This is a genomic window from Kolteria novifilia, from assembly GCA_007748055.1.
GTDB classification, from domain to species: Bacteria; Planctomycetota; Planctomycetia; order Kolteriales; family Kolteriaceae; genus Kolteria; species Kolteria novifilia.
In genome coordinates this window covers 403,701-865,073 of record CP036279.1, presented here as the reverse complement: position 1 = coordinate 865,073, position 461,373 = coordinate 403,701, and the positions used below count along the sequence as shown (strand labels likewise).

The 461,373-nt window shown below is 61.5% G+C and carries 358 protein-coding genes, 2 tRNA genes, 2 other RNA genes, 1 pseudogene and 2 riboswitches (1 of these 365 cut by a window edge); of the genes and pseudogenes, 170 read left to right on the top strand and 193 right to left on the bottom strand.

The genetic code is table 11. From position 1 onward, the window contains the following. A protein-coding gene (locus Pan216_RS03255; RefSeq protein ID WP_145254755.1) for a PSD1 and planctomycete cytochrome C domain-containing protein crosses the window boundary here: on the bottom strand, nucleotides 1–746 show its 5' end (the start). Its footprint begins 2,368 nt before the window's first position; the window shows 746 of its 3,114 coding nt (coding positions 1–746); its start codon is at nucleotides 744–746; its stop codon lies off the left edge, out of view. A 269-nt stretch (nucleotides 747–1,015) separates the two neighbouring features. Here Pan216_RS03255 and Pan216_RS03250 point away from each other — a divergent pair, with 269 nt between their 5' ends. After that, entirely contained in the window at nucleotides 1,016–2,209 is a 1,194-nt protein-coding gene (locus Pan216_RS03250) for an AraC family transcriptional regulator (protein ID WP_145254752.1), read from the top strand. 57 nt (nucleotides 2,210–2,266) lie between these two features. After that, nucleotides 2,267–2,746 (top strand): DinB family protein, encoded by a 480-nt coding sequence (locus tag Pan216_RS03245; protein ID WP_145254749.1) that lies wholly within the window; start codon nucleotides 2,267–2,269, stop codon nucleotides 2,744–2,746. A gap of 296 nt (nucleotides 2,747–3,042) precedes the next feature. Here the strand turns inward: Pan216_RS03245 and Pan216_RS03240 are convergent, their stop codons facing one another. Continuing rightward, nucleotides 3,043–3,648, bottom strand: coding sequence for a D-sedoheptulose-7-phosphate isomerase (locus tag Pan216_RS03240; protein ID WP_145254746.1), 606 nt, complete (start codon nucleotides 3,646–3,648; stop codon nucleotides 3,043–3,045). A gap of 229 nt (nucleotides 3,649–3,877) precedes the next feature. Here Pan216_RS03240 and Pan216_RS03235 point away from each other — a divergent pair, with 229 nt between their 5' ends. From Pan216_RS03235 to Pan216_RS03220, 4 genes are all read left to right on the top strand, one after another. Continuing rightward, nucleotides 3,878–5,797, top strand: coding sequence for a DUF58 domain-containing protein (locus Pan216_RS03235; protein ID WP_145254743.1), 1,920 nt, complete (start codon nucleotides 3,878–3,880; stop codon nucleotides 5,795–5,797). Nucleotides 5,798–6,108: 311 nt separating this feature from the next. Continuing rightward, nucleotides 6,109–9,054: a VWA domain-containing protein gene (locus Pan216_RS03230; protein WP_419193206.1), complete on the top strand. Its 2,946-nt coding sequence runs from the start codon at nucleotides 6,109–6,111 to the stop codon at nucleotides 9,052–9,054. 426 nt (nucleotides 9,055–9,480) lie between these two features. After that, nucleotides 9,481–10,386 carry an ATP-dependent sacrificial sulfur transferase LarE gene (larE, locus tag Pan216_RS03225; protein ID WP_145254737.1) on the top strand — a complete coding sequence of 302 codons (906 nt, stop codon included), beginning with the start codon at nucleotides 9,481–9,483 and terminating at the stop codon, nucleotides 10,384–10,386. A gap of 105 nt (nucleotides 10,387–10,491) precedes the next feature. After that, nucleotides 10,492–12,891, top strand: a complete 2,400-nt coding sequence (locus Pan216_RS03220; RefSeq protein WP_145254734.1) for a protein kinase domain-containing protein — start codon at nucleotides 10,492–10,494, stop codon at nucleotides 12,889–12,891. A 197-nt stretch (nucleotides 12,892–13,088) separates the two neighbouring features. Here the strand turns inward: Pan216_RS03220 and Pan216_RS03215 are convergent, their stop codons facing one another. Beyond that, the gene (locus Pan216_RS03215; RefSeq protein WP_145254731.1) at nucleotides 13,089–13,832 is read right to left on the bottom strand and encodes a site-2 protease family protein; all 744 of its coding nucleotides are present in this window, start codon (nucleotides 13,830–13,832) and stop codon (nucleotides 13,089–13,091) included. Nucleotides 13,833–14,018: 186 nt separating this feature from the next. After that, nucleotides 14,019–15,734 (bottom strand): cation:proton antiporter domain-containing protein, encoded by a 1,716-nt coding sequence (locus tag Pan216_RS03210; protein WP_145254728.1) that lies wholly within the window; start codon nucleotides 15,732–15,734, stop codon nucleotides 14,019–14,021. Nucleotides 15,735–16,019: 285 nt separating this feature from the next. Here Pan216_RS03210 and Pan216_RS03205 point away from each other — a divergent pair, with 285 nt between their 5' ends. Then, nucleotides 16,020–16,814 carry a Nif3-like dinuclear metal center hexameric protein gene (locus tag Pan216_RS03205; RefSeq protein WP_145254725.1) on the top strand — a complete coding sequence of 265 codons (795 nt, stop codon included), beginning with the start codon at nucleotides 16,020–16,022 and terminating at the stop codon, nucleotides 16,812–16,814. Nucleotides 16,815–17,315: 501 nt separating this feature from the next. Here the strand turns inward: Pan216_RS03205 and Pan216_RS03200 are convergent. The 5 genes from Pan216_RS03200 to lpxK form a co-directional block, all read right to left on the bottom strand. Next, nucleotides 17,316–18,473 carry a glycosyltransferase family 4 protein gene (locus Pan216_RS03200; protein ID WP_419193205.1) on the bottom strand — a complete coding sequence of 386 codons (1,158 nt, stop codon included), beginning with the start codon at nucleotides 18,471–18,473 and terminating at the stop codon, nucleotides 17,316–17,318. After that, nucleotides 18,473–19,399, bottom strand: coding sequence for a lipopolysaccharide kinase InaA family protein (locus Pan216_RS03195; protein WP_145254719.1), 927 nt, complete (start codon nucleotides 19,397–19,399; stop codon nucleotides 18,473–18,475). Before Pan216_RS03195 ends, Pan216_RS03200 begins: the two co-directional genes overlap by 1 nt. 139 nt (nucleotides 19,400–19,538) lie before the next feature. Further along, complete coding sequence (gene waaF, locus Pan216_RS03190; protein ID WP_145254715.1) at nucleotides 19,539–20,594, bottom strand: lipopolysaccharide heptosyltransferase II; 1,056 nt, start codon at nucleotides 20,592–20,594, stop codon at nucleotides 19,539–19,541. Nucleotides 20,595–20,729: 135 nt separating this feature from the next. Then, nucleotides 20,730–22,220 carry a D-glycero-beta-D-manno-heptose 1-phosphate adenylyltransferase gene (rfaE2, locus tag Pan216_RS03185; RefSeq protein ID WP_145254712.1) on the bottom strand — a complete coding sequence of 497 codons (1,491 nt, stop codon included), beginning with the start codon at nucleotides 22,218–22,220 and terminating at the stop codon, nucleotides 20,730–20,732. 218 nt (nucleotides 22,221–22,438) lie between these two features. After that, on the bottom strand, nucleotides 22,439–23,497 hold the full coding sequence (gene lpxK, locus Pan216_RS03180) for a tetraacyldisaccharide 4'-kinase (protein WP_419193648.1): 1,059 nt from the start codon (nucleotides 23,495–23,497) through the stop codon (nucleotides 22,439–22,441). 277 nt (nucleotides 23,498–23,774) lie between these two features. Between lpxK and Pan216_RS03175 the strand changes: the two genes are divergently transcribed. Beyond that, the gene (locus Pan216_RS03175) at nucleotides 23,775–24,272 is read left to right on the top strand and encodes a DUF6165 family protein (protein WP_419193204.1); all 498 of its coding nucleotides are present in this window, start codon (nucleotides 23,775–23,777) and stop codon (nucleotides 24,270–24,272) included. A gap of 37 nt (nucleotides 24,273–24,309) precedes the next feature. On the opposite strand, the gene Pan216_RS03170 is transcribed toward Pan216_RS03175, so the two are convergent. Further along, entirely contained in the window at nucleotides 24,310–25,659 is a 1,350-nt protein-coding gene (locus Pan216_RS03170) for an enolase C-terminal domain-like protein (protein WP_145254706.1), read from the bottom strand. Between the two features lie 249 nt (nucleotides 25,660–25,908). Here Pan216_RS03170 and Pan216_RS03165 point away from each other — a divergent pair, with 249 nt between their 5' ends. After that, a complete protein-coding gene (locus Pan216_RS03165; RefSeq protein ID WP_145254703.1) occupies nucleotides 25,909–26,835 on the top strand; it encodes a ThuA domain-containing protein in 927 nt (308 codons plus the stop codon). A 184-nt stretch (nucleotides 26,836–27,019) separates the two neighbouring features. On the opposite strand, the gene Pan216_RS03160 is transcribed toward Pan216_RS03165, so the two are convergent. From Pan216_RS03160 to Pan216_RS03145, 4 genes are all read right to left on the bottom strand, one after another. Further along, on the bottom strand, nucleotides 27,020–28,036 hold the full coding sequence (locus Pan216_RS03160) for a lipase family alpha/beta hydrolase (protein ID WP_145254700.1): 1,017 nt from the start codon (nucleotides 28,034–28,036) through the stop codon (nucleotides 27,020–27,022). 44 nt (nucleotides 28,037–28,080) lie between these two features. Continuing rightward, nucleotides 28,081–29,121, bottom strand: coding sequence for an Ldh family oxidoreductase (locus Pan216_RS03155; protein WP_145254697.1), 1,041 nt, complete (start codon nucleotides 29,119–29,121; stop codon nucleotides 28,081–28,083). A gap of 214 nt (nucleotides 29,122–29,335) precedes the next feature. Then, nucleotides 29,336–30,811 (bottom strand): ArnT family glycosyltransferase, encoded by a 1,476-nt coding sequence (locus Pan216_RS03150; RefSeq protein WP_145254694.1) that lies wholly within the window; start codon nucleotides 30,809–30,811, stop codon nucleotides 29,336–29,338. Beyond that, on the bottom strand, nucleotides 30,808–32,499 hold the full coding sequence (locus Pan216_RS03145) for an ArnT family glycosyltransferase (RefSeq protein ID WP_145254691.1): 1,692 nt from the start codon (nucleotides 32,497–32,499) through the stop codon (nucleotides 30,808–30,810). Before Pan216_RS03145 ends, Pan216_RS03150 begins: the two co-directional genes overlap by 4 nt. 264 nt (nucleotides 32,500–32,763) lie before the next feature. On the opposite strand from Pan216_RS03145, the gene Pan216_RS03140 reads away from it, so the two are divergent. From Pan216_RS03140 to Pan216_RS03120, 5 genes are all read left to right on the top strand, one after another. Continuing rightward, complete coding sequence (locus tag Pan216_RS03140) at nucleotides 32,764–33,849, top strand: isocitrate/isopropylmalate dehydrogenase family protein (protein ID WP_145254688.1); 1,086 nt, start codon at nucleotides 32,764–32,766, stop codon at nucleotides 33,847–33,849. A gap of 295 nt (nucleotides 33,850–34,144) precedes the next feature. Then, nucleotides 34,145–36,079: an ABC transporter permease subunit gene (locus Pan216_RS03135; RefSeq protein WP_145254685.1), complete on the top strand. Its 1,935-nt coding sequence runs from the start codon at nucleotides 34,145–34,147 to the stop codon at nucleotides 36,077–36,079. A 104-nt stretch (nucleotides 36,080–36,183) separates the two neighbouring features. Beyond that, nucleotides 36,184–37,932 carry an ABC transporter permease subunit gene (locus Pan216_RS03130; RefSeq protein ID WP_419193203.1) on the top strand — a complete coding sequence of 583 codons (1,749 nt, stop codon included), beginning with the start codon at nucleotides 36,184–36,186 and terminating at the stop codon, nucleotides 37,930–37,932. Between the two features lie 94 nt (nucleotides 37,933–38,026). Next, complete coding sequence (locus Pan216_RS03125) at nucleotides 38,027–38,608, top strand: hypothetical protein (RefSeq protein WP_145254679.1); 582 nt, start codon at nucleotides 38,027–38,029, stop codon at nucleotides 38,606–38,608. 190 nt (nucleotides 38,609–38,798) lie between these two features. Further along, nucleotides 38,799–40,547, top strand: a complete 1,749-nt coding sequence (locus tag Pan216_RS03120) for an ABC transporter permease family protein (protein WP_145254676.1) — start codon at nucleotides 38,799–38,801, stop codon at nucleotides 40,545–40,547. Here the strand turns inward: Pan216_RS03120 and Pan216_RS03115 are convergent. The 3 genes from Pan216_RS03115 to Pan216_RS03105 all read right to left on the bottom strand — a co-directional run bounded on the left by Pan216_RS03115 (nucleotide 40,544) and on the right by Pan216_RS03105 (nucleotide 43,836). Further along, nucleotides 40,544–41,383 carry a dimethylarginine dimethylaminohydrolase family protein gene (locus tag Pan216_RS03115; RefSeq protein ID WP_145254672.1) on the bottom strand — a complete coding sequence of 280 codons (840 nt, stop codon included), beginning with the start codon at nucleotides 41,381–41,383 and terminating at the stop codon, nucleotides 40,544–40,546. The two genes, Pan216_RS03120 and Pan216_RS03115, sit on opposite strands and share 4 nt — an antisense overlap. Before the next feature lie 66 nt (nucleotides 41,384–41,449). Further along, nucleotides 41,450–42,700 carry an ornithine cyclodeaminase, nickel-pincer nucleotide-dependent gene (locus Pan216_RS03110; RefSeq protein WP_145254669.1) on the bottom strand — a complete coding sequence of 417 codons (1,251 nt, stop codon included), beginning with the start codon at nucleotides 42,698–42,700 and terminating at the stop codon, nucleotides 41,450–41,452. Nucleotides 42,701–43,050: 350 nt separating this feature from the next. After that, complete coding sequence (locus Pan216_RS03105; protein WP_145254666.1) at nucleotides 43,051–43,836, bottom strand: dsRNA-binding motif domain-containing protein; 786 nt, start codon at nucleotides 43,834–43,836, stop codon at nucleotides 43,051–43,053. 650 nt (nucleotides 43,837–44,486) lie between these two features. On the opposite strand from Pan216_RS03105, the gene Pan216_RS03100 reads away from it, so the two are divergent. From Pan216_RS03100 to Pan216_RS03090, 3 genes are read left to right on the top strand one after another with little or no spacing between them, the layout of a single operon-like run. Further along, the gene (locus Pan216_RS03100; protein ID WP_419193202.1) at nucleotides 44,487–45,593 is read left to right on the top strand and encodes a gluzincin family metallopeptidase; all 1,107 of its coding nucleotides are present in this window, start codon (nucleotides 44,487–44,489) and stop codon (nucleotides 45,591–45,593) included. Nucleotides 45,594–45,647: 54 nt separating this feature from the next. Further along, nucleotides 45,648–46,508 (top strand): triphosphoribosyl-dephospho-CoA synthase, encoded by an 861-nt coding sequence (locus Pan216_RS03095; RefSeq protein ID WP_145254663.1) that lies wholly within the window; start codon nucleotides 45,648–45,650, stop codon nucleotides 46,506–46,508. A gap of 23 nt (nucleotides 46,509–46,531) precedes the next feature. Next, on the top strand, nucleotides 46,532–47,047 hold the full coding sequence (locus Pan216_RS03090) for a 6-pyruvoyl trahydropterin synthase family protein (protein WP_419193201.1): 516 nt from the start codon (nucleotides 46,532–46,534) through the stop codon (nucleotides 47,045–47,047). A gap of 162 nt (nucleotides 47,048–47,209) precedes the next feature. Here the strand turns inward: Pan216_RS03090 and Pan216_RS03085 are convergent, their stop codons facing one another. Both Pan216_RS03085 and Pan216_RS03080 read right to left on the bottom strand, forming a co-directional pair. Further along, nucleotides 47,210–47,647: a hypothetical protein gene (locus Pan216_RS03085; RefSeq protein WP_145254660.1), complete on the bottom strand. Its 438-nt coding sequence runs from the start codon at nucleotides 47,645–47,647 to the stop codon at nucleotides 47,210–47,212. 57 nt (nucleotides 47,648–47,704) lie between these two features. Continuing rightward, on the bottom strand, nucleotides 47,705–48,214 hold the full coding sequence (locus Pan216_RS03080; RefSeq protein WP_145254657.1) for a hypothetical protein: 510 nt from the start codon (nucleotides 48,212–48,214) through the stop codon (nucleotides 47,705–47,707). A gap of 698 nt (nucleotides 48,215–48,912) precedes the next feature. Between Pan216_RS03080 and Pan216_RS03075 the strand changes: the two genes are divergently transcribed. Then, nucleotides 48,913–49,779, top strand: a complete 867-nt coding sequence (locus Pan216_RS03075) for a bifunctional 5,10-methylenetetrahydrofolate dehydrogenase/5,10-methenyltetrahydrofolate cyclohydrolase (protein WP_145254654.1) — start codon at nucleotides 48,913–48,915, stop codon at nucleotides 49,777–49,779. Nucleotides 49,780–50,193: 414 nt separating this feature from the next. Here Pan216_RS03075 and Pan216_RS03070 read toward each other — a convergent pair whose 3' ends face one another. From Pan216_RS03070 to Pan216_RS03055, 4 genes are all read right to left on the bottom strand, one after another. Continuing rightward, the gene (locus Pan216_RS03070; protein WP_145254651.1) at nucleotides 50,194–50,910 is read right to left on the bottom strand and encodes a GAF domain-containing protein; all 717 of its coding nucleotides are present in this window, start codon (nucleotides 50,908–50,910) and stop codon (nucleotides 50,194–50,196) included. 541 nt (nucleotides 50,911–51,451) lie between these two features. Then, nucleotides 51,452–51,766, bottom strand: coding sequence for a hypothetical protein (locus tag Pan216_RS03065; protein WP_145254648.1), 315 nt, complete (start codon nucleotides 51,764–51,766; stop codon nucleotides 51,452–51,454). Nucleotides 51,767–52,037: 271 nt separating this feature from the next. Further along, on the bottom strand, nucleotides 52,038–54,146 hold the full coding sequence (locus Pan216_RS03060) for a TolC family protein (protein ID WP_145254645.1): 2,109 nt from the start codon (nucleotides 54,144–54,146) through the stop codon (nucleotides 52,038–52,040). Between the two features lie 361 nt (nucleotides 54,147–54,507). Continuing rightward, on the bottom strand, nucleotides 54,508–55,527 hold the full coding sequence (locus tag Pan216_RS03055; protein WP_145254642.1) for a Gfo/Idh/MocA family protein: 1,020 nt from the start codon (nucleotides 55,525–55,527) through the stop codon (nucleotides 54,508–54,510). A gap of 159 nt (nucleotides 55,528–55,686) precedes the next feature. Between Pan216_RS03055 and Pan216_RS03050 the strand changes: the two genes are divergently transcribed. Then, nucleotides 55,687–56,700, top strand: coding sequence for an esterase/lipase family protein (locus Pan216_RS03050; protein WP_145254639.1), 1,014 nt, complete (start codon nucleotides 55,687–55,689; stop codon nucleotides 56,698–56,700). A gap of 203 nt (nucleotides 56,701–56,903) precedes the next feature. Here the strand turns inward: Pan216_RS03050 and Pan216_RS03045 are convergent, their stop codons facing one another. From Pan216_RS03045 to Pan216_RS03030, 4 genes are all read right to left on the bottom strand, one after another. Continuing rightward, nucleotides 56,904–57,398, bottom strand: coding sequence for an ExbD/TolR family protein (locus tag Pan216_RS03045; protein ID WP_145254636.1), 495 nt, complete (start codon nucleotides 57,396–57,398; stop codon nucleotides 56,904–56,906). Nucleotides 57,399–57,786: 388 nt separating this feature from the next. Then, the gene (locus Pan216_RS03040) at nucleotides 57,787–58,134 is read right to left on the bottom strand and encodes a hypothetical protein (RefSeq protein ID WP_145254634.1); all 348 of its coding nucleotides are present in this window, start codon (nucleotides 58,132–58,134) and stop codon (nucleotides 57,787–57,789) included. A 196-nt stretch (nucleotides 58,135–58,330) separates the two neighbouring features. Then, nucleotides 58,331–60,085 (bottom strand): phosphoenolpyruvate--protein phosphotransferase, encoded by a 1,755-nt coding sequence (gene ptsP, locus Pan216_RS03035; RefSeq protein ID WP_145254632.1) that lies wholly within the window; start codon nucleotides 60,083–60,085, stop codon nucleotides 58,331–58,333. After that, nucleotides 60,082–60,639, bottom strand: a complete 558-nt coding sequence (locus tag Pan216_RS03030) for an NUDIX hydrolase (RefSeq protein WP_419193200.1) — start codon at nucleotides 60,637–60,639, stop codon at nucleotides 60,082–60,084. The genes ptsP and Pan216_RS03030 overlap by 4 nt, the downstream gene beginning before the upstream one ends. A 679-nt stretch (nucleotides 60,640–61,318) precedes the next feature. On the opposite strand from Pan216_RS03030, the gene bamA reads away from it, so the two are divergent. Further along, entirely contained in the window at nucleotides 61,319–63,673 is a 2,355-nt protein-coding gene (bamA, locus tag Pan216_RS03025; RefSeq protein WP_145254629.1) for an outer membrane protein assembly factor BamA, read from the top strand. Between the two features lie 144 nt (nucleotides 63,674–63,817). On the opposite strand, the gene Pan216_RS03020 is transcribed toward bamA, so the two are convergent. After that, nucleotides 63,818–64,285, bottom strand: a complete 468-nt coding sequence (locus Pan216_RS03020) for a hypothetical protein (RefSeq protein WP_145254626.1) — start codon at nucleotides 64,283–64,285, stop codon at nucleotides 63,818–63,820. A gap of 373 nt (nucleotides 64,286–64,658) precedes the next feature. Here Pan216_RS03020 and argH point away from each other — a divergent pair, with 373 nt between their 5' ends. Beyond that, nucleotides 64,659–66,044 carry an argininosuccinate lyase gene (gene argH / locus Pan216_RS03015; protein WP_145254623.1) on the top strand — a complete coding sequence of 462 codons (1,386 nt, stop codon included), beginning with the start codon at nucleotides 64,659–64,661 and terminating at the stop codon, nucleotides 66,042–66,044. Between the two features lie 40 nt (nucleotides 66,045–66,084). Next, nucleotides 66,085–68,436 (top strand): hypothetical protein, encoded by a 2,352-nt coding sequence (locus Pan216_RS03010; protein WP_145254620.1) that lies wholly within the window; start codon nucleotides 66,085–66,087, stop codon nucleotides 68,434–68,436. Nucleotides 68,437–68,449: 13 nt separating this feature from the next. Here Pan216_RS03010 and Pan216_RS03005 read toward each other — a convergent pair whose 3' ends face one another. The 5 genes from Pan216_RS03005 to Pan216_RS02985 all read right to left on the bottom strand — a co-directional run bounded on the left by Pan216_RS03005 (nucleotide 68,450) and on the right by Pan216_RS02985 (nucleotide 73,600). Further along, nucleotides 68,450–68,896: a hypothetical protein gene (locus Pan216_RS03005; RefSeq protein ID WP_145254617.1), complete on the bottom strand. Its 447-nt coding sequence runs from the start codon at nucleotides 68,894–68,896 to the stop codon at nucleotides 68,450–68,452. A 94-nt stretch (nucleotides 68,897–68,990) separates the two neighbouring features. Next, entirely contained in the window at nucleotides 68,991–70,820 is a 1,830-nt protein-coding gene (locus Pan216_RS03000; protein ID WP_145254614.1) for a sigma-54-dependent transcriptional regulator, read from the bottom strand. A gap of 38 nt (nucleotides 70,821–70,858) precedes the next feature. Beyond that, on the bottom strand, nucleotides 70,859–71,695 hold the full coding sequence (locus Pan216_RS02995; RefSeq protein ID WP_145254611.1) for a DUF4328 domain-containing protein: 837 nt from the start codon (nucleotides 71,693–71,695) through the stop codon (nucleotides 70,859–70,861). A 155-nt stretch (nucleotides 71,696–71,850) separates the two neighbouring features. After that, on the bottom strand, nucleotides 71,851–72,591 hold the full coding sequence (locus tag Pan216_RS02990) for a DUF4328 domain-containing protein (RefSeq protein ID WP_145254608.1): 741 nt from the start codon (nucleotides 72,589–72,591) through the stop codon (nucleotides 71,851–71,853). A gap of 82 nt (nucleotides 72,592–72,673) precedes the next feature. After that, nucleotides 72,674–73,600 (bottom strand): hypothetical protein, encoded by a 927-nt coding sequence (locus Pan216_RS02985; RefSeq protein ID WP_145254605.1) that lies wholly within the window; start codon nucleotides 73,598–73,600, stop codon nucleotides 72,674–72,676. Nucleotides 73,601–73,798: 198 nt separating this feature from the next. Here Pan216_RS02985 and ssrS point away from each other — a divergent pair. Continuing rightward, a non-coding RNA gene (ssrS, locus tag Pan216_RS02980) (6S RNA) lies at nucleotides 73,799–73,982 on the top strand. Nucleotides 73,983–74,135: 153 nt separating this feature from the next. Next, the gene (locus Pan216_RS02975; protein WP_145254602.1) at nucleotides 74,136–75,458 is read left to right on the top strand and encodes a replication-associated recombination protein A; all 1,323 of its coding nucleotides are present in this window, start codon (nucleotides 74,136–74,138) and stop codon (nucleotides 75,456–75,458) included. Nucleotides 75,459–75,721: 263 nt separating this feature from the next. Here Pan216_RS02975 and Pan216_RS02970 read toward each other — a convergent pair whose 3' ends face one another. Beyond that, nucleotides 75,722–76,321, bottom strand: coding sequence for a phosphoesterase (locus Pan216_RS02970; RefSeq protein WP_145254599.1), 600 nt, complete (start codon nucleotides 76,319–76,321; stop codon nucleotides 75,722–75,724). A 57-nt stretch (nucleotides 76,322–76,378) separates the two neighbouring features. Next, nucleotides 76,379–77,854 (bottom strand): glutamate--tRNA ligase, encoded by a 1,476-nt coding sequence (gene gltX, locus Pan216_RS02965; RefSeq protein WP_145254596.1) that lies wholly within the window; start codon nucleotides 77,852–77,854, stop codon nucleotides 76,379–76,381. Nucleotides 77,855–78,391: 537 nt separating this feature from the next. Between gltX and Pan216_RS02960 the strand changes: the two genes are divergently transcribed. The 5 genes from Pan216_RS02960 to Pan216_RS02940 all read left to right on the top strand — a co-directional run bounded on the left by Pan216_RS02960 (nucleotide 78,392) and on the right by Pan216_RS02940 (nucleotide 83,585). Beyond that, nucleotides 78,392–80,566: an NfeD family protein gene (locus Pan216_RS02960; protein ID WP_145254593.1), complete on the top strand. Its 2,175-nt coding sequence runs from the start codon at nucleotides 78,392–78,394 to the stop codon at nucleotides 80,564–80,566. Between the two features lie 150 nt (nucleotides 80,567–80,716). After that, nucleotides 80,717–81,247, top strand: coding sequence for an NfeD family protein (locus Pan216_RS02955; RefSeq protein WP_145254590.1), 531 nt, complete (start codon nucleotides 80,717–80,719; stop codon nucleotides 81,245–81,247). Nucleotides 81,248–81,269: 22 nt separating this feature from the next. Then, entirely contained in the window at nucleotides 81,270–82,334 is a 1,065-nt protein-coding gene (gene floA / locus Pan216_RS02950; RefSeq protein WP_145254587.1) for a flotillin-like protein FloA, read from the top strand. A gap of 322 nt (nucleotides 82,335–82,656) precedes the next feature. Beyond that, entirely contained in the window at nucleotides 82,657–83,013 is a 357-nt protein-coding gene (locus Pan216_RS02945; protein ID WP_145254584.1) for a hypothetical protein, read from the top strand. Next, nucleotides 83,010–83,585: a hypothetical protein gene (locus tag Pan216_RS02940; protein ID WP_145254581.1), complete on the top strand. Its 576-nt coding sequence runs from the start codon at nucleotides 83,010–83,012 to the stop codon at nucleotides 83,583–83,585. Before Pan216_RS02945 ends, Pan216_RS02940 begins: the two co-directional genes overlap by 4 nt. Nucleotides 83,586–83,977: 392 nt before the next feature. On the opposite strand, the gene Pan216_RS02935 is transcribed toward Pan216_RS02940, so the two are convergent. Further along, a complete protein-coding gene (locus tag Pan216_RS02935; RefSeq protein ID WP_419193199.1) occupies nucleotides 83,978–85,519 on the bottom strand; it encodes a hypothetical protein in 1,542 nt (513 codons plus the stop codon). Between the two features lie 133 nt (nucleotides 85,520–85,652). On the opposite strand from Pan216_RS02935, the gene Pan216_RS02930 reads away from it, so the two are divergent. The 6 genes from Pan216_RS02930 (at nucleotide 85,653) to Pan216_RS02905 (ending at nucleotide 93,263) form a co-directional block, all read left to right on the top strand. Then, entirely contained in the window at nucleotides 85,653–87,644 is a 1,992-nt protein-coding gene (locus Pan216_RS02930; protein WP_419193198.1) for an ArnT family glycosyltransferase, read from the top strand. A gap of 90 nt (nucleotides 87,645–87,734) precedes the next feature. Continuing rightward, nucleotides 87,735–87,821: riboswitch (cyclic di-GMP riboswitch) on the top strand. A 135-nt stretch (nucleotides 87,822–87,956) separates the two neighbouring features. Continuing rightward, nucleotides 87,957–88,127 (top strand): Flp family type IVb pilin, encoded by a 171-nt coding sequence (locus Pan216_RS02925; protein WP_145254573.1) that lies wholly within the window; start codon nucleotides 87,957–87,959, stop codon nucleotides 88,125–88,127. 351 nt (nucleotides 88,128–88,478) lie between these two features. After that, nucleotides 88,479–89,084, top strand: coding sequence for an A24 family peptidase (locus Pan216_RS02920; RefSeq protein ID WP_145254570.1), 606 nt, complete (start codon nucleotides 88,479–88,481; stop codon nucleotides 89,082–89,084). After that, a complete protein-coding gene (locus tag Pan216_RS02915) occupies nucleotides 89,081–89,554 on the top strand; it encodes a TadE/TadG family type IV pilus assembly protein (RefSeq protein ID WP_145254567.1) in 474 nt (157 codons plus the stop codon). The genes Pan216_RS02920 and Pan216_RS02915 overlap by 4 nt, the downstream gene beginning before the upstream one ends. Nucleotides 89,555–89,680: 126 nt before the next feature. Then, nucleotides 89,681–90,838, top strand: coding sequence for a Flp pilus assembly protein CpaB (gene cpaB / locus Pan216_RS02910; protein WP_145254564.1), 1,158 nt, complete (start codon nucleotides 89,681–89,683; stop codon nucleotides 90,836–90,838). A 331-nt stretch (nucleotides 90,839–91,169) separates the two neighbouring features. Beyond that, a complete protein-coding gene (locus tag Pan216_RS02905; protein ID WP_419193197.1) occupies nucleotides 91,170–93,263 on the top strand; it encodes a type II and III secretion system protein family protein in 2,094 nt (697 codons plus the stop codon). A 464-nt stretch (nucleotides 93,264–93,727) separates the two neighbouring features. On the opposite strand, the gene Pan216_RS02900 is transcribed toward Pan216_RS02905, so the two are convergent. Beyond that, a complete protein-coding gene (locus Pan216_RS02900; protein ID WP_145254558.1) occupies nucleotides 93,728–94,516 on the bottom strand; it encodes a hypothetical protein in 789 nt (262 codons plus the stop codon). A gap of 320 nt (nucleotides 94,517–94,836) precedes the next feature. Here Pan216_RS02900 and Pan216_RS02895 point away from each other — a divergent pair, with 320 nt between their 5' ends. The 7 genes from Pan216_RS02895 to Pan216_RS02865 all read left to right on the top strand — a co-directional run bounded on the left by Pan216_RS02895 (nucleotide 94,837) and on the right by Pan216_RS02865 (nucleotide 102,702). Beyond that, nucleotides 94,837–97,137, top strand: a complete 2,301-nt coding sequence (locus Pan216_RS02895; RefSeq protein WP_419193196.1) for a HEAT repeat domain-containing protein — start codon at nucleotides 94,837–94,839, stop codon at nucleotides 97,135–97,137. 154 nt (nucleotides 97,138–97,291) lie between these two features. Continuing rightward, nucleotides 97,292–98,347: a biotin synthase BioB gene (gene bioB / locus Pan216_RS02890; protein ID WP_145254551.1), complete on the top strand. Its 1,056-nt coding sequence runs from the start codon at nucleotides 97,292–97,294 to the stop codon at nucleotides 98,345–98,347. 49 nt (nucleotides 98,348–98,396) lie between these two features. After that, a riboswitch (cobalamin riboswitch) is annotated at nucleotides 98,397–98,590 on the top strand. A gap of 121 nt (nucleotides 98,591–98,711) precedes the next feature. After that, nucleotides 98,712–99,533 (top strand): DUF1559 family PulG-like putative transporter, encoded by an 822-nt coding sequence (locus Pan216_RS02885; RefSeq protein ID WP_419193195.1) that lies wholly within the window; start codon nucleotides 98,712–98,714, stop codon nucleotides 99,531–99,533. Nucleotides 99,534–99,546: 13 nt separating this feature from the next. Next, entirely contained in the window at nucleotides 99,547–99,876 is a 330-nt protein-coding gene (locus Pan216_RS02880) for a HEAT repeat domain-containing protein (protein ID WP_145254545.1), read from the top strand. After that, nucleotides 99,873–100,451 carry a DUF7676 family protein gene (locus Pan216_RS02875; protein ID WP_145254542.1) on the top strand — a complete coding sequence of 193 codons (579 nt, stop codon included), beginning with the start codon at nucleotides 99,873–99,875 and terminating at the stop codon, nucleotides 100,449–100,451. Before Pan216_RS02880 ends, Pan216_RS02875 begins: the two co-directional genes overlap by 4 nt. A 149-nt stretch (nucleotides 100,452–100,600) precedes the next feature. After that, the gene (locus tag Pan216_RS02870; protein ID WP_419193194.1) at nucleotides 100,601–101,635 is read left to right on the top strand and encodes an ABC transporter substrate-binding protein; all 1,035 of its coding nucleotides are present in this window, start codon (nucleotides 100,601–100,603) and stop codon (nucleotides 101,633–101,635) included. Further along, entirely contained in the window at nucleotides 101,632–102,702 is a 1,071-nt protein-coding gene (locus Pan216_RS02865) for a FecCD family ABC transporter permease (protein ID WP_419193193.1), read from the top strand. Before Pan216_RS02870 ends, Pan216_RS02865 begins: the two co-directional genes overlap by 4 nt. Before the next feature lie 137 nt (nucleotides 102,703–102,839). Here the strand turns inward: Pan216_RS02865 and Pan216_RS02860 are convergent, their stop codons facing one another. The 3 genes from Pan216_RS02860 to Pan216_RS02850 form a co-directional block, all read right to left on the bottom strand. Next, nucleotides 102,840–103,148 carry a DUF971 domain-containing protein gene (locus Pan216_RS02860; protein WP_145254533.1) on the bottom strand — a complete coding sequence of 103 codons (309 nt, stop codon included), beginning with the start codon at nucleotides 103,146–103,148 and terminating at the stop codon, nucleotides 102,840–102,842. An 8-nt stretch (nucleotides 103,149–103,156) separates the two neighbouring features. Beyond that, nucleotides 103,157–105,295, bottom strand: coding sequence for an MBL fold metallo-hydrolase (locus Pan216_RS02855; RefSeq protein WP_145254530.1), 2,139 nt, complete (start codon nucleotides 105,293–105,295; stop codon nucleotides 103,157–103,159). A 154-nt stretch (nucleotides 105,296–105,449) separates the two neighbouring features. Then, entirely contained in the window at nucleotides 105,450–105,845 is a 396-nt protein-coding gene (locus Pan216_RS02850; RefSeq protein WP_145254527.1) for a hypothetical protein, read from the bottom strand. Nucleotides 105,846–106,105: 260 nt separating this feature from the next. Between Pan216_RS02850 and Pan216_RS02845 the strand changes: the two genes are divergently transcribed. Then, entirely contained in the window at nucleotides 106,106–106,987 is an 882-nt protein-coding gene (locus Pan216_RS02845; protein ID WP_145254524.1) for a hypothetical protein, read from the top strand. Between the two features lie 152 nt (nucleotides 106,988–107,139). Here Pan216_RS02845 and yidD read toward each other — a convergent pair whose 3' ends face one another. From yidD to Pan216_RS02820, 5 genes are all read right to left on the bottom strand, one after another. Beyond that, entirely contained in the window at nucleotides 107,140–107,346 is a 207-nt protein-coding gene (yidD, locus tag Pan216_RS28015; RefSeq protein WP_419193647.1) for a membrane protein insertion efficiency factor YidD, read from the bottom strand. Nucleotides 107,347–107,413: 67 nt separating this feature from the next. Beyond that, nucleotides 107,414–107,869 carry a ribonuclease P protein component gene (gene rnpA / locus Pan216_RS02835; RefSeq protein ID WP_145254519.1) on the bottom strand — a complete coding sequence of 152 codons (456 nt, stop codon included), beginning with the start codon at nucleotides 107,867–107,869 and terminating at the stop codon, nucleotides 107,414–107,416. After that, nucleotides 107,826–108,167, bottom strand: a complete 342-nt coding sequence (locus Pan216_RS02830; protein ID WP_145254516.1) for a hypothetical protein — start codon at nucleotides 108,165–108,167, stop codon at nucleotides 107,826–107,828. Before Pan216_RS02830 ends, rnpA begins: the two co-directional genes overlap by 44 nt. After that, nucleotides 108,164–108,517 (bottom strand): chaperone modulator CbpM, encoded by a 354-nt coding sequence (locus Pan216_RS02825; RefSeq protein ID WP_145254513.1) that lies wholly within the window; start codon nucleotides 108,515–108,517, stop codon nucleotides 108,164–108,166. Before Pan216_RS02825 ends, Pan216_RS02830 begins: the two co-directional genes overlap by 4 nt. Nucleotide 108,518: 1 nt before the next feature. Continuing rightward, entirely contained in the window at nucleotides 108,519–109,445 is a 927-nt protein-coding gene (locus tag Pan216_RS02820) for a DnaJ C-terminal domain-containing protein (RefSeq protein WP_145254510.1), read from the bottom strand. Between the two features lie 299 nt (nucleotides 109,446–109,744). Here Pan216_RS02820 and tssH point away from each other — a divergent pair, with 299 nt between their 5' ends. Continuing rightward, entirely contained in the window at nucleotides 109,745–112,486 is a 2,742-nt protein-coding gene (gene tssH, locus Pan216_RS02815; RefSeq protein ID WP_145254507.1) for a type VI secretion system ATPase TssH, read from the top strand. A gap of 2 nt (nucleotides 112,487–112,488) precedes the next feature. Next, nucleotides 112,489–113,196, top strand: a complete 708-nt coding sequence (locus Pan216_RS02810; RefSeq protein ID WP_145254504.1) for a hypothetical protein — start codon at nucleotides 112,489–112,491, stop codon at nucleotides 113,194–113,196. Between the two features lie 35 nt (nucleotides 113,197–113,231). Here Pan216_RS02810 and cbiE read toward each other — a convergent pair whose 3' ends face one another. Next, nucleotides 113,232–114,476 carry a precorrin-6y C5,15-methyltransferase (decarboxylating) subunit CbiE gene (gene cbiE / locus Pan216_RS02805; protein WP_419193192.1) on the bottom strand — a complete coding sequence of 415 codons (1,245 nt, stop codon included), beginning with the start codon at nucleotides 114,474–114,476 and terminating at the stop codon, nucleotides 113,232–113,234. Between the two features lie 367 nt (nucleotides 114,477–114,843). Here cbiE and lon point away from each other — a divergent pair, with 367 nt between their 5' ends. Further along, nucleotides 114,844–117,336 (top strand): endopeptidase La, encoded by a 2,493-nt coding sequence (gene lon, locus Pan216_RS02800; protein WP_145254498.1) that lies wholly within the window; start codon nucleotides 114,844–114,846, stop codon nucleotides 117,334–117,336. Between the two features lie 252 nt (nucleotides 117,337–117,588). Here the strand turns inward: lon and Pan216_RS02795 are convergent, their stop codons facing one another. Further along, nucleotides 117,589–118,641, bottom strand: a complete 1,053-nt coding sequence (locus Pan216_RS02795) for a tetratricopeptide repeat protein (RefSeq protein ID WP_145254496.1) — start codon at nucleotides 118,639–118,641, stop codon at nucleotides 117,589–117,591. 127 nt (nucleotides 118,642–118,768) lie between these two features. Between Pan216_RS02795 and Pan216_RS02790 the strand changes: the two genes are divergently transcribed. Beyond that, nucleotides 118,769–119,065, top strand: coding sequence for a hypothetical protein (locus tag Pan216_RS02790; RefSeq protein WP_145254493.1), 297 nt, complete (start codon nucleotides 118,769–118,771; stop codon nucleotides 119,063–119,065). Nucleotides 119,066–119,232: 167 nt separating this feature from the next. Here Pan216_RS02790 and Pan216_RS02785 read toward each other — a convergent pair whose 3' ends face one another. From Pan216_RS02785 to Pan216_RS02765, 5 genes are all read right to left on the bottom strand, one after another. Next, complete coding sequence (locus tag Pan216_RS02785) at nucleotides 119,233–119,934, bottom strand: zinc ribbon domain-containing protein (RefSeq protein WP_145254490.1); 702 nt, start codon at nucleotides 119,932–119,934, stop codon at nucleotides 119,233–119,235. Between the two features lie 145 nt (nucleotides 119,935–120,079). Further along, nucleotides 120,080–121,078, bottom strand: coding sequence for a DUF1559 domain-containing protein (locus Pan216_RS02780; RefSeq protein WP_145254487.1), 999 nt, complete (start codon nucleotides 121,076–121,078; stop codon nucleotides 120,080–120,082). A 202-nt stretch (nucleotides 121,079–121,280) separates the two neighbouring features. Beyond that, the gene (locus tag Pan216_RS02775) at nucleotides 121,281–122,276 is read right to left on the bottom strand and encodes a DUF1559 domain-containing protein (protein WP_145263577.1); all 996 of its coding nucleotides are present in this window, start codon (nucleotides 122,274–122,276) and stop codon (nucleotides 121,281–121,283) included. 467 nt (nucleotides 122,277–122,743) lie between these two features. Then, nucleotides 122,744–122,980 carry a hypothetical protein gene (locus Pan216_RS02770; protein ID WP_145254484.1) on the bottom strand — a complete coding sequence of 79 codons (237 nt, stop codon included), beginning with the start codon at nucleotides 122,978–122,980 and terminating at the stop codon, nucleotides 122,744–122,746. 93 nt (nucleotides 122,981–123,073) lie between these two features. Then, nucleotides 123,074–123,262, bottom strand: a complete 189-nt coding sequence (locus Pan216_RS02765) for a hypothetical protein (RefSeq protein WP_145254481.1) — start codon at nucleotides 123,260–123,262, stop codon at nucleotides 123,074–123,076. A 293-nt stretch (nucleotides 123,263–123,555) separates the two neighbouring features. Here Pan216_RS02765 and Pan216_RS02760 point away from each other — a divergent pair, with 293 nt between their 5' ends. Both Pan216_RS02760 and uvrB read left to right on the top strand, forming a co-directional pair. After that, a complete protein-coding gene (locus Pan216_RS02760; RefSeq protein ID WP_145254478.1) occupies nucleotides 123,556–124,527 on the top strand; it encodes a bile acid:sodium symporter family protein in 972 nt (323 codons plus the stop codon). Between the two features lie 298 nt (nucleotides 124,528–124,825). After that, complete coding sequence (gene uvrB / locus Pan216_RS02755; RefSeq protein WP_145254475.1) at nucleotides 124,826–126,877, top strand: excinuclease ABC subunit UvrB; 2,052 nt, start codon at nucleotides 124,826–124,828, stop codon at nucleotides 126,875–126,877. An 870-nt stretch (nucleotides 126,878–127,747) separates the two neighbouring features. On the opposite strand, the gene Pan216_RS02750 is transcribed toward uvrB, so the two are convergent. The 13 genes from Pan216_RS02750 to Pan216_RS02690 all read right to left on the bottom strand — a co-directional run bounded on the left by Pan216_RS02750 (nucleotide 127,748) and on the right by Pan216_RS02690 (nucleotide 144,079). Beyond that, complete coding sequence (locus tag Pan216_RS02750) at nucleotides 127,748–129,397, bottom strand: pyridoxal phosphate-dependent decarboxylase family protein (protein WP_419193191.1); 1,650 nt, start codon at nucleotides 129,395–129,397, stop codon at nucleotides 127,748–127,750. A gap of 235 nt (nucleotides 129,398–129,632) precedes the next feature. Beyond that, on the bottom strand, nucleotides 129,633–130,106 hold the full coding sequence (locus Pan216_RS02745) for a hydrogenase maturation protease (RefSeq protein WP_419193190.1): 474 nt from the start codon (nucleotides 130,104–130,106) through the stop codon (nucleotides 129,633–129,635). Further along, nucleotides 130,096–131,538, bottom strand: a complete 1,443-nt coding sequence (locus Pan216_RS02740) for a Ni/Fe hydrogenase subunit alpha (protein WP_145254469.1) — start codon at nucleotides 131,536–131,538, stop codon at nucleotides 130,096–130,098. Before Pan216_RS02740 ends, Pan216_RS02745 begins: the two co-directional genes overlap by 11 nt. A 20-nt stretch (nucleotides 131,539–131,558) precedes the next feature. After that, nucleotides 131,559–132,125 (bottom strand): NADH-quinone oxidoreductase subunit B family protein, encoded by a 567-nt coding sequence (locus Pan216_RS02735; RefSeq protein WP_145254466.1) that lies wholly within the window; start codon nucleotides 132,123–132,125, stop codon nucleotides 131,559–131,561. Then, nucleotides 132,122–132,862 carry a bidirectional hydrogenase complex protein HoxU gene (hoxU, locus tag Pan216_RS02730; RefSeq protein WP_145254463.1) on the bottom strand — a complete coding sequence of 247 codons (741 nt, stop codon included), beginning with the start codon at nucleotides 132,860–132,862 and terminating at the stop codon, nucleotides 132,122–132,124. The genes Pan216_RS02735 and hoxU overlap by 4 nt, the downstream gene beginning before the upstream one ends. Next, nucleotides 132,859–134,508, bottom strand: a complete 1,650-nt coding sequence (locus tag Pan216_RS02725; protein ID WP_145254460.1) for a NuoF family protein — start codon at nucleotides 134,506–134,508, stop codon at nucleotides 132,859–132,861. Before Pan216_RS02725 ends, hoxU begins: the two co-directional genes overlap by 4 nt. Beyond that, nucleotides 134,498–135,010, bottom strand: a complete 513-nt coding sequence (gene hoxE / locus Pan216_RS02720) for a bidirectional hydrogenase complex protein HoxE (protein ID WP_145254457.1) — start codon at nucleotides 135,008–135,010, stop codon at nucleotides 134,498–134,500. Before hoxE ends, Pan216_RS02725 begins: the two co-directional genes overlap by 11 nt. 269 nt (nucleotides 135,011–135,279) lie before the next feature. Next, the gene (locus Pan216_RS02715) at nucleotides 135,280–136,287 is read right to left on the bottom strand and encodes a dihydroorotate dehydrogenase-like protein (protein ID WP_145254454.1); all 1,008 of its coding nucleotides are present in this window, start codon (nucleotides 136,285–136,287) and stop codon (nucleotides 135,280–135,282) included. Continuing rightward, entirely contained in the window at nucleotides 136,284–139,883 is a 3,600-nt protein-coding gene (nifJ, locus tag Pan216_RS02710) for a pyruvate:ferredoxin (flavodoxin) oxidoreductase (protein WP_145254451.1), read from the bottom strand. Before nifJ ends, Pan216_RS02715 begins: the two co-directional genes overlap by 4 nt. A gap of 339 nt (nucleotides 139,884–140,222) precedes the next feature. Next, the gene (locus Pan216_RS02705; protein ID WP_419193189.1) at nucleotides 140,223–141,149 is read right to left on the bottom strand and encodes a diguanylate cyclase; all 927 of its coding nucleotides are present in this window, start codon (nucleotides 141,147–141,149) and stop codon (nucleotides 140,223–140,225) included. 196 nt (nucleotides 141,150–141,345) lie between these two features. Next, the gene (locus tag Pan216_RS02700; RefSeq protein ID WP_419193188.1) at nucleotides 141,346–142,161 is read right to left on the bottom strand and encodes an ABC transporter permease; all 816 of its coding nucleotides are present in this window, start codon (nucleotides 142,159–142,161) and stop codon (nucleotides 141,346–141,348) included. 65 nt (nucleotides 142,162–142,226) lie between these two features. Further along, nucleotides 142,227–143,045 (bottom strand): ABC transporter permease, encoded by an 819-nt coding sequence (locus tag Pan216_RS02695; RefSeq protein WP_145254442.1) that lies wholly within the window; start codon nucleotides 143,043–143,045, stop codon nucleotides 142,227–142,229. Between the two features lie 5 nt (nucleotides 143,046–143,050). Next, nucleotides 143,051–144,079, bottom strand: coding sequence for an ABC transporter ATP-binding protein (locus Pan216_RS02690; protein ID WP_145254439.1), 1,029 nt, complete (start codon nucleotides 144,077–144,079; stop codon nucleotides 143,051–143,053). An 851-nt stretch (nucleotides 144,080–144,930) separates the two neighbouring features. Between Pan216_RS02690 and Pan216_RS02685 the strand changes: the two genes are divergently transcribed. Then, nucleotides 144,931–147,936 carry a GAF domain-containing protein gene (locus Pan216_RS02685; RefSeq protein ID WP_419193187.1) on the top strand — a complete coding sequence of 1,002 codons (3,006 nt, stop codon included), beginning with the start codon at nucleotides 144,931–144,933 and terminating at the stop codon, nucleotides 147,934–147,936. Between the two features lie 328 nt (nucleotides 147,937–148,264). Then, the gene (locus Pan216_RS02680) at nucleotides 148,265–148,810 is read left to right on the top strand and encodes a class I SAM-dependent methyltransferase (protein WP_145254433.1); all 546 of its coding nucleotides are present in this window, start codon (nucleotides 148,265–148,267) and stop codon (nucleotides 148,808–148,810) included. Between the two features lie 27 nt (nucleotides 148,811–148,837). Here the strand turns inward: Pan216_RS02680 and Pan216_RS02675 are convergent, their stop codons facing one another. The 7 genes from Pan216_RS02675 to Pan216_RS02645 form a co-directional block, all read right to left on the bottom strand. After that, entirely contained in the window at nucleotides 148,838–149,671 is an 834-nt protein-coding gene (locus Pan216_RS02675) for a sugar phosphate isomerase/epimerase family protein (RefSeq protein WP_145254430.1), read from the bottom strand. 208 nt (nucleotides 149,672–149,879) lie between these two features. Next, nucleotides 149,880–151,118, bottom strand: coding sequence for an NADH:ubiquinone reductase (Na(+)-transporting) subunit F (nqrF, locus tag Pan216_RS02670; protein ID WP_419193186.1), 1,239 nt, complete (start codon nucleotides 151,116–151,118; stop codon nucleotides 149,880–149,882). 223 nt (nucleotides 151,119–151,341) lie between these two features. Continuing rightward, on the bottom strand, nucleotides 151,342–151,974 hold the full coding sequence (gene nqrE, locus Pan216_RS02665) for an NADH:ubiquinone reductase (Na(+)-transporting) subunit E (protein WP_145263571.1): 633 nt from the start codon (nucleotides 151,972–151,974) through the stop codon (nucleotides 151,342–151,344). A gap of 93 nt (nucleotides 151,975–152,067) precedes the next feature. Further along, nucleotides 152,068–152,694 (bottom strand): NADH:ubiquinone reductase (Na(+)-transporting) subunit D, encoded by a 627-nt coding sequence (locus tag Pan216_RS02660; protein ID WP_145263569.1) that lies wholly within the window; start codon nucleotides 152,692–152,694, stop codon nucleotides 152,068–152,070. A 32-nt stretch (nucleotides 152,695–152,726) separates the two neighbouring features. Next, on the bottom strand, nucleotides 152,727–153,470 hold the full coding sequence (nqrC, locus tag Pan216_RS02655) for an NADH:ubiquinone reductase (Na(+)-transporting) subunit C (RefSeq protein WP_145254427.1): 744 nt from the start codon (nucleotides 153,468–153,470) through the stop codon (nucleotides 152,727–152,729). Further along, on the bottom strand, nucleotides 153,460–154,665 hold the full coding sequence (locus Pan216_RS02650; protein WP_145263567.1) for an NADH:ubiquinone reductase (Na(+)-transporting) subunit B: 1,206 nt from the start codon (nucleotides 154,663–154,665) through the stop codon (nucleotides 153,460–153,462). Before Pan216_RS02650 ends, nqrC begins: the two co-directional genes overlap by 11 nt. Before the next feature lie 6 nt (nucleotides 154,666–154,671). Continuing rightward, nucleotides 154,672–156,033, bottom strand: a complete 1,362-nt coding sequence (locus Pan216_RS02645) for a Na(+)-translocating NADH-quinone reductase subunit A (RefSeq protein WP_145254424.1) — start codon at nucleotides 156,031–156,033, stop codon at nucleotides 154,672–154,674. Nucleotides 156,034–156,525: 492 nt separating this feature from the next. Between Pan216_RS02645 and Pan216_RS02640 the strand changes: the two genes are divergently transcribed. The 3 genes from Pan216_RS02640 (at nucleotide 156,526) to Pan216_RS02630 (ending at nucleotide 159,312) form a co-directional block, all read left to right on the top strand. Further along, nucleotides 156,526–157,188 carry a TetR/AcrR family transcriptional regulator gene (locus Pan216_RS02640; protein WP_145254422.1) on the top strand — a complete coding sequence of 221 codons (663 nt, stop codon included), beginning with the start codon at nucleotides 156,526–156,528 and terminating at the stop codon, nucleotides 157,186–157,188. Between the two features lie 29 nt (nucleotides 157,189–157,217). Next, nucleotides 157,218–157,796, top strand: a complete 579-nt coding sequence (locus Pan216_RS02635) for a hypothetical protein (RefSeq protein ID WP_145254419.1) — start codon at nucleotides 157,218–157,220, stop codon at nucleotides 157,794–157,796. A gap of 316 nt (nucleotides 157,797–158,112) precedes the next feature. After that, on the top strand, nucleotides 158,113–159,312 hold the full coding sequence (locus Pan216_RS02630) for an LptF/LptG family permease (RefSeq protein WP_145254416.1): 1,200 nt from the start codon (nucleotides 158,113–158,115) through the stop codon (nucleotides 159,310–159,312). A gap of 106 nt (nucleotides 159,313–159,418) precedes the next feature. Here the strand turns inward: Pan216_RS02630 and Pan216_RS02625 are convergent, their stop codons facing one another. The 3 genes from Pan216_RS02625 to Pan216_RS02615 form a co-directional block, all read right to left on the bottom strand. Continuing rightward, complete coding sequence (locus tag Pan216_RS02625) at nucleotides 159,419–159,637, bottom strand: small basic protein (RefSeq protein WP_145254413.1); 219 nt, start codon at nucleotides 159,635–159,637, stop codon at nucleotides 159,419–159,421. Nucleotides 159,638–159,974: 337 nt separating this feature from the next. Next, on the bottom strand, nucleotides 159,975–161,396 hold the full coding sequence (locus tag Pan216_RS02620) for an aldehyde dehydrogenase family protein (protein WP_145254411.1): 1,422 nt from the start codon (nucleotides 161,394–161,396) through the stop codon (nucleotides 159,975–159,977). Between the two features lie 246 nt (nucleotides 161,397–161,642). Beyond that, the gene (locus Pan216_RS02615; protein ID WP_419193646.1) at nucleotides 161,643–162,713 is read right to left on the bottom strand and encodes a phenylacetate--CoA ligase family protein; all 1,071 of its coding nucleotides are present in this window, start codon (nucleotides 162,711–162,713) and stop codon (nucleotides 161,643–161,645) included. Nucleotides 162,714–163,147: 434 nt separating this feature from the next. On the opposite strand from Pan216_RS02615, the gene Pan216_RS02610 reads away from it, so the two are divergent. The 4 genes from Pan216_RS02610 (at nucleotide 163,148) to pckA (ending at nucleotide 169,509) form a co-directional block, all read left to right on the top strand. Beyond that, a complete protein-coding gene (locus Pan216_RS02610; RefSeq protein WP_145254404.1) occupies nucleotides 163,148–164,278 on the top strand; it encodes a hypothetical protein in 1,131 nt (376 codons plus the stop codon). A gap of 206 nt (nucleotides 164,279–164,484) precedes the next feature. Further along, a complete protein-coding gene (locus Pan216_RS02605) occupies nucleotides 164,485–166,773 on the top strand; it encodes an FdhF/YdeP family oxidoreductase (RefSeq protein WP_419193185.1) in 2,289 nt (762 codons plus the stop codon). A gap of 168 nt (nucleotides 166,774–166,941) precedes the next feature. After that, nucleotides 166,942–167,820 (top strand): formate dehydrogenase accessory sulfurtransferase FdhD, encoded by an 879-nt coding sequence (gene fdhD, locus Pan216_RS02600; protein ID WP_419193184.1) that lies wholly within the window; start codon nucleotides 166,942–166,944, stop codon nucleotides 167,818–167,820. A gap of 123 nt (nucleotides 167,821–167,943) precedes the next feature. After that, entirely contained in the window at nucleotides 167,944–169,509 is a 1,566-nt protein-coding gene (gene pckA / locus Pan216_RS02595; protein WP_145254401.1) for a phosphoenolpyruvate carboxykinase (ATP), read from the top strand. 180 nt (nucleotides 169,510–169,689) lie between these two features. On the opposite strand, the gene Pan216_RS02590 is transcribed toward pckA, so the two are convergent. The 5 genes from Pan216_RS02590 to Pan216_RS02570 form a co-directional block, all read right to left on the bottom strand. Further along, nucleotides 169,690–170,115 carry a hypothetical protein gene (locus tag Pan216_RS02590; RefSeq protein WP_145254398.1) on the bottom strand — a complete coding sequence of 142 codons (426 nt, stop codon included), beginning with the start codon at nucleotides 170,113–170,115 and terminating at the stop codon, nucleotides 169,690–169,692. 159 nt (nucleotides 170,116–170,274) lie between these two features. Next, nucleotides 170,275–172,485 (bottom strand): ribonuclease R, encoded by a 2,211-nt coding sequence (rnr, locus tag Pan216_RS02585; RefSeq protein WP_145254395.1) that lies wholly within the window; start codon nucleotides 172,483–172,485, stop codon nucleotides 170,275–170,277. Between the two features lie 21 nt (nucleotides 172,486–172,506). Then, entirely contained in the window at nucleotides 172,507–173,007 is a 501-nt protein-coding gene (locus Pan216_RS02580; protein WP_419193645.1) for a phosphatidylglycerophosphatase A family protein, read from the bottom strand. 5 nt (nucleotides 173,008–173,012) lie between these two features. Further along, nucleotides 173,013–174,152, bottom strand: a complete 1,140-nt coding sequence (locus Pan216_RS02575; RefSeq protein ID WP_145254389.1) for a M20/M25/M40 family metallo-hydrolase — start codon at nucleotides 174,150–174,152, stop codon at nucleotides 173,013–173,015. Between the two features lie 99 nt (nucleotides 174,153–174,251). Continuing rightward, the gene (locus tag Pan216_RS02570) at nucleotides 174,252–174,746 is read right to left on the bottom strand and encodes a hypothetical protein (RefSeq protein ID WP_145254386.1); all 495 of its coding nucleotides are present in this window, start codon (nucleotides 174,744–174,746) and stop codon (nucleotides 174,252–174,254) included. A gap of 274 nt (nucleotides 174,747–175,020) precedes the next feature. Here Pan216_RS02570 and Pan216_RS02565 point away from each other — a divergent pair, with 274 nt between their 5' ends. The 3 genes from Pan216_RS02565 (at nucleotide 175,021) to Pan216_RS02555 (ending at nucleotide 180,095) form a co-directional block, all read left to right on the top strand. Then, a complete protein-coding gene (locus tag Pan216_RS02565; RefSeq protein WP_145254383.1) occupies nucleotides 175,021–176,607 on the top strand; it encodes a glucose-6-phosphate isomerase in 1,587 nt (528 codons plus the stop codon). A 189-nt stretch (nucleotides 176,608–176,796) separates the two neighbouring features. Beyond that, nucleotides 176,797–179,718 carry an FAD-binding and (Fe-S)-binding domain-containing protein gene (locus Pan216_RS02560; protein WP_419193183.1) on the top strand — a complete coding sequence of 974 codons (2,922 nt, stop codon included), beginning with the start codon at nucleotides 176,797–176,799 and terminating at the stop codon, nucleotides 179,716–179,718. 2 nt (nucleotides 179,719–179,720) lie between these two features. Then, on the top strand, nucleotides 179,721–180,095 hold the full coding sequence (locus Pan216_RS02555; RefSeq protein ID WP_145254377.1) for a gamma-glutamylcyclotransferase family protein: 375 nt from the start codon (nucleotides 179,721–179,723) through the stop codon (nucleotides 180,093–180,095). A 777-nt stretch (nucleotides 180,096–180,872) separates the two neighbouring features. Here Pan216_RS02555 and Pan216_RS02550 read toward each other — a convergent pair. The 3 genes from Pan216_RS02550 to Pan216_RS02540 form a co-directional block, all read right to left on the bottom strand. After that, nucleotides 180,873–181,856: an LOG family protein gene (locus Pan216_RS02550; RefSeq protein WP_145254374.1), complete on the bottom strand. Its 984-nt coding sequence runs from the start codon at nucleotides 181,854–181,856 to the stop codon at nucleotides 180,873–180,875. A gap of 104 nt (nucleotides 181,857–181,960) precedes the next feature. Further along, the gene (locus Pan216_RS02545) at nucleotides 181,961–182,320 is read right to left on the bottom strand and encodes an STAS domain-containing protein (RefSeq protein WP_145254371.1); all 360 of its coding nucleotides are present in this window, start codon (nucleotides 182,318–182,320) and stop codon (nucleotides 181,961–181,963) included. 173 nt (nucleotides 182,321–182,493) lie between these two features. Continuing rightward, entirely contained in the window at nucleotides 182,494–183,852 is a 1,359-nt protein-coding gene (locus tag Pan216_RS02540) for a sulfatase-like hydrolase/transferase (RefSeq protein WP_419193182.1), read from the bottom strand. A 292-nt stretch (nucleotides 183,853–184,144) separates the two neighbouring features. Between Pan216_RS02540 and lepB the strand changes: the two genes are divergently transcribed. From lepB to Pan216_RS02525, 3 genes are all read left to right on the top strand, one after another. Next, nucleotides 184,145–184,852 carry a signal peptidase I gene (gene lepB / locus Pan216_RS02535; protein ID WP_145254365.1) on the top strand — a complete coding sequence of 236 codons (708 nt, stop codon included), beginning with the start codon at nucleotides 184,145–184,147 and terminating at the stop codon, nucleotides 184,850–184,852. A gap of 264 nt (nucleotides 184,853–185,116) precedes the next feature. Next, nucleotides 185,117–186,583, top strand: coding sequence for a catalase (locus Pan216_RS02530; protein WP_145254362.1), 1,467 nt, complete (start codon nucleotides 185,117–185,119; stop codon nucleotides 186,581–186,583). 629 nt (nucleotides 186,584–187,212) lie between these two features. Continuing rightward, the gene (locus tag Pan216_RS02525) at nucleotides 187,213–187,917 is read left to right on the top strand and encodes a DOMON domain-containing protein (RefSeq protein ID WP_145254360.1); all 705 of its coding nucleotides are present in this window, start codon (nucleotides 187,213–187,215) and stop codon (nucleotides 187,915–187,917) included. Between the two features lie 412 nt (nucleotides 187,918–188,329). Here the strand turns inward: Pan216_RS02525 and Pan216_RS02520 are convergent, their stop codons facing one another. The 6 genes from Pan216_RS02520 to Pan216_RS02500 form a co-directional block, all read right to left on the bottom strand. Further along, nucleotides 188,330–188,563 carry a hypothetical protein gene (locus Pan216_RS02520; protein ID WP_145254357.1) on the bottom strand — a complete coding sequence of 78 codons (234 nt, stop codon included), beginning with the start codon at nucleotides 188,561–188,563 and terminating at the stop codon, nucleotides 188,330–188,332. Nucleotides 188,564–189,035: 472 nt separating this feature from the next. Next, nucleotides 189,036–189,542, bottom strand: coding sequence for a DoxX family protein (locus Pan216_RS02515; protein ID WP_145254355.1), 507 nt, complete (start codon nucleotides 189,540–189,542; stop codon nucleotides 189,036–189,038). A 36-nt stretch (nucleotides 189,543–189,578) separates the two neighbouring features. Next, nucleotides 189,579–190,277 (bottom strand): pirin family protein, encoded by a 699-nt coding sequence (locus Pan216_RS02510; RefSeq protein ID WP_145254352.1) that lies wholly within the window; start codon nucleotides 190,275–190,277, stop codon nucleotides 189,579–189,581. Nucleotides 190,278–190,362: 85 nt separating this feature from the next. Continuing rightward, on the bottom strand, nucleotides 190,363–190,848 hold the full coding sequence (locus Pan216_RS02505; RefSeq protein WP_145254349.1) for a MarR family winged helix-turn-helix transcriptional regulator: 486 nt from the start codon (nucleotides 190,846–190,848) through the stop codon (nucleotides 190,363–190,365). 347 nt (nucleotides 190,849–191,195) lie between these two features. Next, nucleotides 191,196–191,861 (bottom strand): DUF5677 domain-containing protein, encoded by a 666-nt coding sequence (locus Pan216_RS28010; RefSeq protein WP_419193644.1) that lies wholly within the window; start codon nucleotides 191,859–191,861, stop codon nucleotides 191,196–191,198. A gap of 3 nt (nucleotides 191,862–191,864) precedes the next feature. Next, on the bottom strand, nucleotides 191,865–192,437 hold the full coding sequence (locus tag Pan216_RS02500) for a hypothetical protein (protein WP_145254346.1): 573 nt from the start codon (nucleotides 192,435–192,437) through the stop codon (nucleotides 191,865–191,867). A gap of 878 nt (nucleotides 192,438–193,315) precedes the next feature. Between Pan216_RS02500 and Pan216_RS02495 the strand changes: the two genes are divergently transcribed. Beyond that, nucleotides 193,316–193,876, top strand: a complete 561-nt coding sequence (locus tag Pan216_RS02495) for a hypothetical protein (RefSeq protein WP_419193181.1) — start codon at nucleotides 193,316–193,318, stop codon at nucleotides 193,874–193,876. Between the two features lie 216 nt (nucleotides 193,877–194,092). Here Pan216_RS02495 and Pan216_RS02490 read toward each other — a convergent pair whose 3' ends face one another. Continuing rightward, nucleotides 194,093–195,811, bottom strand: coding sequence for a zinc-binding dehydrogenase (locus tag Pan216_RS02490; RefSeq protein WP_419193180.1), 1,719 nt, complete (start codon nucleotides 195,809–195,811; stop codon nucleotides 194,093–194,095). 205 nt (nucleotides 195,812–196,016) lie between these two features. On the opposite strand from Pan216_RS02490, the gene Pan216_RS02485 reads away from it, so the two are divergent. The 9 genes from Pan216_RS02485 to Pan216_RS02445 all read left to right on the top strand — a co-directional run bounded on the left by Pan216_RS02485 (nucleotide 196,017) and on the right by Pan216_RS02445 (nucleotide 211,747). Beyond that, nucleotides 196,017–196,823, top strand: coding sequence for a DUF1559 family PulG-like putative transporter (locus Pan216_RS02485; protein ID WP_419193179.1), 807 nt, complete (start codon nucleotides 196,017–196,019; stop codon nucleotides 196,821–196,823). Nucleotides 196,824–197,895: 1,072 nt separating this feature from the next. Further along, complete coding sequence (locus Pan216_RS02480) at nucleotides 197,896–198,444, top strand: RNA polymerase sigma factor (protein WP_145254337.1); 549 nt, start codon at nucleotides 197,896–197,898, stop codon at nucleotides 198,442–198,444. A gap of 2 nt (nucleotides 198,445–198,446) precedes the next feature. Then, nucleotides 198,447–201,335, top strand: coding sequence for a YfbK domain-containing protein (locus Pan216_RS28005; RefSeq protein ID WP_419193178.1), 2,889 nt, complete (start codon nucleotides 198,447–198,449; stop codon nucleotides 201,333–201,335). 363 nt (nucleotides 201,336–201,698) lie between these two features. Then, a complete protein-coding gene (locus Pan216_RS02470; protein WP_145254334.1) occupies nucleotides 201,699–202,151 on the top strand; it encodes a hypothetical protein in 453 nt (150 codons plus the stop codon). A gap of 40 nt (nucleotides 202,152–202,191) precedes the next feature. Continuing rightward, nucleotides 202,192–203,061, top strand: a complete 870-nt coding sequence (locus tag Pan216_RS02465) for a DUF1559 domain-containing protein (RefSeq protein WP_145254331.1) — start codon at nucleotides 202,192–202,194, stop codon at nucleotides 203,059–203,061. A 1,142-nt stretch (nucleotides 203,062–204,203) separates the two neighbouring features. Beyond that, on the top strand, nucleotides 204,204–207,692 hold the full coding sequence (locus tag Pan216_RS02460; RefSeq protein WP_145254328.1) for a type VI secretion system Vgr family protein: 3,489 nt from the start codon (nucleotides 204,204–204,206) through the stop codon (nucleotides 207,690–207,692). 26 nt (nucleotides 207,693–207,718) lie between these two features. Beyond that, entirely contained in the window at nucleotides 207,719–208,294 is a 576-nt protein-coding gene (locus Pan216_RS02455; RefSeq protein ID WP_145254327.1) for a DUF6931 family protein, read from the top strand. A gap of 15 nt (nucleotides 208,295–208,309) precedes the next feature. Beyond that, nucleotides 208,310–209,197 carry a hypothetical protein gene (locus tag Pan216_RS02450; protein WP_145254323.1) on the top strand — a complete coding sequence of 296 codons (888 nt, stop codon included), beginning with the start codon at nucleotides 208,310–208,312 and terminating at the stop codon, nucleotides 209,195–209,197. 183 nt (nucleotides 209,198–209,380) lie between these two features. Continuing rightward, a complete protein-coding gene (locus Pan216_RS02445; protein ID WP_145254320.1) occupies nucleotides 209,381–211,747 on the top strand; it encodes a serine/threonine-protein kinase in 2,367 nt (788 codons plus the stop codon). Between the two features lie 21 nt (nucleotides 211,748–211,768). Here the strand turns inward: Pan216_RS02445 and Pan216_RS02440 are convergent, their stop codons facing one another. The 4 genes from Pan216_RS02440 to Pan216_RS02425 all read right to left on the bottom strand — a co-directional run bounded on the left by Pan216_RS02440 (nucleotide 211,769) and on the right by Pan216_RS02425 (nucleotide 215,076). Continuing rightward, on the bottom strand, nucleotides 211,769–212,365 hold the full coding sequence (locus tag Pan216_RS02440) for a hypothetical protein (protein WP_145254317.1): 597 nt from the start codon (nucleotides 212,363–212,365) through the stop codon (nucleotides 211,769–211,771). 363 nt (nucleotides 212,366–212,728) lie between these two features. Further along, complete coding sequence (locus Pan216_RS02435) at nucleotides 212,729–213,616, bottom strand: DUF58 domain-containing protein (protein ID WP_145254314.1); 888 nt, start codon at nucleotides 213,614–213,616, stop codon at nucleotides 212,729–212,731. 23 nt (nucleotides 213,617–213,639) lie between these two features. Further along, an RNA gene (gene rnpB / locus Pan216_RS02430) (RNase P RNA component class A) lies at nucleotides 213,640–213,997 on the bottom strand. 86 nt (nucleotides 213,998–214,083) lie between these two features. After that, entirely contained in the window at nucleotides 214,084–215,076 is a 993-nt protein-coding gene (locus Pan216_RS02425; protein ID WP_145254311.1) for an NAD(P)-binding domain-containing protein, read from the bottom strand. A 203-nt stretch (nucleotides 215,077–215,279) separates the two neighbouring features. On the opposite strand from Pan216_RS02425, the gene Pan216_RS02420 reads away from it, so the two are divergent. The 4 genes from Pan216_RS02420 (at nucleotide 215,280) to Pan216_RS02405 (ending at nucleotide 220,717) form a co-directional block, all read left to right on the top strand. Next, nucleotides 215,280–216,470: a lysylphosphatidylglycerol synthase transmembrane domain-containing protein gene (locus Pan216_RS02420; RefSeq protein ID WP_145254308.1), complete on the top strand. Its 1,191-nt coding sequence runs from the start codon at nucleotides 215,280–215,282 to the stop codon at nucleotides 216,468–216,470. Between the two features lie 548 nt (nucleotides 216,471–217,018). Next, nucleotides 217,019–218,749, top strand: a complete 1,731-nt coding sequence (locus tag Pan216_RS02415) for a GH3 auxin-responsive promoter family protein (RefSeq protein ID WP_145254305.1) — start codon at nucleotides 217,019–217,021, stop codon at nucleotides 218,747–218,749. 42 nt (nucleotides 218,750–218,791) lie between these two features. Next, nucleotides 218,792–220,471, top strand: coding sequence for an alkaline phosphatase family protein (locus tag Pan216_RS02410; RefSeq protein WP_145254302.1), 1,680 nt, complete (start codon nucleotides 218,792–218,794; stop codon nucleotides 220,469–220,471). Between the two features lie 48 nt (nucleotides 220,472–220,519). Beyond that, nucleotides 220,520–220,717: a hypothetical protein gene (locus Pan216_RS02405; RefSeq protein ID WP_145254299.1), complete on the top strand. Its 198-nt coding sequence runs from the start codon at nucleotides 220,520–220,522 to the stop codon at nucleotides 220,715–220,717. Between the two features lie 82 nt (nucleotides 220,718–220,799). Here Pan216_RS02405 and Pan216_RS02400 read toward each other — a convergent pair whose 3' ends face one another. From Pan216_RS02400 to Pan216_RS02390, 3 genes are all read right to left on the bottom strand, one after another. Beyond that, on the bottom strand, nucleotides 220,800–224,264 hold the full coding sequence (locus tag Pan216_RS02400; RefSeq protein WP_145254297.1) for a caspase family protein: 3,465 nt from the start codon (nucleotides 224,262–224,264) through the stop codon (nucleotides 220,800–220,802). A 312-nt stretch (nucleotides 224,265–224,576) separates the two neighbouring features. Continuing rightward, a complete protein-coding gene (locus Pan216_RS02395; protein ID WP_145254294.1) occupies nucleotides 224,577–225,374 on the bottom strand; it encodes a DUF4384 domain-containing protein in 798 nt (265 codons plus the stop codon). Between the two features lie 24 nt (nucleotides 225,375–225,398). Beyond that, nucleotides 225,399–228,368: a serine/threonine-protein kinase gene (locus Pan216_RS02390; protein ID WP_145254291.1), complete on the bottom strand. Its 2,970-nt coding sequence runs from the start codon at nucleotides 228,366–228,368 to the stop codon at nucleotides 225,399–225,401. Between the two features lie 547 nt (nucleotides 228,369–228,915). Here Pan216_RS02390 and Pan216_RS02385 point away from each other — a divergent pair. Beyond that, nucleotides 228,916–230,436: a hypothetical protein gene (locus Pan216_RS02385; protein ID WP_145254289.1), complete on the top strand. Its 1,521-nt coding sequence runs from the start codon at nucleotides 228,916–228,918 to the stop codon at nucleotides 230,434–230,436. Between the two features lie 82 nt (nucleotides 230,437–230,518). Here the strand turns inward: Pan216_RS02385 and Pan216_RS02380 are convergent, their stop codons facing one another. The 3 genes from Pan216_RS02380 to Pan216_RS02370 are packed head-to-tail and all read right to left on the bottom strand — an operon-like array spanning nucleotide 230,519 to nucleotide 232,317. Next, nucleotides 230,519–231,055, bottom strand: coding sequence for an ExbD/TolR family protein (locus Pan216_RS02380; protein WP_145254287.1), 537 nt, complete (start codon nucleotides 231,053–231,055; stop codon nucleotides 230,519–230,521). Further along, nucleotides 231,055–231,555: an ExbD/TolR family protein gene (locus Pan216_RS02375; protein ID WP_145254284.1), complete on the bottom strand. Its 501-nt coding sequence runs from the start codon at nucleotides 231,553–231,555 to the stop codon at nucleotides 231,055–231,057. Before Pan216_RS02375 ends, Pan216_RS02380 begins: the two co-directional genes overlap by 1 nt. Before the next feature lie 3 nt (nucleotides 231,556–231,558). Then, a complete protein-coding gene (locus Pan216_RS02370; RefSeq protein WP_145254281.1) occupies nucleotides 231,559–232,317 on the bottom strand; it encodes a MotA/TolQ/ExbB proton channel family protein in 759 nt (252 codons plus the stop codon). A gap of 340 nt (nucleotides 232,318–232,657) precedes the next feature. Here Pan216_RS02370 and Pan216_RS02365 point away from each other — a divergent pair, with 340 nt between their 5' ends. The 4 genes from Pan216_RS02365 to Pan216_RS02350 all read left to right on the top strand — a co-directional run bounded on the left by Pan216_RS02365 (nucleotide 232,658) and on the right by Pan216_RS02350 (nucleotide 239,160). Then, the gene (locus tag Pan216_RS02365) at nucleotides 232,658–233,851 is read left to right on the top strand and encodes a hypothetical protein (protein WP_145254277.1); all 1,194 of its coding nucleotides are present in this window, start codon (nucleotides 232,658–232,660) and stop codon (nucleotides 233,849–233,851) included. A 175-nt stretch (nucleotides 233,852–234,026) separates the two neighbouring features. Beyond that, nucleotides 234,027–234,887 carry an SDR family oxidoreductase gene (locus Pan216_RS02360; RefSeq protein ID WP_145254275.1) on the top strand — a complete coding sequence of 287 codons (861 nt, stop codon included), beginning with the start codon at nucleotides 234,027–234,029 and terminating at the stop codon, nucleotides 234,885–234,887. A 287-nt stretch (nucleotides 234,888–235,174) separates the two neighbouring features. Continuing rightward, on the top strand, nucleotides 235,175–237,304 hold the full coding sequence (locus tag Pan216_RS02355; protein ID WP_145254271.1) for a chemotaxis protein CheA: 2,130 nt from the start codon (nucleotides 235,175–235,177) through the stop codon (nucleotides 237,302–237,304). 116 nt (nucleotides 237,305–237,420) lie between these two features. Next, on the top strand, nucleotides 237,421–239,160 hold the full coding sequence (locus tag Pan216_RS02350; RefSeq protein ID WP_145254269.1) for an FMN-binding protein: 1,740 nt from the start codon (nucleotides 237,421–237,423) through the stop codon (nucleotides 239,158–239,160). An 8-nt stretch (nucleotides 239,161–239,168) separates the two neighbouring features. On the opposite strand, the gene Pan216_RS02345 is transcribed toward Pan216_RS02350, so the two are convergent. Beyond that, nucleotides 239,169–240,803: a DUF6798 domain-containing protein gene (locus Pan216_RS02345; protein ID WP_145254266.1), complete on the bottom strand. Its 1,635-nt coding sequence runs from the start codon at nucleotides 240,801–240,803 to the stop codon at nucleotides 239,169–239,171. Between the two features lie 298 nt (nucleotides 240,804–241,101). Between Pan216_RS02345 and Pan216_RS02340 the strand changes: the two genes are divergently transcribed. Beyond that, the gene (locus Pan216_RS02340) at nucleotides 241,102–241,347 is read left to right on the top strand and encodes a hypothetical protein (protein WP_145254263.1); all 246 of its coding nucleotides are present in this window, start codon (nucleotides 241,102–241,104) and stop codon (nucleotides 241,345–241,347) included. Here Pan216_RS02340 and Pan216_RS02335 read toward each other — a convergent pair. Beyond that, nucleotides 241,311–242,039, bottom strand: coding sequence for a class I SAM-dependent methyltransferase (locus Pan216_RS02335; protein WP_145254260.1), 729 nt, complete (start codon nucleotides 242,037–242,039; stop codon nucleotides 241,311–241,313). The genes Pan216_RS02340 and Pan216_RS02335 overlap by 37 nt on opposite strands. 289 nt (nucleotides 242,040–242,328) lie before the next feature. On the opposite strand from Pan216_RS02335, the gene Pan216_RS02330 reads away from it, so the two are divergent. Next, nucleotides 242,329–243,585: a DUF481 domain-containing protein gene (locus Pan216_RS02330; protein WP_145254257.1), complete on the top strand. Its 1,257-nt coding sequence runs from the start codon at nucleotides 242,329–242,331 to the stop codon at nucleotides 243,583–243,585. 98 nt (nucleotides 243,586–243,683) lie between these two features. On the opposite strand, the gene Pan216_RS02325 is transcribed toward Pan216_RS02330, so the two are convergent. Then, nucleotides 243,684–244,928: a BaiN/RdsA family NAD(P)/FAD-dependent oxidoreductase gene (locus tag Pan216_RS02325; protein WP_145254254.1), complete on the bottom strand. Its 1,245-nt coding sequence runs from the start codon at nucleotides 244,926–244,928 to the stop codon at nucleotides 243,684–243,686. A gap of 139 nt (nucleotides 244,929–245,067) precedes the next feature. Here Pan216_RS02325 and Pan216_RS02320 point away from each other — a divergent pair, with 139 nt between their 5' ends. From Pan216_RS02320 to Pan216_RS02285, 8 genes are all read left to right on the top strand, one after another. Next, nucleotides 245,068–247,209 (top strand): tetratricopeptide repeat protein, encoded by a 2,142-nt coding sequence (locus tag Pan216_RS02320; protein ID WP_145254251.1) that lies wholly within the window; start codon nucleotides 245,068–245,070, stop codon nucleotides 247,207–247,209. 12 nt (nucleotides 247,210–247,221) lie between these two features. Beyond that, nucleotides 247,222–247,725 (top strand): hypothetical protein, encoded by a 504-nt coding sequence (locus Pan216_RS02315; protein WP_145254248.1) that lies wholly within the window; start codon nucleotides 247,222–247,224, stop codon nucleotides 247,723–247,725. A 132-nt stretch (nucleotides 247,726–247,857) separates the two neighbouring features. Continuing rightward, nucleotides 247,858–251,004, top strand: coding sequence for a type VI secretion system Vgr family protein (locus Pan216_RS02310; RefSeq protein ID WP_145254245.1), 3,147 nt, complete (start codon nucleotides 247,858–247,860; stop codon nucleotides 251,002–251,004). Between the two features lie 24 nt (nucleotides 251,005–251,028). Continuing rightward, nucleotides 251,029–254,778, top strand: a complete 3,750-nt coding sequence (locus Pan216_RS02305) for a type VI secretion system Vgr family protein (protein ID WP_145254242.1) — start codon at nucleotides 251,029–251,031, stop codon at nucleotides 254,776–254,778. 19 nt (nucleotides 254,779–254,797) lie between these two features. Next, nucleotides 254,798–257,902, top strand: a complete 3,105-nt coding sequence (locus Pan216_RS02300; protein WP_145254239.1) for a type VI secretion system Vgr family protein — start codon at nucleotides 254,798–254,800, stop codon at nucleotides 257,900–257,902. A gap of 30 nt (nucleotides 257,903–257,932) precedes the next feature. Then, nucleotides 257,933–258,541, top strand: coding sequence for a DUF6931 family protein (locus Pan216_RS02295; protein WP_145254236.1), 609 nt, complete (start codon nucleotides 257,933–257,935; stop codon nucleotides 258,539–258,541). A gap of 18 nt (nucleotides 258,542–258,559) precedes the next feature. Then, complete coding sequence (locus tag Pan216_RS02290; RefSeq protein ID WP_145254233.1) at nucleotides 258,560–259,318, top strand: cysteine peptidase family C39 domain-containing protein; 759 nt, start codon at nucleotides 258,560–258,562, stop codon at nucleotides 259,316–259,318. After that, nucleotides 259,311–259,946, top strand: coding sequence for a hypothetical protein (locus Pan216_RS02285; protein WP_145254230.1), 636 nt, complete (start codon nucleotides 259,311–259,313; stop codon nucleotides 259,944–259,946). The genes Pan216_RS02290 and Pan216_RS02285 overlap by 8 nt, the downstream gene beginning before the upstream one ends. A gap of 214 nt (nucleotides 259,947–260,160) precedes the next feature. Here the strand turns inward: Pan216_RS02285 and Pan216_RS02280 are convergent, their stop codons facing one another. From Pan216_RS02280 to Pan216_RS02270, 3 genes are all read right to left on the bottom strand, one after another. Next, a complete protein-coding gene (locus Pan216_RS02280; RefSeq protein WP_145254227.1) occupies nucleotides 260,161–260,631 on the bottom strand; it encodes a hypothetical protein in 471 nt (156 codons plus the stop codon). A 99-nt stretch (nucleotides 260,632–260,730) separates the two neighbouring features. After that, nucleotides 260,731–262,299: a porin gene (locus Pan216_RS02275; protein WP_145254224.1), complete on the bottom strand. Its 1,569-nt coding sequence runs from the start codon at nucleotides 262,297–262,299 to the stop codon at nucleotides 260,731–260,733. A 261-nt stretch (nucleotides 262,300–262,560) separates the two neighbouring features. Then, nucleotides 262,561–264,201, bottom strand: a complete 1,641-nt coding sequence (locus Pan216_RS02270; RefSeq protein ID WP_419193177.1) for an FAD-dependent oxidoreductase — start codon at nucleotides 264,199–264,201, stop codon at nucleotides 262,561–262,563. Between the two features lie 245 nt (nucleotides 264,202–264,446). Here Pan216_RS02270 and Pan216_RS02265 point away from each other — a divergent pair, with 245 nt between their 5' ends. The 8 genes from Pan216_RS02265 to dcd all read left to right on the top strand — a co-directional run bounded on the left by Pan216_RS02265 (nucleotide 264,447) and on the right by dcd (nucleotide 273,183). Continuing rightward, the gene (locus Pan216_RS02265) at nucleotides 264,447–265,259 is read left to right on the top strand and encodes a menaquinone biosynthetic enzyme MqnA/MqnD family protein (RefSeq protein WP_145254218.1); all 813 of its coding nucleotides are present in this window, start codon (nucleotides 264,447–264,449) and stop codon (nucleotides 265,257–265,259) included. After that, nucleotides 265,219–266,346, top strand: coding sequence for a cyclic dehypoxanthinyl futalosine synthase (mqnC, locus tag Pan216_RS02260; protein WP_145254215.1), 1,128 nt, complete (start codon nucleotides 265,219–265,221; stop codon nucleotides 266,344–266,346). Before Pan216_RS02265 ends, mqnC begins: the two co-directional genes overlap by 41 nt. A 119-nt stretch (nucleotides 266,347–266,465) precedes the next feature. After that, nucleotides 266,466–266,873 carry a 2Fe-2S iron-sulfur cluster-binding protein gene (locus tag Pan216_RS02255; RefSeq protein WP_145254212.1) on the top strand — a complete coding sequence of 136 codons (408 nt, stop codon included), beginning with the start codon at nucleotides 266,466–266,468 and terminating at the stop codon, nucleotides 266,871–266,873. 40 nt (nucleotides 266,874–266,913) lie between these two features. Beyond that, a complete protein-coding gene (gene purQ / locus Pan216_RS02250; protein WP_145254209.1) occupies nucleotides 266,914–267,690 on the top strand; it encodes a phosphoribosylformylglycinamidine synthase I in 777 nt (258 codons plus the stop codon). Nucleotides 267,691–267,882: 192 nt separating this feature from the next. Continuing rightward, on the top strand, nucleotides 267,883–270,114 hold the full coding sequence (ppk1, locus tag Pan216_RS02245; RefSeq protein WP_419193176.1) for a polyphosphate kinase 1: 2,232 nt from the start codon (nucleotides 267,883–267,885) through the stop codon (nucleotides 270,112–270,114). 136 nt (nucleotides 270,115–270,250) lie between these two features. Continuing rightward, nucleotides 270,251–270,460: a ribbon-helix-helix protein, CopG family gene (locus Pan216_RS02240; RefSeq protein ID WP_145254206.1), complete on the top strand. Its 210-nt coding sequence runs from the start codon at nucleotides 270,251–270,253 to the stop codon at nucleotides 270,458–270,460. 885 nt (nucleotides 270,461–271,345) lie between these two features. After that, entirely contained in the window at nucleotides 271,346–272,593 is a 1,248-nt protein-coding gene (locus tag Pan216_RS02235) for a hypothetical protein (RefSeq protein ID WP_145254205.1), read from the top strand. Then, nucleotides 272,572–273,183 (top strand): dCTP deaminase, encoded by a 612-nt coding sequence (dcd, locus tag Pan216_RS02230; protein WP_145254203.1) that lies wholly within the window; start codon nucleotides 272,572–272,574, stop codon nucleotides 273,181–273,183. Before Pan216_RS02235 ends, dcd begins: the two co-directional genes overlap by 22 nt. Nucleotides 273,184–273,322: 139 nt before the next feature. Here dcd and Pan216_RS02225 read toward each other — a convergent pair whose 3' ends face one another. Next, complete coding sequence (locus tag Pan216_RS02225) at nucleotides 273,323–273,889, bottom strand: hypothetical protein (RefSeq protein WP_145254201.1); 567 nt, start codon at nucleotides 273,887–273,889, stop codon at nucleotides 273,323–273,325. Between the two features lie 1,238 nt (nucleotides 273,890–275,127). Further along, nucleotides 275,128–275,586 carry an aminoacyl-tRNA deacylase gene (locus tag Pan216_RS02220; protein WP_145254199.1) on the bottom strand — a complete coding sequence of 153 codons (459 nt, stop codon included), beginning with the start codon at nucleotides 275,584–275,586 and terminating at the stop codon, nucleotides 275,128–275,130. A 649-nt stretch (nucleotides 275,587–276,235) separates the two neighbouring features. Between Pan216_RS02220 and ald the strand changes: the two genes are divergently transcribed. From ald to cls, 3 genes are all read left to right on the top strand, one after another. Next, nucleotides 276,236–277,351: an alanine dehydrogenase gene (gene ald / locus Pan216_RS02215; RefSeq protein WP_145254196.1), complete on the top strand. Its 1,116-nt coding sequence runs from the start codon at nucleotides 276,236–276,238 to the stop codon at nucleotides 277,349–277,351. A gap of 149 nt (nucleotides 277,352–277,500) precedes the next feature. Further along, nucleotides 277,501–278,559 (top strand): S-methyl-5-thioribose-1-phosphate isomerase, encoded by a 1,059-nt coding sequence (mtnA, locus tag Pan216_RS02210; RefSeq protein WP_145263557.1) that lies wholly within the window; start codon nucleotides 277,501–277,503, stop codon nucleotides 278,557–278,559. Beyond that, nucleotides 278,556–280,040 (top strand): cardiolipin synthase, encoded by a 1,485-nt coding sequence (cls, locus tag Pan216_RS02205; protein ID WP_145254193.1) that lies wholly within the window; start codon nucleotides 278,556–278,558, stop codon nucleotides 280,038–280,040. Before mtnA ends, cls begins: the two co-directional genes overlap by 4 nt. 14 nt (nucleotides 280,041–280,054) lie before the next feature. Here the strand turns inward: cls and Pan216_RS02200 are convergent, their stop codons facing one another. From Pan216_RS02200 to tnpC (Pan216_RS02190), 3 genes are all read right to left on the bottom strand, one after another. Beyond that, nucleotides 280,055–283,063: a response regulator gene (locus Pan216_RS02200; RefSeq protein WP_145254190.1), complete on the bottom strand. Its 3,009-nt coding sequence runs from the start codon at nucleotides 283,061–283,063 to the stop codon at nucleotides 280,055–280,057. Between the two features lie 591 nt (nucleotides 283,064–283,654). Continuing rightward, the gene (tnpC, locus tag Pan216_RS02195; RefSeq protein ID WP_419193175.1) at nucleotides 283,655–284,677 is read right to left on the bottom strand and encodes an IS66 family transposase; all 1,023 of its coding nucleotides are present in this window, start codon (nucleotides 284,675–284,677) and stop codon (nucleotides 283,655–283,657) included. After that, complete coding sequence (gene tnpC / locus Pan216_RS02190; RefSeq protein WP_145254184.1) at nucleotides 284,674–286,074, bottom strand: IS66 family transposase; 1,401 nt, start codon at nucleotides 286,072–286,074, stop codon at nucleotides 284,674–284,676. Before tnpC (Pan216_RS02190) ends, tnpC (Pan216_RS02195) begins: the two co-directional genes overlap by 4 nt. 79 nt (nucleotides 286,075–286,153) lie before the next feature. Between tnpC (Pan216_RS02190) and Pan216_RS28000 the strand changes: the two genes are divergently transcribed. After that, nucleotides 286,154–286,327 (top strand): hypothetical protein, encoded by a 174-nt coding sequence (locus Pan216_RS28000; RefSeq protein WP_419193174.1) that lies wholly within the window; start codon nucleotides 286,154–286,156, stop codon nucleotides 286,325–286,327. Between the two features lie 265 nt (nucleotides 286,328–286,592). On the opposite strand, the gene tnpC (Pan216_RS02185) is transcribed toward Pan216_RS28000, so the two are convergent. From tnpC (Pan216_RS02185) to Pan216_RS02155, 7 genes and pseudogenes are all read right to left on the bottom strand, one after another. Beyond that, nucleotides 286,593–288,281 (bottom strand): IS66 family transposase, encoded by a 1,689-nt coding sequence (tnpC, locus tag Pan216_RS02185; RefSeq protein WP_145254181.1) that lies wholly within the window; start codon nucleotides 288,279–288,281, stop codon nucleotides 286,593–286,595. Between the two features lie 358 nt (nucleotides 288,282–288,639). After that, nucleotides 288,640–289,032 carry an IS66 family insertion sequence element accessory protein TnpB gene (gene tnpB / locus Pan216_RS02180; RefSeq protein WP_145254178.1) on the bottom strand — a complete coding sequence of 131 codons (393 nt, stop codon included), beginning with the start codon at nucleotides 289,030–289,032 and terminating at the stop codon, nucleotides 288,640–288,642. Between the two features lie 2 nt (nucleotides 289,033–289,034). After that, complete coding sequence (tnpA, locus tag Pan216_RS02175) at nucleotides 289,035–289,388, bottom strand: IS66 family insertion sequence element accessory protein TnpA (protein WP_145254175.1); 354 nt, start codon at nucleotides 289,386–289,388, stop codon at nucleotides 289,035–289,037. 379 nt (nucleotides 289,389–289,767) lie between these two features. Then, on the bottom strand, nucleotides 289,768–290,802 hold the full coding sequence (locus tag Pan216_RS02170; RefSeq protein WP_419193173.1) for a DUF4240 domain-containing protein: 1,035 nt from the start codon (nucleotides 290,800–290,802) through the stop codon (nucleotides 289,768–289,770). Between the two features lie 102 nt (nucleotides 290,803–290,904). Further along, nucleotides 290,905–303,555, bottom strand: coding sequence for a fibro-slime domain-containing protein (locus tag Pan216_RS02165; protein WP_145254169.1), 12,651 nt, complete (start codon nucleotides 303,553–303,555; stop codon nucleotides 290,905–290,907). Nucleotides 303,556–304,324: 769 nt separating this feature from the next. After that, nucleotides 304,325–305,263 (bottom strand): DUF1016 N-terminal domain-containing protein, encoded by a 939-nt coding sequence (locus tag Pan216_RS02160; RefSeq protein ID WP_145254167.1) that lies wholly within the window; start codon nucleotides 305,261–305,263, stop codon nucleotides 304,325–304,327. Beyond that, nucleotides 305,260–305,850: pseudogene (locus Pan216_RS02155) on the bottom strand (N-6 DNA methylase); the annotation flags it as partial. The pseudogene Pan216_RS02155 and the gene Pan216_RS02160, both read right to left, overlap by 4 nt. Nucleotides 305,851–306,087: 237 nt before the next feature. Here Pan216_RS02155 and Pan216_RS02150 point away from each other — a divergent pair. Together Pan216_RS02150 and Pan216_RS02145 are read left to right on the top strand one after the other, a co-directional pair. Continuing rightward, complete coding sequence (locus Pan216_RS02150) at nucleotides 306,088–306,729, top strand: type IV toxin-antitoxin system AbiEi family antitoxin domain-containing protein (protein ID WP_419193172.1); 642 nt, start codon at nucleotides 306,088–306,090, stop codon at nucleotides 306,727–306,729. Next, nucleotides 306,726–307,658 carry a nucleotidyl transferase AbiEii/AbiGii toxin family protein gene (locus Pan216_RS02145; protein ID WP_145254161.1) on the top strand — a complete coding sequence of 311 codons (933 nt, stop codon included), beginning with the start codon at nucleotides 306,726–306,728 and terminating at the stop codon, nucleotides 307,656–307,658. The genes Pan216_RS02150 and Pan216_RS02145 overlap by 4 nt, the downstream gene beginning before the upstream one ends. Before the next feature lie 246 nt (nucleotides 307,659–307,904). On the opposite strand, the gene Pan216_RS27995 is transcribed toward Pan216_RS02145, so the two are convergent. Further along, the gene (locus tag Pan216_RS27995; protein WP_419193171.1) at nucleotides 307,905–308,054 is read right to left on the bottom strand and encodes a hypothetical protein; all 150 of its coding nucleotides are present in this window, start codon (nucleotides 308,052–308,054) and stop codon (nucleotides 307,905–307,907) included. A gap of 74 nt (nucleotides 308,055–308,128) precedes the next feature. Between Pan216_RS27995 and istA (Pan216_RS02140) the strand changes: the two genes are divergently transcribed. After that, a complete protein-coding gene (istA, locus tag Pan216_RS02140; protein ID WP_419193170.1) occupies nucleotides 308,129–309,631 on the top strand; it encodes an IS21 family transposase in 1,503 nt (500 codons plus the stop codon). After that, the gene (istB, locus tag Pan216_RS02135) at nucleotides 309,628–310,398 is read left to right on the top strand and encodes an IS21-like element helper ATPase IstB (RefSeq protein WP_145254158.1); all 771 of its coding nucleotides are present in this window, start codon (nucleotides 309,628–309,630) and stop codon (nucleotides 310,396–310,398) included. Before istA (Pan216_RS02140) ends, istB (Pan216_RS02135) begins: the two co-directional genes overlap by 4 nt. Nucleotides 310,399–310,526: 128 nt before the next feature. On the opposite strand, the gene Pan216_RS02130 is transcribed toward istB (Pan216_RS02135), so the two are convergent. After that, complete coding sequence (locus Pan216_RS02130; protein ID WP_145254156.1) at nucleotides 310,527–310,877, bottom strand: hypothetical protein; 351 nt, start codon at nucleotides 310,875–310,877, stop codon at nucleotides 310,527–310,529. A 4-nt stretch (nucleotides 310,878–310,881) separates the two neighbouring features. Beyond that, nucleotides 310,882–311,064: a hypothetical protein gene (locus Pan216_RS27990; protein ID WP_419193711.1), complete on the bottom strand. Its 183-nt coding sequence runs from the start codon at nucleotides 311,062–311,064 to the stop codon at nucleotides 310,882–310,884. Here Pan216_RS27990 and Pan216_RS02125 point away from each other — a divergent pair. After that, nucleotides 310,991–311,236 carry a hypothetical protein gene (locus tag Pan216_RS02125; protein WP_145254153.1) on the top strand — a complete coding sequence of 82 codons (246 nt, stop codon included), beginning with the start codon at nucleotides 310,991–310,993 and terminating at the stop codon, nucleotides 311,234–311,236. The genes Pan216_RS27990 and Pan216_RS02125 overlap by 74 nt on opposite strands. After that, nucleotides 311,233–311,745 (top strand): GNAT family N-acetyltransferase, encoded by a 513-nt coding sequence (locus Pan216_RS02120; RefSeq protein ID WP_145254150.1) that lies wholly within the window; start codon nucleotides 311,233–311,235, stop codon nucleotides 311,743–311,745. The genes Pan216_RS02125 and Pan216_RS02120 overlap by 4 nt, the downstream gene beginning before the upstream one ends. A 55-nt stretch (nucleotides 311,746–311,800) precedes the next feature. On the opposite strand, the gene Pan216_RS27985 is transcribed toward Pan216_RS02120, so the two are convergent. Continuing rightward, on the bottom strand, nucleotides 311,801–312,046 hold the full coding sequence (locus Pan216_RS27985) for a hypothetical protein (protein ID WP_419193169.1): 246 nt from the start codon (nucleotides 312,044–312,046) through the stop codon (nucleotides 311,801–311,803). A 43-nt stretch (nucleotides 312,047–312,089) separates the two neighbouring features. Between Pan216_RS27985 and Pan216_RS02110 the strand changes: the two genes are divergently transcribed. Further along, complete coding sequence (locus tag Pan216_RS02110) at nucleotides 312,090–312,419, top strand: cupin domain-containing protein (protein ID WP_145254145.1); 330 nt, start codon at nucleotides 312,090–312,092, stop codon at nucleotides 312,417–312,419. Between the two features lie 55 nt (nucleotides 312,420–312,474). On the opposite strand, the gene Pan216_RS02105 is transcribed toward Pan216_RS02110, so the two are convergent. From Pan216_RS02105 to qatD, 6 genes are all read right to left on the bottom strand, one after another. After that, nucleotides 312,475–312,822: a DUF488 domain-containing protein gene (locus Pan216_RS02105; RefSeq protein WP_145254142.1), complete on the bottom strand. Its 348-nt coding sequence runs from the start codon at nucleotides 312,820–312,822 to the stop codon at nucleotides 312,475–312,477. A 69-nt stretch (nucleotides 312,823–312,891) separates the two neighbouring features. Continuing rightward, a complete protein-coding gene (locus Pan216_RS02100; RefSeq protein WP_145254139.1) occupies nucleotides 312,892–313,224 on the bottom strand; it encodes a hypothetical protein in 333 nt (110 codons plus the stop codon). Between the two features lie 57 nt (nucleotides 313,225–313,281). Next, on the bottom strand, nucleotides 313,282–313,959 hold the full coding sequence (locus tag Pan216_RS02095; RefSeq protein ID WP_145254136.1) for a hypothetical protein: 678 nt from the start codon (nucleotides 313,957–313,959) through the stop codon (nucleotides 313,282–313,284). A gap of 74 nt (nucleotides 313,960–314,033) precedes the next feature. Beyond that, nucleotides 314,034–314,513: a cupin domain-containing protein gene (locus Pan216_RS02090; protein ID WP_145263551.1), complete on the bottom strand. Its 480-nt coding sequence runs from the start codon at nucleotides 314,511–314,513 to the stop codon at nucleotides 314,034–314,036. Between the two features lie 11 nt (nucleotides 314,514–314,524). Continuing rightward, nucleotides 314,525–314,917 carry a hypothetical protein gene (locus Pan216_RS02085; protein WP_145254133.1) on the bottom strand — a complete coding sequence of 131 codons (393 nt, stop codon included), beginning with the start codon at nucleotides 314,915–314,917 and terminating at the stop codon, nucleotides 314,525–314,527. Then, nucleotides 314,914–315,669 (bottom strand): Qat anti-phage system TatD family nuclease QatD, encoded by a 756-nt coding sequence (qatD, locus tag Pan216_RS02080; RefSeq protein WP_419193168.1) that lies wholly within the window; start codon nucleotides 315,667–315,669, stop codon nucleotides 314,914–314,916. Before qatD ends, Pan216_RS02085 begins: the two co-directional genes overlap by 4 nt. Nucleotides 315,670–315,969: 300 nt before the next feature. Here qatD and tnpC (Pan216_RS02075) point away from each other — a divergent pair, with 300 nt between their 5' ends. The 3 genes from tnpC (Pan216_RS02075) to Pan216_RS02065 all read left to right on the top strand — a co-directional run bounded on the left by tnpC (Pan216_RS02075) (nucleotide 315,970) and on the right by Pan216_RS02065 (nucleotide 319,219). Then, nucleotides 315,970–317,370, top strand: coding sequence for an IS66 family transposase (gene tnpC / locus Pan216_RS02075; protein ID WP_145254127.1), 1,401 nt, complete (start codon nucleotides 315,970–315,972; stop codon nucleotides 317,368–317,370). 68 nt (nucleotides 317,371–317,438) lie between these two features. Then, nucleotides 317,439–318,533 (top strand): IS66 family transposase, encoded by a 1,095-nt coding sequence (gene tnpC / locus Pan216_RS02070; protein ID WP_145254124.1) that lies wholly within the window; start codon nucleotides 317,439–317,441, stop codon nucleotides 318,531–318,533. 257 nt (nucleotides 318,534–318,790) lie between these two features. Beyond that, nucleotides 318,791–319,219 carry a PD-(D/E)XK nuclease domain-containing protein gene (locus Pan216_RS02065; protein WP_145254121.1) on the top strand — a complete coding sequence of 143 codons (429 nt, stop codon included), beginning with the start codon at nucleotides 318,791–318,793 and terminating at the stop codon, nucleotides 319,217–319,219. Nucleotides 319,220–319,325: 106 nt separating this feature from the next. Here the strand turns inward: Pan216_RS02065 and Pan216_RS27980 are convergent, their stop codons facing one another. The 4 genes from Pan216_RS27980 to Pan216_RS02045 are packed head-to-tail and all read right to left on the bottom strand — an operon-like array spanning nucleotide 319,326 to nucleotide 326,409. Continuing rightward, nucleotides 319,326–320,225 (bottom strand): hypothetical protein, encoded by a 900-nt coding sequence (locus Pan216_RS27980; RefSeq protein ID WP_419193167.1) that lies wholly within the window; start codon nucleotides 320,223–320,225, stop codon nucleotides 319,326–319,328. Nucleotides 320,226–320,265: 40 nt separating this feature from the next. Then, nucleotides 320,266–323,691: an efflux RND transporter permease subunit gene (locus Pan216_RS02055; RefSeq protein WP_145254116.1), complete on the bottom strand. Its 3,426-nt coding sequence runs from the start codon at nucleotides 323,689–323,691 to the stop codon at nucleotides 320,266–320,268. Between the two features lie 10 nt (nucleotides 323,692–323,701). Beyond that, entirely contained in the window at nucleotides 323,702–325,114 is a 1,413-nt protein-coding gene (locus Pan216_RS02050) for an efflux RND transporter periplasmic adaptor subunit (protein ID WP_419193166.1), read from the bottom strand. After that, a complete protein-coding gene (locus tag Pan216_RS02045; protein ID WP_419193165.1) occupies nucleotides 325,111–326,409 on the bottom strand; it encodes a TolC family protein in 1,299 nt (432 codons plus the stop codon). Before Pan216_RS02045 ends, Pan216_RS02050 begins: the two co-directional genes overlap by 4 nt. Before the next feature lie 732 nt (nucleotides 326,410–327,141). Between Pan216_RS02045 and Pan216_RS27975 the strand changes: the two genes are divergently transcribed. Together Pan216_RS27975 and Pan216_RS02040 are read left to right on the top strand one after the other, a co-directional pair. After that, nucleotides 327,142–327,306 (top strand): hypothetical protein, encoded by a 165-nt coding sequence (locus tag Pan216_RS27975; protein WP_419193164.1) that lies wholly within the window; start codon nucleotides 327,142–327,144, stop codon nucleotides 327,304–327,306. A gap of 381 nt (nucleotides 327,307–327,687) precedes the next feature. After that, nucleotides 327,688–328,410, top strand: coding sequence for a superoxide dismutase (locus Pan216_RS02040; RefSeq protein ID WP_145254110.1), 723 nt, complete (start codon nucleotides 327,688–327,690; stop codon nucleotides 328,408–328,410). Nucleotides 328,411–328,456: 46 nt separating this feature from the next. Here the strand turns inward: Pan216_RS02040 and Pan216_RS02035 are convergent, their stop codons facing one another. Continuing rightward, complete coding sequence (locus Pan216_RS02035; RefSeq protein WP_419193163.1) at nucleotides 328,457–328,900, bottom strand: DUF3147 family protein; 444 nt, start codon at nucleotides 328,898–328,900, stop codon at nucleotides 328,457–328,459. 1,028 nt (nucleotides 328,901–329,928) lie between these two features. On the opposite strand from Pan216_RS02035, the gene Pan216_RS02030 reads away from it, so the two are divergent. Next, complete coding sequence (locus Pan216_RS02030; RefSeq protein WP_145253726.1) at nucleotides 329,929–331,032, top strand: hypothetical protein; 1,104 nt, start codon at nucleotides 329,929–329,931, stop codon at nucleotides 331,030–331,032. A gap of 182 nt (nucleotides 331,033–331,214) precedes the next feature. Here Pan216_RS02030 and Pan216_RS02025 read toward each other — a convergent pair whose 3' ends face one another. The 10 genes from Pan216_RS02025 to hsdR all read right to left on the bottom strand — a co-directional run bounded on the left by Pan216_RS02025 (nucleotide 331,215) and on the right by hsdR (nucleotide 349,389). Further along, on the bottom strand, nucleotides 331,215–331,682 hold the full coding sequence (locus Pan216_RS02025; RefSeq protein WP_419193710.1) for a hypothetical protein: 468 nt from the start codon (nucleotides 331,680–331,682) through the stop codon (nucleotides 331,215–331,217). A 351-nt stretch (nucleotides 331,683–332,033) separates the two neighbouring features. After that, nucleotides 332,034–332,804, bottom strand: coding sequence for an IS21-like element helper ATPase IstB (gene istB / locus Pan216_RS02020; protein ID WP_145254105.1), 771 nt, complete (start codon nucleotides 332,802–332,804; stop codon nucleotides 332,034–332,036). Next, a complete protein-coding gene (gene istA, locus Pan216_RS02015) occupies nucleotides 332,801–334,303 on the bottom strand; it encodes an IS21 family transposase (RefSeq protein WP_419193162.1) in 1,503 nt (500 codons plus the stop codon). Before istA (Pan216_RS02015) ends, istB (Pan216_RS02020) begins: the two co-directional genes overlap by 4 nt. Further along, nucleotides 334,239–334,802, bottom strand: a complete 564-nt coding sequence (locus Pan216_RS02010; protein WP_145254102.1) for a transposase — start codon at nucleotides 334,800–334,802, stop codon at nucleotides 334,239–334,241. Before Pan216_RS02010 ends, istA (Pan216_RS02015) begins: the two co-directional genes overlap by 65 nt. 399 nt (nucleotides 334,803–335,201) lie before the next feature. Continuing rightward, a complete protein-coding gene (locus Pan216_RS02005) occupies nucleotides 335,202–337,883 on the bottom strand; it encodes an AAA domain-containing protein (protein WP_145254099.1) in 2,682 nt (893 codons plus the stop codon). Further along, nucleotides 337,884–340,316, bottom strand: coding sequence for an AAA domain-containing protein (locus Pan216_RS02000; RefSeq protein WP_145254091.1), 2,433 nt, complete (start codon nucleotides 340,314–340,316; stop codon nucleotides 337,884–337,886). Between the two features lie 185 nt (nucleotides 340,317–340,501). After that, nucleotides 340,502–342,484, bottom strand: a complete 1,983-nt coding sequence (locus Pan216_RS01995) for a hypothetical protein (RefSeq protein WP_145254088.1) — start codon at nucleotides 342,482–342,484, stop codon at nucleotides 340,502–340,504. Between the two features lie 59 nt (nucleotides 342,485–342,543). Beyond that, nucleotides 342,544–344,505, bottom strand: a complete 1,962-nt coding sequence (locus Pan216_RS01990; protein ID WP_145254084.1) for a restriction endonuclease subunit S — start codon at nucleotides 344,503–344,505, stop codon at nucleotides 342,544–342,546. Further along, nucleotides 344,502–345,935, bottom strand: a complete 1,434-nt coding sequence (locus Pan216_RS01985; RefSeq protein WP_145254081.1) for a class I SAM-dependent DNA methyltransferase — start codon at nucleotides 345,933–345,935, stop codon at nucleotides 344,502–344,504. Before Pan216_RS01985 ends, Pan216_RS01990 begins: the two co-directional genes overlap by 4 nt. 49 nt (nucleotides 345,936–345,984) lie before the next feature. After that, nucleotides 345,985–349,389: a type I restriction-modification system endonuclease gene (gene hsdR / locus Pan216_RS01980; protein ID WP_419193161.1), complete on the bottom strand. Its 3,405-nt coding sequence runs from the start codon at nucleotides 349,387–349,389 to the stop codon at nucleotides 345,985–345,987. A gap of 468 nt (nucleotides 349,390–349,857) precedes the next feature. Here hsdR and Pan216_RS01975 point away from each other — a divergent pair, with 468 nt between their 5' ends. The 11 genes from Pan216_RS01975 to Pan216_RS27970 all read left to right on the top strand — a co-directional run bounded on the left by Pan216_RS01975 (nucleotide 349,858) and on the right by Pan216_RS27970 (nucleotide 357,575). Then, nucleotides 349,858–350,226 carry a DUF1257 domain-containing protein gene (locus tag Pan216_RS01975; RefSeq protein WP_145254075.1) on the top strand — a complete coding sequence of 123 codons (369 nt, stop codon included), beginning with the start codon at nucleotides 349,858–349,860 and terminating at the stop codon, nucleotides 350,224–350,226. Continuing rightward, nucleotides 350,223–350,420, top strand: a complete 198-nt coding sequence (locus Pan216_RS01970) for a DUF2997 domain-containing protein (RefSeq protein WP_145254072.1) — start codon at nucleotides 350,223–350,225, stop codon at nucleotides 350,418–350,420. The genes Pan216_RS01975 and Pan216_RS01970 overlap by 4 nt, the downstream gene beginning before the upstream one ends. Before the next feature lie 46 nt (nucleotides 350,421–350,466). Continuing rightward, the gene (locus Pan216_RS01965; protein ID WP_145254069.1) at nucleotides 350,467–351,951 is read left to right on the top strand and encodes an AAA family ATPase; all 1,485 of its coding nucleotides are present in this window, start codon (nucleotides 350,467–350,469) and stop codon (nucleotides 351,949–351,951) included. 87 nt (nucleotides 351,952–352,038) lie between these two features. After that, a complete protein-coding gene (locus tag Pan216_RS01960) occupies nucleotides 352,039–352,983 on the top strand; it encodes a hypothetical protein (RefSeq protein WP_145254067.1) in 945 nt (314 codons plus the stop codon). Between the two features lie 10 nt (nucleotides 352,984–352,993). Further along, entirely contained in the window at nucleotides 352,994–353,296 is a 303-nt protein-coding gene (locus Pan216_RS01955; RefSeq protein ID WP_145254064.1) for a hypothetical protein, read from the top strand. Nucleotides 353,297–353,540: 244 nt separating this feature from the next. After that, nucleotides 353,541–354,170, top strand: coding sequence for a hypothetical protein (locus tag Pan216_RS01950; RefSeq protein WP_145254061.1), 630 nt, complete (start codon nucleotides 353,541–353,543; stop codon nucleotides 354,168–354,170). 166 nt (nucleotides 354,171–354,336) lie between these two features. Continuing rightward, nucleotides 354,337–354,546 carry a hypothetical protein gene (locus Pan216_RS01945; RefSeq protein ID WP_145254058.1) on the top strand — a complete coding sequence of 70 codons (210 nt, stop codon included), beginning with the start codon at nucleotides 354,337–354,339 and terminating at the stop codon, nucleotides 354,544–354,546. Nucleotides 354,547–354,636: 90 nt separating this feature from the next. Beyond that, nucleotides 354,637–356,031: a beta clamp domain-containing protein gene (locus tag Pan216_RS01940; RefSeq protein ID WP_145254055.1), complete on the top strand. Its 1,395-nt coding sequence runs from the start codon at nucleotides 354,637–354,639 to the stop codon at nucleotides 356,029–356,031. Nucleotides 356,032–356,080: 49 nt separating this feature from the next. Then, nucleotides 356,081–356,515, top strand: a complete 435-nt coding sequence (locus Pan216_RS01935; RefSeq protein ID WP_145254052.1) for a hypothetical protein — start codon at nucleotides 356,081–356,083, stop codon at nucleotides 356,513–356,515. Beyond that, nucleotides 356,512–357,360, top strand: a complete 849-nt coding sequence (locus tag Pan216_RS01930) for a RecB family exonuclease (RefSeq protein ID WP_145254049.1) — start codon at nucleotides 356,512–356,514, stop codon at nucleotides 357,358–357,360. The genes Pan216_RS01935 and Pan216_RS01930 overlap by 4 nt, the downstream gene beginning before the upstream one ends. A gap of 41 nt (nucleotides 357,361–357,401) precedes the next feature. Then, the gene (locus Pan216_RS27970; RefSeq protein WP_419193160.1) at nucleotides 357,402–357,575 is read left to right on the top strand and encodes a hypothetical protein; all 174 of its coding nucleotides are present in this window, start codon (nucleotides 357,402–357,404) and stop codon (nucleotides 357,573–357,575) included. 284 nt (nucleotides 357,576–357,859) lie between these two features. Here the strand turns inward: Pan216_RS27970 and Pan216_RS01925 are convergent, their stop codons facing one another. The 3 genes from Pan216_RS01925 to Pan216_RS01915 all read right to left on the bottom strand — a co-directional run bounded on the left by Pan216_RS01925 (nucleotide 357,860) and on the right by Pan216_RS01915 (nucleotide 360,822). Beyond that, nucleotides 357,860–359,065, bottom strand: a complete 1,206-nt coding sequence (locus Pan216_RS01925; protein ID WP_145254046.1) for a PrsW family glutamic-type intramembrane protease — start codon at nucleotides 359,063–359,065, stop codon at nucleotides 357,860–357,862. 916 nt (nucleotides 359,066–359,981) lie between these two features. Continuing rightward, nucleotides 359,982–360,509 carry a hypothetical protein gene (locus tag Pan216_RS01920; protein ID WP_145254043.1) on the bottom strand — a complete coding sequence of 176 codons (528 nt, stop codon included), beginning with the start codon at nucleotides 360,507–360,509 and terminating at the stop codon, nucleotides 359,982–359,984. Nucleotides 360,510–360,513: 4 nt separating this feature from the next. Continuing rightward, nucleotides 360,514–360,822: a hypothetical protein gene (locus Pan216_RS01915; protein ID WP_145254040.1), complete on the bottom strand. Its 309-nt coding sequence runs from the start codon at nucleotides 360,820–360,822 to the stop codon at nucleotides 360,514–360,516. Between the two features lie 745 nt (nucleotides 360,823–361,567). On the opposite strand from Pan216_RS01915, the gene Pan216_RS01910 reads away from it, so the two are divergent. Continuing rightward, the gene (locus Pan216_RS01910) at nucleotides 361,568–362,257 is read left to right on the top strand and encodes a hypothetical protein (protein WP_145254037.1); all 690 of its coding nucleotides are present in this window, start codon (nucleotides 361,568–361,570) and stop codon (nucleotides 362,255–362,257) included. Between the two features lie 565 nt (nucleotides 362,258–362,822). On the opposite strand, the gene Pan216_RS01905 is transcribed toward Pan216_RS01910, so the two are convergent. The 5 genes from Pan216_RS01905 to Pan216_RS01885 all read right to left on the bottom strand — a co-directional run bounded on the left by Pan216_RS01905 (nucleotide 362,823) and on the right by Pan216_RS01885 (nucleotide 367,517). Further along, on the bottom strand, nucleotides 362,823–364,334 hold the full coding sequence (locus Pan216_RS01905; RefSeq protein ID WP_145254034.1) for a helix-turn-helix domain-containing protein: 1,512 nt from the start codon (nucleotides 364,332–364,334) through the stop codon (nucleotides 362,823–362,825). A gap of 35 nt (nucleotides 364,335–364,369) precedes the next feature. Further along, a complete protein-coding gene (locus Pan216_RS01900) occupies nucleotides 364,370–365,311 on the bottom strand; it encodes a hypothetical protein (RefSeq protein WP_145254031.1) in 942 nt (313 codons plus the stop codon). A 792-nt stretch (nucleotides 365,312–366,103) separates the two neighbouring features. After that, nucleotides 366,104–366,802 carry an IS630 family transposase gene (locus Pan216_RS01895; RefSeq protein WP_145254028.1) on the bottom strand — a complete coding sequence of 233 codons (699 nt, stop codon included), beginning with the start codon at nucleotides 366,800–366,802 and terminating at the stop codon, nucleotides 366,104–366,106. Next, nucleotides 366,799–367,242: a helix-turn-helix domain-containing protein gene (locus Pan216_RS01890; protein WP_145254025.1), complete on the bottom strand. Its 444-nt coding sequence runs from the start codon at nucleotides 367,240–367,242 to the stop codon at nucleotides 366,799–366,801. The genes Pan216_RS01895 and Pan216_RS01890 overlap by 4 nt, the downstream gene beginning before the upstream one ends. Nucleotides 367,243–367,443: 201 nt before the next feature. Further along, nucleotides 367,444–367,517: transfer RNA gene (locus Pan216_RS01885), tRNA-Val, on the bottom strand. A 277-nt stretch (nucleotides 367,518–367,794) separates the two neighbouring features. On the opposite strand from Pan216_RS01885, the gene Pan216_RS01880 reads away from it, so the two are divergent. The 6 genes from Pan216_RS01880 to Pan216_RS01855 all read left to right on the top strand — a co-directional run bounded on the left by Pan216_RS01880 (nucleotide 367,795) and on the right by Pan216_RS01855 (nucleotide 374,741). Beyond that, complete coding sequence (locus tag Pan216_RS01880) at nucleotides 367,795–368,754, top strand: DoxX family protein (protein ID WP_145254020.1); 960 nt, start codon at nucleotides 367,795–367,797, stop codon at nucleotides 368,752–368,754. 117 nt (nucleotides 368,755–368,871) lie between these two features. Next, nucleotides 368,872–370,341 carry a Gfo/Idh/MocA family protein gene (locus Pan216_RS01875; protein WP_145254017.1) on the top strand — a complete coding sequence of 490 codons (1,470 nt, stop codon included), beginning with the start codon at nucleotides 368,872–368,874 and terminating at the stop codon, nucleotides 370,339–370,341. Nucleotides 370,342–370,426: 85 nt separating this feature from the next. Beyond that, nucleotides 370,427–371,902, top strand: a complete 1,476-nt coding sequence (locus tag Pan216_RS01870) for a Gfo/Idh/MocA family protein (protein ID WP_145254014.1) — start codon at nucleotides 370,427–370,429, stop codon at nucleotides 371,900–371,902. A gap of 324 nt (nucleotides 371,903–372,226) precedes the next feature. Beyond that, nucleotides 372,227–373,111, top strand: coding sequence for an Fpg/Nei family DNA glycosylase (locus Pan216_RS01865; RefSeq protein WP_145254011.1), 885 nt, complete (start codon nucleotides 372,227–372,229; stop codon nucleotides 373,109–373,111). Between the two features lie 166 nt (nucleotides 373,112–373,277). Continuing rightward, complete coding sequence (locus Pan216_RS01860) at nucleotides 373,278–374,288, top strand: C1 family peptidase (protein WP_145254008.1); 1,011 nt, start codon at nucleotides 373,278–373,280, stop codon at nucleotides 374,286–374,288. Nucleotides 374,289–374,321: 33 nt separating this feature from the next. Then, the gene (locus Pan216_RS01855) at nucleotides 374,322–374,741 is read left to right on the top strand and encodes a hypothetical protein (protein ID WP_145254005.1); all 420 of its coding nucleotides are present in this window, start codon (nucleotides 374,322–374,324) and stop codon (nucleotides 374,739–374,741) included. A 79-nt stretch (nucleotides 374,742–374,820) separates the two neighbouring features. Here the strand turns inward: Pan216_RS01855 and Pan216_RS01850 are convergent, their stop codons facing one another. Next, nucleotides 374,821–375,798, bottom strand: coding sequence for a hypothetical protein (locus Pan216_RS01850; RefSeq protein WP_419193159.1), 978 nt, complete (start codon nucleotides 375,796–375,798; stop codon nucleotides 374,821–374,823). Nucleotides 375,799–375,925: 127 nt separating this feature from the next. Here Pan216_RS01850 and Pan216_RS01845 point away from each other — a divergent pair, with 127 nt between their 5' ends. The 5 genes from Pan216_RS01845 (at nucleotide 375,926) to Pan216_RS01825 (ending at nucleotide 380,685) form a co-directional block, all read left to right on the top strand. Further along, complete coding sequence (locus Pan216_RS01845; protein WP_145254002.1) at nucleotides 375,926–376,231, top strand: hypothetical protein; 306 nt, start codon at nucleotides 375,926–375,928, stop codon at nucleotides 376,229–376,231. A 92-nt stretch (nucleotides 376,232–376,323) separates the two neighbouring features. After that, nucleotides 376,324–377,685, top strand: coding sequence for a 30S ribosomal protein S12 methylthiotransferase RimO (rimO, locus tag Pan216_RS01840; RefSeq protein ID WP_145254000.1), 1,362 nt, complete (start codon nucleotides 376,324–376,326; stop codon nucleotides 377,683–377,685). A 106-nt stretch (nucleotides 377,686–377,791) separates the two neighbouring features. After that, nucleotides 377,792–378,367, top strand: coding sequence for a CDP-diacylglycerol--glycerol-3-phosphate 3-phosphatidyltransferase (gene pgsA / locus Pan216_RS01835; protein WP_145253997.1), 576 nt, complete (start codon nucleotides 377,792–377,794; stop codon nucleotides 378,365–378,367). A 198-nt stretch (nucleotides 378,368–378,565) separates the two neighbouring features. Continuing rightward, nucleotides 378,566–379,519 carry a prenyltransferase/squalene oxidase repeat-containing protein gene (locus tag Pan216_RS01830; RefSeq protein ID WP_145253994.1) on the top strand — a complete coding sequence of 318 codons (954 nt, stop codon included), beginning with the start codon at nucleotides 378,566–378,568 and terminating at the stop codon, nucleotides 379,517–379,519. Then, the gene (locus Pan216_RS01825) at nucleotides 379,516–380,685 is read left to right on the top strand and encodes a DegT/DnrJ/EryC1/StrS family aminotransferase (protein WP_145253990.1); all 1,170 of its coding nucleotides are present in this window, start codon (nucleotides 379,516–379,518) and stop codon (nucleotides 380,683–380,685) included. Before Pan216_RS01830 ends, Pan216_RS01825 begins: the two co-directional genes overlap by 4 nt. Before the next feature lie 23 nt (nucleotides 380,686–380,708). On the opposite strand, the gene csrA is transcribed toward Pan216_RS01825, so the two are convergent. The 15 genes from csrA to Pan216_RS01750 form a co-directional block, all read right to left on the bottom strand. Beyond that, complete coding sequence (csrA, locus tag Pan216_RS01820; protein WP_145253987.1) at nucleotides 380,709–380,978, bottom strand: carbon storage regulator CsrA; 270 nt, start codon at nucleotides 380,976–380,978, stop codon at nucleotides 380,709–380,711. A 277-nt stretch (nucleotides 380,979–381,255) separates the two neighbouring features. Then, the gene (gene fliW / locus Pan216_RS01815) at nucleotides 381,256–381,687 is read right to left on the bottom strand and encodes a flagellar assembly protein FliW (protein ID WP_419193158.1); all 432 of its coding nucleotides are present in this window, start codon (nucleotides 381,685–381,687) and stop codon (nucleotides 381,256–381,258) included. Between the two features lie 61 nt (nucleotides 381,688–381,748). Beyond that, entirely contained in the window at nucleotides 381,749–383,779 is a 2,031-nt protein-coding gene (locus Pan216_RS01810) for a hypothetical protein (RefSeq protein ID WP_145253982.1), read from the bottom strand. 69 nt (nucleotides 383,780–383,848) lie between these two features. Next, the gene (gene flgK, locus Pan216_RS01805; RefSeq protein ID WP_145253979.1) at nucleotides 383,849–385,552 is read right to left on the bottom strand and encodes a flagellar hook-associated protein FlgK; all 1,704 of its coding nucleotides are present in this window, start codon (nucleotides 385,550–385,552) and stop codon (nucleotides 383,849–383,851) included. A 14-nt stretch (nucleotides 385,553–385,566) separates the two neighbouring features. Then, on the bottom strand, nucleotides 385,567–386,004 hold the full coding sequence (gene flgN / locus Pan216_RS01800; protein ID WP_419193157.1) for a flagellar export chaperone FlgN: 438 nt from the start codon (nucleotides 386,002–386,004) through the stop codon (nucleotides 385,567–385,569). Continuing rightward, nucleotides 385,988–386,575 (bottom strand): rod-binding protein, encoded by a 588-nt coding sequence (locus Pan216_RS01795; protein ID WP_145253973.1) that lies wholly within the window; start codon nucleotides 386,573–386,575, stop codon nucleotides 385,988–385,990. Before Pan216_RS01795 ends, flgN begins: the two co-directional genes overlap by 17 nt. A 232-nt stretch (nucleotides 386,576–386,807) precedes the next feature. After that, a complete protein-coding gene (locus Pan216_RS01790; RefSeq protein ID WP_145253970.1) occupies nucleotides 386,808–387,902 on the bottom strand; it encodes a flagellar basal body P-ring protein FlgI in 1,095 nt (364 codons plus the stop codon). A gap of 98 nt (nucleotides 387,903–388,000) precedes the next feature. Then, nucleotides 388,001–388,693, bottom strand: coding sequence for a flagellar basal body L-ring protein FlgH (locus tag Pan216_RS01785; protein ID WP_145253967.1), 693 nt, complete (start codon nucleotides 388,691–388,693; stop codon nucleotides 388,001–388,003). 476 nt (nucleotides 388,694–389,169) lie between these two features. Then, on the bottom strand, nucleotides 389,170–390,219 hold the full coding sequence (gene flgA / locus Pan216_RS01780) for a flagellar basal body P-ring formation chaperone FlgA (RefSeq protein WP_145253964.1): 1,050 nt from the start codon (nucleotides 390,217–390,219) through the stop codon (nucleotides 389,170–389,172). Nucleotides 390,220–390,579: 360 nt separating this feature from the next. Further along, a complete protein-coding gene (gene flgG / locus Pan216_RS01775) occupies nucleotides 390,580–391,383 on the bottom strand; it encodes a flagellar basal-body rod protein FlgG (RefSeq protein WP_145253961.1) in 804 nt (267 codons plus the stop codon). A gap of 135 nt (nucleotides 391,384–391,518) precedes the next feature. Beyond that, complete coding sequence (locus Pan216_RS01770) at nucleotides 391,519–392,274, bottom strand: flagellar hook-basal body protein (RefSeq protein WP_145253958.1); 756 nt, start codon at nucleotides 392,272–392,274, stop codon at nucleotides 391,519–391,521. Between the two features lie 207 nt (nucleotides 392,275–392,481). Then, nucleotides 392,482–393,396 carry a DUF1559 domain-containing protein gene (locus tag Pan216_RS01765; RefSeq protein ID WP_419193156.1) on the bottom strand — a complete coding sequence of 305 codons (915 nt, stop codon included), beginning with the start codon at nucleotides 393,394–393,396 and terminating at the stop codon, nucleotides 392,482–392,484. A gap of 141 nt (nucleotides 393,397–393,537) precedes the next feature. Further along, entirely contained in the window at nucleotides 393,538–396,117 is a 2,580-nt protein-coding gene (locus tag Pan216_RS01760; RefSeq protein ID WP_419193155.1) for a PVC-type heme-binding CxxCH protein, read from the bottom strand. Nucleotides 396,118–396,352: 235 nt separating this feature from the next. Next, complete coding sequence (locus tag Pan216_RS01755; RefSeq protein ID WP_419193709.1) at nucleotides 396,353–398,230, bottom strand: M56 family metallopeptidase; 1,878 nt, start codon at nucleotides 398,228–398,230, stop codon at nucleotides 396,353–396,355. A 137-nt stretch (nucleotides 398,231–398,367) separates the two neighbouring features. Then, nucleotides 398,368–398,775 carry a BlaI/MecI/CopY family transcriptional regulator gene (locus Pan216_RS01750; RefSeq protein ID WP_145253947.1) on the bottom strand — a complete coding sequence of 136 codons (408 nt, stop codon included), beginning with the start codon at nucleotides 398,773–398,775 and terminating at the stop codon, nucleotides 398,368–398,370. A gap of 193 nt (nucleotides 398,776–398,968) precedes the next feature. Between Pan216_RS01750 and Pan216_RS27965 the strand changes: the two genes are divergently transcribed. After that, nucleotides 398,969–399,193 carry a glycine zipper family protein gene (locus Pan216_RS27965; protein WP_419193154.1) on the top strand — a complete coding sequence of 75 codons (225 nt, stop codon included), beginning with the start codon at nucleotides 398,969–398,971 and terminating at the stop codon, nucleotides 399,191–399,193. A 779-nt stretch (nucleotides 399,194–399,972) separates the two neighbouring features. On the opposite strand, the gene Pan216_RS01740 is transcribed toward Pan216_RS27965, so the two are convergent. Together Pan216_RS01740 and truA are read right to left on the bottom strand one after the other, a co-directional pair. Continuing rightward, nucleotides 399,973–400,926, bottom strand: a complete 954-nt coding sequence (locus Pan216_RS01740; RefSeq protein WP_145253945.1) for a GNAT family N-acetyltransferase — start codon at nucleotides 400,924–400,926, stop codon at nucleotides 399,973–399,975. A gap of 84 nt (nucleotides 400,927–401,010) precedes the next feature. Further along, entirely contained in the window at nucleotides 401,011–401,766 is a 756-nt protein-coding gene (gene truA, locus Pan216_RS01735) for a tRNA pseudouridine(38-40) synthase TruA (RefSeq protein ID WP_145253942.1), read from the bottom strand. A gap of 262 nt (nucleotides 401,767–402,028) precedes the next feature. On the opposite strand from truA, the gene Pan216_RS01730 reads away from it, so the two are divergent. The 6 genes from Pan216_RS01730 (at nucleotide 402,029) to Pan216_RS01705 (ending at nucleotide 408,712) form a co-directional block, all read left to right on the top strand. Next, nucleotides 402,029–402,772 (top strand): glycosyltransferase family 2 protein, encoded by a 744-nt coding sequence (locus tag Pan216_RS01730; RefSeq protein WP_145253939.1) that lies wholly within the window; start codon nucleotides 402,029–402,031, stop codon nucleotides 402,770–402,772. Then, nucleotides 402,759–403,130 (top strand): lipid-A-disaccharide synthase N-terminal domain-containing protein, encoded by a 372-nt coding sequence (locus Pan216_RS01725; RefSeq protein WP_145253935.1) that lies wholly within the window; start codon nucleotides 402,759–402,761, stop codon nucleotides 403,128–403,130. Before Pan216_RS01730 ends, Pan216_RS01725 begins: the two co-directional genes overlap by 14 nt. Continuing rightward, on the top strand, nucleotides 403,127–403,426 hold the full coding sequence (locus Pan216_RS01720) for a hypothetical protein (RefSeq protein WP_145253932.1): 300 nt from the start codon (nucleotides 403,127–403,129) through the stop codon (nucleotides 403,424–403,426). Before Pan216_RS01725 ends, Pan216_RS01720 begins: the two co-directional genes overlap by 4 nt. Nucleotides 403,427–403,698: 272 nt before the next feature. Then, nucleotides 403,699–404,343, top strand: coding sequence for a DUF6584 family protein (locus tag Pan216_RS01715; RefSeq protein WP_145253928.1), 645 nt, complete (start codon nucleotides 403,699–403,701; stop codon nucleotides 404,341–404,343). Between the two features lie 161 nt (nucleotides 404,344–404,504). Next, on the top strand, nucleotides 404,505–407,306 hold the full coding sequence (locus tag Pan216_RS01710; protein ID WP_145253925.1) for an HsdM family class I SAM-dependent methyltransferase: 2,802 nt from the start codon (nucleotides 404,505–404,507) through the stop codon (nucleotides 407,304–407,306). 800 nt (nucleotides 407,307–408,106) lie between these two features. Beyond that, entirely contained in the window at nucleotides 408,107–408,712 is a 606-nt protein-coding gene (locus Pan216_RS01705) for a helix-turn-helix domain-containing protein (RefSeq protein ID WP_419193153.1), read from the top strand. 66 nt (nucleotides 408,713–408,778) lie between these two features. On the opposite strand, the gene Pan216_RS01700 is transcribed toward Pan216_RS01705, so the two are convergent. Continuing rightward, the gene (locus Pan216_RS01700) at nucleotides 408,779–409,231 is read right to left on the bottom strand and encodes a hypothetical protein (RefSeq protein ID WP_145253919.1); all 453 of its coding nucleotides are present in this window, start codon (nucleotides 409,229–409,231) and stop codon (nucleotides 408,779–408,781) included. A gap of 482 nt (nucleotides 409,232–409,713) precedes the next feature. On the opposite strand from Pan216_RS01700, the gene Pan216_RS01695 reads away from it, so the two are divergent. Beyond that, nucleotides 409,714–411,702, top strand: a complete 1,989-nt coding sequence (locus tag Pan216_RS01695; protein WP_145253915.1) for a hypothetical protein — start codon at nucleotides 409,714–409,716, stop codon at nucleotides 411,700–411,702. Nucleotides 411,703–411,774: 72 nt separating this feature from the next. After that, nucleotides 411,775–412,485: a hypothetical protein gene (locus Pan216_RS01690; RefSeq protein ID WP_145253912.1), complete on the top strand. Its 711-nt coding sequence runs from the start codon at nucleotides 411,775–411,777 to the stop codon at nucleotides 412,483–412,485. A gap of 286 nt (nucleotides 412,486–412,771) precedes the next feature. Here the strand turns inward: Pan216_RS01690 and Pan216_RS01685 are convergent, their stop codons facing one another. Beyond that, nucleotides 412,772–413,929 (bottom strand): BBP7 family outer membrane beta-barrel protein, encoded by a 1,158-nt coding sequence (locus Pan216_RS01685; RefSeq protein ID WP_419193152.1) that lies wholly within the window; start codon nucleotides 413,927–413,929, stop codon nucleotides 412,772–412,774. Nucleotides 413,930–414,190: 261 nt separating this feature from the next. Between Pan216_RS01685 and Pan216_RS01680 the strand changes: the two genes are divergently transcribed. The 6 genes from Pan216_RS01680 to Pan216_RS01655 all read left to right on the top strand — a co-directional run bounded on the left by Pan216_RS01680 (nucleotide 414,191) and on the right by Pan216_RS01655 (nucleotide 419,248). Next, complete coding sequence (locus Pan216_RS01680; protein ID WP_145253906.1) at nucleotides 414,191–414,838, top strand: vitamin K epoxide reductase family protein; 648 nt, start codon at nucleotides 414,191–414,193, stop codon at nucleotides 414,836–414,838. 330 nt (nucleotides 414,839–415,168) lie between these two features. Then, on the top strand, nucleotides 415,169–415,525 hold the full coding sequence (locus Pan216_RS01675; protein ID WP_145253903.1) for an SPW repeat domain-containing protein: 357 nt from the start codon (nucleotides 415,169–415,171) through the stop codon (nucleotides 415,523–415,525). A 572-nt stretch (nucleotides 415,526–416,097) separates the two neighbouring features. Then, complete coding sequence (locus Pan216_RS01670; protein ID WP_145253901.1) at nucleotides 416,098–416,556, top strand: hypothetical protein; 459 nt, start codon at nucleotides 416,098–416,100, stop codon at nucleotides 416,554–416,556. 57 nt (nucleotides 416,557–416,613) lie between these two features. Then, nucleotides 416,614–416,898, top strand: coding sequence for a hypothetical protein (locus Pan216_RS01665; RefSeq protein ID WP_145253900.1), 285 nt, complete (start codon nucleotides 416,614–416,616; stop codon nucleotides 416,896–416,898). Between the two features lie 236 nt (nucleotides 416,899–417,134). Next, entirely contained in the window at nucleotides 417,135–418,205 is a 1,071-nt protein-coding gene (locus tag Pan216_RS01660; RefSeq protein WP_145253897.1) for an NAD-dependent epimerase/dehydratase family protein, read from the top strand. A gap of 422 nt (nucleotides 418,206–418,627) precedes the next feature. Further along, nucleotides 418,628–419,248: a DsrE family protein gene (locus tag Pan216_RS01655; RefSeq protein ID WP_419193151.1), complete on the top strand. Its 621-nt coding sequence runs from the start codon at nucleotides 418,628–418,630 to the stop codon at nucleotides 419,246–419,248. Between the two features lie 176 nt (nucleotides 419,249–419,424). Here the strand turns inward: Pan216_RS01655 and Pan216_RS01650 are convergent, their stop codons facing one another. Next, a complete protein-coding gene (locus Pan216_RS01650) occupies nucleotides 419,425–420,114 on the bottom strand; it encodes an O-methyltransferase (protein WP_419193150.1) in 690 nt (229 codons plus the stop codon). Nucleotides 420,115–420,575: 461 nt separating this feature from the next. On the opposite strand from Pan216_RS01650, the gene Pan216_RS01645 reads away from it, so the two are divergent. Next, nucleotides 420,576–421,403 (top strand): c-type cytochrome, encoded by an 828-nt coding sequence (locus Pan216_RS01645; RefSeq protein WP_145253889.1) that lies wholly within the window; start codon nucleotides 420,576–420,578, stop codon nucleotides 421,401–421,403. Between the two features lie 54 nt (nucleotides 421,404–421,457). Here the strand turns inward: Pan216_RS01645 and Pan216_RS01640 are convergent, their stop codons facing one another. Beyond that, entirely contained in the window at nucleotides 421,458–422,423 is a 966-nt protein-coding gene (locus Pan216_RS01640) for a DUF1559 domain-containing protein (protein WP_145253886.1), read from the bottom strand. A 126-nt stretch (nucleotides 422,424–422,549) separates the two neighbouring features. On the opposite strand from Pan216_RS01640, the gene Pan216_RS27960 reads away from it, so the two are divergent. The 4 genes from Pan216_RS27960 to metG all read left to right on the top strand — a co-directional run bounded on the left by Pan216_RS27960 (nucleotide 422,550) and on the right by metG (nucleotide 425,358). After that, entirely contained in the window at nucleotides 422,550–422,708 is a 159-nt protein-coding gene (locus Pan216_RS27960; protein WP_419193149.1) for a hypothetical protein, read from the top strand. 248 nt (nucleotides 422,709–422,956) lie between these two features. Continuing rightward, nucleotides 422,957–423,892: a DUF1559 domain-containing protein gene (locus Pan216_RS01635; protein WP_145253883.1), complete on the top strand. Its 936-nt coding sequence runs from the start codon at nucleotides 422,957–422,959 to the stop codon at nucleotides 423,890–423,892. Nucleotides 423,893–424,080: 188 nt separating this feature from the next. Then, a complete protein-coding gene (locus Pan216_RS01630; RefSeq protein WP_145253881.1) occupies nucleotides 424,081–424,467 on the top strand; it encodes a hypothetical protein in 387 nt (128 codons plus the stop codon). A gap of 561 nt (nucleotides 424,468–425,028) precedes the next feature. After that, nucleotides 425,029–425,358, top strand: a complete 330-nt coding sequence (gene metG, locus Pan216_RS01625) for a methionine--tRNA ligase subunit beta (protein ID WP_145253878.1) — start codon at nucleotides 425,029–425,031, stop codon at nucleotides 425,356–425,358. A gap of 12 nt (nucleotides 425,359–425,370) precedes the next feature. On the opposite strand, the gene Pan216_RS01620 is transcribed toward metG, so the two are convergent. Next, nucleotides 425,371–426,570, bottom strand: coding sequence for an Lpg1974 family pore-forming outer membrane protein (locus Pan216_RS01620; RefSeq protein WP_145253875.1), 1,200 nt, complete (start codon nucleotides 426,568–426,570; stop codon nucleotides 425,371–425,373). Nucleotides 426,571–426,747: 177 nt separating this feature from the next. Here Pan216_RS01620 and tsaE point away from each other — a divergent pair, with 177 nt between their 5' ends. Then, nucleotides 426,748–427,266: a tRNA (adenosine(37)-N6)-threonylcarbamoyltransferase complex ATPase subunit type 1 TsaE gene (gene tsaE / locus Pan216_RS01615; protein ID WP_419193148.1), complete on the top strand. Its 519-nt coding sequence runs from the start codon at nucleotides 426,748–426,750 to the stop codon at nucleotides 427,264–427,266. 42 nt (nucleotides 427,267–427,308) lie between these two features. Here the strand turns inward: tsaE and Pan216_RS01610 are convergent, their stop codons facing one another. From Pan216_RS01610 to Pan216_RS01580, 7 genes are all read right to left on the bottom strand, one after another. Next, nucleotides 427,309–427,968, bottom strand: coding sequence for a PH domain-containing protein (locus Pan216_RS01610; RefSeq protein WP_145253872.1), 660 nt, complete (start codon nucleotides 427,966–427,968; stop codon nucleotides 427,309–427,311). Nucleotides 427,969–428,004: 36 nt separating this feature from the next. Beyond that, nucleotides 428,005–428,078 (bottom strand) — tRNA-His (locus tag Pan216_RS01605). 135 nt (nucleotides 428,079–428,213) lie between these two features. After that, on the bottom strand, nucleotides 428,214–428,612 hold the full coding sequence (locus Pan216_RS01600; protein ID WP_419193147.1) for a bifunctional nuclease family protein: 399 nt from the start codon (nucleotides 428,610–428,612) through the stop codon (nucleotides 428,214–428,216). A 161-nt stretch (nucleotides 428,613–428,773) separates the two neighbouring features. Continuing rightward, a complete protein-coding gene (locus Pan216_RS01595; RefSeq protein ID WP_419193146.1) occupies nucleotides 428,774–429,274 on the bottom strand; it encodes a CBS domain-containing protein in 501 nt (166 codons plus the stop codon). A gap of 32 nt (nucleotides 429,275–429,306) precedes the next feature. Next, complete coding sequence (locus Pan216_RS01590; RefSeq protein ID WP_145253866.1) at nucleotides 429,307–430,329, bottom strand: 2-oxoacid:ferredoxin oxidoreductase subunit beta; 1,023 nt, start codon at nucleotides 430,327–430,329, stop codon at nucleotides 429,307–429,309. A gap of 130 nt (nucleotides 430,330–430,459) precedes the next feature. Continuing rightward, nucleotides 430,460–432,346 (bottom strand): 2-oxoacid:acceptor oxidoreductase subunit alpha, encoded by a 1,887-nt coding sequence (locus tag Pan216_RS01585; RefSeq protein ID WP_145253864.1) that lies wholly within the window; start codon nucleotides 432,344–432,346, stop codon nucleotides 430,460–430,462. Between the two features lie 89 nt (nucleotides 432,347–432,435). After that, nucleotides 432,436–432,900: a CBS domain-containing protein gene (locus Pan216_RS01580; protein ID WP_145253861.1), complete on the bottom strand. Its 465-nt coding sequence runs from the start codon at nucleotides 432,898–432,900 to the stop codon at nucleotides 432,436–432,438. A 362-nt stretch (nucleotides 432,901–433,262) separates the two neighbouring features. Between Pan216_RS01580 and Pan216_RS01575 the strand changes: the two genes are divergently transcribed. After that, on the top strand, nucleotides 433,263–434,369 hold the full coding sequence (locus tag Pan216_RS01575) for a tetratricopeptide repeat protein (RefSeq protein ID WP_145253858.1): 1,107 nt from the start codon (nucleotides 433,263–433,265) through the stop codon (nucleotides 434,367–434,369). A 322-nt stretch (nucleotides 434,370–434,691) separates the two neighbouring features. Here the strand turns inward: Pan216_RS01575 and Pan216_RS01570 are convergent, their stop codons facing one another. The 4 genes from Pan216_RS01570 to Pan216_RS01555 form a co-directional block, all read right to left on the bottom strand. Then, entirely contained in the window at nucleotides 434,692–435,987 is a 1,296-nt protein-coding gene (locus Pan216_RS01570) for a 1-acyl-sn-glycerol-3-phosphate acyltransferase (protein WP_419193145.1), read from the bottom strand. 228 nt (nucleotides 435,988–436,215) lie between these two features. Further along, nucleotides 436,216–438,378: a site-2 protease family protein gene (locus tag Pan216_RS01565; protein WP_145253852.1), complete on the bottom strand. Its 2,163-nt coding sequence runs from the start codon at nucleotides 438,376–438,378 to the stop codon at nucleotides 436,216–436,218. Between the two features lie 438 nt (nucleotides 438,379–438,816). Further along, entirely contained in the window at nucleotides 438,817–440,715 is a 1,899-nt protein-coding gene (locus Pan216_RS01560; RefSeq protein WP_145253849.1) for an efflux RND transporter periplasmic adaptor subunit, read from the bottom strand. 67 nt (nucleotides 440,716–440,782) lie between these two features. Further along, nucleotides 440,783–442,798, bottom strand: coding sequence for an efflux RND transporter periplasmic adaptor subunit (locus tag Pan216_RS01555; RefSeq protein ID WP_145253846.1), 2,016 nt, complete (start codon nucleotides 442,796–442,798; stop codon nucleotides 440,783–440,785). A gap of 683 nt (nucleotides 442,799–443,481) precedes the next feature. On the opposite strand from Pan216_RS01555, the gene Pan216_RS01550 reads away from it, so the two are divergent. Beyond that, nucleotides 443,482–444,945: a trypsin-like peptidase domain-containing protein gene (locus Pan216_RS01550; RefSeq protein ID WP_419193144.1), complete on the top strand. Its 1,464-nt coding sequence runs from the start codon at nucleotides 443,482–443,484 to the stop codon at nucleotides 444,943–444,945. A 253-nt stretch (nucleotides 444,946–445,198) separates the two neighbouring features. On the opposite strand, the gene Pan216_RS01545 is transcribed toward Pan216_RS01550, so the two are convergent. The 4 genes from Pan216_RS01545 to Pan216_RS01530 form a co-directional block, all read right to left on the bottom strand. Continuing rightward, nucleotides 445,199–446,452 carry an argininosuccinate synthase gene (locus tag Pan216_RS01545; protein WP_145253840.1) on the bottom strand — a complete coding sequence of 418 codons (1,254 nt, stop codon included), beginning with the start codon at nucleotides 446,450–446,452 and terminating at the stop codon, nucleotides 445,199–445,201. A gap of 265 nt (nucleotides 446,453–446,717) precedes the next feature. Next, on the bottom strand, nucleotides 446,718–447,140 hold the full coding sequence (locus Pan216_RS01540; RefSeq protein ID WP_145253837.1) for a hypothetical protein: 423 nt from the start codon (nucleotides 447,138–447,140) through the stop codon (nucleotides 446,718–446,720). 48 nt (nucleotides 447,141–447,188) lie between these two features. Next, entirely contained in the window at nucleotides 447,189–448,211 is a 1,023-nt protein-coding gene (locus Pan216_RS01535) for a DUF1559 domain-containing protein (protein ID WP_145263536.1), read from the bottom strand. A 118-nt stretch (nucleotides 448,212–448,329) separates the two neighbouring features. Further along, a complete protein-coding gene (locus tag Pan216_RS01530) occupies nucleotides 448,330–449,358 on the bottom strand; it encodes a DUF1559 domain-containing protein (protein WP_145263534.1) in 1,029 nt (342 codons plus the stop codon). A 225-nt stretch (nucleotides 449,359–449,583) separates the two neighbouring features. Between Pan216_RS01530 and mutM the strand changes: the two genes are divergently transcribed. From mutM to Pan216_RS27955, 5 genes are all read left to right on the top strand, one after another. Then, nucleotides 449,584–450,444, top strand: coding sequence for a bifunctional DNA-formamidopyrimidine glycosylase/DNA-(apurinic or apyrimidinic site) lyase (mutM, locus tag Pan216_RS01525; protein WP_145253834.1), 861 nt, complete (start codon nucleotides 449,584–449,586; stop codon nucleotides 450,442–450,444). Between the two features lie 199 nt (nucleotides 450,445–450,643). Next, entirely contained in the window at nucleotides 450,644–452,404 is a 1,761-nt protein-coding gene (locus Pan216_RS01520) for an ATP-binding protein (protein WP_145253831.1), read from the top strand. A gap of 112 nt (nucleotides 452,405–452,516) precedes the next feature. After that, complete coding sequence (rdgB, locus tag Pan216_RS01515; RefSeq protein ID WP_145253828.1) at nucleotides 452,517–453,143, top strand: RdgB/HAM1 family non-canonical purine NTP pyrophosphatase; 627 nt, start codon at nucleotides 452,517–452,519, stop codon at nucleotides 453,141–453,143. Between the two features lie 514 nt (nucleotides 453,144–453,657). Beyond that, complete coding sequence (locus Pan216_RS01510) at nucleotides 453,658–454,734, top strand: aldose 1-epimerase (RefSeq protein ID WP_419193143.1); 1,077 nt, start codon at nucleotides 453,658–453,660, stop codon at nucleotides 454,732–454,734. Between the two features lie 1,648 nt (nucleotides 454,735–456,382). Beyond that, on the top strand, nucleotides 456,383–456,556 hold the full coding sequence (locus Pan216_RS27955) for a hypothetical protein (protein WP_419193142.1): 174 nt from the start codon (nucleotides 456,383–456,385) through the stop codon (nucleotides 456,554–456,556). Between the two features lie 130 nt (nucleotides 456,557–456,686). Here Pan216_RS27955 and Pan216_RS01505 read toward each other — a convergent pair whose 3' ends face one another. From Pan216_RS01505 to Pan216_RS01490, 4 genes are all read right to left on the bottom strand, one after another. Continuing rightward, nucleotides 456,687–457,025, bottom strand: coding sequence for a hypothetical protein (locus Pan216_RS01505; RefSeq protein ID WP_145253822.1), 339 nt, complete (start codon nucleotides 457,023–457,025; stop codon nucleotides 456,687–456,689). A gap of 9 nt (nucleotides 457,026–457,034) precedes the next feature. Further along, nucleotides 457,035–458,051: an adenosyl-hopene transferase HpnH gene (hpnH, locus tag Pan216_RS01500; protein WP_145253819.1), complete on the bottom strand. Its 1,017-nt coding sequence runs from the start codon at nucleotides 458,049–458,051 to the stop codon at nucleotides 457,035–457,037. A 167-nt stretch (nucleotides 458,052–458,218) separates the two neighbouring features. Further along, nucleotides 458,219–460,225 carry a squalene--hopene cyclase gene (gene shc / locus Pan216_RS01495; protein WP_145253815.1) on the bottom strand — a complete coding sequence of 669 codons (2,007 nt, stop codon included), beginning with the start codon at nucleotides 460,223–460,225 and terminating at the stop codon, nucleotides 458,219–458,221. Nucleotides 460,226–460,456: 231 nt separating this feature from the next. Then, a complete protein-coding gene (locus Pan216_RS01490; RefSeq protein ID WP_145253813.1) occupies nucleotides 460,457–460,681 on the bottom strand; it encodes an RNA polymerase subunit sigma in 225 nt (74 codons plus the stop codon). Nucleotides 460,682–460,856: 175 nt separating this feature from the next. On the opposite strand from Pan216_RS01490, the gene Pan216_RS01485 reads away from it, so the two are divergent. Further along, nucleotides 460,857–461,363 carry a peptide chain release factor family protein gene (locus tag Pan216_RS01485; RefSeq protein WP_419193141.1) on the top strand — a complete coding sequence of 169 codons (507 nt, stop codon included), beginning with the start codon at nucleotides 460,857–460,859 and terminating at the stop codon, nucleotides 461,361–461,363. The last annotated feature ends 10 nt before the right edge of the window (nucleotides 461,364–461,373 follow it).

Here is a 461,373-nt window from a genome sequence, read left to right as displayed (position 1 = left end):
GTCGCATCTCCCTGGAAACCGTCGGTGTCGGCGTAACGGGCCGCGTCGAGCCAGACCATCGCCATCCGTTCGCCGTAGTGGGGCGAGTCGAGCAATCGATCGACCACTCGAGCATACGCATCGGGCGAGCGGTCGTTGACGAACGCGTCGACCTCCTCCGGCGTAGGCGGTAACCCGATCAGATCGAAACTGAGCCGACGAAGGAGCGTCTCCCGATCGGCCTCCGGCGAAGGGGAAAGCCCCTCGCGTTCCAGCCGAGCCAAGACGAACGTGTCGATGGGGCCGCGGCTCCACGAGCGATCGTTCACGCGCGGCACCCGGGGTCGCTCGGGCACGATGAACGCCCAGTGCTCTCGCCACTTGGCCCCCTGTTCGATCCAGCGGCGGACACGTTCGATCTGCTTGGGGCCGAGCGTTCGCCCGGAGTCCGCTGGCGGCATCCGCAAATCGGGATCGTCCGTGATCATGCGGGCGAGGGCTTCGCTCTTGGCCAAGTCGCCGGGCGTGAAGGCGGCGTATCCACCTCGATCCTCAAAGGCCCCTTCCTTGAGGTCCAGCCGCAGGTCGGCTTCCCGCGTTTGCTCGTCGGGGCCATGGCAGTGAAAGCACGCATCCGAGAGTAGCGGCTGGATCTCCCGAGTGAAGTCGATCGGAGACGCCCCCTGCGCCCACGAGGGACGAAGCGCGAACAGGAAGACAATCGCTGGCAGCGTCCAGTCCAGCGAGCGGCGCGGTCTCTTACTCATGCGGCGAGCGCTCCAACAATCAGCGGCGCCCAGCGCCGGGGAGAAGTCAATTCGCGTCGATGGCGGGGCGAACCCGGAGCATCCCAGAAGGAGGGCCGATGGAGCCACCCATCGGGCAGTGGCCACGGGCTCGTGACGTTTCGGTAGGAACCGATCGGAGGCGACGATGGGTCTACCCCACTGATGCTAGAGTCACCAAGCGTGCGCACAAGAGTTCTTTTGAGAACATTCTGTACTCTTTTGCGCACTAGGCGAACTACGATGTGGTCATGGGAACGCTCCGACGCATCGCCCTGGCCTATCAAATCGCGATCCCCCATCAGGAACGGATGACTTGGGGAATCCTCGCGTACGCGCGTCGCCATGGACCCTGGCAATTCGCCTTCGGGCCCGAGGCCAACCCGGTGAGCGTTCACAGCCTGGCCGACTGGGATGGTGACGGCGTGATCGCGATGGCCGAGTCGCGGTCGCAGCTCGAGGTCTTTCGCCAACTCTCTTGCCCCGTCGTCAATCTCTCCTCGGCGATTCGCGAAACGGGCCTACCGACGGTCACCAGCGACAATCACGCGATCGGGCGACTCGCGGCCGAGCATCTTCTCGAGCGCGGCTTCCAGCGGTTCGGCTACTACGGGCTGACCGATGTTTGGTATTCCCAGGAACGGCAGCGAGGTTTCGTGGAACGGATCGGGCAAGCAGGTCATCCGTGTGACGTCCTCTTGACGACAAGCAGCCTGCACGCCGATCGCCCGTGGCTTTGGGATCGCTCGGAGTTGGAAGGGTGGCTTGGCGGGCTGGAGCATCCGGTCGGCGTCATGGCGGCTCACGACTACCGGGCGCGGATGGTTCAAGAGGTTTGCCAACGACTGGAGTTGAAGCTCCCCGACGACGTGGCGGTGGTCGGCGTCAACGACGATCCGGTGGCGTGCGAGTCCGCCGATCCACCCCTGAGCAGCGTCCGCCAAGAGGGTCAAACGATCGGCGCCGAGGCGGCGCGGTTGCTCGACCGACTCATGGCCGGCACGCGCGTTCGCGAACGCTCGCTCGCCATCGCTCCCGGCCCGGTCCACGCGCGCAAGAGCACCGAGACGCTCGCGATCAACCATCCCACGTTGCGCAAGGCCGTGACGATCATCCATCGGCAGCTCGATCGCCGGTTGGGGACCGATGAGGTCGCGAAGCGGTGCAATGTCTCGCGGCGCTGGCTCGAACGCCTCTTCCGAGTCCATCTCGGGATGAGTCCTCACGACTTCATCGCCCGCGAACGAGTCGGCAAGGCGAAGGAGCTGCTCGAACGCGATCCGCCGCTCAAACTCGCCGACATCGCCCGCCGTTGCGGCTTCAACGACGCTCGGCGACTCAACATCGTCTTTCAGCGTGCCTCGGGACTGTCACCTCGCAACTACCGGGCCACGCGAGCGACCACCGACAAAGAAACATCGGTGGGAGACGAACCGCAAAACTGATCTTTGCATACCATGTCCAATAGCCACCGTTGGGGAAGGAGCGGAAGGGATTCGTTGATGTCCGATCAGTCGCTGCGAGAGCACGTGCTCTACCTGTTGGGGCCGGGGGGTGCCCACGTAGGGTTCGACAAGGCGGTCGAAGGATTTCCGGAAGAGCTACTCGGCGAACGCGTCGCCGGCGTCGATCATACCCCATGGCGGTTGGTCGAACACTTGCGGATCGCCCAGTGGGACATCTTGGAGTTCTCGCGCAACCCCAAGCATGTCTCGCCCGAGTTCCCCACCGGCTATTGGCCCAAGGGGGATACGCCGCCGAACATGCACGCGTGGAATCGGAGCATCCAATGCTTTCGTGAGGATCTCAAGGCAATGAGGGAGTTGGTGGCAAACCCGGCGATCAACCTCTTCGCGCCGATCCCGCACGGGGAGGGCCAGACGATTCTCCGCGAAGCGCTCTTGGTCGCCGACCACAACGCCTACCACATCGGCCAGCTCGTCCTGATTCGCCGTTCGCTCGGAGCCTGGCCGAGGGACTAGCGCACTGGTCCAACGACGTTTTGGGATGCCACTGGCTGCTTGTCATCCAGTGCCAAAGGGTTAGGGTTGCCCCAACACTAACTTCACGTTGAAACAGAGCACTCGCTGTCCTGATTGGCAAGTTCGCTACGTGAAACCTATTCCCTCAATCATGCGGAAGCGCGCCGAATCACAGGCGTTTCCCACGTGCCCATGCCGAGTGTGGGCATGGCACCCAAGAGTCTTCTGGGCAATGAATTTACCAATCAGGACATTAGCAGCCGTTGATCGATTCGCTGCCGGCTGCGAACGCTTCGTTACGCGGCGGCTTTGTCTTGCTTGATCATGTCGGCTTCGATCCACTCGCACCAAAGATGGCCCACGAGGATGTGGCACTCTTGGACCCGCGGCGTGCTTTGCGTCGGAATGCATACGCAGTAGTCGGCAATTTCCGCCAACGTTCCGCCACCGGCTCCGGTGAGCCCGATTGTCACCAAGCCATTTTTGTGAGCCCGCTCGATGGCGTTGACCACGTTGGAGGAGTTGCCGCTCGTGGAGATGCCCAGGGCGACATCGCCCGGCTGGCCGAACGCGTCGATCTGCCGAGCGAAGATCTCGTCGTAGGCGTAGTCGTTTCCGATCGCCGTCAAGGTCGAGGAGTTGCACGTCAACGCCAACGCGGGCAGAGCGCGTCGGTCGACGAGAAATCGTCCAACGAGCTCGGCGACGATGTGCTGCGCATCGGCGGCACTACCTCCGTTGCCGAAGGCGATCAGCTTTCGTCCCCAGCGGTAGGCATCAGCGATAACACTCGCAATCTCGGCAAGCTGGGGGGCTCTCTCCAAGAGGCGTTTCTTGACCTCGGCCGATTCCTCGATACCCGCGCGGATCAAATGTTCCGCCGTCGACTGCCGCCAATCCATGCTCATCTCCCTGCCCCGCCGCGGTTCCCACCCGAGACCGTCGGGGCGGGAATACCACGTCCCCCGAGTTGATACAAGCGTTGACCGGGAGACTCGTCGCATCTTCGGGGAAGCTTGGTAGATTGGGAGAGTAGGAATCGATCGCTTCGCGCCTCCGGACGGGCTCCGTCCCCGGCGAGAGACCCGACCGGCCGTGAAGCCTTGGCATCGGAAAGAAACGCCTTCTCCCATGATCACCGCTCGCGGTTTCTGGCTCTTGCTGACCCTTTTCGCGGTCTTCGTGCTGGCGGTATTGCTGCGCCAGACAATCTTGCTGCTGGTTGCGCTGTCGGCCCTCGTCTGGTTCGCGAGCGAGTGGGTTCTCTTCCTCCTGCGCGTCGAGTGGACGTTGGCTCACGCGGTCATCGACCGGCAACTGGAAGGCCGTCCAGCGTCGCGGGCGACGATCTGGTGCGATCGCTGGACTGAGGTTGTCCTTCGGGTCCGAACCGAGAGCCATCTCGGGATTCCGTTCGTGGAGGCCTCCGACCGAGAGCCGACGATGGGACACACGACCGAGATCGCCCATCGCCCCGACGGGTGGGACGCGAATCGTCCGATCCGGGTCCGCTACGGGTTGCGGCTAAGTTCGCCCGGTCGCGTGCGATTCGAGGGCGTGCTGCTCTATCTGTTCGACCATCAGCGTTTCTTCGCCCAGAAGCGGTTTCTCCACGAGCCGATGGAAGCGACCGTCCTGCCTCCCCTGTCGGGAGATCGAGGGGGGCCGTCGGCGACCAAGCGGTTCAATCAACTCCCCATTCGGGGCGTTCATCGGCATCGCCGTCCCGGAACGGGGAGCGAGCTGCTCGATCTGCGCGACTACGTGCCGGGCGATCCCCCGAAGTGCATCGCATGGAAGGTCTCCGCGCGGCGCGATCGGCTGATTACGAAGGAGTACGAGAGTGAAGTACCCGTTCGCTGCACGCTCTTCGTCGATGCTTCGGATTCGGTCCGCATTGGTCCGCCGGGGCGGAACCTGCTCTCCTCGGCCGTGCGGATCGTCTTGGCGGTTGCCGAGCGCTGTATCGTCAACCGCGATCCGATCGGCATGTGCCTCTTCGACGAGCGCGGCGGGCGCGTCTATCGTCCGGCCAGCGGCGATCGCCATCTCTACACGCTCGCGGGAGCAATCGCTCGGACCGCGGCCCAGCCAGTTCAGCCCTCCCAATGCCCGCCCGATCGGCTGATTCTGCCCGCTCACGAATTCGCTCGCGACGTCTACCCCGAGCTCATGGACCAGTCGGTCAACCGCCCCGCGCCGTGGTTCTCCCGGCTTCCTTTTCTCACCAGCCTTCGCGGCCTGACGCTCCTCGTGGTGGTGTTGGCGGGTCTCGTATCGATCTACTTGGTCATCAATCTCAATGTGAGCTTCCTCATCAAGGCCGCCGCGTGCTTTCTGGTGATCGCGACATCCTTCCTCATCTTTCGCGGCTTCATGCATCGGCGACGGCGTGCCGGCTATCGGACGCCCTGGCGACTGCGGACGAAGCGGAAGCAGCTCGCCTCCCTCTTCGCCGTTCGCGAAGGCCTCGGTCCCGGCGGCATCCCACTCCTGGAGGAAGACAACGATGCCTTCAGCGCCGCGGCGCAGCGATTTCTGAACGAACACCGTGTGCCCTATCGTCGCCCCTACTACGGAACCCATGGGAAGTATCTCTTCTCGAGTCCCAGCAAGCTCGAATGGCTGCGAAAGTACCTTCTGCGCGCGGTGGCGATGGCCCACGACAATGAGTTGTTCGTCATCGTCGTCGACCTACTGGAGCTACCCGCCGACTGGAAACCGGTGATCCAAGCGATCAAAGTCGCGTTGTCGCGTCACCATCAGGTCATCCTGATATGTCCCTGGCCGGTGGGGTTGCCCGCGCCGGATGAGGATGAAGAGATCATGCCCGCCCACGCCGCGAGGACGGCCGATCGGTATGCCCAGGATCCGGTCCGCGCGATTCGCCGGCTCGACATGGTTCGCTATCGGCGCGCCCATGCGGAGCTACGCGAGTTGCTTTCGCCGCTCGGAGTTCCGCTCGTGCTGGGAAGCGGCTCGCAAGCGGTCGGCGCGGTGCTCGCACGGATCGAAAGGCTGCGCTCGGCCCAGATCCCCTCGCATCACTAACAGGTCGTTGACACAAGCGGGCCAAGCCGAGAACGAAGAGTCTGGGCCAAGATCAAGGAGAAGAAACGCAGGCGAATCCGTAGATTCGTCGAGATTTCCTCGACCCGGAGATTGGTCGAGAGAACCGTTCGCAGGCGGCACCGAATAGATCAACGGTCTGCTAAGTCGCTCCATGAAGTCGCGAAATCAGTCGTCTCGCAAGTCAGGATGGCGATCGGTTCCGAGGACGCGTAGGATCGAGGGGCCGTGGGACATTCGACCAAATCGTTCGCCCATCAACCGTAGCGGAGCAGCTTGATTCGGGAATGAACTTGCCCATCGTCTTTCTTGCCCCTTGGTGGCTACTGCTTCTGGCGGTGGTTCCCTTGGTCGTTTGGCAGAGTTGGGGTGGGCTGTCGGGTCTCGGGCCGATTCGACGTCCGCTCGCGGTTTTTCTCCGCGTCGTCGTGATCGTTCTGGTCGTCTTGGCGTTGGCGGACCTGCGACTCGAGCATCCCACGGACCGCTACGCGACCCTCTTCGTGCTCGACGTTTCCGAGAGCGTTCCCCAAGAGGCGGTTGAGGACTCGCTTCACATCATCACCGACGCGGTTGCGGATCGCCCGAGCGACTTGGACCAAGCCGGCCTGATCGTCCTTGGCCGGAACGCCCGCATTGAGGCCCCCCCCGCCGAGTACCCGCGCAATCGCCGCTTCACCGCCGTCGAGAGCCTTATCGATCGTCAGCACTCCGATCTCGCCGCGGGGATCAAACTCGCCCTCGGGTCTTTTCCGCCCGACAGTTCCAAGCGGATCGTGCTCTTCAGCGACGGCAACGAGAATCGAGGCAACGTCCTGGCGCAAGCGCTCGCCGCGCGGCAGATTGGCGTCCCCATCGATGTCGTCCCGATCGAGTACCGCTACGACTCGGAGATCCTCGTCGATCGCATCTCGGTCCCGCCGGACCTGAAGAAGGGAGACACCGCCAATCTCAAGGTCGTCATCCGCAGCGCCGGTCCCGCTTCCGGCACGGTTCAACTCAACCGACGTTCCGAGGGCGTCAGCGAGACGGTCCTCGAACAGGACGTCACCCTTCGCCCTGGCCTGAACGTCTTCTTCCTCAAACAAACCATCGACGAGCCCGACCTCTACCGTTACGTCGCGGAATTCATTCCTCGTCAGGGCGAGGACGTTCGGGCGGCGAACAATCGCGGCTCGGCGTTCGTTTGGGTTCGCGGCGAAGGTCGCGTGTTGCTGCTGGAGCCCTCGGCGGGTCAGCACGCTCCGCTCGTCGACGCCCTGCGGCGCGACGGACTCGCCGTCAGCGTCCGTACTCCCGATCAGTTGGAGGACGGCGCGACCCAGTTCCGTCCCTATGACTCGATCATCCTCGCCAACGTGCCGGCGGAGCTTCTCTCCGAAGAGCTCCAAGAGATTCTCGCTTCCAACACGCGCGAGCTTGGTGCCGGACTGATCATGGTCGGCGGTCCCGACAGCTTCGGCGCCGGCGGCTACATCGGATCACCGATCGAGAAAGCCCTCCCGGTCGACATGCAAATCAAGGCCTCCCGCATTCAGGGCAAGGGGGCCCTCGTGCTGATCATGCACGCCTGCGAAATCCCCGAGGGGAACTTCTGGCAAAAGAAAATCGCCCAGCTCGCAATCAAGATGCTCAGCCAACGCGACGAGTGCGGCTTGATCCACTGGAGCGGCAAAGCAAGTTGGCTCTTCCCCCTCCAAGAGGTGAACAACGGGCGCAAGATGCTCGCCCGCGTCGACGGCATGGTGCCGGGAGACATGCCCGACTTCGCCGGCCCAATGCGGATGGCGCTCAACGCGCTCCTGAAGAGCCAAGCGACCAATCGTCACGTGATCATCATCAGCGATGGCGATCCCCAGCCCCCTCCCAAGCAACTGCTCCAGTCCTTCATCGACGCGAAGATCACCATCACGACCGTCGCGGTCGCCGCCCATGGCTTCTTCGAAAAGAAGCTGATGAAACAGATCGCCAGCGCGACCGGCGGACGGTACTACCAGGCCGAAAGCCCCAAGGCCCTGCCGTCGATCTACATCAAGGAGACCCGCGTCGTCTCGCGCCCGTTGATCTTCGAGCAGCAACCGTCGTGGAACCCGATCATCCGCTTTCCGAGCCAACCGGTCGCCGGGCTCCCGACCAAACTTCCGGCCATCGGCGGTTACGTGTTGACCACGCCAAAACCGACGGCCGAAGTCAGCGTCGTCTCCCCGATCCCGGGCGAGAACGAGATCAACCCGATCCTCGCGACTTGGCAATATGGCCTCGGCAAGTCGGCGGCGTTCACCACCGACACCGGGAGCAAGTGGGCCGTCGGCTGGCCCGACACGGAGATCTTTCCGAAGCTCTGGTCACAGCTTGTTCGCTGGTCGCTGCGCTCCGAGGAGAGTGACGACCTCGTTCTCTCCACGGTCGAGAAGGATGGCCGCGTCCAAGTCGTCGTCAACGCCTTCGACCAAGCCAAGGAATATCTCGACTTCCTGGCCCTGAAAGGGACCGTTGTTCTTCCAGACGGCCAAACCGAGTCGCTCGCGTTTCGCCAGACCGGTCCGGGAAAGTACGAGTCCTCGTTCGAGGCTTCCGACGCGGGGTCCTATTCGGTACGCGTCGGGTCCAAGCTTGGCGAGGACAAGAACCTCTTCGCAACGACGGGTTTCAACATTTCCTATCCGCCGGAGTACCGAGAGCTCGAGAGCGACCGCGGTCTGCTGGAGAGCGTCGCGGAGCTAAGTGGTGGCCGTGTGCTCGAACGGGCGCAGGCCGCCGAGGCTGGCTACTTCGATCGGTCGACGCCGCCCTCGCCGGGCCAACAACGGATGTGGCCTTGGCTGCTTCTCGTCGCGCTCGGTCTCTTCGTCTCGGATGTTGCCGTTCGTCGCATCGCGATCAGCCCCGCTGACGTCGCCAACACCGCCAAGGCCCTGTGGGCACGTCTGCGCAATCGGCCGCCCCCAGCCACCACCGCGACGCTCGATCGACTGCGAAGTCGTAAGGAAACGGTGGGCGAGAACCTTTCGGCACGCCAACGGGAGCACGTGATTCCAAAGCCTCCTCCCGCCGCGAGGCCGTCGGAGCCGACGCGAGCCACCACGCCGCCTCCGCCTCCCCCGCCGGCGGCACCAAGCGAGTCTTCCGCCGAGGGTGACGCCGATCACTCGATGACGAGCCGGCTCCTCAAAGCGAAACGGCGCGTCTGGGAGGAACGGGAAGGGGGGAAAGAAGGCTCTCAGGACGAGACCAAGTAGTCGCGTAAGGGGATGGTCGGGGCCGGGAAGAATCGACAGATCCGGCCACGCGGATGATAACTGGTGGACCGCGCGACAAAAATGGGCCGCGCGATCGGATCGGCAAGACAACGCTGGAAAGATCGGTTATACTTCGTGGAGAGGCGACCGGCTCCGTGAGCAAGTCGAGCCCTTGTCGCGGTCGATGCGTAGGAAGTGGTTTCTTCGCCGCAACACATCGCGAGCATATCTTTGAGCGTTGGGAGCAACGCCAATCGCAACAATTGACAGAGATGGACCCGGCAGGGGCTGATGATTGCTTTGCGCCAGCCTCCGATCGACCACAAATCGCGTCGCGTTCAGGCCCGATAGCAAGTATCGTACGGTTTGAACATTGATGGTTCTTGATGGCCGGGACCACCGAGGGCACGTCGTTTCGTGGCAAGGATGACAGACTCACAAGAAGAGACGAACCAGCGAGTGTGGGCGGACCGCCTCGTGGAGCGACTGCGCGACTTGGGACGCGTCGGTATCGCCTTCAGCGGCGGCGTCGACAGCAGCGTGGTCGCGGCGGCCGCGGTTCGCGCGGTTGGCCCGGATGCCGTCGCCCTCACTGGACAGGGTCCCGCCCTGGCCGCGTCGGAGCTCGAAAGTGCCCGCGCGATCGCCCGCACGATTGGGATTCGGCACGTCATCGTTCCCACCACCGAGATCGACGACGAGGCGTATACCCGAAACGACGCGTCTCGATGCTACCATTGCAAGACGCACCTTTATCAAGCCTTTTGGGACCGTCAGTCCTCCCTCGGGTTCGGCGCGCTCTGTAGTGGCGCCAACGCCGACGACGCGGGCGACTATCGTCCGGGACTGACCGCGGCGGCCGAACAACGCGTGGAGCACCCTCTACTCGATTTGGGCCTGGGAAAAGAGGCCGTTCGCTCGCTGGCGCGGTTTTGGAACGTCCCGAGCGCCGAGAAGCCGGCGTCCCCCTGCCTAGCGAGCCGCTTGGCGTTGGGCGTTGAAGTGACGCCGGAACGTGTCGGCCGCGTCGAGCGCGCGGAAGCGTTCATACGGGAACTCGGTCTCCACGAGTTGCGGGTAAGGTACCACGACGGCGACTTGGCCCGCATCGAGGTCGGCGCCGCCGAGATTGGTCGACTTCTCGCCCCCGCGGTGCGTGAGGCCGTGGTGAAGGAATTGCGTTCGCTCGGTTTTCGCTTCGTAAGCCTCGACCTGGAGGGCTTCCGTTCGGGCTCGCTCAACGCGTTGATTCCCGCGGAAGAGTTGCAGCGAGCCGCGCGACATTTGGGCGATGGATCGTCTTCGGGGGTGAGGACGAGTCCGTCGAATTAAGTTGGGTTGAAAGTGCCCATGCCCAGAAAGGCACGAAAAGTCTTTGGCAGGTTGTTTTTGTCGAGATAGACTGCCAAAGAACAGTCTTGTACTTGCGAGTTGCCCATGCCGGCGCCAAAGAACGCTAGCGATCTGATCCCCTTGCTCGAGCGGAGCCGTCTGCTCGATGCCCAGTCGCTTCGTCAAGTTCGAGAACGACTCACCAAAACGGACAAGAAACCTCCGGAAATCATGGCCGAACTCGTCAAGGACGGGACGGTCACGAAGTTCCAGGCCGACCAGCTTCTCGCCGGTCGTCACAAGGGATTCTTCGTCGGCAAGTACAAGATCCTCAATCTCATCGGTTCCGGCGGCATGGGCCGGGTCTACCTCGCCGAACACACCATCATGCGCCGTCAAGTGGCGCTGAAAGTTCTGCCCAAGACCAAGGGGGAGGACAAGTCGGCGATCCTTCGCTTCCAACGCGAAGCTCGGGCCGTCGCGGCCCTCAACCATCCCAATATCGTCCAGGCCTACGACATCGATGAGGATGCCGGGCTCCACTACATCGTCATGGAGTTCGTCGCCGGCTACAGCGTCCAAGAGATCATCCGCAACGACGGCCCCATCGGTTGGGAAAAGGCGACCGAGTACATCTGTCAGTCATGCGCGGGACTGCAGCACGCCCACGAGGCGGGGCTCGTCCATCGCGACATCAAACCGGGCAACCTGCTCGTCGACTCCCAGGGTTCGGTCAAGCTGCTCGACCTCGGCCTGGCCGTCTTCTTCGAAGAGAAGGACAAGGACTCGATCACGCGAGCCTTCGACGAGAATGTCCTTGGGACCGCCGACTATCTCGCTCCGGAGCAGGCCCTCGACAGTCACAACGTCGACATCCGCGCCGACATCTACAGTCTTGCCGGCACCTACTATTTCATGTTGACCGGCCAGCCCCCGTTTCCCGATGGGACCATCGCCCAGAAGCTCCTATGGCATCAGAGCAAGGATCCGCGCCCGATCAAGGAACTGGTGCCCGATCTTCCCGATCCGCTGGTCGAAGTCTTCAACCGCATGATGTCCAAGAAGGCGGCCGATCGCTACCAAACGCCGCAGGATGTGATCGAGGCCCTTCGCCCCCATTTGCCCAACTTCGGTTCTCGAGGAGACGACAGTAGTTTCGACGATGTTCCCGTGGCCCGCCCTTCGGCGGGCGTCGCGACCGCATCGGCCGACGACGAGGGCGGATCGTACGCGTGGAGCGCCTCCGAGCGTCCCGCCGCGTCGACCGGCGTGGCCGATCCGGCGCACGCGAAGACCGAAGCCGACGTCCAAACGCTCTTCTCCTCCGACGCGGAAGAGGGAAGCGCCGATCAACTGCTCGAAGCGATCAGCGACGACAGCATGAAACTGCGTGGGGGCTCGCAATCGGGCCGCTCCGTCGACCAGATCGCCAACGCTCCCAGCAATTCGGGCCTCTCGGGGTCGCCGAGCACCCTGCGTCCCATGGACGCCTCGGATACCGAATCCTCCGCGTTGGCAATGCCGGCCACACCGATGTGGAAGCGGCCGATCGTCTTGATTGGATCGGGAGTCGCGTTGGTCCTGGCGCTGGTCGTCGTCGGGGTCTTCTTCCTGCTCCCCTCGGGTTCGACCGAACCGGATCAGCCCGTCGTGACCGACGCAACCAAGGACGACCCTTCCGGCAAACCGAAGGTCGAGCCCTCGGAAGTGCTCGTCGCGGCCTCCGACAAGATCCAGGAACTCCCCTGGCTCATCGCCGACATCACCAAGCCGAACACGCTGATCCGCCTCCAGGGAGGCGGCAACATGGACGACCAGCTCCAATTGACGCGCGAGTTCGCCGAGAACATCAAGGGCTTGACGATCACTTCCGCCGGCAGCCCGGTCACACTCGGCTGTCGATCGGGCTTCGGCTCGAAGAACCCCGTCGTCGTCATCAACAACGCCGAGGACGTGACGCTCGAGAACGTCATCCTCGACGGCGGAGGAATCGAAGGACCGGTCCTCGAGGTCAAAGGATCGGTACAAGGCCTGCGCATTCGCAACGTGACGATCCGCAACTTCGCCGGGACGGCGATTCGCATCAGTAGTGCCCGTGGGCGACCGAACAACCTCGCCATCCTCGAAAACATCACCATCGAGGCCAACGGAGACGAAGCCAAGGGGATCGTCTTCTCCGGTAGCGGCGCGGCACCGACCGAATACCTGACGATCAAGAACTCCTCGATCGACAACAACTACCGCTTCGGCGTGGTCGTCGGCCAGAAGGTCCGCGACGTCGTCTTCGACGACATCACCTTCGACCAACGCAATCGCAACTTGATGGGACGGATCGGGATTCACCTCACCGCCGGCGGGACCGACTGGAGCAAGGTCACGATCAGGAACTGCTACTTCAAGAACATGGAGTACGACATCAGGGCGTCCTCCGCGGCGACCGGCACCGACGCGATCGTCCAGAAAGAGAACAGTTCCTTCGGCGTCAGTGTCCCCACCGCCCGCTAACGACGTTCGTCACCAACCCGTTCGCGCGCCCCTTGGCTGCTTGCCAGCTAGTGGCAAGTCAGGGTTCAATGCTCACCACTCGCTTGGGAAACCAGGTGGGTTCACGCTCGCGCGAACATGCGCGCCATCACTCTTGTTCCGAGAACTCGGCGACGCGGCCCGCGCGTCATCTCACGCCCCGAACAGACGCTTTCTCATTAGACGTCGATCGTCGGGCCATCGCCTCCCTGATCGAAGGGCGTGCGAACACGGGTGCCGTGTCGATGGCGAACGTAGGCCAGTTCGGCTCCCCCCGCCATCCAGACGAAGACCGCGATCAGAAATAGGATCGGGTTCCCAGTGAGGAAGCCGAGCAGGACCATCCCTCCCGCCAAGATCATCCCGATGAAGGTCGCGATCTCCGTCGCCCGCAGGTAGGAGAGCCGCGTGGCGAGAAGCGATCGAAGCACGCGCCCCCCATCCATCGGAAACGCGGGAAGCAAGTTGAAGATGCCCAGCACCAAGTTGATCAGCAGAAGTTCCTCGATGAACTCCTTCTCGATCGCCATGAGTTGCATGTGCTCGTTGGAGACGTGGGTGTCGAAGCCGTCGATCATCCAAAGGAGAAAGGCGATCACGAAGTTGACCGCCGGTCCGGCGATCGCGATGAGGAACTCCTTGCTCGGTTGCTCGGGCATCCGCTCGAGCCTGGCGATGCCGCCGATCGGATAGAGGACGATGTCGTGCGTGTTGATGCCGAAACGCCGCGCCGTCAACGCATGGCCGAACTCGTGCAGCAGCACGCACCCGAACACCGCGATGATCATCAGGATCGTCAGGAGAATCGCCGCCAGCCCGGCCTTCATGTTGATGAACGCGACGAACGCCAGCAGAATCCAGAAACTCCAATGCACAAACGTCCGGATTCCAAAGGGACGACCGAGATAGAGTGACTTGAACATCCGTTCCTCGTTGAACCTCCGGAGCACTCGCGGCTCCCTCGTTGTCGGCCCGACGCGTCCATTGATGACGACCGGTCGGGACCTTGAGCATTCTAGAAAAGAAGCGACCGGGCAAGAGGAATGCCAGCGGATCTCCCCCAACCCTGTCGCGTCGGTGAAGTCGGCGGCCCAACGCCGACAGCGCCACTACGTCTCGTGACGCAGGTCGAGCGACTTGCTCGCGCTTCGGGTATATCGATCGCGCGCCACCCGGATGACGTCGCGACGCTCGACCAGTCCGACGAGTTGACCGGGGCTCTCCTCGCTCACCACGGGGATCACATCCCAAAAGCCCCGTTCGAAGAGAGCCAGAGCTTCCTTGATCGGCTGCGAGGGCCGCAGCACCGTCCGAGTGGGAACCGCGAGGTCGGCCGCGATGACCAGATGGGCCATCTCCGGATCGAAGATCGCCGAACGAATGCTCGGGTAACGAATCACCCCGACGAGGTCCTGCTCGGGGCCGACGACGGGGTAGGTGTCGTAGCGGCTCTCCTCAATGAAGTGCATCAGGTCCAGAAAACTCGCCGTGCTCGACACCGCTCGGACGTTGCGCCGCATCAGATGCTCGACGGTGACATCCCCCTGTTTTCGCAAACGCTCGGGGCTTCGCCCAAACGATAGTTGGAGCTGATCGAGGATCGTGAAGAGGCGGTCGCGCCACGAGGGCCCATGGGGATGGACCACGTGAATGAGGGGGACCTCGCCGCCGCGAACGAGCGCCGACCGAGCCGCGATTGGTCCCGCGAGCTCGAAGAAGGCGACCGCCCCGAGGACGACGACCTCGATCGTGGCTCCCAGTTCCGCGTCGCGCTCGACGATGAGTTGGGTCAACGCGATCGCGGCGGATCCCTGACAGAGCATGACCACGCCAAGCCAACGATAGACCGGCGGCGGCTCTCCCTGTGACGCGGCCGCAAAGCGAAGCCCGAAGTACTTGCCGGCCGAGCGACAGACGATGTACGCCACGCCGACCATGCCGGCGGTCCAGAGTCCGTCGAGATGGAGCTTCGCCCCCGCCGTCACAAAGAAGGCGACGTAGATCAGGACGCCGACCTTCTCCAGTTGGGCGACAATCTCCCGCACGAAGGGGGAGGAGTTCGCGACCGTCACGCCCGCCGCCAGGAAGGTGAGCAAATAGGGGATGCCGAAGTACTCGCAGACGCCAAGTGGTAGGGCGATCAATGCGAACAGCGCGATCATTCGCTGATGCTCGTCGAGCCACTCCATCAAGAGGCTGATCGTCATGCCCGCCACGAAACCGAGCAGGATCGACCCGCCGAGATCGAGGAAGAGCCGAATGACCTGCTCCGAGACGCTGAGCGGCGCGGGGCCCCCTTCCCCAAAGAGTTCCACGCCAAGGAACAGGAACTCAAAAAAGAGCACCGACACCGTGTTGTTGATCGCGACCAGCGCGTAGGTGTAGTTGGTGATCGGACCGTCGGAATCGAGTTCATTGAGCACGAGGATCGTCGTCGCCGGTGCCGTGGTCATCGCGAGACCGCCCAGCAGCAGCGCGACGGTGATGTCGTCGACGAAGAGCGTCGTCCCGAGAAAAACCAGTCCAAAGGTCGCCGCCAGCTCCAGCGCGCTCAGACGCCAAGCATGCCGAAAAATCATGCGGACATCGTGCAGGACAAAGCGACTGCCAAGATCGAACAGCACCAGCCCCAAGGCGAGCTTCACCGCGGGCAGCAGCGACTTGAGGTCATCCTTCGGGATCCAACCAAGTAGCGGCGGCCCGAGCAGGAAGCCTGCCAACAAATAGAGTGTCACCTTCGGAATGTGAAAGCGGCTCGACAGCCACTTCGCGATCATCCCGGCGGCGAAAATCAGTCCGAGACTCAGGGTAAGCGTCGATTCCAACAGTCGTCCTTCTGACTAACCGCTTGACTCCGGCACTCTTGGTCTGGCAGCCACTCCCAAGACCACCCGCTCCCAAGCTGGCGATTCAGCGACTCTCATGCCAACCCAGCGATACTCATGCCATGCGTGTGGTTCCGCCATCCAAGGTCTCCGCGGGCAAACCTCCCGAGACGATCGATGCCGAAACGAGTAGTGTAGTCCGCCAGAGGCCAAAGTGGTTGGCCACTCGTCGGCCCGCGAGTCGAGCCCGTCGTCCGAGCACCTTCTCCCCGTGAGGTTCATCGAATGAAAGTCGGCGACATCGTGTCGAAACTGGATGAGTGGTTCCCCTCGTCACTCGCGGAAGAATGGGACAATGTCGGTCTCTTGTTAGGGGACCGCATCGCGAAAGTCGAACGGATCATGACCTGTCTGACGGTCACCCCCGCCTCGGCCGCCGAGGCCGTTCGACGAGGTGTCGATCTCGTCGTCGCCCATCACCCGATTCTCTTTCGCGGCACCAAGCGTCTCGTGGCCGATGGGCCCAACGGCACCGTCTATCAGCTCGCCCGAGCCGGATCGGCGGTCTACAGTCCGCACACCGCGTTCGACAGCGCCTTCGAAGGGATCAACGCCCAAATCGCGGCGCGGCTCCAACTCGTCGATTCCCAGGCGATGCGTCTGGACAAACCGCCCAGCGAGTTCGACACGAAGGTCGGCACCGGACGCTGGGGAAGCCTGCCGACGGCGATGCGGCTCGACGAACTCGTTCACCTGGTGGGGGAGACTCTTGGCTCGCCCCACATGCGTTTCGTCGGCGCGCCGGAGAAGCGGGTAAAAACAGTGGCCGTCGCGTGCGGAGCCGCCGCCGAGATGCTCGCCGACGCGACCAGACTCGGCTGCGATGCCTTCCTCACTGGGGAGGCCCGGTTTCACGATTGTCTCGCGGCGGAAGCCGATGGCGTCAGCCTTGTCCTTGCGGGCCACTACGCCACCGAACGTTTCGCTCTCGAGCGCCTCGCCGAACGGATGGCCCACGAGTGGCAGAACCTCGACATCTGGGCCAGTCAGGAAGAACGCGACCCGATTCGACGTCTCTAGCGCACTGGTCCACCGACAACTTCAGGCCAGGCCGCCGGATTCCCTCTCCCGTGGGAGAGAGCCGCTTATTCCCCTCTCCCTGTGGGAGAGATTCTCTTGTTCCCCTCTCCCCGTGGGAGAGTTAGCCTCTTGTTCCCCTCTCCCGTGGGAGAGAGCCTCTTGTTCCCCTCTCCCCGTGGGAGAGTGAGCCTCTTGTTCCCCTCTCCCCGTGGGAGAGATTCTCTTGTTCCCGTCTCCCCGTGGGAGAGTGAGCCTCTTATTCCCCTCTCCCCGTGGGAGAGTGAGCCTCTTGTTCCCCTCTCCCCGTGGGAGAGGGGTTAGGGGTGAGGGGGCCTCTCTTCGCGAACAACACACGTGGACTGTTCCAACGTAAAGTTTGTGTTGGTCTAGCAGTCCGTTGATTCAAGCCGGCAGCGAAGAAACTACGGACTGCTAGGCCGAACCCTTTGGCACTGGCCGACGAGCAGCCAGTCGCACCCCAAGAACTAGAGGACCAGTGCTCTAGGCACAAGCTCGGCGGCCCGCGACATCCCCATACAGGCTCAGCAACCGTTCCGCGTTGTGATCGATCGTGTTCTCCAGCGCGTTGCACCGCGCGGCCACACTCGCGACCCGGCGAACCTCCTCCTCATGGAAAGAGTCCATCGCCTCGGCGAGCCCCCTCACATCGGTCGGCGTCTCGATGACCGCCCCACTCACGCCCGGCTCCATCAACTCGCCGGCGCCGTTGTGACGCGTCGTGACGACGGGCAATCCACACGCGAGCGCCTCGAGCACCACCAAGCTACAGGGGTCGTAGTACGTCGGCTGCACGTAGACGTCGGCGGCCTGATAGTAGGGAAGAGCGTCATCGCGCGAACCGGCGAATCGGACCGCGTCCAGAATGCCGAGCCGGTCCGCCATCCGTTGGTACGGTGCCACTCGGCCAGCGCCGACCACGACGACGACGGCGCTACGGCCCCGCGACCGCAAGGTGGCCAACGCCTCGAGCAGCGGATCGAGACCCTTGAGCCGAAAGTTGTGAGCGATCAACAAGTAGACGACCGCATCCTCGACCGCGAGTTCGCGACGCATCCGCGCTCGCGTCTCGCCATGCTCGTCGGGATGGAACCGGTTCGGGTCGACGCCGTTGGGAACAATGCGAATCTGCTCCTCGGCGACGCCGTAGTAGCCCATCATGTGCTCGCGAACCATGTGCGAAAGGGCCACGAAGAGCCGTCCCGCGACCGGTTCGTATTGCCGGCTCTCGAGTTCGTCAAACTCGCGGTAGCGGGGCAGGAGTTGGCGAGCCAGTCCGCGCGTCGGCCGTAGCCAGCGTGGCACGAGTAAACTGTTCTGTTCGAAGCCTCCGCGCCGCGTCCCATGATGCGGCATGAAGAGGTCCGAGGTCCAACCATCGCCCATGTCGTGGACGACATCAAACGAACCGCGGCGGACAATCTCTTCGGCCTTCTCCGCGAAGGCGAGGCGTGGCTTGGCGCAGCGACGCGCCACGGTCACCTCGTGCGCCGTCGCCCCTTCGGGCAGACCGGAGAAGCCGCCGGAAACGAGGTGAACGTCATGCCCGTGAGCGAGAAGCCAACGGGCGTGCCGATCGGTCCAGCGTTCCGCGCCTCCCCCCGTCGCGTTGTAGCGACCGATGACCAGAGCGATTCTCACTAGAGCCTCTCTTTCACACGGTAGAACCAGGCTCTGACGCGAATGGCGGCCCACTCGAGCCGATGCGACCAGGACCACCTGTCGATGTCGCGATAGTACTCGAACCAGCGGCGGCGTTCGTCGTTGCTCAGAGCTCCCTCGGGAATCGAATAGACGAACTGAGCGAGGTCCTTCAGTCGCCACCGAGCGGCGAGGAGCGGACGGCGGACGATGCGCTGCAAGTCGATGAGGTGAGCGGCGAACTTCCCGGGTTCGTGCGGATGCTGACGGACGAAGAAGTGACACCAGTAGAAGTCGCGGTGAAACATGCCCGCGCCATGAAGCCGTCGAGCACTGCGGGCGAGAGCCTCGATGACCGCGTCCCGGCGTGGATCGTGTTCGTTGTCTCCGCCAGCGTCTGAGGGGAACTCGGCGCGCCAAAAGTCGTCCGCGGGTACGCCGCCGTCGATCTCCTCGCTGACAAAGAAGGAGGCCGCTTGCCAGGGGCGTTCGTTGATCTCGCACCCGGCGGCGATCGTGGTCATCGTCGCGACACCGGCCCGACGCGCTGCCGCGACCGATTCCGCTTCCGCGATCCCGGGCGGCGACCAACCACGTCCGGAGACGATCCCGAAGAGCCAATCGCCAAAACAACGACTTACGTGACGCTTCATGTAGGCGCGGACGACTTTGCCGTCGGAGGCGCGGGCGAGGGTGAGCCTGGTGTTGTCGCGTTGCCCTACCCGGCGAACGACCGTGACATCCTCGGCTTGCATCACCGCCTCGAGAGTCGTCCAACCGCGCTGCTGAAACGTCTCCACGTAGTCGGGGTGAACCCAGAGGCGTCCTTCGTCGAAACAGACATGCCCATGGGGCCAAGTGAGCGGGGAGCGGACATCGGACTGATGGAGCTGACCGCGATCAGTCGGAGGTGTCCGGATTACCATCGGAGCAAATCCTATCTAGTGCTCTGTTCCAACCTGACGTTGGTGTTCGTGCAACCCTATCCCTTTGGCACTGGCTGGCAAGCATCGTGGCGCCACCAACTTGAACGTCGTGCTGGACCAATGCGACTCACAGACCACGTCATGCGGCCGCTGTCGACGCATCCCCTTCGTTGAGTCTTTTGAGAGCCGCCACGAAGACCTCCTCGACCGCGAGTTCCTGCATGCAGCGATGATGCCCCAACGGACAGACGCGCTGCTGACAGGGACCGCAGGAGAGCTTCTTCTGGAGCGTCGTCTCCTTCTCGAAGTAGGTCTCGGTCCATTCGATGTGCGTCGGTCCGAAGAGACTGACCACCGGCACGCCGAACGCGGCCGCGAAGTGCCTCGGGCCGGAATCGGTCGAGACGAGTAGACGGCTCCGCCGAATCAGTGCCTTGGTCAGCCCGATTGAGACCGGCTCATCGGCGAGGCTGCGCACTTGGCGAGGCCGGAAGCTCGCGTCGGTGATGAATCGAGCGAAGCCGCGCTCCTTGGGCCCACAGAGGACGAGGACTTTGACGCCCCGTTCGTCGACCAGGCGACGCGCCAGTTCCGAGAAGTAGTGACTAGGCCAGCGTTTGGCGGGGCCGAACGCCGCTCCGGGATTCAGCGCCACGACCTCTTGATCGCTCAATTCGTGGCGTCGCCAGAGATCGTCGGCGGCCGCTTCGTCGGCTTCGGTCGTGTAGAGATCCATCTGGTAGCCGTCGGACGGGGCCCCAACGTGCTCGGCGATCCGCAGGTAGTAGTCGATCACCGGCGAGGGGCGACGTCGGGCGAAGGGAGAGCCGGCCGAGATCCGATCGTTCAGCAAGAACCATCGGCCATCGCGACCGTAGCCGACACGGCGTTTGGCCCCACCGAGCCAGGCGAGCAGCGCGCTGCGAAAGCTGTTGGTCAGGAGTACCGCGAGGTCGAAGCCCTCGCGTCGAAGCCGACGCGTCACCTCGAGTGGACGATGCGTCAGGTCGGAACTCCGGCGATCACAAAGGATGGTCGCATCGAGGCGAGGATTCCCCGCGAGGACCTCGGCGACATAGGGACGCATCACTCCCGCGAGGTGAGCATCCGGAAAATGGTTGTGCAGTGACCGAAGGGTGGGCGTGGCCATGACCACGTCACCGATCCAATTCGGGCAGAAGACCAGGATCTTCACGCTTGCTCCCGAAGATGGTCCCGACCCGATCGGACGTCCCACGCGCCGATGCTCGAGACCGAAATCAGCACTGGCCGACCCACGGCCGATGTCTCTTCGCGTTGCGCGACCCACCGAGTCGCGAGCGACGTTGGTCTACGCCGCCTCCTTCTTGCCTCGGATGACCGACAGCATCGAGGTCGTCGACTGCCCGGGTACCAACTCGGCGAGATGGACACGGCCCCCTTCGCATTCGACGACGTCGCGACCGACGACTTCGTCCAAGCGGTAGTCGGCCCCTTTGACGAGTACGCCGGGGCGAACTGCCTCGATCAACTCAAGGGGTGTCTCTTCCTCGAACAGGCAGACATAGTCGACGCACTCGAGCGCCGACAAGACCGCCGCGCGGCTGGCTTGATCGTTGATCGGTCGGTCGGGGGCCTTGCCGAGGCTCCGCACGCTCGCGTCGGAGTTGAGCCCAACGACGAGCAAGTCCCCTTGGGCCTTGGCTTCCTTGAGGTAGTGAACGTGACCGGCGTGCAGGATGTCGAAGCATCCGTTGGTGAAGACGATCGACTGGCCCGACTGGCGTGCCTGTTCCAGATCCTTCAACAGTGCCGTCTGGCTGACAACCTTGCTCCTGCCGGAGACGTTGCCGATCAAGTCGCCGATGATCTGCTCGCGGGTGATCGTCGCGACACCGAACTGTTCGACCTCGAGTCCGCCGGCGGTGTTCGCCAACGCGATCGCCTCGGCGTAGTCGTGCCCCGCGGCGAGGACCAGCCCCAGCACCGCCAGAACCATGTCGCCGGCACCGGTGATGTCGTAGATCTGCCGGGGACGCACCGGATGGTGGTGGGCATTGCCTTCGCGATCGACGAGAACCATGCCCTGACGATCGAGCGTGACGATGCCGACCTCCATGTCCAGCGAGCGGCGCAACTCATCGGCCGCGTCCGCCGCGCTCTCGAGATCGTCGATCTCGCGGTCAGTCGCCAAGCCCGCTTCCAGACGGTTGGGAGTCATCGTCGTGCAGCCGCGGTAGCGCGTGACGTAGTTCCCGCCACGGACCGGATCGACGAGCACCCGCTTACCCTGCTCGCGGCATGCCTCGATGACACGGCGATTCAAAGGCGGGGTGCACACCCCCTTGTTGTAGTCGCTGATGAGCACCAGATCGTAGTCGGTCAGGTTCAGTTCGAGAGCCGACGCGAGACGGACGACAAGTTCGTCCTCGATGTCATCGCGGACCTCGTAGTCGACCCGCATCATCTGCTGGGCGTGACGGTGCTGAGCCAAGCCGACGTAGCGTTCCTTGAGCGTCGTCGGCCGGTTCGGATCGACGAGGACGAACTCGTCGTCGATCCCCTGTTCCACCAGTAGCTCGCGGCTGCGACGTCCGGCGTCGTCGTCGCCGACCACCGTCGCCAGCGCCACGTCCGCTCCAAGCTCCGCCAGCATCGCGGCGACACTCGCCGAACCGCCCAGCCGCTCTTCGCGCTTGTGGGCACGCATCAAGATGACGGGAGCCTCTTGGCTAATCCGTTCGGCATCCCCCCAAACGTACCGATCGAGGATCAGATCACCGATCACGGCAATCCTCGGTCGTCCCAAGTTCTCCACGATCGAAATCAACGAGGAGGGCATGCTCGCCTCTTCACGATGCCAAGTTGGACCAAGTCCCGAGCCCCCGAAGTGGGCGGAGTCCCCCACGCCCGAGTTGGGCGGACCCCCACCACGGCGGGGAACTCAACGGCCCCAACGAGTCGGGGGCGGCACTTTAGCCGACCGGCAGAATCCCGCAACCCCGATTTCACGGGACACGAAAGACGCATCTCATTGGTAAACAAGGAGATAGAACGATGTCACTCTTCTCGAGGAACCTTCGCGGCGATTTGAGCGAGCACGTGGTCGATCGCCTCGGCGCCCTCGTCGACCCGCGCGGCGATCTTCACGGCGGCCAAGGGGACCGAGCCCAGCAGCGTGAGCCGAACCTTCACCAGATCCTTTTGCGTCGTCAGCACCAACTCGGGACGAACCTCCGCGACCCAAGCGAGCAGCGACTCGATGTCGTCGCGCGAGTAGGGGTGATGATCAGGAAAGTCGCGGTGGTCGATCGTCTCTCCACCGAGCAACGCGACGGTACGCCGAAACCCCTCGGGATTGCCCAGACCACAAAAGGTCGCCACGCGTTTTCCCGCCAACGCCGCGATCGGACGCTCTGCTCCCTCGGCGTCAACCAGCGCGGTCGGGTCGAACGACACCTCCGCCCAGGGAGCCTTGGTCCAACGTCCCAACCGACGCTTGATTGACCGACGCTGGTCCTCGTCGATGGCGTCTCGCCTCGTCAAGACCACCAAATCGGCACGCCCCAGGGACGAGAACGGCTCGCGCAGGAGCCCGGCGGGAAGCAGGCGTCCCCCACCAAAGGGATCAGTGGCGTCGATCAAGACAACGTCCGCGTCTCGGCCAAGTCGACGATGCTGAAAGCCGTCGTCGAGCACCAGGACCTGACTTTCCAATTCCTCGTCAGCGATGGTGGCGAGCTGGGCCCGATTTCGACCTTGAAGATGGGGAACGTCGGGAAGGTTCTCCTCCAGCACCAGGGCCTCATCATTGGGACCATCACTGACTCCGTAACCTCGGCTAAGTAGGCAAACCCGCAAGCCCTTCTCGCGAAGTTGGCTGGCGAAGTACTCGACCATGGGGGTCTTTCCCGTCCCACCAACTGTCACATTGCCAACGCTGAGGACGGGCAGTCGGGCGCGAACGACCTCGCGCCAGCCTCGATCGAACGCGAGGTTCCGTAGCGAAACACCGAGAGCGTAGGGCAACGAGAGGACCCACAACGCCCCCCTCGTCGCGCTGGCGAGCCATCCCCTCGATTCGCCTCGCACGAGACGCCGGAACTCTTCTTGCTTCATCACCGTCTGGAAGTAATCCTTTGCTTGGTCATGCTTTCGGTCACCCGAGGAGTCCTGGTTCACGCAGCCAAGTCGCGATGATGGAGACCGTTTGGACAACAAAAGGCTTAGGTGAACGTTTTTTCATTTGCTGAGAAGCGGAATTACCCATACGTTCCAGTTCAGAAAGACGTCGGGAGAATAGCCCCCGTCACTGGGGTTTCATCTCCATAGGGAACCGCAATCCTCCCTCCAACGCACCGGGGTGGACTGCGCCGAGCCGCTGGAACGAAGCCCGATGGACAACGCCATGCATCCTCCCAATGGCAGATCACCGCAAACCACGCCCCCGACAACCTTTATGAATGACGAACGACGTCCGAAACTGACCTTCTCCGCCGCGGCGCGGCGCCCCGTTCGCTCCGTCCCCATGCCGGTCTCCCCAGGCGAGTTCATCGACAAGATCAGCATTCTCTCGCTCAAGCGGGACCGGATCACCAGCGCCGAGCAACGCGGCCACGTCGAGCGGGAACTCGAACTCTTGGAACAAATTCACTGCCAACTGTTCGAGAATCGCGACGATTTGGAGGTTCTGAGTTCGGAATTGGATGAAATCAACGCGATTCTGTGGGGTCTGGAAGAGAAACTGCGCCGATTCGAGTCTGACGGCGACTTCGGCGCGGACTTCGTCGAGACCGCCCGGCGCGTCTATCTCACCAACGACCGCCGAGCCGATCTCAAGCGTCAGATCAACGAGTTGCTCCACTCCGTGATCATCGAAGTCAAATCGTTCTAACGCGGGCGAGTCGTCCCAAACTCTCCATGAGCCAAGCTCAGTGCCCCAAGCCAACCCCACCGAGGGCATACGTCCCGACAGTGCCATCCTCGATCTCGAACATTGACGGGAACCGCTCCTTCCACCCCGCATTGCCCGCCGGGCAGTATTGCCGGCCATTTCCCTCGATCGCCGCCACCGTCGGGATGCGAGCGGCCAATTCCGCCGAGTGAAGGAACGACGCACCGGGACATGTCAGGTCCTGCACGCAGAGGAACATCCCGTACTTCTGGGCCGCCGCCGCCAAGAGCAGCGACTCGGTGTGCCCCTTGCAGGCCTTTAACGCCACTCCCGAGTAACCGATCTCCCGCGCCAGCAAGAGACTCTCAAAGTCCAGAAGCGACTCGTCGATCACGACCGGCTTGATCTTCGCCGCTTCGTGCATCGGGATCGGGTGCTTTTTCAGGTCGCGGTGGGTCGGCTGCTCGATGTACTGAATCCGCTCGAGTCCACGAGGGGCGAGTTGCTCGATCTGCTGGAGGAAGTTCAGCACGTAGTGAACCCCTTCGCACTTCTCGTTGAAGTCGAGCGAATAGAACCAATGCTCGCGTCCGAGTCGCCCCTGCGTCTCTTCCGCGATGCGATCGATCGCGACGACCCGATCGACATCCCACGGCAGGTCCTCTCCCGACAACTTGATCTTCAAGTGCGTCAGCCCATCGGCTTCGATCCACTCGCCGAGCGTTTCGGGACGCCCATCCTTGATCGGCTTCTCGATGTCGGCCTCGGTCAGCGGGTCGAGCGCCCCAACGAGATGATAGAGCGGCATTGTCTCCTTCGGCTCCCGCAGCGTGTACTGGTCGAGGTACTCGCCAGCGAACTCCTCGGAGAGGTAGTGCGACAAGTCGTGGTTCATGAACTCCGCGGAGAGCCCGTTGAAGGAATTGATTTCGTTCGCCTTGCCGAACGCGTCGTGGATCGCGGCATCGATCGAACTCGCCGCCACCAGGATCGCGAGCATGGGGACTTCTTCCTCGATCCCCATCGCGGCCCCGATCTCCTTGCCGATCGTCGGGAACGTTTTCTGAATGGCAATCCCGTGGTCGAGGGGGTGAGCCAGCTCCGACTGATCGTTGGCGACGGCGCCGACGCGCTGCGCGATGCTTCTCATCGCCTCGGCGGTTTGATCGGGCTCGACACTTTTGCTCGGCCAAGCCCAGACGTTCCCGAGGGGCATCGATCCGAAGCCGGTCGCCTCCTTCCCGGAGCGGGTTCGGACGGTCACCTCGGCGTTGATGTTCTCCGAGCCATCGACGACGCGGCCACCAAACTTCAGCGGGGCCCGAAACGGGACGTCCTGCGTCGACACATCCACGCCCAAAATCTCGATATCGCTCTGCTTGCCCATCCGTTTCTCTCTCGTCCAAGGATTCGTTGTCGCGCCGTGCTCGCGTGACTCCCTCTCCAAACAAATTGAATCACAATGGGCCGGCGATGGCCAGGAACCACGTCCAGGACGCCCCAATGGGCGACGTTCTCGACGTTCTCGACGGTACCGGACGCTTGCTCGGCGCCGGATCGGTCGCTAAGCTCAAGAGCGAACAATCGATCGCGATCTTCCCGACATCACTAGCAATTTCACCGGAGACCTCCTTCGATGCGCATCGCCCTTTCCGCGGCACTCCTATGCGGCCTACTCGCGTCACCCTCGCTTCTCTTGGCCGCCGAATCCGGCGACGCCCAAAAGAAAGCCGACGGGAAGCCCAAGGTCCTCCTACTCACCAAGTCCTCGGGCTATGAGCACGGCGTCGTTCGCCGTCCGAAGAAGGAGGAACTCAGCCACGTCGAAAAGACGATGGTCGCGATCGGTAAGGAGGTTGGGGTCGACGTCGAGCCGACCAAGGACGCGAGCAAACTCAACGCGGAGAACCTCAAGGACTACGACGCGGTCTTTCTCATGACGACCGGCGATCTCGACAAGCCGGGTAACGACGGTTTCCCCGCGATGAAGAAGGAGGACCGGCAGGCGATCCTCGACTTCATCAAGCAGGGCGGCGGCATCGTGATGACCCACTGTGGCGGGGCCGACACCTTCCACGGCTGGGTCGAAGAGGGACGCAAACCCTTCCTCGAGATGGTCGGCGGCGAGTTCGCCACCCATGGCCGCGTCCAACCGGGAGCGATCGAAGTCATCGAACCGAGCTTTCCCGGCATGGAGGCGTTTCCGACGACCTTCTCGCTTCCCGATGAGTGGTACGTCTACAAGGGGCTGCAACCGAACCTGCGAATCCTGATGATGCTCAACACGTCGTCGCTCGATCAGAAGGATCGCAACGGAGCCTACGCTCGCCCCAACTATCCGATCACCTGGTGCAGCAGCTACGGCAAGGGCCGCGTCTACTACACCGGCATGGGGCATCACCAGAAGACATGGGACGATCCCCGCTTCCAGAAGATGCTCGGCCAAGCGATGCTCTGGAGCGCCGGCAAGAAGGCGGGCGAGAACGCTTCCAACCTCGAGCGGATCTTCGGAAGCCAGAAAGTCGCGATGGAACGCCTCAATCCCCCGCCCGCCAAGAAGTAGGGTGGAACTCGCCCCTCCATCTCCCGTCTCGACCGTATGGTGGGTCCGTGGCCCACCGGCGTGGTCGTCCGACGCTCACCTGCTCCAATCGCCCGACCGAACACTGGCGGCAAGCAGCCAGTGACACCCTTGCGACACCAGATCCTCCACCACCGAGGGGCGTAATGGTGACCCATTGGCCTGGTCACCCGCGGATCCAATGGACGAGGGTGTCGTGAACGCGGGGGCTAAAGGTGATCGTTTCGTGATTGTAGGGCCGAATCCGCGTTCGATGCGGACTGGGGTCGGGGATATCGAGGGCGCTTTCGAGCGAGACCGCCATATCCCCCTGCCCATCGATGAACTCGGGAATGGTCCCCGTCGGCGGTAGCCGCAACTTGCCGATCACCGGCACTTCACACCGAAAGTAGGTCGCCGAACATCCCGCGATCGCGTAGTAGCCACCGGGAAGCGTCGGCAAATCGCTCGACTTCGCCCGACTGACCTCCTCGGAACCGGGAGCCAACAGACTGAAGTTCGCGGTGAGTGCTTGGAAGCGGGCGAACCAATCGAGAAAACGCGAGCGACGCGTGCTTCGAAACGACTCCAGCAACGTGAAGAGACGCTCGAAACGCCCGAAGTTTTGACCGACTGTTGTCGAGAGGTTGGCGAAGCGCGATCCCCGGTGCGGAGTGGCGATCGCGATCGAACGATCGACTAGCCGCCGAGCCCTACGGGCCGGCATGACCGGCGAGTCGTACAGCAGCGCGTGGCGGCAGACAAGTCCACCCCGGCTATGCCCGACCAGGATCACTCGCTGGGCCCCCCAACGCTCGAGCGCCCAAAGGATCGTCCGATGGAGCTTGGCGATCGCGTCCTCCATCGGCGCGACCGGCAAGTCGAACGGTTTCTGGTAACTGTACGCGACCGCGGGAATCTCTTCCTCGGCGAGCCGGGGTAGGAGCCCCGCTCCTTCGAGCAGCCTGGGGAGGTTGCCGAAGCGACCACTCCGAAGATGATCGCAGTCGAACAGCGGCAGGCTGCCGCGTGGCTCGGGGAGGACGAGCGCCCGTTGCAGCGCCTCGCGCTGAGTGATCCAACGGCGCAAGTTGTCCATGATGCCATGCACGAGGATGACCGGATAGGGACCATCCCCCTCGACCACCGCGAGCGCCGACTGCCGCTCGCCCGTCACCCCCTCGATCTCGACGAAGTCGAGCATCGCCCAGTTGGCTCCCTCGAGACCCGATTTCTTCCACCTACCGCCTACGCCGACGGAAGTTTGATCCCGAGATCCGCGGCGACTTGCCCGAGTTGCTCCCAAGTCCCGTCGTCGATGACGATTCCGTCGCGGCGCCGCGATTCTTCGGTGCGAAACTCCGGCTCGCCGGGGAGTAGGATCGACTCGACGCCAGGCTTGGGCCGAGAGCTTTGGACGTACTCGACAAACGACTCGACCCGATCGAGAAACTCCTCGCGGTCGCCCATCGCGCCCGGATCGAGCACCTCCACCGTGATCCCGTTGCCAACGCGGACGCCGGGCATCGCGCCGCATCCGCTTCCGGTGAGTGCCCCGCCGAGAAGATCGACCACGAGCGCCAGCCCGTAGCCCTTGTGCCCGAGCGGCCCACCGAACGGGAGGAGCGTCCCCCCGTCGTAGAGATCGGCGGGATTGGTCGTCGCGTTCCCCTCCTTGTCGAGGATCCACCCTTCGGGAATGTCGACGCCGCGATTGCGAGCCAACCGAACCTTCCCCTCCGCGACCGCCGTGGTGGTGATGTCGACGACGATTGGCTTGCCGCGGCGCGGGATGGCGATCGCCAAGGGATTGGTCCCGAAGCGAGGGTCGAGTCCACCCCAGGGCGCCATCCGCACGATGCCATGGACGTTGCACCAGACCTTCGCGACGAAGCCCTGCTCCGCGGCCTCCAGCGCGTATGCCCCCAAGCGGCCGATGTGATTGCAGTCGCGGGCGCTGACCACCGCGAGTCCGGAGGAACGGGCTTTCTCCATCGCGACGCTGGTCGCCTTCTTCGCGACCACTTGGCCCCACGTCCAGCAGCCGTCGATCAGAGCGGTCGACGCGGTCTCCTTCTCGAGACGTGGCTCGGTCGTCGTGACGATCTGACCTTCGCAGACCAGACGATGATATTGCGGCAACCGGATCAACCCGTGCGAGTCGTGACCGGCCAGATGGCAGCAAGCGAGGTGGTCGGCGACAATGCTCGCGTGATCGGTCGGCGCTCCCATTTCCCCAAGCAGCGAGCGGGCGACGTCGCGCGTCGCTTCAAACGAAAGAGTCGGCATATCGGTTCCCTGGTGTTGGTCGTTCTTGGCAACAGTCTAGCGACTTCCCGGCGCGAGCGCAAAGAACTTCGTGGTCGGGGTACCCACGCGAGGGTCAATTGAAGAGGCTCCACGATCATCGGCATCCGACGGGCTTCGGACGCCGGGCGTTGAGGTTGATTCCACGGGCTAGCGAGCATTCGATGGCCGCTGAACCCTCGCGACGACGAGGGATCTAATTCGCGGCGGGAGGTGCGGGAAGAGGAGCGAGCTTGGCGAGAACGAACTGATGCTTGTCGTCGACGGCGTCCAAGGGTGCCAACTCCTTGAGAACGCGGTAGCGCGGCCGAACGTCCCGAAGGACTCGTCGGGTGGTGAGAACCCATCGCGCCCGGTCGCTCGGCTTGGCGAAGAACTCTTCGAGCGAGTCGACCCGATCGAGCGGCGCATCGACGTAAAAGGAGAGCCAAAGCACCGAATGCCCCAGCGCCTCGACCGAGGTACCGGGCTCGAGATGCTCGGCGAGCGCTCGCGCCCAATTCGCCGCTCGATGGCGACCGTGAACGAGAGGCAAGACCCACCCGTGCGCCAAGGCGATGACCACCACCAGAGCACAGGCGGGCACCAAGCCGGGACCGCGCATCACGCCCCAACGCGGCCAAGCCATCGGTCGCCAAGACAAGCGGAGCCGCGACAGCCAGCGGGCCGACCAGATCGACATCGGGGCAAGCGCGGGTAGAAGGTAGTGCTCCTGTTTGCCGCCCGAGAGCGAAAGCAACACCAGCGGAACGAGGAACCAAAGCACCAGCAAGCGATCCTCGGCACGAAGCGTCCGCCACGAGTGACGCCGTCTCGCATGCCGTATCCAATGAGCCAACCAGCACGGCGTCCAAGGCAGGGTCAACCACAGCGCGGCCACAACGTAGTAGAACGGAATCCGCACCACGCCGTTGGGATCCCGCAGAAAACGCCCGAGCGCTTCGGCTCGCCAGACACCCCACGCGTTCGGTTCATTCATCAGCACCGCCACCGGCCAGGAAAGCGACACCCCGAGAAAGAGGACGATGCCGACCGGATCGAGCCAACGCCAACGATGTCTCTTGCCGGGCAGCCACATGGCGTGGAGTGTCACCACCGGCAGAATCAGGAACGGCCCGACCGGCCCTTTCGCGAGCAGGCTCAAAGCCATCGCCAGCCAGAAGAGTCGGTACAGCGACCTCGACCAACGCGTCGACCGAACCGCCATGCTGTACGACACGAGCGACAGGGCCACCAGGAAGGTCAACGTCATGTCGACTTCCGCGAGCCGGGCCTGGGTAAGCATGCCGACACTCGTCGCTTGGATGAACCCGGTCCACCAGCCAATCGGGCGCCCAAAGCGACGGGTCGCCCACACGGTCAACAGGACGACCAGCGCGAGCCCCGCGAGCGCCGAGGGAAACCGGGTCAGCCATGTGGTCGACTCCCCCGCCAGCGACGAGGTGAGCATCACTTGCCAATAGCCGAGCGGCGGCTTCTGCCAACGGGGCTCCCCGAGGAAGCGGGGCGTGGTCCACGTTCCCGCCGCGAGCATCTCGCGCGAGGTTTGACCGACGTAGACCTCGTGGGTCGTCAAGGGGCGATAGCCGCCGAGGTTCGTGAAGAGAACCGCACCGCTCGCGAGAAGGAGGATCCCCCACGCGACGTGCCAGCGCGACATCTTGGAATTCATCGCCGAGTCCCTCCCGCTTCCAGACGGACGACGGCGAAGTCGCGACGCGGGGAGTGTTCCGCGGGCGAGCGATCTCCTTCGATCCGGTCAACGACATGGAACGGAGCGACAGACTCGAGCATCTCGAGACGATCCCTGGGGACGAGGACGACGATGGTGCGCCCCGCAGTCTCGATGGTCGGAAAGCTCTCGGCGGACCGGCTCCAGATGATCGGCCGCCCGATCGGGAACGCGGTCCAGCGATCGTTGCTCCCGAACTGAACGACTTCGTCGGCCTCGTCGAGAAGGTCCCGCTGTCGACGCAAGAGCGCGAGTGTCCCATCGCGGCCCTGAAAGAAAGAGCGCAGCGACACATCACCAATGAGCCACGCCACCGCCACGGCACCAAAGCCCACGACCACCGGACGCAGCCGACGGTCGCGACGGTCCCAGCGCCGCAGTAGCATCAACGCGAGGACAATCGCCAAGGTTACCCCAAACACCCCGACTGTGAGCCAAGTGTTCTCGTAGGCGACCGACAAGCCAATCCCGATTCCGCCACCGACGAGCAGGAATAGCCCAGCGACGATCGGCTCCCATTCTCGGCGTCCCACGAGGAAACCTCTTGTGATCAGCACCAATCGACAAAGACCGAGAGCCGCGAAGAGAGCCAGCGGAGGAAGGCCAGGCAAGATGTAGTGATCGCGTTTGCCCGCGGAGAAGCTGAGGAGCGTCAAGCTGACGAGGAACCAGCAAAGCAGCAGAAGCCGGTGATCGCCGAGACGACGTCGCCAAAGTCGTCGGAGCGTAAGCCCCAGCCCCAGAAGCCACAGCGGCGACCAAGGCAGGGTCAACAAGGGGGCTTGGTAAAAGTAGTAAAACCAGGGTCTGTTGCTGGGCCCCCAGTGCTCAAGATAGCGATCGAGGCTTTGGGCCTTCCAGATCGACGCGGCCTGGGGTTGCTCCTGCCATACCAACAACGGCCACCCCAGGGCGAGCACGAGAAAGAGCGGAACTCCAACCAGTGTCGCCGGATGCAGCAAGAACGGACGATCGGACGACCAGGTCTTGCGCACGCCACGATAGAGTAGAACCGTCGGCAGCACGATCGCGGGTCCAATCGGCCCCTTCGCCAGGACCGATAGCCCGGTCGCAATCCAGAAGGTGAGGACCCAAAAGGAGTTGGGCAGACGTTTGCCCGACCAGCGATCGGCCCCCGCGGCGAGAATCGCCGTCGCGACGCAAAGAACGAGTTGGCCATCAACCAGCGCCAGTTTGCCGTAAGCAATGGTGGCGTAAGTGGTCGTGAAGACTAGTCCCGTGAGCAGCCCGATCGTGGCGCCGAACGCTCTTGAGGAGAACCATGCCAACAGCGCGGTCGTCGCGACGGTCGCCAACGCCGTCGGCAAGCGGGCGGTGAAGGGATTCGAAACACCAAAGACGCGGTAGCTTGTGGCGGCCAACCAGTAGGCGAGCGGGGGCTTCTGATAGCGAGGTCCCCCCGCGAAGGTCGGATGGACCCAATCGCCACGCTGGAGCATCTCCCGAGCGGTCTGGGCGACGAGGACTTCGTGGCCATCGAGCGGACCACGCGACGCCAACCCGGGCAGCATCAGCGACAAGGCGATCAAGGTTGGGAACCAAACCGAGAAGGAGCCCGCCTTTAGCACAAGACGGTGAGACCTCGGTTCGAGGGTGAGATCGTTCATGCTGGCGGCCGCGATGTTAGAGCAATTGATGTTGGTTCCGTGCGAGCGAGACGAATTGACGTCTGGTTAACACGAACACGGGAACGTGCCTAGGCGAAGGGTGACGCGGAACGACGAGAAACTCCGTCGGCGGAGAGGCGAGACCGAGACCTCCTTGACGACCTCCACGGGCGGGCCTAGGGTTAACTGGAGGCTGCCCTAGGGCATCGAATCGGAGGAGTGACCGCATCGCCCCGGTCGCAGGGAGTCTCCGAGGCAAACTACATGCATCATGTCACACTGATCCCCGGCGACGGCACCGGGCCCGAACTCTGCGAGGCTGCCCGTCGCTGCATCGATGCCACCGGAGTGTCGATCCAATGGGATGTTCATCAAGCCGGCAGCGACGCCCTTCAAAAGGAAGGGACCGCTCTACCCGCGCGCACCCTCGATTCCATCCGCCGCAACAAGGTCGCCCTCAAAGGCCCGGTGAGCACCCCGTCGGGGCCCGGCGTCCGCAGCGTCAACGTCACGCTGCGCCAGGAGCTCGATCTCTTCGCGTGCCTTCGGCCCTGCCGACGCTACGAGGGAGTTGCGTCGCGCTATGACGATGCCGACGTCGATCTGGTGATCATTCGCGAAAACACCGAGGACCTCTACGTCGGGGTCGAATTCGAGGCGGGCAAACCCGTGACGATGGAGTTGGTCGACCAAATCAACCGCTTCAGTCACCGCAAAGTCCGGCGCGACACGGGGTTGTCGATCAAGCCGATCTCCGAGGCGCGTAGTCGGCGCATCGTGCGGTTCGCGTTCAACTACGCCCGCAAGTTCGGCCGCAAGCGCGTCACCGCCGTGCATAAAGCGAACATCATGAAGTGCACCGATGGGCTCTTCCTCCAGGTCGCACGTGAGCTGGCACGCGAGTTCCCGGACATCGAGTTCGAGGACCGCATCATCGACAACGTCTGTATGCAGTTGGTGCTCAAGCCCGAACAGTTCGACATCCTCGTGTTGCCCAACCTCTACGGGGACATCATCAGCGACTTGGCGGCGGGCATCGTCGGCGGCATCGGCATCGCCCCCAGCGGCAACATCGGCGACAAGGCCGCGGTCTTTGAACCGACGCACGGCAGCGCCCCCAAGTACAAGGGACAGAACCGGGTCAACCCGACCGCCCTGATTCTCTCCTCGGCGATGATGCTTCGCCATCTCGGCGAGGTCGATGCCGCCGCACGCCTGGAGAAAGCCGTCGCGGCCGTCATCGCCGAAGGGGTTTCGGTCACCTACGACCTCAAGCCATCAAAGGATCAAACACAAGCGGTCGGCACCCGCGAGATGGTCGACGCCATCATCGCCCACATGCCCTCCTAGTGTTCTGTTCCAACTTGAAGTTGGTGCTGGTGCAACCCTAACCCTTTGGCACTGGCTGACAAGCAGCCAGTGGCACCCCAAGAGTTAGAAGGACCAATGCACTAGTGCTGATCGACGACCAAGGGCCAGACTTTTCTCACCTCTCCTTGGGGAGAGAACGGTTTGAAGGTTTCGAAGCTTGTTCGCCACCAACCGCTGCCCCTTTCCTCCGAATGGGCTGGAGAGACCACGTCCCATCGGCTAGGCTGCAACGGCATCTCGAGCCCATCGTCCGGTAGCGAAGGAGAGCCCCCTAGTGCGCCGATGGACCCTCTTCGGGCCTATTCTCGGTTGGGAAATGACGACCCTCATTCGGAGGCGTCGTTACTTCTTCGTCAGAGCCCTCTACGCATGCGTCTTGCTCGTCGTGCTCTACACGAGTTACGAACAGGCACGTCTCGCTTGGGGAGGGGGACCAACGGGAAGCGATCCATCGCTCGAGTTCTTCTCCCGCTTCGCCCAACAGTTTTTCTCGCAGTTCAGCTTCGCCCAGCTCTTCGCGATCCTGCTCCTGACCCCGGCCTATGTTGGTACCGCCATCACCGTCGAACGCGAACGACGAACGATCGAGTATCTCTTCGCCACCGACTTGCGCAATCGGGAAGTCGTGCTCGGCAAGTGGGCGGCCCGATCGCTCAATGTCGGGCTCTTGGTCCTCGTCGGCATCCCGATCCTCAGCTTCGCCCAGCTCTTCGGCGGCATCGATGCCACCAAGCTCCTCTGGTTCAGCATCCTCTCGTTGGCGACGATCGCGTCGACCTCGGCGGTCGCGATGCTGGTCTCGATCTACATCACGCGGCTCCGACGCGCGATCACCGCGGTCTATGCCTGGGTCGTCATCCTGCTCCTCTCGCCGCTCCTCTTGTCGCTCGGCAGCTACTCGATCGCCGAAACCATCGAGTGGTGGTACGACCACAAGACGCCAGCCAGCCGCTTCTTTGGCGCGTTGGCCGAATTCATCGCCGAGCAGTTGAGCATCATCGAGCCGTTCGTCGCCTGGTACTGGTTGATTGAATCGACGTCGCTCGATCAAGTCGCCTTCATCGTCACGCTCTACTCGGCCTTTCACCTTTCGCTCGCGGTGGTTCTCCTCTCGTTCGCGGTAACTCGCATCCGAGCGATTCATCGCGGCGCGTCCGGCGGAAAAAAGAAGGGATGGACGCTTCCCTGGCGGCGAGAACGCAAACGCATCCTGACGGTCAAGCACGACCCGATGCTCTGGAAGGAATGGACCTTCGAGATCCGGGCACACCGGAGCTTCGTCGCGACCGGAGCGCTACTCGCGCTGCTGCTCGGGTTCTATGCTCCCTTCGCCGCCGGTTTCTATGAGCACTTCTATCACGGCAAGCACCTTCGGGCCGCCTTCACCGATCTCGATGACTACCTCAAGTTCGTCGGAACGCTCATCATCGGGCTCACCTACATTTGGGTGGCGATTCGAGCCGCGAGCAGCGTCACCGCCGAGCGGGAACGCGATACTTGGCTCTCCATCCTCTCGACACCGCTGACCGGTCGCGAGATCGTCCGGGCCAAGATGCTCCACTCGCTACGGCCGATCATCGTCGTCCTCGGCATTCTCCTTCCCGGGTGGTGCGTCGCGGTCTACGTTGGCAGCCTCTCGTTCTTCGCCGTCCCTTGTCTGGTCATCGCGACTCTCGCCTACGCCCTCTTCGTCGCCGCGCTCGGCGTCCACCATTCGCTCTTGCGGAAATCGACGATGTCCTCGATCGGGGTGACGTTCGTGATCTTGGCACTCTTCGGCGGGTTCGGCCATCTCTTCGGCTCCTTTCTCATCTTCTTGCCGTTGGTCGCGACCGGCATCGATGCGGAACTGATCACCAAACTGGTGATCCTCGCTCTCCCTTGGGCGGTCCTCGCCGGCTCGGCCTTCACTTCCGAAGAGTTTGAACAAGACTATCTCGCCGGTGACTCCGACTTGCTGCTCATCAGTGTCGGCTACGTGCTGCTTTTCGCCGCGATCGGTGTCGTCCTCTACGCCCGCGCCATCTTGCAGTTCGATCACTGGATGGGTCGGGGGGAAGAGCATCCCCCACCGGGACCGATGCATCGAACGAAACTTCCCGGCATCGGCGGATCGTCCTCGCCCGTTTCCACGGGATCCACCGACGCGGCTCAGGTCGGTGCCGTCAACAAGAGACCGACCGAGAGACTCGACGAACCCTCGGGTTGACCGGTGCCCCTTGAGTAGCCATGGAATCGCCAAACCATCTCTGCGATCATGAGAGAGATGGTGTAGCTACCGGAAGAACGTCGGGAAGGGAAGGACCGTTCACAGTGCGTGCGTTGGATCTCGTGGGACCGATCCTCGGGTGGGAAGCGATACGCCATGCGCGACGCTGGAAGACCTTCCTGCTGCGAGCGGGATACGTCGCTCTCCTCCTCGTCATCCTTCTCTCCGTGCGGTCGGTCGTCGACGTGAAGATCGGCACGGGGATCCCCGATGAAGCGGCCGTCGCTCATACCTTCTTCCTGTGGATGACGTTCGTCCAGCTCCTCGCGGTGCTCATCCTGACGCCCAACTACGTCGCGACGCCGATCGCCCTCGAAAAGGAACGGCGGACCTTCGACCACCTCTTCGACACCCACCTCTCCAACCGCGAGATCGCCCTCGGCAAGTGGATCGGCAGCACCCTGACCGTCCTGCAGTTCCTCCTCGCCGGCGCGCCGGTCCTCGCCTTCTCGACCTTCCTCGGCGGCGTCGATCCGCTGCGTCTGACGCTTCTGACCATCGTCACGCTCGCGACCCTCTTCTCCGCGTCGGCGATCTGCCTGTTCGTCTCGATCATCAGCCCCACCGTCAAAGCGAGCGTCGGCAACGGCCAATGGGCGGTCGTCGTGCTGCTCCTCATCCTGCCCTGCGTCCCGTGGCTGATCGTCGCCGCGCTGCGAGCTTATGGTCAGTGGATCGATCTCGGCGACACCCCGGCGTCGGTCCTCACCACCCTGTCGCACTACACCGGCTTGGCGATGATCGTCGAGCCTTTCGTCTTCTACGCGTGGATCATCAGTGCCTTCGCGGAAGATCCACGTTTCGTGTGGATGACGCTCGCATACGTGGTGGCGCACGGACTGGTGGGGATGGTCTTTCTGCGGATCTCGTGCGTCCGGGTGCGAGCCGCCTTTCGGAGCGGGCGCGTGCGGACTTCCACCACGAGCAAGTCGAAACGCCCTTCGCGGGGACGAAAGACGATCCCGGTGGGGGACGACGCGATGTTCTGGAAGGAATGGACGTTTCCCGACCTGCTCGCCCGAGCCCCCCGATGGGGAAAAGCCGTCCGCTATATCATCGCCACCATCTACACCACCCTACTCCTGGCGTGTCTCTACACCCTGTCGGTCTGGTGGGGGACGAAGCAGCGAGAGATGCTCATGATCGCAACCGTGACGTCCTCGATCTTCCTCTCGCTGTTCGGGGTGATCGCGTTCGTCACGTCGATCGGCCGGGCCGCGGGCAGCTTCGCCAACGAGCGCGATCAGGAAAGCTGGATACTCGTCCTCGCCACGCCCCTGACCGCGTGGGAGATCGTCCGCGCCAAGCACGTCGCGGCCCTGAAACCGATCCTCTACTACCTGGCCCTGTCCGTCCCCTTCGCGGCCATTTTGTTCCTCGGCCAGGAAGATCTCGACGGGTTTCAGCTCATCGCCATGCCGTTTTTCACGCTTCTCTACGGCTGGTTCATGGTCGCTCTTGGCCAATACCTCTCGCTATGCTGCAAGACCGGCCGGACCGCGTTTGTCCTGACGCTGGTGGGCGGCTACGTGATCGGCGGTCTGATCCCATCGCTTCTTTGGGGGTTCCTCTTCAATCGATCGGGCTATCGTCCCAGCGGCTACGAGCGGACCGTGGGCGAGGCCGCCTGGGGACTGCTCTTCTTCCTCACCTACGTCGTCCTCGGCGGCTTCCTCCTCCGCCGCTGCGTCCTCACCTTCGACCGCACCTTCGACCGCACCTTCGGCCGCATCGCGTCGGCGGGGACGGCTCCGAGCGACTCGCCCCCCTCAACGTTCCCAAACGCCCGTTGAGCGATCAGAGCCATTTCATGCTTCCTATAGTCCGTCGCTCGCGGGATGATGCAATTCTGATCCTGGAGCCTGTAGAGCAAGTGGAACCGGAGCCATGCGCGGCGTCGCGGCCATCGTTCACTGGGATATTGTTCGCCGAACTCGCGATCGGCGTGTCTTCCTGACGCGACTGGGGTACGTGACCGCCCTTGCGTTCATCCTCGCGAGCACCGTGGCCGGATGCTTCTTTCAAGGCTCCACGAGCGTCCAACACAAACCGCCCGCTTACGATCTCTTCGTCGCCATCAGCTTTCTGCAACTCACCACGATCACCTTCCTCACGCCCCTGTCGATGGCGGATTTGCTTCCCAACGAGCAACGTCGCGGCACCCTCGAGCCGCTGCTTCTCCGCAAGTCGGGGATGGCGTTGTTGTTCACGGTTGGAGCCTACTTCACCCTCATGACGCTGACGCCCTTGCCGCTCTTAGTGCTCGTCCGCGCTTTCATCCCCTGGTCGAACAGCGGCTGGTCGGGGCCCCTCAGTCTCTTCCTGTGCGTCGCCATCTCGTGGCTCACCGTCGCCTACCTCATTCATCAACAGAACGTCGCGTCATTCGATGCCGCCTTCGGACGCATGCCCTCCGAGCGTATCCCCGCAGTCCGCGTGGTGAACCACTCGGCTCCATCGGGCGTATGACAGCAAGGGACTCGGAAGCCGAGTGACGGTAGTCCCCCCAAACCTGGTGGTCGTCCTCGCTTGCCCTGAGCGGGGAAGAACTTTATCATTGCCCTATCTGGGGAAGTGCGCGGGCAAGTTCAGTGGCAGTGGGAAGCCGGGCGATCAACCCCAACAGCGCCCGCCCCGGCGGGCTCATGGGAGAAGTCGATTGCTCTGGGGACCGATCTTCGCGCGGGAAGCCCTTACCACTCCTCGCCGACCACGTTACGCCACGCTCCGCACCGGTTATGCCGCCCTGCTCTTCGTCCTCATGTGGACCGCATGGCAAGCGATCATCGGCTTCCAGCAGGTCCAGCGCATCGGCGATTTGGCCTACTTCAACGTCGTTCTCTTCCAACTGCTCGCCTTCACCCAGCTCGCGATCCTGCTCTTTCTCGCCTGCATCGCCGGCGTCTCGTCGATCAGCTACGAAAAGGCGCGCCGCACCTTCATCCTCTTGCTGATCACCCGATTGCCCGACCACGAGATCATCGTCGACAAGTTCTTCTGCTGCCTGCTGCAAGTCGGTAGCTTTCTCGTCGCCGGCGTGCCGATCTTCATGCTGATGGTCCTCTTCGGGGGAATCAGCTTCACCCAAGTCTTCGAGGTCCAAGCCGCGACGCTCGGCGCGATTCTCCTGACCAGTTCCCTCGCGGTCCTGATGGCGACCTGGCGTGAGCAAACCTTCCAGGCGTTCGCCCTGACCGGGCTGGTCCTCGCTCTCTGGGTCCTCGTCATCGAACTGATCGCGGTCGGGCTGGGCGGACTGACCATCCTCGGGCAGCCCTTCGTCAACTGGTGCACCATCATCTCCCCCTTCCGCGCCGTCGCGGCCGCGACCGACTTGGGAGAAACCTCCGTCGCGTTCCGCCAGTCGATACGGCCGGGGCTGATCTTCCTCGTCCTGACCACGTTGACGTCGGTCGGGCTCCTCGTCTGGACCACCTACCGCTTGCGGGCCTGGAATCCGCGTGGCGAACCGATCATGCAGCGGGAGGAGACCTCCGAGGCGGAGAAGAAGGGGCTCGCCCACCCGTTCGCCAAGGACAAGGTCCGCAAGGTCTGGCGCAATCCGGTTCTCTGGCGCGAGATCATCACGCGGGCCTACGGCGGCCGACCGGTCGTCGTCAAAGTCGCCTACGTGGCCATCTTCCTACTGCTGCTGGCGGCGCTGCTCTTCGCCCCGGCACCCGAGTCGCGCGGGCATCTCCTCCTCGCCCGCAGTCTCCTGCCGTTGGCGGTGCTCAGCTTGCTCTTGGTCAACGCGCAAGCGGTCACCGCGATCACGACCGAGCGCGACCTAAGATCGATCGACTTGCTGCTCGTCACCGATGTCTCGCCGAAGGAGTTCGTCTTCGGCAAGCTGCTCGGGATCATCTACAACGCGAAAGAGATGGTGATCGGGCCGCTGATCCTGATCGCGGTCGGTGCCATGCGGGGATTCGTCGAACCGATGGCGGTCAGCTACATGCTGATCGATGCGCTGGTGCTGGTCCTTTTCGCGACCGTCCTGGGGGTCCACTTCGGCCTGCGGTACGAGAACACACGGATCGCGATCGCCAACAGCCTCGGCACGATGTTCCTGCTGTTCGTCGGCATTCTCGTCTGCCTGTTCTTGATTCTCGTCAGCGGCCGCTTCGAGGCGCAGTGGGCGAGTTTCATCCTGTTCATCGTGCTTGGCAGCATCGGATTTTGGATCTCGCTCAGTGCCACCGCACCGTCCAACGCGATCGCGCTCACCGCGGCGATGACGCCGTTCGCGACCTTCTATTGCATCGTGGCGGTTCTGCTCGGGGACCAGACCGGTCCATTCCTGGTGGGACTAGGTGTCTACGGGTTCGCGATCGCGGCGATGCTCGTCCCGATGCTCGCGGAGTTCGACGTGGCGACCGGGCGAACGACCGCCGCGGAAGGTTAGGCGGCGAGGCTCTTCCAGATCGCGGCTTCCTCGCCGTCGAGTCGGAGCGTCAAGCACTTGGCGGCTCCGCCGGCCTTGAGGAACTCGGAGAGATCGGCTTGGTGGGCCCGGAAGCCAAGAACCGACAACTGCTCCGCCAAGTGATCACACCCCGCGTTGAAGACGACATCCGATCCGATCACCACCGCGTTGCAGCCGAAGCGCACCGCGTCCTCCTCGGCCACCTCGATGAGTGTTCGGATGTGGGCCTGGAGCACCCGTCGGCCGTAGTCGTCAAAGGCCTCGGGAAAGTAGAGAGCCACCCCCGGCGCCAGCGGGCAAAAACAAGTGTCGAGGTGATAGAACCGCGGGTCGACGAGTTCCAAGCCGAGGACCTGGCAGCCGACGATGTGGGCCAACTTGGTATGGGCGCGGATGTCGCTGCGGTGCAAATAGCCCGCGAAGAGGATGTCGCCACAGAAGAGCGCGTCCCCCGCTCCCTCGAAAGGGGCCGGCGTCGCGAGCGAGGCGACGTTGAAGCCGTGAGCGGTGAACCAACTCTCGAAGTGCGCCGATTCCCCCTGGCGCTCGACATGCCGAAACCGGGAGGAGACGATGCGATCGTGAAAGACCAACCCCGCGTTGGCCGTGAAGACCATGTCGGGCAGTCCGGGAACGGGGTCGACCAACTCGATCGTCGCGCCAAGCTGCTCGAAGATCTGACGGAGCTGGAGCCACTGGATTGTCGCTTTGCCGTGATGGCTCTCGCAAGCGCGACTCATCCAAGGGTTGATCTCGTACTCGATCCCGTAGTGGTCGGGAGGACACATCAACAGTCGAGCCTGACGTCCTGTCATCGTCGGGGAGCCTCCGGATCTAACAGATCTCTCTACCCATCGTCGCGGTCCGCGAACGGTGCCTGCCTACGGGGTCTCCGCCCCGAGTAGCTCGAAGATCAGCGCCCGCAGAAAGGGTTCGACGTCGGTCACGATGCCGACCGACTGCGCGGTGCCGCGATCGGCGAGCTTGGTCACCGTCGCCGGGTTGATGTCGACACAGGCGATCGGGATCGACGCGGGCAAAATGTTGCCGGTCGCGATCGAGTGAAGGGTCGTCGCGATCATGAGACAGAAACCGACGCCGACGCGCATCGCGCGCATGCGGTCGACCGCTTCGACGCAGTTGGTCATCACGTCGGGGAGCGGGCCATCGTCGCGAATCGAGCCGGCGAGCAGGTACTCGACGCCGTGCTGGACACACTCGTACATGATGCCCGAACGAATGACTCCTTGTTTGACCGCCGGGCGAATGCCGCCGGCCCGTCGAATCGTGTTGATGGCGCGTAGATGGTGTTCGTGCCCCTCGTGCATGGGATAGCCACGCTCCAGATCGACACCGAGGCTCGTGCCCATCAGGGCTTGTTCGATGTCGTGGGTCGCCAGGGCGTTGCCGGCGAAGAGGACCTGAACGAAGCCGCCGCGGATCAGTCGACAGATGTGTTCGCCGGCGCCGGTGTGAACGATGGCCGGCCCGCCAACGAGGAGGATCTTCTCGCCGCGCTCGCGCGTCTGCCGGAACTCCTCGGCGATATCACGAACCGTCACCCCCTTGGGCTTTTCGCTGCTGACTTCGCTGGTCATGAACTGGAACGTACCCGCGTCGCTCTTGCGGGGCGACTGCGGCAGAACGCGGACGCCCTTGCGTCCGACGACCACCAGATCTCCAAGGGCCACCCGGTGCATCGGCACGCAGCGAGCACTCTTGTGATCGGCGCCGATGACGATGCCGCAGTCCATCTCCTGGTCATCGACCAGGATCCAGGAACCGTCGACGCGGACCTGGGTCGGGAGGTTGGTGGTGCTGGCGAAGCCTTCTGGGAAAGTCCCTTCGATGTCCGCCACCTGACAGTCGGCATCCTCCGCCTCGACCGACGTGGCGCCGTGGGGGCCGAGCTTGTGGAGGATCGACTCGAGGGTTGTGGGGTTGTCGGCCCGAACTTCGATCTCCGCCCAGCTCGGATCGTGCCGCGAACGACCGATCTCGATGTCGAGGATCTCGTAGCGTCCCCCATCGCTGAGGATCAGATCGAGGACCTTGGGCAAGATCAACGCGTCGATGATGTGCCCTTCCAGGCGGACGCGTTCGCGGCAAGGTGGTGATGGGGATTGGTTCATCGCACTTCCCCCAAGGGGAGGTCGCCGGAGGGGAAAACCCCCAAGCGTGATACCGTGGACGCCAAAGAAGCGCGACCATTGCCGCGGCGTCGTGGGGCGATGCCGTGGCCTCGACTGGCCAGTGAATGCTAAATCGGGACCGAGAAAGCGTCAAGGGACGCTTGGCTCACCCAGCGCGTCGGCGGCCCGGCGAGTGGAATGACGTTAACGACAGCTGACGCGAACAAGGTGTCGCGATCGTGGGAGAGGAGAAGGCAAAAAGAAAGGCCGACGAATCGCCGACCCTCTTCCTACGTTCGAGATGAAGCGGAGACGGCGAGCATCGAATCTCACCGAGCCGCCGTGAGGAACTACTTCTTCTTCTCTTCCTTCTTGTCGCCAGCGTCCTTGGACTTGGCGGGAGAGGCCTTGGGCTGCGCCGGTTGCGTCGCGGCGGGGGCCTGGCTCCAGGTGAACCGATCGACCACCGGCAACACGGCCTCGTGCAGCACCTCTTGGAAGAGAGGCGAACCCCCCATCAGGTTGAGGGCTTTCACCGCCGCGGAGTCGGACTTGCCGGCCGCCACTTCCATCGTCCGGCCATCCTTGTCGACGAGGACGTAGAAGGTCTCCTCACCGGATGGCCCCTTCTTCGAGATCGCCTTGTAGATGATGCCGGTCTCGACGTCGAAGGGTCCCTTCGGGGCGGGTTCGACGGGCGAGTAGGCGCGGATGCCGGTCGAGAGCGCCTGCTGGATCACGCCGCCGATCTGGCGAACGGACTCCTCGCTGCTCATGCCCTTGAGCTGTTCGAGGCGTTCCTCGAGCGTTTTGATCTTGCGATTGTCGGACTGCCGATCGGTGCGGTTGATAAAGAGAGTGATCATCTCCGCGATCTCGGCGTCCTTGGGAATCTTCTCCTTGACCTTCTTGCCAAGGTTCCCGCTGGAGATGTTGGCGCCGCCAATGGCATCTCCCTTGCCGGGCGTGGAGACGGAAGCGTTGCCGCCGTCGACGCTGATTTGGGTGGCATCCTCGTCAGTGGCCTGACTTATCACCCAGAAGGCCAGGACGCCTAGGATTACGACATGGACGACAATGGAGACGGTCCAGCCGCCCACATTGGCCTGTTTCTTTTTCGGTGGTGTTTCGCTCATAGTGCCCACATTATACCAACCAAAATTCGGGACGCACGTATCGAGTAACACCATTTTTTCCGGAACTTCGCCAATCCCCCCGAACAAGCGGTCGGATGACGTTGACGAAGGCCCAAACCAACGATCGCGACCATGTTCCACCGTGTAAGAAAGCGGGGAATCCGCGCGAATCGCGGCCCACGACGCTTGGCCCCCTAGAACGCCGACATCGAAAATGATCGCCGTGCGTCCGTTCCATCGACAGCCGAACCTACCCCAACCCTCCCAACGCAAACTCTCGGCTCACGAAAGGATTGACGATTTCCCGGCCTTTACCGCCTTGGAGGGGTCTCGACCACGAACATCCTTCCCGCGTCGGTTTGTCCGTCGGGGCTGCGTCGGGTAAGTTTTTTCAACGACGCGACGGAAGGCGCTGGAGGCCCACCCCGAACAACGACGACGTAACCCTTTTGGCAAAAGAGACCTACGCCGCCAGAACAACGAGAAGCAGGGCACGCGGGCCAACTCGGCACGACCTTTGCAACTCCAGGTGATTCCACACGGCGACGCCCCAAGACGTTGAGCGACTCCGACTGTCGGGGTGATCCGACAGAGCCCGCTCCGCCTTGCTGTCGTCGCGCTGACCAAGACCCCGAGGGAGAGCCAACAACGTGAAGCGTCTCATGCCGGCCGTCGTTGCCGTCTTCAGTCTGCTCATCCCCGCGGGTTCGGCTCTTGGGGCGACGTGGAAGTCGAAGAACTTCGTCGTGAAGGCCCGCCGGGCCGATGTGGCCGAGAAGGTGGCGCGCTACGCCGAGTACTACCGTCGCGAGAAGGCGGTCGAGTGGCTTGGCCAAGAGATCCCCAATTGGGACAAGCCCTGCTCCGTCACCGTGAAAGTGACCTTTGGCGGCGCCGGTGGAGCGACCGCCTTCACCTTCGACAAGGGAGAAATCCTCAACCAACAGATGACCGTCGAAGGGCCTCTCGATCGCATCCTGGAAAGCGTGCTGCCCCACGAAGTGACGCACACGGTCTTCGCCGCCCGCTTTCGGCGTCCGCTGCCGCGCTGGGCCGACGAAGGGGGAGCGGTCCTTTCCGAAGACTACCAGGAACTGGCGCGACACGACCTCATGGTGCGAGAGATGATCAACGGCGGCCGCATGATCCCACTGCGTCGGCTCTTCGTCCTGACCGAGTACCCGCGCGACGTCATGGCCTTGTACGCCCAGGGCTTCTCCGTGGCGAACTACCTCGTCAGCCTCAAGGGGCAAGAGTACGGACGCCAGACCTTCCTCGACTTCGCCTGGGACGGCCAAGAGCAGGGTTGGGACAACGCCGTGCGTCGCCACTACGGCTTCAACAACGTCAACGAACTCGAACAAGCGTGGATCAACTGGTTGATCGACGGCAAGGGAACGGGTGCCGATCGCGCGACCCGACTCGCGATGGCGGATAAACGAGCCAACCGCACGATCGGCAAGGAACGAATCGTTCGCGGAGCGATGCCCGAGGAGACGACGACGCAACCCTCGACGCACGCCTACCGCGATGCGGGTGGTGCTCGCCAGGCCGGACAAGGCGCTCCCGACTGGACTCGCTCGGCGTTGACCGCCCGTCAGTCGGGACAAGGAGATCCGCGAACCGCGGCGCCGATCGGCATGCGTCCGCTTCCGCCCAAGCAGGAGCAGTCAGCCCCGGCCACCACGAATCCGAGTCCCCGCCGCCGCTTGATTCCCGTCGCCGTCGGCCGGACAAGGCGCTCGCACTCGTCGTAGAGCACGGTCTTCAACATGGCGGTGGCCTCTCTCTAAACATCGCGAGGCACCCCCGTGTCGACACCATCGGACATCGCCACCAACGTGCAACTCGCGTCGCTGCTGGAAACGATTTCCCGCAAGGCGGGCAACGTTCATCCCGGTGCTCGCTTCGACGACCTCTCCCTTCTCGATCTCGCTGGCGGCGGCATCGCCATCGGCCCGGTTCTCGCGAACGCTCCCCAGCAACCGCTGGGAGCCACGATCCTGGAGGCCGTCCGCGCGACCCGACACCTCTCCCGCAGCAACGCCAACCTCGGTATCATCCTTCTCCTCGCCCCCCTCGCCTCGGTCTCGGCGAACGACCTGACCCCCGACAACGTCGAACGCGTGCTCGCGACGACGACGGTCTCGGACTCCATCCAAACCTTCGAAGCGATTCGGCTCGCCAATCCCGGCGGGCTGGGAGAGGCCAACGAGCAGGACGTCGCGTCTCAGCCGACCGAATCGTTGCGTGACGTCATGCGGCTGGCCGCGTCGCGAGACCTGATCGCCAAGCAGTACGCCGACGGCTTCGTCGACCTCTTCGACTTTGGGGTCCCCACCCTGACGCGTCTGCTTGGGCATCGAGTGGGCACCGAGGAAGCGGTCGTTCGGCTCCACCTCGAGTGGCTCGCGACCTATCCCGATTCCCTGATCGCCCGCAAATCGAGTTTCCCCACCGCCGAGCACGTCTCCGAGAAAACCCGCACGCTCCTCGCGCGGATCCCGATGGGATGCCTGCTGGGGGATGCCCGCTACTGGGCATTCGACGCCTGGCTCCGGGAAGAGCGACACAACCCCGGCACCAGCGCCGATTTCGTCGCCGCGTCGCTCTATGTCGCCCTTCAGACCGGCGTCGTAAGATGGAAGGAATTGGCCGACCACTGGCGCTGAGCGGACGCGAAGGGACGGAAATCATGGCGGAACGATTCGGAGTCGAAGTCACCAAGGATGTTCTCGTCTTCTCGGCGGCGCACTTCATCACCTTCAACGGCAACATCTGCGAACGCCTGCACGGTCACAACTGGCGCGTCGCCGTCGAAGTCGATGGGCCTCTCGACGAAAACCACTACGTGTTCGACTTCATCGCCCTTCGCGATCGGACGCGAGCGATCACCGACCGGCTCGACCATCGCGTGCTCTTGCCGACGACCCATCCGCTCATCAGCGTCTTGGTCGAGGAAGAGGATCAACAGGTCACCGCTCGCTTCGAGGAGCGTCGCTGGAGTTTCCCGCGCGAAGACTGCATCTTACTTCCGATCGCCAACACGACCGCGGAGTTGATCGCTCGCTGGATCGGGCTCGAGTTGCTGGAAGCGCTGCGCGGTGATGGTAAGCCAATCCCGCCGGTCCTGCGGGTGAAGGTCGAGGAGAATTTTGGCCAGTGGGCGATCTGGGAGCAGACCCAGGATGACGCCAGCTCGCCGACGTAGGTTCGTGCGTCGCGAGGTTCTTGATGGTGGGTCGAGATCCACTCGACTGCCTCAGGGCGATCTCCGAGCTCTCGCGATGCCAAGAAATGGAAGCGGGCGTCCGCGCCATGAACCTGGCCCGAACGCCCGTTTCGCATTGTCGACGGTCCAACAATCGACGAATCAGAATTGGCGGTAGTCGACCTCCACCTTGCCGCAGGGCTTGAAGAGGACGACGACGCGGTTCTTCAGAAACCCGTAGTCGTAGACGACGCGATCCTGCTTGATCTTCACCGTCGGCTTGCCCACGGGAAGGGTCAACGGAACGGTGATCGCCTTGCCGGTGTAGGGATGCTGGAACGTCACGATCTGGTTGGGAACGCCGGCGCCAAAATCTTTGGAGCTGCTCCCACCGGGAACGCAGGTCGGGCAGGAGCCGCCGCTCAAGTTGCCCGCGGCGCTGGGCGTGGAGCCCAAGCCGAGGTAGCCCGATCCCCGCTCCGCCGATTGGACGGCACGAGCTTCGGACCCGACAAAGAGTACTCGGTAGCCCGCCGAAGCCTCCTCGACCGCGAAGCCGAGACAGCAAACGGCGATGCCCGCACAAAGTAGCTGTTTCACGATATCCTCCTTTTCATCTCTTCCGAGCGTGTCGTCGAGAGAGAGCTTGGTATTCCGTTACTGCGGTGGCCCGGGAACGAGCAACGGCCGAGGCTGCTCATTCTTGGAAGAGGGGGATCCCAGCGTCGCTCCGGACGAGGCGGAGTTCTGGGATCCGCCTTGGTTCGAGTTCGAGTAGGCGCCGTTGTTGGGCGCGGGTTGATTGGTCGGCGCTGATCCGAGAAACGGCTGCTGTTGCAACTGCGCGTTCGGAGCCGCCTGCCAAGGTTGTCTGGGAACCACGACAGCGGCCTGCGGGGCCGGCTGAGCGGGTTGCGCCGGGATCGCCAAGGCGGTCGGAGCGGGTTGCGCGACGACCGCGGGCACGGCGGTCGCCACCGGCGCGGAGTTGACGGGTGCTGTCGGAACCTGAACCGGACGCGACTGGTTCAGGGGAGGAGCCTTGGGGGAGCCCGGAGGGGCGTAGGAACTGAGAATACGTGGCTTGCAACATGGCTTCGAAGCGCAGCCGAGCGTGAAGCCGGCGACGGCCACGAGCGCGATCATGGTGCCGATTCTGCCTCGCATGAGTGCTCTCCTTTGTCTTCAATCCGTCGTGCCTTCCAAAGGCTCGGCCGTGAGCCCGGTGAGTATCGGCCGAACAGAGGGTTCTCGAGTCGCCAACGCGGCGCGCACGAAGACCCTAGGCGACAAGCTGCACGGAGGCCCGCCGCTCTCTAACCGAAGCCTGATTCGAACCGATGAAGGTCCACGATCACGTGGGTCTGAAGGCGACGAGATCGCCATCGGTCTTGGGACGTCCCCCCTTCTCGCGGAAGGGCATCGACCCGGTCGAGCCGGCGTTCGCCAAGCTCTCACGACACGGACGACCTTCCTCGTTCGAAGAAGATCAATTGACATCCACGCGAGTAGGATACGCCTTGTGTCAACCGATAGTCAACGACTTGGCATGACGCCAACCGCCGCTTTGTAAAACTTTCCTTTCTGGCGGCTGCTAAACCCCTTACAGTCCCTAGGGACCTCGCAACTTGACACCAAATCACGGCTACATTCGGTGACTTGGCGCCTTCGAGGCGCTTCGAGCCCCGTTGGACACACGGGTCGAGAGCGCCCGTTTCGCGCGCCGTGGGTTCGGTCTCGCGTAGCTGCGCGGATGGTAACGATCGCGCGGGCCGGGCGGGGTTCGGTCCCTCCTACGGCGCCGACTCATAGAACATCCTTGTCGTGATCGGTGCCAACGAATGCGTCGGGAGGATGTGGCGAACGTGAGTGCGAGCATCATTGATGGCAAGAGGATCGCCAAGGAGCTTCGAGAAGAGATCGCCGGACGCGTCGCGTCGTTTCGCGGCGAGCATTCGATTCAGCCGAAGCTGGTCGCGATCTTGGTCGGCGAGGATCCCGCGAGCCAAGTCTACATTCGCAACAAGCAGCGCGCCTGCGAACAGGCCGGACTGGCGAGCTCGCTGATCCGCCTGCCCGACTCCGTGTCGCAATCGGAGCTACTTGGCCAGATCGAGGATCTCAACCAAGCTCCGGACGTCCACGGCATACTCGTCCAGTTGCCGCTCCCCGAGGGGATCTCGGCTGACTTGGTCCTGCGAGCGATTCGCCCGGAAAAGGATGTCGACTGCTTTCATCCCGAGAACGTTGGGATGCTGGCGATCGGAACGCCGCGATTTCTGCCCTGCACGCCCGCGGGCGTGGTCGAGTTGCTCAAACGCTCCGGGGTCGAGACGCGAGGGGCGCATGTCGTCATCTGCGGCCGCAGCAACATCGTCGGCAAACCGCTGGCGTTGATGATGATGCAAAAGGGCGACGGAGGCGACGCGACCGTGAGCGTTTGCCACAGCCGTTCGCGAAATCTGGAGGAACTGACCCGGCAAGCCGACATTCTCGTCGCGGCGGTCGGGCGAGAGGGCTTCATCACCGGCTCGATGATTCGGCCCGGAGCGACGGTCATCGACGTGGGTACCAACCGTAGCGCGAACGGGAAGCTCGTGGGTGACGTCGTCTTCGAGGAAGCGGTCGAGATTGCCGGCGCGATCACCCCGGTGCCAGGCGGCGTCGGTCCGATGACCGTCACTCTGCTGCTGGAGAACACCCTCCGCGGAGCTCGACGAACAGTCCGTTGATTCAAGCGGGCCATGGAGAGAACGAGACATGTTGGCCAAGATCAAGGAGGGAAAACGCAGGCGAATCCGTAGATTTGACGAGGTTTTTCAACGCCGAGATTGGTCAAAAGAGCCGTTCGCAGCCGGCAGCGAATAGATCAACGGGCTGCTATCCAAACAGGACGCTGGGCAAGACTGGTCCGAGACGAGCGGAACGCACTCAGTGGCCGAACATCATTCGCAGGACGCGACTCACATACTGCCGCGGCTCTCGGTCGTAGAGCTTCATCGCGGAGTTGGCAACGTCTCGGCTAATGAGACCAACTCTCGTCCGGGAAAGGAACCGGACCAACCCTTCACGATGGATCACGTCCAACGCCCCTGCCACCTCTTTGCTGGCATGCCCTTTTCGCTCGTCCGCCGTATGAACGCCCATCATCCACCTCCCCACTTATTCTGAGACAGCAGCCCTATTTCACAATGCTCAGCGTCACGAAGAGCGGCCAGGACCTCCAGGTACGGATCGATCCTCTTGACCACTCTCTCTTCCGCGTGCCAGAACGCGTACGGCTTTGACGTATCGAGCGTCAGGACTCCAAGACACGTCGATTTCGAGTCCTGATACGTCTTGATGATCGGCACAATCAGCACGCTTCGGTATTTGGGCTTCTCGTTGGAGGAGAGACGTACCTTCGGAAACAAATCCTGATTCCAGAAGTCGGCAATCGCACGATGTTTGCCCGCCTTCGCGACATAGAAGGCCGCGGCCGTTTCGCTCGACACGGTCCGGTCGGTCGACCTGGTGACCGAGCTGGTCGGATCGACTTTGGCGACGAGGTGAAGGTTCATCGCTTGGTCATCGGGGAAAAAGAAAAGAGTCGCATTGGCCCAATGTTGGTTCCCCAAGCCGAGCGTTTCCTTTGCCTCGTGAAGGATGCACTGAAGCGACTTCGTCCTCAGCATCGCCTTGTCCGCCGAGCTGAGCTTCCTAATGTTCTGCATCAACTCAGCAACAAGGTCTGCCAAAGCTCCCTGTAGCTCCTCGGAAATCCGGCTCGATCGTCCGGCCTTGCGAAGCACGCCAAACAGCCAGCTACTTCCTCCGAGCATGACGAGAATAACGGTGCCTTGATAGGCGGTCGATGCGTTCATCGCCCCCGTCGAGTAGGGAAACCAAATGGGATAGGTCACCAGTGCCAGGGAAGACGCGCACCAAAGTGATGACCAAACGAAGTCCCCAACACCGAACATCACCTCCGGGAGAATTTCGCCTCGCAACCAATAGTGCCAAAGAAACCCAAGCCAAGAACGCCAACGGGGAGTGAGGCCCGCGTCTCCATCTCCCAAGGCCCACTGTTGACGGCGGTGACGCAGACCATCTCGAACGGAACCATCCAACTCGACTCTCCAAACAACACGCCGAACTCCGCATGGACCATCAGGCCCACATTCTCCCAGGGGGATAGGTGTTGGTCAATCGCGGCTGTTCTCTTCGCTTCGACGTGAAAAAGCGGATGCGGTGGATGTCTCTCATCCCGTCGATCCATTCCCCGTCGGCTGCGAACGGCACGCTCAGATCGCCGAACCGTCAAGGGTTGGCCTCCGCGCTCCAGAAAGACGAGATGTCGTCCGTTGTAAGTATTGGTTGGATATGACGTGAAGGAGACGAAGCGGCCAGCGCTCGCGTCGCGACTCAGGCGTCTTTCGACTTCTTCAAGCGTGCCTGATCGCGGATCTCGATGAGACGTCGTTCGATGCGCTGGAGAGCGTGTAGGATCGGCGACAGCGCGATGAAGAGATATCCCAGGAAGGCCCACGGGCCGATCTGGGTGGTGAAGACCGACAGCAAGATGCCGATCACCAAGAGCGCCAACGGAAAGACTTCGACGAACCCATCCCAGAGCGAGACATTGACGACCGGCGAGTCGTTCGTCTTCGCCGCGTCGCCCGAAACGGACTCCCGCTGTCCGTCCACGTCGTCGTCGGTCATCTTCGACTTGGATTTCACGGGAAGCCAAGTCGTGACCCTATCTATCCACTTCGCTGCCATGGCGTTGTTTTAAGAGTGTCCTTCTTCCCGAACAACTGACCAGGGTGGGCAACCAGGGAAAGAGCCGGGCTCCGTCCATTCCCGATACTGATTCGCCCGTCGCGAGCGGATCTTGGAGTGGCACGCCAGCCGCCAGCGTCCTTCCCGAGTCCCTACTGACATACGAAAAAGGACGGCGGGAGTGATCCCGTCGTCCTCTTCGTGTCAACGATTCCCGAGTTGGCCCCGACTAGCGAATCGGCGGCGTGCCGGTCGATGGCAACTCGGTCCCGGAACCCGGCGGCGAGAAAGGCAACTCCGCCGGCGGCTCACCGATCTGCCCCGACTCCGGTCGCAGCGAGGGACCAGCGTTCGACCGGTTGAGTTCCTTGGCCGGATCGACGTCGAGGTTTCGGTTCTCCTGCTCTAGGAGAGGATTGATCGACTCCTCTTCGGTGATGTCCGGGTTGGTCCAGAGCGAGGACGGGTAGAGCGGGCCGTCACAGTCTGGACATGGGAACCAGTTGGACTGGACCTGCTTACCCGGCTTGAGCCGCTTCTTGATCGCGTGGTTCCAACTCCAGTCGCGTTGCTTGAGGTACTTGTCGCAGACCTGCGTGATCTGCTCCTCAGCCACGACCACCGCGTCGTTGTCGAGAATCGTTCCCTTGGAGAATTCCCAAGAGATCAATGACTGGTTGTAGGCGACCACGGCTTGGCTTTCGTCACGCAACGCGTCCGCGAAGGCGTTCTGGGCCTGGAGCAAGACGTCGATGGTCGTCTTGCCTTGACGATAGAACTCTTCCCGAGCCTCGAGCTGCTGCGTCGCGGCCTCGCGGCGGTCCTTCTGAGCCTTGATCAACTCGTAGTTGGTCACGATGTTCTGATACGCTTCGTGCAACTCGATGAAGACGTCGTGCTCCAAGCTGCGAAGCTGGGCACGAGCCTGACTGAGCTGCGTCTGGGCCCGACGCACCGCGGCGTGAGCCGACCGTTCACCGATTTGACGACGCCAACGGAAGCCCATGTACCAGTCCGCGTACCGATTGCGGAACAACGTCTCGACCGAGTGGCTCCAGTCGTCATCCAACCCGGTGATGGACCAGTTGGCGGCAAGCGTCAGGTCGGGCAGCAAGCCGTTCTTCTGGCGGAAGACTTCGAGCTCGGTCGCACGAATCGCGAAGCGCTGAGCTTGCAGTTCCGGCCGCATCTCGAGCGACTCCATGATGCCCAACTTCCAATCGGGATCGTACTCGGCGATGGTCGGCTCGTCAGCCGGGATGATCTGGCGATCGTCATCGGGCGGGAGACCGAGCAAGCGACGCAAGTCACGTTCCTGTGAGAGAACCCGACTGAGTGCTTGGAGACGCGACGCCCGGAAGAACTCGTATTGTTCGCGAGCCTGGGCGACGTCCGGAATGGCCCCGACGCCGACCTCTTGCTTGTTCTTTTCCTTCTGCCAGGTCGCCAGAGCCTGCTTCATGCCCACTTCACGCGAGTAGAGATCCTGGTAGGTGAAGTAAAGCTGCCAGTAGCTGATCTCGACATCGCGAAGCAGTGTGCGAACATCGCGATCGAAGTTCCGGATCTGCTGTTCGTAGCTGGCCCGGGCGATGAGGATTGGAGCGCGATTGAACTCGACTCCCGCTCCCTGAAGCACCGGTTGCTCGAGGGCGACAGTGAATCGCGAACGCCAGAAGGGATTGATCGTTTGGAAGGCGGTGTTGGGCAACTGGAACTGATAGTCCGCCCCGTAGCCGACGGTCGAGAGGCCACCGGCCGTGTTTCGCTTCGAGACGCGGATCATGTCGGATCCGGGAATCGTCGAGAACTGCGGTCGGGTCGTCGGATTGATGAAGGCACTCTCGGCACCCGTGGTGGCGTTGACGCCGAAGGGGTTCTGAGAGGCACCGCCACCGAAGCCGTCGATGGTGAAGGCGTTGTCGAGTCCCGTCTGGCCTGACTGGATGGCGCTGGTCGCTTGCTGGTCGAGTCGACTCCAGCCCGCTCCAACCTCGTAGAAGGTGTCGAAGGCGGAGAGCTGGGTCTGGATGTCGGTTCCGGAAATCGCCGGTTGCCACCGGACGACCGCAATCGACTTGTTGTACTCCAGCGCCAGACGCTTCGTCTCGTTGAGCGTCAGGTTCCACTTGATCTTGCGAGCCGGCTCACGAACTGTCCGCGGTTCGATCTCCGGGAGGTTCGTCGTGTCGTCGGTCTCGGTCGATCCATAGTCGCCGCTGACCTCGTTGAAGTAGACGTAGTCCGTCTCCGTCACGTGGAAGTAGGGCTTTTGACAGCCCGTCATGACAACGACAAGACAAAAACTCGCAAGCAGCGAAGCCGCTTTTCGATGCATGGGACGATCTCCCGAGGTCCCGAAACCCCCAACCGCGAGAAACACCCGCCTCACGTGAGCCGGAATTTGGTGCTCTTCGCTCTTCCGTTCATCGGCGAGTCGGTTTGAAATGTTTTGTCGAAGATGACGATATTTCGGGATTTCCTCATTTGAACGGTCGGAGGGATTGTGAGGATTGAGAAGACCACGAAAGCCGCGTCAACCTTCATCGAGCGGTCGGCGAACGCGCGGAAAGAAGCCCCCCTGCGCGAACGGGCGAGCGCCTTGGTCCCTCCCTCTTTCGAGGAGCCAACGGCTGCTTGTCTCCCCCTGAGCAGGGGTTAAGGCGCCAGCGACCGGCATCCCATTGGGCTACGGACTCCTAGAAGGAGAGCCCCACCTGCCGACGCAGCTCGTCCAGAACCCGCATGTTCTCGATCGACTCCTCGCTGGCGACCGCGACCGGGGCACCATCGAGGACTGCCGCGGCGAAGTCGTCCGCCTCAAGCCCGTAGAGGGTCGTCCCCGCGTCGACCGCCCATGTTCGCCGAACGTCCCGTGTCCTCGGAAGCGCCGGCCCGTCCATCTTCGGCGGCGTCGACCGCAGCAAGCTGAACTGGGCGTTCAAGGCGGGCGGTTTCCAAGGAATGGGAATCTCGAGAAAACCCTCGCTACCGCATATCGACGCCGTATTGTCCGCATTCACGGTCATGCCGCACTGAAAACTCGCCAGAACACCATCGCGAAACCGAAACGAGCCCACCGCGAGGGTGTCGACTCCCTCGTCCCCGAGGACCGCCATCGCTTGCACTTGCCGGGGACTCTCGCCGACGATCAGTCGCGTGAAACTCACCAGATAGCAGCCGATGTCCATCAGAGCCCCACCGGCCAATCCGGGATCGAAGCGGATATTGCTCTCGCGACGGCGCGTGTGGTAGCAGAAACTCGCCCGAATCATCCGCAGCGATCCGATATCGCCGCGCGCGACGGCTTCGGTGACGGCTTTGGTCAGGGGATGCGACCGGTACATGAAGGCTTCGACGAGTAGACGGCCTGACTTCGTGGCCACCGCGTACATCTCTTCCGCTTCGGCGACGTTTGCGGCGATCGGCTTCTCGCAAAGGACATGCTTTCCCGCCCGTAGCGCCCGCAGCGTCCATTCGTGGTGCATGCTGTTGGGGAGGGAGACATAGACAGCGTCGACCTCGGGATCGTTCAAGAGTTCCTCGTAGGCCCCGAACGCCATGGGAGCTTGGAACTTCTGGGCGAACTGTCGAGCTTTCGTGGACTCCCGGGAAGCAACCGCCTGGAGTCTTCCCCGTCTTGACCCGAGCACGCCTTCGCTGAACTGATTGGCGATGTTTCCCGTACCGAGAATGCCCCAAGATAGCCGTCGCGTCATCGAATACCCCCCTGAGGAGACTTGGAAGAATCGCCCCTTCACGGATCCGTCGCGACGTTCCCCTTGGCGATTTTATGGAGTGGGGTACGTTAGTGGGCGAAAGGGGCCTTCTCGCCGTTCGCCCTCACGGCAGCATCGTGCCATCCGTTGGAGTTACCCATGACTAGCGGCTTCCTACTCGCCTGTGGTCTCGCGCTCGGCATGATCGCGTCCGACGAAAGTGACCCATCCATGGAAGACGAACTGACCCAGCAACCGTCGGAATCGACCGCGCGTTTGCGCTGGCGCCGACAGACTTTCGGCGGGCTTCAGTTCTGGTCGGACGTGTACTACAACCAAGAGTATCGGATCCAACAGCACTGCCTGACGGGGGAACACCGGCTCCTCGACGGCAAGTTCAAACGACTCACCACCGGGGATGAACCAACGTGCCGGAGCGCTCTGCAGCGACTCCTCGCGGGGCGAGAGAAACCGGAAACTCCGAAGGAGGTCGTGCTGCTGCTCCACGGGATCATCCGAACCCATCATTCCATGAGGGGGCTCGCCAAGTACCTCGAGCGCCATGGCTATGGCACTTATACCGTCGCCTACCCAAGTACCCGACTCGCGATTGAACGCCATGCCGAGAACCTCCGTCGCATCGTCGACGGGCTCGACGAGGCCGACACCATCCACTTGGTCGGCTTTAGTATGGGAGGTCTCGTCATCCGTTCCTTCCTGGGCGACTCCCCTCATCCGCGCATCGGCCGGGTCGTGATGCTGGGAACGCCGAACCAAGGCGCGATGAAAGCCGACTGGTGGCATCGCAACTGGGGCTACCGAAAGGTCATGGGTCCGGCGGGGCAACAGCTCCAAACCGGGGCTTGCGGCATCACGACCCAGCTTCCCCAAACACTTCCCGTCGAGTTCGCCGTCGTCGCGGGCGCCCGGGGGAACGGTCGAGGCTATTCCTGGATCCTTGAGGGAGATGATGATGGCACCGTGAGCGTCGCGAGCACCCGCCTAGCCGGGGCGCGGGACTTCACGACTGTCCGAAGCCTGCACACCTTCCTGATGACCAATCGCCACGCTCAAGAGATGGTTCTTCGTTTTCTCAACGAGGGAAGCCTGCGCGGCGAGGAGCATCGCTCCCCCATTCCCTTGGAGACTCGCGACGAAACGGATGAGAAGTGAGGGATTCCGTCGAACGGGAGTAGACTTGGCGAAGTGGGACGTGCCCTGACTTGGGTGCCTGACTTGGGTGCCATGCTCCACGTTTGCGTGGGCATACCAAAAGACTCACGCTTGCGTGGGCATGAACGGCGACGCCTCTTCATCCGAAAGGTCGTCGCACTTCCCCGGACCTACCTCGCCTCACGACCTTCCCTGCGACGCCATCAATGAATCGCGGCAGGCATCTCCGCAAACGCCAGACTCGTTGCGCCGACACGTCGACAGATCGAGATCACCCGCATCAGATCGCCGTACTTGAGCTTCGACGAAGCCGCGATCACCACGTCCAACGAGAGGTCGTCGCCATCGACGCTCAGCGCCCGACCGATGAGCCGCAGACGCTGCTCCAATTGGGACAACCGACGGTTCTCGGGAACCTTCCTTCCGTCGACCTGGATGCCAAGGAGTTCCCCCCGCACTCCCGCATCAAGTCGCACCATGATCGGGTGAACGACCTCGATCAGGTCCTCATCGGGAGGTAACACCCTGACCGTCCCGGGCGCCGGCAACGCCAGTTCGATGTCGATGCTCGTTTCCGGATTCGAATCGGGAATCGTCACGAGGAAAAAGAAGAGGACGTTGAAGATGATGTCCAACATCGGCGTCGGCGTGGCGTCGACCTTCTCCGCTGGCGCATGGCGAGAAACAGACGATCGCATCCCATCGACTCCCAGGAGAGGATAACGCCGGTGAGCTTGTCGGATCTCATTTGAACGGAAGATTGGACGCGGAGCGGAGGGAGAGAGTTCCGCAAACAGAGGGACGTTCGCCGTGCGAGGGAAGTCGCCGCGGTGGCGAGAGCGTAGGAACGGATCGGTAGCGCCGTTGGCCTAGGGAGGTGAACTCACCTCAACGACGTGTACCGATCCGTTCCCCGAAGGGAGCGCCCTTGCGGGAAAGCGCCCCCTATCTCCATCTCCTGCAAGTTGCGAGAATTCGCGACACCCTCTCACCGCCAACACAGCCAGAGCCGACTTTGGAGACGGAGCCTCGAGTTCCCGCGAAACACGAACTTGCCGGAGAAAGCACCCCCGCGCGACCGGTGGATTAAGGATAGAGGTAGTAGTAGCTCTTCTCGGAAAGGTAGTAGTAGCCGGCGGTCGACATCGGCGTGCCGGGATAGTTCGTCGGGGGATAGACCGCCTGGGCCGCGGGAAGGTACGACTCGGGGTAGTAGTAGGAAGGCGTTCCGTACCAAACCGGCGGACGCACCGTCACCGCCGAGTAGGCCGAAGCCGGTGGAATGAACAAGTAGCCGTTGTGGTAGGGATGGCCACCCGACTGAAAGCGCATCGAGCCGCCCCAGCCCGATCCCCACGCCATCGCGTTCTCGGCGGTCCCCAATAGCGCGACCAGACCGAACGCTCCCGCGAACAGGAAATGTCGAATACGCACGGAGTTCTCCTCGACAGGGAATTCGATTCTCGCGAACGGCAGGTTCCGCGAAACCTCAATACCGGGACATTGTCCCTATCTTTCCCTCTTTGTCGAGTCCCTCCAAGCGCCACCTTCGAATTTCGGGAACGAGCAATCAGCAGGATTGGGAGAATTGGAACAACGCGGCGTCGCCCCAGATCCGGATAGCGTCCGCTCACACCCCGTGTTGAACATCCAACGCGGCCAGACGGGGGTTCACTTCTTGCAGGACCTTGTCGAGGAAGCTGCCGACTTGGGTGCTCGAGCGCCGCAGCAGAATCTCATCGCCCAGCTCACGAATCAGCGAGAAATCGAGCGAATGGACCAGTTCCTTGACGATCGGGACGAAGGCCGGGCTCATGCTGAAACTGGTCAACCCGAAGGCGAGCAGCGCCAAGACGCAGCGAGGACGTCCCGCCATCTCCCCGCAGACGCTGACAGGCTTGCCACGACGCTGGCACGCTTCGATGACTTGGCGGAGCAGGCAAAGGGACGCCGGGTTGAGGGGATCGCAAAGGTGGGCGACGCGGGAGTTGTCGCGGTCGGCCGCCATCAAGTACTGGATGAGATCGTTGGTGCCGACGCTCACAAAATCGGTGTGATCGAGAAAGTGCTCGATACAGACGGCGGCGGCGGGAACCTCGATCATCATCCCGAGCTGCGCCTTTCCGTGGGCGATGCCGTCCTTGTCGAGCTGTTCCTCCACTTGCCACACCATGCGATTGACGCGTCGCAGTTCCTCGACGGTCGAGATCATCGGGAACATCATCCGGACTTCGCCCTCGGCCGCGGCCCGGAGAATGGCGCGCACTTGCTTGCGGAAGAAATCGGGGTGTTCGATGCTCATCCGGATCGAACGCCAACCCATGAAGGGATTGGCTTCGCGATGATCCCCAAGGTAGGGAACGGTCTTGTCTCCCCCCAAGTCGAGCGTCCGAATCGTAAGTCGGCCGAGCGGGCTGGCGTTGACGGTCTTGGCGTAAGCTTCGAACTGCTCCTCCTCGGTCGGGATTCCGGGATGGGTCATGAAGAGATACTCGGTTCGAAAGAGACCGATTCCCTGGGCTCCCACGTCGGTGGCCGCTTGCGCATCCTCCACCGTGTTGATGTTCGCCAGAAGTTCGATCGCCACCCCATCGCGCGTCACCGCGAGTTGGTCGCGGTTCTCGATGAGGTAATCCTTGAGATCGAAAAACTCGCGTTCGAGCTTGCGGTACGCCGCCTCCGCCTCCGGCCCGGGATTGACGATGAGACAACCCTGCCGACCGTCGAGGGCGATGGTGTCACCGTTGCTGACTTGGTCGCGAATCTTCGGAATGCCACTGACCGCCGGGATGCCCATCGACCGAGCGATGATCGCGGCGTGACTCGTTTGTCCCCCCCGTTCGGTGGCGATCCCCGCGATGTCGATGTCGTCGAATCGAACCGTTTGGGAGGGAAGCAGTTCCTCCGCGACGATGATGACGGGCCCATCCGTCTCGGGGAGTTCGGGGGGACTTCCTTCTGAGAGTTGATGCTGGACTCGGGCGACGACATCGCGAAGATCGACGAGTCGTTCCCTCAGGTACTCGTCCTCGATCTTGCTGAAGAGTTCCTCATATTCGCGCATCGTGCGGTGCAGACACGAGGCGGCATCTTCCTGGGACTCGACGATGTAGGTCTTGACCTTGTCCACGAACGCGCGGTCGCGCAGCATCACCAACTGCGCTTGGAAGATCGCCGACTCCGGTTCGCCGATATCGTGGGAAACGGTCTCGATGAGGTCCTTGAGTTCATCCGCGGCGCCGTCGCAGGCTTGCTGAAAACGGGAGAGTTCGAGGCTGATGTCCGCCGCCGTCAACTTGGCGGTCGGAAGCTGGACGAAGACCTCGTCCAAGCAATAGGCTTTGGCGACGACAACACCCGGACTGACGGCCACCCCACGAATCATGCACCGTCCTCCTTCGGCGGGACGGTGGTCAGAAGCCCCCGTCGAATCGCGAAGAACCACAGCCCCACCATCGTTTTCGCGTCGCGAAGTCGGCCGTCGGAAGCCATCGCGAGTGCTTCCTTTAGAGGAACGATCTCGGGAACGATCTGTTCATCCTCCTCGAGGGCCATCTCCCCGGCGGTCATCCGTTCGGCCACGTAAAGATACATCCGCTCGTTGCTAATGCCCGGCGATGGGTAGAACTCCGTGAGTCGTTCGATCGACCCGGCGCGATAACCGGTCTCCTCGGCAAGTTCGCGCACCGCCGCGTCGTCGGGGTTCTCCCCAGCGTCGAGCGTCCCCGCCGGCAACTCCAGCAGGACGACATCGGGAGCATGACGATAGTTGCGAATGAGCACAACACGATCTCCCGGCAACAGCGGGATAATGACGACCGCTCCCTGGTGCCGGCAAAAATCACGCTCGACGCGTTTGCCGTCGCTGGTCTGCATGACGTGGCGAACGAGGTCGAACTTCTTACCTTCGTGAATGGTGCGGGCGTCAACGATCTTCACGGCGTGGTCCATCACAGAAAACATGGTGTGCGGGCGAGCGAAACCGAGCGGTTCCCCGATCCTACGCTACGTCTCGAGCCGCGTTGACGTTCACATGGCCCGACGGCGAGCCCGACGCTCTTCACCGATTCTTCACCGAGCGTCATGGGCGCCCCATGCCGCCGCCACTGCCATTCCCCGACCGGTATCTTTGTTGTTCGGCGTCAACTTGGCAAGATTCAAACCGAGGAAGTACCGCCCTTGGGGCGTCTTGGAAAGATGGGGAATCCCTTGGGAGCCCAATGGCGTCCGTCGCCCAAGGACCGCGACACATCGACCGAGCCTTTCCATCGCGAACGAAGTCAAATCGGCCTTGACGCAATTTCAGTCCGGGACTATCCCCCCGTCGAATCCATTTGGTGACTGCACACTTTGTACGCGATCGAGCTGCTACGGGGACTCGCCGTTGGCGAGTTGGCGCTCGATGGGCTCGCGTTTCCTCGCCCTTGGTGAGGTAAGCCGATCGTCGGCTAGCGAACCACGCGGAAGGTAGGCACCGGCGGAAAGCGAACGATCGTCGCCAACGAGCTGTGACTCTCTCGAAATGGGCAGCGCCTACCCTCAGGCCGCTCCTCGAGGTGGTCCAACGGCGTAACGCTCGCTGGTGGCGATCATCGAAATCAAAAGCACGGGACAGTCCATGAGCATCAAGCCAATGATGGGCGCACGGACCGCGGTCGCCTCGTTTGTGCTGGGGCTCGTCTTGTTCGGAGCGACTTCCGCCTCCGCCCAAGACGTCGAACCCACGGACGAGCCGATCGTCGCGAAAGTCGAAGTGGCGGGCAACGCGACGATCGCGACCGAACGTATCCTCAGTAAGATCAAGACCCACGCCGGTCGACCCTACCGCGAGGAAACGGTCCAAGCCGATGTCCGACGCCTCTACAAGGAGCGTTGGTTCTACGACGTCGCCGTCGACAGAAGTTCCACCTCCGAGGGGATCGTCGTCACCTACCGGGTGATCGAACGACCCTTCATCCAGGAACTCAAGTTCATCGGCAACAAGAAGATCAAAACCGACAAGCTCATGGAGGAGACGGGGCTTCGCAAAGGCAAGGCGATGGACCCCGGCCTCAACCGTGTCATGGCCAAACGCATCGAACAGCTCTACCGCGACAAGGGCTACCCCTTCGCGTCGGTCGAGCTCTTCGAAGGGGGCCAACGCGGCGACAAGCGTGTCGTCTTCAAGATCACCGAAGGCCCCAAGACCAAAGTCAAGTGGATCACCTTCGAGGGCAATGAGTTCGTCGGCGGCGCTCGACTGCTCACGATGGTGAAAGCGAAACCGATCCTCGGCGTCATCCCGACGAAGTACGATCCCCAGAAGGTCGATTTGGACATCTCCGGGCTCATCGAGTACTACCGTCGCTTCGGCTTCCTCGACGTCAAGGTCGGTCGTCGGCTCGACTGGAGCGAGGATCGCGATCGCATCAAGATCGTCTATGTCATCGACGAAGGCCCACGCTACAAAGTCAACTCGATCGCCTTCGCGGGGAACAAAGCCTTCCCCGAGGAAGAGCTTATTGACAAGCTGACCCTGACCGCCGGCAGCGAGGTCCAAGGCGACAAGCTCACCGCCGACACCCGCACCATCCAGGATACCTACGGTCATAGCGGCTACATCCACACCGTCGTCAACGCCGACGTTCGCTACCGGGACGAGCCCGGAACGGTCGACATCGTCTACCAGGTCCGCGAGGACTTCCCGCGCAAGGTCGGCGAGATCCGCGTCGTGGGCAACGAGATCACCAAGTCGCGTGTCGTGCGTCAGTACATGGACCTCGAACCGGGACAGCAGGCGAGCACCACCGAACTTCGAAAGAGCCAGCAAAACCTCGTCGAAACCCGGCTCTTTCAAGTCGATCCCCAGTCGGGCACCTTCCCGACCGTCTCCTGGGACCCGGCCAACGATCCCGAGGACGAGTACCAAGACGTCCTGGTGAACGTCGAGGAAGCCCAGACCGGATCGCTCCTCTTCGGTGTCGGCGTCAACTCCAATAGCGGCTTCGGCGGTAGCCTCGTCTTGCACGAACGGAACTTCGATCTGTTCCGCTTCCCGCGAAGCCTCTCGGACCTCGCGAGCATGCGGGCCTTCCGCGGTGCGGGCCAGGAACTGCGATTGGAAGCCGTTCCCGGAACGGAAGTGCAGCGGTACTCGGCGACGTTCCGCGAACCGCGTCTGTTCGGCACGAAGTACAGTCTCTCGACCAGCGGCTACTTCTATCGCCGGATCTACACGCAGTACGACGAAGAACGCGTCGGCGGTCGCTTCAGTCTCGGTCGGCAGTTCACCAAGACGATCGGCGGCTCGCTCACCTATCGCATCGACCAGATTAACATCAGCGATCCGCAACAGCCGGTCGCTCCCGATATCGCCGATACGTTGGGGGACAACTTCCTGACCGGTGTCGGGGCGACGCTCAGTCACGATACCCGCGACTCGCACATGAACCCGACCAAGGGTCACTTCATCGAGACGTCGGTCGAACAACTCTTCGGCGACTACGACTTCCCGAAGTGGGGCATCGAGGGCCGCCAATACTGGGCCGTCCCAGGGCTCCAGCGGGGTGACGGCAGTGGTAAGCACGTCATCTCGTTCGTCGGCGAGCTGGGAATCGCGGGGGACAATATCCCGACCTTCGAGCGGTTCTTCGCCGGTGGTTTCGGTTCGATTCGAGGCTTCGAGTTCCGAGGGGTCGGCCCGACGCAGTTGGGTACCGAGGTCGGTGGCCGGTTCATGATGCTCACCAGTGCCGAGTACTACATGCCGGTCACGGCGGACGACAATCTCGGCCTCGTCTTCTTCGCCGACGCCGGTACTGTCGAGACCGACGTCGAGATCACCGACTACCGGGTGGCGCTCGGTTTTGGACTTCGGGTTCGCATCCCGCAGATGGGTCCGGTGCCGCTGGCGTTCGACTTCGGCTTCCCGGTGTCGAAGGGCCCGGAGGACGACGAGCAGCTCTTCAGCTTCTTCCTCGGCGTCTTCCGTTAATCGCGAGCTTCCCGCTCTGGGTGCCATGCACCAAGCCACCGTGGGCATGCGTGTGAGTTCACGCCTGCGGGGAAAGGTCGTTGACCCGAGTCACTGGCTGACAAGCAGCCAGTGGCACCCGGCAGCGTCGTGAACGTCGAAGACCTACCTGCCAGCTTCCCGAGCCAACCGGCGATCCTCACAGATGTTGCGGGGCGGAACGCTCGGAGCTTCCACCGGCTGAAAGCCGAAGTCGTAGCGGTAGGGGAATCGGTCCGAATGGATCTTCCCGTCCGTCAACCCGGAGACGGGAACCCCGAGCCGGAAGCGACCATAGTTCTCGTACGGTCGCAAGCGACTGTAGAGAATCACCTGATCGGGACCGACGGGAACATCGCGCAGGTATTGACGCGAGAAGTAGGCGTCGGGGTAGTAGACGCCCATGTTCGGCTTGAGCCAGAGCCGATTCTGCCCGGGAACGGGCTCGGTCGGAGTCGGCCAGATCGGCTCGGCGCCCTGGGAACTCGCGACGAAGCCCGCCCCGAACGCGACGCAACAAGCCGTCGCCAGGGCCACGACGATGCCGCGACGCGAGCGTTCCGCTCGTGTCGGTGGTAGCCGTTTGTCCATCATCGCTCATTCCTGGACAGAAGTTCGTATCTCTTTCGATCGTCGACGATCCTGGAGACGGCCCTTCACTGGGCTCCGCTCAATCCGCCCGGGAACGCTCGGGGAGGTCCCGCAAAACATCTTTCCTCGGGTCAATCGGCTCGATCGCTACAACCAGCCGTCCACCTATCGCGAATGGTCTTGCGACGCGACCCGGTTGGGCCGGAATGTTTCTCCCTTTCCCCGCGGATACAATAGAGGCTTGCTGGAGGATGCCGATGTCCTCGTAAGGCCCGCGCGCGATTCGGGCGCCGCGTCTTTTTCGGGACTACCCATCCTCTTTCGACCGGACACAAGCAAGCAATGGCCGAGACAAGCAGACCAATGAGGGGATTTCATGGGTAAGGCATGGAGCGGGAGGCTGCCCGAGGGAACCGACCGGCGCGTCGAGCAGTTCACGGAGTCGATCAGCTTTGATCACCGCCTCTACCGCGAGGACATCGAAGGAAGCCGAGCCCACGCATCGATGCTCGCCCACGTCGGCATCATCACCAGCGAGGAAGCCGACCAACTCGACAAGACGCTGGTGACGATCCGCGACGAGATCGAAAAGGGCGACTTCACGTATGACATCTCGCTCGAAGACATTCACATGCACATCGAGCGCCGGCTCATCGAGCTCGTCGGAGACACCGGCCGCAAACTCCACACCGCCCGCAGTCGCAACGACCAAGTCGCCACCGACCTGAAACTGTGGGTCCGAAAACATCTGGATCTACTGGATAGCCGTTTGGAAGCGGTTCAGCGGGCTTTCGTGACCACGGGCTTTCGGTACAAGGACGTGATTGTACCGGCGTATACTCATCTTCAACGGGCTCAACCGGTGCTCGTCGCCCACGCGTTGCTCGCCTATGTGGAAAAATTGCAGCGAGACCGCGACCGCGCCCGCGACTGTCGCGCCCGGCTCAACACGCTTCCGTTGGGAGCGGCGGCGCTCGCGGGGACCACGCTGCCCATCGATCGTCAGTTCGTCGCCGAGGCTCTCGGCTTCGACGGCGTGGCGGCCAACAGCATCGACGTCTCCAGTGATCGCGATTTCGCGATCGAGACCGTCTTCGTCCTGACGATGGTGGCCGAGCACCTCTCGTCGTGGGCGGAAGAGTGGATCATTTGGGCGACGACCGAGTTCGACGTGCTGACGCTTCCCGACGCTTTCTGCACCGGGTCGAGCATCATGCCGCACAAGAAGAACCCGGACATCCTCGAGTTGATCCGTGGCAAGAGTGCCCGCGTCATCGGCGACTTGCAGTCGCTGCTCGTCTTGGTCAAGGCGTTGCCGCTGGCGTACAACCGCGACCTCCAAGAGGACAAGCCGCCGTTGTTCGACGCGATGGAGACGGTGCTCGCGTGTCTCGAGCTCGCCGAGCCGCTGATCGCCGAGACGACGCTCAATCGAGAGTCGATCGCTGAGCGGTTGCCGGAGGGCTTTCTCGACGCCACGACCCTCATGGAGCAACTGATCAAAGTCGGCGTCCCGATGCGATCGGCCCACGAGGCGGTCGGAGGACTGGTTCGCGAAGCGATCGAACGCCAATGCACGCTCGCGGAACTGGACCTCGAACTCTTCGAAGCCCTGGCTCCGGGCAAGGGCAACGACGTCAAGTCATCGCTCGGCGTCGAACGGGCGCTGGCGGCGTTCCAGAGTGAGGGGTCGACCGCTCCCGAGCGGGTCGAGAAACAACTACGCATCTGGGGCAAGCGTCTCGGATTGGAACTGTCATAGCGGGTGCATCGAGATTATGCGCCGCGAGGGAGACCTCTCGATGAACACGAAGCGTTTCTTGCTCCGAACGTCGCTGTCGGCGATGCTCGTCGCCCCGTTGCTCGCCCAGGCGCAACCTCCCAGCGCCGAACGGACGCTCGTTCCGGGGGCTCCCTCGAGCATCGACCGTTTTCTGCAGCCACCGGAGACGACGGCCGATCTGTGGCGCGTCGTCGATCGAGAGCTACGCCACGGCAAAGTCGATCGCGCCAAGGCTTACCTCAAGGCGTTGGTCGCGCGTCCCGATCTCGAAGCCCAGGTCGTCCCGATCCAAGAGCAATACGGTCCCGACTTGCTGCTACGTCTCTCGCGGATGCCCGAACTGGGGCCGGACGCGAAAGAACTGCTTCGCGTCGCCGGCAAAGCCGCGCGGGCTCACAACAACGATCCCGACCGCATCCGGCACTATCTCGCCCAGATCCAGAAGACGCCGGGCGAGCGAGCCTTCGCGATCGGGCAACTCCGCAATATCGGGATCGCGGCGATCCCCTACTTCGTCGAGGCCCTCGAGCAGCAGAGCAATGACGAGTCGGTCATGATCGCCGCGCTGATGGGAATGCCCAAGACGACCTGGCCCGCCGTCGCGACCATGCTCGAGTCGGGTGACAACAGCCTGGCCAGCATCGCGATTGAAGTCCTCGCCCGCTGGCGAGTCCCCGAGTCGGCCCGATGGCTCTGGCTTTACCTCGCGGATCCGAAACATCCCGCGACGCTGCGAGCGCGGGCGAAAACCGCGCTGGGGGAGATAGGGGGCGTCGATCCCTCGAGCCTTCCCAGCACCGCCAGTGCCCTCTTCCGCTACACCGATGATCTCGGGGGTATCACTCCCAGCAGCGAGATGATCGAGACCTGGTCGTGGAAGCAGGGCAAACCGGTGATGGAGAAGCTTCCGGCCTCGGAAGTTCGCTTCCGCCGCGCCGTACAAGCCGCCCAGGCGGCGCTCGTGAGCAATCCGGAGAATCAACAGATTCAGAGGACGCTCTTGCGGCTTTCGCTTCTTTGGAGCGATCAGCGGACCACCGCCGGTCAGCCGATCCCGGCCACCGTCATTCGCGACATGCTTTCCGCGGGCCCGACGCTGACGAGCCAACTCCTGCTGCAAGAGATGGCGTGGGCCAACCGCGCAAGCGACGCGAGCCAGAAGAAACAGGCCAACGCCGTCGTCCTCGGCGCGGTCAAGAACTTGGGGATGATCGGTGACGAGGTGAGTGTCGCGGTCGGGCCGAGCACCCCGGGACCACTGCTTCAGGCGATCGACTACCCCGATCCGCAAGTTCAATTCGCCGCCGCGATGGCAATCCTTCAGATCCATCCCAAATCGGCGTTCCCCAAGCGTCAACGCGTCGTCGAAACGCTCACGCGGGCCCTGGGAACGACCCAAGAGCCGATCGCGCTGATCATCGACGAGAGCAACGAACGCTCCGGACGTTATGGGTTGATCGTCAAGGATCTGGGCTATGCCGCGCGGCACGAGCCGAACGGTCGCGAAGGGTTCCGAACGGCGGCGCAGGCCGGCCCCGTCGACCTGATCCTACTCTCGCCAACGATCACCCAATGGCGCATCAACGACACGATCGCCAACCTGCGTGCCGATCGTCGGACCCAGAGCATTCCGATCCTCATCCCGATCACCGACGATCCGCGCGGCCGTTTGGAGTCCCTTTCGAGACGCTATCCCGATGTGACCACCATTCCCGAAGGAGTCCAATCCGGTGAGGAACTGGGCAAGGTGATGAACGTCGTCATGCAAGACCCGATGCCGCAAGCGATGCCGGCGGCCGTCCGGCAGCAACAGCGTCAGGTCGCGATCGAGGCGCTCCTGCGATTGGCTCGCGGAGAGCTGCCTTCGATCAACGTCGCCCCCGCCGCCCCGGCGATCGCGGAACTGCTCGACGATCCCAATCTCGGTCCGGTGGCCGCTCAAGCCTTGGGTTACCTCGCCTCCGACGTCAACCAACGCCGGCTCGCCGAAGTCGTTCTCATCCAGCAATTGCCGGCGGCCAATCGGATCGCGTCCGCGGCGGCCCTTTGCCAGAACATCCAGCTTTCAGGACGATCGCTACTTCCGGGGAATCTCGAGACCGACTTGGTGAACCTCGGTTCCCAGACGAAGGAGCCCGGGTTGGCGATCATGCTCGGTCGACTCGCCGGCTTGCTCAACCCGACGCCGGCGGAAGTCGGCCGTCGACTCGACCAACTCGACATCACCCAACCGGCCGCTCCCGGAACACCACGAGCGCCCCAAGCTCCCGCGGCGGCTCCGCCCAAGAATCAGCAGCCACCCGCCAAGCAAGCGGCGCCGAAGAATGGGGCTCCCCCCAAGAAGAGCAACCTCTTCGATTTCGGCAACTGAGCGTGCGCTGTCGTCAGAAGCGATCGCGGTTTCGTTCGAGGAAGAGTTCTCCCCAACGATACTCGCGGAGAAGTCCGTCGGTGGGACGACCGAGGATCAAGTGCGCGACGTAGATCGCCTCGATCGTCGCGAGTCCCTCCTCGGGATCGGGCAAGAGTTTCGAGACCCTGGGGTAGGCGGTCTCCCAATAGGGCAGCGAGCGGGGCGGCACCTCCGCGAACGCGCTCTCCATCCGATCGGCCAACCGCCACGTCGCGTCGAGGACGAGCAATCCCGACGCCCGATCCTCCAAGGACAGGCGCGGCCCCTCCATCGCGAGTCGAACGTAGCCCGCGAGTTCGACCGGTTTCTCCAGCGGATAGCTCACAAACGAAAAGCCCTTGCGTCCTCGAAGCGGCTCGACCGAACACTTCGAACGACGTTCCTTCTCGTGAACGACAATGACAGTATCGGGACCCATGAAGACCTGTTCGCCACTGGTGGTTGAACGTTGACTGGACGATGAAAGCGGCCCAAGCGAGGAACTCGCTCGGTCAAGCGTTGCGAGTGATCTCTTATCGCGTGCCGCGTTTTTGTTCCCGGCTGTAGACGAACTCGCGAAGGGCGTTGTCCTTCATCCCGAGTTCCTTGGCCGCGCGGGCGGGATTGCCGGCACGGAAGATCGCGAAGTAACGAAACAGCTCATCAATCAACTTAATGTCCACGGCGCCTTGCGAAGCGACCTTCTCGGCGACCGCTTGCCAACTACGCCACAAGTCCGGCATCCGCTCGAGAAAGAGCGCGCGGCAGACCTGATCGAGGTCGTCCCCCTCGAGACCCGTTTGATCCCCTAGCGCGGCTCGCGCCAGTTCGACGACACGCAATGACCACCCTTCCCCATCCGACGGCGGCCACTCCTCGTCGACCGTCCCCACCGTCGACTCGTCGTCGAGCGACGCTGGGACAGCCGAAGACGTCGTGACTGGCTTCGGCGCCACCAGCCCCATCTCGGCCGCGTACTCTTCCATCTCCACGATGTCGAGATAATCGGTCACGCGGGCATGGCTCGTCACCAAGCCGCGAATCAAATCGCGCAGCTTCCGACTGTTGCCCCCCGGAAGCCCATGCTCGACCACCCACTCGATCGCTTCGTCGGAAAGCTCCATCTCTTGACCGACTTCGTCCCCGAAGAGCCGGCAGTAGTGCTGCGCCTGATGGGCGATGTCCTCGGGTCGGTCACGCAGCGGAGGAATCCGAACGACAAGCTGCTCGACGCGATTGAGAAAGCTCTCCGAGAGTCGCGACTCGGCTTTGATCTCTTCCCAGATCGGTGTCTCGACGGTCCCCACGATCGCCGCCTCGGCGGTGCGGGCGACTTCGTCCTCGCCGAGATGACAGTAGCGACCGTCATCGAGGAACGAATGCAGGATGGCGCTGCCGCCGTCGGTGAGCTTGTGAAGATCGTCGAGAAGCAACACTCCCTTCTCCGCGGTTTGAACGAGACCGGGTCGATCGGTCGTCGCACCAGAGAAGGCCCCTTTGATGTGCCCGAAAAGAATCGACCGAAGGAAGGTTTCGTCGGTCAGTTGATTGCACGTCGCTTGCACGAACGGGAACTCGCGCCGCTGCGAGAGCTGATGCAACAGGTTGGCCAGTTCGGTCTTCCCGGTCCCGGTCTCGCCGTCGATGAGCAACGTTGGACGGGGCCGACGCCGAGCTGGATCGACGGCTGGTTCGCGACTGAAGTAAAGCTCCGAGTAGTCCGAGAAACGCCGGAGCATCGAGCCGAACGCTTCGGACTGGTAGACGATCCCGCGCCGTTTCAGTTCCGACGCCAGCCGAGTGATTGATGACGAGCGAAGATAGAGACCAACCCCTTCGATGAGTTTCTCGATCAGCTTCTCGCCAGCCAAATTTGCCGCGGAGCCTTTGCGGATGAAGCGATCGTCGGGAAAGCCGTCCGGCTTCTGGTAAGCGGAATAGAGCACCGCGAAGGTGTCGGGATTGCGGCGATGAATGTCCTCGATCAAGTATCGCCCGGCACGCGAACCGACCGCGTCGTCGGAGAACCGCAGATCGGACACGACGGCGGCGACGAAATGCTCCTTGAGCAGTCGCAGCACATGGCGAAAGCTTCCCCCCTTCTCGCAACAAAGGTGAAGCTGGAGATGAACCGGTCGGTGATACGCAAACCGTTCGAGCTTGCCGCTTCGATAGCCCGTCGCGCTGACCGCGATGTTGAGCCGACCGCTCCGAGGCAACGGAAAGCCCGCGGCGGCGTTCGCCTTTTGGAAGTCCTCGCTCTCGACGAGCCGGCGTCCGAAATCACTGACGAACCCCGGCACGAGCGAATCGAGCACATCCTCTTCGTCATCGACGATCAGCACATGAGGTATCAACGACACATCCGTTCCTTCGGAAATGGAAACAAGCGGCGTTCGCGTCACGCGTTAAAGGGGCTCTCGGAAGAACTCGGCACCGGGTCGGGCGCCGTCTCCAAGCGTTCGAGTCGCCGCTCTTCGCGTTGGGTGACCCGCGAGATGAGCATGAAGAGCAGAACGGCCGCGGTCAACCGCGCGATCGCGAAGAGCACCGTGACATATTCCTGATTGAGCTCGGCCTCGACCGTCTCCATTCGTCGCGCCATGACGTTGGTCATACGATCGAGAATCATGGTCCAGATCCACATGCCCCACCACCAGCCCACGAGCGCGTTGGTGCCTTGCTTCTTCCACAGTTGCGGTTTCGAGGAGGCACTGTGGGGGCCACTGGTATTCCAGATCTCCACCATGATCTGGTAGGGCCGGAAGAGGTTCATGATCGGGATGAAGTAGTAGCCTACCGCCCACCCGGAAGAAGTGGACAGATCGACCGCCCCGAGAGAAGGGAGGATCCGATGCGCGCGGTAGATCCAGACGCAGTAGGAGATGACCAAGGGGATCGTCGTCCCCACGACGAAGATCCCAAGAATCAGCAGCGACATCAGGTACGTCGCTTGGCTCTCCGGAGAGATCTCGGCTCCGGCAACCTGTTGCTGAAGAAGGAAGATAGCGTAGCCGCTGACGCCGATCACGAAGGGACAACTGAGAATCACCAAAGCGAGGAAGAAACGGGTGATCTTCGACGATCGAATCACGCCGGGCAACAGCTCCCGCGCCCGCTCGAGATCGACGTTCTCCTCGAAACGCGCCACTCCGGCGTCAACGGGGCTACTCCTCTCGGTCGGTGCCTGAAACGGATTGAACTGTTCTTCTCCACTGGCGAACGACTCGTTCGTCATTCGAATCCTCCTCGTCGGCGCCGCCCTCCATTCGGACAGCCGTGCCGACACCTCTGGACATTCCGCGGTTTGTCGGGATCGTCGGGAGCGATAGCGCTACGACCGAGGACGATCCGGTGTTTCCTTCGCGAAGAGCTGGCGATCCGATCATCGTTCTACGCGGCTCTCGTCATCCGTTCTCGCAGCCGTTGATTGATCTCGTGGATGAGAGGAAGGAGGAGAACCGCGGCGACCCAGTTCACCATATTCGCGGCAATTTCCACGCGGAAGATCATCAGCGGTGGTGCCGTGACCCGCCGGAGTAACTCGGCCACCAACCACGTCGCCACATACGCGACACACGCCAACCACCACCAGCGGATCGTCTGCGGCGTCGGCAACGCGCGCCACTTCTTCGGCTCGGCGACGGGGTTCTCCGGCCCGCTGGCGCTCCAGAGCTCTCCCATCACCAGCATCGGAAGTAGGAGATTCGCGATCGGGACGAGGAAACAAAGCACCGCGCTCGTCGGCGAGAACCGCATCCCCACCGCGCCAAGCGGCCCGAGAACCCGATAAGCCCCGAAGACCCACACCAAAAACGCCGGCAAGACGATCGCGAAGAGCACCAGCAAAACGATCTGCGACGACTGGTAGATCGTCGTGCCCCACTCGGCCCAAGCCTCTTGCCCCTCGAAGAACGGCTCGCCCTTGGTCACCGACGTCACGATCCCCGCCGGGATCGCCACCATGTTGACCACCACGCAGACGCGAAGAACAAATCGCGTCACGTTGCCGGCACGAACGACTCCGGGCAGAAGCCGCGACGCGCGCTCCTGGTCGGCGACCACGACGACTCGCGGCGGGGAATCGGCTACGGGCGACTTCTCAGGCTCCCTCCGCTCATGGTCACGTTCCACAAGAACATCCTTCGGTGAACCTCACGGGCTCCTCTACTCAACCAAGACTCGCGGGCATTTTCCAGACTTACCCCCCGGAAGATCATTCGGCATCACTCGCCGGAGGCGCGTCCCCGCCGTCCGTCGACGCTTCATCCTCCCCCTTTTTCTCCGAAAGGCGGTCGGCGACAAAGCCGAAGGGGCGTTCCTCCATCGTCATGATCCCGGCGAGACGAGTCCGTCCTCGCGTCCAGAGATGACCGTTGAACGTTGGGGTCGTCCGGGGAAACTCGATCCGAAACGTCGCGCGGTTGGCCGGGTTCCCGATCTTGCCCTCCACATCATAGGTCTGTCCTGTCTCGTCGGACACGAACGAGCCACTCAGGACTCCATCGTCGTCGGCGTCGAGCACCAAGCGGCCCATCCAGCGACCATCGGCTTCCAAGCGGTAGGCCCCCGTGAAATCACTCGCTTTGACCGGCCCTTGGACCGATCGGGCCGTCGTCCGAGCCGAAGGAGGACTTGGGGCCTTCCCCAGAAGGTAGATCTCCGTCTCGCCGACCGGCTCGAGCCGTCCCCCCTTCTCCGCCACATAGCGAAGATCCTCGCTCGTGCCGGCGGGGACAATCTGCCCAAGCTCCAAGTCGATCCCGAAGCCGTCGAACAGATAGATGTTCTCGTTGTCGGCGGCGATTCCGCGCTGATCGGAGGGGTAGGTCACGAGCCGATGGACGATGACGAACTTGGAGTCCTTGCCCTTCTCGGCCAGCAACGGCCAATTCGCCAAACTGAGCGTCAGCTTTGTCCAGTTCCCCTCGCCGGTGCGCACCACCAGAAACGCGCGGCCATCCCCATCGACCAGGATCTCGGGCAACCGCGAGAGGGCGCTCACCGGAATTTGCGGAACCTTCTTGGCGTAGTCGACTTCGGGCACTTTCGCCAAGTCCCCAACCGTCTGATCGTCGAAATGGTCCGCGTGGGCGACTGCCGCCATGCAACCGAGAGCGAGCATCACGAGGGTGCGTCTCATGCGTTCTTCCTTCAGGTGTCCATCGGATGGCGGAGCAAGGGAGGTGCCTCCAGACGGTTCGTTATGAGTATGTACCGACCGGCTTGCAGCGTCGATGCGATTCTTGCTATTCCCTCGCGGCGCGACGAGGTGGGAAAACGGACTGGAAGGAAAGCTCAAGCATGTTAGATTGGATGCACCCACGTGTCGACACCGTGGTGGCCTCTGCCATGTTCGAGCAGGACTCATGTTTTGTCGAGCCGATAACGAACTCGCCTGGGGACCTAAGATTGCCTGGTGCTCGCATGCCCGCCTGACGGGATCCGAAAGCCGGGCACGCGGTCGCCCACTTTAGTTAGCGGGTTCGCAAACACGGTCCGAGACGGCATTGCGGTGGAGGCCAACCTTTTCTCATTCCCATCCGTGGTTGTGGGTTGCGCCCGACGAACAAGGTCCGCTCGCCCCTTCTCCCAACGCGAACACGTGAAGCCTCCTTCATCCTCGTACCATGAAGGAAACGTGTGGCATTCACGAAGTTCACCCAGGGAGACCGACCGTGGATCTCTTCGCCGACATCGAACGCGAGAACGTCGAGCGGAGCCGACCGCTCGCCGAACGGATGCGCCCGCGCCAGCTCGACGAGGTGATCGGCCAGGAAACGGTCCTCGGCGAAGGCAAGCTCTTGCGGCGAATGCTCCTCGCGGGCCGGCTCGGCTCGATCATCCTCTACGGACCGCCGGGAACCGGAAAAACGACGCTCGCGCGTGTCATCGCCCAGCACTCCCAATCGCGCTTCGCCGAGCTCAACGCCGCCGGCTGTGGCGTCAAAGAGGTTCGTGCGGCGCTTGACGAAGCTCGGGATCATCTCAGATCCGGTGGCGAACGGACACTCCTCTTCGTCGACGAGATCCATCATTTCAATCGCTCGCAGCAAGACATCCTCCTTCCCGACGTCGAGAAGGGCACCGTCACGCTGATCGGAGCGACAACGCTCAATCCCTTTTTCGCCCTCAACGCCCCCTTGGTCAGCCGCAGTCAGCTCTTCATGCTCGAACCGCTCGACATCGAGCAGATCGAGCAGGTGCTCAAGCGGGCGATCGCGGACAAGGCGCGGGGGTTTGGAAAGCTCGACCTGACGGTCACCGACGACGCGGTCCATTTCCTCGCGGTGATGTGTGACGGCGATGCCCGCCGAGCCCTGACCGCGCTGGAGATCGCGGTCAACAGCTTCCCCGAGTCGAAGCCGATTCATGTCGACAAGAGTGTCGCCGAAGACTCCATCCAGCGCAAAGCGATTGTCCACGATCCCTCCGGCGACGAGCACTACGACCTCGCCAGTGCCCTGATCAAGAGCATGCGCGGCAGCGATCCCGACGCGGCGATCTACTGGCTCGCTCGGATGCTTGAAGCGGGGGAGGATCCGCGTTTCATCGCTCGTCGGCTGATCATCTTCGCGAGCGAGGACATCGGCCAAGCCGATCCCACGTCCCTTCTGGTCGCCGAAGCGGTCGGCCGCGCCGTCGACGTGATCGGCCTCCCCGAGTGCCAGCTCAATTTGTCGCAAGGCGTCCTTCATCTCGCGACCGCGCCCAAGAGCAATTCCACCACCACGGCGATCGCCGCCGCCCGCAAGGATGTCCGTGAGGGCCGTACCGTCGCGGTGCCCAAACACCTGCGTGATGCTCACTACGCGGGCGCGAAGGAGATCGGTCACGGCGAGGGCTACCAATACCCTCACAACGACCCGCGTGGCTTCGTCGAACAAGAGTATCTGTCGGTCTCCGTTCGCTATTACGAACCAACCGAACACGGAAGAGAGAAAGAAGTGGCCGAGCGAATGGAACGCTTACGCGGGGAAGGCGAGTCTACGCAGCCGTAGTGGTGCATCTATCTCTAGATGTCAGGTTCTCCTCACCTCTCCTTGGGGAGAGGTCGGCGAACATCGTGAGCCGGGTGAGGGAGATTCGGGCTCGGAAAATCAGGGGTGATTCGCGAAGACGAACCCCCTCACCCCTAACCCCTCTCCCATGGGGAGAGGGGAACAAGAGGCTCACTCTCCCATGGGGAGAGGGGAACAAGAGGCTCACTCTCCCACGGGGAGAGGGGAACCCTGAAGCCTGACACTTGGGCCGAAATGGACCATTACGATAACGAAGCACTCTCCAAAAACTCGAACGAGAACCGAGCCCAGGTCTCGAGTTGATCGAGACATTCGCGAATGTCCTCGGCGGGACGGAAGGTCGCTTCGGCAAGCGAGGGATCGCGATGGCTGACCTTCGGCTGATCGAGTTCCAGCAAGTGAACGATGCCGAAGTGCACACTCCCGACCGGCGTGCGGTCATCGTGCACCATGCCGACAATGCGATTCGTCCACGAACTCTCGATGGCGACTTCTTCGTCCAGTTCGCGAGCGAAGCCGACCTCGTAGGCTTCCGAACCCTCGGAGCCATCCTCGCGGGAGACGTGGCCTCCCACCCCGAGTGACAGAAGATCGTGCAGCCGCTTCTCGCCGCCCGCCTTGCCCCGCGTGTAGCAGTAGTATTGATCCCCCGAGCGCAACACCGCGTAGGGGATCAACTGCTTGAACGACGGATCGTCCTCGGCCAATGGGCGGGGCATGTACGAAAGGTGCTCGGGGTCGAGCAACGTCGGCAGATACTCCTCGACCCGATCGGAGAAGCCGAGAAAGGTCCCGAGTTCATCCAGCAAACGCGTCGGGAAAACGAGCACTTCTTCGCTCATGAGCGGACTCTCATTGCTGATCGGCTAGGGAACTCTTGGACAACGTCGGGCGCGTGATCAACCCGCTTCGGCGGCGATTTTTTCTCGTGCGGTCTCGATGTTCTTGAGCACCTTCTCCCGCCCGAGGATCTCGATGCAGTCGAAGACGCCGGGACCGACCGTCTCGCCCGTGGTTGAGGCCCGCAGGAAGTGGTTGATCTTCCCACCGACGCCGGTCTCTTCGCGCACGTCGTTGACGGCGGCCTCAATGGTCGCGAGGTCGAACGGCTCCAAAGTGGCGAACGTCGCGTGAAGCTTCGCGAGCACCTCCTCGGCGCCAGGTTTCCTCAGGTGTTTCATCGCCTTGGGATCGATGACCAACTCCTCGCGGAGGAACATCGCCCCATAGCGAATGATGTCGCTCAAGAGCTTGAGCCTGTCGCCGCACGCCTTCTCGATCTTCGCGACGACCGCTTTCTGTTCGGGCGTCGGCGGGTCGGCGACGAGCCCTGCGCGGACGAGGAACGGCATCATCAGCTCGATCTTCTCGTCCGCCGGCAGCGCCGTCATGTACTGGTCTTGGATCCAGTACATCTTGTCGGGGTCGAGTCCCGCCGGGGCACTGGTGACGCGATCGAGGGAAAAGTTCTCGATGATCGTTTGGCGGCTCATGATTTCGGTGTGATCGTCGAGCGACCAGCCGAGACGGGCCAGCGCGTTGACGAGCGCTTCGGGCAGGTAGCCGGCCTGCTCGTACTCCTCGAGGGCGACCATCACGCCGGGGGGCGGGTTGCGTTTGCTGAGCTTCTTCTTCCCACCGGGGGCCGCGACATAGGGAACGTGGGCGAAGGTCGGCAGAGGCGCTCCGAGGCCCTCGGCGATGAGGAGCTGCGGGTGCGTGTTGGAAAGATGCTCCTCGGCGCGGACGACGTGGGTGATCTTCGTCTCGATGTCGTCGACGATCGACGCGAGATTGTAGAGCGGCTTGCCTCCATCCCGGGCGATGGTGAAGTCGCCGAGCATGTCGGTCCGCCACTCGACGGCCCCGCGGATGGCGTCCAGGAGAACGGTCGTCTTGCCCTGGGGAACTTTGAACCGCACCGCGCACTGCTTCTCTTTCCAGAGGGCCAATGCCTCGCTCCCGGACATGTCGCGATTGGGGCCGCGAAAGACGAAGGGCCGCTTGGCGGCTTTGGCCGCTTCGCGAAGTTCGTCGAGTTCGGTCGTGCTTGTCTCGCAGGGGTAGGCTTTTCCCGACTCCAGAAGTTGGGTGATCGCGGCGACGTGGTTGTCGGTTCGCTGAGACTGGAAGTAGGGTCCGTGGGCCCCGCCGACATCGGGGCCCTCATCCCAGTCGAGGCCGAGCCAGCGCATCCCCTCGAAGATCTTGGTCAGCGCATCGTCCACGTGTCGCGCGGTGTCGGTATCGTCAATCCGCAAGATGAATTGGCCGCCGTGTCTGCGGGCGAGCAACCAATTGAAGAGGGCGGTGCGAACGCCGCCGATGTGAAGATAGCCGGTCGGGCTGGGGGCAAAGCGCGTGCGAACTTCCATCGCGATCCTCGTTGATCGTGAACCGGCGCCGCGGGGCGCTCGTCTAACCTTTTGGGGTGCCACGGATTCCCGCGATCCGCTCTCAAAGAGCCGCGGACTCTCAGGATCCGCGTCAGTGGGCCGCGGATTTCTTCGATCCGCGTCAGTGGGCCGCGGAATCCTTTGATCCGCGTCAGTGGGCCGCGGATTTCTTCGATCCGCGTCAGTGGGCCGCGGAATCCTTCCATCCGCGTCAGTGGGCCGCGGAATCTCGCGAGCCGCCCCTTGGCGATTCGGCGGGATCCTGGACAATCGGTTAGGGTACGGAGGCCGGACCCGTCGTCCAAGGTTCGTCCACCGGCCCGTGACCCAATCCTGTCGCCGAGGACCTTCGCCGACAGGAGTAGTGACTGGCTGCTTTGACCACTTTCGCGGAGGGGTAGTATAATGGGGAGACACCGGCGACGTCGGATCGCCCAGCCGAAGGCGTCCGAGGGATCGTTGCCTGAAGGTTTTCCCGGTGTCCGACGGATGAAGCACCATCCACGGAGGACGGCTATGCCTCGCGACGTCGTTAGGACCTTGGTGGCCGGTAGCGGCTTGCTGTCGCTTGTCCTGTTTGCCGGCATTTCCCTAGGCCAAGAAGCGCCCAATGCCAATCCACCCGCCGACGCCAATAAGGGCCCCAAAGGCCGAATGATCACCATTCGCGGGTCGATCGACTCCGGATTGAAGAACCGCGTCATCAACGCCACCCGCACCGCCGTCCGCGAGGGGGCGGAGATCATCGTCTTCGATATCCAGGCGGGCAAGAGCGACTTCGGCGCCTCGCTCGACTTGGCCAACGCCATCTCCGAACTCGGGGGCAAGGTCCGGCGCACCGTCGCTTTTGTCAGCAAGCCCGTCACCGGCCACGGAGCCCTGGTCGCGCTCGCCTGCGACGAGATCGTCATGGCGCCCGACGCCAAGCTCGGCGATGTCTTCGGCGATCTCCCCGTCGATGCCCGGCCGATCGAGGAGAAGGCCTACGCCGACTTCGGCCGGCTGAAGGGCCACGGAACCTGGATCCCACTCGGGATGGTCAACAAGGACATCCGCCTAGTCGAGGTCAAGACGCCGCAGGGCAAGCGATTCATGCCCTCCGACAAGCTCGACGAATTCAAAAAGGGTGTCCAAGTCCTCGATTCGACCGTCATCAAGGAGGCGGGCCAACGACTCCTGCTCGACGCGGACCAGGCCCGCTCCTACGGACTGGCGCGGGGCACCGCCGGGTCGCGCAAGGAAGTCGCCACGATGTACGGCCTGCCGGAGAGCACCGCGGCCGAGGATATTCTCTACGTCGAAGCGGTCCGGCCGATCTTGGTCAAGCTCGAAGGGGCGTTCACCGGACGTCTTCACCAATACCTCCTGCGACGACTCAAACAGGCCAGCTCCGAGGGATCGGACCTCCTCTTCGTCCAAATCGATAGCACCAGCGGCGAGGTGGCGGCCGCCGACGGCATTGCCCACGCCCTGAAGTCGTGGCCCGGACGGACCGTTGCCTGGGTTCCCAAGCAGGCGATCGGGGTCGCGACCTACACGATCTTCGGCTGTGACGAGTTGATCATCGCTCCCGACGCCGAGATCGGTGGGTTCGAAATCTCCAAAGCGAGCAAGGAGGAGTATCAAGCGCTCGCCGACTCCGCCGTTGACATGTCCAAGGGAGGCAAGTATCCCGAAGCCTTCGTCCGTGGATTCGTCGACCCCAACGTCAGTGTCTTCGAGGTCCGCAACAAGGCGAACCCCAACCTCATCAGCTACAAGACAGCCGGCGAGCTTGAGAATCCCGTCGTTGCCAACGAGTGGGACAAGGCGCGACGCGGCCCCCTCAAGGAGGCGGGCATCTCCCTCACGATGAACGGCAAGACCGCGCTTTCGGTCGATGTCGCCGCGGGAGAGGCCTCGACGCGGGACGAACTCAAATCACTCTTCGACATCAGCGGCACGATCCCGACCCTGCAACCAGGCTGGGTCGATGCCCTCGTCGACGGACTGACGAGTGTCGGCGGCACCGTCCTGCTGCTCTTTATCGGGTTGACGTGCCTCTACATCGAATTCCAGATGCCCGGGTTCGGCATCGGGGGGTTGGTGGCGACGATCTGCTTCGTCCTCTTTTTCTGGTCGCGGTTCTTGAGCAACCAAGCCGGATCGCTGGAAGTGACGATGTTCCTGCTTGGGTTGATCCTGATCGCGGTCGAACTCTTTGTCATCCCCGGATTCGGCATCACGGGTTTCGCGGGGATCCTGCTGCTATTCGGGTCGCTGCTACTGGCGAGCCAGTCATTCATCGCTCCGAGCAACGATGAGGAAAGCTGGGAGATGTTGACGAACCTCTCGATCATCCTCGGCGTGATCTTTCTGTTCGCTGGAGCGGCCGTCGCTTCGGCTCGCTACCTGCCAGCGTTCCCCTATCTGAGGCACATGGTCCTCGCGCCCCCCGAGCAGGTCGAGGAGAACGACGCCGAGGCATCGTACTACGGCGAGGAGGAATCCGGCGCCGCCTCCCAGTACGACCATTTGCTCAACCAGACGGGCGTCGCGATGAGCACACTTCGCCCCGCGGGAAGGATGGAGCTCGACAACGAGTACTTCGACGTCGTCGCCCAAGGGGAGTTCGTCGACGCGGGCACTCCGGTGAAAGTCGTCGAGGTGTACCAAAACCGGATCGTCGTCCGTCCCTCCAACGGAGCCTAGTACTCCCAAGGGGCCTCACCGGAACGGGAGCGTCGGCCCGAAACACGGATGGCAACCCTCTTCCGGGGTTGATATGATTCGCGAAGCGTCGACAGCGTCTGATCGGATGGCGATCGGCGGCATCACCTTCATCCCCAAAGTGACACCACCATGACGAGTTCGTTTGGATTGGCCTTCATCCTCCTCGTCGTCGGAGTGCTCATCGTCTTCATCGAACTTTTCATCCCCAGTGCCGGGCTTCTCTTCATCGCCTCGAGCGTCTGCATTTTGGGAAGCCTTTATTTCGCCTTCCAAGTCGGGGTGGGCACGGGCTTTCTGTTCGTTGTCACCATCTTCGGACTGATCCTGATCCTGCCTCGCCTCCTGATTCGCATCTGGCGCAATACCCCGATCGGGAAGAGAATGTTCCTCGAGTCCCCAAGCGACGATGCGGAGGAGGATTCCGACGAGGGGATCGACGAGCGCTACGACTCGCTCGAGGGAGCGATCGGTCGTACACTGACACCGCTACGTCCGTCGGGAATGACGGAACTTCTCGGTCAACGAATCGATACCGTGACCGAAGGCGTTATGATTGAGCAGGGAGAATACGTTCGGGTGATCGCGGTCGAGGGAAATCGCGTCAAGGTGCGCAAGCTGACCGCCACCGAGCTGAAAGATTTCACGCCCGACTTGGATTAGGACCACCGCGGAGACACAGCGCATGGACAATCCGTTGACTATCTTGGCGATCGTGGCGGCGTGTATCGTCGCCCTGTTCGTCCTGTTCGGACTCTGGTTTCTTTCGAGCTTCTTTCGCCTCTGGCTGCAAGCCTTCCTCACGCACGCCGGCGTCAGTATCGCCGATATAATGGGGATGTTCCTGCGCCGGGTCGGGAACAAGCCGCACCACTACAAGATGATCACGCTCAGCAAGATCATGGCGACTCAAGCCGGCCTGAAAATCCCCACCCGCGAGCTCGAGTCCCACTACCTCGCCGGCGGCAACGTCCCCAATGTCATCCGCGCCCTGATCGCCGCCGACCGCGCCGACATCCCCCTGACGTTCAAGCAAGCGACCGCGATCGATCTGGCTGGGCGAAACGTCCTCGAGGCGGTCCAAACCAGCGTCTTGCCGAAAGTGATCGACTGTCCCGACCGGACACGCGGACGCTTTACCGCTGATGGCGTCGCCAAGGACGGCATCCAGTTGCGAGCCCGCGCTCGTGTCACGGTGCGGACCAACCTCGAGCGCCTCATCGGTGGTGCCAAGGAAGACACCGTCATCGCTCGCGTCGGCGAGGGTATCGTCAACACCATCGGTATGGCCGACACCTACAAGGACGTGCTCGAGGCGCCCGAACGGATTAGTAAGCGTGTTCTCGAACGGGGTCTCGATTCGGGCACGGCGTTCGCCATCCTCTCGATCGACATCGCCGATGTCGACGTCGGCGACAACGTCGGCGCCAAGCTCCAAGGCGACCAAGCCTCCGCCGACCTTCGTCGGGCCCGGGCGGAAGCGGAAGGCGAGCGGGCGAAAGCCATCGCCCGACAGCAAGAGATGCAGGCTCTCGTCGAGGAGTACCGTTCCACACTCGTCGAGGCCGAATCGCAAGTTCCCAAGGCGATCGCCGACGCGATCGAAAGCGGCGGACTCGGCATCATGGACTACTACCGGTTGCGAAACATCCAAGCCGACACCGAGATGCGTGCGTCCTTCGCGGGCACCGGAAACAGCGGCGGCTACCAGAACCGCAACACCCAGTCCGACAACACGTCGTCGTCCTAGGCTTCGTCTCAAGAGTAGGTCGTCGACCCGAGACTCAGCCAATCGGTGCGGGTCGAGGAGGGCGAAGCAGGCGAAACCGCTGGATTCGTCGATGCAGCCCGACAAAGTCCCGTGCCGATGCAGCGAGTCGAAGCCAGAGCCGAGTGTTGAGACGGAGCCTAATGCACTGGTCCATCTAAGTTCTTGGGTACCACTGGCTGCTTGTCCGCCAGTGCCAATGGGCTAGGGTTGCCCAAACACCAACTTCGAGTTGGAACAGAGCACTGGTGCGCCGGCCGATCGTAGCCGGCATCGAATTGATCAACGGGCTGTTAGGGATGACTTGCGAATTCGAACCCCCTCACCCCTAACCCCTCTCCCACAGGGAGAGGGGAACAAGAGGCTCACTCTCCCACAGGGAGAGGGGAACAAGAGGCTCACTCTCCCACAGGGAGAGGGGAACAAGAGGCTCACTCTCCCACAGGGAGAGGGGAACAAGAGGCTCACTCTCCCACAGGGAGAGGGGAACAAGAGGCTCACTCTCCCACAGGGAAAGGGGAACAAGAGGCTCACTCTCCCACAGGGAAAGGGGAACAAGAGGCTCACTCTCCCACAGGGAGAGGGGAACAAGAGGCTGACATCTAGGCCTAGATGGACCACCAACGGGCCTGGCCCCAGAAGTGAAAGGAGATCGACGTGAACAACTGGATGGACCTGATCATCCCGGCGATCGTCGTCATGATCTGGCTGGCGCGGTTCGTCGTCCGAGGAATGGAGAAAGAGGGACAAGCGCCGCGCGGCGCCCGTGGCGCTCAGGAACCGGGCGGTAGGCGTCGCGAACGGCAACAGGAACTCGATCGCTTCCTCGAAGACCTTGGCGTCAAACGCAAGGACGATCGCCGTGCCCAAGGGCGCGGTGGCCCGACCGGTCGTCAACAGGGTCCGACCACTCGGTCTGCCGCGACCCGAGAACGATCGGGCAAACGCGTCGTGATGGCCGAGTCCACAAAGCAGCGTCCTGGCGATCGGTCCTCTAGCGGCACCGACTCGCGAAAGGGGCGTGAGCTCCGCTCGAATCTCCCGTCGAAGCAGACTCCCGAAGTGATCGTCGAGGAGATCGAAACGGTCATCATCGAGGAGTCGCCCGATCGGAAGCGGCAACCTTATGCCGCCAACGTCCCTCCGGGGCTACCGATCGCAAGCCAGGACCAACTCCGCCAAGCCTTTATTCTGAGCGAGGCACTCGGCAAGCCCCTCGCTCTCCGCGATTGATCGCTCACGCTTGTCCAAGGGGGAGAAGGAGGGGGTCTCTTCCCTTGTCATCTCAAGGGCAGCACCGGCTGCGTTGCTACCGGTGCGGCGAAACCACAGGAGGTCTCGGTCCGAGGTTCGATCGCGGGTAAATTAAAGATCTTGGGCAACGATGGTCGTTCGTGGCGGTCTTCGCTCGGTGACCAACGTTCCCACGAGACCTCTAGCCGACGGCGTCGGCCTCGGTAGCGAAGCAACCGGGGCTACCCGAAGAACGAACTCTCTTACCCCCTCGTCCAAGGACCGGCTATTCGCTCCCCCTTTGGAAAAGGGGGACGGAAGAGTGACCCAAGTGCCCCCACTCACCCAAGAAGAAGTCGTCGAAAGTCACGGCGCCCGACGATCGACGCGACCTACTCTTTCGACGCCCCTTCGGAGTCGACGCGACGATAGAGCGCCGCGGCGGGGGCCCGCTGGAGGAGTTTCCAATCGGGCGAGTCGGTAAGCAGCCGATCGAGTTTCGAAGCCGGCTCCACCAAGGCGTGCACAAATCCGTAGCGATCGGCCCAGTCCTTGAATTGAGCCATCTCCTTTCGCCCCGCGACGTAATGCTGGAGCCCTTCGTCGCCATAGAATTCGCAGCGATCGTCGATGAAGACACGAGCCCCCGGCAGATAGCGAATCACGAACCCGCCCAAGCCGAGATCGTTGTAGATCGGCATCCCCTCGCCGTGCTCGGCAACAATTTCCCGTAGCTTCGGCAACAGCTCCATGGGAGCTTTCGAGCCATCCGGGCGCGCCCAGCCGCGGCCGACGATTGGAGCCCGAACGCCAAGCCCCTGCCACGCCAGACAAGTTCCGACCACCAACAGCGGGACGATCGCAAGCCGCCAAGCCGCCAGTCGCGTTCGCTGCTCGACCGGATCGAGGGCGAACATGCTCTCCGGATCGGCTCCGACCACCAGACGGTGCGAGGGCAGGATCTCCGCGATCGCGAACCCGACCGTCACGGCGAAGAGCGCTCCGTGACGCTGGCTGCCGATCGCGAGCAAGATCCAGACCAGAGGAATCAGCCACGTCACCCGCAACCGGCATCGCTCGACTCCGAGCAGAAAGTAGAAGTAGACGCCCGCCAGAACCAAAAAGAGAAGAGCGTTCAGTGGCGATCGGTAGATCGGGGCGTGCTCGACAATGAGCTCCGAGAGAACATCCGAGCCTTGCAGGGAGAACCAGACCCGGGGCAACTCGACGCCGAACGGGTTGACCAGAGGAGTCAGCAGGGCCGCGCCGCACAGCAGCGCCAATTCGACGATCCCCGCGCCGCTTTCGACGGGTGTGGCGATCGGACGCCGAAAGAGATAGACAAGACTCCAGCCGATCGCGGCAAGCCCAAGGGTGCCGATGCCGCCGAGCACCGCGGGGTGAAGGTTGGTCCAAAGAACGAAGAGCGGAAGGAGCAGCCAGCAGCGACGTGGCGACGCCCTGCCGGCGTCGACATCGAGCAGCAGCGCCATCGTCGCCCCCAAGAAGAGAAGCGAAAAGACGTGCGGGCGGGCATGAAAGTGATGGGCACTGGTCGAGAAGACCAGGATCGTGAAGCCGATCGCTAAGAGCCAGGAGGCTCCCGCTCGTCGCAGCCGGTGGTAGATCCAGGCATTCAGCAGAGCGAGCAGCGCCGCCGTCGCGGTGAGGATGCTATCGAGACCTCCCAAGCGATCGAGGAGCCCCAGGAAGCATTCAGCAAGCCACTGCATCGCGATCCAGCGCTCGCCCCCTTGGGTAAAGCTGAAGGGATCGGCCGTCACCAGGTGGCCCGAATCGAGCATCAACCCGCCAACGACAGGATGCCAAAGCGACCCTGGATCGCTCAGGAGCTTCTCGCGTCCCGCGACCAGGAGAAAGAGCCAGAACCCGAGGAACACAAGCACCTCGCTGGCAAAATACCGCGTCCTCATGCTAGGCTCCGCCGTCCGGAGAAGGCGTTTCCGACCACCCGCGGGCAATCCGCTTTTTGCCAGTCATCGAGCCCACTGCTATACTTCGCCTGCCATGAGCATGACCCAACCAGCAACCAATGGCCGTGATTCCATGGCATCTCCCAGCAACCCGGAGCCATCGGTCTCCCTTCGCCGTTCCGACCTCGTCTTTGCCCTGCTTCTCGTCCTCTTCGGGTTCCTCGCGCGATGGCCCTTCATCGTCGGCAGCGATCGCTTGATCGACAACGACGAAGGGATCGTCGGCATGATGGCCCAGGATATCGCCGAGGGGCGTCGTTTCCCCATCTACTTTTACGGCCAACGCTACATGGGGGCACTCGAAGCGTACGTTATCGCGGGCTTTCACGCGGTCACGGACGATCCGCTTCTCGCGTTGCGACTGGGACCGGCTTGTTTCTTCGCTCTGTTGGTGGGCGTCGAGTACCTCTTTCTCGCCCGCTGCCTGGGGCGTGCCGCGGGTCTTTGCGGCGCGTTGGCCCTCGTGGCGACCTCGCCCTTTTTTGTCTATTGGAGCCTGGCGGCGCGGGGCGGCTACATCGAGGTTCTGCTGGCGGGCACGCTCCTCTGGTGGGCCTACTGGGAGTGGTTCGTCTTTCCCGGCGATCGTCCCCCTTGGAAACTGGCAACGCTCGGGTTCCTGACCGGGCTCGGCTATTGGATCAACCCGGCGATCGCGGTCTTCGTCGCTCCCGTGGTGGTCCATGCCTTGCTCTTCGGGCCGGTCCGACTGGGACGCCAAACGGAGAAGGCTCGAAACCAGCTCGAACGGATCGACCGCGTCACGTTGGGGCTTCCGCTCGCGCTGCCGGCACTGGTCCTCGGCGCGTGGTTCTTTGCGACGCTCCTTTGGTCGGTCGAGATTCGGGGCCCGGTCGCTCATCACCACGTCCTCTTCGGTCTGGCGCCGCGCGTCGCCCAATGGATTGTCCTGGCGCTCGTCGCGATGGGGGTGACGGCGGCTCTCGTTCGGCTGCGCGGACACCTACCTCGCCTGCGGGAGTGGTGCCGACTGGGGGCTCCGTTTCTCCTTGGTTTCGTGATCGGCATGAGCCCGAACATCGTCTACGTTCTCGAAAAGACGCTGACGCATACGGCGATGGACAAGTCGGTTCCCCTCGGTTTGCATCCGATCTGGAGCGCCGGTCGTCCGCTGGCGTTTCTTTGGCACGGGCTGCCGCTGCTTCTGGGAGCCGACCCATTTCCGCTGTGGGAATGGGTCCGCTACGGTCGGGATGACTTGGTGGGGATCGTTCCCGACGAGGTGGGCCGGGAATTGCCGCGTCGCTACGCCCTCAATGGAATCGTGCTGTTTGGGCTGCTCCTCGCGTCGATCGCCATGCTCGCCAATCACGCTCGCTCACTGGGGGCCCTACTGCGACTCGACCCCAAGCGTCCTCGGTTGGGGGACTTCTTGTTGCTGGCGATGGCGGGGATGCTGGTCTTGTACATTTCCAACGCGCTGGCGTTCGATTTCACGAGTATTCGCTATCTTGTGCCCCTTTCGGCGATCCTTCCGGGGTTATTGGGGGCGGCGTTGGCCGGTCCGCGTTGCCGCTGGATGGGCTTGATCGGGGTCTGGTTGGCGTTCTTTGGCTGGTCGCTCGGGCAAGCGCTCGTGGTGATGACGGTGTGGGGCCCGCACCCGCTTGAGGATGTCGCCGCGAAGTTGCGAGACGAGGGTGTTTCGTACGTCACCGCGGAGGGCGACAAGGCGCATTTGGTCTCATTTTTGACGAAACAGCGGCCGGTTGTCGCGGAATTCGATCCATTTTGGCCCCGATTAGATCATTTACGGCGCAAATTAGCGCCCGACGAGCCCGCCCATTACCTTGCCTATCCCCCCCATCGTGACTGGATGGTCGAATGGCGCGGCTCGGGAATCCCAGGTGCTCCGCCGCCGGAGGTTGGTCGCGGGCTCTGGCGGCTGCTTGAGCCTAAGCGAAAGGAACCTGGGGTGGAAGTCGTTCCGCTGGCCCACGGGTTTGAGCTTTGGCGATTGCCGGAACCCCTTGAGGAGCCGCGAGATCGAGAGGTGGAGGAGGGGTCGGAGCGGTCGAAAGGCCCAAAAGGGGAAAAATCGTAACCCCTGTTTGACAGCTACAAAATGGCGACGTAGCATGTTGTGGAGGTGAGACAAAGCCCAGCTTTGTTAGCCGTCATGTCGGCCTCTCCATTCTCGAAAGGGCAACCTCACGCTCGCGTGGGGGCGCAAAGCTACGAGTCAATCGTGTCACGGACGATTGATAGTCGGGCTGCCGAAAGGATGGGAACGGGCATCGAATAGGATTGCTCGAGGCATGGGTTCCCGCCCATAGGTGAGTTTGGAAGGGGAGGCTACCGTTGCAAGGCGGGCGTGGCCCGTCATCGGAGTGTCGAACACATAGGAGATCTACAAATGCGACGCTTCCTTTCTGCGGTTCAGAACTTCCTGAAGGACGAAGATGGCCCCACGGCCGTTGAGTACGCAGTGATGTTGGCCCTGATCATCGTGGTCTGCATTGTTGCCATTCAGGCGATCGGTACCAGCGCCAGCACGACCTTCTCCGAGGTCGAGAGTGCTCTGTAACCGAGATTCGGTTTGACGATTACGGGAGCCGGGATCCGCAAGGGTTCCGGCTCTTTGTTTGTCACCACCGCGTCTTCGATGCGTGGGGGCGTCGCCACTCTCTTCTCTCAGCTACCAATGCCGAGCTCTGTGACGACCGGTCTGTTCCGGCGGGAAGTCCAACAAGGTTTCTTTCGCCTTGGCTTGTCCCCCCTTGAGGCCGTTTCCCCATCATGCAGTTGAAGAATAGCCATGGGTCGAGGCGGGCAACGAATCTGGTGTGATCCTCACACACGCGTCCGTTGGCACTTCTTCCTCCTCCCATGTCGTACCATCGAAACAAACGTTGAAACCTGACGGGAGAGGGGGCTCATGTTGCCCGAGAAGCTGATCGAGCATTGGCCGGTTCTGATTGGATGTGCTTTACTTATCGTGGGCGCCGTCATCGACGGTTGGAAGCTGAAGGTCCCCAACTGGATCACCGCGACCACCGTCGTGACCGCTTGGATCTATTGGGGAGCGCAAGGCTGGGAAGCCTTCGGGATGAGTCTGCTTGGCACACTCATCGCCGGCGCCCTCTTGCTGGGCCCCTGGATCATCGGCGCGATGGGTGGCGGCGACGTCAAGCTCTACGCCGGCTTTGGAGCCTGGGCGGTTCCGCTCCCGTGGTTCGGCATCCAGCACCTACTGCTCGCGTTCGCCATTTCCGTCATCCTCGGAGCCGCAATGTCCGTCGTGATGATCATGTGGCAGAAGACGCTCTTGGTGAATCTCGAAAACGTCCGCGAGATTCTCCACGATTGGACCAACAGCAGTTCCGTCGAGGAAGTCGCGGCGAAAGCCAAGGAACGAAAGCCGCGATTGCAACTACTCCCGTACGGCGTCCCGCTGACCATCGGGTCGCTCGGCTATCTCGCGTATACGCTCCCCTCCATGTCCATGGTGACTGTGGCACTTGTAGGAGGGATCACCCCATGATTCGTCGGCTCCGAGCGGACAAGAGGGAACGGCGTGGCGCGGCCGCGGTCGAATTTGCCGTCGTCGCCCCATTGATGTTCATGCTCGTCTTCGGTCTACTGGAGTTTGGGCGGTACGTGATGCTCGCCCAGATCGTCGTCACTTCCTCGCGGGAGGGAGCTCGCCGGGCCGCGTTGGCGACGGGACAGCAAACCGCGGGTAGTGTCGAGACCTTCGTTCGCGGCTACCTGGGCGACGCGATCGGACGACCCGACGTCGCCAGCGACACGAACTTGACGGTCGTGGAGATCGCGGTCAACGGAACGGCCCTCAACAGTGGCGACGTGATCGAGGAGAACGCGAGCCCCAACGACAACATGCGGGTCAACATTCAGTTGGACTACAACAGTGTGACGTGGCTGCCGGTGCGTTTGCTCGACTACTTAAGTGGCGCGCAGATCATCGGGGCGACGACGATGAGCCGTGAATAGTCCCTAAGCTGGAATTCTTAGGTTGACGGAACGAATCAGTGCATGACGCCAAACCCACGCCCGACGTCGATACGCCGTGGGTGGTCCCAAGTTCTCTTGATGTTGCGGGAGTGAGGATCCAGAACGATGAAGCCACAAACACTAGTCATGCTCGTGATCGCGGTCGGGTGCGGCCTGACGGCGATGCTCTTGACCCAACGTTTTCTCTCACCGGAAACCGAGGATACCGGTGACAAGATCAACATCGTCGTCGCCAACGCCGACATCCAACCGGGCACGCAGCTCAACGAGCAGATGCTTCGCTACAGCGAACGTTCCGCCAGCGAGGAACTGCCCGAGAACATCGTCACCTCGATGGACGAGTTGGTCGGCCGCTCGGTGATGTACCCGATCTGGAAGGGAGAGTTGATGACCCCCGGCAAGCTCGCCGATCCCAACGCCCTCCCCGGTCTCCACGCGGTCGTCCCCAAGGGAATGCGGGCCGTGACGGTGCCGATCAAGACCGACCGCGCACTCGCCGGCTTCATCAAGGCCAACTCGGTCGTCGACATCATCTTGACATTGCCCTCCAGCGGACGGAGCAACCCGGCCCGAGCCACGACTCTTCTCCAGAAGGTCAAGATCCTCGCGGTCAACAAGGAGATGGAGAACGGAGCGAGTCCGGATACCAAGGGACAGGTGGTGGAAATGGTCACCTTCCTGCTCAATCCCGAGGAATCGATCAAGATTCGCTTGGGTGAACAAAACGGAAATCTCTCGCTCGTGCTTCGCAGCAATATCGACGACGACATGGTCAATGTCGGCGTGATCACCGCCGACTCGCTGCTGCGATCGGGCAATGAGGAACGCGAGATGCCCGACTCGCCCGAGTCGATCTTCCTGAACGATCCGGACGCCAAGAAGAGCCTGATGGCGTCGATCACGGAGATGATCAAGGGGGAGATGAAGAAGGTGGAGCCGGTCGTCGCGCCCGCTCCCGTCAAGGAGGAGACCCTACCCGCTCCGATTATCCCAAGTTCTCCGGTCGTAGCGATGGAGTCAGCTCCTCCGGCAAAATGGAAGAGATTGGTTTATCGCGATTTTCAGGGAAACGAGTTATTTCCGGTCCTGCTACCTGCCGATTCTAAACTTGCGGCGACTCTGAGCGAATTGACTGAAGACGTTCCCCATGAGGAAGTCGAAACGCTCGGACTCGAAGCCGAAGAGGAAGAAGCCGTGGTTCCCGAGCCTTCAAGCGGCTCGGAAGCCGCCGATGCGTCGTCGAAGACGAACGTCAGCGGCTAGGACACGGCTGTCTCTCACCGACGACAGTCAGCTCCACAACGCGACGAACCCCACATGTTGTCAGGAAAGCCCTCCTTCGCGGGAGGGCCGAGGGCCGCGCCGGTGCCTGTTGCCTCGGCGCGGTTTTGTCGTTCGCTCCTCGCCCAGGGCGTGGTGCGATCGATGAGAATCGCGCGGTTTGCGTGATTCCGTCGAGGGGTGCGCCCCACAGGCGTGGTTCGAATCGATTGGCGTCCCCAGGGATTGCGGTTGGACTTGCCGCTCCCGCGTGGGTGTGTGGTCACGGTGCAAGGCGCGAGGTGCAAGGATGCACAAAACGATCCGTAGCGTTATGGTTCTGGCAGTCCTGCTCGGGACCACCTTCAAACCGGTGCTCGCTCAAGACGCACCCCCCGCGGGACAGAATGCTCCGCCCGCGGCCGATCTGGGACCGAACGATCCCTCCCGCGGAGGAATCGAGATCCCACTCGATGGTGAGAGCGTCACCATCTCGACAAACACGAGCGAACGATTCACGGTCTGGCCGTACCACCTGTACGACGCCCCCTACTCGACCCGTGAAGAGGTCGCCACGGTGGAACTCGACGTTCCCCCCGGCCAGCCGCCGACAAAGCTGCCCACCTCCTTCACGGTCCAAACCAACGAACTGGTCGGGGCCACGGTGCTCGTCCTTCCGATCGTGAAGGAAGGCGAAGAGCCGAGGGAAGTGCGGGTCGAAATGCTCGTGCTCGACCAGATCTCCACCGCCTACAAGTCGTACCTCGAAGCGACGATCCGACGCCTCTTCCCCACGGTGAGCGTGGAAGTGATCATCGCCAACGCCCAGACTGCCGTCCTTAACGGCTACGTCGACAAAGCCGAGTACGTTCAGCCGATCTCGGACTTGGTCCGTGGGTTCCTCGCCGCTCGCACCGGCGTGGCTCCCGCCGCGGTCACCGTCGTCGAGGCACTCCGTGTGACCGGCTCCCAACAGGTACAACTGAAGGTCATCGTCGCGGAAGTGAGCCGGACGAAGGTTCGCGATCTCGGCTTCGAGTGGGCCTGGTTCGACAACAACCAGATCCTTCGCAGTACGCTGCGTCCGACCGTCGGCCTCTTCGAAGGTGCCCTCTCCGGCTCGGCCGACACCTTCGTCGCGGTCCCGTCGCCGAACGTCGCTCTCGCGAACACCGTCTTCTCCGTGCAACGAACCGACGCGTTCTCCTTCTACGGGTTCCTCCGGGCCGTCGTCGAGAACCAGCTCGGCAAGATCTTGGCCGAACCGACCATCGTCGCGATGAGCGGTCAGCCCGCCTACTTCAACAGTGGTGGTGAGACGCCGTTGCTGATTCCCCAGGGCAACCAAACCCTCGCGGTCGAGTATCGTCCCTTCGGTACCAACGTCCGCTTCGTCCCGACCGTGCTCGGCGACGGACGCATCCGCTTGGAGGTTCGCCCGGAAGTGTCGGAGCTCGACCCGGCCCTGGGTATCCAAGTCTCCGGTACCAGCGTCCCCGGCTTCCGCCAACGCGTCGTGGAAACGACTGTCGAACTCGAGAGTGGCCAGACCTTCGCCCTGGCGGGGCTGATCCAACGCTCGATCCTGGCGACGCGGACGAAGATTCCTTTCCTCGGCGATCTGCCGGCCCTCGGATGGGCGTTCCAGACCAAGTCCTACCAGCAGGTCGAGACGGAACTCTTGATCGTGGTGACTCCCTACCTGGTCAACGCCCTGGACCAACGTCCTTGCAAGCTTCCGGGTAACGAGAGCCGGATTCCCAACGACGTGGAGTACTATCTCGGCAGCAAGTTCGAGCCGCCCTGCTTTGACGATCCCTACCGCGACTCGTGGAAGCACGAGAACAAAGGTCGCAAGATCATTCCGCTGCCGGTTCGTCCTTACGACAACTACGGCCAGCCGCCCGTCACGGGAATGCACGGACCGATGGATCCTGGCGGGATGAACGCCATGCCGATCCAGACCAACGGATCGTTCGAAACGCCCGACCCGGGTAGCTTGGTCCCCGCTCCCACCCCGCAAGAGCCGATGATGAAGGCTCCCAAGGAGAGCGAGATGCCGATGCCCATGCCGATGCCGGGCACCTCGTTGCCGGCCCCGGCTCCCAACACGACGCCCGCCCCGAAGGCGACCGAGGCCAAGGGATCGACCGACGCGACCAACGTCCCGACGCCGGCGGCGCAAGGCAACTGGCCCGCTCCCTCCTTCACTCAGGACTGGCCCGCGATCATGCCCAAGCCGGTCTTCGTCGAAACGAGTGAAGGGAAGTCGCTGAAGTCGATCGACGACAGCGAAGCGCCGGCCACCGTCACGACCGCGAAGTCGGCCGAGAGCATCATCCCGCCTCCTCCCAGTTCGGTGCCTGGTGCCTCCGAGCCGGTGAAGGCCCGAATCTCGGCGATCGAGCCTGGAACGATCACCAAGTGATCACAGGCGACGCGATGGTGTAGCCGACCGTCACGGTCAAAAGACAATCAATCGACAGTCCCCCGCTTTTTGCGGGGGATTTGTCATTTCTTGGAGCGGTGGTTGACGGGTAGGCAGGTTGGCAAAGTAATCCTTCCAGGTCCCTCGCGTGACGGGCGCTCTGCCCTTTTGTCCAAGGGAAATCTTCCTGGTACTCCCCCTTGCCCAAGGAGCACTCTTATTGCTCCCCCTTGCCCAAGGAGCACTCTTATTGCTCCCCCTTGTCCAAGGGGGAGTAGAGGGGGTCTCTTCGCGAAGCGCGGGTCTCTTCGGAGGGGCATCTCAAGCGAACTCTTCCTCTCCTCCCGGTGGCCACGGCTGTTTCTCAACCGAGGTACCGCCGCCCCAAGAGGCTTTCGGACAAGGCGACCCACGGACCGCCCATGCCGCGCCGGACTTGGGGACTCTTGTTCGCGACGCGCCCACTACCAAGTGGCGAGCGTCATCCGTTTGAGAAACTGTTGTGCCGAGAGATACTCGGCGCTGGACATCGCGTCGTGGTTCTTGTGCAAATCGTAGGACAGCTCCGCGAGTTCAAGCCGCAACTGGGAACGAATCTCGTTTCGCTGCTTCGCGTTGGATTCGTCGTGCATCGCGACCAAGGCATCGATCTTCGTTCGGTCCTTGGCGAACGCCTCGCCCATGAGGGCCTTGGGCCAGTTGACCTTGTTGCCCCCGAAGGACTTCACATAGCTGCTCGAGGCCTCGTGAAACGCCTTGGTCGGCACGACACTGACCGTCGATCCAGTCGTCCCCCGCGTGGCGCCCGCGGCGGCGTTCGTCGCCGTTGTCGAACTCGGCGCCTGGATCGCTCGGGTTCTGACTTGGGCCGCATCCGTTTGCTGCTTGGCCAGTTGGCTCTTCATCTGCGCCAACTGCAACTTGTCTCGTTCGGCTTGATAGCGGTTCTCGATCGCGAGCCGACGCGCCTGGGCACGCGTCAATTGAGTTTGAGACGCTTGCAACTCACTTTGGGAATAGGCGCGAATGTTGTCCGAGCGGGCGGCCGCCTCGGCCTGCAACTCCGCGGAGGCACGCAGTCCCCAGTTGGCGCTGTTGTTGAGCGGCGACTGCCACCCACCGTAGCCATAGCCCCCGTAGCCGTAGTTGTTGTAGCCGTAACCGTAGTACTGGGCATGAGCCGGGGACGGGCCAAGGAGCCCAAGCAGGAGGGCTGAAAGGATCCAGGTGCGGTTGCCAATCGTCGGAATCATCGCGCAGTCACCTCTTCCGCCATGGTCGCGGTCAACGGGAGTCGGGGTTGCCCCTTCCCCTAATGTGACAAGCGACAAGCGATTTGCCAAGGGGGCAGCCCCCAAACGGAGCAATTGCGGAACAACTTCATTAAGATTGGTTCCCGATGGTTGCCTCCCATTCAAAGCAATAGGATTGCCTCAGGAGGGGCTAGGACACGACCAACGATGCGAACGCCCGACCTTTCGCGAATGGCCCGGTGTCGTTTGCTGGAGAGGCGTCCGAGAGCTATCCTTGCCCGGACATCATGACCGATCGCCAAGAGAGAAGAGGCTACGCGATGTACCCAACCCGATGGCTACCTACACTTGCCCTGCTCTTCTCGCTCGCCGCGACGGCGTTCGGCCAGCAAGCCGACGCCGACCTCGATTCCCTGGTCAAAGCCCTCAATGACGACAACGTCCAAACGCGTCTGCAAGCGATCTTCGAGCTCGAGCAGCTCGGCCCCAAGGCAATCCCCGGACTTCTCGAAGCACTCAAAAACAGCGACCCACGCGTCCGCTCCGAGGCGCTCGTGGCCCTCAGCATGCTGGGACCCAATGCGAACGAAGCGGTCCCCCAACTCGCCAAGAATCTCCGGTCGGACGATGCCCAGCTACGGGAGATGAGCATGCTCGCCCTGGGTGGCATTGGACCGCCGGCCGCGTCGGCGGTGGAGCCTCTCGAGAAACTGCTCGACGGGGAGGACAACCACCTTGCCGTCGATGCTTCCTTGGCACTGCTGCACATTAAGCCGGACGACCCCGAGATCCGCTCACGGATCCTCAAGGCCGCCCTGACCGGTCTCCGCAGTTCCAACCCTCACACCATCAACGAGTCGATCTTCGCCCTGAGCCTCTTGGGAAGTGACGCCGAGTCCGCGATTCCCCAACTGGTCGAGGAAATCTCCAGCGCGATGTCGCCCGAGCGAGTCGCCAAGGCCGCGGCCGCGCTCGGAAGTATCGGCGTCAACTCGCAAGCCGTCACCAACGCCCTCGTGAAGGCCTTCGCCAGCGACAACCCACAGGTGCAAGGAAACGCGCTTCAAGCGCTGGTGCGGGTACGTCCCGCGACCGATCCCCAAGTCGAGACGCTGGCCAAACTCCTTGGCGGCGAGAACGAAACCTATCGTGGGATGGCGTTTCAGGGTCTTTTGGGATTGGCGGGAACATCGACGACCGCGCTCGACGCCCTGCTGCGGTTCTTCCCCAAGGCGACGCCCGAGATGACCGCCGCGGCGCTCGACGCCTTGGACGATACGGGGACGCGGATGGTTCCCGCCTTTGTCAAGGCCCTCGGCGACGAGGCGACCCGCGGCGCGGCGCTCAAGGCGCTCTCGCACCTGGGCCCCGACGCCGCCGGCGCGGTCCCCGCTCTGGAAGGGTTGCTCGCTAGCCCCGATTCGGCCACGAAGTTGCAAACGCTGCTGGTCCTCGCCCACATCAGATCCGGAGCCGCTCCCGCGACCGACAAGATCGCGGCCTTGCTCGACGACGCCGATCCCCAGATCGCCCAAGCGGCGGCCTACGCGCTGGGCAAGATCGGACCGGGCGCGAAGGCGGCGGTCCCGCTGCTGACGGCGAAACTCTCGTCCCAGGAGACCTTCCTCCCGATCGCCTCGGCGTGGGCCCTGACGAACATCGTTCCCGACGACTCGGCGGTCGTCGAGCGTGCCCTTCCCCTTCTTGCGAAAGGCTTCGAGGAGAAGCGTCCCCAAGTCATCTTCGAGTTCGCCGAGTCGGTCGATCACTTGGGACCGAAGGCACTTCCCCTCCTGCCGACGCTGCTCTCGGTCGCGAAGGATGGTACCCGCGAGCCGGTGGTCCGCGCGACCGCGATCTACGCGATTGGCGCTATCGGACCGGACGCGAAGGAGGAGTCGCTGGGTTTCCTGCTCAAGCAACTGGAGGCCAAGGACGCCAGTGTCCGCCTCGCCGCGATCTACGCCCTGGCCAATGTCGACCCGCAGCACGGCCGTCGCTTGACGCAACTGGTCCCGATCCTCCTCTCGGTGCTGGAAGAGCGCGACGACGTCGCCCACGTTCAAGCGATCGAAGCTCTTTCGGAGTTGGCCGAACACGAACCGGAAGTCGTGACCGAACTGGCCAAGGCCCTCCAGGACGCCGATGTGCATGAGCGGGCCTCGATCCTCGCGGCGCTCGCGGAACTGGGAGAGCAGAGCCAACCGGCACTCCCCGCGATTCGCGAGATGCTCAAGGATGATCGGGCGCCGGTCCGCTACAACGCCGGGTTCGCCGTTGGCAAGATCGGTCCGAGCGCGAAGGAGGCGGTTCCCGACTTGAAGGCGGGGCTGTCGCACCCCGATCCTTTCCAGCAGATCACCAACGCCTACGCGCTGGCCCGGGTCGTTCCCGACGATCCGATCATCGCTCAGCAAGTCCTTCCGCTGCTGGAGCGTGGTTTGACCACCGGCGACGCTCGCGTCCGCTTGGCAATCATCGACGTTCTGGCGGAGTTGGGCCCCCGCGCCGCGCCGGCCAAGGCCGCCGTCGAGGCCGCGACCAACGACCGCGAACCCGCGATCCGACGCCGTGCCCAGCGGGCGCTCAAAAAGCTCGAGGCCTCGGGCACGTCCTCCTAGAAGGGAGGCGCTTCTCGAGCGACAGCCCAACTTCCTGTACCGATCCACCACCAAGATGATGCCGTCTCCAACCCGAGGCGGTATATTACCCGACGAATCATCACGCGACGTTTGACCAGGCCGCCGACTTCGGTAGCCACAGGGAGGTTTCTCAATGTCCGACCAGGAGTTGTCCGTCACCCAGACTCCCGGAACAACTCGTTGGCACGATCTGGCCGAACGAACACTTGCCGGCGAACCACTCTCTTTCGAGCAAGGCCTCGCCATCCTGCGATCGCCCGACATCGAGTTGCTCGACTTGATGAGCGCCTGCTACCGCGTCCGGCATCACCACTTCGGCAACCGCGTCCAGCTCTACTTCCTGATGAACGCGAAGAGCGGCCTCTGCCCCGAAGACTGCTCCTACTGCTCGCAGTCGAAGGTCTCCGACGCCGAGATCCCGAAGTACAACCTGCTCAACGAAGAGAAGCTCCTCGAAGGGGCCCGCCTCGCCGCCGAACGCAAGGCGAAAACCTACTGCATCGTCATCTCCGCCCGCGGCCCGTCCGAACGCGAGATCGAGACCGTCACCACCATCGTTCGCAAGATCAAGGATCAATACCCGATCAAGATCTGCGCTTGTCTCGGCTTGCTCGACGACGACCAGGCCCGGCGCCTCAAGGAAGCGGGAGTCGACCGCGTCAACCATAACCTCAATTCGAGTGAAAACTACTACGGCGAGATCTGCACCACCCACGGGTTCTCCGATCGGGTCGAAACCCTCCGCGCGGTCCGCGACGCGGGCATGGAACTCTGTTCCGGCGGCATCATCGGCATGGGCGAAAAGGATGAGGATGTCGTCGACATGGCCTTCTCGCTTCGCGACATCGGGGTCGAATCGATCCCCGTCAACTTCCTCAATGCCATCGACGGCACGCCGCTGGAAGGTTCCTCGGGACTCAACCCGCGTTACTGCCTGAAGGCCCTCGCCCTCTTCCGTTTCGCCAACCCCGACCGCGAACTGCGCATCGCCGGCGGACGCGAGATCCATCTTCGCACGCTGCAACCGATGGGCCTCTACGCCGCCAACTCGCTCTTCGTCGGCGACTACCTCACCACCAAGGGACAGGCCCCGGTCGAGGACTATCGCATGCTCGAAGACCTCGGCTTCGAAGTCTGCCGCGACGGACTGCCGGAACTGCAAGCGGATCCCCTCACGGTGATTGGTTAGTCACCGGCCGGAGCCCTCATTGCCTTCGGTCCCCTTCCTCCGTAACGTAGATCCACTGTTCGAGACAGGTGCGCGAGATCGTTTCTCGCGAGAATAGGGAAGACGGTGAGAATCCGTCGCGGGGCCGCCGCTGTGATCGGCAAGGCCCGTCGGCATCAGCCACTGTCCGCCAAGCGGATGGGAAGGCGCCGACTGGCCGCGAACGCCGAAAGCCAGAAGACCTGCCCGTCTCACAACCCAAACGTCGCGGTACCCGGCGCGGGGTCAGGTGGATCTTCCGCGCAACCTCCACCTTCTCCCCCCACCAACCAGGCACCGACGAGAGATGCCGGCTCGGACCCAGCCGGCCACGGGAGGTGCTTCTATGTCCGTACCACGCCATCGTTCCGCGCATCCAGCTTTTACCCTCATCGAATTGCTGGTGGTCATCGCGATCATCGCTATTCTCATCGGCCTCTTGCTCCCCGCGGTGCAACAAGCACGAGGGGCGGCCAGGCGCATGCAGTGCTCTAGCAACCTTCGCCAAATGGGCGTCGCGCTGAGTCTCTATGTCGAGGCCAACGGCGGCCAGTTCATGCCGGCATCGACTCACAACTGGGCCGACCCGCAACTCCCCGAGAGCTACTGGTTCGGGGCCGTCCTCGACAACAATCCCGGCGCGGATCGAGAGATCGACGTTCAGCAAGGCTACCTAATGCCCTACATGGAGGGCACGGCGACGATTGGCCGCTGCCCCGAGTTCCGCGAAGGAGCCTTCACCTTCCGCTTCGCGGGAGCGACCTCCGGCTACGCCTACAACTACGTCTATCTTGGCCCCGGCGTCAGCCCGATCTCGGCTGCCGATCCTTGGACTCTCTCCAGTCCTGTGACCTATCGATGGACGAAGGTAACGTCGACATCGAAGACGATCGCGTTCGCCGACTCGGCGCGCGTCAACGCCTGGTCGTACGCGTCGCCAGTGCTAGAGGAAAACCACTACCTCGATCCCCCTTCGAACCAATACCCGACCGTCCATTTTCGCCACCAGGGTGTCGCGAACGTCCTCTTCGTCGACGGCCACGTCGAAGCGATGATTCCTTCGCGCAATCCCCCAGCTTCGTGGACGACGCCCGCCGAACTCGAGCTGCGGAAAGAGAAGGATCTCCACGACCTGGGCAACGACGACAGCTTGTTTGATCACGAATAGAAGGAGAAGGTTGATGCGTATCCGCTACGGCTTTCTTCTCCTTGGTTTCCTCGGTTGTTCCGACTCAACACCACCGCCCGCGCCGACTGCCGTCGAGGCCGAGGTTCAAACCGACCTTTCCCGTGACCAACTCATGCAATTGGTCAAGGGACTCGACTCGTCTCGAGCAAGCGTTCGGCTTCAGAGCGCGACCACTCTCGGGCGCCTCGGAGCCCAAGCGCGACCCTTCGCCGAGCGGCTAAAGGAAATCGCCGAGCGGGACAAGGACAAGCGCGTTCGCGAGGCCGCGAGCCAAGCGATCGCGAAGATCAGTCCGCCATCCACCGAGGAGACAACTCCATGAATTCCAGTACCAGCACTCCCATCACCGTCAACGAACCGGGGACGGGCACGCTCGAAATCTTTCCCCTCCCCACCGACGAGGAGTTCCTGAAGCGACTGTTGGAAGATCTCTTCGCCAATCACTGGCAAGAGTTCTACTTCGGGACGATGGTGCAGGGATCGGTCTTCGAAATCAAAGCGCCCGGCCCGCCCAAGAAGATCGGCCTACTCGACGGGTACTTGACGGTCGACTTCGGACCGTGGCACTTTCATCTCTGCATCGGCACGACCAAGGGGATGCCGGGTCGGCCGACGGAATTGGAGGTCGCGAAGCAACGACAAACCGCCCGGGCCGAGTTCTATCGTGGCATCACCGACGACCGCTGCGTCGGGCATTGGGGCTTCCGCATGTTCAACGGCAACGGCGACAACCAACTGACGATCTTTCTCCCCAATCCCTTTCTCAGTGACGAGATGAAGGTCCTCAAGACTCCCGACTGGTCTCGGCTGAACTTATGGGACGACCTGAGAAAGACGTATCTCGGCTTGGAACCCGATCCCAAGGACCGAACCTCCACGAAGCTCGTCCACGGGTAGATCTCCAGAACGGCTCGCCGTTGGTTGTCCCTCTTGCAAGTGCCCACTTGGGCCAAAGTGATGTTCGGGGCCGATACCCGCGTTGGCGCGAGCATGCTTGGACAACACTTGCGTGGGTAGTCACGCCACCGTTCACGAGGAAAGTCGACGTGTCCCGAACGCTCCTTACGCTCGGAACGATCGGCCTGCTCTTCCTCGCAGGCCATCTCCTGACGACGAACGCTCCACGAGCGCCCATGTGGCTGGGCGTCCCCAACAACCCCGGCACGATCGTGCGCCAAGACTTCCCCGTCACGGTGACCGACGGCTACGGCCACCCCATCCGGATCGATCGGCCCCCCCAACGGATCGTCTCGCTCATGCTCGCGACCGACGAGATCCTTCTCGAACTGGTCGACCACAAGCGCATCACCGCACTGACGCCCATCGCCACGACGCCGAGCGTCTCCAACTGCGTCGCGGAAGCCAAGGGCTTCCCAACGGTGGTCGGAACGAGCCTCGAACGCATCATTTCTCTGCGACCGGACATCGTTCTGGCGGCGCGCTTCACCGAAATCCCGACAGTCAGCACGCTCAAGCAAGCCGGAATCACCACCTTCCGCTTCGGCCGCTACGAGACCTTGGCGGACATCCGTCACAACATCAAGCTCCTTGGCGTGATCACTGACGAGAGGGAACGAGCCAGCGAGATCCTCCATTGGATGAGCGATTCGCTCGGCGTCGTGGCGGCGGCGGGATCGCGTGCCGCGGCCAAGCCACGTGTCCTCCTCTATCGCGGCGGGTTCTCGGCGGGCGCGGCGACCCTCTTCGACGAGATGCTTACCGCCGCCGGGGGAACGAACGTCGCGGTGGAAGCCGGACTGGTGGGGCACGGGCCGATCTCGAAGGAGCTCGCCATCGCGCTCGACCCGGAGGTGATCGTGATGACCAACCCCTACGCCGAGGGGGACGACCCGCCGATCGATCCCCGTTCGAGCGTGATCGACGATCCAAGCTGGCAAGGGGTGACCGCCGTCCGTCACCGGCGAGTCCATCTGGTCCCGGCCCCCGAACTCGGATGCATCTCCCATCACATTGTCCGGGGAGCTCTGGCTCTCGGCCGAGTCATTCATCCGACGCTCTTCGAGAACGTGGAAATTCCCGCGTTTCCAAGTCAGTCCAGCCAACAGGGAGACAGCGAGTGAGCGACCCGTCGGCCAATGCGGTTGACCTCCAGCATGCCTCGCGGCCCGGCATCGTTGTCGGCTCGTTGATCGGACTGCTCGTCGCGGCCATGGGGCTCTCCATCGCCGCGGGAGCGGCGCCAATCTCGCCGCTGGAGATCGTGGGCATCCTCGTCAAGTCGACCCTCGGCCTCTCGATCACCACTTGGGAACCATGGCAGGAGATCGTCCTACTCCAGGTCCGGCTGCCACGAGTCTTGGTCGGCGTCTTGGTCGGCGGCGGACTCGCGGTCGCGGGCGCGGTGATGCAGGGACTCTTCCGCAACCCGATGGCCGAGCCCGGAGTGATCGGCATTTCCGCCGGGGCGTCGCTCGGAGCCGTGATCAGCATGGCGACGGGCTGGGCACTCGCCTCGATGTTGGTCCTGCCGTTGATGGCTTTCGTCGGGGCGATCGTGACGACCTTTCTCGTCTACCTGATCTCGACTGTTCGCGGTCATACGTCGACGGCGACGCTCCTTCTCTCGGGAATCGCGGTCGGCGGCATCGCGACCGCCATGACCTCGTTCGTGCTGTCGATCTCCCTTCCGAACTGGGAGGTTGGGCGACAGATCATCTTTTGGCTGATGGGCGGCATGCAACGGGCGGGCTGGGCCGACGTCGCGATGGCAACCCCGCTCGTCCTCGGGGGATGTGGCCTACTCTTGCTCCACTCGCGCGACTTGAACATCCTGGCGTTGGGCGAGGAGACCGCGTTGTCGCTGGGCATCAACGTTCAAGCGAGCCGGCGCAACATGCTCTTTCTCGCCGCGATGATCACGGGGACGTGCGTCTCGGCCAGCGGCGTGGTGGTCTTCGTGGGCCTGATCGTTCCCCATGTGCTGAGGCTCTTCGTGGGGCCCGAACACCGCATCCTCGTCCTAACCAGCTTTCTGGGAGGCGCGTGCCTGATCGTGTTCGCGGATTTGATCTCCCGGACGGCGATGCCCCCCGACGAAATTCGCCTGGGAATCCTCACCTCCCTCTTGGGCGGTCCCTTCTTTCTCTACCTGATGATCAAGAACAAAGAGCGCGTCGAAGCCCTTTGATCGCGATGGCGAGCGCGGGAGCGTCGACACTCGAGCGCCACCCTAAAAAGGGCGACCACGGCACATCTTAACTTCCGCGCCTGCCCACGCGAGCATGAGGCATGGCACCCGAGACGACAAGAGATCACGACGTGACATCAAGTGGTGGCGGGATCGTCCAAGTCGTGGAGGCGGTCCCAGGTGAACAGACCCAGATCGTGACCGTCACTGAAGACGAGCTTGATGGCGTAGTTGCCAACCAGGTTGGCGCCGACGATCGCGATGTCGGCCGGCACGCTCGCGATGTCGAGAATGCGCACGCCGGTCACTTCGTCGACGCAGGAAGCGCAGCGGCACTCGCATCGCAACAGGTGGGCGGCATGGCTCTTCGCGTGACCATCAGGCCACGACAACTCCAGCCGGTTGGTCGTCTTGTCCAAGCGGACCGCTTTGGGAGGGGGCACCATGGCGAGGCTCAACCGATCGTCGAGGAATTGGAAGTCGACCGAGCCCCTTCCGGCTCGACATTGACGAAGAGTTCGTAGCCGGTCTGACGATGAAACCGCTCGCGGGTCGCTTCGGAGATCGCCGGATCGGCGTCGAACCGGACCTCGATCAGTGAGTGCTCGTGATCAATACGGGTTTCGGCCTCGTGCTCGGGGGCGAGTCGTTCGTGCAACGCCCGCAGCAAGTCGTCATCACTGGTTCCCTCCACCAAGCGGATCGCCCAGCCACTCTGCCGCGACCACTCCTGCAGTCGCTGCGCGAGATGACGTTCGGCGGCGCGGGGGAAACGGAAGGTCAGTTCGGCGACCCGCTCCTCGGGGTAGAAGCCGGTTCGCACGAGGCCGGTCTCCTCGGGAAACATCCCACGCAAGGATGCTCGCGCCCGTTCGACGGGGGTCGTCGGTGTCACCACTCCTTCCGGAACGATGCGATCCCGGGCGGTGACCCGGAGGATGAAGGGCCGCCGCCGGTCGGGGATGAAGTAGGACTGATCGCTTCCGTAGATCGCTTCGCGGACGACGCGGCGGTCGGCCGCGGTGACCGTTTGGGGTTGCTTCCAGATCTCGACCAACTCCTCGAGCGTGATCCACGGGACCGGAGGCGACAGGCCACACAGCCAGTAGTGGATCTCGGCGAGGTTCAACGCTCGCGACTGTGTCGGGTCCCAAGGCGGCCACTCCTGGAGTGGACTCGTGCGCGTGACGGGTCGTCGCGACCACCCCGGTTCGAAGTCGACGGTCTCGCCGTTGACGGGAATCCCAACATCGCTAATCCCCGCCCGCATCAGTTGGCGTGCGAGCCCCTCTCGAGCCGAACCGTCGCCATGAACCAGGAGCACGAGCTTCGACTTGAACTTGCTGGCCAGGGCGGTCAACTCTCCCCCGTCGGCGTGCGCCGAGAGAGGGCAGGCTTCGACGGCACACCCAACTTCGGTCCAGACGCCGCCGAGCGGGAAGTAGCGCCGATCCTCGACTGTCTCGGCGAGATCGAGCAGCGCCTGGCCGGGTGACTCTTCGTCCTGATAGCCGGTGATGAGGATGAGATTCCGCGGCGAACCGATCCACTGCGTCGCGTAGAACTGACTCGCCCCACCGTGGAGCATTCCGCTGGAGGCGACCACGACGCAGCGTCCCTCCTGGGCGATGCGCTGGCGTTGCCCATTGCTGACAACAGGCCGAACCGGCAGGTCGCGCGGGAAGACCGGGTTGAGCCCGGACTCCCAAAGCCGGCGTGCTTCCGGAGCGAGTTCGTCGGGGAACTGGTCGTAGACCTCGGAGATCGGCCGGACCAAACCGTCGGCATAGACCGGGAGGTTGGGGCTAAGCTTTCCACGCCGCATCGCGTGACCGAGGAGCAGGAGGATCTCCTGGGCCCGCCCCAAGGCGAAAGTGGGAAAGAGGATCGAGCCGCCGGTTTCGTAACATTGGCGAACCCGCTCGATGATGCGATCGTATTGCGTCGGCCGATGAGCGTGCATCCGGTCGCCGTAGGTGCTCTCGAGCACCAAGACATCGGGTCGGATGCTGGGAGCGAACGCGCCGGGAACCGCGTATTGGTCGCCGACGGAGACATCGCCGCTGACCAGTACCGATGTGGTGGGCCCGGCAATCTCGATCATCGCGGCCCCGAGCAGGTGCCCGGAGGGAAACCAGGTCGCTTTGACGCCCGCGTCACCCAGCCGCATCGCCCGTCCCCAGGCCACGGACTTCATGCGATCGATCGCCGTCGAAACCAAGCCCGGTGCGAAAAGGGGCATCTCACCCGCATCCTGCCGGTACTTCTCCATGATGCGCCGAGTGTCGTGGAGCATCACCCGCGAGAGTTCTAGGGTCGCTTCCGTCGCCAGAATCGGGCATCCCTTGGGAAGGTACGGGTCGATCGCCGGCAGGGCGCCGATGTGGTCGGTGTGGGCATGCGTGACGAGAACGGCGCTGACCGGCGGTCCCTTCTCCAGGTAGGAGAGATCGGGGAGCGCCTCGCCCTTGGGCGCGTTGAGACGTTGGCCGCAATCGACGACGACGCGAGTCTCGCCGATGTCAATCACTTGACACGACGCGCCGATCTCCTCCGCCCCGCCGAGAAACGTGATGCTGATGCGGTCCTTCATAACTCTCTCGGCGCTTTCGAATGACGACTGACGGTGACGAGGGGCGATGGCGAACGTGTCGTCGGAGCTGAAGCCTTCCCGAACGAGCCAACGTCATGATAGAAGGAACGTCGCCCGATCGCGATGGCAATCGAACGTCAGGTATTGACAGAGCCTATCCCTTCTTCTCGTCCATCCAGCGGCGGAGCATCGTTGCGGCGACGGCCGGATCGAGCTGTACTTGATCGTTGACCTGTTGCTTCATCGCCGCTTTGCGCGCCTTGGCTCGCGTCTCCGGGGATGCCGGACCGAGTCGCTGCTGCGCCGAGTCGAGCGCTTCGCGTACCGCTCCCTTCGCGGACGGTTGAGGAACGTCCCCGACCGAACTCGCGGCCGGTTCCGGTTTCCCAACTGTCCGGGACGCCCGTGCAGCGGTCGACGTCGGCTTGGGTGCGGGGGCGCCCTTCGGCGAGGAAGCGCGAGTCGTCGATGGGGGTTTGTTCCCCAATAGAATCGCGACGGCGCCAATGATGATCGCCGCGCCCACCAAGATGATGGCGATACCGCTCACCCGAGAATTCTCCGTCTACTCGTGTCTCGACCTCCCCATTGTATCGCCGGTTCCACGCCGGAAACTGATTCTCCGCGACCAGTCGGCCATCGATCGGGCAAAGTGTTCGGGTTGTGACGACAAAACAATCGACGAGGGAAGACTTGATCTCGATGATCTCCTGGATTTCGCGCGTCTAGCCCGAAGAATTGCACAGCCACCCATCGTGGCTCGCTTCCCACGAACGACTCGTTCTCCCCAGATCCACCGGAGTTGGCAACATGGTACGACGTCCGGCACTTGGTTGGCCCTCGATCTGGTTGGCCCTCTTGCTCGCTCAGCCCGCGCTGGTCGGCTCCGCGATCGCGGAGCCCTACACGCACCTCACCTTCGACGCGACCGGCGACAGCGAGGAGTCGCGCATCATTCAGCGCATCGTCCTAGCCAGCATCCCCCGCGTTCACGACGAACGCCCCAACTGGGGCAACACCGTCCACATCTTCGACGGCTTCGATTGGAAACGCGACGGCTTCCGCATCAAAGTGAGCAAGCGAAAGAAGAAAGAGGTCAACCACGGGCTCTGGAAGCACTACCGCGTGACGTTGGTCGATCCCGAGAAGCACTTGCACGTCGTCGTCAAGAACACGCGTCAGCTCGCCGAGGACCGCTTCGCTTTCCAAGTCTTCCTCTCGTGCAAGCTCGATGGCTACGCCGAGTTTCGCCACTGGAACAATGGGATCAAGCTCTTCAGCGTCGACACCGAGGGAGACGCGGACGTTGAAATGACCCTCGACTGCGAAGTCACTCTGAAGATGACCGGCGAGTGGTACCTCCCCAGCATCGAGGTCTCGCCCAAGATAACGCGGTCGCAACTGACGCTGCGCAATTTCACCCTCCGCCGTTTCGGTCACGGCAAGGGACCGATCGTTCGCGAGATCGGCAACTCTCTCGAAGGGGCGATTCAGCGCATGATGGACGAGCAGGAGCCCCGCATCGTCGACTTGGCGAACAAGGAGTTGGCGGAATTCGAGGAGGAGGGGAAACTCAAGTTCTCCTCGTGGAAGTCGATCACCGACATGATCGGCAAACTCGACCGCAAGCAGGCGAGCAACGTCAAGGTCCACAAAACCTTCTCCCCCCTCACGCATCATCGCGTCCCGTAGCAAGGGACCTCGTGCCACCGATGTCCTTCTGGGCGCGGTCTACGTTCTGGGTTCCATGCCCACGAGGCGTGGGCATGGAACCCCTGAGATATCTTCGAGCCCCGAAACGACATCTCCCCACGTGTTGGTAAGGGCAAAGTGGTCGATCGAGGTCACGGGTAGTCGACGCCGCCGGCATTGAACGGATTGCAGCGCAAGATCCGCCACGCCCCGAGTAGGCATCCCTTCCAGAAGCCGTACTTGCCAATCGCCATCACGGTGTAGCGACTGCATGAGGGATGGAAGCGGCAGCAGCCGTGAAAGATGGGACTGAGCCAACGCTGATACTGGCCAATGAGAAAGACGCCCCCTTTGGCCAATAGCGACTTGGGGGGATAACGCTGCCAGACCTCGAGTTCGTCGCTCGGCTCTTCCTCTCGCGAGGACTCAGCCGCGGGCGACGTCGTTCTGCCCGTCTCGCTCTCGGCGCCGTTCATTGGCCGCGACTCGTTTCATGAGATACAAGAGATCGTCCGCCACCTCGCGGTAGCCGAATTCGAGCTTCCGCGTTCGGGGAGCCTTCTTCTTCGCGCGCCGCCGAGGCAACACGATCCAGTCCCAACCGCTCGGCTGCCGATCCTTCGAGAGCCGAAAGGCCTCACGGCAAAGTCGCTTGAATCGGCCCCGCACGACCGCGGTCCCCAAGCCTCGCCCCACGGTCAGCCCCAGTCGGCTGTAACTCAACCCGTTCGGCTTGCCGTAGAGCACCAGGCAGCGACCACCAGCGGAATTGCGATGATCGAACACGGCGCTGTAGTCGCGATCGAGGGCGAGGCGTTCACGGCCACGAAGTCGTCGGTCAGTCGTCGTCCGAATCCTTCTCGTTGGGGTCGTTGGCGCCATCGTCGTCGTAGACCGTGTCGTCGTCTCCCTGCGTGACCTCGGCGCGGAGATCGACGTACTTGATCGGCTTCTTCTCTTCGTCACCCTTATCGACCAGCCGCCGCCCCGCGCGACGAACGAACGTGAAGAGCCCGAACGCCATCAACAAGATGCCGGCAATCGCCAGCCCGCCCCAGAGCACGAGCGTCACGCGGATTGCTTCCTGCTCATCCGGCGTGATCTCGTTCTCTTGCGACGCCGACAACGTCGCCAACAGCAGCAACCCGGCTATCGTCATGAACGGCAACAAGCGACTCAAAGGTCTATCTCCCAAAACGACGGGCCTTGGCGTTCCTCGGTGATCCGGATGCGGAACTGTTGCAGATGCTCGAGTTGGGCGCAGCGGCGTTGCGATTCCCGAACGGCGAGTTTGAGATCGCGGATGTCCGCCGACATTTGCAGGATGATCCGAATCCCTTCGATGTTCACGCCCAAGTCGCGATAGAGACTCGTGATCGACCATAGGAGCCGAAGCTGCGACTTGGTGAACCCGCGCGCGCCACCGACTTCCGTCAACTGCACCAAGTCGGCCTTGAGGAACTGCCCCAAGACTTCGGGTTCGATCCTCAGTTCCCGACAAACCACGGCTTCGGAGTAGAGCTGTGTCATCTCACCACCCCCGATCCGCGCGAGGGTTGCTGGCGTTTCGTTCCCCGAATTCCTTGATCAGACGTCTGCTCTCCTCGTCGATGTTCTTGGGAACAACCACCTTCATGCGGGCGTAGAGATCGCCACGCTGCCCACTCTTGGTATACCCGCCCTTCTGACGCAAACGCAACTTCTGACCGCTCGAGGTTCCCGCGGGCAGGGTGATCGTCGTCATCCCCTCAAGTGTCGGCACGTCGATCGAACCGCCGAGGATCGCCTCGGAAATGGAGATGGGGACCTCGACGAAGAGGTCGTTGCCTTCCCGCGTGTAGTAGGGATGTTTGTCGACGCGAACCAGGACGTAGAGGTCGCCCGGCGGCCCCTGGCCCGTCGGCGACTTGCCCCCCTTCCCGGCCAGTCGCAGTCGGCTGCCGTCGGTCACCCCTGGAGGGATCGTCACGGTGAGTCGATCTTGACCCGCGCCACTGATGGTGATGTCGAGGTCGCCGCCCCGAACGGCGGTGTCGAAGGGAATCGTCAGTTCGGTCTCGATGTCGTCGCCGGCGACGTTGTAGGGACCGCGAGCGCCTCGCTGTCCCCGGCCACCCAGGATCCCTTCGAACAGATCGCTGAAGTCGCCAAGATCGACGTCCTGGACCGAGGGGTCGCCTTCGCGCTGGCTCCAGGTGTAGGACCAGGATCCCGGTCCGGATTGCTGCGCTCCGGGCTCAAAAGCCGCCGACCCGAAGCGGTCGTATTGATTTCGTTTCTCGGTATCGCCGAGGATGTCGTAGGCTTCCTGGACCTTCTTGAACTTGCCCTCGGCGGTCTTGTCGCCGGGATGAAGGTCTGGATGGTACTCGCGCGCGAGCTTGCGATATGCCCGCTTGATCTCATCCTCGGTCGCGCTTCGTTCGACGCCAAGCGTCTCGTAGTAATCACTCGCCATGCCGGCCCCGTGCTGCCCGAAAGCCGTCGCCGGCCTTCATCATTCCGATTTCACGCACCGCGCTATTCTAGGATCACGCTTGGGAGGCGTCGAAGGGAGCCCCCCGTCAAAAAATGGACGAGTCCCGAAAAACCGCCCAGAACCTTTGGAAGACCCCGGTAGGCACCATATGATCGTCGGCGGGAGCGGAGCTTCCCACTCTTTGGCACTTCCGCCGAATTGGATCACCCGATTCGCGGGGCATGAGGCAGGAATGGTGCCGGTCCGTACATGATCGCAGTGTCAAAGGAACATCGGCCGTGGATGTCAACCTCAAGTCACTCATCGGGAAGCTGAACCGAACCTGCCACAAGGCTCTCGAAGATGCGGCGGGCGCCTGCGTCTCCCGCACCAACTACCACATCGAGATCGAACACTGGCTCTCGAAGCTCCTCGACGACCCGAACAACGACATCGGGCGGATCATGCGGCAGTTCGAGATCAACCCCGACCGCGTCAACGCGGGACTGACGAACGTCCTCGACCGACTCAAGACCGGTTCCTCGCGCCAACCGAGCATTTCGCCCGACGTCATTGCCGCCGCAAAGGATGCCTGGCTCGTGTCGACCGTCGAGTTCGGCTACGGCCGCGTTCGCAGCGGGACGGTCCTACTCGCGATCTTGAACGATAGCCAGCTCGCTAGCCGCTTGCGGGATGCCTCGCGGGAGTTCGATCGTATTTCGCCGGAAGCTCTCAAGGAGAGCTTCACCAAGATCGTCGCCGAGTCAAGCGAAGAAGCGGAGATGATCGCCGAGCCCGGGGCGGCCGCCGGAGCTCCCTCGAGCAAGGGGATCGGCGCTCGCGGCAAGACGACCTCGCTCGATCAGTTCTGCATCGACCTGACCCAGCGAGCCCGGGAAGGCGCCATCGACCCCGTCCTCGGACGGGACAACGAGATCCGGCAGATTGTCGACATCCTCACCCGTCGCCGTCAGAACAACCCGATTCTCACCGGCGAGGCGGGCGTCGGCAAGACCGCCGTCGTCGAAGGGTTCGCCCTGCGGATTGCCGCTGGCGACGTTCCGCCGTCACTGCAGAACGTCGAACTGCGAACACTCGACCTCGGCTTGCTCCAAGCAGGTGCCGGCGTCAAAGGCGAGTTCGAGAACCGCCTCAAGTCGGTCATCGACGAGGTGAAGAGTTCGCCCACCCCGATCATTCTCTTCATCGACGAAGCCCACACCATGATCGGCGCCGGCGGCCAAGAAGGCGGAAGTGACGCCGCCAACTTGCTCAAGCCCGCGCTGGCTCGTGGCGAACTGCGGACGATCGCGGCCACGACTTGGGCCGAGTACAAGAAGTACTTCGAGAAGGATGCCGCTCTCGCGCGGCGGTTCCAGGTCGTCAAGGTCGAGGAGCCGACCGAGCCGATCTGTACCATCATGATGCGGGGGCTGACCGAGACGCTTGAGAACCACCACAAGGTGCCGATTCTCGATGAGGCGATCGACGCGTCGGTCCACTTCTCCGCCCGTTACATCTCGGGACGACAGCTTCCCGACAAGGCGGTCAGCCTGCTCGACACCGCATGTGCCCGCGTTTCCCTGAGCCAGTCGGCCACGCCCCCTTCCATTGAAGACACGACGCGAACGATCGAGAACCTGAAGACCGAGCTTCGCATCCTCGAAGGTGAGCAGGCCGCCGGTTCCGACCACGCCGTCCGCATCGAGGAGATCAAGGAGAAGCAAGCCGAAGCCGAGAAGACGCTGGGCGAACTTCGCGAGCGCTGGGACACGGAACGGGAACTCGTCGGCGAGATCCGCGAGATCCGCACCGAGCTTCGTGGCAATGGCACCCCCGCCGAGGAAGAGGAGCTCTCCGAGGAAGACCAGAAGACCAAGGAGGCGGTCGACAAGCTCTCCGAGTCGAAACCGAAGGAACCGCTCTCGCCCGAGAAGATCGAGGAACTGCGTGGCAAGCTCGACACCCTCACCGGCCAACTTCACGAAGCCCAAGGCGAGGATCCGCTGATCCACCCCTTTGTCGACTCGCAAGCGATCGCGAGCGTCATCGCCGACTGGACCGGCATCCCCGTTGGCCGAATGCTCGCCGACGAGATCAAGACCGTCCTGAATCTGAAAGAGACCATGGGGAAGATGGTCGTCGGCCAGGATCATGGACTCGAAGCCATTGCCCGCCGTATCCACACCGCTCGGGCGAACATGGACGACCCGAACCGTCCGATCGGCGTCTTCCTGCTCGTCGGCCCCAGCGGCGTCGGCAAGACCGAGACCGCGATTACGCTGTCGGAACTCCTCTACGGCGGCGAACGCAACATGGTGACCATCAACATGTCCGAGTACCAAGAGGCGCACACCGTCTCGGGACTCAAGGGCTCGCCTCCCGGCTATGTCGGCTACGGCGAAGGTGGCGTCTTGACCGAAGCGGTCCGCCAGAAGCCCTACTCGGTCGTCCTGCTCGACGAGTTCGAGAAGGCCCACCAAGACGTGTGGGAACTCTTCTACCAGGTCTTCGACAAGGGAACGCTCGAGGACGGCACCGGGCGGGTCATCGACTTCCGCAACACCGTCATTCTCTGTACGTCCAATGTCGCGACCGACACGATCACGAGCCTCTGCGCCGATCCGGAAACCCGTCCCGATCCAGGCGATTTGGTCACCGCGATTCGTCCGGAGTTGGAGAAGGCCTTCCCGCTGGCTCTCTTGGGCCGCATGGTGGTCTCGGCGTACTACCCGATCTCCGACGAGGTCATGAAGCTCATCACGAAGCTCAAGCTCGGCAAGATCGTCCGCCGCATCAAGGGCAACCACAGTGTCGAAATGACCTACGACGAGTCGTTGCTCGACGAGGTCGTCAGTCGCTGCACCGAGGTCGCCAGTGGTGCTCGCAACGTCGACCACATCCTGACCAACACGTTGCTGCCTGAAGTTTCCCGAGAGTTCCTCGCCCGAATGGCGGAGAATAAGGAAGTCAGCGCCATCAACGTCACGGTCGGTGACGAGGGCGATTTCGTGTACCAGTTCACGGAAACTGATTTCTAGCGATGGGAACCGCACCGGTTTCGATTGATCCGTTCGGGGTATTCGGGCCTCCGCCCGGCTTGCTCCCCTATTGGATCATGAGCCTCAACCTGCTCCACGCGTACATCGTCTACATCACGTTGATGTTTTTGACGTCGGTGGGGCTACGCCTTCGGTTCTACAGCAGTGTCCTCGACGTGGCGCGTCATCTCTCGACCTCCTGCCCCAACGTCTACCGACTGATCAACGAGCATTGGATTTTGACACTTCGGGGCGGATTGCTGCCACTTGTGAGCATTTACGTCGGCTTGCTGGCCTTTTCGGGGCTGCTCAACCTGCTTGTGCTTCGGGAATCGGCAATCACTTTTGAAATGATGCTCGATCGGAAACATCCGCTCGGGCTCGTGATCGAGCTCACTTTCATCGGGACGATGATCGCGGTCGACTTGTTCGTCAGCATCCGCGTGAGTCAGATCGACACCGAGGAGGTCAAGCGGAGCCTCAACTTCGCCGAACGCTGGCTGGGCAGTCGGCTGAACCGTTTGCTTCAGGTGCTCGGCCGTTGGAATCCGATCAAGCAGTATGCCGACACCGAGGCTCGCGCTTATCTCGAGTGGCTCAACGACGTCTTCCACATGAGCCTGACGACGATGATCACGCAGGTCGCGCTACGGCTCGTCGTCGCGATCTCGCTGGTGACGTTCTACCTTTGGGTCCAGTTCATCTCCTGACCCGACGGCCGCTTCGCCATCGATGGCCCAAGTGTCTACGCCCCCGACTTGGTGACGAAGATCAGGAAGCTCGGGTTGACCGCTTCAAAGCGAATACTCTCGAGCTGGTGCGTCCCCCGGGCCAGATTGACCATCAAGATCCCGACATGGGGAACGAGGGCCTTGAGCGTCGAGGTCGCCGCGGAGACGTTCTCAAGGCTCGCCACGTTCGCGACGAGATGCCCACCCGGCTTGAGTCGGTCGAAGGCCGCCTCGATGATGCCGACGGTCTCCCGCCCGACACCGCCAATGAAGATCGCGTCCGCGTCAGGAAGATCGCGAAAGGCCTCGGGGGCCCGTTGGGCCACGATCTGGATGTTGTCGACACCGAATCGCTCGGCGTTTTCCCGAATGAGCAAGCCGTCCTCGACCTCCGGCTCGATCGCGTAGACCTTGCCCTCCGTCGCGAGCTGGGCGGTCTCGATCGACACCGAACCCGAACCGGCACCAACGTCCCACACCACGCTCTTGCGTTTGAGATTCAGCTTCGCCAGCGCCAGGGTCCGAACCTCCGCCGACGTGAGCAGCCCGCGATGCGGACGCGTTTGGCGAAAGTTCTCGTCGGGATTGCCGAAGATCATCAATTCAGCATCTTCGCGCGCGGTCTCGGGAACGTCCGGCTCGCGAATCAGGATCATGACGTTGAGCGGGCCGAACTCCATCTCGGAGATTTCGGCGAGCGTCCCGTAGGTGACGACTTCGTTGGCCGCCCCCAGGTTCTCGCAGACGGAAACGCGAAAGTAGCTGATCCCCTCGTCGAGTAGGCAACGCGCCACCGCGCTGGGTGGCACCGACTCGTTGGTGAAGATGCCAACTTTCTCCGCGATGCGGATGCGATCGACGATCGTCTCGAGCGGCTGGGAGGCGACGTTGGTCAAATAGGCCTCGTCCCAGCTCTCCTTGACCCGTGCGAACGCCAACTGCATGCTGCTGACGTGAGGCAGAACTTCGAACGACTCCTTGCCCAGCCGATCGACGAGGTAGCGGGCGACCCCGTAGAACATCGGATCGCCGGACGCGAGCACGACGATCTTGCGGTCGACGCGGGCTTTCTCGATGCGCCGCACCATATCGCCCAGATCGGTCTCCACGGGCAGGCATTCACCCTCGAAGGAGGGAATCATCGCGAGTGTCCGCTCGGTGCCGACCAGCAGTTCCGCCTCTTCCAGACGGCGTCGGGCAGAGTCGGGCAGACTCTCCATTCCGTCATCGCCAATGCCGACGACATAGACCGTGTTCACGCAACGCTCTCCCTGGTTGGCGACCCGCTCCGAGGGACCTTTCCACAATCTCGGCCCCATGGCCTAATAGCCTAGATGCCTGTTCCTCGTCCGTCAACGCGGGGCGAGCCGCGGAGCTCATCACGGGGCCAATCGACCGAACATCTTCCGCGGCAAGCACCTTCCGCGATCCCGCGCTCGGGAGGGGTTCCGAATAAAACGGGTGTCCAATCGCTCCAAACCCCTAGGCACACGCTTGTTGGCAGCGCCATTTCCAGAGGATTTGGTAGAGTTTAACAGTAGGCCGATCGGGTTTGAACATGTACCCGAGGCACTCTTCTTAGCATTCCACCAACCACGCGACTCGCTCGCGAACAAGGGGGCGGCAATGGCCGAAAAGTCCAAAAGAGACTCAAAAGGTGGCGGTTCCAACAATCACCACCCCTTCGACGAGGACCAAGAGTCGCTTTTGGAGGACGTGATTCCGAGCAGCCTCCCCATTCTTCCTCTGCGAAGTGACGTCCCGTTCCCCGAGATCATCATGCCCTTGGTGATCGGACGCGACCGAGGCATCCTCCTGATCGACGACGTCCTCAAGGGAAGTCGCTACGTCGGGTTGGCCACGCAGCGCGATCCGGACACCGAAGAGCCCTCCGCGAGGGATCTCTACCCGTGCCTTTGCATCGCTCGGGTGCTCAAGATGCTCAAATTCCCCGACGGTTCCACCAGAATCGTCGCTCAGGGGCTTCGACGCGCACGCCTCGGTAAGATCCTCTCGGAAGATCCCTACCTCGTCGGCGAGATCGACCTCATCGACGACATCCAACAGGATGGAGTCCAGACCGAGGCCCTGGTCCTTTCGGTCCGGCGCCTTTTCAACCAGTTGATCGAGGGGGGCGCCCAAGTCTCCGAGGAACTCCAAGTCGCGGCGATGAACACGCACGCCCCCGGAGCCCTCGCCGACCTCATGGGCAGCGGCCTGGGGCTCTCGACCGACGAGAAGCAACAACTCCTCTCGGAGCCAAATGTCCGGCATCGTCTTCGCCATCTGGGCCAGTTGATCCGTCGCCAAGTCGATATGCAGGATCTCTCAAGCAAGATCCAAGGCGAGGTTTCGACCGAACTGACCCGCGTCCAGCGCGAACAGTTTCTCCGGCAACAACTCCAAGCGATTCGGCGCGAGCTCGGCGAAGCCGACGACGAGATGTCGGACGTCAACGAGTTCTACGACAAGCTCGAAACACTCGATCTACCCGAGCAAGCCGCTCACGAGGCCCGGCGCGAACTCGACCGCATGGCCCAGATGCACCCGAGCACCCCCGAGTACCACGTCATTCGCACGTTCCTCGACACGCTCCTCTCGATGCCCTGGGACGAGTCGACCGACGATCGACTCGACTTACGTCGAGCGAAGCGGGTCCTCGACGAAGACCACTACAACCTCGAGAAGATCAAGCAACGCATCCTCGAATACCTCGCGGTGCGAAAGCTCAAGCAGTCGGTGAAGGGCCCGATTCTCTGCTTCGTCGGACCTCCCGGCGTCGGCAAGACGAGCTTGGGCAAGAGCGTCGCCCGGACGATGAACCGCAAGTTCTACCGTCTGAGTCTCGGCGGCGTCCACGACGAGGCGGAGATTCGCGGTCACCGCCGCACCTACATCGGCGCCATGCCCGGCCGCATCATTCAGGGCCTACGTCGTCTCGGCACCAACAACCCGGTCTTCATGCTCGACGAGATCGACAAGCTCGGCGCCGACTACCGCGGTGATCCCTCCAGCGCCTTGCTGGAAGTGCTCGATCCCGAACAGAACGGCACCTTTCGCGATCACTACCTTGATGTCGAGTTCGACCTCTCGAAAGTCCTGTTCATCTGCACCGCCAACGTCACGTCGAGTATTCCGCCGGCCCTGCTTGACCGGATGGAGGTGATCGAGCTGTCGGGCTACAGCCTGGAAGAAAAGCTCGCGATCGCACACCAATACCTCGTCCCCAAGCAGCTCGAGGAGCATGGCCTCAAGAAGGAAGCCATCGACTTCAACGATCAGGGGGTTCGGGAGCTGATCCAGTCCTACACCCACGAAGCGGGACTTCGGAACCTGGAACGGGAGATCGCGTCGATCTGCCGGAAGGTCGCTCGCTCGCACGTGGAAGGCAATCGCCGGAAGGTCCTCGCCGACCGAAAGAAGGTGCAGAACCTTCTCGGCCCGCCCAAGTACATTCGCGAGGAAGCCGCGAGCCAGAAGATTCCGGGCGTCGCGACGGGATTGGCATGGACCGCCGCCGGCGGGGAACTGCTCACGATCGAGTCGGTCAAGACCCCTGGCAAAAACACGCTCAAACTCACGGGCCAGCTCGGCGACGTGATGAAGGAATCGGCCCACGCTTCGCTCGGCTACCTCCGGTGCCACTCCGAAGCGTTCGGCATTCCTCCGTCGTTCTTTGACGACTTCGAGGTCCACATTCACGTCCCCGCCGGCGCCATCCCCAAGGACGGCCCTTCGGCGGGCATCGCTCTCACCGCGAGCGTTCTCTCGCTGGCGCTGAACAAGCCGATTCGGCCTAAGCTAGCCGTGACGGGCGAAATCACGCTGACGGGCCGGGTGCTGCCGGTGGGTGGCATTCGGGAAAAGGTTCTCGCCGCGAAACGCGAGGGCTTCGACACGATCGTCCTGCCGCTGCTCAACGAGAAGGACACCGCGGATCTGCCCAAGGAAGCACGCGACGGGCTGACGTTCGTCTACGCGAAGCACATCGACGCGGTTGTTCCGCATCTCTTTGACGATCCCCCGTTCAAACGACGGGGAAGCCAGGTCGCGAAGGTCGTCCGCAATCGGCCATCCGGCAGCCGCAAAGCAACGCGTCAGCCCGCCGCCCCAGCGTAGCGAGCGTGGTTGGACACACCGGGTTCTTGGATTCGGCTCGGCGGCTCGACGTTACGTTCCCCGCATGATCGGGGTGCAGGCAGGTCGGTTTTCGACGCCAACTGTCGCGTCGCTGGACGGGCAGGGAGCGTCCTGTAACGGATGAGACCCCCTCTAACTCCCCCTTGGACAAGGGGGGATACAGGGGGGTCGGCATCCTCGATAGGCTGGCTACTTAAACCAGCGAACCTCCATCCTCCCTACTGTCAACCCTTACTCTCCGGCTTTACCCGCGTCGCCCTTCGCGTCCGCTTTCTCCTTGGCGGGAGCTGTCGGCTTGGCGTCGGTTTTCGGGGCGGCAGCTTTCCCTTTCGGCTCAGGAGTCTGCTTGGCCGGAGTCTTGGGCGACTCCTTTGCGGGGGTCTTGGACGCCTCCTTTGCGGGAGTCTTGGGCGACTCCTTTGCGGGGGTCTTGGACGCCTCCTTTGCGGGAGTCTTGGGCGACTCCTTTGCGGGAGTCTTGGACGACTCCTTTGCGGGAGTCTTGGGCGACTCCTTTGCGGGAGTCTTGGACGACTCCTTCGCGGGAGTCTTGGGCGACGGAACCTTGGCATCGTCCTTCGCCTTCTCCGTGCTCGACGGCAGCGGAGGAGCCGGAGTCTCGGACGTCATCGGCGGCAACGGGATCGAGGCGTCGGGCGGAAGCTCCGTCGACGGCTCCTTCGGCTCGTAGCTCGCGAACTCGGCGTAGAACTCCTTCGCGGTCGGGGTCTCGATCCGTTCCAGACGCATCCCGGAAAGAAACGCTTCCTCGCTCCCGGGATAACGGCTCACCACCTGCTCGTAGGCACTCTTCGCCTTCTCGAGATCGCCAAGCGTCTCGTAGGTCATGCCGATGCCGAAGCCCGCTTGCCGAGCGACTTCGGGATGGGACGAGCCGAGCCCCGCGAGCCCTTGGTAGAGCGAAAGAGCATCTTCTAACTTGCTGGTCGCGGCGGCGCGATCGCCGAAGAGCTGGCTCAGGCCTTCCTCGTACTCGAAGTCGGCGACGCGGAGCTTCGCGTACGCCACGACCGGTGTGCCGGCGTAGCGTTCCGCGACGATCTCGAACTGGCCGGCATCCTCGGCCGCGAAGAACTCATCCCACGCATCATCGACGGTCCGCTGCTGACTGCGGGCCATGACGGTCACGATCGTCGCGACGACAAAGATCACCGCCAGGCCGCCAAGCACGAAGGGGACATAGGGACGCAGAGCGATACCGTAACGATAGAGGATCGCCGAGAGTTCATTTTCCTGGAGTTGGTGTCGTTCTTCCGACTTCATCGTGTTCCCTGTCCGTGGTTTCTAGTCGCGCGGTCCGCGAGTCAGTTCGCCCCTTCGCCGCAACGGATGGCAAGGGCGGATGATACGTCGCAGTACCGGGGCAGGTCAACGGTGATTTGGAACCAGCTTGCCGAACCGTCGTCTCGTGGGAATCATGCCGATGATCTACTGGGTTCGTGAAATCGCCGGTTGGCTTCTGGTCCTGATGGGGCTCTACCTCTTCTTGGTCTGCTTGAACCTGATCGGGGAACGGCAGGTGGTGGGAGCCAGCATCATCGCCGGGATCGGGATTTTCGTCTTCCGAGGCGGGATCCACCTCGTGAAAGTTGCCGCCGCCTCACGCGTCGTGATCCACGCGGCCAAGCAGGGCACGGCCAAGAGTTCGCGCGAGACGCCCGACCAGCGTCCCCGCTCTAGGGGTTGAGCTTGGCTCCGACGCCAAGCACCCCTCTCCGCCATAACCTCTTGCCTGAAAAGAGGAAACGGACCGAGCCATGAAAAGAGTTCCGTCGAGAACGAACGCCCTCGACCCTCGTCTCGTTGACGGCGTAACCGCGAATGGGTGTAAATAATCCCGAAGGGAAGGGATGATCAGTCGCGGTAGAGCAGCGACCCACAACTCTTGCAGACGACGGCCCGATCCATGAGAAGATCGTTCCAACTCTGGGCCGTCAATTGGGTGTAGCAACTCTGACAGGTTTGGTCGCGACAGGGAGCGAGGGCATCTTTGCCCCCCCTGCTCTTGAGAAGTTTCTTGTACAGACCGAGGTTCTCGGCCGTCAGCTTCCGTGTGGTTTCGTCGATTTTCTCTTCCAGAACACCCACGCGGCCGGTCATCTTCTCAAGCGTGTACTCGGTCTTCTCTTTGAACTGGGCGAAATCCGCTTCTGCGTCGGCGAATTCCTTTTCGAGGGCGATGATGCGTTCGCCGATCTCTTCCTGCTCGGTGAAGGCCTCGAGGATCGCCTCCTCCAGTTCACCGTTGGCCGCGTTCCGGGATTTGATCTCCTCCTGGACCGCGTTGTACTCGACGTTTGATTTGACTTGGTTGATCCGACCCTTGAGTTGATCTCGTTTATCCTCGCCGGTACGGAGGTCGAGTTCCAGGCGGTCGGTCTTGAGCTTGAGTTGCTTGAGTTCTTCGCGGGTCTCGCCGAGCTTTTGCTCGCGTCGGGTCAGATCGGCCTTACGGCCTTTGAGCCGCCGAGGCCCCTGCTCCAATTGAGATTGGGCGTCGTGCAACTCGATATGGAGTTGATGCAGTTCCTTAAGCGTCTCGATCGCCGTGGACATCGAAAACCAATCCAGGATGGGGTCGATGCTCTTCCCGACCTCGTGGCGCCCGCCGCACCGTACTCAAGAAGAGCCTGACCGACCTACCATAGCGAATTGGGAAGACGTCGTCGAACCGGGCCGGCGCGTTCGCGCCGGCAAACGATCAGAAATCGTCGTCAGAAATGGACTCGCCCCCTCGCTTGGTCGCGAGCGCCTCCATCACCCGACCATCGACCGAGTCGCTGATCGCCTTCACGCTCGCGTCCCCCATGATGAAGTTGACCACGCCACCGTGGTTGCTGCTCCAGTAATCGTAGGAGGACTGAGCCGTCTGTCCGGGGACGCTATAGGTGTCGGTCTCGCGATTGAGTTGCCGATCGGTGCGGAAGGTTCGCTGCACGCTGAGGAATCCCTTGTCGCGATGACTACATCCGTAGGGGCCGGCGGAGTTGCTGTCGCAGGGGTCCCGAGAAACCTCGCCCGCCAAAATCGTGGTCGTCGTTCCGTCGGAAGTCGCTAGACCGCCCAGCGTTTCGCGGCTGTTGCGGTAGAACATCCCATTGGTGTAGAAGACGTCGTCGGTGGAATTGATGTCGGGAGCGCCGCTCATGCTCAGCCGGTAGCTACTGGCGGCGTTGGTGCCCAGTCGTTGCCAGGCGGTGGGATCATTGTCAACGAAGTCGTACTCGTTGGTGCGAGTTTGACTCATCTGCGACGGGCAAACGAAGACGCTCATGCCCATCGTGATCGCCGTCTCGTTGGCGAGCGAGAGGCGATCGTGATCGAAGTTCATGTCCTCGTAGAGGGTCCGACGATCGAGTTCCGGCAGGAGCATCGACCAACCACTCCAGTGGTGGTTCGAAGGACTTCCCTCGGTCGTACAGGTATCGTCGGGAGAGCAGCCGCCGTCATTGCAGTATTCAACGCCGCAGACGTATCCGAAGGGGAGCACGCGCTGCTTGTCGTGATAGTTCTGCATCGCCAGGCCGAGGTTGCGCAAGTTGTTCTTGCACTGCGTTCGGAACGCGGCTTCGCGTGCGGCTTGAACGGCGGGCAACAAGAGGCCAACCAGCACGCCGATGATCGCCATCACGACCAAAAGCTCGACGAGAGTAAAGCCGACCGAACGGCAACGGTGCCGTGTGGAAAGTGCAAAGGGCACGGTGAGAATCTCCCATCGGAGTGCAGGATAGGTTGGGAAGGTCCCCTGAGAAAACTACCTTCTTACTCTAATTCTCGCTTGGCGCCAATTCAACCGGCAATTCATCCGACTCTTCCCCAGCTTCTCGCCGCGCGAACGCGAAAAGAAGCCTCGCTGAAACGGGTGCCCCGTGCGAGCCGAGGGACGCATCCGAGCCTCCTGCCTAGTTGGAGAATCGCTCCAACGGCAGCCCGTCATTGCGGATGCTCGAAGTTTGGTACAGATCCTCATCGACACTTTCGCTGACGAAGAACGCCGAGCCATCGGCCATCAGGAAGTGAGCGCCGCCTGGGTGGAAACTGCCGAAGACGCGTGAGAAGTACTTGAAGAGGTGGTCGTAGCCCGACACTTGGGGTTCGGAACCGCTTCCCGGAATGGAGTTGATGGGCAGAACGGCCCCAGCGAGCGAATTCGGAAGAGAAGCTCCCCCGGCAAAACGACCGGAAGACGCCCACCCAATGACGTAATAGCCTTCTGGGAAGCCACCGTGGGGCAGATGGCCAAGCGTCGGCTGATAGCGGGTTTCGCCGAGCATGAAGACCTTCGAACTGCCGTCGCTGATCGATCCGAATTGCGTCCGCGAGTTGTGGTAGAGAATGCCGTTGCCGAAGAAGAAGCGCCTGCTGCCATCAACCGCACACGCCGCCAGCGAACCGGCGCCGCCACCCTGCACTCCCAGGTAGTTGGAGTTGTTGAATCGACGCCCAGTGGCGGGATCCGAGGGGCACTGGAACTTCGCAAGTCGCTTGAGCCACTCGACGTGGTTCGTGCTCGTCCGGCTACCTTCCGCCGGGAACTCGTTGATCGCGGTAAAGTTCTCGACGAAGTTGAAGCGGTCGTACCGTGCGGTCTCATCGAGGAACGGGAGAATAAGGACCGACCAGGGAGCCCCGTTGTTTTGCAACGTTTGGGTCGGGCAGCCGCTGGCGATGCTCGCGCTGGACACATACCCCGGTGGGAAAGTGTTGTGACTCTCGTGGTAGCTGTGGAGAGCGACGCCGAGTTGCTTGAGGTTGTTGATGCATTGCGCTCGGCGAGCGGCTTCACGAGCCTGCTGAATCGCGAGAAGGAGCAGGGAAACGAGAACCCCGATGATGGCGATGACCACAAGCAGTTCCACCAGCGTGAAACCGAGGCGACGGCGATGCTGACGCGACATTTGTTCCCTCGTTGACAATTCCCGGCATCGGATCGTGGTGATCGCGAGCGTGAACGTGCTCCGCTGGACCGGCCCTGGTCTGCGGAGGGAGCGCCCCCAAGACTGCGGCTGAGTCGTGCTCTAAGGGAAATTCTCCCACTGAGAGGACGATCCGCGTCGGCATTTCTACGAGGAACGGTAGGGAGAGGCAGGAGAAAACCGTGAGGAGCGACTCTTGTCCAGGCGAGGTCGCGCCGCGGAACGATGGTATCGAGCGGGAATGGATTGGAGACGAGACAAGACGGGATGGATGGCCACGAGAGATTCAGCACCATCAGATCGCCAGAAGACGCGATCGGTTGACCCAGTGCTGGAGGAAGGCCCATCGGACCGACGGGCGGTCTCCAAGCGACCTTCTTGGACCGTCTGCGCGGCGATGGAACAACGCGTCACCGCCGCGTGCGAGGATCGTTGGAGGTGCCGTGAAGTCAGTTCACCGCCCACGCCTCGTCGTGTCGCGACGGGCTGTAGGGGGCCTCGGACATCATCCAGCCTTCATCTCGCAAGCAGGCGCTCGCGTCGCCGATCCCCCAATCCTCGAGATAATCGTCGAACCAACTGTTCATCTCGGGGGCGACGTCGACGATCGCGTGACGCTGGCTCAGCGTCTGCTCGACCAACGTCCGCTCCATGTCTTCGACGGTTTGGAGTGAGGGCTGCGTCATGGAAGGTTCTCCTCGTTTCTTACCAGGGTGGCCCAATTGGGGCCGGTTCGCACAACCGCTGCGGGCCCTTCGGCGGGCCCGGCAAACGACGATTTACCAAGGTTCGCGGCTTCCGAGCGACTGCCCCAGAGCCACCATCTCCTCATAGGCGAGCTGCTCGGGATCATCCTCGAAGTAGCCTTCGCGGTGCGTGCCGTAGCGGCCCTTGAAACCTTCGATGAAATCGCCGTCCAAGAGAGCCAGTTCCCACTCATCCATCGCGAACATCTTCTCGTCGCTCATCACCCTACTCCTTTGCGTTTGCTTCCCGATTCGTTCTTTGTTCAAGCTGACGCCGGATAGCTTTTGCACACCCCGTGCCAAAAGCCGAAACCGACCGAAAAGCTTCCGATCCGGTCCGAACTGGGTCGAATTGGGAGCAAAATGGCCCCAAAGCGGCCCGTTGTCGAACGAAACCGAACTCAACTTGAACGCTTTTCTGCAAACCTCGGGAAAACTTCTTGCAAAGACGACGCTTCAGACTGACAACGGCCTCTTCATCCCTTCACCAAGTCCTAACAGTTGCCCACACGACGATGATCAAGAAGTACTTGCTTGCTTGGCTGGCCCTACTCGCACTGCTCGCCCTACTCTGGCCCGCGGAGATGCGGCCGCACCCGCGCCTGATCCAAGGCCTCGTCGTCGTCGCGATGCTTGCGATCGGGAGCCTCCTGCCCAGGGATGAACTTCAGCAGGTCCTCAAGCGTTGGCCAACGGTCCTGGGCGGAACGTTGGCCCAATACCTCACCATGCCACTGTTGGCGAATCTCTTCGGCCGCCTGTTCAATCTCGGGCCAGATATGCTGCTGGGCGTCGTCCTGGTCGGCTGCGTCCCAGGGGCGATGGCGTCCAACGTGCTGACGATGCTTGCCCGAGGCAACGTCAGTTATTCGATCAGCTTGACGACCTGCTCGACCCTTCTTTCACCGCTGTTCGTCCCGTTGGCGATCTACCTCTCCGTCGGCGAACAATCGAACGTCGGCCCGATCCTCGACTCCTTCTGGCAACTGCTCGGGATGGTCGTCGCCCCGGTCGTGATCGGCCATCTCGCCAGCCGTCAATGGCCCCGATTGGCCCTCACGGCCGAACGACTCGCTCCGCCCATCGCCAATATCGCGATCTTGCTCGTCATCGCGATGGTCATCGCTCGCAACCAGGGAAGCATCTTCGGCATCACCCCCGCGTTGGTCGCGACGCTCGCGGCGATCAACTTCCTCGGCTACCTGCTCGGCTACGCCATCGGGAAGCGCATGGGTCTCGATGAAGCGATGCGGCGGGCCCTGACGCTGGAGATCGGCATGCAGAACTCCGGCGTCGGCGCAGCGCTGGCGCTGCTCCTGTTCGAAAACCGGCCCGACGTCGCGATTCCGCCAGTCTTCTACATGATCGGCTGCATGGTCACGGGGACGATCTTGGCGCGATGGTGGGGACAGTCGTCACCCAACACGGCCGAACCAACAGAGGAAGACGAAACGGAAACTCTTCGAGAGACCGACCGGCAGGCATGAAAGGGGTCGATACTTGACGGAAGGGGAGAGAGAGATAAAACGATCTGATAGAACTTGCTCGCCTTGAAGAAGAAAGAGGGCGGGCCGTTCCTGCCGCCTCAACAATTGGAACACGCCTGCCCTCTTGTCTTCGTGGTCGCGAGTATAGCACGGGCCATACGGACGTGCATCATCTCTTTGCCTATTTTTCAGCGACACCAAAACCGATCTGAGCCAAGCCTCGGTGCGGGTACAGAACTCGCTACACTGACCTTGCCGTTTTGTCCCCTTTCCGGCGACCGTTCGCAGGGAGAAGCATGTGGTCTCGCCGTTTCGACTCGAAAGCCCCTTTGAACCGCGTGGCGACCAACCCGAAGCCATCCGACAACTCACCGAGGCCCTCGCTCGCGGTCAACGCCACCAAACCCTCCTCGGCGTCACCGGCTCGGGCAAGACATTCACGATGGCCAACGTCATCAAGCACCACGCCAAGCCGACGCTCGTCATCTCGCACAACAAGACCCTCGCGGCCCAGCTCTACACCGAGTTCCGCGACTTCTTTCCAAGCAACGCGGTCCGCTACTTCGTCAGCTACTACGACTACTACCAGCCCGAAGCCTACATCCCCCAGCGCGACATCTACATCGAGAAAGACGCGTCGATCAACAGTGATCTCGACCGACTCCGGCTGGCCGCCACCAGCGCCCTGTTGACGCGACCCGACGTCATCATCATCGCGAGCGTCTCTTGCATCTACGGTCTCGGTTCGCCCGCCGACTATCGCAAGATGGTCATCCGCGTCGCCAAGGGCTCGATCATTGACCGCGACGAGCTGCTCAAGGCGCTCATCGAAACGCTCTACACCCGCAACGACATCGAATTCGCCCGCGGCACCTTCCGCGTTCGCGGCGACGTCGTCGAACTCTGGCCCGCGTACGAGGAATTCGGCTACCGCATCGAGATGTTCGGCGACGAAGTCGACCAGATCTCGATCATCAACCCTACTAGCGGCGAAACGGTCGCCGACCAGGACGAGATCTACGTCTATCCCGCGAAACACTTCGTCCTACCCGAGGAACGAATCGCCTCGGCGGTCGACGGCATCAAGAAGGAACTCGCCGAACGACTCGAAGTCCTTCGCGGCGAGGCGAAGCTCCTCGAAGCCCAACGACTCAGCGCCCGCACCCGCTTTGATCTCGAACTACTGCAAGAGGTCGGGCACTGCCAAGGTATCGAGAACTACAGTCGTTACCTGAGCGGACGAGCCCCTGGCGAACGCCCCTACTGCTTGCTCGACTTCTTCCCCGACGACTTTCTCACCATCATCGACGAGTCGCACGTCACCCTGCCGCAGGTCCAGGCGATGTACGCCGGGGACCGCAGCCGCAAGGAAACACTCGTCGAGCACGGCTTCCGACTCCCCAGCGCCCTCGACAATCGCCCCCTGAAATTCGAGGAGTGGGAAAAGGTCATCGGCAAGGTCGTCTTCGTCTCCGCGACTCCCGCGGCGTACGAGTTGGAAAAGAGTGGCGGCGAAGTCGTCGAACAAGTCATCCGCCCGACCGGTTTGCTTGATCCGGTCATCGAGGTCCATCCCGCCCGGGGCCAAGTCCCCCACCTGGTCGAGGAGATCAAAAAACGCCGCGACCGCAAGGAACGAACCCTCGTCACCGCGCTGACCAAGCGACTCGCCGAGGACCTCTCCGCGTACCTCAATCAGCAGGGGATCGACTGTAAATGGCTTCACTCGGAACTCGACGCGATCGAACGAGTTGAACTGCTGCGCCAACTGCGGGAGGGCCAGTTCGACGCGATGGTTGGGGTGAACCTTTTGAGAGAGGGGCTCGACCTCCCTGAAGTCTCCCTGGTGGCGATCCTCGATGCCGACAAGGAAGGGTTTCTGCGCAGCGCAACCTCCCTGATCCAAACGATCGGCCGCGCGGCCCGGAACGTCAACTCGACCGTGATTCTCTACGCCGACAAGGGAACGCCGTCGATGACCCGAGCGATCGACGAGACGAAGAGACGCCGTGCCAAGCAGGAGGCTTACAACAAAGAACACGGCATCACCCCCGAGACCATCAAGAAGGCGATCCGCGGCGGGATCGAGGAAGAGATCGCCGCCCGGCAGCTCACCATCGAGGCGGTCGGCCAGACCGAAACGCAGGCAGTCAACCAGGAGTTCCTCAACCAACTCGAAGCGGAGATGATGGACGCCGCCGAGAACCTCGAGTTCGAACGCGCCGCCAAGCTCCGCGACCGCATCATGGAACTCAAAGGCGAGATGGATGGCGGCAAGTCCTCGAAGAAACAATCCCGCGGCCGCCGACGATCATCAGGCAGCTCGCCGAGAACGCGGTCGAGACGATAGATAGGACTCGCCCTCTCCTAAGGGAGAGGGCGGTTCGTTCTCGTCATGGGTGCCATGCCCATGCTTGCGTGGGCACGCTGTCGTTGCCTGTTCCAGAAACTCTGGGAAAACACCAGGAGATGTAGCGCATTGCCCTCTCCTTGGGGAGAGGGCGGTTCGCGCAGCGAACGGGTGAGGGAGTTGTCTTCCAGCCGCAAACGCGGCGGCAGCACGTAGCCTGATACGTCAGTGCCAGGAAGATGTCATCAACACAATCCCGAGCCCTGAAAGGGCGACAGCGACGCCTCGCCTTCCAAACCGCTGCCGTCCCTTCGGGACTGCGAGAATCGTTTGTCTCACAAACCTGGGGCTTGCGCCTCAGGCTACGTGCTGCCGCCGCTGCGCGGCTGTCCAACACTCAACGATCTCGCTTGGGAGACTCGCCATTTCCTGCCCGTTGCCATTTGCTGGGGCTTGGCCGCCCCCGTTCGCGGAGATCAAAAACGCGGGGGCAAGAGCCGTGGCGCTAGCAAGGCTCGTTGGCGGAACCACCATGCCGCCCCCGTTCGCGGAGATCAAAAATCGCGGGGGCAAGAGCCGAGGCGCCAGCAAGGCTCGTTGGCGGAACCACCATGCCGCCCCCGTTCGCGGAGATCAAACATCGCGGGGGCAAGAGCCGTGGCGCTAGCAAGGCTCGTTGGCGGAACCACCATGCCGCCCCCGTTCGCGAAGACCAAAAAACGCGGGGGCAAGAGCCGTGGCGCTAGCAAGGCTCGTTGGCGGAACCACCATGCCGCCCCCGTTCGCGAAGACCAAAAAACGCGGGGGCAAGAGCCGTGGCGCTAGCAAGGCTCGTTGGCGGAACCACCATGCCGCCCCCGTTTGCGAAGATCAAAAAACGCGGGGGCGTGCGGCGATGACGTTGTCGACGAGGGCGCGGACGTTCTCCTCGTCGGCGAAGGGGGAGAGGATGTAGGATTTCAGGGCGTTGATCGGCTCGCCGTAGGTGGAGTGGCGATAGCAGTCGGTCATCGAGATGAGCACGCCGTGGCCCGCCATCGCGTCGGCATGGACCAGTTCGAAGATCTTGCGGTTGTAGTCGTTGTGCTCGCAGAGCTTGTCGCGGTAGGCGGGGTCGTTCCGCTCGCGTTCCTTGACCGTGAAGGTGTCGATCCCGTCCGGATAGACACGAAAGAGCGTCACGGTGCCGACGTTGTTGCCGTTGAGCACCGTCGTCGGGGCCCGGCCCTCGAGTTCCTCGCGCAACACTTCCGCCATCTCGACGAGATGCCCGAGGAGCGCCCGCAAGCCGTTCTTGCCCAGGAGCTTGAGATTCGCCCACGCCGCGAGGGGCCCGGCCGCGCTGCGCGAAGTTTCCAGCGTCCAGAGCCCCGGATGATACTCGCCCGTTTGGTAGAGGTACGGCATCTTCTCCCGGCCGCGCGTCAACAACACCAAGTCGCCGGCATCACGGGTCAGGAAGAGAGTGGAGATGTAGGGGCAAAAGCCGGTCTTGTGAAAGTCGACGCCGATCGAATCGGCGCGGTCGAGTCCCTTTAGGTCGTGGCACGCCTTGGCGAGAGCGCGCACCGTCCGCGGGCGGAAGCCGAGTTCGTTGCGCTCGAAATCATAGTCCTTGAAGACCGACCAGGCCCACCCGATGACCGCGTCGGCGTGAACGTGCGGTCGGTAGTCGAGGCGGTACTCCTCGGCGAGCCGATCGCGCATCTCGACGATCGCGCCGACATTGTCGATCCCGAAGGCATCGGTCGTTCCCGCCGTCGCGATGATGCACGCGATCCGTCGTCCTTCCTCGAGGAGCTTGCGAAGGCAGGACTCGAGTGCTTCCAAATCGATCGCATTGTCGAGTCGGGTCCGCACCTGGATCGCGTTCTCCTCGCCGAGGCCGAGCCAGCCGGCGACACTGAGGCGGGCGTAGTGGCTTTGACCCGAGGAGACGAGCACGGCCTTTTCGGTGATGCCGTGTTCTCGCGAGCCGGGCAGAGCCTTCTCCAGGCCGAGTTTGACGCCGTAAAGGGTGGCTCCGGTTCCGCCGAAGGTGAAGAAACCCGCCGCACGCTCCGGATCGAAGCCGACGAGATCGGCAACCATCGCGGCGGTCTCGACCTCGGACGAGGCGACCCGCAGGCTCGACTCCTCGGAGACGAGGTTGGGGTTGTAGATCGCCGCTAAGAGGACCGCGATGACACTCGCCACCGACGCGGGCGGGACAACGTTGACCTGCGATCGGGGATGCCCCCAGAGGAACATTCCATCGAGAAACTCCGCGAGTTGCGCGGTGACATCCTCGAGCGGCAACGGGTCGGCCGCGATGCGAGCATCGGTCGCATTGCCATGATTGACCGGTTCCGGCAGTCCGAGCGTGGGCAGGTTCGACTTACGGCGATCGAGTTCGTCGAGCGCCCGAAGGACCGTGAAGGCGACGTACGCGTCGTGCTTGCGGTCGGAGACCGGCTGGGGAAAGGCCTGGCGAACATTTTCCAGGATTCGTCGAAAGGGCGCGTTGACCGGGTCGCTCACGGAACCAATCGTCCTCCGCATGAGAAAGTGGGCAAGTTCGTTCCATGACACCGCGTCCCTCAGGTCGTGCGGGAGATTGCCTAGTCACAGGCGTTTCCCGTATGCCCACGGCGAGCGTGAGCATTGCACCCAAGATTTTCTGGGCAATGAATGAACGAATCCCACTCCCTTCATCATAACGTCCTCGCGGGCACGGCTGGGGAGATGATTCGAGAACACGACTACCGAAGCGACGTCATTCGCTCCAACGGCGAAGCCGGGGCGCGAGCCGGTCGGCGAGACGTCCGACGGCGCGCTGGACGGGAAGCGACATCTCGTCTCCCATCTCGAACTTGCTTCCGGAGATCGTGAAGAGAAGGCCTTGGGGCGCGGTGCCGTAGAGACTCTCGCACCAGGCGAGCGTGGCGGCTGGGTCCTGGTGGTGCCCGAGCAAGGGATCGGACGAGGGGCGTGGCCGAACCCGTTGGATCTTGATGCTTCCGGGAGGCCCTTCGAGGTCCGCGTCGATGAAGAGGACCAACCGCGCGGGCTCGATGACCAACGCGAGTTCGGGGGTCAGTTGCTGCTGGATGACCACTTCGACGCCGCCGAGCAGTTCGCGCGCGAGGATGGCTTCGGCGGCAATGATCCCGGCGCCATCATCGCCACGGAGCGGGTTGCCGATCCCGATCACGACGACGGCGGGGCCCCGTGACGGCTCATCGGGCATCACCATCTCGAGGGCCTGTGAGCTTGTCGACCAACGTTCCATCGGATTGCCTCAATTCAATGACCATGGCCATCTGGCCGATCGCGTGCGTGGAACAGCTCAAGCACGGATCGAACGCCCTGATCACGGCTTCGACCCGATTGAGCATCCCTTCCTGGAGGTGATCGCCGTCGACAAAACGCTCGGCGACTTGCTTGATTCCCCGGTTCATCGCGAGGTTGTTATGGCCGCTGGCGATGATCATGTTCGCCCACCGCATCTGGCCGTGCTCGTCAATCTTGTAGTGGTGCAAGAGGAGGCCGCGCGGGGCCTCGGAGATGCCGACTCCTTCGAAGCGGTTCGGGCGGGCTCGGGCCCGCACGAAGGTGTCGAGGATGTCGGCTTCGTCCAGAATCGTGCGAATCATCTCGATGCAGTAGATGATCTCGATGAGTCGTGCCCAATGGTAGTGGAACGAACTCGACGGCACGCGTCCGAGGCGCTGGCGGAACTCGCGCAGTTCCATGTCGGCGAGCGGCGTACCACAGCGTTCGGCAACGCACAGCCGCGAGAGAGGTCCGACGCGATAGAGACCGTTCGGATAGCCCATCGGCTTATAGAAGGGGAACTTCAGGTAGGTGAAGTCCTCGACCGCTTCGTCGATGTAGGAGGCGTAGTGACGAGGGTTGGTCACCGTGGCGATGTTCCGCGCCTGCTCGTCGACGAACGTCATCGGACCGTCGTAGTGCTCGAGGTTGCCCTCGGGCGTCGTGAGCCCCAGGTGCAGTGACGGAAAGTTCGCGAACGAGGCGATCTCCTCGGTGTAGTTGTCGACGATCCCCTTGTACCAGTCGATGGTCCGTCGCGCGATCGCCATCCCCTCGGTGACGTTGCCAAGGATCTGCTCACGGCGTTCGGGCGAGAGGGGTTCGGTGACGCCGCCGGGGACGACCCACGCGGGATGGACCCGCTTGCCGCCGAGCCACTCGATGATCTGCTGGCCGAACTTTCGGAGCATGACCCCGTCCTTGGCGCGATCGGGGAACTTGCGAATGACGCCGAAGATGTTTCGTTCGGCCGGGTCGGCGTCCATTCCCAGGAGCAAGTCGGGGCTGCTGAGGTGAAAGAAGTTTAGCGCGTGGGACTGGATGATCTGCGCGAAGTTCATGATCTTGCGCAGCTTGACCGCGGTGGCGGGAATCTCGACCGCCAGCAGGTCATCGCACGCCTTGGCCGACGCCATGAGGTGGCTAACCGGGCAGATGCCGCAGATGCGAGCCATGATCGAGGGCATCTCCGAGAGCGGGCGTCCCTCGATCAGTTTCTCGAAGCCACGAAACTGCGTGACGTGAAAGAGGGTGTCGGCGACCTTTCCCGCTTCGTCGAGTTGGATCGTGATGCGGGCATGCCCTTCGATGCGGGTGACCGGGTCGATGGTGATCTCGCGAACCATGATCGTCCTCCCCCAATGACCTAGCGCCCGAAACGCGTCAAGTGACTCGGGTCGGGGGCGCGCCCGGCCAGCAACTCGGTGATCGTGTAGTGGATCGCATCCGCAGGCGGCGGACATCCGGGCAAAAAGTAGTCGACCTCGACGACCTCGTGGACGGGCCGGGCCTTTGTCTGAAGCTTGGGAACATAACGTTTGGGCGCCCGGCTCTCGCCTGGACGCGGCTCCGGCACGTTCCCCGAACCCGGTTCGTCGTAGGCGCGGGCGAGGACATCCTCGACCGTGAAGAGATTCCGCATCGACACGACGTTCGCGGTCAACGCGCAGTCGCCCATCGACACGAGGATCTTCGTCCGCGAGCGGATCTTACGAGCCTTCTCGACATCCTCGTCGCTACCAATCGCTCCCTCCATGAGCGTCACGTCGACGTTCTCGGGAAACTCCTTGGTGTCGACGGTGGGAGAGAAGACGATGTCGGCCACGCTCGCGATGTCGATCAGTCGCTCATCCATGTCGAGCAGCGACATGTGGCATCCCGAACACCCATCGAGCCAAATCGTCGCCAGCCTCGGTCGCGTCGCGTTGGTCATCTCCGTCCCTCTCTCGTCTGTGTCAGGTAAGGCAACAGCTCGCGTCGTTCGCGCCGCTTCGCCATGTCGGCGAAGGTCGTTCCCTTCTCGGTGAGCGCTCCGGTCGGACAGACGCTCACGCACTTCCCGCAGGAGGTGCAGGTATCGCTCTCTCCCCAAGGTTCGTTCAGATCGTTGATGATCATCGAATCGATGCCACGCCCTCCGACGCCCTTGGTCGCGGCTCCTTCGATCTCCTCGCAGACGCGAACGCAGCGCGTGCACATGACGCAGCGGTTGTGATCGAGACGGAAGCCGTCGTGGGAGCTGTCGACCAGCAGCGTCGGGTAGCGGTAGGGTACGTGAACGTGGGTGACGCCCATCTCCTGGGCGAGCGTCTGTAGCTCGCAGTTGCCGTTGCTGACGCAGACCGCGCAGATGTGGTTGCGTTCCGAGAAGAGCAACTCGACGATCGTCCGCCGATAGCGCTCGATGCGCGGCGAGGTCGTCGTGACATCCATATCCTCGGTCGCGAGCGTCGAGCACGCGGGCAGCAGACGCCCGGAACCCTTGATCTCCACCAGGCAGAGACGACAGCCACCCCACGGGGTCAAGCCCTCGAGATAGCAGAGGGTGGGAATGCCGATGTTGTGATCCTGGGCGACCTCGAGAATGCTCTGTCCCACTTGGGCCACGACATCGGTACCGTCGATGCGAAGCGTGAAGCTGTCGGGCGTCGGAATCGACTTGTGCGTCATGGGGTCATCTCCACTTGGGCGAGAGGATCTCCACTGGGGCCTCGGACGCCATCGGAGACCAGTCGCTCCTCGTACTCGTCGCGGAAGTAGCGCAGCGTGCTGTTGACGGGATTGGGCGCCGTTTGCCCGAGGCCGCAGAGACTCGTTTCGCGGACGACTTCGCAGAGTTCCGAGAGAAGCTCGAGGTCGCGCTTCGTTCCCTGCCGGTTGTAGATGCGATCGAGCAGCGTGTGCATCTGGTAGGTCCCGACGCGACAGGGCACGCACTTGCCGCACGACTCGGTCATGCAGAACTCCATGAAGAATCGAGCGACATCGACCATGTTCGACGACTCGTCCATGACAATCATGCCACCCGAGCCCATGATCGCCCCGAGTTCGCGAAGCGATTCGTAGTCAACCGAGGTATCGAGATGCCGCGCGGGGATGCAGCCGCCCGAGGGTCCGCCGGTCTGCACCGCCTTGAAGCTCTTGCCGTCGGGGAGCCCACCGGCGATGTCGAAGACAATCTCCCGGAGCGAGATTCCCATGGGAACCTCGATCAGGCCGTAGCGGCTCAGGGGGCCCGCGAGCGAGAAGACCTTGGTCCCCTTACTCTTCTCCGTCCCGATCGACGAGAACCAACCGGCCCCTTCCCGAAGGATGGCGGCGACGTTGGCGAAGGTCTCGACATTATTGATGAGCGTCGGACAGCCCCAAAGGCCGTGGTTGGCCGGATAGGGCGGCCGAGGCCTGGGAAGACCGCGTCCCCCTTCGATCGACGCGATCAACGCCGTCTCCTCGCCACAGACGAAGGCACCCGCCCCGAGCCTGATGTCGACGGTGAACCGAAAGGGCGTCTCGTAGATACGGTCGCCTTGGAGCCCCAATCGCTGGGCTTGTTTGATCGCTTGGCGAAGCCGCTTGATGGCGAGCGGGTACTCGGCCCGGACGTAGATGTACCCCTGCGTCGCGCCGACGGCATAGGCGGCGATCGTCATCCCTTCGAGCACCCGGTGCGGATCGCTCTCGAGCACCGCCCGGTCCATGAAGGCTCCCGGGTCACCCTCGTCGGCGTTGCAGATCACATACTTCTCGGCTCCGGTCGCCTTGGCGACGGTCCCCCACTTGAGCCCCGTCGGATAGCCCGCGCCACCACGTCCGCGCAGACCGCTGTTGACGATCTCTTGGACGACCTCGTCGGGATCCATCTCGGTCAGGACGCGCGCCAGGGAACGGTAGCCGCCGACAGCGATGTAGTCCTCGATCCGTTCGGGATCGATCCGACCACTGTTCTCGAGAACGATCTTCTTCTGCCGCTGAAAGAATGGAATAGTCGTGTCGCAGAGCAGTCGCGGCACGGGCTGGGTGTCCAAGCTCTCGACGATCTCGGGAACGTCGTCGACGCCGACGTGCTGATAGAGCACGTCTTCGGGGTCCAGCGCGACGAGCGGGCCGCTCGAGCAGAGCCCCATGCAGCCGGCGCCCCGAATCCGACACTTCTCGCGGAGCCCCTTCTCCTTGACCGCGGTCGTCAGCCCTTTCTTGACCTCCTCCGCGCCCGAGGAGAGGCAACTCGCCGCGGTGCAAACATTCAGGCAATGTTCGAAGCCCTGCTGTCGCTCACGCTCTTCAACGGACAACTGGCTAAGTTCGTCAGGCGTCATCGTTTCCCAGCCTTTCGATCCGATCCACGAGTTCGTCGGGACTCGTCCGACCGACCACTTCGCCATCGACCACGGCAATCGGGGCGAGGCCGCACGAACCGACACAGCGAGCGCTGAGGAGAGTGACCTTCCCGTCGGGAGAGGACTCCCCCATCGACACGTTCCAACGCGCACTGACCCGGTCGACGAGTTCCGGCGCGCCTTTGATGTAGCAGGCGGTCCCGAGACAGACGACGCAGAGATGTTCGCCCGGCGGTTTGAGGGTGAAGTAGTGGTAGAAGGTCGCGACGCCGTAGACGGTCGACAGCGGGATGCGAAGGCGTTTGGCGACGTAGCGCAACGCGTCGTCCCCAAGATAGCCGAAGCTCTCCTGAACGGCGTGGAGTGTCTCGATCAAGGCATGGCGATCGTTGCCGGCGCGGCGCATCGTCGCGTCGATGATCTTCCAACGCTTGTCGTCGGAAGGGTGAGAGACCTTTTGGACGCGTTGCGCGACGACCATTGAAAGAGTCCTCCTGGAATGCGAACCGGATCGACGAGCGAGTGAGCGCCGCGAACCCCGTGCCGTGTCGATGTCAAGACGGCCGGCCACCTCGTGGGCGCGAGGGTGGCCGGCCAGGCGGTCCGTCGAACGGAGTTCAACGGACCGCCAAACGAGGTCGATTCCGAAGAATCGCCCCGCATCTCCACCGATTCCGAGGGGTTACCCCCGGAGCCTTGATCGACGACGGGCGAAGTTCGCGGCGCCCATGGTCCCGCCTGACCGAACGGCTAAACCCATTCCCCCGTGTAGGAGACAATCGCTTTCATGTAGTTGCCCCGCCCGTACGCGTCGGCGTCGGGGCAGTTGTTCTTGCTCATGCTTCCCCGCATCTGCGCCACCGACTCGTAGTCGTTGTTGCCGAGCCAGTCCCTGATCCCCTCCACGATCCGCGTGAGCGCCCCGGCGCCATGGCGGTAGATCGACGTCGTCACCATGGTGACGTCGGCTCCCGCGAGCAGGAGTTTGAGGGCCTGCTCGGGGCGATGAACCCCGCTCGTGGCCGCCAGGGAAATGTCGAGCTGATCGCGCAGGATCGCGATCCAACGCAACGGGAGCCGAAACTCCTCGACGTGGCTCAAGACGAGCTTCGGTTTGACTTCGAGTTCGTAGAGATCGATGTCCGGCTCGAGCAGGCGGTTGAAGAGCACCAGTCCGTTGGCCCCGGCGAGCATGAAACGCCGCGCCATGTTCGCCGTCGACGAAAAGTAGGGACCGACCTTCACGGCCAATGGAATGTCGACCGCTTCGCGCACCGCGCTGAGCAAATCGACGTAGCGGGCCTCGACCTCCTGCGAGTCGACGAAGACGTCGTCGGGAATGAACATGATATTCAGTTCGAGGGCGTCCGCCCCGGCCGACACCATCGAGCGGGCATACTTGACCCACCCGCCGCGTGACGATCCGTTGAGGCTGGCGATGATCGGTATGTCGACCGCCCGCTTGGCCTGTTCGAGCGATTGCAGATAGCCGTCGGGGCCGGTGTTGTAGCCGACAAGTTCGGGCATGTAGTCGAGCGCCTCGGCGAAGCTCTCGGTGCCAAACTCGTGCAGTTCATCGATGTTGCGTTCCTCGCCGACGATCTGCTCCTCGAAGAGGGAGGGAAAGACCGCCGCGGCGGCCCCCGCCGCTTCGAAGCCGCGAAGCTGGTCGAGCGACTCCGTCAAGGGGCAAGCCGACACGACAACGGGGTTCCGAAGCTTCAGTCCGAGATACTCGGTGGTCAAATCGACGTTCATGACGACTCTCCTTGCCCCTTGCCATTGCCGTTTTCGTTGCTGGCTTGGGGAATCGTTCGCTCGACACCGGCCATCTGTTCATACCAGCGCCAACGTTCGCTGATATCGGCTTGAGCCAACTCCATGAGACGGGCCGCCGATTCGGGGTTGGCTCGGGCGAGCATCGCGAAACGGCCCTCCTTCGCGGCGTAGTCGGCGAAGCGCGTCGTCGGCTTGCGACTATCGAGCACGAAAGGATGATCGCCCACCTTCGCATGACGTGGATCGTAGTGGTAGAGGGGCCAGTAGCCGCTGGTGACCGCGTCTTTCTGGTGCGTCATGCTCGTCTCCATGTTGATGCCATGGGCGATGCAGTTGCTGTAGGCCATGACCAGCGACGGCCCCGGATACGACTCCGCCTCGAGGAGCGTCTTGACGGCGTGGCGTGGATTGCCACCGATGGCGATCTGGCCGACGTACGCGTTGCCGTAAGCCATCGCGATCATGCCGAGATCCTTCTTCCCGACCGCTTTGCCCCCGGCGGCGAACTTCGCGACCGCGGCGCGGGGCGTCGCCTTGGACGCCTGCCCACCCGTGTTCGAATAGACCTCGGTATCGAGGACCAAAATGTTGACGTTTCGGCCCGAGGCGATCGTGTGATCGAGCCCGCTGAACCCGATGTCGTAGGCCCAGCCGTCGCCGCCAATGATCCAGACGCTGCGTGGGACGAGCACGTCCGCGATCGCGAGAAGTTCCTTCACCGCCGGACGATCGACCCCCGCGAGAGCCTTCCTAAGATTCGCGACGCGCTCGCGCTGAGACAGAAGCCACTGCTCGGATCCGTCGCCCCCAGCGAGCAGTTCCTGGACCGCGTCTCCGGGGAGAACGTCGGCGAGTTGCTCGAGCAGATAGGCGGCCTGCGACCGTTGCTGGTCGAGGGCCAATCGCATCCCGAGCCCGAACTCGGCATTGTCCTCGAACAGGGAGTTCGACCACGCCGGCCCACGCCCCTCGCTATTGACCGACCAAGGCGTCGTGGGCAGGTTCCCACCGTAGATCGAGGAACACCCGGTCGCGTTCGCGACCAGCATCCGGTCGCCGAAGAGTTGGCTGACAAGCTTGACATAGGGTGTCTCGCCACAACCCGCGCACGCCCCGGAGTACTCGAAGAGGGGCTCGAGGAGTTGCGACCCCCGCACCGACTCGCGTGGGATCTCGCGCCGATCGAACTCGGGCAGCCCGAGGAAGTAGTCGTAGTTGGCGCGCTCGACGTCGAGATGGTCGTCGATGGCTTCGAGGTTGATCGCTTTGTGCTTCGCGACTTCCTTGCTCTTAGCGGGACAGACATCGACACAGACGCCGCAGCCGGTGCAATCCTCGGGAGCGACCTGGATCGTCATCGAAAGCCCCTCGAGTTCCTTGGCTTTGGCCTGTCGTGCCCGGTAGCCGGGAGGAGCCCACTGAAGCTGCGCCGTGTCGAACGCCTTCGACCGGATCGCGGCATGGGGGCACATCAGGGAACAAAGACCGCACTCGATACAGATGTCCGGATCCCAAATCGGAATCTGCAGGGCGATGCGACGCTTCTCGAATTGGGCGGTTCCGGTCGGGAAGGTGCCATCGACCGGCAGAGCGCTGACGGGAAGCAGATCGCCCTTGCCGGCGATCATCATGGCCGTCACACGCCGTACGAAGTCGGGAGCGTCGGTCGGGACGGGAGGAATCTGGTGGCGACCGCCTCGCGTCTCGGAAGGTACCTCGACCGCGTGGAGTGACGCTAGCGCCTGATCGACCGCCTGGCAGTTGCGCTCGACGACCGACTCGCCACGTTTGCCGTAGGTCTTGTGGATCGCCTCCTTGATCGCCGCGACCGCTTCCTCGGTCGGGATGACGCCGGCCAGTCCAAAGAAACAGGTCTGCATGACGGTGTTGATCCGCCTGCCCAGTTGGGCGCTCTCGGCGACGGCGTAGGCGTCGACCACGTAGAAGCGAAGATCCTTGTCGATGATCGCTTGCTGCACTTCGACCGGCAGCGTCTCCCACACCTCGTCGGGACCGTGCGTCGTGTTGAGTAGGAAAGTCGCTCCGGGCTCGGCAAGTTCGAGCATGTCGTGCCGATCGAGGAACTGGGCCTGGTGGCAAGCGACGAAGGAAGCGTGCCGAACGAGGTAGGAGGAGCGAATCGGCTCGGGACTAAAACGCAGATGTGATACCGTCATCGAACCGGACTTCTTCGAATCGTAGACGAAGTAGCCCTGAGTGAAGAGGTCGGTATGTTCGCCGATGATCTTGACGGTGTTCTTGCAAGCCCCGACGGTCCCGTCGCTGCCCAGTCCGTAGAAGACCGCCCGATAGTTCTCCTTCGGTTCGTGCAGTCCGTCCGGATCCCAGGCCAGACTGAGATGGGTGACGTCGTCGTTGATGCCGATCGTGAAATGCCGTTTGGGGTTGGGTTCTTCGAGTTCGTCGAAGATCGCCGCTGCCATCGGGGGCGTGAACTCCTTCGAGGAGAGCCCGTAGCGGCCGCCGATGACGCGTGGAAGCGTCTCCCCGCCCTGTTCGCGCCAGCCCTCCACCAGCGCGCCGACGACGTCGGTGTAGAGTGGCTCGCCCACCGCCCCCGGTTCCTTGGTCCGATCGAGCACGGCGATCGACTCGGCCGTCTTCGGCAGTGCTTCGAGGAAATCCATGACGGAGAAGGGACGATAGAGCCTCACCGTGAGCAAGCCGACTTTCCTTCCTTGGGAGGTGAGGTGTCGGACCGCATCCTCGACCGCCCCCGCGCCGGAGCCCATCATGACGATCACCGTCGTCGCGTCGGGAGCGCCGGTGTAGCCGAAGAGGTGATAGGAACGTCCGGTCCGCTTCTCGAACTCGGCCATCACGCCGGTGACGGTGGCGGGCACCGCGTCGTGGTAGAGGTTGCAAGCCTCGCGCGCCTGGAAGAAGACATCGGGGTTCTGGGCGGTTCCTCGTAGGATGGGACGATCGGGGGTCAGGCATCGATGCCGGAAGGCCTCGATCAGGTCCGGACGCAACATCTGCTCGATGTCGGTCTCGGGAACCTGTTCGATCTTGTTGACTTCGTGCGACGTGCGAAACCCATCGAAGAAGTGAAGAAACGGCACCCGCGACTCGAGGGTGGCGATGTGCGCGACCAGAGCGAGATCCTGAGCTTCCTGCACGGAGGAGGAGGCCAACATGGCCCATCCGGTGGTCCGAGCCGCCATGACGTCGCTGTGATCCCCAAAGATGGAGAGGGCGTGCGTCGCGATCGAACGAGCGGCAATATGGAAGACGGTCGGCGTCAGCTCGCCGGCGATCTTGAACATGTTGGGAAGCATCAACAGTAGGCCCTGCGACGCCGTGAATGTCGTCGTCATCGCTCCCGCTTGCAAGGAACCGTGGACCGCTCCCGCCGCTCCCCCCTCGTGCTGCATCTCGATGACGGAGGGAACGGTTCCCAACACGTTCTTGCGGCCGACCGCCGACCAGGCGTCGCAAAGTTCTCCCATTGGGGACGCGGGCGTGATGGGATAGATGGCGATCACTTCATTGGTCAAGTGGGCAATTCGAGCGGCCGCTTCGTTCCCGTCAAGCGTGACGAACTTGGCCATCGTCGTCTCCCTCCAACCACGCAACCCAATCAAGAAACGCAAAAAGCCTCCCCACGAACCAATGTCGCGGAGAGGCTTCCATAGCCTTCAAATTGTGCGGATGTCAGTGTGGAGCCGGGCCTTGCCTCGCCATGGGCATGTGGCACCGACTCTCTTTTCTAGTTATACTCTCTGCCAGGAAAAACGCAACCGCGCTTCGGCTCGATTCGCTCGGATTCACGGGGAAAGAGGGTAATCCTTGGGGCCGGCGCCCAACCCAATTTCGCGGCAAGTCTCGTATGCGACACTCGTGGCGAAGGAGCCGTGGTAACGTTTGCGGAAAACCGGACGCGGCGGCACTCACCCGTCGTGATCCGCCACGCCCCGCGATGGCTCGACTTGACGGTGCTCGATCGCGTTCTTTCCCTTCGCCTTCGCCAGATACATGAGGGTGTCGGCCTCGCTGATCAATTCATTGACCGAATCGGGAATCTCGACAAAGGTCGCCGCTCCGATGCAGAAACTCACCGGCGACTCGTGACGCCGCATCTCCGAGAGAAAGTCTCGGCGCAGACGCTCAAGGATCTCTCCCGCGGTCTCATAAGAGGCATCGAAGAAGAAGATCGCGAACTCGTCGCCCCCTAGGCGCGCGATGACATCCTCGTCCCGCACATGATCGCGCAGAACATCGGCGACGGTTCGCAACAACTCATCGCCAGCGCCGTGACCGAGGCGATCGTTGACGAGCTTGAAGTCGTCCAGGTCCAAATAGGCCATCGTCACCGGACACCCGGTCGCGCGTGCCTGAACGACATCGGCCTTGACCAGTTCGAGAAACCGGCGCGGATTGGCCACGCCCGTTAGTCCATCGGTGTTCGCGCGATGACGTTCCCGCTCGAGCGCGGCCCGGAGCGACGACGCGAAGAGAGCGAAGATCAGGAACAGAACAAACTGAAACCCGGCGTTCCAATACTGTGCCACGGGGCTCGTGTAGTCGTGGACCGCGATGCGATCGGCGACTAGCCACGTCAGCGCGCTGACCAGCGAGAGCCCAATCCCTGCCCATCGACCAACGCTATACGCCGCCAGCAACGTTGGGCCCAAGTAGAAGAGCGACGAAGAGAGCTCGTAGCTGTCCCGGGCATCGATCGCGCCGATGAAGATGATGAGGGTGAGCGCCAAGACCAGCACGAGAACATTGGGTTGCTGGGAGAAATATGTCAGCAGGGCCATCGTCGTCGAGCGCGACATGCTGGACGACTCGGAGCTGTCGCGGCGAGCGGACACGAGGCGACTCTCGTCTCGTTGGCCACTCTCCACGGCGGTGGTCGACGCGCTCGGGGCGACGGGATCCGGATCCGCGTCCGATGCTCGTCGTCGCTGTTGCGTGCTGTTCCCAGCCATTGGCATCAACCCGCTGATTCCGTCTCTCGATGGCGAGGTCGCCGACCGTTGATGACGGGTTGCCACTTCTAGTCAGAGTCTAGCTACTGGCGCTTCGATACGCCGACAACGCAAAACGAAAGAACCATCGGCTCACCGCCAGGCTGACTCCCGCCGCCAGAAAGAGATAGAGCACCATCGGCCATTCGACCATTTTCACACCATAGCGAGCCGGGGTCGTGATCGCCAACAGGACCGGCAAGAGATACATCAGGACGAAATAGAGAACGCGTCCTCCCCCGTGACTCAAGTAGATGTCGGCCGGGTAGCGAGCGAACTGGGTCACATAGAACCACATCTCGTGCAAGCTACGGTTTCGAACGATCCAGACACTCGACGAGGCCATCATCAGCATCAAACTGTAGAGAACCGCCACGCCGGCAATAAGAAGGAGCACGTAGTTGATCCCCTGGAGGATCGTGGGCCAGTTCCCGCTACGCTGCCACGCATACAACACGAGCGCCCCACCCACGAAGAGATTGGGAAGGTTGGACCAATCGACCCGCTGCGTCGACAGCAGAAACTGCTCATCGATCGGTTTGGTGAGCGCGAAGTCGAGGTCGCCGGTCCGGATGAGCTCCGACAGATTCGTGCAATTGACCAGAAAGAGCCCACTCACCGTTCCATTGACGAGAAAGCTCGTTCCCATGAAGAACAGGTAGTCGTTGTGGGACCAGTCGCCGATCCGCCGCGTGTTGAGAAAGATGAGCTGGAAGAAGGTGAGAATCAACACGAGCCACAGACTCTGCCCGGCGCAGCGCACCAAGAAGTTCCCCCGAAAACTCAGCTCGCGCACGAAACAGTAGCGAGCCAGGCTCAAGTACAACCGCACATACCGAGAACCAGCTTCCTTCAACCGATCACTCCTCCCCGCGCGCCTTCGGCGAAGCGATCTCGCGCTCGCCCTCCGCGAACGGGATTCTATCCTCCAAACGCACTGTAGTGGCGGACGCCTCGAGCGAAGAGATAGCGGACCGCGACCCAAAGCGCGACGGCACACAGCAATTCACCACCGACCGCCAACGCGAGTTCCATGGTGGACATCTCGGCCCCGCGCAGAAACAACATCGCCGGGAAATAGGCCATGTACTGGAAGGGTAGCAGACGAATCAGCACCCCCAGCGGCCCCGGCACCAAATCGAGCGGAAACATGTGCCCGTTGAGCAAGTAGTTGAGCGTGTTGACCACCCATAGCAGCGAGCTGATCTCCAACATCCAGAATCCCAGGACGCCCAACAGCGCCTCGAACAGGAAACCGATCACGAACGCCAACGCGAGCGAGATGACGTAGGCGGCCAGGACCGTCGGTGGTGGCCATCCGGGAAAGAACTCTCGGCAAAGAAAGAAGACGATCGCGAACGGGACAGAAGCGATCGAATAGTAGACGAGCTTGTGGGCGATCCGCGAGGTCAGCAGAAAGCCGAGCATGTCGATCGGCTGCGTCAGGTACTTTTTGATGTTCCCTTCTCGAATGTCGAAAGCGATGCCCGACGCAAGTCCCGGCATGCTCGAGAAGGCTCGGCTCACCATGATCAGCAAGTAGTAGGCGATGATCTCGTCGGAGGTGAAACCCGCGATCCGCGTCCGGTCGCTACCCGCGAAAATCGCGCCCCAGAGAAAGATCGTCGTGACGATCGGCATGAAGCGGATGAGGGTTCCGAGAAAAAAGTCGGTCCGGTACGTCAACCGCTCGGCGAGGCTGATCGAGAAGATCGTCGCGTATTTTCGAAGAACGATCATGCTGGCTAACTCGATGTGGCGCTGGAGGCGACCGTCTCGTCGGGAGAGACAGCCTGGAATTCCCCGGACCGAAAAACCTCCGCGATCACTTCCTCCATCGGGACTTCCTCGACCGTGATGTCCTCGAGCCGATGCCGATCGAGGATCGCCGCGAGCGTCGTCGCGATCTCCGCTCGGTCGACGCGAAGCCGGGCGACGGGGCCGCGTACCTCCAGGAGATCGCCATAGCGTCCCACTTCCTCGGGAGCGTCCTCGAGGAACTGCAACTTGAGAATCTTGTGCTGACTAAAGCGATTGAGGATCGCCGCGAGGCTGCCGTCATGAACAATCTTCCCATGGTTGATCACGATAGCGCGTTCGCACAGAGACTCCACATCCTTCATGTAGTGACTGGTAAGCAAGACGGTCACTTCGTGGCGACGGTTGTAGCGCCTTAGAAAATCGCGAAGCTGCGTCTGGGCGACCACGTCGAGTCCGATGGTCGGCTCGTCGAGGAAGAGAACCCGTGGTGAATGCAGCAGAGCGGCGACAAGCTCCATCTTCATTCGTTCGCCGAGGGAGAGTTCCCGGACCGGTTGATCGACCAGATCCCCGAGCGACAGCAGGTCGGATAGCTCGCCGACGACGCTCTCGAACTGGCTCGTGGGAATGGTATAGATCTCGCGATGTAGACGGAACGACTCCCGCGCCGGCAGATCCCACCAGAGCTGATTTTTCTGGCCCATGACCAAGGCGAAGCGTCGACGGTACTCGTTGGATCGTTCTGACGGAGTGAACCCGAGCACCTGGGCCGAGCCCGAGGTCGGGTGAATCAAACCGGCAAGCATCTTGAGCGTCGTCGTCTTGCCCGCTCCGTTGGGACCGAGGAAAGCGACCATTTCCCCTGGCTCGATCTCGAACGAGATCCGCTGCACGGCTTGGACCGACTTGTAGCGACGCCGAAAGAGCCCCCGGAAGGAGGCGAGAAGCCCTTCCTCGCTCCGCTGGACGACGCGGTAGGTCTTGCACAGATTGTCGACCTCGATCACCGGCATCTGCTTTCCCGTCCTCTCCCGCACACTCGGCAGCTATTATACGCGCCAACGCCCATCCCTCGCGGAAGGGCCCCACCGCACGGCGTGGGCTCGATGGACTCACCACACGTCTCCATGGACTCGCCATTGTAGGGAACTCCCAGGAAGACTCCCCGCTCGAGCATCGTTCCAAGAGACCGGAACCTTCGTCCGCGTCCGCTCCTTTCGCGCTGTCGGATCACGATCGAGTCGTCACTCCGCCGCGAGACCAGCCCACCTCCAGGATATTCCAACAGGACTGAATCCCTTGCCTGCATCCTGAAACGTAGTCCGACCTCCGCCTCCGTGAGACCAATGCATCACTTTTGGCTCATTCTTCACTCATTCTTCGCAGCGACTGGATTAACCGCCTGATTCTTTCAGACCTTTTCCTCTTTTGCGCATTATGCGTGCTACAGTTTCACTGAACCAACTCCGCAGTGACCCCAACCGCGCTTGCGCGATGGCGGGCCGACTCGACAACCAATCGTCGCGGACCATTGAGTGGGCGTCTTGGCCGACTCGAAAAATTGCCGCAGGAGCAGTCTCTCATGAGTGACATGGCCCAGGACGCGTCAAAGCAACCTGACGCCCAGACCGGTTCCCCCAATGGTTCCAACGAGAGTCCGCCGACCACTGCGGAGGCTTCCCCCACGTCGAATGGGACAGACGGGAACGCGCGAGAAACCCAGGAATTCAGTCACGAGAAGGAAGCGGGATCGTCGGGCGGCTCCAGACGCTCACGACGGCGCCAATCATCCTCCACCACACCATCCGCCAATGAATCGTTGACCGAAACACAACCCTCCGAACCCGAAGTTGAGAACGATACCATGCAACAGGAAATCGTCGAGCTCCGTCAGAATCACAAGGCGTTGGGCGATGTCATCCACGCGGTCTCCAGCGCCGACTCGATCGACGACGTGATGCGGTCCGCGCTGGAGGCGATCCGCTCGGCATTCGGATGGACCTACGCCTCCTACTGGCTGTTGGATGAAGAAGACGACGTGCTGCGGGTCGCCTATCAGGCCGGGAAGCGGAACGACGAGTTCCGCAACGTCGCCGAGGGGACCTCCTTCGCCCCAGGGCTCGGGCCGGTCGGTCGGGCCTGGAAGCAGCGGGAACTTCAAGTGGTGCCCGACCTCGAATCATCGACCGACTCGAGCTTGGCGCCGGCCGCCCTTAGCGCGGGCGTCCGCTCGGAGGTCTGCTTCCCGATCGCGTGCAACGGGTCGATCCTGGGAACGATGGACTTCTTCAGTGAGGAGGCGGGTGAGCCGACTCCCGATCGCCTCGAGTCGCTTCATGCGGTCAGCCGGCTCGTTTCGTCCGCGGTCACTCGACTCTACGAGAAGCAACGGGAGCAAGAGGCGACGTCTGACGCGGCCGCGGTCGCCGAAGTGCTCGCCGCCATCGGAAAAGCCTCGAACACTGAGGAAGTAGCCCAAGCGGCTCTCGACGCGGTGCGCGATCGCTTCGGCTGGGCCTACGGGTCTTTCTGGAGTCGCGACCAAGAGCAGAACGTCCTCAAGTTCTCGTGCGAGTCGGGGACGGTGAACGAATCGTTCCGCAAAGTCACCCTCGAGGCGAGCTTTGCTGAAGGCGTCGGCTTGAGCGGGCGCGCCTGGAAGAAACGCGACCTTCATTTCGTCGAGGATATCGGCGACGTCCACGACTGCTGCCGGGCACCCGACGCGAGACGAGCGGGCGTCAAATCGGGAGTCTGCTTCCCCATCATGGTCGACGGAGATGTCGTCGGCACGATGGATTTCTTCATGCTCGAGATCATCACGCTGACCGAGAGCCGACTGAACGCGCTTCGCAGCATCGGCCAACTTGTCTCCGTGGCGATGGAGCGTGTCCGCGACGCCGAGGAGCAGCGTGAGGTGGCCGAGAACGCCAAGGCCGTCAATGAAGTTCTCGAATCGTTGACCTCCTGCGAGGACGAGGAGTCGGCTCTCCGGGAGGCGCTCAACAAGGTCCGCAGTGCCTTCGACTGGGCCTACGGTTCCTTCTGGCGACTCGATCCCGAGCAGAACGCCTTGGTCTTCCAGGCCGAGTCGGGCACGGTAACCAGGGAATTTCATCAAGCGACGATGCAAGCGAGTTTCGCCGAGGGTGTCGGTCTGAGCGGAAAGACTTGGAAACGCCGCGACTTGTTGTTCGTCAAGGATCTCTCCGAGATGCGCGACTGCTGCCGGGCTCCGGCCGCGTTGAGCGCCGGCGTCAAGTCGGGGGTCTGCTTCCCCATCACCGTCTCCGGCGAGATCGTTGGGACCATGGACTTCTTCGCGACGCGAACGCTCTCGCCGAGTGAGGACCGGCTTCAAGCCTTGCGTACAGTGGGACGACTCGTCTCGGGAACCCTCGAGCGTCTCGCCGAGGGGCGCCGGCAAGCTGAAACCGCCAGAGATACGCGGGCTGTCAACAACGTACTCTCGTCCCTCATGGGAGCGACCACCGCGGAAGAGGCCGTCAACGAAGCCCTGGACACCGTGCGCCAAGAGTTCGGCTGGGCCTACGGTTCCTTCTGGCGTCGCGATCCCGAACGAAACACGCTCGTCTTCGCCCAAGAGTCGGGAAGCGTCAATCCGGAGTTCCGCAAGATCACCATGGACGCGAGCTTTGACGAAGGCGTTGGGCTCAGTGGGCGGGCATGGAAACAGCGGGACTTGTTCTTCGTCAAGAATCTCGCCGACATCCGGGACTGTTGCCGTGGTCCGGTGGCGATCCGCGCTGGGGTCAAGTCGGGGGTCTGCTTCCCGATTATGGTTGACGGGGACGTCGTCGGGACCATGGACTTCTTCGCGCTCGAGACACTCGATCCGAGCCCCGAGCGACTCGACGCTCTTCGCAACGTCGGCCGACTCGTATCCCAATCACTGCAACAGATCGGCCTCCAAGAAGAAGAACGTCGCCGACAAGCGGAACTCAATCGCAAAGTCGACGAACTTCTCCAGTCGGTCTCAGCGGCGGCCGATGGCGATCTCACCAAGGAAATCACGGTTGGCGGAACCGACGCGATCGGTCGTCTGGGCGAAGGGCTGCGCACCATGACCGAGTCGCTTCGCGGCGTCGTGATGAACATCTCCGAGTCCGCCGATCAGTTCCTCGAGAGCTCTCGCGTCGTCTCGGAGAGCTCCAGCAATCTCTCCGAATCGGGGCAGGAGCAATCGGCGACGGTCGAACAGATGAACGCGGCGGTAAAAACCCTCGACGACAAGATCGGCAGAGTCGGGGGCAACGCCAAGGACGTCGACGAGAGTGCCCGGCGGACGCGGGACCTGGCCCGCGAGGGAGGAGCCGCCGTCGGCGAGAACCTCGAAGCGATGAAACTAATCGCGAAGTCGTCGGAGCAGATCTCCGAGATCATCGGCGTCATCTCCGAGATCGCCTCGCAGACGAACTTGCTCGCCCTCAATGCCGCCATCGAGGCGGCCCGTGCGGGCGAACACGGACTCGGCTTCGCCGTCGTCGCCGACGAGGTCCGCAAGCTCGCCGAACGCTCAAGCGAAGCGGCCAAGGAAATCACCTCGCTGATCAACGAATCGACCAAGCGGGTCCAGGAGGGCTCGACCCTCAGCCGACGCACCGAGGAGTCACTCTCCAAGATCGTCGCCGGTGTCGAGGAGACCGCCGGCCTCATCGACGCCATCGTCTCGTCGACCGAGGAGCAACGAAGCGTCTCGCTGGAGGTCTCCGCGGGGATCGGTACGGTCGAACGGATGACCGAAGCCAACGCCGCGGCCGCCGAGGAACTCGCCGCCTCCTCCGAGGAACTCTCGGGCCAAGCCGAGCAGCTCAAGGAGCTTGTCGGACGCTTCGTCGTCAACGCGTGATCCGCTCACATCTCCACCATCGAACCCTCGCGCGATCGGGGCTCGCTCCCTGATCGCCGAACGCTCCCCTGCTCCCTCTTGTTCCTCGGCCTACCCACCCGGCCAAATCTCGCCGCGATGTTTCTCATTCACTTTCCTTCACCCAGGATGGTCATCGCTCGCCGATCCGGCTAGGACAACTCCGCCACCCCATGGCCAACGTCTTGTCAGCGTCGAGACTCGTCGCGTCGGCAGCGATCGCGGCACGGGAAACGGCGCTCGACCACGCGAATGTCCGAGAAACAGCGTTCACCGCTCGACCGAACCGGTCGCAGACGAAAGACGTCCCATGAACCAACCGTTCGACCCGATGAGGTTCACCAACTACGAGGTCGACGCCGTCGTCAGCTTCGCTCAACAGGCACGGCTCCGATCGGGGCGGAACAACGTCATCGAGATCGGTGTCTGGGCTGGCGGCACATCGCGGGAGCTTGCCCGCAACGGCTTTAAGGTCTACTGCGTCGACCATTGGCTTGGCAACGAGCACGACGCCCTCGGGCCGCTCGCCAAGGAGTACGGCCCCGCCAACGCCTTTCGCATCTTTTGTCAAAACATGGGCGAGATGCTCTTTCGGCGGGTTCATCCCTGTTTTGGGGAGAGCCTGATGTGGGCCGAGGCCTGGCCCGAGCATGAGAAGGTCGCCATGGTCTTCATCGACGCCTCCCACGAGTACGAAGACGTGAAGGCCGACATCGCCGCCTGGAAACCGCACGTCGCTTCCGGTGGTCTCCTGAGCGGACACGACTACAGCGAGGATTTCCCCGGCGTCATGAAAGCGGCCGACGAGCACGGCATCGATGGGCTCTGGGGAACGATCTGGTACAAGTGGCTCTGACCAGCCCGTTGATCAATTCGCGACCGGCTAAGAACTCTTCAGGAGCCGCGAAATGAACTCTTTCGATTGTCGGGCGATCTCGACCGCGTTGTGGGCATGCCGACTGAGTTCGACATAAACTCCTCGGTCGTAGTTCGCCTCGAGCCATTCGATGATCGGGGGAAAGTCGATCTCGCCCTCGCCGAACATCAAGTGATCGTGCACGCCCTCCTTCATGTCCTCCAAGTGAACATTCCAGAGCCGATCCTTAATCCCCTCGAGCAGACCCGGAACGTCCCCCTCTCCCAAGCAGTGAAGATGGCCGATGTCGATCGTGAGTCCAAGCATCGGATGATCGAGGGCGGCGATCCACCGCTGCCCCTTGGCCGTGGTGTCGATCCACATCCCCGGTTCCGGCTCCAGGGCCAGTGGGATATTCTGTTTCGCGGCTCGTTCGAGCAGTACCTCGAGCGAGGAGCGAATGCGATCGCCGAGCGTCTCCTCCTCGGCATCATCGACGGGCGTTCCCGACCAGAAGGAGACGCCATCGGAACCGAGAGCCTCGGCGACGTCGATGCATTGGCAGAGAAAGTCGCGGCGAACGGCTCGTTCCTCATCCGACGGGCTCAAGAGGGTGGGCTGGTGTTTCCTGCGGGGATCGAGGAGGAAGCGAGCGCCGGTTTCGATCACCGAACGAAGGCCGAGCGATTCGAGACGCTTACGGATTGCGCCGAGTTGGTTCATTGTTTCGCGTTGGAAGGGATCGAGGCAGTGAACGTCAAGGGTGATACCAACCGCGCCATAGCCGAGATCGGCCAAGATCGCGAGCGTATCCTCAAAGCGGTGATGAGCGAACCCGTTGGTGTTGTAGCCGAGGAGCATGTCATCTCCGGGCTTGGCGTGGGGAACGGTAGGAGCCAGGGAAATGAATCGTTCACCGTGGGGAGCAGTGTCGCTCCCGAAAGCAGGGTGGGTCTTGACCCACCACAACTACTGACGATCCGGACCGAGGCGGCAACTCTGGGACGCGATCGCCCTAGGCCGCGAAGTTGACGGGTTCGTCGTGGGCCGAGGCCCACCCGCCGCTCACTTAGCCGAACGAGTCGTACGAGATGGCGTCCGGCTCGACACCCAGGTCGAAGAGCATCTTGTTGACGGCGTTGATCATCGGAGGCGGACCACACATGTAGTACTCGCACTCTTCCGGCGCCGGATGGTTCTTCAGATAGTTGTCGAGGCAGACCTGGTGAATGAAGCCGACCGGGCCGGTCCAGTTGTCCTCCTCCATCGGCTCGGAGAGCGCGACGTGGTACGAGAAGTTATCGTACTCCTTCTCGATATTGCGGAAGTCGTCGGTGTAGAACATCTCCCGCACCGAACGGGCACCGTACCAGAATGACACCTTCCGGTCCCGCGTCTTGAGCGTGTGGAAGAGATGGAAGAGATGAGCCCGGAGCGGAGCCATGCCGGCACCACCACCGATGTAGATCATCTCCTTCTTCGTGTCGCGGATGAAGAATTCACCGTAAGGACCGCTGACGGTCACCTTGTCGCCCGGGCGAAGGTTGAAGATGTACGAGGAGGCGATGCCGGGAGGGGCATCGGGATTCCGCGGCGGTGGACTGGCGATCCGGACATTGAGCATGACCATGTTCCCTTCGGCGGGATGGTTGGCCATGGAGTAGGCCCGGAAGACCTCCTCGTCGTTGGACGCCTTGAATCGCCACAGATCGAAACGGTTCCAGTCCTCGTGGTATTCCTCCTCGACGTTGTCCTTGAATTGGGCGTAGTCGATCTTGTAGGGAGGAATGTAGATCTGGATGTAGCCGCCCGCCTTGAACTTCAAGATCTCGCCTGCGGGCAGATCGAGCACAAGCTCCTTGATGAAGGTCGCGACGTTCTCGTTGGAGCGGACGGTACACTCGAACTTCTTAATGGAGAAGATCTCGTCGGGGACGTGGATCTTCATGTCCTGGCGGACTTTGACCTGACAGCCCAGACGCCAATGCTCGCGTTGTTCGACGCGGTTGATATGGTTCGTCTCGGTCGGAAGGATGTTCCCGCCTCCCTCGAAGATCTGGCACTTGCACATCGCGCAGGTACCACCGCCACCGCAAGCGGAAGGGAGAAAGATCTTCTCGTTGGAGAGGGTCGTCAGGACGGTCCCACCGCTGGGGACGGTCACTTCCTTCTCGTCGTTGATGAGGATCTTGACGTTCCCCTTCTTGACGAGAAACATCTCAACCAGGCTCAGGATTCCGACGAGAGCCATGATGATGAGCGTGAAGACGCCCACACCCGACACGATAGATAGCAAGGTCTGCATCATGATCGATCCTTCTAGGGGAGGATCCTTATAAGATTGTCGAACAAGTCGTTCGCGTCAGGCAATGGCCTGACCTACGAGTCCAACTGCTCGCGTCAGGCAATGGCCTGACCTACGAGTCCAACTGCTCGCGTCAGGCAATGGCCTGACCTACGAGTCCAACTGCTCGCGTCAGGCAATGGCCTGACTTACGATCGATTGTAGTCTTCCACGCCTCATGTGGGCGTTAGCCGGCCGGATTGCCGAGCTGAATGCCCTGGAAGCACATGAACCCGAGCGACATCAGTCCGGTGATCAGGAACGTGATGCCAAGCCCACGAAGGCCGGGCGGAATATTCGAGTAGCGAAGCTTCTGGCGAATCGACGCCAGCGAGATGATCGCCAGCGCCCAGCCGACCCCCGAGCCGAAGCCGAACACGATCGACTCCGGAAAGTTGTATTCCCGCTCGACCATGAAGAGCGACGAACCGAGGATCGCACAGTTCACGGTGATCAGCGGCAAGAAGATGCCGAGGGCGGCGTAGAGTTTCTGGCTGAAGCGATCGAGGACCATTTCGACGATCTGCACCATCGCCGCGATAACGCCAATGAAGCTGATGAGCTTCAGGAAGCTGAGGTCGACGTCGGCGAAGCGGCTCCCGCCGAGCCAAGTGAGCGCCCCCTTCTTCAGGAAGAACTCGTAGATCAGCCAGTTCGCCGGAGCGGTGATCGTCAAGACGACGACGACCGCGAGGCCGAGGCCGACGGCGGTATCGATCTTCTTGGAACAGGCCAGGAACGAGCACATCCCCAGGAAGTAGGCCAGCAGGATGTTGTCGATGAAGATCGCCTTCACTGCCAAGCTGGCCAGGTGAATGATCTGGTCTTCCATCAGTCCGTCCTTCTCACTCGCTCACACGATTGCTTGATTCGAACAAGGTCCGCGCTCGCACGAGGCGGCTACCTGGATGGTTCAGTCGATGACCTTACCGGAGATCGAACGCTGGACCCAAATGATCAGCCCCAACAGGATGAAGGCTCCCGGGGGAAGAAGCATCAGGCCGACGTTGACGTACCCGGCGTCGTAGACAAACTGCGGGACGACCGGCAAGCCGAACCAGGTGCCGCCGCCGAGAATCTCCCGACCGCTGGCGACCAGCAGCAGAATGACCCCGTAGCCGAGGGCGTTGCCGATGCCGTCGAGCGCCGACCGAAAGGGGCCATTGGCCATCGCGTAGGCTTCGGCCCGTCCCATGACGATGCAGTTGGTCACGATCAGACTGACGAAGACGCTCAATTCCTTGGCGACGTCGAACAGGAAGGCCTTGAGGAACTCGTCAATGATGATCACCAAGGAGGAGATCACCGCCAACTCGACGATCATGCGGACCTTCGAGGGGATGTAATTTCGCAAGACCGAGATGACGACGTTCGACATCGTCAGCACGAATACCAGAGCCGCCGACATGACCAGCGCCGGTTGCACCTTGGTGGTGACCGCGAGCGCCGAGCAGATGCCGAGCACCTGGAGCGTGATCGGGTTGTTGTCCCACAACGGGTCGACGACGATCTCGCGATCCTTCTTCGACAGTTGCGCCAACCCGGGAATCTTATCGATCAACGTTGCCATGCTCACTTCCCTTCGCTTTGCCAGATCGAGGCGAAGAATGGCTTGTAGCGGTTGAGATCCTTCACAAGCAGGTCTTGAACACCGGTGCTCGTGATGGTCGCTCCACTGATGCCATGAACGGAGTGCTCTTCCATGTCGGCGGGGATCGGAACACCGGGCTTGAAGATCTTGATCGAGACGAGTTTATCGCCCTCGAGGATCTCCTTGCCTTTGAACTGTTCCTGAAACCACGGCTGACGAATCTCCGCACCGAGGCCGGCGGTTTCCCCTTCCTTGTAGAAGGTGATGCCCGCGACGGTGTCGGCGTTGGCATCGAGGGCCAAGTAGCCGTAGAGGGCCGACCAGAGGCCGCGTCCGGAAATCGGGATCGCGAACGTGACGACCTTTCCCCCTTCTTCAACTTCGAAGATGGGCCAGCGCTGCTCTTCCTCGGGCTTGCCCTTGTTGGTCTCGTCGAGGGTGAGCAAATCGAGTTCGTCGGCGTTGCCGTCCTCGACGACCTCGCCCTTGCCATTGACGACGATGCTCTTGATCCGCTCCTTGTACATCGAGCTGATCTGCGAGGAGCCGTAGGACTTCCCCTCCTCGAGCAACCCGACGACCGAGAGGACGTTCTTCTGATTGTCGATCTCGGCGTTGTACATCTGGAGCGGCTTGAGCCCCATCGCGACGACCGAGACGCCCACGGCGCACGCGACGCAGATGATCAACATGAATTTGATCGTGTAGAGGTTGTTATCCTGCATGAGCCAACCTCCGTTGACGGATGTTCTGCTGCACGACGAAATGGTCGATCGTCGTCGCGAAAATGTTCATGAGGAGAATCGCCAGCATCATTCCCTCCGGATAGGCGGGATTGACGCATCGGATCAGGACACAAACGATCCCGATCAGGATCCCATAGATCCACTTGCCCACATCGGTCACCGAGCCGGAAACCGGATCGGTCGCCATGTAGACCGAGCCGAAGGCGAAACTGCCGACGACGAAGTGCCAGTAAGGCGGCAAGCTCAGCATCGGGTTGCGGCCGGGCCCGGCGAAGCTGTTGAGCACCATCGACATCGCGATCATGCCCACCAGACAACCGACGATCGTCCGCCAACTGCCGATTCCGGTCGAGATCAAAATCGCCGCGCCGATCAGACAGGCGACGGTCGACGTCTCGCCGATGCTTCCAGGGATGAAACCGATGAAACAGTTCCACCAGGAGTAGTTCATCAGGTCGTGGGCTTGATGGATGCCGGCGAGCACGCTCGTCGCTTTCGCGCCCAGATCGCCGCTGGCGACCGCGAGCAACGGCGTCGCTCCGCTGATTCCCTGAACAGCTTGTTCGCTGTTGCCCATGTAGTTCGCGATCCAGACCTGATCACCCGAGATGAACGCGGGGAAGGCGAAGAAGACGAAGGCTCGGGCGGTCAGGGCGGGATTGAAGATATTCATCCCCGTTCCGCCAAAGACCTCCTTGCCGATGACGACACCGAAAGAGATGCCGACGGCGACCTGCCAGAGCGGGATGTTCGGGGGCAAGGTGAGCGGGAAGAGAAGCCCGGTCACCAGGAAGCCTTCGTTGATCTCATGCTTGCGAACGACGGCGAAGAGGACTTCCCAGATTCCGCCGACGGTGTACGAGACGATGATGATCGGAAGCGTGTACCAGAGACCGACGATCATGCTCGAGAAGAAGCCGGTCGACTCGCCAAAGGCGAGATTGTGTTGGTAGCCCGCGTTCCAGGCACCCATGAAGACGGTCGGCAAGAGCGCGACGATCACCATCACCATGTAGCGTTTGGTGTCGAGCGCGTCGCGGATGTGCGCGGCCCCCTTTGTGACGGCGCCGCTGGTGAGGACGAACGTCTCGGTCGCTTCGAAGATCGGAAAAAACTTCGCGAACCGACCACCCTCTTCGAATAGGGGTCGGTACTTGTCAAGCTGCTCGCGGATCAACGCTCATCCCTCCTTCTGCAGCTCTTCAAGGCCACGTTTGATGTAGTCATCGATTTCAATCTTGGAGGGGCAGACGTACGTGCACAGCCCGCAACTGACGCAGTCGGTGATGCCGAGCTGCTCCATTTCCTCAAGGTCGCCGTAGGAGACCGCCTTCCAGACGAAGAGCGGCTGGACATCGGTTGGACAGACCTTCAGGCAGTAGCCACTCTGGATACACGCCCGGTGACCGCCATTGAGATTGGTGTCGACCTCGAATTCTTCGCTCTCCGGACGCAGGGCCGAGGCGAAGGCTCGCGACCAACTCGCTCTTTTGGCTCCCGGCCAAAGCCAGCCCAGGAACTCCCGGCGGTTGCTTCCTTCGGGGATCACGACCAGGGCCGAGTCGTAGAAGCCGAGACAACTCGCGAGATCAATCTTGGTACCCGTGAGCAAGCTCCCCGAGACGACTCGCAATTCGCCTTCGACAAGCTTGCCGTCCAGAAGATCGGAAGCTCGCGTACCGCGGCGAACACGGTAGTGAGTTCGATCGGACTCCTTCACGCCGGTGCCGGCGAGGGTGATCACCTTGTCGGTGGGGAAGTGGCCGTCGCGGACCAGCATGCCGATCGCGGCGACATCCTGCGGATCGAGGTACCAGATGACCTCGCCCGGCTTCACCCGATCGACGAAGAAGGCCTGGACCGCGGGATTGCTCGCCGGCCGCGGACCACGAATGCGGTGTTTCTCGACACCCTCGCCACGAACCTCGCGAATCGCCCGACAGGGGACGCGGGTCGCGGCCTCGACCCCGAGATGCACCGCTCCGTCGGTGAGACGCTTGAGCGCTTCGACCCCTAGAGCGAACGCTTCCTCCTGTCCCTCCAACGTGACGTTGGCATCGGGAAGGAAGGGGTCCGACTCGAAACAGGAGACGAAGATCCCCTTGGGAATGTCGTCGGGATTGGCGATGCGGCCGTAGGGATGTTGTCTTAGGGTCGGCCAGAGACCGGCCTTGAGTAGCAGTTCCCGGACCTGCTGCCGGGAGGCGACATTCGGCGCCAAGCTGCCAAAGTCCTCGAACTCGTCGCGACCGGCGACATCGACGGAGACTTCAAGCAGGGCGCGACGAGCGCCGCGTTTGACTTCGGCCACCGTGCCGCTCGCCGGGGAGACGACGACCAACTCGGGGCGGTCCTTGTCCTGCAGCAGGGGCGTGCCGACCTTGACGGCATCGCCAGCCTGGACCACAGGCCGCATCTTGCAGCGGTAGAATTCGGGCGGCCTCACCGCGACACGCCGCGGCAGGGGCGCATCCAAAACGGCCTGGTCAGGCTGTCCAGCTAGATGGAGGTCGTATCCTTGATCGATGACGATCTCGGCCATGCGTCACATTCCGAAGCAGAGGATCCCGAGGGCGGCGGGAAAGCGGTTGATTGTGAAAATCTTCACAAAGCACTCGGTCAACTTATGACTACCGCCTGCCATCGCAAGCTCGCCCGTGGTAAAAATTGAATGAATCATGCCTCCCCGGCAATCGGCTCGTCCGACGACGCGCGACCCCGAGGGTCGTACCGAAACGGCGACAGCTTGCCGCCCCTGGATCGAGACGGAGCCGTGGTCATTTGGAGGCGATCTCTTCTCTTCTCGCTATACGATAGGCGCTTGTGAAGGATTTCCCAAAGTCGTGCGCCCGATGCCCCCAGCCAGCGTTTGCAAGCCAGCGGAACACCGGATATCAGCCCCCTCATTGACCGCGACAGACAGCCTGGCTTATCGTCAAGCAGGTGCCGCGACGAGGGACGGACACCGACGTGCTCGCGCCAGCACGATCGCGGGGCCGCGGGCGTGACTTACTAACGAGAGGCAATCGCGCCGATGGCAAGCGGACCGGAGGACACTAAGGCACGCATTCTCGAGGCCGCCGCGAAACTCTTCGCGGACAAGGGCTTCGATTCGGCCACCGTTCGCGAGATCTGCCAAGAGGCGGGCGCCAACCTCCAAGCGATCAGTTACCACTTCGGCGACAAAGCGAGCCTCTATGTCGAGGCGGTCAAGTACGCCCATCGACTCATGCACGATCCGGCGGGAAAGCAAATCCCAACGCTTCCTGGGGAGATGGCCCCCGAAGCGAAACTCGAACTGATGATTCGGGCCTTTTTCCAGCACATGTTCGAGAACGACCCGCTGCGCCGTCCCGATTGGTGCCAACGGCTCGTCTTGCGGGAGTTCATGAACCCGACGCAAGCGTGTCGGGACCTGGTCGACGAGTTCATCCGGCCTGCCAATGAGCAGTTTGTTGGAATCATCCAGGAAATCCTCCCGGGTGTGACCGATCGGCAGACTCAGCAGTTATTAGTGTGGAGCCTAGTCGGACAGTGCACCTTCTTTCGCATGCACCGCTCGGTCATGGGCATCCTGGTGGGAGAGGACGTCGTTGCAACGCTCGACGCGAAAAGGCTTTCCGACCATGTCGTCAAGTTTACCCTGGCCGCCCTCGCCCAATGGCGCGAAGATGCTGACGGAACCGACAAGGGCTAGTTAACGCGCGAATCTCCGAGGGAAGCATCATGAATCGGCGCAATCGCTACGTGTTCGGCTCGATCGCCGCGGTCGTCGTCGTTGCCGGAGGCGTCTTCCTCTGGCGGCAGTACCAAGTCAGGGCGCAAATCGCTCACGTCGAGCAGTTGCGAAACGACATCATGAGCCCGAAGACCCGCGAGCTGCCTCCCGAGGAACGCCGCGAAAAGTTCGAGAAGCTGCGCACGGAGTTCGAGAAGCTTCCCAAGACAAACCAGAAGGAGCTTTGGAGTCGCAACCCATTCCAACAGAGCATCGATCGCTACTTTGACCTGCCGGAAGAAGAGAAAACCGCCTACCTCGACCGAATGATCGACGAGGGGGAGAAGCGATTCAAGGAGTTCCGGGAGCGAGCCGCGAAGAACAAAGCCGAGGGCAAACGGCCACAAGGCCCTCCCGGCGGGCCCTTCGGAGGTCGGCAGGCGACCGGGGAGCAGCGAAACGAGTGGCGTCAGAAGATGCTGGACAACTCATCTCCGCAGCAGCGGGCCAAGTTCACGAAGTTCTTCGAGGACATGCGGAATCGGCGACAAGAACGCGGCTTGCCCCCATTTCCCTGGTCCCGCTAGACCGCCGGCGTCACCCCAAAATCACGCCCTATTCAGCAAGGATCACGTTGACGGAAGAGTCACCCCGGCACTCGCCTGAGGGAGATCTTCCCAACTCAGGGACACTGAATCGTCGCCACGCGAGAGCAATGACGCCGGCAATCTCTCGCAGTCTTCCGACGCTGCCCATCTTCCGCCCAAGGAATACGGAACCTTCTCTGGACCCGTTCTCCGGCAGCGCTTACAAGGCGGCTCGCCGAAGGAAGCGACAACGACGAACTCTCGAAGCCCCTCGCTCGGAAGTTCCGAATCGCATCGGACGGGAGTAGGCAAGGCGTTGAACTACCGGTTGATTCAGCGACAGGTCTTTTCAGACCTCGTGTTGACGACAGTACTGGCGTTGGTCGCGACATCAGCACTCCTGATGCTCGTCGGGGCCATGGTCGAAGCCGCGCGGCGCGGGCTTGATCCCCTGGGCATCGTGTTGCTGATGCCCTACCTGATCATGCCAACGCTCCCCTACACCATTCCCGCGTGCCTACTCTTCGCGTGCACCGTCACCTTCGGCCAACTCAGCAGTTCCAACGAGATCACCGCGATCAAGGCCGGCGGCATCAACGTCATGAAGGTCCTGTGGCCGGCAATCCTCCTCGGCGCGATGTTCGCCGGCGGCGGACTCTACCTCGTCGACCAGTTCATCCCACGCTGCAATCGCTCGCTGACCGAACGGATCATGGCCGACGTCCAAGCGACGCTCTACGCCTACCTCAAACAGAACGGCTACATCAATCAGCCCGAATTCCCCTACGAAATCTACGTCAAGAGTGTCCGCGACGACCGACTCATCAATGTCGTCATCAAGCAACGCAAACGCGGCGGCGGCTACGGCATGGTCGCCCAAGCGGCGCAAGCGACGATCGAAGTCGAACGCGGAGAGGACGGCGGCGAGGACGTCGCCCTGATCCGGCTCTTCGACGGGGTCGCGACGACCAATGCCGAGAACTCCGTCCACTTCAAGGACCGGAGCGAGCGGATGCCACTGCCCGCCTCCTTTAAGGACGCAAAGCAGAAACTACAGAATCTCACCTTCGCCGGACTCGAGGAGAGAGCCAAGGAGCGCGAGCGCAAAGAACGCGAACTCGACGCGGAACTTGCCTTCGACTCCCACGGGTGGGTCAGCCGCGGCAACCTGGTGGGACTCGGCGAACTGGTGCAAGTCAACCGGGAACTCGCGCACCGAGAACACCGAAAAGCGAGGGAATCGCGCGCCGAGGTCCACGTCCGGATGGCCCAGTCGACCGCGGCGCTGCCATTCGTCCTTCTCGGCTGCCCGATTAGCATCCTCTTTCAGCGACGGGACTTCCTGCGGACCTTCTTCGTCTGCTTCCTGCCGATCATCACGGTTTATTACCCGGCAATGATCCTCTGCTTCAACGTCTACAAGGAAGGTCAAGGCAACGCGGCGCTCTTGTGGCTGCCGTCGGTGCTGATGGCGTTTCTGGCGATCCCGTTCTTCCGGCGCGTCATCCGCTACTGATCCGACCCGATCTTGATCGTTCCTCGGCCAATAGAAAAGGCCCGCGAGTGGCGGGCCTTGGCGAAGGTCGAGTTGTTGACGACGGGAAGTCCGACGCGTTCGCGGACTACTTCTTCTTTTTCTTGTCGTCGTCTTTCGGATCTTCCTTCTTCTTCACCTTCTTGGTGACCATCCGCATGACGCGGACTTTCGGCAGACCCAGGGGCGATTGCTCGTCTTCCCAGCGATCCTGCTCGATGAGTTTGGTGATCCGCTCGTGACGCTTCAGAACGTTCCGCGCCCGAACCAGGCCACCCTTCTTTTTCAGGCTATTGTCGATCGACATCTCTCAAAAACTCCTCGCGGGCGAGTTCGGAAGGCGGACATCGCGTGGAATCTCCGCCGATTCTAAGCGCAAAGGACTAATGTACGGCCAATCTCGCTCCACGGCAACCCAAGGAAGGCTCGCTCTCCAGCGTCCTTCCTTGGACGAGGGAAAACGAACTGAAGTCCCCCCTTGTCCAAGGGGGAGCAATCTGTTCTTCCCTTGGACAAGGGGGAGCAATCTTCCACGGTCGTCCGGAGTGCCTTCTCAACCCATGACCTCCTGCGGCTTCGCCGCCCCGGTAGCAGAGCAACCGGGGCTACCCAAGAGCGTGATCGGTCGGCACGGCGCCCGACCCTCACGAGACGATCTGGCAGGCGCGCGAGCGGTAGAGGAAGTCGACGATGTTGCCTTCGTGGGGTTGCAGCCAGTTGATGCGATTGGTCGCGATTGGGCCGAGATTGATGCGGTCGATCTCAGTCGAATCGAGGAGGGCGTTTCGCAACTCCGGGTTGTCGGTGATTGCCGTGCAAATGAGCGTCGGTCCCATCCGCTTGAGCATCTCCTCTTGTGGACACTCGACGACTGTCGAAAAGGGGAACATGTACTCGCGTTTGCAGACCTCCGGCTCCGGCGAGTTGCTGTAGAGCAGCGTCGGCAAGAGATGGGCGTAACGCTCTTCCTCGATGAGCCGGCCGTTGGGATGGTACTTCGCGGTCATCTCCTCGACGCCTGGCGGCGTTAGGTCGTTGTCGATCATGCCCGAGACCGCCTTGGCGATCGCCGGGTTGGTGAAGGCGGCCAAGCCGGCTTCGGGATCCTCGGGGCCGAGCGGCTCGATCTTGCCAAGCCGCTCCGCGATCGCCTCGGCGATGGCGCGCCCGTGACGCGGCACCCAGATGCTCGAGCAGTTGATACAGCTCCGGCCGCCATTGGAGTAGATGCTCTCGACGAGCAGGTCGACGTACTCTTCCCAGTTGTCGATCTTGTCCTCGGCGATGAGGACCTTTGAAAACCCGGGCCCGTGAGCCTGGACCCGCGGATTGCCGGCGTAGCGTTGGATCGTCTCGGCACCGCCGAAGATCAGGCTTCGCGGGCAGGTTTCCAGAAGTGCCGCTCCCATCTCGGTGGGACCGGGGAAGACCGAGATCGCCTCGGGCGGAATGCCCGCCTCGATGAAAGCCGCCGTGAGTCGATAGGGCGTCCACGGCTCTTGCGAGCCCGGCTTGAGCAGCAAGCCGACTTGCATCGGGATCACCGGCAGCCAAAGCGTATGCACACCCGGCGAGTTTGACGGCAACACCAGGCCGAGCGCCGGGGCTTGAGCTTGGAAGCTAACCGTAACGCCGCGCTCTTCGCCGTAGCCACGCTGCAAGACCTCGAGATCGAGCCCCCGCGTCAGGGCTTCGAGGATGTTCTCCATCTCCGCGAGCACGAAGTGGTTTTTCTGCATGTTCGCCCGGCACATATTCTCGGGCATGCCAGTCGTCGACGACTGGGCTTTGACGAACTCCTCGGCCGTCTGGGAGCCGTCACCGAGCGGGAGCGTGCCGTTGAGGTAGAGCTCGCCCGCCTTGGCCGCGCGTTTGACCAGGTCGTGAATCGGAATCTTTCGCAGGGCTTTGCGAGCCTGATCGGCCTTGCGGATGTCGCGACGAATGATCCCCGCGTTACCTCGGCTGATCTTCGCGACCGGTTCGCCGGTGGCGTAGTGGGTGATGTCCTCCTTCTCGAGGCTGTCGTAGGGCTTGCCCCAGCGGAGGATGGGAATCGTGATCACGAACAATGCTCCTCAGCATGCTTGGATTCAGTGATTCGCGGGCGCGGCTCAAGGTCGTGTTCCGCTTCCTCACCTCTCCTTTGGGGAGAGGTCGGCGAACATCGTGAGCCGGGTGAGGGGATTGAGTGTTGTTGCTAGGAGTTCCGTTCTCGAGAGAAGGAACCCCCTCACCCCTAACCCCTCTCCCACAGGGAGAGGGGAACATCGGCCTGCCTCTCCCACGGGGAGAGGGGAACAGAAGACTTCTCAGTAGACCCCAACGGTCGTGCCGCCGCTAAGCTTGCTGTAAGGGCGAACACCGCTGACGCCGTCCCAAGGGTACTTCTCGAAGGGCGGCTCGCGCTCCCCTTCGTCCCGTTCGAGGAAGCCGGGCATGAAGAACTCCTTCGTCAGCGTCGTGAGCTTCACCCGCCCCGTTTCGCCAAAGCCGACCTTCTGATGAGGATCGTCGAACGAGACGACCTCGGTGACGGCACGCGGTTGCGGGGCGTAGTAGGAGATCTTGTAGTCGTTGTGCGGGCCGCTCGGAGCGCTGGCGGCGAGCCCCATGAGCGTGTTGCCGTAGGTCGGCGTCATGTAGGCGCCGTCGAGAAGTTCCTCGTGGGCGAAACGGTTCCACTGCGGCGTGAACTCGGTGCCGCCGGAGAAGATCCCCTTGATGCCCGCCTCGCGGATCGACGAGCCCTTTTCCTCAAGCTTGAGGGCGAGCGACTCGAGCAGCTTCGGCGTGGTGAACATGCACTGGACGTTGTGATTGGCACTGAGAACCGTCAGGGCCTGGTCGATGCAGTGCTCTTTGTAGGCCTCGAGATGCTCCATCCAGCCCTTCTTGATGAGTTTGACGACCCAGCGCGGGTCGAGGTCGATGCAAAAGCAGATCCCGCCACGATGCTGAGCGAGGTGCTCGATCGCGAGCCGTAGTCGCCGTGGGCCCGAGGGGCCGAGCATCAGCCAGTTGGCTCCCTTGGGAAAGTGTTCGTCGGGGAGGTTGTCGGCGAAGATCGAGTAGTCGGTGCGGAAATCGTCGAAATTGATGCGGCTTTTGGGGATGCCGGTGGTGCCGCCGGTTTCGAAGACGTAGACCGGCTTGCCCTCGAGGCCTTTGGGCATCCAGCGCTGCAGCGGTCCGCCGCGAAGCCATTCGTCCTCGAAGAGCGGGAATTTCGAGAGGTCCTCGTACGAGTGGATCTCGCTACGGGGATCCCAGCCCAGCTCCTGTGCCTTATTCAACCAGAAGGGGCAGCCTGTTTCGGGCGAGAAATGCCAAGCGACGATTTCCCGCACGTGGGCGTCGAGTTCTTCCTTGGCCTGACGAATCGCTTCGGGGGAGGCGGTTCCCTCAAGAGTTTCGGCACTCACTGATGGCTTTCTCCTGCAAGGGGATGGCACGAATAGGTAGGTCGATGTCAGAATATTGTATGGAACGGGGTGGCATCAAACTCTTTCTGGCGTTGGATGCCGCCAATGTGGGCCGGTTGTAGTGGTTTCGTTCTCGTGACCGTGACGTCAGGGCTGATGATCCAGACGTCCCGCAATCGCCACGGACCTCGCTCCGGTAACGGCGCGTTTCGTTTCCGCGGAGGATTCTTGGTCAGTACGCGGCGTGAATGGCTTCGGTTCGCCCCCACCCTCTATTAGGGCGTTTCAGGGGACATTCGGACAGGGAATCAGTGATGCGACATCCCGACTCGAGGCGTTCTTCCCCCGAGACAACGCGAAGGGCATGGTGGTCGCGGCATGGGAAGACGCTGGTGGCGATGGTTCTCTTTCCAGTGACACTGGGAATGATTCCGGGAATCTTCAGGTTGCAAGAGTGGAGTATCCAGGAGCGTGCCTATCAAGAGCCACCCTTCGCCGTCGACGGGAGTTCCAGTGAGCTTCGTCGCACGATTGTCGTACCGACACTGGAGACGCCATTTCCCGATGGCCGCAATGTCATTTGGTGCGCTAGTGCCCAATTGGCGTGGGACCGGCTCAAGGAGGATGTCGTCAAAGGTCCGGTGGAGTTGTCTGGCGACATCGCCAACAGGATTGCTTCGGTGCTCAACCGCTCGGCGATCGAAGACAGGGCGGTCGCGCCGGAGGATCACGTTTCTCTAGCCGGTTGGAGCAAGGAGGGGGTTGTCGCGCGGATCCGCCAGGAGATGGCAACTCACTTTCCCTCGGTAACGCCGATGATGGACGAGACCTATGCGGTGGCTCTCGCCTACAGCTACCTGAGTGTTTCGCTACCTTTTGATCCTCCCTATCTCGAAGGGGAAGAGCCTCTCCGATTCGTCGATCCCGAAGGGAATGAGACCCCGATCAATGCGTTCGGGATTGGGAAACGGCCACGACTCGTCATCCCAGGGCTCCGCGAACAGATCGCGATCCTCTATGATCGTCCGGATGAATGGACCTCTAAGCGCACTGACTTCGTGCTCGATCTGTGCGAGACGAGCGAGACCTATCAACTACTCGTGTGCATGATCCCCACACCAACGAGCTTCCAGGCGGCCCTTCAGGCAGTGGAGGAGAAGATCGAGACGGGCCGGCCAGACCTCGGGACGAGTTTCGGTCACAACGACGTGCTCATCGTTCCTTCGATGCGCTGGCGGATCGACCACGAGTTCGTGGAACTCGGCACGGCCATCAAGCTGCGAGTTGACGACAAGGAGGCGTTCGTGCCATTTCGTGCAAAGCAGGTGATTGAATTCAAGCTCGATCGCTCCGGAGCGAGTCTCGTCTCTCAGGCGAATGACGCGGCAATGGCTCTACCACTCCACTTCACCGTCGACCGCCCCTTCCTCTTGGTCCTCCGAAACCGCGTCAACAAGCAACCGATCCTTGTCGTCTGGATCGACAACGCCGAGCTGCTCCACAAGGCAAAGGCATGGTGGTGAGTTGATATCGCCTTCCAAGGTGAATTGGGTGCCATGCCCACGCGAGCGTTGGCATGGCACCCCGGAACTCGAAAACGGGAGCGTAACGCCCTCTCACCACCCTGCTCCCCCCACTCGCTCGGAGATTGGGAGTTTCTCCCGCCGCGTGGTACAATGCGGATCTACCGCGAACACCCCCAGAGACCGCTGGAGAGAGGAGACGGTTCATGTCGTCCCCAGAGCACAACGAGAACGCCCCCAACGACAAGACGACTGAGTATCACCACCCCGCCGGCGGCATGGGAGCCCTCGTCTCCAGCGGCCAGATGCTCCTGGAGTCAGCCGGGATCGTCGATGGCGTCGCCTCGCTCCTTCGAGTCAACCAGCCCCAGGGCTTCGACTGCCCAGGGTGCGCCTGGCCGGAGCCGGGCAAAGCGAGCCGGATGGAGTTCTGCGAGAACGGCATCAAGGCGGTCACCTTCGAAACGACCGGCAAACGGGTCACGCCCGAGTTCTTCGCGAAGCACACTGTCACCTATCTCAACGAACAGACCGATCACTGGCTGGAAAACCAAGGCCGGCTGACGCACCCGATGCGTTACAACGCCGAGACCGACCACTACGAGCCGATCGAGTGGAAAGACGCGTTCGCCCTCATCGGCTCGAAGCTTCAAGGGCTGAATCATCCCAACGAGGCGATCTTCTACACCTCCGGCCGAACCAGCAACGAGGCGGCGTTCCTCTATCAGCTCCTGGCCCGGCGGTTCGGGACCAACAACATGCCCGACTGCTCGAACATGTGCCACGAGTCGAGCGGCTCGGCCCTGACCGAAGCGATCGGCATCGGAAAGGGGACCGTCACGATCGCCGACTTCGATGAGGCCGACGCGATCTTCGTCTTCGGGCAAAACCCTGGGACGAACCATCCGCGCATGCTCAGCGAACTTGAGAAAGCCAGCGAACGAGGGGCGAGGATCGTCTCGTTCAACCCGCTGCGAGAACCGGGGCTGCTCAACTTCACGCACCCCAAAGACGTCGTTGGCGTCCTCACCGGCCGAAGCACGCCGATCTCAACGCACTACTATCAGGTCACCGTCGGCGGGGATCTCGCGGCCCTCAAGGGGATCCTCAAGGTGATCGTCGAGGCCGAGGATCAGGCTCCGGGGACGGTCTTCGACCACGACTTCCTCAAGGAGCACACCTCGGGGCTCGAGGAGTTGCTTGCCGACATCCATGCGGCGGACTGGGACGCAATCGAGCGGGAATCGGGACTGACTCGCGAGCAACTAAGAGAGTCCGCCGACGTTTACTTGGCCTCGGAACGCGTGATCATCTGCTGGGCGATGGGGCTGACCCAGCACAAACACGCGGTGGCGACGATCCAGTACGTCGTCAACTTGCTGCTGCTTCGCGGCATGATCGGCAAGCCCGGTGCCGGGGCGTGTCCCGTGAGAGGCCATTCCAACGTTCAAGGCGATCGGACGATGGGGATCGTCGAGCGACCGGCTCCCGCGTTTCTCGAGGGTCTAAAGCGAGCGTTCGGGTTCGAGCCGCCGAGTGAGCATGGCGTCGACGTCGTTGGAGCGATCAACGCGATGCTCGACGGCAAGGGGAAGGTCTTCATCGGCATGGGAGGCAACTTCGTCGCGGCGACTCCCGATACCATGAAGACCTCCGAAGCGATGAACCGCTGCGTATTGACGGTCCACGTCAGCACCAAACTCAACCGCAGCCATGTCGTCCATGGAAAGGACGCCCTCATCCTGCCCTGCCTGGGGCGGACGGAACTCGATGTTCAAGCCTCCGGCCCGCAGAAGGTGACGGTCGAGGACTCGATGAGTCAGGTCCACGCGTCGCGCGGCAAGAAGGCCCCGGCGAGCCCCCACCTGCTCTCCGAACCGGCGATCATCGCGGGGATCGCGAACGCAACGCTGGTCGATTCGGGCATCGCTTGGGACGAAATGGTGCGCGATTACCGGCTGATTCGGCAAAAAATCGCCGAAGTTGTGCCAGTTTTCGCCGGCTATGAGCAAAGAATTGACGCAAATGGGGGCTTTTACCTCGGAAATTCGGCGCGTGAGCGGAACTGGAAGACCGCGACGGGCAAGGCTCGCTTCATGGCGCATCCGCTCCCCGAGCTCCAGTTGCCGGCGGGTCAGTTGCGGCTGATGACGATCCGTTCTCACGACCAATTCAACACGACGGTCTACGCCCTCAACGACCGCTATCGCGGCATCAAGGGAAAGCGAATGGTCCTGTTCATGAACCCGGAGGACATCCACGAGCGTGGCCTGAAGGCGGGGGACAAGGTCGACATCACCAGCCATACGCAAGAGGACGGCCTCGAGCGACACGCTCGGGGCTTCGAGGTCATCGCCTACGACATCCCGCGCGGCTGCGCCGCGGCGTACTTCCCCGAGACCAACGTCCTGGTCTCCAAGGACAGTTTCGCCGAGAAGAGCCGAACGCCGTTGTCGAAGTTCATTCCGATCACCGTGGCTGGGACGGGTAGCTAGTGCTCTGCTCCAACTTGAAGTTGGTGTTCGTGCAACCCTAACCCATTGGCACTGGCTGACAAGCAGCCAGTGGCACCCGAAAAGCTAGATGGACCAGTGTACTAGAGAGAAAGCTGGGGGTTGCCCCTTCCTACATAGGACTCCGCGAGTTACGACCAAAGGCCTGACGTGACGCGACGCGACCAACCACTTCACCAAGATGCCAGCGTCATCAGCGAGATCGTCCAGCTCTCGGAATCGGCCCGGACGCCGACCACCGACCGGCTGGCGGTCGAGGAACCGCTGGAGATCCGCTTGGGCCCCGAACCGCTGGCGGTGACGATGCGGACGCCCGGCGACGATGCCGAACTCGCGGCGGGGTTCTGCCTGACGGAGGGAATCATCACCTCCCCCGACGATCTCGAACAGATCGAGGCGTGTTCCGAAGCTGAGCACGGCAACGTCATTGTTGTTACGCTACCTGATGACGTTCTCCAGCGTCGCGCCGAGCAGGTCGAGAAGGCTCGCCGCGAACTTTACCTATCGAGTTCCTGCGGCCTGTGCGGCAAAGCGTCGCTCGACCGGATCGCCCAGGATGTTCCGCCGCTACGCGGGGACTTTCAAGTCCGCGGGGAACTGCTCGCGAGCTTGCCCCAGCGAATGCGGGAGGCGCAGCGTACCTTCGAGGAGACCGGGGGCTTGCACGCCGCCGCGCTCTTTCGGCCCGAGGGCGAGTTGCTAGTCCTGCGTGAGGACGTCGGCCGGCACAATGCGGTCGACAAAGTCATTGGGGCGATGCTGCTGGCGGGAATGGTGCCGGTCGACCCGGCGATCTTGCTGGTGTCGGGGCGAGCGAGTTTCGAGATCATGCAGAAAGCGGCCCTGGCGGGCATCTGTTGCGTGGCGGCGATCAGTGCCCCCTCAAGTCTCGCGGTCGAGTTCGCGCGGCGGTTTGGCATGTCCCTTGTTGGTTTTCTCCGTCCGGGGCGTATGAACATTTATCACGAGACGGGGCGAATCGTGGATGAAACCGGACTTTCGAACACCTCTTTCTTCGCGGGAAGATAGGCGCCGGTTCCCTTTCCCAAGTTTTCTCGAATGCGGGCCGGATGTGCCGCGCCCTTGAGCCGCCGCCGTCGGGATCACTAGACTCCCCAGCAGGGAGCCGCAGCCAAGTCGAGGAGACGCGCCATGCTCGCCAAATACGGCATCACTGTTTCCGATGTCCTCCGGAACGCCCCAACGGGGCAGCTCTACGAGTTGGCCGTCGCGCGCGAAGGTTCCTCCATCACCTCGACCGGCGCGATCACCACGCTCTCGGGAGAGAAGACCGGCCGAAGCCCCGCCGACAAGCACATCGTCGAGAACTCCGAGAGCGCCGACGACATCTGGTGGGGACCGGTCAACCACAAGCTCGACAAGAAGTCGTTCCAAGTCAATCGCCAGCGAACGATCGACTACTTCAACACGCGCGATTACCTCTACGTCGTCGACGGCTTCGCTGGTTGGGATCCCCGCTACCGGCTCAAGGTTCGCGTCATCTGTTCGATGGCGTATCACGCGCTGTTCATGCACAACATGCTGATTCGCCCGACGGGGGAGGAACTCGCGGCCTTCGGCGAGCCCGACTTCACCATCTTCAACGCCGGTGCCTTTCCCGCGAACCTCTACACCAGCGGCATGACGTCGCACACCTCGATCGACCTGAACTTCGAGGAGCGGCAGTTCGTCATTCTCGGCTCCATGTACGCCGGGGAGATGAAGAAGGGTGTCTTCACGGTGATGAACTACCTGATGCCCAAACGCGGGGTACTCTCGATGCACTGCTCCGCCAACGAAGGCCGCGACGGCAACGTGAGCCTCTTCTTCGGGCTGTCGGGCACGGGCAAGACCACGCTCTCGGCCGACCCACGACGGGCGCTGATCGGCGACGACGAACACTGCTGGTCCGATCACGGCGTCTTTAACATCGAAGGGGGCTGCTACGCCAAGTGTGTCGATCTCTCCGCCGAGAAGGAACCACAGATCTTCAACGCGATCCGCTTCGGCGCCGTGCTTGAGAACGTCGTCTTCGACGATCAGCGGCGCGTCGACTTCCACAACGTTTCGGTGACCGAGAACACGCGGACCAGCTATCCCGTCGAGTTCATCGACAACGCGAAGATTCCGTGCGTGGGAGGCCATCCCAACAACGTCATCTTCCTGACGTGCGACGCCTTCGGCGTGTTGCCTCCGGTCAGTCGGCTCTCGCCGGCGCAAGCGATGTATCACTTCATGAGTGGCTACACCGCCAAGGTCGCCGGGACCGAGGTCGGGATCACGGCGCCGCAAGCAACCTTCTCGGCGTGTTTCGGGGCCCCCTTTCTCGTCTGGCACCCGTCGAAGTATGCCGGGATGCTCGCCGAACGGCTGGAAGCCCACCAAGCCAAGGCGTGGTTGGTCAACACTGGCTGGACGGGCGGAACGCACGGCGTCGGGGCGCGGATGAAGCTCGAGTACACGCGAGCCATCATCGACGCGATCCACGACGGGTCACTCAATGAGGTCGAATACCAGGAGGATCCGACCTTCGGGCTCGAGGTCCCGACGACTTGTCCAAAGGTGCCGGCGCGAGTGTTGGTGCCCAGCAAGGCGTGGTCGGACGACGCCTCCTATCAGAAGACCGCCCGCCATCTCGCCCAGCTTTTCGTCGAGAACTTCAAGAAGTACGAAGATCTCGCCAGCGAAGAGACCAAGGCGGCGGGGCCGAGGGTGTAGGGATTGATTCAGGAACGTTGGCGGTGTCTTTCGTGACTTCTGGGTGCCGTCCTTGATGACTTCTGGCTGCCATGCCCACGCTTGCCGTGGGCATGGCAGCCAAGATAGTTCCACCCAAGACGCCAAGACCGTTCCACTCAGAACGGCGCTTAACATCATTGCCGACAGTGCTCGGCGTCGTCATTTCTCGAGTGACTGGGCGTGCTTGACGTCACGCAAGTGCTTGTGGCATTCCACACAAGCCATCGTCATCTGCACGTAGTCGAGCGTCGCCCCGTCGATGCTCTTCTCCTTGGCGTTACGATCGAGATCGTGAACCGCCTCGGCGAAGTTCTTGCTGTAACGCTGGTACTCCGGCGTCGGGAGGGCGTGCCAACTCGAGGCTCGGCTGATGATCCCGAGCATGCGGGCGTTCTCCTCGACCATCGCGAAGTTCTCGGTCGTAATCCCCTCGAGAACATTCTGCGCGTGCTTGAGTTTGTCCCGCATCAGGAATTGGTTCGAGGTCGCGACGTCGTTTTCCGCCGGAACCAAGGGAGCATCGCCGCTGTACGCGGGGAACATGACCAGCGCGAACAGCGCGGCGAGTAGGGTGAGCTTTCTCATGAGTTGGGCTCCTCATGGGCCGGAGGATGTTGCCCAAGCGCCGGCCGTCCGACCGAGCGACCCACGCCCTCACCTCTTATTCTACCTCCACGGAATTGGAGGACCAATGAGGAAGCGCGTGACCCGGTGGACTTGTTCCAAAAGGTTCGCGACGACCGGCTACTTCCTCTTGCGACCTTTGCCGCGGCCCTTCTTCGGCAGCGGCTTGGGGGAGCGTTTCGGGCTCGTCGTCCGGCGACGGCGTGGAGAGGTATTGCCCGCCAACCGAAGATCGAGTTCGCGTTGCTCGAGATCGACATTGACGATGACGCCCCGCACTTGATCGCCGAGCCGATAGCGCTGACCTCGCTGCATCCCGACCAAGCTATGGGTGGCCCGATCGAGCTGGTAGAAGTCGTCGGTAAGCGTCCGGATGTGAATGAGCCCCTCCGCGGGCAACACAACCCCTTGGGCAAAGAGCCCGAACTCCTCGACGCCGGTGATCACGAAGTCCATCTCCTGGCCGACGCGGTCGGCGAGATGACTGAGGAGCTTGATCTTGACCAACTCGCGTTCGGCCTTTTCGGCGCGGCGCTCGGTGAAGGAACAGTGTTCGCCCAGGACGACCAACTCCGAGTAGTCCGAACCCGACTTGCCGGTCTCGAGGAGTTGCTGCAAGAGCCGATGAACGACGAGGTCGGGGTAGCGCCGAATCGGACTGGTGAAGTGGCAATAGCTGTCGCTGGCGAGGGCGAAGTGCCCTTCTTCATCGGGCGAATAGACCGCTTCCTTCAAGCTCCGCAGCAACGCGTAGTTGACGGCATGGCGTTCGGGCCGATCCTTCACCTCCGCGAGGACCCGCTGAAGTTCGAAGCGGCTCTGGTACTCCTCGATCTTGATGTCGAGCGAACGCAGAAACTCGGCGAAAGCCTTGAGCTTCAACGGATCGGGCTTCTCGTGAACGCGGCGAAGAATCGAGATATTCAAGTCGCCCAGATGCTGCGCCACCGCCTCGTTGGCGGTGACCATGAACTCCTCAATGATCTGGTGGGCCTCGTCCTGCGGAGCGTAGTGAGCATCGACGACGCGCCCTTCGTCATCGTACTGCAGTTCGCAATCGGGCATCGACAGTTCGAGCATGCCACGACGCCGGCGCCGTTCGCGTCGGATCGCCGCCAACTCGCGCATATGCGTGAGCAGTTCCCGAATCTCGGGCGGGATCGAGTCGGCGAGATCGTCCGACGACTCGAAGAACTCCATCACCTGTTCGTAGGCGAAGCGCCGTGTCACCTTGATGACACTGTTGGAGAAGCGCGTGTTCGTGATGCGACCCTCGGCGTCGAACTCGATGAAGGCCGACTTGACGTAGCGGGTTTTCCCCTCTTGCAGACTCGCCAGCCCGTTGGAAATCAGTTCCGGCAGCATCGGGATGACGCGTCCCGGCAAGTAGACCGACGTCCCCCGTTCGCGAGCCTCGGCGTCGAGCACCGAACCCTGGGGCACGAACGACGCGACGTCGGCGATGTGGACGCCGAGGTTCCAAAACCCCTTGTCGTCGCGTGAGAGGCTGATGGCGTCGTCGAAGTCCCGAGCGTCGACCGGGTCGATCGTGACGATCGTCGTTCCGGTCAAGTCGACGCGATTGGGATCGACGGGTTGCTCGTCGAAGAGTCGGGCTTGGGCCCGCGCCTCGTCGAGGGCCTGGGAGGAGAAGGTGTCGGGCAAGTGGAATTGCCGAACGACCGCGAGAAGGTCCACACCGGGAGCGCCGCGTGGGCCGAGCACCTCGGTGAGAACACCCTCGCCCGTCATGTCGGGAGAGGGAAAACGGAGCATCTCGAAGACGACCTTGTCGCCCTGCTTGGCTCCCTTGGCGCCGGGGTCGCCGACGTAGATCGGCTCATGAAAGGCGTTGCCGTCAACGCGGACGAAGCCCTCGTGGCCGGTCGTGAAGTAGGTTCCGACAAAGTGGCTGCTGGCCCGCTCGACGATCTCGTTGATGCGGCCCTCGGCGGCGCGAGTCGATCGTGGCGGTTTGATGACCTCGACGAGCACGACGTCTCCCCGGGCGGCGTCGGAGGTGAAGCGCTGGCCGATGTGAATGTCGCCTGGCGGGCTTCCTTGACCGGGACGAGGCGTGACCCAGCCATCGCCCTTGCGGGTTTGCCGGTAGACTCCCAGGAGTCGGCTCCGGGACTGAGCGAGACGGACCGTGTTTTTGTTGCCGATCTCGATGAGTCCACGACGGATCATGGTCTTGATCGTCTGGCGGAACTCGCCGTAGTCTTCCGATCCGATACTGAGTTGGCGCGCCAACACCTTGGGTTTGACGGGGCGATAGCTCGCTTGGCGCAAGAAGTCGAGAAGTCGTTCCTCGATGGTTGATGACATGTAAGAGAGAGAGCACCTTTGCTAAAGAATTTGGTAGACGAAAAGCAGCCTCATGACGACGAACGCGATCAACGAGGCGGCGATGTCATCCATCATGATACCAAGCCCTCCGCCGACGCGTTCGAGTCGCCGAATCCCGAAGGGCTTGAGGATGTCGAAAATCCGGTGGAGCGTGAACCCGGCGATGATGATCCGCAGCGAGAACTCCGGGACGAGGAAGTAGACCAGCGGCAGCGTGACGAACTCGTCGTAGGTCACCTCCCGAGGGTCCTTTTTCGCCAAGAGTTGGGCCGAACGTCCGCAAATCGGAATCCCGATCACCCAAAGGACGACCAGGATCGGGACGTACGCCGCCCAGCCGAGCGCGTTTGAGAGTCCCATCGCCAGAGGAATACCCAAGAGCGTCGAAAAGGTCGCCACTCGCGGGGGAATCATGCCGGTGAAGAGCCCGGTCCCGATCGCCAGGACGATCCAGTCCCACGCCGACCACGAGACGTGTTGACTCTCCGGCTGCGCCTCCATGCTCGTCACGATCCATTCTCCGTGGTTGTTTGATAGCGATGTTCAATGAGTTCGCAGTACAGGGCCGTCCCCTGGTCGAGTTGTTCCAGCGCGATCCACTCATCGACGGTGTGCGCTTGGGCGATGTCGCCGGGGCCGCAGACAACTAATGGTAGGAACTGCCCGAAGATCGTGCCGTCGGTCGCGTAGGAAACCGTGGTCGACGCGGGGCGATTCGCATGCGTCAAGACGTCGCGTACCCAGGGGGAACCGGGGTCGGTGAACATCGGTTCGCCGGCGTAGACCAGGACGAACTCGAGCCCGTGATGGGTCGCGCGTGCCTTGACGTGTTCAATGAGTTCGCCGGCGTCGTTGCGCGGCGTGGGCCGGTAATAGAGAGTACAGACACTCCGGCGAGCGGTAATGTTCGCGGCGGAATTGTGATCGCCAATCCCGAGGTTGAACCCGGGCGTCGGCGGTTCGAAGTCGTCGTCGCGGTACTCGGGCTTCGTCTGCAAGTCGTCGTGGAGCTCTTTCATCTCTGCCAGAAAAGGGATCATGGCCAAGTTCGCGTTGAGCCCCTTTCCGGTGGAGCTGTGGGCCGCTTCCCCATGGGAGATGATCCTCATGAGCACATTGCCCTTGTGGGCGTGAACGACCTCGAGCCGAGTCGGTTCGCCGACGATCCCGACACACGACCGCAGAGGTTCGACCACCAACTCGCGGCGGGCGAGGTCCCAAGCCCCCCAGTGTCCGACTTCCTCGTCGGCGGTGACGATCAAGTGGACCGGAAAGTCGTTCGGGACGTCGGCGGTGGCGATCGCCTCGAGCATGCAGGCAACAGGCCCCTTCATGTCGCAGGCGCCGCGGCCGTAGAGTTTCCCGTCTTGGATCTGGGGCTTGAAGGGCTCACCCATTTGCCATCCCTCGACGGGAACGGTGTCGGAGTGGGCGAGAAAGGCAATGCCTCCGGGGCCCGATCCGCGCCGGGCGACGACATTGGTCTTCTCGACGCCTGCGGGGTCGGCGTAGGTGAACCGCTCGACGTCAAGCCCCATGGAAGTGACGGCGTCGGCGATATACGCGGAAGCTTCGGCGTTGGAGTCGCGACTCACCGACGGAAGGGAAATCAGTTCGCGGGCGTGGTCGAGGGCACGCACTGGCATGGGCTCGTCATCCTCGTCACTGTGGTCGGTCGGGTGGAAGACGAGCGAGCGCGGACTCGGGAGCGATCAAGGCTGGTCGCGTTGAGGAGCCAACGCCGATCAGTCCTTGCTTTTGGAGGTCGCGGCGGTCGACTTCCCCTTCGGCAACTCCTCGGGGGTCACTCCGGCTTCCTTCTCCACCTTCTTCTCGGCTTCGATCAGCGCGAGCATCTCGCGTTGGGCCGGATTGAGCACCGTTCGGATCTGCTTGTCCAGTTGGTCGCGATGGCCATCCTTGGTCGCGCGGAGAGCCTTGAGTTTCTTCTGCAGCTCGTCGATCTGCTGATCGACAGTGGCCGACTTCTTTTTGGTGTCGGCTTGGAATGTGTAGATCTTTTGTCGCTGTTGGTCGCTGAGGCCGAGTCGATTCCAACCGATCGGCAAACGCCCGGAAGTCTGGGACGACTTCGCCGCGGGCTTGGTCTGGGACGACTTCGCTGCGGGCTTGGTCTTACTCGCCTTGGTATTCTTGGCGTCGTCGGCGTTGACCGCCAGCGACAAGCAGAGACAGGTGCCAAGCGCGATGATCGCCATCCGAACACTTCGTGGATCCATCTGCTCATCCTCCCTAGAAGAGTGCAACGCCAACCCGGTGACAGTCTTCGGGTCGACTCAGATCCCACGGCGCCCCATAGCGTAGAAGGTTTCCCAGCGGCTGCAAGAAAATTCACGGCGAAGCGCCCTCGGGATCACACCGACAAAGGCGGGATTCGGGTCCGCCGACACTCGGCAAGCCGCGCCTAGACGAATTGATAAGATGCCGCCGGGTGAGGCCCAACTGGGGCGAACGCGTTTTGAAGAACGAGCGATCCGAGCCGAGGAGACGACGATGGCCGACGCACTGAGTTTGTGGCAACGCTATTGCGATTACATCTACACCAATCGGTCCTTGGGCATTTCCCTCGATATCAGTCGGATGAACTTCGACGAGGAATACCTCAACAGTATGAAGCCGGCCATCCACCAAGCGATGGACGCCATGGAGGCCCTCGAATCGGGAGCGATCGCCAACAAGGACGAGAACCGGATGGTCGGCCACTACTGGCTGCGGACCCCATCCCTGGCTCCCAGTGACGACATCACCAACGAGATCACCAGAACCAACGCGAAGATCCTCAGTTTCGCCAAGAGCATCCACGACGGGACCGTTCATGCCCAAAGCGGCCCCTACAAGCACCTGATCCACGTCGGCATCGGCGGTTCGGCGCTCGGGCCGCAGTTCGTCGCCCGCGCCCTCGCCGGCAACAACGACCCGGTCACCCCCCACTTCGTCGACAACACCGATCCCGACGGCATCGACCAGGTCATCGACAAGCTCCACGACCAGCTCGAACAGACGCTGGTGACGGTGGTCTCCAAATCCGGCGGCACCCCCGAACCACGCAACGGCATGCTCGAAGTGACCGCCGCCTACGAGAAGGCCGGTCTCCGCTTCGCCGATCGGGCTATCGCGATCACGATGGAAGGCAGCAAACTCGACAAGCAAGCCGAGTCCGAGGGTTGGCTGGCTCGTTTCCCGCTGTGGGACTGGGTCGGTGGCCGGACCTCGGTCATGTCGGCGGTCGGTCTTGTTCCCGCGGCGCTGCAGGGCATCGACATCGAGTCGATCCTCAAGGGGGCCGCGGCGATGGACGAGGTGACGCGCGATCACGACATCCGCAACAATCCCGCCGCCCTGCTCGCGCTGATGTGGTACAAGGTCGGCAACGGCAAGGGAGCCAAGGACATGGTGATCCTCCCCTACAAGGATCGACTCGAACTCTTCAGCCGCTACCTCCAGCAACTCGTCATGGAGTCGCTCGGCAAGCGGCTCGATCGTGACGGCAACGTCGTCAACCAAGGCATCGCGGTCTACGGCAACAAGGGGTCGACCGACCAGCACGCCTACGTCCAGCAATTGCGCGACGGCGTCAACAACTTCTTCGCGACCTTCATCCAAGTCCTCAAGGATCGCGACGGCGACTCGATCAACGTCGAACCGGGCACGACCGCGGGCGACTTCCTTTGCGGATTCCTCCAGGGAACGCGCCGGGCCCTCTTCGAGGGTGGCCGCGATTCGATGACCATCACCATCCCCGAGGTGACCCCCTTCTACGTTGGGGCCCTGATCGCCCTCTACGATCGCGCCGTCGGGTACTATGGCGAGCTGGTCAACATCAACGCCTACCATCAACCCGGCGTCGAAGCCGGAAAAAAGGCGGCCGCCGCCGTGCTCGACTTGCAGGCCAAGGCGATGTCCCACCTCGCGTCGGCGACCGGAAGTTCGACCGCCGAGGAGATCGCGTCGGCGATCGGAAATCCCGAGGAAGCGGAAGTCGTCTACAAGATCCTCGAGCACCTTGCCGCCAACGACAACCGAGGGGTTGTGGCGACCTTCGGCGATTCGCCGGCGACGACGACCTTTCACGCGGGGTAGGGATTCGAATCCCGACCTGTCGTAAAATGCTCCTCGTACCAACAGTGTCTCCGGCGGCGATCGTGTGTCGATCGCTGCCCGGCCTTTCCCTCGCGGGCCCGGAGGATGCGATTCCTTCCTCTCGGCGCTGGGCGAACGGTGGGGCCACCGCCGGAGACACGATAGCGCCAATGGATGGGACCTCTCCGATTGAAGCAGACACCCGTTGAGGCCCCCGATTGGACCGACCTGAAGCGGGACGCCCTCGCCCAGGCGCTTCGCGCCCATCTCCAGGGTGAGGTCCGCTTCGACCCGGCCTCGCGCGCGCTCTACAGCACCGACGCGAGCATCTACCAAATCGAACCGATCGGCGTCGTCATTCCCAAGACGCGAGAGGACGTCGTCGCCGCGGTCAGCATCGCGATGGAACAGCGCGTCCCCCTCGTTCCCCGCGGCGGGGGAACCAGCCTCTCCGGCCAGACGATCGGTCATGGCCTCGTCATCGACTTCTCGAAGTACCTCAATCGCGTCCTCGACATCGACCCGACCGAGCGGACCGCCCGCGTCGAACCGGGTGTCGTCCTCGGACACCTCAATCGAGCGCTCGATCCGCACGGTTTCATGTTCGGCCCCGACGTCGCGACCATCGACCGCGCCAATCTCGGCGGGATGATCGGCAACAACTCCGCCGGCGCTCGCTCGGTCCGATTCGGCAAGACCATCGACCACGTCCTCGAACTCGACGCCGTGCTCACCGACGGCAAGGTCGCTCGTTTCGGAGCCGTCGACGAGGTCGAGATCGAAAAGCTCAAGCATCGCGACGGCCGGTTGGGGCAAGTCTACCGGGCGACAACGTGGGTCCTGTCCCGCCACGAGCAAGAGATTCGCGACATCTTTCCCAAGGTCCTGCGACGAGTGAGCGGCTACAGCCTCGACGCTCTCCTACCGCCGGCGCCGCTCAATCTCGCCAAGCTCCTGGTGGGAAGCGAAGGGACGCTCGCCACCCTGGTCGAAGCTCGCCTCGGGATCGTCGAGAAGCCGAAACATCGGGGCATCGCGGCGCTGCACTTCGCCAAACTCGAGGATGCGCTCGAGTCGACGCCGACGATCCTCGAGACCCAACCGTCGGCGATCGAACTGATCGACAAGATGATCATCGATCTCGCGAAGAAGAGCCTCGAGTACGCGAAACATGTCGACTTCGTGGACGGCGACCCCGAAGCCCTTCTCCTCGTCGAGTTCATGGACGACGACCCGCGGCGGATCGACAAGGGGTTCGACGAGTTGCGAACCCGCTTGGCCGACCATCCCGTCGGGACCATCCTGGCCTCGCGCGATGTCGAGTTCGCCAACCACGTTTGGAGCGTCCGCCGAACCGGCATGCCGCTGCTCTACTCGATCCCCGGTCTGCGCAAGCCGGTTACCTTCGTCGAGGACACCGCGGTCGATCCGGCTCGCCTCGCCTCCTTCGTCACCGAATTCAAGGCGATTCTCGCCCGCTATCGCACCACCGGCTCCTTCTACGGTCATGCCAGTGTCGGATGCCTGCACATTCGCCCCTTGCTCGACTTGCACTCGGTCGAGGGACGGCGCGACATGGCGGCCATCGCCGACGAAGTGGTCGACCTGGTCATCAAGTACGGCGGCTCCCTCAGTGGCGAGCACGGCGACGGCCTCTGCCGCAGCTACTACAACCGCAAGCTCTTCGGCGACTCGCTCTACGAGGCGTTTCGGCGCATCAAGCGCGGCTTCGATCCCGACGACTTGATGAACCCCGGCAAGATCGTCGAAGCCCCTCTTCCCACCGAACACCTTCGGACCGAGACCGCGACCACCACCGCTCCACCGACGCTCTATCACTTCGGTGAGGCGACGTCGATCGCCGATGTCGCCTCACGCTGCAACGGCAACGCCCTTTGCCGGCGACAGGGTATCGGCACGATGTGTCCCAGCTTCGCCGCGACCCATGACGAACAGCACTCGCCGCGCGGCCGGGCGAACCTGCTGCGTGCCGCGATGGAGGGACGGCTCGGGCCGAAATCGGGCTCCACCTGGAGTTCCCCTCTGCTCGAGGAAGCCCTCGATTTCTGCCTGGCGTGCAAGGCCTGCAAGACGGAATGCCCAACCAGCGTCGACGTCGCCAAGATGAAGTCCGAGTATCTTCACCAGTCGCACGCGCGAAAGATGCCGCCGCTGCTGGCTCGGATGATGGCGGCATACCCGAGGCTCAGTTCACTCGGCTCGCGGTTCTCTCCCTTTTCCAACTGGGTGGCCCGTTCCCTCCCGACGCGACTCTTCATGGAGTGGTTTGTCGGCATCGATCGACGACGCAAACTCCCCCGATTCCACCGCCGGACCCTCTACGACTGGTTCCTTCGCCATCGTTCGGTCGGTCGGGAGTTGCGGGGCAAGGTCGTCCTTCTCGCCGACTGTTTCATCAACCATCACGAGCCGAGTGTCGGGCAAGCGGCGGTCGAGCTTCTCGAACGAGCAGGCTATCAAGTCTCGCTCGCGAAGGTCTGCTGCGGCCGCACCATGATTTCAAAGGGGTTTCTCAACGACGCCAAACAACTCGCTCGCCAGGGAATCGATCGCCTGCTCCCCTCCGCGGAGTCGGGATTGCCGATCCTGGGGCTCGAGCCGAGTTGCCTCCTCACCCTGGAGGACGAATGGCGCGACCTCGTTCCCGGCGACGAGGCGACTCTGGTCGCGTCCCGAATATCGCTGGTCGAGACATGGCTCGCCGAACAGGCACGTCGCGGCGATTCGAGCCTGCCGACCCCCGCGACGGAGTCGACGGAGCGACTGCTGGTTCACGGCCACTGTCACCAAAAGGCGGCGGGCGAGTTCGACGCGAGCGTCCGCGCCCTCGAGCTACTCGGCAACGCGAAGCCGACCGTTCTCAACACCGGTTGCTGCGGCATGGCCGGGGCCTTCGGTTACGAGAAGAGACACTACGACGTCAGCCATGCGGTCGCGGAGGATCGGCTCCTGCCCGCCCTGCGCGCGGAGCCGGAAGCGACGATCGTCGCGCCAGGCTTCTCTTGTCGAACCCAGATGCGCGATCTCGCCGGTCGCGATTCCCTTCATCCCGTTTCGTACCTGCACCGACGGCTTCTCGGTCCGGAGTGAGCATGAGCGACGACACCTGCCTGCTCTTCGTCTACGGCCTGCTTCGTCCCGGCATTCGTCCTCCCCGCACGATGCGGTCGCACTGGCCCGATCGAGTGATTGGGGAGCTTCACCATCTCGGCCCCTATCCGGGGGCGATTCGCATTGGGAAAGGCTCGGCGAGTTTCGAGGGAGATATCGTCGAGATCGCGACCTCGGAACTGCCGGCGCTCGACGAGTTCGAGGATGTCGACACGGGCCTCTACGCCCGGATCCGGACAACGACCCTTGGTGGCCACGACGTCTGGATCTACGAGTATCGCCGACCGCTCTCACCGCTCGCCACGCCGATCGAGCGTTGGGAAAGCAATGCGTCGTCTGGCAGCCCGTTGACTTGAGCGGACCAAGGCACGAACGAGCCATGTTGGCCAAGATCAAGGAGAGGAACCGCACGCGAATCCGTAGATTCATCGAGTTTCTTTGACGCGGACATTGCTCAAAAGCGCCGGTCGTAGACCGCAGCGAATGGATCAACGGGCTGCTAGACAACCCCGGCGGGGTTGGTGTTTTCTTTCATTCGGTACCCAGGGTGCGCGAAGCGCGACCCTGGGCTTCATTAGAGAACGGCGTTGCCGTTCCGAGAGGAAGACGTTGCCGGCCGAGAGTACCCAGCGTGCGCGAAGCGCGACCCTGGGCTTCATTAGAGAACGGCGTTGCCGTTCCGAGAGGAAGACGTTGCCGGCCGAGAGCACCCAGGGTGCGCGAAGCGCGACCCTGGGCTTCATTAGAGAACGGCGTTGCCGTTCCGAGAGGAAGACGTTGCCGGCCGAGAGTACCCAGCGTGCGCGAAGCGCGACCCTGGGCTTCATTAGAGAACGGCGTTGCCGTTTCGAAAGGAAGACGTTGCCGGCCGAGAGTACCCAGGGTGCGCGAAGCGCGACCCTGGGCTTCATTAGAGAACGGCGTTGCCGTTCCGAGAGGAAGACGTTGCCGGCCGAGATTAAAGCGAAGAGACACCTCTCACTCGTCTCCCGCCGGGGAGAGACAGTTCATGCTGCCTGAGATTCGGCGATTGGAGTTCCCCTCTCCCCGTGGGAGAGGGGTTGGGGGTGAGGGGGCTCTCTTGCAACGAACTGCCTCGCTCTCCAAGACATTTCGCCCCTTCACCCGGTTCCCTATGCTTCCGCGTTGATGAGATTGATGAGCTGACGGAGCCGGCCGTTGTGGCGGCGGTTGAAGTGAAACGAGAGACGCGGCAAGTGGGCGACGTCGGCCTCGTTGAGTTCGTGATGGTGCGCCTCGGTCCGCTTGAACCGTCCCCGCGAGAGGATGTCGCTGAACTCACTCTCGATTCGCTCGAAAAGCTCATCGGAGAGGGGGTGCAAAAGCCGCAGCACCAGCCGACCGCGAACATAGCGCTCGCTGTGAAAGACCCGATAGAACGCAGTCACCTCCTCCACCGCGTCGTCGACGCTGTCGGTCACGCGGAAGAGACTGAAGTCCTCCTCGGAAATCATCCCCTTCTGGTAGAGCTGACGATCGAGGTACTCGCTCCACTCCTTCCAATAGCTCCCACCGGGATTATCGAGCAAGACGATCGGAACGATCCGCGACTTTCCGGTCTGGATGAGGGTGAGGCTTTCGAACCCTTCATCGAGCGTGCCGAACCCGCCGGGCATCAGCACCACCGCGTGAGCCTCCTTGATGAAGAGGAGCTTGCGGGTGAAGAAGTAGTTCATCTCCAGGAGTTTGTCGTCCTCGACGAGCGGATTGGCGTTCTCGAACGGCAATCGGATGTTGATACCGATCGCCATCGAGGGATCGGAGCCGACGTGAGCGGCCTCCATGATGCCGGGACCGCCGCCGGTGATCACCATGTAGCCCGCTTCGGCGATCGCCCGGCCAAACGCGACCGCTTGCTGGTAGTCGGGATGATCGGGTTGGGTTCGGGCCGAGCCGAAGACGGTGACCTTGCGGCGCTCCTTGAAGCGAGAGAGGCTCCGAAAAGAGAGCCGCAATTCCTCGAGCGTCCGCAACAGCAGCTTCAAGTCGCCCCGGTCGGCGCCATCGTCGAGCAGCCCGTCGGCGACATCCTTGATTCCCTGGACGATACGAATGCTTTCGGCAGCGTCATCGCGTAGAGGCACTTGCTGCGACATCGGAGATGATCCCGTGGCGGAGAAAAAGACAACGATTGAAAGGTGGGGATTGGCCCTGAACGACTCCCCTAGGCATGCAAAGGATAGCCGTTTCCCGCGAGCGGTCAATCGGCCTGAAGGACCTGCATCGCCTCTTCGCGGGTCTCGTAGATCGCCCAGAGCGTGTCGAGAGCGGTCAGTTTCAAGAGTTCACGGGCCCGCTGCGAGACGCCGCAAAGGACCATCGTTCCGCCCTGCTGGTAGACCGATTTCCACGTGCGCAAGAGAAGGGAGAGAAAGACCGAACCGAAGAACTCGACCTCGCTGAGGTCGATGACCACCATCGGAACTTCCATCTGGCTGATGGGAGCCACCACGAGGTCGGCAGCCTCTTCGATGAGTTCCCACTGGAGCGATTCCACTTCGCTGGAAGGGACGACGACGGCGACATCGCCGTGCCGCTCGATTCGGAAAGCGTCGCTCATGGACGAAACATCCATCGGGAACCAATTGACACCAATGAGGTTATCGGCTGCGGGTGGGCATTTCAAGCGGTGCTTCCCAAGGACCGCAAGACATTGCTCACTTTAACCTCGTCATTCCCCCAACACCACACCATACACGACAAGTTCTACCTATTGCCCCAAGGGCTTGGCGTCTATCGTGATGACATGTTCAGCAGCCGTTCTCGGTGCTTTTCGACATACGGACAAGGCGGGATCGACGTCGGCGCCGGCAACCCCGCGAGAATCGAGGCGAAACGGGCCCGAGCCGCCACCACCTCCGGATCCTTCGACTCGGTCACGTCGCGATAGCCCTTGCCGTCACGCCGATCACCACAGTCGTAGAAGTGGCCTTCCCCGTCGAGCAACCAGCGCCGGTCGCGCAAAAGCCGATACCGATGTAGGTAGCTGAAGATCCAATCGCGATGCGGACTCTTGGAGCCTTCGAGGGTCGGCAGCAGGTTTTCGCCATCGATCTCTAGCCCCGAGGGCGTCGCCACCCCCGCGAACGCCAACACCGTCGGAAAGACATCGCTCAAATCGACGAGTTCGTCGCTCACGACGTCGCTCACTACCGTCTTGGGACAACTCGCGATCAGCGGGACGCGCGCCCCCATCTCGGTCACTTGCCCCTTCCCCGCGTTGTTGGTCCCATTGTCCCCCGTGAAGAGGATCAACGTCTTCTCCCGCAAACCGAGCCGATCGAGCGTCGCCACGATCCGACCGACCTGCGTGTCCATCGACTCGACGTTGTACTTGAGCCCCTTGGGCGTCTTCCCGCTGGGGCTCTCCTTGCTCGGAGCCGGTTCCCAGGGCGTGTGCGTTAGACACATCGGGTAGTAGACCAGGAACGGATCATCCTTGTTCTCCGTCATGAAGTCGATGATGAAGTCGGTGAAGATCTCCGGCCCGTAGTCCTCCGGCTTGGTGGGCACGTACTCGCCGTTCTTCATGATCGAGGGATGCCAGAATCGGGCGGTGCGGGACTTTCCCTTCCCCTCCCAACGCCCCGTGTGGGTCACGCCCTCGGGAAGGTATTCCTTGTAGGCCCAGATGCAGTACTCGTCGAAGCCGTCCTCATGAATGAGGGTCGGCCGTTCGCCGGTCAGTTGCCACTTGCCGGCCAAGGCGGTCTTGTACCCCGCGTCGCGCAGGACCGTTCCGAACGTGACCTCATGCTCGGAGAGGCGATAATTCGGATTACGAAAGGTGGGCGACCCGGGGCGTCCAGTAAAGTTGTACCAGCCGGTGTGAACGCCATAGCGCCCCGTCATGATCAGTACGCGGCTCGGAGAGCAGATCGGCGTGGCGTAGCAGGTGCGAAATCGCATCCCTTCGCGAGCGAGCTGGTCGAGGTGCGGCGTGTCGTGATTTGCGTTGCCGTAGCAACCCAGTTCCGCGGCTCCCAAATCGTCGGCCATGATGACGACAACGTTGGGGCGACCCGTTTCGGGTTTCGGAGCCGAGGGCACGAGCATCGCTAGAAGCGTCGCGGCAAGGGAGGGAGAAAGCATCCCGGAGATCCTTTTCGTCAATTTTCGTTCGCTGAATCGTAACAGAAGTGGCGGACCGATGCGGTAGTCAATTCGCGATCTGCTGTCCTCCCCCCCCGCGAGAGGGTAAAATGACATTCTGGAGAAGAAATGTCCTCTCGCGATAGGGTTTGCCTGTTAAGGGAATTGGAGTCAGCGACGCACTTGTGCCGATAGAAACGACTGGATGGTCCGTTTCCGCGTGGCTCAAGATCAGCCGCGATGGAAGATGGACCGCCGTGGGGACCGCACAAGCGAGTAAAGGGCGACGTTCATGACCGAGACGACCGAGCAGCGGCCTTCGGCGTGGAAGCGATTCTGGCGAGACTGGGGAAAGCCGATCGTCCTGGCGATGCTGCTTGTCGGCACCGTCCGCTCGGCGATCGCCGATTGGTACATCGTCCCGACCGGTTCGATGAAGCCGACGATCCTGGAAGGGGATCGCATCTTCGTCAACAAGCTCGCGTATGACTTCCGCATCCCCTTCACAAACTTCTCCCTCTTTCGTTGGGGCGGCCCCAAACGAGGCGACATTGTCATCTTTCCGTCTCCTCTGGACGGCACCCGCTACGTCAAGCGGGTCGTCGGTGTCCCTGGCGACGTGATCGAGCTTCGCGATAACGTCCTGTTCGTCAACGGCGCCCCGGCTCACTACTCGCCGCTGGCCGAGACGATCATCGACCAGTTGCCCGCCCGGGAGCAGGTCTCGGCCGACTTCGCCATCGAGGAGGTTGATGGCCGGACCCATCCGATCATGTCGACCTTCCCCGGCGGCATGACTCCCTACTTCGGCCCGGTCGAAGTTCCCTCGGACAGCTACTTCATGATGGGCGACAATCGCGACAACAGCCTCGACTCGCGGCGTTTCGGCTTCGTGAGCCGCGAACACATCGCCGGCCGCGCGACCGCCGTCGTCGCGTCGTCGAAGGCGGAAGGCCTCTTCGCTCTGCGGTGGCAACGCTTCTTCACCAGCCTGCCGTAAGCGCTGGTCCCGACGTTCGAACCACGGATCTGCCCGTCATGCCCACGGAGCGTGGGTGTGAACTCCAACATGCTCTGATCCACCAGTCCGTCTGCCTCCTTTCTCCCAATCGGTAACTTTCCCGCACGGAAGACTTGTCGGGCACGCGCGCCGTCCCCATACCACCGCTGGCATCCGTAACCTGAAGCGCTGGCGATCGTCGACTTGTTCGCATCGCCAATCCGAGGTCGCCACGCGGCGGAAACCAGTCGAGGGGAAAGCGTCATGGCCGAACGAAAGACGTTGACGACCGCCAGCGGGATTCCCGTCGGCGACAACCAGAATTCGATCACCGCCGGCCCGCGCGGCCCCGTGCTCCTCGAAGACCTGCACTTGCTCGAAAAGCTCGCTCACTTCAACCGCGAGCGCATCCCCGAGCGGATCGTTCACGCCAAGGGAGCGGGCGCCTACGGCACGCTGACGGTGACCAAGGACATCAGCGCCCACACCAAAGCCAAGCTATTCAGCGAGGTCGGCAAGAAGACCGAACTCTTCCTTCGCTTCTCCACGGTCGGGGGCGAGAAGGGCTCGGCCGACGCCGCCCGCGACCCGCGCGGCTTCGCCGTCAAGTTCTACACCGAGGAGGGCAATTGGGACCTCGTCGGCAACAACACCCCCGTCTTCTTCATCCGCGATCCGCTCAAGTTCCCCGACCTGATCCATACCCAGAAACGCAACCCGCAAACGAACCTTCCCGACGCGACCGCGGTCTGGGACTTCTTCTCCCTCTCGCCGGAGTCGATGCACCAAGTCACGATCCTCTACAGCGATCGCGGCACCCCCCGAACCTACCGCCACATGAACGGCTACGGCAGCCATACCTACAGCCTCATCAACCCGGCCGGCGAGCGGACCTGGGTGAAGTTCCACGTCAAGACGAACCAAGGCATCGAGAACTTCACCGACGAGGAAGCCGTCAAAGTCAGTGGCGAGGACCCCGACAGCGCGACGCGCGATCTCTTCGACGCGATCGCCAAGGGCGAGTTCCCGACGTGGCGTTTCTGCGTCCAACTGATGACCGAGGAGCAAGCGAACGCGTTCCCCTTCAACCCCTTCGACTTGACCAAGGTCTGGCCGCACGCCGACTTCCCGTTGATCGAGGTCGGAACGCTGGAACTCAATCGCAACCCCGCGAACTACTTCGCCGAGGTGGAGCAAGCGGCCTTCTCCCCCGCGAACCTCGTCCCCGGGATCGGCCCCTCACCAGACAAGATGCTCCAAGCGCGGCTCTTCGCCTACCCCGACGCCCACCGCTACCGTCTGGGGGCCAATCACCAACAGCTCCCGGTCAACGCCGCCAAAGCGACCGACGTGAACGCCTATCAGCGCGACGGCTTCATGACCTTCGGCGACAATGGGGGCGGATCGCCGAACTACGAGCCCAACAGTTTCGGCGGCCCGGTGGAAGACCCGTCGGCCAAGCTCTCGCCCCTTGCCCTGGAAGGGGCCGCGGCGCAATACGACCATCGGGAAGGCAACGACGACTACACCCAAGCCGGCGATCTCTTCCGCATCATGAGCGACGAGCAGAAGAGCCATTTGATTGGGAACATCGTCGGCAGCATGAGGCCGGTCTCCGACGAGATCAAGTACCGGCAGATCCGTCACTTCCACGGCGCCGACCCCGACTACGGCAAGGGGGTCGCCGAAGGTCTTGGCCTCGACATCGCCAAGGTTCTCGCCACCGAGTGACATCCTGATGACACCGTGATCGGAGAAGCCAAGGAGGCAGGGACGCCTCCGCTTTTTCCGTAGCGACGACGACCGCGTGCTCTCTTCTCGAGGGACTTGGAGAGAATCGATCTTTTCGCTTGACTCCTCGAATCGGTTGTTGTCTACTTGAACTTGTAGCTCCTTGGTAAGCTACCCTTCAAATCCGAGGGGACGGTTTCCGGGCGGTTCCTCCCAACCAAAGGGAGAGACAACATCTCCAGTTGTCTGCCACCGGGTGACTGCATACCAACCATCACCAACTTTGACACCGTGAACGTCACCCCCTGGGTCGGCCCCTGTCGTGGTCGCATCGTTCACATTGATCGTCCGCGCCCATGAGGCGGAGATGGCGTGCGCCCTTTTGGCTGCGCGGCGTCCTTCGTTCATGGCCTATGCGGTGACGCCGACGCGTGCGCGATGTTCCATCGCCGAACGAGTCACCCCCCCGACCGGGAGACCGGGCCTTCGGGCCCGCCTCCTGGTCATTTTTTTGCGCCCACGCTCCTTGCGACCCCTTCTACAATCAACTCCATCGTCAACGAATCGCCACGAACCACCGGACCGCTCGCGCGCGGACCGCTCGACTCGAACCACGAACCTGGGTTGCCATGGCCGAACTCATCCCCAAACAGTTCCTCTTTCGCTTCACCCTCGCCTGCCCCAAGGTCGCGCGGATGCCCACCAAGGGCAATCACATCGTCGACCTTCCCGACCAGGCCCGACTCCCCCACCTCGGCGAGATGGACGGCCTGCCGCACTTCGCCGATCTTTGGATGGGATGGAACGAACAGGGGCTCGGGCTCGCGTGGCGCGTCTGGGGCAAGACCGAGCCGATCCACGGCGAATCGGACCGGCCCAAGTCCTGCGATGGGCTCTCCCTCTGGCTCGACACCCGCGACACCCGAACGATTCACCGCGCCTCGCGCTACTGCCAACGCCTGACGATCGCGGTCCACGACGGCGGCAGCGACGGACTTCCCTCCATCAGCCAACAGAAGATCCATCGAGCCAACGAGGAAGCTCCCCAAGCCGACCTCTCGTCGGTCAGGCTCGCGCGACACCCTCTCGACGAGGAGGGCGAGTTCATCACGACCTCGAAGGGCAAACCGGCCCCGATTCGCAACTACCAGATGGAGGCATTTCTCCCCGCGGCGGTTCTTTCCGGGTTCGACCCCGACGTCAACCGCCGCCTCGGGTTCTTCGTTCGGATTCGCGACCACGAACTCGGGGATCAGATCTCCGGGACGGGACCAGAGTTCCCCTACTGGGAGGACCCGAGTCTGTGGTTGACGCTCGAGCTCGTCGACGGCTGATCCCACCCCACGCGAGGAGAGCGCAACCAAGAGGCCACCGTGGTGATTGGCCTACCAAGCCCGTTGATCTCTTCGCTGCCGGACCGCTTGGCAGTCCGTTGACCGAAGCGGGTCAGCGTGCGAAGGAGCCGTGTTGGCCAAGATCAAGGGGGAAAAACGCAGGCGAATCCGTAGATTCGTCGAGTTTCGTCGACGCGGAGACTAGGCTTCGTCTCAAAAGTTGATCGTCGGCCCGAGGCACAGCGAGTTGGTGGGGGACGAGGAGGTCGAAACAGGCGAATCCGTTGGATTCGTCGATGCAGACCGACAAAGTCCCGCGGCAACGTAGCCAGCCGAAGCCAGAGCCGACTCTTGAGACGGAGACTAGTCAAGAGAGCCGTTCGCCGTCCGCCGCGATTAGATCGACGCGCTGCTAAGCCCCTTTGCGGGACTGTAGGACGTTGGCGAACTGCGAAAGGATGTCCGCGAGATCCTGGGTCACGACGACGTCGTCATCCGCGAAATCGCGAAGCCACGTGCAGTCGTGACGATGGGCGTACATCAAGAGTGGGAAGATGTCCCGGAACTTCACCGGGACGTTGGCCTGCGGATTCGTCGGCTCATGCTCGCCCGTGGTGCTTAGAATCCGAAGTTTTGGTTTCGGCATGAGAACTCGCTCCGTTCGGATGCCCTTTCATAGCCCCGCACTTCCTAGATCGGCCAGCATCCCTCCAAACCTTGAGTGGAATCTTCCGAGCCCCAAGAGGAGCCCCCGCGAGCCTCGCCCTCACGCTCCGCCCAAGCCACAAACCCCAACAATTCAGCCGCCGGGGCGTCAAGTTCTCTTGACATCGCCCCTCGTCACTCGGCCGCCAGATCCCCGTTGGAGGATCCATGACCCAATCAACTCTTGGGGGGGGGGCCATGCCCACGCTGGCCGTGGGCATGCCGGAATGACTCACGCTGGCGGTGGGCATGCCGGAATGACTCACGCTGGCCGTGGGCATGCCGGAATGACTCACGCTGGCCGTGGGCATGCCGGAATGACTCACACTGGCCGTGGACATGCGGGATGCACTCTTGTCTTGCCGAGATCCCGCGCGAACGAAGGACAGAATCTCATGCAACGAACCTGCCATTCAGGACACACGGTCCGTCTCGCTTGACGAGGGAGTCGACCCCAATACGCGTTTCCGCGCAAGCATCGCGTCGACGCTCATCGGCCCGGCACCGTTGGCGATCAGAAAGAGCATCGTGCCCATCAACGACAGGTTCTTCATGAAGCCGATCATCTCGACCTGGGCCACCGGCATCTTCACGTCCGGGTTGCTGCTGAGCACCCACATCGCGTCCTGAGGCCACGTCCAGAAGTCGTGAAAGAAGTACGTCGCCAAGACGAGAAAGACCAGCAACAGCGCCGCGCCCAGGCGAGCCTTGAACCCGACGATGATCGAGAGGCTGCCGAGCACGAGAAACGCGATCGCCCCGACCAGCAGCAACCGCGGCGCGGGGACACCTTGCCCTCCCATCACCTCGGCCACCTTCGAGAAGTTGGGGATCTTGTTGCCGACAGCACTCATGAAGAAGATGGTCGCGATCATCACCCGCGCCCCCACCGTCGCGATTCCTTGAACGAACGACTGCATCACTCACTCCTTCTCCAGACCCTGTGATCGAACTTGTCAACTCAGGTCGAACACCATGACTTCCGCTGGCTGAGTCGCGACGATCCGAACGTCGGACTCACCACTGATGGCCGCCCCGTCACTGGTCTCGAGATCGATCCCGTTGACGGTGACGGCTCCGCGAAGGACCTGAACCCACGCGTGCCTTCCCGGCTCGATCGCGCGGCGAAGATCCTTCTCTCGCTCGAGATTCGAAAGGTAGATGGACGCGTCTTGCCCGATCCGAAGCGAACCCTCGGCCGCATCAGGCGACGCCACCAACCGGAGTCGATTGGCTCGCTCTGCTTCGTCAAACGTCTTCTGTTCGTAGCTCGGCTCGACGCCCTTCTCCCTCGGGAAGAGCCAGATCTGATAAAGATGGACCGACTCTTGGCTGGAGGGGTTGAACTCGCTGTGGGTGATGCCGGTCCCGGCCGACATCCGCTGGAATTCGCCCGGGCGCAGAACCTCGCCGTTGCCCATCGAGTCGCGGTGCTCGAGAGCCCCTTCCAAGACGTAGGTGACGATCTCCATGTCTCGATGCGGATGCGTTCCAAACCCCTGGCCCGGCGCGACGACGTCCTCGTTCATCACGCGGAGCGAGCGAAAGCCCATCTGCTCGGGGTCGTGGTAGGTGCCGAACGAGAAGGTGTGGTAGGTGTCGAGCCAGCCGTGGTCGGCGTGGCCGCGTTGGTCGGCCTTTCGAATGTCGATCATCGTGAGTCGCCCCCCTTTCCGCGACAAATAGATGCCATAACAATCATTTACACATCAACTATCACGCCAAAAAAACACGACGCTACTACCCGGCGGCGCTCGCCTCGGAGAGGACCGAACGAGCCTTCTCCAGGAGGCGATCAAGCTCCTTGAGCTCCGCCCGCGAGAGATGGCCGAGCAGCTCCTCGTGCAGATCGAGCACCGGGGCGTCTAGCTCCGCGAGCAGCGTCGTCGCCTTCTCGGTGATCGCGACGTAGACGACCCGCCGATCCTTTTCGCAGCGATGCCGGGTCACCAAGCCCGCTTTCTCCAGGCGGTCAATCAACCCGGTAATCGCGGGGACAACCCGGATCATCCGCTCGGCGACCTCGAGCGAGGGCAATGGTTTGCCCTCTCCACGCAGGATCCGGAGGATGTTGTACTGCGAGGCGGTCAGCCCATGGACTCGGAAGAGCCGCCCGAAGCGGTTCTCGAACTGGTCGCTGCTGCGAAAGAGGTTCAGCATCACCTCTTGCTCGAGGGACTCGAAGGCCCCCTTCTTTTTCAGTTCTCGTCCAAGCCGGCTGGTCATGGTGTCTCGCCATTAGTTCACATGTAAACAATCTACATGATCACTATCGTCCCGTCAAATCCCACGCGATCAGTTTTTCTCTCCGCGAAGGGAATCGCGGGAGGAGGGCGTGGCTCCGGTCGCTCGTCAATCAACCCCCAGGTGGCCCAGGTTGCTCGTCAACCTGGGCGCGCGCAGCACGCAAGAGGCCCAAGATCCGCAATGGCCTGCCCTACGTTCTCTTGGCCTCCCTGTTCAAAGGCGAGATAGAGAGGGTCTGTTTGTCATGATCGCTCCTGGCAGGCGAAGGTGGTACCAACGGGGCATGCAAGCTGTGCCAGGAAATGGATACCGAAATTCTTTGAAGGCTAGCCGGAGTCTGCTGACGCCTCTGTATCGTATCCGGTATTCTCATGGGCGCGCATGAACTCCTCACCGGCATCGTTGCAGATTCTCAACATGCAGTGGCATATGACGATGCCATCAACTACCGGGTCAACGGTGAGGAGTGCAACGGTAGCCATTGTCAGTGAAAGCCCCGCCTGATGACCAGGGCCAGCAAGACCAGAGTCGCTGGCACCGGCAAGGAGGCATCCGGTGTCGTCGCCAGGCAACCCAAGTGAGAACTGTAGACCCTGAGATCCAGCATGCACACTCTGGCATGCAAGACCGTACCAGGGACGCCAATGGGACATGTCAATACTGGACTCAATGTCCGTGAATTTCGGTCTAGAAATTCCAAGCGCCTGAGCCGCCCAGCCATAGTCCGAGTCGAATCCCACACCGTGTTTAGCGACAGCAGCGAGCGACTCATTCTTCAAGTTCGACATTTCCTCATTAGTGAAAGGATCGTAGCCGAGCGTCTGACAATGCAATCGATACTTCTTTGCCGCGCGATACCTTTCCACTGCCGCATGGTCTAGGTATCTCTGGGGCGTGTTCTCCTGATGCTCCGAAACAAACTGGGCAACGACGGCAATTTCGTAAAGAGAGCGCCAACGTGCATGCGCACCATCAGCATACCCGCCTTTCAGTAGTCAAACGATCTCTCGTGCCATTCGGCATGCGCGGCAATGGAGTGCAACGAGAACCTCCACAAGAGAAGGATCCGGAGATGGAGAGTCACTGTCGGAGTCGCTTCTGAGTTCCGCGAGGTTCATGCCACCTGCCTGAGTAGCAATCTCAATGAGCAAGACCAAGCGATCGATCCCTTCCCTCCAACGACTGTAAAGTCGCTGCTCGAAGGCTCGCTCAGTCACACGCAACTCTTCCAATTCTTTCGGGAATTCGACATACAAAGATCGTTGGATGCTTGGCACGACTTCTTCAATGACTCGGAGCAGCCCAGGCCCCACAGTGTCATCAATCGACTCTTCATGCCCGATATAGGCGCGATCGACATCGTCCTGTGTGACCGGAATGCAAATCGTCTGATCGGCGAACTCACTCGGTATCTCGACGCTATCCGCACCACTTGAAAGGGCTTCAACCAACGAACTGAGTTCATCGTCAGTCACCTTGTGCCCGTGGTTCTCAACAATTCTGCGCACGAGTTCGGTTTTCAGAGACGCACCGATTGCACTGTGGAATGCGCCATGAAGCTCTCCCATAGCGATCCTCCTTCATCAACTTGGAGACACTCGCCTCATTGCAAGTTCCGTCTGTTGCGACACTAAATGCCTCGACCTATCCCTGGAAGATGGGGACTCGTTGCTTGACTCCTTCCTGACACGATGCCAAGACTTCTCGGCACGCGTTGCGCACTCAAACCAACCTACTGGGTCATTCTACCCGGAGACTCTTGTGGCTGCGCCACCCAGGTTGGCGAGCAACCTGGGCCACCCGACTCGACCTATCCCTGGAAGATGGGGACTCGTTGCTTGACTCCTTCCTGACACGATGCCAAGACTTCTCGGCACGCGTTGCGCACTCAAACCAACCTACTGGGTCATTCTACCCGGAAACTCTTGTGGCTGCGCCACCCAGGTTGGCGAGCAACCTGGGCCACCCGACTCGACCTATCCCTGGAAGATGGGGACTCGTTGCTTGACTCCTTCCTGACACGATGCCAAGACTTCTCGGCACGCGTTGCGCACTCAAACCAACCTACTGGGTCATTCTACCCGGAGACTCTTGTGGCTGCGCCACCCAGGTTGGCGAGCAACCTGGGCCACCCGACGACGCTCATTTCCGATCGCGACCCTGCCCTTCCCTTGTCACCAAACCGTGAACGGTTACCTGACTGTCGTCTCAGAAGTCTCATGTGGCTGCGTCACCCAGGCTGACGAACGATTTGGGCCACCCGAAGCACCTTCGTATCCAATCGATTCCCCGCGTTGCGACGGCAGGCAAATGGCCTGCCCTACGGGAATGCGGGCTCACCCAACCGCCAACAGTTACGGAACTCGCCCGCTCGGGTTCATAAAGTCTTTCTCAAGGCCGCGAACAGCCGGAAGCCACGCTCGCGGTCAATCCTCAAGGAGATACCATGGATCAAATCAACTGGCTCACCGTCCTCGCGCGGTGGACGCACATCGGTTCGGTGATCGTCCTCGTCGGCGGGGTCGTCTTCACCCGCTTTGTCCTGATTCCCGCCGCCACTGTCGCCCTGAGCGACGAACAGCACGACAAACTCCGTTCCCTGGTCGTCGGCCGGTGGAAGATGTTCGTCCATACGCTGATCGCCCTGATCTTCATCAGCGGGATCTACAACGTCATCATCCTCGCCCCCCAGCGGACACCCGTCTGGCACATGCTCTTCGGTCTCAAGTTCCTGCTCGCGATGGGGGTATTCTTCATCGCCTCGGCGATGGTGGGACGCAGCAAGGGGATGCAGGGAATGCGCGACAACCCGTTGTTCTGGCTAGGACTCAACTGCGGACTGGCCGCGGTGATCGTGATGATCTCCGGCGTCCTTCGTTCGCTGCCCCCCAAGGTCGAGAAAACGGAAGAGCCCGCCGCGACGGCGCTGCTCGACACCGCCGAGCGACTCGATGGGCAGATGCTCGGACGGTTCGCTCACACCCGTCCGGGTTCGCTTGCAGGATAGGGGCTCCAACGTCGAGCAGTTCCTGGCGGTTCCAGCTTCGCGGTAGCCTGATCCGAATTCCGCGAAGGCCCCACCGAAGACGACGACTCGCTTGATGGAGCATTTCCGGGACGAGCGGCCTGTTCCAACTTGAACTTGCTGTTGATTTAGCCCAAACCCGTTGGCACGGGCCGACAAGCAGCCAGTGGCACCCAACGCTGTCGTTGGACCGGACGATTACGGGACCAGGACGATCTTCCCGGAGAGCGACCCCGACTTGGCGACGGTGCTCTCCTCCTGGATGCGGTGAGCCTCGGCGGCTTCGGCAAGCGGCATCACCCGGTCGATCCGCGAGCGAAGTTTTCCCTCGGCCATCCAACGCGAGATATCCTCGGCCGACTTGCGTTGGCCCTCGGCGTCGTAGGCGAACATGATCAGTCCGAGCAGGCTCGCGTTCTTCACGTAAAACGGGCCGACGGGAAAAGGAGGAGTGGCGTCGCGGCCCGCCATCACCACGATGCGGCCGTTGCGGGCGATCATGCCGACGATCTGCTCGAAGTTCGGTTCGCGGAGTGTCTCCCAATAGACATCGATCCCCTCGGGGGCGATCTTGGCGACTTCCGCCGCGACGTCTTGCGACTTGTAGAGGAGGACGTGATCGGCACCGAGTTCGCGACAGATCGCAGCCTTTTCCTCACTCCCGGCAGTGGTGATCACGGTCGCCCCGGCGATCTTGGCCATCTGGACCGCGGCCGAGCCAACGCCCCCGGAACCACCATTGATGAAGAACACTTCACCCGCCTGGAGTTGGGCCCGCTCGAAGAGCCCCAAGTGTGCCGTCGTCCCGACGAGAGCCATCGCGACCGCGTCCTTCGAATCCACTCCCTCGGAAATCGGCCGAAGCCAGCTCGCGTCGACGGCGGCGTACTCCGCAAACGTCCCCTGCCGACCGAACGACCCCAGGTTCGTCGACCAAACCCGTTCACCCACCTTGCGTTCGGTCACGTCGGGGCCAACGTCTTCGATCACCCCGGCAAGGTCCGAGCCGACGATGAAGGGCTGAGGCAACTCCATCGGGATGCCCCCCGAACGGATGTAGGTGTCAACCGGATTGAGGGCCGCCGCCTCGACCCGGACGAGCACCTCGTTGCCCGAAATCGTCGGTTTGGGCAGCTCCCCGAACTGGATCACGTTGGCGGGACCGGTCTGTTCGATGTAGGCCGCTTTCATCTCTTCCTGCTCCCCTTTCGGTCGGTTTTGGTTCGAAATCGGTCCATTTTGGTTGAGAATCGGGCCGTTTTGGTTGGAAACGGGCCCTTTTCGGGTCGGAATCGGCGTGAAATCGTCGTCTTCGGGCACGATAGGGTCGGGAGCCTCGGATCCACCCCACCGGTGGACGCGCAGCAAGTAGATCAGCCCGACGAAGTCGTAGAGGGCGTGCGTCACGATCGGCGCGAAGAGGTTCCCCGTGACCATCCACAAGAGACCCAAGTAGACCCCAATCCCCGCCGCGATCACGAGATACGCCATCGAGACATAGTGCGCGAAACCGAAGAGAAGACTCGCAATCAGCAATCCGCCGACCGGACCGATCCAGCTCGCCACCAGCGGCTGCATCCACCCGCGAAAGAGCATCTCTTCGCCCACGCCCGCAAGCAGCGCGATCAGGGCGAGATCTCCCACCCGGCAGGGGGCGAGAAAGGGAAGGAGCGTCTGCTGCAAGATCGCACGGATGCGAACCAGCGGCCCGATCGGCCAGTGTACCAGCAAGACGAACAACAAAAGAAGGGGTAGTGTCCCGACCACGCCGAGCAGCCCGTCGCCCCATGTCCAGGGGGTGCCCGCGAAGGGGAAGAAGCCGGTCATCCAACCAAGCAGCAGGGCGACGAGCGCGAGTGCCCCCTCGAATCCGGCCCCAAAGGCCAGCGCCGACCATCGACCGCTGCGTTGTGCCATCGTCATGACTTCGTTCTAGCGACTTGCCGCGTCAGCCCGAAGATCCTTTCCCCAAAGTGGCCGGAACCGAGCAAGGAGAACTTCTGCGCGCGACCGCCGGACGTTGGGGACCGTTCAGCGCATAATGACGCCGGCGCTGGGTCGGACCACCGACCGAACGACCGGAACCGATGACAGTGAGCTTACCGCCAGGGAGTCGCCGCTCATGCTTCGCCACCTATGTCCCCCGCTCTTGATCGGCGTCGGATTGCTCGGAATGCTGACGGGCTGCGGCACGTTCGAGGACACGATCTGGCAGGAGCAGCAACGCGTCAAACACAAGCGTTGGAGCACGATCAGCGAAGGGTTGCTCGACTACAACACGACGACGCTGAACAACCATTTTCCGCCGCAGCACAGTATCGACGCCGAGGGCAAGCCGCTGCTGAGTTGGCGGGTGCTGATCCTCCCCCACCTTCGCGATCCCGAGGCCCAGGCCCTCTACGCGAAGTTCAAGCTCGACGAGCCGTGGGACAGCCCCGCGAACAAGGAACTGCTTGAGAAGATCCCCAAGGTCTACGCCCCGACGGAGTACGACTTGGCCCAGAAGGGGATGACGAAAGTCCTCGGCGTCAGCGGTCCGGGCACCGCGTTCGTCGGCGGCCTTCCCCAAGGGAGAGAGGTGTTCACCGACACCGATTGGACGCCGCTCGTCGAGGCTCCCGCCAAGACGATCGTCGCCGTCCAAGCCGCCCCCGAGCGCGCCGTCCCCTGGACCAAGCCCGAAGATTTCCCCTGGAATCCCGACGACCCGATCACCGGGATGGAGGTCGACAAGAAGGGTCGCATCACGGCTCTCTTCGCGCGTGGTGAGGTCTTGAATATCCCTCACGATTTGCCCACCGATCAAGTCAACGCCTTGATCACCATCTCCGGCGGCGAAGAGGCCAACGCCCGCGACTTCGGCGAGCGGCTCATCCCCAAGCCCAAGGACCCTCTCGTCTCCGAGCGAAGCCTGAAGGCCTCGCCGTAGCGGCCAGGTCTCTTGCTCCCCCTTTTCCACGAGAAGCCTCTTCTGCTCCCCCTTGTCCAAGGGGGAGTTAGAGGGGGGCTCTTCGCTTGGCAAGAAACATCCCGCCCCACGGTTTTCGCCGCCATCCTTCGCGCCACGACGACTGAGCGCCGGGACACTCCGCGGCGAATCCCATCCTTCCGGTATGCCGAAGGCATTGAACATCACAGCCCAAGGTCGCGCAGCGCACCTTGGGTCACCATCGGTGGCCCGATCAGAACCCTGCAAGGGTTCGACCCTGGTGCCACCATCATGACAACACAGGTACTCGAACCCGTCAAACCCGCTTCGGGGTTTGCGTTTGGATTTGAATGGTTCCGCAACCCAGCCGGCGCTGCGCGATGGACTCCAACGGCGTCGACGGTGGCTCTCGCCGTTGACGATCGGAAACACCTCTCTTCTGCTCCCTCTTGTCCAAGGGGGAGTTAGAGGGGGGCTCTTCGCTTGGCAAGAAACATCCCGCCCCACGGTGTTCGCCGTCATCCTTCGCGCCACGACGACTGAGCGCCGGGACACTCCGCGACGAATCCCATCCTTCCGGTATGCCGAAGGCATTGAACATCACAGCCCAAGGTCGCGCAGCGCACCTTGGGTCACCATCGGCGATACCGTCCGAACCCTGCAAGGGTTCGACCCTGGTGCCACCATCATGACAACACAGGTACTCGAACCCGTCAAACCCGCTTCGGGGTTTGCGTTTGGATTTGAATGGTTCCGCAACCCAGATGGTACCCCAACGGCGCTGCCGCGGTGCCTGGGTCCGCCAAACGGAGTTGTGTTTGTGTTCTCCGACGGCGACGCCAACGAATCACGTTCCCGGATGATGGATACTCCAACCCCACAGGCGTACCGCATCCTCGCCCCCCGTGGTTCGCGGATGGTGGGTCAAGACCCACCCTACTTTTTGCCCAGAGACAACGTTCCCTGGGGTAACCCTAAAAAATTCCCCAAAAATCTCGCTAAGATCCGACGGTCTCTCGCGTCAAAGGGTTAGCAACGGCCAAGAACCACTGGCCAGGGGATGGGAGTGCCGATGACGCAGTCGGCGGAATCGACCAATTCGACGTGGATCGCCTCGGTGCTCGAGCGTTACGAGGGCAAACTCGTGCGCTACGCCGCACGGATCGTGGGCGATTGGGACCGCGCTCGCGACGTGGTGCAGGAGACGATGCTGCGTCTCTGCCACGCCCCGCGCTCGGACGTCGAGGATCACCTGGCCGAGTGGCTCTACACCGTCTGCCGCAACCGCGCCCTGGACGTCTGTCGAAAGGAGAGACGGATGACTTTGCTGGACGACGCTCAAGCCTCGAGCAGGCCGAGCACGTGCCCGACGCCGGCGGAATCGGCCGAAGTCCGCGACGACGCCATCAACCTCAAGCGGGAACTCGAAGCCCTGCCCCCCAGGCATCAAGAGGTCGTTCGCCTCCGCTTCGAAGGGGGTCTCTCCTACCGCGAGATCAGCCGCGTCACCAAGCACAGCGAGAGCTATGTCGGCGTCCTGATCCACGAAGGGCTCAAACGACTCCGCCAACGCATGACCCACCAAACCACGCCCCACACCCCGCTCGCTCAAGGAGAATAAGCATGTCCCTTCATCACGATGACCCCCGATTGACGGCGTATGCCTTGGGCGAGTTGAGCGAGACCGACCGAGCCGAGGTCGAGGCCTACCTCTCTTCCGACGAGGAGGCCCGCCGGCTCGTGGAGGAGACGAAAGAGCTGGCGACGATGCTCGGCAAGGAGCTGGCGCAAGAGCCGACTCCGTCGCTCTCGTCCGAGCAGCGCGAGGAGATCGCCCGCCAAGCGGAGAATCCCGCGTCCGCTCCGACTCCGACCCCTGGCCCAACTCCAAGTCGCAACGGTCGAAAGTGGATCATTCCGCTGTCGTTCGCGGCGGCCGCGTGTCTCTTGGTCGCGGTGATGTTCCCGGCGCTACAAGGGCCGGTTCGCATGGCTCGGCAAGACGCGGTTGAGGAGTCACTGGTGGAAGCCGAGCCGGCACCGGGCAGTGGAGAGTCTCCAGCCGTTGCCTGGGAAGAAGCCAATGAAGCCAAGTGGGGTCGCGACCGGTCCGGCCAAGCAGCCCAGCCGGAAGGTGACCGGAAGCTCGCGTATTCCGCCCCTCCGGGTAGTGGTCATTTCTCAAGAGGATCGCGGCCACGAAGTGACCGGATTCTTTCCGAGTTGAGTTCCGTCGACACGCGTCGTCATGGCCCGCCAAGGAACCAACTGGCGAGCGAGCCTCTCGTCGGGAATGACAAGTCGGATGGAATCAAACGGCGCTACATGGGGTCAGGTCCGCTCGCGGACAAGACGACAACAACCCGTGGCGATGGCGGCTCGCTCGTTCTCCATGAGCGAATGCCACCCGCCTCGGGCGGGGGCATCGGCGGTGGCGGGATCGTGATGGACGAGAGCGTCGCCTCGGGAGTGAATCGACGGATGGTCGAGAAGACTCCTGCCCCATCGAAGGTTCAAACTCGCTCCAATCGTGGGAGCGTTCAACTCTTTGAGATCGACGAAGAAGGTCGACAGTTGAAACGCCAACAGAGTGCCCAAGGCCTAGCCAACTCCGCCGGGGCGATGGCGGGGAAGAAGGTGAATCTACTCGTCGAGCCCCAGATCGCCAAATCCCAGACCGACTTCGATGCGATCAAGGTTGGACGGGCCGCCAAGCGGCCATCGGCGCCCGCTCCGAGCAATCAGGTCGATCACTACCGATACAAGGGCGGCATCAACGCCGAGAAGGAGTCGCTCGCCAAGAAGAGCGAAATGGCCGCTCGCGGATTGGCCGCGGAGGACGATCGGCTCCGCCGGAAACGAGATGCTTCCGCGGAGTTGGGAAGGAAGCGATTCGCTGGCACCGAACAGGACCTCAAACGGGAGAGCAAGATCGAGGACGGGTTCGGCCTCATCCCCGAGAAGGAGATTCGCGAGAGAGCGATGGCTCTTCCCGACGTCCATCCTCTGGAGCCGCAACAACCGCGGGAGAAGTTCAATCGCGAGGCCTACGATTTCGTGAAGGACAACCCGTTCCTCGCGGTCGGGGAGAACCCGCTGTCGACCTTCTCGATCGACGTCGACACCGCCTCCTATTCGAACATCCGCCGGTTCTTAAGCCATGGTCAACGGCCGCCTAAGGACGCGGTCCGCATCGAGGAGTTGGTCAACTACTTCCGCTTCGACGACGCCCCGCCCAAGAACGATGTGCCGTTCGCCTGTCGTTGCGAGGTCGCCTCGACGCCCTGGAAGCCCGATCATCGGCTGGTGCGGATCGGCCTCAAGGGCAAGGAGGTCTCCGAAGCCGAGCGGCCCGCGACGAACCTGGTCTTCCTGTTGGACGTTTCCGGCTCGATGCGTCCCTCGAACAAACTCCCGCTGGTCAAGGCGGCGATGACGCTGCTGGTCGACAAGCTGCGAGAGATCGACCGGGTCGCGATCGTGGTCTATGCCGGGGCGTCGGGACTCGTGCTTCCCTCGACCAGCGGCGATCACAAGGAGACGATCATCGCGGCTCTCGATCGCTTGAACGCCGGCGGCTCGACCAACGGCGGTTCGGGAATCGAGCTCGCCTACAAGACCGCTCGCGAGCACTTCATCAAGGACGGCGTCAACCGCGTCATCCTCTGCACCGACGGCGACTTCAACGTCGGCACCACCAATCGGGGCGAACTGGTCCGGCTGATTGAAAAGGAGGCCAAGAGCAACGTCTTTCTCTCGATCCTCGGCTTCGGCATGGGGAACCTGCAGGACGCGACGCTCGAACAACTCGCCGACAAGGGCAACGGCAACTACGGCTACGTCGACTCGCTCAAGGAAGCCCGCAAGCTCCTCGTCGAGCAGATCGGCGGTACCCTGGTGACGATCGCCAAGGACGTCAAGATCCAGATCGAGTTCAACCCCGCCCAAGTCGCGGCCTATCGGCTCATCGGCTACGAGAACCGGATCCTCGAAGCCGAGGACTTCAACGACGACACCAAGGACGCGGGCGAGATCGGAGCCGGACACAGCGTGACCGCGCTCTACGAGATCATTCCGGCCGGGCAGCCGGTGCCCCTCGCGAAGGTCGATCGACTGAAGTATCAGACCAAGTCCAAAGTGACCGAGCAGGCGAAGCTCAGCCGCGAGATGCTGACGGTCAAGCTCCGCTACAAGGCCCCCGACGGCGATACCAGCAAGCTGATCGAACAGTCGCTCACCGACCCGGGGCACGGCTACGAGGGAGCGACCGGGGACTTCAAGTTCGCCAGCGCCGTGGCGGCCTTTGGGATGCTGCTTCGCGATTCGCCCTACAAGGGCAACGCGACGTTCCAGCTTGCTCGCCGGCTCGCCGAAGAGGGCATCGGCGCGGACAAGGGCGGTTACCGCAAGGGGTTTCTCAAGCTCATCGACCAAGCGTCGGCCTTGCCCCAGCCGACACCGACGAGCCCCCCGACGAGGGCGCCTCAGCCTCCTACGCCGCGTGAGAGGTAGTTTACTTCCCCCCGAGGCAACCTCGTCAACCGTGCAGAGCCCCTGGTTCCCCCGGGGGCTCTGTCATTTCTTGAGGTTCCCGTTCGGAAGGTGAGTTCGTGGAACTTTCGATCACCGGTGGCCATGCCAAGAGAAGGACACGCGCGGGCATGAAGGCTAGATGGCGAACGGCTCGCGCGAGCGGAAAACTCGACTAAGTCGCGACACTTATACAGTACGACTTATTCCTCGCAATTTTTGATGACAAGTCGAGGATGACTATGTTACGAAGTGATGCACGTATCTAAGTGTTCAACAGGTGGCGTTCCGCCATTGCATCGTGATTGACTCTCTCGCACTCGCACCTTCTCGAGGGAGACGCCAATGCCATGTCGTCGCGTGCGACGCTTCACGTTTGGGAAGCGCGACCTCTTCGTGGTCGCACTCGTCCTGGGAACATCCCTCCCACTGTTGGGTTGCCAGTACGGCCACGCGGGGCCGGAACTCGCCGAGACCGTGGGATTCGTCACTTGGAAAGGCGAACCGCTCGCGGGAGCGATGGTTGCCTTTATTCCCGACCGCGAGCGAGGGACGTCGGGCCCGATGGCCATCGGGGTGACCGATAGGGAGGGTCGCTACACGCTCGTCACCTCGGGGACGCGTTCCGGCGCCATTCTCGGCGAACATCGCGTCAGCATTTCTCTATCGGCCGATCCCTATTCCGACATGCCGCCAACCCAAACGCTACCGATGAGGTACGCGGACGAAACGACCTCCGGCTTGACCGCCCACGTGGTCGCCAGCAAGACCAACACGCTTGACTTCGACTTGAAGTAAGGGTTTTCGCTCCTCTTCTTTTTCCCCGAGAGATCATGCCATGTTCCACCACCGCCGTTCGCCCCTGCGCGCCTTCACGCTCGTTGAACTCTTAGTGGTCATCGCCATCATCGGCGTACTGGTGTCACTCCTCTTGCCCGCGGTCCAGAGCGCTCGCGAGTCGGCGCGTCGCTCGCTATGTTCCAATCATCTCAAGCAACTGAGTTTGGGGCTCCTCAACTACGAGGAGAAGCACGGCGTCTTCCCTCCCGCGCAAGTCTTCCCCTCGCCCTTGGGCTCGAATGGGGAGTGGTCGCACTGCATGGGTAACTGGGCCTCGCTCATCCTTCCCGAGATCGACCAACAAGGGGTCTACGACATGCTCGACTTCGAGGCCCGCCGGCTCACCACCGCTCAGTCGAACAAGGACGCCCTGCAAATTCGCATTCCGGTCTTCCAGTGCCCCACCGATCCCTACGACGGCTTGGTCACTCCCTGGTCGGGAAACTCGGAGACGACCGGCTACATCATGCACTACTTCGCCTGCGCGGGAGACAGCGACAGCGATCATCGCAACAACCTGACGGGCGTCTTCCGACCAAACTCCAGCACGCGCCTCGCCGACATCAGCGACGGTAGTTCGAAGACCACTCTCCTGCTCGAAACGTGGGCGCGACGACATGCCGACCATCCGACGTCGGGGGAGATGAGCCGGACGTGGGCGCTGGACAACTGGGCCTATGCGGAGTGGACGCCCAACGCATTGCAGGGGCAGTCCAACAACACCTGGGCTTGCTCCAGCTTCCATCCCGGCGGCGCCCACGTGGCGCTGGCCGATGGGACGGTCCGCTTCGTGAACGACAACGTCGACACCACGGTGTTTCGCAACTTGGCGACCATCCAGGGCGGCGAGATCGTCTCGGACTTCTGAACACCCTCCAAGGCGCGTCGTCCCCGCCCACTGCGATCGTGGTCGGCGAGTCCGCCTTCACGCGGCCTGGCCCAGATTCCCGGCCGTGTCACGAATTCCTCACGGCAGTCGCTCTGCCATACTCCCGGTCCCCTTCACTCGTGTCCTGACTGGTCAAATCATCGACTAGAGGACTCTTGGGTGCCCATGCCCACGCTCGCCGTGGGCTTTCAAGAGAGACCCACGCTCGCCGTGGGCATGCGGGAAACGCCTGTGATCGGACAATCTCCCGCACGATCACACGGTCGAGATTTCATGAACGAACTTGCCATCAGGACGCTAGCAGCCCGCTGATCTATTCGATACCGATTGCGAGTCGTTCAACGGACGGCGAACGGCCCTGACGAGCGATTCCACCGTCAAGCGATTCGCGGGCACCTTGCTCGCGCATCGACTGGGTGCAAAAGCCTCCGAACACCTGCCGATTTTCCTTCATCTTAACGACAAACGCGGACACCCCCCCCGCGGGAGTCGAGGCCAAAAGATGGAAGAGATTATTCAGCGACATTGACAATCACAACCCGAAGCTTCGTATCAAAAGTTGTTCGTCGGCGCGGGGCTCAGCGCGTTGGCAAAGCCCGACAAAGCCGCGCCGACAAAAGCAGGTTCGAGACGAAGCGAGTGTCCTGATTGGCAAGTTCATTGCGCCAAGAGACTTTTGGGTGCCGACTCTTGGGTGCCCATGCCCACGCTCGCCGTGGGCATGCAAAAGAGACCCACGCTCGCCGTGGGCATGCAAGAGAGACCCACGCTCGCCGTGGGCATGCAAGAGAGACCCACGCTCGCCGTGGGCATGCAAGAGAGACCCACGCTCGCCGTGGGCATGCAAGAGAGACCCACGCTCGCCGTGGGCATGCAAGAGAGACCCACGCTCGCCGTGGGCATGCAAGAGAGACCCACGCTCGCCGTGGGCATGCGGGAAACGCCTGTGATCGGACAATCTCCCGCACGATCACACGGTCGAGATTGTATGAACGAACTTGCCCATCAGGACTCCTAGGCCTCCAGTAGCCATGCGAAGCGAACCTGTGTAACGTGTGCGTACGTAAGCCTAGTTGCTCGCGTCTCGCCCCGTGGCGCGACGCCCCGTCGCGAGGTCCTCCATGGTTTCACTCTCGAGCAAGAATCGGATCATCGGCTTCTCCGTTGCCGGTCTTGCGGACGACGCGTTGCTCCCGGTCCGGCTCCAAGGTCGAGAAGCGATTGACGAGCTCTTCGAATTTCAGCTTGAGCTGGTCGCTCCCAGCGAGTCACCGCCACTGGAGTTCGCGTCTCTCCTTGGCAAGCAAGTCACGCTGACGCTCGGACAATCGTCGTCGGAGCCGAGAACCATCCATGGGATCATTCGGGAGTTCGCCGAAGAGGCGTCGCGATCGACCCCGCTGCGTTACTACCGCGCGATCGTCGTGCCACGCTTGTGGCTGCTGACCCAGACGCGGGACTGCCGCCTCTTTCACGACATCAGCGTGCACGACGTTCTGGCTCAAGTACTCGAGCAGTTCCACATCCCCGCCTCGTTCAAACTCAGCGAACAACACCCGACGCGCAAGTCGATCACGATGTTCGATCAGTCCTACTTCGAGTTCGCCCGCGATCTGGCCCACGAGGAAGGCATCTTCTGGTACTTCGATCACCAGGGGGACTCCGAGAAGGTCGTCTTCGCCGACAATTCGCTCGCACTTTCCGCCCAGAGCCCCGGCGCCAGCCTCCCCTTCAACGATCTGACAACCCATCCCCTGGAGGGGCCGCGAATCCTTCGGCTGAGCAAACGCCAAGCCCTTTGCCCATCGAGAGTCACCTTGGGTGACCACGCCTTCCAACTCAACGACGCGGAGCTCTCGGCAAGCAAGTCGACCGAGTCGACCGTGATGATTGGAAAGGCGACGCACACGATCGGATCGTGGCCCGGTGGCGAGCTGGAGCGATACGATTGCCGTGCCGGTTCGGCGCGGATGATCGAAGAAGTCGGTCTCTCGGGGTCCCTTGAAACCTCCCAATTGAACGAGCATCAGCCGACCATCGAACGGTTCGCCGCTCTCCGGATGCGCGAAGAGGTCACGGCAAGCCTCACCATTGAGGGGGAGAGCAACGCGGCCCCGCTCACCCCAGGCTACCTCGTCGACGTCACCGAAGGCGACAGTTTCGACGGGGCGTATCTCGTCAGGAGCGTCGAGCACCGAGCGACCCAAGGAAGCTATCTTGCCGGTGATCGCGACCAGGAACTCCGCGAAGTCGGCTACGAGAACAGCTTCCGTCTGCACCCGAAGAACGTGCTGTACGTCCCTCCCTACCGGGCCACGACAGGCACGACGACCGCGTGGAATACGGCGCCGGCCACATCGACGCAATCCCATGGCAAGGGGGAACGAACCAGCCTTCACAGCGCCACGGTCCAGGGCCCTCGCGCGGGCCATCCCTTCACCGACAAGTACGGCCGCGTCCAGGTCAAGCCTCACTGGTCACGCAAGAACGACGAAACGACCCACTGGGCCCGCGTCCTGCAACACTGGGCCGGCTCATCCCGGGGAATCCAATCGATCCCGCGCGCCGGCGACGAGGTGATCATCGCGATGCTCCACGACGATTGGGACTCGCTGGTCGTCATCGGTAGCGTCCACAGCGCGGCCAATCCGGCCGCCGTGACCTTGCCGGAACATTCGTACCTCACCACCACCAGGACGAAGGGGCTCGGCGACAGCGCCGAGCAAACGCTCCAGTGGACTGACGACGCGGTCGGCGGCCTCGGGCATACGGCGTCGGACTATCTCTACCGCTCCTCGCAGCGATCCATCAATAACCACGCGCAAGAGGTGACCTCGCTCTCCAACGCCCGCATGGTGGTCGGCGGCGGCCCCAAGAATCGGTACGTTCCCCCGCAGAAACCATGGCAATCGGGCAGCGGTTCGGGGGCCAGCGGACTCTCCCCCCTGCTGCCGAGCGGAGTTCCGGGCACGGAGTTCACGTGGGGGCTTGGCGAACCACCGACGCCTGGCACGACGTCGATCCTGCCGACGCATCGCGGTTCGGGGCTTGGGGGCGAGAGCACCGGACCGGCCAGTTTCACGGGCCCCGCCAACGAGGAAGGCGACGTCTTCGCCGACATGGCACTGATTTGGGGCATGAAACAGGAAGGGGTCGCCGGGTTCTGGGAAGAGCTCACTCTCGGGATTCACAAACTGACGGTCCTCGATCCGCTAGGTTTCGTGGGCGAAACGGAGAAATTCGGTTCGGCTTGGGGCGCCCTGATCGGCTTGGGAGCATCCTCGGGAGTGCTGGGATGGCTCTTCGGCTCGATTCCCGGCATCGGAGACAGCGAGGAGATCGAGGATTACGCGAGCTTCATCGCCGCGTACCTGATGGCGGGCCCATGGGTCCATGGGAACGTGGCGGCGATCTTCGGGACGACGACAAGCATTCTCTACGGTCCCAACGTGAAATACGTCCGCGGCTCCAAGCACGAGAAGTCCTACAAGATCAGCGACTTTCCCGGAGTGCTCAAGGCGCTCACGATCGCCTACCTGGTTTCCGTCATCGGTCAGCGTTTGGCGAACTACTGGCTCCCCAGCGACGACCCAGTCTCTTCGGCCCGTTGGGGCTTTCTCATCGAGGCGACCCAGCTTCTGATCATCTCGGCGATCACCAACTACGAGGTCATTTTCCAGAAGCCCGATCCCGACAAAGCCGCGAAGATGAGCGACCTGAAGCGGTTCGAATCGATCGCCAACGTGGACGCCAAAATCGCGGCGCAAACTCAAGAGATGAACAAGGTCGCGACCAACCTCAAAAACCAAATGATGGACCTCAAAGCCTCGCTAAACAATGTGGGAGGCGCCGGCGGCGGCCAAGGGGTCGGACCGTCCCTTCTCGACGCGGCAGGCAGCTCCGAGTCGGACGGCGTCGACCTCCGGGTCGAGGGACTCTACTCCGTCTCGGCGACCACCGGCGTCACCATCACCAGTTACACCCCCGACACGAGCGCCGACTACGAGCTTGGCTCTTGCGGCGTCATCATCAGTTCCCGCGCCGCCGCCGACTCGGGAGGAGCCACCATCGTTCAAGGCGACACCGGCGTCTATTTACTCGCCGGTGAGGCCCCCTCGATCGCGAGCGTCCTGGTCGGGCAGACGCTCGAGATGCCGTCGGTCTCGATCTCGACGACGCCCGAAGGGACGATCTCCCTCTACGTCGGCGAGGAGGAGCCCCCCGCGGCGATACGGGCGATCCAGTTGACCGCCGAGGAGACGACGATCAGCGACGATACGGTGATCCAGCTCAAGGTACCGGCCAGCGCCGCGGTTTGTAGCATCACCCTCAGCGACGCCTCGATCATCATCCGTGCCGGGGAAGCGACCTTTGAGATCAGCGAGGAAGGAATCGCGGTGGAAAGCCCGACGATATCGCTGACCGGCGACGTCACGATCAATGGAGCTGTGGACATCAACGGCGTGACCGCAGTTGAAGGAGCGGTCAACATCACCGGCGACCTGTCGGTCGAGGGGGCGAGCAACGTCGTCGGCGACGCCAGCGTGGAAGGAGACTTCGCGGTCGTCGGCCTCGCGGAAGGGACCGCCCCCTGGATCCCGCCTTTGTGATTCCACAGGATGGAGAGACGATCCGAATGAGCCACTATGGGACCGAACTCGGTCAACTGGTCACTTCGTGCCAATTGGACCTCGACGCGCGTCGGGCGATCGGCAACGCGGTGGAACTTGAGGAGGCGCTTGAGCTTCTCGCCGAGCGAGGACTTTACTTCGACGCGATGAAGCTGCTCCAAAAGAGCCTCCCGTTGCGCGACTTGGTCTGGTGGGCGACGCTCTGCGTTTGGGGCAACGCCAACGGCGGGCTTAGCGACGTCCAAGTCGAGGGGATCCGCCGCGTCGCGGCTTGGGTACGTGAGCCGATCCACGAGCATCATCAAGAGGTCGCGGTCGCCGCCGACGTACTGGGGGAAGCCGATCCCGTCGGCCGACTCTGCACCGCGGCCAGCTACACCGGCTGTGCCTCCGGGTCGACGGACGTGCCCGAGGCCACCAACCCGACGCGCGCCCGACAACTCGCGATCATGGCCCTCCGCTTGGGGCGCCACCACGCCTTTCCCGGTGCCAATCGCCTGTTGCGAGCCGGCAACGCCTTCGAGATCGGTCGTGCGATTTTCGCGACCGAGAACCACTGGGACCAGAAGAGCGCCGCGTAAGCGAGGAACTCGACGATGGGTTTGGACAAGTTCAACTTCGACGAGTTGATCCAACGATTCGAAGATGCTCTCGAAGAGACCAAGGGAGAGAGCAATCCCTTCAACGCTCACCTCGAATCCCAGATCACCAAGGGACTCGGGTCGATCCAGGAGAGGCTTCGCCAGACGCTCGCTCACGTCCCCGAGGGCGAGTCGCGCGACGCTCTGGACGCGATGATCGCCGAGTTCCCCTCTCACCAAGCGAGTCTCGCCTCGACGATGGCCGAGCTTCGCTCCCACACCGTCGACCACGTTCAAGAGAGCCTCACCTCGGTGATGCGACTCAAAGAGCAAGCCGCCAAGCTCGACCAAGACAAGAAGGCCTTCAAGGAGAAGCCACTTCACCCGCCCAAGCCGGTCTTCAATCTCGATCGCGATCTGCACGAGAAGTACCGCGCGGAGGTCAACGCCCTTCTGGAACCGGCGCCCGCCAGCGAGGAGCCGCTGCTGCCCGAGTTCTCCGATTGGGCCATGAAGTCGACCGACTCCTCATTGGACGAGGAAATCGAATCAACGCCCACGAACCGTCCCAGGGTCAACCTCGTCAGTGGCCCCATGCCGTTGCGGGATCGGATCGTCGAGAAGGTTCGCGCCAAGAGGGCCGAACGGGAACGAAACGGCGGCAAGCCGATCGACCGGCCGCTGGTCTCGGGCGTCTCGCCGACGCCCCAACGCATCCCGCCCCCCGCGTCGACGGAAAAGGCTCCCTCGGCCGAGGATGCCTCACCCCAGGAACCGACCTGGTCGGAATGGCTGTCCCACGGTGGCTCGACGAGTGGGTCTCCCGGCACCGAAATCCCGCCGAAGCGAGCCAAGGAGGAGCCCGGCGACGACGAGTGGAACGACTTCCTCAAGCAGGTCTAAAGAGACGGTGAAGAATCCGCCGGCCAAGACGAGAACGAACGATCTCGGCCAAGTTCGAGGAGAACGAACGCGAGTGAATCCGTAGAGTAGCCGAGTCTTCCTCGACATCGAGAAAGGTCGAGAGGACCGTTCGCCGTCGGCATCGAATCGTTCAACGGTCTGCACGATCGCAAGGAGGCCGGCATGTCGCTCTCGTCAAGTAGTAGCGGTTTCTCCACGAGCGGCAGCGTCTGGGTCTTCGATCGGTTAATCGCCGCACTGGCGGTGCAAATCGGACGACTCGACGAGGAACGCCTCGCGGGCATCTTGCCCAAGTGCAGCGGCGAAGGGCTCGCCCACTTCCTGATCGAGGAAGGCGTCTATACCGCCGAGCAGCTCGACCGACTCCGCGGTGACATCGAGCGCGAACGCCAACGGCGCGAACTCTCGCTCGGCCAGTACGCGACACTCGTGATCGCGAAGGTCCTCCCGGGGCTGAAGGACGACGTGGTCCGGGCCTACCTGGTGGGATCGACCAACGGCGAATCGCGCTGTTTCCTTCCCAGCGGCTACTACGAATTGATCGACGTCATCGGCCAAGGGGGGCTGGGGCGCGTGTGGCATGCCCAGGAATGGCCCTTGGGACGCGACGTCGCGGTCAAGGCCCTCTCCGAGCGGATCGTCGATTCCGAACCGCATCGGCGCCGCTTCTTCCGCGAAGCCCGCTTGACCGGCCGACTCCAGCACCCGAACATCCTCACCGTCTACCAAGTCGGCGACGATAGCAAGACCGGCTCCCCCTTCATCGTCATGCCGCTGATCGGTGGACGCACCCTCCACGAGCTCATCACCGAACTCCACCAGCGCCGTAGCGCCGGCGAACCGCTCGCCACGCTCTTCGACCAGTGCCTCTCGGCGCTGATCTCGGTCTGCCACGCGGTCGAGTATGCCCATTCGGTCGGAGTGATCCATCGGGACATCAAGCCGAGCAACGTCATGATCGGCGAGTTCGGCGAAGTGATCCTCATCGACTGGGGGTTGGCCAAGTCCGCCGAGGAGACCGACGACGTGCTCCCCCAGTCGTCGACCGGTACCGAAAGCTGGCTCGAATTGACCTCCCCCGACTCGAAGCTCGGGACCCCGGCGTACATTCCGCCCGAGCAGGCCCGCGGCGACCAAGCGGATCATCGCAGCGATGTCTACGGGCTCGGGACGATCCTTTACGAGATCCTCACGGGGCAGCCGCCGCATCGCCGTCGCGAGGTGGAAGACCGCCAAACCTTCTACCCTCGTGTCGCCAGCGAACCGACCGATCATCCGCGCGTCCGTCGTCGCGGCGTGCCGAAACGTCTCAGCGCCATCTGCGAGAAGGCGATGGCGTTCGATCCCGACGAGCGCTATCCGTCGGCCGGCGAGTTCGCCGACGATCTGAAGCGCTGGCAATTGGGCGAGTCGATCGCCGCCTGCCGCGAGGACATTCTGCATCGCTTGGCGCGATTGGTGCTTCGCAACCGCACGGTCTCGACGGTCGTCAGCGCGACGTTGATGGGGCTCGTGCTCGTCGTCACGCTCTTTCTCGGCTACAACACCGCCGGCCGGAACAGCCTCACCGATTCGAAGCTCCAGGACTTCGCCTCGACCATCCGCACGCTCCATGTCGTGATCCACAACAGCGCCGTCGACCTGGTCGACAACAATCGTCTGCTGAGTCTACTTCCCTCGGTGCGCGCCGACCTCAAGGGCGAATTGGGCGACAACAAGCTCGATCAATCAAACCTCGCGCAAGTGCTCGAGGCCTTTCTGCGCCAGGGGGGCTCTCGGACCAAGGTGGCGCTCATCGCCAAAGACAAGCCGATGATTGCGAGGATCGCGGTGCGGCTCACCTCGCCCGACGACCCGAACACGACGGTCCACCTGAATCAGGATCTAGAGACGTCGGCGGAAATCCGGGCCGTCGCGGCCACGCTACTATTGCCACCGGGGGAGGTGCGCGTCACCCACATCGAGGCCATCGACGAGCATCCCGGTGCCGAGCAAGAGCGGCGGTTGATCGCCACCACGCCGGTCTACGATCAAGACAAGCTGCTGGGGGTCGCCCTGATCGAGATCGACCCGGCCAACCGCATCGTCGACAGCCTGCTGCGGCTCGACGAGAAGATCTTGGACCTGCCGCTGATCGTCGCCGACAGCCTGGGGATCGTGATCTACGCGACGAAGCAAGCCCGCGACGCGTTGCCGGTGCCGCTGACGAAATTTGAACCCTTGACCGACATCATTCCGGAACTTAGCTCGCTGGCGATTCCGAGCACGGAATACCAAACTGTCCCGGTCCCCTATTCCCCCAAGGACTCGCTGATCGCCTACGGCGCCCGCGTGCCGATCCCCGAGTGGCACAACGACGAGTCGGTGATCCTCGTGGTTCTCGAGCCCTACAAGACCTTGACCGAAGCGCAACAGAACCGCTTCGCGTCGATCCTCTACTCCGCCGCCGGCGCGGTGGTCGTCGGCATCGTCGCCCTCGTCCTTCTCCTTCGGTTGATCCAACGCGTCACCCACGAACGGTTCGCGTAGGGGGCGTCGGTTCCTTCTCTCTCAGAGGATGTCTTCAGTCCCAAATTTCGTGTCGACTCTCCCCGCGATCTGCCGGAAGAACCACACGAGCGGCTCCCGGCTCTTGCCCTCGGCGCAACCGTCGATGATCAGGAACGCCGAATAGAGATCCCAGTCGTCGATGCGCTCGATCAGCCTCGCGAGACGCTTCTCGTCGCAGCCGGCACCGCCCGACTTTCGCCAGAGGGCGTAGGGCTCATCGTGATACTGCACCATCGCCAAGAGATCGGCATCGACGCAATACTCGGCGAGAAAGGCGCGGGCCAACGAAGCGTGGCTACGCGGGTCCTCGATCGAAACCCCAGGCTTGGCGTCCGGCTTGAAGCTGTCGTGAACATGGATCAGGATCCTGAGTTTCCAGTAGTGGCCGTCGCTGACTCTTGGCCGAAGCTGGTCGAGGTTTCGCTGCAGTTCGTCGAGGTGCTGACGGATCGATCCTTCCGGGTGCCCCGATCGCGGCTCGCCCCAATCGAGATTCTCTTGGTAGCGGCAGTCCGCTTGAAGCTCCGCGAGGATCGCGCGGAGTGCTGCAATGGATCGTGGAGGGTGGGTCGAGGCTAAGTGCTTGTTGACGTTCATGGGAAACGATCCGACGGAGAGGGGCGAGGCATCGTCCTGATGTCTTCTCCCTTCAAGAGAACGTTTTGCGCAACAAGGTTCGTTGACTCATTACGGAACGATGCGTGCCTCCGGCCAACCGGGTCTTCCCCGCATGCCCACGCAAGCGTGAACCTCTTTGCATGCCCACGCAAGCGTGAACCTCTTTGCATGCCCACGCAAGCGTGAACCTCTTTGCATGCCCACGCAAGCGTGGACCTCTTTGCATGCCCACGCAAGCGTGGACCTCTTTGCATGCCCACGCAAGCGTGGACCTCTTTGCATGCCCACGCAAGCGTGGAGCATGGCTGGCACCCAGAAAAGGATGAAGAGCAGTCTTACGCTCTATTTGATCAGGCCGGTGCGGCGGAAGTAGCTGAGGACCATGCCCTCGAAGTCGGTCTGGTTGGTCGCGGCGAGATAGCCCATCCCACGCTGGCCGCAAAACTCCTTGGCCCCCTCGCGGAAGGCGCCGACCTCGGCGCGGTAGCGATTTAGAAGCGGAGCGGTGACGGTGATCTCCGCCATGTCGCCATCCTCGCAATCGACCAATCGCAAATCCCCCGTCACCGGCGGGTCGATCTCCTCGACGGAGAGGACGTGGATCACCTGGATGTCCATTTGCCGGGCGAGCAAGTAGCGAAGGGCCTGGTCGTAGCCCTCCTTGTCGAGCAAGTCGGAGATCAAGACGACCAGGCCGGGCCGCTGATGCCGACTCATGAAGGTCCGCATCGAGGCGGTCAAATCGCCGCCCCCCTTGGCCTCGATCCCAGAGAGAAACTCCCTCACCCGCAGGAAGGACTGCCGTCCGCGCGCCGCCGGCATCGGGGGACCGAGATCGTCCCCGAAGGGAATCACTGACAAACGGTCATGGTGCGTCAGCCCGATGAAGGCGAGCGCCGCCGCGACCTTGCTTGCGAACTGCAATTTGCTCGGCTCCCCGAAGTCCATCGAGCCGCTGGCGTCGATGAGAATGAAGACGTGGAGGTCTTCTTCCTCCTCGAAGAGCTTGATGAAGAGTCGGTCGAGCCGAACGAGGATGTTCCAGTCGATGAAGCGAAGATCGTCCCCCATCACGTAGGGGCGATGGTCGGCGAACTCGTGACTCGTCCCGCGGCGTTTGGAACGACGTTCCCCCTTGAGCCGCCCGGCAAGCAGACGGCGCGACACGAGTTCGAGCCGTTCCAGCCTTCGGATGAAATCGGGACTCAGGAGTTCGTCGGTCTGGGGCATCGGCCTCGGCTCATGAGAAAACAAAGGGAAGCCGGCCGATAAGCCGGGTTCTGTCGTGGACGGTCATTTCTCTGGCGTCGCCGTTGCCGACGACGTCGACGCGGCCTACCCGGGAGTCGATCGCGGACCGGACGAGTCCTGCTCCCATATTTGGCCTTGCTCCCGGTGGGGTTTACCCTGCCAGTCCAGTCACCTGGACCGCGGTGCGCTCTTACCGCACCTTTTCACCCTTACCCTTCCGCCGAAACGTTGGGGCGGTTTGTTTTCTGTGGCACTTTCCCTGTCCTCGCGGACGGTGGGCGTTACCCACCACCGTGTCCTGTGGAGCCCGGACTTTCCTCCCGCCCGCCGAAGCGGACGAGCGACCGTCTAGCCGACTCCCCAGCAGGCAGTATACACAACGCCCGCCCCCTTGGTTCAGTGGTGACGCCCCGTCAGTCAGCGCTTCCGAGACGACACCGCCGCCGTCACGACCCCGACGACGACGCTCCGACAAGGTAGTTGGCGATCGCCGCTCCATGATGCAGGGCGTTCTCGATGAAGACCCGGTACGGGTTCTGGGCGCCGCCGACGATCGTCCCCGCGCAGTGGATGCCCGGAACACTCGACTCGAATGTTTGAGGGTCGACCTTGGGCTGCCGCCGGTCCGATTCCGTCTCCAGACCGAGCTGCTCGATCAGGCCGCGATCGGGCTCGTATCCGATCAGTTTGAGCACAAAATCGGCCTCAATCTGTCCACGTTCGCCCGATTTCGACTCAATTTCGACAAAATCGGGCTCAATTCGCGTCACCTTCGCCCCCAGACGCGTCGCAATGCGGCCTCGCCGGATCATCCCGGTCAGTTCCGGGTGAATCCAGTACTTGAGGTAACGCGTCTGGATCTCTTCACGGCGATGGACCATCGTCACCATCGCCCCGAGATGCGTCAATTGAATCGCCGCGTCGCAGGCGCTGTTGCGGGCCCCGACGATCACCACCCGCTGCCCGAAGTAGGGGTGTGGATCGCGATAGAACGCACTGACGTGCGGCAAGTCTTCCCCCGGAACGCCGAGCCGGCGCGGCACCTCCGTCGATCCGGTCGCGAGGACGACCGCCCGCGCCCGATGGGCCGACGCCTTGCCCCGGTTGGTCGTGTGGAGGGTGAAATCGCCTTTCGCCCCCTCGATCCGCTCGACGGCGTGGTAGTCGTGGATCTCCAGTTCGTGATAGCGCACAAAGGCCCGCAAGTAGCTCAGGTACTCCTCCCTCGTCGGCTTGGGCCCGCGACTTTGCAGACAAAAGCCCGCCAGCTCGAGGTTCCGCGACGAGCTGTAAAACTGCATGCCCCGCGGGAACCATTCGATCGTCCGACCGATGCACCCCTTGTCGAATTGGATGAAGGAAAGCCCCTTGCGTTTGACTTCCAGCGCCGTCAGCAGCCCGAGGGGCCCCGCCCCGACGATGGCGACATCGAATTGCATGTGTTAGCCTTTGGTCTGGTCGTACTTCACCCCGCTTGAACGCGTTGCGCAAAGGGGCGACTCCGCCGTGGTTGGCCCAGTCCCCCCAGTTGCTTGCCTCCGCGAGCATCGGTTGATCTTGTGTGGTCACTTTTGCAGGGTTATAGACGCCTGGAGCGGCATTGCCGCGAGAATGTGACCGGATCAAGTCAGAGGAAGAGACGTTGACCGAGAAGAACAGCAAGCCGCGACGTCTGCTTTGGAATGTTGTCCGCGCGGCGGTCACCGTCGGAGCGGTAGCCTACGTCGTCAGCCAAATCACCTGGCGCGATCGACTTCGGCTGCCTGATGGGGAAGTCGTCTGGGGCTGGAAGGTCGATGGACCCGACGGAACGCCCGTCTTCAAGGCGAGCGACGGCCAGGACTACCCAATCCCGAAGGAAATGCACGATACCGATCCCAACGCTCCCTACATCGCCGGCTTCATCACCCTTTGGCGGGGCGTGAACCTGTGGGGGCTGATCGGAGTGATCCTGCTCTACCCCATGGTGATCTTCCTTACCGCGCGCCGCTGGCAATGGCTCCTACAAACCCACCAACTCGATCCGGGCTACTGGGAGGCCGTCCGACTCACCTGGATGGGGATCCTGACCAATAACGTTTTTCCCGGCTCGACCGGCGGCGATCTCGTCAAGGGATGGTGCATCTATCGCCGTTCGCCGGGCAAGCAAGTTCCCGCCGTCATGACCGTCTTGATGGATCGCGTCCTTGGGCTCATCTCGCTCTTGATCGTTGGCGCGGTGACGGTCCTTCTGGTCAGCGATCGTCCCGAGCTGCGCGTCCCGTCGATGTTCGTCTGGTTCGGGTTGCTCGGCGTCTTCGTCGGGGGCATCGTCTATTTCAGCGGTCGTCTGAGGCGGCTCCTGCGAGTTTCGGACATCGTCAATCGGCTTCCATTCAACGACAAGATCCGCAAGCTCGACCACAGCGTCTTTCACTACCGCGATCACGTGCCGGTGCTGTCGAAGGCGATCGGCATCAGCCTGATCGTCCACATCTGGGCGATCCTCTGCGTTTACGGCGTCGGTCTATCGCTTGGGCTCGCGGTGCCGGTCTTCTACTACTTCATCTTCCTGCCGGTGATCCTGACGGTCGGGGCGGTGGTCCCGGCGATCGGAGGCCTCGGCGTGCTCGAGGTCCAGTTCCAGGAATTCTTCTCGCTGGAGGGAGTCGGCGCGACGCCGTCGAGCGCCCTGGCCCTTTGCATCCTCTATCGGCTGATGCTGCTCGTCGCGAGCCTGCCCGGCGCGGTCCCGACCTTCAAGGAGCTCTCCTACGGCTCCGTGCCGCGAAACCTGACCGAGGAAAACGGCGCCGGCTCCGAGCCGATCGTCAACTACAAAGCCGCCTGCTAGCGCACTGGTCTATCGAAGGGTCAAGGTGCCACTGGCTGCTGGTCAGCCAGCGCCAAAGGGTTCGGGGGGCCCAAACACCAACTTCAAGTTGGAACTGAACACGAGCGAGTCACCGGAAGCCCCCTCGACGGGAGAGCGATGGTGAGTCGAGCCCAACCCAACCGAAACGCTGATCCACCCTCACCTCTCCCACGAGCACTCGCGACCGCCGACATCGCGGTTGTCCCTTCCGCGACGATTTCCATAAATACCCCCAATGCTTTTTCGATCGTGATGGAGGAAGTCGCGACGCTCGTTGAGTCAGTGGGCCGCGTCGCGACCGCCTCAAGCGTCTCCTCTGAACGTGCCTCCACCGAAAGGTCTCGCGAACGGACGCGCCGACGCTGACGAGCGTTCTCGTCAACGTCCCTTTCGCGAACGGACGCGGAAGCTCCCTCGACAGGGAACCGCCCGTGGAACAGAAGGCCGAAAAGGCGACTCGTCCAACTTCCCCGCGTCGGCGTCAGCTTCTCGGGCGACGTGACGTCAGAACGAGAAAGGCGCGATAGATGAACTCCATGGTCGGTTTCCTGCGGGCGTTAGCCGGCAAGGTGATCGTTCCACAAATCGAGCGAAAGCTGCGCCGCTTCGAAAGCCAACTCGAAACCGCGCGTCGGGTTCAAGGCGAACTCTGGCGGCGGAAGATCGAACGCTGCGCCGACAGCCAGTTCGGCCGCGATCATCACTTTCGCGGCATCAAGACGCTCGAGGACTTCCGCCGCAACATCCCCATCGCCCAGTACGACTACTATCAGCCGTACATCCAGCAGGTGACCGAAGGCAACGTCGGCGCGATGTTCCCTTCCAACGAAAAGCTGCTGATGTACACCCTCAGCAGCGGCACGACCGATGCGCCGAAGCTGATCCCAATCACCAAACCGTGGATGGCCGAGTACCGCGCCGGTTGGCAGATCTGGGGCGTGAAGGCCTTTCTCGATCACCACCCGCTCTTCTACTCCAAGCTCACCGGCATCGCCGGCAATTGGGACATGCGGCGGACACCGACCAACATCCCCTGCGGCATGGCCAGCGGCCTTAGCGCCCGCATGCAAAGCCCGCTGCTGAGGATGATGTACTGCGTCCCCCCGGAAATCTACGGCATCGACGACGTCGAGGCGAAATACTACGCGTGCCTGCGGCTTTCGATCCCCGAAAAGGTCGGACTCTTCCTTACCGCGACCCCCGCGACGGTGGTTAACTTCGCACAACTCGGCGATCGCCATCGCGAGACGATCATTCGCGACGTCCACGACGGGACGCTCTCCGACGCGTTCACCTGGACCGACGCGATCCGATCGATGATGCGGTCGCGGATCAAAGGCCCCAATCCCGAACGAGCCCGCGAACTCGAAGCGATCGTCGAACGCACCGGTCATCTCCATCCCAAGGACTATTGGGATCTCTCGCTGGTCGCGTGCTGGCTCGGCGGAACGGTCGGGACCTACGCCCGACGCATCGGCGAGTACTACGGCGAGACGCCTTGCCGCGACATCGGTCTATTGTGCAGTGAGGGGCGCTTCACGATCCCGCTCGAGGACGGCACCCCTTCGGGGGCACTCGAGATCGCCAGCCACTACTACGAGTTCGTTCCCGAGGAGGAGATCGACTCCTCCGACCCCACCGTGCTCGAGGGTCACGAACTGGAGGTCGGCAAGGACTACTACATCCTGCTGACGACCTCGTGCGGCCTCTACCGCTACGACATTCACGACTTGATGCGTTGCACGGGCTTCATTGGCGAAACGCCGCTGCTGGAGTTCCTCAACAAGGGACAGCGGTTCTCCGACATGGAGGGGGAGAAGCTCTCGGAGTTCCACCTCGTGCGCGCCGTCGCCGATTCGGCGAACCAGTTGGGGATGTCGCTCACCGGATTCACCGCGGTCCCGGTTCGCCCCCCGACCGAGTCCGAGCAGACGCCCCCCTACTACGCGCTGCTGGTCGAGCAACAGGACATCGCCAACAGCGAACAGGCCTCGACCTTCCTGACGAGCGTCGATCGTTGGCTGTGCGATCACAACGTCATGTACCAGGGCAAGCGGGCCGATCGCTACCTCGGCCCCCCGCGTTTGGTGGTGATTCCCCAGGGGAGTTGGCGCGAGTACGACCAGGCGGAGATCAAGCGTCGCGGCGTGGGCGAGGATCACTACAAGCATCCCTGCCTGCTGCTCGACTCGTCGATCCTCGACCGCTTTCCCATCATCGAAGAGATTGTCCCGACCGACACCGCTTCGGTCGGCTAAGCCCCGACACCGTTGCCTCTTGTGTTCCCCGGAAGGAAGTCGATGTCAAAGCCACGCGTCATCGTTGTCGGAATGGATGGAGCGACCTTCACCATCCTCAAGCCGCTCATCGACCAAGGCAAACTCCCGACCCTCGCGAAGATCATGAACGAAGGCGTGGCCGGACCGTTGGCGAGCGTCACGCCGCCGATCACGCCCGCCGCCTGGAGTTCCTTCTATACCGGCAAGCAGCCGGGCAAGCACGGGGTCTTCGAGTTTCTCTACCGCCGCCCCGACTCCTACTCGAAAGTCCCCGTTAACTTCACGTCGATTCGCGGCAAGAAGTTCTGGGACTACGCCGGGGCCTCGGGCAAACGCGTCTGCCTCTACAACCTGCCGCTGCTCTATCCGACGCCCGACGTCAACGGCGTCGCGGTCAGCGGACTACTGACGCCCGACGGGGTCGAGGATTTCGGAACGCCGAGCGGCATCATCCCCGAGATCGAGAAAGAGGTCGGCGGCCCCTACGTCCTCGGTAGCCGGGCGGTCTATCGCAAGGGCAACGCCGGCAAGATCCTCGAAGAGTTCCATCGCGTCCTCACCTACCACATGAAGTCGGCCCAGTACCTGCTCCAGAAGGAACCGTGGGATGTTTTCTTCGGACACCTGATGGTCACCGACTCGATGCAGCACGAACTCTGGCACCTCCTCGATCCGACGCACTCGGCGCACGATCCGGAGGAAGCCGCCGAGCACATGCCCCAGATCGAGGCGATCTACCAGCGGATCGACCAGGAGTTCCTCGCCCCGATCGTCGACTCGCTCGACGAGGAAACGACGCTACTCATCATGAGTGACCACGGCTTCGGCGGGATCGAACACATCATCTACATGAACATGTGGCTCCTGCAGCGAGGCTATGTCACCTGGAGCAAGGACTGGTGGACGCAGGCCAAGGCGATGATGCACCGCTGGGGCGTCACCCCGAAGAACTTCTTCCGCGTCATTCGCTGGCTCGGCTTGGGAGAACTTCGCGACCGCGTCTCGCTCGAAGCCCGCGAGACCTGGATGAACCGCGGGTTCATGAACATTCGCCGTGCCGACTGGTCGAACACGAAGGCTTACGCGATGGGGAACATCCTCGGGATGCTCTACCTCAACGTGAAGGGCCGCGAGCCGGACGGAGCCGTCGAGCCGGGCGAGGAGTACGAGAAGGTTCGCACCGAGATCATCGAGAAGCTCCAGGCGGAAAAGCTGCCCGAGACGGGTGAGCCACTCTTCAGCAAGGTCCAGAAGGGCGAGGAGATCTACGAAGGGCTCTACGCCAAGTACGGCCCCGACATCGTCTGCACCCCCACCGACTGGCGCTATCAGGTCTTCGGCTACCAGGACTTCGTCTCCAACAAGTTCGTGGAGACCTACTCGGAGATGACGGGGCACCATCGCGTCGATGGCATCTTCTTTGGCATGGGCAAGGCCTTTCAACATGGCCTCTGGCTGGACGATGCCAAGCTGCTCGATTTGGCCCCGACGCTCCTGCACCTGATCGGCCTTCCGATCCCCAGCGACATGGATGGGCGTGTTCTCGAGGAGGCCTTCGACGACGATGCGTGGGACTACCCCGAGATGCTCGCCGTCGACGAGACGGCCGAGGAGGAGACGGCGGCGGTGGAGTTGAGCGAGGAGGATCAGAAGCTGGTCATGCAGCGTCTGAAGGATCTCGGTTACGAAGACGGGCTCTGATCGCCAGCCGCCAGCGTACGTGGCGGAGCAAAGAAAGGATGTTGCTCGATGTCCGAGCTCAAACCGAGTGGTCCGACCCCAGCCTGCAAGTTAATGCTTTGGGGCGGGCTGTTCATCACGGCCCTCGCGATCTTATTGTTGTTCTTCCTTCCTAACAATCAGCAGTTCGCCTGGATCATCATCGGTGTCGGCTTCATCGTCACCGGCCTGGGCAAGGCCTGCTACCGCACGCATTCGCAGCGTTGACGCACCAATCTTGAAAAGCCAAGCACGCAAGAGACCCCGCGTCGAGTTCCATCGGCCGGAGCGCGAATAGATCAACGGGCTGCTAGCGGAGCCGGACCAGCGGGACGGCGATGACGTCGATCAGCTCCGAGGGCGTACTGCGTGGCGTTTGCTCGCGGACATTTCGCGTCCGGCGAGGGACTTCCGACTCGACGAAGCGAACCAGCTCCCGCAGGAAGACGCTGCCGTCGTCCGATTGGTCTGCCTGTCCCTCGAAGCCGTCGAGAATGGTCTTCGTGAAAAGACCGTGCCCGAGGTCCTCGAACTCGATCGCCTCCTGGTTCGTGTCGGTCGCGGAAAGCACAAGCATCTCATCCTGCTTCAGCGGACGGATCGCCGCCTTCAGGTGTTTCGATCCCTCCGTCGCCAACGAGACGGCATTTCCCGAGTGACAGGTGTCGAGCATGAAGAGCTTTCGGCACGGCAACGACGCGACCTGCTTCAGCAAGTCCCACGAGATCGACACATCCTCGAGGTCCTGCACCTTCGCGTCGGTCGTGACGAAATAGTACTGGCCGTCGACCGCCAACCCGTGGCCCGCGAGAAAGACGACGAGCAGATCGTCGGGTCTCGCCCCCTTCATATCCGAGCGGAGTTCCTGGACGACGTTGGCGAGGTTCTTCTTCGAGATGGCGGCGTCGTGCAACTCGATCACGCGGCCAAGCTCATAGTAGGCCCCCGACTTCTCGCTGAGGCTCTTCACGATCGCCTCCGCGTCGGCGACCGGGAACGCGAGCGGTTGGACGTGCTGATAGTCCGAGGCGGCCAACGCCAGGATGTAGAGCTTCGGCGGCTGACGCTTCTCGTCGGGCAACTCGCGGAGCCGGAAGAAGACATCGTCGTAGTTGAGCGTCCGCTCCGGCGCCGGCGCTTCGGCGACGACCCGGGCCCGGTTGTAGAAGTCGGCCGCGCTGATCCGCCAGCGGTAGATGCGCTCGCGTCCCTCGCCAGTCGTCTCGACCGGTTGGGCGGGCGAACCGTTGACATACGCCACGCCTTGCATCGCCTCGGCTGCCTGGCGGTTGGGATAGTCGATGCGAGCGACGATGTCGATCGCGTCGCCGCCGACTTGCTCGGCATCGGTCGGCGAGAGAATCGTCACCACTGGGGCGTCGGAGACGGCGTTGGGAAGGACCCCGTTGAGATCGCCCGGCACCGCGTTGCCCGCGAGCCGTAGCGCCGCCGGCAAGCTGCCCGAGGATAGAAGTCGCTTCATCACCTCCGGTCGTTCGAGTTGGTCGCGGAAGTCGTCGGCGCGGTAGAAGTTCGGCTTACGCGTGTTGCCGCGGTTCATCTGCCACCCGAAGAGTTCATCGCCATTGACCGACGAGTCGTAGTAACCCTTCGGCGACCAGAGCGCCCACTCCCCGCTCGCGGCGGAAAAGAGGGTGCAGAGAGGTTCCCACGCGGGGACGAGCAGGATCCGTTCGTTGAGCCGCTTGCCGCGCCGATCGACCGTCAAGACGATCGTCTGGGTGATCGGCGTGTCGACGATCGCTTGATAGATCTCCTCGGGGTTCTCGAACTTGACGGGTCCCTCGCCGCGATTGACCTCGGCGGCAACGATTGCGTCGCCAACGCGGAGCCCCTTGCGCCAAGCGGCGCCCGACTCGAGGCTCTTGGTCAGCACCACCTTGCCATCCTTCAATTCGAAGTCCGCGCCCCACGCGACGCTCTTGGGGAAGGTTCCGACCGGAGCGCGAAGCCCCTCGAGGCTCCAGATCTTGATCGTCTCATCGACCGAGCCCGACGCGAGGTACTTGCCGTCCTTCGAGACCGACAGCGAGCTGACGAAGCCGGCGTGGTCGCGATAGTACCGCAGGAGTTCGCACTCGCCCTCGTTGGCGAGCTTATAGATGAAAACCCCTTGCTGCGTGCTGGTCCCGACGGCGAAGTAGTCGGGCTGGCCCTCGGGATCCTTGAGGAAGCAGTAGGAGCGGGCTTTGCCCTGCCAGACCGGATCGAGATTGATCACGCCGGCGTCCTGACCGCCCTGGGTCAATTGCAAGCGAAGCCCCCCCTCGAGACGTTTGACGCCCCATCCCTCCGCCTCGGGTGACAACCATTGGTCAGCCTCTTGCAGGGGGCGGAGCGAAGGATCGGAGAGATTGAACGACTGCTCCACCGGTCCAAAGTCGTTGAAGGTCGGATTGGCCGGATCGCTGACGGTCGTGCCGAAGCCGATGACGTAGCCTTCGTCCCGATCGGCGAACGCGACCTTGAAGATCTTGCGACCCTGGCCACGAAGGTAGAGGGGCTGGGCGGCGCTGAGCGGCTTGGCCTTGAAGGCCCCGTTTCGCTCCTTCAGCAGGAAGACCATGAGCCGGTTGGTGTCGCCGTCCCAGGTGACGACGCGGCTGCCATCGGGGCTGACGGCACACGCGAAGTTGTTGTCCGTGTCGGAGGTCGCGACGACATCGCGCTCCTGCCCGGTCGCCGCGTCCCACATCTCGAGCGCCGATTGCATCGTCCCGTCCGGATAGCGATAGAGCGCCGTCGCCGCGAAGAGGAGATTGTCGGGGCCGAAGTCGAGATCGAGGGCGACGCGTCCCTTGCGAAGCAGCGTACGCTTGGCGTCGGGACCAAAACCGCTCCAGAGAAAGACGTTCCCGGCGATGTCCGCCGAGGCCCACCGCCTACCATCGCGATCGCGAGCCAACGTCGAGATGGCTCCGGCGTGAACGCCCTCGAGACGCTTCGGTTCGGGGTTCTCCTCGGTCAAATCGTAGAGAGCGACCCGCCAAGCGCGCGGCTGGTTGGCGTCTCGACTGGCGACCGCGACAAGATCGTCGGTCAGGAAGATCGCGGGCTGGGGCGACGCGGGCGCTCCACCGGGGGCGCGGAGTTGTCGCGAGTTCCACTCGGGGCCGGACCAGACGCGAACGTCGCCGTCGACGCTGACCGAGACCAGCTTCTTGCCGTTGGGCGAATAGTCGAGCGAGACGACTGTCTGCATGTGCCCCAGCAGGGCGTTGGTGACTTGAGCGGTCGCGGTATCGTAGACGACGATGTTGCCGGTCGCATTGCGAGCCCCGTAGCCGGCGATCGCCAGCGAGCGGTTCGAGGGCGAGGCGGCCAGAGTGTAGATCGAGCCGCGCAGGCCCCGAGCGATCTCCCACCGCAAGTTCTGAACGAGCAACGCTTGATTGACTTGGCTTCGCCTCAGCCCGCGCCCGGCGCCGCGAACGCCCCACGACTGAACCCGCTTGTCGAGCCCTCCGGAGTAGAAGCGGCTGGGGTCCTCGCTGAAGACGATACTTCGCACCGTGTTGGTCGGGCCACCGGTGTTGAGGACCAGTCGCGGTTGATCGCGGCGGGAGGAGATCACCAGGGCGGCGAAGCTGATCGCTTCCTCGCGCGGCACCTCCTCGGTGAACTCGTCGAGCGTCGGTTGCAGCTCGGGCCGAGGAACGGAGACAGGCCCTTCCGCCCGGCTCTCAAGGGGAGCGCTCGCGACGAACAGGGCCACGAGCGTCATGGTGATGGAGTGGATCTTCCGAGGGCACATGGTGTCGCTTTCCGTTTCCTCGTTCGCGGCGGAGCGCCGCGATCGCTTGCTAGATGAACGTGGCCATGAAGACTTGTCGGCCGGTTCTGGACCGCGGGAGTTCCCGACCCACCCCCTCCTCGCTCATCGCGAGCCTTGAAGAGGAAGGGTCGACATCTTCCGCCAGCATAGGAGGCCTCGGCCCGTCGCCAAGTCGGAGGGCACGATCTCGCGAGGCCTGGAAGTGGGAAAGCCCGCCGAACGCGGGCTCACCGGAGATGAACGTGGCCCCACGAACAAGGCTCGCGGGGCCACTTGGTAGGTCGACGATCCTTACTTGCTGTTGAGCGGGATCTCGACGAAGAGGTCGGGCTTCTTGTTCTCGTCGAAGCTACCGACCAGGACCGTCTTGCCCTCGTCGGAGGACTCTTCGGGCGTCCACCGCAGACCGCGAAGGCGGAACTCGGGCATCTCGTCGAGGTTCTCGGCGAGTTCCTCGACGTTACCCGTCTTGGCCTCCTTGGCCTGCTTGCTCGAAGCCGACTCGAAGACCTTGTCTTGGGTCGTCTTGAGCTTCTTCTCTTCCTTGGTGCCGTCGGCATCCTCGAAAGCCTCTTCCGGGGTTAGCTCCGGACGCGGCTCCGGCGTCGCGTAGACAAGCAGCTTCTCGGTGCCCGGCGGAGGAACGACTTCGAAGTAGGTACCATCGTCGGGGATGACCTTCTGGCTTCCCTTCTTGACCATCGGCACACGTCCCTCATCGGCGGCGTCGGGCAGCAAGACGGTGCGGATTCCGTCCGGGCCTTCGTGGAAGACATAGACGTAGAGGTCACTGTCGGCTTCGATGATCAAGCGGAATTGCTCGGCGAGCGTGAAGGTGTGGTCCTTCTCGTTGACCACCTTCTCGGTGCCATCGCGGTTCATCAAGAGAATCTTGTAGTTCAGCGACGTGGCATTCTTGAGTCCGGTCAGCTTGGCGAGATCGCCGTGAACCCGGCCTGACTTGTCGACGCCGGCACGGATGATGCCGCGAGTGGTGAACTTCGGGGTACTCTCGTCGGCGTGCGACTCGAGACCGCTCAAACAGATCGCTCCGAGAGCGACCAACGTGGTGATGGCGAACCGTTTCATGATGACTCCTCGCTCGACAGCCACTCAAGGCTGCTCGACCATGTTAATCTCGACTGACTGCCGATACGCACCCTTGGTCGCGGACTGGCTATCGCGAGCCGGGTAGGGCTCCCCGCTCCGCAGCGATTCCACGACCTTTTGATAGATCGCCGGATCGGGAAACGCGGACTCGAACCTCGCTAGATCTTCCCGCGACATCAGGAAGGGCGGGACCACCCATCCTCCCAGAAATCCTTTTTGCGTGATTGTCCGGGTCATGCCCTCGGGGGCCGCGGGCAAGACATCCTCCGGATTCGTCGGGGTCACAAAGAGAACAAACCGATCCGTTCCCGGCGACTCCGCCGTGGTTCGGAAGAGATTGACGCCCTTGCTCTTCTCCAGTGGCTCCTTCCAGGCGAACAGGAACTGCTTGCCGCTGCTCTCGAAGACCAGCATCGTGAGGAAGCCCGAGATCTTCGGCTTGATGCGAAGGGTGACCTTCTTGCCGACCGCGATCGTGCGTGTGTCCACGCCATCGACGAGCGTCTCGACCGTCAACTGATCCTTCTTGCCGTCGTCGCCGATCGGCAACCAGAGCTTGTACGCGGCCAGGAACAACCTGGCGTTGTAGTCCTTTTTGGCATCGCCGACGGGCCTCAGACGGACGCCGTCGAAGACCCTCGCTCGGGTTAGCTTCTCGAGTTCCTCTTCCCAACGCTTGAACTCGCTTTCGCTTTGGAGTTCCTGGAGCGGGAGCCGACTTTCCATCGCTCGTTTCAGGATGGTCATGTTCGGCCACAGCTCGGGATACTCTTGTTGAACGCGGGCGAGCGTCTTGTCTGTCCGTTCTTGGATCAGTTTTCGGGTTTGCTGGCGGACAAGTTCTTGCAACTTGTCGAGTCCCGCCTTGTCGGTGACATCGTTGTCGAGCGACTCGACGACGAACTTGCGCAAGTCCCGCTCCGAGGGCCAGACGCTGGGCGTGCTGGCGGCGTAACTGGTCAACCAGTCGTCGGCCCGCATCTGCCAAGTCTGCTTCTCGAGTTCGGTCAGCGCCCCTTGCCACTGCTTCTCCGTCGCCTTCTCCCCGCTCGGAAGCCGCGAGTCGACAAATGACTTGACCCCCTTCAGGTCGGGCCAGACATCGGCGTTGACACGCTGGAAGGCGTCGAGTCGCTGGTCCCTTGTCTGGGCCTGCATACTCGCCGGGTCGCGCTTCTTTGTCTCCGCCTCCACAGACTCGCGCAGCCGCTTGAGACCATCGGGCGTCGCGAGCGTCTCTTGCGGGACCGTCGAGGCGGCAAAAGCCTCCAGCGCCGCGAGCTTGGGCCAAATCTTCGCGTGGGACCGCTGGTAGTCCTGGAGCCAACGGTTCGCTTCGTCGACGCGTTCGGTCCGCGCCGAGGCTTCCAGGGTGACGCGGTCCTCGAGTTGCTCCAAGTCACCGACCGAAGCGATCGCTCGCGGCGGATCGCCGTATGCGAACTCATCGAGTTGGGCTCGCTCTCCCCAGATCGCTTGATGTTTCGCGAAGTGACTGTCGAGCCATTGCCGCGACTCGGCCACGTAGTCGACCTTGGGCGGTGGCGCCGGGCTCCGCTTCAAGTACCAAACGCCGGCAACGAGGCCGAGGACCAAGAGAAACGCCCCGATAAGCCCCGTGCCGACCAAGAGCGCGGAGTTGCCCGGTCGTCCCACCGGCATCGGGGCGACGCTCTCCTCTCCCTGCTGCTGCGCGAAAGGCCACAGGTCTTCCAACAGCTCGGCGCAGTTGCCGTAGCGATCGCTCGGCTCCTTGGCGAGCATCTTGGCGAGGACGGCGTCCAATCCCGGCGGAATGTCCTTGCGAAAACTTGAGGCCTTGGGCGGATCGTCGTTCAGATGACAGAACATCAACTCATTGATGTTGTTGGCGAGGAACGGCATCTGTCCGGTGAGCATGTAAAAGAGCGTGCAGCCGAGACTGTAGATGTCCGAGGCCGCCGTCACGCTGGTCGGATCGGCCCATTGCTCGGGAGGCATGACCTCGGGAGTCCCCAGGCCCGCCGAATCCTGCGTCAGTTGCTGCGTCGTCTGAGCCCCGCCCGACGAGCTGACGAGCCGCGCGATCCCCATGTCGAGGACCTTGAGCTCGTTGTCGTCGGTGATCATGATATTGCTCGGCTTGACGTCGCGATGGACCACACCATGTTGATGGGCGTGCCCCAGCGCCTCGGCGACCGCGACGATCCGTTCGACGGCCCACCAGACGGGGATCGTGTCGGCATCGGCTTTCGCCTGTTCGACGATCGCCTTCATGTCCTGGCCCTTGACGTACTCCATCGCGATGAAAGCGGTGTCGCCCTCCCACCCGGCGTGATGAATCGTCGTGATGTAGCGGTGATTAAGCTGGGCGAGGACGCGGGCTTCGCGCTCGAAACGATCGAGGAGCTTGCTGTTGACGTGGGTCTCGCCGGGAGCGGTGTCGTGCTGCAACAGGGTCTTGACCGCTTCGACGCGGGGAAGATTGAGATTCCGCGCGAGAAAGACCTCCCCCATGCCCCCGGCACCAAGCCGGTCGAGGATGACGTAGTGCTGCAAGCGCAGAAGTTCGGCGTTGTCGGCGAGAATCTGACGGATCTGGAACGGGGTCAGCGCCGACAGCTTCAGGTCGCTGCCCGTGTACCACTCGGCGGGCAGATCTTGAAACCGATTGACGATGGCCCGCTGGTCGCTGGAACCGCCCGAAGCGCGAACCGCTTCGTCCCACTGCTCCTCGGTGATGAGCCGCAGTCCCAACAGTTTCGTGCGCAGCGCCTCGGCGTCGGCGAGGCCAGAACTCTCGGGAACGCCCACGAACGTCTTGTCATTTGGATCGTCGGCCCCAAGTGTCGGGGCATCGTCCGCGATTGGCGGGGGCGGGATTTCCGACTCGGTCGCCTCCGAAGGGGGCGGAACGTTCGGCACGCCGGGTTGCTCGTCGTCGCCTGGCGGCGGGTAGAGTGTCTGAAAATCGTCCGGGTGGTCAGGAGACAAGACCCTATTCCTCCTCGCGTCGGAAGGTTCGTGGTCGCGTGAGCGGACCGCCAAACAGACCGCTGAACTTTCTGATCCCCGCTTCCTGCGACTGTCTGCTCGCCGATCCCTGGAACCGCGCCAAGGTTGCGGCGCCACCTCGGTCGACTCGGTCGACTCGGTCGTCCGGACTGCACGGATCCTCCGTGCGAGCGGCTTCGGTTAGTCCCCGAACGGGGTCCGCCGCCGGAATCGTCTCGAGGAGAGCCCACGATCCCCTCGAGCCGGGTTTCCTCTTTCCTCGATTATTACCGTCGCGCGGTCCATCGTGAACCGAGAAACGTCCTTCGGGAGCGGGTCGAGACAAACCGGGGGCGAGCGTCGGGGCGATCTCGGTATGCAAAACCGTCACGATCGTCACCCCTTTTCATCATCGGCGCCCATTGTGCATGATTTGCCCAGAAACTTGGCCTAAGGGAATGGGGATCGCCCGATGTATCAGGACATCGAGGGGACATTGACGGACATCGTATGGATTCACATCCCCAACCAAGGAGGGTAAAGAGTCATGTCGAGGACGATGTGTGCCTTGCTGGCCGCCATCTTCGTTTCATTGGCGGTGGCCGAGACCGGTGAAGCCGGCTGGTTGAAGAAACGACGCTCCTGCTCGTCGTGCGAAACATGCCCTCCGGTGATGACCGTCGAGCCGTCGACCCCGTCGACCGCTCCGGAAACCATCACGCCGGAGTCGACTCCCTCGGACCAGCCGATGGCGCCGGATCAGATGCCGGCTCCCGAGCAGGCCGACTTGCCCGCTCCCGACGTCCCCGATCTCCCCAATGACATGAACGACTTGCTCGCCTCCAACATGGGAGCGGCCACGGCCCCTCAAGCCGCGGCTCCTTACATGATGGGCGACCTCTTCGGAATCGGCGGCAACTACTTCCTCGGCTTCCAAAACGCCGACGGTGACGGCGTCAGCGCCAACAACTCGACCCCGATCAATGGTGGTCGTCGTTTGAAGATCACCGAATCGACGAGCCCGATGCCGCGCGATCGCGTCTTCCTTCTCTACAACTTCTTCCGCGGTGCTTTCCGGACCGACTCGCCCGCGAGCAACGTCAATCCGCTCGGATCGGGCACCGGAGCGACTCCCGACGCACCTTCCTCGGTCGGCACGGGAAACATCGACGGCCAGGGCAAGAACTGGGACGATCATCGCTTCATCTTCGGTCTGGAGAAGACCTTCATGGACGGGATCTTCTCGGCCGAAGTCCGAATCCCCTACTCCTACACGCTGACGACGAACCTGAACGTCACCGACAGTGGAGCCCCGGGCGTCCTCGACAACCAGCTCGATAACATCACCGCTTCCGGCAAGGCGTTGCTCTATCAAGACCAACACTTCGCCCTCTCGTGCGGCATGACGGTCAATACGCCGACGGCCGACGATGTCGTGATCAATCAGCAGTTCATCGCTCGTCAGGGTGCCACCGGCGGCTCCGGGCAGGTCATCTCTCCGCGCCTGGTCATCCGGAACGAATCGGTTCACTTCTCGCCGTTCCTCGGGTACTTGATCTCCCCGACCCGGCGTGCCTTCTTCCAGGGATTCGTCCAGTACGACTTTCCTCTCAACAGCAACACCGTCCGCTTCACCCCGACCAACGACGGCGTGACCGGCCCGACGCAGCACTTCCTGCTCGACGATCAGCAGTTGCTGAACCTCGACTTCTCCATGGGGTACTGGTTGATGCAACGCGAGTGTGGGTTCGTTCAGGGGATCGCCCCGATCTTCGAGATCCACTACACGACGACGCTCAACAACGCCGACTTGATCCCGATCCAGGACAACTCGAACAACTCGAACTACCGCGGTATCGTCGGCAACACGCTCAACCGCCTGGACGTGGTCAACGCGACGGTCGGATCGACCTTCCTGATGTGCAACCGGACGTACATGACCGTTGGGGCCTCGGTTCCGCTCAACCGCGGGGACCACAACTTCCTCTACGATTGGGAATTTCTGCTTCAGCTCAACTACCAGTTCGGCCCGCGGCGCTCGCTCGCGTCGGAGAGTCCGATCTTCTAGGGGGAAGTCGAACGACAAAAAGCACCAAAGGCCCGGCGACAACGTCCGGGCCTTTGGCATTTCTTGGCTCAACGCGAGCGAGTTATGGAGGCGGCGCGTCGGCCCCTCCGCCGGCTCCTCCCGAGAGCGCGCTGGGCGCCTCGGCGAAGAAGATCTTCTTGATCCCCGCCTTGTAGCAGGAGTCGATCACTTCGATGAGGTAGCGATACTTGAGCTTGGGCGAGGCGACGATCGTGGCGGCCTCGAGCCGATCGCCGGTCGCGCCACCGATGGCGCCGGCGGTCAACTGAAGCTGACTGGAAAGCTGACTCGCTTGAATTTGCCGACCCTCAAGACGGACGCTCGCGAGCGAACCGTTGGGGCCGGCTCCCAAGGCGATGGTGACGTCCTCGAGAATCTCTTCTTCCTCGTCGGGAAGGCTGACTTCCTTCTCCGACTTGGTCTGCTGCTCCTGCTTCTCAATCTGGGGAGGAGGCAGGGCGATGTCGAAGTTCTTCTCCGGCTTGGGCGGATTGAACGTCACCACGAAGTAGGCGAGGATATTGAAGATGAGGTCGAGCATGGAGGTCAGCTTCGACTCGGCCTCTTCGGGAGTTTCCCGCGTGCTACGCCGACCCACTACGCCTCCTCCTCTTCCGCCGCCTTGAGCTGGAACTTGCTAAAGCCCGCCGCGCGACACATGTCCATCACGCGCCTGAAAATCTCGTATTCGACCTCGCGGTCGACACGGACAATGACAGTGGTGGAGAGGCCCTCCTTCTTCCAGTCGACGCCGCGTGCTTTCTGCGACTCCTTCTGCAAGAGCCCTTCCTTGCGGATGAGCTTGCCGAATTCGGTCCAGCCCTTCGCGTCGGATTTGCTCAAGTCGAGATCGAGGCCCCAGCCGAGCAGGTGGCCCCTACTATCGACGTTGACGTTGATCGAGTCGGGAATCTGATCGTCGGTCAAGACCTGGGCCGAAGCCGCCACCGGAAGCTTGATCTTCTGGGCGGCTTCGTCCTTGGCGAGCGTCATCAGCATCACGAAGAAAGTGATGAGCTGAAAACAGACGTCGATCAGTGGTGTCAGGTCGGCTTCGGATTCCTTGCCCCCGCCGCCGACCTTGGAACGACGCGCCATCCGCTATTTCCCTCTCGCTTCAAGAGCACGGGAGAAGCGCCACAAGTAGCTCTCGCCGAGCTGCTCGACCTCGAACGCCAGTCGAGCGACGCGATTCTTGAACAGGGAGAAGAAGAAGATGGCCGGGACCGCGATCACGATCCCTTCGAGCGTGGTGACCAGCGAGAGGCCGATGTCCTTGGCCAGTTCGGCCGGACGGGGCTGACCACCCTGGGCGATCTGTTGGAACGCCAGGATCATCCCGAGGACCGTTCCCAAAAGTCCGACCATCGGGGCGACGGCGCCGATCGTCGCGACCGGAGAGACGCGGTGTTCCATCTCCATCCGACCATCCTCGGCGACGGTCATCAGGGCGTCCATCCCCCGATCGAATCCGTGAGACAAGCGTTCCACGCCCGCCGTCAAGGCCCGCGCGAAGAGCGAATTATCCGCCTTCACCACCTCGTAGGCTTCCTTGAATCGCTTTTCGGTCAACATCGCGTCGATGTTGGCCACCAACTCTTGCGGCACCACCTTCGGCAACCGCAGTTTCGTGAAGTTGTTGAACACAAGCGTCACGAGATAGACCGAGATCACCAGCATCAAGAAGAAGAAGGTTGGCGATGCCTGAAACACGTAGATCAGGAAGTTCGGCGCTTCGGCAGGGACCTCGCTCTCCGTTTCCTGCGCCAGCACTGCGGCCTGACTGAACATGAGCAGGCCGAGCAGCAACGCGCTGCAAAGCCAATATCTCCTACGAAGCCCTCGTTGCTCCGGTATCATCTATGTCCCCCGATAATGTTCCGTTCCCGAAGTCGACGAGAAGGAGGTAAAAACGCCAAGTACCGATCTTTGACGCCGTGTGCGCCCGGATGGTTCCCAAACCGAGCAATTGTTGTCTTCGACAGCGGTGCCGGTTACCCTAAACGGGTGGAGTTGGGGTGTCAAGCGTCAGAGCCGCTAACCGGGAACATTCCCGGTTCTTCCCACGTCCAAGGAGAGAATAATCGCTCGTTGGCTGGTGGGCGTGGCGGCATCGAGTGGCCATGGGAACCGGTCCCCAACAACCAATTCACTCGCGTCGCGTTCACCAGGCTCGGAAATCGTCAACAAAGGAAGGTTCATGCCGCGTCGGTCGTCGAAAATCCCCCCCCTGCTCGGGAAACGGGAGATCGCCCATCTGCTCTTCCTCGTGGCCGCGATGGTCTTCGTGATCATGGCGATTCGCGAGGTCCGCGATCCCTCGCTGATGCGGCAGCTCTTCCTCGAGGAGCCCGTCGACGCGGAGTTGGTTCGCATCGAACCCGGCCCCGCCGACCAACCCCAAGACGAACGGTTCGTCCAAATCGAAGGGCTGCCCGAAGGTCTTCCGAACTTGGGCGCCGGCATCGTCCAAGTCGCCGCGATCGGTGACGAGAACGAGGCCCCGGCCGAGGTGCCCAAGGGTGACGGAAAGGATGCCTTCAACCCGCTTGGACTGGTTCAGACCGAGGAATGCACCGAGGTCAACAAGGTCTATTTGGATGAGGTTGAAGACGAGGTCGACGAGCCGACATCGGGCAGCCAAAAACGCAAGCTGACGCGAGCCCAACTCCGGGAGCGCAAACGCAAGTCGACGCCCGCCCTCTTCCAACTCCTCTGCGTCGCCTCGACAACCCCTCCGAAGGTCCTCGCGGGCAAGGTCCGCCGCGATATCTTCATCACCAACTTCTACAAGGATCCCGACGCCTACCGCGGGACGCCGATCCATGTCGTGGGAGCCTTGCGACGACTCGAGATCGAGGCGGAAGATCTGGAGTTCAAGAACCCCTACGGATTGGACAAGTTCTATCGGGCCTGGATCTTCGTCGACGATATCGACGTCCCGATCGTCGGGCTCTTCACGCAGTTGCCCGAGGGGATCGAACCGGGCCTCGATGTCTCCGAACGGGTCTCGTTCGACGGGATGTTCCTGAAATTGATGGAATTCAAGGCCGCCGACGGAAGCTGGTACGCCACCCCCATGCTGATCGGCAACAGCTTCAAGGTCATTCAGCCCCCCGAAGAGAAGATCAGCACCGACATCATCATCTTCATCGCCGTCTTACTCTCGCTGATCGGGGTCGGCTTGGTCGCCTTCTGGTATATCACCAAACGCGACGAGCAATTCTCGGCGGAGTTGCGAAGCACCGCGACGGAAACGCCCGACTTCTCCGCACCGCCCCCGTCGGACGTGGAACCACCCCACCCAACCGACGAGCCCCCCGCGCCCGATCCGCCGGAGTTCACCAACGAGGACCATCCGGAGGAGAACCCTCCGCAGTCCTTCAACGAGTGAGCCGCCGGAGGTCGGGTTGTAGCGTCTGGTCAAGCTTTCCCGGCGTCGCCTTTCGGCATCCTTGGCGATCGCGTCCGGCTCGCATTGCAAGCGGGCCGATGCCCGTCACAATGGGGACGTCGCTGACGACGTGACGTCGAAACCACCGCGTCGATCAGCCATCCAGGGGCCAACCATGCGACGCGATCTTCATCAAAAACGAATCATCATCACCGGTGCCTCCAGCGGGATCGGACACGCTCTGGCGCTCGCCGCCGCCGCGGAGGGAGCACGACTCGTGCTGGCCGCTCGTTCCGAGGACAAGCTCGAGGGGCTCCTCCAGACGATCACCAACGCGGGAGGCGAGGCGATCGCCGTCCCGACCGACGTCACCGACTCGAGTGATCGCGAGCGCCTCTTTCAGGCCGCCGTCGAGACCTACGGCGGCCTCGATGTGCTGGTCAACAACGCCGGCATTGGTGCCCATGGGCACTTCGTCGACCTCGAAAGTGACGTTCTCCGTCGCGTCATGGAGGTCAACTTCTTCGCGACGGCCGAGAATTGCCGACACGCCATCCCGCTACTCGCGCGGGGCGAACAGCCGCTGATCGTCAACGTCAGCTCGATGGCGGGCCGGCGCGGCGTCCCCGCATGGAGCGACTACTCGGCGAGCAAATTCGCGGTCTGCGGGTTCTCCGAAGCCCTCCGCGCGGAACTGGCTCGTTTCGACGTCGACTTGATGCTCGTCGTTCCCGGCCTCACCCGAACATCGCTGGCCGAGAACCTGCTCGCCCATAAGGGGCGCCTTCCGCTCCATCGGGACGCGGGCATCCCGCCGGAAGTCGTCGCCGACCGCATCGTGTCCGGCATGAAGCGGAATAAGAAGGAACTGCGGATCGAGAAGGATGCCCGGCTCCTACTCTTAGTCAACTGGCTTTGCCCCCGCTACGTCGATTGGCGAATGTCGAAAGTGGTCCGCAAGCTGTACGCCGAAGAGCTCAATGAGCTGCGTGCCTCCAAGGAAGCGGCTCCCGTCGCCGCCACCGCGCCCCACTAACGCGTTGGCATTCCCCCCCTTTCTTGGGGTGGCCCGCAGGCGCATCCAACGGCCACCAGAACAGTTTCATTGAATTGACGAACTTCCAATCCCGCACGCGCACATCTTGTGGGCTAGGCTATACTCACATGGTCTCGAAGAATGCGCGTCGGATCGGGCAGAGAGCGGTTTCGCTCTCGATGAATCAAGTGGGCCGCGACGCGAAGGCAATATGGGCTGGGGCGGACTCCGATCGTTGCCCCACGCCGCCAGCGACGGAACGCTGAACGAAGGACTCGAAATCCTCCATGAGCTCCGATCGTTCGCTTGTCGAAGACTTTCTGGCGGAATCGTCGGAACTGCTCGAGGGACTCGAGGGAGAACTCTCCGAGGTCCTCTCGACCGGGGACTTGTCTCGTCTGCACCTCGTCTTTCGTGCCATTCATACCATCAAGGGAACCGCCGGCTTCCTCGGCTTCCTCAACGTCAAGAACTTCGCCCACATCGTCGAGGACATCCTCGACCGCTTGCGTTCCAACCAACTTTCCCTGACCCCGGACTTGAACCAACGTCTGGTGCATTGCATTGACCTGGTTTCGAGCCAAATCCCCCGAGCGGCGTCGAACCCGCCCACGAGCGACCTGCGCCACGAGGAGTCCGAGGCGCTCGACTCCCTCAAGAGGGCGGCCGCCGAGGCGGACGGGTCGGCGGACCTGTCTGGCGAACTCCTTCGCGACATCGCCCGGCACGTCAACTCCTTCGATGGTGACGGCGTCGATGAGTGGATCGCGGAACTGCAAGCCTTGGTCGCGGACGTGTCGCTCGAGGAGGAGACGTCGGACGAGGAGGACTGGATTGCCGTGGGCCTCGAAAGCCGTTTCGAAGTCGACGGCGTCGATGTCACCGAGCAGGCCCACGCGACCCTAGCCTTCTTCGCCGGTTCCAGCGAGGACTCCTTTCCCAACGACGTGGTCGAGGGATTTCTCGAGAAAGGGACCGCTCTGGTCGCCCTGCTCAAGGAGAAGGGGCACGCTGACGGGGCCGAACAATTCGAACAGGCCATCACCGATTGCCGGGTGATCCACGAGAGCCCGCTCGATTTCGACGAGTTGCTCGTCTCGACCTTCGCCGAGAAGGTTCAAGCGGTCCTGCCTTCTTTCCGCGTCGCCGCCCCCGAGCAAGTGGAGGAGAAGCCGGCCGACACTGAACAAGCGGCGCGCGAGGCGACCACCGACGAGGGCTCTCCCAAACGATCCATCGCCGCCACCGTTCGGGTCCGCGAAGAAGTGCTCGATCAGTTCGTCTACCATGTCGGCGAAACGCTACTCACGGTCGAACTCTATCGCGACCTGCAACATCGACTCGGCGAGACCGACGTTGAGACGCATTTTCTGTCCGAGTTCAACGAGATCAACCGCGAACTCGCGATCACCGTCAACAAGCTCCAGCAGTCGGTGATGGACGTTCGTCGGGTCCCCGCCGGCGTCTTGCTGCAGCGTGCCCCGGGAATGGCGCGTCAGCTCGCGTCCGAGCTGGGCAAGGAGATCGAGGTAGTCGTCGAGGGCGCCGACCAACTCATCGACAAGAGCTTGCTCCAGGAACTCGAAGGCCCCTTCACACACCTACTGCGGAACGCCCTCGATCACGGCATTGAAACACCCGAGGAGCGAACCCAAACCGGGCGACCAGCCCAGGGCCACCTCCGCGTCTCCTGCCGAACCGACCGCGAGACGGTCCTGATCGAGATCGAGGACAACGGCAAGGGAATCGATTGCCAAGCAATTCTTCAAAAGGCGATCGACAAGGGCGTGGTCAACGAAGTAGAAGCCGCGCTTCTGAGCGAGGACGAGATCCGTCTACTCTTGTGCCGCCCAGGATTCTCCACCGCGCGCACCGTCTCCGACATCTCCGGACGCGGCGTCGGGCTCGACGTCGTCCTCTCGACGATCGAACGCAACCGAGGTCGACTGCGGATCGACTCGGTGTTCGGCAAGGGGACGACCTTTGTCCTCTCGTTCCCGATTTCCAGCACGGTCCTGATGATCGATGGGCTGCTCTGCGAGAGCAACGGTCAATTCGCGGCCTTCCCCGTCGACTTCGTTCAAGAGGTCGTCCATCTGACGCCGACGATGCTCAGCACGATCGGCGGCTCGGCGGTCGCCGTCATTCGGGACAAGACGCTGCCGGTCGTTCCTCTGGGCGGCCTACTGGGAAATGGCAACCGCAACGGCTACAGCAACGGCATCGTCCTGACACATCACGGTCGGGGCGTCGTCTTGACGGTGGAACGGCTGACCGGCTACCGCAAAATGGTGCTGAAGAACTTCGATCGCGACTTGGTCGATTGCAAACTCCTCTCGGGGGTCGCGCAACTGGGCGGCCAAAAACTCGGTCTCGTCTTCGATGTCCCCGAATTGATCCGCTGCCTCGACAATTGAACGACTCTTCGACTTGATCCTTCGGCCAGCTCGGCGATGATGCGGGGAAGTTAACTCCCCGGCATCCAATAAGCTCTTGGAGGAAGACTCCTCCGCGATCACCGAAAGCGCCTCGCATGGCCGACCGTTCGCCCAACGAACTCTCCATCCTCGAATCGCCGAGCCCGCCGCGCGGCACCCCGTGGAGGCGCTGGGGGCTCCACCTCCTTCGCTGGACGCTCGTTCTGGCCATTCTCTGCCTGATCCGCGCCAATCACCAACGCCACCTCGCCGAGGAGAAAGCCCAGCGCGAAGTCAGCGCCGGCGTCGACTCGGTCCTGCCCTTCTTTCCCCGCGCGGCCCGCTTCACCGGAACCGACCCCGTTCGGGGCGGACGCTATGTCGTCGACGAGGATGGCACCAAGCTCGGGTATGTTCTGCAAACCTCGCCGATGAGCGACGACATCATCGGCTACTCGGGACCGAACAACACGCTCATCGCCTTCGGGACCGACGATCGCGTGGTCGGGATCGACCTCGTCTCCTCGGGAGACACCGAGGACCACGTCGCGCAAGTCGTCGCTCACGCCCCCTTCATGACGGGATTCAACGGGTTGACGTGGGAGGATCTCGAGCAGCTCGAGTCAGTGCAAGCGGTTTCGGGCGCGACGTTGACGAGCCTGGCGTTGGCCGAAGGAGTTCTCTACCGCGTCCGAGGATCGAAGCCGTCGTTTCGCTTCCCAGATCCGGTGACGCTCAAGGAGATCCAACGGCTCTTTCCCGACGCGAACGCGTTTCGGCCAACCCCCGCGTCCCAGGAACTTCTCGAGATTCGGGATACGGACGATCGGAGGGTTGGGTTCGTCGCGCGCACGTCTCCGAGAAACGACCATCGCATCGGCTATCGCGGCCCGACCGATGCCCTTCTTGGGATCGATCCGACGGGGAACCACGTCACCGGCATCGCGATCAAGGAGAGCTACGACACGCCAGTCTACGTGGAGGATGTGACGAGCGATTACACCTTCATGCGTGGCTTTCGCGAGATGCCCCTCGAGGAACTGGCCTCTTGGGAGGAGAAGGACACCCAGGCACACGCGGTCTCCGGGGCGACGATGACCAGCGCGGCCCTTGTCGACTCGCTCGCCGCGAGCGCCCGCTCGATTCTTTATCATCGGGAGGCTCCCGCGACGCCCGTCTGGGAGCCACGACTTCGGGATCTCGGGCTGGGGATCGTCGTGGTGGTGGGGCTGATGCTCAGTTTCTCCAACCTGCGCGGCAAGCTCTGGCTGCGTCGTCTCTTCCAGGTCTTTCTCGTGCTCTATGTCGGGTTCGTCAGCGGCGACTTGCTCTCGCAAGCCCTCTTGGTTGGCTGGGCCGAGCATGGCGTTCCGTGGCGAATCGCCACCGGTCTGGTCCTGGTCGGCGCCGTTGCTTTTCTCGTCCCGCTGACGACGAAGAAACAGTGGTATTGTCACCACTACTGCCCCTACGGCGCCGCGCAGGAGTTGGTGAAACAACGTCTGCCGTGGCGTTGGAAGATACCGCATCGACTTCATCGCCTGCTGAAACTGACTCCGCTACTGCTGCTCGCATGGGTCCTGGTGGTGACCTTTCGTCATCTCGACGTCGACCTGGCCTCGATCGAGCCCTTTGACGCCTTTATCTTCCGTGTCGCTGGTTGGGGCACGATCGCGGTCGCCGTTGCCGGGCTGATCGTCTCGCTCTTCGTGCCGATGGCCTACTGCCAATACGCATGTCCGACGGGGGCGTTGCTGAAGTTCCTTCGCTTCAACAACCGCAGCGATCGCCTTGGCGGCGGTGACTGGGCGGCGATCCTCTTGCTGGCAACGGCGCTGCTACTGAGCCTTCCCTGACAGAGTCCTCAGCGGTCCTTGGCCGGGGAGGTCGTTGCCGGCTCTTCGCCCTCGAGCGAATAGACCCGAAAGTAGTCGTTCTCATAGAGGACGGGTAACGAGAGCGGCGGCGTCGCCCTGGTGACGGCATGGGTCGCTCCGAGTTGGGCACCGACGCTCACCAAGTGATCGGGGTCTTTCTGGTTGAGTTTCGAGCGTTGGCTCAGCGACTTGACGTCGCCGTGGAGCCGCCGATTTCGCTCCCGCCATTCGACCACGCTCGCGGCATCCTGCGGGACCTGCTTCCAGTTGACGACTTCTCCCCGCCCGGCGTACCAGCCGAGCGTGCGCCAGTTCGCGTCGGTCAAGAAGACGGCATCGGGCGGCGTGTTCTCTTCGATCCAGCGACACGTTTCCCTCCACGCGCGGTAGGACGCCCGGTTGGCTTCGTCGCTGTCGAGGTCTTGATGAAAGATGTGCGGCAGGCCGATTCGCCAGTTCTGCCTGATGCGATCGATGCTGTTCCAGCCGCCGACCGCCAACGCGATCAGGAGCACGCCGATCGCCCAACCCCGTCGACGTTCCCACAGGGACTCAACGAGCAAGCCCACCCCTAGACAGAGCCCCATCGGGACCGTGATGTCCGCGCTGCGAAACCAATAGTAGCGCAGCAGCGAGGCTTGCGCCGCCGCGTCGTTTCGAGTCAACCAGACAATGGCCAGTCCCGCGATCGTGATCGCGCACGAGATGACGACGAAGAGCTGAAATCGCCGTGAGGACTCGTGCCGGAGCGACCAGGGAGCGATCAGCAACCACGCGCCGATCGTCAGCAGATAGCGGCGGACCTTCTCCTGCTTGAAGGCGGGTGGGTAGAGATGATGCGGAAGTCGCTCGTGCACGTGGATCACGTTCGCCTGGGCCACGACCTCGGGGTCGACCTCGCGATTGAGCATCAGCGCGGGAATCAGCCCCGCCGAGGCGAGGACGAGTCCGACGAGGCCTCCCACGAGGAGCGACTTCCACGACTCGTCCCGGCGACCGACCAGGATCCAGACCGCCGCGAGCACCAACGCCGCCCAGCCTCCAACCAGGACATGCAGTGCCGTCGCCAAGCCGAGCCAGACGACCGCGACGCTCCAGCGCCCGCGCACCGCGTTGGCCAGTCCCCAGAAGACGAACGCCCACGCGAACCCCTTCGACTCGGCGCCGCCAATGACCCATTCGCCGGCCATCGATGTGTTTCGTTGTAGGCCCGCGAAGAGCAATGCGGAGACGACGGAAAAACCCGGAAAGGGCACAACGGCGCGGTTCAGCACGACCCACCCCAAGGCGAGAAGCGACCATTCGGCGAAGCGAACCGCCCACGCGTAGAGATCCATCGGTAGGAAATTGGCCAACCACCCAACCAGGATGTAGAAGACGGCGTGGGCATCGGCGGTCGACAAGAAGAAGTCGCCACTGTTCCACTCGGGTTGCCAGAAGTGGCGGGCCTTGGAGAGATAGTGGTCTTCGTTGTAGCCTGGGACGATGCGCGACCCACCGACGATGGCGAAGATCGTCAAGACGAGGAGGAACTCGAGAACGAACGGGAAGCTTGGGCGCGGCGGCGTCGACTCGTCCACTCCCTCCGGTCGTGTCTCTCCCATCTCTTCCACGTGGCTCATCGACTCCTCCTCGACCTCAATCTCTCTCGTCGCGGCACCGCGTCCCAATGGCGGAAAGACGTGCCGGGAGGATGAACATACTTTCCCAACGAAAGTGACGCGAGTTCAACTTGTCCGCGGCGAAAGTTCGCAGGAAAAGGCGAACCAATCGTCGCCCACGTACCACGCTCTTGAAGAAAGCGGAACGAAAACTCCTTCCACTCTGCGCTCGGTGGGTTCGATGCCATAAAATGAAGAACAGAAGAAGCGGATCTCTTGGTCAACCGCTTCCCATTCCTCACCTCGGCGAGGGCCTGACATGGAAGAATGGATCGATTTCATTGAGCGACTGCACGAGGAGGGACAGATCTCCTCGGCGACCAGACAACTGGTCGAGAACGGCGTGATCGAGGTTTGCCCGATCTGCTTGGCGCTCAACGCCTTTTCCCAACGTCACGCCAACGATCTGGAAGGTATCGTCGTCGGTTCGCACCAACAGGGCGGGTGGACTTGCGGCCAGTGCGGCACTCAGCTCCCCGAACGAACCTCTCCCTTGTCCAACTGACACCCAGCCTCACCCTCGGTCGCCACCGACGAGATCAACTCGCAAGTTCCTCGGCTCCGCGTGAGCCAGGGCTCGAAGGGTCTCGGTCCACAGATCAAGCGGCCGAGTTCGTAGCGGATCCTCGTCGAGAGCCGAAGCGGTTCCGCCGCGTAGTCGTCGATTCGTCCTTGTAGCTCCGCGAACGTCGCCTCCTCGATCGCGTGACGACTACCGATTCCCCAGACGTGCGTCGGCCGTTTTCCCAGCCCTTGCGTCCCCACCACGCGACTCGGATAGCCTTCCAGCACCAGCTTCATCGCCTCGGGGGTCCAGCGCCAATAGTCGTTGGGATAGGCATGGATGTGAAAGCAGAACGGGACGCTGAGCAGCAAAAATCCGTCGTCCGCCAAAACCTCGTCGAGCTGATCGAGCGCCTTCCAGAAGTGTCGCGTGTGCTCGAGCACGCTGAGGGCGATGATCGTGCCGACCTTTCCCACGCCCACCGACTCGGAGAGCCGCTCCGCGTTGGCGACCAGGTCGACCCCCGGCCCCGGCCTCATGTCGGTCCCGAGGTACTCCTTCCCGGGAAAGAGCGAACGCAAGCCGAACCGTTCCTGCCCCTCCACCAGGTAGGAGCCAACCTCGACGATCGGCTCGGGAAAGTCGAAGGTCTCCGCCGCCGCTCGAACGACTCCGTAGAGGTACTGATTCATTCAGAATGCTCTCGACCTGGTTGGACTACGCGACGGGCCGCCGTGGGATGGAACCAACATCACCCAGCAGACCATCGGGATTGGCTCGCTCCTCGCTTGCTTCGCATAGAGGATTCGTTTATGAATCGAGCGCGGGCTGTCCCTTCCGGGGAAGCGAGCCCGTCCCCCCATTGGGGGATACGAGAAAGTCGGGACTGTAGGCACCTTCCGCTCCCAGACAACGCTGGTGCGACCCCTCCCTCAGCCCCGATTCCACCCAAAACGCCCAAGCCATGCACACCGTGGAGTCATGACGTCCTTGAAGCTCTCCCTCTGGCTCGTGCTTCTGTTCAACGGCTCGCCCGGGATGGACCCGAGCGGCGCGCCGGAAGCGGCTGCGCCTCGGCCGGCGAACTGGGAAGACGTCGAGATCATTGAGATCGACTCGTTGCCCATGCGCGGCTACCTCACCCCTTCTCCCGAGGGCGCCGCCAAGCCATCCCAGGACACCAAGACTTCCCCCGGCGCCTCGTCCGCCGACAAATCGCCATCGACGGACTCGAGTGACTCGGCCGATTCGAGCGCACCGAAACTCGGTCCTCCCAACAAGCTCCAACGTCTCAAGCGCCTTCGTCAATTCGAGTATGAAGTGGAAGTCGTCGCTCGCGACGCGGCGGAGATCGTCACGGTGAGGGCGTCCGACGTGCCGCCGGTGCTCGGGACCCTTCTGGGCCCGATTCGAGATGCCAATTTGCTCCTTCCCGCTCCGCTCGATCCGTTCGGCGAGAATCCCATCGACGCCAACGAACTACCCGAGCGCGAACCCGAGTTTTCGTTCCAGAAACAGCGGCAGCTTCTCGGGACAAAGCTCGCCTCGCGGGTCGACACGGACGAGTCCAAGTCGGTGTGGAACTGGGAAGCCGAAGCAGGAGGTTCATTCCGCCAGGGTAACGTCTCCTCGACCAACGTCCAGGGGGCGTTCCGTACCAATCGTCGCAGCAAGCTCGGTTTCTTCTCGGCGTCGATCAACGGCTACTTCGACAAACAGCAGAACGCCGACCTCAATCAACGGGCCGTCGCGCAAGTAACGCTCGATCGCAATCTGCGCGGCCGTTGGGTCGTCTATGGCAAGGATGACCTCGAGCATGACCAAGCGGCCCAGGTCATCATCCGAAATGTCTCCTCCTCGGGGTTGGGCTACCGTTTCATCGACCGACTCGAGGAACGGCTCTTGGTCCGCACCGGCCCGACCCTCTCCCAAGTCGTCTATACGCAAGAGGCCGAGACGCCCAACGAGCTGCGAAGTGGTTGGCTACTGGAGGGAGAATACCGGCGTCTGATCGGCGAGAGTGCCCGCATCGAGTGGTCCGGCACCGCTTTTCCCGACTTCAACAGCGAGCAAGCCGTCCGCGTCAACAACGATGCCGCGATTCTCTTTCCGATCGGCGGCGTCACCAGTCATTGGAAGTGGAAGATCGGCGTCAATCACCGCTACCAACTCGACCCGGTCAACGATGCCAAGCCGAGCGACGTCACCGCCTACTTCAACATCCTCTACGCGAATTAGGACTCTGTTCCAACTGATGTTGGCCTATCCCTTGGCAATGGATGACAAGCAGCCAATGGCACCCGAAGGAGAGCGGTTGACGAAGCGGGCGTGCTCGCTCACTCGACCTTCTCCCCCGCGAGCCAACCGGTGCTGAAGGCGGCCTGGAAGTTGAATCCTCCGATGCGCCCGTCGAGGTCGAGCACCTCGCCCGCCCAGTAGAGTCCCTTAACCAGCTTGCTTTGCATGTCGCGTGAATCGACCTCGGCAAGCGAGACCCCTCCGGCGGTGACCTCGGCCTTCGCGAATCCCTTGGTCGACTCGACGGGCAGCTCGAGCGACTTTATCCTCTCCACCACGGCGCGACGTTCCCCACGAGTCAACTCCGCGAGCCGCCGCTCGGAAGGAACGCCCGCCTTCTCCACGAGAAGTTCGACGAGCCGACGCGGGAGCAACTCGCCGAGCATTACCGTCAACGAGCGTTTGCCGTTGGCCAACGTCTCGGACCGCAGACGTGACTCGAGGCTCTCCAGGTTCGTCTCGGGGAGGAAGTCGCAGAGAATCCGCAACTGTTTCGGGGTCGCATGAGCGCTGATCGCTCGACTCATGTCGAGGATCACTGGCCCCGAGAGGCCGAAGTGCGTGAAGAGCAACGACCCGCGATCCTGACCCAAGATCCCCTTCTTCCGCGATGCCGCCCTGGTATCGAGAAGACGGACGGCGACATCCTCAATCGTGATTCCCTTGAGGTCCCTCAGCTTGGCATCGTCGATCATCACCGGGACGAGTGCCGGGCGTGGCGTCACCACGCGATGCCCGAAGGATTTCGCCCAGCGGTAGCCGTCGCCGGTCGTCCCACAGCCCGGGTAGGACATCCCGCCCGTCGTCACGATGACACTGCGCGCGATCACGAGCCCGCTTGAGGTTCGCAGCACGAACGCCTCTCCCGCACGATCGATGTCCTCCAGGGTATTGTCGAGCGAAAGGGCCGCGCCGCTGCGAGTCAGTCGTCCGAGGAGGGCCCGCTGAACATCGAGAGCACGGTCACTGGCGGGGAAGATCTTGCCGGTCGCCTCTCTCTTTGTCGCGACGCCCTCGTTCTCGACGAGTTTGATGACGTCTTGGGGAGAGAGGGCCGCGAGCGCCCCGTGCAGGAACTTGCCGGAGTTGCCGAAGGCCTTGACGATGCCCCGCGCGTCGGTGGCATGGGTCAGGTTGCAGCGAGTTCCCCCGGAGATGAGGATCTTCACCCCCGGCTTGCGGTTTTTCTCGAGCAAGATCGTCCGCTTGCCCCTCTCGGCGGCACGCGTCGCGGCGAGCAACCCCGCCGCCCCCGCTCCGATGACCGCGACATCCCAATCCATCCCGGAACGCACTCCCGTGGGGACTTTCGCCGACCCCCTGGCCTCGTGGTGACGAGGCGCTAACAATGCCCGTCATTGACTCGTATAGTAACCGGGCCATCGGACAAGGTTGACCATTGACCGCGGAAGCTCCTCCATCATGACCCAGGCTCTCAGCAAAGCCGCGCGTGGCTTCATGTACCTCCAGTCGGGCGAAGTCAACGAAGCCGAACGGCTTCTTGAAGAGGCCCAACGCGAGGATCCCAACAACAGCGAGATCCCGTTCATGCTCGCCATGGTCGCCCGCCAGCGGGGCGATCTCGATCAGGCCATCGCACGGTTGCGGGACGTGGTCCGAGCCCACCGAGGGAACCCCCAGGCTCACTTTCAACTCGGGCTAACCCTCGCCGGGCAAGGGAGCTTCGACGAAGCGATCCAGGCGCTGAACGACTGCCTGGCCCTCACGCCGAACTTCACCGACGCTCGCTTCCAGCTTGGGCGGATCTACGCGTCGTGCGGACGCTGGCAGGAGTCGCTCGCCTCCCTTGAGGACGCGCTGCGCCTCGATCCCAAGTCGGTCCCGATCCACGAGTTCATGGGCCAACTGTTGACCACGCTCGGGCAAATGGACCGAGCGATGTCTCACTTCCAGACGGTGGTCGACCTACAGCCCAACTCGGCCGATGCCCAGTGCAATCTTGGCGCGGCGTACGTCAACGCAATGCGGTTCGAGGAGGCCGCCGCTTGCCTAAATCGCTCGTTGCAGATGGACCCCAACAGCGCGGAGACACACCACAATATCGGCGTGATGCTCACCAGTCAGGGAGAGCCCGAACAAGCGCTTCCCTATCTGCGAAAGTCCTTGGAACTCCAACAGGACTTCGCCCCGGCCCTCAACAGTCTCGGCGCGGCACTGCAAAAGTGCGGACGAATTCAAGAAGCACTCGAAAGCTACGACAAGGCATGCGAGCTAATTCCCAAATATCCCGACGCCCGCTTCAACGCCGCCCAAATGCGACTCTTACTGGGGGATCTTGAGAAAGGGTTCGAGGAGTACGAGTGGCGCTGGGCCCACGCCCCGATGCGGCCATTCTCCCAACCGTTTTGGGATGGTTCATCACTTCGCGGACAAACGATCCTGCTCCATGCGGAACGTGGAATCGGAGACACGCTGCAGTTCCTCCGCTACGCGCTCTTGGTCAAACAACAAGGGGCGCGCGTGCTCGTGGAGTGCCAACCGGAGTTGACCCCTCTCTTGCGGCTGACGCCGGGGATCGATCAATTGATCCCGCAGGGGGAACCGTTGCCTCACTTCGATGTCCATGCTCCCCTGTTGAGTCTTCCCCGAATCTTCAAGACGACGCTGGAGTCGATTCCCGTTCCCATCCCCTACTTGTTTCCCCGCGACGAGCTTGTCGACCACTGGGCGACGAGGCTTCCCAAGAGCGGTTTTCGGGTCGGGATCGCCTGGCAGGGTAACCCTGACTTTCGCGAGGACGCCGATCGCTCCATCCCACTGGCAGCCTTCGAGCCACTCTCGCGCGTCCCTGGGATCACGCTCATCAACCTTCAAAAGGGACACGGCCGCGACCAGCTCGATCAGTTCTCCCAAACTTGGCCAATCGTCGATCTCGGCCTCGACGTCGACGAGTCGTCGGGACCCTTCATGGACACGGCGGCGATCGCCTCCCAGCTCGACTTGATCATCACGTCCGACTCGGCGATTCCGCACTTGGCGGGCGCCCTGGGCGTTCCGGTCTGGGTCGCACTCCCGATCGCGTGCGATTGGCGGTTCATGCTCGAGCGGGCCGACTCCCCATGGTATCCCACGATGCGACTCTTCCGGCAGACGCAACGCGGCGACTGGGGCGGCCTCTTCGCCGAGATCGCGATGGTCCTTGAAACGCTGACGAGTTCGGTCCCGCAAACGACGAGTGTCAGCATCAACGTCTCGCCAGCCGAGCTGTTCGATCGACTGACGCTCTTGGAGCTCGCGGACGAAACGACAACCGATCCCGCGACGCGAAGCCGGCTTCAGCAACAACGAGAGGAGCTTACTCGACGAGCCTCGCTGCTGGGCGATCCGGCTGAGATCATGCCGATCCTCAGCGAGCTACGTGAGACACATCGCCTCCTTCACGAGGCCCACCGGCGACTCCGCGATGTCGACCTCGCGAGCCCGGAATCTCCCATGCTTCGCGATGCCGTGGAGACCATCCGGAGCGCCACCGCGAAACGAGCCGACGTCTGTGGACGGATCGACGGTCTCTTCGGAAGTGACCGGGTGCCCATTGGCTGGTGAGGTGACAGAGACTTGCGAGAGACCATCGCGATGGGATCGGAAGAGCCGGCTCGGGTCATGCGGCACGTTCCGCAACGGACCAAGGTCGATTGCGGCGTCGCCGTGCTCGCGATGTTGGCGGACGTGAGCTACAAGCGGGCGGAGCGAACTCTTCGAGAGGTTTCCTTCATGCCCCCTGGCTTAATCGGCGATGGCGTCACCGAGCAGAACTTGCTGCTCTCGCTCGTTCAGTTGACAAGCCAATGGTGGCAACTCGGCTTTGGTGGCGGGACTTCCTTGGCCGAGTGGGAGCGACCCGAGGATCGCGCGGCGATCGTCGTCTCCCCGAACGGGCGAACCAATCTACACTGGGTCGCCTACGAAAAGGGTGAGATCTACGATCCGCACTCCGACGGGAGTTGTTCCCTCGTGGACTATGAGCGTGCCCATTGGAAAGTGAAGACGACGTTACGTCGCGATCAATCGAAATTGGGCGAGTTTCAACTACGCCAGATGGAAGCGTTTCGTATCTTCTGACCCAAGTGACGCGTGGACGCGGCGCCGGCTCCTTCATCGAATCTTCACTTGAGGAACTCGGCGAGATACCTCAGTTTTTTGGTTCTGCCGCAAGAACGCCCCCTCCTCTAAAAGCGGAGTGCGACGAGGCCTATGACTACGGGACACCGCCAAGAGAGTTCGCCGCGCGACCACTCCCAAGAGATGTCGACTCACTGGGCGTCGTTTGAGACCTCCCTCGGCGCGGACGTCCTGGAGCCGATCCGTATCAAGGGCCACGAAGGCATCTCAGAGATCTTCGAATTCGAGATCGAACTCCGGGCGTCCAACGAGCACTCGATTCCCTTTGACAAGATCGTCGGTCGTCCCGCCAGCTTGCGCTTGACGCAGCCTGGCGGTCACACGCGCCACATCAACGGGGTCGTGAGTCAGTTCCGCGAAGGCTTGCGCCGGCCGGCGAGCACAACCTACAAAGCCAAACTGGTCTCGCCCCTCTGGATGTGGAAGCACAACGTCCAAAACCGCATCTTCAAGGACCAAACGGTCCCCCAGATTGTCGCGAGCGTGTTGCGTGGCCTGAAGGTCTCGACCAAACATCTTCATGAAGTGTACGAATCTCACTACCATTGCATTCAACACGGTGAGTCCGACTGCGCTTTCGTCCGTCGCCTGCTCGAGGAAGAAGGGATCAGCTTCTACCACGGGCACGAGAAGGGAGACGACACCCTCTACCTCTTCGATCCCTCGGACAAGACGACAACGCACGCTCCCGTGCTCCACGGACTCGACCCGATCTCGTTCAATCCCGTCAACGGTGGACAACGAGAGCACGCCACGGTTCGAACCTGGAACATGGCGCAAGCGGTGCGGCCCGAGAAACACGTGGTCCGCGATCGGCACTTTCAGCTCTCCTCGACGCTGCTCGACGGCTCATCGAGCACCGCCGAGTCGGTTCGAATGGGAAAGCGGACCATTCCTCTCGTGCAGCGTGGCGAGGTCTACGACGGACTCGCCAACTTCGCCCACCGCGTCGACGAGGTGACACCTCAGGGATCGCAGCAGAGTGACAAGCTCGATCGCCTCCATTCGCGCAAGGAGCTGGTGGCGACGTACCGCGCTCAAGCCGAAATCGCCGAAAGTCTCTGGGTCGAGGGCTCAAGCGATGCCGCGATGATGACGCCGGGCTACCGGATGCGACTGACCGATCATGAGTTCGCCGACGGCGAGTACCTCGTCGTGCGCGTCGAGCACGAAGGAACCCTATCGTCCACCGACACCGGCACCGGCAACGCCTATCGCAACACCTTTCGCTGCGTGAGCGATCTTGTCCCCTATCGTCCCTCACGGTCGACGCCGGCACCGAAGATCGGGACCCAGGTGGCGCAAGTGGTTTGCCCCGATGGCGAAGAAATCTTCACCGACAGATACGGTCGTGTCCAAGTTCGCTACCCTTGGCAGCGAGACGACAAGGGAAATCACGGCACGACCTCCTGGATCCGCGTCCGTCACCCCATGGCGGGAAAGGGCTTTGGCAGCCAAACGTTGCCACGCGCCAACCACGAACTCGTCGTCACCTTCGTCGATGGCGATGTCGATCAACCCCTCGGGTTGGGCTGCCTCTTCAACGAGGACAACAAGCCCCCCTTTCCGCTCCCCGCCAATCGGACCCAAAGCGGCATCAAGACCCAGACCTACAAGGGGGGAAGCGACGAATACAGCGGCCTGGTGATCGAGGACCGTGAAGGAGTCGAGCACCTCAACCTGCACTCCCAACGTCACATGACGCACAGTGCCGGGTTGGACTCCTATCACAACACCGGCGGATCCCATCACACCAACGCTGGACGGCGGATGGTTCGCCAGGTCGGCGGCATCCCCTTCACCAGTCGCAACGCGTACATGGCGGGCAAGAGTGGCTCCGGTTCCGGCGATGGCTCCGGTTGGGAGCAGGAAAGCCCGTTCGCCTGGAACCCATCGTTGCCCGGCGCGCCGGGGACCGACTCCGATATCGTCATCGGGCACAAGGCCGAGCAGGTCCTGGGGCTCTTCTACGAAATCTACTATGGCTCCCACAACGAGCCCTGCATGAACCCCCTGGGGGTCGCCTACGCCCTTCCCCCGCTCTATCCGGCCTTTAGCGGCGCCGCGGCGTTGGGGCTCTCCTTCCTAGGGTTCACCTCCCCAACGGTTCAGGGAAACCTCGGTATCGTCTTGGCGACATCAAGTTCCACCGTCTACGGTACTTGCTGGAAAGTTCAGCGTGGTCCCGTGATCGAGCAGAAGCTTTCGTTCGACAAGCCTTCCGCCTGGTCGGGAATCAACATCGCGATCACCGTCGCCGCCACCCTCTACATGATCATGGACGGTCTCAACGTCTTCCTGCGAGGGTTGCTGGCGCACAACTACACCGAGAAAGCCACCGACAACCCCAGCGAGGCGAGCAAGTACGGTTCCATCGAAGCCGGCCTCGGTTTCCTCTTCCTGGAGATCCAGTTCATCCTCCTCGCGGTGTGGCTCACGCTGGAGGCGTCCCTCACCACGGTGAAGTTTTTGAAGATCAAGGTGGAGGACTGGGTCGCGATCTCCACGGCTCTCGCGACCGGAAATCCCGCGGCGGTCGTGGACGCGGGGTACAAGGAGCAGACCTCGGTCTACAACACGCTGCAACAAGATCTCCTCGTCCGAGAAGACTCGTCGATCATGGGGGTCGCGCTCGAAGCCGAAGCGGCCGCCGAGGAAGCCACGTTGGGCATTCCCGAATACATCACCTGCGACTCGGTTTGGACGATGTCCTCTCCGATTGTTTGCCTGATGAGCAACCCCGATCTTCTCGACGAACTCAACGGTATCACCTTCAGCGCCTACGGGCCGACCGGTTCCATCGGACTTCTCGCCTCCACCGGTGTCCACTTGCAAGCGGGCCTGCCCGCCTATATCGACATCAGCGGTGTCGGGGAGACCGGGTTGATCGAGATCGATCCCGGGCCCCTGGGAACCACGATGATCAAGTCCGGACTCGTGGAGATCCCCTGCATCATCATCGACCCGGCGACCGGAATCACCATCACCTCGGAAACCATGATCTCCTTGGTCGTCGACGAGACCAACATCGAGATCACTCCCGCGGGCGTCGAAATCAATTGCGGCGCCAGCTCGATCACGATCACGCCGGCCGAAGGCATCGTCGTCACGAGTCCCGCGATCAACAAAGTCGCCGAAGCGGACGTCTCCGAGGAGACGCCCGAGTACAACGAAGAAGGCGCGAATCTGACGGTTACCGGCATCATCAACAAAGTCTAAGAGTAAACCCGACGGGAAGTCGTGATGACTGAATTCTCGCAGTCGAACCGCTGGTTCGCTGTCCATACGCCGCTCGAGAAAGATGCCCTGCTTCCTGTTTCGTTCGAGGGTGTCGAGAGTGTCTCTCAACTGTTCGACTTCCACGTCGTCCTCAAAGCGACCTACGATACGCCCATTGAGTTCGACAAGATCCTCGGCCGACCGATGACCGTCGAGGTCACCCCCGCCGACTCCCCGGAGAAACGCTACTTCAACGGCGACGTCGTCTCCTTCGAACAGACCGACGAAGACGAACACTTCTTCTTCTACACCGCCCGAATGGTTCCGAGCGTTTGGCAACTCACCCGCGAGGTCCAGTGCCAAGTCTTTCAGAACAAGACTGTCCCCGAGATCATCCAGGTCCTGCTCAAGGGACATCCACTCTCCTTCCAATTGAAGGAGAACTATCTCCCGCACAACGTCTGCTTTCAATTCCGCGAGTCGATCTTCGACTTCTTCAGTCGGCTCGTCGAAGAAGAGGGAATTCACTACTTCTTCCACCACGAGTTTGGCAAGCACACTCTGGTCCTGCGCGATCAGTCGTTCAGTAATCCCTACTTCTCTCCCGAGAAAACCGTTCCCTTGCGTCCCATCGATGGGGCGGTGGTTTCCGAGCGTCACGTCATCGAATGGGAGAAGTGCCAAGAGGTCCGTCCCGGACGGTACACGATTCGTGACTATCACTTCCAACGGCCCAACGACCAATTCGAGGAGAGTGTCACCGACCCCTCGAACGTTCGCGTCGGCGACGTGGAACACAGCCTCGAGGCCAACTGGGGCGAGATCTACGAACCGAGCGCGGGGTTCAGCGATCGCGTCGACTCCGTGTCCAAGAACGGCATCGTCGACGAATCGGAACTCCAGCGGCTTCGTGAAGAGAGTCGCCGACTCGCGCGCGTTCGCTACGAGGAACAACGCTGCGAAAGCATCTGGATCGAGGGCTCCTCGACGTGTACCGGCTTCTCGGCGGGGCACCGTTTCGAACTCACCTCCCACCCAAACGCCGATGGGGACTATCTTCTCAAGAGCGTCGAGCACCTCATCCAGTCGGGAAGCTATTTGGCGGGAGATCGGTCGACCGGGCAGGAGCAAAGCGAACAACGTCGCTACCACAACCGCTTCGTGGCGATCCCTTCCCGGCTGACCTTCCGCCCGGAACGACGGACGCCGAAACCGGTGCCGGAAAAGCAAACGGCGACGGTCGTGGGCCCCGAAGGCGAGGAGATCTTCACCGACAAGCACGGACGCGTGAAGGTGAAGTTCCACTGGGACCGATCCAACAGCTCGAGCCTCGACTACTCTTGCTGGTTGCGGGTGCTGACCCCCTTGGCTGGCTCCCGCTATGGAATGATCTCTCTCCCGCGCGTCACGCAGGAGGTGGTCGTCGACTTCCACGATCTCGACATCGATCGTCCCTTCGTGCTCGGGAGCGTCTACAACCAGAACCAACCGCCCCCCTTTGATCTCCCATCCGACCGAACCAAGACGACCTTTAAGTCACAGACGCGTTTTGGGTCGAGCAGCGAGTTCAGTGGCTTCTACATCAACGACAGCAGCAGCGACGAGACCGTTCACGTCCGTTCGCAAAACCACATCACGCACAGTGCGGAAGGCAACCAGTTCTTCTCCACGGTCGGGAATCACTATCAGCGTGTCGCCAGCTACCGATCGACGCAAGTCGGCGGCCTTCCCTTTATCGACCACAGCATGACGGCGGGACATTCGGCTGGCAGTGGTAGCGGGGGTGGCGAGCCATTTCCTCCGCAGCCACCGTTTCCGCCACAGCCACCGTTTCCGCCGCAGCCACCGTTTCCGCCGCAGCCACCGTTTCCGCCGCAGCCACCGTTTCCGCCGCAGCCACCGTTTCCGCCGTCGCCGCCCGTAGTTCCTCCTCCACCGGTGACGCCGCCTCCGCCTATCGCGCCGCCGCCACCACCAGTGAGTCCGCCGCCGCCACCAGTGAGTCCGCCGCCGCCTCCGGTGAGTCCGCCGCCGCCTCCGGTGAGTCCGCCGCCGCCTCCGGTGAGTCCGCCGCCGCCTCCGGTGAGTCCGCCGCCGCCTCCGGTGAGTCCGCCGCCGCCTCCGGTGAGTCCGCCGCCGCCTCCGGTGAGTCCGCCGCCACCCGTTGCGCCACCACCACCGATTTTTCCACCCGTGCCGCCGCCTCCGGTAAGTCCGCCGCCACCGCCACCGGTAAGTCCGCCGCCGCCGCCACCGGTGAGTCCGCCGCCGCCACCAGTGAGTCCGCCACCGCCACCGGTGAGCCCGCCGCCGCCGCCACCGGTGAGCCCGCCGCCACCGCCACCGGTGAGCCCGCCGCCACCGCCTCCGGTGAGCCCGCCGCCATCGCCTCCGGTGAGCCCGCCGCCATCGCCTCCGGTGAGCCCGCCGCCATCGCCTCCGGCGAGCCCGCCGCCATCGCCTCCGGCGAGTTCGCCGCCGTCAACCCACAAGGGACCGGCATCGTGGGTGACCGGTGTCGGAGGCGATTACGGCTCACGGCTGAACATGACGATGGGACTCAAGTTCTCCGGCATGGCCGGTGTATTCGAGGAGAACTACTGGCCATACCACTACCAGACGGTGATCAACCCCTTCACGTTGTTTGACTATTTCGAGGTTCCGACGGGGGCGTTGTCCAGCATTGGCGCGGGGTTCATCGGAGTTTCCGGCATGACGACGCCCATCTTGGGAACGTCGACCGCGTTGATCTATGGCTGTCAGTATCGCTTCACGCGTGGGCCCATCACCGAAGTCAAGGACGATCTCTTCAAGGTCTGCGCCAATGTCGCGACCACGTCGACGAAAACGGCATGTATCGCGGGGGCCTCGCTCTACGCGATATTGACCCTCGGTCAGTTCCTGATGAGCATCTACAAGCCGTGCTACAAGTCCAACAGCAGCTTCTCGTTGGGCGACGCGCTCGCGGGGATGTACATCATCCTCGTCGAGGTGGCGCTCGGCTTCTGGGCCGCCGCGGAAAGACTCAACGCGGCGGCGAAGACCTGGGAATACACCATTGGTCAAGCCAACGCCGTGACCAAGTCGGTTGAATCGGTTTCGATTTCGGGAGGCGCGACGGCCGAACAGCTTCTGGCCAATGAAGAGCTCATCATCGATCTCTTCGGTGACGAAGAGATCGAAGGGGTCGCGGCCCAAGTTTCGGAGGAGTTGCTCGGTTCGTGCGACATGCGTTACTGTGACGGGATCATGGCGGTCAGCGCGCCGTACATGCATATCAACAGTACTCCCGCCGAGACCGATGTCGAACTCCCGCAGGGAGTCTTTATCAACGCGATCGGCAAGGACGACCTCGGGGGAACGGTCAGCTTCACGAGCGGCCTGGGAATCCACGTCAACGCCTCGGGCGCCTGCATCGACTTGATGGAAGAGGGAATCGGGGAGATCACCATTGATCATGGCCCCGGAGGAACGACCCTGATCAAGTCGGGCGAGGAGGAGATTCCCTTCATCACCGTCAACCCCTCGGGAATCGAGGCGGTTTCGGACGACCTGATCACCTTCATCGTCGATGAGACGTTTCTGACGATGACCCCCGAAGCGATCATCATCAGTTGCGGCGCCAGTTCGATCATGATCGCCGCGGGAACGATCACCTTTTTCTCGACGATGCAGGACGAGGTCGCCGACGGCATCGCCGCGGTGGAAGCCCCGGAAACATCCAATGACGCCGCGAACGCGACCACCAACTCGGCGGTGATCGAGTATCTCTAGCGGCAAGGAGAGGACCGTCATGGTCGACTATCGCCAATCGCAGCGTGTCATTCGCTTGAAGACCTCGCTGCCCGAAGACCACTTGCTACCGGTCGCCGTGGAGGGCTACGAAGCCGTTTCGAGTCCCTTTCGCTTCGACGTGGAGTTCTGGGTTCCGCGCGGCGTCGACCTTTCGTACGACACCCTCTTGGATCGGTCGGCGACCCTCACGCTCGCCCCTTCCCAAGATCATCCGCGTTTCGTCCACGGCATCGTCGATTCGGTCAAGCAAATTGGATGGGACGAGCGGTTCCACAAGTATGTCGCTCGGATGGTTCCCAGCTTCTCGCTCTTGAAGAACACGGTCCGCAGCCGCGTCTTTCAAGACATGAGCGTTCCCGAGATTCTCCGCGAAGTCCTCAAGGGGATGCACGTTCGCGAGGAACTCTCGGAGACCTACTTGCCGCACGATCACTGCTTTCAGTACGAGTCCGACTTCGACTTCGCCTCGCGCCTGATGGAAGAACAGGGAATCTACTACTTGTTTCGTCACACGCGGGACAAGCACGAACTCGTCCTTTCGGACAAGTCGATCCATGCGGGGGAAATTCACGGCCAACCAAGCGTCGCGTACGCGCGCGATCAACGCCTGGTCCGATCGGAGTGGACGATCAACCGCTTTCGGAAACGCCAAGCGCTGCGTTCCGCGAGCGTGACGGTTCGCGATTATCATTTTCAACGACCCGACGACTCCCTCGAATCGCGTCACACGTCCAACTCAACGGTTGCGGTGGGCAAGCAGCGCCACCGCCTCGACCTGAACGTCGGCGATCTCTACGAACCGTGGGGCAACTTCGCGAACCGCTTCGACGAAACGAACGTCGGTGGGGGAACTCGGCCGGACGGTCTTTCGAGCCTCACCCAGGAGAGCCAACGCATTGCCCGGATCCGCTCCGAGGAGGAAGCGGCCCAGTCGCTACTGATTTCGGGAGCGAGCGATCACGTCCATCTCTTGCCGGGCCATCGGTTCGAACTGACCAAGCACCCGCACGCGGACGATTCCTATTTCCTCGTCGAGGTCCGCCATCGTCTGCGCGCGGAAAGCTATATCGCCGACGGCCCTGATCGGGACGAGGCCTACGCCAACACGTTCGAAGGGATTCCCGCGCGTGTCCCCTATCGCCCCAGACGCCTGACCCCGATTCCAACCATCGCGGCCCAACCCGCCCTTGTCGTCGGGCCTCCAGGGGAAGAGATCTTCGTCGACAAGTACGGCCGCATCAAAGTCCAGTTCTACTGGGACCGCGACGGCAAGCTCGATCCACGGAGTTCCTGTTGGCTTCGGGTACTGAATTCGATGGCGGGAAGCGGCTATGGAAGCTACGTCTCGCCGCGTGTCGGCCAGGAAGTTCTGGTCGAGTTTCTCTACGGCGACTGCGATCATCCCGTCGCGCTGGGTGGCCTCTACAACTCCGAGCAGACTCAACCCTTCTCAACTCCCTTCAATCGCACCCAACTAGGAATCCGCTCCCAAACGGTGGGGGGTGACAAGGATCGCTTCAGTGGTCTCGCGTTCGAGGATTCCCAGGGCGTGGAATTGGTCCACACCCACGCCAGCAAGAACATGATCTACAGCGCGACGGGCAACCACCACATCAACACCGGGCAAGGTCACTACGAGAACCACGGCACGGGACGCAATGCCATCGTCGGCGGCTTTTTCGGCCTGACCGACATGTCGGTCCCCACCCAGAAGAAAGGAAGCGGTGGCGGCAGCGGCGACGATTTCGAGGAACACGACTCCGCCGGCGAGTGGAACACGGGATCGGAAGGAACCATCGCCGCCGACATGGATCTCGTCTACGGCGTCAAACTCCAGACCGCGCTGGGACTCTATTTCGAACCGATTCTCGGCATCCACCTCTGTACCGTCTTCAACCCCATCGGCCTTTTTTCCGCGGTCTTCTCCCCGCTGGTCAAAGAAGCATCCGCGGCGGCGCTGGCGGCGGGCCCCTTGCCCTTTCTGGCGGGATGGTCGTTTCCGCTGACCGGTCAAGGCAACTGCTTCGGACACTGCGCGACCTCGACGACGATGGTCTACGGAGCGGCGTACAAGCTCTACCGCGGCCCCTACGTCGAAGGCAAGTACGATAAGATCTCCGAGGCGACCACTCTAACAAAGGTCGCGGCGGGCCTCTACTTTACCGCGGCCGTCACGTTCCCCTTCATTCTCGCCGCACTCCCTCAAGTCAACTCCGACAGCCACGGCTGGCAGTGGCAAGACTACGTCGACGTCTTGGTGATGGGGCTGTTGATGGTCCTATACAACCTCTGGTTCACCGCGGAGACGACGCAGTGGTATATCGATCACAACGCCGCGAATCTTGTGACCTGGTCAATCATTTGGACCAAGCTCTGTACCGCCGCGGCGGCCGCCGGCGCGGCGGCGGGAACATTCCTCTACGAGGGGCTCGTCCTCATGGGCGAGAACTACGGCGCCATGGGCCAGGCGATGATGATGGGTGGCATCCCGATGGGAGCGACGAGCATCGTCGAAGATGCCGAACTCTCCGCCCTGACCGTCGAAGGAGTCCCGAGCATGGACAGCACCGACGGCAACATCGCGATCAGCTCACCGGGCTTTCAATTCGTCAGCGATCCCGACATCACCGACGTCATGAACCTGATCAGCTTGACGGCTTGTGGAATCGACGACCTCGGAGGAATCATCGGGGTCCAAGGAAACCAGGCCGTGAACATGCAGGCGGGCGAGTTGGTCAATGTCGGGCTCTTCGCCGAAACGGAAGTCGGAACGATCACCATCGACGCCGGCGAGGGGGGAACGACGCGGATCTGCTCGGGGCCGGAAGAGTTGCCGATGATCACCGTCAACCCGACCGGCATCGAATGGATCTCCCTCACCGAGATCTCGCTGACCTGCGACACCTCGGAACTGAGCCTCAACGCGGCTTCGATCATCTTCGAGTCGGGAGGGAGCAACATCGAGGTGACCCCCGCGGCGATCAACATCAACGCGCCGGCTCTCAATGTCACCGCCGATGCCGAAATCTTCCGAGTAACCCCTGAAATGAGCGTGACTGGCGCCGACCACAACCAGGTCTACGTCGAACACGAAGCGGAATAGTCCCTAAGCAACACGAGAACGAGGTGACAAGTGGCTAGCGTGGAAGTCGAGAGAAAGGAAACGGTCGCTTCGGCTTGGGATATCGCCCAGAAGGTAGCCCTGAGTTTGAAGGCCAAGAAGCTGCTGACCAATGAACTGACTCCGCAGGAATTCATCGGTCGTCTCATCGACGAGAGCTTGTATGTCGACGGACTGCGTTTCCTACCGCACACGATGCCCCTTCGCGCGGCCGTCTGGTGGGCGTGCCTGGCGACCGAGCACGTGATGGAACACGAAGAGACCATCGAAGCGGAGGATCTCGGCGCCCTCCTGGCCGCGACCGACTGGTGCGTCGAACCGAGCAAGGCCAACCAAGAGAACGCCCGCATCGCGGGCCTCGACGCCAGCGTCCGGACCGCCGCCGGGTGCGCGGCCAAGGCAGCCTTCAACGCGGGAAGCATGTCGAGTCCCGACTCCCCGCTGATCCCTCGGTCGGCCGTCTTCGCCGCCAAACTCTCGGCTTGCTCCGCCCTGGTCGGAGCGGTGGAAATCCCCGGACAAAAACTCTCCAAGAGCTACTTCGAGTTTCTCCAACTCGGGATCGAGGTCGCGGCCAACCAGAACGAGTGGTTCTCTCAAGAGGAACGCTACGGCGAGTAGTTTGAACACGGCGGCAAAATGACGACAGGCAAAGACACCCCCGAGAACCAACCCGTCGACACCGTCGACAGGAGGGAGACGTATCCCTACGTCGAACAGGAGACGCGCTACATGTGCGGCGCCGCCTCCCTACGGATGGTCTACCTATCGCTCGGCCTCAATGTCGCCCAGCAACACATTTGGTGGGAAGTGAGCCGCAACGAGGTCTCGGCGCGGACCCACTTACTGGCCCACGACGCGATCCAGCGGGGCTTCGAGGCCATGGTGATCCAGCTACCCGATAAGGATCCCTGGCCCGCGCTCGAGGAGGCGCACCGCGTCGGCGCGAGCGTGATCCTCAACCATCGCCCCGAGAAGAACTCGCCTTCGGGGCACTTCAGCGTGCTTCTGGGACTCGACCAGGACACGATCGAGTTGCACGACCCGCAAGGTCGACCCCGACGCCATGAGACGCGTGAGGAATTCGCCAACCTCTGGCGACGCCTTCCCGGTGTCTCCTCGGTGCCGGGGTTTTCGCTCGTGGTGGTGACACGACCGGCGCGGGAGGAACGGCGCTGCGAACTCTGCGATCAGGTGATCCCCGACGTGGTCGCTTGCGCCTCATGCGGCTTTGAGATGCCCCTGCGACCGAAGTCGATGCTCGGATGTATCGGCCGAACCTGCGAGGGCCGACGTTGGAAGAAGCTCTTTTGCCCCCGTTGCGACGCTCCCCGGCGACACGTGACCCCGTTCAACTACGGGATGATGACAGCGACAGAAGGAGAAACTCATGGATAAGATCATTGGGCAGATGCCGCGTCTGCAGAAGATGCTGGAAGAGTTCTACTCCCAAGTGGAAGACGCCAAGGATCAAATCGAGTCTCCCGAGATGATCAGCGAGATTGACCGCATCGTCGGCATGACCAAGGAGTACCACGGCAAGACGGTCGATGGATTGCTCAAGGCCAACGACGAGGTCAAGAAGGCCCGCGCCGAGGCGGATGATGCGGTCGCCGCCGCGAAAAAGAAGGTCGAGGAATCCAAGAAGAAGCTCGCCGAGAAACAAGAGGCCCGAAAGCTCGGTCGCCAGAAGCCGAAGTACGAGAAGGACGAGAAGATGGCGGGCGAGCTTCGGAAGAACTTGCTCGAGCGCATCCGCGGCCTCAAGCCCGAATCGCTTCGCTCCCGCCGCGACGACGATGTCGAGTTCGTCGATTGGGCCCACGCGACGTTCGATGGCGGGACGATTCACGGCGACGTCGGCTTCGGGACCATCGCGGGTCGTCATCCCGTCCACGCCGATCCGACCAGCGAGGAACCCTCGCCCGAAGTGCCACCGACCGAGAGCGAGCCGACGCGGGAAGACAAGAAGAAACCGCCGCGCGACTTCGAGAGTTGGCAGAGTTGGCTCGACACCCAGCGGTAGCGATCAGCACGAACACCCACCGGCCGGCAAGGTCCTCGACGCATGCCCACGAGGGAAGCGTGATACTCCGCGCATGCCCGCGCAAGCGCGAGCATGGCCCCCAGGGACGTAGTGGTCCGTGGGTTTGGCACTGGGCAAGAAAGAGAACACGGCGCGACGGAAAACCGACGCGCCGTGAGCGAACCTGGGACAGAAAACACATCCTCCCGACTATCTAACGACCAAGAACGGAGCAGCTCTCGCACGACGGCTCTCCGCAACCGCTGTCGCATTTCGACTTGCTGAAATCGAGCAGGCACTTCTTCTGCTTGACCCGATCTTCGATGTTGTACTCGTAGCCGCACTTCTCATACTCGACGGTGCGGTACTTGAGGACCTTGATCGTCCGCACCCGACCTTCGGTCGGCTTGCACGACCACGGGAACTTGATGCCGGGGATGCAGACCTTCTTCTCGACCGGTTCCCAGCAAACCTTGCTCCTCTTGACCATCGCCCGGTGAGGAGCACAGACGCTCTTCACTTTCGCGTCGCACGAGCAGGGAGTCTCGCACGTCGGACAACTTGCCTCGAGTTGACACGACGAGCAAGCGGGCGCGGCCTGCACGTCGTAGACTTCCTCGGCCCGTGCGGCCCAGGTCGTCGCGGCCAGCAGCGTCGCCACGGCGAACATTCGTAACGATTTCATCCGATTGAACTCCTTTTCCCGAGTGGTCTCGTCCTGAGACGCTGGGCTCGACTCCCAATTGAGTCGAGCGATCTTGGTTCCAACGGCCGCCGCCTCGGGTTACCAGACGTACTGGGCACGAAGGCCAACCGCGTCCATGTCGCTGCCCACATCCTGCCGGAAGAGGAAGGAGTGGACGTAGTTGAACGCGATCCGCACGCCGGGGGTCATGTACCAGTTGACGCCGAAGGTCAGGTCCGACAGCGTTCCCGCCCCGGTGTTGCCACCGGCGAAGGAGATGTTGCCGTCCTCGAGGTCGACATACGACCAGCGACCAGCGACTTCCCAAGCACCCCATCCGGTCTGTGGACCGCGACACGTCGGAATGAAGAACGCGTTCTCGATCGGCGTGACCTTGTCGAACCAGCCGTAGGGGGTGTCGTAGAACGACGCCCGCGATTCGCCCGTCAGGAAGTAGCCGACGGTGACGTACGATCCCCAGAAGTTGAGGTTGGGACCGTTGGCGCTGGCCTGATTGACGTGGCTGAAGATGAACTCGTTCTCGATAAACGCCGGGCCAACCACGAGCGCGACTTCCGTGCCGTAGAGGACGACGGTATTGGCGTCGATGTTGCCGGTATTGAGCTGATTGAACGTGTCGCCGTGAACCGCGTCGGACTCGTTCGACCCGGGAGCCGGAATGAGCTCACCCTTGGTCGAGTAGGAAACGACACTGTCGAAGGGCTCGGCAACGCCGAAGTTGCCACCAATGTGGAGCAAGCCACGCTTGGAGTACTCGTCGTACCAGGGCAGGAAGGTCACACGCGACACCCAGCCGGCATCCGCGTCGGTCTGGACCCCACCGGCGGTGTTGTCGTCCGAGCCACCCCGATAGACGCCGTACTGCAACGTCCAGCCGTAGTCCTCGGCACGCTGGTTGACGTACATACCGGTCTTACGTTGCGGGACAAAGAGGTTGGGGAGAGCGGGCTCGAAGAACGTGATCCACTTGTCCGACGTCAGTTCGTTCAAGCTGAATGGCGCCTTCTTGTGACCAAAGACGATCTCGTCGAAGAACGGGATATCATTGAGACCGGCCCAGACGTCCTTGAACTCGACGCGAGCACCGGCGAGATCAATTTCGTACTTGTACTCGAAGTTGCCCCAGCCCGTACCGCTGAGCTCGAAACGAGCCTGGCGGAAGCCGAGACTGTCGACATTGATACCACCGACGCTGGCGATATTTTCAGTATCCTGGGCAAAGAAGAGCGAGTCGAGCTTCGTGTAGCCGCTCACGCCGACGGTGAAGTTCTGCGTGGCGAGCTTCAGGATCGGCTCGTCCTCCTTGGAGGAAGCTTCGGCCGCCTTTTCTTCCTTGTACGCCGACCACTCGGCCTGCAATCGACCAATCCGTTGGTCGAGTTCCGTGACCGCGGCCGGTTCCACTTGTTGTTCCGAAACGGGAACCATCGGTTCAGCATATTTGCCTACCTTGGGGGGCAGGCTGGTTTCAATACTCTCGAGCCGCTTCTCGAGTTCTTGGTTGCGCTTTTCCGCGGCTTCAAGTCGCTGGAGCAACGCTTTGATGTCCGCAGCGGTAGGAGCGTCGTCGGCGACGACCGGATTGTTCAGAGAAAACAATCCGACTCCCAAGATCGCGGCAAGTGCCAGCCGTTTGGCGGACCGCATTTGGTCTTCCTCCGAATGCCATCTCTGGGCAGAGCCCGACTGTCATCCATAACAGGGGTGCCCTCGCTCCTTCCATCGGTGTAGGAACGAGGCGATACGATGAAGATTGAGCCGCGTGAGAAGGGAACCAAACGGTCTTTGGAAAGAAATGCGGGTAATGAGGATTGCATCGTGCGCCGACCGGAAAATGAGCCGAACGGCGCACCCTCCGGCGAGTCGATGGTGGTCGCTAAAGGAGCACTTTGGGATCGGACCAAAAAACTATTCGTGACTTTGGCTCGACTCGCTCGGCGTGCCGTTTCCATCCAATCGTGTCTGCATCATCGACTCGAAACTCTGGCGGAGACTGGGTAGATAGGTCACCAAAGGCCCGAACTCCGACTTGGCGATCGTGATCACGTCCATCGCGTCGACACAGCGAACACTCGCCGAACGGGACTTGTTCTCCAGGAGGGAGAATTCTCCAAAGACCTCGCCGGCTCCCAGGCGCGCCACCGGGGCCCCGCCTTGTCCGGTGTCGTGATAGACTTCGGCCTCGCCGTTGACGATGATGTAGAGCCGATCGCCGAGATCCCCCTCTCGGAAGACGATCTCGCCCGGCTCGTAGTGCTCGTGAGTCATCGCCGAGGGAACGTCGAGTTTGGTCTGCACCAGTTCCGGCGGCACCAGCAAATCGAGGAACCAAGAGGCTCCGACCTTGATCTTGCGATCGAGGCCCGGGAGCTTGACCCAGTAGATCGCCCGCCAGAAGACCCACGCGAAAAAGCCGTGCAAGTTGAGCCAGCCAAAGAGCTGAGCGATCGCGGTGCGATGGCCGAGCTGGGCCATCTTCCCGAGTTCCTTGAACTTGAACTGCTTGCGCTTGCCCTTGTTGCGACCGAAGCTGGCCATGATATTGTCCGCGCACGTCTTGGCTTGACGAATCGCGAACTGCGCCGTCGGCGGGCAATAGCCCTCGCCGGTGGGACTGGGCACGAGCGCACAGTCGCCGAGGGCCCAAACGTCCTCGAAGCCCTGGACTTGCATCTCCAGGTCGCTGATGATCCGCCCCTTCACCTTCGGGACGTCCATGTTCTCAACGACCGGGTTGGGCGAGGAGGGAACCGTCGAAACGAGCGTCTTGGTGGGAATCCGTGTGCCGTCGTCCAGCACCGCGAACTCCGGACTGGCGGCCTTGAGGCGATGATTGAGTTGGAGCTCGACCCCACGTTTGGTCAGGATCTTCTGTCCGTAGAGTCCGAGACTCTCGGGCATTTCGCGGTTGAGGATCCGTTCGCGGGAATGAACCAGGACGCAGCGGATGTCCGAGGCCTTGATCCGATGGTAGCTCCGGGCGGCCCGGCGAACGAAGTCGGCCATTTCCGCACAGCATTCGACGCCCGAGAAACCACCGCCGGCGACGACGAACGTTAGCAGTTGCTCCTTGAGCTCCGGATCGGTCTCGATGTCGGCTTCGGCGAGGACGTGAATCAAGTGGTCGCGAAGCCGCAGCGCGTCGGCGAGCGTCTTGAAGGGCATCGCGTGATCGTGGAGCCCAGACATCCCGCGAAAATCGGTGACGTTGCCCAGCGCGACCACGAGATGGTCGTACTTGATGGTCAGCGATCGAGGGCGGAAGCCGGGCGACAAGACGACGGTCTTGTTGACGACATCGACGTCCTCGACCCGCCGGACGTAGAGCTTGGTGCGGGGACAAAGTCGTCGAATCGGGCTGACGGTGTCGAGAATCCCCATGTTTCCGGAGATGACTTCGGGAAGCATCGGCTGAAAGACGAGATAGTTCTCGTTGTTGATCAGGACGATTTCGACGTCGGAGCACCCGTGAAGATGGCGTTCGAGGTACATCGCCGTATAGACACCAGCGAACCCGCCCCCCAAAATCACCACGCGTTTGTAGGCCATCGCACAAGGCTCCTCGGCGCCTCCCGGCGAGTGTTCCGCTCGCCCGGGCATTGGTAGTCTTGATTTGCCTGCATCCGTGCCGCGCCCTGATTCTATGGCGCCTGGCACGGACGTCGACGACCTGTCACCAGCGACTTCGTCGATCGTTGAAAACAGTCTCGCACGATTTCCAAGGCACATTGTGGCGAAAGGGACGACGACTATAATCCTCGTGAAGAGTTTCACGAGCTCTCGAAGGAGTTGACATGCTACGGGCCGGCGCTGTCAGTTACCTCAACACCAAGCCGCTTGTCTGCCAATTCGATCGCATCGCCCCAGACGTCGAGCTGAGCCTCGAGGTCCCCAGTCGATTGGCGACCGAACTGGCCGAAGGGCGTCTCGATGTCGCGCTGATTCCCTCGATCGAGTTTTTCCGGGCGGGCAACTACACCATCCTCCCCGACGTGAGCATCGCCTCCTATGGACCGGTCATGAGCGTCAAGCTGTGCAGCCGCGTCCCATTCGAGGAGATCGAGACCGTCGCTCTCGACGAGGGTTCCCGGACCAGCATCGCTTTGATGACGATTCTTCTCGACGAACTGTTCGACGTCGTGCCACTCACCTCGCCACTGCCCCTGGACGCCACCCTGGGAGAAAGCGGCACCGACGCGGTCCTCGTGATCGGCGACCGCGCCATGAATGTCCTGAACGACCAATATCCCTATATCCTCGATCTCGGGTACGAGTGGTCGCGCTGGACCGGTTTACCCTTCGTTTTCGCTTTTTGGGCCGTGGCGCCTGGCGTCGAGGTCACCCCGTCGCAGCGCCAAGCCTTCATCGAGGCCAAGGAATTCGGGCGAACCCAGGTCCCCGCCATTGCCAGCGAAGAGGCAAAACGGCTAGGAATCGATGAGATCCAGTGCCTTTACTACCTACAACACGTGATTCGGCATGATTTCGGGCCCGAGGAGCAACAAGGGCTCACCCGCTTTTACGAACTGGCTTGCCAGCATGGGCTAGCCCCGAAAGGAGTTCCCTTTGTCTTCCAAGGTCAACCAACTGTTGCGCAAGGCTGTTGAGGGCCAGCGACTGACCTCGGGCGAAGGCCTGTTCCTTCTGGAAGAAGCCGACGTGCTGTCCCTGGGCCGGGCCGCTCGCGAAGTCAGTCTGCGCCGGCATCCCGAGGGCTACCGAACCTACAACATCGACCGCAACATCAACTATTCCAACGTCTGCGCGGCCGTTTGCGACTTTTGCGCCTTCTATCGCAAAAAAAACGACGAGGATGCCTACGTCCTCGACCGCGAGACCCTCTACCAAAAGTTCGACGAGCTGATCGCGATCGGCGGTGAGCAGGTCCTCATGCAAGGCGGCCTCCATCCCGACCTCAAGCTCGAATGGTACGAAGACCTCCTCCGCGATCTCAAGACGCGCTACCCGAGCGTCAACTTGCACGCCTTCAGCCCGCCGGAGATCTGGTTCTTCCACAAACTCAACAAGATCCCGCTCCGGGATGTTCTCGTCCGACTCAAGGAGGCCGGGCTCGGCAGCATCCCCGGCGGCGGCGGCGAAATCCTCGTCGATCGCGTCCGTTCGGAGATCACTCGCGGCAAGTGCATGACCGACGAGTGGCTCGAGGTGATGCGCGTCGCCCATCAAATCGGCCTGCGTTCGACCGCCACGATGATGTTCGGCCATATCGAGACACTCGCCGAACGCATCGAGCACCTCGATCGCGTCCGCCAGCTCCAGGACGAGACCGGCGGCTTCACCGCGTTCATTTGCTGGACATTCCAACCTGAGCATACCGACATGGCCGACGTTCCCCCGGTCGGGCCCTTTGAGTACCTCAAGACGCAAGCGGTCAGTCGGATCTACCTCGACAACGTCGAGAATGTCCAATCCTCGTGGGTGACCCAGGGGCAAAAAATTGGCCAACTGGGGCTCCTCTTCGGCGCCAACGACATGGGAAGTCTGATGCTGGAGGAGAATGTCGTCTCCGCGGCGGGGACGACTCATCAACTGACGCTCGATCAGATTCGCTCGTCGATTGCCGAACTCGGCTACACGCCTCGGCAGCGAAACGTCTTTTACGAGCTGGTGCCCGAGGAGGAAGAAGTGGTCCTAAAGGAGCCTCCGTCCAACGCCCTACCGATCGTCGGCTAGACGTTCGCGGCCGGGCACGACGGGAATCGCGAACCTTCCTTTCGACCTTGTGGCCGGGGCTTCGTAAAATAACACCAAATCAGTACGGATTCATTTGCCGACTCTGGAGTGCTCCGACGATGGGCGGGACCAATCCCTATATCGAAAAGGCCGAATTCACCCCGGCCAAACAAAAGTACACCATCACCTTCATGCCCGAGGGCAAGGTCGTCGAAGTCGATCCCGAGAACGTCCCCTACGGACGCACCGGGCTCCCGGGAAGTCTGCTCGACATCGCCCTGGGGGCCGACCTCGACGTCGACCATGCCTGCGGCGGTGTCTGCGCCTGCTCGACGTGCCACGTCATCGTTCGCGAAGGCCTCGAATCGTGCAACGAAGCGACCGACGACGAGCTCGATATGCTCGACGATGCCCGTGGCGTCGAGTTGGAAAGTCGCCTCAGTTGCCAATGCGTCCCCAACGGGACCAAGAATCTGATCGTTGAGATTCCGACGTGGAACCGTAACTTGGTCAAGGAAGACGACTGACCCGCCCCGCCTCGGACATGGGGCCCCCCGGAGTTTCTCGATGGCAACCGTCAACGTGCTGGTCCTGCGCTCGCCTGGGGCCAACTGCGATGAAGAAACCGCGCACGCCTTCCAACTGGCGGGAGCCAACACCGACCAGATCCACGTCAACCGCCTTCTCGACGAGCCCACCACGCTCGAAAAGTATCAAATTCTCTGTGTTCCCGGCGGTTTCAGCTACGGCGACGACGTCTCCGCCGGACGCATCCTCGGGAGCCTCCTCGAACACAAACTCGGCGATCTGCTCAAGGCCTTCCGCGACCGCGATCGACTTATCTTGGGAATCTGCAACGGGTTCCAAGTCTTGATAAAGTCGGGACTGCTCGATACCCAAGACGACTCCGGCAAGCTCCTCGCAACGCTCGCCTTCAATCGCCACGGCCGCTTCGAGACCCGCTGGGTCCATCTGCGGATGCGGCCAGGTTGCTGCGCCTTCGTCACGGAGGACGAGATCCTCGAAATGCCGATCGCCCACGCCGAGGGGAATTTCGTCGTCGAGAGCCGCTCATTCCTCGATTCGTTGACCGAATCGGGCCGAATGATCGCCACTTATGTCGACAATGAGGGCAAATCGGGCGACTTTCCGGTCAATCCGAACGGTTCCGCGGGCGATGTTGCGGGAATTTGCGACAAAACCGGCCGCGTCTTCGCGCTGATGCCCCATCCCGAACGACACGTCATCCCAACGCAGCATCCCCGCTGGACGCGGCGCGGCGACCAACCCACCGAGGGCGACGGGCTGCGACTATTTCGCAACGCGGTCGCGTTTTTCGGTTAAGATCATCTGTTGACGGCGATCGCGTCCCCCGCTCCGCCAAGACCACCTCTCGGCCGACTGCGGACACAGAGGCCCTTCGCCGCTCTCCCGGGCTCTCACCCCTGATCCAGCGCTGATCGGAAGGGAGCCGCGAGCAACGCCGAAACCGTCGACGATCCAGCAAAAGGCCCCAACATGTCGATGTCCGATGGGTTGAATCGAGATTCCGCCGAAACGATCGAAGCGCTCCCCGAAGTGCCCGAGGAACTGTCCGACGAACAACTCGACCACCCCTCGCTCTACATCAACCGCGAACTCAGTTGGCTCGAGTTCAATCGCCGCGTCCTCGAAGAGGCCCGCGACCGAAGCGTCCCGCTGCTCGAACGCCTGAAATTCCTCGCGATCTTCAGCCAGAACCTCGACGAATTCTTCATGGTTCGCGTCGGCAATCTCAAGCAGAAGATCGACTCCGACATCAACTACAGCTCCGGCGCCGACCGCATGCTCCCCCGCGAACAGATGGCCCTCATCTCGCAGATGGCCCACGAGATGGTCGAGAAACAATACCGCTACCTCCTCGACGAGATCCTCCCTCCGCTGGCCGAGGCCGGCATCGAAATCCTCACCGGGGATCGACTCACCGACGAGCAGCGCACTTTCCTCGACAACCTCTTCTCGCGGGAAGTCTTTCCGGTCCTGACGCCGCTGGCTCTCGACCTGAGCCACCCCTTCCCGCACCTGACCAACGGCTCCTCCAACATGGCGATCCGCCTGCGCCGGCCAAAACAGCCCCGGACGCTCCTCGCGCTGGTTCAGCTACCGTCGATCCTGCCCCGGTTCGTCAACCTACCGAGCGCCCAGGGACACCAGTTCCTGCCGCTCGAACGCGTCATCCGCATGAACCTCGACCAACTCTTCCCCGGCATGCAAATCGTCGACAGCTACCTCTTCCGCGTCACCCGCGACGCCGACTTCGACCTCGACGACTACGCGGAGATCAAGGACCTCGCCGAAACCATCGAACGCCAGATCCGCGAACGCCGTCGCGGGGTCGCCTCCCGACTGGAGATTGGCGAAGAGGCTCCCGAGGATCTCGTCGAATTCCTTCGCGAGTCGCTGCACCTCGAACCGGGAGACGTCTATCGCCTCCCCTCGCCCCTCGACCTGACCGGGCTCTTTGAAATCTGCTCGCTCCCAGGCGCCGAATCCCTCAAGGAACCGGAGTTCGTACCGCGCATCGACCCGGCCATTTCGGGGGCCAAGAGCCTCTTCGCCGCGATCCGCGAAAGCGACCTGTTGCTCCATCACCCCTACGACTCGTTCAAGCCGGTCGTCGATTTCATCAGCGCCGCCGCGACCGACCCCAAGGTCCTCGCGATCAAGCAGACCCTCTACCGCACCAGCAGCGATTCCCCCATCGTCGCGGCCCTGCAGGAGGCCGCCCATCGCGGCAAGCAGGTCTCGGCCCTCGTCGAGCTGCAAGCCCGCATGGACGAGGAACGCAACATTCTCTGGGCGCGGGAGCTCGAAAAGGCGGGCGTTCACGTCGTCTACGGCTTCGTCGGCCTGAAGACCCACTGCAAGGTCTGCCTGGTCGTCCGTCGCGACGACGACAAGATTCGCCGCTACCTGCACCTCTCGACCGGCAACTACAACCCGCAGACCGCCCGCGTCTACACCGACCTCGGCCTCTTCACCTGCAACGACGAGTTCGCCGACGACGCCAGCGCCCTGTTCAACTACCTCACCGGGTACTGCGAGCTGCCCCACTGGAAGAAGCTGATCGTCGCGCCGAGCCGGCTGCGCAAATTCCTCATCGAGAAGATCGAGTCGGAACGCCAGCTCGGCAAGAAAGGCCGCATCGTCGCAAAGATCAACGCCATCCTTGAGCCGACGGTGATCCAGGCCCTCTACCGCGCTAGCCGTGCCGGCGTCTCGATCGACCTGGTCTGCCGAGGCATCTGCGGACTCCGGCCCGGCATCCCCGGCCTCAGCGAGAACATCCGCGTCCACTCGGTCGTCGATCGCTTCTTGGAACACAGCCGCATTTACTACTTCGGGCAGAAGGGTCATCCCGAGGTCTACATCGCCTCGGCCGACTGGATGGACCGAAATCTCGTCCGCCGTCTCGAGGTCGCCTTCCCCATTGAGGACGCCCGATTGAAGGCCCGCGTCATCGAGATCCTGAACATCTCGCTCTTGGACAACGTCAAGTCGCGCCGCCTCGAGTCCGACGGCATCTGGCGTCGCTACCCCGTCGCCGACGACCAGCCCCTGCTCCGCAGCCAGTCCTATTTTCTCCGCATGGCCCAGCAAGAGCGTCGCGACACCGGCCTCGAGCCCGCCCTCGATTCGCTCCCCATGCTCGACACCCAAATCTCCCGCGAAGAGCTCTTCGGCTGCCTCCGCAAGAACAAGGTGCTGGCGACGAATGGGAAGAAGTGAGGGCTTTCGGGCGATCCGAGACAGGCTTCCGACGTAGGGTGGGCCTGTTGCCCACCATCTCTTCCTAGCTATTCTTTAGCTACTTCCTCTTGATTTTTTAGCTCCTACGGTCGATAATCGATCGTGGAGGTGTTCCATGAGCAAACGCACGATGACGCTGAATCTCACCGAACGGGAGATGCAAGTTCTCGACGAGCTTTGCGCCAAAAAGAGCCTCAACAAGACGGCTCTGATGAGGCAGGCGCTTCGGCTCTACCAGGCGGTCGACACGAGGCTCGAACAAGGCGAGAAGCTGCTGTTCGAGAACGACAAAACGAAAGAGAAGTCGGAGTTGATGGTGCTGTGACGAGTTCGCCTGTCTTCCTGAGAGATGGCGACTCGGGGCTCCTTGTCCAGGCGGAACTCCACGATGTCATTCTGCAGCGGCATTTGGACGATCACGGATGACTCGCAAGGCCCACGGAAGCGGCCCTTTTGACCACTTTCCAAGAGCCCTCTCGAAATCGAACTCGAAATATGCTATGCTTTCCGTATTAAGTTGGGCTTGACACGGTTCAACTTGGAGCACAAAGAGCACCCGTCTGAGCGTGTCATGCACTAAACGAAGATTTGGCGGGGGCGTCATAATGGAAGCGAATCGCCTTCTGAATATCGACGGCTTGGTCCATGCTGCGGATACGGCGGTCCGCGTGGCAAGTCAGTTGCGAATTTGGCAAATTCGGCACAAACTAAGCGATGCATCTGCAATTGATGAAGGGATCCAGTTTCTCGGAGAGGCAGTCGAGGGAACGCTGTTCATGGATTCAGGTCAGGTGACCAATCGCTTGTCTTCGCTTGAACCCCTGAATTGGGCAGCAGATATCCGCTATCCCGCTACGGCGCCGGGTACTCAGGCCGCAAACCCGCCCGAATACAAGGCACTACACGAGTATCTGGAGAGAGTGAGACAAACGCTCGACCAAGTCTCGAAACACTCAGAAGCTGACGAACAGTCAATAAGTGACGCAGCGTTGTTTTTTGACCAGCTCGGTACCCTCCTCGGAGCCCGAGCTGACGCTGCACTCCGAACGCAACCTACGGACGCCGATATACTTTGTGAGTAGCCGCCACAGTGACGGAATCCACGCAGTTCAACCGCGTCATTCTTCATGTGCGCTTTGAGTTGGATCGTTTTCAGACCTTACTACTCCGACTAGAAGCAAACGACTACCCTAGCGATACCGCTAGACAGATGATTATCCGTGAACGGGAAAAACTAGCGGATTTCGCCGACTCAATCCAAGCAATTGAGAGTGACTTCGCCGACGATCCGGCAGGATCTCTCAAGAGACTCATTTCGCGATACCGGCAGCTTACCTTGCGACAGCGTGTCCTCGCTGCGATAGAGAAGTCGCGCACCGAAGAGGTCCCATGGAGCCTTGTTCCAAGCGTAGAGCGAATCTGCAAATGCATCCTTCCAGAACGACCCGTCCTCGTCACAATGAAGCATCAAATGACGTACGAGGTTACCTACAACGAGGACGGTAACGGTCGGATCATTCTCCACCTTCCACTACTCCATCGCGCAAACGCGTTCATGCACGTTCTCATCGGTCATGAACTCTTCCATCCAGCCATAGCCGACTTCCTGAAAGAGGCATGGCCTGATGTGGGCGAAGGCATCCACGTCATATGTGATGACGTCCTAAAACACGAGGAACCGGACCACGCGCTCTTCCAAACGAGACGACTGGATGAACTTGTCACGCGAGCCCATAGGATTTGGAAACGAGGCGTAGAGGAGTTCATGTGTGACATTGGTGCAGCAGCTCTTTTTGGCCCGGCAGCCCTATGGACGATGTCGGGGTATGCCTCGTCGAGCGATCTTGACACCGACCCAACAAGGAATGATTCGTATCCACCATGGAGAAAGAGGCTTTCAGTTGTTTACGACCATGTAGTCGACAACGAACTCGAAAAGCCCTATCTCGACTCCCTATACTCATCCCTGACTCGCGCGAACCAGCACGACCATTTGGATGCGATCAAGAGAAGCATCGCATCTGAGAAAGCGATCATCGATGCAACTCCTTCTGCTCCCCACGATGTGCCCGACGAATTCACTAGCCGAATATACGAGTTCGTATACGCATCGCTGTCACAGGGTAAGAAAGTCGTATCCGACATCGCAAACAAGATCCCAAACCGGTGGGGCACCGTCGTGACCCAAGTTCCAGCTCTCGTTAAGAGGCTGGAACACCTAGTTCCACCATGCGAAGTACTGGACAAAAACGCGGAAACAAGTCCGCCGGCAGAGCTCTCGGCAATCGTGCTTGCATGCTGGATCGAGCGACTACGCCTCGAACAGAAACACGAGCTCAACCTAACGACCTATTCGAGGCTTTGCCGCCTAATGCTGAAGGCTATCGAAGACGCTGAACTTAAACGTGCGTTTCTCAGCAGAGAAGGCCATAGTAGATGTCCGTCATTACAAAGATAGAGTTGTGGAACAAGTTGAATCGCACCAACGATCCATTCGCAATTTCGCCGCTGTTGGATAGCAGCCAAGTAGGCGCGTCGTCAATTGATGTCCGAATTGGGTATCAGTTTATTCTCTTGCAACGGTCAGTTGTCCCAAACATAGATCCTGGAAACAAGAAAACATTTGGGGAATACCTGTACAGGTCACAGCGCAAGGTGCGTGTGAACCGAGGAAGTGAATTCATTATTCACCCTCAGCAGCTTGTCTTAGGTTCGACCCTAGAATATGTTTCCATGCCACATGATCTTGCTGCCATGGTCGAAGGCCGTTCTTCTTGGGGTAGACTGGGCCTCTTAATTGCCACCGCATGCAGTGTCGCACCTGGTTTTAAAGGGTGTATCACGCTGGAACTCGTGAACGACGGAGAAGTACCGATCGTTCTTCGGCCTGGCATGCGAATCGCCCAGCTCGTCTTCTTCTCATGCGAAAAAGAAAGTGACTACCGAAGTGGCTCGAGTCTCCAAGATGCAGACGTGAAGTATGACTGTCCTACCGGCCCAGAATTTAGCAGGATTCACAAGGACGTCGAAGCGTCGTTCTGGTGTTGATTGAACGCACTAGATGCACAATACCACCGCTACTCTCCGATTGGAATTCACAAAGCTGATCTTGGCTCGCGTAGCATCCTCGATGCGATCTCTTATTGCGATCAAAGAGAATCCGCCCACCCCCCCGAGAACACGTTAGTTAGGCGGTTTCACGGAGATTCATCGTCACGCGTTCAATGATTGAGTCAGTCTTACCATTCCCCTGGTCCTGACTGTGGTCAGGACTCACGCGTTTCACACTCTCGAGCCTCGACGTATCCCTCAGTCGGTCCAGCCACGAACGTTTTAGGCGAGAAAGCCCAAAAAGTGGCGTCAATTCTTCAGCACCGATGAAGTGCGCTATTTCGCCCATCTGTTGTAGGATTGTAAACTTTGCCTTTGCATCTGCGAGTGGCATCGCTCCTGTCCCAATCCCACCTTCAGCTGACAACTCAAGGCGAGCGTTCTTCGAATTGGAAATGACCGCGGCCATCTCACCCACGTGCACTACAGAGTCGATCACTACAAAACTGTCGTCCCAAGATCCGGTCTGATAGGCGGAGACAAGGTCTTGCTCCAAAGTGACTCTGTCACTGATCTCCTTTACCAAGCATCGCTTAGCCTGGAACACAAATGCTCCTTGGCTGGTAAACTCAATGACCGCACCGCCCTTCACGGAATCGGCACCAATGGTATTACTCGCGACTGTCGGCGTTGTCTTGAGCAAGACTCCTGACGTAGAGGAATGCGACCAATCGACGGGGTTTCCGCTCTCTCTAGACCCAAAAGCGATTCCCAATTGGGCTAGGCTTGTTCGAAATGTGAATCGTTTGTCTTCAAGTGTCCCAACGTCCCCGAGCGAGATTGGGGCGTTGGGCAACCACGTCGCGAAGTACCCAAACCTCTGATAGAGTCCAGTTACATACTGGTGGTAAATTGTCATCGCGGCCTCACGCTCATGTGAATCGTTCTCCGTAGATGGGCGGATTAACCTGCGCCAGAGGGAAGGTGCGGTCCCAAGAACACACCCTCCCCCCTTGCCGCCCCTGTATTTGTACCACCAGTAGTCCCTGCGTGCAAACTCAACATCCGATTGAGGTAGCCAGCCCGGTGGTTGAGAGGTAATTCTGGGCAAGTCTTGTCCGCTCCTTTCGACCAGACTTCAGTGGAACTCGCAATCACTCTCGTCTACAACCGCGAGCGTCATACCGAGCACTCCTTCCAGCGATGAACGGCGTTAGCCACACAATGAAGACATTTTCGACCAACCTTTTCCCTGTCGAGCGATTCTCCATTGTTTGAATTTCCGATCGCTCGTGCTCCTTCCCGTGACCTCCGGCGGCTGCGCCGCACCGGTAGCGAAGCAACCGGTGCTACCCGGCGCGTTGCCAAGATCCTTCAGCAAAACTCCGTCAGGCAATAGCCTGACCTACAAGAAAGCGCTTTCGCTCAGTGCCGCGAGAGTTGGTTCTTAGCCGCGAACGCGGCGACATCACGTAGCCTGGGGGCGTGAGCCCCAGGTCCGCGAACAATCCGACACCCGAGCCCTTAAGGGGCGGCACTGCTTCGGGCTTGCTGGGCGATGACGTCCCCTCGGGACTCGCAACTCAATGGGAATCCATTCCCACGGCTCACGCCGTAGGCTACGTGATGCCGTCACTTTCGTGACTGATGAACTCGGAAGAAATCGCTCGCCCAGTTCGCCGACGTTTCGCCAACCTTGCCCGCGAACACACCACCCCGCGAGACCGATGCCTCCCTAACGGTCGCGGCGGCAAGACCGCGAAGACGCTCTGGGGTAGAGTCTCATCCGCGCGTCCAACGTCAACCCAAGACCCCGTCAGGCAATGGCCTGACCTACAAGAGCTGCGAAACCGCGTTTTCACAAAGAGAACGGGCCAATCCCTTTCAGGATCGGCCCGGTGGTGACTGTTCAGAGAGCGAACACCTACCTTCCGCCAACCACTACAGGTGATGAGCGAAGGCGGCGATCGTGGGGGCTTCAAGCCGGGCGAAGTCGGCGTAGTACATGTGGATCGCCTCGTCGTGACGGTTCCCCTCGAAGTAGAGGTCCTTGTCAAACGCGAGAGCCTCGTCCACGAGCGTGTGCAACCCGTAAAGCGAGCCGAACGGGGGCACCGCGCCGAACTCGCAATCGGGGAAGAGCTTGTGAAACTCCGCCTCGGTGGCGAGATGGACGTCCCGTGCCGCCATCGCGATCCTGACCTCCTCCAAATCGACGTAGTGGGTCGCCCGAAGGATCGCGACGACATAAACGCCGTCGACTCGCAGTAGCACCGTCTTGGCGATCTTGTCCCCCGGCTGATGAAGCGCATCGGCCATCTCCTGGGCGGAGAAGGTCGGACGATGGGCGACGACCTCGTAATCGACGCCTTGCTCGATGAGGAATTGTTCCGCGTTCATGACGCACCTCCACGGCTTTGGGTGAATACTGACGGAGAAAAGAAATGGCGGGAGGGGACGGCGCTCGAAGATGGCGGATGAGCGATGAAGCGACGCTGGGGACGAATCGCACGGACCAGCGAAAGGCGGCCCGGTCGCGATGGCTGACCACGTTGGAGACTCACGTCCATCGTGCTCGGAGCGTTGGAATCGCTCCCCTCTCGTGAAGACGAAGCGAATGGCCTACCTCTATTGTATCCGACCACAAGGGGCGCGGCGAGAAGGACCGGCCGAGAGAACCTCGCTCATTCAAGGAGATGCTCTCCAATGCCCTCCTTGTCCAAGGGATACCCCTCCAACATCCCCGCTTGCCCAAGAGGGGCAAGAGGGGGGGCGGCGTGTCGGCTCGCGAAGGTAGCTTCGGAACGAATAGGCGTACGGTGCGTTCGTAGTAACTCCCGCATCCACAAGAGCCTCCCTCTAGCTCCCACTCGAAGCCCGCGCAGGGAGCCCCCCTCTAACTCCCCCTTGGACAAGGGGGAGCACCAGAACGACGTGGGGACACGGGCGGCACTCGAAGGAGTCCGGGGTAGCCCTGAGTTTTCTGCCGCGGGTCGCTTAGAATGGCACGGGTACCACCACAGTCGGTTCAGGAAGGAAGCGAAAGAAGATGATTGTCGGCGTTCCCAAAGAAGTCAAACAACATGAGTATCGCGTCTCCCTCTTGCCGGTCGGCGTCGAGGAGTTGATCAATCGCGGGCACCAGGTCGTGATCGAAGCCGAGGCGGGTTCCGGCAGCGGAATCTCCGACGAGGAGTACGCCGACCTCGGGGCCAAGATCGTTCCCAAGGCGACCGATGTCTTCGAACAAGCCGACATGATCGTCAAGGTCAAGGAACCGCTCGAGCAGGAGTGGCCCCTCATCCGGCCGAACCAACTCGTCTTCACCTATTTCCACTTCGCCGCCGACCAGCGGCTGACCCAAGCGATCATCGACTCGGGGGCGACCGCGATCGCGTACGAGACGATCCGGGATCGCCGGGGCCAACTGCCGCTACTGACACCGATGAGTGAAGTGGCCGGGCGGATGAGCATCCAGGAAGGGGCGAAGTACCTCGAACGTCCCTCCCTCGGTCGGGGGATCTTGCTGGGAGGAATTCCCGGCGTCGAACCGGCGACGGTGACGATCCTGGGAGGCGGCATCGTCGGCATGAACGCGGCGAAGATCGCGGCGGGGCTCGGCACGCACGTCATCGTGCTCGACGTCAACCTCGATCGCTTGCGCTACATCGACGACGTCATGCCTTCGAACGTGACGACACTCTTCAGTGATCGGCATACGATCGTCGAGTCGATTGGCCGAGCCGACCTGGTGATCGGGGCGGTGCTGATTCCCGGGGCAAGGGCGCCGCGGCTGATCCGGGCGGAGGACCTTCGGTTGATGAAGGCCGGCGCGGTCATCGTCGATGTGGCCGTCGATCAGGGTGGCTGTGTGGAGACGACCAAGCCGACCTCGCACGCGGAACCGACGTACGTGATCGACGACGTGGTGCACTACTGCGTGACGAACATGCCGGGGGCGGTGGGGCGAACGAGCACGTATGGGCTGTGCAACGTGACGCTGCCGTATGTACTGAGGCTCGCCGATGGTGGACTGGCGGCCTCGGTCGCGGGGGACGCGGGGATTGCCTCGGGAGTGAACATTCACCAGGGCGCGGTGACCAACAGTGCCGTGGCCGAGACCTTCGGCTTCCCCTATCAAGAGGTCGGATCGCTGTTGGCCTGACGCAAGCGCGAATCGCCGCATGTTTTGTCGCAAGCGTATCCAGCATGCCCACGACCCGGAAGAGGTGATGTCGCGTGGCGGCGTCTGCCGGCGATGACATGATCATGGCGCCGAAGAAACAAGAGAAGAGAGAGGGGATTCCCCGACTGATGAGTGCTCCCTTGGCCATCGAGTGGGTTGGCGACATCGACGGCTTCGTCCGTCTGATTGACCAGACCCGGCTCCCGTCCGAACTCGTGCAGATTGATTGCCGTGATGCCGCGACAATTTGGGAAGCGATCAAGATGCTACGCGTGCGTGGGGCCCCGGCGATTGGGATCACCGCGGCGATGGGACTCGTGGTGGGGGCCCGCACTCACGAGTCGCGCGACGGCTTGCGCGAGCACATCCACCAGGTCGCCGACTACTTGAGAACCAGCCGACCGACGGCGGTCAACCTCTTCTGGGCGCTCGACCGCATGGAGCGAGTCGCCGACGCCTGCGAAGCGGAGACGATGCCCCACGAACAGACTCTCGCGCTGCTTCTCATGGAGGCCAAGCGCATCCGCGACGAAGACCGCGAGATGTGCATCGCGATCGGCCAGCACGGCAAGGAGCTGCTCGCGAACGACTCGGGTGTTCTGACGCACTGCAACACCGGGGCGCTGGCGACGGCGGACTACGGAACCGCCCTCTCGGTCATCTTCCACGCCCACGAGGCGAAGAAGAACATCGTCGCGTACGTCGACGAGACGCGACCGCTCTTGCAGGGAAGTCGGCTCACCGCGTGGGAGCTGCAGCAGCGCGGCGTGCCGGCGACGCTGATTTGCGACAACATGGCCGCGACGGTGATGCGGCAAGGTCGCGTGCAAGCGGTGATCGTCGGCGCCGATAGGATCGCCGCCAATGGCGACACCGCCAACAAGATCGGGACCTATGGGCTGGCGGTGCTCGCGAAGGCTCACGGCATCCCGTTCTATGTCGCCGCTCCCTCGAGCACGTTCGACTTTGAGCTCGCCGATGGGTCGGGCATTCCGATCGAGGAGCGCGACAGCCGGGAGGTGACTCACCCGCTGGGGCTCGCGATCGCCCCCGACGATGTCGCGGTCTACAATCCCGCGTTCGACGTCACCCCCGCGGAGCTCGTCGCCGCGTTCGTCACCGAGCAAGGCGTGATCCGTGCCCCCTACGTGGAGAACCTCGCGGCCCTGCGAAAGGACTCCGCATGAGCCTTTGGGCGACAACCTGGTACGAGCTCTGGTTCGGCAACGCTTTTCTGGATCTCTCGCGCAGTTGGACCCCGGCGATCATCTCGTTCTTGCTGCACGACTTGATCGTGATCACGACAATCCCGGTTCTGTTGCTGCGGCGCAAGGAACCGACGTCGACATTGGCGTGGATCTTCGCCATCCTGCTGATGCCCTTCTTCGGAGCGATCTTCTTCCTGATCTTCGGAAACGATCGGCTCCGGCGCAAGCAGCGCGCCCGCGAGGAGAGCCGCAAGAAGCTGCACCGGATCCTGCCAAAGTTCGTGCAAAACCTGGTGTCGCCCATCGATGTTCGGGGGCAGTTGCAACTCTATCGCTTGCTCGACGGCACCGTCGCGACCAATCCCGTCGCCGGCAACGACATCGAGATCTACGCCAATATCCATCGCAACTACGACGACCAGATCCAAGCGATCAACGAGGCGTCGCATCACGTCCACATCGAATACTACATCGTCGAGCCCGACAGCGTCGGCTGGCGCTACCACGAAGCGATGATCGCGGCGGCCAAGCGCGGATGCCAAGTCCGCTTCCTCTACGACGCGATCGGGACGAGAAAGCTGGGCGGTCGGTTCCTGGGCGAACTGCATCAAGCGGGTGTCGAGACCGCCTCCTTCATTCCCGTCAACCTCCTGACGCGGAACTGGATCTTCAATTTTCGCAACCACCGCAAGATCGTCGTCTGCGACGGCAACGTTGGCTTCACCGGCGGGGCCAACCTCGGCGAGGAGTACGTCAGCCAGTCCGAAGTCGGCTGGTGGCGAGACACGCACCTGCGCGTGCGCGGGCCGATCGTGTTGCAACTCCAGCGCGTCTTCGCCGAGGACTGGGCCTTCGCGACCCATCAACACCTGACCGACCCCGTGCTCTTCCCCGACCTCGAGCCCCAGGGAAAGGTCGTCACCCAAGTCGTTCCCGGCGGCCCCGACACGGAGGTCCCGGTCTACCACGAACTCTATTTCAGCGCCGTGGCCAACGCGGTCGATCGGATTCGGATCGTCACCCCCTTCTTCGTTCCGTCCGAGGCGATCACGGTCGCGTTGCAGACCGCCGCCCGCCGTGGGGTCGATGTCGTCGTCCTCGTTCCGAAGAAGAGCACCAAGTTACTCGTGCGATTGGCGGCGTGCTCCTACTACGAGGAGTTGCTCGAGGCGGGGGTGCGAATTTTCGAGTACGAACGGGGATTCGTCCACTCGAAGGTGATGACGGTCGATCGTCGCTGGTCGATCATTGGCACCGCCAACTTCGACAACCGCAGCATGAAGCTCAACTTCGAGGTCGGCGTGGCGATGTGGGACTCGGAAGTCACCCGGCAAGCCGACGAGCTCTTCGACGAGGACCTCCGCGAGAGCACCGAAGTGACGCTTGAGCAGTGGCGAACACGTCCGATCACTCGGCAGATCGCCGAGAATTTCGCCCGTCTCTTCAGCGCCATCCTCTAACGCGGACGGACATCTTACGGAGAGTCGCTCGAGAAAGCATCATCCCCGGCGACGGCATCACGAATCGTCGCGAGCAGTTCGCTCTCGAAGTCGGACTCCTTCGCCAGAATCGTCGCGACCCGCGACTCGAGCCAACCGCGATCCTCGTTCGTGATGTACTCGGACGACACGACGATAACCGCGATCTCTTGCCACCGATCGCGAGCCTTGAGGGCGCCGATCAACTCGAAGCCATCCATCACCGGCAACCGCAGTTCCAACAGGATGACGTCGGGGATGTTCTCCTCGATCTGTTGGAGAGCCTCGCGACCGTTGCCGCACGTTCCCACTTGCCACTCCTGAGCCCGAAGGGTGCGTGAGACGCGTTCGATGAACTGCTGATCATTGTCGACGATCAGGCAGCGGCCCTTGCCCTTGCCGCCAACCAAGCGTTCCAGCATCCGCAGCAAGCGATCCTGCTTGATCGGTTTGACCAAGTAGTCGACCGCCCCGAGAGCGTAGCCCATCCGCTTCTTGTCGCTGACCGAGACCACCACCACCGGGGTATTGACGAGGGCGGCATCGGCCTTGAGCGTGTTGAGGACCGACCAGCCGTCCATCTCGGGCATCAGTAGATCGAGCATGATCAAGTTGGGCGGCCGCTGGCGGGCAATCTCGAGCCCCTCCTTGCCGGAGGAGGCGACATCGACTTGATAGCCGGCGCGACCGATCATCCGTTCGAGCAAGTCCCGCGAACCGGAGTCGTCGTCGATCACGAGCACGCGCCCTCGTTTCGCGATGGAGGATTGCGGATGCACGACCGAGTTCGCCGTCGGCTCGGAGAGATCGTCGACGGAACGCTCCTCCTCGACCGGACAAGGCAGACGAACGGTAAAGGTCGATCCCACGCCTGGCTCACTTTGGGCGGAGATGTCGCCCCCCATCAATTGGCACAGCTTGCGGGAGATCGCCAAGCCGAGCCCGCTTCCGCCGAGGTCCGAGGTGGTTGTCGTCTCGGCTTGTTCGAAGGGCTCGAAGACCCGCGCGAGCTGCTCCTCGTTCATGCCGATGCCGGTGTCGGTGACTTCGAACTGGATCGCTCGCCCGTCATCGACACCCGCGAGCCAAACGCGGAGCCAAATCTCCCCCTCGTGGGTGAACTTGCTGGCGTTGCCGAGCAAATTAATGAGCAACTGTTTGAGTTTGGTGACGTCGGCGCGGATGCTTCCGATGTTCTCCGAGAGTTCCACGACCAAACGATTGGCGTGGTGCTCGACGACGGAGAACATCGTCTCGGCGACATCGTCGACCAGCCCCTTGACGTCACACGTCTCGAGGTAGAGTTCCATCCGACCTGCCTCGATCTTCGAAAGGTCGAGGACATCGCTGACGAGATGCAAGAGGTGTCGCGACGCTTTGAGGATGCGCTCCAAGTCGGGCAAGTAGGCGTCGTGGCCGGCGTCGGTCGCGTCCTCGTAGAGCATCTCGGAATAGCCGATGATGGCGTTCATCGGTGTCCGCAGTTCGTGACTCATGTTGGCGAGAAAGGCGGACTTGGCGCGGTTGGCGGACTCGGCTTGTCGTCGCGCCGCTTCGGCCGCCTCGGCCCGCTGCTTGAGAGAGAGGCTCGAACTGAGTAGGTCGACGACCCCGCGCAAGGCCGCGATCTCGTCGCCGCCATGGAGCCTTTCGCGCTCGGCTTGCTCCTGTTCGTGACCGGCGACGACGCCATGATCGCGCCGAACCGCCAAGAGCCGTCGCATGATCGAACGCAGCGGACCGATCAAGCGTTGATTCAAGAAAACGAAAGAGGAGATCGAACTGATGACCAGGATCAGCGCCATCGTCATGACAACCTGGGTGGTGACCGCGTTGGCCGGCTGCGTGACGAGTCGGTCGGGTGTCACCAGGATGATCTTCCAGTAGGTGTCGGGCATGAGGTAGATGGTCGCCGTCGACGGCTCGCGGAGGAAGGGGTCCTCCGAAAGGCGAAGTTGATGCACGACGACTGGCAACCGGTTGTGACCGTTGTCTTGATCGGCAACGGTGGCGGAAGTGAGTTCGGCTTGTTCGAGCGTCGTTCCCGGAACGGTCAGGACCAAGGCTTCGACGAGCCCGTCGTCGAGTTCTCCCTTGGAACGTGCCGTGGCGATCAGACGCTGGTTGATCTCCGAGAGGAGATCGACCACTTCGCGAAAGATGGGATGAGCCGTCGCGAACGCATCGATCGTCCCCTGCGACAGGGGAGCTCCCGAGGGACCGAGAGGAACATCGTCGTCGAGCTGGGACACCGGGAAGGACAAGAAGCGATTGTCGCGATCCAGGGCGATCGCATATCCACCGAGTTGGGAACTGGCGACATGCAAAAACGTATCGATCTCACCGAGGTTCGCATCGATGGTCGCGCAGCCGACGAACTTGTCGCGATTGAGCATCGCCTGCGAACAGGTCACCATTGGCTTTTTCGTATGGGGATCGAAGTAGGGCTGGGACCAGTAGCATCGCCCCTGGGGAAAGAACCGCGTCGGGACGTACCATTCTTCCTTGTAGTACGGGGTTCCCCCCGGCTGGTTGTAGTCGTCCAAGTACGTGAACGCATCGTTCTTTCCCCGACTCCAGAAGAAGCTGTGACGGTCCTTGCTGGCGTCAAAGGCTCCGGGGGCCGGCCAGATGCCGCCGCTGAGCACGAGGTCTTGACCGGCGTTGCTCGAAAGGACCTCCCCGGCGACCCGTTTGATCAAGGCATCGTCGCGAGGCAACACGGCACCGAGCTTGGCCAACGATTCGGTCAAGCTCTCCACCACGTGCAGCTTGCCGCTGAGTTCGATGGCGATCTCGCGACCTGTCTGTTCCACCAGTCGGTTGGTCGTGGAGACGAGCGTCTGCCGCCCACCGGTCCGCATGATGATGAACACGGCGATGATGTTGATCAGCAACACGCCCGCGAGAAAGAGCGACATGCTCCAGCGCAGACTATAGCGCCATGTCACCAGAGGGCGTCGGGATCGCGCTTGGTCGTCGTGTGCGAGGGCTTCGTCCGGCATACCCAGTCCAGACCGAGGAGCATTAAAGGTGGGCCAGCGGCGGGCCCGCGGCGCTGACGCCGCCGGGGCATTCTAGAAACGAACCCTCATCGTCGCCCCTCCCTTTTGGCGAGGAGCCCGAACACGGGGCAATCCGATCACTCCCCCTTGTCCAAGGGGGAGTTGGTGGGGGTCTTCTTCCCACCCATCTCCTTCCGCAACGCCATGCAACCTTCCCGAGCCGAAACGCCGCCCCCCCCTCTTTCCCCCCTTGTCCAACTGAGTATCGGGCACATCGTTGTGGAGGCGGGGGCTGGCGGTGCTTGAGGATTCGTCGAAATGCCCGTTTGGTCAGCTCGCTTTTGGGAACGGCGGGGCCCATGGCGGTCGTTGGCTCGAGATATCGGGCATTCGAGCTGTTTGGGGCGGCTTGCACGCGTTGCTTGAGAAGCTTTGGTTGGAGAAGAGAGGGCTGGAGACAGCGGTGGGCGCAAGGGGCAACGCGGGCCTGCGGGGTTCGAACGGTACGCGCAAGCCGGTCCGAGGTCGCGGCCCCATGAGCCGGAAGTGGGAACTGCCGGGTTGGAAAGAGACTCGGTTAGCGGTAACCGTTCACGGTTTGGTGACAAGGGATGGGCAGGGTCGCGATCGGAAATGAGCGTCGACGGCGTCGGTGAGGTAGGTGAAGAGGTCGCGGGATTGTTGTCGGCAGGTCTCGATAACGGTCAGTGTGGTTTCGACGAAGCGACTGCCGGCGTTGCTCTGAGTGCCGAAGGAGAGCTTCCTCCAGATCACGGCGTGACGTAGCGAACGTTCGCTGAGGTTATTGGTCGGGTCGACGCCATCTTGGTCGAGAAAGGTCCAGAGCCATTCGCGATGGTCGTAGAGTTCCCGACACATGCCGATCAGTTTCGGGTTGCCGCTAAAGAGACCGCGCAGCAGCAAGTGCTCGATCTCGCGACGAACGGGAGCCAGACGATGTTTGAGTGTTCGGCGTGTGATGGTTCCGTCTCGGCAGCGTGCCCATTCGCGAAAGAGTCTTTTCGTCGGTCGCATCAGGTCATGACCCAGGCGTTTGACTTGACAGTCGCTGCTGTCGATCAAGGCTTGGAAGTCACGCTTGAGATGAGCCCAACACCACTGCAGGCGGCCAAGCTGCCAGTACATCTTGGCTCGGTCACACATCACGACGCCCGAGAAGTTCTCGCCAAGCAGTTCGTTCAGCACGGTAGCCGCCCGCGAGCCACGCATCGTGAAGAGGGTGAAGGTGCTGGCCACGAAGGTCCACAACCATGCCTTCTGACCCGCTTGTTTGGTCGGCGTCTCGTCGGCCCCCAGTTGTGGTTGAGTCGGGAGGGTCGTCGCCAGTTCGTCGTAGGCCGGCCGCAAGGCTTCGGTGATGATCGCCTGATGTTTCACCGTCAAGCCGACGCTGCAAGGCTGACCAAGCAGCGACTCGAGAAACAACGCCGTGCGGCGTTTGCTTTGGCGGAAGCAAGCCATCAGCAAACCGCTCAACGCGATCAGACGCGGTCCGGATTGCCCGGTCGGTACCCCTTCGGGCAGGGGAGCACAGGTGCTCTCGCCGCAGCAAGGACAAGCGAGTCGATGACGACGGTACTCGTAACCGTTCACGGATTGGTGACAAGGGATGGGCAGGGTTGCGATCGGAAATGAGCGTCGACGGCGTCGGTGAGGTAGGTGAAGAGGTTGCGGGATTGTTGTCGGCAGGTCTCGATGACGGTCAGTGTGGTTTCGACGAAGCGACTGCCGGCGTTGCTCTGAGTGCCGAACGAGAGCTTCCTCCAGATCACGGCGTGACGTAGCGAACGTTCGCTGAGGTTGTTGGTCGGGTCGACGCCATCTTGGTCGAGAAAGGTCCAGAGCCATTCGCGATGGTCGTAGAGTTCACGACACATGCCGATCAGTTTCGGGTTGCCGCTAAAGAGACCGCGCAGCAGCAAGTGCTCGATGTCGCGACGAACGGGAGCCAGACGACGTTTGAGTGTTCGGCGTGTGATGGTTCCGTCTCGGCAGCGTGCCCATTCGCGAAAGAGTCTTTTCGTCGGTCGCATCAGATCATGCCCCAGGCGTTTGACTTGGTGGTCGCTGCTGTCGATCAAGGCTTGGAAGTCACGCTTGAGGTGAGCCCAACACCACTGCAGGCGGCCAAGCTGCCAGTACATCTTGGCTCGGTCACACATCACGACGCCCGAGAAGGTCGCGCCAAGCAGTTCGGTTAGCACGGTAGCCGCCCGCGAGCCACGCATCGTGAAGAGGGTGAAGGTGCTGGCCACGAAGGTCCACAACCATGCCTTCTGACCCGCTTGTTTGGTCGGCGTCTCGTCGGCCCCCAGTTGTGGTTGAGTCGGGAGGGTCGTCGCCAGTTCGTCGTAGGCCGGCCGCAAGGCTTCGGTGATGATCGCCTGATGTTTCACCGTCAAGCCGACGCTGCAAGGCTGACCAAGCAGCGACTCGAGAAACAACGCCGTGCGGCGTTTGCTTTGGCGGAAGCAAGCCATCAGCAAACCGCTCAACGCGATCAGACGCGGTCCGGATTGCCCGGTCGGTACCCCTTCGGGCAGGGGAGCACAGGTGTTCTCGCCGCAGCAAGGACAAGCGAGTCGATGACGACGGTATTCCGTGATCATCGGCTTGATCTCGGGGAGTTCCCACACTTGATGCCGCAACGGATCGGAGTCCTCTCCCGTCAGCGGTGTGTCGCAACGCCGGCAGGTCTTCGGCAGCAGCGTCACGACTTCCTGGCATTCCTCGGTGGGAACCAAAGAACGTTCGTGTTTCTTATGACCTGGTTGGCCACCACGCTTACGCTTCGATCGCGGCGCCTTGCGTGGTGTCTTGGCATGCGGATGCTGACAGCCGGGAGGCAGCGACGAGTTCCGCGGGTTCTTGGGAGGGCCAAGTGTCTCTTCCAATTCCGCGATTCGCAGCAGCAACGACTCGACGAAGGCACGCACCTCCGGCGTCATCTGGGCCGCGAGTTCAGGAGGTATCTTCGACTTCCCTGTCATGAACGAATTCTCTCACGACTTCCCTTTCGTGAAAAGACCAACTCACAGGGTGTGAACGGTTACATTCTTGCGAGTTGTCGTGAGCAATAAGAGTTTCTTCGGCCAAGAGGAATTCAAGTCGGTATCGTTCGAGAAGAATGAGGAAATCAATGGCCATTTCTATTTGATTTCGTTCACATCGAGTTTCCCGGAGGACATCAGCATGCCCGAGGATGTCAAACGATCGCTTGAGACCATCGAAGTAGCACTCTGACTACCAATGTCGAAGTTCCAGTACCATTCGTTTCCGAATTAAGGATGTACGAGATCTGGATCCCGAATGCTGTCTATCCGAGTTTGCTGGAAGCTCTCGATTGACGTCGGTGCGATGAGTTCGGTTGCATCGTCGACTCCAAGGATAGTCCTCGGGATGGTGGTCGTTGGTTGACAGATCCTCGGCCTGCCGGCGATGAGTGAGCGTTGCAACGGTGGCGTGTGAGAGAAGCAGGAACCGATGACGATGGCGAATCGGTCACCGATCAACTGGGGGTGGCGGCATGGGCGCGGCGTTGGGCTCGGCGGGCGCGTTTGCGGTCGGCTCGTTGACAGGCTTCGTCGGCGCGCTCTTGGAGACGATGCTGGGGGTGCTCGTCGATCCAACGGTCGGGTAGCAACGAAGGGAGATCCGAAGCCGGAGTGGTCGGCAGGCGGGTGTAGACATCGCGGAGGTAGGCGAAGGGATCGACGTGATGGCGGTTGCAACTCTTGGTCAGCGTGAAGAAGGTGGCGGCGGTCTCGCCTCCTTGGCTGTTGCCGAAGAAGAGCCACGCCTTGCGGCCGAGGACGGCGTACTTCAGCGCCGCTTCGGTGCGGTTGTTGTCGATGGGAATCGCCCCATGGTCGAGATAGCACGCGAAGGACTGCCAGCGGTTGGTCATGTAAGCGATGGCGGCGCGCAGCTTCGATTTCGGAAGCTCCCGCTCGTGCTGCTCGAGCAGCCACTGATGGAACTCGGTCACGATCGGCTTGGCGCCGCGTTGTGACACACTACTGTCACGGGCGCGATCTTCGATGTCGTAGAGCCGCTGGAAGTAGCCCAGGGCGGTGTGCGTCCGCACGCTCGGCGCGCTGAAGTGGATCTCCTCGAACTTACGGCGCGCATGAGCCCAGCAACCGACGGGGACGATCTGGTCGTCCGCCGCGGCGATTCGCTCGTAGCACGTGTAGGCATCCGACTGCAAGTAACCCTGGAAGCCGGCGAGGAATTGTTCCGGACCATCGCGGCTGCGGTCGGGCGTGAAGTGGAAGCAGTCGTAGGGATGGGCATTGTCGCCGACGGTGCTCCAGAGATAGGTCTTGGTGCAGCCAGGCGGCTCGCCCGCCAACATCTTGACCGGCGTTTCATCGGCGCCCAGCACCTCGGATTGCAACCCCAGCCGACGCATCAGTTCGACTAACGGCGCGACCGCCAAGGCCAGGGCGAAGAGCCAACGCTGCTGCGTGCCGCGGCCGATGCGGCAGCCGTGGCGCGAGAGGATGTCCTCTTGTCGATAGTAGGGCAGATGATCGGCGAAGCGACTGGCGGTCAGATGAGCCCAGAAGCCGGGGCCGGCGTAAGCGTCGATCAACTGGGGCGGCTTCGTTGCCGAGACGATCGTCGTCTCGCCCGATGCTTCGTCGCGAACGATCACCTCTTGGTAATGTTCGATCACATGGATCGAAGCGGGCGTGAACTCCAACTGCTCGCTGGTCTTCTTGAAGAACCGCCGGGCGGTCGGGTCGTTCCTCAACTCCTCGGGAACCTCTTGCTCGTCGAGTTCGTGACGGACCGTCTTGCGCGGCAGCAACTCGGGGAAGAGACGCCGGCCGCGTCCCTTGCTCGTGCGGCGTTCCGGTGACGGTTCGTCGTCATCGCTCTCGTCGTCGTCGCCGGAGCCTGAATCGTCGTCCGCCCCGACGATTGTCGAGTCGAACAAAAGCCCCTGCTGGGAATCGTCGACGAAGCGTTCCCGCCGCCGGCCGTACAAGGTCCGCTTGAGCAAGTCGACGTCGCTCTGCAAGCGATCGATCGTCTCCTGCTGCTGAGCGATGATTGCTTGTTGTTGGGCGATGGTCTCTTGCTGCTGGGCGATGACGGCGGCTTGCCGTCGGCGCTCCCGATCGAGTTCGAGGATCAACTCGTGGCAGGCGTCGATATCGTGGGGGAGGTTCACGTCGAAGGCGTCCATCAAACCGATCTCAGTTGTCGCGGGGACACCCTAGCACGTCGACATCGGAGGCGCCAGAGCAGTTTCAGCGATTTCGACGGAATGACGAGAAAGCCTGCGAGTCCTCCTCGTCGCTGCCATCACCATGACATCGTTGTCGCTCGCGAAGAGAACGCCAGGGTCGATCGTCCAACGAGATTGGCAAGCGAAGAACCCTGGGTCCGAGGACAACCGAAGACAAGACTCGGTTTTGGTCGCGTGCCGTCCCATGGCTTCCAGTCTCTCGCCGCCGTGACGGGGAACTGGCGTCACGAAGGAGCAGCGGCGCGTCCTGGCTCCGCGGAGCGGCACGCATCATTCGGGAAAGAGCGAGGGGAAGTCACGAACGACGGGACGACGTCGCGTCACGGTGCTGATCGGAGACTTGAAAGCGCTTGCGATGCCGGACCGAGGAGAGGTCGATGCCCTCGAGAATGAGTGACAATTGTCCGGCAGTGATCTCGAGGCCGGCCTCATCGTCGGCCGCCTGGGCGTCGGGAAGCTGATAGCTCCCTTCCTCCAACTGCTGATACCAAATGCAATAGCCGACGCCGCCCCAATAGAGAACCTTGATCCGATCTCTGCGGCGATTGATGAAGACGAACAGGTGGCCCGAAAGCGGATCTTGCACGAGCACCGACTCCGCCAAGGCGATGAGTCCGTGAAAGCTCTTACGCATGTCGACCGGTTCCCGAGCCAGAAAGATCCGCACCTGGTGAGGGATCGACCACATGCTCAGCCCTCCTCGACGCTCTCGAGGGCCGCAAGCACTTTGCGCAACGCGTCGCTGTCGACTTGAGCCGGCGCTCGCACGATGTAGCCTCGGGGATGAACGATCTCAATCACGCTCGTCGATTCGGAGACCATCCGCAACGCGACGAACGGCGACGGACACGTCCCACCGCCATCGACCGCAGTCGAACGTTTCCCTTTTCGATCGCGTCGCTGTAGCTCACGCCGCCAACCGTAGAATGACGCCTCCGAGATCCCATCTTCCCGGCAGAACACCCGAACGCCCCGCCCGCTCTCCTCTTGCCGACGAACGACCTTCCGCCAATACGCTTCCTTCTCCGCACAACGAACTCGCATCTTCCGCCTCGCGACAAACCAGGGCCAACCAACCCAAGCCTACCGCAACCCACAAGACGCCACCGTTGCAACGCTCACCCTCACGCGTCAACTGGCCCGCGAGATCGAAGGTGTAGTCGTAGTCGACCAGGAGTTGGTCGAGTGAATCGCGGTGGGTGAGGTCGGTCAGCCGGCCGACATCGTCGTACTCGAAGAGCGTGTTGCCCACGGCCGAGGTCTGGTCGATCGACGCGAAGCGATCGGTCCGTGTTCGTTCGCCACGAGCGTTCCGAGTGCATAGGCTGTGCGCTGTCGGAGCGAGTCCGGAGATGCAGCCGAGCTGTCGATTGGGCGTCGATCTAGGAAATGTTTGGCCCGTTGACTAACCGGGTCTTCGGAGTTACTTCCTCTTGACGAAACGCTTCCAGAGTTTCGGATAGAGCTTCGGCAAGTCGTCTTCCTGCCACGGTTCGCCCGTGAGTTCCTGGGGAACATCGCGCACATGATCGTAGATGTCGCCGCCATCCTTGCTGCTGTAGGCCTCCGGGGCTGCGTAGAGCAGTAGCTCGCATTCGACGTTGTCGCCAGGTTCAATTGCCTCGGCCGCCTTTTCCGGTGCGTCGAGCCAACGCTGATAGGCTTCGGATCCCTGTGAGATGATCCATGCGCGGAAGTACTCGAATCCATCGTCAGAACCAAACCCGCCATTGACGATGGCCGCGATCGCCCAGAGATCTTGGCGATAGAGTTTGCTCATCCGCTCGCTCAAGATGTTTTGGAAAGTTACGATGCTTCGTTTGCCGAACGACTCAAGCTTCTCTACGAGTAGCCCCGGAAAGTCCTCGTCCTCTTCGGCTTGGTCACGACACGTCGATATCACGTCCCAGAACACCTCTTCAGACATCTTTCGTCGGTCGGCTGGAAAGCGACTCTTGGGCTTGCGCTCCTGCCGAAGATTCTCGAGAATAGATGCCACTCCACTCGCTTCCTTGTCATCCAGCGACAAGTTCATTGATCTAAGGTACCCATGTATGGCACGCTCGGCAAAATACTTGTGTTTGGCCGAGTACAGCTTCGAAGCTTCTAGATCCTTGTCAGACATGTCCTTTAGTTCGCTTCTCGATGGAAGCGACCCATAGTACTCCCTGGCTCTCTTCTTGATAAGGCGACTCCACATACGCTTGATTTGTTGGGTCATTCCATTCTCTCGTAACACGGACTCGAGCATGTCAATCATCCGGCTACGCTCGTCGCTAATTCCATTTGGTTCGCGGAGATTGAGCGCGTCAATGTCCACCAATCCATCAACCAACAAAGAGAATCTCCCCTCGGACAGATATCGGTTGAATACATCATGGACGGCTGTGTCGATTGCTGTCGAATACGTGAAGTCGCTCCCCATTCGCTTCCCTTGAGCCGCCCATTCGGCAATCAATTCGTCTGTTCGTATCGACCTGTCATTTGAGAAAGTATTCATTTTGGTTGTTCAACTTGTCTAGAGTCGTCGAAGCGATCTGAAAGATGACCACAAGACCAGCTAACAAGGCCATGGATTGTTTTTGGCTGGATTCCTGACGTTCTTTACGATGTCCTTGGGAAACAATGCTTCCAGGCGATTCTTTAGAAATTGCTCAATTCGAAAAAGGTCGCTTTCCTTGAGCTCCTTCGAAAGCCTGATCGCAATATGTTTGTTCAGAGTCGATCCTCCTTTGTTCAACGCACTTTTCCAGGCATTTCGTCTATCACGGTGATTGAGTGTCTTGCCTGTATACACTTGTTCCCCGTTGTACCAAAGGTAGACACCTTGGCCGCTTAGTCCTGTGATTCCTTGTATTGCGAACTGAACGGCTGAGTCGATGAACACTCCTTCTAAGTATTGTCCAAGGCACTTCACAGCCTCTCTCTTTAAGGCTTGGAGCCTCTTGTGTACAGCTTTTTCCGACATCGCTGCCAAGCCGAGTGGATCGATGGCGGAGAGAGGGGAGTTGCCGACATAGCGATAGAGATTGGTGTCGCCCGCACCGAAACCGAGAGGGTCTCGGCTGAGGAAACGGCCCGTCGTGGGATTGTACTCGCGGAATCGGAAATTGTAGCCTCCCGTCAGGGGCTCGAACTCTCGCCCTGTAAAGAGAAAACGGTCTCCCGAGAGCGCGTTCGTTTGTGCGATCGGAGTCCCGAAAGCGTTGTAGTCGATGTGGTTGATGACCTGGCCAGCATGATTCACGAGGTCGTGAACGGTTCCCAGCCTGTCGGTGAGATACCAGGAGACTCCTTCGGACGGTTTCCATCGGGCCAGGAGTTCGTCGATACCCTCGCCGATGAGGTATCGTGCCAGGATGGTGCCATTTGTATTAAAGTCCGCCCAGGTGTTCAGCTCATTGTAGGTATGGTGCTCGACGTTCCCATCGCGGATCTCCGTGATGCGACGTCCGGAGGTGTCGTACACATAGGTGAGTTCATGCAGGATGACTCCGCCGGATGAACTGATGGTCGTGCGAAGTAACCGGTTGCGATGGTCGTACGCGTAGCTGGTCGTTTCCCCCGTCGCCTTGAGAGTTTTCTCGACTAGGTTGCCTTCCGCATCGTAGACGTAGAGGAACTCGGCATCTTCGAGCAACTCGTTATTCGCGCCGATGATCGTGTCGACGTCGGAACGGTTACCGTTGTCGTCGTACGCGAATGTGTCGGCGAGGATGGAATCGATGAAGACTTCAGTGATCTGACCGAAGTCGTCGTATTGGTAGTCGTAGGCGTTTCCGTGATGGGTTGATCGGACGACCTGGCTAGCGAGGTTGTACTCGTAGGTGTAGCCGGTCAAGACATTGTCGAGAGCATCGGTGTGGTCGATGGTCTCCGTGCGGCCAGCGTTGTCGTAACCATAGTGGGTTCGCCCTACGAGAGTCACCCCGGAGGCATCGCTGAAGCGACGGACGTCTTCAAGGTGGCGGCTCTCATCGTAGGCAAGCTCAACACGTACGTCGTCAAGACCGGCGCCAGCCCATGTATAAGATATGGGTAGTTGCCGTTCATCGTAGGTGCTGGTGACGACCACGCCTGAGTTGTCGCTTACCGTCAATCGGTCCCCAATGGCATCATAGGTGTAGGTCAGGACGACATTGGGTGCGTTTGGTGTGCCCAAATTGTCTTCCGACAGCACACGGTCGAGCTCATCGTAGGTGTAGCTGAGGCTGCTGAAGTTGTCAGACGTAGTCAGCACGTTGCCGACTTCGTCATAACCCCAGAAGAGTTCGTTGACCAGTGTCCCATCGGATTCACGCCACGATTCAGATGTCAGACGATTGTTCTTGTCGTACGTGAAGGTCGTCGTCCGGAGATTCCGGTCTGTTAACTCGACAATGTTGCCTTGTCGGTCGTAGGAGTAGAGACGCTGAGCACCTGTCGCATCGGTGTCAGAGATGACGTTTCCGTTGTCGTCGTACTCGAAAGTTGTTTCGTTGCCGAGTGAATCGGTCACTCTCGACACCTGATTGTGGATCGTGTATTCGAGCCTCGTCTCCTCTCCATTTCGATTGCGAATGAGAACGGGTAGCCCGGTCTTGTCGTACTCCCATGTAGTGACAAATCCGAGTTGATCGGTAAGGTGGACTCGATTGCCGAAGACGTTGTACTCCATGAGCATCTGGGAACCGTCGTCATCCGTGATCTGGGAAGGGCGGTCGCTCGGGTCGGAGTAGGTGTACGTGGTCGCGAACCCGCTGGGATTCGTCGTCTGGGTGATTCGGCCGAAGGTGTCGTAGGCTAGAAGTGAACTGTGTCCCGCTTGGTCAATCGTTTCGATGAGATGTCCGCTGGAATCGTAGATGTATTGGATGGTTGCACCAAGAGCATCTTCGGCAGTCAAGAGTCGGCTGAAGCTGTCGTACGTGAACGTGGTGACATTGCTCAGATGATCGGTGACGGTAAGTACGTTGCCGCGATCGTCGTAAGTTTGTGTTGTCGTGAACCCTCGTCCGTTCGTAACGGTGAGTTCATTTCCATCGGCATCGTAGGTGTAGGATGTGGAGTGACCCTCGGGATCAATCTCTTGAATGATGTTTCCGCGATCATCGAATATGAGGGTCGTCTCGTTGCCGAGACGGTCACCGATGATCTCCGTGTTGTTGGCCAGATCGTACTCTGACGTCACCGAGTATCCGAGAGCGTCATACGTATTGCTGATACGACCTTGTTCATCGTACTCGTTGCGGATAGAAGGCACCGTGCTCGAACACCCGCAATCGTCGTCGATCACCTCGTCGAGGTAATGGAGCGGGTCGTCAAGGTAGGAATAGGAGGTGACGTTGGACTCTTGGTCGGTGACGGAGACGAGTTCGCCGGCGCCGTTGTAGGCGTAGGTGATGCGGTTGCCGGCGGGGTCGATGACGGCGGTGATGCGGCCGAGGGCGTCACGCTCGAAGAGGATCGACTCGCCGACGGAGCTGAAGATCCCCTCGTCGGTGTAGGTGAGGGTGACACCGGTGCGGGCGGTGACGGTCTGGAGACCGTTGAACTGGTCGTAGCGGTACTCGGTGCCGTCCTTGGTGGTCAGCGTGTAGACCGACGGATTCCAGTTAAGACCGAAGAGATAGAGGGCGAAGGTGCCGTCGGCGCTTTGCTGGAGCGGAACGGGGTCGACCGAGAGTTCGTGGAAGACGCCCGGGTCGGCGATGAAGCGGGGCCGCCAGAGGGTTCCGAGGGCTCCCCCTTCCGGAACGGGGTCGAAGGTGTAGCCGCCACGCTCGCCGTCGGGGCCGGTAAGGTAGACGCGGGTGCCGATGCGGAAGGGTGTCGCGCCGAAGAGACCGCTGGTCCGCTCGGCTTCGACATTGCGAACCGTTTCGCGGATCTCGCCGTCGGCGATGTCGAGGGTCCAGCCGAAGCCGAAGTCGCCGGCATCGTCGGCCTGGCGGGTGTCGTAGGTGCGACCGACGGTGATCGGTATTCCCGCGAGCGGGACTTCGAGGTCGGTGACGCTCATCGTGAAGTGGCCGATCTTGGCGTTGCCCTCGACGCTCAGTTCGAGGTGCTCCATCCAGATGAGGCCGTTGACGTCCTGCGCGAGGACTCGCAGGACGTAGCCATCGTTTTCAAGAATCGTCGGGTCGATGGTGCCGAGAACGCCGTCGATCGTGGTCTGGCCGGCCGCCTCGATGCGGGCGAAGGTCTTGAACGAGAGGTCGATGTATCCGGGGGCGATTCGGCCGAGGGCACTGTAGTCGGCGAGGGCGAGTTCGACGAACTCGAGGTTGTCGTCGGTCACGGTGCCGACAACATCGGTGAGATACGTGATCGTGTCGCCCGGCTGCGGACTGGTGATGGTGACGACCGGCGGCGTCGTGTCGGCCGGATCGAAGACGCGAATCGTCTGGAAAGCAACCGCTTCATTTCCAGCGGCGTCGACAGCCGTGGCGGATACTCCCTGCACACCTGACATAGCGAATGACAGTTCCGCCTGATTCTGGGCGTCGAGTGAAATGGGAATGCCGCTAGAGGTTACGATCAGGCTCGACACGGCGAGATTGTCTCGCGCGATGACTTCGATCGTGACGACTTCATCAGGTCCGACCAAGGCTTTCGAAGTCAAGATGCTCACCGACGGAGCCTCCACGTCGGCTGTGATCTCCAAGGAATAGCTGACTTCATCAGACCGACCAAACTCATCGTGAGCACGAACCGTTACGACGTGGCCTCCAATATCAGACAGATCAGGGAACCAGCTTAGGATGCCGGATCGTGAATCAATCGTCATCGTTGAGGGGGATTCGACGAGCTCGAAGTCGACAGGACCTATTTCTCCCTCGGCGGTGAATCGATAACGATATGGTTCACCTGCGGTATTTGTGGTTGGAGGATTCCCGATCAAGGAGAGTTCCGTCGACGCCAACACCTTGAGGGAGAATGATTGGTAAGCATCTCTGCCTCCACCATTCGCTACACGAACGGTCACAAGGTTGGAGCCGACATCGGCAGACGTCGGCATCCATTCAAGCAGCCCGGTCTCGATGTCGATGCTCATTCCCCCCGGTGCATCGTCGAGGTAGTACTGGAGCACTTGATCGCTCGGATCTACTACGGTTACTGCATAGGCGTAGGGTTGGCCATCCATGGCGAACTGCACTGGTTGAGAGTCGATGGTAAGGCCATCATACGCTGTGACAGTGATAGTGAGATCTGACCAGTCGCCAATCTCGTCGTATGCACGGACAGTGACATCATGAGGACCGACTTGATCAGCTACCGGCACCCAGCTTAGTGTGCCGCCAACCTCATCCAACACCATGCCCGCTGGGCCGGCGAGGAGTTCTAGGTAGACATCCTGCCCTTCCGGATCGATTGCGGATGGAGAATATGTGTACAAATCGCCAACAACGGATACGGTTTCAGGAGTGCCGGAGAACATCGGAGGTTGATTTGAGGACGCCCCTTCGTCGAAACGGAGTCCAAAGTTATCTGTGTTTACCGTTTGGCCCGCTATGAGAGAGTGTGTGTAGCGTCCCGAACTTGGTGTGGTGACAAGCCAGAGCGGCGGAGCTTCAAGAGCGACTGTATAGTTCCCGGGTTGAAGGTTCGGGAACACGTACTGGCCGTAGCGGTCTGTCAAGGTCCACGATTCGTTGAAATCTCGTCTACCGTCCCCATCGTAGTCGAGGAACACAGTCCAACCTTCAAGCGACCCTTCCGCGGTATCGGGAAACAGTAGATAGGTCGGGCGGTCAATGCCGCCGGTCGCGAACACGCCGAGAAACTGACCCGATTGACCGTCATAGCGCAATACGTTGTCACTTCCACGGTTGCTGACATAGAGATCGCCATCCGGCCCAAAGTCAAGCCCAAACGGGTCGGCCAAACCTCCTCCCGTTGCGAACGTGTCAAGGAACGTTCCCGTCAGACCATCGTACCTTAGGACATTATCTGTATAACGACTAGCGACATAAAGATTGCCATCCTGGCCAAACGTAAGACCATCAGCGCCATGAAGTCCACCGGATCCACTTGCGACAAACGTTTCACTCACACCAGTTACCGGGTCGTAGCGAAGAACATTGCTTGAAGCAAAGCCTGCAATGTAGAGCCAGCCATCTGGGCCGAATGCTAGTGCAGACGTTCCATCGGTGGACGGAAGCGACAGATTCCCAAGCCAAGCACCAGTGGTTGCGTCGAACTGATGGACGTCATCTGATAGGAAACCAGCTACGTAGAGAACTCCGTGTGAACCAAATACCAAACCGTGCGAACTGTCGAGACCTCCTCCGGAAGCAAACACGTCGAGGAATGTGCCAGATGGAGTGTACCGCAACACTCGATCATTGCCGGCATCGGAGACATACAGGTTGCCATCGGGGCCATAGCTCAGTCCATGAGGGCTCCAGATGCCGCCATGTCGTACTGAGAAGAGGGCTCCCAAAGGCTCGCCCGTACCGGCGTCAAACGAGGTCACGGAGTCACTATCGGAACTCGAAACAAGTAGAGTTGAGCCGTTCTGCTGTCCGTCTCCGTCACGATCATTAAATACATGGCCTTCTATGGAAGCCGGATCGATTCCTGCAATGGATTGCGATCCGAATTCAGTCGTTGTATCCTGACCCGACGACACCGATACCACTTTGGTGCTGCTGCCGGTTGGCTGCCAACCGTACTCAGCTTCAACTGCGACGACGTAGTCGCCGGGAGCTAGTCCCTCGAATGCGTAGTGACCGAATTCATCCGTGAACGTGAACACTTCTCCCTCGCCTCGCAGACCATCTCCGTCCGAATCGAGAAAGACGACTCGATTCAATAGACCCCACTCTGAATCTGAGGACATTGTGAGAAATGTTGGATAGTTGATTGTTCCTCCAGAATCGAGCGTTGCCAGGTGTACGCCGCTGCGTCCATCGAACTTTAGAACGTTATTGCCGCTCCGATTTGCGACGTAGAGATGGCGATCTGGCCCAAATGCCAGCCCAAAGGGCCCACCCATGCCTCCACCAAACGCGAAGACATCCACGAAGTGTCCTGACGCGCCGTCATAGCGAAGAACTCGATTGTTTAGGCTGCTCGCGACAAAGAGATCACCTGAAGGCCCAAACGTTAGACCGGCCACTCCATCCAAGCCACCACTACCTGACGTGACGAAAGGGACAGCCGTTCCCGTTGCTGGGTCAAGTTTGAGTACATTGTCTGATGCGTAGCCGCCGACGTAGAGGCAGCCATCTGGCCCCAGGGTGATACCTCCCGGCCCACTTAGTTCGGGGAAGGTCATGCTTCGCACGAAAGAGCCATCGATTCCGCTGAGCTGTATGACTTGGTTGGCCTGATAGTCTGCGACGTATACCTCACCACCGAGGTCGAAAGCCAATCCGTTGGGAACACTCAACCCAGCATTCGATCCAAAAGAACCCAATGCACTACCTGTCGTGAGATCGTACCGGAGCACTTCATCCGTATCGGCGCTGTTCACGTACAAGTATCCGTCGGGGCCGATAGCGACTCCATTGGGAGCGTTGAGTCCTCCGAAGCCGACAGGTACGGCAAGGTCGGTATAGGCACCAGTGGCGATGTCGAAACGACTGACGGAGTCCGTGTTACGACTGGCAACCAGCAGATCGCCAGTCGTCTGAGTCCCATCTCCGTCCTTGTCATCAAACACCGATCCAGAAATGGAACCGGGCGGAACAAGCTGCTCTCGCGACAGAGCGAAATCGGCGATGGACGATTCACCGGTGCCAACTACCAAGATCTGAGTGCTTGTGCTGTTCGCATGCCACTCGTCACTCGTTTCGATGACTACAGCGTAGTGTCCAGGCGCAAGACCGTCGAACCGGTACTCTCCGGAGCCGTTAGTCGTAGTGAAATGTTCTCCCTCATCTCGTATCCCATTGTTGTTTGTGTCAATAAACACACCTTGATGTCCAACGCGGGCCTCCGATTCAGGTGACACCGTGAGAAATGTCGGATAGTTGATCGATCCAACAGGGTCCAACGTTGCCAAGTAGTCTCCGGTAGTGCCGTCGAATTTCAGGACGTTGTTGCCCGCATGGTTGCCGACGTAGAGGTGGCCGTCGGGGCCGAACTCGATTCCGAAGGGATCGCCGAGCCCGCTTCCCGATGCAAATGACTCGATGAAGGCGCCGGATTGAGCGTCAAAGCGAAGGATGTGACTGTTCACGGAACTCGAAACAAAGAGATCACCAGAAGGCCCGAACGTGAGTCCTTTCACTCCGTTCAATCCACCGCTTCCTGACGCTACGAACGGGACAGCCACTCCCAGTTCCGGATCAAGCTTAAGCACGTTGTCCGAGTAGTAGCCGCCCACGTAGAGGAAGCCGTCCGGGCCAAGAGTGATACCACCTGGACCATCGAGTGCTGGATGGCTTAGGCTTCGGACGAGAGAGCCATCCTGTCCACTTAGTTGAATGATTTGATCGATCTGGAAGTCAGCGACATAGAGGTCACCGGAAGGGCCAAATGCTAAGCCATTCGGAACGCTCATGCCGACACCAGAGCCAAACGGACTCAAGGCGCTAGTTGTTGTGAGATCGAAGCGGAGTACTTGGTCTGGATCGGCGCTGTTAGCGTACAAGTAGCCATCAGGGCCTACAGCGATACCGTTAGGACCATTGAGTCCACCGAAGCCGACAGGTACCGCAAGGCCAACGTATGCACCAGCGTCGATGCTAAAGCGGCTTATCGAATCAGTGTTGCGGCTGGCGACCAGTAAGTCGCCAAACTGTTGGCTGCCATCGCCATTCTTGTCATAGAAGGTGACTCCGGAGATGGAGGCCGATGGGACGCTGATGACTTCGATAGAAACATTCGCAGTGGCGGAGCCCCCACGGCCATCAACAGCCAGGACGGTGACCGTGTGCTCTCCTAGTTCGGCCGCCGACGGCGCCCAGGAAAGCACTCCCGTGTTTTGGCCAATCACGAGCCCACTCGGACCATCGAGGATCGCATAGGACACCATGTCGCCATCTGTATCATCGGCGATCACCGCAGCGGATAGCTGGCTGTCCACAAGTACACTGAGCGCATTTGGCAGTGAAGTGAAAGTTGGATCAGCGTTTCCAGAAGGGTTGACTTGAACGGTGAAAGCCTGGCGTGCGGCGCCGCCCCGACCATCCTCGACGAGAATCTCCACACTATGGCGCCCGAGGTCCGACTCAGCGGGAGCCCAAAACAACTCACCCGTGTCAGGATCGATATCTAATCCGGAGGGAGTAGAAAGTAGGCTGAAGCGAAGCGGATCGTCGTCGTAGTCTACTACAGAAGGAGGATATGTATACGTGGAACCTTCTTGAACGGAAACAATTGGTGAGGATGTGAAGACAGGAGCTGAGTTGTCTGGAGCAAGAAGGTCGAGGTAAGGTGTGAATCGTAGACCGTCAGAACTCGTGAACCGTATGGTGTGCGTTTCACTGACCGAGCCGGGGATCAGCCCTGGAGCGTGTCGGTCGCCTGCGAACGCTACAATTGGGCGGCCATCCAGATGGATATCAGCTGGGTTTACGAGAGAAGATGTGGCTGGCGCAACGCGATCAACCGCCGCCACGACGACAGGGCCGAGGCGCTCACTACCGATATTGGCCGACAGCATGTCGACAAGAAGCTCATCGTCTTGGCGCTGGAAGGTGGTGTTTGAGAACACCGCCACAGATGACGTTGACGCGTCGACTAGGCCATCGTATTCGACAAGTGCCGCTGCTGGAGGATTCTCCCCACTCTCAACTTCCCAAATTCGGAAGGCGTATTCGCCAACAGCGTTGCCACTTACTGTCAGAGTAAAGTCACCTGTCTCGTTCAGCAATATTGGCCCAGACGAATCAAATGGCCCGTCAATAAGAACGTTTCCGGTTGGACTGGCGAGTTGAAGGTGGAAGCCTTTGTCGCTACCGAGAGCGGCCTGGACAAGTATCTGTTGACCGGTACTTGCCGAGAAGGACCACTCATCGAGTTCGCCAGCGACCGAGATAAGATCGAAGACTCGCTCATCGAGACCGATCTGATTGACCGGATCGGCGATCCCCTCGGGGGAAGCGTTGCCGACGGCAAGATTGAACGTGCCGGTGGCCGAGAGGGAGCCGTTGAGCTGGGCGAGGCCGGCTTCATAGTAGTAGACCATCGCGTCGGCACGATCGACGACCCACAACTCGGTGCTTCCAAGAGCGACTCCCGCCGGATTGAGCGTCAGGCCCGAGGCGTCGAGATTCGCCCCATCGAGCGTCCACTGCCCCAAGAGCGTACCGGCCGTGTCGTAGAGGAAGACGGCGTCGGCGACATCGTCGCTAATCCAGATCGTTGAGCCGTCCGTCGTGATTCCACTGGGACTCGCGTTGGCCGCATCGAGAAGGAATCCGCCGTCGGCAGTGTGACTGCCGTTGATCGTGGCCGCTCTTTCCTCGAAGTAGTCGACGCGTCCTCGTCCCGCATCGAGGAGCCAGAGGTTGGTCTCGTCGGTGGCGATCCCGGAGATGTCAACCGCCTCCGTCGCCGTCCATTCAGCCAAGATCGTGCCGTCTCGTTGTGTCACGAGAACGGTTCCGTCTTGGGATGCCGTCCAGCGGGTGCTTCCCGTGCTGTTCGAGGTGACGCCACGCGGCTGTGTCAACGTTCCAAGCAGCGTCTCCGTGAGCAAGTTCCCGGAAGTGTCGTAGTGGAAGGTCGATGCGGTCGCGGAGTCGACGACGAAGAACCGACCGACTTCATCGGGGATCTCCTCAATGAGGAGTTCCTGACGCGTCGTGTCGTTCGTGAAGAGTTCGCTCGCCGCCGTCTGCTCGCCTGCCGTGAGCGTCGCGGGGTCGGTGTAGGTCAGAACGCCAGCGCCGTCGCCGAGATAGACCGCGAGTAGGGCTCCCGTGTCATCCGCGACGACCGCGTCCGCGAAAGTGTCGCTATCGACATCACCGGTAGCTGCCTCACCGGTGATTCCCGCCGGAGCTGTCAGGGTGATCGCGCTGAACCCTTCTTGCCCGACATCCAAGGGCAGTAGCTCGACGTTGTCGATGGCTGCGGCGGATCCCTTATCCGAAGGGTTGCCGATCAGGTCGAAGTAGAGCGTCGCGACCGTCCCCGCTGCTAGTCCCGAGACATCGAGGGTGATCCTGGTGTCGGCAACGGTGACGCCGCTTCCCATTCTCGTTTCGTCGTCGGGATTCGCGTTGAAAAACGACGTCGTTCCCGAACCGATGGTTGGGACGAGCGAGACGTTCGTCGATGATTCGAGGAGAGACGCCTCGAAGGCATCGGGAATGGAACCATCTTCCTGTGGGTCCAGCCCGAGCGACAACAGATCAAACGAGAGGGTCGTCGCGCCGCCGGGAACGACAAACTCTTGCGAGATCGTCGTGAGCAGGTTCGTGTCGTCCTCGTTGAGCCAAGCGACTTCATTGTCGACGTCGACGGAGGTCGTCGTTGTCCATCCAGTGGTTCCCTCGGAAAAGTCGCCATTGACGATGGCCGAGGCTGGAGCGACATGATCGTTCACGAGCTGGATGACACGATCGGTGCCGTTGACGATGAGATCCAAGTCGCCGTCGGAGTCAAAGTCCTCAGCCGCGATAGAAGTGACCACCCCAAGCCCGGTGACCGTCAGATCGGCACGAGGCTGAAAGGTACCGGCTCCGACGTTCTCAAGAAACGTGACACTACCATCGGTGTGCCCAATCGCGATATCCGTTCGCCAGTCGCCGATCAGGTCACCGGTGACGACGGCGGAGGGAGCAGCGCCGCCGGATGCATAGCGTTGTGGCTTGCCGAGCTGCCCATCCTCGTCGGCGAGACGTACCAAGATCTCGTCGTTGATTCCGTCGAGCTGGATGAGATCCGTGATCACATCGTCGTTGACAAGAGCGGGAAGCCCTTCGATGGTGGGCGGCTCCGTCACGAGTTCGATTGACGTTTCGATCTGGAAGTTCGACTGAGTCGTGTGTCGTTCGGCGAAGAAGAGATCGAAAGAATAGGTTTCGCCTAGGGTCAATCCAAGGGTGTCGAGGTCGACACTTCCCGACGCGGCCCCATGGACCCCGCCGAGATCGACGACAAGCTCATCGTTGACAAAGACCCAGAGATCGTCGTCACCGGTGAAGGAGAACGTTTCGCCTCCCCGATACGTGAACCGAGAGTCGAGTTCGAGAGTGAAGTGAAAGTTGTGCGACCGACCTTCGTTCCCGAACAACTGGTTGTCGATCGGAAAGAAGCTATTGGAGCTGTAGCCGTAGATGCCGGAACCAGCCGACGTTTCCGTCAACGTCAATGGCAGCGTCGTCTTCGTGTTGACGCCCGCGACGTCCTCATACCATTGATCGAAGGTCGCCGAGGACGTGATGGCTCCACTACCATCGGGCCCCGCGAAGACCGGATCGTCATCCGAACCTAGCGTCGACTCCACCAAGCCGGTGGTGAGTCCCGTCGAGCTTCCCTCGAAGTCTGGATGCGAGTCCATGAAGTCGCGGACGGTCGCGTTGAGGGTGATCTCGGATGGAAGCGATGTCATGCTCGCCATCTGGGTCTGCGCTGGCGCGAGCGGTTCCGTCACCAATGGGGCCGCGATCAAATCTTCGCCCACAGAGACAGCTTCCTCGGCATCCGAAAGGAACTGGGGAGATGGGCCTGACACGGAGAAGTTGCCAGTATTGCCTCCTCCATCGCCCCCCAATCCGCCGAACATCTCGATCCGGCTCGATTCGAGGGGCGCTGTTGGACGCTGTTGGTCGGCGAACCCAACAAAGGAGTCCGATCGACGAGCCGAGCCACTCGAACCGCTAGACGCGTCGCTTACCGAGAATATGTCGTCAGGGAGAGGGTTGAGTTCGTCCTTTACCTCGGAAGTGTCGTCGTGAGTCGTTGAGACCTGCGACGCGAAGACCGCAGGATCGCGACGCAATCGTGATCGGCGTGTCGACCGGCTATCGACCTCACCTTCTTCCCCAAGCCCTGGTTCGGCCTCGACGATCGGCATTGAAGGAGGTGTCGTTGAGTTGGTCCGTCGTTGGACGGAGGGTTGTTCCTCGCTGTCAGCCATCGCTTGAGGCGTCAGGCCGAAGAGAGCTGGCAGGAAGGGAAGGCTCGACCATGCGTAGTCGGTCGGCGTCTCTCTTGGCTCCAGGGCCTCCAGCCCGAAGTGGGGAGGACGCGCGTGGTTCCTGGTCCCCTTGCTCGACTTCTCACGAGAAGTTTGGACAGGAAGGATGGAAAGGGGAATGCGCATAGCGGTACTCCTGTCGGGCAACAGTTCCTGATGCCAACATCCGGACAGTGAATCGAATTGATGAAGTTCAAAAGCGAGGCAAACGAAGCACGACGATCCAGTTTCCTTCCGGTCGGGAACCTAAATCGGCGCGCAGTCGTAGCCTCTAGCCCCACTAGGCCGTTCGACTGTTTGTCAACATTGGCGGAGCACCGGCTCGTTCAGGAGCAGCTCGCCAATGCCATCATGTTCGTTCTGGGTTCACGGAGTGGATGGAAGGTCCCGCTCAACCATCCCTGGGTTGATCGCTCCTCATGCGAACAAGTGACGGCCCAACATCGCACGCTCGATTCACGGTTCACCCAAGCGCTCGAGAGATTGGGGATTCCAGGCAAGCGTGCAATGCCACGCCCGACTGCCGCAATCCTGTCACTTGTTCGGACTGGTTTGTCGGAACAAAGACTAGCACCGGATCCGCGTTTGTCATGTGAAATTTCTGGTGCAAATACCGCACGGTAAACGTGGCACGCAATTCTCTCCTTGGCCCGTCTTGAGTTACGTCAAAATGACCAATTTAAAATTGTTTCGATTGTACTCCCGTTGTCGCGATCCTTACCGTCCGGTGTTGTCGGCATGAGTTTGGCACGCTCAAATTTGACGAATCTCTTGTACTTCAACACGGCTTGAGAACCGACAGCTAGTCCCGGAAATCTTGGTTTCTGGCATCACTGGAACGGTTGCGAGTTTGGCTTTGCAAGCCAAGATCAGCGTGGCTGGATGTCATGGCGGATCACTCGCCTGAATGGGGCGAGGGCTTTCCATGATGCTGAGGTCGCTTCGAGGTCGCAATTCGCTGGCCCGGTCGAGTAGGCCAAGATCTCATGCTAGGGCCAGAAGAACGCTGGTGGCGGTTGACAGTGGTTGTGCCCATTCTCGCCTCGTTTCGGATTGGGAAGAAGGGGGCTTTGGTCCCGTCAGTTCCGGAGTTCGCAAGGAGGCGGAGGAGTGCGGTTTCGAGTTCCCGCTCGTGGAACGGTTCGTCGAGCGTGAGGAAGTCGAAGATGTAGGGGTCCTTGAGCGTTTGCTGGACCAGGTCAGACTGTTGTGCGAGGAGTTGCCGCTCGAAGTTGCTGACGGCCTTGCCCGTGCGCCGATGGGCTTCGGATTCGATCATCAGCGTGAGGACATTGCGGCTCCAGCCGTTGACCAGCGTCCGCTCCATGTACCAGCGGCGGGCCGTGAGGTCTTTCACCTTTTGCAGCAAGACGAAGTGGTGGTACCAGGGGATTGTCCAAAGCAGGGATTCCGCCATTTGTGCCACGGGCTGTGGCTCTTTTGACGAGATCCCTGTTTTTGCAGCAGCCTGCTGCACTTTCTCTGGGGCTGGCAATTTTGCAGCAGCTTGCTGCAAAAATTCCTCGGGGCGCGGGTATGCCCGATAAAAGGCGATCATGTTGCCGATGTTGCGCTGTGAGAATCCTTTGATTTCCGGAAGTTCGTTGCGTAGCTCGGCCGACAGGCGGGGGATGACGGAGGCTCCCCAGCCTTCTCGTTGCTGACGGTCCTCGATCAGGCGGCCGATGTCCCAATACAGCCGGATCAACTCGGCGTTGACCGAGAACATCGCCCGCGTCTGGGCCGTCTGGATGCGCAGCTTCACCTCGCCGAGCAGGTCCGTGAACCCGCTCGGAAGCGACGATGCCGCAGAGGGAAGCCGCTTCTTCGTCATGGCGACTCCTTGCCGGTAAAGCCGAGGCTCGCCAGATTCTTGAGGATCGCTTTCTCCAGCTTGGACGATTCGGCGAACTGACCTTTCAGCTTCGCGGTCAATTGTTCCATGCGTTCCTCGAAGGGCATGTCGTCATCGTCTTCGGCCACTTCGGCCCCGACGTATCGGCCGGGCGTGAGCACGTGGCCGTGGCTTTCGATCTCTTCCCTGCTGGCGCTCTTGCAGACCCCGGCAATGTCTTCGTACTTGCCCGCGCCCTTCTCGCCGCGCCACGCGTGATAGGTCTTGGCGATGCGGCCGATCTCGTCGTCGGAGAGTTCACGATGCGTGCGGTCGATGAGTGCGCCGAGTTTTCGGGCGTCGATGAACAGTGTCTCGCCGCGATGATCGCGAAACTTGCCGTTCTTCTTGTTGCGGGCGACGAACCACAGGCAGACGGGAATCTGCGTCGTGTAGATGAGTTGGCCGGGAAGGGCGATCATGCAATCGACAAGATCTCGCTCGATCAGTTGACGGCGGATTTCACCTTCGCCGGACTGGTTGCTGCTCATCGAGCCGTTGGCGAGAACGAAGCCCGCGATCCCGCTCGAAAAATCCGCGCTCCGCGGACACAGGGAACCTACACGCGCCCTATAAACACCTCATCCAACCATGGCAGTCTTTTCGATGATCATCTCCAAGGGGCGTTTCTCGTGTTGTGACGGGAACAATTCAGTTTTCCAGACAGGAAGAATCGCCGAGTTATTGGCCGCGTGGTCGCAACCAGCCCGCCGCTCGCCAGACACCGATCTGAGGTTGCCTTTCTCCGGACAAGAGGTAAGATCATGTCGGGACTTATCTGTATCTCCCGACTATTACTCACTATGTCCATGACCAAGAAAGATCGAATCCTCGAACTGCTCAAGAAGGCGGGGGTTCTACGCCCGCGCGACCTGGAGGCGGTCGGTATCTCCGGTGTCTATCTCAACAAGCTCTACGCGGAGGGCCTGCTGGAGCGTCCGGCCCGAGGTCTGTACACCCTGCCCGATTCTGAGCCAAGCGAGCATCGTACGATCGCCGAGGCCGGTAAGCGTGTTCCGCAGGGCGTCGTCTGCCTGCTCAGCGCTCTTCGATTCCACGACCTGACCACGCAGGCCCCGTTTGAGATCTGGCTGGCGATCGGCGAGAAGGCCCGGCTTCCCAAGATCGACTACCCGCCGCTACGGATAGTTCGCTATTCTGGTCAAGCACTGTCGTTCGGTGTCGAAGAGCACGACGTCGACGGCGTGAAAGTCCGCATCTACTCGGCAGCGAAAACGGTTGCCGACTGTTTCAAGTACCGCAACAAGATCGGGCTGGATGTCGCGATTGAGGCCCTACGTGACTTCGTGCGACAACGCAAAGCCACAGTCGATGAACTCTGGGCTGCCGCCAAAGTCTGCCGGATGTCGAACGTCATGCGGCCCTACATGGAGGCGGTGACATGACCCGTGAGAATCCCCGGAACATGGCCGCTTCCGTTCGCCAGAGGCTGATGAACAAGGCGAAACAACAGAAAGAGGACTTCGGTCTTGTGCTGACCAGGTACGGCCTAGAACGGCTCCTCTACCGTCTCTCGCAATCTCGCCACCGGGACCAGTTCATTTTGAAGGGCGCGATGCTGTTCCAACTCTGGAGTGGGCACGTCCATCGCCCAACCCGCGATCTCGATCTGTTGGGGTATGGCGATCCTGCCCCGGAGCGATTCCAGGAAATCCTTCGCGACATTTGCGGGCTGGACGTAGAGGACGACGGTTTGGAGTTCCATGCAGAGTCGGTTCACGCCGAACGGATGAAGGAAGATGAGGAGTACCAGGGGCTGCGGATAAAGCTCCAGGCTACGCTCGCACCGGCCCGCATCCCGATCCAGATTGATATCGGGTTTGGGGACGCGATCAATCCCGGTCCGAACGAGGTCACCTACCCAACCCTGCTGGATCTGCCGGCCCCGACGCTGAAGGCGTATCCGCGGGAAACGGTCGTGGCCGAGAAGTTCCAGGCGATGGTGATGCTCGGTATCGCCAACAGCCGCATGAAGGATTTCTATGACGTCTGGACGCTGGCACGGCAGTTCGAGTTCTCCGGCTCCGTTCTCTGCTCGGCCCTCCGGGGGACCTTCCAGAGGCGAAAGACGGCTCTGCCCGAGCAACCGCCGTTGGCCCTCACAACCGAGTTCACCGAAGATCGCCAGAAGCTCACCCAGTGGCGGGCGTTCGTTCGGAAGAGCAAACTCGACGCTGAAGGGACGGAACTGACAGGCATCGCGGAGAGCCTTCGTGGGTTCCTGATGCCGCCCACGGACGCCCTCGTTGCGGGCGCGGACTTTGAGATGGACTGGCTCCCCAACGGCCCCTGGCAGGCGAGGATCGAGCCGTGACGATAATGCCCGGCATTGGACTTACGGTTGTTGCAGGACGCGGGTTGGATTCTCACCACCTCCACTCCCCAATCTCTTGAATCACAAGGGGTTGGGGATTCTTCATTTCTTGTGACAGCGGACGGATTGCCGCAGTTGTCATCTATTGGCCGCGTTTGGCAACGAAATACCAGATGATACTCGGTGCGTTATCGAGAATTGGCCGGCGCTTAGTCCACACGTTCGTAAGGCAGTCGTAACACTTGTTCAAGCAATGACACGTTTGGCCGAAGAAACCATCTGACGACTCAGACCATTGGTTCCGCAGGTCAACGAGGAAAGGATTTGACCGGCCGAGGTGTTGTGCTTGGTCGCCTTTGAGAACTGTTGACGGCGGTTGAAAATGGCGGCGCTCATTCACGTCTTGTTGCGATTTGGGAAGATGGGGGCTTTGGTCCCGATCGTTCCGAAGTTCGCAAGGAGGCGGAGGAGTGCGAACCGACATGGAGTGGTGGACGGAAGTGCGCCGGCGGGTCCTGACCGGCGAGTTGAGCAAGCGAGGAGCGTGCCGCGAGTACGACCTCGGTTGGCACACGTTGACGAAGATCCTGGCTCACGCCGAGCCGCCTGGCTATCGGTTGTCCCGGCCTCGCAAGAGGCCCAAGCTCGAACCATTCTTGCCGATCATCCATCGGATCCTGGAGGAGGACGGCAAGCAGCCGCCCAAGCAACGTCACACCGCCAAGCGGATCTTCGAACGGCTACGCGACGAGCACGGCTACGACGGTGGGGAGACGATCGTCAAGGACGCCGTGCGTGCCTGGAGGCAATCGCGGCGGGAAGTCTTCGTGCCGCTTTCGCATCCGCCGGGCGAGGCCCAAGTCGACTTCGGCGAAGCGACGGTCCGCCTGGCGGGCGAGCCGACGAAGGTCGCGCTCTTTGTCATGACCCTGCCTTACTCGGGAGCGATCTTCATCCAGGCGTTCCCACGCGAATGCACCGAGACGTTCCACGAAGGCCATGCCCGGGCGTTCTCCTTCTTCGGCGGCGTGCCCAAGCGAATCAGCTACGACAACTCGGCGATCGCGGTGACGAAGGTGTTTCCCGGTCGCGAACGGATGCTGACCAAGGAGTTTCTTCGGCTCCGCAGCCACTATCTCTTCCAAGAGCATTTCTGCCTGGTCAGACGCGCGAACGAGAAGGGACACGTCGAACGATTGCTCGGCTTCGCGCGGCGGAACTTCCTGGTCCCGGTTCCCGATGTCACCTCGCTGGCAGTACTCAACGAACGGCTCGTGGTCTCTTGCGAGAAAGACCTGGAGCGCCGCACGCGCGGCAAGTCCTCCTGCAAGCGCGACCTGCTCCTCGATGATCGTGCCGCTTTCCTGCCTCTGCCGAAGCAACGCTTCGAGGCGAGGCGACTGGTCCAGGCCAGTGCCAACAGTGAGTCACTCGTCCGTTTCGATCGCAACGACTACTCGGTGCCGGTGGCCTACGCCCACCGTCGCTTGACGATCGTCGCCACCGTCCTGGAGGTACGACTGATCTTCGAGGACCGCTTGGTGGCCCGGCACGCGCGCTGCTGGGAGCGGGAAAAGACTTGCTATGACCCGGTCCACTACCTCGCCTTGCTCGAACGCAAGCCGGGCGGGTTCGATGTCGCTCGCCCCTTGGAGGAGTGGTCGTTGCCCGACTGCTTTGGCTTGTTGCGACGCCGTTTGGAGGCCGAGGACGACCGCCATGGAACCAGGTCCTACATCCGTGTGCTTCGCTTGCTGGAGAAGTTTCCGCTCAAGGAACTGACGGCCGCGGTCGAGCAGGCGCTCGCGATTGACGTCACCGATGCCGAGAGCATCCGCACGATCCTCGACCATCGCGCCGACGAGCCGGTCACCGTCTTCTCGTTGGATGGCCGATCGCACCTTGCGCGAGTGCATGTCCCGACGACCGACGTCGCTTCCTACGGCGTCTTACTGGGAGGACAGGCCTCGTGAACAAGACGACGACCAAGAGCACCGTGCTGCTCAAGCATCATCTCAAGGCGCTCAAGCTGCCGACCGTTCACGACGAGTGCGAGCGGATCGCCCGACGCTGCGCCGCCGACAACGCCGACCACTTGGCGTTCCTCTTGCAGCTTTGCGAACTGGAGCTGATCGAACGCGAACGTCGGGCCGCCGCGAGGCGACTCAAGGCCGCTCGCTTCCCCACCACCAAGACGCTCGAGGAGTTCGACTTCACCGCCCGCGCGAGCCTCAACAAGCCATTGGTCCTGGAACTGCTCAAGGGGGACTATCTCGAGCGCCGAGAGAACATCCTGTTGGTCGGACCCTCGGGGACGGGCAAAACGCATCTGGCCACCGCGCTGGGCATGGCCGCCTGCGCCCAGGGGCGCAAGGTGCGGTTCGTCCGCGTGACCGAGCTGCTCACCCTCTTGCTCGAAGCCCGCGACGAACGTCAACTCTTGCGGTTACGGCAACAACTTGCCAAGCTGGACCTACTGATCCTGGACGAGTTGGGCTACGTGCCAGCGAGCAAGGCCGGGGCGGAACTCCTCTTCGACGTCATCGCCACCGCCTACGAGAGGTACAGTCTTCTTGTGACCACCAATCTGCCCTTCGAGCACTGGACCGAGGTCCTCGGCAGCGAACGGCTCACCGGAGCCGCTCTCGATCGGCTGACCCATCGCTGCCACATCCTCGAAACCACCGGCGAAAGCTATCGGCTAAAGGACGCCAAACGCCGCCGACAGCGAACCGGCTGAACCAAGGAATCACCCGCGACACGATCTCGGCATACGGAGACCTTTTCCCAACCAGGCGCCACCATTTTCGACCGCCCAGCGCCACCATTTTCAACCGCCGTCAACAAACGAGAACCGACGCTGTAGTACTAGTTGTTCAACGATGCATCATCGAACCTGTCGTCTGCCTCCAGCATCGTCATGAACTCTCTCCAGCGATCCATGACCCCACTAAACAGTTCCGGTGGCTGCACCAACTGCTTCGACTGACACTCATCGAAAGCCGCCCTGCAGCCACGGCAAAAAGCGCGAAAACTCGCTTCGTCAAGTTCATCCAATGCAATAAAGTCGAACCCCTCCTTCATCGGCGAGTATGCTCTGTCAAGAAGCAGTCGCTCACTACGCTCTAGCTTCTCCCAAGTTCGCTCTACGATGTTTGCAAAAGTGGCTGTCCCTGTTGACCAAACATCTTGCTCGGTAATGTGAATTGTCCCAGACATCTCACTACTCCATGATCAACGCTTTGGACCTGAGCGAGTCAGACTGACTTTGTAAGAAGTTCATTACTAGGGATTGGTTGGCAGCATCAAGGATCCGAAAGTCCGTCGGAACGATGTCCGCCTTTTTAAGATGGTCGAGTAGACCCTTTTGCGACTTTGCCCAGTTCTTCGTGAAGTACCTGTTCAGGTTGGCTGCCGCGGAAGGTGAATCGGCGGTGAAGAAGAAGTCGACCGTCTCTCCACACGACGTAGGCTTCGGCCTGAACGATCTTCTGCTGTCGGCAATCGCCACGAAAGAGGATCGGGGATATGGAAGACCGAAAGAAGCCTTCAAGCGACTGTCGATGGAGCAGAAGTGACTGCTGCAATCCGACCAGAAGCCGAGCAAGACCGAGAGGCGATCTGGAACGTCAATCAGGCGGCATTCGAAGGAGACTATGAGGCGAACCTTGTCGATGCGTTGCGTGGCGGCGGCTTCGTAGAGATGTCACTCGTGGCTGAAGTGGTTGGCGAAATCGTCGGCCACATCCTATTCAGCAGAGTGACCATCGTTACAAATGTTGGAACGGTGGACGCCCTGTCGCTCGCACCGATGGCCGTGCTGCCGAGTCACCAGCGACAAGGGATCGGAAGCCGACTTGTGGAAGAGGGGCTGGAAGCCTGCCGAGAACGTGGCCACAGATTCGTGGTCGTTCTTGGCCATCCCGAGTTCTACCCTCGATTCGAATTCTCGTCGAAATTGGCTGAACGGCTGCAATCACCGTTTGGAGGCGGCGAGGCGTGGATGGCGTTGGAGCTTGTGCCGGGGGCACTGGAGGGGATCGAAGGCCGAGTCGAGTATTCGCCGCCGTTCATGTCGTTGGAGTAGCAAGCGTTGTGGTTGGCGGTGAACGCTGGCGACGATGGGTTAGCGCAATCGTGCGCTACGTTGTCGGAACACTGCCGATGCTCAACTGACGCCAATCCGGTAAGATGTACACATGGCTGAGGAACTCCCCAAAACGCTCTGTGATCTCGACACCTCCGTCCCCGATTGGATCATCGATCACCACAAAACGCTCAGCGTATTTCGGGAATTCGGCATTGATGACTCGTGTGGTGGGAAGTCGTTGGGGTACGTTTGCGATCAGCAGGGCATCAACGGGAAACTCGTGTTGAAGATGCTTCAACGGAAGATCAAGAGTCCCCGAATGGAGACGAGAGGAGAGACAGATGGCGATTCCCCATGCGAATCCGGGTGACGTGATTGATGTCCGCCCCTTGGGATCGGAGCTTGCCAGCACCAAGACCCACACGCTGGTCAAGACAGACAAGTTCGAGGTCGTCCGCCTCGTGATGGCCGCAGGTAAGGAGATTGCCGAACACAAAGCCCCCGGCGCAATCACGGTCCAATGTCTTGAAGGCAAGATCGCCTTCACCGCCTTGGGCAAGACGGAGGAACTTGCTGCCGGTCAGATGCTCTACCTGACTGCCGGGGAGCCTCATTCGGTCAGGTGCATCGAGGATGCCTCGTTCCTGCTGACGATCTTGCTGAAGCCCTGACCCGCCGATCTCTCCAAGCGGCGGATCGGCGAGAACGAGCGAGCATGTCCATGCCTCACAGCTTCTCTTCGAGGTATTCCTTCAACGCCACGGCGCTGTTCCGCTCCTCATCGCTGGCGGCGAAGACGAACGTGACGTTTCCTTCCGTCGTGCGATGCTTGAGCAGCGTCAGCAGGTCGCCCTTCTCGCCCAGTTCCGACCAGTAGCGTTGACGGAACTCGTCCCACGTCTCCGGGTCGTGGCCGTACCACTTCCGTAGGTCAGTGCTAGGGGCAAGGTCTTTCAGCCAGAGATCGACCGCCGCCTTCTCTTTGCTCACGCCCCTCGGCCACAATCGCTCCACGAGGATGCGCAGGCCGTCCTGTTTGGACGGGTCGTCGTAGGCTCGCTTGAGGCGGATCATGTTCGGCTCCGTTCAGGTTCGTCGCCTTCCAACGACTGGCCAGCGGAAAAGATTGACCAACATGATTCTTTAGGTTTGCCAGTCAGATTTGTCCGTCTTGACCGTTTTCAACTGATCGCCAAGCAACGTCAGCAGCTTTTCGGCGGCGACCTTGACTTCTTCGTTGCCCTTGACCCAATCGACCGGTTCAAAGAGAAGAAACTGAACCGCTGTCATCGCTACAAGGCGTTGCAGGGCTTCGAGGCTTGCGTACTGCCACTTCTGCGAACCGAACGGCGTCGGATGCTTGTCCCGCAACAAGGCATCGATGTCGGCCTGCAAGTCCATGATCTCTCGCAGTTTCTTGCCGACAAGCTCGCCAGTGTTTTCAGCGTCACGCCGTTCTTTGTCTGGCACGTTCAATGGGGGCTCCTGTTATTGTTCGAGTACGCTCAGCGAGGGCTTCACTGTAGGCCATCGTCACGGACTCACTTTCCAGACTTCCAAGAACCGCCAGCCCCGGCTCGTTTTTACGATCACGCCGCCGATGTCCCACATCTCTTTGACGATCTGCGTGACTTTCTTGGGAACCGGCACCGGGCCAATCACGCCGTCGTGCATCGTCAATGCTTCGAGCCAGAGTTTGCCCGGCTCGATCTTCTTGATCCAGAAGTGGTCTTGGATTTCGTCCTCGTAATCATCGGGAGCGTTCAGATCCACGAACTCGTCCAGCAGGTCGAGCACGTCTTGGGCGGCGGGCAACTCCTTCGCCGCCTCGCCTGCTCGATCCTCTGCAAACGAGGCGTCCTCGACATAGCCCTTCTCGGCCAGCCACTTCGCCAGCTTCTTCGTGACCGTCCCGGCAGCCTGCATCGTGTCCTTGCCGCACATGACCTTGTGCGGCATGAAGTAGCCGAGGAACTCGGAGTAGCCGCCAAGAATTTCTTCGGGGCCGAAAGTGCCGCAGAACGTCCCGCCGTTGCCGGTGATCTTTTTGTATTCGTCCTGATCGTGGCTGGGCCAGTAGGACTCCAAGTAGCTCTCGAACAGATCAATGATCGAGCGATATTTCGCAAAGGTCTTCGGTTTGAGGCGGTCTTCCTGATCGGACAGAAACTCGTCGAAGACCTGCGAGATCGTCTTGTCGGATGTCTGCATCGATTGTCCCTCCGTGATTGTTGATCCTTTTTCCGCCGTGATTCTCCACTGCCAACTCGTAAACGGCAACCGTTCTACTCCTGCAGCACCTTGATCTCGATGCCGTATCGAGGCGCTCCTTCGAGCAGTTTCTCGATGTCGGCCTGACTGGGCGGCGGTGCGGTCTCAGCATCGTCGGCGAGCGGCTGCCCCACCTCGAAGAACATCTTCTCCAACCCGGCTGGCGCAACGGAGATCAACAAGCGAGCCGTCTGGTCACTCTCATTCTTGAAGCAGTGCAGGCTGCCCACGGGCATGTTGAGAAACGTGCCTTCACTGGCGACGATTCGATCCTCGCCGAGTTGGAATGTCATCTCACCTTCGAGGACGAGGAACGACTCTTCTTCTCGGCTGTGGACGTGCGGAGGGGGACCGCTGCCGGGGGGCACAATGGCCTCGAACGTGGCGTACTTGCCGTCCGTCTCGTCTCCCGTGGCGAGGAAACGGTACACATCGCCGACGATGCCGATGCGACGACCCTCGTTCGGCTTTCTGATGGTCGCTGGGTGGTCCATGCTCACGTCCGTCATTCCTTTCCAAGACTGTCGTAACAGTCCAGCAGCTTCCGTCCAATGTCCGTTGGCACGCCGAGCTTCTCCACATCTTCAACGCCCGTCGAGATCGCAATCAGCGCACCGATCAGCTTCTTTTCGTCCTCGTCGGGAAGCAGGTCGTCGCCGAGGTACTTCTCGTGATAGTCGAGCCACGCCGCCGTGATACTGCACCAGATTGCAACCTCATCCTCCGGGTGCATGTCCCGCATGAGATTGATCTCGAACTGCTCCAGCGTCGTGCCGAGATAGGGACCGATCACGTCGTACATCGCCTGAACCTGTTCGAGCAGTTCAGGAGCGAGCGATTCGTTGCGGATCGGCCCCGGACTCAGTTGGCTGGGATCGATTGGTTCAGGATCAGTCATGAAGCGTAGTCCTCCACGGGAATGTTGAGTTGTTGGCACAGATTCATGAAGTTGTCAGATACCTGGGCCTCCGCATCATCCGCCGACACGTTCCACGCTTCAGCGATGCCCTCAACGATTTCTCGAACATCATTTGGTCTCACTGCCCTTTTGCCAACTTTGATGTAGGGGCCATCGGTTTCTGTCAGAATTCGCTCCCTTGGAACCGTCTCCAAAACGCTTCGGCCTTTCTTCGATGTCAACATTGCCGAATTCACCGAGCAATAGTGGTTGAGGCCGACCAGCCGCTTCAGGGTTGAACTCGAACCGCTGTACCAGTGAAAAACGCAAGGGGCAACGCCATACTCTTCAAGAACCGAGACCACATCCTCGGCTGAACCTCTTGAATGTAGGGTGACGAAGCGGGAGTTGTCCGAGAGGGATTCTGCGATCTGACGAAAGACACGCAGTTGCTCGCTCCGTGACTTGATGCCTTCCGCCGAAAAGTCCAAGCCGACTTCCCCGATCAGAGACACGCTCGTTACAAGCGACAAGAACACATCAAGCTCGCTCCTATTGTCGGCTACAGCGAGTGGGTGAAAGCCCAGCGCTGGCTTTACGAATCGCAGCGAAGAAAGGTGCTCGACAGCGACTTCGTAGTGGCTCGGAAGGTTGGTGACGGCCACAGTCAAAATGTGCTGGGACTCGCACTCGTCTGCGAGTTCCGTAGGATTTGGAAAACGGTCCACATGACAGTGTGAGTCAATTAGCACGACTACCTCGCTGATGCAGGCCAGCCATTCGCTTTAGTGATGGGCTACCCTTGTCTCGAAACAGCTTGCGAATCTCGTCCATTGCACGGCACACCGTGTCGGCATGTGACATGGCTTCCAACGGCGGCAGTGGCCCGTTGGCAATGAGCATTTTGGCGACATCCGCTCTTGAATGGTTCCTTCGTAAGAAGGACAGGCACGCCCGAAGATCGTCGGCCACTTCGGAATTCGGATCGGGTAACCGTTCACACCCTGCGAGTTGGTCTTTTCACGAAAGGGAAGTCGTGAGAGAATTCGTTCATGACAGGGAAGTCGAAGATACCTCCTGAACTCGCGGCCCAGATGACGCCGGAGGTGCGTGCCTTCGTCGAGTCGTTGTTGCTGCGAATCGCGGAATTGGAAGAGGCACTTGGCCCTCCCAAGAACCCGCGGAACTCGTCGCTGCCTCCCGGCAGTCAGCATCCGCATGCCAAGACACCACGCAAGTCGGCGCGATCGAAGCGCAAACGCGGTGGCCAACCAGGTCATAAGAAACACGAACGTTCTTTGGTTCCCACCGAGGAATGCCAGGAAGTCGTGACGCTGCTGCCGAAGACCTGCCGGCGTTGCGACACGCCGTTGACGGGAGAGGACGCCGATCCGTTGCGGCATCAAGTGTGGGAACTCCCCGAGATCAAGCCGATGATCACGGAGTACCGTCGTCATCGACTCGCTTGTCCTTGCTGCGGCGAGAGCACCTGTGCTCCCCTGCCCGAAGGGGTACCGACGGGGCAATCCGGACCGCGTCTGATCGCGTTTACCGGCCTGCTGATGGCTTGCTTCCGCCAAAGCAAACGCCGCACGGCGTTGTTTCTCGAGTCGCTGCTTGGCCAGCCTTGCAGCGTCGGCTTGACGATGAAACATCAGGCGATCCTCACCGAAGCCTTGCGGCCGGCCTACGACGAACTGGCGACGACCCTCCCGACTCAACCACAACTGGGGGCCGACGAAACGCCGACCAAACAAGCGGGGCAGAAGGCTTGGTTGTGGACCTTCGTGGCCAGCACCTTCACCCTCTTCACGATGCGTGGCTCGCGGGCGGCTACCGTGCTGAACGAACTGCTTGGCGAGAACTTCTCGGGCGTCGTGATGTGTGACCGAGCCAAGATGTACTGGCAGCTTGGCCGCCTGCAATGGTGTTGGGCTCATCTCAAGCGTGACTTCCAAGCCTTGATCGACAGCAGCGACCACCAAGTCAAACGCCTGGGTCATGATCTGATGCGACCGACGAAAAGACTCTTTCGCGAATGGGCACGCTGCCGAGACGGAACCATCACACGCCGAACACTCAAACGTTGTCTGGCTCCCGTTCGTCGCGAGATCGAACACTTGCTGCTGCGCGGTCTCTTTAGCGGCAACCCGAAACTGATCGGCATGTGTCGGGAACTCTACGACCATCGCGAATGGCTCTGGACCTTTCTCGACCACGATGGCGTCGACCCGACCAATAACCTCAGCGAACGTTCGCTACGTCACGCCGTGATCTGGAGGAAGCTCTCCTTCGGCACTCAGAGCAACGCCGGCAGTCGCTTCGTCGAAACCACACTGACCGTCATCGAGACCTGCCGACAACAATCCCGCGACCTCTTCACCTACCTCACCGACGCCGTCGACGCTCATTTCCGATCGCGACCCTGCCCATCCCTTATCACCAATCCGTGAACGGTTACCCCAACGGTTTTGACCAGGTTCGATTCCTGGCAGGGACACTGACGAGACGCCGGAGCCAGATGTCAATGCGGCTGCCTGCAAAGCAATTCGAGTTGGGTTCGACTCCCTCGGGCGGAGATATACCCGAACCAAAGCCCGAGACTCATTGCTACCGGCGTCATCATTATCGTTGCCATACTTGCCGGAGGCAGGTCCACGGCCGGGCCGATCTCGACGTCCCCGGTTCCACGGTCGGCCCTCGGGTTCGGCTCTTGAGCGTCTACAGCCGGGCGATGCTCGGGATCTCGCTGGGCAAGACCACCACGCTGCTGGAGGATCTTTTCGGCATCCGCCTGAGTCGTGCCGCCGCCCTGGGCCACCTGCGTTGGTTCGCCAACCTCTTCGATCCGGTCGTGCGGGAGTTGCTCGATCTGCTCAAGCAAGCGCCGGTGGTCCATGCCGACGAGACCGGCTGGCGGATCGACGGCAAGAATGTCTGGTGCTGGCTCTTCGCCAATCCGAAGATCGCCGTCTTCCTGATCGACCATCACCGCAGCCGCGAAGTCGTCGAGCGGGCGTTGGGATCGTCGCTGCCGGGAGTCTTGGTCACCGACTTCTACGCCGCCTACCACAGGCTCGAGGCGAAGAAACAACGTTGCTTGACTCATCTTCTGCGAGACTTGGCGAAGCTTCGCGAGGAGTTGCCCGCCCGGCTGGTCGCCAAGAACATTCAGCCGCTGATCGACCTCTTCCAAGATGCCATCACCCTGGCACGCCGACGCGAGGAGTTATCGCCCGATGAATTCGCGTCCGAAGCCGACCAGATCCGCGAACGCTTCGACGAGCGTTGGTGGCGTTCCTCGAGCGACCCCGACTGCCAACGGATCTACGATCGGCTGCGCCGCCACAAGGAGGAACTGCTGACCTTCCTCGACGATCCCGCCGTTCCCGCCGAGAAAAACTTGGCCGAACGCGACATCCGCAGTGTCGCCGCCGCGCGCTCCGACGGTGGCGTCAACCGCGCCGCGTGGAGCGCCGACGCCTTCGCCGTGGCCAAGACGATCGTCCGCACCTGCCAAAAGAATGGCCTGAACTTCTTCCGCTGCGCCCTCCACGCCGTCACCTCCCGCATGCCAAACCAGCCGCTCCCCCTTCCGATCAGCGAAGCCGCTTAACAGTTACTACCAAGGAGCTAGACGAACGCGGAGCCGAAGGAATCTCACAACGCTTTTCTGCTGAGATCATTGAAGCAAATCGCTTTCTAGGAGGAAATCGAGAGTCAGCTGAGCGACTGTGTCACCTCTTGGCAGAGCACGGAAGAATTGCAAGCGATGTTGTCGCATCGCAGATCAAGAAACACGCGAGACGCTTTGTGGAAGGCGACCTACCATCAAGTTGCATGATACGTCTTGTGGCCGGAAATCAGCACCAGATGGATCTGGTAACGCGTTTTTCAGATTCCACTGTCAACTGCCTACGAGCTGGACTGCCCGCAGCGTGCGATGGTGTGCGCCCAACCACGGAAGCGGGCCTTCAGGCGTTGTGCGACGGTTTGCTGAAGGCCGCCGGCAAACGTCTTCAACGGGAGTTTCCATATGCTCGCTGGGGCCTAGTCGGGACGAAGCCGGACTGGTCTGAGGACGAAATCAATCTTTGGATTGAACTCAAATTTGCGAGAAAACGGCCTGCTCCACCTGGAAGAATCAGCGATGAGATCGCGACAGATATTACGAAGTACGGACACAACAGCAAGCGAGTACTGTTTATCATATTCGATCCAGATCGTTCGATTCAGGATGATTCACGGTTCATCGAGCCGATCCTTTCTCATCGTGGAATGAGAGCGGAAGTTGTGAGATGAGTCGGTGACTCTATCTCGCAAACGAAGCGATGTCGGTTTGGTATTCCAAGGGCCAGCGTTCGTCTGGCCCTCGCCGTTGGGACTGCTCCTCGTTCTGCTCTCCCCACTACTCGACGTTGACGGGGACGTCGTACGTGACTGGGGCAGCGTTGGGCAATACGATTCGAAAGCGAATGACGACCTTGTTGACGTCCTTGGGAATCGCGAGGGCGCCTTGGGCGTAGTGGGCGGGTTCGTCCTCCGTCGTCGGTTCGTAAACGGTGGGGACTTCGCTCGCGAGTACCGTCTTGCCGTCCGCGCTGACGAGAGCGTTGAATACTTTCGCGTCGCTAACCGGTTTGCCGTCACGCTCAATGGAGACGGCCGGCTCGACCTCGGTTCCGGCACGGAGTTGCTCGCCGTGATGGCCGAGGCGGATAGTTGTTCCCGAGTGTATCTTCGGCTCACCTTCCCAGACGAGAGCGTCGTCGGCGCCGTGGGAGTGGCTATGGCCGGCCGAGCCGTGCGACTCGCTGAACTCACCCTGTGACGGCTTGCCATCGATCATTGCGAGCACGGTACCGTCGAAGTCGGCGATATTGCCGATCCCAGGATCGGTGCCAACAAATGTCGTCGCTTTCCCCTCTTTGCCATCCTTGGGCAACATCTTGATCGTCATCGGGGCCACAATCGTGCCGTCCTCGGTCTTCGTCTCCTTCGTTGTCAGCACCAACTCTTCCGTGGCAACCGGCGTGGGCGTCTTCTCGTCGGTACCAAGTATGAGAATCATGCACTCCTTCTTGGGGTGATCGACGGTGAACTCCGCATGGTGCTTGCCCAAATCGAACACGACGCCGCCATTCGGGCCCGCTCCATGGGGAGCATGCTCTTCTTTCTTCGCCGGTGCTGACTCCTTCTCCGCTCCGGTCTGCTTGGCCGTCGAAGTCGGATCAGCGCTCTTGGAGCATCCGCTTGCCACGATGGCAACCGCCACAAGCCCGAGACCCAAGTTTCGTACGTACGTCATTCGGAATGTCCTTTCATTCGACACGACAGATTCCCTTCGATCAAAGTTGCACGCTTCGCAGAAGGTCCTCATCGGAACCTTCTCGTCGGGAAAGGCGATCGGCATCCTTGCCCGAGAACTTCCAAAACAACCCAGGGTGGATGAGAAACTCGCAGAACGTCGACGTCACCAGTCCCCCCAAGATCACCGTTGCGACGGGATACAGGATTTCGAGTCCCGGTTTCTTTCCACCAATGACTAGAGGAATAAGAGCGATTCCCGCAGTGAGCGCCGTCATGAGCACCGGCGAGAGACGTTCCAAGCTGCCTCGCAAGACCATCTGTTTGGTGAAGCCTTCCCCTTCTTCCTCCATCAGATGAAAGTAGTGTGTCACGAGCAGGATGCCATTGCGCACCGCGATCCCGCCCAGCGACACGAACCCGACCATGCTGGCCACGGTAAGGGACTGACTCGTCACCACAAGAGCGAAGACGCCGCCGATGAAAGCGGTGGGGATGGCGTTCAGAATTTGGAACGTGATGCGGGCGGAAGGGTAGAGCATCATCAAAACGAGGAAGATACCGGCCAGCGACACGCCCGCCAGAATCGTGATGAGAAAGGTTGCCGAGCGTTGGGCTTCGAACTGCCCGCCGAACTCGACGAAGTAGCCGATCGGCATCGGCACTCCCTCGCGTACCCGCCGCTCAATCTCGATGACGGCACTTTCGAGGTCGCGACCGGACACGTTGCAGCGAATCGTCTGTCGTCGCCGGACGTTCTCCCGGTTGACGAGGTTCGGGCCGCTTGCCGATGCGGGAAAGTCGGCCACTTCATTGAGCCGAATCTGGCCACGGCGGCCGGGAAGATCGAGACGTAACTCTCCCAGCTTGTAGGCATCGGATCGGTAGGGTTCCTTGAGCTTCACGACGAGGTCAAAGCGTCGTTGTCCTTCCAACACCTGCGAGATGGCTTCTCCTTTGAGAGCGGTCTGGACGAAGTCAGCGACGTATTCTCGGCTTAGGCCGTAGAAAGCGAGATCCCCGGGCCGCAGAACGACATGCAGTTCGTCGACGCGATCTTGAGGGTCGATGATCGGTGGCGTCACACCGGGAACGTCAGCGATGGCGTTGCGGACATCGCCCGCCAAATCGCGAAGTTTGTCCAAGTCGTCGCCGTAGAGCTTGATGCCGATCTGAGCCTTGACGCCGGAAAGCATGTGGCTGATGAGATGGGACAGCGGTTGTTCCGCCTCGATTTGCACCCCCGGCACGTTGGACCTCAAATCGTCCAATAGCGTCTTGAGGAACTCGTCGCGGTCGTAGTCACCCTCTGGGTTCATGGTGAGGATGTACTCACCCACATTCACGGGCTGTGCATGTTCGTCCAGTTCCGCCCGCCCCGTCCTCCGAAAGAAATGAAGTACAGGTCCATGCGGGTTGTCAGGCGTTCTCTGTAACTCCATGAGTTGCGCATCGATCAAGGCGGACGCTTCGTTTGATGCTTGCAGCGACGACCCGCCGGGTAAGGACACGTTGATCTGCACGCTGCCTTCGTCAAACTTCGGGAGGAAGTCGGCTCCTAGTTGCATCAATTGCCAAACGCTGAAACCGACCAGGAGCCATGTCGCGATCAAAAGGATGCCCGCCCATCGCATGCTGAAACGGATCAGGAAGCCCGCGAACCACTTCAACACCCGCAGGAGCAAACCGTCCTCGTGACGATGCGTCGCTTTCGATTGCGGCAAGAGATAGTACGAGAGGACAGGCGTGACCGTCAACGACACCAGCAGCGACGCGAGGATCGAAACGATGTAAGCAACTCCAAGCGGGACGAACAACCGTCCCTCGACTCCGGAGAGGGCGAATAGCGGCATGAACGCGAGAATGACGACGGCGGTACCAAAAACGATCGCCGAACGTATTTCGGTGCTCGCTTCGTAGACGACGACAATCGCCGGCTTCGGATTCGGACTGGCGTTGTTCTCGCTCAGGCGGCGGAAGATGTTCTCGACATCGACGATCGCATCGTCCACCAATTCACCGATGGCCACCGCGATCCCGCCCAATGTCATCACGTTGATCGACAACTCGGTCCCGGTCACGACCCCGGCCAACTGAAACACCAGGGTGGTGATCACCAGCGACAGTGGGATCGCCGTCAGCGTGATGAACGTGGTGCGGAGATTGAGCAGAAAGAAAAACAACACGATCACCACGAGGACCGCGCCGATCACGAGTGCTTCTTCCACGTAGTAGATGCCGCGATCGATGAAGCTCTTCAATTGAAACAGATTCGTGTTGATGACCACGTCGGCGGGCAGGCCGGCCTCCGTGTCCCGCAGTGCCTCCTTCACTTCTTCGGTGAGCTTACGGGTGTCAGCGTGGGGTTGCTTGACGATCGTGATCACGACACCGGGATGACCGTCGATGCTCGCATCTCCGCGTTTGGGCGCCGGTCCCATTTCGATTCGGGCCACGTGACCGAGCAGGACGGCGCGATCCGCGTTCATCTTCACCGGCACTTGTCGGAGGTCGTCGACGACTTTCTCCGGAAACGGGCCAAGCCGGCCGACTACTCGTACGGGCCGCTCCGTCTGACCTTCGTCGATGAATCCGCCGCTCGCGTTCAGATTGTTCGCCTTGATCGCCTCCTCGATTTGATGAAGCGAGACGTCGTATTCCTGGAGTTTGAGTGGGTCGACGAGCACCTGATACTGCTTCTTGTCGCCACCCATGACGATGACTTCGGCGATCCCGGGAAGCTTGAGAAGACGAGGCCGAACGAGCCAGTCCGCCGTCGTTCTCAACTCCATCCGCTCTTCCAACGGCGTGGGGAACGTTACTTCGTAGGTACGCCCCTCGACGGCAAACGAGATCGTACGGTCGGGAACGATCCAGCGCGGATGGTCGATTTCCAGTTGTTCCCAGGCGGCGAGATCGTTGCGAACCCGAGAACGCCAAACGGCCACGCTCGGTTTCCCGTCGACATGCGTTCTCTCCGCCAACAAACCTGTTTGAGCAATTGGCGTCAGAACGCCTCCATGCGGACCGGTACGACGATGGATTCCCACATGAAGAATCTGTCCCATGATGGACGCTTGCGGCGTCATCACCGGAGAAATGCCCGGCGGCATCGGAACGTTCGCCAACCGCTCGGAGACGATTTGTCGGGCATACCGAGGATCGGTTTGCCAGTCGAACTCGATGTAGACGACGTTCATTCCTTGACTGGACTGACTGCGAACGTCCTCGACCCCATTGGCTCCCAGAACAGCCGTTTCAATCGGATAGGTGACGAGTGTCTCGACTTCCTCGGCGGATAGGCCGGGACACTCGGTCAAAATGACGACCCGGGGTCGATCGAGGTCGGGAAAGACGTCGATCGGGAGGGTCGTCGAAAGATAGCCACCGTAGACCAGCGCGATGACGCAAGCGGCGAGAACGAGCGTCCGGTGGGTCAACGAGAGTCGAATGATTGCGTTGAGCACGGCGTTCCCTCTACTTCCCTTCGTCTTCGTTCTTGTGAAGACTGCCGTCGGCGTGAATGTGGTAGCCCTCCGGGAGATCGTCCCCCGATTGCGACTTCGTCATTCGGTTCAACTGGGCGGCGGCATTCTGAACTACGAACATGCCGGGCACCAAGGAACCGTCGTTGGCGAGCACGACGTCTCTCCGATTCTGGAAGAGGATGCGGACAGGTTTCCGTTCGAACGTGTTGACGTTCTGAGTGAACACGAACGCCTCGGCACCGTCGCGGGTCACGGCGTCGGCGGGTAGAACGAAGACATCATCGAGTTTCTGAACTCGGACGAGAATCCGCAGTTTCTGACCAGGCCGACAGCGCCACAGCATTTGCCGCTGACCATTGGCCTCCACGACCTTCGATTGATTTTCGAGCGGAATTCGGAAGGCGAACGTGCGGTTCGTGGGGTCAATCGTGTTCGCGAGGTGACGGATTCGATACGTCTGGTCGAGGGGTGGCCAACCCTCCCGCTCGTCTTGCCCAAAATCGACGTCAACGGGCCAGCCTTCCCGCACGGTCCGTTCCAAGAGTGGCGTTTCATCGGGAAACGCTCGCCCCTCGATATCGAGCGTCCGATGATTAGCTAGCATGCAAAGTGTCTGTCCCGCGTTCACCTGTTGGCCAAGTTCGACGTCCAACTCCTGGACCTCGTACGCCAACGACTGCGTGTCGGCCGAGGATTCCGAAACGAGCATGGCGACAGGTGGGTCGGTGACGGGACGGTCCGGAACAACAACGGTAATATCACGGACAAAGTTCCCCTCGGCAACTTCGTCAATTTGCATTCGAGATAGGCCGCGAGTCAGCAGTTCCTGCCGATAGGCTCGGACCGCGATCTCCAAACGCGTGATTTGGTTTTCCGCCTCGATGATGCGGGCTTCGGCAATCGCTCCCGTTGACGCGCTGAGTCGCTTTCGTTGTGCTTGAGCGATCTTGATGTCCTGAGTGGCCTTGAAGAGATCAGACTGGGTAGCATGAAGCGACTCACTAAGGAGACGAATCGAGAAGAGAACGTCTCCGACTCGAACGATGTTGCCTGGGAAACAGTTGACTTGCGTCACAACGCCGGAGACGGGAGAGACGACGCCAAGGTCGCTTCGCCCCGGCCGATCGACCACCGTCCCCGGGATTTGAATCGTTCGCCAGTATGTGTCGGGTAGGGTCCGTTTGGCGGTCAGCCCCAAGTTGTCGATCGCTTGGTCTGTGAGAAGGATCGTCTCGTTCGGCGTAGCCGATTCGGCCGATTCGGAACTCACATCCTTATCGACGACGGCCTGACGGTGGTCGAGCATCGGCAGCCACTTGTCCTGCGTCAAGTATCCCGCCACGGACAATCCAACGACGAGGCCGACACCAAGCGGGTATCGCCAGCGAATCTTGTTCATCATGGATCATTCCTCTCCGGTTGTGGCGTTTCGGATGTTGGCGGCCATTGATCTTCGAGCATGAGCCCCGCGATCACGCTAGCCGCTTCCCACATGTCGCCGAGTGAGCGGACAAGTTCCAACTTCGCCTCGACGACGGCTCGCTGTGCCTCAAGGACACGAAGGTATTGAAACTGTCCACCTTGGTACGCTTTGAGTGACAAGCTGTACGTCTGCTGTGCTTTGGGCACGATCAAGTCTCGATATCGCACCGCCCTCGCTCGGGCGGCGGCATACGCCGAGAACGAAGTAGCAAGTCGATCGACCAGTTCGTTTTCCACGCGACCGATCTGCCGAACGGCTTCGCTGACCTGCGCTCTAGCCGCGAAGATGTTGCCTTGGTTCCTATCCCATGTCGGGATTGGTACGCTCACGCCGATGTCCCAATCGTTCGAGCGGTTCTGTCCCTGGTAGGTGTAGCCGGCACCAACCGTCACGTTCGGGATGGGCTCCACTTCCGCCCGCCGAAGCACGAGTCGAGCGCGTTCGACACCGACTTGCGCCGAGCGGATATCGGGATGGATGCCGAGCACATAAAGGCGGATCGGGTCGAGCTCGTACTCCGGCAAGGGAAGGTCGAGCGTGCCGACGAGATGGCGGATCGTCAGCTCGTCGACGCCGACACTTGCGGCGACTTTGCGATAGGCGGCCGGTAGAGCCTGTTGCGTCGCTTCGAGATCGGCTCGATAGCGTTCGAGGTCAACTTCGAATTGCACGACATCGAGCACAGCGCCTTCCTTGGCTTCCAACAGTTGCTGCGCATTCCGCACCGACTGCTCGGCAAGCCCAACCAGTTCGGTCAGGATCTCCGCGCGTTGTTGCAGGGTCACGGCCTCGAAAAATGCTCGCCGTACCTCCGTAAAGATCACGTATCGCTCGGAAATAACCGCCAGCGTCGCCTGGTCGACCTCCTTGAGGGCCGCCGCCCTGCTGAGACCGAGCTTGTGGGCTGTCACGAACTCTTGCTCTCCGAACGTCGACCAGATTCCTCCCGGGCCGGTTCGGTCGCTGATTTCGTTGCCCGTGACGGCGAAGACCGGATTGGGATAGAGACCAGCTTGCAGTGCTCGACCTCTCGCGACATCCACGGCCCAACCGACTTGCGCCAGACGCGGATTCTGCTCCAAGGCCAAACCGATCAAGTCCGGGAGCTCGGCGATCGTGTCGGTTTCGTCCTCCACCGAAAGAACGTCCGGGATCGATTGGGCGAACAACTCTTGCCCGTCGATCTCCTCGTCGGCAAAGAACGCAGCTTGCACGATGTGCGGCCTCGGGCCTGTAGGTGATGGCTGACCGACTACTGGGCGGGATGGAATGGAACACCCCGCCGGCACCAAACTAATCATCCCGTACAGGACGGGAACACAAATTGATCGCATCGTTGAATCCTCCACATCCATGCAGAGTGCCGTTTTGTGTTCCTCTGGAAAGCGTCGACGCGACGAGTGGGCCGGGCGCAACTTCCGCCACCGCCAACTTTGCTTTCGCGAGATGGAACAACGTTTCTTCGAGAACTCTCAACCACGCGAAGGCCGTAGCCAAGAATCGAAGATGTTCTGGACGCCATACAGGACGGCTACCGCATCGAAACGAGGCGCTTGCCGGTCGGGAATTGGCGCGGAGACAGCAAGAAGCCGTGGCTCATGACGAGCTTGGACTGCTGGAAGATGGAGGCAGGATCAAAACAGGAGTGCGAGTTGCCTGATGTAGAGAGGGCAACTATCGTCGCGCCATGGAGGCGCATGTGACCAATTTGGCGACGGACGACGAAGCAAACAAGCCGACAAATGCTCGACCGAAATCGAGTCGAGGCTCGCCCAAAGGAACGACCATGCCGATTCGCTGTCGACCGTTGACCGGCCATCGTTCACGATGTCGATGACTTCAAAGAAAACCGCATCGGCGTCATGTCCGGGGGCCGCGCCTCGATCGGTCGAAGCGAACGTCGGGGAAAGGTCCTCGGACTCCACCATTACGTTAGGATGGTGCGTGTGGCCATCCGAGTGATGGTGATGATGGTGACCGTGGTGGTCGTGATCCGTGACCACCGTCGTGTGAACATGTGGACGAAGATCGTGCCCCGGCGACTCTTGGTCACCGTGCGAATGGCCGAGAGCCACTGCTTGAGTCAGCAGCAAGCACGGCATCAGCGATAGGGACACGATGCGTCTGTACATATTCCTCTCATCGGCGTGCGATTCTCCGTAGTTTACCGTTTCGAATCTGAAAAACCAAAAAGATCGTCACCGCCCCACTCGCCCAACCTGTCCATCGAACGATGGTCCAGAAGGAGGCGAACCTGTGCAAGCCGTGCGGAGATCGCAGGTCCACCATTGCCATTCAGCGGGGCCCGTTCGAGTTGCCCCGTTTCGACTTCCCGCGATCCCGTGGAAAGGAGTGGCGGACGACAAGCCGACTTTTCCATCCACCGTCGTTGTCATTTTGCCCATTGGACAGGATCATGAGCGAGTACGGTCGCCGACTACCGGCAGCGTTGATCGCTCGACAAAAGGTCAGGTCGATAAGGAAAGCAAACGATGGATCATCTATCGCGTCGCGACTTCGTGTTCGTCTCGTCAGGAGCGACGGCTGGGAACATGCTTGTGGGCGGACTCGCCGAGGCTGATACGAAGAATGGAGAAGACCTGGACTTCTCGCAAAGCGGGCTCGTGACGGGAAAACCGAAACCGCTCAAGCACGTCTCCATTCCCGGATTCCTGAGTGAGGAGCAAATCGCTCCCCATCACACGGCCCATTACGGTGGGGCGTTGAAAGGCTACCAGTCCGCCGACGCCAAGATCGAGGCTTCGATCAAGTCGGGACAGGCACAGGATGCGGCCGCCTACGGCGCGCTCAAGCGAGCCGTCTCGACGAAGGGAAACAGCGTCATATTGCATGAAATGTACTTCGACGGTCTCGCCCCCGTCAGGCCCGATCCAGAAGAGGGCATTCGGTCGGCAATCGAGAAACGCTTCGGCTCACTCGACAAGTGGGCAAGCGATTTCGAAGGGAGCGCCAACGCCGCCGCCGGTTGGGCGATGCTCGTCAAACACCCGGTCAACGGCAAACTCTACAACGTCGTCAGTGACGAACACGCCCAAGGACCGCTTTGGATGGCCTTTCCTCTCGTGGTCATCGATGTGTACGAGCACGCGTTCTACATCGACTACCACAACCGGAAGAGCGAATACGTTCAACGCTTCATGGATCACATCGACTGGAACGTCGCCGACAACCGTTTCCGCCGTTCGATTTCCTGATGCCGATCGACCATCGCAAGTCTCCCACGGAATTGGCGTTCAAGTTCTACAGCTCGACGCCAGCTCTGCGTAGCGCCAGCACCATGACCGAGTACAACCCGACCATCAGGATCGTCGAAACGATGAGGCTGCCATAGAATCCCCAGCCCTTTCGCAGGAGCACCGGCAGTAGCAGAAAAAATGGAAGTGACGGCAGCACCAGCCAGAAGACACTCCGAGACAAGTCAGCGACCTTCTGGGTATTGCCCGTTTCGGTGTAGAGCCAGATCATGCCGAAGAACGAGACAAGCGGGAGAGACGCCAGGAGGCCCCCCAGCAGAGAGCTCCTCTTGGAAGCTTCGGAAACCGCAACGACGAGGCCGGCGGTGAGCAAGACCTTGATGACGTAATACATTCTGTGAAGGGTTCCTTTGTTGGTGCGGATCTCGCGAATTCGGCCCCACATCGCCACGGGATAGACGAAACAGTAAACGTCCTCACCATCTCGCATGCCTACTAACGTCATCGTCTTGCCATGGTTGGAAGCATCCTTGCGGAATTGAGGATGAAGGCAAGCGCCGAGGCCACCCAATCGACAACGGCGATCGCCGCGTCGATTCGTGCCTTGTGGAAAGCAAGTCGCGTTCGGGAAACGCTGTGATCCGGAGCACCCTTTGCGCGGGCTTACCTGATGATTCAGCCATCTCAAGAAGACACCATCGTTGGGGACTTGCTCAAAGTGAATGTTGACGAGTTTCCAAGAGCAACTCGAACGTTGTTGCGAGCTAAATCAGCTTGTTCCTAGCCGGGCCAAGTTGTCATTCTCGGACTTGCCGATTCGGAGAAGACAAAACTAGATCAGATTGAAGCTTCATGTGGAGTGGGCCAAGGAGAATCGCCTATCGCCTCGATCTAGTCGCGTAGCCAGCAGCGTCAGAATCTCACAACAGGTAGCGAGTGCGGGCGTGTCAGCAGCCCCTTCTGCTGATGAAGCCAATACGCTCTCATTTTCTTTTACGGGTTGCCCGCCTAGCCAAACCCCAACCGTTTCCCAAGCCAGGTAGTCGCCTCGTCGAACCGCTCCTGTGATGGCTGGACGTAGTGTCGGTCTTGGTCATCAGAGTGAAGTAGCGGTTGTCCCTTCGGTCGGCCGCAGCGGCTCGGACCTTGAGACCGGCCCTCGGCCGATCCAACGCATCAACCACCAGTCAACGAAGACTCGCCGGGCGTGAAGGCGTGAGATCGAAGCGGTCGATCACTCGTCCAGGCTTGGTCCTCATCGGCTTCGGGACACCGCTGGCCCACCGGCCAAAGTGGTCGATCGGGCGAAAACTAGCTCACCGGGGGCTACGTCAATCTCCCGCCCGAGTATCGTCATCGTGAGTTGATGCACTAACGCCGACTAGGGTTTCCCTCCACAGGACAGTTTCCTATTCGACAATCATTTCCCGTTCGGGAAAATGTGGTATGCTGGGAAACAATTGAAGCGATGAAGGCGGGCGATCTTTCCCGAGAACACGTGTTTTCCGAATCAAGAAAATGACAACCAGCGAGAAACGGTTGACGACCAAGAGCTTGCAGGACTCCCTCCGGAGGATGGGAGAATGCTTCTACCCTGCGCGCATCCGTGTTGTCGAGACCGCAAAGCGGCTGGGGGCGTCTGATCGCGTCGACGCCGTTGCCGAAGTCGCCTGGAACAAGAGCACGTTCGCCTTCGCGGTCCAAACCCGCGTGCAGTTCAACCCGAAAGCTATCCAGGAAGCCGCTCAACAAGCGACACGGCTCGCCAAGCAACTTAAAGCGAACCCGATGATCGTCACGCCCTTTCTTTCCGAAGAGCAGCTACGATTCTTGGAATCCCAGCAAGTCAGCGGCATCGACTTGTGCGGCAACGGCGTCATCCTTGTCCCCAATCGACTGCTGATCTACCGAACGGGAAATCCGAACAAGTACCCGAGCAGCAGCCCAATCCGAAACGTGTACCGAGGAGCAAGCTCGCTTGTCGCAAGAACGTTTCTCTTGCGTGCCGAATACGAGACGTCGCAAAAACTCCTCGACGAGATCAGAACTCGCCGTGGTGACGTCACTCTTTCGACGATCTCCAAAGCATGCTCATCCTTGGAAGATGACCTCATCATCGAGAGACAACGAAAAGGGCGGACGACACGCCTACGCTTGCTCCAGGCGGAGAAACTCTTGAACAGCCTCGCCGACAACTACGAGGCTCCGGTCATTCGGCAAAAATTCATCGGCAAATGTGATCTGGACGATCAGGCGTTCGAGGCGATCGCACGAGATTGGAGCCAGGAGACACAGGAACGCGTCGTCCGCACAGGATCGTCATCCTCCGAACACTATGCGACGATGGCGCGTGAGCCCATCCGCTGCTACTACTGCACTGATGCAACCGGAATCTTGAAACGACTGGGCAACTCGGCCCGTGAGACCGAGCGTTTTCCAAACTTCCAAGTCTTGGAGACTGACGATCCCATCGTCTTCTTTGACGTTCGCGATTCCGTTGATGCTTCTCCCCTCCAGGCGTTTCTGGAACTCAACGCTGGCGACAAACGGGAACGCGAGACGGCCGAGCAGATTCGGCAACGACTCCTCAAGGACGTGGGGATTCCGAAGAGGTCGCCATGAACGCGCTCGACATCTTGAAGACCGATCTGGCGGAATGTGGGACTCTCGTACCGGGGAGTACATTGCGAAGATGTGGGAGGCACTCTAAGTGGAAGCAGCCAAAAGTAAGGTCGATTGGTGGTGCGAGGCATCGCTTCGGATTTGCCACGCGTGCCTCGACCCCACGAATATCTCGGAGTTGCTCAACTCAACACCTCAAATTGCACAGCGCCCGGGTGAAACGAAGATCCCGCACGGTGACTGCCGTTCCGCAGGTTACTGGTGCATGGAGTACCGAGTAGATGCCCCAGACCGACCAACCATGTCGATTCAATGGGCCGAGGAGTTCGTAAAGTCTCGGGAAACACCGCTCGGCCAGTTGTTGGAGCAAGGGTTCGACGTAAATGTGTACATCGGCGTCTTTTCAAACGTTCTAACCCTCGGATTCGATGTGCCGCCGACACCAAGCGGGTTTCAAACCCCTCGTTGCGGAAGGCGCGCAGGACCGGCAGATGGTAATCGCCGGTCCGTTCGATGGCGACCAGCAGATCGCCCAGCCGGCGTTGGACGCGGGGATCGCGCAGCAGCGAAGCGGCCGCCGCGAGATCGCCACGGGTGTGGGCCACCTCACGCGGTTCCAAGAGGACTTGACCGTTGAAGTCGGTCAGCATCCACTTGCTGCGTGCCTTGGCGCAATCGACCGCCACGATCCCGAAGTGTTCAGGCCCGACGCTCCGGACGCGATCGTACAGCACCCCGCTGGGCTTATGGATGTGCGCTTGCCGTTTCGTCCCGCGACGCCGTGGTCGCCTGGTGCTCGTCATCGCCGATGACCTCCATCGAAGGACAGGATTACCAGTCCCACGTCACAGCAATCGGGCGAAAACCATCAATCTCTTCTTGGAGTTAGCCCCATTGTTGACGGCGGTTGAAAATGGTGGCGCTGGGCGGTCGAAAATGGTGGCGCCTGGTTGGGAAAAGGTCTCCGTATGCCGAGATCGTGTCGCGGGTGATTCCTTGGTTCAGCCGGTTCGCTGTCGGCGGCGTTTGGCGTCCTTTAGCCGATAGCTTTCGCCGGTGGTTTCGAGGATGTGGCAGCGATGGGTCAGCCGATCGAGAGCGGCTCCGGTGAGCCGTTCGCTGCCGAGGACCTCGGTCCAGTGCTCGAAGGGCAGATTGGTGGTCACAAGAAGACTGTACCTCTCGTAGGCGGTGGCGATGACGTCGAAGAGGAGTTCCGCCCCGGCCTTGCTCGCTGGCACGTAGCCCAACTCGTCCAGGATCAGTAGGTCCAGCTTGGCAAGTTGTTGCCGGTACCGCAAGAGTTGACGTTCGTCGCGGGCTTCGAGCAAGAGGGTGAGCAGCTCGGTCACGCGGACGAACCGCACCTTGCGCCCCTGGGCGCAGGCGGCCATGCCCAGCGCGGTGGCCAGATGCGTTTTGCCCGTCCCCGAGGGTCCGACCAACAGGATGTTCTCTCGGCGCTCGAGATAGTCCCCCTTGAGCAGTTCCAGGACCAATGGCTTGTTGAGGCTCGCGCGGGCGGTGAAGTCGAACTCCTCGAGCGTCTTGGTGGTGGGGAAGCGAGCGGCCTTGAGTCGCCTCGCGGCGGCCCGACGTTCGCGTTCGATCAGCTCCAGTTCGCAAAGCTGCAAGAGGAACGCCAAGTGGTCGGCGTTGTCGGCGGCGCAGCGTCGGGCGATCCGCTCGCACTCGTCGTGAACGGTCGGCAGCTTGAGCGCCTTGAGATGATGCTTGAGCAGCACGGTGCTCTTGGTCGTCGTCTTGTTCACGAGGCCTGTCCTCCCAGTAAGACGCCGTAGGAAGCGACGTCGGTCGTCGGGACATGCACTCGCGCAAGGTGCGATCGGCCATCCAACGAGAAGACGGTGACCGGCTCGTCGGCGCGATGGTCGAGGATCGTGCGGATGCTCTCGGCATCGGTGACGTCAATCGCGAGCGCCTGCTCGACCGCGGCCGTCAGTTCCTTGAGCGGGAACTTCTCCAGCAAGCGAAGCACACGGATGTAGGACCTGGTTCCATGGCGGTCGTCCTCGGCCTCCAAACGGCGTCGCAACAAGCCAAAGCAGTCGGGCAACGACCACTCCTCCAAGGGGCGAGCGACATCGAACCCGCCCGGCTTGCGTTCGAGCAAGGCGAGGTAGTGGACCGGGTCATAGCAAGTCTTTTCCCGCTCCCAGCAGCGCGCGTGCCGGGCCACCAAGCGGTCCTCGAAGATCAGTCGTACCTCCAGGACGGTGGCGACGATCGTCAAGCGACGGTGGGCGTAGGCCACCGGCACCGAGTAGTCGTTGCGATCGAAACGGACGAGTGACTCACTATTGGCACTGGCCTGGACCAGTCGCCTCGCCTCGAAGCGTTGCTTCGGCAGAGGCAGGAAAGCGGCACGATCATCGAGGAGCAGGTCGCGCTTGCAGGAGGACTTGCCGCGCGTGCGGCGCTCCAGGTCTTTCTCGCAAGAGACCACGAGCCGTTCGTTGAGTACTGCCAGCGAGGTGACATCGGGAACCGGGACCAGGAAGTTCCGCCGCGCGAAGCCGAGCAATCGTTCGACGTGTCCTTTCTCGTTCGCGCGTCTGACCAGGCAGAAATGCTCTTGGAAGAGATAGTGACTACGAAACCGAAGAAACTCCTTGGTCAGCATCCGCTCACGGCCGGGAAAGACCTTCGTCACCGCGATCGCCGAGTTGTCGTAGCTGATCCGTTTGGGCACGCCGCCGAGGAAGGAGAACGCGCGGACATGGCCTTCGTGGAAGGTCTCGGTGCATTCGCGCGGAAAGACCTGGATGAAAATCGCCCCCGAGTAAGGCAGCGTCATGACGAACAGCGCGACCTTCGTCGGTTCGCCCGCCAAACGGACCGTCGCTTCGCCGAAGTCGACTTGGGCCTCGCCCGGCGGATGCGAAAGCGGCACGAAGACTTCCCGCCGCGATTGCCTCCAGGCACGCACGGCGTCCTTGACGATCGTCTCCCCACCGTCGTAGCCGTGCTCGTCGCGTAGCCGCTCGACGATTCGCTTGACGGTGTGACGTTGCTTCGGTGGCTGCTTGCCGTCCTCCTCCAGGATCTGATGGATGATCGGCAAGAATGATTCGAGCTTGGGCCTCTTGCGAGGCCGCGACAACCGATAGCCAGGCGGCTCGGGGTGAGCCAGAATCTTCGTCAACGTATGCCAACCGAGGTCGTACTCGCGGCACGCTCCTCGCTTACTCAACTCGCCGGTCAGCACCCGCCGGCGTACTTCCGTCCACCACTCCATGTCGGTTCGCACTCCTCCGCCTCCTTGCGAACTCCGGAACGATCGGGACCAAAGCCCCCATCTTCCCAAATCGCAACAAGACGTGAATGAGCGCCGCTATTTTCAACCGCCGCGACACACCCCCAGCGCCGCCATTTTCAACCGCCGTCAACAAGCGGGTTTCAAACCCCTCGTTGCGGAAGGCGCGCAGGACCGGCAGATGGTAATCGCCGGTCCGTTCGATGGCGACCAGCAGATCGCCCAGCCGGCGTTGGACGCGGGGATCGCGCAGCAGCGAAGCGGCCGCCGCGAGATCGCCACGGGTGTGGGCCACCTCACGCGGTTCCAAGAGGACTTGACCGTTGAAGTCGGTCAGCATCCACTTGCTGCGTGCCTTGGCGCAATCGACCGCCACGATCCCGAAGTGTTCAGGCCCGACGCTCCGGACGCGATCGTACAGCACCCCGCTGGGCTTATGGATGTGCGCTTGCCGTTTCGTCCCGCGACGCCGTGGTCGCCTGGTGCTCGTCATCGCCGATGACCTCCATCGAAGGACAGGATTACCAGTCCCACGTCACAGCAATCGGGCGAAAACCATCAATCTCTTCTTGGAGTTAGCCCCATACCAGTTGACCACCTTGGGTGGGGAAAGGGCGCGGAAAAGCTGACCAGGCGTTTTGAACTTCGCATGCTTGCCCGGAGAGAGCGTCTTCGACGTGGAGTCCCAGTCCGTGCAGGGAATCGCCGAAAAGAGGATGCTTTTCGTAGGAAAGAAGATCGAATGCGATCACACTACGATGAGGACTGTCGTTTGATGAACAGTGGCGAACTCTCAAAGTGGCCCCACCATCCAGAGTCATTTCGGACACCAAATCGCGGCTAGGCGGGAGACCTCTCGTCGTGACAATTCGATACCGTCTTGGTGTGCCGTTCACGTTCCTTTCAATGGTTCGCGGGAAGCGTCGCTCGCGAGGTCGAAACCGAGTGTCGACGCTTCGAAGAGGATTCGTTGGCATTCACGCTCTTGCTTATCGGAAGGTGCGTTTCCTCTCCCAATACGAACTCCTTGAGAATAGGCGAATCTGCGATCCCATGGGGTAAGGTGATCATGGTCCTTCGCCCATTTGGCAAGAGCGAACCACGTGGTCGCGTCGATGTCCAATGAACCGGCTGCCGCCCCATCAACTGTTCTCGTTCCCGTACTGTCCGTCACCGGCCGATGCCGAACTGTGGACGCCTCGCCGGAACCACCAACCTTCGGCTTTATTCCAGGCGAATCGAGATCCTTTGATGACTGTGGTTCGGAGTTGCTACCTTGTGAATCTTCTCCACGGAAGACAGACAACCTTGGTGCGTCCTCGGCGATATCATCTTCATTTATGGAAGAGGTGTCAGCGAAATGGACATCCCCCTCGACTTCAAGACCTCGACCGGCAATCCGCGTCTTCTCTTCTCCGTGATCTGCAACATCGCTCCGCGAAGGGGCCTCGACATCGTCATCGACCGATTCATCATCTCCAAAATCCGCTTCCTCGCCGAGTCCCTCCTTCGCCGACCACTGTTGCCTGATCGCAGCGGAAGAGCGAATGACTCGATCAACTGTCTCGCTCGATGTGTCTTGAACCGTGTCGTCGCTTGCTGGCCCATCGCTCCGGGGTTCAATGCCGAGCGTCGTCAGCTTGGTTTTCAGTCGTTGGATCGTCTCTTCTGGGCTTCTGTAATACTCGGATCCTCGTATCCGATGAAATCGCCATCCAAGACGTTCGAGCGTCGCTTGTCTCGCCATGTCCTCGGGGATTTTCTCGATTGGATGAAACCTGTCGCCATCGCACTCGACTGCCAATCGTCCATTCTCGCCTTCGACGACGATATCGATTCGATAGAAACCCACTTTCCATTGGGGAATGACCTTGTATCCAGCCTGAACGAGTCGTTGAATCACCGCCTGTTCGAAGGGAGATTCGGCGAGCGCTTCCACACGATCCAATTCCCTTGTCAGCGCACTTGGATCGAGGGCATGTTCGATCAACCTGCGTCGTAGGTCTCCTGGCTTCAAGTCGATTTCGGGGTTCACCGAGTAGACTACCCACAGTTGGTTTCGAGCCCGACTGGCAGCGACATTCAATCGTTGTCGATACGTGGGCGTGTCGGTCATCCTCAACGGACCCCCTTGGGGAACATCCACGACCGACAAGAGCATGATGTCCCGCTCATCTCCTTGAAACTGTGCCGAGTTTCCACAAGCGATGCGCCGAGTGCGGACCGTCTCCGCTGGTAGCGACTGTCTCACGAGTTGGTCAATCTCCTTTGCTTGATCTTCACCTACAAGGGAGACCACTCCAATCGTTTGATCCGCATAGTCTGGATCTCTGGTCATCGCGACGATCAGTGAAGCGACCGCCTTGGCTTCTTCGTGGTTCACCTTTCCCGACCGACTGGCGCCCTCGACGCGAAAAGGAACCACGGATGGCCGAAGACGAACGCTTGCGTCATCGCGAAGAGGTCTTATTTCGCCGTTGTAGGAGAGGTGGTTGCTGAACTGAATGATGTCCGCCACGCACCGAAAGTGTTCGCGTAGGCGGATCGTACCTCCGAACGATTGGCGGGCGAGATCGTAGACTGACATCCTACCATCGTAGAGATGGCTGTTCTGGATGCCCGACATGTACTCGCGAATCAGATTGTTGACGATGTCGTCCTTCTGGCCGACCGCCAAAGGGCTTACTTGCTCGTGGTCACCGACGACGACCAGTTGTTTCGCGAGAGTTAGAGGGATGAGTGCCATCACGTCGCATTGGCTCGCCTCGTCAATGATGACGACGTCGAATTGCGTCGTCGTAGGGTTGAAGTGTTCGACCAGCCGAGCTAGTGGCATGATCCATACAGGGACAGCATCGCGGCAGTCTGTCATCATGCGGTTCGCCTCGCGCCGAAGCCGGGGGGCGTTCTTGCCCGTTCCACGCCCAATCCGACGTACGGTATCCAGCCAACCGGTCAGCGCCTGGCGTTGGCGAAGTTTGGTTCGTCTGATCTGAGACGACCATGCCCGACACTCGATGAGCTGGACCGTCGTGTCGGCGAGACTGCGACGAAGCCACTCGCTCTTTCCTTGAAGGTCCTCAATGTCGGTTTGTGCTCGACGCGTTAGCTCATCATGAAGCTGCCGCCACTCCCAAGCAGCGCAAGGATCACCCTGCGGCTGATCATGGCCGTGGAGGTCCTTCCTGTGCTCAATACAAGAAGCCCACGTCGCGGCGGATCGCTGGAGCTGTCGGAGAAGGTCCCGGCGGCGGCGCGCGTGCGTCTGCCGTTCACTCGAAGCGCGGATTGCGGCGTAGGCGTCTCGGTATCGGTTGGCGTTTCTATTCGTGATCGCTGCAATCAGCTCCTTTGCTTCGTGACGCGTCGACATGCTTGCGGCTTCGGCACACTTGCGAAGCTTCCTCTCCAACGATGCGTGGCGAATACGAGTTGACGTGGCGGTGAGATTTGTGATGAGAAAGCTATCGACGCCGTCGACAATTCTCATCATCCGACCGAACTCGCTGGGGTTCAGAGGCAACTCGGCGACGAATCGTTCCCAGTCGAATCCGAGCCGCCGCAGACGCTCCACCTACGGCATCCATTTGCCGCTCCACCAGCTTGTCGCGCCTCGGATTCGGTCGGAATACTGGGTGCACGCGTGTTCGATCCGCTCACCAAGTTGCTCGGACGACATCTCGCCACGACTAGAAACGAGAATATCCCAAAGTCTCTTCAACTCCTCTCTCGCCACCCCGAGGCATAGGGCGTTCTCGATTGCTTGGAATTCATCGACCGTCCCCGGCCGTCGGCCGCGTACTTTCCATTGGTCGATCAAGTTCATCCACGATGAATGCGTCCAGCGCGTCAACCACCCAAGGCGTTTTCTCTTCGCCAGTAGCGACTGGACCGACCTCGCGACCTCAAGCTGTTCCTCAAGAGGGACGTCTTCCGCGTACTGTGGAGAGTACTGGACCAGATCGAGCTGTGCTTTCGACGAAGCCTCTTGGGCTTTGTCGATGGCTTCTACCAATTGGTCCCAAGGTGCAACTTCGTTGGGCCCCGAGTGTCCGGCGTAGACCGCCGCCAGTCTCCAAGACTCCATCTCAACGATGGAGCCCACCGCTCGTCGAAACCCCTCAACTAGATCGTCGAGTTCCTTTCGGTGCTCGGTCGTGAACCTCTTGTTGTTCCAATAGGCGAGAAAGTCCTCGCTTGCGTGATCATGCAGCGAGTCTTGTTCCGTCAGCTTCTCGTGAAACTCTTCGGGTGTGAGCAGATCGTCGACATTGGGTAGCTCCTCGTCGACGAGACGGCAATCCTCAACCGTCGACGTCGCGTTCGTCGCGTAGAGCTCCGCGATCTCATCGGGAGAGAGGGAGAGTGGATCGCCACTTTCGATTGGTCCGGGTATCCAGTCGTGCTGCCCGACACCTGCGGCCACTTTCTTCGCGGCCTCGGATGGGGAGAAGGACTGGCCGGCAAAAACGACATCTCGGTACTCGTTGGCAAGTGCTCTCTGGATCTCGTCTTGGAGAGCATCGAGTCGCCGGATCGTTTCGCGACGCAACTCGTCTAGCTGGCTAGACTCTCTCTTCAGTCGTTCGGCGTCGTCATCGCTTAAACGATGGCTGATCGCTGATACGGAATCCTCAAGCTGCTGACGGCTGTTCATGTCGCTGTCGAGTACGCTCACGCAGAGCGGGCGAAGTTCTTCGACCACGTGATCGCGAAGCACGCTGAGCGCCTTGGTCGTTTGGCTCGTGACCAAGACACTCTTACCCTGCGCGAGCAAGTGACCGATGAGATTCCCGATGGTGTGGCTCTTTCCCGTTCCGGGCGGGCCTTGTACAAGGACGGAACTGTGTTTCGCTAGCATGCGGGCGATCTGCGTCTGTTCCGGGTTCGACGCCTTTCCGAAGAAGATGTCAACGTCCGAAACAATCCCTCGACGCGACGGGGAGGGCGCGGACGCCTCGCTATCGCATGGCGGAGCCGCCTCGACGCCAACGATCCTCATGAGTCCGGCGCTGAAGCTCGAACGGTTTGCGATCGACTCAAGAACTCTTTCGATCGCCGTACTGAACCCCAGCGTACGGGTTCTCAGAAGCAGGACTGGAGAACGACCGATGGTGGGGTGTTCGCTGCCTATCGGTGGACGGGCATGTTCGAGAAGGTTTCCGTGAGAGGAGAGGGTGATGGAGAAACGTTTGAGAAACGCCGACGCATCCGCACTGAGCGGATGAACGTGCGATTGTTCGAGTTCGCGACGACAGTTGGCGAGGTTCTGAGGGTCGACGTCGGCTATGGATTGGAATAGCGACGTATACAGCTCCGTCGCATCACTTGTATAGGTGATCGTGAACTCGGGGATGGTCGCGTTGAACTCAAGCTGGACCCGCTGGATCAGGACAGGGTGGAAGATATCGCCTTCTCGTTGTTGCCAACTTAGGATCCCATCGCCGATTGCGAAATCGAGCCGTTCGCCTTCGCGTTCCATGCGACCGTGCAGATCATAGAGCTTGTCAAATACCTTCAGGCTCATCCGAGCCGGAAGCTCGTTCTTTCTCCATTCCTCGCGTCGCGTGCGCCATTCGGCGAGCAGTTCAAGGCGGCGGGGATCGTTCTCGAATCTCGTGACGATAGTCTCGCCATGCTCATCACTTTCGTTTCTCGACTCTTGGTGGCGGATCTGTGTTTCGTCGGGGTTCTCCCAGCCGCTCAAGAGCCAGGAACGCAACTCTTCGGGCGGATCAGGTGAACGCGTTAGTTGAGGTCGACGAACGCGAAGAACGAAATCGTCGCTCTTCTCAGTCGTCTCCTCCTCGTTGGACTCGGAGTGATCCGCCATCTGGCCAATCATGATCGACGGATGATCAGGCAGTGTGTCCATCCAGAGCAACCACTTTTGATCCCGGACCTGTTTGGTAACGGGATTTCGATGCTCGTTTAGCGCTTTGAGGTAGTTGAAGACCTGCTGAATTCGCTGTCTTCCAATCTCAATCTGATCCTTAGCGAGGGTCACGGAAAATGCTCCTAACAACTCGTCGATTGGCCGTCAGACTGTCCCACTTGTCGCTCACTCTTCTGGCCTTTGGGCTTCCAATTGATGTCGCGTTCTCAATTCAACAAGCATCGCTGCACCGCGACGCTGAGAACTCCACGGTCACCGTGAAGACACGCATGATGCACACGTTTCGTATTGCGACGTCACGGCTCTTGCTCCTCAAACAGAATCGCCGGTTCGGTCGTCGCATGATCCGCGTGCAACTGCCTCCCGAACAGCAAGCCTTCGGCGCCGCCGAGTTTTAGCCTGAGAGTGCGTTTGGATCGCAGGCCGAGCGGCGGTGCGGTGGTCGTCGTGACGATGTATTGGAAGGGGACGGTATGGTTACCGCCTAGCTCCTTGGAAAGCGAGGCGACGCACGCCAGGAGTCGGCGATAGATGTGCCCGCCGAGGTCGGCTTCACGTGGGCTGTCGTGGAGGAGCAGGCCGGGATGGGCCGCCGTTCCCATCGCTCCCATGACGAGGACCGCGACGTCGGCCATCAGGATCGAGAGAGTCTCGAAGGCTTCTCCCGAGAGATTCTCGCCCCGAAAGATCCGGAAGCTTAGCCCCGACGACGTGAGCGCAATTCGTCCATGGAAGTCCGGGGAGAGAACCTCGCGAACGAGCGCGTCGTACACGTCTCGTAAGCCGGTCAAGGCGGTGTTCTGAGAGGCGAGCAACTCCTTCAGCCGCTGCTTGGCATCCTCCAGGTCGGACTCAAGCGTCGTCTTCGTTTTCTGGAGGCTGGTAAGTTGGGCGTCCGGCTCCGTCCCCGATTGGAGTCCGTCCCAGTAGGCGAGCTGACGGAGCGTCTTCCGGATCTCGGCAATCTGGCGATCGGTGTTTCGTCGCTCGTCATCGAGGTCTCGCCGCTGGTCGTTGAGGTCATCCAACTGCATGCGCGATTTCGCGAGCTGCGACTCCAGGCGCTTCTCGCGGGCTCGGAGGTCCGCAAGCGACTGGTCTCGGTCGGCGGCCGTGGGAAGATACTCTGACGACTTGGTGGAAATCTCCTCATCAATCGTTGTCAGGTGATCCCTAGTGTGCGTGCACTCACCAATGGGCACGTTGCCGTACTTGCACAGCATTTCCTCTAGCTCGTTGATCTGCTTCTTGAGTTCGCGAAGCTCGTTGAGGGACTTTAGGAGTACGGCGGTCCCCGACTCATTGATGTCCGCCGCTGCCTTTGTCTGGTTGTACATTTCGCTTGGCTCACCGAGCGCCGCGGCACGAAGCTCGATCGTGCGGTCCAGGTCGGCTAGGGCTCGACGGCGTTTGGCTTGTTCGGCTTCGAGCTGGGCGATGCGGTTCCCGACGAGGGCCGGGAGCCCGATCATGTCGTCCGGATCGAGCGATGCGTCGAGTGCATCGGAAATGTCGAAATCCTGCCGCAGCGCCCGTCGGTGATGACGCGTCCAGTACTCGGGTTCGCGTCGTCGCTCGGCGATGGTGCTCTCAACCTTCGCGTGTTCGCGACTCATCCGATCGAGGTCCCGCTGAAGCGAGGTCTCTTCATCGGGAAGGAGCCCGAGCACCGACCGTAGGATCAGGAACGCATCGTCCTTCTGGATCTTCGGCGTGCCCGAATCACTACGTGGCGAACGCCATTGCCACATGCTTTGATAACGGGCCTCCTGGTCGCGGGCACACATCGCCAGGGCATGATGCCACTCGATCGAGTCCCCATTCATCAGGACCGAGTCGGTACGCAATCCCGATAGGCACGTTGATGAGAGATGATCGAGATACTCGTGAAAGCTCGCTCGTGGCGGAGGATGTTCGAGCAGGTCCTCGATGCTGATGTCTTGTTGGGCGGCGTCGGCGCGGGTCTTGGTAAACGGGCGGAGGACGGCCCAACGCTTGCCTTGGATGTGGACCTCGGCGGCGACGTATCCCTCGGGGAACGTGTGCTGGATCTCCTTGGACGCGTAGGCCTGACCGTAGTTCGGTTCGCCGAGGCAGTAGCGGATCAGGCGGCAGAGGGTGGTCTTGCCGACGCCGTGGCCGGGCTCGAAATGGTCGTCTTGCGATTCGTCTTCGATGCCCCAGACGATGTTGAGCCCGGTGGTGAAGGTAATTGGCTCGCGGATCGGGATCGGTGGGTTCAGCGACTTGAACAACGCGATCTTTGCGATCCAAACCAATGGTTCGGACCTCCTCTGGCTCGGATCGGCTTGTTCGAGGATCGACATCGCGAGCGTCCCTAGGTGGTGTTGGCGTCCTCTTTCTGCTGCTTCCGTTGTCTTCTCTTCGGCTTGGGAGGGTCATGCTCCCGATAGCGCTTCATCGCCTTGGCAACGAGAGCGAGGAACTCTTTCGGGATTCGGGGGAGCGACGCGCGTACCTCGTCGAAGGAGTCGCCGAGGGCAAGGAGGCCATCCTCACGGCGGAGGGCTCGCCGTACTAGCAAGTCCTTGGTGAGCGATATCCACGATGGTTCGGCGTTGGGATCGGCGATCAGTTCGGGCGGCAGCGACGGGAGCACGCGATCGAATCGCTTCTGGTCCTCGTCGATGAGCAACGCGCGGCAGCGAGCGGATTGCATCGCCAAGACTGTCGCGTCGATGTATTGATGATCGGCCAGACCGGGTTGCTGTTGGACGAAGTCTAGCAATGCCGCACGTTGAGCCTGCTCAGCCGTGGTAGCCCGTGCGGCGGGATCGACCTTCTTGCGCCCTCGCTTGGGACTGGTGGCTTCGCGTTGTTGGCGAATGCGTTCGAGGAGGACCGACGCCGGCTCATTGTTCGGGTCTTGGGGAACGAGTTCCCCTCGGAAAGCTTTCGCGAGAATGGATTGATCGAGATGCGTCAGCGATGCTTCCAGTGTGGGTACAACCGATCTCAGCTCAGATTCGCTACCCATCAGTGCCTGCATTCGTCGAACGATTTCATGCTGTTCCGCCAGTGGTGAGAGCGCGATGGTTGCTTCGAGGATTTTGGCCTGTGAAAGATTGCGCATTGAGTTGCTTGTGCCAGTTGCGTTTGCTTCAAATGAGTCGCGAACTGATGGCGACCGCAACCCGTAGAGCATGTACTGTTGCGGTATGTCTGCCGATGCTGGATTGAGACGAAGTGTCTTGTCGGAGAGCATCAGGTTTGGAAAGTCGGCTTTAACAAGCACGACCGCGCCAATCAGTTCAACGGTGTTCGCGCGGGAGATCAGTAGGTCACCTCGTCGTGGTGTGGGCGTGTCACCAATTTCGTCGCCGTGCTTTAGCGCTTTGTTTGCCGTGGGATCAAACTCACGCCACGTCACTGCGCTGACTTTTAGGACACCGGGTTCTCCATTTCTAGCCGGGTGCGATAGTGCCGTGGGGCTTCGTCCCGCGTCAATAGACTCGATCAGATCACCAACACGGCACCAGCACCAACCCTCCGGCAATTCAGGCAGTTCCAAATTGTCGACCGGCTCGGGTTCCTTGTACTTGTCCTGCCAGCCCCTGGGAGGCTTTTGGCTTTTGGCTTCGTACTTGGCGAGTTCGGCCTCTTCCCAGCGGCGGCGGCGTTCGGTGCGGATGCGTTGGAGGAGTGCGCTGGCGGGTTCGACGTCGGGGTTTTGTTCGCGCCAGTCGGCGGTGAGATCGCCACGGAAGGCAGCGGCGAGGAGGCTCTGGCGGAACTGCTCCAAGAGCGGCTTCACCTCCGCCAACGCTTCCCGAGCCTTCCGGCTCCGCTCCTGCAACGCCTCGATCTTCGCGACAATACGACGTTGTTCGGGGAGGGGCGGGATGCAAAGCTCAAACGTCGACAGAACACGTCCTGAGACCGCCTTGAACGTCGTCCCTGTTGCGAGGCGGGCTAGCTTTGTTTCTAGATGTCGGAGAGAGAAAAGAACGTAACGACCGTCGACAAGCTTTGTCGGCCGCAGCGCAGCCAATCCTCGACCAATACAACATCGTTTATTCGCGACGTTGGTGGGGCCAACCGGTGCACGGATGGAAAGCAGAATATCATCAGGTTCGGCGATCTTATTCGGTTCAGCACACCATTTGCGCACCGTTGGATGGAGTTCGCCAAACTCGGCCTTCCCTTGGAAAAACGGAAGTCCATCGGGATCGTTGCGGTACGTTGAAGACGGCGGCGACTGTCCCATGATGACATCGCAGACATCGGGTAGAGCCGCGACCTCCCAACCCGCTGGCAATTCCCCGTTTCCCCCGCTCACGCTTCCACCTCTTCGCCTTCGAGCAGCGCCGTCAGCGCCTCCATCTCCTCCATCGCCGTGGCCAGGCGTTCGCGGATCATCGCGGCGATCTCTTCAGGCTCGGGGAGTTCGTCATGATTGGAGGCGTTGTCGTCCTTGAGCCAACTGATGTCGAGGTTGTTGCCACGCTTCTTGATTTCATCCCGACTAAAGCAACGAAAGCGGCCGTCGCTGCCTTGGTCGGTTCGCTTGCTGGTGCCGTCGGACTTTCTGCCAAACGCCTTCTCGAACTCGGCGAAGTGATCGTGTGTCAGCGGCGTTCGTTTGCCGAAGGCGGGCATGTTGGCCCGGAGGTCGTAGACCCAAACTTGCTTGGTGTTGCCTTCGTCGGTCTTGCCACGCGTGAAGAAGAGGACGTTCGTCTTGACGCCTTGAGCGTAGAAGATCCCGGTCGGCAGCCGGAGGATCGTGTGCAGATTGCACTTCTCCATCAGGTCGGCCCGGATTCTCGTGCCAACCCCTTCCTCGAAGAGGACGTTGTCGGGCAAGACGACTGCCGCCCGGCCGCCGGGCTTGAGGGTGCGGTAAATGTGCTGGAGGAAGGCGAGCTGTTTGTTGCCGGTGACGTGGGTGAAGTCGTCCCGCGTCGGCCGGCCGCCTCCTTTCTTCGTTCCGAACGGGGGATTGGTGAGGACGACGTCGGCCTTGGGGAGATGCTCGCCGGTTGGGGAAAGCGTGTCGCCGAGCAACATTTCACTATTGACGCCGTGGAGCAGGCAGTTCATGAGCAGAAGCCGATGAGTATCGGGCACCAGCTCGACACCGACGAAGGCGTGCTTGCGTTGGAAGGTCTGTTGCTTGACGGGCAGATCGTAGAGGTCGTCGGTCGCCGCTTTGATGGAGCGGTCGGCTTGGATGAGAAACCCGCCCGTACCGGCCGCCGGGTCTTGGATGACCTCGCCCGGCTGCGGCTTGATGCAGTTGACCATGCACTCGATCAGCGGACGCGGCGTGAAGTATTGCCCGGCCCCGGACTTCTTCTCGCTCGCATTGCGTTCGAGCAGGCCCTCGTAGAGGTCGCCGAGGCCTTCCTCGCGAGCGGAATACCAATCGAGCTTGTCGATATCGCTGACAAGCTTCGAAAGGTTCTTGGGTTGCCGTAGGGACGTGTTGGCATCGTTGAAGATCGCCTTCACCCGGCCCGAGCCCTCGTTGCCCAGATGCACCAGGAGCGATCGGTAGAAGGCGAGCTGTTCGACGCCATCCCGTGCCGCCAGATCATCCCAGCGATAGCCCTTGGGCAGTTGGCCGTCCTTGTCGGTCTCCTTCGTCATCTTGAGGAAAAGAAGGAACGTCAGCTCGGTGACGTACTCGTGGTACGTGATCCCATCGTCACGCAGCACGTGACAAAGAGACCAGAGCTTGGCAACGATGTCTTGAGTGGTGGTCATTGTTGAGGTCGTCATTGTCCTTGGTTACGGTCGTCCGTCCCGGCGGTGTCTAGACCGCGGTTTGCCACATCGCATCGGCGATATCCCGAAGGATGCTGTCGAGTTCGCCCTTGAACACCTTGTTGAGGCGGGTGAAGCCGCCCTCCGCTCTAAACTGTCCATCATTGAGGGCTTCGCGGTCGACGATGATCTCCTGTTCTAGTTGCTTGCCGATGCGAAGGAGCCATTTTCGTTGCGGCCCGGTCCAGGGTCGGCTGCCGAGGATCTGATTCATTGCCACCTGCACCCGGTCGCGATGGGCGATCAATGGTTGATCGCAGGCGACGTGGCGAATGTAGCCAATGATGGAGGCCGCGATGTCTTGGTTGGTCGTCTCGCGCCAAGCGGTTTGGAGTTTGGCTTCGGTGAAGCCCGCTTGGTCGAAGGCGAGACGAAGCTCGCGGAGCTGGGAGCGCGTCAGATCGCGTGGCCGCTGGGCGACGACCAACAACGCCGGAAGATCGTCGAGGTGCTCGGTCACGTAGTTGCGAAAGTCATCGAGATAGTCCTCCGGCCGGGACGCTGTCCCGTAGCCCCGCTCGATGCGGCGGAGTTCGTCGTCGTGCTCCGAGACGAGGTACTTCGTCTTGCCGCGACGTACTTCCATGAGGATCGAGGTCGTGACGTCGTGTTGCCCGAACCACTCGGCAAGATCGGACGGACTGCTCCGCCGGACGTGATTGATGAGCCCCTGTCGGTCGAGGCCCGTCGCGGTCTCCAGGCGTTCGATCTGGTTGTCGGTGAACTTCTTTCGTCGGAGTTTGGTCAGGAGCTGATCCTTGACCTCTGACCGAATGTCGTCGTCTTGGACGGTGCCTAGCTCCTCGACCAACTGCTCGAAAGTGATGTCGGCTCGGGCCACGACCGGCTGCATCTGGCTGACGTTCTGGAGTGCGGCGTAGAGGTCGACGGCGTCGAAGATGTGAAAGCGTTCCTTGTCCTCGCCTGGGCCGTGGAGGTCCTCACAGAGCCGCGTTGCCCGGCCAAGCATCTGTTCGAAGAGAATGCGGCTCCTGACCCGCCGTAGGAAGACGAGGTTGGTGATCGGCGGAACATCGACGCCCGTCGTCAGCAGGTCGACGGTGACGACGATCCTGGGGAGCTGTTCGTTCTTGAAGCGACGGATGAGCTGGAGCGGCTTGTCGGCTTTGCCGGTGATCTTCATGACGGTGTCGTCGTGAATGCTGCCGTAGGAGTCATCGAATGCCTCCTTGAGCAGACGGACGACCAGATCGGCGTGCAGATCGTTGACGCAGAAGACGAGGGTCTTGCCGGGAAGGGTCGGGTCGATGTGCTCGGCGAGCGAGGCACAGACGGTCCGGTTGAAGTTCTCCGTGAGGACCTTGCGGTTGAACTGGTCGACCTCGACTTCGACTTCGTCGGGGGTGTTGAAGAGCTGGAGTTGGTTGGTGCCGGAGTCGAGGACTTTGATCTCCTCGCCCTGATCCCACTTGATCCCCTCCTCGGAGAGCCTGGTGACAACTCGATACGGCGGTTCGTGATCGACGAGCCAACCGTCGATGACCGCCTGGCGGTACGAGTACTGGAACACGGGCGGGCCGAAGATCTGCGTCGTGTGCAGGGCGGGCGTGGCGGTCAGGCCGATGCGAACCGCGTCGAAGTGGTCGATCACGCGGCGGTATTTGGAGATGTAGTCGGCCTCGCTTCGGAACGTTAGCTCGGCGTCGCTCATCTCCTGGTCGAGGTTGTAGCCACGGTGGCACTCATCCACGACGATGCAGTCGTACCAGTCGACGGGAACAGGTTGGGCCTGTTCATCGGGGTAGAGGAGGCGTTTGACCATCCCCTGGACGGTCGCGATGTGCAAGCGGGTGTCGGATTCGGGCCGAAGGTCGCCGAGTTCCTTGACATCGTAGATGTCGGCGAACGATTGGTAGTTTTCGAGGCGAACGTCCTTGAAGGCATTGCTGGTCTGTTCGCCCAGAGCGGTTCGGTCGACGAGGAACATGATGCGACGAAAGCGGCCGCTCTTGATCAGGCGGTAGATCAGGCCAATGCTGGTGATCGTCTTTCCCGTCCCCGTCGCCATGGCGACCAGCATTTCGCGATTGCCTGCGGCGATCTCCTGTTCGATCGCTCGAATCGCCTCGGCCTGATAGTCGCGAAGCGGAAGGTAGTCGGACGACTCGTTGGCGAGGCGGTTGTCGGCTTCGTCGATGTTCTGGCTGAGGAGGTCCGTGAGCCCCTCGGGGGTGTACCAAGCTTCGAGCGGTCGTGGATGGTTCACCTCGCGACGGCCATCGAGGAACCAGATGCCGCTCTTCTCGGCGATCTGCCGGAGGAAGGGACGGCCGTTGGTGGCGAAAAGGAAGGGGACACGGTGCTCGGACCAGGGGCCGCCCGGTGACGCGTGATCGGCATCGACGTTGAGTCCCCGGCTGTACCGTTTGGCTTGCTGGATGGCTCCCGCGACGTCCTTGCTCTTGGACTTGGCCTCCACCACCGCGACGGGCATGAGGCCGACGAAGAGACAGTAGTCCGCCGGTCCGCTTGACGTGGGCCATTCGGCGATTGCGATGTTGCGGCCCTTGCTTGGTCGCGTTCCGTTGGAGTATCGGAGGACCTGCGAGTCGGCATCCCAGCCGGCTTCTCGGAGTTGAGCGTCGATGATGCGCCGGGTTGCCTCTTCGTCGAGGTCGACTTCCGTCGATTGTTGCTGAGCTTCGGCGATCGTCGCTTCGCGATCCTCGCTCGGTGTCGCGGCGACTTGGGCCTGCAACTGCGCGAGCCGCTGCTCGTAGCGTTCACGCTCCCTTTCTAGCTGGTGCTCGGACTCGGTGGCGATTTCGAGAGCGGCGTTGAGATCGTCGTAGGCGACCTGGGCCGCCGATTCCGCTTCTTGCCGCAGACGTTGGTGTTCCTCGATCGTCTTCTGGACGCCGGCGGATTGAAGCTCCGCATCGGCAAGAGCGGACCGGAGGCGTTCCAGCTCCGCTTGCAGTGCGTTCTCCGCCTCTTTCGGATCCGGTGGTGGAACGAACGGAGAGGGTTTGAAGTTCGGATCTCTGCCAAACGATTTGTGAAACCAAATGGCCAGCTTTCGAGCCATCTGGAGCTGGTGGAGGGCCTCGCGACGATCGTCGGCATGGCTATGCACGGCGTCGTTGCCAGACTTTCGCAAGCCATGGAAGAGCTGGCTGACCTCGGGCCCGAGCACGCGCGCGTTCCAGAGTTTGTCGAGGACGGTCAGTTGGGAATCGCGTTCTTCAAGGGCGATGCCGGTGTAGGCCGCACAGTGCTCCGCGAGCAACTCGGCGAACTGCCGCAGCTTCACGAGCGCCGAATTAGGATCGTCGAAGACGTAGCGCTCCGCGAGGGCGCCGTGTCGTACCAAGACGTCATCGTGCTTCGCGAGGAAGCCGAAGTTTGGCGAATTGGCTCTCGGTGACGCCATCTCGATTCCCAAGATCCCAACGAACGGTCAGCATCATTCTCCCCGTCGTCGTCTCGATCCCCTCACGCAGCGAGCTGGCTCCAAATCGCTGCCACCATTGCCCAACCGAGGCGAATCCAGCCGGAGCGGCGTGGGCTGGGGCGTATAGTCTATGGGCTAGTCTGCCAAATCCATCTGTCGCCGGAAAGAGTTTCGTGTCGGAATCTCCGGCAAGCACGAAATCAAGCCTATCAGCTTGATCGGACAGATCTGGTCCAGCGCCGCCTTCCGCAACCGTCCCGGCGACCTAAATTTCAGCCTGTTTGGTGGCAAGATACTTGAGTGCGCCGGCGTTAGCTCTTGGAAGGCGGATTCCAACGATTGAAAAGCCCTGAGACGTCCTCTGCTGTTGAGGTACGTGGCAGGGCTTTCGTCGTTTCTTGCCGGTGCGAGAAGCTTGGTGTTCACCAGAAAACGAGGAGGTTCATCATGTCGCACATCGTGGAGATCGAGACGGAGGTGAGAGACGCTGTGGCGGCCTGTGCCGCGTGCAGACGGCTGGGGCTGCCAGAGCCCGTCCAGGGCTCATTCGAGCTCTTCGGCGGCCTTGTGGAGGGACTGGGCATTCAACTGGACGGCTGGCAGTATCCGGTCGTGTGTGATCTGGCAAGCGGGCAGGTTCGATTTGACAACTTCGGGGGGCGTTGGGGCGACCAGACGCAGCTCGATCGGTTTCTTCAGGCGTATGCGATCGAGAAGGCCACGATCGAGGCCCGCAAGAAGGGGCATAGCGTCACCGAACAAGTGCTGGCCAACGGCGCGGTCAAGTTAACCGTTCGGCTGGGAGGTGCTGCATGAGCAAGACGATCGAGATCATTGTCGAACCCAATGGCCAGACTCGTGTGGAGACGAAGGGCTTCTCGGGCAGCGAGTGCCGCCAAGCCAGTGAGTTCATCGAGAAGGGACTGGGTCAACGAACGGCCGAGCACGTGACCGCCGAGTTCCATCAGCAGCGAGCCTGTCAGCAACGAACGAGTCAACAACGCGGCTGACTCAGGTTCTCCAATCCCAACGACCATCATTCAGAGGAGAGCGGACGTGAGTTTACGTCATCGCCTTGATGAGTACGTGCGAGCGTGCTTCACGGGCATTTGGATCGAATCCCATGAGCACCAGGATGCTCTCGCGGAGATCGCCCAACTGTGCCGCGACGAGCAATGGCAGCTTGCCATCTGGAACATCGAAGCCGGGCTGAGCAGCCCCGGGCAACCCGATGCCGAGATTCCCAGCAGCGATCCCTTGACGGCAATCCGAGCCGTCCGTTCGTTGGCGACAGCGGACGGCACGGCGATCCTGGTGCTGGAGAACTTTCATCGCTTCATCGAATCCGCCGAGGTCATCCAAGCGCTGACGCGACAGATCATCGACGGCAAGCAGAACCGGACAATCGTCGTGGTCCTTTCGCCGATCGTGGAGATCCCGATCGAACTCCAGAAGAAGTTCGTCGTCATCGAGCACGACCACCCGAGCCGGGAACAGCTTGAAGAGATTGCGAGAGGCATTGCCACGGAGGAAGGCGAGCTGCCCGACGGACCCGAGTTGGAAATGGTGCTAGACGCCGCCGCCGGTCTGACGCGAATGGAAGCCGAGAACGCGTTCAGTCTGTCGCTCGTTCGGCAACAGCGAATCACGGCCAGCACGGTGTGGGAATTGAAGACGCAGACGCTCAGGAAGGGAGGGCTCCTTTCGCTTCACCAAGGCAGTGAGGACTTCAGTGGTCTAGGAGGGCTTGCCGCGCTCAAGGACTTCTGCAAGCGAGCGCTGCTTCGGCGGAGTGACGCCGATCCGCGGAGGCGACCGCGTGGGGTGCTGTTGCTTTCGCCGCCAGGTTGCGGCAAGTCGCAATTCTGCAAGGCCCTCGGCAAGGAAGTCGGGCGGCCGGTCCTCACGCTCGATGTCGGCAGCCTCATGGGTTCGCTGGTCGGTCAGTCCGAAGAACGGACGCGTCGTGCCCTTCGGATCATCGACGCCATGGCTCCCTGCGTGGTGATGATCGACGAGCTAGACAAAGCATTTTCCGGTCTCCACGGAAACGGCGACTCCGGGGTCTCGTCGCGGATGTTCGGAACCTTCCTCTCGTGGCTCAATGATCACGAGTCGGACGTCTTCGTCGTCTGCACGGCCAACGATGTGACGAAGCTGCCGCCGGAGTTCTCGCGGTCGGAACGCTTCGACGGTGTCTTCTTTCTCGACCTGCCCAGCAGGGAAGAGAAGGACGCCATCTGGGAGATCTACCTCGATCTTTTCGAGATCGGTCGCGACCAACGGAGGCCGGATGACACCAACTGGACCGGAGCGGAGATCAGGTCGTGTTGCCGATTGTCGGTATTGCTCGACTTGCCCCTCGTCCAGGCGGCCCAGAATGTCGTGCCCGTGGCGGTCACCGCCGCCGAGTCCGTCGATCGAATTCGGACTTGGGCGAGTGGTCGTTGTCTCAGCGCTAGCAGGCCTGGGGTGTACGAGCATGGGCGTCGCTCGAAGCGATCACGCGACCGAGTGGGTCCTGATCCATCCATGAACTGAATCCTCGCAACATTCTGTTTCTCAGTAGGAGCCGGAGGATGACCATGCGGTCGTCGACCGGCTCGTTTGCTTTTGGGAGTAACAAGCATGACCAGTTTGCTCGATGAACCGCGATCGCAGCAGAACACGTCGACCGCCGAGCGACTCCGTACGACCATGGCTGCCGCTCGCCTCAGCTTCACCTGGCTCGGTGTTCGCAAATCGTTGACGTCGGCCCAGAAGAACCAGGCGGCGGACTCGTTTGGCGCTGAAGGAAAGTACCTTTCGGCCGGCAAGAAGCTGCTCGACACCTCGCATCCGGCGTTCAAGGCGGTGACCGCGATTCGAGGTCGGGCAGTGGCCTATTGGAAGGGAGTGTCGCTTCCCTTTCCCGAACCGGGCGTTCGACTGATCCGCCAGGACGCGATCGCCGATTTCGACAACCAGATCGCGATGTTCCGGGAGGAACTCGACGATGCCGTGGCTGAGCTCGACCGCCACTATGACGAGCTTCGACGGGCCGCCCAAGAGCGTCTCGGCGATCTCTTCGATGTCTCGGACTATCCCGCGACATTGGTCGGTTCGTTCGCGATCGAACACGACTTCCCGTCGGTGGAGCCGCCGGCCTACTTGCGGCAGCTCAACCCCGAACTCTATCAGCAGGAGTGCGATCGGGTCCGGACGCGGTTCGATGAGGCGGTTCAGCTCGCCGAGCAAGCGTTTCTCGACGAACTGTCGAAGCTGGTCGATCATCTCAGCGAACGACTGAGTGGACAGGCTGACGGCAAGCCCAAGGTCTTTCGCGACAGTGCGATCGACAATCTGACGGAGTTCTTCGAGCGTTTCCGGCGGCTCAATATTCGCAGCAACGACCAGCTTGATGAGGTGGTCGCGAATGCCGAACGGGTCATCCGGGGCATCGAGCCTCAGTCCCTTCGTGACAACGCCTCGCTGAGGGCCGAAGTCGCGACACAGCTCTCGGGAGTGGGCTCGACGCTCGATGGTTTGCTTGTCGATCGCCCTCGCAGGAACATCCTCCGACGTCCCAAATGAAGGAACAACGATGCAACTATTCATTGATCGATGCGGAACAATCCGCTGCCTCTACGACGAAGAACTGAACCTCCAGGAGCTTGGCCGGCTTTCCATTCGCCGAGGATCACACGTTGAGCCAACAAGGGAAGCGCAGTGGTATTCGGACTTGTCGCCGGCTGTTGCGCATGTGGCTGAGATGCAAGAACCGTGGTTGCAAATGGACTTGTCACCGGTGAGAGGCCCCATTCTTGGCCCCTTTGCCAGCCGATCTGAGGCTTTGGGCGCCGAACGTGAGTGGTTGGAGAAGTATTTGCTCGAAATTCACCTCTAAAGTCGCGCCTCCATCGTTCGTTTTTCTCGGGTTAACGTCATCTTCGCGACGTCAAATGCCAGTGTGGAAGCCCCATTCGGTCGCTAACCGGCCACGAAATTGCCCTCGCGGCATCAAACGACAAGCTTTCTCCCCCCACAATTTCTCGGCTCATTGGTCGCTCGCGAGCTATCGCCGGGTGGTTCTGTTTTCCCAACATGACCGCCCCGCGAAGGCGGTCTCACTCATCAAGGAGATCGTCCCCATGGTCGCACGATTACCTCCAAGTGCTCGCCAAAGAGTTCCTTGGCGACGTCAGTTCGTGTTCTTCCTGCCGGTGATTCGGCGCTACGGCGAATTCGCCTTCCGCTGTCTGAGAAGCGAGGAACGGGAAGAGGCCATGCAGGAGATGGTCGTCCTCGCCTTCGTCGCGTTTGCCCGGCTTGTCGAGCGAGGCGAGATCGACCGTGCCTATCCATCAGTCCTTGCAAGATTCGCTGTCGCACAAGTCCGAGATGGTCGCAAGGCGGCCACACCGGCAAACACGCACGATGTTCTGTCCCGGCGGGCTCAGTGCAAGGGTGGCTTCGCCGTCGAACGCCTCGATCGGTTCGATGGGGGCGTTCGACAGTGGCTGGAAGTGCTCGTGGCGGACCGCTGCACTCCGGTACCCAATCAGGCCGCGTTTCGGATCGACTTTGCGGCGTGGCTCTTGCAACTCCCGACGTGCAACAGGCGGATCGCTGATTTCCTCATGACCGGGAATTCCACGAACGAAGTCGCCAGACTCGTCCACTTGTCGGCTGGCCGGATTTCCCAATTGCGCCGCGAGCTTCACGCCAATTGGGAACGTTTCCAGAACTCCGGCGCACGCAACGACGTTCCCGTCCGTTGACTCTCGGTCCCATCGACCGATAGCCCGACTCCAGTGATGTCGATCGGACCATAAAGCGAGTCCGACGCAGACACTGGTCTATTCTCTGTGCCCCCAGCAGGGGCGGTGATCTTCTTCGCCGCTCCACGTCGGGGCGGCGTTTCTTCTCTCGCTAGGAGCAACGCAAATGACTCAGCACCAACTCGACCGGCTCGTGGCCCAGGCCACCGGCGAAGACATTCGAGAGATCAAGCATCTCGGCTTCAGCCTGGCCGATCCCATGGAGATCGACTTCGATCCGGAGCCGGATGATTTCCCGGTTCGATTGCTCGACTGGGACAACGTCGGCCTGGAGCGAATGATCGCCGTCGTCGAGCAGCCGTCGAACGTTCGCTAGGTGGTTCTCCCCTACGTTCACCTGCCAGTGCCCCGGCCAATCCGGTCGGGGCCTTCCCCATAGCACCAATTCCCTTCAAGGAGAATCAGCTTGATCACTATCTCGCGATCGCTTGTTCGTCGTCTACGTATCGCTTTCGCTCGCGGCCTCGGAGCCAAGGTTCGGAAGCACGTTCCCTCAGTTCAGGTCCAAACAGGCGATCGGGGTATCTTTGTTCGGGCGAAGAACGACCGATGCGCCATCGCGTTTCACATGCCCGGGACTTTCGAGGCCCACCGGTTCGCCCTGCCGTTCGAGGCATTGAAACAGTGCGAGGGGCCAAAGAGCGAGGAAGTCACCCTGACGACAACCGATCGGGAAGTCGTCTTGCAGTGGATCGCGTCGAGAGTTCCCCAGTCGGTTCGATTCCCGTTGAAAGATGCTGAAGACTTTCCGCCGCTTCCGGATCAAATGGAGTCCAATTCGTCCCACCTGCTCGATGCGTTGCGGGAAGCAGTGGCCGTCGCCAGTGATGAGAACACGCGCTACGCACTCGATCATCTCCAGCTTCGCGGAGACCGTGGCCAGGTCGTCGCGACCGACGGGAGACAGTTGCTCGCCCAGGGCGGCTTTTCGTTCCCATGGGACGACGACCTTCTGATTCCTGCGAATCGTCTGTTCGCATCCTCCGACCTTGGTGGGCACGAGACCGTCCAGATCGGCACGAAAGAGGACTGGGTCGTGATCCGTTCGGGGCCTTGGACGCTCTGGGGCCACGTCGCCAAGACTGCTCGCTTCCCCAAACTAGGCGACCTGCTCACTCCCAATCGAACGAACGCTTCGGCACTCCTGCTCGCGGATGGCGACGCGGCGTTCCTGGCCGAAGCGGTCGAGCGACTTCCGGGTAACGATGCATCAAACTCCCCGGTGACCGTCGACCTGAACGGCTCCGTCGCGATCCGTTCCCAGGGAGCCGGAGACGCACAACCGACGGAGATCGTGCTGACCAATTCGCGCCGCGACGGGGACGCCATCAGTTGGTCAACGCATCGTGAACACCTTCGCCGGGCCGCACGGCTTGGCTTTCGGAGAATCGGCGTCGTGGACCAGGAAGCGCCCATCTGTTGCCAGGATGAGGATCGGATCTACGTCTGGGCCTCGCTCGGCACGTACGGGCTCGTGAGTTCCTCTACGGACGCGATTCGAATCGAGTCCCCGACGCGCGACACGAAGCGATCTACTCAAGCCAACCAACCCCAGTCAACGGAAAGAAACACTTCGATGATCAAGTCCAACAGCCAGTCGTCCGAGAAGCACGAAGAGACGGCCGATCAACAAAGCGTCAACGACATGCTCGAAGCGGCGGAGGCCCTCAAGGGTTCGCTACGGCAAGCCTTGGCCGACACCTACGTGTTGATCGCCGGGCTCAAGAAGCAACGAAAGCAATCGAAGATCCTACGCTCCGCCGTCATGTCCTTGCGGCAGTTGCGGGGCATTGACGCCTGACATCGCTGCCCCAGGCGTTTCGATTGTTTCGCATTCAAAGGGAACAACCATGTTGAAACTCAACATCGGCCTCAGCCGCAAAGTCGGCGAGGCCAACTACGGCAGCCGCGGCGCTTCCGTTCATCTCGAACTGGAGGTGGAGTCGGCTCTCATCGGCGACCATGAAGGATTGCGGCAACGCGTCCGGCAACTGTTTCAGATGGCGAGGGCCTCCGTCGACGAGGAACTCAACGGCCACGGTGGCCCAAACGGCGACCGTTCCAACGGGACGACCAGGTCGACCAACGGCCATAGCAACGGACGACAGGCGACTCTGAGTCAACTCCGGGCAATCCATGCCATTGCCGACCGGCAGGGGATTGACCTCAAGGGGGAACTCCGCGATCGCTTCGGCGTCGAACGAGCGGACATGCTTGGCATCGGGCAGGCGAGCGAGCTGATCGACGCCATCAAGAACGCGAGGGCCAACGGAGGGCGTCGATGATCACGGCCCTCATGGAATCACCACGACGCGTTGAAGGTCAGCGCGTCACCGGTCGCGACTACGTCTCTTGGAGTGCGATCAACACCTACCGGCAGTGCTCTCTTCGCTACTACTTCAAGTACATCGAGGGGCTGCCGGAAGAGACTGTCTCGTCGAGCCTGGTCTTCGGGGCAGCGATCCATGCTTGCTTCGAGCACCACTTCAACGAGCTGATGGCCGGGAGTTCGAGCCCCGGACTCGACGACTTGCTGGAAGCGTTCTGGGGCGCCTGGCGGGACCGCAACGAGGAAGCCGAGATCGTCTTCGCGAAGAACGAGGATCTGGAAGCCGTCCGAAAGCTTGCTCTACGGGTCCTGTCGGCGTTCAAGCAGAGTGACCTCGCCAACCCGCTGGGGACGATCATCGGCATTGAGGAGGAACTTCGCGGTGCGTTGCTCCCCGGTGTTCCCGATCTCCTGGCACGCGTCGACCTCTTGACCGAAACCAGCGACTCGCTGATCGTGACCGACTTCAAGACGGCGAAGAGTCGCTGGTCCACCCATCAAGCCGAGGACGCCGGCGAACAACTTCTGCTCTACTCCGAGCTTGCCAAGGAGCTTGCGCCAGGCAAGAGACTTCGGCTTGCATTTGCTGTGATCACCAAGACCACCAAGCCGGTTGCGGAGCGTTGCCCCGTGAGCATCGACGCCGACCGCCTTACTCGCACGCGTCGGATCGTCGAGCGCGTTTGGAAGGCCATCGAGGCCGGGCACTTCTTTCCGTCTCCTTCGCCGATCGCTTGTGGCTCCTGTCCGTACCGGGCACCGTGTCGCCGATGGTCCGCGATCGAACCGATGAACCGATGAACCGATGAACCGATGAACCGAAACCTCGCGATGGAGTCCCCATGACGAATGCAAGAAACAAACTCAACGCGGCGACCATTCAGGGCATCGTGCTCATCGCCGGCGTCTTCGCTCTCTTGACGAGAAGTTGGATCGTCTTCCTGCTGCTGGCCATCGTCCTTGCCGGCACGTCGTTCCTGTCCGGAGATATCAGAATCCGATCGCGTCGACGTTAGGGAGGCTGTTGCCCTCACAAGTTCTTCGCTGTGTGACACCAGATCCGTGCCCGATGGCGGCCTCCTCCGTGGAGACCGCCGTCGGGTGCCCAGCCTGGTCACTTTTCTCACCAGTTCTTTGGACCTTTTTTTACCTATCAGGCGGGGAGTAGGAACTGGCTACAAGACGGAGGAAGCTCGATATTTATCCGCCGCTCCAACCACGGAACAAGATTGTTTCGCAAGCCCAATCCCCAAAGCTGCTGGACCGTTGATGTGGAAGTGAAGACCTTCAATGGACGAGTTCACTCTCGGGTGGCAGCTTCGACGTTTGATGGTTCGGTATTGGCATAGATGATTGCCACCGCAATCAGTATTGTTCCGCCCCCAACCACCCACATGAAGTCACTTTCATGCAAACAACAGGTGTTGTAGAGAGCATGGAGAAGGAGCGATGGTAAGCATGCAAGCAAGATCATGAACGCCCATCCACTAACCTTCTCAGCTCCAGTTGGCCCACTAGCTTCGTTGACTTTAATTGATCCTGGTTTGCAGTGGCCGCAATGCTGGCCATCCCAGGCATAGGACCAGCCGCATCGTGGACATGTTGAGGAAACCTCGCCGTCCCGTTTGTCGACTTCTTCGTCCTCCTGTTTGCCGACCTCGTTCGCCGTTTGAGGTGCGGAATTGGCAAAGACCTCCTCCACTTCTGCACAGTTTTTGGGAAGATCTGGGTAGAACATGAGAAGGAGTTGTCCGACGATGAGCGTCCACGCGCCATGAAGGGTCACGCACCAGATAGCCCGAAGAGCGTACATGTCAATTCCGCATCCCCATTGCGAATAGATTTCGAAGTAGTGCAGCGCCTCTCCGAAACCAAAGCCGAGACCAGCAATACCAAACGATCCCAGAACCCTCCACTCGAACTCCTTCTGAGTGAGGTTGGAGCCCTTAGGAACGATCAAGTAAAGTATGGCTAGTCCTGCTATCGCCTTGGAGAACTCCTCAACCAGACCCACGCCTGCGGAGAACGCGGCAAAGTGCCCCAGAAAGGACATGTCCAAGGCGGTGAACGCGTATCCAGCTCCCACGACGAGCAACAATACAAAGACAGTTGAGATGATCATCAGAACAACAGCAAGACCTCTGCTGCGTTGAGCGGCCGTTGCGACGTTCTTCGCCACAGTAGGGCCCGCGCTCCTGACAATTGTCTGAAATCCACTCATCTTTGCGACTTGGCTGGTGTCCGCGCTTGCCACATGAGCCGTCGTGCTCAAGAGCAAGAGAGAGAGGGTTTGCAGCACTAGCGTAAGGCCAATGCTAATGGAAGCTGCCAGTCCTATTCCTTTGAGGTAGCCGAAAGCGCCGAGGCCCGGAACCAGTTTGTCGACGTAGCGTGATCGGAGTGTCATGAGCGTCCACATCGCAAGCCCTATACCGACGATCCCGAATCCAGACAGGAAACCAAGTACAGATCCGGGCTTGCTGAGAAACTGACCTGCTTCAATCATTCTTACCTCCTTTGAGTTTGTGCGACGGTACAGAGGAATGGCCCAACACGAGACCGTTGGTGACCCGAGAGATGAAACGCTGGCCGATTCCGAACAATCGCCCGTAGTCGCTGGCGAGAGACTCGATTGACAGTGACAAGGGACGAGAGCTCTTGCGACTAGCGGCAGCTCCAATTCGAACCTCTCGACCAGCGATGACAAGAAGCGGATTGCGACGACTGGATCCCGCTGCCTCGATCGAGGGTCTCGAACCACTAGAGTTGTGTCTCACTGCTGATCGGACTATCCGACGTGTTTTGAGACTGGCACGGCACACCACAGAAACGATGGCGCACGACCAGACAAGCGGCTCGATGCGGATGGGGATAAGTGGGAAATTCACGTGCAGACCCTCTTGAGCAGGCGGCGACGGTCAAGAGGTTCTGGTCTAGCGCAAAAAAGAGGACGCTGGACCAAGCCCGCTCATCCCACCCCCGCCAAGGGGCGCACAGAACAGTACCCGGCCAGCGCCCCCAGACGGGGGCGCGGCTCAAGCACTGCCTCTGTACTTTCAAGAGCCCAAGGGCTCAGGTTGGCGGTTTTGGGATGAAGCAGTCTCTTGACGCTCGCGCGTCGTTCAAATTGTCATTGCCGGGTGTCATCCCCGGCACACATTTGCTCTCATTCTCCTTTGGACCAGTCCTTCAAGAAGAAACCCTGGAGCGGACTGGAGCCCCAGGGACAACTGCATCTTACGCCCTAGAGGTCTTTCTTGCCACCGGCAAGACGACTGTCGGCCGAGAAAGGGTAGGATGTCGGGACGAGTGTCCCGACGCTCGCGATAGGGCGACGTTGCGCGTTTCGGCTCCCAGGGTCGTTTACTGCGACGAGTCGGGCTCCGATGCATTCTCGTTCCAAGCGTGGATCTTGGATGGCGTCACGCCGTCTTTCGTTCGCCAGTGAAGATCCGAAGATCGGGGCTCGCCGACGGGTTCGGCAGGAGCTTGCGAATCTGTGTCAACTCCTTCAGGGCAGTGAAGTGCCGCCGCTGTGCGGACTCGATCCACTTCAGCATCTGATTCCCTTGGGTGACACTTCTTTTCGGATTGGACGTGTTCACGATCCGTAAGTAGTGCAACTCAAGCCAGGTGGCGACGACCGTGTCCACGAGCATTCTCTCGACGACCGACGTACAGCCCCCAAGGAGGTCCGTCTTCAGTTCGTCGACCTGCCGTTTCACGACCTCCGCGGAAAGCGCGTCATTTCTCGCGACGAGTCTGATCAAGCTACTCTCGGCCATCTGAGCCACGTTCTCGGCCTGCTGCCAGATCGACGGGTTCTCATCCAGAAATTGCCGCAGCTCCTCCAATGCTTCCCGGTCGCCAGCGTTGGCGGCTTTGGCGGCGTCACCGACCGTTTTGAACCCTTTGTCGCTCGGGCGCTTGCCTTTTCTAGTCTTTGACATGATCTCACCTCCTTCGTCGCCACTCATGACCACGATGCAAATAGAATCCGTTCACGATGAGGACGGCCCGCATCAGCAGCGTGTTGATCGCGACGAGTTCCTTGACGGGCCTGTTGACGTCATCCAACTCATCGAAGATCGTTTGCCACTGCTGTTTAACCTGAAGCCTCTGAAGCCGAGCCTCTTGGTCCTCCCGTTCGGCTTGAACCGCTCGCCGACCTTGCCCGACATACTCCTTCACCGCACGACCGTTCTCGTCACGCCGATTGCGGTAGTAGTACTTGCGTCCGTTCTCCTTCCTGTCCCAACTCATGAGCGAATCACTTCCTTTAGCTTGCTCGACAGATTTCTCGATTCCCCAGCCGCGTCGGGACAGACTGGGTACGATGAAGAGATCACGTCATTCTTCCCTGAGAATGTCGGGCCCATTGTTCAGAGGGGCGACGATCGGGACGTCGCATCAATGGAATGCCCGTCATCGCTCAACGGTCCTCGTGAACTCCACGCGATCACCGATTCGCTCCAGTGAATCCGCTGGAACATGTCGCACGGCCAACGGGCTTCATTGTCACTTCGGAGTGCCGTCCTCGCACAAGGCACAACGGCCGATACATTCAAAAACCACTTTTTGAATTAAAGGCTCACGGTGCCATGTGTAGCCTACCGGAATTGATCCCAGACAGGAAGGCCAGCGAGGGTGCTGGACGACGGCTCGTCACGCGTTTTGGGGTACACGCGGCAATCACCCATCGGCCAACAGACGGTCTGGAGACCAATCCTTCCATTGCCCGGGGACGCTTGAAACTCCGTTGCGGCGAAAAGAGGGCGCGTCGACGACCACCGCTTTCGACTGATCCGTGACTCGTTGAAAGGGCTGAACAGCGAGAGCAGCGAGATCGACGAGGCTCTCATCCGCGCCGTCGCGTCCTCCGCGATGACCATGGGTCACATGCAAGAACTGTTTTTTACGTTTGCTCACCCGGTTTGGATACGAAATACTCCGGAACTCCACGGGATGCGGACCAGAGTCCGATGGCCAAGCGATGATTGGAGCAACCATGCCGAAGGGGAATACCCGACCGCCTGATTCGACGAGGAAGCGACGCGACGATAGTCCCGAGGATGTCAAGAAGGGCAACAAGAGGATGTGGGATGCCTGGAAACAGGGTCGAGAGCTGATCGGCGAAGTCGGCATGTTCGCCGGGTACGGAGCGATGAAAGAGGTGGCCGACGGGAACGCGTCGATTGCCGAACGCCTGAGGAAGTACCGCGCGATGGCCAACAGAATCTCCGAAAAGGAACTCGGGACGATTTGCGAACGGTGTAGAGCGTCGAGTAGGGCCTGGGGACCGACGTTCCTTGTCGAGTTGAGCCGACTTCCCGGCAGACGAGAACGCAACGACGTCGCAAAGTCCGCCATCCGCGACCGGTGGGGAGTTGCCGAGTTGAAACGTCGTGTCCGTCTCATGCTCGACCCTCGCAAGGTCTCGACCCGTGTCGGAAGGAATCGCCGCTTGGACTGGACGAGCGAGGCGGAGATCCTCCACGAGATCAAGCGGCTCTGCGTGACGTGGATTCGCTTCAAGTCTGAGCTGGAGCAAACCGACTCGAAGCAGATGCCCATAGCCGGTTCCAGACGGCTCACGAAGCCGGTCCGTGAAGAGTTTCTCACGATTTCCGATCACCTCGACCGTCTGAGGAGCCAGATCGGTACGCGACTCGAAAGGCTACGAGATCGCGACGGATGAGTGTGGGAATCTTCTGCGGAACACCTGTGGCACGCGAGAGTATGACGAGTTCGATTGGCCCAATCTGTTCGGGGGCGTTCGCGCTACTTTGGGCAGTGACCCGTCGATCAGTTGCCGCTTTCCCATACGACTTCGTAGCTACTTTCTCGCTTAGGGTTGTCCAGGTCACCACAAGGCCTCGGGTGAGAAGCAAGATCGGGTCTCAAATGGCAAGGATGCGACACATCGCCGGTGCCCCCAATCTCATTCGTACTCTCTCCTTCAGCCTCCATGCAACTTTCGGGTATACCTCCAAGCAGGCGCCATCCTTTTCGACCGCAGTCAACACTTCTGGGCTCCGATTTGTCCCCCCCTCCTCCTGGTTTGTTCTTTACCAGGCGAAGGGGGCAAGCGTAGCTGTCACCTGAGCCTATTACTACACCATGTGGGTCTCTGTAGTGCGTCGTAGGACGCTACAATTCACCTTGAAATGGTGAACATAGATTGTTGAGAATGTGACTAATGGGGTCCTCTAAGGTGATTTGATATGACTAAATCAGTCTCTTTGTCATTCGATAGTGACTGATTAGGTCTCATTCAGTTCACTCATTATGACCGAAACATCGTCGTAGAAACCAGTCGTCGTTCGTTCGCCGGACAGGTGGCGAACGACGCGCTTGAGAGAGCAACCAATTGCATCCGCTAGATCCTTTTGAGTCCAACCAATTTCTCGAAGCCACTGCTTGACATCGGCGGCGCCGATGTCCGCCGTTGTCTCCTGTTCAGCCTTCATGAATGGGCCCTTGTCGCTGGCTGACTCCGGTATCCAACGAAACCCCAAACGCTTCGAGAAAAAATACCTCCAGCGGAGCCGCCAGTCCTCAGGCGCGTAGATCCTTATCACGCATTCGTCCAGCCAATCTCTCCCGAAGCCACGTCGCAAGCATGATCTCAGCTCGGGCAAGTCCTTCCACTCGTTCCTTGTCGAGTGATAGCCGACAACCGTGAGATCCAGGTCAGTGGAAAGGACATCAAGGTCATCGAGGAAATTCTTGATGGCGTCGAAGCGAGTCGGCGATCCCTTTGGGATGGAGTGCCGCACACCTGCTCGATGTAGCCAACCCTTAGAGGTTCGGCCAACGATCTGATAACCTCGCCCTGGTCGCGATCCGTTTCCGCCAAATACGACGTACCTCTGTTGTCGATCCAGTAGTGGACAGCGAACGAGGTCATCGCGGGCCCCGGCTTCGTTGACCAGAGCATCGGTGATCACATGCTCGCGTGACTCCCGACTTGAAGGCCTGGTCAACTCGTAGACGATCCCCTGTAGGAGCCGTTGCTGTGCTTCGCTCCAGGCGATATGCTTCGACCCGCCAAACAGCAATGCTGGGCAGTAGGCTACCACGATAAGCTGGTCTTTTCTGGATTGCTGGTAAATCTCTGCGTTCTTCCTATCACGCCACAAGAATCGCCGGCTTGGCAGTTCGTCATCCATGTCGCACAGACCCTCTAGGTCTTCTTCATCGAAATCGTCGTCGCTCCCCAGCGTCAGAGATACCTCGTCCAGCGGAGCGCGGAAACCCTCAAGCACCCCCCATTTGTTGATACCTATATCATCGAAATGCTGGTGCAGAACACTTGTTCCTGACAGCGGACAGAGGTCGCGGCCCAATGTGCACCGCATTGGACGAGCAGTCGGTGGAGCCTTGCGAAACTGTCTATACAACCGCGCTCGCCAGTTCTTAGGCCAATTCCCTCCCCAAACGCATTGCCGGATCCATACGTCGGGTACGTGAGCGTCGCTTCGTTGAAGCCGCCAGACGAAGTAGTACTTCGCCCCCGCAAGTGCGTTGGTGAAGAAACTGGAGTTCACGTGTCCCAGAACGTCCAAGCCTCCTGCGTGAGCAAAGTCAGGGACGTACCCATGAAATTCGGCGCCGGCGAGCGGTTCCACGGTTGCCGCAAAATTTGAGACGTCGTCGTTCCCACGCCTTAGCCTCCCTCTTGGCGAGTCGAATTGGTCGGCTTCATTCAGCTTTCTCAGAAGCTCGCTGTCGCTCCAAGGTGGTTTGCATCTCCGGTTGTACTCCTGCATCACCGGAAGAGCTTCTTCTGGCGATAGGTCGAAGTCGATCACCAACGTGCAGGCCACGCGGAAGGTGGCGTTGTGGCCCTTTTGCCGGAGATTGCGGGGGGCATCTTGCGAACGTAGGCGAGAGCTTGTGACAGTACGCGACCAACTTGCTGGGCCTCAGGGTTATCGGGAATGGTCGGTGCGACCTCTTGGGCAGCGAGCCTTTCGAGCAGCTCCTTGGGCACAGGAGTCAGTGCACCGTCTGGGCATTTGAGCACGCGACAGATTCTGTGTGTGCGATCGTCAACTTCATCGCCTTTGCAGTTCTTCGTACCCGGGAGTCGAGCAAGTCTGGCTGAGTCGTGGACGGACGTGTCGACGAGTGCCTTGTCGGTGCTGAATCGATTGTCGAGTGACTTCAGGACACGCCGAACCAAATCCTCGTCGTCAGGGGGAAGATCGACCCCAAAGAAGATGCTGTAACCGTTGCCTGTGTCAACGGTCGCGTGACGTGGCCACCCCTCGCTCTTCAGGTGTTTAAGTATAGCGCGGGCAACCTCCACAGCCGCCTTCCGTTCCTCTTCGTTCGCTGAGATGCCGCTTGGCCGAATCGGATCGACATCAATCATCAGTAGTCGGCGACGAACAACGTCATCTCTCGATGCAGCTTGGACACTGCGTGATGGTTGGACCCGGTTCTTCGATCGCGCCAAGAGTGCAGGGAGGACCGGGTTCATTCGGAAGTAAACGCCGGCACAGTTTCCGGACCAGGAGACGGCTTCGTTCACCAGCTCGCTAAGGTGGTCAGAGTCGTAGAAGCCGCTGAAGTTTGGTCGGATGTCCAGGCCCTCACGGATTCCGTCCTTGACGAAGAGTTCGGTTACTTCTCCAGGCTTGACGATCATTTCCAGCCATCGCGTAAGTTCTTCGCGTGGCGTCTTTTTAGGCTTCTTTGCCGAAGCACGATTACGTTGCCGACCTTGGCCATTGGTTTTGTTCACAGGAGACCCTCCTCGGTTGAGCATAGTTGCCCATTTTGCCACAGTTGCCGCGATAGGTGTACAGCGATCACTGTCTGGCGCAGTTGGCGACGGCAGGGCGATTTCGCCGAAGGGGTATGGAATGTGCCTGAGTCAATCGTCGTGTTTTAGATGAGTGATCGCCGTCTCGGTGAAGGGCAACAGGCGCGAGTCTGATGTGTTGTCAATCGTTCGACTCGATGATCGCGTCGTTTTCACGATCGTCGGGTCGAAGAAGGTTTCCGAAGCGGAATTGGGAGCGATTTGGCCGGTCGCGATGTTCCGGGAGCAACTGGGGGATCGCGTGTTTGTCCCTGTCGTGAGCGTGGGAGGCGTTGACGTTTCGTAGGGTCATCGGACCATGTTGGAGGTGCCCCACTTCCCGCAATCGGCAAGGAGGCTTCCGTCGAGAGTGCGGCAGCGTCGCGGCCATTCATCATCTCCAATCGCGATCGAGCGGTCGAATGCGTGCGGTTTGTGCAGGTTCGTGCTCTGGGTAGGAACGATGGTTGATCTCGCGCGTGGAGGGGTTTGGGCGGTGAGCGACGTCGCCAATGTGGCCGCTCGAAAGCGTCGACGGTGACATGAAGGGTAATCGGGTTTCCGAAGCGAGATGAGAATTTGGGGCACCCTGGCCCGAAGAGGCGGGAAAAATGAACTCAGGGGCCAGAAACGATCGAGAAGGGGGCCAGAATGCTCCGTGTCGATCGCAGAGCGTTCGGGGGCACCGTCGGTTTGCCCCGGAGAGGAGGTGTTGCCAGAGAGCCTAGTGCATCATCCATTCTTAATTTTTGGGTAGAGTCGGGCCAGTTTGGTGCGTGCTTCGTCGATTTGTAGTTGCCAGTCGACGCCGCGCTGCTTCTGGTTGGTCTGATCGGACCAAGCCCCGATTTCGTCTCGTAATTCGTCGAGTTCGCCGACGCGTCGACCGGTCAGACACTGTCGTGTCATCGCGCTCAGTTCGCATTCGGCGACGTTTAGCCAGCTCCCATGCTTCGGAGTGTAGACGAACGTGATTCGCTTGACATAGGCACGTGCCACGGCAGGCTCAAACAACTCGTAGAACGCTCCCTTGGTGTGGGTGTTTAGGTTGTCGAGAACCAGCGTCACTTGCTGGCAATCGGCGTAGCGAGTGTCGAGCAGTTGCGCGACCTCTTGCGCCCAATCAACCTTGGTGCGTTGCGACCTGGCCGTCGCTTGGCGAAAACCTGAAAGCGGCTCGCTGAACATGAAGATGCTCGCCGTTCCGTTTCGTTCATACTCGTAATCGACTCGCTTGGGATGGTCCTTGGCAGCTTCAATCGGCTGCCTTGTTTCTTTGATCAGCTGGACCGGTTGCTCGTCCATGCAAATGACCGGATGGTCTGCATCGTAGGGTCTTTCATAGGTTTCGAGGACTTCCTCCATGCAAGCGACGAACTCAGCGTCGTTCTCGGGGGGGATCACCCAATAGTCGATCATACGCTTGGTCATGCGATTTTTTTTAGCGTCTTGCGAACGGTCTCGGGACAAATGGATTCCACTACCTCTAGTTTAACCAATTGATCGGCAAGCAGTTGCAGCGTCCACTTGCCGTATCCCTTGGGCGGCTCTCCCAGACGCATGGCGATTAGTCTTGCTTCGGCCTGCCCGTCGAGCTTCGGCGGAGTCGGTGGCTTCTCGCGTCTCATTCCATCCAATGCCAACGCAAAACTCTCGGTGACTAGGCGTTTGCGTAGATTCTCAACGGTCTGGACACGACAACCAAAAGCCTCGGCAATTCTCTCATCCGTCCACGCCGGACCGTTGGCGTCTGTCTTCAAGAGCATTTGTGCCCGTCGAACCTTCTGGGAGGAGCCTTTGAGCTTCTTGATGACCGCGTGACAAGTTGCGCGTTCCTCTTCCGTGAGGCGAACGATGTACTTCTTGTTCATTGGGAAACCTCCGTGCTTTCCAGGAAGCAGCAAGTTTCCTCGAACAGAAGCAATCAACCAACCCGAAATCCTAGGATAGATGAACCACTAGAGGAGGCTCTCCGTGTCACGTTTCGTGACAAAATAACGGACCACGAAGACAGACCGATTAACGGACCAATATGGCGGGCGGTAACGTGTTGCGTTGAAAGGGTTTAGGAATGGGCGATACTGGACTTGAACCAGTGACCTCTACGATGTCAACGTAGCGCTCTAGCCGACTGAGCTAATCGCCCTTGCAGCTAATCAACCTAGGTCTGGGGGCTGGTCGCGTCAAGTTCCTTTCCGAGTTCGCCCGATCGTACGGGTTGGTGGGGGAGAGGTTGGTGCCAGTTGTCCCGGATTTTTGCTGACCGGGACTTGGCGCGCGCTTATGCTAAAGAAAATCGGTGGCCTGCCGATTCCTGCCCATTGCGGCCAACACTCGGCCGTGCGATTATCGTTCATCTTGACCCAGGCGCCCGAGCCTTTCTCGGTCCCATAACCGCCCAGGAGGGAAAATTTTCCGACCCCATGAACGGATTGACCAAATTTTTACTCGTCCTTTTGCGTATCGCTATCGGGTGGCATTTGCTTTACGAAGGCGTCTGGAAGCTCGACGAGACGTACTACCATGCCAAACCCTTTTCCGCCGAGATGTATCTGCGGAACTCGACCGGCCCGATGCGGGACTATTTTCGAGGTTTGGTCGATGATTTTCATGGTCATGGCTGGCTCGATGGCCAAGTCGTGACGGATCGCTGGAAGGCCGAGGCGCAGACGTTCGAGGACTTTTACGCCTTCGACCAATCCCAAGTGACCGCCGTCGACAAGGACATCGCCGAGCTGAGTCAGAAGGTGAATGACTACCTGGCCAAGGAAGAGACCGCCAAAGAGATCGCGAGCTACAAGGAAGCCGTGGCCAAGTGGGAAGAGGAGGACGCGACACCGAGTCCTTCCTTCGAGCGCGATCGGCTCAAGAAGTCGCAGGGCAAGCTCTTCGCCGAGCAGCGGGAGCTCGTTGGTCCCGTGAAGGAATGGGACGAGGAATTCCATCGAAAGCTCATCGGTACACGTACTGACGAGCAGCAAAAGAAGGGATTACCGCCGGTCAAGTGGCAGGAACGCTCCAAGCTCGATCAGATCAATCTCACGACGATGTGGGGGCTGGCGATTCTTGGCGGCTGCTTGGTCCTCGGTCTCTTCAGTCGGCTCTCGGCGCTGGGAGCGGTGGGATTGCTCGCGATGTTCTATCTCTCGATGCCCCCGTGGCCCGGATTGCCGCTCACTCCCAAGGCCGAAGGACACTACTTGATCGTCAACAAGAATCTGATCGAGATGTTCGCCCTGCTCGTCCTGGCCACGGTGCCAACGGGCGTTTGGGGTGGTCTCGATGCCTTGATTCGGGCGTTCATCACGCGGCCGCTGTTCGGGATCGGCAAGGAGCCGGCCCCCGCGGAGGCGTCCGCCCCGTCGGAAGAGGCGTCGAAGTAAACAGCGCTGAGGAGGGAGGGCCGACCGAGAGCCCTCCACGGTTTGAACGGTTGATGGGATCACTCCCCGATTCAATCAAGCAGAACGATCACCAAAACGAAGCGGAGACGTGAAGCGATGGAGCTGTCGAAAGACCAGGGAACCAAAGGAAGCGGGGGCAAGTCGTTGTCCGTGACGAGGCGTGATTTCGTCAAGGCTGCCGCTGTCGTTCCCGCCGCGGGGGCGTTCTACTTCGGTTACCACGCCCTCCAAGGGAGCCCAGTCAAGGCCGGCATCGTCGGAACCGGCAACGAGGGCTGCGAGGCGATGATCAAGCAGAGCCCGCCCGAGTTCCTCGAGTATGTCGCGTTCCACGACATTCGCCCGACCCAGATCGCCCGGGCCCGTCGCAAATTCAACGAACTCTACGGCCCGCAACAGGGAGAAGCGGTCACGTTCCACGAATCGTGGGAGTCGATGCTCGCCGACCCGAACATCGAGGCGATCGTCATCGCGACGCCTCTTTGGACGCACGCCCAGTTCGCCATCGAGGCGATGAAGGCCGGCAAGCACGTCATGTGCGAGAAGCTCATGGCGCACAACATCACCGACGCCAAGGCGATGGTGCGAGCCTCCGAGAAATACAACAAGATCCTCTCGGTCGGGCACCAGCGTCACTACAGCACGCTCTACGACGACGCGATGGAAACCATTCGTTCCGGAAAGCTCGGCGACATTCGCCACATCCGGGCCTTCTGGCATCGCAACAACGCCCAGATCAATCCCGATGGAACGATCCGCGATAGCTGGCGGCCGGAGATTCCCGAAGCCGATCAGAGCGTCGACGCGTCCAAGTACGGCTACAAGGACATCAGCGAGCTCGTTCGCTGGCGTCTCTACGACCGGACCGGTGGCGGCTTGATGGCCGAACTCGGCAGTCACCAAGTCGACGCTTGCAGCCTCTTCCTCGCCGCGCTGGCTGGCGCCGATGGTCATCATGAGCACGTTCGCCCGCTCGCCGTCAACGGCATGGGGGGCAAGTGGTTCTACGAGGACGATCGCGACTGCGACGACCACATCCACTGTCTCTTCGAGTTCCCCAACGGCCAAACCGTCGCCTTCACCTCCATCAACACTAACGCGATGGCGGGCTACGGCGAGGAGGTCCTCGGAACTCGCGGCAGCATGACGGTCATGCAAGAGCGGGAGCTGGCCGTCTTCGACGAGAACGATCCGCTCAAGAAGAAGCGCGAAGCGAAGAAGACGGAGATGACCGTCGACGCCGCCAAGCCTGGCGAAGCGACGATGTACTCCGCCGCAAGCCTCGGGTTGCCGGTCGAGGCGGCTCAGAAGTCGACCGCGAAGGTTAGCCGCGGCTACAAGGAGGAGCTCGAGCACTTCGCCTTTTGCATCCGTCATCCCGATCCGGCCAATCAGGTCCGTTGCGACGGCCTGGTCGCGCTACACGACGCGGTCATCGCGTTGTCCGCCAATCAAGCGATCCGGTCGGGCAAACGTCTCGAGTTCCAGGATGCCTGGTTCGATCCTTCCTCCCCGGAGACCCCCGATCCCAAGCCCAACGACATGAGCTTGGCGAGCGGCGTCTAGGACGAGTCAACGACCCGCGTCATCGCGCTCCGACGCTGGCGGCGCTCCCAGTGAACTCAACGGCTACCAACAGAAGGAACCAGCAATGCATCTAGAGAAGGAAGAGATCGAAGTCGGCAAGGCGAACTTCCTCGAAGTTCTTGGTTCGATCCGTGGTGACTTCCTGCAGAAGTCGCTCGCGGCCTCCGAGGTCGGTCCCTACTACTTCGGCTACGAGAAGGTTGATAAGCCGGTCAAGGCCGGCATCGTCGGGACGGGCAACGAAGGCTGCGAGGCGATGATCAAGCAGAGCTCGCCCGCCTACCTCGAGTATGTCGCCTACCACGACATTCGTCCCACCCAGATCGCTCGAGGCCGCAAGAAGTTCGAGCAACTCTACGGCAAGGAGCAGGGGAGCAAGGTCAAGTTCTACGACAAGTGGCAAGACATGCTCGCCGACAAGGAGATCGAGGCGATCGTCGTCGCGACGCCCCTTTGGACGCACGCCCAACTCGCCATCGACGCGATGAACGCCGGCAAGCACGTCCTTTGCGAGAAGCTGATGGCGCACAACATCGCCGACGGCAAACGCATGGTCCGCACCGCCGACGAGAAGAACAAGGTCCTCTCGGTCGGCCACCAACGTCACTACAGTGCCCTCTACGACAACGCGATGGCGGTCGTCCACTCGGGCGTGCTCGGCGACATCCACAACGTCCGCGCGTTGTGGCATCGCAACAACACCTGGCCAGCCCTCGATGGCGACGGGATGCACGACTCCTGGTCGCCCGACATTCCCGAGGACGACGCTTCGGTCGACTTCAAGAAGTACGGCTACAAGAGCTTGCCCGAACTGATTCGCTGGCGTCTCTACGACCGCACCGGCGGTGGGCTCATGGCCGAACTCGGCAGCCATCAGCTCGACGCGTGCAGCCTCTTCCTCAAGAAGGTTCGCCCGATCTCCGTGCAGGCGGTCGGTGGCAAGCACTTCTACGACGACAATCGCGAGTGCGAGGACCACGTCTACTGCATGTACGAGATGCCCGGCGGCATCGGCATGAACTACGCCACGATCAACACCAATAGCCGCGAAGGTTATGGCGAGATCGTTACCGGCACCAAGGGAACGCTTCTCGTCATGAACGAGAAGAACGTCATGCTCTTCAAGGAACGCGAGCGCGGCGACAAGTGGCGTTCGCAGGAGATGCACGTCGACTACAAGAACGGCGATGACCAGAAGCTCATCGGCTCGAAGGACCCGAGCATCGGCGAAGGGGCCGCGTTGGCCCGTCTCGCTCTTGACAAGGCGAGTCAGTTTCTGCCGGCAGGTTCGAAGAAGATGATGAACAACCGCGGCTACCACGAAGAGATCGAGGCCTTCGCCCACGCGATTCGCAATCCGGATTACAAGGTCCGCTGCGATGGCCGGGTCGCGTTGGCCGACGCCGTCATGGCCCTCTCGACCAACGTCGCGATGCGGAACCAGGAGAAGATCGCCTTCGAGGATTCCTGGTACGATCCGAAGAACGACGCGGTTCCGGAGAACAAGAAGGGCGGCGGGACGATCGCCAAGGCGAGCTAGCGACCGCCAAGGCGACAAGCGACGATATCCCAACGGGCGGCCACGAACGGTCGCCCGTTTTCGTGGGTAGCGACTGGCGCTGCGTGTCACTTTCGCGTGATAGACGACCTGTCTCCTAGATGTCAGGTTCTGCATTCGTCGCCCAAGAGACTCTTGGGTGCCATGCCCACGCCTGCCTTGGGCATGCGGGCAACGCCCGTGATTGGGCAGCCGCGTGGGGTGGGTCTTGACCCACCATCTTCGCTGAACCTACGGGCCGCTTGTCAGCCAATGCCGTCTCATGGTCACTGATGCAACTGGGTTCGTTGTCCCCTCGGTGCCCTGATGCCCGAACTTCCCGACATCGCGATCTATCTCGAAGCCCTCGAGCGGCGCGTGTTGGGGCAGGCCCTCCAGCAGATCCGCCTACGTAGCCCCTTTCTCGTTCGTACCTACGATCCTCCCATCGAATCACTCGAGGGCAAGACGATCGAAGAGCTGCGCCGACTTGGCAAGCGGATCGCCTTCGGCTTTGGGAATGACCTCTGGCTTGTCCTGCATCTGATGATCGCGGCAAGGCTCCATTGGAAGTCGCCGGGCGCCAAGCTGACGCCGAAGCGCGACCTCGCGGCCTTCGACTTCGAGGGCGGTTCGCTGGTCCTCACGGAAGCGGGAACGAAGAAGCGGGCCTCGATCCACGTCGTGGCGACCGAGGAGCACCTCGCGATCCACGACCCTGGCGGCCTGGACGTCTTCTCCGCCGATCTCGACCGATTCATCGAGGTGATGACGCGTCGCAACCACACCCTCAAGCGAGCGATGACTGACCCGTATCTCTTGAGTGGCATCGGCAACGCCTACTCCGACGAGATCCTGCATCGCGCCCGTCTCTCGCCGATCAAATGGACGAGCAGGCTCACCCGCGAGGAATGGTCGCGACTGCTTGAGGCGGCCCGCTCGACGCTCACCGATTGGATCGAGCGACTGCGTTCCGAGATGGGCGACGGCTTTCCCAAAAAAGTGACCGCCTTCCGGAAGGAGATGGCGGTGCATGGCCGTTTCGGGCTTCCCTGCCCCGACTGCGGAGCCCCCATTCAGCGTATCCGCTACGCCGACAACGAGACCAACTATTGCGCCCGTTGTCAGTGCGGTGGCAAGATACTCGCCGACCGCTCCCTCTCCCGACTACTCAAGGACGACTGGCCGCGAAACATCGATGAGGTGGAGTGAAGGATGGCAAGTCGATCGGATGCGAACGCATCGCTGGGCAAGCAAGCCGAGCGTTCCGCGCAACATTTGTTGGTCCCCAACGCAACCCGGCTTACGGGTACTGAAGGGGGGCATCGAACGGCGATCCCCGTTGTTCGTGTGACGAACGAGGCGAAAGGGGTCATTCGTGGACATCGCGCAGGTTTCGGATCTAAGTTCGTATCAGGCCAAGTTGCAGGCCCTGGGTTTCAGCGGTGAACATAGTTTGGAACAGCTCTTGGGGGCGGCCCGGGCGGCGCGTCCGGAGATGGCGTCGTATCTCGGCGTATCCGTGAGTGCCCTGGCGACGACGCTCAACAACGTCGCGGGTAGTTCTTCCTCCATCCCGCAGGCCATGGCGACCGCGATTTCGCACGCGACGTATTCTCTCGGTGTCGCGATCGATTTCATCCCGCAACCGCGGTCGGCACCCGCTCTCGCGGCGGCGCCGACTTCGTCCGTGCCGGAGGTCAACCTCATTCCCGAGATGCCGCCCATTCGAGATCAAGCGTCTCGAGGGACGTGCGTGGCGCATGCCGCCCTTGCTGCCTACGAGCACTTCTTGGAGACGCAAGGCGCCTACCAGGACTTGTCCGAGCAGTTCCTCTACTGGAATTGCAAACGCAACGACGGCATCCCTCACGAGGAAGGAACTTGGTTGCAGGTGGCCGTTCCACTGCTGCATCGGGATGGTTGTTGTTTGGACACGACTTGGCCTTACCATCCGTCACCGATTCCAGGAAACGAAGGGCAAGGTCCGCCGCCCGGTGGTGCTCAGATCGAAGCGCTCAACTTCCGGCCCTACGGGTATCAGCAACTCTCATCGACGAGCGTCGATGACATCAAGAACGAACTCGCTCAGGGCCGTTGTGTCGCCTTTTCGGTCCCGGTGTTCAACTCTTGGCTGGGAAGCCAGTGGGTCGCCTACAGTGGCGATATCACGATGCCGGTGCCTGGAGAGATTCGCGTCGGGGGACACGCGATGTGTTTTGTTGGGTACAAGGATCTACCGGGAGCCGGGCTCGGAGGGGGGCGATTCCTCCTCCGCAATAGCTGGGGAAGCAACTGGGGGATCAACTCGCCCCACGGTGTTGGCTACGGGACCATTCCCTACGCGTATATTGCGAAAATGGGAGCGGAAGCGTACGCTATCTCATAGAGAGCCATCACCGGGCAGACGAGGTCTTAGGCGATGCCCAGCCAGTACATTGAGGACTTGCCGCTTCGGTCGGAGGAGAAGCAAAAGCTCTCCGAGCTTTGTGCGCCCTCCCCGGCGGCGCTCCTTGGCATGATGAACGCCGCCCCCGAGGACTTTCGGCGCCTCCTCGGAGGGGAAGCCGTTCAGAACGTTCTGCACTCCCTGCGGCGCATGGTCAGCAAGTCGGACGAAGCGATCGTCGACGCCCCGGCCCCCTCCTTTCATGCCTCGGGAGCCATCCTTGGTCGACGGCCCCCGAACATGCCTCCGAGCAAGGTCGACTTCGAAGAGAGAGAGCGACTCTTTCAGGAACTTCAACGGCTACGCCAAGGTGACGATCAGCCGGCGACGAGACAGCGAGCGGCCGAGATCGAGAAGCGACTCCAGTCACTCCTCGACGCCGACGCCCAGTGAGCGAAGGGGGGCGAGCCGTCGCAACCTCTTCACCCCGTGCTCTCCGCGTCCTTCGCGGGGAGACTCCCCTCTCCTCACATCACGCCGCGTGCATTCCCCGATAGGTCAACGCGAGGCCAACGGCGCACATCGCCGCGCCGAGGTAGGCGGGGGCGAGGTGAACGAAGCTCGTGTAGCCGATGGGGTAGTGGACGACGATCGCGCAGCCGAAGCCGACGATCCCGACGACGAGAAGTGTTTGCCAGAGACTGGGGCAGGGCCGAGCGCACCAGATCGCCAGCAGCATCGCGATCCCGCCGGACGCCAGTCCACCCCCGAAGCCGGCGCGGTCGTGGGCGATGAGCGAGATGAGCCGGGGATTGATCCCCGCGATGTCGGCCGGCGTGAGCCCCATGTACTCGAGATCTTGGGGCACGAAGACGATCGTCATTCCACAGGTCATGATCGTCAGCCCCGCTCCGATGATTCCCACCGCCGTTCCCAGGAGAAAGAGTCTCCCCAGGCCGAACCAAGTCTTCCATGCGAGTGGGACGCCGGGAATGAATAGGGCGCCGAGCCGCTTGGAGCCGACCAAGTGCGGGTAGGAGCGAATCATCCCGGTGACGAAGCAGGGCAAGAGCACGAGGGTCGCCGCCATATGCCAGACATCCAGGTAGCCGTACCCGAGGTAGGCGAGAAAACTGGCGAAGCCGATGAGGCCGCTACTCGCGAGCGTCCACCAGGCCCAGGCGCGTCCCCCGCGTAGGGGAAACGCCGCTAGCCAAAGGTAGAGCATTCCGATCGAGGCCAGGGCGCCGGCGAACGAGATCCGGTCGTGGATCATGAAGTGGACAATTCGACCCTCCGCGTAGAGGCAGAGCGTGTCGCTCGACATCTGGAGGTACGCCAAATCGTGAGGCAAGATATGCCCCATCGCCGAGTGGAAGAAGGCGAAGCCCGCCGAGAGCAGCAAGCTGATCGCGGAGAAGACCAGTAGCGGACGACCATCGCCGAGGACCGCCTCGATCAGTCCCGGTTCGTCGGTGCGTCGCGTCATTTCGTCGGTTGGATTGACCACGGCATTCCCCCGTCCCGCATCCCCAGCTTCTTCGTCGAATCGGGCCGAAGCAACGGAAACTCGCCATCGCGGTCCGTAACTCCGAGAATACTAACCGAACGGGGTGGGAGCGTGCGAAAGGTGGCCCATGGATTTTCTGTTCGATGCTGGAGCGGTGATCTACGTACTGATCGTGGAGTTGGCGCCGCTGCCGCAAATTTGGAAGCTCCGTCTGATGAAGCAAAGTGACCAGATGAGCTTGCTTTTCACGAGTCAGCTCGCCGTGGGGAGGCTCTTGGCGCTCCCCTACGTCTTCGAGAAAGGGGCGGCGATTTTGGCGTGGGGCTTCGTCGCCGGGGCGATTCTTCGGTTTATCCTCGTCGGTCAAGCGTACTACTATCAACGGCGCGCCCGGATGATGCAGCGGTTTCGGGACGAAGAGATTACCATTTGAGGGCGACGGAATAGGCTCGATTCGGGCCGAGAGCGGTGCCGATTTCCTACACTAACTGTTTGGGAAGTGGACCTCGTTTCGAGAGTACGTCCGTGGAAGAAAAGAAGACCGATCCGCCGACCTTTTCCTTCGTCAGCCTCGGCTGTGCGAAGAACCTGGTCGATTCCGAACGCATGCTGGGGCTGCTGGCCACCGAAGGCTACGTCCCCGTCAGCGACCCGCGCGGGGCCGACATGGTGATCGTCAACACCTGCGGCTTCATCGAGTCCTCGCGCCAGGAGTCTCGCGCGGTCATCGACGAAATGCTCGAGATGAAGGCCAAGGGCGACGTCAAGGGGGTGATTGTCACCGGCTGTCTCGCCGAGCGGCAGGGCCAGCAGATCATCACCGAGATCCCGCAAGTCGACGCCGCGGTCGGTGTCTTCGGTCGCGAGGAGATCGCCGCCGTCGCCGAGCGATTCATGAACGGCGCCGTCGAGCAGCGGACGATCTTCCGCCCCGCCGCGGTCAAGGCCCTCGACGACACTGCCCGGCTTCGCGTCACCCCGCGGCACTTCGCCTACATGAAGATCTCCGAGGGGTGCGACCGCACCTGCACCTTCTGTGCAATTCCCGGCATGCGTGGCAAGCACGTGACCAAGCCGATCGAGCAAGTCGTCGCCGAAGCCAAGGAACTCGCCTCCGACGATGTTCGCGAACTGATCATTGTCTCCCAAGACACGACCTACTACGGCAAGGACTTCTACGGCGAGGTTCGCTTGGCCGAACTGCTTCGCCAAGTCGATCAGGTCGAGGGGCTCGAGTGGATTCGCATCCTCTACGCGTACCCCGAGCACATCGACGATGAGCTGATCGAGACCCTCGCCTCGGCCAAACGCATCATCCCCTACCTCGACATGCCGCTACAGCACATCAACAGCCGGGTGCTCAAGCGGATGCAGCGCCGCCACAGCCGGGAGCAGACGATCGACATCCTCGGCCGACTGCGCGAGAAGTGGCCGAACCTGACCCTGCGGACGACGTTCATCGTTGGCTTCCCCGGCGAGACCGAGGAAGAGTTCCAGGAGCTTGTCGACTTCGTCAGCGACTTTGGCTTCGATCGGGTTGGCGTCTTCACATACTCCTACGAGGAAGGGACTCCCGCGACCAAACTCGACGGGCACCTTCCGGAAGAGGTCAAGGAGGAGCGTCGCCAGCGACTCATGGTCGCGCAGCAACAGGTCGCGTTCGAGAAGGCTCGGACCAAGATTGGCCGGGAGATGACGGTGATCATCGACGATGTCGATCGGCGCTCCGGCCGGCTCATCGCCCGTAGTGAAGGGGACGCTCCCGAGATCGACACCGTCGTCAACGTCGTCGGGGGGAAGGCCAAGCCGGGGCAGTTCCTGAAGGTCCGCGTCACCAACGCCGACGGCTACGACGTCACCGCCGAGGCGGTTGGCGAGCCTTGGTAGTTGCCCGCACGCCTCCGCCCGCTGTGAACCTTTGCGCCGTCTTCATAGACTCACCCAGAACCACGGAACGGGTTGGCCTCGATGTGACCGAATGCAAGGTGGGTGAATGTCTTCGGAAGGCTCTTCGACGGGGATCGGCAATCTTCCCAACACGCTGACGACGATTCGGCTGTTCCTATCGTTCGTCTTCTTCGCGTTGATCTGGTTGGATCAGTGGCTCTTGGCGCTGATCGTCTTCGTCGTCGCGGCGATCACCGACTGGCTCGACGGGTACTACGCCCGCCGACTCGGCCTGACGTCACCACTCGGTCGCGTTTATGATCCCTTGGTCGACAAGGTCCTCATCAGTGGTTCGTTCATTTTCCTGCTCCCGATTCCCGGTGCTGGGCTCAATGCGTGGATGGTGACGATCATCGTCGCCCGCGAGTTCATCGTCACTGGGCTGCGCGGCTTTCTGGAGCAGAAGGGGGTCGCCTTCGGCGCCGACCGCTTCGGGAAGATCAAGATGGTGCTGCAGTGCGTCGCGATCCCCTGGATGCTCTTCGTGCTGATCTTCGTGAGCGCCGAGATCCAGAGCACCTTCCTGTTCGTCGTTCGCGATCTGCTCAACTGGGGGACGGTGATCGTGACGGCTCTCAGCGGGTTCAATTACATCCGCAAGGCGCTCGCCCACTTGCACTAGTCGACGCCTCGTCGGTCAGGCCATTGCGCGACCGTATTGGGAACGACTGTAGGTCAGGCCATTGCCTGACACAGAGGCTGACGAATGAGTGGAGATAGAGGTCGTTCGCGTCAGCCCATTGCCTGATCGACGGGTCCGTCTTTCTTCGGAGCCGCTGGGTCGCGGGCCGACTCGATCCTTTCACCCTTGGCGGGCTGCATGGCTGACGTTCCGTATCTGTTGCGACTGACCAGCCGTATCGCCGAGGGGCTCACGCGCCTTGATGACGAACGACGGCAACGTCATCTTAACCTCGTTCGAGCCTACCAGCAGACCGACGGTGGCTTCGCCGGCCGTGACGGTGGTTCGGACATCTACTACACCGCGTTCGGGATTCGTTGCCTCGCGATGCTCGACGGTCTTGGGCCAGAGGATGTCTCGCGACTGGCGGACCATCTCCGGCAGGTCAGGGATGAAGCCGACACGCTCGTCGACCTCTTGAGCTGGCTCTCCTCCGCGGTGGTGATCACCGTCGCGGGCGGGGAGGGACTCCTCGATCCGACCGATCCGGAGCTGAGCCGTCTTCCCGAGCGAATTGCCGAATTCCGCACGCCCGATGGCGGCTACAACAACTCCCCCGGCGGCCGGAGCGGGAGCACCTACCATACCTTTGTCGCGACGCTCTGTTTCGACCTTCTCGTCGAGCCGATCCCGAACAAGGACCAACTCACGCAGTTCGTCTTGGGGCGGTGTCGTGAGGATGGCGGCTTCGTCGAAGTCCCCGCGATGAAGCGAAGTGGCACCAACCCCAGCGCGGCCGCGATCGGAACTTTGCTCTTGCTCGACGCGATCACGCCAGCGGTTCGCGACGGCGCACAAGCCTTCTTCGACACGGTCTCGTCCGACGAAGGAGGATTCGCGGCCAACACGCGAATTCCGATCGCCGACGGGCTTTCGACCTTCACCGGCTTGGTGTCGCTCCTCGACTTGGAGCTTCTCGATCGCGATCGCGCGAGACGCATCGAGAAGTATGCCCGCTCGCTGGAAGTCAAGCAGGGGGGCTTCATCGGGTTCGCGCTCGATGGGCAGCCGGACGTCGAGTACACCTTCTACGGACTTGGCAATCTCGGCTTGGTCTGGTCAACGATCGCCGCCGGGGAGAAGGGACCGTGACGGCGCGCGACGACTTGCCGGCGCTGCTCGGGGGCGAACCCGCCTTTCCCGACGGCCCGCCGACTTGGCCGATCGCCGACGACGGGGTCGCGCGCGTTCTTCGAGAACTCGCCGCGAGCGGGGATTGGGGCAAGTATCACGGCCCGCATTCGCTCCGTTTGGCGGAGTGGATCGCCAAGCACCACGCAACCGAATTCGTCGAACTCTGTGCGAGCGGGACGTGTGCCATTGAGCTGGCACTGCGAGGTGTCGGGGTCGGCGCGGGCGATGAGGTGCTCCTCGCCGGCTACGACTTTAAGGGGAACTTTGTCAACGTCGTTCGTCTTGGAGCACTGCCGGTTCTCATCGATCTCGATCCCGAGACCTGGAATCTCGATCCCACGCTTCTGGCCGCCGCGATTACCGAAAGGACTCGAGCCATTGTTGTCTCCCACCTTCATGGCGGGACGGTCTCGATGAAGCAAGTCCGCGCGGTTGCCGACGAGCACAGCCTCGCGATTGTCGAGGATGCCTGTCAGATGCCGGGCGCGACAATCGAGGGACGGCCCGCCGGCATCTGGGGCGATATCGGTGCTTGGAGTTTCGGAGGGAGCAAGACGCTCTCCGCGGGGCGGGGCGGAGCGCTCTACACCCGGGATGCGGCGATCGCGCAGCGGATCCGACTCGACGTCGAGCGGGGAAATCACGCCTATCCGCTTTCGGAGCTTCAGGCCGCGGTGCTCTTGCCGCAACTTGAGCGGCTCGAGGATGACCATCAGCGCCGCGCCGCGAACGTTGAGCGTCTTTTGGATGGGTTGACTGACGTCAAGGGGCTACGTCCGATCACCCGGCCGACGGAGGAGACCAAGCCCGGCTACTATAAGCTTGGGTTTCAGTACGAGCGGGAAGCGTTCGAAGGGCTATCGCGCGAGAACTTTGTCCGGGCCGCTCGCGGCGAGGGCGTGGCGTTCGACGAGGGCTTTCGGTCGCTCCACAAGATTCACTCCCGGCGACGTTATCGAGCGGGTGGGGCGTTGACTCAAGCGGATGCCGCCGATGAGAGGATGATCGTGTTGCATCATCCGGTGTTGTTGGCGGAAGGCGACGTGATCGACCGCGTGGCGTGGGCGATTGGGAAGGTGTCTCGACACGCGGCGAGCCTGGCGGCGAGGGCGGATCGCGATTGACCCGCCCTTGAACATGATAGCCGTTAGTTGTTGCCGGCGAGATCGCTCAGGGACCTTGGGTTGAAAGGACGGGCGGTCGTTGGGCCCGAGTCCTCGGCGACTTGCGATTCCGCGTAGGCCGCTTCGAACGTTTCGCGCTGGATGGTCTCGAAGACCTCCTGGCGATGGACGGGCACGTCGCCGGGCGCGGCGATGCCGATCCGGACCTTGTCCCCCTTAATGTCGACAATCGTGACGATGATCTCGTCGCCAATCATGATGCTTTCGTCGAGTTGACGAGACAGAACTAGCATGGGTCATTCTCCTTCCGTCGACCAACCCGGTGGAAAACGAATCGGTTGCGGCAGCCGATCCGTTGATGCGTTCCAAGACGAACATACTCGTTCGCACCGGGTCAGGGCGTCGTCGCGATGGTCCCCGCCGCGACCGGCGAACCGGTGGCGTTGCTGGAATTATACGGCGATGGTGGCGCGGTCGTTGCCCTGATGGCGAATCTTCCCTAACTCGCCTTCTTTACCATCGGCGAAGCGTAGGATCTGTAGCCATCCTATTTTATCAGGGTTGCGCTTTCTACGTAACGGTTGCATCGATCGCGACTAGGTTGCGAACCTCGTAGTCGGGGTCGTTGAGTACCACTTGCTTGCCGAGCATCCGATGAGGATTGAGCAGCAGCGGTCCCTTGAGGTTCACGGCGAATTGTTCGTTGACGCGGTTGAGGATCAGCAGCACCACCGCCTCGCTCTTGTTGTCGAGCTTCAGGCAGCGAATCTCCTCGGGATGAACGTCGATGTGATAGTTAAGTTGGACCTGTTGCGACGGGACCGTCGCGAGCGTGAACTCGGGAAAGTCAACGCTCTGAAGCCAGAGCAATTGCTTCGACTCGGGATCCTGCAGGAGGAGAAAGCGTTTGTGTCTCGACAGGCCGACCAGCCCCTCCGGAAAGGTGAGAAGGTCGTCCTCTTCCACGTCGATCTCGCCAAAACGTCGCGTCGCGAGGCGCAAGGTAGTTTCTCCAACGGATGACGATTCCCAATCCGAGCCAAACTCTCTCTTACGGCTCGCGTCAGATGAAGTCGAGCAGCGATCCTTGAAGCAAGCGGCCAGTCGAGGCCAGCGTCGCTTCCAGGGCGGTTTGCTCGGAAAGCAGCCGCGTGATCGTCTCGCTCAAGTCGATCTCGACCGCGTTGGCGGTGAACTGCTCGAGATCGAGCGACTGTTCTTGCAGCCGGCGCGATGAGGACTCGAGCACGACCAAACGGCTTCCCGTCTCGCCCCGCGCGGCCACCAAACGTTGTTGGTCTTCCGCCAGCGTCTTTCCCGTTCGTTCGACGGCGTAGGCATCGCCGTTCTGTAGGGCGCTCTCCAGCCGCAGCAGCGTGTCGAAGATTCCTTTGACGCGTCCTTCGTGGCGGTTCTCCCCGAGAATGTCGTCGGCGGCGACATCGCCGAGAATGCCGAGTTGTTCACCCGCGAGGCTGCCGTTGACCGACTCGACGACGAAGTTGCCGCCACCGCCCGTCCCGTCGGTCAGGCGAATTCCGCCCACCGGGTTGGGCTCGACGACCAAGTCGTAGGGGCCGGGGGGCGGCGAACCGCCAGGCGTCAGCGGAAGAGGGACGTTGAGTCCCGCCGCCCGCGCCGATTCGTAGATCCGTGTCTGCACATCCGCGACCGTCGCGACCGAGGGGGAGACCAGCGAGTCGCCGCCGGGCTGCCCAAGATCCCTGCTCAGGTTCACCTCGAAGGTCGTTCCGTCACGCAGCGTGAACTGAAGGTCGTTCCCTGGGACGGTGTCGATGCCGCCATTGTCGTTGAAGTCCGCCAGCGCGGTCCGTTCGTCGGTGGTCAGGATGCCCAACGTTTGCGCCGCCGAAGTGAAGGTCGGCGGGGGACCGACGGCGGTCTGGGTATCGGTCACGACGTAGGGGACGCCCGAGTAGACGTTGACGACGTTGATGCCGTTCTGGGCGTCGTTGATCTCGGCGCGGACGTAGACGTCGGCCGCGTTGAAGAGATTGAGCAAGTCGGCGACGGTGTCGGTCGGGGTCAAGGTCTGCGTGTCGACGCTGACGGTGGAGTTGCCCTGGGCGATGTTCACGGGCCCGGTGCGGATGTTGGGATCGAGTCGGGAGAGCGACGTGTTGAGCGTGATGATTGGTCGCAGGTTGTCGCCGTCGAGAGGGATGGCGCTTCCCGCGGCCGAGGTCAGGATGCCGAGATCGGACGCGGTTCGCCCTCCGTCGACCTCTTGAACGACGACCGCGCCGACGCCGCCGATTTCCAGGCCACTGTCGGTCGCGTTGATCTGAGCGGGCGTGCCGGGCAGCGCGTTGTTGATCGCGTTGATGACATCGTTCAGGGTCGCGGCCTCGGAGAGATCGACGATCACCGGGTCCGCGGTCGTGCCGTTGTCGATGCTAACACGCCCGAGGCGGACGCCGTCGCCGCCGTTGAGTTCCGACAGTCGGGTGCCGGGATCGACCGTGACGTCAAGCGCGACGCCGCGGCCAGCGGCCGAGTCCGTTCCGATCGAACTGTTCGCGGTGACGTTCGAGGCGAAGGTCGTCTCGATATCGCGAAGCGACTCGGTCAACTCGTTGTCGCCGCTGAAGACGATGCCCTCGCCTACCACGCGGAAAGGTGCTTCGTCGCTCCGCTGGCCGGCGAAGAGAAAACGATTGAGGTAGGACTCGTTCGATTGGACGAGTAGGGCGTCGACGGAACTGCGCACTTCGCTCAAGTCGGCGCTGCTCTCGCCGAAATCGGTGATCTGTTGCGTGTTGCGAAGGACGATCGACGTGGTCGCGTCGGCGACATCGACGAAGCCGGCCAGCACGCTTTCGGTTTGGGCCAGCGTGTTCGATCCCGACTCGATGCTCCTGCGAAAGGTGTCATTGGCCGCCTGAAGGGAGCTGAAGATGGTCGCTTGGAAGGCGGCGTTGGGGTTGTCGCCGGGAGTGAGGACCTTCTTGCCCGAGGCGAGTTCGATCGACGACCGAGTTGCCGCGAGGGTGCGGGCGCGGACGTTCTCCGAGGAGATCATCTCTTGGAGGACATTCGGGACGCGGCCGTTGGCACTCGAAATGAAAGTCATGGTGTCGTTTCCATCGGTCGACGGTTCGCCACTCGACGCTCCGTTGGACCCGCTATTTCCCTAGGTCGGCTAGGACGCCAGATTGAGGACCTCGTCAATGAGCTCGTTCACGACCGAGATGTGCCGCGCCGAGGCCTGGAAAGCTCGTTGAAACTGAGTGAGCTTCAGCACTTCCTCGTCCAGGCTCACGCCGGTGATCGCCAAGGACTGCGACTCGAGCGAGAGCGACGTCGACTGAAGGATCTCGGTCTGGGCCTGCGCAGCTTGGGCGCCGTTGCCCAACTGCTGCACGCTCTCGGCCAAGTAGTCGGTGAGCGAGAGTCCGCCGAGGGTGCCGACCGACTCACTACGAAGATTGCCCAGCGCGACGATGTTGCTGGTGTCGCCCGGATTGCCGTTGCGCGACGCCGACAAGAGCGCCGGTTGCTCGCGAAGCCGTTCGTTGACGCCGATGTCCGAGGCGAGCGAGCCGGTAAAGAGGGTGTTGACGCCGATCGCCGCGAGCAAGTCGGTGTTGTCCTCGCCGAAGGTGAAGCTGACATCGGTCGGGGCGTCGAGGGTAAGCTTCCCTCCCGAGATGGTCGCGAAGTTCGGGATCCCGGTGATGGTGTTGATGTTGGTCGCCACGTCGTCGAGCGAGTCGCTGGTCACCCCGTCGAGCGTCACGGGAATGGTGTACGTCACTTCCTGCCCGGTGGTCTCGGCGACCCGCAGCTCGAAGAACCCGTTGCGGATCGGGAAGGGGAGTCCCGCGTCGGGCGAGTTCAGCGCGGCGAAGCGATCGATGACCGAGCCGGTGCTGGTCACTTCGGTGAAGGACTCGAGACCTTGTCCCGAGCTTTGGATCTTGTTGGCTTCGAAGATCAGGTTCGACGCGAAGGTGTCGAGGCGATCCATGGCGCTGGCGAGATCCTCGTCGCGCGCCGTCTGGAGCCCCCCGAGCCGGCCGCCGCCCAGCGGAACCTCGGCGCGGGAGTTCGCGAAGACGAGACTCGAGCGGGGGACGCCATCCTCGACCGATTGAGTCACGTCGACATGTTGGACCTGGCCGCTGATCAGAAGATAGTTCTCGCCCGAGTAGATGTTGATCGACCCGTTGAGATCCTCGTGCGTCTGGATCTCGACGAGTCCCGACAGCGTCGTCAGCTCCTGATCGCGAAGATCGCGCAAACCGGCCGCGTCGCCGTCCTGGGCGATTCCCCCGGTCGCGGCGACGATCTGCGAGTTGAGGTCCTTGATGCGATCGAGCGAGCGATTGATGGCGTCGACCGACGATTCGACCTCGGTGTTGATGTCTTGCTGGATGTCGCGGAGCCGTTCGTTGATCCCCTGGACGGTCTCGGCGAGGGTAACGGCGTTTTGGACGGCGACTCCACGAACCCCGACTTCCAACGGGTTGTTCTGAACGTCGGCGACCGAGTCGAAGAACGCGTCGAGCTGCGACGAGAGGTCCGTGTCGCTGAGCTCGTTGAAGACCCCTTCGATGCGCTGCACGATGTCGAGCCGGCCGCTGGCGGACTCGAACTCGCTCTTGGCTTCGCGGCCACGTTCGATCAGGTAGGAGTCGACGACCGAGCGGACATCGTCGGCGCGTACGCCTGGTCCGACCGAGACGCTGCCGAACTGCGACGGCGTGATCGGCGAGAGATCGAGTCGCTGGCGGGCGTAGCCGGGCGTATTGACGTTGGCGATGTTGTTGCCGGTCACCGACATGCCGAGGCGGTTGATCAGCAAGCCCGACGCACTGGCGGAGAAACTCGCGAATAGGGACATGGTGGCGGTGCCTCCTAGGCGGTGCTGTCGAGGACGAGCCCATGGCCGCTGGCGACGGGCGACGCTTGCTCGCCGGGGACGTGACTCGGGTTCGCCGCGTTGGCGATGATGCCGAGCACTTGGTCGACGTGTTGGCTGTTGCGGTACGTGAGGAGCCAGTTCGACGCGGCCTTGAGCTTGACGGCGTCGGCGAGTCGTTCGATGCGGGCGAGGCGATCCTCGACCATGGCCCGCGTTTGCGAGGGCAGATCGCGTACCAGCCGCTGAAACGCCCCAGGGAGGGGAGGGGTCTCCTCGAGTTGTTCGGCGGCGAAGCGGTCGCGCGCTTTCGATTGGCGGGCCAGTTCGCTCGAGAGAACCTCTTCCTGGTTGGAAAGGGTGACGAGCTCGTCGGCGTCGAGCGACGCGAGGGCTCGTTGCTTCTCGAGTTGGAGTTCAGAGAGTTCGGTCAAGAGGCTCTCGAGGTTCTCCAGCAGCTGTTGAATCCGGTCGATCATCGTCGAGGGGCTGCCTTACACTTGGTGTCGCGTTGGGTGCGACGGGGAAGGCCGACGCACCGAGGTTGCCGGCGTTGAGCCGACCGACAAAGTTCTCGAACATCGCCGCGGAGAGGTCACCGCCACGGGCGGTCGCCATGCGTTCGACGAGGATGCCGTCGAGTTGCTCGCGAAAGATCTCCTCGGCCCGGCCACCATGGATCAACTTCGTCTCGGTGACCGTATCGCGCATCGCGGTGAGCAACCGCTTGTAGAACGTCCCGGCGACGAACTCCTGGAACTTCTCCCGCAGCTCCCCGTTGCTCGACGCTTCTGTCGGGTCGAAGCTCGGGGCCTCGCTCAAATGAGGCAAGAGCTTCGCGGCGTCGCCACCCAATAGACCCATTCCCTGACGCAACTCCGCGTTGGGCACCTGGGTCGCTGGGGCGCTCGCCTGATCCGTTTCCTCTGAAACGCGCATCCCTTGCGGCGAAATCGACGATCCCGTACCAGGGAATCGAAGTCCCATCTCCGAGCCGATTCTCATCCGGAGCCCCTCCTGGGCTGGACGAGTGACGTGGATTTCCACACTCGGGAATTCAACACGCCACTTCCACTATATCTCACAACTGTTCGGGAGGAAGCAACGTCGACCGATCTTTGCCAATCATTCGGAAGACGTTCGCTCATGAAAAGATTCTGTGAAGAATCGAGTCGCTGGTATTCGTGAATCACTGAAATCGGGCCTCCTAGCCTCGACCCAGGACCTCCAGGCGACGCTATTCGTAGATCACCCGCGCCTGCAACTTGCCACTCTCGGCGATCCGCTTGATGATGGCGATCTTGTCCTCCGCCGATACCTGCATCTTGTCGAGCGCGATGATGAGATCATTGAGCTTCGGAGGTAGCGGACGCGGGGGAACCAACCCGGGACCGGCGGCGACGATCGCCGCGAAATTGTTCGGGATCGGACCGGGGGCCGGTTGGTCCGGAGGGAAGACGATCAGATTCCGATGAGTCACCAGCACCGGCGTCAACTCCACTTCGTCCGTCACGACGATCGTTCCCGACTTCTCATCCAGGATCACCCGCGCCTGCGTGTTCGGCGTCGTCGCCAGCGGAGTCGACATCACGTCGGCGACGAACGCGACCATGTCCCGCCGGAGGAACTCTGGGACGAAGACCTCCACGTTCTTCGCGTCGATCGCTCGCGCGACCTGCACCGGCTGGGTCGGATCGCGGCTGACTTGCGTCTGAAGCCGCTGGTTGATCGCCGAGGCGATGGCGCTGGCGGTGACGAAGCTCGCGTGGGCGTTGTCGATCACCAGCGTGATCGTGTCGCCGCAGAGCACGAAGGGGGCCGGCATGTCGAGCACGAGCGCCGCTCCATCCTCGATCCGGGCGTTGTTGAGCGACTCGAGCGACTCGAGGCTCAGATCGCCCTCCGCGAGCGCATAGGTAGTCGGGTCATTGACCAGCGGGCCCCGCATCGGGGTTTGCATCAGTCGGCCGTTGGCGATGCTTCGCGCGGTGCCGATGGACGTGACGACGCAGTCGACGCGATCCCCTTCGCGACCGCCGGTGGGAGAGACTTCGCACGAGACGGTGACCAGCGCGACATTGCGCAGGGCGTTAAGCTCCCGCAGATCGCTCACCGGGTTGCCAAGTTTGCCGAGCATGCTGGCGACCGCGGCGTGCATCGGCGTGAAGCGCGTATCGCCGGTGCCGTCGAGACCGACGACCAGGCCGATCCCTTTGAGCCGGACCGCCTCTTGGCCCTTCACGCGGACAAAGCTCTGAAGATCCGCCGCACGCAGCGCGGGACTGCCGAACGCGAGGACGGCCGCGACGAGAAGGACTGCACGCGATGTCATGGCGAACCCTTTCCAGCCATCCGGAGCCAGTCTCCGACGGCGATCTCGAACTCCGCGACGCCCTACGCCGCCTGCCCAGGATGGGCAAACGCTTGTCGCTACAGGAAGCGGAACATGTCGACGAATCGCATGAAGAGCCCACGCCGCATCGTGTCGCGGGTCGGCCCGGTCTGATGAACGAAGATCTTCTTGCTGGCGATCCGTTCGCTATCGATGACGCGGGTTTGCGGGTTGATGTTCTCCGGATCGACGAGGCCCGAAAGCTTGTAGGTCAGGTTCTCGTTGTTGACTTGGACTTCGGAGTGGGCCTCGATGACGAGATTGCCGTTCGGTTTGATCTCTTGGACCTGCGCCTCGATGGTGAAGGTCAAGTCGTCGACGCGGTTCGACTGGGCATTGACCTGGACGTTCTCGAGCGACTCGACATCGATACCAGGCTGTTCCTGTCGGATTGACTGGTCGGCCCGAAGCCGCAGACCTGACAAGAGTACGACCAGGTCGGCGAACTCGAGTTCGTACGACGCTTGTCGCCGGCGGTTGGCGCGAGCGTTGGCGACGTGGACCGTTCGCTCGGTGACCTCGATGGTGATCAGGTCGTGAACCCGGAAGGGCTCGGGAGCCGGCAGTTCCGTCAGCGAGTAGGCCGCCACCGGGACCTCTCGCGGCGGTTGCGCCGCCTTGACCGGTTGAGCGCTCTGCCCATGGGCCGGTTGGGCGCCGCTTGCCAGAAGCAGACCCATCAACGCCAGCACGAAGCAATCACTTCTCATGGTCATGATGCCGAGTCCCATTCGGACGCCTCCTCCGGGTGGGCCTGTGCCCCACCACCTATGCCGACCAACGTTTGTGTCAGGCGATAGTCTGACCTGCGTCGGGTGGGTCTTGGCCCACCAATCGCGTTTGCCCTTTGTCCCAAGTCCAAGTGTCAGCCCCTTGTTCCCCTCTCCCCGTGGGAGAGTGAGCCTCTTGTTCCCCTCTCCCTGTGGGAGAGTGAGCCTCTTGTTCCCCTCTCCCTGTGGGAGAGTGAGCCTCTTGTTCCCCTCTCCCTGTGGGAGAGGGGTTAGGGGTGAGGGGGTTCCTCTTCGCGAATCCCGCTCGATGTTCCGAACCGGAATCCCCTCACCCGGCTCGCTTCGCTCGCCGACCTCTCCCCGTGGGAGAGGTGCCAAGAGATGACCCACCACGAGAACCGACCGGCATGCGTGTCAGGCAATAGCCTGACCTACTTGGCGTGGGGCGTGACCCACCTCGTGTGATCGGTCATGGATCACCTTCCGTTCGTTGACGACGAGTAGGCATCGGGCGTGGCTTGCAGCAACGCGCGGGGATCGGGCCAAAGGGCCTTCTGAAAGCCGATGACCCGTACCTTGCTGTCGAGCAACTGACGCGTGGTCGGGTTTTCGACCTCGATCCATTCGCCAAGGGCCCCGTCCTCCTTCGCGATCCCGATCATCTGGAGCGCGACCCCCCCTTGCTGGATCGTGACCGAGACGGGGCTGCCGCGAAAGACGAGCGGACGCCGCCGCAGATCGGTCTGCCGAAGCGGTTGTCCGGCTTCGATCACCCGCCGTGCCTCGGTGTCGATCGTCTGCTTGATGTCGGTGAGGAGGACGTTGTCGTCGCGGGCGACACGGAGCCAGCGGCTCTCGACGTCCGATTCTCGAAGACGCGTGCCTCGTAGGATGCGTCGTTTCGCGACGACGACTTGGCGACGTCGTTCGATGGTGACGACGACGACGAAGCGAAGCGGTCGCGGCTCCTGAGCGATCTCTAGCGTCAGCGATTGCGTACCCAGTCGCCACTGATCGGGCACGAGGATCTCCCAACGCTCGGGCCGATGAGTCGCGAGATGATCATCGGCTCGGCCGGTGTCGACTTGGACGTCGAGCTGTTCCTTGGGCCAGCCGCTGAACTCCTCGACGTGCCCTTCGATCATCGCGGTGATCGTCTCTTCCCAGGCTTGCGCGCCGGAGGAGGACTCCTCGGTCGCGGTGGTCGTCGGCTCAAGGCGCGCGACGGTGACGGATTGATGGCCCGAAAAGCGGATACTCGCGACGCGAAAGTGACGTCGGGCGAGGGCTTGCTTGATCTGCGCGAGGTGGAGGTTGATCGGTTGTCCCGGCGGTGGGGCGACAGCGACTTCGACCGACCCGAGCCGCCGTGCTCGATCGGCGTTGTCGCAATGAATCTCGGCCACGTCCTCTAGTCGAACGTAGTCCTCGGTGACGGAGATCTCCGCGCGCAGCCTCGCCTCGGCCATCTCCGGCGTCGGCGCCGCGGCAGGCAGAAGAAGCAGCGATGTGAGGATCCACGTCATGTCCGTTTACCGTTCTCTTCGTGGGTAGGAACCCAAGTGTTGAATCGTAAGACTCTCTCTCGCTCACGCTTGGAAGAGACCCCCTCCAACTCCCCCTTGGACAAGGGGGAGAATGTAGAGTGACCCTTGGACAAGGGGGAGTACGAAGAATATCGCTTGTCCAAGGAAGAGCATCTTCCGTCCCCCCTTGTCCAAGGGGGGAAAGAGGGGGGGCTGTCTTTTCCTCCCGCGCCTCTCTTGTCCAAAGGATGACTCCTCGTTCGTTCCCGACTCCCTGGCAGCCCGTCAACTTCCACCAACGCCTTCCCGGACGCATACACCAACTCGGTACTTCCTCGCGGCCCCCCCTCGAACGCCGCGTTACTGTCTCAATGCCCCGACCGTCTGAAGGTTCTCATTGGCGGTTTGAACGACCTGCGAGTTGAGCTCGAACGTTCGTTGGCTCGAGATCAGATTGATCAGTTCGTTGACCGGCTCGACGTTCGACTGTTCGAGGAAGTTCTGAATCAACGAGCCGTAACCGTTCTGATTCCACTGCCCTTGCTCGGCGTTTCCCGAGGAGCCCGACTCCTGGAAAAGATTGTTGCCGATCTGTTGCAGACCTTCGGGGTTCTGAAAGCGGAAGGCATCGAGTTGCCCCACCTGGACCGGCTGGACGACATTGGGCTGCGTGATCGAAACGACGCCGTCGGCCGAAACAGCGATGCTCAGCGCGTCGGGCGGAATCTGAATCGGCGGCTGCACGACGTAGCCCTGGGCGGCGGTCGCCATGACGACTTGCCCCTGGTCGTTGAGGGTCAAGTTCCCCGCCCGCGTGTAGAAGAGATTGCCCTGACCGTCGTCGACCGCGATGAAGCCAACCCCGTTGATCGCGACGTCGAGCGCCCGGTCGGTCTGCTGGAGTGTCCCTTCGATGAAGTCGAGCTGGGTACTGGAGACGCGGGTGCCCACACCGAACTGTAAGCCGAGACCCGGCGTTCGCGGATCGCCGATCGGGCCGGCGCCGGGGATCTGAAGGGTCTTGTAGAGCAAGTCCTCGAAGTTCGCGCGGCTTCGCTTGAACCCGGTCGTTCCCGTGTTGGCCAGGTTGTTGGCGATGACGTCGAGATTGAGGCTCTGGCCGATCATCCCCGTCGCGCCGGTGTTGAGCGCTTGCAAGCTCATGAAACGCCTCCCTGCGTTCTCAAGGCCCTACTGCTCCGTTCCAACGTGTTTGCGTTGGTGTGGGCCCAACCTCTTCGCACTGGCTGTCAAGCAGCTAGTGGCATCCAAGAGACTAGGCGGACCAGTGCCCTACTCCTACTGCTGGTTCGGTACTTGCTGGATCAGCGTGGCCAACTGATCGTTCTGAAGCTGAATCATGTTGATGTTGAGTTGATAGGCCCGAGCGGCTTCGATCAGGCCGGTCATCTCGTGAACGGTTTCGACATTCGAGCCCTCGAGCAGTCGCTGTTCGACGCGGGCGTTGGTCGGGACCAGGTCGCCCTCGAAGCTGAAGAGCGTCTTGCCGAGCGGTTTGAGGTCGTCGGGATCCTCGGGCGTCTGCCGAGCGATGGTCGCGATCGGATTGCCGTCCTGGGCGACTTGGCCGCGCCAGTCGACGTAGAAGTCGCGCTGGGGGTCGAGCCGGATCGGCTCGCCGTTGGTGGCGAGGACTTGCCCCGAGCCGTCCTGCGTCACCAGAAAACCCTGCGAATCGAGCTCAAACGTGCCGTTTCTCGTCAGAAACCGTTCGTCTCCCTTGCGAATAACGAAGAAACCATCGCCTTCTAGCGCCAAATCGGTGGCGCGGTTGCTGACTTCGTACGCCCCTTCGGTCGAGGTGTCGCTCGCGGTGCGGTGGAGGAAGACGCCTCCACCCATGTTGCGTGGATTGCCAGGATCGAGGGGAGGCGGATCGCCGAAGGTCGTCTGATGATCTTGCCGTGCCTGGACGATGGCGAACTGACGGCGGAACCCGGCGGTGTCGATGTTCGCGACATTATTGGCGATGACATCGGTGCGGTAGCTCTGGGTCTGGGCACCCGCCATCGAAATGTAGTAGCCGTAGATCATGCCGCCGATCCCGTGGTCCTGAACGCCTTGCGAGCGCTATGATCGCTCTCTTCGGCATCATCGGCAGATTCGGACCCTCGGGATCGGTTTTTTTGCCAGATGGAGTGGAGATGGTAAGAGCGGCGAGTTGGGTGACCTCGCCGCGACGTCGATGGTCCACATTCCCCGGCGACGGGAATCGACGGGGGCAGCGTGATCATGGACGGCTCAGAAGCCGTCGACGATCTTTCCATCGCCGATGTCGGAAAGGTTCTGGTAGGTGGTGAAGTCCATCGTCTCACTGAGAAAGACGGTCGCACCGTCGGCCATGAGAAAGTGGACGCCTCCGACATGCGGGCTGGTGAACCACGCACGGAACTGCCAGTTGGCGATCTGCGGTGTGTTCATGTGGAATCCGGTCGATCCGGCGACCTCGAAGGGCCCGCGCCAACCACTTCCGTCCTCCTCGCCGTCACGTAGCCCCGCCCAGTGCGTGTAGCGATCGTTCGCGTCGCCTGGCAGTCGGGAGGCCCGCTCGCCGACGATCATCGTCTTGCTGCTGCCGTCGGTGATATCGCGCAGCGACACCGAGACGTTGCGCGCGCCGAAGACTCCCTCGCGACCCTGCTTGTAGACGCGTGGTCCCTTGCCGTTGACGCCGGGATAGTTCGAACGGGAGGCGTATGCTCCCGCCGGTGCGATCTGGATGGTCGACAAGTCGCCTTCACCCGAGTCGGAGGGACAACGGAAGACTTTGTACGTCGTCTGCAAGACCTCGAGCGAGTCGGGATCGGCCTGGGCACTGGTGAGCGAGGCATTGCCGACGTTGAGTATCTCGTAGGCGGCCGTGTGATCCAGGTAGGGAAGCAGCATCGCTGACCATCCCCACGAGGGCGTGTTGCACGTTCCGGCGTCGGCATCGCAAATGTAAGGAGGCGGGAAGCCGTGATGAGCGTCGTGGTAGTTGTGAAGGGCGACTCCGAGCTGCTTGAGATTGCTCAGACAGAGGCTTCGCCGAGCCGATTCGCGTGCTTCCTGGACCGCGGGCAACAGGAGCGAGATCAAGATGCCGATGATCGCGATCACGACCAACAACTCGACGAGCGTGAAGGCTTTCAGGGCGGGTTTGCATTTAGAGACCATCGAATCTCCTAGGTGGTAGACACAGCGTTCCCCCAGGCCTGCTCCCATCCTCCTATGCTAGTCGAGACTTTCTGCCGAACCAAAGGCCCGACTCGCAATCGCCCCGAAAGCGAGGAACCGGCATGGGCCAATTGGCCTGCGTCATTGAAGTGGTTCGCGACCTTCTAAGAAGTGGATCAAATCGCGCAATTCCCGATCGGTTAATGAATGGACGAGTCCCGTGGGCATGAACGAGACACCCGACTCGACGATCGTCTCGATGTCGTCGCGGTTGAAGGTCCGCTTCTTCCCGTTGGCGTCGCGGATCGCCTCCTTGGTGTATGACTGAAGCTGAATTCCCGTGAAGGCTTGCCCGTCGGTCAGGACGATCGTCCGCGGCTTGTACTCCGGCGCCATCTCGCGGCTTGGCTCGAGGATCGATTGCAGCAGCCAATCGCGATCGTCGCGGCGCCCGAGTGTGCTGAGGTCGGGGCCGACGACGTTACCGCGACCGCCATGCCGATGGCAGTTGATGCAAAGGGCGAGCCGCGCGTTGTGAAAGATTCGGCTGCCGCTGGCGATGTCGACGGGTGACGAAAGGGCTCCCAGTCGCTCCCCCCAACCATGCGTGTCGGTCAACTCGGGACGGTGCTCGGAGAGCGCCTTCGGGTCGAGGGCGGCACGAGCCAGATCGGCCGAATTGGGGAACGTCGTCGCGATTGACTCGAGCCTGTCGCGTTGCTTTCCCGTCAACTCCCGCGAGCGCAACCCGCGAAGAGCCTCCTCCCGCACGGGGGGCGACTCGTCCTCGGCGAGACGAAGAAGCAGGTCGAGCGATTTGGTCGAGGAACCGTCGAGGCCGAGGATCGCTTCGGCCCGCAGGTTTGGATCGAGCTCCGAGTCTGTGGCCAGCTCGGCAAGTAGTTCCCGCGAGCCCGCGGGATTGGCGACCAGGGTGCGAATCGCTTCGAGCGAGAGCGATTCGTCCTTCACCTCAAGCAACTCGCGCAGCAAGTCGATCGTCACGCCTTTGGGCAAACTCTTCCCTTTCGTCGGTAAGAGCCGCAGCGCGAAGGCCCGTAGTCGCGGCGAACTGCCGGCATCCTTGACGCGGGCCAGGAGAAGCTCGGGATCACGCAGGCCCGCTTCGGGCTTGCCGTTGAGCGTGTTCCATGTCGCCATCGCCGCCTCGAACTCACGATAGCTCAAGTCGCTGCGCGCGAGTGTTCGCTCGACGTCGGGTAGGAACTCCTTCCGCTCGCGGTCGGCGATCCAGTGAAGGGCTTCGAAGCGAATCGCCGCGTCCTCGTCCGCGAGGAACGCGCGCATCCAGTCCTCGGCCGCGATCTTGTTGGGCCGGGCCTCGGCGAGTCGCAGGGCGAGCAGGGCTCCGAGGCGATCCTCCGCCTTCCACTTGGCGACCTCGTCGCGGGACCAGCTTGGGGCCTCTTTCGAAAGAGCCAAGAGCGCGGCCTGCGCGATGAAGGGATCATCGTTCCGGCTTAGTGCCATGAGGGCGTCACGATCGCGCTTCGGAGTTCCCTTGCGCAGTTCAGCGGCGAGTTGGGCTTCCTTGGTCGGCGGCGCAAGCTCAAGCGGGCCGAGCCAGTCGGCTTGGTCGAGATCGATGGTGAGCTTCCAAAGACGACCGTAGCCGTGCGACTGGTAGCGACCATCGACCCAGTCGGTCAGGTAGTAGACTCGCTTGTTCCCGTGGTCGCGTGGGTCGGCGGCAATGCAGCTCGGGCGAAAGTAGCGACCGCCCTTGACCAGTTCGACCCGCTCGGCCGAGTAGCTCGCCCCACGCGGTTCGAGACGAAAGAAGTCGACGCGATGATCGCCCCACGAAGGGACGAGCAGGCCGTTACCCAGGGGGAGCAATCCGCAGGGGGCCTCGCCCGAGGGATGAATCATCGGCAGCGTGCCGCGGACCTCGCCGTTCCAGCAGACGAAGGGGTGATGGGCCTCGGGGCCGTAGTCGCGTTTGTAGCCGAAGTCCGCCCCCTCGACGACGTGCAGGAGTCGGCACGGGGGACGTTCGCTCGGGTCGTTATCCGAGACGAAGATCTTGCCGTCGGCGCGGGCGCAGACCCCGAACGGATTCCAGAAGCCCCACGCGACCCGGCGGAGGTCTTTCCCCTCCGGCGAACAGCGAAAGACGCCCCCTTCGCCGCTGCCCTGATCGGTCTTCCCGTCGATGCCGGTCAGGGTCCAGTCTTCCGCATGGTTGTCGCCGAGACCGAAAAGGAGATCGCCGTCCGGATGCCACGCGATCCCTTCGAGGCCGTTGTGCGGATAGTCCCCTTTGGTCTCGAGGACCGCGAGGTCTTCTTCCACGTCGGCTTTGCCATCGCCGTCGCTATCCTTGATCCGCATGATGCGATCGCGCTCGGCGAGATAAACCCAGCCATCCTCACCAAGTTCCAGGTCCATCGTCGCGTCAGTCGCCACGTAAAAGACCTGCCGCGTCTCGGCCTTGCCATCGCCATCGGCGTCGCTGAAGACAAGGATCTCGTCGTGCTCGGGGCCTTCGTAGTCATCGGGGCGAAAGTGCGTATGCGTCGCGATCAGCCAGACGCGGCCCTGGTCATCGACATCGATCCCGGTCGGAGTCGCCAGATCGGGATGCTCGGCCACGAGTTCCAATTGGACGCCCGGCTGAACCGGTTTCGCCTCGGGTGGCCGATCGTTGGCAAGAAGGAGATTAGCGAGCAGGAGACAGGCAAGGTGGGCAATCATCATCGCTCTCATCGGGTGGGGTCATCATGCGCGAAGGACGCAAGAGTCCTCCTAGGCGGTTGGTCCACCGATCATACCCCAAGGGGAGAGCACGATTCCATGGCTAGTCATCGGTACTTCGGACGAACTCCCAATCGTCGACTGCCGAACCGGGAGCGAGGACCTGTGGAACTCTCTGATCCTTGCTGGTTGGATCGCCCATACAGAAAGAAGCGAAGTCGATCGCCAACGCACTCGATCAACCCCGAGATCGTTTCGGGTCCTTGCCGTTCGGGTCAAAAGCGAATTCCGCGCTGCCTGGTCGCCCGCCGGTGCGATGATTGACGAGCATTGACAGTGCGGCGTTCCCTTCGCCTGCAAAGTTGTATTTCATCACGAATAGGTTCCCTCGAACCGCGAGGTTTACGCTGACCCCTTGGGCGATTCCCTCTTCATCGTCTCCGACGACCGACGTTGCCCTCCATTGTCCCTGGTAGGGTGCCATGGGATTGGTGCGGGATGCCTCGCCGTCCGTCTCGGTCGCTTCCTCCTCTCCGCTCAGCCCCGCCTCGAGCCGTGCACGCTTGAGCTCGATCTCCAACAAGCGGACCTCCTTCTCCGCATCGATGAGATGCCGTGGGGAGAGACGCTCTTGCTCGGATTCCTTTTGAGTGATTAGGAGATTCTTTCGCGCCGCGTCGAGCTTGACTTCGAGCTCCTCGGCTTCGAGTTGATGAAGTCGCCGCTCCCGTGCGGACATCCGTTCGCGATGATGGAAGTCGGATTCATCGTGATGGTCGAGACCTCTCTCTCTTAGGAAAAGCTCCTTGCGCAAGATCGCCCGGCGATGTTCGATCTCCAGGTGGCGGACGTTGACGCGGAGTTCATCCGCAAGATGCTTCAACCCTTCCTGGGGCATCTCTCCTTGCTTGATGGACTGTTCCGTTTGCTCAAGCTTCTTGTGCTCGGCCTCCAATCGCAGGCCCGCGTCTTGGATGTCCAGCTCGTGCAACTCGAGCTGGATCTGGTGAACACCGGCGTGGCGAAGCTCTTCCTCGCTCACCGGCTGGTGGGCCTCACGCTCTCGGGGAGCGTCGGTCCGTCTCCGTGACGGAGGGACCTCGCGAGGCTTCGGGTCGGCCAAGGTCCAGTTCGGCAACGCCAACGCGGCGAGGCAAACCATCAGCACCATCCCGCGCGCCGAAAGCGCTCCCGAGACTCGATCGGAAAGGATCATCCGGACCCTCCTCTCAAAGGATGAGCGACGGCCGGTCCCGACTCCCAACGCGGGAGCCAGCGTCCCGGCGTCGAGCCGTGATGACAACGCGAGAAACAACTCGGCATAACGGCGGCGATCGCCATCGACCTCCAGCGCGATCGCGTCGCAGGCGATCTCGCTCGTCTCGTGCAGCCGGCGCCGAACCAGCCACCAAAGCGGATTCCACCACCACGCCACCCCGGCCGCCATCTCCAGCCACGCGACCCAGTGATCGCGTCGCCGTACATGGGCCAGCTCATGGGCCAAGACCGCGCGCGATTGGGCGAGCTTCTCGGGCGACGTCAGCGACTCCGGCCACAGGAGTGTCGGCGTGGGGGCACACCAGAGGTAGGGGGCCGGCAACTCGTCGACAACGAGCGCCCGCACAGGCTTCGTGCCGAGTGCCGCCGCCACATGGGCGATCTCCGCTTCCAGGGCCGTGTCCGCCGGGCGACCTCGGTGCCGCACCGCTCTCAGTCGGCGGAGACGTCGAATCTGCACGGCGAGGGCGATCGCGCCGCCCGCTAGCCAAAGGCCGAGGAGGGCAGGTATCGTCCACGCTTGAAGAACCTCCCCCGTGCGCGGCCCTGCTGATATTGGTGTCGTCGTGATGGCACCCCTGGACACCGCGACCGGTAATGTCGATGGGACGCTGGTGGGACGGCGTGGTCGCGAGGTGGATGCGGCGGACGTCAGCTTGTTCGGTTTCGAAGGAACGGGCGCCGCGAAGGTGGGTGCTCGTGATGGTAGCGGTTGCGGTTGCGGCCGTGGCGACACCGCTGGTCCTGACGGCCTCGGCCTCTCGGGCGTTGTCGCGGAAGAGACCGCCGTCCCTAGCTCGGACAACGCCCAGGGCCACGCCACGACGGGAGGCGTCATCAGCTTGACCAGAATGACGAGCCAGAGCGCGTGTTGCCAAGCAGGATGGTGCGGCAGGAGACGCCCGCAACCGAGTGCGATCAGGCAGAGCAACGCGACGACGGCGAGATGTTGCAGCAGCCACCAGAGGGCTGGAGTCACTTCGCACCTCGCTTTCGTGGCTTGGTCTCCAACGCGTCGATCATCTTGCGGAACCGTTCGATCTCCGACGGTTTGAAGCGTTGCCGCTCGGCGAAGGCGAGGACCAGGGGCAGGGCCTGGCCGTCACAGAGTTCGCCGGCCAGTTCGAGCATGCGATCGTGCATCACTTCCTCGCGGGAGACGATCGCGTGAAAGATGTGGGCGAAGTTGCTCTTGTCGGCTTCGACGTAGCCCTTGCGCTCGAGTCGCTGTAGTAGGGTGATGACGGTCGATCGGGTCCAGTCCTGTCCCTGGTCGGCCAGGAGATCGAGGACTTCGCGGACGGTCTTGGGTCCGTGATCCCAAAGGACTTTGAGGACCTCACGCTCGGCATCGCTCATCGCCGGGCGCTGAGAAGTTGCCATAGTCTTCTCCCGAGGTACGCGTGATGTGGTTGCCCGCACCGGATCCTACCGTGACTTGTCGCCACACGGTCGGCAGCCATTGGTCTTGTTGACAAGCTGTCGACAATAGCGAACTTATCGACACCGTGTCGTCAAGTCAAGAGAAAGATGTCAAGCAGGGTGGGCCTGTGGATCACCCGGTGGGATCCCGGTGATGGGGTCGGCGATGGGGTCGGTGATGGGGTCGGTGATGGGGTCGGTGATGGGGTCGGTGATGGGGTCGGTGATGGGGTCGGTGATGGGGTCGGTGATGGGGTCGGTGATGGGGTCGGTGATGGGGTCGGTGATGGGGTCGGTGATGGGGTCGGTGATGGGGTCGGTGATGGGGTCGGTGAACCGTAACGGCGTGATCCTGGTGGCTACAACGGCAACGTCGTGATCCCGGTGGCTACAACGGCAACGCCGTGATTCCGGTGGCTACAACGGCAACGCCGTGATCCTGGTGGCTACAACGGCAACGCCGTGATTCCGGTGGCTACAACGGCAACGTCGTGATCCCAGTAGCTACAACGGCAACGCCGTGATTCCGGTGGCTACAACGGCAACGCCGTTGAAGAACATAGCCCAGGGTCGCGCAGCGCACCCTGGGTAGGGGTGGCTCTGCATTCCAAACCCCGAAGCGGGTTTGACACGTATCGCGGACCGATGGCGGAGCTTGGTGGATTCTCCCGCGTTCCCGTCGAACGCCTACAGCGTTCGGGTTTCTATTCCTCCGTTACCCAGGGTGCGCTGCGCGACCCTGGGCTATGATCTCGCATCCCGTTGGGATGCTTGAAGAAGCGTCTCGCATCCCGTTGGGATGCTTAAAGAAGCGTCTCGCATCCAATTGGGATGCGTGGAGAAGTGTCGCTATCATGTCATTCCGATGTCTCGACGACGGTCGGATCGGGCATGCGCCGGGTGCGCCAAGGCCTACGGGCCAGCCGAGGTGACGAAGGCCATCGGGGTCGTTGCGCGAGTTGAGCATCGCTTGATCGTTGGCTGTTTGGCCATGGCCTCTTGCGTGCTTCGCACGCCCAGATTGACGAGCAATCTGGGCCAGCCGTTGATGAACAAAGTCTTCCGCGCATGCCCACGCGTTGCGTGGAGCATGGCACCCGGATATTGGTGAATCGGAAACGACCGGTCATTCGGGTGGGTCAAGACCCACCCTAAGAGCTACGAGCCGAGGCGGTAGGCGCGGCCGGTGTCGACTTGCTTGAAGCCGAGGGAAGTGAAGAGGCGAAGGGCGATCTCGTTGTCCTGCATCGTTTGGATTTCGAGGCGGCCGATCTTCTGTTCCTTGAGGTGCTTTTGGATCGTCGCCAAGAGGAGCCGGCCGAAACCCTGATTGCGGTAGGCCTCTTCCATCTTCAACTCGCTGACGCCGACGATGATGGTGCCGAAACGCTTGTGGAAGGCGTCCATCTCCCAGACCCACGCGTGGCCGATCACTTCGTTGGACTCGCGCCGGGTCACCTCGTAGCGGAGCGAGTCGACGGCGCCGTAGACGCAGGCATGCCACCAGTTCGGCGACAGGGGCCACGGCTCGACCATGAACTCGACCTCGCGCCGCTTGAGTGGCAGCCGGGGATCGTTGAGCGTCGGCGGTGGATCGAGGTCCATCTGGTGGACGAGGCAGGTATCGGTGGCGCGGTAGCCTCGGGCCTCGACGAACGCGATCATCTCGGCGCTGCTTTCGAGGATGCCGGGCATCTCGCTGCCGCCGTAGAGACCGAGATAGAAGGGATTCACGGGATAGACGGCGCCGCAGAAGATGACGTTGGCGCCCCGCTCGGCGAGGTAGCGTTGTCCCCGCTGGAGAAGTTCGGTGCCGATGCCCCGGCGACGGAACTCGGGGAGGACCATCAGCATGCAGATGGCGCCGTGGCGTTTGTCGAGCTGATGGCCTTCCTGGCTGCCGCCGAAGCCGGCGTGGCAGTAGCCGATGAGCCGGTCGTCCTCGAAGGCGAGGATGACCCCCTCGCGATCGAAGTAGGGTTTGGAGAAGACGAGTTGTTCGAGCTTGTCGCAGCGTTCCAGGAGGCCGAACCCGCGGCTGGTGGCACATTGTTGCCACAGTTCCAGAATCCGAGGGGGATCGCTGTTTCGAAAGGTCCGGTAACTAACCACGCAAGCTGTTCCTCTGGCACCGATCCCGACCGTGTCGACGACCGCGTGGCGCGCGATCCGGTCGAGTGTCGTGCATTGTACACGTCAATCGCGCGCCATGTCGGCGGCAAGTTCGACGTGAGTAAGAAAGAGACCCTTGGCGGGAGCGGTCGGGCCCGCTTGGGCACGCTCTCCCCGTTCAACGATCTCGGCGATTCTTCCGATGGGCCATTTGCCGCGACCGACTTCGTGAAGCGATCCGGCAATCGCCCGAACCATGTTGTAGAGAAATCCGTCTCCCTCGACGTCCAGGGAAATGCAATCGCCGAGTCTGGTCAGCATGCAGCGGCGAATCGTTCGGACGCTGGTGGCCCGATTTGGCCATTCCGTCTCGAAGCAGCGAAAGTCGTGGGTTCCCTCAAGGGCCTTGGCCGCCCGATTCATCGCTTCGACATCCAAACGATAGGGAATCCGCCAGCAATAGTGTCGCAGAAACACGTCGGGAATCGCCCCATCGTGGAAGACATAGCGATAGAGCTTCCACTTGGCGGCATGCACCGCGTGAAAATCATCTCCCACCTCGTCGACGCTCACCACGCGAATCTGCTCGGGCAACTCCGCGTTAAGGGCCCGCTTGAGCACGCTGGGCTCCAGGGTCGTTTCGGTTCGAAGATGAGCGACTTGGGCCAGGGCATGTACGCCTGAGTCGGTTCGGCTGCACGCGACGGGCAGGGTGCGCGTTCCTGTGATCTTTTCGATCGCCCGACCGAGCTCTTCCTGAATCGTGGGGCCATTGGGTTGGACTTGCCATCCGCAATACCCGGTGCCGTCGTAAGCGAGAACGAGTTTCAGCGTTCGCATGGGGCCCGCTTGGTCCATCTCCTCCGCGATCGGCCCCTCTTTGGCCGAAGGAGCCTCACTATAGCTTGCCTAGATCCACGATGGTAGGGGCATCGCGGCGTCAAACCGGCGAAATTCGCGCCCAGCGGGCGTGCCACAGTGATCTTGCCTCCCTTTGACGCATGGGTTATGGGGCTTGCCGACTCCGTGATGCCGAGCCATTTCGGGTGACCGCCGCGGTCTGGTGGTCCCCCCCGAAGCGAACGGCGGGAAGGAACCGATCATGATCGTGCGAACACCGATGCCGGACGTTTCCGTCGTGGTGCCGGCCCACAATGAAGCCACCAATTTGCCGACGCTGATCGCGGAAATCGCGCAGGTCGAGCACGAATTGCCGCAGCGTTTCGAGATCGTCATCATCGACGATTTCAGCAGTGACGAGACCTCCTCGGTCCTCGAAAAGCTCGCCGCGAACTATCCGAGTCTGACCGTTCGGCGCATGCAGCGTCAGAGTGGTCAGTCGGCGGCCCTTTCGGCGGGCTTTGATGTCGCCCAGGCCGAGATCGTCGTCACCATGGACGCGGACTTGCAGAACGATCCCTCGGACATTCCCAAGCTCCTCGCCGGGCTGGAGGAAGCCGACGTCGCGATCGGCTGGCGGCGCGACCGCAAGGACCCGGTCTCCAAGAAGGTCATTTCGAAGGTCGCCAACGCGATTCGCAATTGGATGACCGGCGAGTGCGTGCGGGACACCGGCTGTGGCCTAAAGGCTTTCAAAGCCAAGTGTTTGGCGAAGATCCATCGCTTCGACGGCATGCACCGCTTCTTCCCGACCCTCGTGAAGATGCACGGCTACAGCGTCGTGGAAGTGCCGGTCAATCACCGTCCCCGGACCCGGGGGCGTACCCATTACAACATTTTCAATCGCTCCCTGCGTCCGATGGCGGACTTGTTGGCCGTCCGTTGGCTGCAGAAAAGGACGCTGCGTTACGCATTGCAGGAGGAAAAGGTCGTTGTCTCTGCTTGAAATCATCTGGCTCACGGTCGGGTTTGGCGGCCAAGCACTCTTCAGCGCCCGCTTTCTGGTGCAATGGCTCGCTTCCGAGCGCAAGGGCGAATCGGTCATCCCGATCGCGTTCTGGTATCTCAGCCTCTCGGGCGGGGCGTCGCTATTGGCGTATGCCATCTACCGGCAAGACCCCGTGATCATCACCGGGCAGGCGTTCGGCGTGATCGTCTACGTCCGCAATCTGGTGCTGATTCACCGTAAACAGTATGAGGAAAACGAGTTGCGGGTGGCTCATCAGGAGCAGCCCGTCGACGTCAATGCCGAGACGGTGGTCCTCAACGCCAAGTCCGCGCCCCTGCTGAAGAGGGCTGGATGAGTCGTCCCACGCTTGGTGAACGACGATTCCGACGGGTGGCCCTCTCGCTCTTGGGAGGGCTGGGGGGCGTCGTGGTGGCCTGGGGCATCGGCTGTGCCAGCCCCGACACCGTGACGCAACCCTATGTTTTTCCTGCCTATCCGGTGCTCAACCTGCCTCCGGCCGAACAGGCCACCAAGCCCGTCCGGCCTCTGGAACGACAACCGATGGTCGCTCCCAAACCGATGACGGCGCCGACCCAGAAGACTCCTCCCATCCTCCGACCGGTCCCTTCCGACAGTGGCCGGAAGTTCTGACTCAAAACAACCATGCTCGTGGCGTGAAATGGTCCGTTTTGGCGCCGTTTTTGCGCTAAATCGGGCCAAATCGGACGAGAATGGGGTCGGATCGGGTCCGTTTGGGGGGATTTCGAGCGAATCGCGACGGCGGGAGCGGCCGGAAACGGACGCGGGGTAGTGGTTCATTGCTGCCGACCAAGACTCTACAATGAGGGCGTCGGGATTGTCAATCGGGACCCTCGCGCGGTCCCATCCGACCTCGGTCACCGATTGCTGTCAGAGGACCCTCCATGCCGCCGGTCATTGAGCGTGCCCATGAGGATCTCGCCCACGGCGAATTGTGGCGGGCCCGCGAGCGCCTCGAGGGCTACGTCGGCTCGGTCGGCTACCACCGCCAAGTGATCGACTTGCTCGGCGAGGTCTGCTGGCGAATGGGCGATGTCCCGGCCGCGGGGCGATACTGGTTCTTCGCCCTGGCCGACTCGGACGAACGGCGGATCGCGATCGAGACCTTCGTGCGACAGTGCAAGGGGGATCCGCTCCAGGTCCTCGCCGGACTGCCACGTCGACTGCGCAACAGCCGGTGGCACAAGTACCCCGTCGAGGTCCAGCAGCGACTTGGCCGGCTCACCCAACCGGGTCTCGAGCGAGCCCCGCGCAAGCCCGCCAACCGCGAGCGTCGCCCGACGAGTCGTCCCCGATCGAAGGCCGCCGACGGCATCGCGTTCGTGATCGTGATCGGGGTCGCGCTGTTTTTCCTCTACTGCTTCTCCCTCGGCCTCGCCGAGCTGATGCGCGACGTCGACCCCGCCAAACGCGCCTCGCGACACCATGCTGTCAGTGATCTCGCCCTCTCCGCCCGCGCCTGGTGGTCGAGCCGCGACGAGGCCACGCCTTTCCTCCGCCGAGAGCCCAGCATCACGTTCGCGATGTAGGGATTCCTCATTTTCGCGTTCCCGTTCATACTGATGCCACAACAAGTACAGGGATGCTCGGAGTAGCCTGTCGTGGTACGGATAACGGAATTTTTGTACACTAGTTTTTGTGGGGGCCGTCCAGGTACTGGCCCGCTTTCTAGATCCATCGACCATTCACCATGAGAGCAAGCCTTCAGTCCGTTGATCTGCTTGATGACGCCGGTAACCCCATCGACGGATTGGTATCGGTGTCAGCCCCTCCGCATGCGCTCTCGGTAGATGAAGCGGAGGTATTGCGACAGGCGGCACTCTTCTCCAATGTCACCTATGTTCTCTTTCGGCGGTTTGCGGACGAACGCTCGTCGCAGCCGCTTGCGTTCGTTGTCGACAACGAAGATGAACATCTCGACGACGGCCAGCTAGCCAAACTGCACCACGAGCTCTGGCTCAATGGCGTGGCACCACTTGTTTACGTGGGCTGGCCCACACGAATCGACATCCTGAGCTGCGCCCGTGGACCTGACTTCTGGCATGGGGATAAACGGGTCTACGAACCGGCCGAGCAACTCGAATTGGCAGCAACAATCGATTCGGAACTGGCCAAACGCCGTCGTTATTCCGCGTTCCGTCTCGCGGATGGTACCTTCTGGGAAGATCCCCAAAACCAGCCGCTGGCCAACTACGAAAAGGCAGCTCACCAGTCCCTGATCGATGCGATCTTCGAGGCGGATCAGAAGCTGGAGGGACAGGATAATCCAAACCTCCGGCGTCTGTTGCTATTGACGGTGCTCATCAAATACCTGGAAGACCGCGGTGTCTTTCCTCGCAATGGTTGGTTTGCGAGGTTTCACAGCGGGGCGAGAACATTCTTCGATGTGCTCGAGAGTGGTCGCCCCGAATGCGTCCTCCGATTGCTGGAATCGCTCGAAAAGAAGTTCAATGGGGATGTCTTTTCCTTGCCGTCGAAGGAGACGTTGACCAAGACGGCGTTGCTCCATTTCTCGGAACTCGTCGAAGCACGAACGATCCAGCGACAGCGATACCTATGGCAGCAATATTCATTCAAACATCTTCCGGTTGAGGTGATCAGCCATCTCTACGAAAGATTCGTCAAGGGTAGTACATCGGTCTACACGCCGCCCTTCCTCGCTTCGCTGCTCCTCGACTACGCCATGCCCCATCACCGGCTAACGGGTACCGAACGAGTCCTCGATCCAGCATGTGGTTCAGGGGTGTTTCTCGTCGGCGCGTTTCGTCGCCTTGTGAGCGTTCAACGGTCCAAGGGAGAGTCCGTCAGTGTCGACATGCTAAAGTCCATTCTGAAGAATCAGATTTTTGGCGTTGAGCTGGATTCCGACGCAGTTGATCTGACCGCGTTCAGCCTGGCTCTGGGCGTCTGTGATTCTCTTCTACCCGAAGTCATTTGGAAAGAATTGAAGTTCGATCGTCTCCGAAACTCGAACATTTTCGAGGCGGACTTTTTCGATTCATTCCGTGATGATGAGGGCATTGGGTCGGTCGGCCAATTTGACGTCATTCTGGGAAATCCTCCCTTTGAATCGGCGTTCTCGGAACCGGCCGCGCGAGTGAACAAGGATCGGGTTCCCGTTCGGGGCAAGATTCCCGACAAACAGATCGCGTATCTCTTTCTTGACGTTGCAACAGAGTTAACCACAAGTGATGGGACGATCTGTCTGATCCAACCCTCGGGGTTTCTCTACAATCTACAGTCTCACGGTTTCCGGTCGGAAATAGCCAAGGCTGGACGTCTGCAAACGCTTCTCGACTTCACTTCCGTTCGGAATCTCTATGGTGCGGATACCAAGACGGTCGCGGTTGTTCTTGGTCGTGAGTCAAACGCTCCTATTCCCCATCTCACGTTTCGCCGAACTTACGAAACGAAGCAACGAATTGGATTCGTCCTGGATCACTATGACAACAATCGCCTCACATCCGAGGAACTCATCGCGAATCCACGTGCGGCTCGGGCGAACCTACTCGGCGGTGGTCGATTGTCGGCAATGGCCAGAAGATTTGCCGAAATGCGGACACTTTCAGAGTTTGTGGCGGAAAACGGCTGGCTGATGGGGGAGGGGTTTATCGAGGGGACGAAGAACCGACGGCCGGGAAGACATCTGACGGGGTTACCGTTTTTGCCGACGCGTGAACTGAAAGAAGAGGGTTTCAACCCCGACGTGCTTGAGAGGGTTGAGGCAACAGAATTCTATCGACCGGGACGTCCCGACTTGTTTCAGCCACCGTTGGTCTTGATTCGTGAACACGAGTCCCTGCCCATCGCCTTCTGGGAAGAGGGACCACTTGCATACAAGGACAAGATTGTCGGCATTCATGCGCCCAGGGAGAGCCGCGACGCACTTCATCACTTCTACAGGATTCTTCTGAAACGAAGGCAGGTGCTTCAGTTTGCGGGCTCACTAAACGGATCGCAATCGCTCGTAGGTAAGGCGACTGCGTTGTTGAAAGGTGACATTGAAGGCCTGCCGTTTCCAGAGGATGAATCAGAACTCGACCTGGTCCCTTGGGAAGCCTCGCTTGTCGACGATACACGCTCCTACTTTGTCGATTTTGTTCGCCTTGGGCAAGATTCCCTTCTTCTAAGAGAGTCTGCGAATCAAGAGGTGGTTAGCTCTTATGCATCGTTGTATTGCCGAATGCTGGGAAGTATCTACGAGAATCTTCAGCCTGCCGAACCAGTCTTCCTGGATGGTTTGATTTGTCAACCATTCTTCTTCGGTGACGAGCCGGCGATTGAATGGCTGGGGCCGAATTGCGAAGAGCAACTTCGGTCACTCGTCTTCGACAATTCTCGCGAGTACTTGAGGACGGTTCGAGTCGTCCGGTACTATCACCAGAACGTTGTTTTCATCGTAAAGCCCGATCGGTTGCGGTACTGGATCAGATCGACCGCCATACGCGATGCCGATGATACGCTCGTCGACTTGCGGAAGCAGGGGTACTGACAATGGCCGAGGGCGAACTGAACCGCATCACAACCGGAATCGCTCCAAACGAGTATGTGGAGAAGACGTTGCAGTTTGTGAGGGACCAATTGCCCCGATGGAGGGATGATGCGAGTCGACCAAGAGTCGATGCCGAGGAGGAACTGAACGGACAACTCTGCAAGCAATTGAACGTCGCAGCACGTCGAGAGAATTTTTCGATGGCATACTTTCAGCACGAAGAAAGGCAGTCGGGTCGACGTCGAGTGGACCTGTCCGCGCTTCCGCCCGTATCGGCGGACATTCAAGGTCGATCATACAGTAACTACGACCCTTTTCTTGTCATCGAGTGCAAACGCTTGCCTGCTCCGGGAAGTGACCGAGATCGCGAGTACGTCACCGGAGGAGACAAGACATCGGGTGGTATCCAGCGGTTCAAACTCGGCGTTCACGGGGGAAGGCTGAGGGATGCCGCCATGATCGGCTACGTACAAGGGGGCACCTTCCGCAAATGGTTTCGTTCGATCAATGGCTGGATCGGTGAATTGGCAGCATCGTCGTGCGATTGGTCTGCCGACGATTGTCTTGGGAACCTATCGACGGATGAGAAGAGCCGGGTAGCTCGCTGCACGTCGGTTCACGCTCGTGTCAACTCGGAGACCAGCGAAGTCAGACTGACACACCTCTGGGTCGACATGAAGAAGCGATGATAGCGCTCGTTCGGGTATTGAACCACCTTTTGGGGGCCTTGGAACGCGAAAGCGATGACGCCAAGTACGCTGAATGGAGAGCGTCGTCTGGCTCCCGGTGTGGAGAACATCATGGATGATGAGCTTCTGGAAACGTCGAGGGAACGACTTTCCGAGGAAACGCCCTCACTCCGCGTCCTCTTTGATCGGGTGGTTGGGGAGGAGCCTTTCGTGAGGCTGCCGGATGAGGAGTTGATCGACGTTCTCGCCGCGCCGACGGCGGAGAAGCGAGATCTTGTCATTGGCGGGTCGGTCGACGAGAAGTCGGGGACAGCCGTGTTGGTTCGGGGGACGCTCGACGCCTTGCTGGTACCGTTGTCGATGTTTGCCGCGACGCCGAGGAGTAAGCCGGACTCTTCGCGGCTTTCGTTTCGCGACTACGGCAACACGATCGCTTTCGGGGAGTACGAGGCGGCGGTCGATGCGGTCCTCTGGGAAGTTGATGCCGACTTCCGCAAGCGAGCCAAGGCGGGGGAGAGGAACGTGGCCCAAGGATTCGGAGCGTCGCTTCGGCGTCTTCGTCTCCAGCGTGGGCTGTCCCAATCGGACTTCCCGGGCATCACCAGGCGAACCATCTCCCGCCTCGAGAACGGCGAGGTCGCCAAACCCCACGGAGCCACGCTTGATGCCATCGCGGACAGGCTCGGCGTGGGGCCGGAAATGATCGAGACGTACTAACGCTGACGGCGCCGATGTTGCTTTGTCTCTAGATCGTCGCCCGCGAGCCAATCCATATCCGACAGCTCAAGCGGCGAGGTCGTCGATTTCCGTCGTGTAGACACCAAATTCGTGGGGCCCCTTCTTCGCGTGTGCACTTCTTGTTTGTGATTGTTCCCACGAGCGTTTGGTGCCATTTCGGAGCCACGTGTAGTACTCGTGGTAGATCGGTCCCATGAGCCTTTGATAGTCCTTCTCCGGCAATCGTCGCGCACGGAGTTCGTCGTGGATCGGGTCGATTTCCCCGATCAATGTCGAAATGACGAACGCCGGTTCGTCTTCGGGATCCTCGGTTGGACGTCCCGGCTTGACACCAACCCACGCGGGAAACCGGTTGCAGATCCAGATCGCCCGATCGATGTCGGGGTCGTCGATGCGCGAGTAGAACTCGCTCCAGAGCGTGGCCATCGTCTCCACCACCTTTGACGACCGGAAGACGAGTTCAAGATCGAGGGTGACATACTTATCTCTATCGTTCATCGGTGTTGCTCCCTACTGCGAGGTGTCACTCCGAGATTCCGTGAAGAGCGCCATCGACGACCGAAGTTCGGTACACGAACCGAACAATCGGGGAATCCACGTCGCAACCGTCAATAAACAACGACGGATGGTGGGACGCGATCTATCCTACTTGTCCTAGCAGACCGTTGAACGATTCGATGCCGGCTGCGAAGGGTTCTCTCGACCAATCTCAGTGTCGAAGAAAACTCGACCAATCTACGGATTCGCCTACGTTTCTTCTCCTTGAGCTTGGCCGAGATTTCTCCTTCTCGCCTTGGCCCGCATACTTCAACAGCCTGCGAAGTCGGACGAACGTACCCACGATCGTGTTTCGAGGCGCGAACCGGATTCGGGACGACGCCCCATCCATGACACCTTCGGCGTCATGTCGGAGGATATTGGCCTGTTACAATAGCCGCCGCCGCGGTGCATCGGTACTTCACTCGTGAATGGGAACCAACATGGCAACCAACAGGGTCGTGATCTATTCGAACGGCATCGCGGACTTTCAGCGCTGCTACACGGTGCGCGCCGCGTCGCCGGAGCGGATCTCCATCCCGGTACGGCAGGATCACCTCGCCGATGTGCTCGCGTCGTTCAACGTCTTTGGGGAGGTCTCGCTCGACGCGCCGCCGACCTTTCGGCCGACCAACGAGCGGGAGGGGAATCTCTCGATCAATGCCAATCGGGTCGTGGAGGACCTGGCGACCTCGCTCAGCGGGGCGCGGGTGCGGATCGAGCGAGTGAGTGGTTCGGTCGAGGGGACGCTCGTCGGTTTGCACGAGGAAGAGGAAGCGACCGCAGGCGAGCCGGTCAAGGTGAAGTCGGTGATCGTGCTGACGGCTTGCGGCTTGCAGCGCTGCCCGCTGCGCGAGATCCAGACGCTCCGGTTTCTCGATGAGGAGGTACAGGCCGAGATCGACAAGTCGCTGCAGCGCAACTTTCAGCGGATCAAGCCGAACAGCACCTACGTCGAGATGACGGTCAGTACGACCGAGGAGGAGACCGACGCGGTGGTGCAGTACACCCTGCCGGCGGCGGCGTGGAAGATCTCCTATCGCCTGCGGTTGTCGGAGGATCCGTCGAGCGAGCTACAGGGCTTCGCGGTCGTCGACAACATCACCGAGGAGGACTGGACCGACTTCACCGCCTGCGTCGTCACCGGCGACCCGATCACCTTTTCGACCGACCTGGCCGACTCGAAGACCCCCGCTCGCAAGCACGTCGATCTCGTCAGCGAGATGGCTCTCGGTTCCGTCGATGTGGAAGCCCCCGTCATGATGGCCGCTCCGATGGAGGAGAGTGACGAAGAGCTCGATAGGGAGAGGGGCAGCGTCGAATACTCGGCCATGCCGCTTGGAGCATCCTTCAAGAGCAGAACGGGTCGAAGTGCCAAGGTCGCGGAGGCGGAGGTTCAGGAAGTCGGGGACTTTTGCCTCTTCGAATCGCCCGGTGCGGTGACGATCCCCGCGAAACGCTCGGCGGTGATTCCAGTCTTCACCACGGCGATCGCCGAAGCCAAGCGTGTGCTGCACTACAAGCATGAGCATCACGGCACGCGGCCGTATCGGTCGGTCGAGTTCACCAACGAGTCGGCGTTCAGCCTCGGTCGTGGCGTTTGCACGGTCTATGAGGAGGGAGCGTACAGTGGCAACTGCGTCGTGCCGCCGATGAAGCCGGGCGAGGTTCGGCTGTTGGCTCATGCGCTGGAGACCGGAGTCGCCGTTCAGACGGAGAGGCAACGTCTACGCGACAAAGACGTGTCGATCAGTTTGGTCGATGGGGCGTGCTACACGAGTACGGTTCATCTCTGTTCGACCGACTATCACGTTCGCAGCAGTCGCGAGGAGCGCTACGAGCTCTTCCTGGACCATGACTTTCGCTTGTCGGAGCCGGAGGTCGAGGCGGTGCTCTTGCAGGATGGAGAGGAAGGACTGATCGCCATCCGCGACCGGCTTTCCGAAGGGGTGCGTTATTCGATCTCGCTGCCCGCCAAGGCCGAGCTGCGCTTGCGAGTGTCCGAGAAGCGGCTCGTCAAGTCGGAAGTGAGGCTGGTCGATGTCTCCGGCCAGAGCGAGTACGCCAAGATTGGCTGGCTCATCGACAACATCGTCAAAACCAACGGGCCGCTGGCAGACGATCCCGGCGTTCAGCGCTGCGTCGCGAAGTTTCAAGAGCGGGAGGCGATCCGGGAGAAGATCCGCGACCTCGTCAACCAGACGGAACAGTTGGCCACGCGCCAGGAACGGCTGCGCAAGAACATCAAGTCGGGCGGTCAGGACGAACTAACGACCCGTTGGCGTCAGGAACTCGACGAGGCGGAACGAATGATCCAAGAGATTGATGAGGTCACGATCCCGAAGCTGCGCGAGCAGGAGAAGGAGATCGAAGGACGTTTCCGGGAGGCGATCAAATCGTTGTCCGCCGAATGGAGCGCGGAATCTAAGTAGGTCACCACGAAGCGAACGTGGAGTGGGCGCAGAAGTCGCCGCGACGAAGAGCCGCTTGAGGACACCGTTCGAATGCCGCCGAGTTCATCGTGGGAATTGGAACGCGGTCTTCCGTCTGATCCCCTCTGTTGGTTTTGCGGGGAGGCGGCCTCGAAGCCGTACGCGAGCAACGCGGTCGGGTGCGTCGTCTTTAGCTGCGACATCTTTGTGTCCCACAACCGCGATCTCTCGAGGGAGGAGACGGAAGGGGAACGCGTTCACGTTTTCAATGATTGTGCGCGCATCTGCGATCGCTGCGTCAAGTACTATCACTCCCAATGCGCAGACTTGGATCCCACCTACCTTGCCCATCACCGAGAGCACGCCAAGCGACTCTACGGAGACATCGCGAACTTCGAAACCGGTCTGGTCAGTTTTGAGGAACGGGCCAAAGACTATCCGGAGTCGGAGTTCGGTTGTTGGTTCCACCGGTATCCGTGGAAGGGACTGCGAAGGCGGTTCCGAGGTTTGCCGCTACAGCATCTCTTCGAACGAGGCTTGCGGTTCAAGGGGGAGATTGTCTTCGACGAACCGGAGTTGAGTCACTTCCTCGATCGGTTCTCGTCGGACGATGTTCCGCGGTGGGAGGTGACCGATGGCTTTCGTTGGCACGTCCGCCGCGTGTTCGGCGTTCTCGACCCCAAGAAGCAGGAGCGGTTCGCGGCCGTCCGCACGGAGATCGCCGACGTGACGTTGGCGGATATCACCGAGAGATCGGGCTCAGTGGATGAGAACGAAGAGTAAGCGTCTGAGACGATGTTGCCCTCCGCAAGGGAACGATGGATCGAGACCGGCCATCCCATTCGTGCCGACAACAACACAGGCTGACATCCGTCCACCGGCAATCGGGGAGGACGCTACGACAGTTTAGCAGTCCGTTGATTTAAGCGGGCCAAGGCGAGAACGAGCCATGTTGGCCAAGATCAAGGAGGCGGAACGCAGGCGAATCGGTAGATTCGTCGAGGTTTTCCAACGCCGAGATTGGTCAAAAGAGCCGTTCGCAGCCGGCAGCGAATAGATCAACGGGCTGTTAGTACGTCACCGCGAGGCGGAAGGTAAGGCCTTGGGCCCAGAAGTCGGTGGTGTGGAAGGTGAAGGAGGGACGGGCGGGACCGACGAGGGGGCCGTTGCCGGAGAGAATCGGGAATTGCGAGTTGTTGATCACCGGGTCGATCTGGTCGCCGGGACGGGCGACGGTGTTGATCCAAAGCAGCGAGTAGCCCGCGGAGAGCTCAAGGTATCGCGAAAGACGATAGCCGAGGTTGAGGCCGACCTCGGGGATGACCGCGAAGCGGTGCTGGCGATGACCGCCGATGTTGGTTGGCAGCGCGAGCAGGCCACCGCGAAAGTCGGTGACGGTTCCGTCGGCGGCGACGACATGGGTGAGGCCGTTGATGTCAGCGGTCTGGATCATGTCCCCAAGCGCGATTTTGCCGAGCAGGTCTAGGTGGAACCGTCCCCAGCGGTGCGTCGACCGGACGCCGAGGGTGCCGCCGTAGAAGTTGTTGTCGGTTTGGAACTGGTCCTGGAGGAAGACGTGGTTGCCGCCGAAGCCGGGAACGCTGGGGTCGACGTCGAACTGTTCGTCGATGGTGAGCCGCTCGTCGAGTTCCACGAAACGAAAGCCGCCGAAGAGACCCAAGCGATGGTGTTCGCGATCGACGAGCAGGTACGAGCCGAGTTGCTCGATTCCCCAGAAGGAGCTTTGCGACGCGATGGTCGACGAGCCCGAGGCGACGCCGGGGGTCGAAATCCGCGTGGTGTCGGGCAGGCCGGTCACCGCGTTGGTGTAGGGCCGCGCGAGGACCGGGTTGCCGCTTGACGCGAAGCTCGTCTCGAAGGAGCGGTCATCGAGGAAGAACCCCGCGACCTCGGCACCGACGCGAGGGTTCGATTCCCATCGGTAGCCGAGCGTGAAGCGGCCGCCTTGGCGAAAGCGGTCGGCGAAGTCGAGGCTGTCGACCGCGATGGTCGTTCCCGGCGTCCCGACGATCCCGGTTCCCCCTTCGGTTAGCAGAGGTGGCACCCCGGCGTCCTTGATCCACCAAAGCAAGTACTCGGCGGAACCCCGAAAGCCCGACCGGAGCGTCGGGGGACTCGCGTCGATCCCATGGCCAGCGTCGAGATCACCCGCGGAAAGCGACCCGCTAGCGGCGAGCCCGAGCATCAAGGTGAGCGTGATTCTCATGGCACTCGCTTGGGATTGGGGCTTGGTGTTCGGGGGAAGCTCTCCTCGGATGGATCGACCCGGACACGGCGGAGGGTCCAGCGTCCCTGGCTCGAGGTGGTGATCGAGCGCGTGCGAAATTAGCGGTTGTGACGAAGAAAGGGGTGGTGACGAAGCGGGGGTTGGTTGTCGTCTCTTGGCATGGGATGTGCTTTCCGTCCCTGGCGGGGTCACCGAGGGGTTGGCCGGAAAACATGTGGGCATGTCGCGAGGGAGGAACCGATGGGCGTCCGAGCCAACCAGGGGTATCCAGCCGAGAACGCCGACTGGGAAGTGGCGGTGCCACCCTTCTCGTACAACCCCGCGGCGTGGTCGCAGCGAATTCCGATCTGCGTCCTGGCCTCGATCGCGTGCGTCATCGCGATCCACCTGTCGCTCTATCAGTGGGGGCTGATCGACGAGGTTTGGGATCCCTTTTTTGGCAAGCAGAGCGAAGAGGTGCTCAAGTCGAACGTCGCGGAGATGATCCATCGCTGGGTCGGCATTCCCGACGCGGCGTTGGGAGCCTTCGCGTACCTGGGCGACGCGGTGTATGGGTTGGCCGGATCGACACGGCGGTGGCAATATCGGCCCTGGATGGTGATCCTCTTCGGGATCGACGTCATCCCGCTCGGCTTCGTCAGCGCGCTGCTGGTCTTCTGTCAGGCCACGATTGTGGGGCAGTGGTGTTTTCTCTGCATCGTGACCGCGATCATTTCGCTGATTCTCGTCTACATGGCCTTCGACGAGGTCTATTCGTCACTGAAGTATCTCTACCTCGTGTGGAAGAAGTCGCGCGACACCCGCATGGTGTGGAACGCGCTGTGGAGCCAGCCGGTGCCGGTGATGGACGAGATCGAACGCGAGCTGCTCGTTGGGGCGAATGCCTGAGTTGGTCGCCACGGGAAGAGGTTGGTGGACGAGCCATGTCGGGGGTGGAGTTGCCTGGAATGATGGGTGCTCGCCGCATGCCGCATGCCCACGCAAGTGTGGGCATACTAACCGGATCACGCAAGCGTGGGCATATTAACCGGATCACGCAAGCGTGGGCATATTAACCGGATCACGCAAGCGTGGGCATAGTAACCGGATCACGCAAGTGTGGGCATAGTAACCGGATCACGCAAGCGTGGGCATAGTAACCGGATCACGCAAGCGTGGGCACGGCACCCGGAGGCGAACCTTCATAGTGGAAACAACGGTTGGACGAGGGAGAACGCGATGTGGGCGCGAGTGGTGGAAGCGATGCTTGGGTGTTGGTTGGCGATGAGCCCGTTTCTGTTCGAGCGGGTCGAGTCGGTTCCCTCGTTGACGCTGGTCGAGTTCGGGTCGGCGCTTGCCGTGATCCTCTTGGCGCTCGGGTCGTACTGGGGGCCAACGCGGCACGCGCATCTCGGGTTGGTCGTGGTCGGTGCGGCGCTGGTGGCCTATGGACGGTTCTCGCATCCGTACCCGCTTCCCGCGGCGCTCCAGAGCGCTATCATGATCGGCCTGTTGTTAATGATGTGCGCGATCGTCCCAAACCACGCGAGTCGGCCACCGGAGCACTGGTTCGACGAACAGCCGTCGCTCAACTGAGGGGCGAGCGATCGCCCAAACCTGGGTATGCAGACCGCAGGTTGGTGTTTTTGTGACCAGTGGTCGCGGCTGACTCTGAGAGATCCCGACGAATCGAGCCGAAATCGGCGCCTGTTCGCGATCAGACCTCTTCCCGGGCGAGCGTCGACTCGACCTGTCACGGCTTCCCCTAGAGTCCTGATTGGTTCCTTCATAGCCCAGAAGACTCTTGGGTGCCATGCCCACGCTCGCCGTGGGCATGCGGGAAACGCCTGTGATTCGGCGCGTTTCCGCGTGATTGAGGGAATCGGTTTCATGTAGCGACCTTGCCAATCAGGACACTAGCGTGGCGACAACGAGCCTACCGATCCCTTCCCGCGCACCGCTGAACACCCCTCCGGCGAAGTAGGCCTCAAGTCGACGCGCTACCGACCAATATTCACGGACACCGCGCGACTCGGCATGGCGATTGCGACGTCAAAAGGAAGGAAGAGCAATGCCGCGATCGCCGCACCGCTCTTGCCTACCCCATGGCCGTGGCGGACGCCTCGACCATCCAAACGTTCACACTCATCGCCGAGGAGGTCGATGCCATGTCATACGAACGAGTCAAAGACATCCTTCGAGGGATCCGCGACTTCCGCGCCCAGGTCAAGGAGTACTACTCGGAAGTCGCCTACCAGGCCGAGAACGAGCGGGCTCATCTCTTGATCGACTACGTGAGCACGCTGGAAGAGGACTTCAAGAACGAGCTCGAGCAACTGGGTGAGGAGCAGGCCGAGAAAATCCTCAACACGTGGTTTCAATACCTGCCCCAGCACGATGCTAGAGCCGCCTTTGAAGGGAAGTCGCTCGATGCGGGGTTGAGCTACGACGACGTGGTGGAACGAGTCGCTTCGTTCCAGGAGCATCTCGTCGAGCTCTATCGGCAACTCGCGAAGATAGCTCCGTCTCCCTCGACCAAGGAGTTCTTCGCGAACCTCTACGAAGTCGGCCACGAACGGCTCAAGCAGGAGAGTTTGGCGAGCCTCCAGTTCAAGGACGCGCAGTAACGTCGGCCTGACGAATCGTCGTCGGATCGGCGCAAGCACGAAAGGAAGGGACACGAAATGCCACGACCTGACATCCAGCATGCTGGACAACCTCCTTGGCGACTGCACGGCAAGGCCGCGCTCGCCGGAGCGGTCACGCTCACCGTCGTCACGATGGCCGTCATTCTGCTGATCGCCGAAGTGACCATCCCGACACTGCTGAGCATGGCTCTTTTCTCGATGGTGACCGGAGCGATCGTCGGGATGGCGATCGCGAGCGTGGTCGCGTCGCGAGATCTGGAACGCCGCGACGCCTCGGCTCCTGACAAGAAGACCGAGCAGTTCGCTCATCGCGGCTTCTAGTGCCTTGTCAGATCCAAAGGTTCGGGTGGCACTGAATGCTGGTCAGCCAGTGAGAAGTGATCGTGGGTTCACAACCCTAGATCGAGTCGGGCATCGGGATAGCGCTCGCGTGGGCATGCGGCAGAGGTCTCTCATTCGGCCGACCCCCCGGACGTGAGGGGACGAGATTCGTCGCGAGGCCGACAACGACAAGTCAACAGTTCATCGACGGAGGAATGGAAAGGGAAGGTGGAACAATGGATCGCGAGCGAGAAACGGTGCTGATTACCGGTAGCAGTGGGCTCTTAGGCCGCGCGACGGCGCTGGCCCTGGCGCCGAACTACCGGGTGATCGGACTCGACAACGATATCCCAGAGACCGCCAACGGGGCCGAGACCGTGAAGGTCGACCTCACCGACTCGGAGGAGGTGACTCGGGCGATACAACGCGTGAAGGAGATGTCCGAAGGCAGGCTCGCGAGTGTCATTCACTTGGCAGCCTACTACGACTTCTCGGGCGAGGACAGCCCCCTTTACGACGAGTTGACGGTGAATGGGACCGAACGGCTACTCCAGCAACTGCGGCAACAAGCGATCGACGTGGAGCAGTTCGTCTTCTCGAGCAGCCTCTTGGTCATGAAACCGACCGAGCCGGGGATCGCGATGACCGAACTCTTCCCGACGCAAGCCGAATGGCCCTACCCGCAGTCGAAGCTCGAGACCGAGGAACTGTTGAAGCGGCACCACGGCGACATCCCGCTCGTCATCCACCGCATCGCGGGCGTCTACGACGAGGAGTGTCACTCGATTCCGATCTCGCAACAGATCAAGCGGATTCGTGAGCGGGAACTCGAGAGCTACGTCTATCCGGGGAATCCCAATCATGGACAGTCCTTCGTCCACCGAGAAGACGTCGTGGCCTGTTTGGTCGCGACGGTCGAGCGACGTCACGACCTCGATCGGGAAGAGGTCTTTCTGATCGGCGAGGAGGATGTCGTTAGCTACGGCGAGATGCAGGAGCGTCTGGGCGAGCAGATCCACGGGCAGGAATGGCCGGTGATCCGAATTCCGAAGATGGTCGCCAAGGCGGGAGCGTGGGCGAAGGACAACCTGCCAGGAACGGACGATCCGTTCATCAAGACCTGGATGATCGACTTGGCGGATGCTCACTACGAGCTTGACATCACCAAGGCGAAGAGTCACCTCCGCTGGACGCCCAAACACTCGCTTCGCGGCATGATCGCCAAGATGGTGGCGAATTTGGAACGCGACCCCGAGGCATGGTACCAGCGGCACGGGCTCGAGGTTCCCAACGCGGTCGCGAATTGACGCTCCGCGTCGCTCTCGCGACGTGCTCACGCTGGCGGTGGACCAGCGGATGACGCCCGTCATCAAGCGTGCCGGGTGCCAAGCCCACGCTGGCCGTGGTCATACGGGAAACGCTTCTGATTGAGCACGCTCCCGCACGACCGTGAGAAAGGGGCTCACGTAACGCCCAGATGCTGACGACTCCACAACGTCGACGCGGGTGAGCTTCCGGCCACCATCGGAAGAACGCCTCCTCGCTCGCGTCGGCCCCTTCCCACCCCTCTCGATCTTCTTCTCGACCCAACGAGCGGGCGGCTGGCACGCCAAGTTCGGCTTCCCCTGTCGCTTTCGAGGAACTATTCTCGATCGTGGAGACGCGGCGACGCGCTCTCCCCAGCCTCGACCAACCTTTCCCCGTTTCTCGCCTACAGAAAGGGTTTTTCGTGAAGAAGTGGACGACGTTCCTCGGTCTCGGCGCGGTCGCCGGGACGACCTTGGCCTTGCTGCTCGTGACCGGACCGCGGTTGGTTCGCGCCGAGCGCAGTGAGCGGGGCGGAGAGGCAGACACCGCGGCGGCAAGCGCGGGGCCAAAGTACTGGAACCCCATCATCAAGAGCCACGGCGCGGTCGTTCGGTATCCCGACGCGGCCCAGCAGCCTCGCGACGGGAGCAAGATCGTCGTCGACATCACCCGTTCGGGGAAACCCGACGTGCTCAACTCAGGCGTCGAGAAGGTGGCCCGCTTCGTGAACATCTACGAGGGAGCGGGAAAGAAGCCGGCGAACGTCGACATCGCGATCGTCCTACACGGCGGGGCGACCCTGACGGCGCTCAACGACGAAGCCTACGCGAGTCGATTCGGCGTCGAGAAGAACCCGCACCTGGACTTCTACAAGGAGCTTCAACAGGCCGGGGTGAAGGTCTACCTCTGTGGACAGGCGCTGGCCGCGAAGAAGGGGACCCCCGAGCAGGTCGCCGATCACATCCCGTTGGTCACGTCCGCGTTGGTCGCGCTGGTCAACCATCAAGCCGACGGCTACGCGTACATCCCGCTCGGGAATTGAGATCCCGTCGAGTCGCATCGTCGCTCAACGACCTCTTGGGTGCCATGCCCACACCGCGGGTGGGCATGCGGAGAAGACGTCGATTGGCGGCACGTCGCGCTTGCTCCAAGTCATCCGACTTGTGTGGTGGGCCACAGTCCCACTCTACTCGTTGGCGTCACGAACGGTTTGTCGGGTCAATTCTTCTTGAGGGTGATGGCGGTGCCGCCGCGGACGACCGTTTCGAGATTGGGGTTGGTCGTGATCGCCTCCATGTACTTCGGGTCGGCCATGCGCGGGTTGATGTTGTGGGCGAGGATCAACCCGCCGGAACGAAGGTGGGGCAGCAGTTTGTTCACATAGTCGACGTATCCGGTCTTGTCGGCGTCGAGGAAGATGATGTCGATCGACTCGTCAAGTTTCTTGATCTCTTCGTGAGCGTCGCCCTCGACGATCGTGATCATCTCCTCCATGCCGGCACGCTTGAAATTGGCGCGGGCGGTCGAGGCTCGCTCCTGGTCGATCTCGTAGGTCGTGAGCTTGCCGCCGGTCTCCTTGAGAGCCAACCCGAACCAGATCCCCGAGTAGCCGGTCGAGGTGCCGAGCTCGACGATGTGTTTGGCGCCGGTCGACTGGGCGAGGATGCGCAGGAGCCGGCCATCGTGTTCGGGAACGTTGCGGAACCGTTGGTTCGCGGCGATGTCCTCGAGAACGACCAACGCGTTCTTCTCGAAGTCGTTGGCGGCCAACGGCCCCTTTTCGAGTTCGACGTCGCCTGGAAGTCGCTCGGTTCCGCCTCCCGGGCCACGTTGGGCATAGGCGAGTCCGAGGGTCGCGGCGAACACGGTGATGACCAACGCGATGGTCACGGTTTGTTGGGAAAACATCTTCTCGTTGCCTCCTGGCATCGCCGGCGATGACGCGCACGCGCCAGACGCGGGATGCCGAACGATGACCGGGTACGTGGTGCATCCGGCTGGCGAGGTGCTTGCGGCTGGCGACGGCCCGTCGAGGCCGAAGCGGGATGCGTTCCGAGATCAGCGTAGGGGCGAGACCTCCGGAAATCCATAGGCGATCTGGTCGTCGTCGCCGGGAAAGCTGCCTGTTTGCGGGCATGCTCCCTGGGATCGTCCGGGCGGTTGCGTCGTTGATTCCACAAGCCGCGCCGTCGGACACTCGGGAAGGCGACGGGGGTGTTCGTGAACCGTGGGGCGGGAGATGACGTAGTGGCCAAGGGAAGCGACGCCCGCTTCTCATCAACTTTGGCGGTGCGCGCCCTCCTGGTCGCTCGCCGCCGCCCACCTTGGAGAAACCCCCGTGGTTTCGAGGCTATAGGAAGGCCAGGAACATGACGAAACCGTTGCCCACCGGTTTCTTGGTCGGCATGGCGGGAACGCTCGCCCTCTTCGTCTCCTTTCATGTCTCCGCCAACGAGCGGGAGGATAAGAGGTCTCTCTATCCTCCCGGCAAGCTCGGCGAGACCGTGCGCCTAGGGGAGGAACTCGTCAAAAGAACCCAGGAGCATCCCCTCGCCAAGCCCTATGTCGGCAACTCGCTCAACTGCACCTCGTGCCACTTGGAGGCGGGAACCCATCCGCGGGCGGCGACCTTTCTTGGCACCGCTCGCGCCTACCCGGCGTGGTCCCCGCGCGAGCAGCGGGTGATCACCTTGGAGGATCGGGTGCTCAATTGCTTCATGCGAAGTCAGAACGGTGTCCGTCCTCCCAAGGGTAGCCGTGTTTCGGTGGCGATCACGACCTACATCACCTGGCTGTCGTCCGATCAGCCGATCACGATGAACCACGATAAACCGCTGGGGCCGAACCATCTCAAGCTGATCAAGCAGGAGCGAGCCGCGGCCGACCCCAAACGGGGGGCGACGCTCTATCGGCGGCACTGCGCCGACTGTCACGGGGAGCGGGGCGAAGGCCTCGACGACGCCCCGCCCGTGTGGGGACCGCGTTCCTACAACAGCGGCGCCGGCCTGGCGACCAATCACAAGCTGGCGTCGTGGCTCAAGGTCGCGATGCCTCCCGGCGAACCTCTCGCCAGCCAACGCGATGTGCTCGACATCGCGGCGTACGTCAATTCGAAGCCCCGTCCCAAGTTCGTCTTGCGCGAGCACCTACCGGCCAGCCATCGACTTGGCGAGTACAACGCCGAGAAGGCGGAGTAAGAGGCAGACGCCTGGGTGGCGGCACCAGGCTCGCGACCGGCGCGGTTCTCTTGCTCAGAAACCTGGTGTCAGCCTATTGTCAGCCTTGTCGCCCAGAGCGGTGTAGACGTCGAAGTCGATTGTTTCGTTGACGAAGACGATCGAGCCGTCGCACATCAGGAAGTTCCCCCCGCCGGGATGAGTGCTCGAGAAGCCTCCGTTGTTGCGGTAGTAGTTGGCGGCATCGCGCCGAATGCTGGGGCTGTTGAGCCGTTGCCCGGTGAAGGCGATCGGGAAGTTGTCGGTGAACGCGGCTCCCCAGTACAGCGTCTCGGCGTTGCGTTCGCCCGCCATGAAGGTCGACTTGGTGCCGTCGGTGATCTCACGAAGTCGGGCCCCATAGGGCGAGCGGTTGGCGATACCTGGCGTCCGTTGCCAGTAGGGGCGGAAGGCCGCGGAGACGTGCCAGGAGGTCTCCGTCTTTTGCTCGGTGATGCAGTGAGCGGTGGTGGTATCGCTCACGGGGCAGTCGGGCGTTCCGAAGTCGGGACGAATCGAGCCGGCGCAGAGGGGATAGTAGAGTCCCTGGATTGCCTCGTCACTGCTCCAGCCCCGCCAATCACCCATCATCGGCCTTAGCGACGCGGAATTCGGGTTCGTCGGGCAGGCATAGGCGGGGAACACCTCGTTGAGAAAGACGGCCTTGTTGGTGCCGCTGTTGTAATCGATCTCGAAATTGATCCGATCGTAGGTCGGTTGGAGATCGAGATAGGGCATGACGAGCTCCGTCCACGCGTGCCGTGAACGCCCGAGCGAGTAGGAGCTTCCCATCGGAAAGGTCGCGTGCGCCTGGTGGTAGTTGTGCATCGCGACACCGATTTGTTTGAGCTTGTTCGCGCAGCTCATCCGCCGTGCCGCTTCACGGGCCTGCTGCACCGCGGGAATCAGCAGCGACACCAGGATGCCGATGATCGCGATGACGACGAGGAGCTCGACGAGGGTGAAGGCGGAGGGACACCGCTTGCGGGAAGTGTAGAACATCGTGCTGAATCCTCTTTCGATCGAAGTTCCAAGGAGAGAAACCTGCCGGGAGACTCGTTTCGTGGCGCACGCCGGGCGGAGTGCCGAGATCCCTGCGAAAGCGGTGGCGGAGAGAACGGTCGTTTCGTGGTGATTGTAGGCGCCCTCGTCGTCGAGAAGATGTCTCGAGACATCTTTTGGTTGGAGAGAGAACTTCGGCGTCCGCCGCGCATGCTCGAGTCGACGGGGGAGTCGACCGGTTTGGGGATCACCGCCGCCGCCGATCTCTGGATGGGTAGGACGTGAGTTTTGTCGCTCCGCCCGTCAGTTGCTCCTTGACAGGGCTCGTCGCACCGAGCAGGATCACATATGGGGGGGTGTCCATCGTCATCTAGCTTGATCCTCGTCGAGAGAGGAAGTCAAGGTCGATGGTTCACCGAGCTTGATCACGCACTTCTGTCGGGAGCTTCGCGCTTCCGATTTTATTAGGCAGGCTCTAGGGGCCGCGACCATTAACTTTCTTTAGCGGGGAGGAGGAACCGAGGAGTTCTAGCATGTCCCTGAAGAGACGGGGGTTCACCCTTGTCGAGTTACTCGTGGTGATCGCGATCATCGGCGTGCTCGTCGGCCTCTTGTTGCCGGCGGTCCAGCAGGCCAGGGCGGCGGCCCGGCGTACCCAGTGCGCGAGCAAGCTCAAGCAGCTCGGCGTCGCAATGCACAACTATGTCGACACGCACGGCGTGTTGCCCTTCGCCACGATCACCAAGATCAACGGCACCGGTCCTCCCGCCGGATCGAGCAATTCGCGGCAGAATTGGTTCCACCTGATCTTGCCCTTCGTCGATCAACAGGCTCTCTACGACCAGTTCGTCCCTCGCATCCAAGGCAATCAGTTTCCGGGCTCCTGGCCGGAGGCGACGACGGTCGTTCCCCTCTTTCAATGCCCCGCCGATCCCTTGACCAAGACGGGCCAGCAAGGCTTTCACGGCAACTACATCCCCTGCCACGGCTCGACCAACGCCGGCGCCAACAACACCTTCGCGGTCACTGACGGGATGTTCTATCCCATCTCGAGCGTGAAATTCTCCGACATCCAGGATGGCACCTCAAGCACGATCATGCTCGGGGAGATCCGGCTCCAAAGCGACTCCATTGCCGCCTCGGGCCCCGGGAACGTCGTCTGTGGTGGCACGCACGACCTTCGCGGCCGCTACCACAACACCTACCACGGCAACGCGACCTTCACCACGCTCCGTCCCCCGAACACGCCGGTCGGCGACGTCGCTCAGTACTGCAATGGTACCGAGTTGGTCCCTTGTCGAAGCTGCGCCGGTGGGTCGACCGAGACGCACGCGCGCAGTTGGCACTTGGGCGGGGCCCAGTTCACGCTCGCCGACGGCAGCGTTCGTTACATCTCCGACGGGATCGATCAGTTGACCTTCCAAGGGTTGGGGACGATCCAGGGCAACGAGATCATCGACAACTTCTGATACGCTCGTGTGTCAGGTCGTTGAATGAAGCGGCCGGCATCGAGTCGTTCAACGGTCGGTAGGGAAAGAGAGTCGGCGGTCGCGACTTGGTGAGGTGGTCCGCGGCCGCGGGAGTGCTAGCGTGGATGACCCATCGGAAGGGGTCGTTTGAAGTGCCCTTTTCGGGCTGAACAGGTGAGGATTATTCCGTGATACGCCAATGCTTCGTCCTCTTCGTCGGTGGCCTTCTGCTGGGCTGTGGAGCGTCGCACGCTCCGGGTACCTATCTCGTGAGAGGCAAGGTGACGCTCGATGGCGAACCCGTCGAGAAGGGGAGTGTCGTGCTTGACCCCAAGGACGGTTCAGGCAGCGCGGCGATGGGAGGGGTCGAGCATGGGACCTTCGAGTTTCGAGCGCCTCCCGGCGAGAAGATCGTTCGCTTCGCCGCCCATCGGGAAACGATGGAGAAGGACGAATACGGCGAGAAGGTCGTCGTCTCGATCATCCCCGACAAGTACAACGGCCAGTCGGTACTGACCGCGACGATCGCCGAAGAGGAGAACGAACTCCCTCCCTTTGAACTGACGACGAAGTAGCGTTCTCGCGTGGGTGGATCTTGTGGACTCGGGTGGCCCAGATTGCTCGCCAATCTGGGTTCGCATCGCGAACAAGAGTCCCCCTCGCGGATTGATCGTCAAATGGCTGCGCCATCCGAGGGCTCTTGGGGCTTTGCCACCTCGGTCGACAAGTAACCGAGGCCACCCAGGACAGAGGAAGGAAGAGACCCCCCTCTATCTCCCCCTTGGACAAGGGGGAGCAGTCGGATTGGTCGGGTGGCCCAGATTGCTCGCCAATCTGGGTTCGCATCGCGAACAAGAGTCCCCCTCGCGGATTGATCGTCAAATGGCTGCGTCATCCGAGGGCTCTTGGGGCTTTGCCACCTCGGTCGACAAGTAACCGAGGCCACCCAGGACAGAGGAAGGAAGAGACCCCCTCTATCTCCCCCTTGGACAAGGGGGAGCAGTCGGAGTAGGCTTCGTTGGTAGATGGGGGAGCGACGCGAGGCTCTTTGAACGGGGCCCCGTTTGCCATCGGGTGCTGGGGACGCTAGGATGCCTGCATTTCTTCTGGGCATGTGCAAAGGAAGCCAACGTCCGATGAGCGAAACCGTCAGCATCGAAGAGTTCATGAAGTTCGAGCTTCGCACCGCGAAGGTGGTCGAGGCTCGTCCCCATCCCAACGCCGACAAGCTCCTGCTCCTGCAAGTCGAGGTCGGCGACGAGAAGAAGCAGATCATCGCGGGGATTCGTGGCCACTACGAGCCCGAGGCCCTCGTCGGCCGGACGATCGTGATCGTCAACAACCTCGAACCGGCGATGCTCCGCGGGGAAGAAAGCCAGGGCATGCTCCTGGCGGCAAGTCACGACGATCGCGTCCTCTTGCTGCGCCCCGACGAGGAGATCCCCAGCGGCTGCAAGATCAAATAAGATCTTCGCCCGTCAAAACTCGACGCCCAACCGAACCACGGCACCGAAGAAGCCGAAGTTTCCGACGCTGTCGGTGCTGAAGACGGGAATCGTCGTGGGCACGTTGGTGCGGGAACTGCCCGAGGCGTTGCCGCCGCCAATCCACTCTTGCCCGACGAGGGCCACTTGGCCGAACCAACGTCGGCAGGCGATGCGTCGATCGTACTCCACACCGATTTCGAGCTCTCCGATCGAGACGAGCGTGAGCCGATGAAGCGATTGGCTGCCGTTGAGTTCGTCGCCTCCCGTCACGGTCTGTCCAGCACTCCCGTAGACGAAACGTCCCCGAGCACTGCCGTAGAGTTTCAGTCCCCGGCAACCGAGCCGTCGGCGCGCCTCGAGAGCGAGGACCGGGCCCAAGCCGGTGAAGTAGCTGTCCGAGGACAGCGGGTTGCTAAGCTGCCCGGAGGCGAGGGTCTGCTGGGCGCCGTAGCCTTGCGCGATGTTGGCGTAGCCAATTCCTCCGGCGAGGAGCAGGTTCCAGCGGCCAAGGTCCAACTCGTCGTAGGCTTCCAGGTCGACGACGTGGAGTCGCAGCTTGCTGGAGACGTTGATGGCCTGGGCGTTGTTCTGAATGATGGTCGCTCCCAGCGGGGCCGCCGCGAGGATCGTCACCGTTTGTCCGGGAGCGGACGTGAAGGCGAACGTTTCGTCGGTGCGCTGGTCGAAGAACCACCAACGCGTGCGGGCGCCGAGTCCGCTCGGGGTTTGGTAGCCCAGCCAGAAGAGAGGCGCCGCCGCGGTTCGTTGCTTGATGTCCCGACGGACGCCCGGCCCAGCCCCCTGAGTGAATGCCGAGTAGGCGGGATTGTTCTCGAAGAACGGCTTGATGATGTAGAGTCCCGCGCCGGCCGACCAGTGGCCGCGGGGGCCGGCGACGCACGCACACTCCCGGCACGCAAGGAGGGAGCCATCGATGACGGGGTTATCGTCCACCGACGCCTCGTCGTCGGGGGTGTCGACCTCGGTGAGGCTGGTGAGTTGAAGCTTCCCTGGGGCGGTGGCCGATTCGACCGGAATGGCATCGCCTCGATGTTCTTTCGGTGAAGCGGTCGCGGAAGTAGGGAGCGAGGGGAACGCTGGTCCCGTCTGGTCGCTGTCGATGGGGCCCGCTGCGGCTGTTCCCACGGCGAGGCAGAGTACGATGACGGATTGCCAGGCGACCTTCGTCATGTCAGTGCCCCCGAGCCCACGCAGAGCCCTCAAGTTCCGCGCGCTGCCCAATGTTCGACGATTGGCTTCGTTCCTCTCTCTCTTGTCGGAGTATTGCAACCGGATTCATTGGAATAACTGGAGTATTCGTTAATCTTGGGTCCGTTGCCGCGTACGATGTCGGGCAACATGGGAATCATGGATCGATGGACGGTGATGGTGACGACGCTAACGTTTGAACTCGCCCGCGAGGAGGAGACACGCCGAGTTGGCCACGCGCTCGGGGCGATCGCGTTTCCGGGGTTGGTGGTGGGGCTCATCGGGACACTGGGGGCGGGCAAAACCTTCTTCGTGCGCGCGGTCGCCGAGGGGCTCGAGACGCCCGACGCGCGGCTGGTGACCAGTCCGACCTTTCTGCTGGTCCAAGAGTATGCCGGCCGGCTTCCGATCTACCACTTCGACACTTACCGGCTCCCCTCCGATGGCGCCTTTCTGGACATCGGCCCCGAGGAGTACTTCGACGGCGACGGGATCTCGCTGGTCGAATGGGCCGACCGAGTCCCCGAGGCACTGCCTCCCAAGCGGTTGGAACTCACCCTCGAGGTGACTGGCGAGACCTCGCGACGACTGCGCGCGATTGTCTTCGGTGACATGTCGTCACTGCTCGAGGACTGGAAGTCACGGGTCGGCGATGACATCGCCACCTCACAGGCGTAGCCCGATCAGGCGGGAACTTTGAAATGGTGGAGGCTCGCGCGATCAATTTTGGTGGCTGCGGACGATGCGGGCAATGCGGTCGGGATCGACGAGGCCGGTGACTTGGATCTCGATGTCGCCTTGGCCGGCGGAGGAGATTTCGATCGTGCCGGTGTCGAGCAACCGCTCGAAGATGGTTTGGCGGACTTGGAGGTTGAGCACGTCCTTGTGGCGAACTTCGGTCGTGAATTTCGAGAGGAGACCGCGGCGAAGGGTCGATCGCTTGTTGGTGATCGTCAGCCGGGTCCCCATCGCGTGGATCACCGAGCGAAGCAGCATCACCGCGCCGAAGAAGATCAGCAGGCTTCCGAAGAGGAAGACCCAGGCCCCGCCGCCGAAGGTCCAGACCGAAAGCAGGATGACCCCGACCAGGAGCATGACGCACTTGGCCATCGTGCGGATCGGCTGCGTGCGGATGACCGACGGTTGCCCCTCCCAGAGGATGTGCTCGGCGCGTGGCGAGTCGGGGGCGTCGGGATCGTCGTCAATGGGTTCGAGCATGGCATCGTCCCCGTCGGGCGTTGGGGCGACGGCGGCGACCGTGGCGTGGGTGATTGGAATTTGGAACGGATGGTCGCACGTGGGACAGCGAACTCTTCGGCCAGCCATGTCGCTCGACGCCTTGGCCGGCGTCCCGCACGCGGGACATTCGATCCGATCCATGGAAGTCCTCGTTGTTGGGCTTCCCGCGTTTCGAAGGGTGGATGAGGGGACTTGAACCCCCAACCCCCAGAACCACAATCTGGTGCTCTAACCAGTTGAGCTACATCCACCATCAGTCTTCAGTGGACAATCCGCCGTCGCGGGTTGCCACGATCCATTATCGTACGCCAGAGGGGGGTATTTTCAACGGTCTAGCCGATCGGTTGACTGATTCGACGACGGGGCATCGCATCGCCCCACCCGGCTTACTCGTTGGCGACCTCGTCGAGGACCTCTTCGTTGACGTAGATCGGCACGTCGGCGGTGACGGCGATCGCGATCGCGTCGCTGGGACGACTGTCGATTTCGAGGATCTCGCCCCCGACCGCGACCCGCAATCGGGCGTAATAGGTGTGCTCGCGCAGTTCCGAGATCAGGATGTCGCGCAGTTCCCCGCCCATCTGCTCGATGACGTTGACGAGCAAGTCGTGCGTCAGCGGTCGGGGCGAGGGGATCTTCTTCACGCGGCGATCGATGCTGGTCGCCTCGAAGATTCCGATGACGATCGTGAACTTGCGCCCGCCCTCGACTTCCTTTAGCTCGACGAACTGTTGTTCGTGGATCTCACTGATGATGATGCGTCGCAGGGACATCAAGACGGACACGGGCGATTCCTTCTCGTTGGCGATCTCGCGCGGCTCCGACCATCGCGCCATCGCGGCGGAGCGTGCGAGTCCTGTCATGATATGGGGGGCGGGTCGAGGTTTCTCTCGTCTCGGCCCTCCGTCGGGCGGCGGAACTCGGCCAGTCGGCGACGACGGGGGCGTCAGGCGGGCGCCTCTCCCTCGAGGAAGCGGTGCCCGACGAAGGTCACGATATCCCGCACGGAGACCATGCTGACCGGAATGCCCTTCTCGTCGACGCAGGGAAGATGGCGGTAGCCCCCGAGGTCCATTTGATGCAGCGCGAAGGCGATCGGGGCGTCGGCCTCGACCGTGACCGGTTCGGTTGTCATTAACTCGCCGACGGGGCGATCGAGGATGTCCTCCTCCTCGTCGGCAACCTGCATGAGGGCGTCGCGCTCGCTGAAGACGCCGATCGCTTTGCCTTGATCGTCGACGATCACCGCGCATCCCTCGTCGCGTTGCATGAGCAGGCCGAGGACATCGCGAACCGATTGGTTGGCGAGGACCGTCAGCGCCGGATGGTCCCGCAGGCATCGGACCGGTTTGTCCTGGAAGCTCCGTTCGAACGACGAGGCCGACTCGGGACGGCTCAGATCGGTGAGATCGTAGCCGCACGCCTCGCATTCCTCGGCGCCGAGCATGTTCTCGGCTCCACACGCGGGACAGGCCAACATTAGTCCACCGTCCAAGTATCGCCGGAGTTGAAGAGTTTATCCAGATCCCCGTCGCCCGCGGTTTCAACCGCCTTCTCGACCTGGGCGTCGACTTGTTCCTCGTAGACCGGGGCGTCGATGCAGCGGAAGACCCCCATTGGTTCGGGGAACTCGGGATAGCTCATCCGCGAGAGCAGGTAGGCGAGGCTGGGCTCGGGAGCCTTCTCGTCGTGGAAGAGCAAGTCGTCCTCGCGGACCCCCTCGCCGAGTTTGACGACCTCGGGGTCGGTGCCGTTGAGGCGAATCCCCATGTGGCGATCCTTCCCGAAGATCAGCGGCTTGCCGTGCTCGAGGTAGATGGTGTTGTCCGCTTTGACCTCCTTGTCGGTCGCGTAGGAGAAGGCCTCGTGGTTGAAGACATTGCAGTCCTGGTAGACCTCGACGAAGGAGGCGCCGCGATGGCCGGCGGCGCGTTTGAGGGTTTCGCCCAAGTGCTTGATGTTCACGTCGAGCGAGCGGGCGACGAAACTCGCTTCGGCGCCGAGGGCGACCGACAGAGCCGACAGGGGGCGGTCGATCGAGCCATAGGGCGTCGACTTGGTCTTGTGCCCGACGCGCGAGGTGGGGGAGTACTGGCCCTTGGTCAGGCCGTAGATCCGGTTGTTGAACATGACGATGTTGACGTTGACGTTGCGGCGGATGACGTGCAGCAGATGGTTGCCGCCGATGGAGAGCCCGTCGCCGTCGCCGGTGATGACCCAGACGGACAATTCGGGATTGGCGATCTTCAGGCCGGTGGCGAAGGTCGGGGCGCGTCCGTGAATCGTGTGGAAACCGTACGTGCTCAGGTAGTAGGGAAAGCGACTGGAACAGCCGATGCCCGAGATGAAGACAATCTTGTGTTTGGGAATCCCCAGTTCGGGAAGAACCTTCTTCATTTGAGCGAGGATCGAATAGTCCCCGCAGCCTGGACACCAGCGAACTTCGAGATCGTTGGCGAAGTCCTTCGGCTTAAGGACGTTGAGACCCGACTCGGTCGACATAGAAGTTCCTTTCGTTGGCTCACGCCACGGAGCGGAATCTCCTCCGCGTCCTCCGCGAGATGATCGTATGGGGGCGAATGGCTATCGAATCTAACTTCCGCATGGTGCTGTCGCGTTGAGCGTTCGGTTTCTAATCCTCGAGAAGACCATCGATCGCCTTCTCGAGTTCGGAGACGTAGAAGGGCTGTCCCTTCACCTTATTGTAGCCCTTGGCGTCGACGAGGAAGTGGCCTCGCAACAGAAGTCTTAGTTGTCCCATGTTTAACTCGGGCACCAGAACCTGTCGATAGCGACCCAACAGGTCGCCCAAGTTCTTGGGGAACGGACTCAAATACTTCAAGTGGGCGTGGGCGACTGACTGTCCCTTGTCGCGAGCTTTCGCCGCGGCGGTGCTGACGGCGCCGAAGGTTCCTCCCCAGCTCACCAGAAGCAGGTCTCCTTCCTCCGGGCCGGTGACCGTTTGCTCGGGAATCGAGTTGGCGATGCCGTCGACCTTCTCTTGGCGAAGGTGGATCATCTTCTGGTGGTTCTCGGGATCGTAGCTGACGTTGCCGGTGATCGCCTCTTTCTCGAGGCCGCCGATACGGTGCTCGCATCCGGGGATGCCGGGAGGGGCCCAGGGGCGTGCCAGCTTTTCGTCACGGGTGTAGGGCTGGAAGGCTTGCGCCGAACCGTTGCCATTGGGAGAGCTCGCGTACTTGATCTCGATCTTGTTGATGCCGTCGATCTCCGGGATCTTCCATGGCTCGGCCCCGTTGGCGATGTAGCCGTCGGAGAGGAAAATGACCGGCGTCATGAACTCGACCGCGATGCGGAACGCCTCTTGGATCATCGTGAAACAATCGGAGGGATGGGCGGCGGCGACGATCGGGACCGGGCATTCGCCGTTGCGGCCGAACATCGCTTGGAGCAAGTCGGCCTGCTCGGTCTTGGTCGGCAAGCCGGTGCTGGGGCCACCACGCTGCACGTTGACGATCACGACCGGCAGCTCCGCCATGACGGCCAATCCGATCGCCTCGGCCTTGAGAGCGAGTCCCGGGCCGCTGGTTCCCGTGGCGGCGAGTTTGCCTCCATAGGCGGCGCCGATCGCGGCTCCCATCGCGGCGATCTCGTCCTCGGCTTGATAGGTCCGGGCGCGGAAGTGCTTGAGCTTGGCCAGTTCGTGAAGGATGTCGCTGGCGGGCGTGATCGGATAGGTGGCGTAGACCAGTTCGGACTGCGCCATCTTCGCGGCGGTGACCATTCCGTAGGCGAGCGCCTGGTTGCCCATGATCTGGCGGTACTTGCCGGGAGGGGTGTCCTTGGCCGGCTTGACGCGATAGCGGTGCGTGAAGAGTTCGAGGGTCTCGCCGTAGTTGTAGCCCGCGCGCAGGGAGCGTTCGTTGGCCTCGCAGACGTCGAGCATCTTGCCGAACTTCTGCTTGATCCAGTTGAGTGTCGGATCGGTGGGACGATCGTAGAGCCAGTAGAGCAGCCCGAGGGCGAAGAAGTTCTTACAGCGGTCGACGGCCCGTTGCGAGAGGGGCGTGTCCTTGCCGACCGCGTCGCGATTGAGCCGGGTCATGTCGATCTTCACGACCATGTAGTCGTCGATGCCGTGCCCGTCGAGCGGGTTCTCGGCGTAGCCGGCCTTCTTGAGGTCGTTGAGCGTGAACGAATCGGTGTTGCAGATGAGCACGCCCCCTTTCTGGAGGGCGGGCAGATTGGTCTTCAGGGCCGCGGGGTTCATCGCGACCAGGGCGTCGAGCACGTCGCCGGGGGTCTTGATGTCGTGATTGGAGAAGTGGATTTGAAAGCCGCTGACGCCGGCCAAGGTTCCGGCGGGGGCGCGGATCTCGGCGGGAAAGTCGGGGAAGGTGCTGACGTCGTTGCCGTAGACCGCCGAGGCGTTGGTGAACTGGCCGCCGACTAGTTGCATGCCGTCGCCGGAATCCCCGGCGAAGCGAATGATGACCGACTCGCGTTCCTCGAACTCGTACTCATTCTCCGCGCCGCGATCGGTGGAGGCGGTAGACATGCTGATGGTGGCTCCTCGTGTCTTGGCTGATTCCCTGCTCGGATGTCGAAACGCCCTTTGGTTGTCCTTAGGGGCCGCGCTCGGCTTGTCTAGGCGCCTTCTCGCTCCTTCCGGATGGGAAGCGTCACGGGAGGCAGGTTGTAGATCGCCGTTGGAAACAATTCGACTAAGGCTCGGACGATCCGCCGAACGGAAAGAATCCCGACGGCTTCACCACGCTCGCCGACGACGGGGAGGTGACGGCACTGATGGCTCGTCATCATGCTGATCGCGTGGGCGAGCGAATCGGATCGCTTGACCGCCCACACTTCCCCCGTACTGACCGCGCTCACGGGAACGTCCAATGATTGGCTCGCACCAAGCCGCTTGAGAACATCCCGTTCGGTCACGACGCCGACGGGCATCTTGTAGCGGCAAATGAGGACACATCCACGGCGGGCGTCACGCATGACCGCGACCGCATCCCGCATGGTTTGCTCCGGAGAGACCGTGCTGAGCGGCAACTCCCCGAGTCGAGAGATCGGCTCCTCTCTGAGGATCTGAAGTGGCTCCATGGAGCGGCCCCCGCCTGGAAACGACCCACGTCCGACAAGCAGTGTCACCTCTTGTCAGCGGGTCGTCGTGCTTTCGCGCACCGTGACGTTCAACTCCACTAAAGTCATCTTGGGTATTTGTCGGAAGGAAGTCCAGCCGGTTTGCCCGCATTGAGCTTCAGAATCGGTCGGCCTTTCGCGTGTCGAATTCGGCCGCCAGCGGAGCTTGCTCGAACGCCTCGGCGCGGTGGCGGAGGGATGAATCCGTTTGCTCCGCGAACGCCTTTGGTACACAATGATAGCGGGGAGCGAGCACGCCGAAACGTCACTAGGACGAGGAAGGTCCCATGTCGCGACTTGCGCTGTCGCCCAGTCGAAGACCTATGAGGCTCGCACGGCTGCGGCGAGCGAGGCTCGCATGGCCGCTGGGCACCATGCTCGTGATGCTCGGGATCGCCAACCTCGCCCACGCGCAGGTCGGGGTCAACACCACGCCGGTCGGAGGACGCTATCGCTGCGGCCCAAGTGTCGGCGCCGGCTACGGCGGCTACCGGGGCTACTTCCCGGGAAGACGGGTGTGTGCCCCCGGCTTCGGACGCCGTTGTGGTCCCGGCTGGGGCTGGAATCGCTTCTGCTATCGGCCCTGCTATTATCCCTTCACGTTCTACAGCGGCTTCTACTCGCCCTCGATCTACATCGGGACGACCGGCTACGGCGGCGCCTACGGTTCCTCCTACGGGACCGGCTATCTCCAAGCGCTCGTCGAGCAGAACAACTTGCTACGGCAACAACTCGCCGCCATGCAGGGGCAGAACCAACCGGCCAACGCCAATCAGGCCGCGAAGGTCGTCCTTCCCCAACGGCGAAAGAACCCCGCGCAGATCGCCCAGGCCAAGCAGCAAGCCTTCCGCGATCGTTCCGGCACCTATGTCACGTCAGGTATTCGTCTCTTCAAGGCCGGGGTCTACAACCGGGCGGCCGAACGTTTCGAGGAAGCCGCGCGTCTCGCGGCCGATGACGCGACCCCCCACTTCCTGCGGACGCAGTCACTGATCGCGACCAAGCGTTATCGTGACGCGGCGGTCGCGCTCAAGAACGGACTAAAGCTCAACGGTGACTGGCTCGATCTCGGTTTCGACATGCGGGGGCTCTACGATGACCAAGCCGATCTCGCCTCCCAGATGGCCGATCTCGCCGCCGAATTGCAGGCCAACCCGCTCGATCGCGACGCGCTTTTGTTGCTTGGATTTGAGCTCTTCATGACCGGCCGCAAGGAGGAGGCTCGACCTCTCTTGGAGCAGGTCGTCCGTCTCGAGCCCGACGATTCGCACGTGAAGCCGTTCTTCGATCACTTCGAGAAGCTCGCCAACGACCTCAAGCCGGTCGCCGCCGAAGAGCAAGAGGACGATCAGGCCCAGCGCAAGGACGTCGCCGATCCTCCCGCCGCCCGTTTTGCCGTTGGCCAAGTCGACGACGCCAAAGGCCAATAGGTTGATGCCCGACCTACGGCACCTCTCGTTCCCCTCTCCCCGTGGGAGAGTGAGCCTCTCGTTCCCCTCTCCCCGTGGGAGAGTGAGCCTCTTGTTCCCCTCTCCCTGTGGGAGAGGGGTTAGGGGTGAGGGGGTTCTCTTCCTCCGAATCGCCTCGTTTTCCAGGTATTTCATCCCCTCACCCGTCTCGCTTCGCTCGCCGACCTCTCCCCTGGGGAGAGGTGCCAAGAGATGACCCACCACGAGAACCGACCGGCGTTCGTGTCAGGCAATAGCCTGACTTACGGCACTTGCTCGGCTTGCGTGTCGGCAGAGAACGTCATCAACCGTTGGAGAGAGAAACTGGCGCGGGAATGGGGGGCGTCGACGCGAAAGCGTGCTCGCGCTCGATCCGTGGCGGACAGGCCCAGCGACGAGGCGGGCCATCGGCCAGAAGTTGGTCGATCAGGTGCTGGACTTGGCTGCGCACCCGAGCCGAAAGTAGCCGGGAGTCGCCGTTGTTGTTCGTCGGCGAACAGAGCGTGATCGGCTCGCCCACTTGAATCGCGGCTCCCATCGGGGCCAAGGGGGGCGTGACACCCTTCAAATCTTCTTCCATGCGGTGAATCGCTTCGCCGATTCGCTCCAGGCTCGGACGTTCGAGCAGATACTCCGGCTGGTGCGACACGAGCTGCTGGCAGAGCCACAGTCGCGAGAGATCGCGCCAAGCCTCGTCGCGATCGTGCCGGTTGCTCTCCTCGGCGCTGAGCCTCTTAACCGCCTGTTGGCGAAGGCCCCAACATCGTTGCAGGAAGTCTCCCTGCTTCGAGGCGCCGAAGCGGCGTTTCTCAAGTTCCGAGAGCAAGTGCTCATTCAGGGAGAGGAGCCGTTCGTGGAGGGGGCCCGTTTGGGATTCGCCCAAGTACTCGATCTCCCGCGCGCTGAGGAAGGCTTCCTCGATTCGCAAGACGCGATCGACCAATCCCGCCCCGTGCCGGGGATACCAGCCGAAGATCGTCTCCAGTGAGTCGAGCCGCTCGGCGAAGCTGTTGCGCGGATCGTTGAGGTACCAGTACTTGATCCCGACCGGATGGATGAGGACTTCCTTGCCCGCCTTGTCGGCGTTGCGACCGATCAGCGAGATCCCCTCGCGCAAGGGGCCGACGGCGTCGTTGTGCCAGAAGTAGGTTCCCTCGGGGAAGAGAACCAGCGGTCGTTCGGCCTCGCTCAAAATCCGCCCGCACTCGCGCAGGGCCTGGCGGTCGATTCCTTCGCGGAAGAGACTGAAGGCCCCCGAGCGACGGATCAGGAAGCGGTCGAAACGGCTGCGGTGAAAGAGGTGCCACGAGGCGGCGTAGTAGAAATACCGCTTCAGGTGCAGGCCCAGCATGCCCAGCACCGGCGGGTCGTTCATGCGGGCATGGTTGGGGGCCAGCAAGACTCCCGCCCCATCCTCGAGCGAGCGTTTGAGTAGATGGGCGTCGCGAAAATCGAATCGGCGAACTTGGTCGATCTTTCGGAGACGGCGCGGCAGGATGTAGCGGAAAAAGCGCAACCACCGCTCGCTGCGATAAGGCGGAACAAAGCGGTAGGGCTCTTCAAAGTAGAAGTCGCTCACCATCAGATCGTTGGGCCGCATCGCGATTGCTACCGCTCCTGCTTGGACGATGACGCGTTTCGATGGGGATGTTGCCACACATCCTTTCCACGTCAAGGCGGCTTCACCCAGAATCCGCCCATGACCCCGTACGCCGGGCTTCTCCATTCAAAGTCTACGGCGATTGAGCGCGTCAGCCAATCGCCCGAACGAAAGTTGAGTGTCGAAGGCCGTGGTCGGAGGGGAGACCGCCGTGCCAAGGGGAACCTGCTACAGTCGGAAATGGAACGTTTGACGGATGTAGCGGCCGACCCGCCAGTAGAGCGAACGCCAACCGATGTCGATGCGCGCCAGACCGCGCGTTCCCATGACGAGCCTGCCGTCGGGATTGTCGAGATCGACCTTCAGGGCATAGGACTTGATGAGCGGAATCTCGCTGCGGCCATCCTCCGACGGCTGCGTCTGGACTTCGCCACCGCGCTTGTTCGAGAGCGCGGGTGGGACCTGATCGATTTGTCGGCTCGAGATCCGCGACACCTTGCCGGTGAGGATGCCACCGACATGGCCGGCGAACTTGAGCCAGACGCGTTGTCCCTGGTGGAAGAGGCTCGTGTCGGAGCCGGGGGCGACGATGTAGGCCTCGAGCTCGCCGGGATTGCCGATCTGGCAGAAGATCTCGCCGGGCTCGTAGGTCTTGCCGATGTCTTGTTCCTTCGGGGGCGAAAGGACCGTCCCGGTGACCCCCTGGGGCACGGAGATGATCAGTTTTCGGTTCTCTTCGCTGAGGGCTCGGACGAGGCGTTGGGCCTCTTCCATCCGGACGCGCGAGACGCCGGCGTTGGAACTATCGCGCATCGCCTGATAGGAGAGCCACGCCTTGCGGTTCTGGCGGACATCGAGTTCGGCGCGTTCGAGTTCCATCTCCCGGGAGGGGTCGCGAAGCTTGGCCAGCACGGTGCCGGAGGTCACCTCGTCGCCATCCTCCACCAGAAGCTCGTCGAGCACGCCGCGCGCTTGCACGTAAACGGTCGTCCCCTCCCGAGGCATCAGGATCATCGGGGCGTCGATCCGCATGGGGAAGGGGATGAACGCGATGCACAACACCAGCAGAATCGCGCCGGGAATCATGACCGCCATTCGCGACTTGTTCACTTTGATGGCCCTCCAGCGACTTCTAAGGGTTTTGATCATCTTGTAGACCGGCATGACGAAGAGGGCGAAGGTCGCCATCACGCCGAGCATGAAGCTGATCGATCCAAGCTTGTACGGCTTGAGAAACGTGTACAGGAAGATAAGGATTCCGACCGTCACCACCCAGCGGTAGACGTACGCCAAGACGCCGTAGAGGGCGTAGAACCAGGCTCGGTGCGTCGGCAGGAAGGGGTCGTCGAGGATCTCGGTCCCGAGGAAGATTCGCCCGGCGAGGTTGCCGAGGTACTTGTTGGCCCGCTCGCGCAGGTTCGGCATCTCCATCAAGTCGGAGAGGATGTAGTAGCCATCGAACCGCAACAGCGGGTTGCCGTTGAAGATGACCGTGCTGACGCTACAGATGAAGACGATACTCAGCGACAACGTGTTGAGCAGTCCCGGTTCGGTATACCACCAAACCCAGACGAAGATGGCCGAGAGAACGAGTTCAACGTAGATCCCCGCCGCGCCGATGACGACACGGTGCCACTTGTTGGGCAGCATCCACGCGTCGGAGACGTTACAGTACAGACACGGCGTCAGCACGAGGAAGAGAAAGCCCATCTCGTGGACTTCGCCGCCGAACTTGCGACAACTGATCCCGTGTCCGAACTCGTGAATCACCTTCACGACCGCCAGCGTCACCCAAAAGTACATCAGGTTTCGCCAGGTGAAGAAGTTTTCGTAGCTCGGGAGCTTGCCGACGAAGGTGTCCCAGTTGACCAGGACGAGCAGGCCAGCCGAGAGCATCAGCCCGATCATCACGATGAACGCGGGGAGCGAGTAGAACCACCCCGTCCACGGAATGATCTTCTTGAGCAGCCACTCCGGATCGAAGATCGGCACCTTCAGGTAGAGGATGTTGGCGAAGAGCTGCTTGATCTTGTCGCGTTTCTTCTTCTTGAACCGCTCGTAGAGACGTTGCCCGACCTGGGGCGTGTCGGCGGTGGCGATGCCGGCCTGCAGGAGCTGTTGGACGAACTTCTCCAGGTCGCTGACGGAGATCCGCTGTGGGCGGAACTTCTCGACGAAGGCGTGCCGGATGTCGTCGAGGGTGTTGACGCCGTCGAACTGCTTGAGCAGGAAGAGTTCTTCCTCGCGGAAGCGGTAGTATTTGAGCGAGACCGGATCCTTCACGATGAAGAACGATTGCCCGGCGTAGCGTTGCTGGTTGATCACCAGGTCGGGGCGCATCCGGACCTTGATCTTCCGCCGGAGATCCGGATTGACCATCCCGGTGCTCATCGCACACCTTGCTTGCTACGGGTTTCGTCGGGTGGGGTTCGCCCACGACGTTTGCTTATCCGGTAGGGTGAGTGTTGACCCACCTCGAGAACCGACCGGCGTTCGTGTCAGGCAATAGCCTGACCTACGGTCTCTCTTGTTCCCCTCTCCCCGTGGGAGAGTGAGTCTCTTGTTCCCCTCTCCCTGTGGGAGAGTGAGTCTCTTGTCCCCCTCTCCCTGTGGGAGAGGGGTTAGGGGTGAGGGGGTTCTCTTCCTCCGAACCGCCTCGTTTTCCAGGCGTTTCATCCCCTCACCCGTCTCGCTTCGCTCGCCGACCTCTCCCCTGGGGAGAGGTGCCAAGAGTTGACCCACCTCGAGAACCGACCGGCATGCGTGTCAGGCAATAGCCTGACCTACGGGGGCAGGGGAACCCACCTTGTCCGGCGACAAATCGGTCGCCTACTTCTTCGCCTGCATCTCGCGTTGATCGGGATAGACGACGATGGTCGCGAAACTACCGGGAACCAACGAGAGGTTCTTGTTCTCGACCTCGGCGAAGAGCGAGACCGTCTGGCTGCCCGCTTCGACCTCGTTGTTGACGAACTCGATCCGGCCTCGTTGATGCTCCCGCTCGATCTCCTCCTCGGTCGGCACCCGCCAAACGCGGACGCTGCGATCGGCCGATCCGGAGACGAAGAGTTTGCCGTCGGGGGCGAAGTCGACCGAGAGCACCTGGTCGGAATGCCCCTCGTAGCGGCGAACCAGACGCGGATAACGGCCGTTGGCGCCCTCTTGCCATAGTTGCAGGAGGTAGTCGCTCGTCCCGGCGAGCATCAACCGCTGCGAAGGTGGTAAAGGCTTGGGGGCGAAGACCGCGATGTCGCTGAAGGGGCCGCGCGGGTTCTCGATATTGACCTCCGGAATTCCGTTGGGCGCCGATCGAACTTGCAGCAGCGAGTAACTGTTGAAGAGGAAGCTCTTGCCACGCGGGCCGAGCCCGAGCTGCTTAACGTCGGTCGAGCGGCCAGAAAACTTCTCGAGCTGCTTGCCGGTCGCGACTTCCCAGAACCGCGCCGATTGGTCGTCGCCGGCGGAGAAGAGAAGTTTGGCGTCAGGAGTCAGTGCCAGCGAGGTGACGTAGTTGGTGTGCCCGGTGAAGGTCTGCTCGATCTTCTCGTCCTTGAGGTTCCAAAGACGGATCCGCCGATCGCTGTGCGAGACCATGCAGCGGCTCGGGTCGGCCGGATCCATCGCGAGGGCGAGGATGTCGCCGAAGCCGGTCTCGATCTCCTTGAGCAGCTTGCCCGACTCGATGTCCCAGAGACGCAAGACGCGATCGCCACCGCCGGAGACGATCTGCGTCGGGGCGAGATCGGACTGTCCCAGGCAGTTGACCGCGCCGGCGTGTTCACTGAGAACGCGGGCCTGGCGGTTGCGGAGGATATCCCAAACGATGATCTGTCCCTCGGAGCCGCCCGAGACGCAGTGGCGTCCATCGGGCATGACGACGACCGCGTTGACGTCGCCGGTGTGGCCCAGGAAGATCAACTCGTCGCCGACGACCTTGTTCGGATAGACCTCGATCGACATCCCGCTGCGGACCCGATCGAGTTCGCGAGCGTGGAAGGAGGCCTCGACGCGAACGACGTCGGTGCGAATGACGCGGAAGATCGGGTCGAGCGCCTCGACCGCTTCGCCGCGTTGGCGGACTTGTTGGATGACGACGCCATTGATCGGGCTGGTGACTTCGTGGAGTTCGACCTCGGCGGCCGCCGACTGGCGTTCGATCGAGGCGAGTTGCATCTGGGCCTTGGCGTCGGCGACGCCGTGGATGGCGATTTCAAGTTGAGCCTGCTTGACGCGAAGCTCCTCGTCGCTTTCGACCCCCTTGTTCCAGAGCTTCTTGGTGTCGTCGTATTGGGCTTGGGCCTCGTTTTCGCGAGCCTGGGCGGTACGCAGTTGCGAGACGTTGCGTTCCTTGGCGATCGCCGCTTCCAGCGCGATGCGGGCGAGCTTGTCGTCGACCTTGGCGAGGACATCCCCCTCCATGACGACGCTACCTTCCTTGACGTAGACGTCTTGGAGAACGCCGGCGACACGGACGGGAACCTTGACGTCGTCGAGCGGGCGGATCGGGCACTCGCGGAGCACGAGCGGTTCGCCCCAGATCGTCGATTGATCGGCCGGGGCGACGGGGGCCGCCGCGGAGGGCTTCGCGTCTTCTTCCTTGTCGACCACCTGGACCGGCTGCGTCGTCTTGTTGGGAGCGTTCTTCTCTTGGGCACGCAGGCCGACGCAGAAAAAGGCACTGCCGGCGATCAGAGCCAGCACCAGGCAGGCTCGGTGCGGGGCGGTCATGAATCGGTATCCTTAGATGAGAACCGGAAGGATCGCGTCACCACGAAGCGTTCCCTTCACCTTCCGCTTAGAAGAAGACGTACTCGCGTACGAAGTCGATCAATTCTCGGAACAGCACGTAGCCGACGGGACGCAGCCCGACGTTGACCTTGGCTCGTACCTCGACGCCCGAGACCATGCTCTTGCGAGCGACCTCTTCGAGATCCTCATCGGGGTCGAGCTCGATCTTCGCCGAGACGACGTTCTCTTCCTGATCGGGTTTGGCCTGCGTGGCCATCTCGATGAGCTTGCCGTGATAGGTCCGGTCGGGGCTGGCGCTGAGGACGAAGGTCACCGGCAAGGTGCCGTCCTCGGACTTCTTCAGCGCCCGGGCGATGTGCGCGACGGTGTCTTCCGGATACTCGACATCGAGGACCCACGGGCCGTCGACGTCGGCGATCTCCAGGAGAACGTCGCCCTGGCGAATCGGTCGCCGCAGCAGGTCCTCTTTCGGGTTCCAGTCCATCACCTTGCCGGTGATCGGCGAGGTGATCCGCAGCTTCTCCAACTGGTTGCGTTGCAGCTCAATCTGCTCGCGGAGCCCTTGGTTTTGCTGCTTCTGCTGGTTGATCTTGCCGCCGAGTTCCTTGTCGAGCTTGTTCTGCTGGAACTGGGCCTCGAGACCGCGGAGCTGGAATTCGCCGGCGCGCAGCTCACCCTCGAGTCGGCGCAGTTCGCTTTCGAGATCCGGGTTGTGGAGCATGAGGACCGTCGAACCATCCTCGACCGGATCGTTATGCTCGACCTTGACGTCCTCGATGACGCCATCGAAGGGAGCGTACACCTTGCGCTTGACGTCGGGAACGAGTTCGCCGCGTCCTTCGAGCCGGAGTGGCCAGGGGATGACGAACATCGCGACGGTCACGATCGCGATGCCGATCAGGACCATCATCGCCTTGGAGAGCCGTCGCCCACGCCAGTACTGAGTGGCGTTGCCGATCGAGCGCCATACCGGCAAGAGCGGAATGCGGCGGTACTCCAACGCGTTGAAGAGCGCGGGCGACCCGTGGCGGGTGACGACTTCGATCTTCGCCGCCAATTCGTCGGGTGTCGCGAGATCCTCGACCATCTCGACGATCAGCGCCACGTCGGCAACCGACTTGAGCCCGAACTCGCGATCGTCCTTCATCGGAATGACGATGATCAGCTTGCTGGGACTTTCTTCGAGGTATTTCTCGAGGGCCAACGTGATGTCGGCCGGCCAATGCTCCTCAAACTGCCCCGTGAAAACGATGTTCTCGCCGTGGACGAGCACGCGGTCGGCCAACCGAGACATGCGATTGACGAGGTTCGATCGCTTCTCGACGATGTCCTGACCGCTGATCGCCTCGATGTTGGTCTTGTTGTGTTTGCGGATCGCGACGCTGACGCGTTCGCAGCCGATCAGCTTCTTGCCGTCGTTGGCGACCAGATACGCGACTTGCTTTGGTTCGAGGCCGCCGTGCACCGAGTTGCTGAAGGTGCTGACCTGGTTCCATAGTTCCTGTTGGGATTGGAACTGGCGAAGCCACCGATTCTTGAAGAACTTGGCGGCCTCCTCGGCGATGCGGACGAGGAAGCGGAGGTAACCCTGTTGGGCGGTACTACGTCGGCTGGCGTCTTGGAAGACCTCGACCAGACCGACCGCCTCGCCATCGACCAAGATCGGCGCGATGACCAAGAGGGAATCGGTCGGGTTATAGAGAGGGGTTTCCGAATCGCCCTCGCCGGGTCCGGATTGTGGCGCGACGATCTGCGGTTTGGCCGACTTGAGGGTGTGCCGCAGGAGCTCATCGTGTTGAGCTCTCGCTTCGGGGGAACTATCCAGTCCCACGACGGCGACGTTGATCTGATGGGCGAGGCGAAGATTCCCTTGGGAAGTCTTCAGCCAGAGACCGGCCGCGCGAGCCGCCAGCGCCGCGCTAATTCGTCGAAGGTACTCCGCGTAGAACTCTCCCTCGGGGATGTTCTGGTTCGCGAGCGCTTCGATTTCGGCGACGAGCTTACCAATTTCGCGTCGGGTCTGCTCGATCAGATTCTGATTGACTTGCTCTTGTTCGGGCATCGAGGGGGTCCCTACCTACTTCCCCGCGGCCAAGTTGAATACTCGAAGGATGCCTATCCCCTGGATGTGGCGCCCCTTCCGGCCAGTTTAGGAATACCCATCGCCAGCACCCAATGAATTCAACGACCTTGGCAGCTCGGTTTGTGCGTCACGCAAGCGTCCAGCTTACCACAGTTACCTGTCCTGTGATTCGTCCGCTGGAACCATGCTTTCGTGGAGAGGATTGGTCACGCCGCGCGGCGACGCGAAGTACGCTGGATCGCCACCACCGGCGATCGGCTTACCCCTCTACCTCCTCGGGACTATTCGACGCAGAACTTGCGAACGCCCCATGATGGCTCGTCGAAGCCTATCGCTACGTCCAATTCGCGTCAAGCGGCCCCTCGCGAGGCGAAATCAGCGTCAAGGTTCGGTCAGGAAATCTGGGGAAAATCTCCGGTCGGCGCCAACGTTTGGATCACTTGATGCGTATCACCCGAAGCGGGCGTGCCCCCGCACGCCGCGAGCTCGATTTCTGTCGCAATCCATCCCCTAGAGACCGAATGGCGCTACCATACATTCGCGATCACGCATTCGCTTGACCAAGTGCGATTTCTTTCCCGCCGCGCGATGGGGGACACTCCCCGCGACCATTCGTGTGGCAATGAATGCGTCGTTTTCAAAACGAAGAAAGGAGATTTTGCATGCCAACGACTCCTCGACGGTTGGGGCCCTCGTGCCTGATGCTCGCGCTATTGGGTGTCGGTGTGGGAGCCTTGCCGGGCCAAGCCGGTACCCACCCCCTCTCGATCAGTAAGGAGAGCTCGAAGACGGTGCGGGAGGTCGTGCGCAAGGTGTTGCCCGCCGTCGTCAGCGTCACCGCGACCGCGGAGCCCACCGACGTCGCCGACGGGGAGGAAGAAGCTCCCGCCGGGGCCCCGCACGGTTTCGAAGTTCCCCCCTTTGCCCGAGAGGGCTTCGGCTCGGGCGTCATCGTTGACCCCAAAGGTGTCGTGCTGACCAACAACCACGTCGTCGCTCGAGCCACCGTCGTGCGTGTCCTCCTTCAAGATGGTCGCTCCTACGAGAGCAGTGATATCCGTCGCGACCCCAAGACCGACCTGGCGATCGTGCAAATCGCTCCCGAGGATGGGGAGACATTGCCCCACGCGAGACTCGGAGACAGTGGCGGGCTCGAGATCGGCGATTTTATTCTCGCGATGGGATCGCCCTTCGGCCTCAACGGAACGGTCACCTCGGGCATCATCAGCGCGAAGAGCCGCCCGCTCGGACTGAGCATGTATGAGGACTTCCTCCAGACCGACGCCGCGGTCAATCCGGGCAACAGCGGCGGCCCGATGGTCAACCTCGACGGCGAGATCGTCGGCATCAACACCGCGATTCGCAGCAACTCGGGCAGTTTTGGCGGCATCGCCTTCGCCATCCCGAGCAACATGGCCCGCAAGGTTGTCCCAGACCTCCTCGATCACGGGCGCGTTCGTCGTGGCTACCTCGGCGTGGCGATGGATCGGGTCGGCCCCGAACGGCTCAAGGAGCACGGCGCCAAGGGTGGGGTGATCATCACCGGCTTGGCCCAGGGCGAAACGCCGGCGCGGGAGGCGGGCATCAAGCTCCACGACATCATCATCGAGGCCGCCGGCGAGCCTCTGGCCGATACCCGCGCCCTGCAGCGCGTGGTGTCCGATGCCAAGCCCGGAAGCGAGATCCCGATGCGGATCTTGCGTGACGGCGAGTCGATCGACGTCGTCGCGGTGATCAAGGAACAGCCCGAGGAGTTCGGCTTGCGGCGCGGATTTGCCCGCCAGCTACGTCCTAAACGCAACCTGAAGCCCGACTCGATGGAGGTCGAACAGCACGAGATCGCCGCGGGTGGCTTCAGTGTCGTTGAACTTACTCCTGAAGCGGCCAAGCGATTCGGCCTGGGCGACGAAGGGGGGATTGTGGTCTCCGAGGTCGACGAGGGAAGTCCCGCCGCCCGAGCCGGTTTGCTACCGGGACTGGTGATCGTCGAGATCGAGAAGCAAGCGGTCACCAATGTTGAAGAGGCTCTAAAGGTCGTCGGCAAGGCAGAGCTCGAGGAAGGGATCCTCGTGAAGGTCCGACGTCCCGATGGCCAGACGCGCCTGGTCGTGCTCCAGGGCGACTAACCGCGACCGGGCCCCCGAAGGCGAAGAAGCGAAACCACAGAGGTCGCCGAGGACCACGGAGAGTGCGAAGAGCCGGGTGCCCCACGCTTGTCGTGGGCATGCGGGAAAGGCCTTTGACTCGGCAATCTCTCGCACGGCCAATGGGAATGGTCAATGTCCGCGTTGGGGGGGGGACGATCCTCTCGATTCCCCCCTCTGTGCTTCTCCGCGGCCTCTGTGGTGAATCGTTTTTCTCACCGTTGCGTCGGCGTCACTACGAATCCGACGTCGACGGCGGGAGGACATCCGGGACCGCGAAGCCGCGCTTGCCGGTGAGAAGCTGGGTCTTCGCTTGGGTCTGCTGCGAGAGCCCCCACAAGCGGATGAACCCTTGTGCCGCCTCGTGATCGAAGTCGTCTTCCTTGTCGTAGGTCGCCAGTTCCTTGCGGTAAAGCGAGTGCTCGCTGCGCCGACCGAGCAGGATGATCGAGCCCTTGAAGAGCTTCAGACGGACCTCGCCGGTGACGTAGCGCTGGCTGCTGGCGACGTAGGCCATCAAGTCCTGGTGCAGGGCGCTGAACCAGAGGCCGTTGTAGATCAGGTCGGCGTATTCCTGGGAGACCAGCGTCTTGAAGCGATGCGACTCGCGGCTGAGGACTAGTCGTTCGATCTCTTGGTGCGCCTCGGTGAGGATGATCGCGCCGGGAGCCTCATAAAGCTCGCGCGATTTGATCCCGACGAGGCGATTCTCGACCAAATCGATGCGTCCGATGCCATTTTTGCCGCCGATTTCGTTCAATTTCTCAACGATTTCGACAACATCGGTCTCTTTTCCGTCCAAGGAGACCGGTCGGCCCTGGGCGAAACCGATCGTCACTTCGGCCCCTTCGTCGGGAGCCGCGCCCGGGTCGGTCGTCCACTCGTACGCGTCGACGGGTGGCTCGGCCCAAGGATCCTCGAGCTCGCCGCACTCGACGCTGCGACCCCAAATGTTCTCGTCGATGCTGTAGGGGTTCTCGGACGTCGCTTTGACCTCGATCTTGTGCTTGGCGGCGTACTCGAGGGCTTCCGGCCGGCTCATCTTCCATTCGCGGACCGGGGCGACGATGCGCAGTTCCGGGGCGAGCGTGCGGAAGGTGACGTCGAAGCGGACCTGGTCGTTGCCTTTGCCGGTGCATCCGTGAGCGACCGCGACGGCGCCGTGCTTCTTGGCGATCTCGACCATCATCCACGCGATCAGCGGACGTCCAAGGGCGGTCGCGAGCGGGTATTTTCCCTCGTAGAGCGTGTTGGCCATCAGGGCGGGGACGACGAAGTAGTCCATGAACATGGCGCGGGCGTCGGTCACTTCCGCGTCGATGGCGCCCGTTTTGAGGGCCTTTTGCCGGACGCTTTCCAGATCGACGCCCTGTCCCAAGTCGGCCGTGAAGGTGACGACGTCGAACCCGTACTTTTCCTTGATCCAAGGAACCATGATCGACGTATCGAGGCCGCCGCTATAGGCGAGAATGCATTTTTCGTTGGCCAAAGGTGGTGCTCCCGAGTGGTTCGCGGTCGACGGACAATCGCTTTGTTTTATGGGAGGCGCGTCACGTCGCCAATCGAGGCTCGGGCGACGCCCGGCGCTCGCGGTGGGTGTCGGAGTCGAACGTGGGATCGGTTGACCTCACCGGGGGGGAGAAATGCTCGCTCCGTTCCAACGGGAGGTTCGTCTTGGCGAAGCTCCTACCGGGCAACACTGACTGACAGCTAGCCAGTGGCACCCGAGTACTCCGATCGATCTGTGGGCTGAGCTACTTCGCGTCCTTCTTGAGGTCGAAGTCGAAGGTTCCGCCGCTGGTGCCGACGTCGATCTTCAGCTCGGTGGCTTGGTTGTAGCGGGGAGGGATGATCTGTTCGAGAAGCGGGACCTTCTTCATCGGATCGAATTCGTCCGGCTGCGTCTTGCCGGTGTCGACCAGGGAGACGATGGAGACTTCCTTCGGTCCGGGCGTGGGGCCGTTGGACGTGCCGAGGGAGTAGCTGCCACCGTTGATCTCGCCTTCGCCGACCAGTCCGCCCCCGACGGGGTTGAAGCGAACCACCCCTTGCTCGAGCGGTTGCCCGTCGAGGGTCACCTTCCCCGACACCGCCACGCGTCCCTCGCTATTTCCGGAGCAGCCGACGATTGGCACCAAGCCCAACAGGACCGCGATCATGGTCAAACGAGCGAACATCGTGGTGAGGATTCCTTGCGAAAGGGGACTCGACGAGAGGAGTCCGAACTAGAAACCGGTATTGCCGAGCGGTTCGCCGTCGTCGCGTCGGCCAATGCTCTGAAGGATCGCCAAGTCGGCCGCGTCGGAAATGAAGCGAACCGATCCGTCGACCATCGCCGCGTGCGCTCCACCGGGATGAAAACTTCCCATCGCCCGACTGAAGACGCCCCAGACATACGTTGACTTGCTGCCCACGCCGTTGGGGATGGTGCCGTCCGCGTTGGTGGAATCAAAGTTGCGGCGCGGTTGATTGATGGGCTCACTGAGCGCCACGGCCTGGGCGTCGGGACCAATCCTAGTATTTCGGGCGCTGCATGCCCATGTCCTGCCCCCATTCTCGTTGCCGATCGACGCGGAGGTTACGGCCGACAGTTGGTACTTGGTCTCGCCGAGCAGCACGGTTCGGGAGGTTCCGTCCGAGGCATCCTCAACACGGTGGCTCGAATTGATGTGCATCATTCCATTATTCCAAAGGCCACGCAACAGACTGTTGTCGAAGGCGCACGCCTCGCTTGACGGTCCTCCCCCCATGACGGCCAGGTAGCAGCTCTCGTTCGCTTCGTTGGCAGCCGACGCGATTGGGTTGGAGGGACAGACGAAACTCGTGTTCAACATGCGCTGGGCCACCCGATTGGCGTCGAAGGCGGTACTGCTGTTCGATTGGCCTCGATGTTGGGCAAAGCTCTGCTCTAGATTGAACTGTTCGTACATCTGCTGTTGCTCGAGATAAGGGAGGACGAGTACCGTCCAGGGAGCTCGTCCCCAGCCAGCACTGTCGGAGGCGACGTCGAGTCCCCCTGGACAGGACAATCGCCCTCGATTGACCGAACTGGGGGGGAGCACTTGGTGCGTCTCGGCATAGCTGTGTAAGGCAACGGCAAGTTGCCGGAGCTTGTTGGCACACTGGGAACGACGCGCGGCTTCCCGGGCCTGCTGAACGGCCGGAAGGAGCAGACTCACCAAGACACCGATGACGGCAATCACGACCAGAAGTTCGACCAGAGTAAATGCGCGACGGCGATTCCCCATCGAAGAGCTCCTTTAAGTGACCGAGCATTCCCGATTCATTCTTGTACGGACTCTTGATCGCAGCGTGTCATGACGTGGGCACTCGCTATTGCCGCCGCGGCTCCCAACGTCACGTGGTTCAGTATCCCGAAGTACCGAGCGGTTCGCCGTCGTCGCGTCGGCCAATGCTCTGAAGGATCGCCAAGTCGGCCGCGTCGGAAATGAAGCGAACCGATCCGTCGACCATCGCCGCGTGCGCTCCACCGGGATGAAAACTTCCCATCGCCCGATTGGGAACCCCCCAAACGTAGGAGCCCTTCGGCGCGGTGGGGATGGTGGCGGCCGCGTTGGCCGGGTCGAAGTTTCGAACGGGATGGTTGGTCGGTTCGCTGAGAGCGACGGCCTGCGGATCGGGCCCGACGGCTCGGCTCATTGCCGAGTAGGCCCACGTGCGTCCGGTCTGGGCGTCGCCAATGGCGGCCGTCGTCGCGGGAGAGAGTAGGTATTTCGTCTCACCCAAGAGAACGGTCTTGGCGGTACCGTCGGTGGCGTCGCCGATGCGGTGGCTGGAGTTGACGTACATCATGCCGTTATTCCAGATGCCGCGCTGATCGTAGACCCCGCTTCCGGTACTTGCCGCACAGGCTTCGCCGTAGCCCCCGCCTCCCATGCAGCATAGGTAGTTGTTCTCGTTCGCTTCACGGGCCGAGGAAGAGACTGGATTGGAAGGGCATACGTAGTCGCTGTTGAGCTCACGCTGTAGAGCGCGGTTGTGGTTATAGACACTGGCCGAAGCCCCTCCTTCGTAGGAGACGAAGGGGGTGTTAACATTGAATCGATCGTAACGGGCTTGTTGGTCCGCATAGGGCAAAACGAGCACCGTCCAAGGTGCCATCCCGAATCCCGAAGCATCGTTGGCGATTCCGATTCCGCCAGGACAGGAGAAGGGTCGGCGGTGAACCGAGCTCGGTGGCAGGACCCCGTGCGTGTCGGCGTAGTTGTGAAGGGCGACCGCCAGTTGTTTCATCTTGTTGGCGCACTGAGAACGACGAGCCGCTTCGCGGGCTTGCTGAATCGCCGGAAGCAAGAGGCTGACTAGAACACCGATCACCGCGATGACGACCAGGAGTTCAACAAGCGTGAACGCGCGACGATGACGGAACGGCATGGTACCTCTTCCCGTGGTTGAAAATCGAGTTGTGAGAACTCCGAGGGCCCGCGAGTGACAAAACTAACAAGATCTATCGCGCCGCACCAAACCTTTTTCCCTCGGGAGTCGTCACGAACACGAGGTCCGTTGGACGCCAGCCGGTTGATACAATGAACCCGATGTCGCGTCCGTGAGCGGAAGGCTCGCCACGGCGTTCGCGTCTGGAGGAGATTCCCGCACATCATGCCCGAGCTTCCCGAGGTCGAAACCGTCGTGCGCCAAATCCGCCCGAAAACCCTCGGGCGTCAGATCCTGAGCGTGCGCAAAGCTTCGGCGAGTATGGCCGACTGTCCCTTCGGAACCTTCCGCAAGCACCTACCCGGACAGACGATCGAACGTCTCGATCGCCACGGCAAGTGGATGTTCTTTCGACTCTCCGACGGCAACACCCTCGTCATTCACCTCGGCATGACGGGACGCCTCGGCATCGCCCATCATGGGGAGCCCCCCGCCAAGCACACCCACTTGCGGCTCGATCTCGGCGTCGAGGAAGAGCTTCGTTTCAGCGATCCCCGGCGTTTCGGGGAGCTTTGCCTCTACGATTCCTCGACGATGCACGAGCGATTCGGCCCCCATCGGCTCGGTCCCGACTCGACGACGATCACGCCCAAGGCGTGGGAAACGGCGATTCGCAAATCGCGCCGACCGATCAAGGCGATTCTGCTCGACCAGCGGGCCGTCGCCGGTCTGGGGAACATCTACGTCGACGAGATCCTCTTCGATGGCCAGGTCGCTCCCGCCCGGCTCGGAGTTACTATCACGACCGAGGAAGCCAAGCGTCTGCACCGTTCGATGCGTCTCGTCCTTGGGCGGGCCCTGAAGCATCAAGGGACCAGTATTCGCGATTATGTGACCGGTCAGGGCGTTCCCGGCGATTTTCAGCGGTACTTGCGCGTGTACGGTCGAGCGAATCAGCCTTGCAAAAACTGCTCCGCTCCGATCGAATTGACACGTACAGTAGTCTCCGGACGGGCGACGCACTGGTGTCCCATCTGTCAAACGATGGAAGTGGCGCCAACTGAATCGCTCTCGGCAAACCGCTAGCCAGGACTCGGCATCCTGGGAACATGGAGTGTGCCCGCGTCGTCAAGCTGGGAGGTTGGCGAACGGGATAGCGGTCATGGCTGGGAACGCGTGGCAGCCCATCTGCACCAAAGGAGTCATGGGGCGACGAGGTGACATCGGCACGCGGTAGCGCGACCCCGTGGTCGACTGCCAAACGCCTTCCCAACGCCCACGCATTATGTCGTATCGGACGATCAAGAGACTCCTGGGGGAAACGAGCCTGGAGCGGAAGTGCCGACTTCTGCTCGGCGGCGGTATCCTCATCTTGATCTTGCTCAGCTTCTTTTTCTACGGCTACCAGACGGAAAAACTGGTCTGGGACCAAACCGAACTCTCCGGCGAAATGCTCGCCTACCGCGTCCTCCTCGAAACCCATTGGCCCGACAGCGGCGAAGAGCCGAACGGCGACGATCCCGTCAGCGAACGGGAACTTGCGGAGCGGGAACTGCCCGACGAGTTGGCCAAGGAGTTCCCCTCAAAACAGCAGGGGGAGCAAAAGCCGCCCGAGTGGGTCAATTATACCTCCCGCTTCCTCCGCTCGAAGAGCAACGACCTGCGCCACATTCCGCAGACTGAATGGGAGCGGGAGAGCATGCGTCTGCTCGAACGGCGCGATCGCACCGAGGTGACGCATATCAACCGCGAACACGACTTTTTCGAGTACCTGCGGGCGATCACGGCGCAGCAGTCGTGCTTGAAATGTCATCCGACGGCGCTCGATCGCAAGCTCGGTTACGCCGATCTGAAGGAGGGGGACATGATGGCCGCGATCGCCATCAAGATTCCGCTCAGCGACACCGAGTTGGCCGTCAACGTCAATCGGGCGATCTTGCTCGCTTTCGCGATTGGCACCGCGATCCTCGCGATGCTCTTCGCGTACGTCACCGTTCGCTACGTCATCGTCAAGCCGGTGGCCCACCTCAAGGAGGTCAGCGAGGAGATTGCCAGCGGCAACCTCGATATTCGCAGTAACATCGAGACCGGCGACGAATTCCAAGAGCTGAGCCATGCCTTTAACCGCATGTTGCGGCGACTGGTGTCGATGCAGGACGAGCTGCGCAACGTCAACGCGAGCCTCGACCACAAGCTCGACGAACTCGCCCGCGCCAACATGGCCCTCTTCGAGATGAACCGCCTCAAGAGCGACTTTCTGGCGACGATCAGCCACGAATTGCGCACACCGCTGAACAGTATCCTCGGGTTCAGCGACCTACTCGCGGAAGTGCAGGGGCTCGAGCAAAAACAGCAGCGCTGGGTCGGCAACATTCAGAGCTCGGGCAAGATGCTGCTCAACATGATCAACGACATTCTCGACCTCGCCAAACTCGAGGCGGGCAAGATGCAGTTGCACATCGAGGACTTCAGCCTGCGCGACGTTGTCGAGGGGCTGATTCAGATGACGCTCCCGCTCGCCGACAAGAAGAATATCGCCCTGGAGGCCGAGATCGAGTCGTCGATCCCGATCCTGCACCAAGACAGTGGCAAGCTGCAACAGATCATCTCCAACTTGCTCTCCAACGCGATCAAGTTCACGCCCGAGGGGGGACGAATCGTCGTGATCTGCAATCCGGAGGGCAACCGCGTCGCGATCAGCGTCGCCGACAACGGCATCGGCATCGCCCCCGAGGACCAGCAGCTCGTCTTTGAAAAGTTCCGCCAATCCGAGAGCGGGCTGACGCGGATGCATGGCGGCACCGGGCTCGGTCTGTCGATCGTTCGCGAGCTAACCAAGCTCCTCGGCGGAGACGAGGTCAAGCTCGAAAGCGAGGTCGGCCGCGGCAGCACCTTCCTGATCCGCATTCCGATGCACCTGGAGTCGCGCGATCCCATGGAACTCAGTTTGGGCGACGACGCGCTGGAGTTCTCCAAGGCCCGCGAACTCGAGATTCGTTACTACTCCTCCCAGGATCGAGCGGTCAACGCCGACAGCTCCGGTTGACCCTCGCGTTCCTCTTTCGATGAATGAAACCCTGCGTCCCGCGCCTCCGCGAGGGAGGTGAATGAGGGACGTCCGCGAATGCCATCACGATGGTCCATGCTCGGGGTCTTGAATGAGCCAGCCGAAACTCGTCCTGGGAACACGAAACCTGAAGAAACGCGATGAACTCGAAACCCTGCTCGGGGTCAAGGGACTCGCCGTCGTCACGCTCGCAGACTACGATGAGGTGCCGGAGGTCGTCGAGGATGGAGCGACCTTCATGGCCAACGCGCGCAAGAAGGCGATCGAGCTCTCCCAGGCCCTCGGCGTTTGGGTGCTCGGCGAGGACAGCGGTCTATGCGTCGACGCGATCGACGGGGCGCCGGGAATTTATTCGGCCCGGTACTCGGGCGAGCCTTGCGACGATGAACGCAACAACGACAAGTTGCTCGACGCTCTCGCGGACGTTCCCGACGAGCGGCGCACGGCGCACTACGTTTGTACGATTGCGATCGCCGATCCGACGGGAACGATTCGCGGTGAGGCTGAGGGAAAGTGTCACGGGCGGATCATTCGCGAGCGCCGTGGCGGCAACGGCTTCGGCTACGATCCACTCTTTCTCATTCCGTCGGAGGGGAGGACCTTCGGGGAACTGAGCAGCGAGTTCAAGCACTCGTGTAGTCACCGCTCGGTCGCGGTGCGCGAACTGCGTCCGCAAGTCGTCTCCCTACTCGAGGCCGGGGCCTGGTCAATGGGCTAGATGCTCCTTCTTCGGGTGCCACTGGCTGCTCGTCAGCCAGGGTTCGCAACGTGGGGCCAAACCGATGTCACTGTCGACGGGGGCCCGAGGAGTGGCAATCTCAACTCCCGCTTGCCCGAGGAGCTAGTGCTTTGTCGAATACTAGATTTCGGGTTGGGGACGCACGATCACTTCTCGCTGGCTGACCGGCAGCCAGAGCCACCCGAACTCTTGGATCCGACAAAGCACCAAGTTCCATTTCCGCAAGTGGGTCAGGGGAATCGTTGGCCGTCGCTGGCTGCGACGGTATACAAAGCGCGAGTTCGATCTCGGCGCAAGGCTGCGCAACAGGAACCGTCAGCAGTGGATGCGATGAACTTGCAGTCACGCTGGAATGGAAACTCGTGAACGCGGCAACGGTGCGGGATGCCAAGCATCGCAAGAGCCGATGACTTGCCCGATCGCGCCGCTCGACACGTCGTTCCTTCCGCGATGTTGGATGAATCTCCCCAAGTCCTTCATGGAGAACGACGCGATGAAGTTTCTCTCCCGCTTGCTTGTCCTCGGACTATTCGCCACGCCGGTAAGCGCCGGCCAAATCAACGACTGGGTGAATCCCGACACCGGATGGGTCGTCTATCTCTGCACGCAGGGAGATACCTCGATCGCGCTGGCGCCCGCCGCCGGTTGCAATGTCTACTCGATCAAGTACCAAGGCGTCGAAATGCTTCGGCAGCCTGAGTCGCTCACGGAGCTTAAGAAGGGACCGGAGTACGGCACGCCCATCCTTTACCCGACTCCCGGCAAGGTGCGCGACGCCAAGTTCTTTTACAAGGGGGAGAACTACTCCTTCACCCCCAACGAGGGGCCGCACTTCGCCCACGGCGTCGTCTTCAACGCTCCCTTCGAAGTCGTCAACACCAGCTCCGACGACGAGTCGACGACCGTCACCTGTGCCCTCAACTTCACGCCCGAGACCCCTTGGGGAAAGAGTTTCCCCTTCGCCCACAAGCTGATCGTCGAGGTCTCCGTCACCGCCAAGGGTGTTCGCTGGACCTATACCGTCGACAACAGCAATGGTCAGAAGTCGGTGCCCTACGGTTTCGGTCTGCATCCCTGGTTCGTCTATCACGGCAGCCGGGCCAACTCGTACCTGACGGTTCCCGCCGCGAACCTGATGGAGGCGGACGAACTGCTCCCCAGCGGTCGGCTTCTGACGCTCGGCGGTAAGTACGTCGATGGCGAGATCGAGTTCGGCAGCAAGCAACCGGTCGGCAAGCCGGTCTCGCTCGGCAACTTCGTCGCGGACAACCTCTACTATGGCCTACGCCCGGAGCAGCCGATCGTGGTGAACTTCCGGGACGCGAGCAAGGAGATTGGCCTGTTCGGGTCGACGAACTTCAACCACGCGTTCGTCTACACGCCGATGAAGCCCTATTTCAGCATCGTCAACTCGACGAGTGCCTCCGATGCGCACAACTTGCACGCGAAGGGGCAGGAAAAGACCGCCAATCTCTTGGTGACTGAGGGAGGTGGCAAGGACACGGGTTGGGTCGAGCTTCGCATGAAGTATTTCGGCCCGACCGACCAGGTGATCACCGCGCCGCAATAGTCATCGGGTTGCCACGTCGAGCCCCGATGGTCATGGGGCAATCGTCCTTCCTCTCTGGCGAGCCCCGGTTGATTCAACCGGGGCCGACCCTGTCGGCAAGAAGTCCCTGGGAAAACGCCGTTCGAGAAGAGTGGATCGGGTTGGCGTTCGACCACTTGTCCGAGACTTCTTGCGGCTTCGCCGCCCCGGTAGCGAAGCAACCGGGGCTAGCCGAATGGACTTGGTAGCGGAGCAACCGGGGCTGGCCGAATAGACCTCTCTCTGGCGAGCCCCGGTTGATTCAACCGGGGCCGACCCTGTCGGCAAGAAGTCCCTGGGAAAACGCCGTTTGAGAAGAGTGGATCGGGTTGGCGTTCGGCCACTTGTCCGAGACTTCTTGCGGCTTCGCCGCCCCGGTAGCGAAGCAACCGGGGCTAGCCGAATAGACTTGGTAGCGAAGCAACCGGGGCTGGCCAAATAGACCTCTCTCTGGCGAGCCCCGGTTGATTCAACCGGGGCCGACCCTGTCGGCAAGAAGCCCCTGGGAAAACGCCGTTCGAGAAGAGTGGATCGGGTTGGCGTTCGGCCACTTGTCCGAGACTTCTTGCGGCTTCGCCGCCCCGGTAGCGAAGCAACCGGGGCTAGCCAAATAGACTTGGTAGCAAAGCAACCGGGGCTGGCCGAAGAGACCTCTCTCTGGCGAGCCCCGGTTGATTCAACAGGGGCCGACCCTGTCGGCAAGAAGTCCCTGGGAAAACGCTGTTTGACAAAAAGTGGATCGGGTTGGCGTTCGGCCACTTGTCCGAGACTTCTTGCGGCTTCGCCGCCCCGGTAGCGAAGCAACCGGGGCTAGCCGAATAGACTTGGTAGCGGAGCAACCGGGGCTGGCCGAAGAGGCTTGGTAGCGGAGCAACCGGGGCTGGCCGAATAGACCTCTCTCTGGCGAGCCCCGGTTGATTCAACAGGGGCCGACCCTGTCGGCAAGAAGTCCCTGGGAAAACGCTGTTTGACAAAAAGTGGATCGGGTTGGCGTTCGGCCACTTGTCCGAGACTTCTTGCGGCTTCGCCGCCCCGGTAGCGAAGCAACCGGGGCTAGCCAAATAGACTTGGTAGCAAAGCAACCGGGGCTAGCCAAATAGACCTCTCTCTGGCGAGCCCCGGTTGATTCAACCGGGGCCGACCCTGTCGGCAAGAAGTCCCTGGGAAAACGCCGTTCGACAAAAAGTGGATCAGGTTGGCGTTCGGCCACTTGTCCGAGACTTCTTGCGGCTTCGCCGCCCCGGTAGCGAAGCAACCGGGGCTAGCCAAATAGACTTGGTAGCGGAGCAACCGGGGCTGGCCGAATAGACTTGGTAGCGGAGCAACCGGGGCTGGCCAAATAGACTTGGTAGCGGAGCAACCGGGGTGATCGCTGGAAGATCATGGCGGCGTCGCGGGGATGATTGCCTGTCTTACCCGCATACCTTTCCCTTCTCAACATCCCCGCGTCCTGTGCGATCTCACGTTTCCCCTCCTTTACAACGCCATGAGGGAAACGTTTTCAATTCGACTCCCGAAATGAGGCTGAAAACTCACGCCAGCTTGCCCAAATGCATGTGATTCGGGTTTGGCACGGGGTGTGCAATGGAAAGAGGCCGTCAGAGAAATGTCTCAGAAGGGAGTCGGAACGATGCGTCTTTCACACCGGTTCGAGCAGTTCATCTTCTCGGAAGGGGAAACTTCGGTGCGGGAACTGGCCCAGACCTTTGGGCTGCCCGAGGGACGCTGCCGCGAGGAGATCGAAGGGTTGGTCCCCTTCGGTGTTGGACTCCGAGCGGATGGGACGGTAAGCGTCCTCGACTGACTTCGTGACCAACGTTTCCAGTGACACCGCTGGCAGGCGGAAACTCCGGATGCCGGGGACGAACTCCACGCCGTCCTCGGCCTCCTGGAGGTCTCTTCGCGAACGACGCGCGAGACCTTCTCAGCCACTTCTAGCCGTCAAGTTCCTCGGGGTAGAGTTCGGCGATCTTGCCTGACGCCTCGGCCTCGGCAACCTTCTGCTGCCAAGCCTCCCACGATTTTCCTTCCGCCGTATCCCGGCCCGTGAACTCCAAGCCAACGACATCACGATAAGCGTATCGCCGCGGCGTCTCCTCGTTCTTCGCGAACATCTCGAGGTAGGGCTCGGCCGCGTCGATGTCTCGATTGAAGAGATAGCCGACCACCGTTTCTCCAGACGTCAGTTCGATCGTCACGTCACCGCGGTAATCGAACGCCTTTTCAATCGAGTCGGAAATGGGAGCACGGGTCTCGTTGGAATTCGTGGTCATGGGCGTCTCTTAGATGTAGCTTCCGGCGACCGAGGCCTTCGCGGTCTTCCAGATGCCTGAGATCGTGAACGTTTGGTCGACCGACGTCGGTTCGAAGCCGGAGTGGACCATGCAATTGCTGCACTTCTGGTTGCCGCTCTTGTGGCCGTACTTGGACCAGTCGGTCGAGTCGAGCAACTCCTGATAGGTCTCGACGTAGCCCTCTTGCTGTAGGTAGCAAGGGCGCTGCCAGCCGAAGATGTTGTACGTCGGAATGCCCCACGGGGTGCAGTCGTACTGTTCGTGCCCCATGAGGTAGCGGATGAAGAGCGACGACTGGTTGAATCGCCAGTGCCGTTTCGGCTTGGAGAAGATACTGCGAAAGAGCGACTGAGTTTTCTCGCGGCCGAGGAAGTGCTGTTGGTCGGGCGCCTTGGGATAGCTGTATCCGGGCGAGACCATCATTCCCTCGACGCCGAGCTTCATCATGTCGTCGAAGAAGCCGCGAATCCTGTTCGGATCGGTCCCCTCGAAGAGGGTCGTGTTGGTCGTGACCCGGAAGCCGCGACCGATCGCTTCCTTGATCGCGTCGACGGCGATGTCGTAGGTCCCCATGCGGCAGACGGCGAAGTCGTGCTCCTTGCGCGGGCCATCCATGTGTACGGAGAAGCTCAGGAATTTCGTCGGTTTGAAGAGATCGAGCTTTTCCTTCAGCAGCAGCCCGTTGGTGCAGAGGTAAACGTAGCGTTTGCGCTCGACCAGGCCCGCGACAATCTCGTCGATCCGCGGGTGCATGAGCGGTTCGCCCCCGGGGATCGAAACCAGCGGAGCACCGCATTCCTCGACGGCGGCGAAGCATTGCTCGGGGGAGAGTTGCCGTTTGAGGATATGGGCCGGGTACTGGATCTTGCCGCAGCCGGCGCACGCGAGGTTACAGCGAAAGAGCGGTTCGAGCATGAGGACCAGTGGGTAACGCTCGGTGCCGCGCAGTCGGTTGCTCAACACGTAGCGAGCGACGGTCCACATCTGGGAAATAGGTACGGCCATCGTGATTCTTTCAGAGCGGAAGGTGTCCTAGCAGCCGTTGAACGAACCGCCAGTGCTTCGTCACCAATCGGATTGCGTGTTGGCGGAGCCCAACTCCTTGGCACCGGCTGACAAGCAGCCAGTGGCACCCGACATTTGGAACCCGAACATTGAAATGGACCAGCCCACTAGCCATCGAGAAGACGGGATCCGTTCGCCACCATGTCGGCGTTCTCTTGGGCCGAGGTGTGGGCCTGCGACAACGCCATGAGCGGAAAGACAAGTCGATAGTAATGGTACCGGAGGTAGAAGACCTTGGGAAACCCGGTTCCGGTGAAGTAGGGCTCGTCCCAGCTTCCGTCGTCGTTTTGGGTGCGGAGCAGATATTCGACCCCCTTGGCGACTTCGGGAGAGTCCCCCTCGCCGGCGGCGATCAGTCCCAAGATGGCCCAGGCCGTTTGAGAGGGAGTCGCCGGACCTTGGCCCATCAGGTTTCGGTCGGCGTAGCTGCTGGCGGTCTCTCCCCAACCCCCCTCGGGTTGCTGGACCGACTTGAGCCACTTGACGCCCTTGCGGATCCGCTCGTCGGACATGTTGAAGCCGATCGCCGAGAGCCCAACGAGCGTCTGCCAAGTTCCGTAAATGTAGTTGACGCCCCACCGGCCGAACCAGCATCCTTCGGGCTCTTGGTGGCGAAGGATGAAGTTGACCGCCTCGTCGATACGCTGTTCGCCGACCCGGTGACCGAAGCGGGCGAGCATTTCCAGCACGCGAGCGGTGATATCGGGACAGCTCGGATCGAGCATCGCGTTGTGATCAGCGAAGGGGATCGATTCGAGGACGGTGTTGTTGATGTCCCGATCGAAGGCGGCCCAGCCGTAGTCGGAGCACTGCATGCTCCAAATCCAGTCGTAGGCCCGGCGAAGTGTCGCCTTGACGTCGGAGAGTTCCTCGCAGGAGGTCCGTTTGAGCGCCATCATGACCAGGGCCGTGTCGTCGACATCGGCGTAGAAGTCATTGCGATACTCGAACGCCCAACCGCTCGGCTCGACGCCGGGATTGTTGACTCCCCAGTCGCCGACGCGGCGGATCTCCCGGCCGAGGAGCCACTCGGCCGACTGCCGCAGGACGCCGTGATCGGGTGAGAGGCCGGCATCGGCGAGAGCCACCGTGGCCCAACCCGTGTCCCAAACGGGAGAGACGCAGGGCTGAATGCGGATGGTGTCGTCTTCCTCGATGATCAAGTCATTGAGTTGCTTCCACGCCCACTGCATCTGAGGGGATTCGTCCGCATAGCCCAGGCAGCGAAGCGCGAGGATGGTGTAGACCATCGGCGGGAAGATCGCGCCGACGCCGTCACTCCCCTCGAAGTGTTCGAGCATCCACGTCTCCGCCAAGCGAAGCGACCGCTTGCGGACGAAAGCGGGGGCGAACCGCTCGTAGACCTTCAGGCCGCGATCGACGACGCGGAAGAAGTTGGCCCACGAGAAGTAGGGTTTCTCGAAGAGGCTCGCCTTGGGGAGATCCTTGGGGCTGGGCGGCGAGCAGTAAAGCTCGCTGATCCCCATCGACTCCGGTAATTCGTTGGTCGGTTGGAATGCGCGAAAGATGCTCAGCGGGACGACGATCGTCCGCGTCCACGAGGACATCGCGTAGATGTTGATCGGGAACCACGTCGGCAGCAGCAGCAATTCCGGCGGCACTGAGGGGCAGTGGTTGTAAGGGATCTGGCCCAGGGCGGCGAAGTAGAAGCGGGTGAAGCTGTTGACGGATTCGGCGCCGCCGAGACGAAGGACGACCTCGCGGGCGCGTCGCATCGGCGTGCTGTCGGGGTCGTGGCCGGCGATTTTCAGGGCGAAGTAGGCCTTGGCGGTGACGCCGACATCGGGCGGTCCGCCAGGATAGTTGGCCCAACCCCCTTCGGGGCCTTGGGTTTTCAAGAGGTAGCGGGCACACTTCTCGATCCGCGGGTCGTCGAGCTTGCCGCAGATCGCCAGGAGCAGGACGTATTCGGACTCGAGGATCGTGTCGCCTTCGAGTTCGGCGCACCAGTGGCCGTCATCGTGCTGCAGGGAGACGAGAAAATCGGCGGATCGTGCGATCCCCATCTCGAGTGCTTCGAGATCCGACTCCATTGGTGTCGAGTCGGACCCGTCCTGGGCTGACGGTTCCGCGGCGAGCGCCCGTGAATTCATGGTCCACGCGTCCTTGATGTTGAAGGCCGATCTAGCGGTATGTCCCTGTCCGTCTCCAGCACCATTGCCAGGGCGCGACAGGCGGACCGTTCTTAAGAACCAAGCATTTTTGGTGCAAGATCAAAGCGGATCGAGCGTTCTCGGTGTCGATCCCCTTGTCGTGACTCTCCGTGGTCCTTTTCCATCAACTTCCCAGGGACATCCGTGGTTCCGAGGCGGTCAACGCCATGATCACCGCTTGGCGGCTTTCTTTTTCGCGGACTTTTTGACGCTCTTGTTTTTGCCCGTGGTGCGGGCGGCCGCTTTGACCGCTTTCTTCGCGGCTTTCTTCTTTGGCGACGCTTTTTTTACTGCTGCGGTTTTGGCCTTCTTCTTGCCCTTGCTCTCTTCTTTGTCGTTCCCGAAGATCGCGTCCCAGTTGGGCACACCGTAGCTTCTGGTGATGGGACCGCTCAACTTGTCTCTCCTTGCCCTTGCCCCGAGTTGCCAGCGACCAAACTCCCTTGCGACGCTCCAACTTGCTTCCGCATTATGCGCATGTGATCAATACTTTCCAGATGAATCAGATGGCCTGGGAGCCTCCGTTTTGCCCATTCCAGGCGGTATTTCACCTAAAGGGTCATACGCAACGATGGCACGTGTCGATTGGTGGTCATTGACAAATGAGGAACTCGCGCTGCAGTGTGACGAGGATCGATACCGCGCCAGCGGTCCCGGCGGGCAGAAGCGGAACAAGACCGAATCGGCCATCCGGCTCCGCCATCGACCGACGTCGCTCATCGTCACCGCCGTCGAGAGTCGTTCCCAGCACGAAAACCGGGCCCGCGCCCTAAGACGGCTCCGCGAGGCGCTCGCCTTCTCCCTGCGTCAACCGATTGACACGGAGAACATTCCGTCCCTTCTCCTCGATGCCGCCCATCATCGTACGCTGCACATCGGGCGGAAGGATCCGTCATTTCTTCCAGTCGCCGCAAGTCTCCTCGATTTACTCGCCGAGAAGGGGGGGCGGCTTTCGACCGTCGGCGACTGCTTGGAAACCAGTACCGGGAGCCTTGTTCGCTTTCTTCGCTCCGAGGGGGACATGTGGAAGGAAGTCCAGCGCATCCGTCGCGAGAACGATTTGCCGTTGCTGCGTTGAGTGGGGAGCG

Bases quoted from the DNA above. Each gene is read 5' to 3' on its own strand.
- Pan216_RS02765 (WP_145254481.1), bottom strand. From the start codon at position 123,262: ATGAGCGACGAGAAGATGTTCGCGATGGATGAGTGGGAACTGGCTCTC.
- Pan216_RS02160 (WP_145254167.1), bottom strand. From the start codon at position 305,263: ATGACGAAGAAGCGGCTTCCCTCTGCGGCATCGTCGCTTCCGAGCGGG.
- Pan216_RS02320 (WP_145254251.1), top strand. From the start codon at position 245,068: ATGACCCAGGCTCTCAGCAAAGCCGCGCGTGGCTTCATGTACCTCCAG.
- Pan216_RS02985 (WP_145254605.1), bottom strand. From the start codon at position 73,600: ATGAGACGCACCCTCGTGATGCTCGCTCTCGGTTGCATGGCGGCAGTC.
- Pan216_RS01610 (WP_145253872.1), bottom strand. From the start codon at position 427,968: ATGGATCGGATCGAATGTCCCGCGTGCGGGACGCCGGCCAAGGCGTCG.
- Pan216_RS03205 (WP_145254725.1), top strand. From the start codon at position 16,020: ATGAAAGTCGGCGACATCGTGTCGAAACTGGATGAGTGGTTCCCCTCG.
- Pan216_RS01550 (WP_419193144.1), top strand. From the start codon at position 443,482: ATGCCAACGACTCCTCGACGGTTGGGGCCCTCGTGCCTGATGCTCGCG.
- Pan216_RS02505 (WP_145254349.1), bottom strand. From the start codon at position 190,848: ATGACCAGCCGGCTTGGACGAGAACTGAAAAAGAAGGGGGCCTTCGAG.
- Pan216_RS03215 (WP_145254731.1), bottom strand. From the start codon at position 13,832: ATGTTCAAGTCACTCTATCTCGGTCGTCCCTTTGGAATCCGGACGTTT.
- Pan216_RS03240 (WP_145254746.1), bottom strand. From the start codon at position 3,648: ATGGATTGGCGGCAGTCGACGGCGGAACATTTGATCCGCGCGGGTATC.
- cpaB (WP_145254564.1), top strand. From the start codon at position 89,681: ATGAAGCCACAAACACTAGTCATGCTCGTGATCGCGGTCGGGTGCGGC.
- Pan216_RS02105 (WP_145254142.1), bottom strand. From the start codon at position 312,822: ATGATCCGCCTCAAGCGAGCCTACGACGACCCGTCCAAACAGGACGGC.
- purQ (WP_145254209.1), top strand. From the start codon at position 266,914: ATGGCAACCGTCAACGTGCTGGTCCTGCGCTCGCCTGGGGCCAACTGC.
- Pan216_RS02810 (WP_145254504.1), top strand. From the start codon at position 112,489: ATGGGAACCGCACCGGTTTCGATTGATCCGTTCGGGGTATTCGGGCCT.
- Pan216_RS02255 (WP_145254212.1), top strand. From the start codon at position 266,466: ATGGGCGGGACCAATCCCTATATCGAAAAGGCCGAATTCACCCCGGCC.
- Pan216_RS02725 (WP_145254460.1), bottom strand. From the start codon at position 134,508: ATGACGCCTGACGAACTTAGCCAGTTGTCCGTTGAAGAGCGTGAGCGA.
- Pan216_RS02775 (WP_145263577.1), bottom strand. From the start codon at position 122,276: ATGTCGCGTCAGCATCGCCGTCGCCTCGGTTTCACGCTGGTGGAACTG.
- Pan216_RS02520 (WP_145254357.1), bottom strand. From the start codon at position 188,563: ATGCCGAAACCAAAACTTCGGATTCTAAGCACCACGGGCGAGCATGAG.
- tnpC (WP_145254181.1), bottom strand. From the start codon at position 288,281: ATGGACGCCTTCGACGTGAACCTCCCCCACGATATCGACGCCTGCCAC.
- Pan216_RS01555 (WP_145253846.1), bottom strand. From the start codon at position 442,798: ATGCCCGAACAAGAGCAAGTCAATCAGAATCTGATCGAGCAGACCCGA.
- Pan216_RS01865 (WP_145254011.1), top strand. From the start codon at position 372,227: ATGCCCGAACTTCCCGACATCGCGATCTATCTCGAAGCCCTCGAGCGG.
- rnpA (WP_145254519.1), bottom strand. From the start codon at position 107,869: ATGGCGCCAACGACCCCAACGAGAAGGATTCGGACGACGACTGACCGA.
- Pan216_RS01595 (WP_419193146.1), bottom strand. From the start codon at position 429,274: ATGCTCGGCGCCGAGGAATGCGAGGCGTGCGGCTACGATCTCACCGAT.
- Pan216_RS02555 (WP_145254377.1), top strand. From the start codon at position 179,721: ATGAGCGACGACACCTGCCTGCTCTTCGTCTACGGCCTGCTTCGTCCC.
- Pan216_RS01950 (WP_145254061.1), top strand. From the start codon at position 353,541: ATGGTCGCACGATTACCTCCAAGTGCTCGCCAAAGAGTTCCTTGGCGA.
- Pan216_RS01945 (WP_145254058.1), top strand. From the start codon at position 354,337: ATGACTCAGCACCAACTCGACCGGCTCGTGGCCCAGGCCACCGGCGAA.
- Pan216_RS01535 (WP_145263536.1), bottom strand. From the start codon at position 448,211: ATGGGGAATCGCCGTCGCGCATTTACTCTGGTCGAACTTCTGGTCGTG.
- Pan216_RS01695 (WP_145253915.1), top strand. From the start codon at position 409,714: ATGGCAACCAACAGGGTCGTGATCTATTCGAACGGCATCGCGGACTTT.
- Pan216_RS02550 (WP_145254374.1), bottom strand. From the start codon at position 181,856: ATGTCGCAGCAAGTGCCTCTACGCGATGACGCTGCCGAAAGCATTCGT.
- Pan216_RS02270 (WP_419193177.1), bottom strand. From the start codon at position 264,201: ATGGCCTACAAACGCGTGGTGATTTTGGGGGGCGGGTTCGCTGGTGTC.
- Pan216_RS01755 (WP_419193709.1), bottom strand. From the start codon at position 398,230: ATGACGCCTCCCGTCGTGGCGTGGCCCTGGGCGTTGTCCGAGCTAGGG.
- Pan216_RS02405 (WP_145254299.1), top strand. From the start codon at position 220,520: ATGTCCGAGCTCAAACCGAGTGGTCCGACCCCAGCCTGCAAGTTAATG.
- Pan216_RS02350 (WP_145254269.1), top strand. From the start codon at position 237,421: ATGGCCGACCGTTCGCCCAACGAACTCTCCATCCTCGAATCGCCGAGC.
- tnpA (WP_145254175.1), bottom strand. From the start codon at position 289,388: ATGCGAGTTCGTTGTGCGGAGAAGGAAGCGTATTGGCGGAAGGTCGTT.
- Pan216_RS02310 (WP_145254245.1), top strand. From the start codon at position 247,858: ATGACTACGGGACACCGCCAAGAGAGTTCGCCGCGCGACCACTCCCAA.
- Pan216_RS01790 (WP_145253970.1), bottom strand. From the start codon at position 387,902: ATGACATCGCGTGCAGTCCTTCTCGTCGCGGCCGTCCTCGCGTTCGGC.
- Pan216_RS27965 (WP_419193154.1), top strand. From the start codon at position 398,969: ATGGGGTCGGCGATGGGGTCGGTGATGGGGTCGGTGATGGGGTCGGTG.
- Pan216_RS02125 (WP_145254153.1), top strand. From the start codon at position 310,991: ATGTCCGCCTTTTTAAGATGGTCGAGTAGACCCTTTTGCGACTTTGCC.
- Pan216_RS02895 (WP_419193196.1), top strand. From the start codon at position 94,837: ATGTACCCAACCCGATGGCTACCTACACTTGCCCTGCTCTTCTCGCTC.
- nifJ (WP_145254451.1), bottom strand. From the start codon at position 139,883: ATGGCCAAGTTCGTCACGCTTGACGGGAACGAAGCGGCCGCTCGAATT.
- Pan216_RS01505 (WP_145253822.1), bottom strand. From the start codon at position 457,025: ATGACCACGAATTCCAACGAGACCCGTGCTCCCATTTCCGACTCGATT.
- Pan216_RS01635 (WP_145253883.1), top strand. From the start codon at position 422,957: ATGTCCCTGAAGAGACGGGGGTTCACCCTTGTCGAGTTACTCGTGGTG.
- Pan216_RS03220 (WP_145254734.1), top strand. From the start codon at position 10,492: ATGCCGGCGCCAAAGAACGCTAGCGATCTGATCCCCTTGCTCGAGCGG.
- shc (WP_145253815.1), bottom strand. From the start codon at position 460,225: ATGAATTCACGGGCGCTCGCCGCGGAACCGTCAGCCCAGGACGGGTCC.
- Pan216_RS02545 (WP_145254371.1), bottom strand. From the start codon at position 182,320: ATGAGCGACGCTTTCCGAATCGAGCGGCACGGCGATGTCGCCGTCGTC.
- Pan216_RS27995 (WP_419193171.1), bottom strand. From the start codon at position 308,054: ATGAGCGCCGCCATTTTCAACCGCCGTCAACAGTTCTCAAAGGCGACC.
- Pan216_RS01830 (WP_145253994.1), top strand. From the start codon at position 378,566: ATGGCTGACGTTCCGTATCTGTTGCGACTGACCAGCCGTATCGCCGAG.
- Pan216_RS02280 (WP_145254227.1), bottom strand. From the start codon at position 260,631: ATGAAATCGTTACGAATGTTCGCCGTGGCGACGCTGCTGGCCGCGACG.
- Pan216_RS02795 (WP_145254496.1), bottom strand. From the start codon at position 118,641: ATGAAGTCGGAAGAACGACACCAACTCCAGGAAAATGAACTCTCGGCG.
- Pan216_RS02440 (WP_145254317.1), bottom strand. From the start codon at position 212,365: ATGAACGTCAACAAGCACTTAGCCTCGACCCACCCTCCACGATCCATT.
- Pan216_RS02885 (WP_419193195.1), top strand. From the start codon at position 98,712: ATGTCCGTACCACGCCATCGTTCCGCGCATCCAGCTTTTACCCTCATC.
- Pan216_RS01890 (WP_145254025.1), bottom strand. From the start codon at position 367,242: ATGAACAAGAAGTACATCGTTCGCCTCACGGAAGAGGAACGCGCAACT.
- Pan216_RS02645 (WP_145254424.1), bottom strand. From the start codon at position 156,033: ATGGCCGAGATCGTCATCGATCAAGGATACGACCTCCATCTAGCTGGA.
- Pan216_RS02695 (WP_145254442.1), bottom strand. From the start codon at position 143,045: ATGATCGTTCTTCGAAAATACGCGACGATCTTCTCGATCAGCCTCGCC.
- Pan216_RS02970 (WP_145254599.1), bottom strand. From the start codon at position 76,321: ATGAGCGAAGAAGTGCTCGTTTTCCCGACGCGTTTGCTGGATGAACTC.
- Pan216_RS02915 (WP_145254567.1), top strand. From the start codon at position 89,081: ATGATTCGTCGGCTCCGAGCGGACAAGAGGGAACGGCGTGGCGCGGCC.
- Pan216_RS01985 (WP_145254081.1), bottom strand. From the start codon at position 345,935: ATGACCACCACTCAAGACATCGTTGCCAAGCTCTGGTCTCTTTGTCAC.
- Pan216_RS02675 (WP_145254430.1), bottom strand. From the start codon at position 149,671: ATGCTCCTCGGCTACAACACCAACGGGTTCGCTCATCACCGCTTTGAG.
- floA (WP_145254587.1), top strand. From the start codon at position 81,270: ATGGACAATCCGTTGACTATCTTGGCGATCGTGGCGGCGTGTATCGTC.
- hoxU (WP_145254463.1), bottom strand. From the start codon at position 132,862: ATGACGCACAAGTCGATTCCGACGCCCGACAGCTTCACGCTTCGCATC.
- Pan216_RS02760 (WP_145254478.1), top strand. From the start codon at position 123,556: ATGATCAAGAAGTACTTGCTTGCTTGGCTGGCCCTACTCGCACTGCTC.
- Pan216_RS02050 (WP_419193166.1), bottom strand. From the start codon at position 325,114: ATGATGAACAAGATTCGCTGGCGATACCCGCTTGGTGTCGGCCTCGTC.
- bamA (WP_145254629.1), top strand. From the start codon at position 61,319: ATGAGCATCAAGCCAATGATGGGCGCACGGACCGCGGTCGCCTCGTTT.
- Pan216_RS01585 (WP_145253864.1), bottom strand. From the start codon at position 432,346: ATGTCTACCGCCTCCACCGATCGCGGCGCGGAGAATGAGTACGAGTTC.
- Pan216_RS02570 (WP_145254386.1), bottom strand. From the start codon at position 174,746: ATGGATCCACGAAGTGTTCGGATGGCGATCATCGCGCTTGGCACCTGT.
- Pan216_RS01730 (WP_145253939.1), top strand. From the start codon at position 402,029: ATGATCGTGCGAACACCGATGCCGGACGTTTCCGTCGTGGTGCCGGCC.
- Pan216_RS02010 (WP_145254102.1), bottom strand. From the start codon at position 334,802: ATGACGAGCACCAGGCGACCACGGCGTCGCGGGACGAAACGGCAAGCG.
- Pan216_RS02955 (WP_145254590.1), top strand. From the start codon at position 80,717: ATGACGAGTTCGTTTGGATTGGCCTTCATCCTCCTCGTCGTCGGAGTG.
- Pan216_RS02085 (WP_145254133.1), bottom strand. From the start codon at position 314,917: ATGACTGATCCTGAACCAATCGATCCCAGCCAACTGAGTCCGGGGCCG.
- Pan216_RS03070 (WP_145254651.1), bottom strand. From the start codon at position 50,910: ATGAACGCATCGACCGCCTATCAAGGCACCGTTATTCTCGTCATGCTC.
- Pan216_RS01520 (WP_145253831.1), top strand. From the start codon at position 450,644: ATGTCGTATCGGACGATCAAGAGACTCCTGGGGGAAACGAGCCTGGAG.
- Pan216_RS03170 (WP_145254706.1), bottom strand. From the start codon at position 25,659: ATGGGCAAGCAGAGCGATATCGAGATTTTGGGCGTGGATGTGTCGACG.
- rdgB (WP_145253828.1), top strand. From the start codon at position 452,517: ATGAGCCAGCCGAAACTCGTCCTGGGAACACGAAACCTGAAGAAACGC.
- Pan216_RS01910 (WP_145254037.1), top strand. From the start codon at position 361,568: ATGCCGAAGGGGAATACCCGACCGCCTGATTCGACGAGGAAGCGACGC.
- Pan216_RS02590 (WP_145254398.1), bottom strand. From the start codon at position 170,115: ATGAGAAAGCTCACCCTACTCGCCGCGCTGTTCGCGCTGGTCATGTTC.
- Pan216_RS02415 (WP_145254305.1), top strand. From the start codon at position 217,019: ATGAACTCCATGGTCGGTTTCCTGCGGGCGTTAGCCGGCAAGGTGATC.
- Pan216_RS02745 (WP_419193190.1), bottom strand. From the start codon at position 130,106: ATGCCCGATGAGCCGTCACGGGGCCCCGCCGTCGTCGTGATCGGGATC.
- Pan216_RS01670 (WP_145253901.1), top strand. From the start codon at position 416,098: ATGTCATACGAACGAGTCAAAGACATCCTTCGAGGGATCCGCGACTTC.
- Pan216_RS03140 (WP_145254688.1), top strand. From the start codon at position 32,764: ATGCATCATGTCACACTGATCCCCGGCGACGGCACCGGGCCCGAACTC.
- Pan216_RS01590 (WP_145253866.1), bottom strand. From the start codon at position 430,329: ATGTCGACCGAGTCGGGTCTCAACGTCCTTAAGCCGAAGGACTTCGCC.
- Pan216_RS02425 (WP_145254311.1), bottom strand. From the start codon at position 215,076: ATGCAATTCGATGTCGCCATCGTCGGGGCGGGGCCCCTCGGGCTGCTG.
- Pan216_RS01880 (WP_145254020.1), top strand. From the start codon at position 367,795: ATGAACGGATTGACCAAATTTTTACTCGTCCTTTTGCGTATCGCTATC.
- Pan216_RS02110 (WP_145254145.1), top strand. From the start codon at position 312,090: ATGGCGATTCCCCATGCGAATCCGGGTGACGTGATTGATGTCCGCCCC.
- Pan216_RS03125 (WP_145254679.1), top strand. From the start codon at position 38,027: ATGCGCGGCGTCGCGGCCATCGTTCACTGGGATATTGTTCGCCGAACT.
- Pan216_RS02580 (WP_419193645.1), bottom strand. From the start codon at position 173,007: ATGGAGGCGCAGCCGGAGAGTCAACACGTCTCGTGGTCGGCGTGGGAC.
- Pan216_RS01750 (WP_145253947.1), bottom strand. From the start codon at position 398,775: ATGGCAACTTCTCAGCGCCCGGCGATGAGCGATGCCGAGCGTGAGGTC.
- Pan216_RS03115 (WP_145254672.1), bottom strand. From the start codon at position 41,383: ATGACAGGACGTCAGGCTCGACTGTTGATGTGTCCTCCCGACCACTAC.
- Pan216_RS01795 (WP_145253973.1), bottom strand. From the start codon at position 386,575: ATGAGAATCGGCTCGGAGATGGGACTTCGATTCCCTGGTACGGGATCG.
- Pan216_RS03005 (WP_145254617.1), bottom strand. From the start codon at position 68,896: ATGGGTCCCGATACTGTCATTGTCGTTCACGAGAAGGAACGTCGTTCG.
- Pan216_RS03050 (WP_145254639.1), top strand. From the start codon at position 55,687: ATGACTAGCGGCTTCCTACTCGCCTGTGGTCTCGCGCTCGGCATGATC.
- rfaE2 (WP_145254712.1), bottom strand. From the start codon at position 22,220: ATGCCCTCCTCGTTGATTTCGATCGTGGAGAACTTGGGACGACCGAGG.
- Pan216_RS02035 (WP_419193163.1), bottom strand. From the start codon at position 328,900: ATGCGAGATGGTGAGGACGTTTACTGTTTCGTCTATCCCGTGGCGATG.
- Pan216_RS02525 (WP_145254360.1), top strand. From the start codon at position 187,213: ATGGCCGAACTCATCCCCAAACAGTTCCTCTTTCGCTTCACCCTCGCC.
- Pan216_RS02345 (WP_145254266.1), bottom strand. From the start codon at position 240,803: ATGAGCCACGTGGAAGAGATGGGAGAGACACGACCGGAGGGAGTGGAC.
- Pan216_RS01720 (WP_145253932.1), top strand. From the start codon at position 403,127: ATGAGTCGTCCCACGCTTGGTGAACGACGATTCCGACGGGTGGCCCTC.
- pckA (WP_145254401.1), top strand. From the start codon at position 167,944: ATGCTCGCCAAATACGGCATCACTGTTTCCGATGTCCTCCGGAACGCC.
- Pan216_RS03160 (WP_145254700.1), bottom strand. From the start codon at position 28,036: ATGCTCGACTTCGTCGAGATCGAGGGGGTGACGGGCGAGCGGCAGTCG.
- tnpC (WP_145254127.1), top strand. From the start codon at position 315,970: ATGACAGGGAAGTCGAAGATACCTCCTGAACTCGCGGCCCAGATGACG.
- Pan216_RS02025 (WP_419193710.1), bottom strand. From the start codon at position 331,682: ATGCTGACCGACTTCAACGGTCAAGTCCTCTTGGAACCGCGTGAGGTG.
- Pan216_RS02340 (WP_145254263.1), top strand. From the start codon at position 241,102: ATGGAAGAATGGATCGATTTCATTGAGCGACTGCACGAGGAGGGACAG.
- Pan216_RS02875 (WP_145254542.1), top strand. From the start codon at position 99,873: ATGAATTCCAGTACCAGCACTCCCATCACCGTCAACGAACCGGGGACG.
- Pan216_RS01485 (WP_419193141.1), top strand. From the start codon at position 460,857: ATGGCACGTGTCGATTGGTGGTCATTGACAAATGAGGAACTCGCGCTG.
- Pan216_RS02145 (WP_145254161.1), top strand. From the start codon at position 306,726: ATGACCCGTGAGAATCCCCGGAACATGGCCGCTTCCGTTCGCCAGAGG.
- Pan216_RS02150 (WP_419193172.1), top strand. From the start codon at position 306,088: ATGTCGGGACTTATCTGTATCTCCCGACTATTACTCACTATGTCCATG.
- Pan216_RS02635 (WP_145254419.1), top strand. From the start codon at position 157,218: ATGAATCGGCGCAATCGCTACGTGTTCGGCTCGATCGCCGCGGTCGTC.
- Pan216_RS03150 (WP_145254694.1), bottom strand. From the start codon at position 30,811: ATGAATTCCAAGATGTCGCGCTGGCACGTCGCGTGGGGGATCCTCCTT.
- Pan216_RS01660 (WP_145253897.1), top strand. From the start codon at position 417,135: ATGGATCGCGAGCGAGAAACGGTGCTGATTACCGGTAGCAGTGGGCTC.
- Pan216_RS02305 (WP_145254242.1), top strand. From the start codon at position 251,029: ATGACTGAATTCTCGCAGTCGAACCGCTGGTTCGCTGTCCATACGCCG.
- Pan216_RS02395 (WP_145254294.1), bottom strand. From the start codon at position 225,374: ATGAAACGGTTCGCCATCACCACGTTGGTCGCTCTCGGAGCGATCTGT.
- Pan216_RS02690 (WP_145254439.1), bottom strand. From the start codon at position 144,079: ATGCCGGTGATCGAGGTCGACAATCTGTGCAAGACCTACCGCGTCGTC.
- Pan216_RS02500 (WP_145254346.1), bottom strand. From the start codon at position 192,437: ATGGGAGAGCTTCATGGCGCATTCCACAGTGCAATCGGTGCGTCTCTG.
- flgA (WP_145253964.1), bottom strand. From the start codon at position 390,219: ATGACGTGGATCCTCACATCGCTGCTTCTTCTGCCTGCCGCGGCGCCG.
- Pan216_RS01620 (WP_145253875.1), bottom strand. From the start codon at position 426,570: ATGACGAAGGTCGCCTGGCAATCCGTCATCGTACTCTGCCTCGCCGTG.
- Pan216_RS02200 (WP_145254190.1), bottom strand. From the start codon at position 283,063: ATGCCGGACGAAGCCCTCGCACACGACGACCAAGCGCGATCCCGACGC.
- Pan216_RS01770 (WP_145253958.1), bottom strand. From the start codon at position 392,274: ATGATCTACGGCTACTACATTTCGATGGCGGGTGCCCAGACCCAGAGC.
- Pan216_RS02640 (WP_145254422.1), top strand. From the start codon at position 156,526: ATGGCAAGCGGACCGGAGGACACTAAGGCACGCATTCTCGAGGCCGCC.
- nqrC (WP_145254427.1), bottom strand. From the start codon at position 153,470: ATGCAGGATAACAACCTCTACACGATCAAATTCATGTTGATCATCTGC.
- Pan216_RS01870 (WP_145254014.1), top strand. From the start codon at position 370,427: ATGCATCTAGAGAAGGAAGAGATCGAAGTCGGCAAGGCGAACTTCCTC.
- Pan216_RS01970 (WP_145254072.1), top strand. From the start codon at position 350,223: ATGAGCAAGACGATCGAGATCATTGTCGAACCCAATGGCCAGACTCGT.
- Pan216_RS01580 (WP_145253861.1), bottom strand. From the start codon at position 432,900: ATGGAGCCACTTCAGATCCTCAGAGAGGAGCCGATCTCTCGACTCGGG.
- Pan216_RS02680 (WP_145254433.1), top strand. From the start codon at position 148,265: ATGAACCAACCGTTCGACCCGATGAGGTTCACCAACTACGAGGTCGAC.
- Pan216_RS01785 (WP_145253967.1), bottom strand. From the start codon at position 388,693: ATGGGACTCGGCATCATGACCATGAGAAGTGATTGCTTCGTGCTGGCG.
- Pan216_RS01575 (WP_145253858.1), top strand. From the start codon at position 433,263: ATGAGGCTCGCACGGCTGCGGCGAGCGAGGCTCGCATGGCCGCTGGGC.
- pgsA (WP_145253997.1), top strand. From the start codon at position 377,792: ATGTCTTCGGAAGGCTCTTCGACGGGGATCGGCAATCTTCCCAACACG.
- Pan216_RS02880 (WP_145254545.1), top strand. From the start codon at position 99,547: ATGCGTATCCGCTACGGCTTTCTTCTCCTTGGTTTCCTCGGTTGTTCC.
- hoxE (WP_145254457.1), bottom strand. From the start codon at position 135,010: ATGGTCGTCGCGCAACGCGTCCAAAAGGTCTCTCACCCTTCCGACGAC.
- Pan216_RS02490 (WP_419193180.1), bottom strand. From the start codon at position 195,811: ATGGCACAACGCAGCGGTCGATGGTCGGCGCTGGCCTTTGGGGCCGGA.
- Pan216_RS01765 (WP_419193156.1), bottom strand. From the start codon at position 393,396: ATGGTCTCTAAATGCAAACCCGCCCTGAAAGCCTTCACGCTCGTCGAG.
- mtnA (WP_145263557.1), top strand. From the start codon at position 277,501: ATGAGTGCTCCCTTGGCCATCGAGTGGGTTGGCGACATCGACGGCTTC.
- Pan216_RS01570 (WP_419193145.1), bottom strand. From the start codon at position 435,987: ATGCGGCCCAACGATCTGATGGTGAGCGACTTCTACTTTGAAGAGCCC.
- Pan216_RS02480 (WP_145254337.1), top strand. From the start codon at position 197,896: ATGACGCAGTCGGCGGAATCGACCAATTCGACGTGGATCGCCTCGGTG.
- rnr (WP_145254395.1), bottom strand. From the start codon at position 172,485: ATGTCATCAACCATCGAGGAACGACTTCTCGACTTCTTGCGCCAAGCG.
- Pan216_RS03060 (WP_145254645.1), bottom strand. From the start codon at position 54,146: ATGCATCGAAAAGCGGCTTCGCTGCTTGCGAGTTTTTGTCTTGTCGTT.
- Pan216_RS03175 (WP_419193204.1), top strand. From the start codon at position 23,775: ATGGACAACGCCATGCATCCTCCCAATGGCAGATCACCGCAAACCACG.
- Pan216_RS03020 (WP_145254626.1), bottom strand. From the start codon at position 64,285: ATGATGGACAAACGGCTACCACCGACACGAGCGGAACGCTCGCGTCGC.
- Pan216_RS02900 (WP_145254558.1), bottom strand. From the start codon at position 94,516: ATGATTCCGACGATTGGCAACCGCACCTGGATCCTTTCAGCCCTCCTG.
- hsdR (WP_419193161.1), bottom strand. From the start codon at position 349,389: ATGGCGTCACCGAGAGCCAATTCGCCAAACTTCGGCTTCCTCGCGAAG.
- truA (WP_145253942.1), bottom strand. From the start codon at position 401,766: ATGCGAACGCTGAAACTCGTTCTCGCTTACGACGGCACCGGGTATTGC.
- ald (WP_145254196.1), top strand. From the start codon at position 276,236: ATGATTGTCGGCGTTCCCAAAGAAGTCAAACAACATGAGTATCGCGTC.
- Pan216_RS02040 (WP_145254110.1), top strand. From the start codon at position 327,688: ATGGATCATCTATCGCGTCGCGACTTCGTGTTCGTCTCGTCAGGAGCG.
- flgK (WP_145253979.1), bottom strand. From the start codon at position 385,552: ATGTCCCTATTCGCGAGTTTCTCCGCCAGTGCGTCGGGCTTGCTGATC.
- lon (WP_145254498.1), top strand. From the start codon at position 114,844: ATGGCCGAAAAGTCCAAAAGAGACTCAAAAGGTGGCGGTTCCAACAAT.
- Pan216_RS01705 (WP_419193153.1), top strand. From the start codon at position 408,107: ATGGATGATGAGCTTCTGGAAACGTCGAGGGAACGACTTTCCGAGGAA.
- Pan216_RS03010 (WP_145254620.1), top strand. From the start codon at position 66,085: ATGAACACGAAGCGTTTCTTGCTCCGAACGTCGCTGTCGGCGATGCTC.
- tsaE (WP_419193148.1), top strand. From the start codon at position 426,748: ATGGATCGATGGACGGTGATGGTGACGACGCTAACGTTTGAACTCGCC.
- Pan216_RS02605 (WP_419193185.1), top strand. From the start codon at position 164,485: ATGTCGTCCCCAGAGCACAACGAGAACGCCCCCAACGACAAGACGACT.
- Pan216_RS02995 (WP_145254611.1), bottom strand. From the start codon at position 71,695: ATGACGAACGAGTCGTTCGCCAGTGGAGAAGAACAGTTCAATCCGTTT.
- Pan216_RS03110 (WP_145254669.1), bottom strand. From the start codon at position 42,700: ATGAACCAATCCCCATCACCACCTTGCCGCGAACGCGTCCGCCTGGAA.
- csrA (WP_145253987.1), bottom strand. From the start codon at position 380,978: ATGCTAGTTCTGTCTCGTCAACTCGACGAAAGCATCATGATTGGCGAC.
- Pan216_RS01540 (WP_145253837.1), bottom strand. From the start codon at position 447,140: ATGTTCGCTCGTTTGACCATGATCGCGGTCCTGTTGGGCTTGGTGCCA.
- Pan216_RS01935 (WP_145254052.1), top strand. From the start codon at position 356,081: ATGTTGAAACTCAACATCGGCCTCAGCCGCAAAGTCGGCGAGGCCAAC.
- Pan216_RS03080 (WP_145254657.1), bottom strand. From the start codon at position 48,214: ATGCGAGGCAGAATCGGCACCATGATCGCGCTCGTGGCCGTCGCCGGC.
- Pan216_RS01845 (WP_145254002.1), top strand. From the start codon at position 375,926: ATGGATTTTCTGTTCGATGCTGGAGCGGTGATCTACGTACTGATCGTG.
- bioB (WP_145254551.1), top strand. From the start codon at position 97,292: ATGTCCGACCAGGAGTTGTCCGTCACCCAGACTCCCGGAACAACTCGT.
- Pan216_RS03155 (WP_145254697.1), bottom strand. From the start codon at position 29,121: ATGCCGACTCTTTCGTTTGAAGCGACGCGCGACGTCGCCCGCTCGCTG.
- tnpC (WP_145254124.1), top strand. From the start codon at position 317,439: ATGTCAATGCGGCTGCCTGCAAAGCAATTCGAGTTGGGTTCGACTCCC.
- Pan216_RS01895 (WP_145254028.1), bottom strand. From the start codon at position 366,802: ATGACCAAGCGTATGATCGACTATTGGGTGATCCCCCCCGAGAACGAC.
- Pan216_RS02510 (WP_145254352.1), bottom strand. From the start codon at position 190,277: ATGATCGACATTCGAAAGGCCGACCAACGCGGCCACGCCGACCACGGC.
- metG (WP_145253878.1), top strand. From the start codon at position 425,029: ATGAGCGAAACCGTCAGCATCGAAGAGTTCATGAAGTTCGAGCTTCGC.
- Pan216_RS28005 (WP_419193178.1), top strand. From the start codon at position 198,447: ATGTCCCTTCATCACGATGACCCCCGATTGACGGCGTATGCCTTGGGC.
- Pan216_RS02450 (WP_145254323.1), top strand. From the start codon at position 208,310: ATGGGTTTGGACAAGTTCAACTTCGACGAGTTGATCCAACGATTCGAA.
- Pan216_RS02360 (WP_145254275.1), top strand. From the start codon at position 234,027: ATGCGACGCGATCTTCATCAAAAACGAATCATCATCACCGGTGCCTCC.
- Pan216_RS02385 (WP_145254289.1), top strand. From the start codon at position 228,916: ATGTCGAGGACGATGTGTGCCTTGCTGGCCGCCATCTTCGTTTCATTG.
- Pan216_RS02845 (WP_145254524.1), top strand. From the start codon at position 106,106: ATGGTACGACGTCCGGCACTTGGTTGGCCCTCGATCTGGTTGGCCCTC.
- Pan216_RS03055 (WP_145254642.1), bottom strand. From the start codon at position 55,527: ATGACGCGACGGCTATCTTGGGGCATTCTCGGTACGGGAAACATCGCC.
- Pan216_RS02400 (WP_145254297.1), bottom strand. From the start codon at position 224,264: ATGTGCCCTCGGAAGATCCACTCCATCACCATGACGCTCGTGGCCCTG.
- Pan216_RS27980 (WP_419193167.1), bottom strand. From the start codon at position 320,225: ATGACGTACGTACGAAACTTGGGTCTCGGGCTTGTGGCGGTTGCCATC.
- Pan216_RS02410 (WP_145254302.1), top strand. From the start codon at position 218,792: ATGTCAAAGCCACGCGTCATCGTTGTCGGAATGGATGGAGCGACCTTC.
- Pan216_RS02825 (WP_145254513.1), bottom strand. From the start codon at position 108,517: ATGACACAGCTCTACTCCGAAGCCGTGGTTTGTCGGGAACTGAGGATC.
- Pan216_RS02465 (WP_145254331.1), top strand. From the start codon at position 202,192: ATGTTCCACCACCGCCGTTCGCCCCTGCGCGCCTTCACGCTCGTTGAA.
- Pan216_RS02435 (WP_145254314.1), bottom strand. From the start codon at position 213,616: ATGCCCCAGACCGACGAACTCCTGAGTCCCGATTTCATCCGAAGGCTG.
- Pan216_RS27970 (WP_419193160.1), top strand. From the start codon at position 357,402: ATGACGAATGCAAGAAACAAACTCAACGCGGCGACCATTCAGGGCATC.
- Pan216_RS02290 (WP_145254233.1), top strand. From the start codon at position 258,560: ATGACGACAGGCAAAGACACCCCCGAGAACCAACCCGTCGACACCGTC.
- lepB (WP_145254365.1), top strand. From the start codon at position 184,145: ATGACCGAGACGACCGAGCAGCGGCCTTCGGCGTGGAAGCGATTCTGG.
- Pan216_RS01685 (WP_419193152.1), bottom strand. From the start codon at position 413,929: ATGAGAATCACGCTCACCTTGATGCTCGGGCTCGCCGCTAGCGGGTCG.
- Pan216_RS01680 (WP_145253906.1), top strand. From the start codon at position 414,191: ATGGGCGTCCGAGCCAACCAGGGGTATCCAGCCGAGAACGCCGACTGG.
- Pan216_RS02770 (WP_145254484.1), bottom strand. From the start codon at position 122,980: ATGACGCAGCCCTCACTCCAAACCGTCGAAGACATGGAGCGGACGTTG.
- Pan216_RS01855 (WP_145254005.1), top strand. From the start codon at position 374,322: ATGCCCAGCCAGTACATTGAGGACTTGCCGCTTCGGTCGGAGGAGAAG.
- Pan216_RS02095 (WP_145254136.1), bottom strand. From the start codon at position 313,959: ATGCAGACATCCGACAAGACGATCTCGCAGGTCTTCGACGAGTTTCTG.
- Pan216_RS02625 (WP_145254413.1), bottom strand. From the start codon at position 159,637: ATGTCGATCGACAATAGCCTGAAAAAGAAGGGTGGCCTGGTTCGGGCG.
- tnpC (WP_145254184.1), bottom strand. From the start codon at position 286,074: ATGACAGGGAAGTCGAAGATACCTCCTGAACTCGCGGCCCAGATGACG.
- Pan216_RS02300 (WP_145254239.1), top strand. From the start codon at position 254,798: ATGGTCGACTATCGCCAATCGCAGCGTGTCATTCGCTTGAAGACCTCG.
- Pan216_RS02335 (WP_145254260.1), bottom strand. From the start codon at position 242,039: ATGAATCAGTACCTCTACGGAGTCGTTCGAGCGGCGGCGGAGACCTTC.
- Pan216_RS02325 (WP_145254254.1), bottom strand. From the start codon at position 244,928: ATGGATTGGGATGTCGCGGTCATCGGAGCGGGGGCGGCGGGGTTGCTC.
- Pan216_RS02460 (WP_145254328.1), top strand. From the start codon at position 204,204: ATGGTTTCACTCTCGAGCAAGAATCGGATCATCGGCTTCTCCGTTGCC.
- Pan216_RS02860 (WP_145254533.1), bottom strand. From the start codon at position 103,148: ATGGTGCCCCCTCCCAAAGCGGTCCGCTTGGACAAGACGACCAACCGG.
- Pan216_RS02275 (WP_145254224.1), bottom strand. From the start codon at position 262,299: ATGCGGTCCGCCAAACGGCTGGCACTTGCCGCGATCTTGGGAGTCGGA.
- Pan216_RS01560 (WP_145253849.1), bottom strand. From the start codon at position 440,715: ATGACCGCCCCGCACCGAGCCTGCCTGGTGCTGGCTCTGATCGCCGGC.
- Pan216_RS02565 (WP_145254383.1), top strand. From the start codon at position 175,021: ATGGCCGACGCACTGAGTTTGTGGCAACGCTATTGCGATTACATCTAC.
- Pan216_RS02530 (WP_145254362.1), top strand. From the start codon at position 185,117: ATGGCCGAACGAAAGACGTTGACGACCGCCAGCGGGATTCCCGTCGGC.
- Pan216_RS02130 (WP_145254156.1), bottom strand. From the start codon at position 310,877: ATGTCTGGGACAATTCACATTACCGAGCAAGATGTTTGGTCAACAGGG.
- Pan216_RS01920 (WP_145254043.1), bottom strand. From the start codon at position 360,509: ATGTCAAAGACTAGAAAAGGCAAGCGCCCGAGCGACAAAGGGTTCAAA.
- Pan216_RS02030 (WP_145253726.1), top strand. From the start codon at position 329,929: ATGACAACCAGCGAGAAACGGTTGACGACCAAGAGCTTGCAGGACTCC.
- Pan216_RS01565 (WP_145253852.1), bottom strand. From the start codon at position 438,378: ATGAGCACCGGGATGGTCAATCCGGATCTCCGGCGGAAGATCAAGGTC.
- Pan216_RS01810 (WP_145253982.1), bottom strand. From the start codon at position 383,779: ATGACTTTCATTTCGAGTGCCAACGGCCGCGTCCCGAATGTCCTCCAA.
- Pan216_RS02575 (WP_145254389.1), bottom strand. From the start codon at position 174,152: ATGCCAGTGCGTGCCCTCGACCACGCCCGCGAACTGATTTCCCTTCCG.
- Pan216_RS02715 (WP_145254454.1), bottom strand. From the start codon at position 136,287: ATGAACGTCGATTTGACCACCGAGTATCTCGGACTGAAGCTTCGGAAC.
- Pan216_RS01915 (WP_145254040.1), bottom strand. From the start codon at position 360,822: ATGAGTTGGGACAGGAAGGAGAACGGACGCAAGTACTACTACCGCAAT.
- Pan216_RS03245 (WP_145254749.1), top strand. From the start codon at position 2,267: ATGTCCGATCAGTCGCTGCGAGAGCACGTGCTCTACCTGTTGGGGCCG.
- tnpB (WP_145254178.1), bottom strand. From the start codon at position 289,032: ATGTGGTCGATCCCTCACCAGGTGCGGATCTTTCTGGCTCGGGAACCG.
- Pan216_RS03250 (WP_145254752.1), top strand. From the start codon at position 1,016: ATGGGAACGCTCCGACGCATCGCCCTGGCCTATCAAATCGCGATCCCC.
- Pan216_RS03045 (WP_145254636.1), bottom strand. From the start codon at position 57,398: ATGCGATCGTCTGTTTCTCGCCATGCGCCAGCGGAGAAGGTCGACGCC.
- gltX (WP_145254596.1), bottom strand. From the start codon at position 77,854: ATGGAAGTTCGCACGCGCTTTGCCCCCAGCCCGACCGGCTATCTTCAC.
- Pan216_RS02375 (WP_145254284.1), bottom strand. From the start codon at position 231,555: ATGGCGCGTCGTTCCAAGGTCGGCGGCGGGGGCAAGGAATCCGAAGCC.
- Pan216_RS02935 (WP_419193199.1), bottom strand. From the start codon at position 85,519: ATGAGGACGCGGTATTTTGCCAGCGAGGTGCTTGTGTTCCTCGGGTTC.
- Pan216_RS02330 (WP_145254257.1), top strand. From the start codon at position 242,329: ATGACGTCCTTGAAGCTCTCCCTCTGGCTCGTGCTTCTGTTCAACGGC.
- Pan216_RS02740 (WP_145254469.1), bottom strand. From the start codon at position 131,538: ATGGTTCGCGAGATCACCATCGACCCGGTCACCCGCATCGAAGGGCAT.
- Pan216_RS02960 (WP_145254593.1), top strand. From the start codon at position 78,392: ATGCCTCGCGACGTCGTTAGGACCTTGGTGGCCGGTAGCGGCTTGCTG.
- Pan216_RS02285 (WP_145254230.1), top strand. From the start codon at position 259,311: ATGGATAAGATCATTGGGCAGATGCCGCGTCTGCAGAAGATGCTGGAA.
- Pan216_RS03090 (WP_419193201.1), top strand. From the start codon at position 46,532: ATGGCGGAACGATTCGGAGTCGAAGTCACCAAGGATGTTCTCGTCTTC.
- Pan216_RS02785 (WP_145254490.1), bottom strand. From the start codon at position 119,934: ATGTCCACGGCGATCGAGACGCTTAAGGAACTGCATCAACTCCATATC.
- Pan216_RS02370 (WP_145254281.1), bottom strand. From the start codon at position 232,317: ATGATACCGGAGCAACGAGGGCTTCGTAGGAGATATTGGCTTTGCAGC.
- Pan216_RS01645 (WP_145253889.1), top strand. From the start codon at position 420,576: ATGACGAAACCGTTGCCCACCGGTTTCTTGGTCGGCATGGCGGGAACG.
- Pan216_RS02515 (WP_145254355.1), bottom strand. From the start codon at position 189,542: ATGCAGTCGTTCGTTCAAGGAATCGCGACGGTGGGGGCGCGGGTGATG.
- Pan216_RS01930 (WP_145254049.1), top strand. From the start codon at position 356,512: ATGATCACGGCCCTCATGGAATCACCACGACGCGTTGAAGGTCAGCGC.
- Pan216_RS01715 (WP_145253928.1), top strand. From the start codon at position 403,699: ATGCCGCCGGTCATTGAGCGTGCCCATGAGGATCTCGCCCACGGCGAA.
- Pan216_RS02165 (WP_145254169.1), bottom strand. From the start codon at position 303,555: ATGCGCATTCCCCTTTCCATCCTTCCTGTCCAAACTTCTCGTGAGAAG.
- Pan216_RS02065 (WP_145254121.1), top strand. From the start codon at position 318,791: ATGGATCTGGTAACGCGTTTTTCAGATTCCACTGTCAACTGCCTACGA.
- Pan216_RS03195 (WP_145254719.1), bottom strand. From the start codon at position 19,399: ATGGTAATCCGGACACCTCCGACTGATCGCGGTCAGCTCCATCAGTCC.
- Pan216_RS01510 (WP_419193143.1), top strand. From the start codon at position 453,658: ATGAAGTTTCTCTCCCGCTTGCTTGTCCTCGGACTATTCGCCACGCCG.
- cls (WP_145254193.1), top strand. From the start codon at position 278,556: ATGAGCCTTTGGGCGACAACCTGGTACGAGCTCTGGTTCGGCAACGCT.
- nqrF (WP_419193186.1), bottom strand. From the start codon at position 151,118: ATGATGCAGACCTTGCTATCTATCGTGTCGGGTGTGGGCGTCTTCACG.
- Pan216_RS01700 (WP_145253919.1), bottom strand. From the start codon at position 409,231: ATGAACGATAGAGATAAGTATGTCACCCTCGATCTTGAACTCGTCTTC.
- dcd (WP_145254203.1), top strand. From the start codon at position 272,572: ATGTCCGTCATTACAAAGATAGAGTTGTGGAACAAGTTGAATCGCACC.
- Pan216_RS03165 (WP_145254703.1), top strand. From the start codon at position 25,909: ATGCGCATCGCCCTTTCCGCGGCACTCCTATGCGGCCTACTCGCGTCA.
- Pan216_RS01690 (WP_145253912.1), top strand. From the start codon at position 411,775: ATGCCGCCGAGTTCATCGTGGGAATTGGAACGCGGTCTTCCGTCTGAT.
- Pan216_RS02540 (WP_419193182.1), bottom strand. From the start codon at position 183,852: ATGCTTTCTCCCTCCCTTGCCGCGACGCTTCTAGCGATGCTCGTGCCC.
- Pan216_RS02920 (WP_145254570.1), top strand. From the start codon at position 88,479: ATGTTGCCCGAGAAGCTGATCGAGCATTGGCCGGTTCTGATTGGATGT.
- ptsP (WP_145254632.1), bottom strand. From the start codon at position 60,085: ATGATTCGTGGGGTGGCCGTCAGTCCGGGTGTTGTCGTCGCCAAAGCC.
- Pan216_RS01640 (WP_145253886.1), bottom strand. From the start codon at position 422,423: ATGTTCTACACTTCCCGCAAGCGGTGTCCCTCCGCCTTCACCCTCGTC.
- Pan216_RS02495 (WP_419193181.1), top strand. From the start codon at position 193,316: ATGGATCAAATCAACTGGCTCACCGTCCTCGCGCGGTGGACGCACATC.
- hpnH (WP_145253819.1), bottom strand. From the start codon at position 458,051: ATGGCCGTACCTATTTCCCAGATGTGGACCGTCGCTCGCTACGTGTTG.
- Pan216_RS02930 (WP_419193198.1), top strand. From the start codon at position 85,653: ATGGCATCTCCCAGCAACCCGGAGCCATCGGTCTCCCTTCGCCGTTCC.
- Pan216_RS02855 (WP_145254530.1), bottom strand. From the start codon at position 105,295: ATGAAGGACCGCATCAGCATCACGTTTCTCGGCGGGGCGGAGGAGATC.
- Pan216_RS01760 (WP_419193155.1), bottom strand. From the start codon at position 396,117: ATGATGATTGCCCACCTTGCCTGTCTCCTGCTCGCTAATCTCCTTCTT.
- Pan216_RS02485 (WP_419193179.1), top strand. From the start codon at position 196,017: ATGCTTCGCCACCTATGTCCCCCGCTCTTGATCGGCGTCGGATTGCTC.
- Pan216_RS02240 (WP_145254206.1), top strand. From the start codon at position 270,251: ATGAGCAAACGCACGATGACGCTGAATCTCACCGAACGGGAGATGCAA.
- Pan216_RS02445 (WP_145254320.1), top strand. From the start codon at position 209,381: ATGTCGCTCTCGTCAAGTAGTAGCGGTTTCTCCACGAGCGGCAGCGTC.
- Pan216_RS01710 (WP_145253925.1), top strand. From the start codon at position 404,505: ATGAGAGCAAGCCTTCAGTCCGTTGATCTGCTTGATGACGCCGGTAAC.
- Pan216_RS02265 (WP_145254218.1), top strand. From the start codon at position 264,447: ATGCTACGGGCCGGCGCTGTCAGTTACCTCAACACCAAGCCGCTTGTC.
- Pan216_RS02455 (WP_145254327.1), top strand. From the start codon at position 207,719: ATGAGCCACTATGGGACCGAACTCGGTCAACTGGTCACTTCGTGCCAA.
- mutM (WP_145253834.1), top strand. From the start codon at position 449,584: ATGCCCGAGCTTCCCGAGGTCGAAACCGTCGTGCGCCAAATCCGCCCG.
- Pan216_RS02925 (WP_145254573.1), top strand. From the start codon at position 87,957: ATGCGACGCTTCCTTTCTGCGGTTCAGAACTTCCTGAAGGACGAAGAT.
- Pan216_RS01975 (WP_145254075.1), top strand. From the start codon at position 349,858: ATGTCGCACATCGTGGAGATCGAGACGGAGGTGAGAGACGCTGTGGCG.
- Pan216_RS01530 (WP_145263534.1), bottom strand. From the start codon at position 449,358: ATGCCGTTCCGTCATCGTCGCGCGTTCACGCTTGTTGAACTCCTGGTC.
- Pan216_RS02735 (WP_145254466.1), bottom strand. From the start codon at position 132,125: ATGACCAACGCGACGCGACCGAGGCTGGCGACGATTTGGCTCGATGGG.
- Pan216_RS01665 (WP_145253900.1), top strand. From the start codon at position 416,614: ATGCCACGACCTGACATCCAGCATGCTGGACAACCTCCTTGGCGACTG.
- Pan216_RS02355 (WP_145254271.1), top strand. From the start codon at position 235,175: ATGAGCTCCGATCGTTCGCTTGTCGAAGACTTTCTGGCGGAATCGTCG.
- Pan216_RS02220 (WP_145254199.1), bottom strand. From the start codon at position 275,586: ATGAACGCGGAACAATTCCTCATCGAGCAAGGCGTCGATTACGAGGTC.
- Pan216_RS01650 (WP_419193150.1), bottom strand. From the start codon at position 420,114: ATGTTTTCCCAACAAACCGTGACCATCGCGTTGGTCATCACCGTGTTC.
- Pan216_RS01960 (WP_145254067.1), top strand. From the start codon at position 352,039: ATGACCAGTTTGCTCGATGAACCGCGATCGCAGCAGAACACGTCGACC.
- Pan216_RS27955 (WP_419193142.1), top strand. From the start codon at position 456,383: ATGCGTCTTTCACACCGGTTCGAGCAGTTCATCTTCTCGGAAGGGGAA.
- Pan216_RS01675 (WP_145253903.1), top strand. From the start codon at position 415,169: ATGTGGGCGCGAGTGGTGGAAGCGATGCTTGGGTGTTGGTTGGCGATG.
- Pan216_RS03105 (WP_145254666.1), bottom strand. From the start codon at position 43,836: ATGAGCGAAACACCACCGAAAAAGAAACAGGCCAATGTGGGCGGCTGG.
- Pan216_RS02090 (WP_145263551.1), bottom strand. From the start codon at position 314,513: ATGGACCACCCAGCGACCATCAGAAAGCCGAACGAGGGTCGTCGCATC.
- Pan216_RS01875 (WP_145254017.1), top strand. From the start codon at position 368,872: ATGGAGCTGTCGAAAGACCAGGGAACCAAAGGAAGCGGGGGCAAGTCG.
- Pan216_RS02685 (WP_419193187.1), top strand. From the start codon at position 144,931: ATGCAACAGGAAATCGTCGAGCTCCGTCAGAATCACAAGGCGTTGGGC.
- Pan216_RS03235 (WP_145254743.1), top strand. From the start codon at position 3,878: ATGATCACCGCTCGCGGTTTCTGGCTCTTGCTGACCCTTTTCGCGGTC.
- larE (WP_145254737.1), top strand. From the start codon at position 9,481: ATGACAGACTCACAAGAAGAGACGAACCAGCGAGTGTGGGCGGACCGC.
- Pan216_RS03145 (WP_145254691.1), bottom strand. From the start codon at position 32,499: ATGAACGATCTCACCCTCGAACCGAGGTCTCACCGTCTTGTGCTAAAG.
- Pan216_RS01955 (WP_145254064.1), top strand. From the start codon at position 352,994: ATGCAACTATTCATTGATCGATGCGGAACAATCCGCTGCCTCTACGAC.
- Pan216_RS01925 (WP_145254046.1), bottom strand. From the start codon at position 359,065: ATGATTGAAGCAGGTCAGTTTCTCAGCAAGCCCGGATCTGTACTTGGT.
- Pan216_RS02820 (WP_145254510.1), bottom strand. From the start codon at position 109,445: ATGGCGAGTGATTACTACGAGACGCTTGGCGTCGAACGAAGCGCGACC.
- Pan216_RS02470 (WP_145254334.1), top strand. From the start codon at position 201,699: ATGCCATGTCGTCGCGTGCGACGCTTCACGTTTGGGAAGCGCGACCTC.
- Pan216_RS02365 (WP_145254277.1), top strand. From the start codon at position 232,658: ATGCCGCGTCGGTCGTCGAAAATCCCCCCCCTGCTCGGGAAACGGGAG.
- lpxK (WP_419193648.1), bottom strand. From the start codon at position 23,497: ATGAAGCAAGAAGAGTTCCGGCGTCTCGTGCGAGGCGAATCGAGGGGA.
- flgG (WP_145253961.1), bottom strand. From the start codon at position 391,383: ATGAGCTTGCAAGCGCTCAACACCGGCGCGACGGGGATGATCGGCCAG.
- Pan216_RS02235 (WP_145254205.1), top strand. From the start codon at position 271,346: ATGATTATCCGTGAACGGGAAAAACTAGCGGATTTCGCCGACTCAATC.
- Pan216_RS02905 (WP_419193197.1), top strand. From the start codon at position 91,170: ATGGTTCTGGCAGTCCTGCTCGGGACCACCTTCAAACCGGTGCTCGCT.
- argH (WP_145254623.1), top strand. From the start codon at position 64,659: ATGGGTAAGGCATGGAGCGGGAGGCTGCCCGAGGGAACCGACCGGCGC.